The organism is Pseudomonas sp. F-14 TE3482, assembly GCF_053629455.1.
Genome location: NZ_JBRJII010000001.1, coordinates 3635657 through 4087724 on the forward strand (window position 1 = coordinate 3635657; position 452068 = coordinate 4087724).

427 protein-coding genes and 7 pseudogenes (2 of these 434 cut by a window edge) are annotated in these 452068 nt (G+C 59.3%); 207 read left to right on the forward strand and 227 right to left on the reverse strand.

The window, feature by feature from the left end; all coding sequences use genetic code 11:
- On the forward strand, nucleotides 1–258 hold the final stretch of the coding sequence (locus AB7M26_RS16405; protein ID WP_429385231.1) for an amidase. 1458 nt of this gene lie to the left of the window's left edge; 258 of the gene's 1716 nt are visible here — the last part of the coding sequence; its start codon lies beyond the left edge, outside the window; its stop codon occupies nucleotides 256–258.
- A gap of 315 nt (nucleotides 259–573) precedes the next feature.
- Here the strand turns inward: AB7M26_RS16405 and AB7M26_RS16410 are convergent, their stop codons facing one another.
- From AB7M26_RS16410 to AB7M26_RS16420, 3 genes are all read right to left on the reverse strand, one after another.
- Nucleotides 574–1314, reverse strand: coding sequence for a Mut7-C RNAse domain-containing protein (locus tag AB7M26_RS16410; RefSeq protein ID WP_123495339.1), 741 nt, complete (start codon nucleotides 1312–1314; stop codon nucleotides 574–576).
- 31 nt (nucleotides 1315–1345) lie between these two features.
- Nucleotides 1346–1825 (reverse strand): VOC family protein, encoded by a 480-nt coding sequence (locus tag AB7M26_RS16415; RefSeq protein WP_427623489.1) that lies wholly within the window; start codon nucleotides 1823–1825, stop codon nucleotides 1346–1348.
- A gap of 107 nt (nucleotides 1826–1932) precedes the next feature.
- A complete protein-coding gene (locus AB7M26_RS16420) occupies nucleotides 1933–2232 on the reverse strand; it encodes a hypothetical protein (RefSeq protein ID WP_123495335.1) in 300 nt (99 codons plus the stop codon).
- Between the two features lie 134 nt (nucleotides 2233–2366).
- Between AB7M26_RS16420 and AB7M26_RS16425 the strand changes: the two genes are divergently transcribed.
- Nucleotides 2367–2759, forward strand: coding sequence for a GFA family protein (locus tag AB7M26_RS16425; RefSeq protein WP_123495333.1), 393 nt, complete (start codon nucleotides 2367–2369; stop codon nucleotides 2757–2759).
- A 226-nt stretch (nucleotides 2760–2985) separates the two neighbouring features.
- Here AB7M26_RS16425 and AB7M26_RS16430 read toward each other — a convergent pair whose 3' ends face one another.
- The gene (locus tag AB7M26_RS16430) at nucleotides 2986–3471 is read right to left on the reverse strand and encodes a cupin domain-containing protein (RefSeq protein WP_429388865.1); all 486 of its coding nucleotides are present in this window, start codon (nucleotides 3469–3471) and stop codon (nucleotides 2986–2988) included.
- Nucleotides 3472–3661: 190 nt separating this feature from the next.
- Here AB7M26_RS16430 and AB7M26_RS16435 point away from each other — a divergent pair, with 190 nt between their 5' ends.
- On the forward strand, nucleotides 3662–4060 hold the full coding sequence (locus AB7M26_RS16435; RefSeq protein WP_429385234.1) for a DUF1801 domain-containing protein: 399 nt from the start codon (nucleotides 3662–3664) through the stop codon (nucleotides 4058–4060).
- Nucleotides 4061–4161: 101 nt separating this feature from the next.
- Here AB7M26_RS16435 and AB7M26_RS16440 read toward each other — a convergent pair whose 3' ends face one another.
- From AB7M26_RS16440 to AB7M26_RS16455, 4 genes are all read right to left on the reverse strand, one after another.
- Nucleotides 4162–5349, reverse strand: a complete 1188-nt coding sequence (locus AB7M26_RS16440; RefSeq protein ID WP_429385236.1) for an MFS transporter — start codon at nucleotides 5347–5349, stop codon at nucleotides 4162–4164.
- A 61-nt stretch (nucleotides 5350–5410) separates the two neighbouring features.
- Nucleotides 5411–6109: a dienelactone hydrolase family protein gene (locus AB7M26_RS16445; protein WP_192343575.1), complete on the reverse strand. Its 699-nt coding sequence runs from the start codon at nucleotides 6107–6109 to the stop codon at nucleotides 5411–5413.
- Nucleotides 6110–6156: 47 nt separating this feature from the next.
- Nucleotides 6157–6672 (reverse strand): HvfX family Cu-binding RiPP maturation protein, encoded by a 516-nt coding sequence (locus AB7M26_RS16450; RefSeq protein ID WP_429376010.1) that lies wholly within the window; start codon nucleotides 6670–6672, stop codon nucleotides 6157–6159.
- Nucleotides 6673–6826: 154 nt separating this feature from the next.
- Entirely contained in the window at nucleotides 6827–7456 is a 630-nt protein-coding gene (locus tag AB7M26_RS16455; protein ID WP_429385239.1) for a ferric reductase-like transmembrane domain-containing protein, read from the reverse strand.
- Between the two features lie 229 nt (nucleotides 7457–7685).
- Between AB7M26_RS16455 and glsB the strand changes: the two genes are divergently transcribed.
- From glsB to AB7M26_RS16475, 4 genes are all read left to right on the forward strand, one after another.
- Nucleotides 7686–8594: a glutaminase B gene (gene glsB, locus AB7M26_RS16460; protein WP_008072010.1), complete on the forward strand. Its 909-nt coding sequence runs from the start codon at nucleotides 7686–7688 to the stop codon at nucleotides 8592–8594.
- Between the two features lie 75 nt (nucleotides 8595–8669).
- Entirely contained in the window at nucleotides 8670–9788 is a 1119-nt protein-coding gene (locus tag AB7M26_RS16465; protein WP_429385241.1) for a DUF3616 domain-containing protein, read from the forward strand.
- An 83-nt stretch (nucleotides 9789–9871) separates the two neighbouring features.
- Complete coding sequence (locus tag AB7M26_RS16470) at nucleotides 9872–11374, forward strand: aldehyde dehydrogenase family protein (RefSeq protein ID WP_429385243.1); 1503 nt, start codon at nucleotides 9872–9874, stop codon at nucleotides 11372–11374.
- 247 nt (nucleotides 11375–11621) lie between these two features.
- On the forward strand, nucleotides 11622–11972 hold the full coding sequence (locus AB7M26_RS16475) for a BON domain-containing protein (RefSeq protein WP_123495315.1): 351 nt from the start codon (nucleotides 11622–11624) through the stop codon (nucleotides 11970–11972).
- A gap of 118 nt (nucleotides 11973–12090) precedes the next feature.
- Here AB7M26_RS16475 and AB7M26_RS16480 read toward each other — a convergent pair whose 3' ends face one another.
- Both AB7M26_RS16480 and cynS read right to left on the reverse strand, forming a co-directional pair.
- The gene (locus AB7M26_RS16480) at nucleotides 12091–12750 is read right to left on the reverse strand and encodes a carbonic anhydrase (RefSeq protein WP_123495313.1); all 660 of its coding nucleotides are present in this window, start codon (nucleotides 12748–12750) and stop codon (nucleotides 12091–12093) included.
- Nucleotides 12751–12948: 198 nt separating this feature from the next.
- Nucleotides 12949–13416, reverse strand: a complete 468-nt coding sequence (cynS, locus tag AB7M26_RS16485) for a cyanase (protein WP_123495311.1) — start codon at nucleotides 13414–13416, stop codon at nucleotides 12949–12951.
- A 117-nt stretch (nucleotides 13417–13533) separates the two neighbouring features.
- On the opposite strand from cynS, the gene cynR reads away from it, so the two are divergent.
- Complete coding sequence (gene cynR / locus AB7M26_RS16490) at nucleotides 13534–14439, forward strand: transcriptional regulator CynR (RefSeq protein WP_123495309.1); 906 nt, start codon at nucleotides 13534–13536, stop codon at nucleotides 14437–14439.
- On the opposite strand, the gene AB7M26_RS16495 is transcribed toward cynR, so the two are convergent.
- The 5 genes from AB7M26_RS16495 to AB7M26_RS16515 form a co-directional block, all read right to left on the reverse strand.
- Nucleotides 14425–14724 (reverse strand): hypothetical protein, encoded by a 300-nt coding sequence (locus tag AB7M26_RS16495; RefSeq protein WP_123495307.1) that lies wholly within the window; start codon nucleotides 14722–14724, stop codon nucleotides 14425–14427. The genes cynR and AB7M26_RS16495 overlap by 15 nt on opposite strands.
- A 124-nt stretch (nucleotides 14725–14848) precedes the next feature.
- Nucleotides 14849–15178: a hypothetical protein gene (locus AB7M26_RS16500; RefSeq protein WP_008072022.1), complete on the reverse strand. Its 330-nt coding sequence runs from the start codon at nucleotides 15176–15178 to the stop codon at nucleotides 14849–14851.
- 463 nt (nucleotides 15179–15641) lie between these two features.
- Nucleotides 15642–16175, reverse strand: coding sequence for a GNAT family N-acetyltransferase (locus tag AB7M26_RS16505; RefSeq protein WP_429385247.1), 534 nt, complete (start codon nucleotides 16173–16175; stop codon nucleotides 15642–15644).
- A 163-nt stretch (nucleotides 16176–16338) separates the two neighbouring features.
- Nucleotides 16339–18288, reverse strand: coding sequence for a DNA topoisomerase III (locus AB7M26_RS16510; protein WP_429385249.1), 1950 nt, complete (start codon nucleotides 18286–18288; stop codon nucleotides 16339–16341).
- A 115-nt stretch (nucleotides 18289–18403) separates the two neighbouring features.
- A complete protein-coding gene (locus AB7M26_RS16515; RefSeq protein WP_123495299.1) occupies nucleotides 18404–18733 on the reverse strand; it encodes a DHCW motif cupin fold protein in 330 nt (109 codons plus the stop codon).
- 149 nt (nucleotides 18734–18882) lie between these two features.
- Here AB7M26_RS16515 and AB7M26_RS16520 point away from each other — a divergent pair, with 149 nt between their 5' ends.
- Nucleotides 18883–19245, forward strand: coding sequence for a DUF427 domain-containing protein (locus AB7M26_RS16520; protein WP_007907061.1), 363 nt, complete (start codon nucleotides 18883–18885; stop codon nucleotides 19243–19245).
- Between the two features lie 192 nt (nucleotides 19246–19437).
- Here the strand turns inward: AB7M26_RS16520 and AB7M26_RS16525 are convergent, their stop codons facing one another.
- The gene (locus tag AB7M26_RS16525; RefSeq protein WP_123495297.1) at nucleotides 19438–21060 is read right to left on the reverse strand and encodes an MFS transporter; all 1623 of its coding nucleotides are present in this window, start codon (nucleotides 21058–21060) and stop codon (nucleotides 19438–19440) included.
- Nucleotides 21061–21231: 171 nt separating this feature from the next.
- Nucleotides 21232–22881, reverse strand: a complete 1650-nt coding sequence (locus AB7M26_RS16530; protein ID WP_429385252.1) for a GMC family oxidoreductase — start codon at nucleotides 22879–22881, stop codon at nucleotides 21232–21234.
- A 132-nt stretch (nucleotides 22882–23013) separates the two neighbouring features.
- Here AB7M26_RS16530 and AB7M26_RS16535 point away from each other — a divergent pair, with 132 nt between their 5' ends.
- A complete protein-coding gene (locus AB7M26_RS16535) occupies nucleotides 23014–23898 on the forward strand; it encodes a LysR family transcriptional regulator (RefSeq protein WP_007940101.1) in 885 nt (294 codons plus the stop codon).
- A 124-nt stretch (nucleotides 23899–24022) separates the two neighbouring features.
- Here AB7M26_RS16535 and AB7M26_RS16540 read toward each other — a convergent pair whose 3' ends face one another.
- Nucleotides 24023–24421, reverse strand: a complete 399-nt coding sequence (locus AB7M26_RS16540; protein WP_259698677.1) for a carbohydrate-binding module family 20 domain-containing protein — start codon at nucleotides 24419–24421, stop codon at nucleotides 24023–24025.
- A gap of 227 nt (nucleotides 24422–24648) precedes the next feature.
- Between AB7M26_RS16540 and AB7M26_RS16545 the strand changes: the two genes are divergently transcribed.
- A complete protein-coding gene (locus AB7M26_RS16545; RefSeq protein ID WP_123495292.1) occupies nucleotides 24649–24864 on the forward strand; it encodes a DUF4287 domain-containing protein in 216 nt (71 codons plus the stop codon).
- A 400-nt stretch (nucleotides 24865–25264) separates the two neighbouring features.
- Here AB7M26_RS16545 and AB7M26_RS16550 read toward each other — a convergent pair whose 3' ends face one another.
- Genes AB7M26_RS16550 through AB7M26_RS16580 form a run of 7 tightly spaced genes read right to left on the reverse strand, consistent with a single transcriptional unit; the run spans nucleotide 25265 to nucleotide 31595 of the window.
- Nucleotides 25265–26668, reverse strand: a complete 1404-nt coding sequence (locus tag AB7M26_RS16550; protein ID WP_123495290.1) for an ATP-binding protein — start codon at nucleotides 26666–26668, stop codon at nucleotides 25265–25267.
- Complete coding sequence (locus AB7M26_RS16555) at nucleotides 26665–27327, reverse strand: response regulator (protein WP_052963507.1); 663 nt, start codon at nucleotides 27325–27327, stop codon at nucleotides 26665–26667. The genes AB7M26_RS16550 and AB7M26_RS16555 overlap by 4 nt, the downstream gene beginning before the upstream one ends.
- An 11-nt stretch (nucleotides 27328–27338) precedes the next feature.
- Nucleotides 27339–27983: a tetratricopeptide repeat protein gene (locus AB7M26_RS16560; protein WP_123495288.1), complete on the reverse strand. Its 645-nt coding sequence runs from the start codon at nucleotides 27981–27983 to the stop codon at nucleotides 27339–27341.
- Complete coding sequence (locus tag AB7M26_RS16565; RefSeq protein ID WP_123495286.1) at nucleotides 27980–28789, reverse strand: SDR family oxidoreductase; 810 nt, start codon at nucleotides 28787–28789, stop codon at nucleotides 27980–27982. Before AB7M26_RS16565 ends, AB7M26_RS16560 begins: the two co-directional genes overlap by 4 nt.
- Nucleotides 28776–29450 (reverse strand): TenA family transcriptional regulator, encoded by a 675-nt coding sequence (locus AB7M26_RS16570; protein WP_063343388.1) that lies wholly within the window; start codon nucleotides 29448–29450, stop codon nucleotides 28776–28778. The genes AB7M26_RS16565 and AB7M26_RS16570 overlap by 14 nt, the downstream gene beginning before the upstream one ends.
- Nucleotides 29447–30928 (reverse strand): AMP-binding protein, encoded by a 1482-nt coding sequence (locus AB7M26_RS16575; RefSeq protein WP_123495284.1) that lies wholly within the window; start codon nucleotides 30926–30928, stop codon nucleotides 29447–29449. The genes AB7M26_RS16570 and AB7M26_RS16575 overlap by 4 nt, the downstream gene beginning before the upstream one ends.
- On the reverse strand, nucleotides 30918–31595 hold the full coding sequence (locus AB7M26_RS16580; RefSeq protein WP_123495282.1) for a thermostable hemolysin: 678 nt from the start codon (nucleotides 31593–31595) through the stop codon (nucleotides 30918–30920). Before AB7M26_RS16580 ends, AB7M26_RS16575 begins: the two co-directional genes overlap by 11 nt.
- 187 nt (nucleotides 31596–31782) lie before the next feature.
- Between AB7M26_RS16580 and AB7M26_RS16585 the strand changes: the two genes are divergently transcribed.
- Entirely contained in the window at nucleotides 31783–32355 is a 573-nt protein-coding gene (locus tag AB7M26_RS16585; protein ID WP_123495280.1) for a cytochrome b, read from the forward strand.
- Here the strand turns inward: AB7M26_RS16585 and AB7M26_RS16590 are convergent.
- The 3 genes from AB7M26_RS16590 to AB7M26_RS16600 form a co-directional block, all read right to left on the reverse strand.
- Nucleotides 32336–33442 carry a DNA alkylation repair protein gene (locus tag AB7M26_RS16590; protein WP_123495278.1) on the reverse strand — a complete coding sequence of 369 codons (1107 nt, stop codon included), beginning with the start codon at nucleotides 33440–33442 and terminating at the stop codon, nucleotides 32336–32338. The two genes, AB7M26_RS16585 and AB7M26_RS16590, sit on opposite strands and share 20 nt — an antisense overlap.
- A 159-nt stretch (nucleotides 33443–33601) precedes the next feature.
- Nucleotides 33602–35410, reverse strand: coding sequence for a monovalent cation:proton antiporter-2 (CPA2) family protein (locus AB7M26_RS16595; protein WP_123495276.1), 1809 nt, complete (start codon nucleotides 35408–35410; stop codon nucleotides 33602–33604).
- A 118-nt stretch (nucleotides 35411–35528) separates the two neighbouring features.
- Nucleotides 35529–36419, reverse strand: coding sequence for a LysR family transcriptional regulator (locus tag AB7M26_RS16600; protein WP_008071328.1), 891 nt, complete (start codon nucleotides 36417–36419; stop codon nucleotides 35529–35531).
- Between the two features lie 168 nt (nucleotides 36420–36587).
- Here AB7M26_RS16600 and AB7M26_RS16605 point away from each other — a divergent pair, with 168 nt between their 5' ends.
- The 5 genes from AB7M26_RS16605 to AB7M26_RS16625 all read left to right on the forward strand — a co-directional run bounded on the left by AB7M26_RS16605 (nucleotide 36588) and on the right by AB7M26_RS16625 (nucleotide 42379).
- Complete coding sequence (locus tag AB7M26_RS16605; protein WP_123495274.1) at nucleotides 36588–37670, forward strand: 4-oxalomesaconate tautomerase; 1083 nt, start codon at nucleotides 36588–36590, stop codon at nucleotides 37668–37670.
- 45 nt (nucleotides 37671–37715) lie between these two features.
- On the forward strand, nucleotides 37716–39035 hold the full coding sequence (locus AB7M26_RS16610) for a dicarboxylate/amino acid:cation symporter (RefSeq protein ID WP_123495272.1): 1320 nt from the start codon (nucleotides 37716–37718) through the stop codon (nucleotides 39033–39035).
- A gap of 134 nt (nucleotides 39036–39169) precedes the next feature.
- Nucleotides 39170–40474: a CitMHS family transporter gene (locus tag AB7M26_RS16615; protein WP_007895099.1), complete on the forward strand. Its 1305-nt coding sequence runs from the start codon at nucleotides 39170–39172 to the stop codon at nucleotides 40472–40474.
- Between the two features lie 92 nt (nucleotides 40475–40566).
- Nucleotides 40567–41820, forward strand: a complete 1254-nt coding sequence (locus AB7M26_RS16620) for an OprD family porin (protein ID WP_123495270.1) — start codon at nucleotides 40567–40569, stop codon at nucleotides 41818–41820.
- A gap of 220 nt (nucleotides 41821–42040) precedes the next feature.
- Nucleotides 42041–42379 (forward strand): FKBP-type peptidyl-prolyl cis-trans isomerase, encoded by a 339-nt coding sequence (locus tag AB7M26_RS16625; RefSeq protein WP_007895103.1) that lies wholly within the window; start codon nucleotides 42041–42043, stop codon nucleotides 42377–42379.
- A gap of 256 nt (nucleotides 42380–42635) precedes the next feature.
- Here the strand turns inward: AB7M26_RS16625 and AB7M26_RS16630 are convergent, their stop codons facing one another.
- Nucleotides 42636–42971 (reverse strand): hypothetical protein, encoded by a 336-nt coding sequence (locus AB7M26_RS16630; RefSeq protein ID WP_259698676.1) that lies wholly within the window; start codon nucleotides 42969–42971, stop codon nucleotides 42636–42638.
- 155 nt (nucleotides 42972–43126) lie between these two features.
- Nucleotides 43127–43411, reverse strand: coding sequence for a DUF6124 family protein (locus tag AB7M26_RS16635; RefSeq protein WP_123495266.1), 285 nt, complete (start codon nucleotides 43409–43411; stop codon nucleotides 43127–43129).
- 507 nt (nucleotides 43412–43918) lie between these two features.
- Here AB7M26_RS16635 and AB7M26_RS16640 point away from each other — a divergent pair.
- Complete coding sequence (locus AB7M26_RS16640) at nucleotides 43919–44194, forward strand: metal/formaldehyde-sensitive transcriptional repressor (RefSeq protein ID WP_123495264.1); 276 nt, start codon at nucleotides 43919–43921, stop codon at nucleotides 44192–44194.
- 11 nt (nucleotides 44195–44205) lie between these two features.
- Nucleotides 44206–45135: a CDF family Co(II)/Ni(II) efflux transporter DmeF gene (gene dmeF, locus AB7M26_RS16645; protein WP_123495262.1), complete on the forward strand. Its 930-nt coding sequence runs from the start codon at nucleotides 44206–44208 to the stop codon at nucleotides 45133–45135.
- Between the two features lie 8 nt (nucleotides 45136–45143).
- On the opposite strand, the gene AB7M26_RS16650 is transcribed toward dmeF, so the two are convergent.
- The gene (locus tag AB7M26_RS16650; RefSeq protein WP_123495260.1) at nucleotides 45144–46250 is read right to left on the reverse strand and encodes a cytochrome P450; all 1107 of its coding nucleotides are present in this window, start codon (nucleotides 46248–46250) and stop codon (nucleotides 45144–45146) included.
- Between the two features lie 81 nt (nucleotides 46251–46331).
- Between AB7M26_RS16650 and AB7M26_RS16655 the strand changes: the two genes are divergently transcribed.
- Entirely contained in the window at nucleotides 46332–47096 is a 765-nt protein-coding gene (locus AB7M26_RS16655; protein ID WP_123495258.1) for an ArsR/SmtB family transcription factor, read from the forward strand.
- On the opposite strand, the gene AB7M26_RS16660 is transcribed toward AB7M26_RS16655, so the two are convergent.
- Complete coding sequence (locus tag AB7M26_RS16660) at nucleotides 47093–47701, reverse strand: LysE family translocator (protein ID WP_123495256.1); 609 nt, start codon at nucleotides 47699–47701, stop codon at nucleotides 47093–47095. The genes AB7M26_RS16655 and AB7M26_RS16660 overlap by 4 nt on opposite strands.
- Before the next feature lie 104 nt (nucleotides 47702–47805).
- Between AB7M26_RS16660 and AB7M26_RS16665 the strand changes: the two genes are divergently transcribed.
- Nucleotides 47806–48732 (forward strand): LysR substrate-binding domain-containing protein, encoded by a 927-nt coding sequence (locus tag AB7M26_RS16665; protein WP_123495254.1) that lies wholly within the window; start codon nucleotides 47806–47808, stop codon nucleotides 48730–48732.
- Here the strand turns inward: AB7M26_RS16665 and AB7M26_RS16670 are convergent.
- The 6 genes from AB7M26_RS16670 to AB7M26_RS16695 all read right to left on the reverse strand — a co-directional run bounded on the left by AB7M26_RS16670 (nucleotide 48722) and on the right by AB7M26_RS16695 (nucleotide 55476).
- Nucleotides 48722–49063: a hypothetical protein gene (locus AB7M26_RS16670; RefSeq protein ID WP_008071311.1), complete on the reverse strand. Its 342-nt coding sequence runs from the start codon at nucleotides 49061–49063 to the stop codon at nucleotides 48722–48724. The two genes, AB7M26_RS16665 and AB7M26_RS16670, sit on opposite strands and share 11 nt — an antisense overlap.
- Nucleotides 49064–49198: 135 nt before the next feature.
- On the reverse strand, nucleotides 49199–50218 hold the full coding sequence (locus tag AB7M26_RS16675; protein ID WP_192343602.1) for a branched-chain amino acid aminotransferase: 1020 nt from the start codon (nucleotides 50216–50218) through the stop codon (nucleotides 49199–49201).
- Nucleotides 50219–50507: 289 nt separating this feature from the next.
- Entirely contained in the window at nucleotides 50508–51893 is a 1386-nt protein-coding gene (gene lpdA, locus AB7M26_RS16680; protein WP_429385264.1) for a dihydrolipoyl dehydrogenase, read from the reverse strand.
- A gap of 18 nt (nucleotides 51894–51911) precedes the next feature.
- A complete protein-coding gene (locus tag AB7M26_RS16685) occupies nucleotides 51912–53180 on the reverse strand; it encodes a dihydrolipoamide acetyltransferase family protein (RefSeq protein ID WP_429385266.1) in 1269 nt (422 codons plus the stop codon).
- Complete coding sequence (locus AB7M26_RS16690; protein WP_048394689.1) at nucleotides 53181–54239, reverse strand: alpha-ketoacid dehydrogenase subunit beta; 1059 nt, start codon at nucleotides 54237–54239, stop codon at nucleotides 53181–53183.
- Nucleotide 54240: 1 nt separating this feature from the next.
- A complete protein-coding gene (locus tag AB7M26_RS16695) occupies nucleotides 54241–55476 on the reverse strand; it encodes a 3-methyl-2-oxobutanoate dehydrogenase (2-methylpropanoyl-transferring) subunit alpha (RefSeq protein ID WP_007895123.1) in 1236 nt (411 codons plus the stop codon).
- Nucleotides 55477–55661: 185 nt separating this feature from the next.
- On the opposite strand from AB7M26_RS16695, the gene bkdR reads away from it, so the two are divergent.
- Nucleotides 55662–56150 (forward strand): Bkd operon transcriptional regulator BkdR, encoded by a 489-nt coding sequence (bkdR, locus tag AB7M26_RS16700; protein WP_017339472.1) that lies wholly within the window; start codon nucleotides 55662–55664, stop codon nucleotides 56148–56150.
- 114 nt (nucleotides 56151–56264) lie between these two features.
- Here bkdR and AB7M26_RS16705 read toward each other — a convergent pair whose 3' ends face one another.
- A complete protein-coding gene (locus tag AB7M26_RS16705) occupies nucleotides 56265–57128 on the reverse strand; it encodes an MBL fold metallo-hydrolase (protein ID WP_429385269.1) in 864 nt (287 codons plus the stop codon).
- Nucleotides 57129–57232: 104 nt separating this feature from the next.
- On the opposite strand from AB7M26_RS16705, the gene AB7M26_RS16710 reads away from it, so the two are divergent.
- From AB7M26_RS16710 to nahK, 6 genes are all read left to right on the forward strand, one after another.
- Nucleotides 57233–57568 carry an ArsR/SmtB family transcription factor gene (locus tag AB7M26_RS16710; protein ID WP_026331709.1) on the forward strand — a complete coding sequence of 112 codons (336 nt, stop codon included), beginning with the start codon at nucleotides 57233–57235 and terminating at the stop codon, nucleotides 57566–57568.
- A 62-nt stretch (nucleotides 57569–57630) separates the two neighbouring features.
- Complete coding sequence (locus tag AB7M26_RS16715; RefSeq protein WP_429385271.1) at nucleotides 57631–58875, forward strand: NAD(P)/FAD-dependent oxidoreductase; 1245 nt, start codon at nucleotides 57631–57633, stop codon at nucleotides 58873–58875.
- Between the two features lie 9 nt (nucleotides 58876–58884).
- Nucleotides 58885–59691 (forward strand): sulfite exporter TauE/SafE family protein, encoded by an 807-nt coding sequence (locus tag AB7M26_RS16720; protein WP_429385273.1) that lies wholly within the window; start codon nucleotides 58885–58887, stop codon nucleotides 59689–59691.
- 209 nt (nucleotides 59692–59900) lie between these two features.
- On the forward strand, nucleotides 59901–61085 hold the full coding sequence (locus AB7M26_RS16725) for a porin (RefSeq protein WP_429376032.1): 1185 nt from the start codon (nucleotides 59901–59903) through the stop codon (nucleotides 61083–61085).
- Nucleotides 61086–61399: 314 nt separating this feature from the next.
- Nucleotides 61400–62563, forward strand: a complete 1164-nt coding sequence (gene nosP / locus AB7M26_RS16730) for a nitric oxide-sensing protein NosP (RefSeq protein ID WP_429376033.1) — start codon at nucleotides 61400–61402, stop codon at nucleotides 62561–62563.
- Entirely contained in the window at nucleotides 62493–65126 is a 2634-nt protein-coding gene (gene nahK, locus AB7M26_RS16735; RefSeq protein WP_429376034.1) for a hybrid sensor histidine kinase/response regulator NahK/ErcS', read from the forward strand. The genes nosP and nahK overlap by 71 nt, the downstream gene beginning before the upstream one ends.
- A gap of 121 nt (nucleotides 65127–65247) precedes the next feature.
- Here nahK and AB7M26_RS16740 read toward each other — a convergent pair whose 3' ends face one another.
- The 6 genes from AB7M26_RS16740 to AB7M26_RS16765 all read right to left on the reverse strand — a co-directional run bounded on the left by AB7M26_RS16740 (nucleotide 65248) and on the right by AB7M26_RS16765 (nucleotide 71408).
- A complete protein-coding gene (locus AB7M26_RS16740; protein WP_008005351.1) occupies nucleotides 65248–65913 on the reverse strand; it encodes a response regulator transcription factor in 666 nt (221 codons plus the stop codon).
- Nucleotides 65914–65970: 57 nt separating this feature from the next.
- Nucleotides 65971–66528 carry a PQQ-dependent catabolism-associated CXXCW motif protein gene (locus AB7M26_RS16745; protein ID WP_429385276.1) on the reverse strand — a complete coding sequence of 186 codons (558 nt, stop codon included), beginning with the start codon at nucleotides 66526–66528 and terminating at the stop codon, nucleotides 65971–65973.
- Between the two features lie 1156 nt (nucleotides 66529–67684).
- Entirely contained in the window at nucleotides 67685–68476 is a 792-nt protein-coding gene (locus AB7M26_RS16750) for an ABC transporter permease (protein WP_123495225.1), read from the reverse strand.
- A complete protein-coding gene (locus AB7M26_RS16755; protein ID WP_429385278.1) occupies nucleotides 68473–69216 on the reverse strand; it encodes an ABC transporter ATP-binding protein in 744 nt (247 codons plus the stop codon). The genes AB7M26_RS16750 and AB7M26_RS16755 overlap by 4 nt, the downstream gene beginning before the upstream one ends.
- Entirely contained in the window at nucleotides 69213–70187 is a 975-nt protein-coding gene (locus tag AB7M26_RS16760; protein ID WP_123495221.1) for a YVTN family beta-propeller repeat protein, read from the reverse strand. The genes AB7M26_RS16755 and AB7M26_RS16760 overlap by 4 nt, the downstream gene beginning before the upstream one ends.
- A 36-nt stretch (nucleotides 70188–70223) precedes the next feature.
- Nucleotides 70224–71408, reverse strand: coding sequence for an ABC transporter substrate-binding protein (locus AB7M26_RS16765; RefSeq protein WP_123495219.1), 1185 nt, complete (start codon nucleotides 71406–71408; stop codon nucleotides 70224–70226).
- 160 nt (nucleotides 71409–71568) lie between these two features.
- On the opposite strand from AB7M26_RS16765, the gene AB7M26_RS16770 reads away from it, so the two are divergent.
- The 13 genes from AB7M26_RS16770 (at nucleotide 71569) to AB7M26_RS16830 (ending at nucleotide 85053) form a co-directional block, all read left to right on the forward strand.
- On the forward strand, nucleotides 71569–71697 hold the full coding sequence (locus AB7M26_RS16770; RefSeq protein ID WP_007907038.1) for a hypothetical protein: 129 nt from the start codon (nucleotides 71569–71571) through the stop codon (nucleotides 71695–71697).
- Nucleotides 71698–71800: 103 nt separating this feature from the next.
- Nucleotides 71801–72262: a cytochrome c-550 PedF gene (gene pedF / locus AB7M26_RS16775; RefSeq protein ID WP_038984185.1), complete on the forward strand. Its 462-nt coding sequence runs from the start codon at nucleotides 71801–71803 to the stop codon at nucleotides 72260–72262.
- Between the two features lie 3 nt (nucleotides 72263–72265).
- Nucleotides 72266–73141, forward strand: a complete 876-nt coding sequence (locus AB7M26_RS16780) for a substrate-binding periplasmic protein (RefSeq protein ID WP_123495217.1) — start codon at nucleotides 72266–72268, stop codon at nucleotides 73139–73141.
- A complete protein-coding gene (locus AB7M26_RS16785; RefSeq protein WP_123495215.1) occupies nucleotides 73141–73902 on the forward strand; it encodes a quinoprotein dehydrogenase-associated SoxYZ-like carrier in 762 nt (253 codons plus the stop codon). Before AB7M26_RS16780 ends, AB7M26_RS16785 begins: the two co-directional genes overlap by 1 nt.
- Nucleotides 73903–73917: 15 nt before the next feature.
- On the forward strand, nucleotides 73918–74856 hold the full coding sequence (locus AB7M26_RS16790) for a quinoprotein relay system zinc metallohydrolase 1 (RefSeq protein WP_123495213.1): 939 nt from the start codon (nucleotides 73918–73920) through the stop codon (nucleotides 74854–74856).
- A 263-nt stretch (nucleotides 74857–75119) separates the two neighbouring features.
- Nucleotides 75120–76895: a PQQ-dependent methanol/ethanol family dehydrogenase gene (locus AB7M26_RS16795; protein ID WP_038984181.1), complete on the forward strand. Its 1776-nt coding sequence runs from the start codon at nucleotides 75120–75122 to the stop codon at nucleotides 76893–76895.
- Nucleotides 76896–77145: 250 nt separating this feature from the next.
- Nucleotides 77146–78666, forward strand: a complete 1521-nt coding sequence (gene exaC / locus AB7M26_RS16800; RefSeq protein ID WP_123495211.1) for an acetaldehyde dehydrogenase ExaC — start codon at nucleotides 77146–77148, stop codon at nucleotides 78664–78666.
- Nucleotides 78667–78922: 256 nt separating this feature from the next.
- Entirely contained in the window at nucleotides 78923–78994 is a 72-nt protein-coding gene (gene pqqA, locus AB7M26_RS16805) for a pyrroloquinoline quinone precursor peptide PqqA (RefSeq protein WP_010455123.1), read from the forward strand.
- A 54-nt stretch (nucleotides 78995–79048) separates the two neighbouring features.
- Complete coding sequence (gene pqqB / locus AB7M26_RS16810) at nucleotides 79049–79963, forward strand: pyrroloquinoline quinone biosynthesis protein PqqB (protein WP_123495209.1); 915 nt, start codon at nucleotides 79049–79051, stop codon at nucleotides 79961–79963.
- Nucleotides 79964–80098: 135 nt separating this feature from the next.
- A complete protein-coding gene (gene pqqC, locus AB7M26_RS16815; protein WP_429385284.1) occupies nucleotides 80099–80851 on the forward strand; it encodes a pyrroloquinoline-quinone synthase PqqC in 753 nt (250 codons plus the stop codon).
- Nucleotides 80848–81981 (forward strand): pyrroloquinoline quinone biosynthesis protein PqqE, encoded by a 1134-nt coding sequence (pqqE, locus tag AB7M26_RS16820; protein WP_429385286.1) that lies wholly within the window; start codon nucleotides 80848–80850, stop codon nucleotides 81979–81981. Before pqqC ends, pqqE begins: the two co-directional genes overlap by 4 nt.
- A 239-nt stretch (nucleotides 81982–82220) precedes the next feature.
- Nucleotides 82221–83384 (forward strand): alcohol dehydrogenase-like regulatory protein ErcA, encoded by a 1164-nt coding sequence (gene ercA / locus AB7M26_RS16825; protein WP_123495203.1) that lies wholly within the window; start codon nucleotides 82221–82223, stop codon nucleotides 83382–83384.
- Nucleotides 83368–85053, forward strand: a complete 1686-nt coding sequence (locus tag AB7M26_RS16830) for a PAS domain-containing hybrid sensor histidine kinase/response regulator (protein WP_429385288.1) — start codon at nucleotides 83368–83370, stop codon at nucleotides 85051–85053. The genes ercA and AB7M26_RS16830 overlap by 17 nt, the downstream gene beginning before the upstream one ends.
- Here the strand turns inward: AB7M26_RS16830 and AB7M26_RS16835 are convergent.
- From AB7M26_RS16835 to AB7M26_RS16865, 7 genes are all read right to left on the reverse strand, one after another.
- A complete protein-coding gene (locus AB7M26_RS16835) occupies nucleotides 85038–85913 on the reverse strand; it encodes an aldose 1-epimerase (protein ID WP_123495199.1) in 876 nt (291 codons plus the stop codon). The genes AB7M26_RS16830 and AB7M26_RS16835 overlap by 16 nt on opposite strands.
- A gap of 172 nt (nucleotides 85914–86085) precedes the next feature.
- Entirely contained in the window at nucleotides 86086–87366 is a 1281-nt protein-coding gene (locus tag AB7M26_RS16840) for a TRAP transporter large permease (protein ID WP_123495198.1), read from the reverse strand.
- A complete protein-coding gene (locus tag AB7M26_RS16845; RefSeq protein ID WP_123495195.1) occupies nucleotides 87367–87894 on the reverse strand; it encodes a TRAP transporter small permease in 528 nt (175 codons plus the stop codon).
- A gap of 76 nt (nucleotides 87895–87970) precedes the next feature.
- Nucleotides 87971–88954: a TRAP transporter substrate-binding protein gene (locus AB7M26_RS16850; RefSeq protein ID WP_007899503.1), complete on the reverse strand. Its 984-nt coding sequence runs from the start codon at nucleotides 88952–88954 to the stop codon at nucleotides 87971–87973.
- Nucleotides 88955–89011: 57 nt separating this feature from the next.
- Nucleotides 89012–89905, reverse strand: a complete 894-nt coding sequence (locus AB7M26_RS16855; protein ID WP_123495193.1) for an SMP-30/gluconolactonase/LRE family protein — start codon at nucleotides 89903–89905, stop codon at nucleotides 89012–89014.
- A gap of 45 nt (nucleotides 89906–89950) precedes the next feature.
- Nucleotides 89951–90763 carry an NAD-dependent epimerase/dehydratase family protein gene (locus tag AB7M26_RS16860; RefSeq protein ID WP_123495191.1) on the reverse strand — a complete coding sequence of 271 codons (813 nt, stop codon included), beginning with the start codon at nucleotides 90761–90763 and terminating at the stop codon, nucleotides 89951–89953.
- Between the two features lie 298 nt (nucleotides 90764–91061).
- Nucleotides 91062–92357, reverse strand: coding sequence for an OprD family porin (locus AB7M26_RS16865; RefSeq protein ID WP_123495189.1), 1296 nt, complete (start codon nucleotides 92355–92357; stop codon nucleotides 91062–91064).
- Nucleotides 92358–92593: 236 nt separating this feature from the next.
- Here AB7M26_RS16865 and AB7M26_RS16870 point away from each other — a divergent pair, with 236 nt between their 5' ends.
- Nucleotides 92594–93214, forward strand: a complete 621-nt coding sequence (locus AB7M26_RS16870) for a TetR/AcrR family transcriptional regulator (protein WP_123495187.1) — start codon at nucleotides 92594–92596, stop codon at nucleotides 93212–93214.
- Nucleotides 93215–93354: 140 nt separating this feature from the next.
- Here AB7M26_RS16870 and preA read toward each other — a convergent pair whose 3' ends face one another.
- The 3 genes from preA to hydA all read right to left on the reverse strand — a co-directional run bounded on the left by preA (nucleotide 93355) and on the right by hydA (nucleotide 97584).
- A complete protein-coding gene (preA, locus tag AB7M26_RS16875) occupies nucleotides 93355–94629 on the reverse strand; it encodes an NAD-dependent dihydropyrimidine dehydrogenase subunit PreA (protein WP_123495185.1) in 1275 nt (424 codons plus the stop codon).
- Nucleotides 94630–95997 carry an NAD(P)-dependent oxidoreductase gene (locus AB7M26_RS16880; protein ID WP_123495419.1) on the reverse strand — a complete coding sequence of 456 codons (1368 nt, stop codon included), beginning with the start codon at nucleotides 95995–95997 and terminating at the stop codon, nucleotides 94630–94632. It lies immediately after the preceding gene.
- A 147-nt stretch (nucleotides 95998–96144) separates the two neighbouring features.
- The gene (gene hydA / locus AB7M26_RS16885; protein ID WP_123495183.1) at nucleotides 96145–97584 is read right to left on the reverse strand and encodes a dihydropyrimidinase; all 1440 of its coding nucleotides are present in this window, start codon (nucleotides 97582–97584) and stop codon (nucleotides 96145–96147) included.
- A 621-nt stretch (nucleotides 97585–98205) separates the two neighbouring features.
- Between hydA and AB7M26_RS16890 the strand changes: the two genes are divergently transcribed.
- Together AB7M26_RS16890 and AB7M26_RS16895 are read left to right on the forward strand one after the other, a co-directional pair.
- Nucleotides 98206–99690 (forward strand): NCS1 family nucleobase:cation symporter-1, encoded by a 1485-nt coding sequence (locus AB7M26_RS16890; protein WP_123495180.1) that lies wholly within the window; start codon nucleotides 98206–98208, stop codon nucleotides 99688–99690.
- 150 nt (nucleotides 99691–99840) lie between these two features.
- The gene (locus AB7M26_RS16895; RefSeq protein WP_123495179.1) at nucleotides 99841–101124 is read left to right on the forward strand and encodes a Zn-dependent hydrolase; all 1284 of its coding nucleotides are present in this window, start codon (nucleotides 99841–99843) and stop codon (nucleotides 101122–101124) included.
- Between the two features lie 41 nt (nucleotides 101125–101165).
- On the opposite strand, the gene AB7M26_RS16900 is transcribed toward AB7M26_RS16895, so the two are convergent.
- Together AB7M26_RS16900 and AB7M26_RS16905 are read right to left on the reverse strand one after the other, a co-directional pair.
- Nucleotides 101166–101579 (reverse strand): DUF6691 family protein, encoded by a 414-nt coding sequence (locus tag AB7M26_RS16900; RefSeq protein WP_052964169.1) that lies wholly within the window; start codon nucleotides 101577–101579, stop codon nucleotides 101166–101168.
- Between the two features lie 2 nt (nucleotides 101580–101581).
- A complete protein-coding gene (locus AB7M26_RS16905) occupies nucleotides 101582–102016 on the reverse strand; it encodes a YeeE/YedE family protein (RefSeq protein ID WP_123495177.1) in 435 nt (144 codons plus the stop codon).
- 140 nt (nucleotides 102017–102156) lie between these two features.
- Between AB7M26_RS16905 and AB7M26_RS16910 the strand changes: the two genes are divergently transcribed.
- The 4 genes from AB7M26_RS16910 (at nucleotide 102157) to AB7M26_RS16925 (ending at nucleotide 105653) form a co-directional block, all read left to right on the forward strand.
- Complete coding sequence (locus tag AB7M26_RS16910) at nucleotides 102157–102591, forward strand: carboxymuconolactone decarboxylase family protein (protein WP_123495176.1); 435 nt, start codon at nucleotides 102157–102159, stop codon at nucleotides 102589–102591.
- A 3-nt stretch (nucleotides 102592–102594) separates the two neighbouring features.
- Nucleotides 102595–103494, forward strand: a complete 900-nt coding sequence (sigJ, locus tag AB7M26_RS16915) for an RNA polymerase sigma factor SigJ (protein ID WP_123495174.1) — start codon at nucleotides 102595–102597, stop codon at nucleotides 103492–103494.
- 220 nt (nucleotides 103495–103714) lie between these two features.
- On the forward strand, nucleotides 103715–105211 hold the full coding sequence (locus tag AB7M26_RS16920) for a helix-turn-helix transcriptional regulator (protein ID WP_123495172.1): 1497 nt from the start codon (nucleotides 103715–103717) through the stop codon (nucleotides 105209–105211).
- Between the two features lie 193 nt (nucleotides 105212–105404).
- Nucleotides 105405–105653, forward strand: coding sequence for a DUF1652 domain-containing protein (locus AB7M26_RS16925; RefSeq protein ID WP_123495170.1), 249 nt, complete (start codon nucleotides 105405–105407; stop codon nucleotides 105651–105653).
- A 475-nt stretch (nucleotides 105654–106128) separates the two neighbouring features.
- On the opposite strand, the gene AB7M26_RS16930 is transcribed toward AB7M26_RS16925, so the two are convergent.
- From AB7M26_RS16930 to AB7M26_RS16940, 3 genes are all read right to left on the reverse strand, one after another.
- Entirely contained in the window at nucleotides 106129–107244 is a 1116-nt protein-coding gene (locus tag AB7M26_RS16930) for a Gfo/Idh/MocA family protein (RefSeq protein WP_123495168.1), read from the reverse strand.
- 294 nt (nucleotides 107245–107538) lie between these two features.
- The gene (locus AB7M26_RS16935) at nucleotides 107539–108306 is read right to left on the reverse strand and encodes an SDR family oxidoreductase (RefSeq protein WP_008009686.1); all 768 of its coding nucleotides are present in this window, start codon (nucleotides 108304–108306) and stop codon (nucleotides 107539–107541) included.
- Between the two features lie 24 nt (nucleotides 108307–108330).
- Entirely contained in the window at nucleotides 108331–109398 is a 1068-nt protein-coding gene (locus AB7M26_RS16940) for a phosphotransferase family protein (protein ID WP_123495164.1), read from the reverse strand.
- 189 nt (nucleotides 109399–109587) lie between these two features.
- Between AB7M26_RS16940 and AB7M26_RS16945 the strand changes: the two genes are divergently transcribed.
- Complete coding sequence (locus AB7M26_RS16945; protein WP_123495162.1) at nucleotides 109588–109983, forward strand: DUF4280 domain-containing protein; 396 nt, start codon at nucleotides 109588–109590, stop codon at nucleotides 109981–109983.
- A 200-nt stretch (nucleotides 109984–110183) separates the two neighbouring features.
- Here the strand turns inward: AB7M26_RS16945 and AB7M26_RS16950 are convergent, their stop codons facing one another.
- The 11 genes from AB7M26_RS16950 to tssB all read right to left on the reverse strand — a co-directional run bounded on the left by AB7M26_RS16950 (nucleotide 110184) and on the right by tssB (nucleotide 122823).
- A complete protein-coding gene (locus AB7M26_RS16950) occupies nucleotides 110184–110726 on the reverse strand; it encodes a toxin-antitoxin system YwqK family antitoxin (RefSeq protein WP_123495160.1) in 543 nt (180 codons plus the stop codon).
- A gap of 12 nt (nucleotides 110727–110738) precedes the next feature.
- Complete coding sequence (tssI, locus tag AB7M26_RS16955) at nucleotides 110739–112748, reverse strand: type VI secretion system Vgr family protein (RefSeq protein ID WP_123495158.1); 2010 nt, start codon at nucleotides 112746–112748, stop codon at nucleotides 110739–110741.
- A 125-nt stretch (nucleotides 112749–112873) separates the two neighbouring features.
- Nucleotides 112874–113434 (reverse strand): hypothetical protein, encoded by a 561-nt coding sequence (locus tag AB7M26_RS16960; protein ID WP_123495156.1) that lies wholly within the window; start codon nucleotides 113432–113434, stop codon nucleotides 112874–112876.
- A 19-nt stretch (nucleotides 113435–113453) separates the two neighbouring features.
- Complete coding sequence (locus tag AB7M26_RS16965; protein ID WP_148050128.1) at nucleotides 113454–114044, reverse strand: hypothetical protein; 591 nt, start codon at nucleotides 114042–114044, stop codon at nucleotides 113454–113456.
- 196 nt (nucleotides 114045–114240) lie between these two features.
- Nucleotides 114241–116784, reverse strand: coding sequence for a type VI secretion system ATPase TssH (gene tssH / locus AB7M26_RS16970; protein WP_123495154.1), 2544 nt, complete (start codon nucleotides 116782–116784; stop codon nucleotides 114241–114243).
- Between the two features lie 2 nt (nucleotides 116785–116786).
- Nucleotides 116787–117812: a type VI secretion system baseplate subunit TssG gene (gene tssG / locus AB7M26_RS16975; protein ID WP_123495152.1), complete on the reverse strand. Its 1026-nt coding sequence runs from the start codon at nucleotides 117810–117812 to the stop codon at nucleotides 116787–116789.
- Nucleotides 117776–119569: a type VI secretion system baseplate subunit TssF gene (tssF, locus tag AB7M26_RS16980; protein WP_123495150.1), complete on the reverse strand. Its 1794-nt coding sequence runs from the start codon at nucleotides 119567–119569 to the stop codon at nucleotides 117776–117778. The genes tssG and tssF overlap by 37 nt, the downstream gene beginning before the upstream one ends.
- Nucleotides 119553–119996 carry a type VI secretion system baseplate subunit TssE gene (gene tssE, locus AB7M26_RS16985; RefSeq protein ID WP_123495148.1) on the reverse strand — a complete coding sequence of 148 codons (444 nt, stop codon included), beginning with the start codon at nucleotides 119994–119996 and terminating at the stop codon, nucleotides 119553–119555. Before tssE ends, tssF begins: the two co-directional genes overlap by 17 nt.
- A 15-nt stretch (nucleotides 119997–120011) precedes the next feature.
- Nucleotides 120012–120515 carry an Hcp family type VI secretion system effector gene (locus AB7M26_RS16990; RefSeq protein WP_038984147.1) on the reverse strand — a complete coding sequence of 168 codons (504 nt, stop codon included), beginning with the start codon at nucleotides 120513–120515 and terminating at the stop codon, nucleotides 120012–120014.
- A gap of 243 nt (nucleotides 120516–120758) precedes the next feature.
- The gene (gene tssC / locus AB7M26_RS16995) at nucleotides 120759–122246 is read right to left on the reverse strand and encodes a type VI secretion system contractile sheath large subunit (RefSeq protein WP_123495146.1); all 1488 of its coding nucleotides are present in this window, start codon (nucleotides 122244–122246) and stop codon (nucleotides 120759–120761) included.
- Nucleotides 122247–122274: 28 nt separating this feature from the next.
- A complete protein-coding gene (tssB, locus tag AB7M26_RS17000; protein WP_007906307.1) occupies nucleotides 122275–122823 on the reverse strand; it encodes a type VI secretion system contractile sheath small subunit in 549 nt (182 codons plus the stop codon).
- Between the two features lie 228 nt (nucleotides 122824–123051).
- Here tssB and AB7M26_RS17005 point away from each other — a divergent pair, with 228 nt between their 5' ends.
- The 5 genes from AB7M26_RS17005 to tssA all read left to right on the forward strand — a co-directional run bounded on the left by AB7M26_RS17005 (nucleotide 123052) and on the right by tssA (nucleotide 130704).
- A complete protein-coding gene (locus AB7M26_RS17005) occupies nucleotides 123052–123501 on the forward strand; it encodes a type VI secretion protein (RefSeq protein WP_123495144.1) in 450 nt (149 codons plus the stop codon).
- A gap of 167 nt (nucleotides 123502–123668) precedes the next feature.
- Nucleotides 123669–125000 carry a type VI secretion system baseplate subunit TssK gene (gene tssK / locus AB7M26_RS17010; protein ID WP_123495142.1) on the forward strand — a complete coding sequence of 444 codons (1332 nt, stop codon included), beginning with the start codon at nucleotides 123669–123671 and terminating at the stop codon, nucleotides 124998–125000.
- A gap of 18 nt (nucleotides 125001–125018) precedes the next feature.
- Nucleotides 125019–125786, forward strand: coding sequence for a DotU family type IV/VI secretion system protein (locus AB7M26_RS17015; protein ID WP_123495140.1), 768 nt, complete (start codon nucleotides 125019–125021; stop codon nucleotides 125784–125786).
- Entirely contained in the window at nucleotides 125783–129619 is a 3837-nt protein-coding gene (locus AB7M26_RS17020) for a type VI secretion system protein (protein WP_123495138.1), read from the forward strand. Before AB7M26_RS17015 ends, AB7M26_RS17020 begins: the two co-directional genes overlap by 4 nt.
- Nucleotides 129616–130704 (forward strand): type VI secretion system protein TssA, encoded by a 1089-nt coding sequence (gene tssA / locus AB7M26_RS17025; RefSeq protein ID WP_123495136.1) that lies wholly within the window; start codon nucleotides 129616–129618, stop codon nucleotides 130702–130704. The genes AB7M26_RS17020 and tssA overlap by 4 nt, the downstream gene beginning before the upstream one ends.
- Here tssA and AB7M26_RS17030 read toward each other — a convergent pair.
- The gene (locus AB7M26_RS17030) at nucleotides 130701–131672 is read right to left on the reverse strand and encodes a 2-hydroxyacid dehydrogenase (RefSeq protein WP_123495134.1); all 972 of its coding nucleotides are present in this window, start codon (nucleotides 131670–131672) and stop codon (nucleotides 130701–130703) included. The genes tssA and AB7M26_RS17030 overlap by 4 nt on opposite strands.
- Nucleotides 131673–132019: 347 nt before the next feature.
- On the opposite strand from AB7M26_RS17030, the gene AB7M26_RS17035 reads away from it, so the two are divergent.
- The gene (locus AB7M26_RS17035) at nucleotides 132020–133300 is read left to right on the forward strand and encodes a serine/threonine transporter (protein ID WP_123495132.1); all 1281 of its coding nucleotides are present in this window, start codon (nucleotides 132020–132022) and stop codon (nucleotides 133298–133300) included.
- A 262-nt stretch (nucleotides 133301–133562) separates the two neighbouring features.
- Here AB7M26_RS17035 and acnB read toward each other — a convergent pair whose 3' ends face one another.
- A complete protein-coding gene (gene acnB, locus AB7M26_RS17040) occupies nucleotides 133563–136163 on the reverse strand; it encodes a bifunctional aconitate hydratase 2/2-methylisocitrate dehydratase (RefSeq protein WP_123495130.1) in 2601 nt (866 codons plus the stop codon).
- Nucleotides 136164–136673: 510 nt separating this feature from the next.
- On the opposite strand from acnB, the gene AB7M26_RS17045 reads away from it, so the two are divergent.
- Nucleotides 136674–137144, forward strand: a complete 471-nt coding sequence (locus AB7M26_RS17045; protein ID WP_095635024.1) for a DUF1289 domain-containing protein — start codon at nucleotides 136674–136676, stop codon at nucleotides 137142–137144.
- Between the two features lie 93 nt (nucleotides 137145–137237).
- On the opposite strand, the gene AB7M26_RS17050 is transcribed toward AB7M26_RS17045, so the two are convergent.
- On the reverse strand, nucleotides 137238–138101 hold the full coding sequence (locus AB7M26_RS17050; RefSeq protein WP_123495129.1) for a universal stress protein: 864 nt from the start codon (nucleotides 138099–138101) through the stop codon (nucleotides 137238–137240).
- Between the two features lie 161 nt (nucleotides 138102–138262).
- Between AB7M26_RS17050 and miaE the strand changes: the two genes are divergently transcribed.
- Nucleotides 138263–138871, forward strand: a complete 609-nt coding sequence (gene miaE / locus AB7M26_RS17055; RefSeq protein ID WP_123495128.1) for a tRNA-(ms[2]io[6]A)-hydroxylase — start codon at nucleotides 138263–138265, stop codon at nucleotides 138869–138871.
- 113 nt (nucleotides 138872–138984) lie between these two features.
- Here the strand turns inward: miaE and AB7M26_RS17060 are convergent, their stop codons facing one another.
- The 5 genes from AB7M26_RS17060 to AB7M26_RS17080 all read right to left on the reverse strand — a co-directional run bounded on the left by AB7M26_RS17060 (nucleotide 138985) and on the right by AB7M26_RS17080 (nucleotide 143466).
- The gene (locus AB7M26_RS17060) at nucleotides 138985–139473 is read right to left on the reverse strand and encodes a GFA family protein (protein WP_123495126.1); all 489 of its coding nucleotides are present in this window, start codon (nucleotides 139471–139473) and stop codon (nucleotides 138985–138987) included.
- Nucleotides 139474–139649: 176 nt separating this feature from the next.
- Nucleotides 139650–140591, reverse strand: a complete 942-nt coding sequence (locus AB7M26_RS17065) for an IS110 family transposase (RefSeq protein ID WP_123501455.1) — start codon at nucleotides 140589–140591, stop codon at nucleotides 139650–139652.
- A 241-nt stretch (nucleotides 140592–140832) separates the two neighbouring features.
- Entirely contained in the window at nucleotides 140833–141450 is a 618-nt protein-coding gene (locus AB7M26_RS17070) for a DNA-3-methyladenine glycosylase family protein (protein ID WP_123495125.1), read from the reverse strand.
- A gap of 75 nt (nucleotides 141451–141525) precedes the next feature.
- Nucleotides 141526–142338, reverse strand: a complete 813-nt coding sequence (locus AB7M26_RS17075; RefSeq protein WP_123495124.1) for an isocitrate lyase/PEP mutase family protein — start codon at nucleotides 142336–142338, stop codon at nucleotides 141526–141528.
- Nucleotides 142339–142383: 45 nt separating this feature from the next.
- Nucleotides 142384–143466: a bifunctional transcriptional activator/DNA repair enzyme AdaA gene (locus AB7M26_RS17080; protein ID WP_429385304.1), complete on the reverse strand. Its 1083-nt coding sequence runs from the start codon at nucleotides 143464–143466 to the stop codon at nucleotides 142384–142386.
- A 125-nt stretch (nucleotides 143467–143591) separates the two neighbouring features.
- Between AB7M26_RS17080 and AB7M26_RS17085 the strand changes: the two genes are divergently transcribed.
- Nucleotides 143592–144005, forward strand: a complete 414-nt coding sequence (locus AB7M26_RS17085; protein WP_123495122.1) for a VOC family protein — start codon at nucleotides 143592–143594, stop codon at nucleotides 144003–144005.
- 3 nt (nucleotides 144006–144008) lie between these two features.
- Here AB7M26_RS17085 and AB7M26_RS17090 read toward each other — a convergent pair whose 3' ends face one another.
- The 3 genes from AB7M26_RS17090 to AB7M26_RS17100 form a co-directional block, all read right to left on the reverse strand.
- Nucleotides 144009–144629 carry a LysE family translocator gene (locus AB7M26_RS17090; protein WP_123495121.1) on the reverse strand — a complete coding sequence of 207 codons (621 nt, stop codon included), beginning with the start codon at nucleotides 144627–144629 and terminating at the stop codon, nucleotides 144009–144011.
- 234 nt (nucleotides 144630–144863) lie between these two features.
- On the reverse strand, nucleotides 144864–145154 hold the full coding sequence (locus AB7M26_RS17095) for a hypothetical protein (RefSeq protein WP_123495120.1): 291 nt from the start codon (nucleotides 145152–145154) through the stop codon (nucleotides 144864–144866).
- A gap of 150 nt (nucleotides 145155–145304) precedes the next feature.
- Nucleotides 145305–145517, reverse strand: a complete 213-nt coding sequence (locus AB7M26_RS17100) for a DUF1059 domain-containing protein (protein ID WP_008074349.1) — start codon at nucleotides 145515–145517, stop codon at nucleotides 145305–145307.
- Nucleotides 145518–145759: 242 nt separating this feature from the next.
- Between AB7M26_RS17100 and AB7M26_RS17105 the strand changes: the two genes are divergently transcribed.
- On the forward strand, nucleotides 145760–146347 hold the full coding sequence (locus AB7M26_RS17105) for a LysE family translocator (RefSeq protein ID WP_063343467.1): 588 nt from the start codon (nucleotides 145760–145762) through the stop codon (nucleotides 146345–146347).
- 144 nt (nucleotides 146348–146491) lie between these two features.
- On the opposite strand, the gene AB7M26_RS17110 is transcribed toward AB7M26_RS17105, so the two are convergent.
- Complete coding sequence (locus tag AB7M26_RS17110; protein ID WP_123495118.1) at nucleotides 146492–147325, reverse strand: AraC family transcriptional regulator; 834 nt, start codon at nucleotides 147323–147325, stop codon at nucleotides 146492–146494.
- A gap of 34 nt (nucleotides 147326–147359) precedes the next feature.
- Entirely contained in the window at nucleotides 147360–147863 is a 504-nt protein-coding gene (locus AB7M26_RS17115; RefSeq protein ID WP_123495117.1) for a VOC family protein, read from the reverse strand.
- A 262-nt stretch (nucleotides 147864–148125) separates the two neighbouring features.
- On the opposite strand from AB7M26_RS17115, the gene AB7M26_RS17120 reads away from it, so the two are divergent.
- The 4 genes from AB7M26_RS17120 (at nucleotide 148126) to AB7M26_RS17135 (ending at nucleotide 152039) form a co-directional block, all read left to right on the forward strand.
- The gene (locus AB7M26_RS17120) at nucleotides 148126–148581 is read left to right on the forward strand and encodes a (2Fe-2S)-binding protein (protein WP_007906916.1); all 456 of its coding nucleotides are present in this window, start codon (nucleotides 148126–148128) and stop codon (nucleotides 148579–148581) included.
- Nucleotides 148582–148605: 24 nt separating this feature from the next.
- On the forward strand, nucleotides 148606–150774 hold the full coding sequence (locus AB7M26_RS17125) for a xanthine dehydrogenase family protein molybdopterin-binding subunit (protein WP_123495116.1): 2169 nt from the start codon (nucleotides 148606–148608) through the stop codon (nucleotides 150772–150774).
- 1 nt (nucleotide 150775) lies between these two features.
- Nucleotides 150776–151354: a hypothetical protein gene (locus AB7M26_RS17130; RefSeq protein ID WP_123495115.1), complete on the forward strand. Its 579-nt coding sequence runs from the start codon at nucleotides 150776–150778 to the stop codon at nucleotides 151352–151354.
- A 73-nt stretch (nucleotides 151355–151427) separates the two neighbouring features.
- Complete coding sequence (locus AB7M26_RS17135; RefSeq protein WP_123495114.1) at nucleotides 151428–152039, forward strand: GGDEF domain-containing protein; 612 nt, start codon at nucleotides 151428–151430, stop codon at nucleotides 152037–152039.
- Between the two features lie 35 nt (nucleotides 152040–152074).
- Here the strand turns inward: AB7M26_RS17135 and AB7M26_RS17140 are convergent, their stop codons facing one another.
- On the reverse strand, nucleotides 152075–152500 hold the full coding sequence (locus AB7M26_RS17140) for a VOC family protein (protein WP_123495113.1): 426 nt from the start codon (nucleotides 152498–152500) through the stop codon (nucleotides 152075–152077).
- A gap of 114 nt (nucleotides 152501–152614) precedes the next feature.
- Between AB7M26_RS17140 and AB7M26_RS17145 the strand changes: the two genes are divergently transcribed.
- Nucleotides 152615–153481 (forward strand): LysR family transcriptional regulator, encoded by an 867-nt coding sequence (locus AB7M26_RS17145; RefSeq protein ID WP_123495112.1) that lies wholly within the window; start codon nucleotides 152615–152617, stop codon nucleotides 153479–153481.
- A 223-nt stretch (nucleotides 153482–153704) separates the two neighbouring features.
- Here the strand turns inward: AB7M26_RS17145 and fabI are convergent, their stop codons facing one another.
- From fabI to gloB, 8 genes are all read right to left on the reverse strand, one after another.
- Nucleotides 153705–154499 (reverse strand): enoyl-ACP reductase FabI, encoded by a 795-nt coding sequence (gene fabI, locus AB7M26_RS17150; RefSeq protein ID WP_007906751.1) that lies wholly within the window; start codon nucleotides 154497–154499, stop codon nucleotides 153705–153707.
- Nucleotides 154500–154520: 21 nt separating this feature from the next.
- Nucleotides 154521–156131, reverse strand: a complete 1611-nt coding sequence (locus AB7M26_RS17155; RefSeq protein ID WP_123495111.1) for an ABC transporter ATP-binding protein — start codon at nucleotides 156129–156131, stop codon at nucleotides 154521–154523.
- A gap of 1 nt (nucleotide 156132) precedes the next feature.
- Entirely contained in the window at nucleotides 156133–157152 is a 1020-nt protein-coding gene (locus AB7M26_RS17160) for an ABC transporter permease (RefSeq protein ID WP_008074378.1), read from the reverse strand.
- A 1-nt stretch (nucleotide 157153) separates the two neighbouring features.
- Nucleotides 157154–158227, reverse strand: a complete 1074-nt coding sequence (locus AB7M26_RS17165) for a microcin C ABC transporter permease YejB (RefSeq protein WP_123495110.1) — start codon at nucleotides 158225–158227, stop codon at nucleotides 157154–157156.
- Nucleotides 158228–158231: 4 nt separating this feature from the next.
- Entirely contained in the window at nucleotides 158232–160073 is a 1842-nt protein-coding gene (locus AB7M26_RS17170; protein ID WP_123495108.1) for an extracellular solute-binding protein, read from the reverse strand.
- On the reverse strand, nucleotides 160070–161902 hold the full coding sequence (locus AB7M26_RS17175) for an extracellular solute-binding protein (protein ID WP_123495107.1): 1833 nt from the start codon (nucleotides 161900–161902) through the stop codon (nucleotides 160070–160072). Before AB7M26_RS17175 ends, AB7M26_RS17170 begins: the two co-directional genes overlap by 4 nt.
- A 282-nt stretch (nucleotides 161903–162184) precedes the next feature.
- On the reverse strand, nucleotides 162185–163639 hold the full coding sequence (locus tag AB7M26_RS17180) for a transglycosylase SLT domain-containing protein (protein ID WP_123495106.1): 1455 nt from the start codon (nucleotides 163637–163639) through the stop codon (nucleotides 162185–162187).
- 99 nt (nucleotides 163640–163738) lie between these two features.
- Nucleotides 163739–164506 (reverse strand): hydroxyacylglutathione hydrolase, encoded by a 768-nt coding sequence (gene gloB / locus AB7M26_RS17185; protein WP_123495105.1) that lies wholly within the window; start codon nucleotides 164504–164506, stop codon nucleotides 163739–163741.
- 65 nt (nucleotides 164507–164571) lie between these two features.
- Between gloB and AB7M26_RS17190 the strand changes: the two genes are divergently transcribed.
- From AB7M26_RS17190 to AB7M26_RS17210, 5 genes are all read left to right on the forward strand, one after another.
- Entirely contained in the window at nucleotides 164572–165330 is a 759-nt protein-coding gene (locus AB7M26_RS17190) for a methyltransferase domain-containing protein (protein WP_008074391.1), read from the forward strand.
- 92 nt (nucleotides 165331–165422) lie between these two features.
- Nucleotides 165423–165875 (forward strand): ribonuclease HI, encoded by a 453-nt coding sequence (gene rnhA, locus AB7M26_RS17195; RefSeq protein ID WP_003180633.1) that lies wholly within the window; start codon nucleotides 165423–165425, stop codon nucleotides 165873–165875.
- A 274-nt stretch (nucleotides 165876–166149) separates the two neighbouring features.
- On the forward strand, nucleotides 166150–166908 hold the full coding sequence (gene dnaQ, locus AB7M26_RS17200) for a DNA polymerase III subunit epsilon (RefSeq protein ID WP_123495104.1): 759 nt from the start codon (nucleotides 166150–166152) through the stop codon (nucleotides 166906–166908).
- A 293-nt stretch (nucleotides 166909–167201) separates the two neighbouring features.
- Nucleotides 167202–169457 (forward strand): Orn/Lys/Arg family decarboxylase, encoded by a 2256-nt coding sequence (locus tag AB7M26_RS17205; RefSeq protein ID WP_123495103.1) that lies wholly within the window; start codon nucleotides 167202–167204, stop codon nucleotides 169455–169457.
- A 14-nt stretch (nucleotides 169458–169471) separates the two neighbouring features.
- Nucleotides 169472–170086: a GNAT family N-acetyltransferase gene (locus AB7M26_RS17210; RefSeq protein ID WP_008074397.1), complete on the forward strand. Its 615-nt coding sequence runs from the start codon at nucleotides 169472–169474 to the stop codon at nucleotides 170084–170086.
- On the opposite strand, the gene AB7M26_RS17215 is transcribed toward AB7M26_RS17210, so the two are convergent.
- Both AB7M26_RS17215 and AB7M26_RS17220 read right to left on the reverse strand, forming a co-directional pair.
- Nucleotides 170052–170945, reverse strand: a complete 894-nt coding sequence (locus tag AB7M26_RS17215) for a LysR family transcriptional regulator (protein ID WP_123495102.1) — start codon at nucleotides 170943–170945, stop codon at nucleotides 170052–170054. The genes AB7M26_RS17210 and AB7M26_RS17215 overlap by 35 nt on opposite strands.
- Before the next feature lie 88 nt (nucleotides 170946–171033).
- Nucleotides 171034–171270: a hypothetical protein gene (locus AB7M26_RS17220; protein ID WP_123495100.1), complete on the reverse strand. Its 237-nt coding sequence runs from the start codon at nucleotides 171268–171270 to the stop codon at nucleotides 171034–171036.
- 184 nt (nucleotides 171271–171454) lie between these two features.
- Here AB7M26_RS17220 and AB7M26_RS17225 point away from each other — a divergent pair, with 184 nt between their 5' ends.
- Nucleotides 171455–172015, forward strand: a complete 561-nt coding sequence (locus AB7M26_RS17225) for an NADPH-dependent FMN reductase (protein WP_123359687.1) — start codon at nucleotides 171455–171457, stop codon at nucleotides 172013–172015.
- Nucleotides 172016–172232: 217 nt separating this feature from the next.
- Here the strand turns inward: AB7M26_RS17225 and AB7M26_RS17230 are convergent, their stop codons facing one another.
- Nucleotides 172233–173183 carry a DUF1853 family protein gene (locus tag AB7M26_RS17230; protein WP_123495099.1) on the reverse strand — a complete coding sequence of 317 codons (951 nt, stop codon included), beginning with the start codon at nucleotides 173181–173183 and terminating at the stop codon, nucleotides 172233–172235.
- Between the two features lie 124 nt (nucleotides 173184–173307).
- On the opposite strand from AB7M26_RS17230, the gene AB7M26_RS17235 reads away from it, so the two are divergent.
- Genes AB7M26_RS17235 through pepN form a run of 6 tightly spaced genes read left to right on the forward strand, consistent with a single transcriptional unit; the run spans nucleotide 173308 to nucleotide 179824 of the window.
- The gene (locus AB7M26_RS17235) at nucleotides 173308–174198 is read left to right on the forward strand and encodes an NAD(+) kinase (RefSeq protein ID WP_007906781.1); all 891 of its coding nucleotides are present in this window, start codon (nucleotides 173308–173310) and stop codon (nucleotides 174196–174198) included.
- Nucleotides 174195–175169: a metallophosphoesterase gene (locus tag AB7M26_RS17240; protein WP_185022091.1), complete on the forward strand. Its 975-nt coding sequence runs from the start codon at nucleotides 174195–174197 to the stop codon at nucleotides 175167–175169. The genes AB7M26_RS17235 and AB7M26_RS17240 overlap by 4 nt, the downstream gene beginning before the upstream one ends.
- Nucleotides 175166–176038: a rhomboid family intramembrane serine protease gene (locus tag AB7M26_RS17245; RefSeq protein ID WP_123495097.1), complete on the forward strand. Its 873-nt coding sequence runs from the start codon at nucleotides 175166–175168 to the stop codon at nucleotides 176036–176038. The genes AB7M26_RS17240 and AB7M26_RS17245 overlap by 4 nt, the downstream gene beginning before the upstream one ends.
- Before the next feature lie 30 nt (nucleotides 176039–176068).
- A complete protein-coding gene (locus AB7M26_RS17250; RefSeq protein ID WP_008074411.1) occupies nucleotides 176069–176329 on the forward strand; it encodes a YeaC family protein in 261 nt (86 codons plus the stop codon).
- Nucleotides 176326–177156 carry a DUF2797 domain-containing protein gene (locus AB7M26_RS17255; RefSeq protein ID WP_123495096.1) on the forward strand — a complete coding sequence of 277 codons (831 nt, stop codon included), beginning with the start codon at nucleotides 176326–176328 and terminating at the stop codon, nucleotides 177154–177156. Before AB7M26_RS17250 ends, AB7M26_RS17255 begins: the two co-directional genes overlap by 4 nt.
- Nucleotides 177157–177166: 10 nt before the next feature.
- Nucleotides 177167–179824: an aminopeptidase N gene (gene pepN / locus AB7M26_RS17260; RefSeq protein WP_123495095.1), complete on the forward strand. Its 2658-nt coding sequence runs from the start codon at nucleotides 177167–177169 to the stop codon at nucleotides 179822–179824.
- Between the two features lie 216 nt (nucleotides 179825–180040).
- Here pepN and AB7M26_RS17265 read toward each other — a convergent pair whose 3' ends face one another.
- The 4 genes from AB7M26_RS17265 to AB7M26_RS17280 all read right to left on the reverse strand — a co-directional run bounded on the left by AB7M26_RS17265 (nucleotide 180041) and on the right by AB7M26_RS17280 (nucleotide 183721).
- A complete protein-coding gene (locus AB7M26_RS17265) occupies nucleotides 180041–180439 on the reverse strand; it encodes a putative zinc-binding protein (protein WP_123495094.1) in 399 nt (132 codons plus the stop codon).
- A 74-nt stretch (nucleotides 180440–180513) separates the two neighbouring features.
- The gene (locus tag AB7M26_RS17270; protein ID WP_063340214.1) at nucleotides 180514–181188 is read right to left on the reverse strand and encodes a Crp/Fnr family transcriptional regulator; all 675 of its coding nucleotides are present in this window, start codon (nucleotides 181186–181188) and stop codon (nucleotides 180514–180516) included.
- Nucleotides 181189–181274: 86 nt separating this feature from the next.
- A complete protein-coding gene (narL, locus tag AB7M26_RS17275) occupies nucleotides 181275–181922 on the reverse strand; it encodes a two-component system response regulator NarL (protein ID WP_008067117.1) in 648 nt (215 codons plus the stop codon).
- On the reverse strand, nucleotides 181919–183721 hold the full coding sequence (locus AB7M26_RS17280; protein WP_123495093.1) for a HAMP domain-containing protein: 1803 nt from the start codon (nucleotides 183719–183721) through the stop codon (nucleotides 181919–181921). The genes narL and AB7M26_RS17280 overlap by 4 nt, the downstream gene beginning before the upstream one ends.
- A 303-nt stretch (nucleotides 183722–184024) precedes the next feature.
- On the opposite strand from AB7M26_RS17280, the gene AB7M26_RS17285 reads away from it, so the two are divergent.
- The 11 genes from AB7M26_RS17285 (at nucleotide 184025) to AB7M26_RS17335 (ending at nucleotide 198741) form a co-directional block, all read left to right on the forward strand.
- On the forward strand, nucleotides 184025–185329 hold the full coding sequence (locus AB7M26_RS17285; RefSeq protein ID WP_123495092.1) for an MFS transporter: 1305 nt from the start codon (nucleotides 184025–184027) through the stop codon (nucleotides 185327–185329).
- Nucleotides 185307–186704, forward strand: coding sequence for a NarK family nitrate/nitrite MFS transporter (locus AB7M26_RS17290; RefSeq protein ID WP_008067109.1), 1398 nt, complete (start codon nucleotides 185307–185309; stop codon nucleotides 186702–186704). Before AB7M26_RS17285 ends, AB7M26_RS17290 begins: the two co-directional genes overlap by 23 nt.
- 69 nt (nucleotides 186705–186773) lie before the next feature.
- Nucleotides 186774–190547, forward strand: a complete 3774-nt coding sequence (locus AB7M26_RS17295; protein WP_123495091.1) for a nitrate reductase subunit alpha — start codon at nucleotides 186774–186776, stop codon at nucleotides 190545–190547.
- Between the two features lies 1 nt (nucleotide 190548).
- Nucleotides 190549–192087, forward strand: a complete 1539-nt coding sequence (narH, locus tag AB7M26_RS17300) for a nitrate reductase subunit beta (protein ID WP_038982852.1) — start codon at nucleotides 190549–190551, stop codon at nucleotides 192085–192087.
- A 2-nt stretch (nucleotides 192088–192089) separates the two neighbouring features.
- Entirely contained in the window at nucleotides 192090–192845 is a 756-nt protein-coding gene (gene narJ, locus AB7M26_RS17305; protein ID WP_102614424.1) for a nitrate reductase molybdenum cofactor assembly chaperone, read from the forward strand.
- Complete coding sequence (gene narI / locus AB7M26_RS17310; protein WP_123495089.1) at nucleotides 192838–193518, forward strand: respiratory nitrate reductase subunit gamma; 681 nt, start codon at nucleotides 192838–192840, stop codon at nucleotides 193516–193518. Before narJ ends, narI begins: the two co-directional genes overlap by 8 nt.
- Before the next feature lie 10 nt (nucleotides 193519–193528).
- The gene (locus AB7M26_RS17315) at nucleotides 193529–194488 is read left to right on the forward strand and encodes a peptidylprolyl isomerase (protein WP_123495088.1); all 960 of its coding nucleotides are present in this window, start codon (nucleotides 193529–193531) and stop codon (nucleotides 194486–194488) included.
- Nucleotides 194489–194513: 25 nt separating this feature from the next.
- Complete coding sequence (gene moaA / locus AB7M26_RS17320) at nucleotides 194514–195506, forward strand: GTP 3',8-cyclase MoaA (RefSeq protein WP_123495087.1); 993 nt, start codon at nucleotides 194514–194516, stop codon at nucleotides 195504–195506.
- 327 nt (nucleotides 195507–195833) lie between these two features.
- The gene (locus tag AB7M26_RS17325) at nucleotides 195834–197849 is read left to right on the forward strand and encodes a ribonucleoside triphosphate reductase (RefSeq protein ID WP_123495086.1); all 2016 of its coding nucleotides are present in this window, start codon (nucleotides 195834–195836) and stop codon (nucleotides 197847–197849) included.
- A 32-nt stretch (nucleotides 197850–197881) separates the two neighbouring features.
- Nucleotides 197882–198049 (forward strand): anaerobic ribonucleoside-triphosphate reductase, encoded by a 168-nt coding sequence (nrdD, locus tag AB7M26_RS17330; protein ID WP_017338867.1) that lies wholly within the window; start codon nucleotides 197882–197884, stop codon nucleotides 198047–198049.
- Complete coding sequence (locus tag AB7M26_RS17335; RefSeq protein ID WP_176466953.1) at nucleotides 198046–198741, forward strand: anaerobic ribonucleoside-triphosphate reductase activating protein; 696 nt, start codon at nucleotides 198046–198048, stop codon at nucleotides 198739–198741. The genes nrdD and AB7M26_RS17335 overlap by 4 nt, the downstream gene beginning before the upstream one ends.
- A gap of 15 nt (nucleotides 198742–198756) precedes the next feature.
- Here AB7M26_RS17335 and AB7M26_RS17340 read toward each other — a convergent pair whose 3' ends face one another.
- Genes AB7M26_RS17340 through AB7M26_RS17355 form a run of 4 tightly spaced genes read right to left on the reverse strand, consistent with a single transcriptional unit; the run spans nucleotide 198757 to nucleotide 201864 of the window.
- Nucleotides 198757–200136: a 4Fe-4S binding protein gene (locus tag AB7M26_RS17340; RefSeq protein ID WP_123495085.1), complete on the reverse strand. Its 1380-nt coding sequence runs from the start codon at nucleotides 200134–200136 to the stop codon at nucleotides 198757–198759.
- Complete coding sequence (locus AB7M26_RS17345) at nucleotides 200124–200978, reverse strand: FTR1 family iron permease (RefSeq protein WP_123495084.1); 855 nt, start codon at nucleotides 200976–200978, stop codon at nucleotides 200124–200126. The genes AB7M26_RS17340 and AB7M26_RS17345 overlap by 13 nt, the downstream gene beginning before the upstream one ends.
- Before the next feature lie 22 nt (nucleotides 200979–201000).
- Complete coding sequence (locus tag AB7M26_RS17350) at nucleotides 201001–201333, reverse strand: cupredoxin domain-containing protein (protein WP_218396222.1); 333 nt, start codon at nucleotides 201331–201333, stop codon at nucleotides 201001–201003.
- Nucleotides 201334–201864 (reverse strand): iron transporter, encoded by a 531-nt coding sequence (locus AB7M26_RS17355; RefSeq protein ID WP_038982871.1) that lies wholly within the window; start codon nucleotides 201862–201864, stop codon nucleotides 201334–201336.
- A gap of 206 nt (nucleotides 201865–202070) precedes the next feature.
- On the opposite strand from AB7M26_RS17355, the gene AB7M26_RS17360 reads away from it, so the two are divergent.
- Nucleotides 202071–202316, forward strand: a complete 246-nt coding sequence (locus AB7M26_RS17360; protein WP_123495082.1) for a DUF3079 domain-containing protein — start codon at nucleotides 202071–202073, stop codon at nucleotides 202314–202316.
- Nucleotides 202317–202387: 71 nt separating this feature from the next.
- Here AB7M26_RS17360 and AB7M26_RS17365 read toward each other — a convergent pair whose 3' ends face one another.
- The 8 genes from AB7M26_RS17365 to AB7M26_RS17400 all read right to left on the reverse strand — a co-directional run bounded on the left by AB7M26_RS17365 (nucleotide 202388) and on the right by AB7M26_RS17400 (nucleotide 214537).
- Nucleotides 202388–203062 (reverse strand): polysaccharide lyase family 7 protein, encoded by a 675-nt coding sequence (locus tag AB7M26_RS17365; protein WP_123495080.1) that lies wholly within the window; start codon nucleotides 203060–203062, stop codon nucleotides 202388–202390.
- A gap of 485 nt (nucleotides 203063–203547) precedes the next feature.
- On the reverse strand, nucleotides 203548–204093 hold the full coding sequence (locus tag AB7M26_RS17370) for a DUF4410 domain-containing protein (protein WP_123495079.1): 546 nt from the start codon (nucleotides 204091–204093) through the stop codon (nucleotides 203548–203550).
- A gap of 108 nt (nucleotides 204094–204201) precedes the next feature.
- Nucleotides 204202–204993: an XRE family transcriptional regulator gene (locus tag AB7M26_RS17375; RefSeq protein WP_123495078.1), complete on the reverse strand. Its 792-nt coding sequence runs from the start codon at nucleotides 204991–204993 to the stop codon at nucleotides 204202–204204.
- A gap of 311 nt (nucleotides 204994–205304) precedes the next feature.
- The gene (locus AB7M26_RS17380) at nucleotides 205305–208400 is read right to left on the reverse strand and encodes an efflux RND transporter permease subunit (RefSeq protein ID WP_123495077.1); all 3096 of its coding nucleotides are present in this window, start codon (nucleotides 208398–208400) and stop codon (nucleotides 205305–205307) included.
- Nucleotides 208397–209509 carry an efflux RND transporter periplasmic adaptor subunit gene (locus AB7M26_RS17385; protein WP_123495076.1) on the reverse strand — a complete coding sequence of 371 codons (1113 nt, stop codon included), beginning with the start codon at nucleotides 209507–209509 and terminating at the stop codon, nucleotides 208397–208399. The genes AB7M26_RS17380 and AB7M26_RS17385 overlap by 4 nt, the downstream gene beginning before the upstream one ends.
- Before the next feature lie 30 nt (nucleotides 209510–209539).
- Nucleotides 209540–211054 carry an efflux transporter outer membrane subunit gene (locus AB7M26_RS17390; RefSeq protein WP_123495417.1) on the reverse strand — a complete coding sequence of 505 codons (1515 nt, stop codon included), beginning with the start codon at nucleotides 211052–211054 and terminating at the stop codon, nucleotides 209540–209542.
- A gap of 117 nt (nucleotides 211055–211171) precedes the next feature.
- Nucleotides 211172–211387, reverse strand: a complete 216-nt coding sequence (locus AB7M26_RS17395) for a hypothetical protein (RefSeq protein ID WP_123495075.1) — start codon at nucleotides 211385–211387, stop codon at nucleotides 211172–211174.
- A gap of 252 nt (nucleotides 211388–211639) precedes the next feature.
- On the reverse strand, nucleotides 211640–214537 hold the full coding sequence (locus tag AB7M26_RS17400; protein WP_123495074.1) for an AAA family ATPase: 2898 nt from the start codon (nucleotides 214535–214537) through the stop codon (nucleotides 211640–211642).
- A gap of 336 nt (nucleotides 214538–214873) precedes the next feature.
- Here AB7M26_RS17400 and mhpA point away from each other — a divergent pair, with 336 nt between their 5' ends.
- Together mhpA and AB7M26_RS17410 are read left to right on the forward strand one after the other, a co-directional pair.
- Nucleotides 214874–216532 (forward strand): bifunctional 3-(3-hydroxy-phenyl)propionate/3-hydroxycinnamic acid hydroxylase MhpA, encoded by a 1659-nt coding sequence (gene mhpA, locus AB7M26_RS17405; RefSeq protein ID WP_123495073.1) that lies wholly within the window; start codon nucleotides 214874–214876, stop codon nucleotides 216530–216532.
- A 2-nt stretch (nucleotides 216533–216534) separates the two neighbouring features.
- The gene (locus AB7M26_RS17410) at nucleotides 216535–217179 is read left to right on the forward strand and encodes a TetR/AcrR family transcriptional regulator (RefSeq protein ID WP_123495072.1); all 645 of its coding nucleotides are present in this window, start codon (nucleotides 216535–216537) and stop codon (nucleotides 217177–217179) included.
- A gap of 22 nt (nucleotides 217180–217201) precedes the next feature.
- On the opposite strand, the gene AB7M26_RS17415 is transcribed toward AB7M26_RS17410, so the two are convergent.
- Nucleotides 217202–218437 (reverse strand): NADH:flavin oxidoreductase/NADH oxidase family protein, encoded by a 1236-nt coding sequence (locus AB7M26_RS17415; protein WP_123495071.1) that lies wholly within the window; start codon nucleotides 218435–218437, stop codon nucleotides 217202–217204.
- Nucleotides 218438–218792: 355 nt separating this feature from the next.
- On the opposite strand from AB7M26_RS17415, the gene AB7M26_RS17420 reads away from it, so the two are divergent.
- The 5 genes from AB7M26_RS17420 to AB7M26_RS17440 all read left to right on the forward strand — a co-directional run bounded on the left by AB7M26_RS17420 (nucleotide 218793) and on the right by AB7M26_RS17440 (nucleotide 225098).
- On the forward strand, nucleotides 218793–219407 hold the full coding sequence (locus AB7M26_RS17420) for a TetR/AcrR family transcriptional regulator (RefSeq protein ID WP_123495070.1): 615 nt from the start codon (nucleotides 218793–218795) through the stop codon (nucleotides 219405–219407).
- 84 nt (nucleotides 219408–219491) lie between these two features.
- Nucleotides 219492–220583, forward strand: a complete 1092-nt coding sequence (locus AB7M26_RS17425) for a VOC family protein (RefSeq protein WP_123495068.1) — start codon at nucleotides 219492–219494, stop codon at nucleotides 220581–220583.
- Nucleotides 220584–220758: 175 nt separating this feature from the next.
- Nucleotides 220759–221715, forward strand: coding sequence for a fumarylacetoacetate hydrolase family protein (locus AB7M26_RS17430; protein ID WP_123495067.1), 957 nt, complete (start codon nucleotides 220759–220761; stop codon nucleotides 221713–221715).
- Complete coding sequence (locus AB7M26_RS17435; protein ID WP_123495066.1) at nucleotides 221715–223616, forward strand: acyl-CoA synthetase; 1902 nt, start codon at nucleotides 221715–221717, stop codon at nucleotides 223614–223616. The genes AB7M26_RS17430 and AB7M26_RS17435 overlap by 1 nt, the downstream gene beginning before the upstream one ends.
- 162 nt (nucleotides 223617–223778) lie before the next feature.
- Nucleotides 223779–225098 (forward strand): outer membrane protein transport protein, encoded by a 1320-nt coding sequence (locus AB7M26_RS17440; RefSeq protein WP_123495065.1) that lies wholly within the window; start codon nucleotides 223779–223781, stop codon nucleotides 225096–225098.
- An 82-nt stretch (nucleotides 225099–225180) separates the two neighbouring features.
- Here the strand turns inward: AB7M26_RS17440 and AB7M26_RS17445 are convergent, their stop codons facing one another.
- Nucleotides 225181–225891: a class I SAM-dependent methyltransferase gene (locus tag AB7M26_RS17445; protein ID WP_123495064.1), complete on the reverse strand. Its 711-nt coding sequence runs from the start codon at nucleotides 225889–225891 to the stop codon at nucleotides 225181–225183.
- Nucleotides 225892–226044: 153 nt separating this feature from the next.
- Here AB7M26_RS17445 and AB7M26_RS17450 point away from each other — a divergent pair, with 153 nt between their 5' ends.
- The 3 genes from AB7M26_RS17450 (at nucleotide 226045) to AB7M26_RS17460 (ending at nucleotide 227819) form a co-directional block, all read left to right on the forward strand.
- Nucleotides 226045–226206, forward strand: a complete 162-nt coding sequence (locus tag AB7M26_RS17450) for a DUF2986 domain-containing protein (RefSeq protein ID WP_123495063.1) — start codon at nucleotides 226045–226047, stop codon at nucleotides 226204–226206.
- A gap of 150 nt (nucleotides 226207–226356) precedes the next feature.
- A complete protein-coding gene (locus AB7M26_RS17455; protein WP_306419134.1) occupies nucleotides 226357–227052 on the forward strand; it encodes a tRNA (adenine(22)-N(1))-methyltransferase in 696 nt (231 codons plus the stop codon).
- Between the two features lie 164 nt (nucleotides 227053–227216).
- Nucleotides 227217–227819 carry an eCIS core domain-containing protein gene (locus AB7M26_RS17460; RefSeq protein WP_123495061.1) on the forward strand — a complete coding sequence of 201 codons (603 nt, stop codon included), beginning with the start codon at nucleotides 227217–227219 and terminating at the stop codon, nucleotides 227817–227819.
- Between the two features lie 142 nt (nucleotides 227820–227961).
- Here the strand turns inward: AB7M26_RS17460 and AB7M26_RS17465 are convergent, their stop codons facing one another.
- The 3 genes from AB7M26_RS17465 to AB7M26_RS17475 form a co-directional block, all read right to left on the reverse strand.
- Nucleotides 227962–228636 (reverse strand): MarC family NAAT transporter, encoded by a 675-nt coding sequence (locus AB7M26_RS17465; protein WP_123495060.1) that lies wholly within the window; start codon nucleotides 228634–228636, stop codon nucleotides 227962–227964.
- A gap of 49 nt (nucleotides 228637–228685) precedes the next feature.
- Nucleotides 228686–229252 (reverse strand): hypothetical protein, encoded by a 567-nt coding sequence (locus AB7M26_RS17470; protein WP_123495059.1) that lies wholly within the window; start codon nucleotides 229250–229252, stop codon nucleotides 228686–228688.
- 384 nt (nucleotides 229253–229636) lie between these two features.
- On the reverse strand, nucleotides 229637–230014 hold the full coding sequence (locus AB7M26_RS17475; RefSeq protein WP_123495057.1) for a c-type cytochrome: 378 nt from the start codon (nucleotides 230012–230014) through the stop codon (nucleotides 229637–229639).
- 229 nt (nucleotides 230015–230243) lie between these two features.
- On the opposite strand from AB7M26_RS17475, the gene arsN2 reads away from it, so the two are divergent.
- Nucleotides 230244–230693: an arsenic resistance N-acetyltransferase ArsN2 gene (arsN2, locus tag AB7M26_RS17480; RefSeq protein WP_259698675.1), complete on the forward strand. Its 450-nt coding sequence runs from the start codon at nucleotides 230244–230246 to the stop codon at nucleotides 230691–230693.
- 477 nt (nucleotides 230694–231170) lie between these two features.
- Complete coding sequence (locus AB7M26_RS17485) at nucleotides 231171–232427, forward strand: tyrosine-type recombinase/integrase (RefSeq protein WP_201062465.1); 1257 nt, start codon at nucleotides 231171–231173, stop codon at nucleotides 232425–232427.
- A 305-nt stretch (nucleotides 232428–232732) separates the two neighbouring features.
- On the opposite strand, the pseudogene AB7M26_RS17490 reads toward AB7M26_RS17485, so the two are convergent.
- The 4 genes and pseudogenes from AB7M26_RS17490 to AB7M26_RS17505 form a co-directional block, all read right to left on the reverse strand.
- Nucleotides 232733–233385: pseudogene (locus AB7M26_RS17490) on the reverse strand (OprD family outer membrane porin); the annotation flags it as partial.
- 156 nt (nucleotides 233386–233541) lie between these two features.
- Entirely contained in the window at nucleotides 233542–234018 is a 477-nt protein-coding gene (locus AB7M26_RS17495) for a MarR family winged helix-turn-helix transcriptional regulator (protein WP_084317873.1), read from the reverse strand.
- A 110-nt stretch (nucleotides 234019–234128) separates the two neighbouring features.
- Nucleotides 234129–235472, reverse strand: a complete 1344-nt coding sequence (locus tag AB7M26_RS17500) for a spinster family MFS transporter (RefSeq protein WP_429385331.1) — start codon at nucleotides 235470–235472, stop codon at nucleotides 234129–234131.
- 106 nt (nucleotides 235473–235578) lie between these two features.
- The gene (locus tag AB7M26_RS17505; RefSeq protein WP_429385333.1) at nucleotides 235579–235812 is read right to left on the reverse strand and encodes a hypothetical protein; all 234 of its coding nucleotides are present in this window, start codon (nucleotides 235810–235812) and stop codon (nucleotides 235579–235581) included.
- On the opposite strand from AB7M26_RS17505, the gene AB7M26_RS17510 reads away from it, so the two are divergent.
- A complete protein-coding gene (locus tag AB7M26_RS17510; RefSeq protein ID WP_429385335.1) occupies nucleotides 235798–236778 on the forward strand; it encodes a cupin domain-containing protein in 981 nt (326 codons plus the stop codon). The genes AB7M26_RS17505 and AB7M26_RS17510 overlap by 15 nt on opposite strands.
- 18 nt (nucleotides 236779–236796) lie before the next feature.
- On the opposite strand, the gene AB7M26_RS17515 is transcribed toward AB7M26_RS17510, so the two are convergent.
- From AB7M26_RS17515 to AB7M26_RS17550, 8 genes and pseudogenes are all read right to left on the reverse strand, one after another.
- A complete protein-coding gene (locus tag AB7M26_RS17515) occupies nucleotides 236797–238368 on the reverse strand; it encodes a methyl-accepting chemotaxis protein (RefSeq protein ID WP_429385337.1) in 1572 nt (523 codons plus the stop codon).
- A 15-nt stretch (nucleotides 238369–238383) separates the two neighbouring features.
- Nucleotides 238384–239148 (reverse strand): class II aldolase/adducin family protein, encoded by a 765-nt coding sequence (locus tag AB7M26_RS17520; protein ID WP_429385339.1) that lies wholly within the window; start codon nucleotides 239146–239148, stop codon nucleotides 238384–238386.
- Nucleotides 239149–239171: 23 nt separating this feature from the next.
- Nucleotides 239172–239588 (reverse strand): ketopantoate reductase family protein, encoded by a 417-nt coding sequence (locus tag AB7M26_RS17525; protein ID WP_454238987.1) that lies wholly within the window; start codon nucleotides 239586–239588, stop codon nucleotides 239172–239174.
- Nucleotides 239589–239892: 304 nt separating this feature from the next.
- Nucleotides 239893–240159, reverse strand: a pseudogene (locus AB7M26_RS17530) (ketopantoate reductase family protein); the annotation flags it as partial.
- A gap of 75 nt (nucleotides 240160–240234) precedes the next feature.
- On the reverse strand, nucleotides 240235–241029 hold the full coding sequence (locus AB7M26_RS17535; RefSeq protein ID WP_429385343.1) for an ABC transporter ATP-binding protein: 795 nt from the start codon (nucleotides 241027–241029) through the stop codon (nucleotides 240235–240237).
- On the reverse strand, nucleotides 241026–242828 hold the full coding sequence (locus AB7M26_RS17540; RefSeq protein ID WP_429385345.1) for a branched-chain amino acid ABC transporter ATP-binding protein/permease: 1803 nt from the start codon (nucleotides 242826–242828) through the stop codon (nucleotides 241026–241028). Before AB7M26_RS17540 ends, AB7M26_RS17535 begins: the two co-directional genes overlap by 4 nt.
- Nucleotides 242825–243862 (reverse strand): branched-chain amino acid ABC transporter permease, encoded by a 1038-nt coding sequence (locus tag AB7M26_RS17545; RefSeq protein ID WP_429385347.1) that lies wholly within the window; start codon nucleotides 243860–243862, stop codon nucleotides 242825–242827. Before AB7M26_RS17545 ends, AB7M26_RS17540 begins: the two co-directional genes overlap by 4 nt.
- Nucleotides 243863–243969: 107 nt before the next feature.
- A complete protein-coding gene (locus AB7M26_RS17550; protein ID WP_429385349.1) occupies nucleotides 243970–245121 on the reverse strand; it encodes an ABC transporter substrate-binding protein in 1152 nt (383 codons plus the stop codon).
- Between the two features lie 788 nt (nucleotides 245122–245909).
- Here AB7M26_RS17550 and AB7M26_RS17555 point away from each other — a divergent pair.
- The 14 genes from AB7M26_RS17555 to AB7M26_RS17620 all read left to right on the forward strand — a co-directional run bounded on the left by AB7M26_RS17555 (nucleotide 245910) and on the right by AB7M26_RS17620 (nucleotide 259196).
- Nucleotides 245910–247022, forward strand: a complete 1113-nt coding sequence (locus AB7M26_RS17555) for an amidase (protein ID WP_429385351.1) — start codon at nucleotides 245910–245912, stop codon at nucleotides 247020–247022.
- 26 nt (nucleotides 247023–247048) lie between these two features.
- A complete protein-coding gene (locus AB7M26_RS17560) occupies nucleotides 247049–248221 on the forward strand; it encodes an acyl-CoA dehydrogenase family protein (protein ID WP_429385353.1) in 1173 nt (390 codons plus the stop codon).
- A 26-nt stretch (nucleotides 248222–248247) separates the two neighbouring features.
- On the forward strand, nucleotides 248248–248607 hold the full coding sequence (locus AB7M26_RS17565) for an IacB protein (protein ID WP_084317862.1): 360 nt from the start codon (nucleotides 248248–248250) through the stop codon (nucleotides 248605–248607).
- 16 nt (nucleotides 248608–248623) lie between these two features.
- A complete protein-coding gene (locus AB7M26_RS17570) occupies nucleotides 248624–249157 on the forward strand; it encodes a nuclear transport factor 2 family protein (RefSeq protein ID WP_429385355.1) in 534 nt (177 codons plus the stop codon).
- Between the two features lie 53 nt (nucleotides 249158–249210).
- The gene (locus AB7M26_RS17575) at nucleotides 249211–250485 is read left to right on the forward strand and encodes an aromatic ring-hydroxylating oxygenase subunit alpha (RefSeq protein ID WP_429385357.1); all 1275 of its coding nucleotides are present in this window, start codon (nucleotides 249211–249213) and stop codon (nucleotides 250483–250485) included.
- Between the two features lie 15 nt (nucleotides 250486–250500).
- Nucleotides 250501–250980, forward strand: a complete 480-nt coding sequence (locus AB7M26_RS17580; protein ID WP_129444813.1) for an aromatic-ring-hydroxylating dioxygenase subunit beta — start codon at nucleotides 250501–250503, stop codon at nucleotides 250978–250980.
- Nucleotides 250981–250990: 10 nt separating this feature from the next.
- Nucleotides 250991–251731 carry an SDR family NAD(P)-dependent oxidoreductase gene (locus tag AB7M26_RS17585; protein WP_429385360.1) on the forward strand — a complete coding sequence of 247 codons (741 nt, stop codon included), beginning with the start codon at nucleotides 250991–250993 and terminating at the stop codon, nucleotides 251729–251731.
- A gap of 79 nt (nucleotides 251732–251810) precedes the next feature.
- Nucleotides 251811–252770, forward strand: a complete 960-nt coding sequence (locus AB7M26_RS17590) for a PDR/VanB family oxidoreductase (protein ID WP_084317857.1) — start codon at nucleotides 251811–251813, stop codon at nucleotides 252768–252770.
- 19 nt (nucleotides 252771–252789) lie between these two features.
- Nucleotides 252790–253290 (forward strand): flavin reductase, encoded by a 501-nt coding sequence (locus AB7M26_RS17595; protein ID WP_084317856.1) that lies wholly within the window; start codon nucleotides 252790–252792, stop codon nucleotides 253288–253290.
- Between the two features lie 227 nt (nucleotides 253291–253517).
- On the forward strand, nucleotides 253518–254795 hold the full coding sequence (locus tag AB7M26_RS17600) for an OprD family porin (protein WP_429385363.1): 1278 nt from the start codon (nucleotides 253518–253520) through the stop codon (nucleotides 254793–254795).
- A 141-nt stretch (nucleotides 254796–254936) separates the two neighbouring features.
- Nucleotides 254937–256118 (forward strand): alpha-hydroxy acid oxidase, encoded by a 1182-nt coding sequence (locus AB7M26_RS17605; RefSeq protein WP_429385365.1) that lies wholly within the window; start codon nucleotides 254937–254939, stop codon nucleotides 256116–256118.
- A 217-nt stretch (nucleotides 256119–256335) separates the two neighbouring features.
- Nucleotides 256336–257442: an NAD/NADP octopine/nopaline dehydrogenase family protein gene (locus tag AB7M26_RS17610; protein WP_429385367.1), complete on the forward strand. Its 1107-nt coding sequence runs from the start codon at nucleotides 256336–256338 to the stop codon at nucleotides 257440–257442.
- Nucleotides 257439–258437: a 3-hydroxybutyryl-CoA dehydrogenase gene (locus tag AB7M26_RS17615; protein WP_429385369.1), complete on the forward strand. Its 999-nt coding sequence runs from the start codon at nucleotides 257439–257441 to the stop codon at nucleotides 258435–258437. Before AB7M26_RS17610 ends, AB7M26_RS17615 begins: the two co-directional genes overlap by 4 nt.
- Before the next feature lie 135 nt (nucleotides 258438–258572).
- Nucleotides 258573–259196, forward strand: coding sequence for an NIPSNAP family protein (locus tag AB7M26_RS17620; RefSeq protein ID WP_429385371.1), 624 nt, complete (start codon nucleotides 258573–258575; stop codon nucleotides 259194–259196).
- Nucleotides 259197–259259: 63 nt separating this feature from the next.
- On the opposite strand, the gene AB7M26_RS17625 is transcribed toward AB7M26_RS17620, so the two are convergent.
- The 8 genes from AB7M26_RS17625 to antA form a co-directional block, all read right to left on the reverse strand.
- Nucleotides 259260–259946, reverse strand: coding sequence for an ABC transporter ATP-binding protein (locus tag AB7M26_RS17625; protein WP_429385373.1), 687 nt, complete (start codon nucleotides 259944–259946; stop codon nucleotides 259260–259262).
- A complete protein-coding gene (locus AB7M26_RS17630) occupies nucleotides 259939–260688 on the reverse strand; it encodes an ABC transporter ATP-binding protein (RefSeq protein ID WP_084317849.1) in 750 nt (249 codons plus the stop codon). The genes AB7M26_RS17625 and AB7M26_RS17630 overlap by 8 nt, the downstream gene beginning before the upstream one ends.
- Nucleotides 260685–261710 (reverse strand): branched-chain amino acid ABC transporter permease, encoded by a 1026-nt coding sequence (locus tag AB7M26_RS17635; protein WP_429385376.1) that lies wholly within the window; start codon nucleotides 261708–261710, stop codon nucleotides 260685–260687. Before AB7M26_RS17635 ends, AB7M26_RS17630 begins: the two co-directional genes overlap by 4 nt.
- 10 nt (nucleotides 261711–261720) lie before the next feature.
- Nucleotides 261721–262632 (reverse strand): branched-chain amino acid ABC transporter permease, encoded by a 912-nt coding sequence (locus AB7M26_RS17640; RefSeq protein WP_429385378.1) that lies wholly within the window; start codon nucleotides 262630–262632, stop codon nucleotides 261721–261723.
- 64 nt (nucleotides 262633–262696) lie between these two features.
- On the reverse strand, nucleotides 262697–263857 hold the full coding sequence (locus tag AB7M26_RS17645) for an ABC transporter substrate-binding protein (protein WP_429385380.1): 1161 nt from the start codon (nucleotides 263855–263857) through the stop codon (nucleotides 262697–262699).
- Nucleotides 263858–263964: 107 nt separating this feature from the next.
- Complete coding sequence (gene antC, locus AB7M26_RS17650) at nucleotides 263965–264990, reverse strand: anthranilate 1,2-dioxygenase electron transfer component AntC (RefSeq protein ID WP_429385382.1); 1026 nt, start codon at nucleotides 264988–264990, stop codon at nucleotides 263965–263967.
- A gap of 18 nt (nucleotides 264991–265008) precedes the next feature.
- Nucleotides 265009–265500, reverse strand: coding sequence for an anthranilate 1,2-dioxygenase small subunit (gene antB, locus AB7M26_RS17655; RefSeq protein ID WP_145318320.1), 492 nt, complete (start codon nucleotides 265498–265500; stop codon nucleotides 265009–265011).
- A 2-nt stretch (nucleotides 265501–265502) separates the two neighbouring features.
- Nucleotides 265503–266906, reverse strand: coding sequence for an anthranilate 1,2-dioxygenase large subunit (gene antA, locus AB7M26_RS17660; protein ID WP_429385384.1), 1404 nt, complete (start codon nucleotides 266904–266906; stop codon nucleotides 265503–265505).
- Nucleotides 266907–267318: 412 nt separating this feature from the next.
- Here antA and AB7M26_RS17665 point away from each other — a divergent pair, with 412 nt between their 5' ends.
- From AB7M26_RS17665 to AB7M26_RS17675, 3 genes are all read left to right on the forward strand, one after another.
- Entirely contained in the window at nucleotides 267319–268575 is a 1257-nt protein-coding gene (locus AB7M26_RS17665) for an OprD family porin (protein ID WP_084317842.1), read from the forward strand.
- A gap of 363 nt (nucleotides 268576–268938) precedes the next feature.
- A complete protein-coding gene (locus tag AB7M26_RS17670) occupies nucleotides 268939–269952 on the forward strand; it encodes an AraC family transcriptional regulator (protein ID WP_429385386.1) in 1014 nt (337 codons plus the stop codon).
- Between the two features lie 27 nt (nucleotides 269953–269979).
- Nucleotides 269980–270978, forward strand: coding sequence for an AraC family transcriptional regulator (locus AB7M26_RS17675; protein WP_429385388.1), 999 nt, complete (start codon nucleotides 269980–269982; stop codon nucleotides 270976–270978).
- Between the two features lie 54 nt (nucleotides 270979–271032).
- On the opposite strand, the gene AB7M26_RS17680 is transcribed toward AB7M26_RS17675, so the two are convergent.
- The 6 genes from AB7M26_RS17680 to AB7M26_RS17705 form a co-directional block, all read right to left on the reverse strand.
- Nucleotides 271033–272268: a dienelactone hydrolase family protein gene (locus tag AB7M26_RS17680; protein WP_429385390.1), complete on the reverse strand. Its 1236-nt coding sequence runs from the start codon at nucleotides 272266–272268 to the stop codon at nucleotides 271033–271035.
- Between the two features lie 63 nt (nucleotides 272269–272331).
- Nucleotides 272332–273144: an SDR family oxidoreductase gene (locus tag AB7M26_RS17685; protein ID WP_429385392.1), complete on the reverse strand. Its 813-nt coding sequence runs from the start codon at nucleotides 273142–273144 to the stop codon at nucleotides 272332–272334.
- On the reverse strand, nucleotides 273141–273734 hold the full coding sequence (locus AB7M26_RS17690) for a cysteine hydrolase family protein (RefSeq protein ID WP_429385394.1): 594 nt from the start codon (nucleotides 273732–273734) through the stop codon (nucleotides 273141–273143). Before AB7M26_RS17690 ends, AB7M26_RS17685 begins: the two co-directional genes overlap by 4 nt.
- Complete coding sequence (locus tag AB7M26_RS17695; protein ID WP_429385396.1) at nucleotides 273734–274267, reverse strand: aromatic-ring-hydroxylating dioxygenase subunit beta; 534 nt, start codon at nucleotides 274265–274267, stop codon at nucleotides 273734–273736. Before AB7M26_RS17695 ends, AB7M26_RS17690 begins: the two co-directional genes overlap by 1 nt.
- The gene (locus tag AB7M26_RS17700; protein ID WP_145318300.1) at nucleotides 274257–275588 is read right to left on the reverse strand and encodes an aromatic ring-hydroxylating dioxygenase subunit alpha; all 1332 of its coding nucleotides are present in this window, start codon (nucleotides 275586–275588) and stop codon (nucleotides 274257–274259) included. Before AB7M26_RS17700 ends, AB7M26_RS17695 begins: the two co-directional genes overlap by 11 nt.
- Nucleotides 275589–275638: 50 nt before the next feature.
- On the reverse strand, nucleotides 275639–276583 hold the full coding sequence (locus AB7M26_RS17705) for a PDR/VanB family oxidoreductase (RefSeq protein WP_429385399.1): 945 nt from the start codon (nucleotides 276581–276583) through the stop codon (nucleotides 275639–275641).
- Nucleotides 276584–276844: 261 nt separating this feature from the next.
- Here AB7M26_RS17705 and AB7M26_RS17710 point away from each other — a divergent pair.
- A pseudogene (locus AB7M26_RS17710) lies at nucleotides 276845–277045 on the forward strand (hypothetical protein); the annotation flags it as partial.
- Between the two features lie 303 nt (nucleotides 277046–277348).
- A complete protein-coding gene (locus tag AB7M26_RS17715) occupies nucleotides 277349–278863 on the forward strand; it encodes a YaaC family protein (RefSeq protein ID WP_429385400.1) in 1515 nt (504 codons plus the stop codon).
- A gap of 64 nt (nucleotides 278864–278927) precedes the next feature.
- On the opposite strand, the pseudogene AB7M26_RS17720 reads toward AB7M26_RS17715, so the two are convergent.
- Nucleotides 278928–279709, reverse strand: a pseudogene (locus AB7M26_RS17720) (site-specific integrase); the annotation flags it as partial.
- Between the two features lie 414 nt (nucleotides 279710–280123).
- Here AB7M26_RS17720 and AB7M26_RS17725 point away from each other — a divergent pair.
- Together AB7M26_RS17725 and AB7M26_RS17730 are read left to right on the forward strand one after the other, a co-directional pair.
- Nucleotides 280124–281380 carry a tyrosine-type recombinase/integrase gene (locus tag AB7M26_RS17725; protein WP_429385402.1) on the forward strand — a complete coding sequence of 419 codons (1257 nt, stop codon included), beginning with the start codon at nucleotides 280124–280126 and terminating at the stop codon, nucleotides 281378–281380.
- Nucleotides 281381–281399: 19 nt separating this feature from the next.
- Nucleotides 281400–281774 (forward strand): annotated as a pseudogene (locus AB7M26_RS17730) (DNA adenine methylase); the annotation flags it as partial.
- A gap of 78 nt (nucleotides 281775–281852) precedes the next feature.
- On the opposite strand, the gene AB7M26_RS17735 reads toward AB7M26_RS17730, so the two are convergent.
- The 5 genes from AB7M26_RS17735 to AB7M26_RS17755 all read right to left on the reverse strand — a co-directional run bounded on the left by AB7M26_RS17735 (nucleotide 281853) and on the right by AB7M26_RS17755 (nucleotide 285829).
- A complete protein-coding gene (locus AB7M26_RS17735; RefSeq protein ID WP_429385404.1) occupies nucleotides 281853–282089 on the reverse strand; it encodes a hypothetical protein in 237 nt (78 codons plus the stop codon).
- Nucleotides 282090–282187: 98 nt separating this feature from the next.
- The gene (locus AB7M26_RS17740; protein ID WP_429385406.1) at nucleotides 282188–282424 is read right to left on the reverse strand and encodes a hypothetical protein; all 237 of its coding nucleotides are present in this window, start codon (nucleotides 282422–282424) and stop codon (nucleotides 282188–282190) included.
- A 278-nt stretch (nucleotides 282425–282702) separates the two neighbouring features.
- Nucleotides 282703–282939, reverse strand: a complete 237-nt coding sequence (locus tag AB7M26_RS17745) for a hypothetical protein (RefSeq protein WP_429385408.1) — start codon at nucleotides 282937–282939, stop codon at nucleotides 282703–282705.
- Nucleotides 282940–283104: 165 nt separating this feature from the next.
- On the reverse strand, nucleotides 283105–284793 hold the full coding sequence (phaC, locus tag AB7M26_RS17750; RefSeq protein WP_429441128.1) for a class II poly(R)-hydroxyalkanoic acid synthase: 1689 nt from the start codon (nucleotides 284791–284793) through the stop codon (nucleotides 283105–283107).
- 100 nt (nucleotides 284794–284893) lie between these two features.
- A complete protein-coding gene (locus tag AB7M26_RS17755; RefSeq protein WP_429385410.1) occupies nucleotides 284894–285829 on the reverse strand; it encodes an alpha/beta fold hydrolase in 936 nt (311 codons plus the stop codon).
- A gap of 332 nt (nucleotides 285830–286161) precedes the next feature.
- Between AB7M26_RS17755 and AB7M26_RS17760 the strand changes: the two genes are divergently transcribed.
- The 5 genes from AB7M26_RS17760 to AB7M26_RS17780 all read left to right on the forward strand — a co-directional run bounded on the left by AB7M26_RS17760 (nucleotide 286162) and on the right by AB7M26_RS17780 (nucleotide 289805).
- The gene (locus AB7M26_RS17760; protein WP_429385412.1) at nucleotides 286162–286422 is read left to right on the forward strand and encodes a hypothetical protein; all 261 of its coding nucleotides are present in this window, start codon (nucleotides 286162–286164) and stop codon (nucleotides 286420–286422) included.
- Between the two features lie 916 nt (nucleotides 286423–287338).
- Nucleotides 287339–287593: a hypothetical protein gene (locus AB7M26_RS17765; protein WP_429388871.1), complete on the forward strand. Its 255-nt coding sequence runs from the start codon at nucleotides 287339–287341 to the stop codon at nucleotides 287591–287593.
- 2 nt (nucleotides 287594–287595) lie between these two features.
- On the forward strand, nucleotides 287596–287889 hold the full coding sequence (locus AB7M26_RS17770) for a hypothetical protein (RefSeq protein WP_429385414.1): 294 nt from the start codon (nucleotides 287596–287598) through the stop codon (nucleotides 287887–287889).
- A gap of 130 nt (nucleotides 287890–288019) precedes the next feature.
- Nucleotides 288020–288442 (forward strand): hypothetical protein, encoded by a 423-nt coding sequence (locus AB7M26_RS17775; RefSeq protein ID WP_429385416.1) that lies wholly within the window; start codon nucleotides 288020–288022, stop codon nucleotides 288440–288442.
- A gap of 412 nt (nucleotides 288443–288854) precedes the next feature.
- Nucleotides 288855–289805, forward strand: a complete 951-nt coding sequence (locus tag AB7M26_RS17780; protein ID WP_429385418.1) for a DUF2971 domain-containing protein — start codon at nucleotides 288855–288857, stop codon at nucleotides 289803–289805.
- A gap of 420 nt (nucleotides 289806–290225) precedes the next feature.
- On the opposite strand, the gene AB7M26_RS17785 is transcribed toward AB7M26_RS17780, so the two are convergent.
- Nucleotides 290226–290441: a hypothetical protein gene (locus AB7M26_RS17785; RefSeq protein ID WP_429385419.1), complete on the reverse strand. Its 216-nt coding sequence runs from the start codon at nucleotides 290439–290441 to the stop codon at nucleotides 290226–290228.
- A 259-nt stretch (nucleotides 290442–290700) separates the two neighbouring features.
- On the reverse strand, nucleotides 290701–292419 hold the full coding sequence (gene mobH, locus AB7M26_RS17790; protein ID WP_429385421.1) for a MobH family relaxase: 1719 nt from the start codon (nucleotides 292417–292419) through the stop codon (nucleotides 290701–290703).
- 225 nt (nucleotides 292420–292644) lie between these two features.
- Here mobH and AB7M26_RS17795 point away from each other — a divergent pair, with 225 nt between their 5' ends.
- Entirely contained in the window at nucleotides 292645–292839 is a 195-nt protein-coding gene (locus AB7M26_RS17795) for a DUF7740 domain-containing protein (RefSeq protein WP_020300924.1), read from the forward strand.
- Nucleotides 292840–292979: 140 nt separating this feature from the next.
- Here the strand turns inward: AB7M26_RS17795 and AB7M26_RS17800 are convergent, their stop codons facing one another.
- Both AB7M26_RS17800 and AB7M26_RS17805 read right to left on the reverse strand, forming a co-directional pair.
- Entirely contained in the window at nucleotides 292980–293939 is a 960-nt protein-coding gene (locus AB7M26_RS17800; protein WP_429385423.1) for an ArdC family protein, read from the reverse strand.
- Nucleotides 293940–294075: 136 nt separating this feature from the next.
- The gene (locus tag AB7M26_RS17805) at nucleotides 294076–294405 is read right to left on the reverse strand and encodes a hypothetical protein (RefSeq protein WP_429385425.1); all 330 of its coding nucleotides are present in this window, start codon (nucleotides 294403–294405) and stop codon (nucleotides 294076–294078) included.
- Between the two features lie 455 nt (nucleotides 294406–294860).
- Between AB7M26_RS17805 and AB7M26_RS17810 the strand changes: the two genes are divergently transcribed.
- Entirely contained in the window at nucleotides 294861–295268 is a 408-nt protein-coding gene (locus AB7M26_RS17810) for a DUF3742 family protein (RefSeq protein ID WP_429385427.1), read from the forward strand.
- Here AB7M26_RS17810 and AB7M26_RS17815 read toward each other — a convergent pair.
- The 5 genes from AB7M26_RS17815 to AB7M26_RS17835 form a co-directional block, all read right to left on the reverse strand.
- Nucleotides 295261–296799: a conjugal transfer protein TraG N-terminal domain-containing protein gene (locus AB7M26_RS17815; RefSeq protein ID WP_429385428.1), complete on the reverse strand. Its 1539-nt coding sequence runs from the start codon at nucleotides 296797–296799 to the stop codon at nucleotides 295261–295263. The two genes, AB7M26_RS17810 and AB7M26_RS17815, sit on opposite strands and share 8 nt — an antisense overlap.
- A gap of 10 nt (nucleotides 296800–296809) precedes the next feature.
- A complete protein-coding gene (locus AB7M26_RS17820) occupies nucleotides 296810–297118 on the reverse strand; it encodes a hypothetical protein (RefSeq protein ID WP_429385430.1) in 309 nt (102 codons plus the stop codon).
- Between the two features lie 3 nt (nucleotides 297119–297121).
- Nucleotides 297122–298504 (reverse strand): integrating conjugative element protein, encoded by a 1383-nt coding sequence (locus tag AB7M26_RS17825; protein ID WP_429385432.1) that lies wholly within the window; start codon nucleotides 298502–298504, stop codon nucleotides 297122–297124.
- Nucleotides 298501–299457, reverse strand: coding sequence for a TIGR03756 family integrating conjugative element protein (locus AB7M26_RS17830; RefSeq protein WP_429441125.1), 957 nt, complete (start codon nucleotides 299455–299457; stop codon nucleotides 298501–298503). Before AB7M26_RS17830 ends, AB7M26_RS17825 begins: the two co-directional genes overlap by 4 nt.
- A 105-nt stretch (nucleotides 299458–299562) precedes the next feature.
- A complete protein-coding gene (locus tag AB7M26_RS17835) occupies nucleotides 299563–299817 on the reverse strand; it encodes a helix-turn-helix domain-containing protein (RefSeq protein ID WP_429385434.1) in 255 nt (84 codons plus the stop codon).
- Nucleotides 299818–299984: 167 nt separating this feature from the next.
- On the opposite strand from AB7M26_RS17835, the gene AB7M26_RS17840 reads away from it, so the two are divergent.
- Nucleotides 299985–300242: a LasR-specific antiactivator QslA gene (locus AB7M26_RS17840; RefSeq protein WP_429385436.1), complete on the forward strand. Its 258-nt coding sequence runs from the start codon at nucleotides 299985–299987 to the stop codon at nucleotides 300240–300242.
- Between the two features lie 41 nt (nucleotides 300243–300283).
- On the opposite strand, the gene AB7M26_RS17845 is transcribed toward AB7M26_RS17840, so the two are convergent.
- The 9 genes from AB7M26_RS17845 to AB7M26_RS17885 are packed head-to-tail and all read right to left on the reverse strand — an operon-like array spanning nucleotide 300284 to nucleotide 307754.
- Entirely contained in the window at nucleotides 300284–303037 is a 2754-nt protein-coding gene (locus AB7M26_RS17845; protein ID WP_429385438.1) for a conjugative transfer ATPase, read from the reverse strand.
- On the reverse strand, nucleotides 303037–303453 hold the full coding sequence (locus tag AB7M26_RS17850) for a TIGR03751 family conjugal transfer lipoprotein (protein ID WP_429385440.1): 417 nt from the start codon (nucleotides 303451–303453) through the stop codon (nucleotides 303037–303039). The genes AB7M26_RS17845 and AB7M26_RS17850 overlap by 1 nt, the downstream gene beginning before the upstream one ends.
- Nucleotides 303416–304930, reverse strand: a complete 1515-nt coding sequence (locus tag AB7M26_RS17855; RefSeq protein WP_429385442.1) for a TIGR03752 family integrating conjugative element protein — start codon at nucleotides 304928–304930, stop codon at nucleotides 303416–303418. Before AB7M26_RS17855 ends, AB7M26_RS17850 begins: the two co-directional genes overlap by 38 nt.
- The gene (locus tag AB7M26_RS17860) at nucleotides 304920–305735 is read right to left on the reverse strand and encodes a TIGR03749 family integrating conjugative element protein (RefSeq protein ID WP_429385444.1); all 816 of its coding nucleotides are present in this window, start codon (nucleotides 305733–305735) and stop codon (nucleotides 304920–304922) included. The genes AB7M26_RS17855 and AB7M26_RS17860 overlap by 11 nt, the downstream gene beginning before the upstream one ends.
- Nucleotides 305732–306373, reverse strand: coding sequence for a PFL_4703 family integrating conjugative element protein (locus AB7M26_RS17865; RefSeq protein WP_429385445.1), 642 nt, complete (start codon nucleotides 306371–306373; stop codon nucleotides 305732–305734). Before AB7M26_RS17865 ends, AB7M26_RS17860 begins: the two co-directional genes overlap by 4 nt.
- A complete protein-coding gene (locus tag AB7M26_RS17870) occupies nucleotides 306370–306789 on the reverse strand; it encodes a TIGR03750 family conjugal transfer protein (RefSeq protein WP_429385447.1) in 420 nt (139 codons plus the stop codon). Before AB7M26_RS17870 ends, AB7M26_RS17865 begins: the two co-directional genes overlap by 4 nt.
- 7 nt (nucleotides 306790–306796) lie before the next feature.
- A complete protein-coding gene (locus AB7M26_RS17875) occupies nucleotides 306797–307168 on the reverse strand; it encodes a TIGR03745 family integrating conjugative element membrane protein (RefSeq protein ID WP_429385449.1) in 372 nt (123 codons plus the stop codon).
- Nucleotides 307169–307185: 17 nt separating this feature from the next.
- The gene (locus tag AB7M26_RS17880) at nucleotides 307186–307425 is read right to left on the reverse strand and encodes a TIGR03758 family integrating conjugative element protein (RefSeq protein ID WP_429385451.1); all 240 of its coding nucleotides are present in this window, start codon (nucleotides 307423–307425) and stop codon (nucleotides 307186–307188) included.
- Complete coding sequence (locus AB7M26_RS17885) at nucleotides 307422–307754, reverse strand: integrative conjugative element protein, RAQPRD family (protein ID WP_429385452.1); 333 nt, start codon at nucleotides 307752–307754, stop codon at nucleotides 307422–307424. The genes AB7M26_RS17880 and AB7M26_RS17885 overlap by 4 nt, the downstream gene beginning before the upstream one ends.
- A gap of 305 nt (nucleotides 307755–308059) precedes the next feature.
- Here AB7M26_RS17885 and AB7M26_RS17890 point away from each other — a divergent pair, with 305 nt between their 5' ends.
- Nucleotides 308060–308431 carry a histone-like nucleoid-structuring protein, MvaT/MvaU family gene (locus AB7M26_RS17890; RefSeq protein WP_253424766.1) on the forward strand — a complete coding sequence of 124 codons (372 nt, stop codon included), beginning with the start codon at nucleotides 308060–308062 and terminating at the stop codon, nucleotides 308429–308431.
- Between the two features lie 269 nt (nucleotides 308432–308700).
- On the opposite strand, the gene AB7M26_RS17895 is transcribed toward AB7M26_RS17890, so the two are convergent.
- The 12 genes from AB7M26_RS17895 to AB7M26_RS17950 all read right to left on the reverse strand — a co-directional run bounded on the left by AB7M26_RS17895 (nucleotide 308701) and on the right by AB7M26_RS17950 (nucleotide 318270).
- Nucleotides 308701–309432 carry a TIGR03747 family integrating conjugative element membrane protein gene (locus AB7M26_RS17895; protein WP_429385454.1) on the reverse strand — a complete coding sequence of 244 codons (732 nt, stop codon included), beginning with the start codon at nucleotides 309430–309432 and terminating at the stop codon, nucleotides 308701–308703.
- An 89-nt stretch (nucleotides 309433–309521) separates the two neighbouring features.
- Nucleotides 309522–311627, reverse strand: a complete 2106-nt coding sequence (gene traD, locus AB7M26_RS17900; protein WP_429385456.1) for a type IV conjugative transfer system coupling protein TraD — start codon at nucleotides 311625–311627, stop codon at nucleotides 309522–309524.
- 9 nt (nucleotides 311628–311636) lie between these two features.
- Complete coding sequence (locus AB7M26_RS17905; protein WP_429385458.1) at nucleotides 311637–312152, reverse strand: integrating conjugative element protein; 516 nt, start codon at nucleotides 312150–312152, stop codon at nucleotides 311637–311639.
- Complete coding sequence (locus AB7M26_RS17910) at nucleotides 312149–312697, reverse strand: lysozyme family protein (RefSeq protein ID WP_429385460.1); 549 nt, start codon at nucleotides 312695–312697, stop codon at nucleotides 312149–312151. The genes AB7M26_RS17905 and AB7M26_RS17910 overlap by 4 nt, the downstream gene beginning before the upstream one ends.
- Nucleotides 312679–313398 (reverse strand): TIGR03759 family integrating conjugative element protein, encoded by a 720-nt coding sequence (locus tag AB7M26_RS17915; protein WP_429385462.1) that lies wholly within the window; start codon nucleotides 313396–313398, stop codon nucleotides 312679–312681. Before AB7M26_RS17915 ends, AB7M26_RS17910 begins: the two co-directional genes overlap by 19 nt.
- Nucleotides 313399–313407: 9 nt before the next feature.
- Nucleotides 313408–314079 carry a chemotaxis protein gene (locus tag AB7M26_RS17920; protein ID WP_429385464.1) on the reverse strand — a complete coding sequence of 224 codons (672 nt, stop codon included), beginning with the start codon at nucleotides 314077–314079 and terminating at the stop codon, nucleotides 313408–313410.
- Nucleotides 314076–314618 carry a PFGI-1 class ICE element type IV pilus protein PilL2 gene (gene pilL2, locus AB7M26_RS17925; RefSeq protein ID WP_429385466.1) on the reverse strand — a complete coding sequence of 181 codons (543 nt, stop codon included), beginning with the start codon at nucleotides 314616–314618 and terminating at the stop codon, nucleotides 314076–314078. Before pilL2 ends, AB7M26_RS17920 begins: the two co-directional genes overlap by 4 nt.
- A 106-nt stretch (nucleotides 314619–314724) precedes the next feature.
- On the reverse strand, nucleotides 314725–315471 hold the full coding sequence (locus AB7M26_RS17930; RefSeq protein WP_429385468.1) for a DUF5983 family protein: 747 nt from the start codon (nucleotides 315469–315471) through the stop codon (nucleotides 314725–314727).
- A 52-nt stretch (nucleotides 315472–315523) separates the two neighbouring features.
- A complete protein-coding gene (gene radC, locus AB7M26_RS17935; protein WP_429385470.1) occupies nucleotides 315524–316018 on the reverse strand; it encodes a RadC family protein in 495 nt (164 codons plus the stop codon).
- Nucleotides 316019–316119: 101 nt separating this feature from the next.
- Nucleotides 316120–316377: a hypothetical protein gene (locus AB7M26_RS17940; protein WP_429385472.1), complete on the reverse strand. Its 258-nt coding sequence runs from the start codon at nucleotides 316375–316377 to the stop codon at nucleotides 316120–316122.
- A gap of 71 nt (nucleotides 316378–316448) precedes the next feature.
- Entirely contained in the window at nucleotides 316449–317030 is a 582-nt protein-coding gene (locus tag AB7M26_RS17945; protein WP_429385474.1) for an STY4534 family ICE replication protein, read from the reverse strand.
- A gap of 898 nt (nucleotides 317031–317928) precedes the next feature.
- Nucleotides 317929–318270 carry a helix-turn-helix domain-containing protein gene (locus tag AB7M26_RS17950; RefSeq protein ID WP_429385476.1) on the reverse strand — a complete coding sequence of 114 codons (342 nt, stop codon included), beginning with the start codon at nucleotides 318268–318270 and terminating at the stop codon, nucleotides 317929–317931.
- Nucleotides 318271–318479: 209 nt separating this feature from the next.
- On the opposite strand from AB7M26_RS17950, the gene AB7M26_RS17955 reads away from it, so the two are divergent.
- Nucleotides 318480–318737, forward strand: a complete 258-nt coding sequence (locus AB7M26_RS17955) for a hypothetical protein (protein ID WP_429385478.1) — start codon at nucleotides 318480–318482, stop codon at nucleotides 318735–318737.
- Between the two features lie 44 nt (nucleotides 318738–318781).
- Here AB7M26_RS17955 and AB7M26_RS17960 read toward each other — a convergent pair whose 3' ends face one another.
- The 12 genes from AB7M26_RS17960 to AB7M26_RS18015 form a co-directional block, all read right to left on the reverse strand.
- Nucleotides 318782–320749 (reverse strand): DNA topoisomerase III, encoded by a 1968-nt coding sequence (locus AB7M26_RS17960; RefSeq protein WP_429385480.1) that lies wholly within the window; start codon nucleotides 320747–320749, stop codon nucleotides 318782–318784.
- Between the two features lie 226 nt (nucleotides 320750–320975).
- The gene (locus AB7M26_RS17965; protein WP_429388875.1) at nucleotides 320976–321446 is read right to left on the reverse strand and encodes a single-stranded DNA-binding protein; all 471 of its coding nucleotides are present in this window, start codon (nucleotides 321444–321446) and stop codon (nucleotides 320976–320978) included.
- On the reverse strand, nucleotides 321446–321961 hold the full coding sequence (locus tag AB7M26_RS17970; protein ID WP_429385482.1) for a DUF3158 family protein: 516 nt from the start codon (nucleotides 321959–321961) through the stop codon (nucleotides 321446–321448). The genes AB7M26_RS17965 and AB7M26_RS17970 overlap by 1 nt, the downstream gene beginning before the upstream one ends.
- Nucleotides 321958–322713: a PFL_4669 family integrating conjugative element protein gene (locus AB7M26_RS17975; protein WP_429385484.1), complete on the reverse strand. Its 756-nt coding sequence runs from the start codon at nucleotides 322711–322713 to the stop codon at nucleotides 321958–321960. The genes AB7M26_RS17970 and AB7M26_RS17975 overlap by 4 nt, the downstream gene beginning before the upstream one ends.
- 243 nt (nucleotides 322714–322956) lie before the next feature.
- Nucleotides 322957–324147, reverse strand: a complete 1191-nt coding sequence (locus AB7M26_RS17980) for an STY4528 family pathogenicity island replication protein (protein ID WP_429385485.1) — start codon at nucleotides 324145–324147, stop codon at nucleotides 322957–322959.
- Entirely contained in the window at nucleotides 324144–324692 is a 549-nt protein-coding gene (locus AB7M26_RS17985; protein WP_429385487.1) for a DUF2857 domain-containing protein, read from the reverse strand. Before AB7M26_RS17985 ends, AB7M26_RS17980 begins: the two co-directional genes overlap by 4 nt.
- Nucleotides 324689–326275 carry a ParB family protein gene (locus AB7M26_RS17990; RefSeq protein WP_429385489.1) on the reverse strand — a complete coding sequence of 529 codons (1587 nt, stop codon included), beginning with the start codon at nucleotides 326273–326275 and terminating at the stop codon, nucleotides 324689–324691. The genes AB7M26_RS17985 and AB7M26_RS17990 overlap by 4 nt, the downstream gene beginning before the upstream one ends.
- Before the next feature lie 14 nt (nucleotides 326276–326289).
- Nucleotides 326290–326499: a hypothetical protein gene (locus tag AB7M26_RS17995; protein WP_032698626.1), complete on the reverse strand. Its 210-nt coding sequence runs from the start codon at nucleotides 326497–326499 to the stop codon at nucleotides 326290–326292.
- Nucleotides 326500–326584: 85 nt separating this feature from the next.
- A complete protein-coding gene (locus AB7M26_RS18000) occupies nucleotides 326585–327427 on the reverse strand; it encodes a ParA family protein (protein ID WP_429385491.1) in 843 nt (280 codons plus the stop codon).
- A 4-nt stretch (nucleotides 327428–327431) separates the two neighbouring features.
- Nucleotides 327432–327662 carry an AlpA family transcriptional regulator gene (locus tag AB7M26_RS18005; RefSeq protein WP_429385493.1) on the reverse strand — a complete coding sequence of 77 codons (231 nt, stop codon included), beginning with the start codon at nucleotides 327660–327662 and terminating at the stop codon, nucleotides 327432–327434.
- 109 nt (nucleotides 327663–327771) lie between these two features.
- Complete coding sequence (locus AB7M26_RS18010) at nucleotides 327772–328527, reverse strand: hypothetical protein (protein WP_429385495.1); 756 nt, start codon at nucleotides 328525–328527, stop codon at nucleotides 327772–327774.
- A 410-nt stretch (nucleotides 328528–328937) separates the two neighbouring features.
- Nucleotides 328938–329918, reverse strand: coding sequence for an AraC family transcriptional regulator (locus AB7M26_RS18015; protein WP_429385497.1), 981 nt, complete (start codon nucleotides 329916–329918; stop codon nucleotides 328938–328940).
- 187 nt (nucleotides 329919–330105) lie between these two features.
- Between AB7M26_RS18015 and AB7M26_RS18020 the strand changes: the two genes are divergently transcribed.
- Nucleotides 330106–331290 (forward strand): aldo/keto reductase, encoded by a 1185-nt coding sequence (locus AB7M26_RS18020; protein WP_429385499.1) that lies wholly within the window; start codon nucleotides 330106–330108, stop codon nucleotides 331288–331290.
- 187 nt (nucleotides 331291–331477) lie between these two features.
- Here the strand turns inward: AB7M26_RS18020 and AB7M26_RS18025 are convergent, their stop codons facing one another.
- Genes AB7M26_RS18025 through AB7M26_RS18035 form a run of 3 tightly spaced genes read right to left on the reverse strand, consistent with a single transcriptional unit; the run spans nucleotide 331478 to nucleotide 335547 of the window.
- Nucleotides 331478–332821: an MFS transporter gene (locus tag AB7M26_RS18025; protein WP_429385501.1), complete on the reverse strand. Its 1344-nt coding sequence runs from the start codon at nucleotides 332819–332821 to the stop codon at nucleotides 331478–331480.
- Between the two features lie 56 nt (nucleotides 332822–332877).
- Complete coding sequence (locus AB7M26_RS18030; RefSeq protein ID WP_429385503.1) at nucleotides 332878–334266, reverse strand: four-carbon acid sugar kinase family protein; 1389 nt, start codon at nucleotides 334264–334266, stop codon at nucleotides 332878–332880.
- A gap of 3 nt (nucleotides 334267–334269) precedes the next feature.
- On the reverse strand, nucleotides 334270–335547 hold the full coding sequence (locus AB7M26_RS18035; RefSeq protein ID WP_429385504.1) for a ribulose-bisphosphate carboxylase large subunit family protein: 1278 nt from the start codon (nucleotides 335545–335547) through the stop codon (nucleotides 334270–334272).
- Nucleotides 335548–335740: 193 nt separating this feature from the next.
- Here AB7M26_RS18035 and AB7M26_RS18040 point away from each other — a divergent pair, with 193 nt between their 5' ends.
- A complete protein-coding gene (locus AB7M26_RS18040) occupies nucleotides 335741–336619 on the forward strand; it encodes a LysR substrate-binding domain-containing protein (RefSeq protein WP_429385506.1) in 879 nt (292 codons plus the stop codon).
- Between the two features lie 55 nt (nucleotides 336620–336674).
- Here the strand turns inward: AB7M26_RS18040 and AB7M26_RS18045 are convergent, their stop codons facing one another.
- The gene (locus AB7M26_RS18045) at nucleotides 336675–337442 is read right to left on the reverse strand and encodes an SDR family NAD(P)-dependent oxidoreductase (protein ID WP_429385508.1); all 768 of its coding nucleotides are present in this window, start codon (nucleotides 337440–337442) and stop codon (nucleotides 336675–336677) included.
- Between the two features lie 282 nt (nucleotides 337443–337724).
- Between AB7M26_RS18045 and AB7M26_RS18050 the strand changes: the two genes are divergently transcribed.
- The 5 genes and pseudogenes from AB7M26_RS18050 (at nucleotide 337725) to AB7M26_RS18070 (ending at nucleotide 340951) form a co-directional block, all read left to right on the forward strand.
- Nucleotides 337725–337997: a hypothetical protein gene (locus tag AB7M26_RS18050; RefSeq protein ID WP_429385510.1), complete on the forward strand. Its 273-nt coding sequence runs from the start codon at nucleotides 337725–337727 to the stop codon at nucleotides 337995–337997.
- 29 nt (nucleotides 337998–338026) lie between these two features.
- Nucleotides 338027–338652 (forward strand): annotated as a pseudogene (gene tnpC / locus AB7M26_RS18055) (IS66 family transposase); the annotation flags it as partial.
- A 51-nt stretch (nucleotides 338653–338703) separates the two neighbouring features.
- A pseudogene (locus AB7M26_RS18060) lies at nucleotides 338704–338913 on the forward strand (AraC family transcriptional regulator N-terminal domain-containing protein); the annotation flags it as partial.
- 413 nt (nucleotides 338914–339326) lie between these two features.
- Nucleotides 339327–339542, forward strand: coding sequence for a hypothetical protein (locus AB7M26_RS18065; protein WP_429385512.1), 216 nt, complete (start codon nucleotides 339327–339329; stop codon nucleotides 339540–339542).
- Between the two features lie 536 nt (nucleotides 339543–340078).
- Nucleotides 340079–340951: a reverse transcriptase domain-containing protein gene (locus AB7M26_RS18070; RefSeq protein ID WP_429385514.1), complete on the forward strand. Its 873-nt coding sequence runs from the start codon at nucleotides 340079–340081 to the stop codon at nucleotides 340949–340951.
- A gap of 68 nt (nucleotides 340952–341019) precedes the next feature.
- Here the strand turns inward: AB7M26_RS18070 and AB7M26_RS18075 are convergent, their stop codons facing one another.
- A complete protein-coding gene (locus AB7M26_RS18075; protein ID WP_429385515.1) occupies nucleotides 341020–341652 on the reverse strand; it encodes a TetR/AcrR family transcriptional regulator in 633 nt (210 codons plus the stop codon).
- Between the two features lie 198 nt (nucleotides 341653–341850).
- Nucleotides 341851–342537, reverse strand: a complete 687-nt coding sequence (locus AB7M26_RS18080) for a TetR/AcrR family transcriptional regulator (protein ID WP_429385517.1) — start codon at nucleotides 342535–342537, stop codon at nucleotides 341851–341853.
- A gap of 170 nt (nucleotides 342538–342707) precedes the next feature.
- Here AB7M26_RS18080 and AB7M26_RS18085 point away from each other — a divergent pair, with 170 nt between their 5' ends.
- The 6 genes from AB7M26_RS18085 to AB7M26_RS18110 all read left to right on the forward strand — a co-directional run bounded on the left by AB7M26_RS18085 (nucleotide 342708) and on the right by AB7M26_RS18110 (nucleotide 349007).
- Complete coding sequence (locus tag AB7M26_RS18085) at nucleotides 342708–343847, forward strand: hypothetical protein (protein WP_429385519.1); 1140 nt, start codon at nucleotides 342708–342710, stop codon at nucleotides 343845–343847.
- Nucleotides 343848–344050: 203 nt separating this feature from the next.
- Nucleotides 344051–344974: an SDR family NAD(P)-dependent oxidoreductase gene (locus AB7M26_RS18090; protein ID WP_429385521.1), complete on the forward strand. Its 924-nt coding sequence runs from the start codon at nucleotides 344051–344053 to the stop codon at nucleotides 344972–344974.
- Nucleotides 344975–345152: 178 nt separating this feature from the next.
- The gene (locus AB7M26_RS18095; RefSeq protein ID WP_307337266.1) at nucleotides 345153–346067 is read left to right on the forward strand and encodes a crotonase/enoyl-CoA hydratase family protein; all 915 of its coding nucleotides are present in this window, start codon (nucleotides 345153–345155) and stop codon (nucleotides 346065–346067) included.
- The gene (locus AB7M26_RS18100) at nucleotides 346067–346876 is read left to right on the forward strand and encodes an enoyl-CoA hydratase-related protein (protein ID WP_429385523.1); all 810 of its coding nucleotides are present in this window, start codon (nucleotides 346067–346069) and stop codon (nucleotides 346874–346876) included. Before AB7M26_RS18095 ends, AB7M26_RS18100 begins: the two co-directional genes overlap by 1 nt.
- Nucleotides 346877–346956: 80 nt before the next feature.
- Complete coding sequence (locus AB7M26_RS18105; RefSeq protein ID WP_429385525.1) at nucleotides 346957–347856, forward strand: crotonase/enoyl-CoA hydratase family protein; 900 nt, start codon at nucleotides 346957–346959, stop codon at nucleotides 347854–347856.
- A 59-nt stretch (nucleotides 347857–347915) separates the two neighbouring features.
- Nucleotides 347916–349007 carry an NAD(P)H-dependent flavin oxidoreductase gene (locus AB7M26_RS18110; protein ID WP_429385527.1) on the forward strand — a complete coding sequence of 364 codons (1092 nt, stop codon included), beginning with the start codon at nucleotides 347916–347918 and terminating at the stop codon, nucleotides 349005–349007.
- Nucleotides 349008–349088: 81 nt separating this feature from the next.
- Here AB7M26_RS18110 and AB7M26_RS18115 read toward each other — a convergent pair whose 3' ends face one another.
- From AB7M26_RS18115 to AB7M26_RS18125, 3 genes are read right to left on the reverse strand one after another with little or no spacing between them, the layout of a single operon-like run.
- Entirely contained in the window at nucleotides 349089–349892 is an 804-nt protein-coding gene (locus AB7M26_RS18115; RefSeq protein WP_429385529.1) for an enoyl-CoA hydratase/isomerase family protein, read from the reverse strand.
- A gap of 40 nt (nucleotides 349893–349932) precedes the next feature.
- Nucleotides 349933–350865 carry an NmrA/HSCARG family protein gene (locus AB7M26_RS18120; protein ID WP_429385531.1) on the reverse strand — a complete coding sequence of 311 codons (933 nt, stop codon included), beginning with the start codon at nucleotides 350863–350865 and terminating at the stop codon, nucleotides 349933–349935.
- 34 nt (nucleotides 350866–350899) lie between these two features.
- Nucleotides 350900–351691, reverse strand: coding sequence for an IclR family transcriptional regulator (locus AB7M26_RS18125; protein WP_429385532.1), 792 nt, complete (start codon nucleotides 351689–351691; stop codon nucleotides 350900–350902).
- 90 nt (nucleotides 351692–351781) lie between these two features.
- On the opposite strand from AB7M26_RS18125, the gene AB7M26_RS18130 reads away from it, so the two are divergent.
- From AB7M26_RS18130 to AB7M26_RS18140, 3 genes are read left to right on the forward strand one after another with little or no spacing between them, the layout of a single operon-like run.
- Nucleotides 351782–352558 carry an SDR family NAD(P)-dependent oxidoreductase gene (locus AB7M26_RS18130; RefSeq protein WP_429385534.1) on the forward strand — a complete coding sequence of 259 codons (777 nt, stop codon included), beginning with the start codon at nucleotides 351782–351784 and terminating at the stop codon, nucleotides 352556–352558.
- 12 nt (nucleotides 352559–352570) lie between these two features.
- Nucleotides 352571–353782 carry an acyl-CoA dehydrogenase family protein gene (locus tag AB7M26_RS18135; protein WP_429385536.1) on the forward strand — a complete coding sequence of 404 codons (1212 nt, stop codon included), beginning with the start codon at nucleotides 352571–352573 and terminating at the stop codon, nucleotides 353780–353782.
- Nucleotides 353783–353792: 10 nt separating this feature from the next.
- Nucleotides 353793–354953, forward strand: coding sequence for an acyl-CoA dehydrogenase family protein (locus AB7M26_RS18140; protein ID WP_429385538.1), 1161 nt, complete (start codon nucleotides 353793–353795; stop codon nucleotides 354951–354953).
- 68 nt (nucleotides 354954–355021) lie between these two features.
- Here the strand turns inward: AB7M26_RS18140 and AB7M26_RS18145 are convergent, their stop codons facing one another.
- Nucleotides 355022–355816: an IclR family transcriptional regulator gene (locus AB7M26_RS18145; protein WP_429385540.1), complete on the reverse strand. Its 795-nt coding sequence runs from the start codon at nucleotides 355814–355816 to the stop codon at nucleotides 355022–355024.
- 324 nt (nucleotides 355817–356140) lie between these two features.
- On the opposite strand from AB7M26_RS18145, the gene AB7M26_RS18150 reads away from it, so the two are divergent.
- Together AB7M26_RS18150 and AB7M26_RS18155 are read left to right on the forward strand one after the other, a co-directional pair.
- On the forward strand, nucleotides 356141–357055 hold the full coding sequence (locus AB7M26_RS18150) for an SDR family oxidoreductase (protein ID WP_429385542.1): 915 nt from the start codon (nucleotides 356141–356143) through the stop codon (nucleotides 357053–357055).
- 83 nt (nucleotides 357056–357138) lie between these two features.
- Complete coding sequence (locus AB7M26_RS18155) at nucleotides 357139–357933, forward strand: enoyl-CoA hydratase/isomerase family protein (RefSeq protein ID WP_429385543.1); 795 nt, start codon at nucleotides 357139–357141, stop codon at nucleotides 357931–357933.
- A 91-nt stretch (nucleotides 357934–358024) separates the two neighbouring features.
- Here the strand turns inward: AB7M26_RS18155 and AB7M26_RS18160 are convergent, their stop codons facing one another.
- Genes AB7M26_RS18160 through AB7M26_RS18175 form a run of 4 tightly spaced genes read right to left on the reverse strand, consistent with a single transcriptional unit; the run spans nucleotide 358025 to nucleotide 361998 of the window.
- Complete coding sequence (locus AB7M26_RS18160; protein WP_429385545.1) at nucleotides 358025–359221, reverse strand: acetyl-CoA C-acetyltransferase; 1197 nt, start codon at nucleotides 359219–359221, stop codon at nucleotides 358025–358027.
- Between the two features lie 19 nt (nucleotides 359222–359240).
- Nucleotides 359241–360497 (reverse strand): acetyl-CoA hydrolase/transferase family protein, encoded by a 1257-nt coding sequence (locus AB7M26_RS18165; RefSeq protein ID WP_429385547.1) that lies wholly within the window; start codon nucleotides 360495–360497, stop codon nucleotides 359241–359243.
- Nucleotides 360490–361503 carry an NAD(P)H-dependent flavin oxidoreductase gene (locus tag AB7M26_RS18170; protein WP_429385549.1) on the reverse strand — a complete coding sequence of 338 codons (1014 nt, stop codon included), beginning with the start codon at nucleotides 361501–361503 and terminating at the stop codon, nucleotides 360490–360492. Before AB7M26_RS18170 ends, AB7M26_RS18165 begins: the two co-directional genes overlap by 8 nt.
- A 6-nt stretch (nucleotides 361504–361509) precedes the next feature.
- Entirely contained in the window at nucleotides 361510–361998 is a 489-nt protein-coding gene (locus AB7M26_RS18175) for a PaaI family thioesterase (protein ID WP_429385551.1), read from the reverse strand.
- A 356-nt stretch (nucleotides 361999–362354) separates the two neighbouring features.
- On the opposite strand from AB7M26_RS18175, the gene AB7M26_RS18180 reads away from it, so the two are divergent.
- The 5 genes from AB7M26_RS18180 (at nucleotide 362355) to AB7M26_RS18200 (ending at nucleotide 370256) form a co-directional block, all read left to right on the forward strand.
- Nucleotides 362355–363947 (forward strand): DUF1302 domain-containing protein, encoded by a 1593-nt coding sequence (locus tag AB7M26_RS18180; protein ID WP_429385553.1) that lies wholly within the window; start codon nucleotides 362355–362357, stop codon nucleotides 363945–363947.
- A gap of 29 nt (nucleotides 363948–363976) precedes the next feature.
- Nucleotides 363977–365350, forward strand: a complete 1374-nt coding sequence (locus AB7M26_RS18185; RefSeq protein ID WP_429385555.1) for a DUF1329 domain-containing protein — start codon at nucleotides 363977–363979, stop codon at nucleotides 365348–365350.
- Between the two features lie 61 nt (nucleotides 365351–365411).
- Nucleotides 365412–366494 carry a WD40/YVTN/BNR-like repeat-containing protein gene (locus tag AB7M26_RS18190; protein ID WP_429385557.1) on the forward strand — a complete coding sequence of 361 codons (1083 nt, stop codon included), beginning with the start codon at nucleotides 365412–365414 and terminating at the stop codon, nucleotides 366492–366494.
- A 10-nt stretch (nucleotides 366495–366504) separates the two neighbouring features.
- Nucleotides 366505–368904, forward strand: a complete 2400-nt coding sequence (locus AB7M26_RS18195; RefSeq protein WP_429385559.1) for an efflux RND transporter permease subunit — start codon at nucleotides 366505–366507, stop codon at nucleotides 368902–368904.
- A complete protein-coding gene (locus tag AB7M26_RS18200; RefSeq protein WP_429385561.1) occupies nucleotides 368901–370256 on the forward strand; it encodes an MFS transporter in 1356 nt (451 codons plus the stop codon). Before AB7M26_RS18195 ends, AB7M26_RS18200 begins: the two co-directional genes overlap by 4 nt.
- Before the next feature lie 91 nt (nucleotides 370257–370347).
- Here AB7M26_RS18200 and AB7M26_RS18205 read toward each other — a convergent pair whose 3' ends face one another.
- Genes AB7M26_RS18205 through AB7M26_RS18225 form a run of 5 tightly spaced genes read right to left on the reverse strand, consistent with a single transcriptional unit; the run spans nucleotide 370348 to nucleotide 377468 of the window.
- Nucleotides 370348–370788 (reverse strand): PaaI family thioesterase, encoded by a 441-nt coding sequence (locus tag AB7M26_RS18205; RefSeq protein ID WP_429385563.1) that lies wholly within the window; start codon nucleotides 370786–370788, stop codon nucleotides 370348–370350.
- A gap of 8 nt (nucleotides 370789–370796) precedes the next feature.
- Nucleotides 370797–371573, reverse strand: a complete 777-nt coding sequence (locus AB7M26_RS18210) for an enoyl-CoA hydratase (protein WP_307337335.1) — start codon at nucleotides 371571–371573, stop codon at nucleotides 370797–370799.
- 43 nt (nucleotides 371574–371616) lie between these two features.
- Nucleotides 371617–373257 carry an electron transfer flavoprotein-ubiquinone oxidoreductase gene (locus AB7M26_RS18215; RefSeq protein WP_429388878.1) on the reverse strand — a complete coding sequence of 547 codons (1641 nt, stop codon included), beginning with the start codon at nucleotides 373255–373257 and terminating at the stop codon, nucleotides 371617–371619.
- A gap of 57 nt (nucleotides 373258–373314) precedes the next feature.
- On the reverse strand, nucleotides 373315–374925 hold the full coding sequence (locus tag AB7M26_RS18220; RefSeq protein ID WP_429441118.1) for an MFS transporter: 1611 nt from the start codon (nucleotides 374923–374925) through the stop codon (nucleotides 373315–373317).
- Nucleotides 374926–374975: 50 nt separating this feature from the next.
- Complete coding sequence (locus AB7M26_RS18225; RefSeq protein ID WP_429385567.1) at nucleotides 374976–377468, reverse strand: alpha/beta fold hydrolase; 2493 nt, start codon at nucleotides 377466–377468, stop codon at nucleotides 374976–374978.
- A 204-nt stretch (nucleotides 377469–377672) separates the two neighbouring features.
- Here AB7M26_RS18225 and AB7M26_RS18230 point away from each other — a divergent pair, with 204 nt between their 5' ends.
- Both AB7M26_RS18230 and AB7M26_RS18235 read left to right on the forward strand, forming a co-directional pair.
- The gene (locus tag AB7M26_RS18230; RefSeq protein ID WP_429385569.1) at nucleotides 377673–378473 is read left to right on the forward strand and encodes a crotonase/enoyl-CoA hydratase family protein; all 801 of its coding nucleotides are present in this window, start codon (nucleotides 377673–377675) and stop codon (nucleotides 378471–378473) included.
- A gap of 15 nt (nucleotides 378474–378488) precedes the next feature.
- Nucleotides 378489–379727 (forward strand): CaiB/BaiF CoA transferase family protein, encoded by a 1239-nt coding sequence (locus tag AB7M26_RS18235; protein WP_429385571.1) that lies wholly within the window; start codon nucleotides 378489–378491, stop codon nucleotides 379725–379727.
- Between the two features lie 236 nt (nucleotides 379728–379963).
- On the opposite strand, the gene AB7M26_RS18240 is transcribed toward AB7M26_RS18235, so the two are convergent.
- The 5 genes from AB7M26_RS18240 to AB7M26_RS18260 are packed head-to-tail and all read right to left on the reverse strand — an operon-like array spanning nucleotide 379964 to nucleotide 384578.
- Nucleotides 379964–380740, reverse strand: a complete 777-nt coding sequence (locus AB7M26_RS18240) for an enoyl-CoA hydratase-related protein (RefSeq protein ID WP_429385573.1) — start codon at nucleotides 380738–380740, stop codon at nucleotides 379964–379966.
- A 28-nt stretch (nucleotides 380741–380768) separates the two neighbouring features.
- Entirely contained in the window at nucleotides 380769–381533 is a 765-nt protein-coding gene (locus AB7M26_RS18245; protein WP_429385575.1) for a glucose 1-dehydrogenase, read from the reverse strand.
- A 20-nt stretch (nucleotides 381534–381553) separates the two neighbouring features.
- Entirely contained in the window at nucleotides 381554–382831 is a 1278-nt protein-coding gene (locus AB7M26_RS18250) for a CaiB/BaiF CoA transferase family protein (RefSeq protein WP_429385577.1), read from the reverse strand.
- A 17-nt stretch (nucleotides 382832–382848) separates the two neighbouring features.
- Nucleotides 382849–383328: a MaoC family dehydratase gene (locus AB7M26_RS18255; RefSeq protein WP_201195554.1), complete on the reverse strand. Its 480-nt coding sequence runs from the start codon at nucleotides 383326–383328 to the stop codon at nucleotides 382849–382851.
- Between the two features lie 50 nt (nucleotides 383329–383378).
- Nucleotides 383379–384578 carry an acyl-CoA dehydrogenase family protein gene (locus tag AB7M26_RS18260; RefSeq protein ID WP_429436294.1) on the reverse strand — a complete coding sequence of 400 codons (1200 nt, stop codon included), beginning with the start codon at nucleotides 384576–384578 and terminating at the stop codon, nucleotides 383379–383381.
- 350 nt (nucleotides 384579–384928) lie between these two features.
- Here AB7M26_RS18260 and AB7M26_RS18265 point away from each other — a divergent pair, with 350 nt between their 5' ends.
- From AB7M26_RS18265 to AB7M26_RS18350, 18 genes are all read left to right on the forward strand, one after another.
- On the forward strand, nucleotides 384929–385297 hold the full coding sequence (locus tag AB7M26_RS18265; protein ID WP_429385581.1) for a Zn-ribbon domain-containing OB-fold protein: 369 nt from the start codon (nucleotides 384929–384931) through the stop codon (nucleotides 385295–385297).
- 59 nt (nucleotides 385298–385356) lie between these two features.
- Nucleotides 385357–386508: a thiolase gene (locus AB7M26_RS18270; RefSeq protein ID WP_429385583.1), complete on the forward strand. Its 1152-nt coding sequence runs from the start codon at nucleotides 385357–385359 to the stop codon at nucleotides 386506–386508.
- A complete protein-coding gene (locus AB7M26_RS18275; protein ID WP_429385585.1) occupies nucleotides 386505–387302 on the forward strand; it encodes an enoyl-CoA hydratase/isomerase family protein in 798 nt (265 codons plus the stop codon). The genes AB7M26_RS18270 and AB7M26_RS18275 overlap by 4 nt, the downstream gene beginning before the upstream one ends.
- Before the next feature lie 10 nt (nucleotides 387303–387312).
- The gene (locus AB7M26_RS18280) at nucleotides 387313–388101 is read left to right on the forward strand and encodes an enoyl-CoA hydratase/isomerase family protein (RefSeq protein ID WP_429385587.1); all 789 of its coding nucleotides are present in this window, start codon (nucleotides 387313–387315) and stop codon (nucleotides 388099–388101) included.
- 10 nt (nucleotides 388102–388111) lie between these two features.
- Complete coding sequence (locus AB7M26_RS18285; protein ID WP_429385589.1) at nucleotides 388112–388903, forward strand: enoyl-CoA hydratase/isomerase family protein; 792 nt, start codon at nucleotides 388112–388114, stop codon at nucleotides 388901–388903.
- A 3-nt stretch (nucleotides 388904–388906) separates the two neighbouring features.
- Nucleotides 388907–389758 carry an SDR family oxidoreductase gene (locus AB7M26_RS18290; protein ID WP_429385591.1) on the forward strand — a complete coding sequence of 284 codons (852 nt, stop codon included), beginning with the start codon at nucleotides 388907–388909 and terminating at the stop codon, nucleotides 389756–389758.
- Nucleotide 389759: 1 nt separating this feature from the next.
- On the forward strand, nucleotides 389760–390905 hold the full coding sequence (locus AB7M26_RS18295) for a CaiB/BaiF CoA transferase family protein (protein ID WP_429385593.1): 1146 nt from the start codon (nucleotides 389760–389762) through the stop codon (nucleotides 390903–390905).
- A 9-nt stretch (nucleotides 390906–390914) separates the two neighbouring features.
- On the forward strand, nucleotides 390915–392111 hold the full coding sequence (locus AB7M26_RS18300; RefSeq protein ID WP_429385595.1) for an acyl-CoA dehydrogenase family protein: 1197 nt from the start codon (nucleotides 390915–390917) through the stop codon (nucleotides 392109–392111).
- 2 nt (nucleotides 392112–392113) lie between these two features.
- On the forward strand, nucleotides 392114–393268 hold the full coding sequence (locus tag AB7M26_RS18305; RefSeq protein ID WP_429385596.1) for an acyl-CoA dehydrogenase family protein: 1155 nt from the start codon (nucleotides 392114–392116) through the stop codon (nucleotides 393266–393268).
- Nucleotides 393269–393285: 17 nt separating this feature from the next.
- Nucleotides 393286–394449, forward strand: coding sequence for an acyl-CoA dehydrogenase family protein (locus AB7M26_RS18310; protein ID WP_429385597.1), 1164 nt, complete (start codon nucleotides 393286–393288; stop codon nucleotides 394447–394449).
- A 10-nt stretch (nucleotides 394450–394459) separates the two neighbouring features.
- Nucleotides 394460–395272 carry an enoyl-CoA hydratase gene (locus AB7M26_RS18315; RefSeq protein WP_429385599.1) on the forward strand — a complete coding sequence of 271 codons (813 nt, stop codon included), beginning with the start codon at nucleotides 394460–394462 and terminating at the stop codon, nucleotides 395270–395272.
- 62 nt (nucleotides 395273–395334) lie between these two features.
- Nucleotides 395335–396252 carry an SDR family NAD(P)-dependent oxidoreductase gene (locus tag AB7M26_RS18320; protein ID WP_429385600.1) on the forward strand — a complete coding sequence of 306 codons (918 nt, stop codon included), beginning with the start codon at nucleotides 395335–395337 and terminating at the stop codon, nucleotides 396250–396252.
- A gap of 69 nt (nucleotides 396253–396321) precedes the next feature.
- Nucleotides 396322–397191 (forward strand): MaoC/PaaZ C-terminal domain-containing protein, encoded by an 870-nt coding sequence (locus AB7M26_RS18325; RefSeq protein WP_429385602.1) that lies wholly within the window; start codon nucleotides 396322–396324, stop codon nucleotides 397189–397191.
- A 13-nt stretch (nucleotides 397192–397204) separates the two neighbouring features.
- Nucleotides 397205–398401, forward strand: coding sequence for an acyl-CoA dehydrogenase family protein (locus tag AB7M26_RS18330; RefSeq protein WP_429385604.1), 1197 nt, complete (start codon nucleotides 397205–397207; stop codon nucleotides 398399–398401).
- 27 nt (nucleotides 398402–398428) lie between these two features.
- Nucleotides 398429–399559 (forward strand): acyl-CoA dehydrogenase family protein, encoded by a 1131-nt coding sequence (locus AB7M26_RS18335; RefSeq protein WP_429385605.1) that lies wholly within the window; start codon nucleotides 398429–398431, stop codon nucleotides 399557–399559.
- A gap of 549 nt (nucleotides 399560–400108) precedes the next feature.
- Entirely contained in the window at nucleotides 400109–400858 is a 750-nt protein-coding gene (locus tag AB7M26_RS18340) for an electron transfer flavoprotein subunit beta/FixA family protein (RefSeq protein WP_429385607.1), read from the forward strand.
- Complete coding sequence (locus tag AB7M26_RS18345; RefSeq protein WP_429385608.1) at nucleotides 400859–401791, forward strand: electron transfer flavoprotein subunit alpha/FixB family protein; 933 nt, start codon at nucleotides 400859–400861, stop codon at nucleotides 401789–401791.
- Nucleotides 401792–401898: 107 nt separating this feature from the next.
- Nucleotides 401899–403443: a class I adenylate-forming enzyme family protein gene (locus AB7M26_RS18350; protein ID WP_429385610.1), complete on the forward strand. Its 1545-nt coding sequence runs from the start codon at nucleotides 401899–401901 to the stop codon at nucleotides 403441–403443.
- A gap of 54 nt (nucleotides 403444–403497) precedes the next feature.
- Here the strand turns inward: AB7M26_RS18350 and AB7M26_RS18355 are convergent, their stop codons facing one another.
- The 4 genes from AB7M26_RS18355 to AB7M26_RS18370 are packed head-to-tail and all read right to left on the reverse strand — an operon-like array spanning nucleotide 403498 to nucleotide 407076.
- Nucleotides 403498–404424 (reverse strand): LysR family transcriptional regulator, encoded by a 927-nt coding sequence (locus AB7M26_RS18355; RefSeq protein ID WP_429385612.1) that lies wholly within the window; start codon nucleotides 404422–404424, stop codon nucleotides 403498–403500.
- 51 nt (nucleotides 404425–404475) lie between these two features.
- Nucleotides 404476–405432 carry an SDR family NAD(P)-dependent oxidoreductase gene (locus AB7M26_RS18360; RefSeq protein WP_429385614.1) on the reverse strand — a complete coding sequence of 319 codons (957 nt, stop codon included), beginning with the start codon at nucleotides 405430–405432 and terminating at the stop codon, nucleotides 404476–404478.
- A gap of 48 nt (nucleotides 405433–405480) precedes the next feature.
- Entirely contained in the window at nucleotides 405481–405801 is a 321-nt protein-coding gene (locus AB7M26_RS18365; protein WP_429385616.1) for a 2Fe-2S iron-sulfur cluster-binding protein, read from the reverse strand.
- Nucleotides 405802–405822: 21 nt separating this feature from the next.
- Nucleotides 405823–407076, reverse strand: a complete 1254-nt coding sequence (locus tag AB7M26_RS18370) for an NAD(P)/FAD-dependent oxidoreductase (protein ID WP_429385618.1) — start codon at nucleotides 407074–407076, stop codon at nucleotides 405823–405825.
- A 263-nt stretch (nucleotides 407077–407339) separates the two neighbouring features.
- Between AB7M26_RS18370 and AB7M26_RS18375 the strand changes: the two genes are divergently transcribed.
- The 20 genes from AB7M26_RS18375 to AB7M26_RS18470 all read left to right on the forward strand — a co-directional run bounded on the left by AB7M26_RS18375 (nucleotide 407340) and on the right by AB7M26_RS18470 (nucleotide 428596).
- Nucleotides 407340–408587, forward strand: a complete 1248-nt coding sequence (locus tag AB7M26_RS18375; RefSeq protein WP_429385620.1) for a cytochrome P450 — start codon at nucleotides 407340–407342, stop codon at nucleotides 408585–408587.
- 64 nt (nucleotides 408588–408651) lie between these two features.
- The gene (locus tag AB7M26_RS18380) at nucleotides 408652–410256 is read left to right on the forward strand and encodes a GMC family oxidoreductase (protein WP_429385622.1); all 1605 of its coding nucleotides are present in this window, start codon (nucleotides 408652–408654) and stop codon (nucleotides 410254–410256) included.
- Between the two features lie 59 nt (nucleotides 410257–410315).
- On the forward strand, nucleotides 410316–411485 hold the full coding sequence (locus AB7M26_RS18385; protein ID WP_429385624.1) for a serine hydrolase domain-containing protein: 1170 nt from the start codon (nucleotides 410316–410318) through the stop codon (nucleotides 411483–411485).
- Between the two features lie 58 nt (nucleotides 411486–411543).
- Complete coding sequence (locus tag AB7M26_RS18390) at nucleotides 411544–412743, forward strand: cytochrome P450 (RefSeq protein WP_429385625.1); 1200 nt, start codon at nucleotides 411544–411546, stop codon at nucleotides 412741–412743.
- Between the two features lie 315 nt (nucleotides 412744–413058).
- Nucleotides 413059–414420, forward strand: coding sequence for an aromatic ring-hydroxylating oxygenase subunit alpha (locus AB7M26_RS18395; protein WP_429385627.1), 1362 nt, complete (start codon nucleotides 413059–413061; stop codon nucleotides 414418–414420).
- A complete protein-coding gene (locus tag AB7M26_RS18400) occupies nucleotides 414417–416123 on the forward strand; it encodes an FAD-binding protein (RefSeq protein WP_429385629.1) in 1707 nt (568 codons plus the stop codon). Before AB7M26_RS18395 ends, AB7M26_RS18400 begins: the two co-directional genes overlap by 4 nt.
- A gap of 44 nt (nucleotides 416124–416167) precedes the next feature.
- Nucleotides 416168–417151 carry a thiamine pyrophosphate-dependent dehydrogenase E1 component subunit alpha gene (locus AB7M26_RS18405; protein WP_429385631.1) on the forward strand — a complete coding sequence of 328 codons (984 nt, stop codon included), beginning with the start codon at nucleotides 416168–416170 and terminating at the stop codon, nucleotides 417149–417151.
- Entirely contained in the window at nucleotides 417148–418137 is a 990-nt protein-coding gene (locus AB7M26_RS18410) for an alpha-ketoacid dehydrogenase subunit beta (RefSeq protein WP_429385633.1), read from the forward strand. Before AB7M26_RS18405 ends, AB7M26_RS18410 begins: the two co-directional genes overlap by 4 nt.
- A gap of 25 nt (nucleotides 418138–418162) precedes the next feature.
- Complete coding sequence (locus AB7M26_RS18415; RefSeq protein WP_429385635.1) at nucleotides 418163–418393, forward strand: biotin/lipoyl-containing protein; 231 nt, start codon at nucleotides 418163–418165, stop codon at nucleotides 418391–418393.
- Nucleotides 418394–418417: 24 nt separating this feature from the next.
- Nucleotides 418418–419227 (forward strand): 2-oxo acid dehydrogenase subunit E2, encoded by an 810-nt coding sequence (locus tag AB7M26_RS18420; RefSeq protein WP_429385637.1) that lies wholly within the window; start codon nucleotides 418418–418420, stop codon nucleotides 419225–419227.
- Between the two features lie 67 nt (nucleotides 419228–419294).
- Nucleotides 419295–420836 carry a class I adenylate-forming enzyme family protein gene (locus AB7M26_RS18425; RefSeq protein ID WP_429385639.1) on the forward strand — a complete coding sequence of 514 codons (1542 nt, stop codon included), beginning with the start codon at nucleotides 419295–419297 and terminating at the stop codon, nucleotides 420834–420836.
- Between the two features lie 54 nt (nucleotides 420837–420890).
- A complete protein-coding gene (locus tag AB7M26_RS18430) occupies nucleotides 420891–422105 on the forward strand; it encodes an acyl-CoA dehydrogenase family protein (protein WP_429385641.1) in 1215 nt (404 codons plus the stop codon).
- A 10-nt stretch (nucleotides 422106–422115) separates the two neighbouring features.
- Nucleotides 422116–423237, forward strand: a complete 1122-nt coding sequence (locus tag AB7M26_RS18435) for an acyl-CoA dehydrogenase family protein (RefSeq protein WP_429385643.1) — start codon at nucleotides 422116–422118, stop codon at nucleotides 423235–423237.
- A 52-nt stretch (nucleotides 423238–423289) separates the two neighbouring features.
- On the forward strand, nucleotides 423290–424003 hold the full coding sequence (locus tag AB7M26_RS18440) for an SDR family oxidoreductase (RefSeq protein WP_429385645.1): 714 nt from the start codon (nucleotides 423290–423292) through the stop codon (nucleotides 424001–424003).
- Nucleotides 424000–424785, forward strand: coding sequence for an SDR family NAD(P)-dependent oxidoreductase (locus AB7M26_RS18445; RefSeq protein ID WP_429385647.1), 786 nt, complete (start codon nucleotides 424000–424002; stop codon nucleotides 424783–424785). The genes AB7M26_RS18440 and AB7M26_RS18445 overlap by 4 nt, the downstream gene beginning before the upstream one ends.
- A 12-nt stretch (nucleotides 424786–424797) precedes the next feature.
- Nucleotides 424798–424959 (forward strand): hypothetical protein, encoded by a 162-nt coding sequence (locus tag AB7M26_RS18450; protein ID WP_429385649.1) that lies wholly within the window; start codon nucleotides 424798–424800, stop codon nucleotides 424957–424959.
- Nucleotides 424956–425516 carry a nuclear transport factor 2 family protein gene (locus AB7M26_RS18455; RefSeq protein WP_429385651.1) on the forward strand — a complete coding sequence of 187 codons (561 nt, stop codon included), beginning with the start codon at nucleotides 424956–424958 and terminating at the stop codon, nucleotides 425514–425516. The genes AB7M26_RS18450 and AB7M26_RS18455 overlap by 4 nt, the downstream gene beginning before the upstream one ends.
- A gap of 29 nt (nucleotides 425517–425545) precedes the next feature.
- Nucleotides 425546–426718, forward strand: a complete 1173-nt coding sequence (locus AB7M26_RS18460; RefSeq protein WP_429385653.1) for an NADH:flavin oxidoreductase — start codon at nucleotides 425546–425548, stop codon at nucleotides 426716–426718.
- Nucleotides 426719–426778: 60 nt separating this feature from the next.
- A complete protein-coding gene (locus tag AB7M26_RS18465) occupies nucleotides 426779–428068 on the forward strand; it encodes an MFS transporter (RefSeq protein ID WP_429385655.1) in 1290 nt (429 codons plus the stop codon).
- A gap of 102 nt (nucleotides 428069–428170) precedes the next feature.
- Complete coding sequence (locus AB7M26_RS18470) at nucleotides 428171–428596, forward strand: carboxymuconolactone decarboxylase family protein (RefSeq protein ID WP_429385657.1); 426 nt, start codon at nucleotides 428171–428173, stop codon at nucleotides 428594–428596.
- A 67-nt stretch (nucleotides 428597–428663) separates the two neighbouring features.
- Here AB7M26_RS18470 and AB7M26_RS18475 read toward each other — a convergent pair whose 3' ends face one another.
- The 5 genes from AB7M26_RS18475 to AB7M26_RS18495 all read right to left on the reverse strand — a co-directional run bounded on the left by AB7M26_RS18475 (nucleotide 428664) and on the right by AB7M26_RS18495 (nucleotide 437589).
- On the reverse strand, nucleotides 428664–430661 hold the full coding sequence (locus AB7M26_RS18475) for a methyl-accepting chemotaxis protein (protein WP_429385659.1): 1998 nt from the start codon (nucleotides 430659–430661) through the stop codon (nucleotides 428664–428666).
- 181 nt (nucleotides 430662–430842) lie between these two features.
- Nucleotides 430843–433335 carry an efflux RND transporter permease subunit gene (locus tag AB7M26_RS18480; RefSeq protein ID WP_429385660.1) on the reverse strand — a complete coding sequence of 831 codons (2493 nt, stop codon included), beginning with the start codon at nucleotides 433333–433335 and terminating at the stop codon, nucleotides 430843–430845.
- A 65-nt stretch (nucleotides 433336–433400) separates the two neighbouring features.
- The gene (locus tag AB7M26_RS18485) at nucleotides 433401–434453 is read right to left on the reverse strand and encodes a YCF48-related protein (RefSeq protein ID WP_429385662.1); all 1053 of its coding nucleotides are present in this window, start codon (nucleotides 434451–434453) and stop codon (nucleotides 433401–433403) included.
- 107 nt (nucleotides 434454–434560) lie between these two features.
- Complete coding sequence (locus AB7M26_RS18490; RefSeq protein WP_429385664.1) at nucleotides 434561–435931, reverse strand: DUF1329 domain-containing protein; 1371 nt, start codon at nucleotides 435929–435931, stop codon at nucleotides 434561–434563.
- Between the two features lie 14 nt (nucleotides 435932–435945).
- Nucleotides 435946–437589, reverse strand: a complete 1644-nt coding sequence (locus tag AB7M26_RS18495) for a DUF1302 domain-containing protein (RefSeq protein WP_429385666.1) — start codon at nucleotides 437587–437589, stop codon at nucleotides 435946–435948.
- A 517-nt stretch (nucleotides 437590–438106) separates the two neighbouring features.
- Here AB7M26_RS18495 and AB7M26_RS18500 point away from each other — a divergent pair.
- The 3 genes from AB7M26_RS18500 to AB7M26_RS18510 are packed head-to-tail and all read left to right on the forward strand — an operon-like array spanning nucleotide 438107 to nucleotide 440752.
- Nucleotides 438107–438997, forward strand: coding sequence for an enoyl-CoA hydratase/isomerase family protein (locus tag AB7M26_RS18500; RefSeq protein WP_429385668.1), 891 nt, complete (start codon nucleotides 438107–438109; stop codon nucleotides 438995–438997).
- Between the two features lie 17 nt (nucleotides 438998–439014).
- Nucleotides 439015–439866, forward strand: a complete 852-nt coding sequence (locus AB7M26_RS18505; protein ID WP_429436279.1) for an FAS1-like dehydratase domain-containing protein — start codon at nucleotides 439015–439017, stop codon at nucleotides 439864–439866.
- A 46-nt stretch (nucleotides 439867–439912) separates the two neighbouring features.
- On the forward strand, nucleotides 439913–440752 hold the full coding sequence (locus tag AB7M26_RS18510; RefSeq protein WP_429441115.1) for an HpcH/HpaI aldolase/citrate lyase family protein: 840 nt from the start codon (nucleotides 439913–439915) through the stop codon (nucleotides 440750–440752).
- Nucleotides 440753–440811: 59 nt separating this feature from the next.
- On the opposite strand, the gene AB7M26_RS18515 is transcribed toward AB7M26_RS18510, so the two are convergent.
- Nucleotides 440812–441132 (reverse strand): 2Fe-2S iron-sulfur cluster-binding protein, encoded by a 321-nt coding sequence (locus AB7M26_RS18515; protein ID WP_429385674.1) that lies wholly within the window; start codon nucleotides 441130–441132, stop codon nucleotides 440812–440814.
- A 121-nt stretch (nucleotides 441133–441253) separates the two neighbouring features.
- On the opposite strand from AB7M26_RS18515, the gene AB7M26_RS18520 reads away from it, so the two are divergent.
- Nucleotides 441254–442030 (forward strand): SDR family NAD(P)-dependent oxidoreductase, encoded by a 777-nt coding sequence (locus tag AB7M26_RS18520; protein WP_429385676.1) that lies wholly within the window; start codon nucleotides 441254–441256, stop codon nucleotides 442028–442030.
- Between the two features lie 25 nt (nucleotides 442031–442055).
- Here the strand turns inward: AB7M26_RS18520 and AB7M26_RS18525 are convergent, their stop codons facing one another.
- Nucleotides 442056–442544, reverse strand: a complete 489-nt coding sequence (locus AB7M26_RS18525; RefSeq protein WP_429385678.1) for a VOC family protein — start codon at nucleotides 442542–442544, stop codon at nucleotides 442056–442058.
- Nucleotides 442545–442755: 211 nt separating this feature from the next.
- Between AB7M26_RS18525 and AB7M26_RS18530 the strand changes: the two genes are divergently transcribed.
- The 8 genes from AB7M26_RS18530 (at nucleotide 442756) to AB7M26_RS18565 (ending at nucleotide 451721) form a co-directional block, all read left to right on the forward strand.
- Complete coding sequence (locus AB7M26_RS18530) at nucleotides 442756–443553, forward strand: metalloregulator ArsR/SmtB family transcription factor (protein ID WP_429385679.1); 798 nt, start codon at nucleotides 442756–442758, stop codon at nucleotides 443551–443553.
- A gap of 137 nt (nucleotides 443554–443690) precedes the next feature.
- Nucleotides 443691–444710 carry a zinc-dependent alcohol dehydrogenase gene (locus AB7M26_RS18535; protein ID WP_429385681.1) on the forward strand — a complete coding sequence of 340 codons (1020 nt, stop codon included), beginning with the start codon at nucleotides 443691–443693 and terminating at the stop codon, nucleotides 444708–444710.
- Nucleotides 444711–444824: 114 nt separating this feature from the next.
- Complete coding sequence (locus AB7M26_RS18540) at nucleotides 444825–446009, forward strand: DUF1214 domain-containing protein (protein WP_429385683.1); 1185 nt, start codon at nucleotides 444825–444827, stop codon at nucleotides 446007–446009.
- Nucleotides 446010–446165: 156 nt separating this feature from the next.
- Entirely contained in the window at nucleotides 446166–447329 is a 1164-nt protein-coding gene (locus tag AB7M26_RS18545) for a sulfotransferase family protein (RefSeq protein ID WP_429385685.1), read from the forward strand.
- A gap of 31 nt (nucleotides 447330–447360) precedes the next feature.
- On the forward strand, nucleotides 447361–448137 hold the full coding sequence (locus AB7M26_RS18550; RefSeq protein WP_429385687.1) for a 3'(2'),5'-bisphosphate nucleotidase CysQ: 777 nt from the start codon (nucleotides 447361–447363) through the stop codon (nucleotides 448135–448137).
- Nucleotides 448130–449032 carry a sulfate adenylyltransferase subunit CysD gene (cysD, locus tag AB7M26_RS18555; protein WP_429385689.1) on the forward strand — a complete coding sequence of 301 codons (903 nt, stop codon included), beginning with the start codon at nucleotides 448130–448132 and terminating at the stop codon, nucleotides 449030–449032. Before AB7M26_RS18550 ends, cysD begins: the two co-directional genes overlap by 8 nt.
- Entirely contained in the window at nucleotides 449032–450936 is a 1905-nt protein-coding gene (cysN, locus tag AB7M26_RS18560) for a sulfate adenylyltransferase subunit CysN (protein ID WP_429385691.1), read from the forward strand. The genes cysD and cysN overlap by 1 nt, the downstream gene beginning before the upstream one ends.
- A 35-nt stretch (nucleotides 450937–450971) precedes the next feature.
- Nucleotides 450972–451721: an SDR family NAD(P)-dependent oxidoreductase gene (locus AB7M26_RS18565; protein ID WP_429385693.1), complete on the forward strand. Its 750-nt coding sequence runs from the start codon at nucleotides 450972–450974 to the stop codon at nucleotides 451719–451721.
- Between the two features lie 69 nt (nucleotides 451722–451790).
- Here AB7M26_RS18565 and AB7M26_RS18570 read toward each other — a convergent pair whose 3' ends face one another.
- Nucleotides 451791–452068: the 3' end of a GlxA family transcriptional regulator gene (locus AB7M26_RS18570; RefSeq protein ID WP_429385695.1), read on the reverse strand. The gene runs 727 nt beyond the window's last position; the window shows 278 of its 1005 coding nt (coding positions 728–1005); the start codon falls outside the window, past its right edge — the gene reads right to left on this strand; it ends in the stop codon at nucleotides 451791–451793.

The following is a 452068-nucleotide window of genomic DNA, read 5'->3' on the forward strand; positions in this document are numbered from 1 at the left end:
CCGAAGTCTGCGGACATCGCGTGGAGTAACGGTGTCTGGGTCGCCAACGGCAATCTCGCCATCCGCCACTTGGGTGTTCCCACGGTCACGGTGCCGATGGGAATCATGCCGGACATCGGCATGCCCGTCGGGCTGACCTTTGCCGGTCGGGCCTATGACGATTCGACGCTGCTGCGCTTGGCTTCGGCGTTTGAGTCGACGGGGACGAAGCGATTGATTCCGCCGCGAACCCCACCGTTGTCGGGTGGTCAGAACTAGGAAGGGCGGGATTGGCGCACGACACACGCGTCAATCCCGCCCGGTAACGGTAAGCCAGGGCAGTCTGGCTGTACTCAAATCGTCGCTCGCAAAAATAGTGTGCAGCGCAGCCGATGTGTATTCCCGGCAAAGGTGCAGTGTCTTGTCTTTCTAACGCAGTCCTGTCCAGGTTGAGAGGTGGATTTCATGAACAACATCATCTACATCGTCGGGGTAGTTGTGATCGTCGTGGTTATCCTGTCGTTCCTCGGGTTTGCATAGGCTCCAAGACCCTGCAAAAGCCAGTTTCCCTGGCAGCCGTCCCGATGCGCTCGGCTATTGGCCCAGCAGAGGTGCCAGCAGTGCACACATGCTGCGCCAGTGCGAACCCTCCCAGTAAACCCGTTGGCAGGCGTCGCAGCGCAGGAAGTGCGAATAGAGGGCGCCAACGCGGGGCGGCACCTGCAACCGGGCCAATTCCGGGCTGATCTCGTGCAGCGGCAGGTTGCAATGCAGGCACAGGCTGAATGGTCGCGCGTTACGTGCGAGATCGAGGCGCTCGTACAATTCGCGCAGCTGCAGCGACGGTTTCAGGGCATGCACGTAACAGCCGTGGCTGATGATCCGCCGCTTGAGCAGTTCGCGGTCGCGGGTTAGCACGATGCGTCCTTGCTGCGCGGCGATCTCGGCGATCTCGCCGTCCTCGAAGCCATTGTCGTAGAGGGTGTCGAAGCCGCTCATGCGCAGCAGGTTGGCCAGCCCGCCAAGGTGCGCATCAGCGATAAAGCGCAGCACCCGTAAAGGTTGCGCACGAACCTTGAGCAGCGGGCTGATGTCCAGCGCTTCGAATTTGGGATACACCGCCAGCCGGTCATTGTCGAAAATCACCCGCTCCAAGCCCACCGACTCGCCGTTGAGCAGCACCAGCTCGACCTCGGTGTGCGGTATTCCGAGCGCTTCGATCATGTGCTTGACCGTCGCCCCGCGTGCGCACTCGCAGGTGAAGGACTGCCGCCGCCGGTCGGCCGGCAGGAAATCGTTGAGCTCCTCGTAGAAGCGGAAGGTTGCACGGGTCATGTTGAACAGTATGGCAGGGCTGCAGCGCTGGTTAACCTTTCAAAGCCGCTTCAATCGCAGCGATGTCGATCTTGCCCATCCCCATCATGGCGTCGAACGCACGCTTGGCCGCCGCTCGATCAGGATTGGCTATCGCGGCGGTCAGCACGCGTGGAGTGATCTGCCACGACAGTCCCCACTTGTCCTTGCACCAGCCGCATACATTTTCCTGGCCGCCGTTTCCGACGATCGCGTTCCACAAGCGGTCGGTTTCGGCCTGGTCGTCGGTCGCAACCTGGAACGAGAAAGCCTCATTATGCTTGATCTCCGGCCCGCCGTTCAGCCCCAGACAAGGGATACCCATCACAGTGAACTCCACCGTCAAGACATCGCCCTGTTTACCCGCCGGATAGTCGCCAGGCGCGCGAAGGACAGCGCCCACGGCGCTGTCCGGGAACGTCTCGGCGTAGAACGTCGCGGCATCCAGCGCGGTGCCGTCGTACCAGAGACAGATCGTGTTCTTGCTGATCATCTTGGTTCTCCAGAATTGGCGTGTTATTCAGTGCCCTCGGTCATGACCGACGGGTGTTTGTTCAGTGATTGACCGCGAACAGAATGGACCGTTTTGATGACGCTCTATTAATTTTTGCACTCCGACAACACCACCTGGCAGGTATTGGGCGTACCCCCGGATCGGCCGGCATAGCGGATGCAATTATCCATGGATTTTTTGCGAGCCATGCTCAAGGTATCGCCCCAAGCCAGGCCGCCCTCGCCGGCAGTGGGTATCGCTTTTGCGTAGCAGTTTGAGCCTGTATTTGAGGCTGAATAGTGAGCCGTGGAAGCTTTGCCTGCACATCCCGCCATCAGCGCCAGGTTGATCGCGAGCAGGGAGGGCAGGACCCATGACGAACACTGGCGCGCTGTTTTTCCGGTCATCCCGTTTCCCCTGAGGCTAGAGGCGTGTTTGTGCTGGTGCTCTACTCAGATTAGTCGACCCAAGGCCGTGGCTTCGCTACTATTTTTCACAGTTTGCAAAGTCACAACCGTCGCTTGATCAGAGGAGACGCAGCATGGACCGATTCACCGGCGGTTGCCTGTGCGGCAACGTCCGGATCGAGGCGTCGGGACTCCCGTACCGGGTCGGCCTTTGTCACTGTCTCGATTGCCGCAAACATCATGGGGCTCTGTTTCACGCCTGCGCGATATTCCCTCAGGACGCGGTGACGATCGAGGGCGAAACACGCGACTATGCCGGGCGGTTTTTCTGTCCCCGCTGCGGCTCGTCCGTTTTCGCCCGCACCGGCGACGAAATCGAAGTGAACCTGGGATCCCTGGATGCCCCTGACCAACTGACACCTACCTACGAAAGCTGGACCGTGCGTCGCGAATCCTGGCTACCGCCGTTTCCGCAGACGCGACGATACGAGCGCGATCGTGACGCCACGGGGCGCTTTGAGGAGTAGGTTGCACGAAGGGTGCGAAGGCGCCCGGCCGCGCTGGATACGGTAAAGATGCACAAAGCGCTCAACGGGGAGGCAGCGGAGCAGAAGCCCGAAACGGTTCAAGCGGACATTGTTGCTGTGCCTTCAGCGACGCCAGCCAAAAGCCTGTTGCCGGACTTCAAAAGCGTCTCGCAGGGGTGATAGTGCGGCGGCCAGGCATGATTGATTCATAGTGCCTGGCTAGCGCTCACTGCATTTTTTTGTTCCTGGGATCGTCCGCCGGGTTGAGGTAAGTGATTCCCCAAGGCCCTGTGCCGTGAAGTTGAAGCACGGTTTCCTGTTCTCGACTGGCGCCGAACATCGACATGCCGACAGGAATGATCAGGGTGTCACCCGGGTGATAGGCCTTGGCCCGTGCCGGATCGAATTTGTCTCCGGTGGCGAAGTAGAAGGTGCCCGAGATAACGGTTACGCGTTCGGTCACGGGATGGGTATGCACGCCGATTTTTGTATTGGCCGGCAGCTTCAAGCGCAGGGTGAAGGGTTCAGCGGCTTTCAGGTCACCTTCAATCACGGCAATCATTGCGCCAGGTCCCACCGCCGGCGCAGGTTTCCAATTGAGTCCGGATGAGGTGGCGGCAATAAAACCCGCTTCCTCGGCCAGGGCGGTCAAGGTCAGAAAGGCAGGGCTGAGCAAGGCCAACAAAACAGCGGCCGCTTTGTGGGCAATCATCATGGTTTCCTCGTGTCTGGGGGCCTCAACGCACAGGCGCAGAGCCTGTGCAATCAAGTCATATATACGTTGACGGTAGCCGAATGCCGGAGCGCGGATATACCCATTGTGAACCAGTGCTATAACGCATAAGCATGAATGTATGCTGGCCTGGCCCTACCGGCGCCCACCCTGAGGAGTGACAACCATCATGAAGAAGATCGACCCAAAAGACGGCGAGGAGGGAGGCTCTGTCTCTGCACTGATAGACGCAAAAATCAAGGCGCTGACTGACTGGCGGGGTGAGACCCTCGCTCGGGTTCGAACGCTGATCAAGCAGGCCGACCCTGAAGTGGTCGAGGAATTGAAGTGGAGAGGGGTTCCGGTGTGGTCGCACGCCGGCATCATCTGCACCGGTGAGACATACAAGAAAGTCGTAAAGATGACCTTCGCCAAGGGGGCTTCGCTGGAGGACCCTTCAGGGCTGTTCAACGCCAGCCTCGGAGGCAACACCCGACGTGCCATTGATATTCATGAAGGCGAGAGGGTTGATGAAGAGGCGTTGAAGGCGCTGATTCGCGCCGCGGTGGCGCGCAATACGTCGGTGTGAACGGCTGACTGCACTGTTCAGTCTCAGAGAGGTATCAAGGAGAGCCTATAAAGTTTTTCGAGATAGCTCACCGATGCAGGGAGGTTAGCGGCTGCGGTGGACTAAGGCTTGCGCAACAGAAGCAACAACAACGCCGCAGCCGCCAACCCCGCCCCGACGATGAACGTGCTGGCCGAGCCCGAGGTCTCCCACAGCGCACCGGCGAGCACACTGGCGATCAACAGGCACACGCCGCTGATCAAATTGAACAGGCCGAACGCCGTGCCCCTGAGGTGTTCCGGTGCGGTGTCGGCGATCAGCGTCGCGAGAATGCCCTGGCTGAAGCCCATGTGCAGGCCCCACAGGGCCACGCCCGCCAGCATGGTCATGATCGAGTCTGCATGCGCCAATAACAGGTCTGCCAGGATCAGCAGGACGATGCCGATGCATAGCACTTTGGTGCGGCTGATCCGGTCGGACAACCAGCCGGCAGGGTAGGCGGATACGGCATAAAGCAGCGCCATGACCACCATCACCATCGGCACCCAAGTAGCCGTCAGGCCTGTTTGTTGCGCCTTCAAAACCAAAAAGGCTTCGCTGAAACGGGCCAGTGTGAAGAGCCCACCGACGATCACCACCCACCAATAATCGCGGGAGAAATCCCGCAGGACTTTCCAGTGGATAGGCGAGCGGAAGGCGCGTTCGCCAGCGACAGTGGTCGGCTCTTTTACCCCACCGACAATCAGCGCCACCGATATCACCGCCGGGATCACCGCAAACCACAACACCAGATGGATCTGCCCGAGCCAGAGCATCAGCACGATGGCCAGAATCGGACCCAGAATGGCGCCCACGGTGTCCATCGATTGGCGCAAGCCAAAGCAGGCGCCACGGATTTCGGCGGGGGCGATATCGGCGACCAGCGCATCTCGCGGCGCACCACGAATGCCTTTGCCGATGCGATCCAGAAAACGCGCGGTGAACACCACATCGACCGAGTGCGCGAGGGGAAAGAGCGGTTTCGACAAGGCGGCCAGACCGTAGCCCATCAACAGCAAGCCTTTGCGCCGGCCGATAAAGTCGCTGATGGCGCCGGAGAAGATCTTGGTCAGCATCGCGGTCGCTTCGGCGATGCCCTCGATCACCCCGACGGTCAACGCGCTCGCGCCCAAGGTCGTGACCAGAAATATCGGCAGCAGGCTGTGCACCAGTTCTGAAGACAGGTCCATGAACAGGCTGACAAAACCCAGGGCCCAGACCGTGGAGGGGATGCGCAGTGAAGCCGGTGTGGGTTTTGAGAGGTTGTCCATGCTGGTTTCCGGGATTGAATGCTCACCGATTGTTTATGTCGCCAACCCCATCGATCAGGCCTTAAAGGTTCTGACTCAAAAAGAGCAAGGTATTGCCATGGGCCTCGACCGCCGCCCGTTGGTTATAACTGTCACGGTGTGAGCAGTTGAAGCCATGTTCGGCACCCGGATACACCTCGATATCGACGTCATCGTTGAACTCGAAACGCTCGGCGATTTGCTTCACGGCGTCGATGGGGATGTGGCTGTCCTGTTCGCCGAAGTGCATCAGCACCGGCACCTTGATTTCATCGGCTCGATCCAGCTGGTTCTGAATGCCGCCGCCGTAGTAGGCGATCGCCACGTCGACGAAACCATTGGCCGCGGTGTTGTACGACAGCATGCCGCCGAAGCAGAAACCGATAGAAGCGATTCTGCCGTCCAGCCCCGGCTGCGCTTTCAGGGCGTCAATGGCCAGTTTGATGTCGGCCTGCGCTTTTTTGGTGTCGGTGGCGTTCATCAGCTCGACGGCGCGTTTCCAGCCGGCTTCGTCGTAGCCCAGTTCGATACGGTGGCCGTTGCGCCAGAACAGATCCGGCGCGATGACCAGGTAGCCGTCGGCGGCGTATTGCTCGGCGACCGAGCGGATGTGCTCGTTGACGCCGAAGATTTCCTGAATCAGCACAATCCCCGGACCTTTAAGGGTGTGGGGGATGGCCAGGTAAGCGCCGAAGGTGCCCTCGGCGCTGGTGATCTCGATCCATTGGGTGGTCACGCTCATGATGGCTCCTTTACATAAGTTGGGTAGGTTATCGAGACACTGGCGTATCAGCGGTGACTGCGCCGCCAGAAGTATCGAGCCAGCAGCGCGTCGACGCTGAGCTTTCCGGCCCCCGAGAGCAGCAACGGCAGGAGGGCTGCGAGGTAGATCAGCGGCAGTTTGAAGTTGCCGTGGCCTTTATTGCTGATGGCATAACCCTGGGCAAGTTCACTCAATGTAGACCAATCGGCCGGCCAGTGAACGGCAGCGGTCGCGACGATCGTGACCACGATCAGGATAATCGCCGAGACCCGCGTCCCCAGGCCCGCCAGCAGGGCGAGGGCGCAGATCAATTCGGCCCACATCGCCAGTTCCCAGTTCAGCGTGACCGGCACGTGGTTGAAGGGAAACGGGAAGCTGTTCTGGATGTCGGCGAACCAGTTCTGGCCGTTCCATTTTTCCAGGCCTGATTCGAAAAACTCCCAGGCCAGAAACACCCGCAAGGTCAGGGGTGCGATCCAGCTGCCGGCACGGTCGAGGTTCAGGTGCAGGCCTTTGATGGCCGATGAGAGGGAGGTATTCATGGGCTTGAGCTCCGGGATTTGATCGACAGGTGCATTCATTGTGGGAGCAGGCTTGCTCGCGAAAGCGGTGTGTCAGGCGACATCAATGTTGACTGACACTCCCTCTTCGCGAGCAAGCTCGCTCCCACAGGGGAATATCGGTGTTGTTGAGGTTTCATTCGGTCACCAGCGCATTCCTGGCCGACCGTTTGTACTTCAGCGCAATCTTGCCCAGCAGCCGAACGACGATTGCCGAAAACATCAGCCCGAACGGCAATACGTACCAGGCGCTCAGGGGGATGCGTTTGAAGTTGGAATAGGTGAACACCGCCGCAATCACCCACATGCCGCTGACGTGCAGGGCTTTCCAGGCTTTGGGACCGATCAGCCGCGCCGTGGGTTTGAATGAGGTCAGCGCCATCAGCACAATGAACAGATAACCGACCGAGCCCGGGATGTTGCCGACCGTGGTGCGGCCGGGCCAGAACTCAGGGTTCAGTTGGCCATAGCTGTAGATCAGGAGGGCGTGTACCAGGTGGGAAAACGCAAAGGCCAGGCCGATGAAGCGTCGTTCACGCACCAGCGATCGAGTGAAAGGCGAGGGCACCAGCACGGCCAAAGCGGACGCAGTGAACGCGGTAAGGAACAGTGCAAACGAAGTGCGCGCGGTGGCGCGAATGGCGCTGCGGGTAGCTTCCACCAGATCCGGGTTCAGCAGCAGAATCAGGCTGGTCATCACCAGCACCAGCAAGGACAGCAGGCCAAACAGCGACCAGCCGTGGTAACGGGGAACTTGGGTCATCATGACGACACTCCTGAGCAAGAGCCGACCCGGTTTTGCCGGTGATCGGCGGACGGCAAGAGTTTTTCAGCCCGGTGTGTGGGCGGTATGTCCGAAAGGTCTCCCGGCGCAAGTTCATGTATCCTGGGCCGCGATAGATACATTCCCATACAAAACTGTGATTCAGCCCCGGCCAGCGGCGTCTAGCGACAGTGTCCCCGCAATCCCATGGGGCGAGACTTCGGAACCCGGCATGCAAGCGCTGTTGAACGAGATCCTTGACGCAGTCCGACCGTTGATCGGTCAGGGCAAAGTGGCTGACTACATTCCTGCCCTCGGCACCGTGCCGGCGAATCAGTTGGGCATTGCCGTGTATGGCAATGACGGCGAGTTGTTTTGTGCCGGAGACGCCGACACGCCGTTCTCGGTGCAGAGTATTTCCAAGGTATTCAGCCTGGTGCAGGCCATCGACCATTCCGGCGAAGCGATTTGGGAGCGTCTGGGCCACGAGCCGTCCGGGCAGCCGTTCAACTCGCTGGTGCAGCTGGAATTCGAGCGTGGGCGCCCGCGCAATCCCTTCATCAACGCCGGTGCGCTGGTGATCTGCGACATCAACCAGTCACGTTTTGCCGCGCCGGCGTTGTCGATGCGCGATTTTGTCCGGCGCTTGTCCGGCAACCCGAATGTCATGGTGGACGGCAAGGTCGCCGAATCGGAATACCAGCACCGCGCGCGTAACGCAGCGATGGCTTATCTGATGCAATCGTTCGGCAACTTTCATAACGACGTCGAAGCCGTGCTGCGCAGCTACTTCAGCCATTGCGCGCTGCGCATGAGTTGCGTGGACCTGGCCCGCACGTTCTGCTTTCTGGCCAACGACGGTTTCTGCAAACACAGCGGCGCCCAGATCCTCAGCGCCCGCCAGACCCAGCAAGTCAACTCGATCATGGCCACCAGCGGGCTGTATGACGAAGCGGGCAACTTTGCCTATCGCGTCGGTCTGCCAGGCAAGAGCGGCGTGGGCGGGGGCATCGTCGCGGTAGTGCCGGGGCAATTCACGGTGTGCGTCTGGTCCCCGGAATTGAACGCTGCCGGCAACTCCCTCGCCGGCATGGCCGCGCTGGAGTTGTTGAGTCAGCGGATTGGCTGGTCGGTGTTCTGATGACCTGTCTTGACTAGCGCCCGATGACCGCTACCGTGAAGCAGGCATTCTTTGACTCAAGGGGCGGGTGACTTCATGGTGAATTTCGGTTCCGCGCTTCTAGTCTTCAATGACCCGGACACTCATTTGCGCAAAGGCTTGTCTGCCGTGGTCCAGATAGGCGACACCCTGTGGGTCGCCAATGATGAATCCTTGAGCCTGGAGCGCTTCACCTTGCGTGAGCGCGTCGGTGCGGGCGAGTTTCTGTTTGATCAGCACAAACAATTCCCGTTGGCGTCCCTGTTGACGCTGCCGGTCATCCCGACGATTGGCGAAGAATTCGTTGAGGCAGACCTGGAAGGCATGAGTTACGACCGCGACACGGGGTATCTCTGGATGGTGGGGTCTCACAGCCTGAAACGGAAAAAAACCGATAGCACCAAGTCCCTGAAGAAAAACGCCGAGCGCCTGGCAACTGTCAGTCGCGATGGCAATCGTTTTCTCCTGGCCCGGATTCCGGTGGTCGAAGAAAACGGGACGTTCACTTTGGTAAAGAGCACCATCAACGATGCTCGAGTTGCCGCCCAATTGTCCGGCGATCAACTGGGCAACGAATTGCTCGACGAGCTCAAGGACGACGAGCATGTGGGGGCATTTCTGCACATTCCCGGCAAGGATAACGGGTTCGATACCGAAGGCCTCGAGGTCAATGGCAAGCGGGTTTTTATCGGATTGCGCGGGCCTGTGCTGCGGGGCTGGACCATTGTTCTGGAGGTCGAACCCGAAGACCATCCCAAGGCCGTCCATACGCTGACGTTGAAAAAAATCGGGCCCAAGGGGCGCAAATACCGAAAGCATTTTCTCCAGCTGGGCGGACTCGGCGTCAGGGATTTGTGCATCGATGGCGACGACATGCTGATTCTGGCCGGTCCGACGATGAACCTCGACGGGCCTGTCAGCGTATTTCGCTGGCTCGACGGTGCCAGGCCAACAGACGAAAGTTTTGTCTTCAGCGAACAATTGACGCCGGCCCTGGAGGTTCCTTACGGGCAAGGAAAGGATAAAGGCCGCGATCATGCCGAAGGACTGACCTTTATCAGCACCGCGGGCGTAGAAGAGCCCTTGCTGCTGGTGGTCTATGACGCGAACGCCGGATGGCGCAAACAGGGGAGCAATCGCCTGGAGCAAGATGTATTTCGACTGGCAAAAAAGTAACCGCTACTGCGCCCCAGTGAATGACGCTCCACGGATTTTCCTATACATTTTCTGGCCGCTCTCCTGCATGGTGAAACCGTTTCATGTCTCTTGCACTCGAACGTCTAGTCGCTGGCACGCCAATCCCTTTTGCCGGTAACCGTGTCACTGTCGTCAGCCCCGAACTGGCGGCGCGCTTTCAGCCCGGCGACCATCTGCTGGTGGAGCAGGTCAGCGGCGAATTGTTGTTGATCCCGGTGGCGGACCAGCAAGCGGCGGCTGTCGCCATCGAGCGCGCCGAAGCGGCATTCGCTGCAATGTCTGCCGTCTCGGATCAAGCCATCAGCGAGTTCTTCGATCATTTTGCTCAACGCCTGGAAACCCCGGAATGCTGGGCCTTGATTGCAGCCGCCAATCTGGCCGACATCGAGCGAGCCAAGGCGCGCGGGCGTTCCACCACGCGGTTGCTCGCCGATGAACGCATGCGCGGCGACATGATCGCCGGCCTGCGGGCCTGGCGCGATGCCCCGGCCACCCGTGGCAAAGTCGTGAGCTGCGTCGAGCACGACGGCTGGAAAGTCGAGCAAGTGGTCTCGCCGCTGGGTATCGTCGCGTTCGTGTTCGAAGGCCGACCGAATGTCTTTGCCGACGCCGCCGGTGTATTGCGCACGGGCAACACTGCGGTGCTGCGCATTGGCAGCGATGCGTTGGGCACTGCCCAGGCCATCGTCACCCACGCATTGAATCCGGCATTGGCCGACGCCGGGTTGCCGACCGGTGCGGTGTCACTGGTGGAAAGCGTCAATCACGCCGCTGGTTGGGCGATGTTCGCCGATCGGCGCCTGTCATTGGCCGTGGCCCGTGGTTCGGGACGGGCGGTCAGCCAGTTGGGCAGCATCGCGCAACAGGCCGGCACCGCCGTCAGCTTGCACGGCACCGGCGGCGCGTGGCTGATCGCCGACAAACACGCCGATGCCCAGCGCTTTGCCGCCGTAGTGCGCAACTCGCTGGACCGCAAAGTCTGCAACACCCTCAACGTTTGCTTGATCCACCGCGACCGCGCCGCCGAACTGGTGCCGTTGTTTCTCGATGCACTGCAACAGGCCGGCACCGCTCGGGGCCAGGGCTGCAAGTTGCATATCGTCGAGGGGAGCGAACAGCATTTGCCAATTGATTGGCAAACCGCGAGCGTCGAGGTGTACCGCGCCGAAGGCTATCAGACCGAAGCGTTGGCCGAACCGCTGCCCGAGGATCAATTGGGCCGCGAGTGGGAGTGGGAAGAAACCCCGGAAGTCAGCCTGAAGATCGTCGACGACCTGGACCAGGCCATTGCCTTGTTCAACCGCTACAGCCCGCAATTCACCGTGTCGCTGATCAGTGAAGATGCCCCGTCACAGGAGCGTTTCTACAACGCGGTCAACGCGCCTTTTGTTGGCAACGGGATTACCCGCTGGGTTGACGGTCAGTACGCGCTGAACAAGCCGGAACTGGGGCTTTCGAACTGGGAAAGTGGCCGCCTGTTTGCGCGCAGTGCGATTCTCTCGGGGGATGGCGTATTTACCATCCGTAGCCGCATGACGCAGACGGGTCTGTCGGTCAAGCGCTGAGAAAAGCCACGCAAACCTGTGGGAGCGTGGCTTGCCCGCGAAGAACGATGACGCGTAATACCTGAAAAAACGCGGTGCATTCTTCGCGGGCAAGCCACGCTCCCACAGGATATTCGTCGCTCTTATATCTTACCGGCATCAGGGACAGCCCCCCGATCGCAGGCAACGGCACGCACTATACTTAATGTGTGTCCGCGTCTGCGGTGGGGCGGGCGGCGCATCTGATTACGTGAGGGAGAGTTGCGCCATGAAACTTCATTCCTTTCAACATTACTCTCATGATCTGGAATCGGTCGTTCACGACGCGTGGATTACCACCAGAGTGAAGTCGGCCCTGGCATTGGCCGACTCATCCCTTGGCCTGCATGTCCATGTCAAAACCCATGCGGGCAGGGTGGCATTGAGCGGCCGCGTCAACACTCATAGACAGTGTGAGCAGGCTGTTGCTCTGGCCCGTTCGGTTCCTGGTGTCGTCGACATCGATGCCAGCGAATTGCTCACTCATGTGTTCACGCCGGGCAGTTTTCCAGAAGCGCCCAATGCCGAAGAGACCACTGAACGTCGGTCACAATCGTCTACAAAAATCGACGATAAATGACAGGGGCGATCTTGTGAGTGTCACATTCCCGGTCGGGAATCGAGGACGGGCGTAGTCGCGCGCGTGCCCACTTTGTAACGCTGCGCCAAGCTTGGTGCAGCTCGGGCAGACGAACCCTTCAGGCGGCTTCGACCGCTTGACCATACACCGCACAGGTGTCCGGGTGCTCGGCCAGCGACACGAAGTTGCGACGACTGGCATCCAGCGCATCGACGGTGCCGGTCTCGATGTCATAAACCCAACCATGCAGATTCAGCAGGCCTTTTTCCTGGGCCAGACGCACGCTTGGGTGAGTCTGGATGTTCGCCAGTTGGGCGATGACATTTTCCCGGACCATCGAACTTACCTTGGCTGATTCGCTGGCGTGAGGGCGGGAGTCATTGATTACCTTGGCCGACTCGGCGTGTTGCAACCAGCCGCTGACGGCGGGCAGGTGATCCATGCATGTGCACTGAGCGATGGCGGTCATGGCGCCGCAGTCCGAATGCCCGCAGATCACGATGTCCGTCACGCCTAATACCGCGACCGCATATTCGACCGTGGCCGACACCCCGCCGGGATGCGGACTGTACGAGGGCACGATGTTGCCGGCATTGCGCACCACGAACAGTTCGCCGGGTTCTTGCTGGGTCAGTAATTCCGGCACCACTCGGCTGTCGGAACAGGTGATGAACAAGGTACCGGGATGCTGGGTGGTGGCCAGGTGTTTGAACAGGTCGGTACGTTGCGGGAAGGCTTCGTTCTGGAACTTCAATAAACCTTTGATGAGGGCTTTCATGGCGGACTTCCTTGCAATGAATGAGAAAGGGGCTAATGCCAGTCAGTTAGGCACAATCCATGTGGGAGCGAGCCTGCTCGCGATGGCGGTACATTCAGCATCAATGTTGGCTGACCCGCCGCTATCGCGAGCAGGCTGCCCCCACAGGGGGCAGTGTTCAAATTCTTAATTGACTGGCATTAGTCGGTGCGGGCTATTTCAGAACGGACGCAACGGCAGGAACTTGCCGTCCAAGGTAATCACTGCGCGGGAACCACCTTCCGGATCTTCAACTTTCTTCATGTCCAGCTTGAAGTTGATCGCGCTGATGATGCCGTCGCCGAATTGCTCGTGAACCAGAGCTTTGAGCGTGGTGCCGTAGATCTGGATCATTTCGTAGAAACGGTAGATGGTCGGGTCGGTCGGGACACCCGAGAGGCTGCCGCGCAGCGGAATGATCTGCAGGCGGGCCACGGCGTCGGCGTCCAGTTCGAGTTTCTCGCCAATCACCTTGGCGGCAGCTTCCGGCAGCGGATGCTGGCCGAGCAGGGCGGCAGTGACGTAGGCCAAACCCAGGCCGGTGCCGTCGGTCAGATCCTGCCAGGACAGACTCTTGCGCGCCTTGGCATCGAGGATCGAAGTGGTCAGGGCCAGACTCGGGTCTTGGTAAGCATGGGACTGTTGCATGGTGTGACTCCTATCGGTTGTCGCTGGAAAGTGCAGCCATCTTCGGTCGATTGATCCATAGCGTCCAAGACCGATATACAATGCTTCGCATAAGTCCTGCCTATAGATGGTGTGCCCATGCTGCTCCGACATTTGCGCTATTTGCTGGCAGTCGCCGACCACGGCGGCTTCACCCGCGCAGCCGAAGCGTTGCATGTCTCCCAACCGACGCTGTCCCAGCAGATCCGGCAACTGGAGGAATCCCTGGGCGTCAACCTGTTCGACCGCACTTCGCGCACGGTCAAACCGACCGATGCGGGGCTGGCCTATATCGACAGTGCTCGTCGGGTACTGGTGGAACTTGAAGCAGGGAAACGCGCGCTGCATGACGTGAAGGATTTGTCCCGCGGCAGTTTGCGACTGGCCATGACGCCAACGTTCATGGCATATCTGGTGGGGCCGTTGGTGCGCGACTACGTGGCGAATTTTCCGAACATCCATCTGCAGATTTTCGAGTTATCGATGGATGACATCGAGGTCGGGTTGCTCGATGACTCGCTGGACATTGCCATTGCCTTTACCCCGGTGAGAAGCCCCGACATCGAGTGCGTGCCGGCGTTTGTCGAGACGTTGGGCGTGATGGTCGGACGCAGTCATCCGCTGTACGAGCGCCAGAGCCCGCTATCGCCGAAGGAGGTGGCGCAACTGGAGTTCGCGTTGCTGACGCCGGGCTTCATTACCCGATCTTCCATCGACGGGTATTTTCGGCAACAGAACATTACGCCCAAGGTGGCGATCGAGGTGAACTCGGTGAGTACGCTGTTGGAGGTCATTCGTCACGCGCCGATGGCCACCATCCTGCCGGAGCCCATCGCCACCGCGGAACGGGCATTGCGCAAAATTCCGCTGCAGGGGGAGGCGCCCAACCGAGGGGCCGCGCTGCTTCGGCGCAAAAACAACTATCACAGTGCGGCGTCGGTGGCCTTCATGGATCTGGTATTGGGCGCGGCTGCGGTCGAGTCGGCGAAGTCAGTCATCCACTGATTGGCACAGTCCATTGGGAGCCTTGCCGGTGGAGGACACGGTCACCGAATCGTCATCGGCGAGGATGATCGAGATCGTGATGCCCGAACCCCTGGCTTCGAAGTGGCGATCGTTGATGGCTTTGGTTACCGCTTCTTTGCTGTTGATCAATACCGGACCGTCCTGATCCGCATGGACGACGACTTTACCGGGGCAGTCCACATCGAATGAGGGAATGCCAGGGAGGGTGTTCGCATGGACAGCATTCGCCATCGCGAACACTATGAATATCAGGATTTTGTTCATCGCAAGCCTCCAGAGATCCAGCAGGGCATACGGTTAACCATAGCTTTGTTTGATGCGCACGAGACAAACGAAAAGGCCCCGCTCGATATTCCGAGCGGGGCCTTCTTTCTTTACTGGGGGGATATCAATACAACCGATCAATCACCCGAACTTCGTTCTGGTTCTGCATCGATGCCCACGCCTGTTTCAGCGTTTGCAGCACATTACCGATGAAGTCTTTGTCGGCCGCGGCTTTCTTGCCGACATAACCCTGGCCGCGACGGTACATCTTCAGTCGGGCGAGCAGGTTCTGGTTGTTCCGGTCGAACTCTTCTTCGTGGGCATGGGGCGACAGGCAGTCGATATGGACCTGGCCCGATTTGCTGATCCACAGAATATGGCTGTCCTGGCTGTCTTTTTGCGCAGCGAACAAGCGAGCCAGTTCATCGATAGTAGGTTGATTGTTCAGATTCATTGTAAGCCCCTTGACCATTTGGTGATCTTTCAAAGTTGATTCGCTAATACAAGTAGCCCATCGGTTAGTTGATCCCTGGCACCGAAACCAGGACGTCAGCGGTCGGCCCTCAATACGACGGGGTCTCGCGTCTGTTGCATGTAGTCGTGTTGAATAACTGCTACGCAATAGCGTCACAACGAAGAGAAGCGGCGAAAACCTGGAGGCCACTGCCGACGTTTTCAGGGTCGGCCACAAGCTTCATGAGGATTGATCGCCAGCGCTTCTCGTCCTTTGTACTGGACGTTCAGGCCAGGTCAGCTTCTTCAATCTGCCTTGTGGGCAGCGTGTATCCGGAAAAACAGCTCGGCGGTCAGACGAGCTTGCTCAAACGTGTTGCCTGTACTCCCGATCGGGGAGATGTCTGCATCATGCAAGGGCAAATCGGAGGCGTCAACGGTTTTGTAGTGATTATTTTTGCTCACTACATATTGTCGGACAAAGTGGTTTTGGAATTAGAGAAGCGGTAAAAGGTGCAGGGGTAGCCATCCACTGCCCGTTGATGCACGGTGAATGCTGAGCCCGTGAGATCGGGTATCACCTTGGCCCAGAACCGACGCGCAGGCTGGTTGGCATCGATGTGGAAAATCTGCCATTGACCGGGGAATCGGTTCAAGAGGGCAGAGACGACAAACTTCGCGACGCCTTGGCCGCGAAAGCGTCGGCTGACAAAAAAGTAGCCGATGTTGTACTCAGCACCGACGATATGGGTTTCGTTATCCACGGTCACGAAACCGGCAAGCTCGCCTTCAACCTTGATCAGAAACGGCCTGGTTGCCGGGTTTCGCCAGTAGTCCTGTCTGGGCTGGATGTTGAAGAGGCCATGTTCACCGAGTTTCAGCGGCAACCATTCGCTGAAGTCATACACGTAGAACTGCATCAGGTTCTCGATGGTTTCCAGTTCGTCGCGCTGAGCGGCGTGCAGTTCTATTGTGGGCTGGCTTCTGACTGTCGTCATGGTTGTACCTTTCAGAAAGCAGGGCTGATGTCCGATGCGCCGCAGTACCTGTAGGAGCGAGGCTTGCCCGCGAAGAACGATAACGCGTAATACCTGAAAAACCGCGGTGAGTTCTTCGCGGGCAAGCCACGCTCCTACAGGTTTCGATTCGTTGCAAGTGCTCTCAAGCCTTGTTTGCCGGTTTCGCCACGCGTTTGGCACCGGTCGAGGGCTTGCGTTTGGCCGGTTTGCGTTTGTTTTTCCACGGTGTGGCGCCACGCCCGGCGGGGCTTGCCGGCCCGCTGATGGTCAGGTTCAGGCCGGCGCAACGGGCCACCTGCTTGCTCATCCACGCCGCCTGTTTGGTGACGAATTCTTCCAGGCTCATTTCACCGCTCTGCACCATGTCCAGGGCCTGTTCCCAGATCGCCGTGGTGCCGGGATCGGCAATCGCGCGCGGCACGGCATCGATCAGGCTGAACGCTGCCGGTGTCGCCGCCAGGGCCTTGCCGTTCTTGATCAGGTAGCCGCGGTCCAACAGGCCCTGGATGATCGAGGCGCGTGTGGCTTCGGTGCCGATGCCGGTGGTGTCCTTGAGCTTTTGCTTGAGCAGTGGATCTTCCACCAGTTTGGCGACGTTCTTCATCGCCTTGATCAGATCGCCTTCGGTGAATGGCTTGGGCGGCTGGGTCCAGAGGTCCTTGAGCTTCACATCCGCCACTGCACAGTCACGCCCTTCGGCCAGTGCCGGCAGTGTTTGTGGTGCCGGTGCTTCGCGGCCCTTGGCGGGTGCGAGGGCCTCGGGCAGGGCGCGTTTCCAGCCGGGCTCGACAATCTGCTTGCCCACCGCGCGCAAGGCTTCACCGGCGCAGTCGAAGTCGGCCTGGGTCCGGTCGTATTCATGATTGGGCAGGAACTGCGCCAGATAACGCGCACGAATCAGGGTGTAGACCGCCCGTTGTTTGCCTGCCAGTCGCTCGAGATTTTTCGCCGCTGCAGTGGGGATGATGCCGTGGTGAGCGCTGACCTTGGCATCGTTCCAGGCCCGTGAGCGGCGCTGGGGCTCCAGGTGATCGTGCAAGGCGTTCAGGGCCGGGTCGGCCAGCCTCAGCGCAGCAAGAATACTTGGGGCTTCACTGTGCTGACTCAGCGGCAGGTAGCCGCAGTCGCTGCGCGGGTAGGTAATGACTTTGTGGGTTTCGTACAGCGCCTGGGCGATGTCGAGTGTTTCCTGGGCGCCGAGCCCGAGTTTCTTCGAGCAGACTTCCTGCAACGTGCCCAGGTCGAACGGCAAAGGCGCGACTTCACGCATGCGTTCGGTGCGCAGTTTGATTACCCGAGCGCTCGTCGCACCGTTAATGGCCGTAGCCGCTTTTTGAGCCAGCGCCTGATTCAGGCAGCGATCCTGATCATCGCAAGCGTCGGAGGCCGCGCGCCATTGGGCGGTGAACGCGGTGCCGTCGTGCAGCAGTTGCACATCGATCGCCCAATAAGCGACCGGGACGAAATCGGCAATGCTGCGATCGCGATCTACCACCAGGCGCAAGGTCGGCGTCTGCACCCGACCGACCGGCAATACACCCTGATAGCCGGACTGACGCCCCAACAGGGTGAACAGCCGACTCATGTTCATTCCAATCAACCAGTCGGCCCGGGAGCGCCCCAATGCCGAATGATAAAGGCTGAACGTCTCGGCCCCTGGCTTGAGCGCCGCCAGTGCCTTGCGGATCGAAGCATCGTCCAGCGCCGACAGCCACAATCGCCGGATCGGCCCGCGATAACGGCAATGTTCCACCAGCTCCCGGGCGATCATCTCGCCCTCACGGTCGGCGTCGGTGGCAATCACCAGTTCACTGGCCTCGCCGAGCAAGCGTTTGACCGCCTTGTACTGGCTGGCCGTGCGCGGTTTGACGGTCATCTTCCATTTTTCGGGAATGATCGGCAGATCCGCCAGCACCCAACGCTTGTAACGCGCGTCATAGGCATCCGGCGGTGCGGTTTCCAGCAGATGGCCGATGCACCAGGTCACCGTGACACCCGTTCCCAGCCAGCAGCCGTCGCCCCGGCGCTTGGCGCCGAGCACGGCCGCGATGTCTTTGGCCTGGGAGGGTTTTTCACAGAGGTACAGCTGCATAACCACCATCATCAATCAGTGTTCGAGAGGTGCACAGAATGGCGGCTGATGAGCGATGGAGCAATCTTTATCTGTATGGATGTACAGCTTGAGCCGTTGCGGTTGATGACAGCAGTCAGTCCACCACAAACAACCGGGCGCCCATGGCGGTGGATGAACGATGCGCTTCGGCATTGTCCGCCACCTGATAGCTCATGCCCGGCGTGAGAACGAAGACTCGACCGTCTTCCAGTTCAGTGTGCAGTTCCCCCTCCAGGCAAAACAGCACATGCCCCTTTGAGCACCAGTGATCGGCCAGATATCCGGGCGTGTATTCGACGATACGCGCGCGAATCGCGCCGAACTGCCGGGTGCGCCACAGGGCGCTGCCAGTCTCGCCAGGGTGTTCGGTGGGTTCGATTTGCGACCAGTCGGTGGTGCCGAAGGGGATATTGGCAATGTCCATGCTGCTCTCCGGGTGTGAGGCATGCTGTTTTGGGGGCTTCACTGTAGCGCAAGCAAGCTCCGTTCGGCTGTGAAGCAGTCGCGATACCGAAACATGAGGTATACCTGTCGGAGCGCGGATTACAGCGCAGCAGCGACAGAGGACCCTTTATGAAAGCCCCCGGACCCGGTAATCCCATCGCCATCAGCCCTCAACCCGGCTGCGTGGTGGTGAAGTTCCATGGCATTCAAGTGGCGTCATCCACTCGGGCGCTGGTCATGCATGAGGCCAATTATCCTCCGGTGTACTACATCCCGCGGGAGGACATTGCCGAACAATATTTCGCCCGCACCGACCACACCAGCTATTGCCCGTACAAGGGCGATGCCAGCTATTTCAGCCTGCAAATCCCCGGGCATGAAGGCGCCAATGCGGTATGGAGTTATGAGCATCCGAAGGTGTCGGTTGCGCAGATTGGCGGGTATGTGGCGTTTTATCCTGAAGAAGTGACGTTTGAGGTGCTTGATACGTGATTTGCAGAAAGCATTGTGGCGAGGGAGCTTGCTCCCGCTGGGGCGCGTAGCGGCCCCGAAACCTGTCAACGCGCAGAATTTCAGATAGAGCATGGTGTCCGTCTTTCGGCTGCTTCGCAGCCGAGCGGGAGCAAGCTCCCTCGCCACAGGAAGCCCGCTCTTACAGGAAACCTCCGCTAGAGGTTCGTGCCGTCAGTTCTTGTCCAGATCAACATCCTTCGTCTCACGCAAACACATCATTCCCACCACCAGGCTCACCCCGGTAATCACCACCGGGTACCACAACCCGTAGAAAATATCCCCGGTGTACACCACCAATGCAAACGACACTGTCGGCAGGAAACCACCGAACCAGCCGTTACCGATGTGGTAGGGCAGGGACATGGACGTGTAGCGGATGCGGGTCGGGAACAGTTCGACCATCAGTGCCGCCAGCGGGCCGTAGCACATGGCGGAGATGATGATCAGCGCGACGATCAGCGCCACGATCATCGGTTTGTTGATCAGCTGGGTGTCGGCTTGTGACGGATACCCGGCCAGGGTCACTGCGCCGCGCAGGGCGGCTTCATCGTAGCCATCGATTTTCACCTCGCCGATGCTCACCTGCACGGCGCTGCCGGTCGGGGCCGCTTCGCTGTTGTAGGGCAGGCCCTGTTTGACCAGGAAGGTTTTGACCTTGTCGCACGGGCTATCAAATTTTGCCTTGCCCACCGGGTCGAACTGGAAGGTGCAGGTGGCCGGGTCAGCCAGCACGGTGATCGGTGCCTGGCGGCTGGCCTGGTCGATGGCCGGGTTGGCGTAGTGGGCCAGGGTTTTGAAGATCGGAAAGTACAGCGCGGTGGCCAGCAACAGGCCGATCATCAGCACCGGTTTGCGCCCGACCTTGTCCGACAGCCAGCCGAAAAAGATGAAGAACGGTGCGCCGATGATCACGCTGACGATCAGTAGACTGTTGGCCAGGGCCGGGTCCATTTTCAGGAACTGGGTGAGGAAAAACAGCACGTAGAACTGTGCCGCGTAGAAGGTCACTGCTTGCCCGGCGTTGATGCTGAACAGCGCAATCAGCACCACTTTCAGGTTGTCCCATTTGCCGAAGGAATCGCGCAGCGGCGACTTGCAGAGTTTGCCTTCTTCTTTCATTTTCACGAATGCAGGCGACTCATGCAGGCTCAGGCGAATCCAGGTCGAGATGCCCAGCAGCACGATCGAAAACAGAAACGGAATGCGCCAGCCCCAGACTTCGAACTGGTCACCGGTGAAGTAGCGGCAGCCGAGCACCACCAGCAGCGACAGCAGCAAGCCGAGGGTGGCGGTGGACTGAATCCAGCTGGTGTGGAAACCGCGTTTGCCCATCGGTGCGTGTTCGGCGACGTAAGTGGCAGCGCCGCCATACTCACCGCCCAGCGCCAGACCCTGGAGCATGCGCAGCACCACGAGGATGATCGGCGCGGCGATGCCGATGCTCGCGTAGGTCGGCAGCAAGCCGACGCAGAAGGTCGCCAGGCCCATGAGGACGATGGTCGCGAGGAACGTGTATTTGCGGCCGATCATGTCCCCCAAGCGTCCGAACACCAGCGCACCGAACGGCCGCACGATGAAGCCGGCGGCGAAGGCCATGAGCGCGAAGATGAACGCCGTGGTGTCGTTGACCCCGGCGAAGAACTGTTTGCTGATGACCGCCGCGAGGGCGCCGTAGAGGAAAAAGTCATACCACTCGAACACCGTCCCGAGGGACGAGGCGAAGATGACTTTCTGGGTTTCCTGACTGGTGCCGGCGCTGCGGACGGCTTCCATGGGCTGAACATGTTCTGACATATCGGTATCCCTCACAGTGATTGTTTTTGTTGTTCCACTGGTGTTGCGTGTTCCTTGCTGGGGTAATGCTCAATGCTCGCGAATCAGCTGCAATCCCTGTTGGAGTGCAATCCCCTGTGGGAGCGAGCCTGCTCGCGATGGCGGTGTATCAGTCCCCATAGATGTTGGATGTCAGACCGTTATCGCGAGCAGGCTCGCTCCCACAATGGGGGTGTTGGCGGTAGTTTCGAGGATCAATTGCGCGGCTTTCTCGGCGATCATCAACGTCGGCGAACAGGTATTGCCCGAGGTGATGCGCGGCATGATTGAAGCGTCGGCGATGCGCAGGCCCGGAATACCGTGGACGCGCAGCTCGGCGTCGACCACCGCGTCCGCATCGTTACCCATCCGGCAGGTACCCACCGGGTGGAAAATCGTCGTGCCTATCCGGGCGGCGGCTTCGTGCAATTGTTCTTCGCTCTGCAAGCTGTCGCCGGGCAGATACTCGACCGGTTTGAACGCTTGCAAGGCGGGCGCGGAGACCATACGGCGGGTCAGGCGGATGGCATCGGCTGCCACTCGCAAGTCTTCGGGATGGCTCAGGTAGTTGGGCTGAATCAGCGGCGCTTCCCGTGGGTCGGCAGAGCGAATGTCTATTCGGCCACGGCTTTGCGGGCGCAGATCGCAAACCGACGCGGTGAACGCGGGGAAGGCGTGCAGCGGCTCGCCGAAACGCTCCAGCGACAACGGTTGCACGTGATATTCGAGGTTCGCCGAGGTCTGCTCCGGTCCCGATCGCGCGAAGGCGCCGAGTTGGCTCGGGGCCATGGACAGCGGGCCGCTGCGGTCATACAGATAACGCAGGCCCATGCCCATCTTGCCCCACAGCGTGCCGGCGATCTGGTTCAGGGTGCGGGCGTTTTCCAGTTTATAGATCAGCCGCAATTGCAGGTGATCCTGCAGGTTGCCGCCCACGCCGGGCAGTTCATGGACAACGCCGATGCCCAGTTTTTGCAGCAGCGGGCGAGGGCCGATGCCGGAACGCTGGAGAATGCCCGGTGAGCCGACGGAACCGGCACACAACACGATTTCCTTACGCGCCTTGAAGGTTTTCGCCTGGCCTTGCCAACGTGCGCTGACCGCCGAGGCACGGCCGTTTTCCAGTAGCACGCGGTCCACTTCGACGTCGGTCAGCACCGTCAGATTGGCGCGCTGGCGGATCGGTTTGAGAAACGCCTTGGCCGCGTTCCAGCGCACCCCGGCCTTTTGGTTGACCTGGAAATAGCCGCAGCCTTCGTTGTCGCCCTGATTGAAGTCATCGATGCTGGCGATGCCGCTTTGCTCGGCCGCCGTGCGAAACGCATCGAGGATCGGCCACGACAGACGCTGGCGCTCGACTCGCCATTGCCCGGCAGCGCCGTGAAATTCCGAGTCGCCGGCAAAGTGGTTTTCGCTTTGCTTGAACAGTGGCAGCACGTCTTGCCAGCCCCAACCGGCATTGCCCTCGGCCGCCCAACCGTCGTAATCGCCGGCCTGGCCGCGCATGTAGATCATGCCGTTGATCGAGGAACAGCCGCCGAGCACCTTGCCGCGTGGGTAGCTCAGGGCACGGCCGTGCAGGCCCGGTTGCGCTTCGGTCTTGAAGCACCAGTCGGTACGCGGGTTGCCGATGCAGAACAGGTAACCGACGGGAATGTGAATCCACGGGTAGTTGTCGCGGCCGCCGGCTTCGAGCAGCAGCACGCGATGCTGTGGGTTGGCCGACAGTCGATTGGCCAGCAAACAACCGGCCGGCCCGGCGCCGACCACGATGTAGTCGTATTCATCAAGGGAAGTCTGCATCCCTGACCTCTATTGTTGTTCTTGTTGTCGGTCATCCTAGTTGTTAGCTTTCGTTAAAAGAATGTTAGTTTTTACGCAGCTGCTGTGCGTTTTTAAACAGCGCCGTTAACGGCATAACGTCAAGGATGGTTCATGTTCGACTGGAATGACCTGCGGTTTTTTCTCGAATTGCAACGCAGCGGCCGCTTGCTGACCGCCGCGCGCCGTTTGAACACCACCCACGCCACCGTGGCCCGGCACATCGAGGCCATCGAAAAAAGCCTCGGCACCGCGCTGTTCGTCCAGCATGCCCAGGGCTACGAACTGACCCCGGCCGGCGAAGCACTGCTCAAACATGCCGAAGCCATGGAAAACGTCGCGCTGCTGGCACAGGAAGAAATCACCCAGTCATCCGCGCCGCTGGGCAAGATCCGCGTCGGAGTGACGGAAGGGCTGGGCATCATGTTCCTCGCCAGCCGCATGAACGGGTTGTTCGAACGCTATCCAGGGCTGGAAGTGGAGCTGGTGGCGGTGCCGCGCTTCGTCAGCATTCTCAACCGTGAAGCCGAGATCAGCATCCACCTGGAACGCCCGGCCGCCGACATGCTGGTCACCCGAAAACTCACCGATTACCGACTGGCACTCTACGCCAGCCAGGCCTATCTGGACCGTTCGCCACCGCTGCGCAGCCGCGAAGACCTCGGTCGCCATGCATGGATCGGCTACGTCGACGACTTGCTGTTCAGTCAGGAGCTGATGTTCCTCAACAGCTTCTGCCGCAACCCCCAGGTGGTCTTTCACAGCACCAGCGTCATCGCCCAGCAACAGGCCGCCCGCTCGGGCCTGGGGATCGCCGTGCTGCCGTGCTACATGGCCAGCGCCGATCCCGAACTGGTGCCGTTGTTGCCGGATGAAAGCATCCAGCGCAGTTACTGGATCAGTACGCGGCGCGAGCTGCACAAATCGGTGCGGCTGCGGGTGTTGTGGGATTACGTGGTGGAGTTGTGTGAGCGTGAGCAGGGGTTGTTGCTGGGATAGTAAATATCAAAAAATCGCGGCCTTCTGCGGCTCCTAAGGGAGAGGTGTAGGAGCTACCGGAAGGCCGCGATCTTTTGATCTTGGGAGAGTGTCAGATTCATTTTTCCATATGTTCACGCACGCCTCAAAACGTGCCGACACTCGTTATTGTGAAAGTCACTTTCACTATGTTGTTGGGATTGCCCTGCCACTTCTGCACGTCGGTCGGTATGGTCTCGTTGCGCACGATACACTTCCATTCCACATCTTTGCCGTCGTCCGTGCCTGGGAAAAGTACCTTGCCGGTCCATGTAGGGTAGGAAGTAGGGGCGAGCTTTACGGCCTTGGTCGGGTCCCAATTCCCTAACTCTGGACGGTTACCGACAACATAAATGCTGTAACCCGGCGTCGTGACGCCGTTGTCGCATTGAAAGTTCACTTCGGATCGTAAGGGTATCCACTGGCCGCCTTGGACATCGCGGAACACCGGCAGCATTGCCAACAAGAGAACGCCCAGCGGCAACAGGTAACGATTTCGGGACATGATGAACACCTCAATTCATTCCAGTGGGGGCAGCTTAGCCCCGGCCAAACTGAAAGTGACCTGTTAGAACTGACAGTTCATTAGAGCGCTTCGCGATAACTTTAATCATTGCTTATTAACGGCGAGCTTGTTTGCGCTGGACTACGCAGCCGTACTGGACTTCAATTCTTGGGATGAAGACAAGGAGCGTCCACCGACACTCCGTCGTGAACAAGGGAGCTTGCAGCATGACCGAAGATACAAAAGTGAAAGGGCCGGCGTCGTACTTCCCCTCAATTGAAAAAAAGTACGGCCAACCAATCGACCATTGGCTGGATCTGCTCGGAACAGTGAGTGGCAAGAAACATATGGAAATGGTGGCTTGGCTGAAGGCTGAACACGGTATGGGGCACGGGCATGCCAATGCTTTGGTTGCGCATTATTTGGCGAGTTCACCAACCTAGCCCACAGCCCATTTAAACAAGAAAAATCGCGATCGTTTAAATGAAGCTTGCCGTTACCATCCAAAGGCTACAACGCCTTGCGCCCCCTACACGTAAGACAGAATCCGCCGGCTTGTGCGTCTAGGGGGCCGTCGGTAACTTGATTCCCGTCACTGCTCATCAGTGATCGGGTCTGCAAGCCCGCCGGAATGCCAGTCGCATAGCCCTGCCACAGGACGCTCGTTTATGTCCGCGAAATGGCGGCTTTGTACGGGAGATCTTCGGATCTGCCGGGTTCCTGGTTTCCCGGTCTTGCAGACCCGCACATAGCTGCCACCCATCATCTGCAAGTGATGTTGGTAGCTCTAATGAACAATCAGGAGTTTCACCATGATCAAACCTGCGTTCGGCGCACAGACATTCAGCCATTGGATGTCCGTTGCGCAGGGTTGTGGTGTTGGCCATCAGGAATCGACAGCGTCGCCCGCAACCCGCCTTCCGGTAGATTGACCAAGGTAATCCGCCCACCCAGCCGCGTCGCAATGGTGCTGACGATGGTCAGTCCCAACCCCGCGCCCCCGGTATTTCCACGGCTGTAAAAGCGTTCGAACAACCGCGCGCGATCCGCTTCGTTGATGCCCGGTCCCTGATCCTGGACGCTCAAGTTGTAGAACCCGTCGTCCCGGCTCAATTGCACCGTGATGACGCCATGCTCCGGCGAAAAATTCGCGGCGTTGGTGACCAGATTGTTCAGGGCGATATCGATGGCGGCAGCGTCGGCAAGCACTTCAAAAGGCTGGTCAGCGACATCGAAGGCCAGCTCCAGGTTCTTGCTCAATAACCAGGGCGTGAGTTGGGCCAGACTGGCGCGCACCGTTTCGCTCAGGTCGATGCTTTGCTCCACCGGTGCCACGGCTTTGGGTTCGAGACGGGCCATGGTCAGCAGCTGATTGACCAGGCGGCTGGTGCGGTCGACCCCGGCAATCAGAAACGCCAGGGACTCACGACGCTCCTGTTCCGTGCCGGCTTCCTGCAGGTTTTGTGCATGCACCCGCAGCACGGCCAGCGGCGTGCGTAATTCGTGGGCGGCGTCGGCGATGAAGCGCCGCTCGCGGCCAAGCACTTCTTGAATTTGTGCGAGCATGCGGTTGAGCGCTGCCTGCATCGGTTCCAGTTCGCTGGGCAACGGGGTCAGTTGCAACGGCTCCAGAGAACCGCTGTGCCGTGCCCGCAACGTTTGCGCCATATTGGCCAGGGGTTTGAGCCCCCAGCCAATGGCCAGCCAGACCATGGCCGCCAATATCAGGCTGCCCAACACATTGGGCCACAGGGTATGACGCACGATCCGGTCTACCAGGTCCGCACGCACGTCGTCCCGTTCACCGACCCAGATGCGCAGGTCATTCTGTTTGTCTTCGAGCATGAACACCCGCCAATGGCGGTTGTGCAGATCCACCACATCGCTGAAACCGGATTTCGTCGGCGGCGCCGTGAAGGAGGGCGCACTGGCGGTGTGCACCAGTACTTCGCCCTTGCGATTCCACACCTGAAAGGCAATTTTGCTTTCGTAGGGATGACCATCGACTCTCGGCACCGCTTCACTCAAGGCCTTGTTGAACGCTTGATACAGTTCGGCGTGTTCATTGCTGGCCAGCGGCATGCGCATCACACCCTGCAACAGCCGGGCGTTCTGGGCCAGTTGGGCGTCGTAGACTTCGGCAATTTCGTGATTGCTGTCGTGCAGGTTGAGCACGCTGATGATCGCCAGACCCGTCAGCATCAGGCCGATGATCAGCGTCAGGGTGCGACGCCGGATCGAAGTCATCGACGCTCCTCCACCAGATACCCGACACCGCGAATGGTGCGGATCAGATCGGTGGAGAACTTCTTGCGCAGGTGATGGATATGCACTTCCAGGGTGTTGCTTTCGGCTTCTTCGTTCCAGCCGTAAAGCAGTTGCATCAGATGATCGCGGGTCATGACCCGGCCCGGAGGCGAGAGCAACTCGTGGAGCAGTTGATACTCCTTGGGCGTCAGCGCCACCGGTTCGCCTTGATAGCTGACTTGCTGGGTACCGGGGTTCAGGCTGATGCCGGCGTGTTCGATCAGCACTTGGGCGCGACCGGCGCTGCGTCGCAACAAGGCCCGCAGGCGAGCCTTGAGTTCGGCCAGGTCGAAGGGCTTGATCAGGTAATCGTCGGCCCCGGCATCCAGCCCGGCGATGCGGTCTTCGGTGGCATCCCGGGCGGTGAGGATCAGTACCGGCAGGTTGGAGCCGCTTTCACGCAGGCGACGCAGCACTTGCAAACCGTCCATGCGCGGCAGGCCGAGATCGAGCACGGCCAGGTCAAACGTCTCGCTGAGCAGCGAATGCAAGGCACTGCTGCCGTCTTGCAGCCAGTCGACGGTGTAACCCTCACGGCCCAGGGCCTGATGAATGCCCTCGCCGAGGGCCACGTCATCCTCGATCAGTAATAAACGCACGCGGACTCCTGTCAGTTGAGTTTTTTGTTCACGTCCACCAGTAACGCTTCGATCTCTTTGCGGCGCCCGGCATCGGCGCTTTCCCGGCCTGGGCGGGGGCCCGCTTGCAGGGCTTTTTGCAGTGCGTCCCTGGCTTCACCATAGCGCTTTTGACGGTAAAGGTGATCACCCCAGAAGTACAGACTGTCGATGCCGGCGGGATTCAGCTGCAAGGCCTGCTTTAACAGTTGTTCGGCCTTGTCGGCATCGCCGAAACCGAGGGGCCAGCCGGGCACGCGATCATACAGCGCCGCGAGACTGGTATAGGCCGAGCCTTGCAAGGCCTTGGGATCAATAGCGAGGGCTTTTTCCAGGTCAACTTTGGCGGCCTTGACCTTGCTCAAGGCGCCGAGGCCACCCTGGGCTCCGGCCCAACTGCTGGTGACAATGCCGGACCAGATCCACGCTTCGGCCAGGGATTGGCGTTCCTGGGTAAACGCCGAGGCTTGGGTCGCGAGTTTTTCGAAGGCCACGGTGCGCTGTTCGGCGGGCAATTCGTATTGAATGTGCGCCCAGCTTTGCTGAATGCCATTGAGGCGCTGCTGATCGGCAGCGTCCAGCGCCCAGACGCTTTGGCTCAACACCCCGAACAGCAGGCAAGTGACGATTTTTTTCATGGTTTGAGACTCTCGTTATCGGGCTTCTGACTGAGGCGACGGATCAGCGGCAACTGCTTGCGCAAGCCACGGTCCACCAGATGCGGCAACAGACTGTTCAGGCGGACGAAAAAGCGTTCCGGCCAGCCCAGGTACAAATCGCGCCGGTCACCGGCAATGGCGTGGATGACCGCCGAAGCGACAGTTTGCGGATCGTCGACATTGGCTTTGAGCGCATCGTTCAGCGCCTGGGCCGCCGGGCTGTTCATGCTGGTGTGGGTCGCCCGAGGGGCAACGTAAAGCACGCTGATCCGGGTGTCGGCCAGCTCCCGGCGCAGGGCTTCGGAGAAACCGCGCAGGGCAAACTTGGTGGCGCAATAGCTGGCGTAACCTGGGTAGCCGATGGAGCCGTAGGTCGAGCCGACGTTCACCACCATGGCGCTCTCGGCTTGCTTGAGCAGCGGCAGCAAAAGCTTGGTCAGGCAGATCGGCACACTGATGTTCACCGCCAGCATCGCATTGATCTCGCTGTCATCGAGCTGTTCGAGCATGGCGAAGTGGTTGACCCCGGCGGCGTTGACCAGCAGGTTGAGGCCACCGATGGCTTCGCCCGCAGCCAGCACTTTTTGTCGGTCGCCCGGGACGGTCAGGTCAGCGCCGACCCAACACAGGTGCAGCGGGTAGCGTTCGAGCAAGGGCTCCAGCGCCTCCCGGTGCCGGGACACGGCCAATACCCGCGCGCCACTGGCACACAGGGCGCTGGCGATGGCCAGGCCGATACCGCCGCTGGCTCCGGTCAAAACCACACGGGCTTCATGCAGCTGCATGCAGGTTCTCCCCATCGCGGGGCAGGCCGCGGAACATGTCGGTATAGAGCGTGTAAACGACCTTCGAGGCATGAATCACCGCGGCTTGATCCGCCGGGTCTTGGAGTGTGTTCATCAGCCGGCGGTAGGTCTGCATGTGTTCGATATCCAGCGAGCCGTGGGAACTCAGGTAGCTGAAGGCGGTTTCCGGCAGCGCCAGGCGCTCGCGGATGCTGCCGGCCGCGTGGGTGGCCAGGGCAATGCTGGTGCCTTCCAGCACGTTGACCATGCCGAACAGGCCCACCGGGTTGTCCCGGGCAATCAGGTCGTAGAGGAAGCTGACCATCAACTCGATCGGCAGCGATGGACGACCGTCACGCACCGCCTCTTTGTCACCGCCACAGGCCGCGATGTCGTCGAGTACCCACTGTTCGTGGCCGTACTCCTCGTCGATGTACTCGCACACCGCTTTGCGTAGCCATTCCAGCCGCTGCGGCAGACGTGCGCCGCACGCCATCATCAACGGCACGGTATGGCGCACGTGGTAGTAGGCCTGGGCGAGGAAGGCGCGGTAGCTCTCCAGGCTGACCTTACCCTCAAGGGCATCGCGGATGATCGGCAGGTTGAACAACTCGTGGCGTTCCTGCTGGGTGGCTTCTTGCAGGGTGTCGAAAAAACTCATGATGCGGATTCCTCGGAAAAAATGAAGTCAGTGAGCTGCGCCCGGTAACGCTCGACGATGGCGTCGCGGCGCGGTCGGCCATTGGCCGTCAGCAAGCCATTGGCGGCGGTGAACGGTTGATCGAGACGGGTCCAGTGATGAACCTGGGCGTAATCGGGCAAGGCCTCGTTGGCCTGGGCCACGGCGGCGGCCAGCTCTTCATCGGTGCAGTCAGGCCGATGGGGCCAGAGCAGGGCGTGGTTGCTCGGCATCGCTTCGCCGTAGACGAACGCCTGAGCGATGTGGCGACGCTGAGTGAGTTCGGCCTCGACCCATTCCGGATTGACGTTGCGGCCGAAACTGGTGACGAATTGATGCTTCTTGCGCCCGTTGAGGTAGAGAAAACCTTCCGGGTCGAACTCGCCGAGATCGCCGGTCGGCCACCAATCATCGCGCAAGGGTGCTTGCCCCAAGTAGCCGAGCAGGGTCGAGCCCTTGACCAGCACTTCACCATCATCGGCCAGGCGAATCTCGACATGGGGCAGGGGCCGGCCAACGCTACCAGGGCGGCGCGCGCCCGGGCGGTTGAGGCACACCACCGACGAGCATTCCGACAGCCCGTAACCCTCGTAGACCGGAATGCCGATGCGCTGGGCGCGATGCAGTAACTCTTCGGAAACCCGTGCTCCACCGACCGCGGCAAAACGCAACGATTGGGGGTTGAATGCTTTTTGCTCGGCGGCGCTGACCAGCATCAGCAGCAACTGCGGCACCAGGATCAGACTTTCCGGTTTTCGGGCGGCCAGACAACCCAACAGCAGCGGCACATCGACACCGCTGGCACCTTGAATGCCCAGGGTTTTCTGGCTCGGTACGCTCAAGGTCGCGCCGGCATACAGCGCGGCGTAACAACCGAGGTTTTCCAGCAGAATCGCCAGTGGCAGCAGCGCCAGGTGATGCCGTGGATCGGTGGGTTTGCTTGCCTGATCCAGCTCACGGGCCACTCGCAAAAGGCTCTCGGCGCTCAGGCACACGCCTTTGGGCGTACCGGTGGTGCCTGAGGTGAAGGTCAGTTTGGCGGTGCCTTCGGGTATCAGGTTCGGGCCGCTGAAGGGGCGACGCCAGAATTCGCCGGTCTTCTCGTAGCCGGCCGCCTGCAGTTCGGCTTCCAGTTCCGGTTCGGCAATCACCAGTGTCGCCTGGCTCTGTTCCAGGCAATGATTGCGTTGTGTCGGGCTGAAGAAGGGCGGCAGCGTCAGGCAGGTCAGGCCTTCGAACAGGACGGCCAGGTCCCAGAGCATCGCTTCGGTGCCATTGTCCAGGGCCAGCGCGACCACTTTGACGTGCTCATCGCGCAGACGTTGTTGGCGATACATGACCTCGGCGTACAGCGTGGCGTAGTCCAGTTTCAACTGATCGCCCCACAAGGCGATGGCGTTGGTCTTGCGCTCGGCATGACTGCGCAGGGTCTGCTTGAACCGCTCCATTTCAGGCGACATGGCTGGACTCCTCAAGGGCCGTCGGCAACCCCAGGCGATTGAACAGACCGATATTGCGCAAATGGATGAAACCGGCGCGGATGTTGCCGACATGCACCCATGGCTGACTCTCGTAATAACTGCCCCAGAGGTGACGGTCGTCGCCCAGCCGCGCAGGATCGGCGGCGCAGAGCGTCACCGGCTTCAAGCCCAGGCGATGAAAACTGTTCACCAGCCCGATGTTGCCGGTGAACGCCACCCATTCCAGCCCGCCCATGGCCAACAGGTAGGTGATGGCGATGATGCTCAGGCGCGCACTGCCGGTATCGCTGGCGGCGAGGTTCCCGACCTCGACGATACCGGCCCGGTCCACGGGTTGGCCGGCAGCGTCGCTGATCAGCGGATCAATCGCCTCGTCCAGATAACGTTCCAGAAACAAGGGTTCGGCACCGGCCAGTCGTACGCCAGCCACCGCACACAGCGTGCCTGACACATCGCTCATGCCGAACAGCTGCGGCATGAACTGGCGGATGTCGGCGCCATGGGCCTTTCGAAAACGCTGCTGGATAAAGGCTTCGAAAACCGGACGCTGGGGATCGTCCGGCAAGGCTCTGGCCAGACTCATCTGCGGGGTTTCGGCTTGGCCGAAGTGCAGGGGCAGAGGGATGTTCCAGTCGAAATCGGGCATGGGCAAGAACGCCTCCCTGAGTAAGTTTGGGAGGAGTATCAAAGGCAATTCTTAACGGAGTCTGAAGGTGGCCCTTCAGATTGTCTTAAGGCTGGACGGGCAGGGTGGCGCCGGTCGGTTCGACGAAACCGGATCCAGGCTGTACGAAATGAGTCGGCAGCCGCCACCGATCTTCACGAGGCCCCGTATGACCCGAGATTCAGCAGTACACCGGTATGGAAAACTCTCGATCACCTTGCACTGGCTGATGCTGGCGCTGTTCGTCGGCGTTTATGGTTGCATCGAGATCAAAGGATTGTTGCCCCGTGGACATGCCCTGAAGGGCCTGTTTCTGGGGCTGCACGGCGTAATCGGGTTGAGCATTTTTGCGCTGGTCTGGATTCGCCTGCTCGGGCGCCTCACGCCTCGGCCACCGATTACCCCGGCCCTGCCCACCTGGCAGACGGGCGTCTCGCACCTCATGCACCTGGCGCTGTATGGGCTGATGATCGCTACGCCGCTATTGGCCTGGTTGATGCTGGCCGCCGGGGGCAAGCCGATGCCGTATTTCGGCTTTTTCCTGCCGGCGCCGATTGCGGTTGATCCCGATCTGGCCAAGCAACTCAAGCATTGGCATGAATGGCTCGGCAGCACTGGCTACTGGTTGATTGGTTTGCACGCGGCTGCGGGTTTGTTTCATCACTACTGGGTCCGCGACAACACGCTCACGCGCATGCTGCCGGGGGGCTCTGCTGTGGGTGTCAATGAGCGTCAGCAATAATTCGGAATTGGGTGCTGGCCAAGCGTTCGCCATTTACCAGAATGTGCACCGCGTGCTGGCCGGCATAGTGCCGGCGGGTGGTCAGTTCCTTGATGTGCTGACTGCGGCTAATGGCTTCGCTGGCATTGTCGGACAGCGTGAGGGCTTTAAGTTTGAACACCTTTGCCGAGGTGCTGCCGTTGGCTTTGACATAATCGATAGCGTAATCGATCACCAATCGCTGACTGTCCGGGACCGTGGACTTCACTCTGAAAGACAGGGTGATTTTCTCACCCAGACGTATCACCGCCGGCTCAACCTTCACGTCAATGATTTCAACCTCGGGCTTGCTGCTTGCGCCAATGATTGCCAGCGCTCGCTTGTTACCCTGTTTGATCAAACTGCGCAGAGCGTGTCTGGCGATCCACGCCGTGTGTTTGTTGTCCAGCGACCAGCCCTCGATCAGCGCCAGCACCCACTCGGGATGATCCTTGGTGATGTCGTTGAGGTGGTTGGCCACGGATTTGCGCACGTAGAGGCTGTCGTCGGCCTTGAGGTTGTCGAGGATCGCAGCCGCCAGTGTCGGGTCGGCCTGGACCTGTTCCAGGCGGAACGACCATGGCAGGCGCGGTCGGCTACCTTCGCTCGCCAGGCGCCGGACGTGTTCGTTTTCATCCAGCGACCAGACGTGCATCAGCGCCAACGAGCGTTCGATATCACTGCGCAAAAAATGCCGGATGGCAAACTCCGAGGAGCCGAAGGAAGTGAAATATTTGAGTGCATTCATCGACAGATCGAACGTGTGAGCGCCGTAGGTCGCGACGTAGTGCGGCAAAAACATACTGACGAAGGCGCTATTGAGGCGCGGGGCGAGGGCGCGCAGGACGTCGAGGGATTCTTCATAACCGAGTGGCAATACCGCGTGCAGGCATTCGCTGACGCGGGCCATGCGTTGCATGACTGACAATTCCGCCAGACCGGTTTTGGCCAGTTTCAGGAAAGCCTTGGCATCGAAGCCGGGGTAGACCGCAGTCATCTCGGTGGCGATGTGCGCGAGGCGTTCGGCGTTGAAGATTTCCTTCAGGGCGGGGGAGGTTTGGTCAGCCATAGTGGATTCCTTGGTCGTTGTTATTTATCCCATGCACCGCGTTATCGTTCTTCGCGGGCAAGCCCGCTCCCACAGTGGGCTTGGGTGGATCATAAATTGTGAATCCACCCCGGAACCTGTGGGAGCGGGCTTGCCCGCGATGAGGCCCGCGCAATCACCTCAAACCTTGCCCGCTTCCTCCTCCAACTGATCCGACTCAAACAGTTTTGCCAATTCCGCCCGCGCTTCCTGGGCGGTCTGCATCACTTTGGCCGCATCGTCATACACCGCATGCTGGGCTTCCAGCACCTGTTCATCGTGATGGGTAAAGCGCTTGATCCGCGCATCCGCCTGGGCCTGTGTCAGACCCAGTCCGACCAAGGTCCGCCGGGTCATTTCCAGGCTGGAGTAATAGGTTTCCCGCACCGCCTGCGCTCCGACATCCACCAACCGGTGCACATGCTGACGGTTACGGGCGCGGGCGATGATTTTGATGTGCGGATAGAGCTTGTGCACCACCTCGGCCGTCTTGATGTTGGTGTCGGGATCATCGGTGGCGATCACAAAAAACTCCGCCTGCTCGACCTTGGCCGCGCTGAGGATTTCCGGGCGCATCGGGTCGCCGTAGAACACCGGCACGCCGCCGAAGCTGCGGGACAGTTCGATGGTTTCCACTGACGTGTCGAGCGCCACGAACTTGATGTTCTGTGCCCGCAGAATCCGCGCCACGATCTGCCCCATACGACCCATGCCGGCGATCACCACGCGTGGCGTGTCGGTGTCGATTTCGCGGAACTTCTGCGGCACCTCCACCGGTTGAATCTTGGGTTTGACCAGTCGTGCGCAGGCCAGCAACAACAGCGGTGTCAGCGCCATCGACAGGGTGATGGTCAGCACCAGCAAGTCGTACAGACGCGGCTCGAACAGCCCCTGATCCCGGCCGATCTTGAACACCACAAAAGCAAACTCACCACCGGCCGCCAACACAATCCCCAAACGAATCGCATTGACCTTGCCCAAGCCCCCGGCCAGTCGACCGACAACGAACAGCAGCGGCAACTTGATGGCGATCAGCAACAGGGTCAGCCCCAGCACCACGACTGGCGCGCTCAGTAGCAGACTCAAATTCGCACCCATGCCGACGCTGATGAAAAACAGCCCCAGCAGCAGGCCCTTGAACGGTTCGATCTGTGCTTCCAGCTCGTGGCGGTATTCGGAATCCGCCAGCAGCAAACCGGCGAGAAATGCGCCGAGGGCCATGGACACGCCGACCAGGTCCATCAGCCATGCCGTGCCGATCACCACCAGCAACGCGGTGGCGGTGGACACCTCCGGCAGACCGGTTTTGGCCACCACGCGAAACACCGGGCGCAACAGATAACGTCCGCCGATCACCACCACTGCGATGCTGCCCAGCACCCGCAAGCCATGGTTCAAATCTTCGGCGGCACTGGTGGTGTGATCGCCGCCAGCCAGCAGCGGCACCATCGCGATCAGCGGGATCGCGGCGATGTCCTGGAATAGCAAAATCGCGAACGCCAACCGCCCATGGGGGCTGGTCAGCTCCTTGCGCTCGGCCAGGCTTTGCAAACCAAATGCGGTAGACGACAACGCCAGGCCCAGGCCCAACACGATGGCGCTGTTCAGGGATTGGCCGAATACAAACAACGCCAGCACACCAATCACCGAACCGGTCAGCAACACTTGCGCCAAACCCACGCCGAACACCGATTTGCGCATCACCCACAAACGTCGCGGCGACAGCTCAAGGCCGATGATGAACAGCAGCAACACCACCCCGAGTTCAGAGATGTGGCTGACGCTTTGCGGGTTGCCGATCAAGCCCAGCACTGACGGCCCGATGATCACCCCGGCAAACAGATAACCCAGCACCGCCCCCAACTGCAGGCGCTTGGCCAAGGGCACGGTGAGCACCGCCGCGAATAAAAAGACGACAGCGGCTTGCAACAGGTTGCCTTCGTGGGGCATGGCGAAACTCCTGGGTGGGGCAGGCGAGAGCGGCGCTCGCCCGATTTTCAGCGGGGCGTCAGGATAAAGGCTGGCGTCCATTCAGTCAGCAACGAGGTTATTGATCGAACTCCACGGCTCAGTGGGGCCATTGTTCGAGCAGAATCGAAACGAACTTCTCCGCCGCCGGCGATAACGATGCGCCCCGACGGTACACCAGGCCGAGTGTCCGGTTCACGACGGGGTCAGTCAGCGGGATGCTCACCAGTGTCGGGTGATCCGCCGCCGGCATCGCGAGACTCGGCATGGCGGAAACCCCAAGCCCGGCTTCGACCATGCCCAGCGAGGTGGACAAATGCTGCACTTCATAAAACCACTGCGGACGCCAGCTCAGGCCCGACAGGGCGTGGTCCAGCAGCATGCGGTTGCCGCTCAGGCGCCCGACGCCGATCAACCGGTAATCGCTCAGTTCTGACCAGGTCACGGACTTCCGCTGGGCCAGTTCATGGTCACGACGGCACGCCAGGACGAAGGGTTCGTTGACCAGTGAAACGAATTCGATGTCCGGGTGCTGGCCGCTCATCATGTTGATGCCGAAGTCGGCTTCCCCCCGCAACACTGCTTCGAGCCCTTCATTGGCGCTGAGGTCGAGCAAGCGGATGCGGATTTTCGGATAGCGCTCGTTATAAAGACGAATCACCGACGGCAGGAAGTAAAACGCAGCGGTTGGAATGCAGGCCAGGGTCACCTGGCCGATTTGCCGTTCGGCCAATTCACGGATGTTCAGGATCGAATCGTCGAAGTCATCCAGTAATCGACGAGCCTTGGGCAGGAAGTCGCGACCGACGCTGGTCAGGCTGACCTTGCGCGTGGTGCGATCGAGCAACGTAGTCCCTAAACCCTCTTCAAGTTTTTTTATCCGCCGGCTCAAGGCTGGTTGCGACAGATGCAGTGCATCGGCAGCTTCGTGAAAACTCCCCAGTTCGGCGATTTTCACGAAAGATCGGATGTCCTGAAGCTCATATTCCATGTTTTATCTCGTCGGGAAAGGGCGTTGAACTGCGTTCTGAACGTTAAAACTTTCTTTTGTGAAACGCAATAATTGCTCCGATCTTTGCATTGGAAACACAATTACTTCCCTGTCACTCTTGTTTGCAAGACATCAATTACCCCGATTGATTAACAAGAGTTAGTGGCCATGCAACGAATTCCTTGTGTGCTGATGCGCGGTGGTACCTCAAAGGGACCGGTATTTCTCGCCTGGGATCTGCCGGTTTCGGTTGAAGAGCGTGATGAGTTGTTGCTCTCGGTGATGGGCTCCGGTCACGAACTGGAGATCGACGGCATCGGCGGCGGTAGCCCGCAGACCAGCAAGGTCGCCATCGTCAGCCCTTCGTTACATCCCGATGCCGATGTTGATTACTTGTTCGTTCAGGTCATGGTGTCCCAGCGTCGGGTGGATACCGCCCCGAACTGCGGCAACATGCTCTGCGCGGTCGGGCCGTTTGCCATCGAGCAAGGCCTGGTCAAGGCGGTCGGTGAGCTAACCCGCGTGCGGATTCGCAATCTCAACACCGGCACCTTCGTTACCTCTGACGTGCAGACACCAAACGGCAAAGTCAGTTATGAAGGTGACACCGCCATCGATGGCGTGCCAGGCAGCGCGGCACCGGTTCAACTGACATTCCTTGACGCAGCGGGCAGCAAGACCGGCAAGCTGTTTCCAACCGGCAGCACCCAGGACTGGTTCGACGACATTCCGGTGACCTGCATCGACATGGCCATGCCGATGCTGATCATCGAGGCGCGTCACTTGGGCAAACGCGGCGATGAAACTCCGGCCGAGCTGGACGCCGACAAAGACTTTATGCGCCGTCTCGAAGCTCTGCGGTTGCGGGCCGGCATGGCCATGGGGCTGGGCGACGTCAGCGACAAGGTCATCCCCAAGCCTGTGCTGGTTGCACCGGCCAAGGCCGGTGGCACGTTGCAGGTTCGCTACTTCATGCCGCACAACTGCCACCGTGCGCTGGCCATTACCGGTTCCATCGGTCTGGCCACGGCATGCGTCAGTGAAGGCAGTGTGGTTGCGCAAATGCTCGGTAATACCGGTGGGACGCGTCTGCAACAGGTGCGGATCGAGCACCCGAGCGGCGGCATCGATGTCGTATTGTCCTACACCGGTGAGAACGGTGAGACAATCCGCGCCTCCGTTGTTCGTACCGCGCGAAGGCTGTTTTCCGGCTTTGTGTATGCCCCGGTTTCCCAACGGCTCGCCGGGTAGTCTTCCCGCGCAGTCACTGTCGTTTGCATCAGAACAATTCTAAAAATGGGTGATGCCATGAAAGTTGTTAAATCGCTCTACTTCCAGATCCTCTGTGCTGTGCTGCTGGGCGTCGTGGTCGGGCACTTCTGGGCTCAGCAGGCCATTGCCCTCAAGCCGTTGGGTGATGCCTTCATCAAGCTGATCAAAATGATGATTGCGCCGGTCGTGTTTTGCACCATCGTCACCGGCATCGCCGGGATGAACGACAAACGCTCCCTTGGCCGCTTGCTGAGCAAGACCATGCTGCTGTTTCTCGGGCTGACGGTGATCAGCCTGATCATCGGCCTGGTCGCGGTCTACGTGTTCAAGCCGGGCGTGGGTATGAACATCGATCCGAGCCATTTGAGTACGGCGGGCCTGTCTCAATACACCGAGTCTGCGGCGAAGCTTGGGGTGGTCGAGTTTTTCATGCACATCATCCCTGACACCTTTATAGGTGCGTTCAGTAAAGGTGAAGTGCTGCCGGTGCTGTTTATCGCGGTGCTGTGCGGTTTCGCCCTGTCTTCCCTGGGCGACCGTGGCAAGCCAGTGCTCGATGTACTGGAAGCGGCATCGCAGATGGTCTTCAAGATTTTTTCCTACCTGATGCGTTTTGCGCCGATCGGTGCCTTCGGCGCACTGGCGTTCACCGTCGGACAGTACGGCATCACCTCGCTGGGTTCGCTGGCAAAGTTGATCATGACCTTGTACGTCGCCTGCGCCTTTTTCGTCTTTGTGGTATTGGGGAGCATTTGTCGCGCCCACGGCTTCAGCCTATGGAAGCTGCTGCGTTACCTGCGCGAAGAGTTTCTGGTGGTGCTGGGGACTTCCTCCACTGAGCCGGTCATGCCACGCATGCTGGAGAAACTTCAGGCATTGGGATGCAGCAAAGGTGTGGTCGGGCTGGTGTTGCCGACGGGGTACTCGTTCAACCTCGATGGCACGGCGATCTACCTGTCTCTGGCGGCAATTTTCATTGCTCAGGCCTGCAACATTGATCTGACCATGACCCAAACCTTGACCATGCTGGCGATCATGTTGCTGTCGTCCAAAGGCGCGGCGGGGGTGACTGGCAGCGGTTTCGTGGCGCTGGCTTCCACGCTCACGGTGATCCATGACATTCCGCTGGCTGGTCTGGCGCTGTTGATCGGGATCGACCGTTTCATGTCTGAAGCACGGGCCTTGACCAGTCTGGCCAGTAACGCCGTGGCGACTGTGGTGATCTCTATCTCGGAGAACGCCTGCGACCGTCAGGTCCTGCTCGATACCCTGGACGGTAAAAAACCGGCTGTCCCGGATGGCGATCAAACCTGGGACCGCGTCGGAACCACCACGCACATTTAGTACTGCGTAAGCGCTGCAAAAACTAACCTTCTTACTACCCGCTGCCGGGCGTCGCCGATCGCGTCGCCTGACGGGCTCGGAGTCGTTCGCCTGCGCGTCGGCCACACAATCCATAACAACAAGAGAGTTGCCTTATGCTTGCCTTACTCGGCTTGGCCATGGTGGTTGTGTTCACCTTTCTGATCATGACCAAACGTCTGTCACCGATCGTTGCGTTGACCGTTGTTCCGATCGTCTTTGCGGTTATCGGCGGTTTTGGCGGGACTACCGGCAAAATGATGCTTGATGGCCTGAAAATGGTCGCACCGTCGGCGGCGCTGCTGCTGTTCGCGATTCTGTTTTTCGGTTTGATGATCGACTCGGGGCTGTTCGATCCGCTGATCCGCAAGATTCTCAAGCGGGTCAACGGCGACCCGATGAAAATCGCGGTCGGCACTGCGCTGCTGTCGCTGACTGTCGCCCTGGACGGTGACGGCACGACCACTTACATGATCACCTGCGCGGCGATGCTGCCGTTGTACAAGCGCATCGGCATGAACCCGATGATTCTGGCGACCATCGCCATGCTGTCACTGAGCATCATGAGCGGCATGACCCCTTGGGGCGGCCCGGCGACCCGGGCGATTGCCGCGCTGGGGCTGGATGCCGGGGCGTACTTCATTCCGTTGTTGCCGACCATGGTCGGTGGCGCCGCGTGGGTGGTGTTCACGGCGTTCCTGCTGGGCCGCACCGAGCGTAAACGCATCGGCAATACCCAACTGCAGAGTGGTGGCGGCGATTGCTACATCAAAGCGATTCTTGAGGATACGCCGCACAAGCGTCCGAAACTGGCCTACGTCAACCTGTTGCTGGTAACTGCGGTGATGGTTGCGCTAGTGATGGGGATCATGCACTCGGCGATCCTGTTTCTGATCGGCTTCGTGCTGGCGCTGATGATCAACTACCCGCAGCTGGACATTCAAAAGGAACGCATTCTCGCCCACTCCGGCAACGCCATGACCGTGGTGCTGCTGGTATTCGCGGCTGGTATTTTCGCCGGGATTTTCTCCGGTACCAAAATGGTCGACGCCCTGGCGCAAACTCTGGTGGACTGGATTCCACCGTCCTGGGGGCACCTGTTCCCACTGGTGGTGGCGATCACCAGCATGCCGTTGACATTCGTGCTGTCCAACGATGCTTATTACTTCGGTGTGGTGCCGATCCTCGCCAACGCGGCGGCGGCCTATGGGATCGATCCGGTGGAAATCGCCCGGGCGTCGATTCTTGGCCAACCAGTGCACCTGATGAGCCCGCTGGTGGCCTCGACCCTGTTGCTGGTGGGGATGGTCGATCGCGACATCGGCGACTTCCAGCGCGCCACCGTCAAATGGGCGGTGCTCACCTCCCTGGTGGTCACCGCGCTGGCTCTGCTGACCGGTGCCTTGACGCTGTTCTCCTGATTCACCCCTGACTCGCCGCTGAGAACTCCACGCTCCCGATGACGGGTGCGCGGCCACGTGCATCCTTAAAACAACAATATGAGTAGTTCGACATGATCCATTTTCTGACTCGCGGGGCTCTTCTTCCTCTTCTGGGCGTGTTGCCGGTGGCCACTGCCGGTGCGAGTGATTTCATCGACGACAGCAAGTTGAAGCTGCAACTGCGCAACGTCTATTTCAACGAAAACTTTCGCGATGAACATGGCTTGAGTGCGCGTTCGGCCAGAACCGCCAAAAGTGAGCGCACCGAGTGGGCCCAGGGTTTCCTGCTGGATTTCCAGTCGGGGTTCACCCCCGGCACTATCGGTTTCGGGGTCGACGCATTGGGCCTGCTGGGTGTCAAACTCGATTCCGGGCGTGGCCGCAGTGGCACCGGTCTGTTGCCGGTACACGATGACGGTCGCGCCGCCGATGAGTTCGCCAGTGCCGGGGCTGCGGCCAAGGTCAAACTGGCCAAGACCACCCTCAAGTACGGCACCCTGCTGCCCAAAACTCCGGTACTGATCTATAACGATGCGCGCTTGCTGCCGCAGACTTATGAGGGAGGGCAAGTCATCAGCACCGACATCGAAAACCTGACCCTGACTGGCGGTCATCTGGACCGATTCAAGCTGCGCGATTCCACCGACAGCGTGTCGATTGTTCCTGACGGATACTCAGGCGACAAAGGTGGCGATTTCACCTACGCCGGCGGTGATTACAAACTCGGCAAGCACACCCGTCTGAGTTACTTCTATGGTGAACTGGAAAATTTCTATCGCCAGAACTTTGCCGGCCTCCAGCACGATCTGCCATTGGGTCCCGGGGTGTTGACCGGCGACTTGCGCTATTTCAACAGCAATGACGCGGGCCGTGCCTACGCCTCGAAAATTGATAACGACATGCTCAGCGGTCAGCTGTCCTACGCGGTGGCGGGGCACACCTTTGGTGGCGGTTATCAACAACTCAGCGGTGACGCCGGGCTGCCGTACATCAGCGGTGCGACGGTGTACTCATTCAGCAACGTCGGCATCGGCAAGTTCATCGAAGAGGACGAGAAGACCTGGATGCTCAGCTACGGTTACGATTTTGCACCGGTGGGCGTGCCCGGGCTGACGTTCATGACCCGTTATCTCAAAGGCAACGACGGCAAGTCCGACACCAACATCAAAGAGTCCGAACGCGACACGGAACTGGCCTATGTGGTCCAGAGCGGCACGTTCAAGGGTGTTGGCGTAAAGCTGCGCAACTATGTCTACCGTTCGGACTTCGCGCGTGGACGTGACAGCAATCGGATCTATTTCACTTACGACATTGCTCTCTGGTAGGGCGCCGGGGCGCCTGCATCAGACCCGGCTCACCGTCTGCTCGCCCAACCGATACTGATTACTCCCACTGCGTTTAGCCCGAACCGTGGGGTGAGGTGGCGGATATATTGGTTCACGGCCACTGCCCGATACAGAGGCGAAACGGTTGCCAATAGTCCGCATTTCTGGGAAAACGGCGCCCATGAGCTTGTTCGGGAAGGCGCACACTAGAGTGAATGTAATGAATGATGAATTGCAGGTAATCGACCTTGAAGTGGGCGACGGCAAAGCTGCCGTCAAAGGCGCGCTGATCACCACCCAGTATCGTGGCTGGCTGGAAGACGGCACTGAATTCGATTCTTCCTACAGCCGGGGTAAGCCTTTTCAGTGCGTGATTGGCACCGGGCGGGTAATCAAGGGCTGGGATCAGGGAATCATGGGCATGCAGGTTGGCGGTAAGCGCAAGCTGCTGGTGCCGGCGCATCTGGCTTATGGCGAGCGGACGATGGGCGCGATTACACCGAATTCGAATCTGATTTTCGAGATTGAATTGCTGGAAGTGCTGACGCGGGATGATTGATTGGCGTGTGGGTTGAAATGAGAAACCCGCCATCTCCGTGAGGAGAACGCGGGTTTTTTGCTATCTGTGGCGAGGGAGCTTGCTCCCGCTGGGCTGCGCAGCGGCCTAAAATCTGTGAATGCGGTGTGTCAATCTCAGCTTGCCAGCTTTGCGGCTGCTGCGCACCCGAGCGGGAGCAAGCTCCCTCGCCACAAATGTGCACTAGTCTTATCCAGCGCCCCGGTTCACGGCCAGTGTTCTTTTGCTAAACGGCAAGTCAGGTGAACGCCTCAATATCATCAAGGGTGTCCGCCACAGTCCCTTCCAGGGAGGGAAATTTTTCCTTCACTTTTTCAAGGGCCGGGAGTACAGCACCCAAGTCCAGATCACCCTGTCTGCGGGCTATGTGACCGAGCGCGGTGATGGCAGCGGCTGCAACCGATTCGGACTCATTCTCGAGGTATTTCAGGCAGGTGTTCTGAGCCAAAATCCTGTCTTGCTCATTCAGCCCGATAGAAATCAATGCGGCGGCAACGCTCGTTTCTACGCCGCTGGCTAGAAGCCTCGTCGCTTCCTCGTGGCTCATTGTTGGATCTTGGTAAAGAAGGCTCACTTCTACTCCATTCCGTGGCGAGGGAGCTTGCTCCCGTTGGGCTGCGCAGCGGCCCTAAAACTCGTGAACGCGGTGTCTCAGGTAATCTCCGCTCGCCAGTTTTGCGGCTGCTGCGCACCCGAGCGGGAGCAAGCTCCCTCGCCACAGACCATCGGCTATTGCTGCGGATCTATGTTATCCAACGCCCGGTTCACGGCCAGTTCGCCCAGCATGATGACCTGCTGAATCCCCAACATTGTGTTGCGATGTGGGTCTTCCAGAAGGTTTGCAAAGTCACTGACCATGACACTGGCTGATGCCAGTGATTCGCAGGCATTGGCCAGCAAGCTTTCGGTATCCATGTCGGGGGCGACGACGAACATTGTGCTGGGTTTACGTGGGGTCTTGGGCGAAACCGATTTGGCTTCTGAATCAGGGGGATTTGGAGTGTGTTTGAACATTGCTTAGGTACCTTTATTGATGCTGCAACCTCCTCGCGACTAAACGAAGGGGGTGGCAGCTGTAGGCAGGTTAGTCGACCGGGTACCAAAGCTTTACCGGCGCACCCGAAGGTGCCCTGCGCACAGCTGCCATTGAGCGCAGGCATGGTAATACCTGACTGAACGGAGTGCGTGCTGCTTTGGGAACTACCGAGCGACTAAACCCGATCACTGACCATTCAGTGACGGGAATCAAGTTACCGACGGGCCCCAAGGCGCACAAGCCGGCGGATTCTGGCGTAGTTGTAGGCAATGACGCAAGGCGCTGTAGCCTGTTGCGCAGGTCGGAAATGATGCGTCGTTTGTCAGGCCGTCATCGCGGGCAAGCCACGCTCCCACAGGGGTTGCGCTGAACCTGTGGGAGCGTGGCTTGCCCGCGATGAACGATGACTCGGTCCACCTGACTTGCTAACCCCGGCAGCATCGGCAATCATGCCTGCCATATAGGGGTAGGGGGTATATATACGTATGTCGCACATCCGCGAACACAAAGACGAGCTGCTCAACCGTGTCCGGCGTATTGCCGGCCAGGTTCAGGCAGTGGAGCGGGCGCTGGAATCCGACGCCGAGTGCGCCAAAACCCTACATCTGGTCGCGGCGATCCGCGGTGCGGTCAATGGTCTGATGGACCAGTTCATCGACGCCCACGCCCGTGAACATGTGGCGCGTCCCGGGCTCAGCGATGAAGCACGCGCCGAAGGCGTTGAGGACTTGTTGCAAGCCATCCGCCGTTACTCGAAATAGAGGCCCGAACCATGACACTGAAACCTCAGGCTTCGCGCTTTACCCACGACCACCTGTTTCTAGGGGCCGCCCACGATGACAACGCCCGCCGCACATTGTGGGTGGTGGCGCTGACGTTCGTGATGATGATTGGCGAAATTGCCGCCGGTTACATCACCGGTTCCATGGCGTTGCTGGCGGACGGCTTTCATATGGCGACCCACGCCGGGGCCCTGGGCATTGCGGCGGCGGCCTACGGCTTTGCTCGACGACATGCCAACAATTCGCGCTTCAGTTTTGGTACCGGTAAGGTCGGGGATCTGGCGGGTTTTGCTTCGGCCATAGTGCTGGGCCTGGTGTCGATCGGCATCGCTGGCGAATCCATCGTGCGACTGTTTCAACCGACCACCGTAGCCTTCACCGAAGCGACGGTGATTGCGGTGGTGGGGCTGGGGGTGAACATCGTCAGTGCGTTTCTGTTGTCGGGCAATCATGGGCATCACGGCCATGCTCATCACGATCACAGTCATGCCCACGCTCATCATCACGACAACAACCTGCGTTCGGCGTATTTGCATGTACTGGCCGATGCGTTGACCTCGGTGTTGGCCATCGTGGCATTGTTGGCCGGGCGCTACCTGGGCTGGGTCTGGCTGGACCCGGTGATGGGGATTGTCGGCGCTATCGTGATCGCGAGATGGGCTTATGGCTTGATGCGTGACAGCGCCGCTGTGTTACTCGACACCACCGATGAGCACGTCGCCGCCGAAATTCGTGTGCTACTCGAGTCGACGGGCGATGTTCGCATCAGTGACCTTCACGTCTGGCAGGTTGGCCCTCAGGCGCGGGCGGCGATAGTCAGCGTCGTGGCCGTGGCAGGTGTCAATGCCGACGCCATTCGCGAACGTCTGGCGCCGGTTCATGAGTTGTCTCACCTGACGGTCGAGCATCGCCACGCTTGAAGTGTCTTTCAGGCAAAGAGCGGAATGCGCCCGTTAAGGGAAGGACGGTAGTGCCAGGTCAACCGGTCCAAAGCAGGTTGCATCGCCAGGATCTCAGCCAGCGTCGCACGGGCAATGCTTAAGGCCAACACCTGTCCCGGACATTGATGACGCCCCGCGCCGAACGTGAAACCGCGACGGTTCGGGCGATCGAGCAAAAACGCATCGGGATCATCATTAAGCTGCGGATCGCGATTGGCCGAGGCCAGCAGCACCAGGATAACGTCGCCGGTGTTCAGGCTCACGCCGTCAATTTCACACGGCGCGGCGACGAAGCGGCGGGTGTTTTGCACCGACGGGTCGAAGCGCTGGACTTCAGCGATCAAGTCATCAACTTGAGCCGAATCCAACTGTGGGTTTCGGATCAACGCCAATAGCGCATTACCGATCAGCCCAGCGGTGGCTTCGTAAGTCTGGGAGAACAGGCCGATCAGGTTGGCGATCAAAATTTCAGAATCGGTCGATGTCGCCGCAAAACGCTGCCGGATACCGGCGAGCAGAACGCTTCGATTGTTCGGGTCGTCCAGAAGCTCGATGAAATAACCCTTCAGCTGTTCCGCCGCGACATGGGCGGCGTCCAGTTGCGCCTGACCGCTGAGAGGCGACAGGCAGGCGACGAAGTCTGCGGTCAGCTCGCTGATGGCCCGGCCCTGAGCTGGAGAAAACCCCAGCAACGCCGCCACTACGCAGACCGGCCCACGAAACATCGCCGCGTACAACCCGTCGGCGCCTGGTGGGATAAACCGAGCGCCGACCAACGCATTGACCTCATTCACGTCAATCAACGCCAGCCCCGGCTCAATCGCCGCCCTCGGGCAACGCTGCCGCTCGCCTTCATTCATCCGCATCAACTGACCGAACACCTTGCCGGCCATGCCTTGAGCAATGGCCTTGGGCACCGGCTCATGAGATGGCCGCACATGACAGTGCGGATGCGCCAGCACGGCGGCAACGGCTCGGGCACTGCTGGCCACCCACAGTTTCAGTCCTTGATGAAAAACCAGCCCACCCTCGGCGCGCAGTTGCGCGTAGTAAGGGTAGGGATCGGCGTGAGTCGCAGCGATGATCGGGTCCATGGGTCGCAGCCTTATCGGTGGTTGGAAAGTGTTGCTACTATCTCCAGTCCGAAAGGACCTTGATTCGTCCGGGAGCGAAATATGAACGCAGAACAACACAACGTCGGCGTCTCTCAAGTGGCTGCCGCCATCGCGGAACCTGCCCGAACGAAAATCCTCTGTTCGCTGATGGACGGCCACGCCCGCACCAGCACCGAACTGGCGGCGATTGCCGAAGTCAGCGCCTCGACCGCCAGTGCTCATCTGGCCAAGCTCAAGGAACTGGCGCTGGTGCGTTTGCACGTTCAAGGCCGTCACCGCTATTACAGCCTCGCGGACAAGCGCGTGGCCCAGGCACTCGAAGCGCTGATGGTGATCGGCCAGAACGCCGCGCCGACGTTCAACCCGCGCACCCCGGATCGCCTGCAATTCGCCCGCACCTGCTACGACCACATGGCCGGCACGTTGGCGGTATTGCTGCATGACCGGATGATCGAAGCGGGGTGGTTGCTGGAAACCGATGAGCAGGTTTATCAACTGAGCGGCAGTGGTGAAGCGTTGTTCGAAGGATTGGGCATCGACGTCAAAGACCTCGGCGCCTTGCGCCGCCGCTTCGCCTGCCCCTGCCTGGACTGGAGCATGCGTCGGCCACACCTGGGCGGTGCCTTGGGCGCGGCATTGCTGCAAACGGCGATCAAACGCAAATGGGTAACGCAGGATCTGGACAGTCGGGCGCTGGCGTTGACGGCGCTGGGGCGCAAGGAACTCAGTAGTCGGTTCGCCGTTGAGCTGCCGGTTCAGGCAGCGACAGCACAACCTGCGTCCACCGAGACCAGGCGCCGCGCGATCGCCAGCCCTGCGGCTTAGCGACTGGACGAGGCCATCAGTACGCCAAAGCCGGCGAAGGTCACGCCCGAGACTTTCGCCGCCAGCCAGGAACCCTTCGGGCTCGACAACCAGCCTTTGGCGGCATTGGCGAGCAAGGCATAGCTGCCATGCACCAGAATCACCAGTACCCCGTAGGAAGCGACCAGTTTGATGAACTGGGTGTAGAAGTGCGCTGAGGTGTCGATGAATTGCGGGAACACCGCCAGAAAGAAAAACACCGCCTTGGGGTTCAACAGCTGCATCGAAGCCGCTTCAAGGAAGCGATAGCCAGGGCTTGAGGGGCGCGTTTCAAGCAGCGTACTGAAACGATCCGAGCGCCAGCTTTTGTAGCCCAGGTACAACAAATAGGCGGCCCCTGCGTATTTCAACGCAGTGAAGGCGTTCGCGGAGGTGCTGAGTATCAGGCCAACACTGGTGGCGCTGATGGCGGCGACGACAAATGCCCCCGACGCGATCCCCAGAATGCCCGGCACGGCCCCGGTCCAACCGTGTCGCACCGCGTTGGACAGGGTCAGGACCACGCCAGGTCCCGGGCTCAAAATGGTCAGGGTGGCGAAAAGTACAAAGAGTCCATAGCTGTTCATGTCTTGCTCCGTCGGTGGCGCTGGCTGCGTGTTGGCAGATTGGCGTGACGAAACGAGCGTGACAAACGCTTTAATTAAAGCGCATAGGTGACTAAATTAGACCCATGAAAAATCAACTACCGCCGCTTAATGCTGTTCGCGCCTTCGCCGTTGCTGCTCGTCATCAGAGCTTCAGGCTGGCGGCCGAAGAGCTGCATGTCAGCCACAGTGCCGTCAGCCGGCACATCAAATTGCTTGAGGAGTACCTGGGCGTGCTGCTGTTCGAGCGGCGCATCCGTCAATCAGTGCTGACGCCGGCCGGCCAGCGCTTTTATGAACAGGTCAGCGCCGGGCTGTCGCAGATCGCCAACGCTGCCGCTGCGCTCAAGCAACATGCCTCGCTGCCTACCGTGAAGATCAATGTCCGTCCGTCCTTTGCCGTGCTTTGGCTGACGCCCAGGCTGGCGGATTTTGTTGCGCAGCACCCAGGCATCAAGCCGCAGGTGATCACTCAAACCCAGGCACCCGATCAGGCACGCGACGGGTTCGATGTCGTCATTCGCCGTGGCCGTGACGACTGGGCACCGGCGATTGAGGCGCGACCGCTCTTCGAAGACGAACTATTACTGGTCGCGGCGCCATCGCTGATCGAGCGCCTGCCACTTGAAGACCTCACTTCGCTGAGCCGGCACACGTTACTGACCGTCAAGGCGCGTCGCGAAGATTGGCACAATTGGGCCATGCACTTTGGTCAAAGCCAGTCAGCCACTCAGGTCACCCGGCAGTTTGATCACATGCACCTGGCGCTTCAGGCCGCCGTGGATGGAGAGGGCATTGCCCTGTGCCCGACCTCTTTGCTGGGCACCCACCTCTCGAGCGGACGCCTGATTTGCCCGTTGCCCGAGTTGCGTCTGCCATTGCCGCGTTATTACTACGGCGTTGCACCGGACGTGACGGCGCAGACACGGGTGTTTGTGGAGTGGATGTTTGCCCGCATTGCTCAAGATGAGCTGCATTGGCAAACCCCTGGTGCTGTGACCGCTACGCCCTGAAATTCCAGACAATCTCCACCACCCGCACCGCCAGCACCAGGTAGACCAGAAACAGAATGATCTGAAACGCCGTGTGATACGGCAACCTGGACAGCCGACGCAGGCCGTCGCTGACATTAAGCAGCATCAGCACCGCTGACAGCAGGATCAATCCCCAGCCGGCGAGGCTTGAGGTGAGAAACCCCATAAACAAGTACTGATCGCTGTGCAACGCGTTGGTGCCCGCCGCAAACATCAGCGCACACACCAGCAGGTTCTTGATGTTGTCGAACACTTGCGTGGTGAAGTCGGTGTCCAGCAAGGCCAGATACTTTCGCCAGAGTTTTCCCATGGTTTTGATGGCACCCATTGATGGCTGTTGGACGTGGCAAGTCTAGTGACCTTTTCCACGATTCGCGGACGAAAAAAAGCCCGGCCTTCAATAGGATGGCCGGGCTTTTTTGTTCAAACGGACGGTTGCGTCAAATCACACCTTGACGATCCAGCCCGCTGGCGCTTCGACGTCGCCGGTCTGTACACCGGTCAGCTCTTTGTAGAGCTTCTGGGTGATCGGGCCGACTTCGGTTTCGCTGTGGAACACGTGCAGTTTGTCGTTGTAGCTGATACCGCCGATCGGGGTGATCACTGCGGCAGTACCGCAAGCGCCGGCTTCCTTGAAGTCGGACAGCTTGTCGATGAACACGTCACCTTCGACCACTTCCAGGCCCAGACGGGTCTTGGCCAGCTCGATCAACGACAGACGGGTGATGCCCGGCAGTACCGACGGCGAGTTCGGGGTGACGAACTTGTTGTCGTGGGTGATCCCGAAGAAGTTGGCCGAGCCGACTTCCTCGATTTTGGTGTGGGTCAGCGGGTCCAGATAGATGCAGTCGGCGAAGTGCGCCTTCTTGGCCTGGGAACCCGGCATCAGGCTGGCGGCGTAGTTGCCACCGACCTTGGCCGCACCGGTGCCTTGTGGGGCGGCACGGTCGTAGCTGGAGATCAGGAAGTTGTGCGGGGTCAAACCGCCCTTGAAGTAAGCGCCGACCGGGATGCAGAAGATCGAGAAGATGAACTCGGGCGCAGTACGCACACCGATGTTGTCACCCACGCCGATCACGAACGGGCGCAGGTACAGCGCGCCGCCGGTGCCGTAAGGCGGGATGAAACGCTCGTTGGCGCGAACCACTTCCTTGCACGCTTCGACGAACTGTTCGGTGGACACATGCGGCATCAGCAGGCGCGCGCAGCTGCGTTGCATGCGTGCGGCGTTCTGGTCCGGGCGGAACAGGTTGATCGAACCGTCCTTGCAGCGGTAGGCCTTCAGGCCTTCGAAGCACTGCTGGCCATAGTGAAGGGCAGTGGAGCCTTCGCTGATGTGCAGCACGTTGTCTTCGGTCAGGGTGCCTTTGTCCCACTCGCCATTACGCCAGTGCGACAGATAGCGCTTGTCTGTCTTGATGTAGTCAAAACCCAGCTTGTCCCAATTGATGCTTTCGTTACCCATGACACCCTCTATCACTTAACAACCGCCGAAACGGTTCAAGGCTTCTGACATTTTTCTGGATGGGGACAACAATACTTCATTCCGGGCCCATTTCGCAGCCCGGACTATCGGCTCGCTCATTAAATTTGCCGCCGATTATTCATCGTTCGAAACCCTGTGGCGAGGGAGCTTGCTCCCGCTCGGCTGCGAAGCAGTCGTAAAGCCAGACAACGCAGTGTGTCTGGAAGTCAGCAGGGGGCCGCTTCGCAGCCCAGCGGGAGCAAGCTCCCTCGCCACAATTTGACCGCGTTTACAGATGCAGCGCGTGACCAAGGGCACGCAACGCCGCTTCCTGCACCGCCTCACCGAGCGTCGGATGCGCGTGGATGGTGCCGGCGATGTCTTCCAGACGAGCGCCCATTTCCAGGCTCTGGCCAAACGCCGTCGACAACTCCGACACGCCCACACCCACTGCTTGCCAACCAACAATCAGATGATTGTCACGGCGCGCCACGACCCGCACGAAGCCGCTTTTCGACTCCAGCGTCATCGCCCGGCCATTGGCGGCGAACGGGAAGCTGGACACGATGCAGTCCAGCCCCGCAGCCTTGGCTTCGTCCGGGGTCTTGCCGACCACCACCAGTTCCGGGTCGGTGAAGCACACGGCGGCGATGGCGGTCGGGTTGAATTCGCGGTGTTTGCCGCTGATCAGCTCGGCAACCATTTCACCCTGAGCCATGGCCCGGTGCGCGAGCATTGGTTCGCCGCTCAAGTCGCCGATGGCGTAGACGTTACGCATGCTGGTCTGGCAACGGTTGTCGATCTTGATCGCCGAGCCGTTCATGTCCAGATTCAAGGCTTCGAGGTTCCAGCCTTGAGTGTTGGGTTTGCGGCCGACAGCCACCAGTACCTGATCGGTTTCCAGGTTCAAGGTGTCGCCATTCGGGTCACGAACTTGCAACGTATTTCCTTGTGAATCAAAGCCTTCAACGCTGTGCTTCAAGTAAAGCTTCACGCCGAGTTGCTTGAGTGCTTCATGCACCGGATGGGTCAGTTCGGCGTCGTAGGCCGGCAAGATGCGATCCTGCGCCTCGACCACACTGACCTCGGCACCGAGCTTGCGATAGGCAATCCCCAGCTCCAGACCGATGTAACCGCCACCGACCACAACCAAGCGTTTCGGCACGGACGTCGGTGCGAGGGCTTCGGTGGAGGAGATAACCGGCCCGCCAATCGGCAGCATCGGCAGGTTCACACTTTTCGAACCGGTGGCCAGTACCAGGTGCTCGCACTGAATGCGCGTGTCGCCGACTTCGACGGTCTTGCCGTCGATTACTTTGGCCCAGCCTTGAATGACCTGAACCTTGTGCTTCTTTAATAGCGCCGAAACGCCGGTGGTCAGTCGATCAACGATACCGTCCTTCCACTCGACGCTCTTGCTGATGTCCAGGGTCGGCGCCGACACGCTGATGCCCAGCGCCGAGTGTTGGCTGTGGTGCTGCGTCTGGTGGAACTGTTCGGCGACGTGAATCAATGCCTTCGATGGAATGCAGCCGATGTTCAGGCAGGTGCCGCCCAACGATTCGCCTTCCACCAGAATGGTCGAAATGCCCAACTGACCGGCACGGATTGCCGTCACATAACCGCCAGGGCCGCCGCCGATGATCAGCAGCGTGGTGTTCAAAGTCTGTTGCATGACCTTCTCCACAAATGCCTACTCAACAAAAAGCGTGGCGGGTTGTTCGAGCAAACCACGGATGGCCTGGATGAATTGCGCCGCGTCCATGCCATCGACCACGCGGTGATCGAAGGAGCTGGAGAGGTTCATCATCTTGCGGATCACGATCTGGCCTTTGACGACCATCGGCCGTTCGACGATTTTGTTCACGCCGACGATCGCCACTTCCGGCAGGTTCAGCACCGGGGTGCTGACGATGCCGCCCAGGGCGCCGAGGCTGGTCAGGGTGATGGTCGAACCGGACAGCTCATCGCGGCTGGCCTTGCCAGTGCGCGCAGCGGTGGCCAGACGCGAGATTTCCGTGGCGCTGTCCCACAGGCTGCGGGTTTCGGCATGGCGCACAACCGGCACCATCAAACCGATGTCGGCTTGGGTGGCGACACCCACATGCACCGCGCCGAGGCGGGTGATGACTTGCGCTTCGTCGTCGTAACGGGCGTTGATCTGCGGGAAGTCGCGCAGAGCCACGACCAGCGCGCGGACCAGGAACGGCAGCAAGGTCAGCTTGCCGCGGGTTGCGCCGTGTTTTTCGTTCAGGTGTGCGCGCAGTTCTTCCACGGCAGTGACGTCGATTTCTTCGACGTAACTGAAGTGGGCGGCACGCTGAGTGGCGTCCTGCATGCGCTGGGCGATCTTGCGACGCATGCCGATCACCGGGATTTGCTCTTCGTCGTTACGCTGGGCGTAAGCGGCGGTGGCGGTCGATGCGTTCGACTGACCGTGAGCCAGATAAGCCTCGAGGTCTTCGTGCAGAATCCGACCGGCAGGGCCGCTGCCACGCACCAGACGCAATTGAATGCCGAGGTCCAGCGCATGTTTGCGCACGGCCGGGGAGGCCAGCGGGCGCTCATCGGCCTCGCGCGCAACCATCGGACCTTGGCACGCGGCCGCCGGGCGAGGCGCTGCAACCGGTTTGTTTTCAACAACGGCTTCAACTTTCGGCGCTGCAACGGGTGCTTCTTTAATCGCAGCTGGTTGAGCCGACTCTTTAACGTTGCCCGCGCCTTCGACTTCGATGCTGATCAGAATGCTGCCCACTGCCATGACTTCGCCAGGCTGGCCGCCCAGCGCAATCACCTTGCCATGCACCGGGGATGGAATGTCGACCATCGCCTTGTCGGTCATGACATCGGCCAGCACCTGATCTTCGACAACCATGTCGCCGACCTTGACGTGCCACTGAGACAGTTCAACTTCTGCAATGCCTTCGCCAATGTCCGGCATCTTGATAACGTGCGTGCCCATTCAGACCTCCATAACCCGATGCAAAGCCGCGCCCACGCGGGACGGCCCAGGGAAATACGCCCACTCTTGCGCGTGCGGGTAGGGAGTGTCCCAACCGGTGACGCGCTCGATCGGCGCTTCCAGGTAGTGGAAGCAATGCTCTTGCACCAGCGCGACCAGTTCGGCGCCGAAGCCGCAAGTGCGGGTCGCTTCGTGAACGATCACGCAACGGCCGGTTTTCTTCACCGACTTGACGATGGTTTCCAGGTCCAGCGGCCACAGGCTGCGCAGGTCGATGACTTCGGCGTCGATACCGGTTTCTTCAGCCGCCACTTGCGACACATAAACGGTGGTGCCGTAGGTCAGGATGGTCACGTCTTTGCCGGGACGCGCGATGGCAGCGACATCCAGTGGCACGGTGTAGTAACCGTCCGGCACTTGCGCGGCGGGGTGTTTCGACCACGGGGTTACCGGACGGTCGTGGTGGCCGTCGAACGGGCCGTTGTACAGGCGTTTTGGTTCGAGGAAGATCACCGGGTCATCGTTTTCGATGGAGGCGATCAGCAGGCCTTTGGCGTCGTAAGGGTTGGACGGCATGACCGTGCGCAAACCGCAAACCTGGGTGAACATCGCCTCGATGCTCTGGCTGTGGGTCTGGCCACCATAGATGCCGCCGCCGCAGGGCATGCGCAGGGTCATCGGTGCAGTGAATTCGCCAGCCGAGCGATAACGCAGGCGGGCGGCTTCGGAAATGATCTGGTCCGACGCCGGGTAAACATAATCGGCGAACTGGATCTCGGCCACCGGCCGTAAACCGTAAGCGCCCATGCCCACTGCGACGCCGACGATGCCGCTTTCGGAGATCGGCGCATCGAACACCCGGGAGGTGCCGTACTTGTTCTGCAGCCCTTCGGTGCAACGGAACACGCCGCCGAAATAACCGACGTCCTGGCCGAACACCACGACGTTATCGTCACGCTCAAGCATCACATCCATGGCCGAGCGCAGGGCCTGGATCATGGTCATGGTGGTCGTGGTCATGGCGGTTTCCAACTCGATTTTATTGTTGTGATCGTTCATGTCAGATCCCCAACTCTTGACGCTGGCGCTTCAAGTGCTCCGGCATCTCTTTGTAGACGTCTTCGAACATGGTCGCGGCGCTCGGAATCTGGCCGCCGGCGAGGGTGCCGTACTGCTCGGCTTCTTTCTGCGCGGCGATCACTTCGGCTTCCAGCTCGGCGCTGACGGCGACGTGTTCCTCTTCAGACCACTGACCGATTTTGATCAGGTGCTGCTTGAGGCGCGCAATCGGGTCGCCCAACGGGAAGTGGCTCCAATCGTCGGCAGGACGGTATTTGGACGGATCATCGGACGTCGAGTGCGGGCCGGCGCGGTAGGTGACCCATTCGATCATGGTCGGGCCGAGGTTGCGGCGCGCGCGTTCGGCGGCCCAGGCAGAGGCGGCGTACACCGCGACAAAATCGTTGCCATCGACCCGCAGGGAGGCAATGCCGCAACCGACGCCGCGTCCGGCGAAAGTAGTGGCTTCACCACCGGCAATCGCCTGGAACGTCGAGATCGCCCACTGGTTGTTGACCACGTTGAGGATCACCGGCGCACGGTAGACGTGGGCGAAGGTGAGGGCGGTGTGGAAGTCCGATTCAGCGGTAGCACCGTCGCCGATCCAGGCCGAGGCGATTTTGGTATCGCCCTTGATCGCCGAGGCCATGCCCCAGCCCACGCCTTGTACGAATTGGGTGGCGAGGTTGCCGGAAATGGTGAAGAAACCAGCGTCCTTGACCGAGTACATGATCGGCAGTTGACGGCCCTTGAGCGGATCGCGCTCGTTGGACAGCAGTTGGCAGATCAGGTCGACCAGCGGCACGTCGCGGGCCATGAGGATGCTTTGTTGACGGTAGGTGGGGAAGCACATGTCGTCGATGTTCAAGGCCAGGGCCTGGGCGCTGCCGATGGCTTCTTCGCCAAGGCTTTGCATGTAGAACGACATTTTTTTCTGACGCTGGGCGACCACCATGCGGTTGTCGAAAATCCGCGTCTTGAGCATGGCGCGCATGCCTTTACGCAGGATCTCGACGGGCACGCCTTCAGCCCATGGGCCGAGGGCATTGCCTTGGTCGTCGAGCACGCGAATCAGGCCTTTGGCCAGATCAGCCGTGTCGGCCGGTTCAACGTCGATTGGGGGTTTGCGCACCAAGCCTGCGTCAGTCAGATGCAGGTAGGAGAAGTCGGTTTTGCAGCCGGGGCGGCCCGAAGGTTCGGGAACGTGCAGGCGCAGCGGTTCGTACGCTTGGTTCATGGCTTCTACGCTCGATCTTGTGAATTTCTTGTAGTGAGCTGGCAGTCATTCTTCGATAAAAGAAATCTTGTCCTACAACAATCATAGGCCGGCCCAAGAAGAATATTTCTCTCTGTTTCGTTGCGCTTGAGGTTATTTGAGGATAAAAATTCTGCATAAACATAAAAAGCAGGTGGTTTTGTCTCATGCGCAAACTGGACCGTACCGATATCGGCATTCTCAACAGCCTTCAGGAGAACGCGCGCATCACCAACGCCGACCTCGCGCGCTCGGTGAACTTGTCGCCCACGCCGTGCTTCAACCGGGTCAAGGCGATGGAAGAATTAGGGCTGATTCGTGAGCAAGTGACCCTGCTGGATGCCGACCTGCTGGGGCTGCATGTGAATGTGTTCATTCACGTCAGCCTGGAGAAACAGGTGGAGGAGGCGTTGCAGCATTTCGAAGAGGCGATCTCGGATCGCCCGGAAGTGATGGAGTGCTATTTGATGGCCGGCGACCCGGACTATCTGATCCGCGTACTGGTGCCGACCATTCAGTCGCTGGAGCGCTTCATGATGGATTTTTTGACCAAGGTGCCGGGGGTGGCGAACATCCGTTCGAGCTTTGCGCTCAAGCAGGTGCGGTATAAGACGGCGTTGCCGTTGCCGGCGAATGGGTTGACGTTGGCCAATTGAAGATCAAAAGATCGCAGGCTTCGCCAGCTCCTACATTGATCGTGTGCACCATGATCTTGCGGATGCATCCGGCCCCGTAGGAGCTGCCGAAGGCTGCGATCTTTTGATCTTGATTTACAGCTTATTAATCGGAATCTTCAGGTAAGTCACGCCATTCTCTTCCGCCGGCGGCAAATTCCCCGCCCGCACATTCACCTGAATCGCCGGCAACAACAGCGTCGGCATGCCCAACCCGGCATCGCGCCGGGTGCGCATGGCGACGAAGGTGGCCTCATCAATGCCATCGTGAATATGGATGTTGCTTTTCCGCTGCTCGCCAACCGTGCTCTGGCATTGCGGGGCGCGGCCCGGAGGCGGGTAATCGTGGCAGACGTAGAGGCGAACGCTGGCGGGGAAGGCCAACAGTTTGTGGATCGAGGCAAACATCTGGTTGGCATTGCCGCCGGGGAAGTCGCAGCGCGCGGTGCCGACGTCCGGCATGAACAACGTATCGCCCACCAGAATCATATCGCCATCGATTAAATAGGCCATGTCCGCCGGGGTATGGCCGGGCACATGCAGGGCTGTGGCCTTGAGATTGCCGACCCGGAATGACTCGCCCGGCGCGAACAGGTGATCGAACTGTGAACCATCGACGCTAAATCCCGGTTCAAGGTTGAACAGCGTCTTGAACACGTCCTGAACCTTGCTGATCGACTCACCGATCGCAATCTTGCCCCCCAATTCCCGACGCAGATACGGCGCGGCGGACAGGTGATCGGCATGGGCGTGGGTTTCCAGCAGCCATTGCACCTGCAACTGATGTTCGCGCACGAAGGCGATGATTTTGTCGGCCTGGACGGTCGCGGTGCGCCCGGCGGCGGGGTCGTAATCCAGCACTGGGTCGACAATCGCGCAGTGCCCGCCATCGTGCTCGTAGATCACGTAGCTGTAAGTCGACGAGGCGGGGTCGAGGAAGGCTTCAATCAACGCAGACATGGGGACGAACCTGTGGAAAGGGGCGGGAGGACAATAACCGGTTGCAACACTTTATGTTTAAACATAATGTCCGCAGCTTAAGTGACGTCGAAGGCATCCTGCAAATGCAATCCAGTCTGACCGAATGTGAAGTCGCCCAACTCCGGGCCTCGGCCTCCAAAGCTTGCGCGCTGCTCAAGGCCTTGGCCAACGAGGATCGCTTGCTGATTCTCTGCCAATTGACCCAGGGCGAGCGCAACGTCGGCGAACTGGAGAAAATGACCGGCGTGCGCCAGCCCACACTGTCCCAGCAGCTGGGCATCCTGCGCGACGAGGGATTGGTCGCCACCCGTCGTGAAGGCAAGTACATATTCTATGGTTTAGCCAGTCACGAAGTGATTCAGGTGATGAAAACGCTGTCCGGCCTGTACTGCGGAGCGGTGCTGAAAAGCTGGGGCTGAGCCTGATAGCCGTAATGCGGGACTGAACCCGGCGCCATGCGTGCAATAACAAGGAATGAATGATGAACGATCAACACTGGGGCCCATCCATCAGTGCCGACATCGTGGTAATAGGCGGCGGGACCGCCGGCATTGGTTTGGTTGCCAGCCTGCTGAAACGCGATCCTGGTTTAAACATCACCGTCATCGAACCCGACAGCCAGCATTACTACCAACCGGCGTGGACGCTGGTGGGCGGCGGTGCTTACTCGGTGAAAAACACCGCGCGCCCGATGTCCTCGGTAATGCCGCGTCAGGCCACCTGGTTGCAGGCGTGCGTGACTGACATCGCCCCCGACAGCAAACAGCTGACCCTCGACGATGGCCGCACCGTCAGTTACCGGAACCTCGTCGTCTGCCCCGGTTTGCGCCTGGCCTGGGAGAAAATCGAAGGCTTGCAGGACACCCTCGGCCAGAACGGCGTGACCTCCAATTACAGCTATCGGCATGCGGCCTACACCTGGGAACTGGTCCAGGGATTGCGCGGCGGCAAAGCGATCTTCACTCAGCCAGCGGTGCCGATCAAATGCGCCGGTGCGCCACAGAAAGCCTTGTACTTGTCCTGCGATCACTGGCGTAAAACCGGCGTTCTGAACAAATTCGACGTCGAGTTCAATCTGGCCGGCGCTGCGTTATTCGGCGTGGCGACATTCGTGCCGCCGCTCATGAAGTACATCGAAAAGTACAACGCCCGGCTGGCCTTCAATTCCAATCTGGTCAAGGTTGACGGGCCATCGAAAACCGCGTGGTTCGAGGTCAAGGACGCTGCAGGTGTCGTGACCGTACAAGAAAAAACCTTCGACCTGCTGCACGTCGTACCGCCTCAGGTCTCGCCGGATTTCATCCGCCAAAGCCCGTTGGCCGATGCCGCTGGCTGGTGCGAAGTGAACCCGCACAGCCTGCAACACGTGCGCTATACCGACGTCTTTGCCTTGGGCGATGTCTGTTCCACCAGCAACGCGAAAACTGCCGCCGCCGCGCGCAAGCAGATCGTGGTGGTGGCGCAAAACCTTCTGGCCCTGCGCAAGCAACAGCCGTTGCCACTCAAGTACGACGGCTACGGTTCCTGCCCGCTGACGGTGGAGAAGGGCAAGGTGATCCTCGCCGAGTTCGGTTACGCCGGTAAGTTGCTGCCGACCTTTCCCCTCGACCCGACGGTGGCGCGCCGTTCGGCCTGGTTCCTCAAGGCAACCTTGCTGCCGTGGTTCTACTGGAATGGCCTGCTCAAGGGCCGTGAATGGCTGACCCATCTGTCCAAGGTTGACTGAGAGAACCCTATGTTGCTGGCCAGTTTTTTCGGTGTGGTCATGGGGCTGGTGCTCGGTTTGACCGGGGCCGGTGGCGGTATTCTTGCGGTGCCGGCCTTGGTGCTGGGGCTGGGCTTGACCATGACCCAAGCGGCGCCCGTTGCCTTGTTCGCGGTGGGCAGTGCGGCGGCGATCGGTGCGATCGACGGTTTGCGCCATGGCCTGGTGCGCTATCGCGCCGCGTTGTTGATAGCGCTGCTGGGTGCGGTGTTTTCGCCGGTGGGCATCTACTTCGCCCATCAGTTGCCGGAAAAGATCCTGATGGTTCTGTTCAGTCTGCTGATGGTCATGGTGGCCTGGCGGATGCTGCGCCGGGAAAAGCCCGACGATGGCCCGAGCGATCACGGCCATGCCAACTGGGGCCAGAAAAACTGCATGCTCGATCAGCAGACCGGGCGCTTTTCCTGGACCGCCAAATGCACCGCCACCCTGGCGGCACTCGGCGCGGTGACCGGTGTGGTTTCGGGGCTGCTCGGGGTCGGTGGCGGCTTTCTGATTGTGCCGGCGTTCAAGCAACTGACCGATGTGCAGATGCGCGGCATCGTCGCCACGTCGTTGATGGTGATCAGCCTGATCTCGGTAATCGGCGTGATCGGCGCGTTTCATGCCGGGGTGCGGATCGATGGTTTGGGCGGGTCGTTCATTGTCGCCAGCATCGTCGGAATGATCCTCGGTCGAAAACTCTGCGCGCGGGTGCCGGCCCGAGGGCTGCAGATCGGCTTCGCCAGCGTCTGCGTGGTGATCGCCGTTTACATGCTGTTTAGAGCGCTCGCCTAGCCGGCACCGGTTCCTGTGGACGCCAGTCCGGTCCACAGGCGTACGCCCTAAGTTCCGGGCCTGTCCGACGGGCGGTCTTACGCCGAATTTGCCGCGCGCTACCCGCCAATCCAAAGCAGCTCACAACCGCACCCAAGGCAGCGTATGACGCCGCCGGTCCACTTTCGATAATCGCCTCCGACATCAAGTCCCCCGTTGCGGAGCGCGTCATGCACAACAATAAGAACTTCAAGCATCGTTTCTTGCCGGCCTTCATCGCCAGCCTGTCGTCCTTTGGCCTGAGCTCAATGGCCGAGGCCGAGATCATGCTGTACGACAAGGACCAGACCACGTTCTCCACGGATGGCTACATCAACGCCTTCTACGTGAACAGCGACGTGGACCGGGCCGGCGAGCAGTACGACCGGCGCCAGGCGCGGGTGAAGATGGGATTTCTGCCCAACTACCTGGGCTTCAACATGGGCAAGCAGGTCGATGATCTCAAGCTCGGTGCCCGCGCCTCGTTCTGGGTGACCATCAACGACAGCGAAACCAACGGCACCGACACCGCCATCGACGTGCGGCAGTTCTATGGCACGGTAGCCAATCCAGAGTGGGGCGAGGTGCTGATCGGCAAGGACTTCGGCCTGTTTGCCCGCTCCAACATCCTGCTCGACGAATTACTCGCCGGTTATGGTCAGGTCAGCGATACGTTGGGCCTGGTGGACGGCGGCGGGGTGTCGTTCGGCAACATCGGCAGCGGTTATCCATACCCGTTCCCGACCTCGCAAATTACCTATCGCACCCCGGTGATGGACGGCTTGCGGGTGGCGGTCGGAATCATGGACCCGGTCGACACCAACGACAGCAGCGCGACGGGTAAGGCGTATCAGGAGAACCCGCGCACCGAGAGCGAGATCACCTATCAGTTCGACGTCGGCGGGGCGAAGATTTACAGCTGGCTCAACGGCAGCTACCAGACTTCGGACAACACCGATTCCAGCATCGAGTCCGTCACCTCCAAAGGCGTCGGTTACGGCGTGCAGGCGAAGATGGGCGGGCTGTCGCTGACCGGCTCCGGCTTCCAGGCCAAGGGCATCAACCCGTTCTTCACCAACAACGCCGGCGAACCGACCCTGCGCAATGTCGACAGCGACGGTTACCTGTTGCAGGGCTCCTACAAACTGGGCAAAAACCGCTTGGCACTGTCTTACGGCAAGACCGAGGACGACGGCAACGGCGTGGTCGGCAGCGGTGCCGATTACGAGACCCGCGGCATCGCGCTGTTCCATGACGTCAACGACAACCTGAAGCTGGTGGCCGAGTACAACCAGTTCGAAATCAATGGCCACGACACCACGGCCCAGAATGAAGACACCGATACGTTTGCGGTGGGGGCGGTGTTGACCTGGTAACTGGCTGACTAACCACTACGTGTGGCGTGGAGGCTTGCCTGTGGCGAGGGAGCTTGCTGTGGCGAGGGAGCTTGTTCCCGTTGGGTCGCGAAGCGACCCCCCGATTCTAGTCGCGCATCGGCCAGAATTTGGGGGACTGCTTCGCAGTCCAGCGGGAGCAAGCTCCCTCGCCACAAAAGTGTCAGCCATCAAACGTTCTATCCCCCCGGCTCTCATCCCATCGAACCCCCCACCCGCTACCCAAGTAGCATTCGCCACCGCCCGCAGGCTTCGTACACTCGTGCCTCATACAGGCGCACCGGCGAGGGGCGAGGATGCAGCAGGTTCAGAACGACGGTGTGGTCAGTGGCATGTCCCAGGCCACCGATGCCCAGCAAGCGGCTCAGGATCTGGCGCGACAACTCTTGCATCCGCATTTGGGCTTTGTGCTGTTCTTCTGCTCCGCCGAGTACGACTTGCAGGCGCTGGGGCAGGCATTGCAACAGAGCTTCGGCGGCATTCGTCTGGTGGGCTGCACCAGTGCCGGAGAAATCACCCCCCAAGGCTATGGCCGCAGCTGCGTGACGGCGGTGGGCTTCGATCATCGGCACTTTTCCATCTCCACCGAACTGATCGACGAGATGGAGCATTTCAGCCTGATCGATGCCCAGCAAATGGTCGAGCGACTGGTCAGCGGCTGTCGCAGCAACACCCTGGCGCCGATCAAGGGCAACAGCTTTGCCCTGACCCTGCTCGATGGCTTGTCCAGCCGTGAGGAAATGGTTCTCGCCGCCCTGAGTGCGGCGCTGGGCGACATTCCGCATTTTGGCGGTTCAGCCGGCGACGACAACTACCTGACCCACACTCACGTGTATTTCGGCGGCGAGTTTCACAGCGGCGCGGCGGTGGTGGTGCTGGTCAATACCTGGCTGGACTTCGAAGTCTTCACCACTCACCACATTCTGCCCAGGGCCGAGAAACTGGTGGTCACCGCTGCCGACAGCACCTCGCGCCGGGTGTTCGAACTGAATGCCGAACCCGCCGCCGAGGAATACGCCCGGCACATCGGCGTGGCGGTGGCCGACCTCGATTATCGGATCTTCGCCGCGCATCCGTTGGCGGTGCGAATCAACGATCAGTATTACGTGCGTGCGATCCAGCAGGTTCATCCAGACCTGAGCCTGAGTTTCTACTGCGCGGTGGAAAACGGCATCGTCCTCACCGTCATGACCCCCGGCCCCATGCTGCCGAATTTGCAAAATCTGTTCGACGGTTTGCAGGAGCGTCTCGGGGACCTGTTGCTGACCATCGGCTGCGACTGTTTTCTCAGGCGTCTGGAACTGGAAGACGGCGGCAATCTCGAGCAGATCGGCGCGTTTCTGCGGGAGCAACGGGTGATGGGTTTCAACACCTACGGAGAACAGTTCAATGGCATGCACATCAACCAGACCTTCACCGGGGTTGCCATTGCCCGAGGCCGCTCCCTTGGACAGCGCTGACCTTCAGGCGCAGATCGCCAGCCTGCGCCACGAAAACCACAAACTGCAGCGCATCAATGGCGCGCTGATCGAGCGCATCGAATCCGGCATCACCCGGGGCAACGACCCGTACGCGGCGTTCCAGCATTCGGTGGTGCTGGCCGAACAGGTGCGTGAGCGCACCGATGCCCTGAACCAGGCCATGGCCGAACTCAAGGCCGGCAATCATTTGCTCAGCGAGGCACGGCTGCGAGCCGAAACCGCCCATCAACACTTGATCGACGCCATCGAAAGCATTTCCGACGCCTTTGTGCTGTTCGACGCCGAGCAGCGGATCGTGCTGTTCAATAGTCGCTTCAAGGCGTTTTGGGGCAACAGCCGGGTGCGCATCAATGCCGGCATGCGCCTGCGCGAGGTCAAACGGTTGATGACCGCGACCGGACTGTTCAGCGAAGAACCCCGCGGGCATGCCGACGAAAACCTGCTCTATCGCCTGCACAACGGGCGCTGGCTGCAAGTCAGTGAACGGCCGACTCAGGAAGGCGGGCGGGTGATTCTGTTCACCGACATTACCGACGTCAAACTCAGCGAAACCCTGCGCCGCGAGCAGGCGGTGGCGCAGAAGTCGCACTTGTTACAACGGGCGGTCGACAACCTGTCCCAAGGGGTGGCGATGGTCAACGCCGAGGGCATTCTGGAACTGTGGAACCGGCGCTTCCTGGAACTCAGCGGCCTGGCCCCGGTGGCGGCTCATCGACCGTTCGCCGAAGTGATTGCCGACAGCGAACTGAACCTGCTGACCCCGGCCAGTCGCGATCCGAACGGGCGGCATGTACAGGAATGCGAGCAGCGCCTCTACGATGGCCGGGTGCTGGAAATCCGCACCCATCCGTTGCCCACCGGCGGTTTCGTCAACACCTTCACCGACATCACCGAACGCTACCAGCACGCCGAAGCGCTCAGCGAAAGCGAGCGCTGGATTCGCCTGATCACCGACCATGTGCCGGCGCTGATCGCTTACTTGAATGCCGATCTGGTCTATGAATTCACCAACAAAGTCTACGAAGAATGGTACTGCTGGCCCCGGGGCGTGATGCTCGGGCAGAGCCTGCGCGAAGTCCACAGCGAGCAGCACTATCAGCGCCTGGAAGCCTACGTGGCCCGGGCCCTGGCCGGCGAGAGCGTGACGTTCGAGTTTGCCGAAACCAACATCAACAATCAGGAGCGCTACATGCTGCGCTCCTACGTGCCCAATCGCCTGGCCACCGGGGAAGTGGTGGGGATTTTCGTGTTGATCCGTGACATCACCGAGCGCCGCCGCACCGCTGAGGCGTTGCATCAGGCCTATCAGAACCTTGAATTGCGGGTGCGTGAACGCACCACCGAACTGACCACCCTCAATGACCAATTGCTGCGCGAAATCGACGAACGCCGCCGGGTGGAATCACGCTTGCGCGAGGCCAAGCTCGAGGCCGAGCAGGCCAACCTGTCGAAGACCAAATTTCTCGCGGCGGTCAGCCACGATCTGCTGCAACCGCTGAATGCCGCGCGGCTGTTTACCAGTGCCTTGCTGGAGCGCCGGGAGCCGGTGGCCAACGAGACGCTGGTGCGCAACGTGAGCAATTCCCTGGAAGACGTGGAAAATCTGTTGGGCACGCTGGTGGACATTTCCAAACTCGATGCCGGGGTGATCAAGGCCGACATTGCGCCTTTCGCCCTCAGCGAATTGCTGGAAAACCTCGCCGCGGAATACACCCAAGTGGCCCGCAGCGAAGGTCTCGAGCTGCATTTCATCCCCTGTTCGGCGTTGGTGCGCAGCGACATTCAGTTGCTCGCGCGGATTCTGCGTAATCTGCTGAGCAATGCTATTCGCTACACCTACAGCGGCCGGGTAGTGCTTGGTTGCCGACGTCATCACCAGCGACTGACCATTGAAGTCTGGGACAGCGGCATGGGCATTGCCGAAAACCGTCTGGAGGAGATTTTTCAGGAGTTCAAACGCGGTGACGTGCAGCGTCCCGATCAGGATCGCGGCTTGGGGCTGGGCCTGGCGATTGTCGAGAAAATCGCCCGTATTCTTGGCCATCGGATCCATGTGCGTTCATGGCCGGGCAAAGGCTCGATGTTTTCCGTCGAAGTACCGTTGAGTGCCACGGCGCCCAAGGCGTTGCCGAACCTGCTGATGAGTGAACCGATGCTCGAGCGCCTGCGCGGTGCGCGGGTGTGGGTGCTGGACAACGACGCGGCGATTTGCGCGGGGATGCGCACCTTGCTCGAAGGTTGGGGCTGCCGGGTGATCACGGCGCTGTCGGAAGAGGACCTGGCGCGGCAAGTGGATAATTATCACGCCGAAGCCGACCTGCTGATCGCCGACTATCACCTGGATGACGAGAAGAATGGTGTCGACGCCGTGGCCCGCATCAACGCCCGGCGTGCTTCAGCGATCCCGGCGATGATGATCACCGCCAACTACAGCAACGAACTCAAACAGCAGATCCGCGAACTGGGCCACACCCTGATGCACAAACCGGTGCGGCCGATGAAGCTCAAGACGGCGATGAGTCATTTGCTTGGTCGGCCTTGAGTTTTCTGGTGTGTTCACTGGCGCCATCGCGGGCAAGCCCGCTCCCACAGGTTTGTGGAGATCCTGTGGGAGCGGGCTTGCCCGCGATGGGAGCGATTCGGTCTAACTGTTGCCCCCAGAATCAGCGCCGCAAATACGACCCGAAATCAATATCCCCGGCACTCAATATCGCCTGCACCCGATTGTGCACATTGAGTTTGCGTAATATCGCCGAGACGTGGGCCTTGACCGTGGTTTCTGCGATTTCCAGGGTGTAGGCGATCTGTTTGTTCGATTCGCCCTTGGTCATGCGCTCAAGCACCAGCAACTGCTTGCGGGTCAGCGCCTGGAGCAATTCGGGCGGGAAGCTCGGGGTGTCATTCATCCGGCGATGAGTGCCGCTTTTCTGCGTGCGGATGATGTCCGGCGGCAGGTACACATTGCCATTGAGAATCTGCTGGATGGCCTCGGTCATCTGCACCCGAGGCGAGGACTTGGTGATGAACCCCACCGCGCCATAGGTGATGGCTTGCAGCACGATTTGTTTGTCCTGTTCGGCCGAAACAATCACCACCGGAATGGTCGGCGCCTCGTTGCGCAGGTTGATCAGGCCATTGAGGCCGTGCATGCCGGGCATGTTCAGGTCGAGCAGGATCAGGTCCAGGTCATCGTGTTCCTGGGTCAGGGCCAGGGCACTGTCGAGGTCGGCGGTTTCCATGACCTCGCTGCCGGGGAAACCGTCGCTGATGACGTTATGAATGGCTTCGCGAAACAGCGGGTGATCGTCGGCAATCAGAATTTTGTACATGGCCTTTCACCTCATTATTTTTGATTCGGGTGTGGCAACAACACGCAAGCGCTCACGTCAGGGAAAGGGCTCGGGCCGGGCCGGCGTCACGGGCAGGTTCGCCGCTTGCCAGGCATCCAGTCCGTCGCGGTACCAATACAGTGTTTTATAGCCTATGGAAGCGGCGCGTTTTACCGCGTTCCAGCTCAACCAGCAATCGGAGCGGCAGTAAAAGACCAACGGTCGCGTCAGATCACCCGCCGTCAATTGCTGCAGGTGGCGCGCGAAATAATCCTGCCACGGGGGCGTCAGGTCACCGTCACCGGTATTGGCCAGCCAATGGCTGCCGGGCAGGTTTTCATGGGGCTCATCTTCGATGAAACGGCCTTGCAGCCATTGCCGGCGGTAGACATCGATCAGCAGCGGCTGCGGCGTGTGCTTGAGCAGGTTTTGCAGGGCCGGCGTGTCGATGATACTCGCGCCCTGGAGTTGAGTCGGGGTTGGGCTGCGGTATAGACCGATGCGATAACCGTCGGCAGAAAACAGCGCTGTTTCAGCCTGCGCGACGCCCAGCAACAGGCTCAGCGACAGCGCGGCGAGAGAAGGGCACAGCAGAACACGTCGTGCACGCGGCATGGGGTTCAGTCCTTATAGTTATGAACCCATTACATGTCAGTAGCGGTGCGTTGTGAATGCGACGATAGACAGGTAAACCAGTACTAAAGTAGTAATTTGTCTGGTTTTATGGGACCCGCGTCGTACACCAATGCTGTGTTCAATGAAGATCCCTGTGGGAGCGGGCTTGCCCGCGATGAGGCCGGCACATCCTGCATTGATGTCGACTGGCAGACCGCTATCGCGGGCAAGCCCGCTCCCACAGGGATTAGTGTTGTCAGCTGAATTTGCGCAAGGCTGCTTGCTCCCACACTGGATAGTGTGTGAACACAAAATATGTGAACACCTCAGAACTGTGGGAGCTGGCTTGCCTGCGATGAGGCCATCACATCCTGCATTGATGTCGACTGGCAGACCGCTATCGCGGGCAAGCCCGCTCCCACAGGGATTAGTGTTGTCAGCTGAATTTGCGCAAGGCTGCTTGCTCCCACACTGGATAGTGTGTGAACACAAAATATGTGAACACCTCAGAACTGTGGGAGCTGGCTTGCCTGCGATGAGGCCATCACATCCTGCATTGATGTCGACTGGCAGACCGCTATCGCGGGCAAGCCCGCTCCCACAGGGATTAGTGTTGTCAGCTGGATTTGCGCAAGGCTGCTTGCTCCCACACTGGATAGTGTGTGAACACAAAATATGTGAACACCTCAGAACTGTGGGAGCTGGCTTGCCTGCGATGAGGCCATCACATCCTGCATTGATGTCGACTGGCAGACCGCTATCGCGGGCAAGCCCGCTCCCACAGGGATTAGTGTTGTTAGCTGGATTTTCGCAGGGCGGCGTGCTTCCACACTGGATAGTGTGTGAACACAAAATATGTGAACACCTCAGAACTGTGGGAGCTGGCTTGCCTGCGATGAGGCCATCACATCCTGCATTGATGTCGACTGGCAGACCGCTATCGCGGGCAAGCCCGCTCCCACAGGGATTAGTGTTGTCAGCTGAATTTGCGCAAGGCTGCTTGCTCCCACACTGGATAGTGTGTGAACACAAAATATGTGAACACCTCAGAACTGTGGGAGCTGGCTTGCCTGCGATGAGGCCGGCACATCCTGCATTGATGTCGACTGGCAGACCGCTATCGCGGGCAAGCCAGCTCCCACAGGGATTAGTGTTGTTAGCTGGATTTTCGCAGGGCGGCGTGCTGCGGGTTGAAGGTGAGTACGGCGAGCAGAGTGAATATCAGTGTCAGCCCCATACATACCGCCAGCGCCACCGGGTTAAAGCGTTCATACAGCGCAAACCGCACCAGTTCCACCGCATGGGTGAACGGGTTCAAGGCGCACAGCCAATACAGCCACTCGCTGGACTCGCGCATTTTCCATAGTGGATACAGCGCCGACGACAGGAAAAACAGCGGGAAGATCACGAAGTTCATCACCCCGGCAAAGTTCTCCAGCTGGCGGATGGCGTTGGACAGCAACAGGCCCAGCGCGCTGAGCATCAACGCCACCAGCAGCAATGCCGGCAAGGCCAGCAACAAACCCATAGCCGGCGGTTGCACGCCGTACAGCCAGGCAATCGCCAGAAAGGCATACACCTGCAACAGCGAAATCAGCGACGTCGCCAGCAATTTGCTGCACAGCAGGAAGGTCCGGGGCAGGGGGCTGGTCAGCAGCACGCGCATGCTGCCCATCTCCCGGTCGTAGACCATCGACAGCGAACCTTGCATGCCGTTGAACAACAGGATCATGCAGGCCAGGCCCGGGATGATGTAAACCTCATAGGGGATGTAGGTGTCGTAGGGCTCGATGATGGCGATGCCGAGTGCCGCGCGAAAACCGGCAGCGAACACCAGCAGCCACAGCAACGGCCGCACCAGCGCGCTGAGAAACCGCGTGCGCTGCAACACAAAACGCAGCCATTCGCGCAGCACGATACCGCTGAAACATTGCCAATAAGCGTTCATCCGACGATTGCTCCTGAAGGGGCCGGGGTGGTCAGGCGAGTGAAGGCCGAACCGAGGTCGCCGCCATGTTCCAGGCTCAGCGCCTCAGCCTGTCCGCTGGCCACCAACCGCCCTTGATGCAGGATCAGCAAGTCGTCGCTGGGCTGCACTTCATCCAGCAAATGAGTGGTCCAGAGCACGCTGAGGGTGTGCTCGCGGCACAGGCTGCGGATGTGTTGGTTGAGCGCCAGGCGACTGGCCGGATCGAGGCCGACGCTGGCCTCGTCGAGCAGCAACAGGCTTGGCTCATGCAACAACGCACGGGCGATTTCCACCCGCCGACGATGGCCGCCATTGAGATTACGCACCCGTTCGCCACGGCGCTCGGTCAAGGCCTGGCGCGCCAGTTCGGCGTCGACTCGCAGGTTGGTCTGGCGCCGGGACAGGCCATGCAGCGCGGCGTGATAACGCAGGTTTTGCTCGACGCTGAGGTCCAGATCCAAAGTGCTTTGCTGAAACACCACACCCAATTGCTTGAGCGCCGGGCGTGCGGCATTGCGCAACGAACAGCCGCCGACCCGAATATCACCGCGCTGAACATCATAAAGGCGAGTGAGCAGGGCGATCAGGGTCGATTTGCCCGCGCCGTTCGGTCCAAGCAGCGCGGCAAAACGCCCCGCTGCCAGATTGAAACTCACCTGACGCAAGGCCTCGCGCGCGCCGTAAGCGAAACTCAGGTCGCTGACTTCAAGGGCGTTCATGGCGTCACCACCACGCCCCACGGATAGCGCCCGACTTTCACCGATTTGGTGACCTTGAGGCTGTCGACATCGATCACCGATACGTCGCCGCTGACGCCATTGGTGGCCAGCAATTGCCGTTGATCCGGGGTAAACGACATCTGCCAGACCCGTCGGCCCACCAACAGGTAATCAAGGATCTCGAAGGTCTTGGCGTCGATCACCGCCACATGATTGGCCGGGCCGAGCGCGACGAAACCGTACTTGCCGTCGGCGCTGAGTTTGATCCCCACCGGCTGGACTTTGTCCGGATGCACGCCTTTGATCTGGAAGGTCAGGGTCTTGAGGACCTTGCGGCTGGAAACGTCGAGAATTGTTACCGTGCCGCCGATTTCCGCCGAGGCCCAGAGCTGCGAGCCATCGGGATTGAATTCGACGAAACGCGGCCGCTGATCGACCAGGGTGTTGTCGGCCAGGGTCTGAGTGCTGGTGTCGATCCAGTGCAGCATGTTAGTGGTTTCACTGGTGTTCACCGCCCACTTGCCGTCGGGGCTGACGGCCATGCCTTCAGGCTCGACGCCGACGCTGATCTGCCCGAGCACTTTGGAAGTTTCGGTGTCAATCACTGTCACCAGCGCATCGTCCTCGTTGGAGACGTACAGCCAGCGATTGTTGGGGTGCAGGGCGAATTGCTCAGGGTCTTTGCCCGAGGGCAGTTCCTTGATGATCTTGCGCGTGGCGATGTCCATCACCTGGACCCGGTCCGAATCGCTGGCGCAGATGTACAGCAACTTGTTGTCGTGGGACAGCAACAGGCCGCGCGGGCGCTGGCCGACGGGCAGGGTGTCGGTGACTTGCAGGGTCTGCATATCAATCAGACTCAGGCTGTTGTCCTTTTCGTTGGAGATCCAGGCGGTGCTGGCAGCGGCGTGCCCGGCGGCGAGCAGCAGGGCGCAGGAAAGTAGGGCATAGGAAAGCAGGGTGCGGCGCATGGCAGATTCCTTATTGTTGTTGTCGAAAAAAAGGGATCAGAGAAAGCGGCAGCTGACCTCGGCTTTGTCGTAACCCAGGCTGTCCATTTCGTTGACGGGGTGCAGGAAGCCGTCTTGCGGCGAGGTGCTGACCAGCGCCCGGGGTTGCACGATGGGGATCGGTTGGCGCAACTGACCGTTCCACGGCCGATAACTGAGCTTGCGACCCTTGAAGCCGTCCAGCGGCAATTGATCGCTGATCTCAAGCGTACGAATCGCCATGGCATCGGCCTGACGCAGTTTGCCCACCGCACTGGCGATGCTGCGTACGGCAATCCAGGCGGCGAAATCCCGGTCGTTCATCCAGCGCCCGGCCAGGGCTTCGAAGCGTTTCTGCAGCTGCGCGGCGCCGTAGGTTTCCACGGTCTTGTGCCAGCCCACCGGGGTCAGGCCCTGGGTGCCGGCGACCGGCCGTGGGTACCAGGTCTGGTAGGGCACGTACTCGCCGAAGTCGCCGCGTTCATCAGCCACCAGCACCACGTCGTACTCGGCGGTCTGGGTGAACAGCGGCATGTCGGCCTGGGCGCTGCGGCGCTGATCGTTATCGAAGCTCCAGGCTTTTTCCGCCACCAATTGCAGGCCGAAGCGCTTGGCCGCCCGGCGCAGGGCGGCGGCATAGGCTTGATCGTCCGCGGTCGGGCCGACGATCAGCAGTGCCCGCTGCCATTTGCGCAGCACCAGAAATTGCGCCAGCGCATCGGCCAGCATCGCCCGGCTTGGCAGGCTGTGCAGCACGTTCGGCAGGCAGTCGGTGCTGCGCAGGCTGTCATCCGCGCTGCCGGCGTTGAACAGCAGGCTGTCGGGTAGCACGGCGCTGAGTCGGCGCAGGGTCTGCGCTGGTGCATTCACCACAAACAGGCGCAGGCCTTGTTCGTGTTGGGCTTTGGCCGCTTCGATCAGCACATCCGGATTGTCGACGCTGGCGCTGACCAGGCTGTAGCTGTGATTGAGAAAGCGCCCGGTACTGTTGCTGTCGGTGATCGCCAGTTCGGCGCCGCGCAGGCCGGCATCGGTCGGTTCGGGAATGACGTTCGACAGCAACGGCCCGGGGGCGGGGCGATAACCGAGGTAGCCGATCTGCACTTGCAGCGGTGCCTGCGCCGCCTGAGTCTGGGTCGCCACCCCGGCGGCGCAGGCAATCGCCAACAGGTAGATCAAGGCGTAAGGGGCGAGCTGGCGCATAAAGACACTCCATCACAGGTAGCGTCAGCATAGGAACCCTGGACGGGCGGGGAAATATGCAGAAAGTACCGATGGGCCAGTACCAAGGTAGTAACTCACCCCGGGCGGCGCGGTTTTAGCATGGATTGCAACGGCCATCACTCAAGGGGGGAGATTGACCATGCGAATTCTCAAAGCACTGCTCCTGCCGTTTTTGCTGATCCTGACCCTGATCGGCGTCGACAAGCTGCACGGCGCCCGACCCGTATTGGTTGGGCCTGCGCCACAAGCCCTACTACCAAGGGAGTAGGCTGCGACCACCAAAGCAGCATGGGGTTGGCGCAAAGCCGTTCCTAAGATGGGTGCCATAGCCTCTTCAAAGAGGTTTTGCGTGCAATCTTGAGGGCAGAACAATGACAACAAAACGCAACGCCTTGCTCGTTGCCGGACTGCTGGCCGGTTTCATCAATGCAGGTTCCGTCTGGGCCCACGGCAACGTGGTCCCCCAAGCCGTCGAAACCCAGGGACTGACCCCGATCAAGGATGCCGGTGTGCAGGTCGATGCCGATGGTTGGGCGGCGGCGAACCCTTACCGTTCCTCCCCGGAACGCGAAAAAGCCGTGCAAATCGGCTCTTCGGCCTACAACCAGAACTGCGCGGCCTGTCATGGCCTGGAAGCCAAGTCCGGCGGCATCGCTCCCGACTTGCGCATGCTCGACGTCGGCGAGGCCGGTGATGAATGGTTCGTCGAACGTGTGCGCCATGGCGCCGTGCGTGACGGCCGGGTGTACATGCCGAAGATGGCCGACTATCTGAGTCAGGAAGCCTTGTGGGCGGTACGCACCTACCTGGACAGCGTGCACGTCGAGGAGTGACCCATGCGTTTGCTCGCGGTGTTGATCAGCGCTGTGTGGCTGTGTTGCCAGGCAGCGCAGGCGCAGGTCCGTACCTATGACGAAATGATCGCCGCCGCCGAGCTGAAAGTCGCGGTGTACAAGGACTTCGCGCCCTACAGCTTTGAAGACGCTGGTCAGGCTCGCGGGGTCGATGTTGAACTCGCCCAGGCGCTGGCCAAGGCCATGGGGGTACGCCTGAAACTGATTTGGGCACCCGCCGGAGAAAAGCTCGACGACGACCTGCGCGATTACATCTGGCGGGCCAGCCAGTTGCACAATCAGCAACTGGCCGACCTGATGATGCGCGTGCCCTACGATCGCGATTACGCACAGAAACGCAATGAACTGGGTGAACTGGAAAACGGCCATGTGGTGATGTTCGGGCCGTACCAGACCGAACAATGGCAAGTGGCCTATGACCGTCGTCGTCTGGACTCGGTGGCCAGCGTCGCGGTGTTCCAGCAACACCCGATCGGCGTCGAAGTCGACAGCGTGCCGTCGTTTTACCTGACCTCGGTGTTCAACGGCATGCTCGCCGCCAAGACCCATCACTACCCGGGCGTGCCCCAGGCCTTTTCCGCGATGAAGGCTGGTGAAGTCGACGCGGTAATGGCCATGCGCGGCGAGATCGACTGGCAAGTTCATCAGGCCGCCGACCCGCAAGTGGCGCTGGCGGAAAACGCCTACCCGAACATGGGCAAACAGCTTTGGGAGATCGGCATGGCGGTGCATGAAAGCAATCGGCAACTGGCCTACGCCGTGGAAGAGGCGCTGGAAGCGTTGATTCGTGAGGGCTCGGTGAAAGCCATTTATGCCCGTTACGGCCTGCGGTATGACGTGCCCGAGATGTATCAATAGTGAACTGGCGAGCGAGTTGTCTGTTGGCCTGCTGGTTACCCTTGGCCGCGAACGCGGCGGACGTCGAGCCGGGTAAAGACCCGGTGCCGTCGGTGATGTGGGGGTTCTATCACAAGCAGATGCTCGGCGACGCACCGTTCGTGTTCGACGAGCGGGTCAAGTTGCTCGCGCCGCCATTTGCCGAAGACGCCCGACAAGTGCCGCTGGAAATCGACGCCCGGGCGTTCAAGGGCGAAGTGGTGCGCATCCTCGCCTGGGCCGAACTCAATCCGCTGCCGAAGATCGTCGACTTCGAACCCTTGGCCGGTGTGCTGCCGTGGCTGTCGATCCGCATCCGCGTTGAACAAGCCACTCCGTTGCGTGCGGCGGTACTGACCCGCGACGGGCTGTGGCATGTCGGCTCGATCCTGATCGATGCGGCAGGCGGCGGTTGTACGGCGCCAAGCGTGGTGCGCACGCAACCGGGTTGGGAGGAACGCATCGGCGAAGTGCTGGGTGGCCGTTATCCCCGGGGCGAGTTCAGTCGCGTGCGTTTGCAGGTGGCGCATCCGATGGACAACGGTATGGTCAGCGGCATCCCGGAATTTTTCATCAACCAGGCCGAGCTGCGCGATCAAAACGATCAATTGCTGGCGCGTCTGGAGTTGTTCCCGGCGGTCAGTGAAAACCCCAATCTGGCCTTTGACATCGAAGGAGCAGGGCAGACGCGCCTGGTGTTGCGCGACAACAGCGGCAATCAATTCGATGCGGCCATACCCTGACCCAAGGAGCGAGTGATGCGCTGGATGCTGCTGTTGTTTATCAGTCTGAGCCTGCCGACCCTGGCTGATCCCGATTACGCACTCAAGCCCCGGCAGATCACCGAAGACACCTGGTTGCTGGAAGGCAGCACCGACAACTTCGCCAAGAGCAACGGCGGCAACATCGTCAACACCGCGTTTATCGTCACGGAAAAGGGTGTGGTGGTCATCGACACCGGGCCGTCGAAACGCTATGGCGAGGCCCTGCGCAAAGCGATTGCGGCGACCACCGATAAGCCGGTGATCCAAGTGCTGCTGACCCATCACCATCCCGACCATGTGTTGGGCAATCAGGCTTTCACCGACGTGCCGATTGGCGCCTTGGCCGGTACCACTGAACTGTTGCGGCAACAGGGTGATGCCATGGCTGAAAACATGTATCGGCTAGTGGGTGACTGGATGCGCGGCACCGAAGTGGTGTTGCCGACGCAGGTGCTGACGCCTGGCGTGCACAATTTTGGGAACCATGATCTGCGCCTACTGAGTCTGGGTGGGCACACCGGCGCGGATCTGGCTATTCTCGACCAGAAAACCGGCGTGTTGTTTGCCGGGGATCTGGTGTTTTATCAACGTGCCCTGACCACGCCCAACAGCCCGGGGCTGTCGGTGTGGCTGGCCGACATCGCGACCCTGCAGGGTTTGCCGTGGACACTGATCGTCCCCGGCCATGGGCCGGTGGCCACGGATACAAAACCGTTCGAGCAGATGCACGATTACCTGACCTGGCTGGACCAGCTGATGCGCGACGGCGCGGCCAACGGCAGCGACATGGCCGAGATGATCCGCAGCCCCATCCCCGAGCGTTTCGCCGGGATCAGCCTGAGTCGCTATGAACTGATCCGCAGCGTCAGCCATTTGTACCCGCGTTACGAACGGGGGCAGATGAGGCGGGTGGATTCCGCCGCGGGCAAGTGAGCAACACAGAGCCAGTGTGGGAGCGGGCTTGCCCGCGATAGCAGTCTGACAGCCGACATCAATGTTGAATGTTCTGACCCCATCGCGGGCAAGCCCGCTCCCACAGGGACCGATGTCGATCATAAAATCTGCGACCGACCCGGTACTAAGGAACTAGCAATCTCCGCACTGCGGGTAATTGTTGCAAGGGCGGCGGCGCCCAAGAATCTGCACCAGACCGGGAAAATTTCCCGGGTATAACAAAAACCGCAGAGGCAGCCGTCATGACCCAACCCGCACGTCGCCAACCTTTCGTTTTGAGCATGCTGCTCAGTGCCATGCTGTTGTCTGGCCAGGCCTTGGCCGCAGTCTCCGATCAAGACATCCTCCAGGACCCGAAGAACCCGGAGCAGGTCGTCACCAACGGCCTGGGCGTCCAGGGTCAGCGCTACAGCCCGCTGGACACCCTCAATGTCGACAACGTGAAGGACCTGCGACCGGTCTGGGCCTTTTCGTTCGGCGGGGAAAAACAGCGCGGTCAGCAAGCGCAGCCGATGATCAAGGACGGCGTGATGTACATGACCGGCTCCTACTCGCGGGTGTTCGCGGTGGATGCGCGCACCGGCCGCAAGCTCTGGCAATACGACGCGCGCCTGCCCGATGACATCCGTCCGTGCTGCGACGTGATCAACCGTGGCGTTGCGCTGTATGGCGATCTGGTGATTTTCGGCACCCTCGACGCCAAGCTCGTGGCCCTGAACAAGGACACCGGCAAAGTCGTCTGGAGCAAGAAAGTCGCCGACCACAAGGAAGGCTATTCCATCAGCGCCGCGCCATTGGTCATCAACGGCAAATTGATCACCGGTGTGGCCGGTGGCGAGTTCGGGGTAGTGGGCAAGATCGAAGCCTACGACCCTAAAAACGGCAGCCTGCTGTGGAGCCGGCCGACCGTCGAAGGCCACATGGGTTATGTCTACAAGGACGGCAAGGCTGTGGAGAACGGCATCTCCGGCGGCGAAGCCGGCAAGACCTGGCCGGGCGACCTATGGAAAACCGGCGGCGCGGCCCCTTGGCTGGGCGGCTACTACGACCCGGAAACCAACCTGTTGCTGTTCGGCACCGGCAACCCGGCGCCGTGGAACTCGCACCTGCGTCCTGGCGACAACCTCTACTCGTCATCGCGCCTGGCGCTGAACCCGGACGATGGCACGATCAAATGGCACTTCCAGAGCACACCCCACGACGGCTGGGATTATGACGGCGTGAACGAATTGGTGTCGTTCAACTACAACGAAGGCGGCAAGGAAATCAAAGCCGCAGCCACGGCGGACCGTAACGGCTTCTTCTACGTGCTCGATCGCACCAACGGCAAATTCATCCGTGGCTTCCCGTTCGTGGACAAGATCACCTGGGCCAGCGGCCTGGATAAAAACGGTCGGCCAATCTACAACGACGCCAGCCGTCCGGGTGCGCCGGGCTCCGAGGCCAAAGGCAGTTCGGTGTTCGTCGCGCCAGCGTTCCTGGGGGCGAAAAACTGGATGCCGATGGCCTACAACCGCGACACCGGCCTGTTCTATGTGCCGTCCAACGAATGGGGCATGGACATCTGGAACGAAGGCATCGCCTACAAGAAAGGCGCGGCGTTCCTCGGTGCCGGTTTCACCATCAAACCGCTGAATGAAGACTACATCGGCGTGCTGCGCGCCATCGACCCGAAAACCGGCAAGGAAGTCTGGCGCCACAAGAACTTCGCGCCGCTGTGGGGCGGGGTGCTGACCACCAAGGGCAATCTGGTGTTCACCGGTACGCCGGAAGGTTTCCTGCAGGCATTCAATGCCAAGACTGGCGAGAAGGTCTGGGAATTCCAGACCGGTTCCGGCGTGCTCGGCTCGCCCATCACCTGGGAAATGGACGGCGAACAATACGTCTCCGTGCTCTCCGGCTGGGGCGGCGCGGTACCGCTGTGGGGCGGCGAAGTGGCCAAGCGCGTCAAGGACTTCAACCAGGGCGGCATGCTCTGGACATTCAAGCTGCCTAAAGACCTGGTAGCCAAACACTGATCAACCTGACTCCACCGCATAACCCTGTGGGAGCGGGCTTGCCCGCGATGGCGGTCTAACAGTCGACATCAATGTTGAATGTTCTGGCCTCATCGCGGGCAAGCCCGCTCCCACATTAGTTTGTGTGAAACCTACTACCAAATAACGAGAATCCCCCTGCCAACGGCGCATTCGTCTGGCAGGCGGGGCTCTCTACTATCGGTTTATCGCCTGTTGGCTCGACAGGCATCGACCCAGACAGAGGCCCACCATGATCTACGCACAACCCGGAACAGCCGGCGCTATCGTTTCCTTCAAACCGCGCTACGGCAATTTCATCGGCGGCGAATTCGTTGCCCCAATCAACGGCGAGTACTTCACCAACACCTCACCGGTCACCGGTGAAGTGATTGCCGAGTTCCCGCGCTCCAGCGCCGCCGACATCGAAAAAGCCCTCGACGCCGCCCATGCCGCCGCCGATGCCTGGGGTAAAACCTCGGCGCAGGATCGCTCGCTGGTGCTGCTGAAAATCGCCGACCGCATCGAGCAGAACCTGGAAATCCTCGCCGTCACCGAAACCTGGGACAACGGCAAGGCCGTGCGCGAAACCCTCAACGCCGACGTGCCTTTGGCCGCCGACCACTTCCGGTACTTCGCCGGTTGCATCCGCGCTCAGGAAGGCGGCGCCGCCGAGATCAACGAACTGACCACCGCCTATCATTTCCACGAACCGCTGGGCGTGGTCGGGCAGATCATTCCGTGGAACTTCCCGCTGCTGATGGCCGCCTGGAAACTCGCCCCGGCCCTGGCGGCCGGCAACTGCATCGTGCTCAAACCCGCCGAACAAACGCCGCTGTCGATCATGGTGTTCGCCGAGCTGATCGCCGACTTGCTGCCGGCCGGCGTGCTGAACATCGTCCAGGGCTTCGGTCGCGAAGCCGGTGAGGCGCTGGCCACCAGCAAGCGCATCGCCAAAATCGCCTTCACCGGTTCCACCCCGATCGGTGCGCACATCATGCATTGCGCGGCCGAGAACATCATTCCAAGCACCGTTGAACTGGGCGGCAAATCGCCGAACATTTTCTTCGAAGACATCATGAACGCCGAGCCGCAGTTCATCGAGAAAGCCGCCGAAGGCTTGGTGCTGGCGTTCTTCAACCAGGGCGAAGTCTGCACCTGTCCTTCCCGGGCGCTGGTGCAGGAATCGATCTACGAGCCGTTCATGGCCGAGGTGATGAAGAAGATCGTCAAGATCAAGCGCGGCAACCCGCTGGACACCGAAACCATGGTCGGCGCCCAGGCTTCCGAGCAGCAATACGACAAGATCCTCTCGTACCTGAAGATCGCTCAGGAGGAGGGTGCCGAACTGCTCACCGGCGGCGCGGCCGAGCGTCTTGAAGGCGACTTGTCGAGCGGCTATTACATCCAGCCGACCCTGCTCAAGGGCCACAACAAAATGCGCGTATTCCAGGAGGAAATCTTCGGCCCGGTGGTGGGTATCACCACCTTCAAGGACGAAGCCGAAGCCCTGGCGATTGCCAACGACAGTGAGTTCGGCCTCGGCGCCGGCCTGTGGACCCGCGACATCAACCGCGCCTACCGCATGGGCCGGGCGATCAAGGCCGGGCGCGTCTGGACCAACTGCTACCACCTGTACCCGGCCCACGCCGCGTTCGGTGGCTACAAGAAATCCGGTGTCGGCCGTGAGAACCACAAGATGATGCTCGACCATTACCAGCAGACCAAAAACCTGCTGGTGAGCTACGACATCAATCCGTTGGGGTTCTTCTAACCCGCAAGAACACCATTGAAACCTGTGGGAGCGGGCTTGCCCGCGATAGCGAACTGGCAGTCAACGAATGTGTTGATTGTGATGGCGCCATCGCGGGCAAGCCCGCTCCCACAGGGTTATGGGTGTACTTGAAGACTTTGCCCCACCCCCTACCAACGCACGCCGCCAACTCCTTCGAAAGTAGCATTCGGTCATCTCATCCCCCGTGCATTAATGGTCTTACCGGAATTGACCGGCACAAGAAGAGGATTGACCCATGTGGAATAAACCCGCGTTTACCGATCTGCGTATTGGCTTTGAAGTGACGATGTATTTCGCCAACCGTTGATTGATCGCCCGGTCAGCCGTCGCGTTGGCCGGGCCTGCCTTCTGGAGGCATCCCATGCACATCCGCGTTCTCGGTTCCGCCGCTGGCGGCGGTTTTCCGCAATGGAACTGCAACTGCCGTCAATGCGCCGCGATGCGCAACGGCAACTTGCGTGCACAACGCCGCACGCAGTCGTCCATTGCCCTGAGCGACGACGGTGTGGAGTGGGTGCTCTGCAATGCTTCACCGGACATTCGCGCGCAACTCGAAAGCTTCCCGGCGATGCAACCGGCCCGACGCTTGCGTGACACGGCGATTGCCGGTGTCGTCCTGCTGGACAGTCAGATCGACCATTGCACCGGCTTGTTGAGCCTGCGCGAAGGCTGCCCGCATGCGGTCTGGTGCACCGAGCGGGTTCACGAAGACCTGAGCAGCGGCTTCCCCCTGTTCACCATGCTCAAACACTGGAACGGTGGCTTGCAGTGGCAACCCATCGGACTGGATCGCGAGCCGTTCAGTATCGCGGCCTGCCCACACCTGCAATTTCGCGCGATTGCGTTGGTCAGCAACGCACCGCCGTATTCGCCCAACCGTGGCAACCCGCAACCGGGGGACACCATTGGCCTGTTCATCGAAGACCTGCGCAACGGGGCATCGGTTTTCTATGCGCCGGGGCTGGGGCAGGTCGATGCCGAGGTGTTGAGCTGGATGCAGCGCGCCGACTGCCTGCTGCTGGACGGCACGCTGTGGCGCGACGATGAAATGCGCGTCTGCGAAGTCGGCCAGAGCCTGGGCAGCGAAATGGGCCACCTGCCACAAAGCGGCCCCGGCGGCATGCTCGACGTGCTGGAGGGCTTTAGCCGTCAGCGCAAGGTGCTGATCCACATCAACAACACTAACCCGATCCTCGATGAAGACTCGGCCGAGCGCGCCTTGCTGGAACGGCGCGGGATTGAAGTGGCCTATGACGGCATGAGTATTGAGCTGTAGCGGATGGCCCCATCGCGGGCAAGCCCGCTCCCACAAGGATCTGCGGTGTACACAAATCCTGTGGGAGCGGGCTTGCCCGCGATGAGGCCCGACCAGACACCGCAGAACCGAACGGTTATTCCCCGGAGAACCGCAATGACCGACACCCCCATGACCCCCGCCGAATTCGAACAGGCGTTGCGCGCCAAAGGCGCCTATTACCATATCCACCACCCGTTCCACCAAGCCATGTACGCCGGGCTCGCCACCCGCGAGCAGATTCAGGGCTGGGTCGCCAATCGCTTCTATTACCAGGTGAACATCCCGCTCAAGGATGCCGCCATCCTCGCCAATTGCCCGGACCGCGACGTGCGCCGGGAATGGCTGCAACGGATCCTCGACCATGACGGCGTCCCCGGCAGTGAAGGCGGCATCGAAGCGTGGCTACGATTGGGCGAAGCCGTGGGGCTGGATCGCGAACAAATCCTTTCGCAAGAACTAGTGCTGCCGGGCGTGCGTTTCGCCGTGGACGCCTACGTCAATTTCGCCCGTCGCGCGTGCTGGCAAGAAGCGGCCAGCAGCTCGCTGACCGAACTGTTCGCGCCACAGATTCACCAGTCCCGGCTCGACGCCTGGCCCACCCATTACCCATGGATCGACCCGGCCGGTTACGACTATTTCCGTACACGTCTGAGCCAGGCCCGGCGCGATGTCGAGCATGGTTTGCGCATCACCCTGGCGCATTACGTCACGGTCGAAGGCCAGCAACGCATGCTGGAGATTCTGCAGTTCAAGCTCGATGTGCTGTGGAGCATGCTCGACGCGATGAGCATGGCCTACGAGCTTGATCGCCCGCCGTATCACACCGTCACCACGGAGCGGGTCTGGCACCGGGGGATCATCTTGTGAGCCAGATCGAACAGCAACCCGGCCCACCGCTGTGGTTGCTGGCGGAGCTGACCTATCGCTGCCCACTGCAATGCCCGTATTGCTCCAACCCGCTGGACTTCGCCCAGCAGGGCGAGGAGTTGAGCACAGAAGAATGGATTCGGGTGTTCCGCGAGGCGCGGGAGATGGGCGCTGCGCAACTGGGTTTTTCCGGTGGCGAGCCGTTGGTGCGCCAAGACCTCGCCGAGCTGATCAAGGCCGCGCGGGACATGGGTTACTACACCAACCTGATCACCTCGGGTATCGGCCTGACGGAACAGAAGGTCCGCGACTTCAAGGTTGCCGGGCTGGACCACATCCAGATCAGCTTTCAGGCCGCCGACGAACAGGTGAACAATCTGCTCGCCGGCTCGCGCAAGGCCTTCGCCCAGAAACTGGCCATGGCCCGGGCGGTGAAAGCCCAGGGCTACCCGATGGTGCTGAACTTCGTCACCCATCGGCACAACATCGACCAGATCGCGCAGATCATCGAACTGTGCCTGGAGCTGGAGGCGGATTTCGTCGAGTTGGCGACGTGCCAGTTCTACGGTTGGGCCGAACTCAACCGCGTCGGCCTGTTGCCGACTCGCGAACAGTTGCAGCGCGCCGAGCGCATCACCAATGAATACCGCCAGCGGCTTGAGGCCGAGGGCCACCCGTGCAAGCTGATTTTCGTCACCCCGGATTACTACGAAGAACGCCCCAAGACCTGCATGAATGGCTGGGCCAACCTGTTTCTCGACATCACCCCGGACGGCATGGCCTTGCCTTGTCATAGCGCCCGCCAGTTGCCGGTGCAGTTTCCCAACGTGCGTGAGCACAGCATCGCGCACATCTGGAACGACTCCTTCGGTTTCAACCGTTTTCGCGGCGATGACTGGATGAAAGATCCGTGCCGTTCCTGCGATGAAAAGCACAAGGACCTCGGCGGCTGCCGCTGCCAGGCGTTCATGCTCACGGGTGATGCGAGTAACGCTGACCCGGTGTGCAGCAAGTCGCCCCACCACGACGTTATTCTCAAGGCCCGGGACGAAGCCGACGCGCCGGGGCTGGGCATGGAACACCTGACCTTGCGCAATGAAAAGGCTTCGCGGCTGATTTATCGTGGATGAATTGCAAACGCAACCCCCTGTGGGAGCGGGCTTGCCCGCGATGAGGCCAGCACATTCAACATCGATGTTGACTGTCAGACCGCTATCGCGGGCAAGCCCGCTCCCACAGGGATTTTCAGTGAATACAACATTGGAGGAGTGCAACCCGGGCTGGCTCGCTAGCCATTGGTCTGATTGCATTCGCAGCCGGATGCTTTAGTGTGGTCTTTACCTTCAAAACAATAAAAACAGGCTTTCCAATGAGCCAGAATCTCAGCCAGCTGCGTAAATTCGTTTCGCCTGAAATCATCTTCGGTGCCGGCTGTCGGCACAACGTCGGTAACTACGCCAAGACCTTCGGCGCCCGCAAAGTGCTGGTGGTCAGCGACCCCGGTGTGATTGCCGCCGGTTGGGTCGCCGATGTCGAGGCCAGTCTGCAAGCCCAGGGCATTGATTTCTTTTTGTATAGCGACGTTTCGCCCAACCCACGGATCGAAGAGGTCATGCTCGGCGCCGAGCTGTACCGGGAGAATCACTGCGATGTGATCGTGGCGATCGGTGGCGGCAGCCCGATGGATTGCGGCAAGGGCATCGGCATTGTCGTCGCCCACGGGCGCAACATCCTCGAGTTCGAGGGCGTGGACATGTTGCGCATGCCCAGCCCGCCGCTGATCCTGATCCCGACCACCGCCGGCACGTCGGCCGATGTGTCGCAGTTCGTGATCATCTCCAATCAGCAAGAACGCATGAAGTTCTCCATCGTCAGCAAGGCTGCGGTGCCGGACGTGTCGCTGATCGACCCGGAAACCACCCTGAGCATGGACCCGTTCCTGTCGGCCTGTACCGGCATCGACGCGTTGGTCCATGCCATCGAAGCCTTTGTCTCCACCGGTCACGGGCCGCTCACCGACCCTCATGCGCTGGAGGCGATGCGGCTGATCAACGGCAATCTGGTGCAAATGATCGCTAACCCCAGCGACATCGCCCTGCGCGAGAAAATCATGCTCGGCAGTATGCAGGCCGGTCTGGCGTTCTCCAACGCGATCCTTGGCGCGGTGCACGCCATGTCCCACAGCCTTGGCGGCTTTCTCGATCTGCCCCATGGCCTCTGCAATGCGGTGCTGGTGGAACACGTGGTGGCGTTCAACTACAGCTCGGCGCCGGAGCGCTTCAAGGTGATCGCCGAGACCTTCGGTATTGATTGCCGTGGCCTCAATCACCGGCAGATTTGCGGGCGGCTGGTCGACCACCTGATCGCCCTCAAACACGCCATCGGCTTCCACGAAACCCTGGGCCTGCACGGGGTGAGTACCGCGGATATTCCGTTCCTGTCGCAACACGCCATGCACGACCCGTGCATCCTGACCAACCCGCGCGAATCCAGTCAGCGCGACGTCGAGGTCGTCTATGGCGAAGCCCTCTGACGAGCAACAACGGGCGCTGGCCGGGTTACTCGGCTTAGGCAACCACTCGGCGCGCAAGAGTCATTACCCGGAACTGGCCGCGCGCCTGGATGAACTGGAAACCGAACGCAACCGCTACAAATGGCTGTTCGAAAACGCGGTACACGGGATCTTCCAGGCCAGCCTGCTGGAGGGCATGCGCGCCGCCAACCCGGCGCTGGCGCGGATGCTCGGCTATCAAAACCCCCAGGAGGTGCTGTTTTCCCTGACGGACCTGGCGGGCACGTTGTTCGTCGGAGGGGCGCAAGAGCTGGAAAGCATCGGCGAAATCCTCCAGCGCGAGCGCAGCCTGCTGGGCTATGAAACTCAGCTGCGGCGCAAGGACGGCAGCGTCCTCGACGTGTTGATGAACCTGCTGCTCAAACCGGATCAGGAAGGTTTGGTGGAGGGCTTTGTCGCCGACATCACCGAACGAAAACTCGCTCAGCAGCGCCTGCAACAACTCAATGACGAACTGGAGCAGCGGGTCACCGCGCGCACCAACGAGTTGATGGACGCCGCCGAAGCCTTGCGCGATGCCCGTGACGCCGCCGAAGCCGCCAATCGCAGCAAGGACAAATACCTCGCCGCCGCCAGTCACGACTTGCTGCAACCGCTCAACGCCGCGCGTTTGCTGATCTCGACCTTGCGCGAGCGCAAACTGCCCGACGTCGAGCAGGTGCTGGTGGAGCGCACGCATCAGGCGCTGGAAGGGGCGGAAGATTTGCTCACCGATCTGCTGGATATTTCCCGGCTCGATCAGGCCGCGGTGAAGCCGGATATTGCCCTGTACCGCCTCGACGAATTGCTCGCGCCACTGGTCTCGGAGTTTCAGTCGGTGGCCGCGGCAGCCGGGTTGAACCTGCGGGTGCACATGGGCGATTACGCCATTCATACCGACTTGCGCTTGATGACGCGGATTTTGCGCAACTTCCTCAGCAATGCCTGCCGCTACACCGACGAAGGCTGCATTCTGCTGGGGGCAAGACGCCGGGGCGATGCGCTGCGTATCGAAGTCTGGGACACCGGGCGCGGGATTCCTGCGGATCGTCTTGACTCGATCTTCCTTGAATTCAACCAACTGGACGTCGGGCGCGCCGCCGATCGCAAGGGCGTGGGCCTGGGACTGGCGATTGTCGAACGCATCGCCAAGATCCTCGACTACAGGATTCAGGTTCATTCGCTACCGGGGCGCGGTTCGATGTTCAGCATCGAAGTGCCGATTTCCCATGAGATTCCACTGCCGATCAGTCAGGCCGCACCGCAACCAAGTACCGGCAACCCGTTGCCGGGCCGGCGGCTGTTGGTGCTGGATAACGAAGTCAGCATTCTTGAAAGCATGAGCGCGCTGCTCGGGCAGTGGGGCTGCGAGGTGGTCATCGCCACCGACGAGGCCACCGCGCTGATGGCTTTGCAGGGACAGGCGCCGGAACTGATTCTGGCGGACTATCACCTGGATCACGGCGTAGTGGGCTGTGAAGTGGTTCGGCATTTGCGCGAGCATTTCAGCCAGGCGATTCCAGCGGTGATCATCACCGCCGACCGCACCGACCAGTGTCGGCGCTCACTGCAGCGACTCGACGCGCCGCTGCTGAACAAACCGGTGAAGCCCGGCAAGTTACGCGCGGTGCTGACTCAGCTGTTGGCGTAGCGGTAGCGCAGGCTGAAACCCAGCTCGGCAGATTGACCTTGCTCCAGCAAACGCAACCCTGGCCGGCCCGGCAAGTGATGGGCGTTGACCGGATGGCTCACCGGTTCGATACAGAAAAATTCCAGGCCCACGGGGCAGTAGAGCAGGTAGTAGTCGCTGCCGGTGGCTTGGCATTCCAGTTCATAACCCAGCTCGGGTTGCTGGATCAGGCAGTAGCCATCCCATGCGCAAAAGCCGTTGTCCACCAGCGTTTCGGGTAATGCCCGGGGCTGGCTGAAGTCCCATTCCTCAGGAATCGAACTGAGTTGTGTCGGCAGTTTTGCGCCGTCGCACAACCAGACCTGTTGCGCCTGCGCCTGCAACCGAGTGCCTGTGGTGCGCGGGAAATAGGGGTGTAAACCGAGCCCATGCCAGGCGGGGTGTTCAGCCAGATGGGTGACCTGCAAATCGATGCTCAACTTGCCCTCACTCAGATGGAAACGTTGCCTTGCGCGATAAGCGAAGGGCGTGGTGCTGTCGAGTTGCAGGACGATTTCATCGCGGGTGTGCGAGACGATCTGCCACGGCTGTTGCCAGGCACTGCCATGGATCGGCAGCGGATCGGTGAGGCTGTTGGGCGTCAGCGCAAGCCAGCCATCCGGGCAGTCGAAACCGCCTTCGGCGATGCGGTTCGACCATGGCGCCAGGGGATAACAGGCGAGTTTGCCGGGCAGGCCGGTGTTCAAGGCGTGTTGGTCACTGTGGCGCAACAGCGGCTGGCCGGTGCTGCGTACCGTCCAGTTGACGATGCTCGCCCCGAGTTCCGGGGCGAGGGTGAGGCGGGTGAGTTCGTCTTCGAGTTCCAGGAGTGTGGGTGTCATGGCGATCTTCACTGGCTGCATGAGGTTTTTTGTGGCGAGGGAGCTTGCTCCCGTTCGGCTGCGAAGCAGTCGTAAATCCAGGTAACTCGGTCCCTCTGGAAGATTGCTGGGGCCCGCTGCGCGAGCCAACGGGAGCAAGCTCCCTCGCCACAGGGAGATTTGCCAGCCGTTGTCACAACACCAAATGCGGCAACCACAGCGAAATGGCGGGAATGTAGGTCACGGCCATCAGCACCAGGAACAGCACGCCATAGAACGGCAGCAGCGCTTTCACAGTGCTTTCGATGCTGACCTTGCCCACCGCCGAGCCGACAAACAGCACCGCGCCCACTGGCGGCGTGATCAATCCGATCCCCAGGTTCACCAGCATGATCATGCCGAACTGCACCGGGTCCACGCCAATGCCCAGAATCACCGGCATCAGAATCGGCGTGAGGATCAGGATCAGCGGCGCCATGTCCATCACCGTGCCGAGCAACAGCAGCATCACGTTGATGCACATCAGGATCACGTAACGGTTGTCCGACAGGGTCAGGAACATCGTGGTGATCTTCGCCGGGATCTGCATCAGCGTCATGATGTAGCCGAAGCTGGCGGCGAAGCCGATCAGGATCATCACGATCGAGATCGTGCGCACCGTGCGGTGCATCAGCTTGGGCAGCTCACGCCATTTGTAGTCGCGGTAAATGAACATGGTGACGAAGAACGACCACAGCACCGCGATCGCCGCCGATTCGGTGGCGGTGAAGATGCCCGAGAGAATCCCGCCGAGAATGATGACCATCGCCATCATGCCCCACATCGCTTCACCGCAGATTTTCAGCGCCTGCTTGAGGGGAATGACTTCGCCCTTGGGATAATTGCGCTTTCTGGCGAAGATCAGGCACAGCACCATCAGGCACGCGCTCATCAGCAGGCCCGGCACCACGCCGGCCATGAACAGCGAAGCGATCGAAACGGTCCCCCCGGCAGCCAGCGAGTACAGCACTGAGTTATGGCTGGGTGGCGTCAACAGGGCTTGTACTGAACCGCTGACTGTCACGGCGGTGGAGAAATCCCGCGGATAGCCGCGACGCTCCATCTCCGGAATCAGCACCGAACCGACCGACGCCGTGTCTGCCACTGAAGACCCGGAAATCGCGCCAAAGAAGGTCGAGGCCATGATGTTCACCAGCGACAAGCCGCCGCGCACGAACCCCACCAGCACCCCGGCAAAAGCCACCAGCCTGCGGGACATGCCGCCCTCGGCCATGATCGCGCCGGCGAGGACGAAGAACGGAATCGCCAGCAACGAGAATTTGTTCACACCGCCCGCGACCTGAATCATCAACGCCTGGAACGGGATGTCGATCCACCACGCACCGATCAGGGCAGAAAGCCCCAGGGCATACGCGACCGGCATGCCGATCAGGATCAAAGCGATAAAGCTGCCGAGCAGAATCAGAGCGTCCATTTAGGCGGCACCTTCGCTTTCTTCAACCAGGTCGAAACGCACGACCCGACGGTTGCTCTGGTCACCGAGCAAGAGTTTTTCCAGCACGAAAATCAGCGTCAGCACACCGCCTACGGGGATCGGCATGTAGGTGATGCCCACGCGCAGGGTAGGCAAGGCGCTCATGAACTGGTTCCAGGTGGACATGCAGAGCTTGGTGCCCCAGATGGCCATGAACAGGCAAATGGTCGCCATCAGCAGTTGCGAAATAATGCTCATGGTCTTGCGCAGTTCGGGGGGCATGCGGTCGGTGAGCATGGCCACGGCCATGTGCGCACCGGCACGATAACTGGCGGCGGCGCCGATGAAGGTGAAGACCATCATCAGCAAGATTGCGGTGGGCTCCGGCCAACTGGAACCGGTGCCGAGGATGTAACGGGCGAAGACGCCCCAGGGAATGATCAGGGAAATAGCCAGGACCGACAGGCCGGCGACCCAGATGCAGGTCATGTAAATCCTGTCGTTGATGCGCAGCAGCAAATTCTTCATCGGATTTCACCGTAACCGGGCGCCGCTGACGATTCACTCGTCAACGGTGCCGGGCCTTTCATGAATGCAGGGAGGGTTACTGAACGGCTTCGATGCGCTTGATCAGGTCGGCGTAAGGCGCGCCGTATTTTTCCCGGACCGAAGCGGTGGCTTCATAGAAAGGTTTTTTGTCGACGGTGATGAACTCGACGCCGGCGGCCTTGAGTTTTTCTTCGCTGCTGGCGGACTTCGCATCCCACAGTGTGCGTTCCTGGGCCTGTGCGGCTTTGGCGGCTTTTTTCACCAACACTTGCTGGTCGGGGCTGAGTTTTTCCCAGGTGATTTTCGACATCACGATCGGCTCGGGCAGGATCAGGTGCCCGGTCAGGCTGTAGAACTTGGCGTTCTGGTAGTGGTTGTGTTCGAGCAGGGTCGGCGGGTTGTTTTCCGCGCCGTCGATCACCCCGGTCTGCAAGGCACTGAAAATCTCGCCGGTATCCATCGCGATGCCATTGCCGCCCATGGCATTGATGGTGTCGATGAACATCGGGTTGCCCTGCACGCGGATCTTCATGCCTTTGAGGTCGGCGAGGCTGCGTACCGGTTTCTTGGTGTAGATATTGCGCGTGCCGCCGTCCATCCAGGCCAGGGCGACCAGGTTGAATTCGGAGTGGGTGATCTTGTCGAGGATTTCGTCACCGACTTCACCGTCGATGACTTTGCGCATGTGCGCCTGGTCGCGGAACACGAACGGCATGTTGAACACGTTCACGTCCGGCACCACCGGCCCGACGATGCCGAGGCTGACCCGGGCCATCTGAATGGCGCCGACCTGGGCCTGTTCGATGACCTCTTTTTCCGAACCGAGCACACCGCCGGCGAACATCTTGAAAGTCAGTTTGCCGTTGCTGTCGGCCACCAGGGTTTTACCCAGTTGTTCTTCGGCGACCACGGTCGGGTAACCGGCGGGGTGAATGTCGGCGAATTTGATTTCCAGCGCCTGGGCGGCGCTGCTGAGGGTGAAGGTGAGTGCTGCAGTGATGGGAAGTGCGGCGGCGAGCAAGGTGCGTTTGAAATCCATGGGGTGTGTCTCCAGTCTTGTTGTTGTTATTCAAGGCACAGCGATGCAGCAGAGGGGTTAAAGCCATTCGTTGAACGCGGGTTCCGGCAAGCCTTTGACGCCGGGGTTGAGGGCGAACACGCCGCCGGCCAGCGACTGTTCGTCACGGTCGTCAGCGGGACGGATCGAGGTCACAAACAGCGTATCGAACTGGCTGCCACCGAAGGCGCACATGGTCGGTTTCTTCACCGGCACGGGGAGGGAGCGATCCAGTCGGCCGTCGGGGGTGAAACGGTGAATCAGCCCGGCGTCGTTAGCGCAGATCCAATAGCAACCTTCGGCGTCCACTGCCGCGCCGTCGGGGCGGCCGAGGAAGTGATGCATGTCGACGAACAGCCGGCGGTTGGACGGCGTGCCGCTGTCGATGTCGTAATCGAAGGCCCAGATCTGCTGCACATTCGGGTGCGAATCCGAGAGGTACATGGTCTTGCCGTCCGGGCTGAAGCCCAGGCCGTTGGGCACGATGAAACCGCTGAGCCGGGCGTCGAGCGGCCCGCGTTGTCCGGCACTGTAGCGATAGAGCGTGCCATCTACGGCGTTGGCGCCCATGTTCTGCACCATGCTGCCGGCCCAGAAACGGCCCTGACGATCACAGCGGCCATCGTTCAGACGCATGTCGGGGCGGGCGTGATCGACGCGGGCCAGCAGTTCGCTGTCGAGGCTGCCATCGTTGTGCGGGTGCAGGTGAAAGAATCCGCTTTCCATGCCGGCGACCCAGCCCCCCGCGCTGTGACGAGCGATACAGGCGAGCATTTGCGGGGCTTTCCAGGCATGAACGTGCCCGCTGTCGGCGTTCCAGCGCTGTAATCCTCTGGCCGGAATATCGACCCAGTACAGGGCGTTTTCCTCGGGGACCCACACCGGGCTTTCACCGACCATATTGCGGGCATCGACAATCAATTCGACTTGCATGGCAACGCATTCCCTTGGCTTTGTTATGTGGGGATTGGCGAGGGCTCAGTCGCCGAACGGCCCGGCCGCGACAAAGGCACCACCCTGATAAACCCGGGCCGGATCATCCTCGGCAGGCATTGGTTGGGCTTCGACTTTTTCGCGGAACACTTCGGAGGTGTCCTGTGGCGCAAAACCCAGGTGTGCGGCGAAACGGTTGTCCCACCAGACGTTCTTGTTGTCGGACATGCCGTACACCACGGTATGGCCGACATTCGGGGTGTACAACGCGCGTTCGAGCAGTCGGGTCATGTCGTCGAAGCTCAGCCAGGTGCTCATCATTCGGCGGTTCTGTGGTTCTGGGAACGAGGAGCCGATGCGGATGCTGACGGTTTCGATGCCATAGCGATCGAAGTAGAAACTGGCCATGTCTTCGCCATAGGACTTGGACAAGCCGTAATAGCTGTCCGGGCGGCGAGGGGAGTGGGCGTCGAGGGTTTCGTCCTGCTTGTAAAAGCCGATGACGTGGTTGGAACTGGCGAAAATCACCCGCTTCACGCCATGGCGACGGGCCGCTTCGTAGATATGGAACACGCCGCAGATGTTGGCGCCCAGGATCTCTTCGAACGGACGCTCCACCGACACGCCGCCGAAGTGCAGGATCGCGTCCACGCCTTCGACCAGTTGATGCACCGCTTGCTTGTCGGCGAGGTCGCACGGCACGACTTCTTCGCGATCATCAATGGCTGGCGCCATGTTGGCGATGTCCGACAGACGAAGGACGTTGGCGTAAGGTCGCAGGCGTTCGCGCAGGACTTTACCGAGGCCACCGGCGGCACCGGTCAGGAGCAGGCGATTGAATGGGGATGTGGTCGTCATGTAAATCCCTGAACAGAAAATTTATAGTTATTGGTTGTTGTAGGTTGTCGTATGACTTGGTGGAATATTGTTGGGCTTTCTGGTGCTTGTCAACGCGACTTTGGTTGAAATTGACGGAGGGTCATGTTCATCCGTGAGTGCACTGACCTGTGGCGAGGGAGCTTGCTCCCGCTGGGCTGCGAAGCAGCCCCCAAACCAGAAGTTCAGGAACATTCAGAGATCGGATTGGGAGCGCTTCGCACTCCAGCGGGAGCAAGCTCCCTCGCCACAGGGTTCTATGCAGCTAGCAATGTCCGCCTTACAACAACGAAATCGGGTAACTGATAAAGATCCTGTTCTCATCGAATTCATTGGTGCTGAAATCGCGGCGGATGGTCGCGTTGCGCCATTTGACGTTGAGGCTCTTCAGCGCACCGCTTTGCACGGTGTAGGCCAGTTCCGATTCGCGGCCCCATTCCTTGCCATCGGTGATCGCTCCGGTATGCACGTTATCGCCGCTGATGTAGCGGTTCATCAGCGTCAGGCCGGGGATGCCGAGGGCGACGAAGTTGTAGTCGTGGCGCACCTGCCAGGAGCGTTCCTTGGCGTTGTCATAGCTGGCGTTGTAGCTGTCGTTGGCCAGCGTGCCGCCGCTGGTGCCGTTGACGCGCATCCAGGCGCTGTCGCCGCTGAGTTTTTGCAGGCCGACATAGAAGGTATTGCCGCCGTATTTGGCCGAGAGCAGGGCGAACGCGGTTTTGTTGTCGAGGTCGCCGGCCAGCGCGCTGCCGTCTTCCTTGCCAATGAAGTAACCGAGGTTGGCACCCAGGGTCCAGTCACCCATGGGCTGGCTATGGCTCAGGTTGAAATACTGCTGCTGATAAATATCGCTGAGTTCCGCGTACCAGACGCCGACCTGAGTACGCTTTTCATTGAACGCATACTCGCCGCCGCCAAAGTTGAAGCGGTCGGAGGTGAACGCGCCTCTGCCGTTCATCGACATGTCTTCCATGCTTGCGTCATTGCGCGGGCTGTTGCCGCGGAACTGGCCGCCGTAGAGCGTCAGGCCGCTGAGTTCGGTGGAGGTGACCTGGCCGCCGCGAAAGGTTTGCGGCAGCGAGCGACCATCATCGGAGCGCAGGATCGGCAGCACCGGCATCCATTCCCCGACCTTCAATTCGGTTTTCGACACCATGGCTTTCAGCGCCACACCCAGACGGCCGAAATTGTCGGCGGGGCGGCCGTCATCATGAATCGGCAACAACTGCGTACCGCCCGTGCCCTTACCGCCGTCGAGTTTCTGCGAGTACATACCGAGCACATCCACGCCGAAACCGACGGGACCCTGAGTGAACCCGGATTTGGCGTCGAGGATGAAGTTCTGCGTCCACTCTTCAGCCTTGCCCTGGGCATTGTTCGGGTTGGTGAAGTTGCGATTGATGTAGGCATTGCGCAGATTCAACGTGGCTTTGGCGTCATCGACGAAACCTTCGGCCTGGCTGGTCAGGGGCAGGAGGAAGGCCAGGCTGCTGCAACCGATCAGGCTGAGGGTTTGGCGACGGACGAAGGTGCGGCGAGGGGTGCTGGTGAAGGAATTGCGGGCGAGTCTGCTCACGATAACGCTCCCTTATTTTTTGTTGTTTTTATTTTTTGTTATACGTCGTCGTACAACATTGGCGGCGATTATTTGCGAGGCTTTAAGAGGATGTCAATCACAAGTTATACGATGACTTCTCCATCAATGTTGACTGTCACCGAGCTGCAAGGCCACCGTACGAAGTTTCGTGTTCCCCTGTCGCCCGATCCAGAGCGGATGCTAGTCTTGACCAACGCTGTTGTCAGGGAGCCCTCATGGGCAATCACAAGATCGAGATTCGTCGCAGTAACGTCGAAAAAATTCTGCTGGGGGCCGAAAAAGTCTTCGCCGAAAAAGGTTTCGGCAGCACCGCCATGGCCGACATCGCCGCCGAAGTGCAACTGCCGCGTTCCAACCTGCATTACTACTTCAGCACCAAGAGCGAGCTGTACAGCGCGGTATTGCTGGGTTTGCTGGAGGTCTGGAAGCAGGACGCCTTGTGCTTCGAGATGTTCGATGACCCGCGTGTGGTACTCAGCAGTTACATCCGCGCCAAGATGAACCATTCCCGCAGCCGGCCGTACGGCTCGAAAGTCTGGGCCAACGAAATCATCCACGGTGCGCCGACACTGGGTGACAAACTGGACGCCAGCCTGTACGACTGGGCCAAGATGAAAGAAGCGAAAATTCGCCAGTGGGTGGAGGACAAACGCATCCTGCCGGTGGAGCCTTCCAGCCTGCTGTACATGATCTGGGCCTCGACCCAGCACTACGCCGACTTTGACCACCAGGTGAATATTCTTAATGATCACCAGCCGCTGTCGGACATGCAGTTCGAGCGGGCGGTGCAGACGGTGACGAGCGTGATATTGCGTGGGATCGGGTTGGAGCCTTGAAGTTTTCGTTGTTGCGGCTGGCCTCATCGCGGGCAAGCCCGCTCCCACAGAGTTCTCGGTGTACACGGAATTTGTATACGACATAAATCACTGTGGGAGCGGGCTTGCCCGCGATGGCGTCCGTTCAGGCGCCGCAGAGCTTAAAGGGTAACGTGATAGGGATTGCGCGGATCATGATTCCAGTCCAGAAACGGCTTGCCCGTATCCATCGGCACCATCTCGATGCAATCCTGCACCGGGCACGTGATCTGACACAGATTGCACCCCACACACTCATCATCGATCACTTCATATTTATGCGTCCCGTCCGCCTGCTTAAGGCTTGCAATCGCCTGGTGCGAGGTGTCTTCGCAAGCGATGTGGCAGCGACCGCAACCGATGCACGCCTGCTGATCAATCTTCGCAATCACCTGATAGTTGATGTCCAGGTACTTCCAGTCCGTGGTATTGCCCACCGCTCGCCCGGAAAATTCCGACACGCTGGCGTAGCCCTGACTGTCCATCCAGCGAGACAAACCGTCCTTCATCTCCTCGACAATCCGGAAACCATGCAGCATCGCCGCCGTGCATACCTGCACCGAACCGCTGCCCAGGGCAATGAATTCCGCCGCATCGCGCCAACTGCCGATGCCGCCAATACCGGAGATCGGCAGGCCTTGGGTCTGAGGATCGCGGGCGATTTCGGCGACCATGTTCAGCGCGATCGGCTTCACCGCCGAGCCGCAATAACCACCATGGGTGCTTTGGCTGCCCACGGCTGGGTTGGCGACCATGCGTTCCAGATTGACGCTGGTGATCGAGTTGATGGTGTTGATCAGCGACACCGCATCGGCCCCACCCCGGTGAGCGGCACGGGCGGCGACGCGGATGTCGGTGATGTTCGGCGTGAGCTTGACGATCACCGGCAGCGAGCAATAGGTCTTGCACCAGCGGGTGACCTGCTCGACATACTCCGGCACTTGGCCGACCGCCGCGCCCATACCCCGTTCCGGCATGCCGTGGGGGCAGCCGAAATTCAGTTCAATGCCATCGGCCCCGGTGGCTTCCACCAGCGGCAGGATGTTTTTCCATGACTCTTCGACGCAGGGCACCATCAGCGACACGATCAGTGCGCGATCCGGCCAGTCCTTTTTCACCTGGGTGATTTCCCGCAGGTTGATCTCCAGCGAACGGTCGGTGATCAGTTCAATGTTGTTAAAACCAAGCACCTCCCGATTAGCCCCGAAGTGCGCCGAGTAACGCGACGATACGTTGACCGCCGCCGGGTCCTCACCCAGGGTTTTCCAGACCACGCCGCCCCAGCCGGCCTCGAACGCGCGAACCACGTTGTAGGCTTTATCGGTCGGTGGCGCAGAGGCCAGCCAGAACGGATTGGGGGCTTTGATGCCGGCGAAGACAATCGAGAGATCGGCCATTTACGCAGCCTCCACGTTGAGCATGAGTTGAGCGTTGATGGCCTCGGCGGCCAGCTTGCCGTGCTGCACGGCCTGCACGGTGAGGTCCTGATCGAGGCTGGTGCAGTCGCCGCCGGCATACACGCAGGGGATGCTGGTGCGCAGCTGTTCGTCGACGAGGATGCGGTCGCCCTGACGCTTGAGTTCACGGGCCAGCGGATCGGCGAGGGCGCTGTTGTCGAAGGTTTGGCCGATGGCTTTGAAGATCGCGTCGGCGGCCAGTTCGAAGGTTTCGCCGGTGGTTTGCAGACGACCTTCCACCAACCGGGTGCGGGCGAAGCGCATGCCGCGCACCTGGCCCTTATCGTTGAGCAGCACCTCTTGCGGTTGCGCCCAGGTCAGCAGCCGCACCTGATTGGCCTTGGCGATGTCCTGTTCGTGACCGGTGGCGCCCATGTCCTCGACGCCGCGGCGGTACACCAGATTTACGTCGCGAGCGCCGAGACGGGCCATTTGCACGGCCATGTCGATGGCGGTGTTGCCGGCACCAAGGACAATGCAGTGCTCGGCCAGTGGCAGTTGCGTCAGGTCATCGGCCTGACGCAGTTCGCGGATGTAGTCGGTGGCGGCGAGCAGGCCGGGGGCATCCTCATGGGCTAGCCCCAGCTGTTTGCTGGCGGCCAGACCAAGGCCGAGGAACACCGCATCGAATTGCTGATGCAGTTCGCTGAGGGTCAGGTTGTCGCCGAGTTTCTGCCCGTGGCGAATCTCGATCCCGCCAATCCCCATCAGGAATTCAAGCTCCTTCTGCGCGTAATCGTCCACCAGTTTGTACTTGGCGATCCCGTATTCGTTGAGGCCGCCAGCCTTTTCCCGCGCCTCGAAAATCACCACGTCATGGCCGTGCATGGCGCTGCGGTGCGCACACGACAAACCCGCCGGGCCGGCACCGACCACGGCGATGCGCTTGCCGGTCGAGGCGGCACGCTGGAACGGGTGTTCGCTGAAATGGGCATTGTCCACGGCATAGCGTTGCAACAGGCCGATCAGCACCGGCGCGCATTCCTGGGCGTTGTTGCGCACGCAGGCCTGCTGGCAAAGAATCTCCGTCGGGCAGACCCGGGCGCAACTGCCGCCGAGGATATTCGCCGTGAGGATTTTCTGCGCGGCGCCCTGAACGTTTTCCTGATGGATATTGCGGATGAACGATGGAATGTCGATGTCGCTCGGACAGGCATTCACACACGGCGCGTCGTAGCAGTACAGGCAGCGCGAGGCTTCCAGATGGGCCTGACGGTCGTTGAGCGGTGGCGCCAGATCGGTGAACTGGCCAGCGAGGGCGGCCGCGTCCTCATGGGGATGCGGGAGGTGGTTCAAGGTCTTGATCACGGTGTTGGCCTCACGGTTATTTGAGGTGCTGCCTCTGGTGGGCATTGGTTTTTACGCATCATCCTGTGGCGAGGGAGCTTGCTCCCGCTGGGTGGCGAAGCCGCCCCGATTCCTGAGGAGCAAGCTCCCTCGCCACAGGTGGTCAGGTCAGCGTTTCACTGCCGTCGGCTTGTTCATCTCAGCCCGCTTGCTCAGCAAATCAAACACCGCCGGATACGCCGGCCGTTCGACATACCGACCGGCACCACGCTCGGCGCGCAAATCACCATCGGCCCACACCACTCGGCCCTGGCTGACGGTGTGGCTCGGCACGCCGCGCACGGTCTTGCCTTCGAAGATGTTGAAGTCGACTTGCTGGTGATGGGTCTTGGCAGAAATCGTCCGCGTACCTTCCGGATCCCAGAGCACCAGATCGGCATCGGCGCCCACACGAATCGCACCCTTGCGCGGGTAGAGGTTGAAGATCTTCGCGGTGTTGGTAGAGGTGAGGGCAACGAAGTGCTGCATCGACAAGCGACCGGTGTTCACCCCTTCATCCCAGAGCACCGCCATACGGTCTTCGATACCCGCAGTGCCGTTGGGGATCTTGCTGAAGTCGTCACGGCCGGCGGCTTTTTGTTCGGCGCAGAAGCAGCAGTGGTCGGTGGCGGTGGTGTGCAGGTTGCCCGCTTGCAGGCCATGCCAAAGCGCCTCTTGATGGCCGCGAGGACGGAAGGGCGGGCTCATCACATAACCGGCGGCGGTCTGCCAGTCCGGGTGTTGGTAAACGCTGTCGTCCAATAGCAGATGCCCGGCCAGCACTTCGCCGTAGACCGGTTGGCCCTTGGCGCGGGCGTAGGTGATTTCGTCGAGGGCTTCCTTGGTCGAGACGTGCACCAGGTACAGCGGCGTGCCGAGGGTTTCGGCAATGCGGATCGCCCGGCTCGCGGCTTCACCTTCCACCTGCGAAGGCCGCGACAGCGGATGTGCTTCCGGCCCGGTCATGCCCTGGGCCATCAATTTGCGTTGCAGGTGATAGACCAGTTCGCCGTTTTCCGCATGCACGGTCGGCACCGCGCCCAATTCCAGACACCGCTCGAAACTCGCCACCAGCGTATCGTCGGCGGCCATGATCGCGTTCTTGTAGGCCATGAAGTGCTTGAAGCTGTTGACCCCGTGGTGGCTGACCAGCTCGGCCATTTCTTCGCGGACCTGCTCGCTCCACCAGGTGATGGCGACGTGGAAACCGTAATCCGACGCCGACTTCTCCGCCCAGCCGCGCCATTGATGAAACGCCTCCATCAACGATTGCTGCGGGTTGGGAATCACGAAGTCGATGATCGAGGTGGTACCGCCGGCCAGTCCCGCCGCCGTGCCACTGAAAAAGTCTTCGCTGGCCACCGTGCCCATGAAGGGCAACTGCATATGAGTGTGCGGATCGATGCCGCCGGGCATCAGGTATTGGCCGCTGCCGTCGAGCACTTCGGCATCGACGGGAACATCGAGGTTTTCACCGATGGCTTTGATCACGCCGTCGGCGCAATAGACGTCGGCGCGATAACTTTCATCATGGGTAATAACGGTGGCGCCACGGATCAACAGAGACATTCCGAGTTCCTCGCAGGCATTGACCGACTGATGCCGGTTCTAAATGTTTTATATGAAGCAGACGCCAATCGGTGTATTCCTGTCAGCGCTGTCAAGAATAGACGCTAGCTGCAGTTTGTGGATTGAGCAAGAATATTTTTTATAAGCTTATTACTGATTTAACTCATTGAAAAATAAAGATAAAAACTGAAAATCACCAAAATGGTGAGGCCTCTCACCATTTTGACGCACTTGACAGGTTCGAAATATGGTCAAGATTTTCTATGTGAAATCAGCCGCTTGAGGATGGTCTATGGTTGATGCGCAATCTTTCAAAAAAGATCGACGCACCAGATTGAGTCCTGACTGTTCGGACAACTTGCCTGACATTCGGCCTGAGTGGCATGGCAACACACCGCGGATTCAATAGTTGGATAAATAAAGCTGATTAACATCAGTTGGTTAGCGAAATTTTATGGCACTGCCCGATGCGCTAGCGGGGCACCCGGCACGTTTATTGATGCCGCCGCTGACACCTTGGCCGGTCCATGAAAGTTGTCAGTTTCTCCGGCCATCGTCCGGCTCGCGCACCTCGCGCCAGCCCTGATGAGCAAAAATAATCAAAAGAACAGTGGAGCGGCCATGCAACAGATCAGATCGCAAGTGACCGAGCGCGACGGCTTGTTTGAGCTCGAAGCCGGCAGCGACGTGCTTGACAGTCCCCGTTACAACCACGACATGGCACCGACCAAGGTGCGCGAACGCACCTGGAACAAATGGCACATCACTGCGCTGTGGGTCGGCATGGCGATCTGCGTACCGACCTACACCCTCGGCGGCGTGCTCACCGCTTATTTCGGCCTGAGCGTCGGTGAAGCGCTGCTGGCGATTCTGTTTGCCAACATCATCGTGCTGATCCCGCTGACCCTGAACGCCTTCCCCGGCACCAAGTACGGCATTCCGTTTCCGGTGTTGCTGCGCTCGTCCTTCGGGATCCTTGGCTCCAACATTCCGTGCCTCATCCGTGCCCTGGTGGCCTGCGGCTGGTTCGGCATCCAGACGATGTTCGGCGGGCTGGCGATTCACCTGTTTCTCGGTTCGGTGTTCGATGGCTGGAAAGCCCTCGGCGGCACCGGTGAAGTGATCGGCTTCATGCTGTTCTGGGCCTTGAACCTGTGGGTGGTGATTCGCGGCGCGGACTCGATCAAATGGCTGGAAACCCTTTCGGCGCCGTTGTTGGTGCTGGTGGGTGTGGGGCTGCTGGTGTGGGCGATGCCGAACGTATCGATGACTGAATTGATGGCGATCCCGGCCAAGCGTCCGGAAGGGGCCAGTGTGGTCAGTTACTTTGCCGCCGGGCTGACCGCGATGGTCGGGTTCTGGGCCACCTTGTCGCTGAACATTCCAGACTTCAGCCGCTACGCGAAAAGCCAGAAGGATCAGATCATCGGGCAGATTATCGGCTTGCCCCTGACCATGTTCCTGTTCGCCTCCCTTGGTGTGGTGATGACAGCCGCTTCGGTAAAACTGGTGGGCGTTACTGTCTCCGATCCGGTCACTCTGATCGGCCATATCCAGAGCCCGATGTGGGTCGCCCTGGCCATGGCGCTGATCATCATCGCCACGTTGTCGACCAACACCGCGGCCAACATTGTTTCGCCAACCAACGATTTCCAGAACGTTGCGCCCAAGGTCATCAACCGCACCAAAGCGGTGATGCTCACGGGTTTGGTCGGGTTGGCGCTGATGGCTCATGAATTGTTGAAAAAACTGGGGCTGATCGTCTCGGATTTGAGCCTGGAGACGGTGTATTCCAACTGGTTGCTGGGCTATTCAAGCCTGCTGGGCCCGATCGCCGGGATCATGGTGGTGGACTATTTCCTGATCAAGAAACAGCAACTGGACCTGGCGGGCCTCTACCGTGATGACGTTTACCCGGCGTGGAACTGGTTCGGTTTTATCGCGTTCGGCGTGCCGGTGGCGTTGACGCTGCTGTCGCTGGGCAGCGATGCGTTCAGCTGGTTTTACAGCTACGGCTGGTTCACTGGCTCGGCCCTTGGTGGGCTGATTTATTACGGGTTGAGTGTGATGCGGCCGAGTCCTACTGCCGTGAAATCGGCGGTGTGAGTACTGGCCTCATCGCGGGCAAGCCCGCTCCCACAGGGATTTTCAGTGTTCACACAATCCATGTGGGAGCGGGCTTGCCCGCGATGGCGGCCTAAAGCACACCCAGGAAATACCTGAAGAAACCTATAACAACTGCCTGAGGAGATCACCATGAACGCTGCCATAGACGTTCTGCAGTCCACCCATCAGCACATCAACCGCGACCGTCTGTGGCAGTCGCTCATGGACCTCGCCAAACTCGGTGCCACGGTCAAGGGCGGCGTCTGTCGGCTGGCCCTGACCGACCTCGACCGCCAGGCCCGGGACATCTTCGTGAACTGGTGCGAGGAAGCCGGCTGCACCGTCAGCATCGACGCCGTCGGCAATATCTTCGCCCGTCGGCCCGGCCGCAATCCGAATCTGCCGCCGGTAATGACCGGCAGCCACATCGACACCCAACCCACTGGCGGCAAGTTCGACGGCTGCTTCGGCGTGCTGGCCGGGGTCGAAGTCTTGCGCACCCTCAATGACCTGGGCGTGGAAACCGAAGCGCCGCTGGAAGTGGTGGTCTGGACCAACGAAGAAGGCTCGCGCTTCGCTCCCTGCATGATGGGCTCCGGCGTGTTCGCGGAAAAATTCACCCTCGAAGAAACCCTGGCCAAGGTCGATGCCGAGGGCGTGACCGTCGGCGAAGCCCTGAACGCCATTGGCTATGCCGGACCGCGCAAGGTCAGCGGCCATGCCGTAGGCGCGTATTTCGAAGCTCACATCGAGCAAGGCCCGATTCTTGAGGATGAGCGCAAAACCATCGGTGTCGTGATGGGCGCCCTCGGGCAGAAATGGTTCGACCTGAAACTGCGCGGCGTCGAAGCCCACGCCGGTCCGACGCCGATGCACTTGCGCAAGGACGCTCTGGTCGGTGCCTCGGTAATCGTCGGCGCGGTCAATCGCGCCGCCCTCGGCCATCAACCCCACGCCTGCGGCACCGTCGGCTGCCTGCAAGCCTACCCCGGCTCGCGCAACGTGATTCCTGGCGAAGTGCGCATGACCCTGGATTTTCGTCATCTGGAGCCGGCGCGACTCGATTCAATGATCGCCGAAGTTCGCGAAGTCATCGAAACCACCTGCGAGGAACACGGCCTGACGTTCGAACTGACCCCCACCGCCGACTTCCCGCCGCTGTACTTCGACAAGGGTTGCGTCGAAGCGGTACGCGGCGCGGCGCAAGGGTTGGGTTTATCGCACATGGACATCGTCAGCGGTGCAGGGCACGACGCGATCTTCCTCGCCGAACTTGGCCCGGCCGGGATGATCTTCGTGCCCTGCGAGGGCGGCATCAGCCACAACGAAATCGAAAACGCCGCGCCGGATGACCTCGCCGCCGGGTGTGCGGTGTTGTTGCGGGCAATGCTGGCGGCTTCGGATGCGATTGCCAGTGGCAAGCAAGCGGCTTGAGGCATCGGTTGTTCGATAGCCTCATTGTGTTGGCGGGATGCTCAACGGCGGGTTTGCAACGCTTTGAACATCAGCATCCCCGCCAGCATGGCGATGACGAAAACCCAGGCCTGCCAGTGGCCCGTCGGTAGCAACACCAGCGCCGGGCCGGGACAGATGCCGGCAATGCCCCAACCGACTCCGAATAGCAGGCTGCCACCGATCAGGCGCCGATCCAGCTCACGGCTGATCGGCAACTGCATAGGCGCCCCCAACAAGGACGTTGGTTGTTTCATGGCCCAATGAAACGGCCCCCAGGCCACGGCAATGGCCCCGATCATGACCAGCGCCAGGGAGGGATCCCACACACCGGTAATGTCCAGAAAGCCCAGTACTTTGGCCGGGTTTGCCATGCCGGCCAGCAACAGGCCGATGCCAAACAGCAGGCCGGCGAGGAAAGCGGTCAGTTTGCGCATGTTCAATACCCCAGCAGATGACGCAGGACGAACACCGTCACGAAGCCGGCGAACATGAAGCTTAAGGTGGCGGCAATGGAGCGCGGTGACAGGCGCGAGATACCGCACACACCATGGCCACTGGTGCATCCGGAGCCATAACGAGTGCCGACGCCGACGCACAATCCGGCAATGATCAGACCCACGGCACCGGTTTTGAATTCGATGGCCGGCCACACATGAAACAACGCCCACAACAACGGCGCGGCCAATAGTCCGAGCAGGAATAGAGCTTTTTCGCCCCGTCCCGAATCATTACCCTCAAGCAGACCGCCTAGCAGCCCGCTGATCCCGGCAACGCGTCCGTTGGCCACTACCATGACGCTGGCGGCCAGACCGATCAGTACACCTCCGGCCAAAGCGGACCACGGGGTGAAGTGAAGCGAATCAAGCATCATGGCAACTCTCCAGACGGGCAAAGAACGGCACTAAACCACTCTTTTTTGTTTGAGCATAGGGCTGCTTTTGGGTACCCACGTCACAAAACCGAATCCTCAATCGTCATCCTGTTGAATCCCTCAAATGACGGAGCAACACGATGTCGTCCAACACCCAACCGGTCAATCTGCTGCAGTCCATTCCTCAGGTTTTCGAAAGCCTGACCCAGGTCCATGTCACCCTCGACAGTCATGACCTGGACCCGACCCTCAAACACCTGCTGCACCTGCGTGCCTCGCAGATCAACCAATGCGGTTTCTGCGTGAAGATGCACACCCGCGAGGCGCGCGAGGCCAATGAAACCAACGAGCGCCTGGACCGCCTGATCGTCTGGCGTCACGTCAGCGATTTCAGCGCCTCGGAACGCGCCGCCCTGGCCTGGACCGAAGCCCTGACCGTACTCGATGAGAAGACCGATTACGCCACCCTGCGCGGCGACTTGCGCGAGCATTTCAACGATGCTCAGATCGGTGCCTTGACGGCCGAGATCGGCATGATCAACCTGTGGAACCGTTTGCAGGTGTCGAGGCACTGATCGATGAACTTCGCTGAAGCTGAAAACGCCGCCGCTGTATTCGAGCAGCGCCGGGCCTTTTTGCTCGGTCTGGCGTATCGCATTCTCGGCTCGCGCACCGAAGCCGAAGATGTGGTGCAAGAGCTGTTCATCAAATGGCTGGAGGCCGACCGGGCCTCCATCGCCACGCCGGCCGCCTGGCTCACCACGGCCTGCACCCGGCACTGCATTGACCTGCTGCGCTCGGCGCACACGTCACGGGTCGATTACATCGGCACCTGGCTGCCGGAGCCGATTCACACTACCCACCAGCATTCACCCGAACACATGCATGAACTGGCCTCGTCTTTGTCCACCGCGTTCCTGCTCTTGCTGGAACGGCTGACCCCCAAGGAACGCGCCGCGTACCTGCTCTACGAAATTTTCGACATGGATTACGCGCAAGTGGCCGAGGCGATCGGGGTCCAGGAAGCGGCTTGCCGCAAATTGGTGTCCCGGGCCAAGGCCGGTCTGGGGAGCGGGCAAATCCGCTATCAACCCGAACCCGCGCGTCAGGACCAATTGCTGAACGCCTTCCACAGCGCCATCGCCAGCGGCTCAACCGCATCCCTGACCGCGTTGCTGGCCGAAGACGTCGAACTCTGCGCCGACGGCGGCGGCAAGGCCTCGGCCATCCGCGAAACCCTGTTCGGCATCAACAGCGTGCTGGAATTCATCGGCCAGTCGCTGCACACCTACTGGCAAACGTACGAATGGCTGCCCACGGCAATCAACGGCGCTCAAGGCGTGATCATCAAAACCGACGGCGAACTCGTCGCGTCGCTGAGTTTTGGTTTTGACGAAGCGGGGCGGGTGAACCGGATTTTCATCATGCGTAATCCGGATAAGTTGGCGGGGTTGGAAGCGGGGTTGGACGTGCGGTAATGCATCGACCCGAAAAGATCGCAGCCTGCGGCAGCTCCTACATTGACCGAGTACACCCATGATCATGCGGATGCATGCATTCCCCGTAGGCGCTGGCGAAGCCTGCGATCTTTTGATCTTGTGTTCCCGGCAGCCGCTTCATTCGCACTATCAGAGCCCCCAGCGGTCGTAATCTTCACAGGGCCGCGCGTAACGGCGCCGCCGCAATCGTGGAGATCCAATGAGCCAGGACGTCCTGACCACCGAAACCAATCGCCGCCAGTTGCAGCAGATCATCGCCGGCCTGTCCGACGGGGTGATTCTGCTGGAGCTGGACCAGACGATCCTCTGGGCCAACGACGCCGCGCTGACCATGCACGGCGTCAGTCGAATCGGTGAGCTGGGGGCCAATGCCAAGGAATACGCGAAGCGGTTTGCCTTGCGCTATCGCAACAATCACCCGGTGGCGACGGATAATTATCCGATCAGCCGCGTTGCCCGCGGCGAGATGTTCAACGATGTACTGGTTGAATTGACGCCAGTCGAAAACGACGAACGCACCTGGGTTCACAGCGTGCGCAGCATGGTGCTGGCCGACCACGCCGGCGAGCCGGAGTCGTTGGTGCTGATCATGAATGACGTCACCGAATGGGCCAGCGCCGAGCAGCGTTTCGAAAAGACCTTCAATGCCAACCCGGCCCCGGCGGTGATCTGTCGCCTCAGCGATTTGCGCTACATCAAAGTCAACCAGGGCTTCCTGGAAATGACCGGCTATGCCCGCGATCAGGTGATCGGCGCTTCGACCTATGAGCTGGATGTGCTGGAGCGCGCTGAAAACAAGGACCTGGCCAAGCAGCGTTTGCGTGACGGGGTAACTATTCCGCAGATGCAGGCCGAACTGCAATTGCCCGGCGGTGGCAGCAAACAGGTGATCGTTGCCGGGCAACCGCTGGAGCTCAACGACGAAGCTTGCATGCTGTTTTCCTTCGTCGACATGGAACTGCGGCACAAGGCTGAAATAGCCCTGCGCCAGAGTGAGGAACGGTTTGCCAAAGCCTTTCGCCTCACCCCGGTGCCGATCCTGGTGTGCAGCGCCGCCGATCAAGTGGTGATGGATGTCAACGAAGCGTTTCTCGATACCCTCGAGTGCCCGAGTGAAGAGGTGCTCGGCAAGACCGTGGCGCAACTCGGTTTCATCGATGACGCAGGCGCTCGCACGCGACTGTTTGCGGCCCTGGAGAAAACCGGGAGTGTGGACCGCATCGATGTCAGGGTACGCCGCAAGGATGCCGGGCTGATCGATTGCGCCGTCTCGGCGGACACCGTGAACATTCAGGGGGGCACTTGCTACCTGCTGGTGTTGATGGACATTACGGAGCGCAAACGCACCGAGCTGGAACTGGTGTCAGCCATTGAAGAGGTGATGAAAGATGCCTCCTGGTTCAGCCGCACGCTGATCGAAAAACTCGCCAACGTGAAGAACGTCAATTCACCGCAGTTGCCCACTGTGTCGTTCACCGAACTGACCGCGCGAGAGCGCGATGTGCTCGGCTTGATCTGTGAAGGCCTGGCCGACAAGGAAATCGCCGCACGCCTGAAACTGGCGCCTAATACGGTGCGCAATCATGTTTCGACGGTGTATTCCAAACTCGACGTGCACAGCCGCAGCGAGGCGATTGTATGGGCTCGCGAACGGGGTCTGTTCTCCAGCGAGAGGCGGCCCAAGGGGCAACGTTAAGATGCAAATGCACTAGTTGGGATGGTGCAATTTGATGTTCTGCTCAGGGGCTGGTTTTTCTAGGCTGTGAGGGTGCGATACGTGGCTTCGAGTCGGTATCGCGTCCTTTTCGAAGCAGCTAAAGGAACAGCCACATGGGTGCGAACAGTTCAAGCGTGGAGTCGATTTCAGGTCGTCGCCAAGGTGAATCGGGATGAATCATCTGGCGCAATTGCGTATGCAACTGGAGCGGAGTTTTTCGCCGTTGGCCTGTGAGTGCGCGCTCACCGGGGATAATTCGTTGACGGTGAAGCTTTATCATCCGGCGACGGGGCAGGTGGATCTGGTGGTCAGCGGGTTGAGCATGGCGAATCTCAGGACGCCGGAGGCGTTGACGGCGCTGATTGAAGAGTTGCGGTACGAGCTTGAGAGCATTGGTCTGCATCGGTCCAGTGCATTGTAGGCGCTGACTTGTTTTCCGCTGCTTATGGTTTCGCCAACCGTAGTCTATCCGCTGTTTTTCTGGCATTGGCGGGTGGCTGGGCTATAAGGAATGCGAGGTATTTCTTTTCTGTGACGGGGCCGCAGGTAGGCGGTGTGGTTTTTGTGTCGCGGAAAATGTCGATTACTTACCGCGGGTCAACCTATGAACAGTCTTGGTATACGTATTTTTTCGCCACTGTCGCTCGTACTCTGCGCGGCGATTCTGGGTGGATGTGCCAGTCCGCCACCTCCACCACCCGCTGCGCCGCCACCACCACCGGTTCGTACCTGTCAGACCTCCGAAAACACCGATGTGCAGGGTGATATGAGGGCAGAAGGGCAGGTGACGCGGACCACGACCCTGACCCGTTGCGTCACTCAGTAAGTTTGCTCCGGTTAATGGCGTTTACCGCCAGTGGCCCTCTGCGACTGGCGGGTGTCGCCCGAGCGGCGATTCAGACTTCCTCGATCCTGACCCAACGCGACTCGTGTGCCGCCAAACGAATCGCTGTCGCCAGGCGTTCGACTTCCCACGCTTGCTCGAAATCTGTCCCGTCCTGACCGAGGCCGGCCAGCGCCATCACCAACTCATGCACTTCCAGAGTCTTGAGTTCGTTGTAACCCAACTGATGCCCCGGTGCCGGGCTGAAAGCGGCATAACCCGGTAAATCCGGCCCTGCCAGCAGCCGTTGAAAACCGCCTTGCCCTGCGCGAAACATCCGCAGTTCATTCAAGCGCTCCTGATCGAACGCCAGGGTGCCCCGGGTGCCGCTGATTTCAAAACTCAGATGATTCTTGTAACCGTGTTTGAGCCAGCTGCTGCTGAACGTCCCGCGCGCGCCGTTGGCGAACCGCAGCAACGCGTGGACCTGATCGTCGACCGCGACGTCGCGCCGTTCCTGACCGCCCAACGTAACGGGGCGTTGCGCATGAACGGTCTGGGTATCCGCGCACACCGCCTGAATATCGCCAAGCAGATGACGGGCCATGGCCAGCAAATGACTGCCAAGGTCCGCCAAGGCACCGCCGGCGTAATCGGCGTCACAGCGCCAGGACCAGGGTGAAACGGGATCGGCCATGAAGTCTTCGCTGAATTCGCCCTGGAAACTGATGATCTGTCCCAACGCTCCGCTTTGAATCAAATCGCGAGCCAGGCCGATGATCGGATTGTGCTGGTAGTTGTAGCCGACCCGCGTCACCACGCCCGCAGCTTTAGCGGCCAGACGCATGGCGCTAGCCTGTTCGAGGTTCACCGCCAGCGGCTTCTCGCAATACACCGGCTTGCCGGCGGCGAGGGCGGCCATGGCCATGGGGTAGTGCAGATGATTGGGGGTGGTGATGGCGATCAGATTGACCTTGGGGTCGTTGATCAGCTGTTGCCAGTCACTGTGAGCGGCATCGAAGCCCCACGCGTCGGCGCAATGTCGGGCGCGCTGCGGATCGGCGTCGGCGAGGGCGGCGAGTTTGAGCTTCAGCGGCAATTCAAAAACGGCGCTGACGTTGCGAAAGGCCAAGGCGTGGGCGCGGCCCATGAAACCTGTGCCGATGAGTCCGATACCGAGTTCGCGCATAGCCGGGGTCCTTTGGGTTTTTATTTTCAGGAGGGCTATTTATGGAATAAATATTCCCAATATGCAAATGGTGGAATAAATATTCTTATATTGGATCCGATACTGCCTGTGGAAACATACCAATCCCTCTGTAGGAGCTGCCGAAGGCTGCGATCTTTTGATCTTTAACGATTCAACTAACGCCATAGATCAAAAGATCGCAGCCTTCGGCAGCTCCTACACGGGGTGGTGTGCTCACGTGAGAAGCAAAAAAGGCAGCCATTTGGCTGCCTTCGGTTTATTCGCAGAACCCAATCAGGACAAGAACCCACCATCCACATTCAACGAAACCCCAGTCGTGTAGCTCGACGCATCACTGGCCAGGTACAACACCGCACCGGCCATCTCACTCGGGTCGGCTACACGCTTGAGCGGAATCTGCTGCAGCGCGGTTTTCAGGATGGCGTCGTTCTTTACCAGCGCCGAAGCGAACTTGGTGTCGGTCAGACCCGGCAGCAGGGCGTTGCAACGAATGCCGAATTGCGCGCATTCCTTGGCGAAGACTTTGGTCATGTTGATCACCGCTGCCTTGGTCACCGAGTAGATGCCCTGGAAGATCCCCGGCGAAATACCATTGATTGAGGCGACGTTGATGATGCTGCCGCCGCCGTGTTCGCGCATCAGCTTGCCGGCTTCCACCGACATGAAGAAGTAGCCGCGAATGTTCACGTCGACGGTTTTCTGGAAGGCGCTCAGGTCGGTGTCCAGTACGTTGCAGAACTGCGGGTTGGTCGCCGCGTTATTGACCAGAATGTCCAGGCGCCCGAACTGTTCGCGGATGCCGGCGAAGACCTGGGTGATCTGCTCCATTTCACCGATGTGGCAGGCGACTGCGGTGGCTTTGCCGCCAGCGGCGATGATCGCGTCGGCAACGTGCTGGCAACCGTCGAGTTTGCGGCTCGAAACGATGACGTGGGCGCCTTGTTGCGCCAGCAGTTTGGCGATGGCTTCACCAATGCCGCGGCTGGCGCCGGAGACGAAAGCGATCTTGCCGTCGAGGTCGAACAACTGAGTCTTGGACATGATTTTTCCTTGTTATGGGCGCGATCAGAGGCTGGATTTCTGGATGACTTGCAGGCTCATCTGCTCCAGCAATTTGTTCATGTGAATGAACTGCGCGAAGCGTTTGTCCTGGGTCTGACCATGGAAGAAGCGGTAGTAGATCTGCTGCACGATGCCGGCCAGGCGGAACAGACCGTAGGTGTAGTAGAAGTCGAAATTGTCGATCTGGATGCCCGCGCGTTCGGCGTAGTAATCGACGAACTCACGGCGGGTCAGCATGCCGGGAGCGTGGCTCGGCTGGCGGCGCATCAATTGCACCGGCGCCGGGTCGTCGGCTTCGATCCAGTAGGCGAGAGTATTGCCCAGGTCCATCAGCGGGTCGCCGAGGGTGGTCAGCTCCCAATCCAGCACGCCGATGATCTGCATCGGGTTCTCGGGGTCGAGGATCACGTTGTCGAAGCGGTAGTCGTTGTGGACGATGCTCGACGTTGGGTGATCGGCCGGCATCTTGTCATTGAGCCAGGCTTTGACCGCTTCCCACTTAGGCGCGTCCGGGGTCAGGGCTTTTTCGTAGCGCTCGCTCCAGCCTTTGATTTGCCGTGCCACATAGCCTTCGGGTTTGCCGAGGTCGCCCAGGCCATAGGCCTTGTAGTCGACCCGGTGCAGTTCCACGAACTTGTCGATGAAGCTCTTGCACAGGGTTTCGGTCTTCGCTGAATCAAGCCCCAGTTCTGGTGGCAGTTCGGAGCGCAGGATGATCCCCTTGACCCGTTCCATCACATAAAATTCGGCGCCGATCACTGATTCGTCGGTGCAGTGCACATAGGCTTTGGGGCAATAGGGAAAGCCGTCCCGCAGCTGATTGAGAATGCGAAATTCGCGGCCCATGTCGTGGGCGGACTTGGCCTTGTGGCCGAACGGTGGCCGACGCAGGACGAATTCCTGTTGGGGGTATTCCAGCAGGTAGGTCAGGTTCGACGCACCGCCCGGAAACTGGCTGATTTTCGGTAAGCCGCTCAGGCCCGGAATGTGCGCCTTGAGGTATGGATCGATCAGGCTGGCATCGAGTTCTTCGCCGGAGCGGATACGGGTGGACTGGTCAGTAAGCGCCATGCTTATCCCTTCTGCTTATTTTGGAGGCCAGACATCATTGACTAATCTAATGGTGCGCCGGGGTGGCCACAAGCGCGGCACGGTCTTATAGGTTAGCGTGTTGCCGGATAATCAGCGTTCCTGATGTGCGCGAACGGGCTCGGCGGACTATGGTTCAGTGGACCGTCGCTTCCAAGAAGGAGATTTGACATGGGGTGTCCGCAAGTTTGCGCCACCGCGACCCTGCAATGCAGTTTCGGCGCGGCACCAGCGGTACTCAACGTGTTGCCGGTGAATCGCACGCTGACCGGGGGCATGCCAGCGGCGAACATCATGGATCACATTCCGTTGGTGAACATCATGCCGTTCGGCACGTGCATGAGCATGGCCAACCCGATGGTCGCGGCCGCCACCGCCGCAGCGCTTGGCGTATTGACGCCGATGCCCTGCCTCCCGGCCACCGCCACCCCGTGGATCCCCGGCGGCGCGCCGACCCTGCTGCTGGGCGGCATGCCGGCCATCGATGCCAACAGCACCCTGATGTGCAATTGGGCAGGGGTGATAAAAATCGTGATGCCGGGGCAAATGCAGATGCTCATTCCCTGACCGCACACGATCAAACTATGGAAGCGGGCTTGCTCGCGAAGGCGGCGTGTCAGGCGACATCGATGTTGAATGTGAGGGTCTCATCGCGGGCAAGCCCGCTCCCACAGGGGATCTTCTGTGAATGCAGTATTTGTGAACAACAGTGATCACTGTGGGAGCGGGCTTGCCCGCGATAGGGGCGTCCCAGCCAATGTAGAGCTTCAGGCTTCCGTAGAATCACTCCAGCGCCTGAACCACCAGCGCACCCTCGAAATCGGCTTGCCCTCGGCATCCAGCGGTCGCCCATCGCTGGCAAAACCCTGTTCCGGTTCCAGTAACAGACCATTGAGATATCGAGCCTCGACGGCCGGTTTGCCGTTGGGATGAAAGCGCTGATACCGCCCCTCGCGCACACCATCGCGGTAGAACTCTGCTTCGGCCAGTTGCCCGTCGGGAAAGTAATTGAATGCCTCGCCATGCAGCAGCCCTCGGCGGTAAGTCGCCTTGCGCTGCAGCCAGCCTTGCGGCGCATAGAAACTCGCGACCCCCTGCAGCTTGTCACGAACAAACGGCAGCTGCGCCGAGACCTTGCCATTGGGGTGGTAAAGCAGGGTAGTGCCTTGCAGTTCGCCCTGGCTGTAGTGCAAATCAGCCTGCGCGCGCCCGTCATCCTTGATGTGCAGCGCACCGTCGAGCTGGCCATCGAGCAAGCGACCGTTAAGCTGTCTATCGTTCTGCTGCAAATCCAGCGGCGTGATGGCCATGGGTTCTCCTTGTCAGTTGACCTGCACCAGACCACCCTTGATCGTCAGCATGCCGCCACCGTCCACGGTCTGCGAAGCGGCGCCCTTGTTGGTCAGGCTGATCCCGGCATCGTTGGTCATGGTCGTGCCGGCCTTGTTCTCCAACGAGGTTCCCGCCTGATTGCTCAGGGATGTACCGGCCTTCTGGCTGATCGAGGTGCTGGCCTGGGCCGCCAGATCAGCGCCACTCTTGATCGCAAAACTGCCGCCGCTTTGCAGGGTCAGGGTACCGGTCACCTTGATGGTCAGGTTGCCGTCCACCGTCAGACTGTAATCGCCGGTGACCTTGTGCGTGTAGTTGCCACCGGTGCTGTGGGTCTGGTCCGCGCCCACGGTCACCGTGCGACTGTCCTTCACATCGAGAGTGTCACTGCCCGTCTGGATGGTCACGCTGCGTTTGCCTTTCTCCAGGGTCACGGTCTCGTCGCCTTCCTTCACCGTGCGCGTACGGGCGTTCTGTACGGTCAGGGTTTCGTCGTGGCCGACCGTGGCGGTGGTGTCGTTGAGCACGTTGATCTTCAGATCTTTCTGCGCCTGGAGAAACACTTCTTCGGCGTCCTTCTTGTCCTCGAATCGCAGCTCGTTGAAACCACCACCGCCCTTGGACGATTGGGTTTTGATCCCGGACTGGGTCTGATTCGCTGGCAGCGCATAGGGCAGGGCGTTGTCACCGTTGTAGACGCAACCCGTCACCAGCGGTCGATCGGGATCGCCATCGATAAACGTCACGATCACTTCCTGGCCGATCCGTGGCACGAACTGCATGCCAAAACCCTTGCCGCTCCAGGGCAACACAACCCGCACCCAGCAGGAACTGGCTTCGTCGTTCTTGCCGTCGCGATCCCACGGGAACTGCAACTTGATCCGGCCGTATTCGTCGGTCCAGATTTCCTCGCCGGACTTGCCGACGACGATTGCCGTTTGCGTGTGCATGCGTGGCTTGGGTGTGATTCGCGTCGGACGGTAAGGCGTGGCCTTGGGGATGGCTTCGAAGCGATTGCGATAACTGTCATGGCTGGCTTCGTGAGTCACCGCCGTTACCACCCAATCGATATTCAACGTCGAATCATCGTGCCCTGCGAGAGTGAACCAGTGCCCCGGCACCAGCCAGCGGCAATCGCTTTCACCGACAAAACGCTTCTCCTGACTGCGCAATCCATCGACACGCTGCTTGGTCAGCGCATCACCGCGCGCTTTGGTGTTGTAGCTACCGGGGTGCTCGTACATCGACCGTGGCCCGGCGACGGCTTCGGCCTGGCTGTAGAGCGAGGTGGTCGGGGTGGTGAACTCGTAATCCGTCGCCTGATACACCCCGGCCACCGCCTGTACGCAGACCTGGCCGGAGCGAATGCCGTGCAGTTCTCGCTCACCCATTTGCTGGCCGAGGTAGGTGAGCTTCGGACCGTTGGGAATCTGCGGGAAGGCGTCGTTGCTGTCACCCAACACCAGGGTGTGTTTGCCGTCCTCATGGGTGAAAAACCAGAAAATCCCTTCCTCTTCCAGCAACCGTGAAACGAAGGCGAAATCGGTTTCGCCGTACTGCACGCAGTATTCGCGCGGGGTGTAACTACCGCTCAATGACAGCTTGAAATCGGTAAAACCATGAGCCTTGAAAATCGTGGTGACGATGTCAGAGGTGCTGAGGTTCTGGAATACGCGGTTGTTGCTGGCCAGGGTCAGCCACCAGAGCCATGGCCTTAACACAAGCTGATAGCGTTCGGCGGTGGCGTCAGCCGGGAGTTGGCGGATTTCTGCGACCAATGCATCCATCGGGCGGGTGAGGGCGTCGTTGTGCAGGGTGGTGGTGAGGTGGGTGGCGATGGCCGTGGTCAGGGTGAGTGATGTGCCGTCGTTGAGGCCGTTGAGGGTTTGTGTGCCCAGCGAATTGAGGGTTTCTTCGCCGGACAGCGACTCAGGATAAAGCGCCGACAGCGAGTTGGCAGTGAGGGAGAGACTGGTGTTGCTGTCGGTAGTGCGGGGCATTGGGGGCCTCAATGGGTGGTTGGAGCTTGTGTTGTTGATTATGTGAGTAGGAACTGATCGATAATCCCAGAATTACCCATGAAAGAGTGATGTGTTTATTTGTGCTAATTATTGGCCTATGGTGTTCATGGAACGCCATGGAAATAATAGGTTAAAACACGAGGGTGCGATTGTAACTTGGAGACTCCCTCAATCGCTTTGCCGGTTGAAGCAGCGGTACCGTAGTATGCAAAGTAGGCAATGTTCCAAACTTTGACGTTGGTTTCTATTTCGTTAATTAGTTTATAGAGTTTGTTCGAGCATCCACATGGCCACACCGTCCCTTTAGCATCTCTGAATACGCCTGATACATCACGACAAGGACTATGTGTGAGTATGATGTCAACGGATATGGGGTAGATGCCAAGAGATTTTTTGTAGTAGTCCCACGTTCTGATTAATATTTCCTCTGCATGTCCTCCGAAATTTGGCTGGCTTTTGCTTTCGTCGTACGTATTCTCGAGTCTTTGTATGGGCGCGCGACCGGACCCCACTTGTGTAACATTTTCAATGTTTTTATAACCTTCGGACCAAACGGTTTCTATGGTACGGTCGTCATTGTTCCAGCGCATTATTAATCCGGTCTCACCGTTCGAGTAGGTCAGCAGGTTTTGCATGGCTCGGCGCAATGTAGGCGTAATGTTCACTTTTGTTCTCCTTTTAAGTTTAATTCACAGGATGATACCCATTGCCCATTAAAGGAGTGTTGTTATTGCCCAAGTTGATCTCTGCCATGAGGAAGCTAACGGCTGCATCACGAAATTGTGCGTTGACCGTGCACGCTGGATTGGTTGCTACGGGGGAATGTAGGGTATAAACGGCGCCGGCTGACCAGTCAGCGCCATTCCATACTCTGTCGCACGCAACCGACGCAATAATCTGATTTGCCGGGATCTCGGGAATCGCAAGTTCTTGAGCAAACAATGGCCAAAGAGCATTAACGCCGCTGACCGCTACTCCAGCAAGGCCGTCCTCGACCTGCCGTTTATGAGTGTTGGTGACTGCGCTGGTATCTAATGCCACTGCATAAATATACGTTCGTGCTACTGCAACATCCAATGGGAATAGCGCGGATGCACTAATGCGTGCAGACACACAGACAGCACTGTCAGGTTCAATGTCGCCTGCGTAGTTCGGCGTCGCTCTATAGACAGGGCTTGGCGCTGTCAAGTCCCTCCTTGAAAAACCCAGCGCGAAGATACTATGCTGACCATAAGGTGCACGACTGTCACCGCGAAAAAAAATACGAGTCGCCATTAGTTTGATTCCTTTGTATTGAACGTGTCTTGATATTGTGGTTGCCTATGAGAGCCGTTGTTAAGGGTGTCGGTATTTAAGCTAACTACTTTCCGTTGGTATGTTTTCTGGTTGCGCTATTGCTTAATGTCATGGCAAAACTCCTTGTTAACTTGTTTTACATTTTTCTACGAACTGGGCGGGCTGCATCCTGTATTCACTCCAACACCCACTCCGCCAACTTCCCCGTCACCTGCGTCATCAACACATTCTCTACATCCCTCGCTCCCGCCGCACTGCACTTGGCCAATACCGCCTGCACTATCCCGGCATCAAACTCAAACTGTTTCCCGGTCGCAGCCTTGTAGCGTCCGCGCAATTTCTCCAGTTTCGCCAGCACAATCCCTTCCAGCGTCACCTCATCCAGAGGCCGATACGCCACCACCGTCATGCGCGCCAGAAACGCTGGTCGAAACGCTTTCAGCAGCACTTTGTGCAACGCTTCATTGAAGGCATCGGTGCCCAGTTGCGCGACCGGTGTGTCGAGCAGCAATTCAGCGCCAACGTTGCTAGTGGCGAGCATCACGGTGTTTTTGAAATCCACCACCAACCCGGTGCCGTCTTCCATCACGCCTTTGTCGAAGACGTTGTAGAAGGCTTCGAGCACATCCGGATGGGCTTTTTCGATTTCATCCAGCAGCACCACCGAATAGGGTTTGCGCCGCACCGCTTCGGTGAGTACGCCACCGCTGCCATAACCGACGTAGCCGGGCGGGGCGCCTTTGAGTTGGCTGACGGTGTGGGCTTCCTGGTATTCGGAAAGGTTGATACTGATGAGGTTGCGTTCGCCGCCGTAGAGCGCGTCGGCCAACGCATAAGCGGTTTCGGTTTTGCCCACGCCCGTGGGGCCAACCAGCAGGAATACGCCGACCGGTTTTTGCGGGTCGGTGAGGCCGGCGCGGTAGGCTTGCAGGCGTTGGGCGATGGTGTTCAGCGCGGTGCTTTGGCCCATGACCCGCTGGCCCATGCGCTGGCCGAGGGTGCGTACGGCGTGGGCTTCGTCGGCGAGCATTTTGCCCACCGGGATGCCGGTCCAGCCGGCGATCACGGCGGCCACGGTTTTTGCGTCGACCTGTTCCGGCACCAGCGGATCGTCCTGGCGAATGGCATCCAGACCGGCCTCGAGTCGTACCAGTTCCGCGGCCAGATGATCGATGCGGCTGTCGGTGGCTTCGTCCGGTTTGTCGTTGTCGGCGCGCTCGCTCAAAGTGAGTAACTCGCGGCGGGTTTCCAGCAGTTCGCGCACGGCGATCCGTTCTTCGTTCCAGCGGATTTCCAGGTCGCGAATGGCTTGCACATTACCGACGGATTCGGTTTCCAGCAGGGTGATGCGTTCCCGGTGATCGAGCCCGGTGGCTTGTTCGCGACGCAGGCGTTCGACTTCATCCTTGAGGCTGTTCTGGCGATGGCGCAGGCTTTCCAGCGGTGGCGGCACGTCGTGCTGGCCGAGGGCGACCCGGGCGCAGGCGGTGTCAAGCACGCTGATGGCTTTGTCCGGCAACTGACGCCCGGAGATGTAGCGGTGGGACAGTTTCACTGCTTCGTGGATCGCCGCGTCCAGCACCTGCACGCCGTGGTGCTGTTCCAGTTTCGCGGCCACGCCACGGAGCATTTCCACGGCGGTGGTTTCGTCCGGCTCCTCGACTTGCACCAACTGAAAACGGCGGGCGAGGGCCGGGTCTTTCTCGAAGTATTTTTTGTACTCGAGCCAGGTCGTGGCGGCGAGGGTGCGCAACTCGCCACGGGCCAGCGCCGGCTTGAGCAGGTTGGCCGCGTCGCTGCCGCCTTCTGCGCCGCCAGCGCCAATCAGGGTATGGGCTTCGTCGATAAACAGAATGATCGGTTTGTCGGCGCTGCGCACCGCGTCAATCACACCTTTGAGCCGCTGTTCGAACTCGCCTTTGACCCCGGCGCCGGCCTGCAACAAACCGAGGTCGAGCACCCGCAGGCTGACTTCCTGCAACGACGGCGGTACATCGCCAGCAGCAATGCGCAGGGCCAGGCCTTCGACCACCGCCGTTTTGCCCACGCCCGGCGCGCCGACCAGGATCGGATTGTTCTGCCGACGCCTGAGCAGGATGTCGATGCACTGGCGAATCTCGCCGTCGCGTCCGACGATGGGGTCGATGCGCCCGGCGTGGGCGTCGGCGGTCAGGTCCTGGGTGAACTGATCGAGCACCGAGTCCTGTTTCGGCTGCGGCTTGCCGGCATTGACAGGCCGCGTGCCGCCGACGTGTTCGCGAGAGTTTTCGGTCCACTCCAGCAGGTTGCTGCGCAAGGCTTCCCGCGGAATTTTCAACAGCGACGAGGCGCTATTGAGCAGCAGACTGCGGCGTTCATCGCGGTCGAGCAAGGCCAGCAGCAGCAAGCCGGAACGGATGCTGTCGAGACCGAGCACACTGGCCTGAACCACCGCGTCTTCGAGCAGCCCGATGGTTTGCGCCGAGAGCGCCGGGGTGCGGGTGCTGCCGGATTTGAACAGTTCCAGGGACTTGTTGATTTCCGCCGTCAGGGCATCGCGTTCCAGGCCGAAGCGCGGCAGCAGCCAGGCGAAGTCACCGCCCTCGATGTCCAGCAACTCAAGCAGCAGGTGCTCGATTTCGACGTAATGATGACCCCGTTGCAGGCAGCGTTGCGCGGCCCGTTCGAGGGCGCGGCGGTTGTCCGGGTTGAGGCGTCCGATCAGGCTGGCCAGTTCCATGTTCAGGTGATCTCCAGCTGACGAAGGCGGGTTTCGATCTGCTGCACGGCAAGGCTGGTCTGGCGTTGCAGGCCACCGCTCCAACTGAGCAAGGGCGGGGCCTGGCGACCGAGTTTTATCGGGCTGGCACCGCGCACCAACAGCACCAGCGTGCAATCCAGATCGGGGCCGAAATACAACGCGCTGAGGCTGGCCAGTGCTGGATGGGATTCGCCGTCCGGCAGAAACCGCGCCGCCTGCGCCGAGGTCAGCGGACCGAGCGTCAGGCGGATGCCGGCGTGTTCATCCCAGACTCGGGTGCCGGCCACGGCGCTGCGGCCCAGTTGCAGGTTGCGGCCTCCCGGTTGCAGGCGGCTGCGACTGGCCGGGGGGATGTCCCGCCAGGCACCTTCATAGGCGCTGAGTGCGACCGGCAGTTCGAAGTGCTCGCGCACGATCGCGGCGAAGCCGGCGAGGGAGCGACGACCGTCGGCAAACAGCGCGCTGCATGCCAGTACGGCGGAATCGGGAACAGCCTGACGTTCCTGCAAGGCTTTGGGCAACAACCCGGTCAGCGCCCGCAGTTGCGCCTGCACCGGGGACGCGCCGGGGGCTGTGAAGCCAATGGCAATCCGGTGTTTGCGCATCACCTTGTACAGCAAGCTGAGCAAGCGATGCTGGAACAGGTCGAGGAACTCGGCCGGTGCATGGTCCTTGGCGCGAGCCCGTTGTTGCAGCCATTCCTGATAGGCGTAGGGCAGGGGGCCGTCGGGCCCGCCGAGGCCAAACACCGGCGTGCTGAGCGTCGGTTGCTGGCCCGTTTCCTGGGTCAGGCTTTCGATTTCGCTGGCGGAAAAAAGCGGCGTTAACGGCCCGCGCAGGCGCAGGGCTTCCGCTTGAGGCGCGGTGCCGCTGCCCAGGGATTCGGCTTGTGGGTGTTCACGCTCCAGCAGCAGCAACGCCTGCAATAATTCGAACGCCTGTGGATCGCGCCGCAGCTTCTGGCTCAGGCTCAGAGGGAGAGTGGCATGCCGGCTTGGGGTTGCCATGTCTTGACCTCCTTGTCTGACTGGATCAGGACCGTGCGCACAAAGCGATTGGCCGTGGCATAGAGTGAAAAGAATTGCGCCAGCACCGCTGAAAACATCACGGCGCTGCTGCCGACGAAATGCTGCGGATCGAGTTGCAGCTGAACCTCCAGCCCATTGCGCCAGCCGCGCCACGCATCTTCACCGACATGGGCGATCACCCGTTCACAGCCAAGGCCGAGCAAACCTTCGATCTGCCGCAGGGCGCTGGCCTCGTCACGCAGGTTGTGCAACTGAAGTATTTCCTTGAGGGCATCCAGCGCCTGCGGACCCTCGACCAGCGACAAATGATTGAGGGTCAGTTGCGATACCAGCCGCCAACGGGATTCGCCGTCCAGTCGTGGCAAACTCTGCGGGCTGGGAGGGTTGCGCAGACGAGCCCAGGCCACTGGCCCCGGTCGTTCGAAACCCAGTGGCGTACCGGCCGGCAAGCTTTGGGCCAGATGTCGGTTGGTACACAGCAGTTCGGCGGTGAGGCTGTATTCGGTGGCCTCGGACAATGGGTCGAGACGGGTGTCCACCAGGCTCACCATCAAGTCGGTGCCCAGACGATTCGGGGTCATGCCGCTGACCCGTCGCGCGTGCCAGTAGCATTGCTTTTCACCGCCGATATGCTGGCTGCCGTAATAAGCGGGAACGCGCAGCACCCCCTGACTGGAACTGGCGCGCATCGCCCGGATGCTGTGGATCTCGACGCTGTTTTCCCGATGACTGTCGGCCACCAGGCGGTACTCACTGCGGGTGCCGTCCGGGCGCAGGGGCTCCGAGGTTCGTGGGAACAGATTGATCACCGGCGCACAGCCCAAGGCGAAGTCGCTGGCCTGAAGGTGCAGACGGTTGGCCGGGGCGCGGTCGAAGACGATGTACAGGTACAGCATCTGGCTGTCGCTGGTGGCACCGGCCAACGGGATATCGAAGAAATTGAATTTGTCCGGGAAGGCAAAGTACTCGGCGAGCAGGCGCATGCCCGGATGCACGCCGTCCTCGTCCGGCAACAGCACTTCGTCGCTGGCAAAACCGACAATGTCCGGCAACCCCGCCAACACTTTCGGCACGCTGCCGACGGGGCCGGCCAGCACCTTCACGGCGTGGGCGCCGAGCAGGTCATACAAGCAGGCGTTGATCACCGGGGAGGCGGCCAGGTGCACGCGCAACTGTTTGATCGCCAACTCCGACCACTGGCTTTCACCGAGGCAACGCAGGCTCAGGCGCAGGGCCGAGCGCGCTTGCGCCACACCAGTCAGAGCCTGTGCTTCGTCGCTGCCCAGCAACAGCGCTTCATTGATTTCCAGCGGCCACAATCGAACCGCGGCGCTGGTGCGAAAATGGATGCTTTCGCCTTTGCTGGTGGTGACGAACAGTGGCGTGTCCCTGGGCAACGGGTATCCGCCGGCGAGGTTGCCTTTGCTCGGATCCGGCTCGAACTGCACGATTGCGCAGGACGGTAATGGCCGCATCGCCAGCGGGTAAAGCTGTTCGAGCAAGGCGTCGCTGAATTCGGCGTAGTCGTCATCGAGCCGCCGTTGCAAGCGCGCCGCGAGCAAGGCGAAACCTTCGAGCAGGCGTTCGACATGCGGGTCGGGGCATTCACCGGGGGACAATTCCAGGCGTCTGGCGACCTTGGGATAACGCTCGGCAAAAATGCTCCCGGCGTGCCGCAGCCAGGTCAGTTCGCGCTGGTAGTAATCGAGCAGTTGCGGGTCAATCGAGTCGCTCATGACGCACCTCAAGGCCATCGCCCGCCTTCTCGATGACAAATGCCACGGGCCAGTGCTGCTGGCCGCTGCGCAACTCGCCCAGCAGCCGAATGCTCAGTTGCTGCGGATGGCCGGGGACCGGATTGACCTGAACCTCGCCCAGTTGCAGGCGCGGTTCGAAGTGGGTGATGGCCACGCGGACTTCCCGTGCCAACTGACGACGGTCATCGCTGCGCTGCTGTTGCAAGGCGGTCCAGTCAGCGATGCCGTAGTCGAGAATGCTCGGTGGGGAGGTCAGTGGACGTTGGCCGCGTCGGGTGTTGAACAGGCGCAGCAACTCCGTGTGCACCGAGTCGAGCAGCCCTTGGCGATCGAACACCTGCATGGTGTCGACCTCGCTTGAAGCGAGGCGCTCGAACAACGGTGGGAGGATGCCGGTGCCAGCCATGACCGACGCGTCCGCTTACTTGGCTTTGATGAGTTTGTTGGCGGCCATGTCCCAGGTCGAGGCGGCCGTGCCTTCCTTGGTGCCGTCGTCTTTCTGGGCGGTGAGTTCCCACTTGATCTTGGTGAAGTTCAGCGACAGGGTTTCCACCGGTTTGCCACCCGTACCGCCACTGACGCTGACGTTGGACAGCACGACGTTGGTCAGGGTGTAGATGATGAACGGCATCAGCTGACCGCTGCCTTCGGCGGCGTTGCGACCGATGGTGATTTTGGCTTCCGGGATCGGTTTGCCGGCGCAGCAATATTCGTTGAGGGAGGGCGTCGAGCTGTCGACGAATTTGGTCAGGGTGAACTCGCCGATGTGCGGCTTGCCGGAGGTCCGCTCCGAGTTGCTGACGTCGTTGGTCACCTGCATCGCCACGTTGTGGCTGTAGGACATGACCTCGATCTTGTCCTTGTAACCCTCGAGCAGGCTATCGCCTTTGATGTCGCCGCCGAGGTCGAGAATGATTGCATCCATCGCATGAAACTCCTGAAAGTAATCGCTATAGACAAGTGGGGTGAATGCCCAATGCCAATCAGTTAGAAGCGAACACTGAATCTGTTAAGCCAAACACCGAACCTGTGGCGAGGGAGCTTGCTCCCGCTGGACTGCGTAGCAGTCCCATTTTTTGGGGCCGCTTCGCGCCCCAGCGGGAGCAAGCTCCCTCGCCACAGTTTTCAGTGGTACCACAGACTCCAGTGGTGCCACAGGTTTCAGTGGTCAGGCGGCTACCGGTGGCGGCAGGGTCGCGACCAGGCGGATCGACGCGGTCAGCTCTTCGAGCTGGAAGTGTGGCCGCAGGAACACCGTGGCCTTGTAGGCACCCGGTTTGCCGGCGACCTCGGTCACATCCACCCGGGCTTCACGCAACGGGTACTGCGCCTTGATCTCTTGCGGCGCGTTGTCGTTGATCAGCACGTAGTCGGCGATCCAGTTGTTGAGGTAGGTCTGCACGTTGTCGCGGGTCATGAAGCTGCCGACCTTGTCGCGCATGATCACCTTCAGGTAATGGGCGAAACGCGAGGCCGCGAGCACGTACGGCAACATCGCCGAAATCCGCGCGTTGGCGTTCGCCTCATTGGTGTTGTAGAGCTTGGATTTGTTGGTGGTCTGGCCGCCGAAGAACACCGCCACATCGCTGTTTTTCTTGTGACACAGGGCGATGAAGCCAAGGTCGTTGAGCTCTTTCTCGCGACGGTCGGTGATCGCCACTTCGGTCGGGCATTTGAGCGACAGATCGCCAGAGGTGGTGCGGAAGGTATGGGCCGGCAGGCCTTCCACCGCACCACCGCCTTCGGCACCGCGAATCGCCGCGCACCAGCCGTACTTGGCGAAGGCTTCGGTGATTCGTTGCGACAAGGCCCACGCAGCATTGCCCCACAGGTATTTGCCGTGGTCGCTGCCGTTGACGTCTTCGACGTAGTTGATGCCTTCCACCGGCGATGTGTCAGGGCCGTAGGGCAGACGCAGCAGAAAGTGCGGCAGCACCAGCGACACGTAGCGCGAATCTTCGCTTTCGCGGAACGAGCGCCACTTGATCAGCTCCTGGCTCTCGAAGACTTTCGACAGGTCACGGGGCACGGCCAGTTCGGTGAAGCTGTTCATGTCGAACAGCCGAGGGCTGGCGGCAGCAATGAACGGTGCGTGAGCGGCCGCGGCGACGTTCGAGAGTTTCTCCAGCAGGCCGATGTCTTGCGGGTGCCGGCCGAAGGTGTAGTCCCCCACCAGCAGGCTGAACGGGTGGCCGCCGAAGGTGCCGTATTCTTCTTCGTAGATCTTCTTGAACAGCGCGCTCTGGTCGAACTCGACGGCTTTTTCCAGATCGTTCTGCAGCTCTTTCTGGGTCACGTTGAGCAACCGCAGTTTCAGCCGGGAACTGGTTTCGGTGTTCTGCACCAGCAGGTGCAGGCCACGCCAGGAGGCTTCGAGTTTCTGCAGGTCCGGGTGGTGCAACACTTCGTTCAGTTGAGCGCTGATCAACTCGTCGATCTGGCTGATGCGGTCGTTGATCATCGCCACGGTGTCCTTGTCGATGGCCATGCCTTCGTCGAGTACCTGGGTGGCGAATTCCGCGAGCATGTCGCGGGCGTAATCCTGCTGGCTGTCGTCATGGGCCATGCGGCCTTTGGCGATTATTTCATCGAGCAGAGACAAGGTCTGGGCGGTACTGTCGCTGGCTTGGCTCTGGGCGGCGGATGAGGCGGGCATGGCAAATTCTCCCTAAGTGGATGAACGATCAGGCTTGCGGTTCGGCCGGTACTTCTGCATCGCCTGCGGGGGCAGGGGCGGCGGTTTCCGGGCGGGCAGACTTGATCTCTTGCAGTCCCTCGGTGTTGGCGATGACGTCGCGCAACAGCTTGTCCAGATCATCGTTGCCATCGAGCTTGGTCAGCAGATCGCGCAGACGCTGACGGGCTTCGAACAAACGCCGTAGCGGCGTGACCTGCTCAACCACCTTCACCGGATCGAAGTCATCGATGTGTTTGAAGTTGAGCTCGATGTTGAGTTTGCTGTCGTCGCCGCTGAGGGTATTGGTGACCTGCAAGGTGGCGCGCGGACCGATCGAGGCGAGCACTTCGTTGAAGTTATCGCGGTCGATTTCGGTGAAGCGCCGTTCATTCAATTTCGGTAGTGGCTCCAGAGGCTTGCCGGAGAGGTCGGCAAGAATGCCGACCACCAAGGGCAATTCTTTCTTCTCGATGGCGTTGCCGATTTCGACGTCGTAGGTGATTTGCACCCGGGGCGGGCGAACCCTGTCGAGCTTGTGCTGAGTACTTTCTGCCATGGTGGCTGACTCCGATGCATGAGGCGGGCGCAATGCATCGGGAGGCCCGTTTCATCGCATTCCCTTACTGGACCGTAGGTTAGAAAGGGAGGGCAGAGGACCTGTCATTCCTTTGACGAACCTTCCACATTCGTCGTGCCGACCGAACTACCCAAGACGCTAGAACAGGTCTATAAAAAAGCAAACAAAAAGCATTTTTGGACTGTATCGAGAAAAGGAAAATTCATTTTGTATGCACGTTTTCTTTCTTTGGTTCTGCTCCTGTCACTCGCCGGGTGTTCGTTGTTCGGACCTCGTGTCGACCTCGATAACCTGACGCTGGACGTCGCGCCCCGCGCCAACGATGACACGCCGATCGCGGTGGACTTCATTGCGGTGAACGACGCGGATCTGCTCAAGCAATTGTCGGGCATCACCGCCCGGCAGTGGTTCGCCGAACGTGAGCAGTTCCAGCGCGACTATCGACAGTTGATGACGGTCTGGGGACTGGAGCTGGTGCCCGGTCAATTCATCGACAAACAACCCTTCCCGCTGGGGGGCAAGCGGGCGGCTGGACTTTTAGTCTTCGCCAGCTATAACACTCCCGGAGCACACCGGTTACGGCTGGACGATCAGAGCAACGCCTGGCTCAAGTTCGACAGTCGCGAGATGACGCTGGTCAGCGACCACCCGAACTGAACACAAACCGGTGGGAGCGAGCCTGCTCGCGATGACGGCGGTACATTCAGCTTCAATGTTGGTTGACCCACTGCTATCGCGAGCAGGTTCGCTCCCACAGGGGTTGTGGTGTTCAAGTCAGGCCGCCCATGTTTTGTGCGGCAATAAGAGATGTCGAAGGGAGTCGTATGAGTCTGCTACCTGACGCGGTTTGCTGGCATGAGGGCATGCAGTTATTGCCCCAGCATTTTCAGTTGCAAGGGCTGCGGGCCGAGGCGCTGGTGGCGCATTTCGCCCAGGCCTGTAATCCGTGGTTCTGGGGCGTGACCCGCGTCGAATTCGATCCCTCGGCACTGAGCGCGGGGCTGGTACGACTGATCAGTTTACAGGCGACCTTGCCGGACGGTTTGCCGGTCAATCTGCAGGCCGGTGTGGGGCCGATGCTGGAGCTCGACGTCAGCGAGGCAATCGATGCCACGGACAACGCCACCGTCACCGTGTACCTGGCAATCAGTCCACTGTGGCGCGCCGGGCAGTTGCTGCCGCTCAAGGGGCGACTGCAATCGGTGGTCGGCGATGCGTTGCCGGACCTCACGAGCGGCGAGTACCCCGAATCGATCACGGTCTGGCGTCCGAACCCGCGCTTGTGCACACAACTGAACAAGGCGGATTCCGTCTGCCTGCCACTGCTGAGAATTCGCAAGGAGGGCGGCGGCTTTCTCCAATTGCCTTACACCCCACCGACGCCGTGCCTGTTGCCCGAGTCGGTAATGGGTCGGCGCGTGGCCGGGCTGTGCGCCAGGGCACGGGAGAAATGCATGTTCCTCGCCGGTCGTTTGCGCCAGGCGCAGCAGGCCGGCAATCAGGACGACGCGCTGGAAATTCGCCGCCAGTTGACGGCGCTCTGGGCGCGGCTGCCGGAGGTCGAAGGCCTGCTGAACAGTCGAGTGGCGACGCCTCAAGCGCTGTATGGCTTGCTGCTCGGGCTGGCCGGTGCCTGGTCGTCGCTCGATCCATTGGCCGGTGTTCCGGCGTTCGCACCGCTGGACTTTCTTGAGTTGCAGCGCGGCTATGAAGCGGTGCTCGACTGGCTTGAAAAGACCCTCGAACTGATCCGCGCCGGATATCGCAGCCTGGCGTTCGAACGCAATGAACAAACCTTCTCGATTCAATTGCCCGACGATCAGCCAAGCCAACGGCTGGTCATCGGTTTGCGCATGCCCAACGGTGCCAGCGAGCAGGCCGCGAGCGAATGGTTGCGCGGGGCGATCATTGCGTCGCAGCCACACATCGCGCTGCTCAGTCGCCAGCGCATGAGCGGTTTGTCCCATCAGGCCATGAGTCGCAATGAACAAGTGGCCTACAGCGTCGGCGACGATACGCGGTTGTTTGTGGTGACGGCCGAAGGCCAATGGTTCGACGGGCAGTTGCCGTTGCTGATTGCCGCACCGGCTTCCAGGCTGGCCAGCAGTCCATGGCAAGTGGTGTTGTTTGTCGCCCAGGCGAGTGAAAGTGCTTGATCAAGGAAGGAACGTCCTATGTCTGAGGGCAATGTCGGGTCGGGTACACGAGGCCTCCACGAAGCGCCGCTGAGCAGTGCTTTTCGCCAGGCCTGGCAGCAATGGTCCCAGGACTGGAACCAGTTACCCAAGGACAGCGAGGACGAAGCGCTGGTGGAGGCGGTGGTCGAACTGTCCACGCAAATCTCCCAACGACTGTGGCGCACCGCATTCGCCAAAATCGGTGACGCCGCCACCGAGCAAGTCAAGGCGCTGGTCTATGCCTTTGTCGCGCTGGTCGATGAAACCTTGCTGTTCATGCCGTGGCCGGGCCAATCGGCCTGGCAGGAAAAACCCTTGGAGTCGAGGCTATACGCCAGCCGTCAGGCCGGTGAGCGGATACCGCTGGCGATCAAGGAATTGCTGGACGAGCAGATTCCCACCACTCGCGATCTGGCCAACGTCTATTTGCAGTGTCTGGTGCTGGGATTTCAGGGACGGCTGCGCGGCGAACCGAATCAGACTCAGCATGAAAAATGGCGCCTGGCGCTGTTCACTTTTGCCTGGCAGCACGAGGCGGATTATGCCGACGTCAGTGCCCGGCTCGAACAACCTTCGGCCGTGCCGCCGCTGCAATTGCCAGTGCGCCGTTCGTTGCCCGACGGTTTTCGCCTGGGTCTGGGGATTCTCGCCATGGTTCTGCTGCTGACCGGGTTGGGGCAGTTGTTCTGGCGTGACATTCGTCTGGAGCTCGAACCGGTGTTGCAGATGAGCGATGCCGTGTCCGCCTCGGAGCAAGACTCATGAGCACGCTGGGGATTATCGGCCTCATCATCGCCGTGCTGTTGGTGCTGGCGATTGTCGGGGTAGCGGTCTGGTGGTGGCGCACGCAAAGCGGTGCGGCGATTCGCAGTTTTTACCTGGCGGTGCGGCACATGGAGCAAGAGCAGGGCGCCCAGGACCGGTATCAGATTCCATGGCTGCTGATGCTCGGCAACGAAACCCAGGGTACGCAGTTGTGTAGCCAGTGGCGTTTGCAGCCGACGGACAAACCGGCCTGGTTCGGCCGCTGGTGGTCGGACCCTGAAGGGGCGGTATTGGTGGTGCCACAGGCGCTGTTTTTACCGGATGAAGGCATGCACCTGCAACGGGGCGGCTGGTGGCGTTTGCTGGGATTGATCCTGCGCTTGCGCAGTCAACGTCCGCTGGACGGGGTGATCTGGACGGTGCCGGTCAGTCGACTGGGCAACGTCGAGCAAGCCGCGACCCTCGGGTTGGCGGCACGTCGACGCTTCATCGATCTGTTGCAACGGTTCGGGCTGAGCCTGCCGGTGTACGTGGTCATTACTGGCATGGAAGAGTTGCCGGGGTTTCAGGAATTGATCACCGCGTTGCCGGTCGAGGCCCGCGAACGCACGCTGGGCTGGTCGTCGCCCCACGGGACCGATGCGGTCTGGCAAGCGCAATGGAGCGATCAGGCACTGGATCAGGTGACTCGGGCCTTGGCGGAATCGATCATCGAAATCGGCGCCTTGTCCGGGCAACTGAGCACAGAGCTGTATGGCTTGCCGGAACGTTTCGACGCCTTGCGGCGCCATCTGCAATCCTTGTTGGAGCCGGTTTTCCAGGGCAATGCGCAAGGTGAGGCGCCGCGTTTTCGCGGTATTTATTTCACTGCCAATCAGCCCTCGGAAGACAGCGCCGACGGGTTTTCGGCCTATGACACCGGGTTGCAGCAGAGCGCCTTTGCCCGGCAATTGTGGCAGCGGCGGGTGGTCGCTGAACGTGGTCTGGCCCAGGTGGTGCCGCGTCTGTTACGTCTGCGTCAGCGCTGGCAGCGCGTGACCGGTGGGGTGGCGCTGGTGGTCGCGGTGGTTTGGGGCGTGGGCATGCTGTGGGTCTGGCAGGATTCGGTCAAGGAGGCCCATGAACTGTCGCGCCTGCTGCAGGGGGCGCAGAAAAACTACACGGCGGTCACCGATGAATCTCATCGGCTGGAGTCGACCCGGCGCAATGTCCAGGGTTTCTGGCGGGTGCTGGAAAAGGCGCCAGGCTGGAGCTTCACCTCAGTGGTATTTCCGACCTCCTGGTTCTCTTCGCTGGATGCACAGTTGGCGAGCGAGTTGCGCCTGACCGCCCAGAGCCATTGGTTGCTGCCGTTGCACGACTTGTTGAGCGCGGAGCTGGCGCAACTCAAGACCATTCGCAACACCGAACGACGGGGCAACGTCGAAAGCGAAGATCCGGCCCAATGGCAAAACTACGTCAAGGCCAAGGATCTGGTGGAGCGCGCGGTGAATCTGGAGCAGCAGAACCAGTGGTTCAGTCAGGCGCTGAACAACCCCAAGGCCCCTCTCGAAGATCTGGTGTTGCTGAGCAACAACGCGTTGTCGCTGAACCTCAACGTCGGCACATTGCACCGCGCCGGCTTTTACAATCGGGCGTTGTTCGAGGCTGATGGCAGCGATTTGCGACCGCTGGACCTGACCGTCGAGCGCCCGCTGATCGAGGAAAATTTCCTCGGGCTCATGGAGCGCTGGCTGGACCAGTATTTCCTGGCTGACAATTTCGTGCGCCAGGCCGGTTATCTCAAGCTGCATCTGGAACGGCTGGAGGCCGGCAGTGGCAACTCCCTCACCGAGCTCGAAGATTTGCGCGCACTGGTCGATGACCTGCAAACCGTGATCGGCTTGACCAATTCGGCGTGGGGTCGCGGCAAGGGTCAGGACCTGGTGCCTGGCTACCGCGAGTTGCTGGACAACGTGCGCAAAAGCGCCTTGCTCGGACCGCAACTGGAACAACAGTTGGAAATGCAGGCGGCCAAGCTGCAACAGAGCTTTCGCGATCAATGGATCGTCCAGGCCGGCTCCCGGGACAATTTATTGATTCAGCAAGGCAGCGGGCAATTGGTCTTGCAGGAACATGTGGTGCAGCTCAACAACGCGGTGCAGGCGCTGTTCAAGCGTGACTTTGTGGCCATCGCCTTACAGGCGGATCGCTCCGAAGCCCCGAATGGGCAAGGGCAGGGCGTTGATGGCGACGACCTCGACAGTGCTCTGAACTATTTCGCCAGCTACAAGAGTTACGCCGCCGAAGAGTTGCCACGCATTCCCCCGGCGTATCGCGGCGCCTTGTTGCAAGCGGCCGAAGGCGCAGTGGTCAAGGCCATGTTGTCGAGCCTGCGCGAGCACAATGCTCAGGTCCATGGCGGCGTTTTCAATGTGCAGGCCTCCCAGGCGATTGCTTTGCAAAAAGCCTTTATCGAGGTGCGTCGCAGTGATCTGGCCACGCGCTTGCAAACTGCCTTGAACCGCCGCGCCCTGGCCGAAATCGTCAGCGGCCTCGACGAAATCGTCGCCCAGCCGCTGTTCAGCGGGCGCACCGAAATCAGCCAGTGGGACGGCTCGAAAAACCTCGGCCTGCAACTGTATGGCGCCAACGACGTGCAGGATTTGAAGCTGAGCCTCAAGCAGCAATTCAACACCATGCTCGGCATTACCGAGCGCCGCACCTCGGCGCTGGAATGGCTGAAAGTCCAGCAACAGAACCTCTCGGCGCTGGATTATGAACGCGTGACGCAGTTCAGTGCGCTCAACGACGAACTGCTCAAGTACAAGGAGCAGAACCCCGCCAGTTCGCCGGCGCAGATCGAACAATTGGTCAGTCGCGACTTCATCGAAATGGACGCCACGTCCTGCAGCCAGATCCTGCAAACCGCCAACCTGTCTGGCGGGCGCGGAACACTGGCGTTACGGGCGGTGGATCTGCAACAAACCGCCATGCAACGCTGCCAGTTCCTGCAACAGCAACAGGCAGCGGCCGCATGGAACGACCTGGCCAACTATTTCAATCAGTACCTGGCGGAGCGCTTTCCGTTTGCCAATGGCCTTCAAGCCACCGACGCTGACCCGGCCAGGGTTCAGCATTTGCTGGAGCTGATCGACAAGCGTTTGCCGGTGGCGCAAGCCGGATTGCTGCTGAGCCAGACCCCGGAACGCCTGGCAGCCGAAGACTTTCTCAATCGTCTGAAGCAAGCCAGCACCTGGCTGGGGCCGATGTTTGTACGCGACAAGAGCGGTGTGTTGGGGCTGGAGATGGACGTGCGCTGGCGCACCGATCGAGAGGAAGAGCGCGGTGCCGATCAGGTGATTGCCTGGGGCTTGAATGCCGGCAATCAACAGCTCAGCTATCCCGGCGAGCCGCAGCAGAACCTGCGCTGGATGGTTGGCCAACCGATCCGGCTGACTTTGCGTTGGGCCCGAAATGGCTACCAGCGCCCGGCCAACGATCCGTTGCAGCCGAGCCTGGTGGTGCGGGATCTGGAAGCGGGCTGGGAGTACAGCGGGCCGTGGTCGTTATTGCGCTTGATGCGCTCGCACGTGTCGGTGCAGCGCCAGCCGAACATGGACTACACGGACTTTCCGTTGACCTTGCGCCTGCCCGTGACGACGCAGGCCAGCACCACCACGGCTGAGCAAACCCTGATGTTTGTGCGCCTGTCGTTGATGACCCAGGGCTCGAAATTGCCGCTGTCCATTCAGCCCTTGCCAACCCGGGCCCCACGCTCTCCGTTCATGGTGACGCGATCGACCGCAGGCATTGAAGCCCATGACATCGAATCCCAAAAGGAGGGCCTGTGAATCAACCTTCAACGCCGTTGCCGGAACTGATCAGCCAACTGCTCGAACCGATCAGCGAGCAGGCTCCCTGTGGTCAGGATCTGCGTTATGAGCCCGAGTTCGACCGGTTGCGCGAGCTGCGCCGCGAGGACGACACCAGTTTGCCTACAGGGGTGTGGCAGTCGTCGATCAAACGCGCCCAATGGCCAGAACTGGAAAAACTGACCACCAGCCTGCTGCTCGAACGCAGCAAGGATTTGATGCTCAGCGCCTGGCTGGGTGAGGCCTGGCTGCATCAGGACGGGCTAGAAGGTTTGCCGGGCAGCCTGGCGCTGGTGGCCGGGTTATGCGAGCGCTATCCCGAGCACCTGCACCCACAGGCTGAGGACGGCGATCAGTCATGGCGGGTGATACCGCTCGAATGGCTGGCTCGACGCTACGCTGAAGTGCTGCTGACCCGAGTCCCGTTGTTCGAGCCGCGCAACAATGAATTCGATAGTTTCTGTCTGGATGCCTGGCGTCGGTTGCAGCTGCAACAGGTACAGGCCAGCGACAGTAAAACGGCCAATACCTCGGCCGAGAACGCGCGTAACGAACAGAAGAAACTGACCGAACAGATTCGCGCCACCCCGTTGTCATTCTGGTTGCGCAGCCAGGGCACGCTGCTGCTCAGCCAGCAGCACCTGCAACGCCTGGAGGTGTGGAGCGACGCTTATCTCGGCAATCAGGCCCCAGGCTTCAAAGCGTTGCAGGACGTGATTGAAGCGTTGTTGACGCTGGTTCAGGAGTTCATCGCCATGCACCCACGAAAACCGACCCCGGCGCCTGTCGAAATTCCAGCGGTGGCGGCACCGAGCCCGGCCGACGTGCCGCCCGTCATTGCGGCGCCTCAGGTGTTCAGCGAACCGGCGAATCGTGAAGAGGCGTACCGGCAATTGCTGTTGATCGCCGAGTACCTGGCGCGCACCGAACCCCATAGCCCGGTTCCCTATTTGATCAAACGAGGCGTGGAATGGGGCAACAAGCCCCTCAGTGAGCTGCTTGGAGAATTGATCAGCGCCGATGCCGAATCCCGGCGACTCTGGACGCTGTTGGGCGTCCTTTAATGAGTGTTGCGGGCGGCTGCCGACGGCGGCGGTAAAGCGATGGGGGTGAGCACCGGTTGACCGGAAAAAAATGCCGTCAGGTTTTTGCCGACCAGTTCCACGGTGCCTTGGGTGGCCTCCGGGGACAACCCGGCGACATGCGGGGTCAAAATCACGTTGGCCAGTCCCTTGAGGGCGTCCGGCACCTGGGGTTCGTTATCGAAGACATCCAGCGCGGCGCCAGCGATCCGTCGTTGTTCCAGCGCGCTGATCAGGTCAGCCGTGACGATCACGCTGGCCCGCGCGATGTTGACGATAAATCCGTTAGGCCCTAAAGCGTCGAGTACCTGCCTGTTGATCAAGTGCTGAGTGCCGAGCCCGCCGGGTGCGGCAACTATCAGAAAATCCGAATGGCGTGCCAGTTCGGTCGGCGTCGAGCAAAAGCTGTAGGGCACGTCGCTGCGATGCTGGCGGTTGTGGTAACTCACGCTCATGTCGAAGCCGTTGGCGGCACGTTTGGCGATAGCGATGCCGACGGCACCGAGGCCGAGGATGCCCAGGCGCTTGCCGGCCAGGGAAGGGCGCATGATTTTCGGCCACTCGCCCCGACGCACGGCAGCATCGGCCCGAGGAATATCGCGCACCAGTGCCAGCAGCAACGCCATGGCGTGGTCGGCGACGGAAGAGGCATTGACGCCGGCCCCATTGGTGACGGTGATACCACGGTCGGCGGCGGCTTGCAGGTCGACGTGTTCGTAACCGGCGCCGATCACGCAGATGATCTTGAGATTGGGCAGGGCGGCAATTTCGTCGGCACGCAGGCCCAATGGACCGCGCGTCAGCACCGCATCGATTTGGCTGCCCTGTCGGGCAATGGCGGCGGCGCGCTCGGCCGGGGTCGGGGCCAGGATCAAATGAAACCCCTGATGTTCGAGAATCGGCAGGTATTCATTGATGGTTTCAACCAGTACCAGAACAGTTGCGGTCATGCTGGGCTCCTGCGGGCAGCGGAAAGTCGGGGTTTGAACGTCGTTTCAGGTTGCTGACTCCAGAGCGGTTTGGCAATGGTCAGGGGCTTTGGCTCCCGGTGTCGGAGCTGGCGAAGCCTGCGATCCTTCTAATGACAACACTAGATCAGAGCGGGGCAGATGGAGAGGATTTGTTGCTATAGCGCCCGCTGCATCTGATCCGCATAACCATTGCTCAGCTAAGTCTTTGCTTCTGCTCATTAATCCCGGACAATCGCGCCCCTGTTTCGGCCAGGGCGCTGCCTGTCGGGTTTTTCCGACTCGTCCTGACCGGGTGGCAAGTGACCGGAAAGCGGAGATCCGACCGGATGAATGATCAGGCCAATAGCGTCGACGAACGCTATGTAGCGGCGACACCAGCGAGCCTAGAAAGCTGGAATCGCCATGACACCACCTGGATGCTGGGCCTGTTTGGCACGGCAATCGGGGCCGGTACCCTGTTTTTGCCGATCAACGCGGGGCTGGGCGGCTTCTGGCCGCTGCTGATCCTGGCGGTGCTGGCATTCCCCATGACGTTTTATGCCCACCGTGGCCTGACCCGCTTTGTCTTGTCCGGCCGCGAAGGCGCCGACATCACCGAAGTGGTGGAAGAACATTTCGGCATCAAGGCCGGCGCGTTGATCACGTTGCTGTATTTCTTCGCGATCTTCCCGATCCTGCTGATCTACAGCGTGGCCCTGACCAACACCGTGGGCAGTTTCCTCGAACATCAACTGCACATCATGCCGCCACCGCGCGCCGTGCTGTCGTTCGTATTGATTCTCGGCCTGTTGGCAGTGGTGCGTTGCGGTGAGCAGGCGATCGTCAAGGCCATGAGCCTGATGGTCTATCCGTTCATCGTCGCGCTGCTGTTCCTGGCGGTGTTTCTGATTCCGCACTGGAATGGCGGCATCCTCAGCACCGCGACCACGCTGCCTGAGTCGTCAGCGCTGCTGCACACCTTATGGCTGGCGATTCCGGTGATGGTGTTCTCGTTCAACCATTCGCCGATTATCTCGGCGTTCGCGGTGGACCAGAAGCGTCGCTACGGTGATCACGCCGAAGAGCGCAGCTCGCAGATCCTGTCCCGCGCCCACCTCTTGATGGTGGTGATGGTGCTGTTCTTCGTCTTCAGCTGCGTGCTGACCCTGTCGCCGGCGCAACTGGCCCAAGCCAAGGCGCAGAACCTGTCGATCCTGTCGTACCTGGCCAACCACTTCAGCAACCCGACCATCGCCTTCGCGGCGCCGTTGATTGCCTTTGTGGCCATTTCCAAGTCGTTCCTGGGCCACTACATCGGCGCCAGCGAAGGCTTGAAGGGCCTGATCGTCAAGAGCGGCAAGCGCCCGGCACCGAAGACCCTGGACCGCATGACTGCCGCCTTCATGCTGGTGGTCTGCTGGATCGTTGCGACCCTGAACCCGAGCATTCTCGGCATGATCGAAACCCTCGGTGGCCCGATCATCGCAGCGATCCTGTTCCTGATGCCGATGTACGCGATCCGCAAGGTTCCGGCGATGGCGCGCTTTCGTGGTCAAGCCTCTAACGTCTTCGTGACGGCGGTAGGCCTGGTGGCGATTTCGGCGTTGATCTACTCCCTGACTGCCTGAGGATAGATCCTCCAGACACGCTGAATACCGTGTGGGAGCGGGCTTGCCCGCGATGAGGCCGGCACATTCAACATCTATGTTGTCTGTAAGACCGTCATCGCGGGCAAGCCCGCTCCCACATTTGTTTTGTGTGATGCATGGATCGTGCAAATCCCTGTGGGAGCGTGGCTTGCCCGCGATGAACGATAACGCGGTCTTCCTGAAGGCATAAAAAAACGCCGCTCATCTCACGATGGGCGGCGTTTTTTATGGCGTTGTAACGTTAGGCTTGAACGACCGGGATGTTGGCGTTCGCAGCAGCTTCACGGAACTCGGCGATCTGGTCGAAGGACAGGTAGCGGTAAACGTCGGCCGCCATGCTGTCGATCTTGCCAGCGTATTCCATGTACTCCTCGACGGTCGGCAGGCGGCCCAGGATGGACGCAACGGACGCCAGTTCGGCCGAAGCCAGGTAGACGTTCGCGCCGTCACCCAGACGGTTCGGGAAGTTACGGGTCGATGTCGACACAACAGTCGAGTTCGGCTCTACACGTGCCTGGTTACCCATGCACAGCGAGCAGCCTGGCATTTCCATGCGTGCGCCGGCCTTGCCGTAGATGCCGTAGTAGCCTTCTTCGGTCAGCTGGTGCGCGTCCATTTTGGTCGGCGGCGACAGCCACAGACGGGTTGGCAGCTGCCCCTTGACCTGATCCAGCAGTTTACCGGCAGCGCGGAAGTGACCGATGTTGGTCATGCACGAACCGATGAACACTTCGTCGATCTTCTCGCCAGCAACGCTGGAGAGCAGACGGGCGTCGTCCGGATCGTTTGGCGCGCAGAGCACAGGCTCCTTGATGTCGGCCAGGTCGATTTCGATGACTTCAGCGTATTCGGCGTCAGCATCGGCCACCATCAACTCAGGGTTGGCGATCCAGGCTTCCATCGCTTGAGCACGACGTTCCAGGGTGCGCACATCACCGTAGCCTTCACCGATCATCCAGCGCAGCAGGGTGATGTTCGATTGCAGGTATTCGGTGATCGATTCTTTCGACAGCTTGATGGTGCAACCGGCAGCCGAACGTTCGGCCGAGGCGTCGGACAGCTCGAAAGCCTGTTCGATGCTCAGGTTGTCCAGGCCTTCGATTTCCAGGATGCGGCCGGAGAAGGCGTTCTTCTTGCCTTTCTTCTCGACGGTCAGCAGGCCAGCCTGAATCGCGAAGTAAGGAATGGCGTGAACCAGGTCACGCAGGGTGACGCCCGGTTGCATCTTGCCTTTGAAGCGCACCAGGATCGATTCCGGCATGTCCAGCGGCATCACGCCAGTGGCAGCGGCGAATGCGACCAGACCGGAACCGGCCGGGAACGAAATGCCCATCGGGAAACGGGTGTGGGAGTCACCACCGGTACCGACGGTGTCCGGCAGCAGCATGCGGTTCAGCCAGCTGTGGATGATGCCGTCGCCCGGACGCAGGGAAACGCCGCCGCGGGTCATGATGAAGTCAGGCAGGGTGTGGTGGGTGGTCACGTCGATCGGCTTTGGATAAGCCGCGGTGTGGCAGAACGACTGCATCACCAGATCAGCGGAGAAGCCCAGGCACGCCAGGTCTTTCAGTTCGTCACGGGTCATTGGACCGGTGGTGTCCTGGGAACCGACGGTGGTCATCTTCGGTTCGCAGTAGGTGCCTGGACGCACACCGGCTACGCCGCACGCTTTGCCGACCATTTTCTGCGCCAGGGTGAAGCCCTTGGTGCTTTCGATCGGGGCATCCGGTTTCTTGAACAGGTCGAATGCTGGCAGACCCAGTTCGGCGCGAGCCTTGTCGGTCAGGCCACGGCCGATGATCAGCGGAATACGACCGCCGGCACGGACTTCGTCCAACAGCACTGGGGTCTTCATTTCGAAGGTGGTGATGACTTCGTCGGTACCGTGCTTGCAGACTTTGCCAGCGTGCGGGTACAGGTCGATCACGTCGCCCATGTTGATGTTGGTCACATCGAATTCGATTGGCAGTGCGCCGGCATCTTCCATGGTGTTGTAGAAGATCGGAGCGATCTTGCTGCCGAAGCAGAAGCCGCCAGCACGCTTGTTCGGCACGTAAGGAACGTCGTCGCCGAAGAACCACAGCACCGAGTTGGTGGCCGATTTACGCGACGAACCGGTACCGACCACGTCACCGACGTAGGCGATCGGGAAGCCACTGTTGCGCATTTCTTCGATCTGCTTCATCGGACCGATGGAGCCTTGCACGTCCGGCACGATGCCGTCGCGAGCCATTTTCAGCATGGCCAGGGCGTGCAGCGGGATGTCTGGACGGGACCAGGCATCAGGAGCAGGGGACAGGTCGTCGGTGTTGGTTTCGCCAGTCACCTTGAACACGCGCAGGCTGATCTTGTCGGCCAGTACAGGGCGGTTCTTGAACCACTCGCCGTCGGCCCAGGATTGCAGCACGCCTTTGGCGTGAACGTTGCCGTTCTTGGCGCGTTCCGCGACGTCGTGGAAGGCATCGAACATCAGCAGGGTGTGCTTGAGTTCTTCGGCGGCCACTGGCGCCAGTTCGGCGTCGTCCAGCAGATTGACCAGCGTCACGATGTTGTAGCCGCCCTGCATGGTGCCGAGCAGTTCAACAGCGCGTTTCTTGTCGATCAGAGGGGATTTGGCTTCGCCTTTGGCGAGGGCAGAGAGGAAACCGGCCTTTACATAGGCAGCTTCGTCCACGCCTGGCGGAACGCGATTGGTGATCAGGTCAACGAGGAAGGCTTCTTCGCCAGCCGGGGGATTCTTCAGCAGCTCGACCAGGCCTGCAGTTTGTTCGGCGTTAAGCGGCTGGGGAACGATACCCAGTGCTGCGCGCTCTTCGATATGTTTGCGGTAGGCTTCAAGCACAGTTATTACCCTCATCAGTGGTCCCAAATGGGTGTCCGGGACGCTCATCCCGAAATTGCCGTACTCATGCGCTGCGTGGCGTTGTGGGCCGCTTAGCCAGAATTACCGGCAATTCCTTACAGAAGCTGCTTTCAAAGTTTTACGCCTGCAGAACGGGGAGCTGATGAGGGTTGGCGTCAGGTTTTTCACCGCTGAAAAACCCTTCGCCAACACCGCTCTGAAGGAACGACTGTGCTCGTGACGCTTTGAAAACAGCTTCTAACGGACATTGGCGCCTTAAAAGGCTGGCTGATTCTACGGCAAAAAAAAATTAAAGGTAAGTCAGGGTCTATTGAACTTTGGTGGCGAGCCGCGTTGCCGGGCCAACGTGTGCGAGGCAAGGCGCGGGCATCCGTCGCGGCCGTCACCAAAGTCCAATAGACCCTGAGGGCCTGAATTTTGAGGGGTGATGAATGTTGGACAAAGGGCTAACATGCCGACCTGTTCTGCTTTCCCGTGTTTTGCCTACCTATGCCCAATCAGACCATCAAGACCCCCTGCATCGGCCTCTGTTCCACTGTTTACGGTGATCTGGTGTGCCGTGGCTGCAAGCGTTTCCATCATGAAGTGATTCACTGGAACGGTTACAACGAGGAAGAAAAACGCGCGGTATGGCTGCGTCTTGAGCAATTGTTGTCGCAGGTGATGGCCAGCAAGGTAGAGATTTTCGATCCCGCGTTGCTGCGTCTGCAGCTGGAGCAGCGCAAGATTCGTTTTGTGCCGCATCAGTCGGAATATTGCTGGGCATACCAATTGATCGCCCGGGGGGCGCGGGTCATCAATAACCTGGAAGCCTACGGGATGGTGTTGCTGCCGGAGTTCCGCGACTGGAACCTGCCGGAATTGCGCGATGCCATTGATCGGGAATTTTTCCTGCTCTCGGAAGCGCATTACCAGCGCTACATTGCGCCGGGTTTCTTGAAAGATGCCTTCGGCGCCTAAAAGCATCGCGGGCAAGCCCGCTCCCACAGGTTCTTCATCGACCTTGTGGGAGCGGGCTTGCCCGCGATGGCGATCTACTTGACACCACAAATCTCAATGCTGGGTCACGATCTCTTCCAGATGATCCATGATCGTATCCGGCTTGAGCACCAGCACGTCGCTTTCCAGCGCATCCAGCACCACCTCCGCCGTATTACCAATCAACGCCCCCGACAACCCGGTCCGCGCCACAGTGCCGATCACCGTCACCGATGCCCCCAGTTTATGGGCCATGTACGGAATCAACACATCCGCCGGGCCTTCCTCGATGTGCAGATGGTCATCATCGATATCGAACTCGGCCTGGAACGCCTTGCACTGCTCGCGGTAACTGGCTTCGATGGTTTCCTTGAGCTGAAACGTCGGGTCGGCCGCCGAGAGCATCGGCGACGGGTGAGCGCTGATCACGTGCAAATGGGCCTTGGCCAGGCTGGCGATGTCGTAGCCATGATCGATGATGCTGGCATGCAAGGTACGGTGTTCGCCGTCGATGTTGCCGACATCGATGGCCGCCAGGATCACGCCGCCGGTCCAGGGCTTGGCGGTTTTCACCAGCAGCACCGGGGTAGGGCAATAACGCAGCAGTTTCCAGTCCGCCGGGGTCAGCAGGGCTTTTTTCAGCGGGCTGTCTGGGAAATGCTGCTTGACCACCAGTCCGCAGCCTTCGGCTTGCTGCACATCGACGATGGTTTCGTGCAGGCTTTCGTTCCAGGCCTGTTCGGTGGTGACGCTGTAACCGTCCGCCACCAGCGCAGCCTTGAGCACGCCGAGCATGCCAGCGTGGTCGTGCTTTTTATCGCAGACCAGCAGGTGCAGATGGGCCTGGGTCACGCCAGCGATCAATTTGGCCCGTTTAAGCGCCAGGCTTTCCGAGTGTTCGGGTTCGATGACCACCAGGATGCTGCGAATGGCTTGCATGATCGGGATCTCCATGAAGATAAAAAACACTGCGTTGGACAACTATAGTTGCTGGCCGGCATTCGGCGACTTGATGCATATCAACGGTTGGCGTCTGGTGGTCTGTCGGCAGGCCGGTATAATCGGCGCCCTTCGTTCTGTACCTTTTATCCGTGAGCCCCATGATCCTTCCCGAAATTCACGAGTTCCTCGGCTGCCGCACGCCCGATGGCTGGGTCCAGGCCGCGCTGGCTGATCAGGAAACCCTGCTGATCGACCACAAAAACTGCGAATTCAAGGCGGCCAGCACGGCGTTGAGCCTGATTGCCAAATATCACTCCCACGTCGATCTGATCAACCTGATGTCGCGTCTGGCCCGGGAAGAGCTGGTACACTACGAACAGGTCATGCGCCTGATGAAAAAGCGCAAGATCGGGCTGCGTCAGCTGTCCGCCGGGCGTTACGCCTCGGGGCTGCGCAAAGTGGTGCGCAGCCATGAACCGGTGAAGCTGGTGGACACCCTGGTTGTCGGCGCCTTCATCGAAGCCCGCAGCTGCGAGCGTTTCGAGGCGTTGGTGCCGCATCTGGATGAAGAACTGGGCAAGTTCTACTTCGGCCTGCTGAAAAGCGAGGCGCGGCATTTCCAGGGTTACCTGAAACTGGCCTATCAGTACGGTGACGCCAAGGACATTGCCCAGGTGATCGACAAGGTTCGTGACGCCGAGCAGGCGCTGATCGAGTCGCCGGATGTGGAGTTTCGCTTTCACAGTGGTGTGCCGGTAGCGGCGTGAAGATCAAAAGATCGCAGCCTGCGGCAGCTCCTACAGAACCGGGGTATATACACGGTCGGCGTAGGCGCTGCCGAAGGCTGCGATCTTTTGATCCGGCTTTGTCGTGAACGGGCTTAGCGGCTCAAACCCAGGCGCTCATGCCATTGGGCGATGGACTCTTCAGGCCACCTATTGCACCGTCGATCAGCGGGCTGCGTCTGGACTTCTACCCATGATGCTTTCGAACCGAGCATTACGTGCGTGTTCTCGGGTGGCACCGGCAGCGCCGTGTCGATGACCGAGGCGAATGGGTGGACAAGGTCCGGCCATTCAGGACTGAACACCCATAATCCCGAGCCGCAAACGGAACAGAAATGCCGCTCGGCGGTGCTGCGGTGGGCGCGTTTGTCACCTTTTTCCTTGAGCCGCGCATGGTAAATCGAGATGTGCTTGCGACCGCGCACCTTCAGGCTGGTGGCATCGCCAGCGATGTTGATCGCATAACCGCCACCGCCCTGGGTCTTGCGACAGATCGAGCAATAGCAGCGTTGATAAGGGTAGGGGTGGGCGCTGGTCAGGCTGAACGACACCGCGCCGCAATGGCAGGAGCCTTCGAGCTGCATGGGAACCTCCAATGAGGTTGGGATGACTCAGGACAGCCTAGACTGTCCGCGTTCCTGGACTTGAAGTTATGCTGGATGTGCCGGTGCTATCGCGCCCACATTGGATCTTCAGTGTTCACAAATAATGTGTTCGCAAAAAGTCCCCTGTGGGAGATTCTATGGTTGAGGGGAAGCCCTCAACCGGCTTTGGGTTGATATTCGCTCTGTCCTTTCAGCAGGGCGAATACGACCCGAGCCAGCTTGCGAGCCAGCATTACCAGCGCCTGAGTGGTGCTGAAACCCCGCGTTCTTTGTTCTTCGTAATACCCTTTCCAGGCTTTCGTACGGCTAGCCGACATCGCTGCATTGTGCAGAAGCCGGCGGGCCTCGGGGTCGCCGCGCTTGGTCAAACTGCGGCGAGCGTCCTTCTGTCCTGATTTCGCCACCCGTAAATCCATGCCCAGGAAGGCGATAAATGCATCCGCGTTTCTAAAATCTCCTCGCTGAAATGCAGTTATCAAGCGGGCCCCAGTCAAAAATCCAATACCCTCAACTTTCAGGCAGCGCTTCAATTGACCGAGCAAACCAGCTTCTTTGAGCTGATCGTTGATCGTCTTTTCGATCAGCGTCTCAAGCTGCTGCATGGACTTCACTTGCTCGGCAAAAGCCGCCTTGAGCAGCGGTTCATTCGACCAGCTCTGCACCAGGCCGACCCTGGCCTGGACCAAGGCTGCGCGACGGCGGAAAAGGCTCAGGAGCTGGCGGTACAGCGGTGAGGGCGGGGTCCAAGGACGCAACTCCTCGGCTTCGTTCTTCAGGTAACGAGCCAGCAGCTTGGCATCCAGGGCGTCGGTTTTGGCACGGATCTTCACGCCTTCGCGATAATGTTTGAGTTCATAGCCTCCCACCATGTAAATCGTGCAACCGGCCTCATAGGCCAGATCAGCGAAGTCCAGGTGGTAAATGTTGGTCGCCTCAATGGCAATAGCCACCGTCCCCGACAACGCCTTCAGCCACTGCTTGATGGATGTTCTGGTGTTGGGAATCTCTTCAAGAAAATCACCATCAGACTGATAAATCACCAGTTCATTCTTGGCGACATCCACACCTACGATCGGTTTTGATAGAGAGACCGGCATTGCCACAGGATTTCCTCCGGGATAAGGTTTGAGCACTTGAAGGGCTCACCCAGAGGCGCAGGCTTGTTCCTATCGTCGGTCTAGCCAGATGCATTCTTTATCGGCGCTTGGGTGAAAGGAGGAGGGGCGAAATCTCCCACGGTCTGTACTGCGTCAACAGTCAGAATCGAGCCTTGTCCCTCCTCCTCCCTTCAAGTCCTACCATACAAGCGAGCCTGCTCGCGAAGAACGATAACGCGGTCTACCGGCCGGGCACCCGCCACAAGTACCACGCCGCCACCGTCCGATAAGGGCGCCACGCCATCCCGATTTCAATCATCTGCTTACGAGTCGGCTGTACTTCCAGCCCCTTCAGCCGCCGATAACCCTCACGCACGCCAAAGTCATCGGCCGGTAAAATGTCCGGCCGCTCCAGGCTGTAGATCAGCAGCATTTCCACGGTCCAGCGACCCACCCCACGCAAGGTGATCAAGCGCTCGATCAAGGCTTCATCGTCCATGGCCAGGGCCGTGGCGTAATCCGGCACCACGCCGTCCAGAGCTGCCTGAGCGATGCCCTGAATGGTCGCGATCTTGCTGGCGGAAAACCCGCAACCACGCATCTGCTCGAAGTCGGTCGCCAGAATCTGCTCAGGCCTTGGGAAGGTGCTCGCCGGAAACAACGCCAGCAGCCGGCCGACAATCGCATCGCCGGCCTTGGCATGCAGTTGCTGATAGGCAATCGCCCGCACCAGCGATTCGTAAGGATCGCGAGCCGCATGGGGCTGATGCAGGCAGGGGCCGATGGCGCTGATGTGGCGTTGCCAGTCGGCGTCGAGGGCCGAGAGAAATTCGCTGGCCAGTTGGTAGGTGTCGGGCATGGAGCATCCTGAAGCGCGGGTGACTGCGGGGGAGATTAGCCCTCACTCCGCAGCGCCGCACTCCATTGCTTGCGGTCAAACTTTGCCGGAGGGGGGCAGCAGGGCGTTCACTTGGCCATAAGTGAAGGCCTTGAGGTCGCTGCTATCGAGTTTTCCGGTTTCCAGAAAGCTTTTGGCTACCGACGCCATGGCGCCGTAGAGGAATTCGGCGATGCTCGAGCCGGCGCTCAAACGGCGCACGCCGAGGGCTTGCAGTTCTTCCGGCGAAGGCAAACCCGCGAAACCCAGCACGTTCACCGGCAGCGTTGTGCCACGGCACAACGCTTCAATCTCATACGCCGCCGTGACGCCCGCCGCGAACAGCCCGTCAGCCCCTGCGGCCTGATACAACGCGGCCCGTTTGAGTGTTTCTGCGACGCGATCTTCGGCCGGTACCAAGCCCTTGAGATACACGTCGGTGCGAGCGTTGATAAACAACTTCACGTCCCGGCGATTGGCAACCTGGCGAGCGATTTCGATCTTGTGGGCCAGCAGCTCGGGCGGCGAAGCACCGTCCTCGATATTGATCCCCACGGCACCGGCGGCGATGACGGCGTCGATCACTTCTGCGACCCGACCCAGGTCATCGGAATAACCGGCCTCAATGTCCACGGTCAACGGCACCGTGATGACTCGGGCGATGGATTCAACGGTGGAAACGAGACGTTCAAGCGGCAAGGTATTGCCATCCGGGTAGCCGTGAACCCAAGCCACCGCCGCGCTGCTGGTGGCGACAGCCTTGCTGCCTAGCTGTTCCACCAGTCGCGCCCCGGTGGCATCGGCGACGTTGGTTAAAATCAGCAAACCGCTCTGATGCAGTTGGTGAAATTGGTTGTCGAGTGTGTCCATCGAATGTCCTTCCTTATGACTTTTTTTGAATAAACGGTGGCGTGATCAGAACGCGAGTTGCTCGGTGATTTGCACCGCGGCGCTTTCCAGCCTGAGCAGAAACGCCTTGCGCGGCTGTCCTCCACCATAGCCGGTCAACGAGCCGTCTGCACCGATCACCCGGTGACAGGGCAGGATAATCGCCAAGCGGTTTTGTCCGTTGGCCAGGCCCACGGCGCGACTGGCGCCGGGGTTGCCCAGTTGCGCGGCGATAGCGCCATAAGTCGTGGTCTTGCCGTACGGAATCTTCATCAGCTCGGCCCACACCTGTCGGGCGAAAGCGCTGCCGGGCAGGTACAGTGGCACGTTGAATTCTGTCCGTTTGCCAGCGAAATATTGCGCCAGTTCTTCTTCGATCTGCTGCAAATGCCCGTTGTGACCGGGTGCCACGGCGTAGCCATAACGGCTCTGCAGTTCTTCGATTTCCTTGGTCAATGCCGGTCGATCGAGAAACTCCAGCAGCACCAGCCCACGCTGTTCGGCCATGGCGATCATTGGCCCCAGCGGCGTGGTCAGTCGAGTGAACAGCAGTGGCTCGCTGTGGGCAGCGCGGCCGGGCGTGATATGGAACGACTTTTGAAACGCATCGCGAAAGCCGCTCAGGGATTCGTAGCCGGAGTCGAACGCGGCGTTGTCGATGGATGCGCCCTGTTTGATGCCACCCAGGGCGATGCCCAGGCGCCGGCTGCGCAGCCAGGCGTGAAAGGTCATGCCGAAATGCTGCTTGAACCAGCGGCGCAGTTTCAGCGGCTCGATGCCCTCGGCCAGCAACTGGGCATCGGTCCAGCGCAGATCGGGGTCGGCGTCCACGGATTTGAGCAGCCGCTGCACCCAGTCCGGCGCGATGGCCGCGGCGTCCAGTGGCTTGCAACGCAGGCAGGCCCGATAGCCCGTCGACATCGCCTCATCGGCATGGGCGAAAAACTCAACGTTTTCCGGCTTCGGTTTGCGCGCCGTACAGCCGGGGCGGCAGAAAATGCCAGTGGTTTTGACCGCGGTAAAGAACACCCCCTCATAGGCGGTGTCGCGTTCGAGCATGGCGCGAACCATCTCGGCGTGGGGCGGAAGCACAGCGTTTTGTAGGTTCATGGGCTGAGCATATGCTGCGTCGCCCGGCGCCTCCACCGGAAAATCGACAGTGAATTTTTGTGGCCCTGCGCTACAGTCATCGGGTCACCGGTCATGCTGTAAACGATATTTTCAGGAATCATCCTATGCAACCGTTCACGATCAAACACATCGATCACATCGTCCTGCGCGTCAAGGATCTCGAACGAAGTATCATTTTTTACGGCGAGGTATTCGGCGCCGAACTGGTCAAGCGCCGTGACGATCTGGGCCTGGTGCATTTGCGTGCGGGCACCTCGATGATCGACCTGGTCGACATCCAGGGCGAACTCGGCCGCAAGGGCGGTGCTGCCCCTGGCCGCGAACAGCGCAACGTCGATCACTTCTGCCTGCGCATTGAACCTTTCGATGAGGACGCGCTGGTCAGTCACTTGCGGTCCTTCGGCCTGACCCCCGAGAAAGCCGCCGTGCGTTTCGGCGCCGAAGGCCACGGGCTGTCGATCTATTGCTTCGATCCGGACGGCAATCAGGTCGAACTGAAAGGGCCGTCCCAAGGGTAAAGTTCAGGCCCGTTTCGCCATCAACAACACCGAGGCCGCAGCCGACAACAATCCCGCGCAGCAACGGTTGAAAATCTGCTTGCCCCGTGGTTCGGCGAACCAGCGGCGCATGTGCAGGCCCATGTAGGCGTAGGCGCTGATGGCGATCCATTCCAGCAGCAGGAACAACGCGCCGAGTACGACGAATTGCACGGCAATCGGTCGAGTCGGGTCGACGAATTGCGGCAGGAATGCGGTGAACAGCAAAATAGCCTTGGGATTACCCGCAGCCACCAGAAACTCCTGCCGCGCCAGAGCGACAATACCAATTGGTGCGGCGGTCACAAGCTGCTCGGCTTCGGGATTGGCGCGCCACAATTGCCAGGCCAGGTACAACAAGTAAGCGGCGCCGATGATCTTGATCGCATAAAACAGCCATTCCGAGGTTTGCAGCACCACCGACAACCCGGCGGCGGCCAGGGCGATCATCCCGGCAAACGCCAGCAAACGACCGACGCCGGCCACGCAGGCGCGACGATAGCCATAACGGGTAGCGTTGCTGACCGACAGTAGATTGTTCGGGCCGGGAGCCATGTTCAGGGCGAAGCAGGCCGGGAGAAACAGGGTGAGGGTGGCGAGGTCCATGACGACGGCTCCAGTAACGAGAACCGTATTTTTATCATGAGTGACGAGTGGGCCGGCCCATACAGCGGTGAACGCAAATCGCCATACACTTGTGCCGGCTTGGTTAACCAACGTACAGGGGGATCTCCTTTGTCATTCAGGTAGGAGAAAAACAGGGAACAGACCACGATTGCCCGGCATTTGCCTTGAATCGCGGTTTGTCCCTTTTAACGTAAGATCAACTGAAGATGCACGCTATTTGATCTGCACAATGACCGGACCTTCCGTCACGATCGGCGGGTTCGCGTGAATATTCGAGGCATTTTTCTGAATCCAGTCACGCGCGACTTTCAAGCTCGCATCGCTGCCGGCCTTGTCCGTGCAAACAGTCACCGCCGTACCGCCATCACCCGTATTCAGCAGTGTGTAGCTTACCAGGCCTGGCACTGTCCGCAGGGTAGTTTCGACGTCGGCCTTGCGCTCTTCCAAAAGCTCGAAAAGCTGTTTTGCTCCAGCACCCAGGTAGGTTCTTATAACCGCATACATGGTCGTCTCCTTTGGGGAAAACAGGGGGCAGACCACGATTGCTCGGCATATGCCTTAAATCGTGGTCTGTCCCTTTTTATGTGTCCCTATTTATGTTCCCGGCGGTCCTGATGAAGATCAAGATCAAAAGATCGCAGCCTTCGGCAGCTCCTATGCGGGACGCGGTGCTTCAACAGGCGGAGTACCGTCGTGAAACATCGTCTTCAGTTGCGCACGCAGTTCCGGTGAGTCGGTGTGCTTGTGAACGCTGACCGCATGCTGTGCGGCGGCCTCGAGCAGTTCGTTTTCAGAGTCTGCGGACAGCGCGACCGAGCATTTGGAATCGCTTGGAAACTCGCGGCAGTCGATGTATTTACGCGCCATGATCTTTTCCTCCCTACAACGAAGGCAGGCCGTGGCCTGCGTGAACGATCACTCGACGCGATACCCCGTACATCAAACACGATTGCAGGTCGCTTCGAGTGTGCCAACTCTTAGAGTATAGGCTCGCCACAGGGCGCATCGTGGCAGGCTTGCAATGACGCAGAGGGGCGTTTTCTTCAATACGGCGTTCAGGCTGCTCATTACCTTGAAGCCTGGTTCAACTGAATTGAAGAAGGTATGCAATGAGTCTGATTCTTTCCATGGCCGCGTTTGCGCTGGCAGCTTCGATTACACCGGGACCGGTGAACATTGTGGCGTTGAGCTCTGGCGCGCAGTTCGGCTTTCGCGCCAGTCAGCGGCATGTGGCCGGGGCGACCCTGGGGTTTGTTCTGCTGTTGGTGCTGATGGGGTTGGGATTGCATGAGGTGTTGCAGCGTTGGCCGGCGCTGACGCGGGTGGTGCAATGGGCGGGGGTGGCGTTTCTGTTGTTCATGGCTTTCAAATTGGCCACTGATAACGGTCAACTCGATGCCAAGGAGTCGGGGCGGGCGCCATCGATGCTGTATGGCGCGGTGATGCAATGGCTCAACCCGAAAGCCTGGCTGGCCTGTGTGGCGGGGATGGGCGCGTTTGTCGCCGATGGCGAGGCGCGGCTGGTGTGGCAGTTTGCGGCGGTGTATCTGGTGATCTGCTACTTGTCGGTGGGGTGCTGGGCCTATGCCGGCACGTTTTTGCGCGGCTACCTGAGCAATCCGGCGGGGATGCGCCTGTTCAATCGGGTCATGGCGTTGTTGCTGGCGGTGAGTGCGGGGTATTTGCTGTTGCCGTAGGTTCCCGGCACAACTCTTATTGCCAATGTTTTCTCTGTGGGAGCGGGCTTGCCCGCGATGGCGTCTGGTCGGCCAACAATGATGTCGAATGCAGTATCGCTATCGCGGGCAAGCCCGCTCCCACAGGGTTTTTAGTCGCTTGACTTAGCCGCGATACTGCCCCGGTGTCGCCGCCAGATGCTGTTTGAACGCGCGCTGAAAATGCGCCTGATCAGCAAACCCTGCTTCCAGCGCCACATCGGCAATCAACTTGCCGTTACGCAGTTGTTCCTGCGCGAACTGGATGCGCCGGTTGATTAGAAACGCATGGGGCGTCATGCCGTAATGCTGCTTGAACGCGCGGATCAGGTACGACGGCGACAGTTGCGCCGCCTCGCAAATATCCTCGAGCTTGAGCATGTGTGTGCAGTTGTCGCGGATATAGTCGGCGGCCCGTTCCAGCTTGAAATTGGGTTCGCGCAGCGGTTGCTCGACAGGGTTGAGCCGCTGTTGCACGTCGGTGAAAAATTCCACCGCCGCGCTGTGCTTGCGCAGCACGTCTTGCTGCGGGTCGATCAACACCTCGTACAAATTCTTCAGGCCAGCAAACAGCTCGACGTCACGATTGTGAGTGATGGAAAACCGGCGAAACGCCGAGTCCTGGCTGAAGCCGAGCTGATGCTGCAAATCGGTCAGCCAAGGCGTCTCGACGTACAGCATCAAGTACGACCACGGCTGGTCGTCGATCGGGTTGCAGGCATGCACATCGCCCGGATTCATCAGCACCACGGTGCCGGCACTGACCTGAAACTCCGATTGCTCGTGAATATAGGTGCTGCGCCCGGCGGTGATCGCGCCAATGGAAAAGTGCGCATGGGAATGCCGGCTGTAGCAGACCTCGCGACCGTCGACGATGGAACGGGCTTCGATGAAGGGCAGGGCGTCGTCACGCCAGAAGCGCGGGGCTTTGTCAGCATCTTTGGTGACGGAGTGCTTCATCCTGGCGTCCTCGGCGGTTCTGCTTTGGAGTGTATTAGCTCTCGCCGTCAAAGGCTCGTTGCAGCATGGCGATGTCGAGTTTTTTCATTTGCAGCATCGCCGCCATGGCGCGCTGGGATTTGGCTGTGTCGGGGTCTTTCATCATGTCCATCAGAACGACCGGCACGACCTGCCACGACACGCCGAACTTATCCTTGAGCCAGCCGCATTGCTGGGCTTCAACGGGACCGCCCGCAGACAGGCGCCCCCAGAAGTGGTCGACTTCTTCCTGAGTGTGACAATTGACCTGGAATGAGATCGCCTCATTGAACTTGAAAACCGGGCCACCGTTGAGGCCGGTGAAGCTCTGCCCATCGAGTTCGAAACTGACGGTCATCACCGAACCTTCCGGCCGGCCGTGGATTTCCTGACCGGCCTTGCCGTAATGGGTGATGCCGGCGATTTTGGAATGATCGAAGATCGCGCAGTAAAACTTCGCGGCGTCCTCGGCCTGATCGTCGAACCACAGGCAAGGCGTGAGTTTTTGAACGCGGTGCATGGCGGTGCTCCTCTGCGGGTTAATCACTCTGGATTATCAGCGTAGTCAGCCTGTGGTGGTCCGGTTGTGCCATAGATCGACAAGTCGTGAGAATTTCCCCAACCCGTTTGGAGCGAATGGGCGGCGACCGGTGGTCGATGAACATGGCTTGTGGGTCAAATTGCGCTTAGCTGTAGGGATAACCCAAGGCGCGCGTAACCCGCCGACCTTGCAGGAGCGAGGCTCGCCCCTTCAGAACACCGTGAGTCTGAGGAAACCCGCAATGCTGACCCTTAATATCAATGGCAAGGACCAGGAACTGGATGTCCCGGCGGACATGCCGTTGCTCTGGGTGCTGCGCGATGTCGCGCACCTGACGGGCACCAAATTCGGTTGTGGCATGGCCCAGTGTGGCGCTTGCACCGTACACGTCGACGGCGCGCCGCTGCGCTCTTGCATCACGCCTGCCACGGCGGTGGCCCACGGGCAGAAAATTCTCACCATCGAAGGCTTGTCCGCCGATGGCTCGCACCCGGTCCAGCAAGCCTGGGCCGAACTCGACGTGGTTCAGTGCGGTTATTGCCAGTCGGGGCAGATCATGTCGGCGGCCGCGTTGCTGGCGAAGATCCCCAAGCCCACCGACAGCGACATCGACCAGGCGCTGTCCGGCAACATCTGCCGCTGCGGCACCTACCCAAGAATCCGCGCCGCGGTCAAACGCGCCGCCGAGATCGGTTGATACCACGTCGAAGGGAGCTGACCCATGAACAGAATCAACCCTGTCTCGCGTCGCGGTTTTCTCAAGGGCAGTGCGGTGTTGGGCGGCGGTCTGGTGGTGGCGTTTGTCATCCCCGGTGCCAATCGCTTTGCCCTCGGCGCCGAGAATCAAGGAAACGTCTTCGCCCCCAATGCCTTTTTACGCATTGGCAACGACAACAGCATCACCGTGCTGCTCGGTCATTCGGAAATGGGCCAGGGCATCTGGACCGGCCTGACCATGTTGATCGCCGAAGAGCTGGACGCCGACTGGTCGAAAATCCGTGTCGAACATGCGCCGGCCTCGGCGGCCGATTATGGCCTGCCGGGATTCGGCGGGATGCAAATTACCGGCGGTTCGACGTCGACCTGGATGGAGTTCGACCGCTATCGCCAGGCCGGAGCGGCGGCGCGCTTGATGCTGATTGAGGCGGCGGCCAAGCGATTCGACGTGGCTCCTTCGCAGATCCGCACCGAATCGGGCGTGGTCATGGCCGGCGACAAGCGCGCCACTTACGGCGAATTGGCGGATGACGCTGGCAAGTTACCGGTGCCGGATCCGGCCTCGATCAAGTTCAAGGAGGCCAAGGACTGGAAGGTCATTGGCAAACCCACTAAGCGCCTCGACACCCCGGAGAAAATCACCGGGCAGGCGAAGTTCGGCATGGATGTGCAATTCGATGGGCTGATGACGGCGATGGTTGCACGTCCACCGGTGTTCGGTGGCAGCGTCAAATCCTTCGAAGGCGCCGAGGCACTGGCGGTGCCGGGCGTGCACAAAGTGGTGCAGGTGCCCACGGGTGTCGCGGTGATTGCCGATCATTATTGGGCGGCGAAGCTGGGGCGCGATGCGCTGAAGGTCGAATGGGACCTGGGGCCGAACGCCGGGCTCGACAGTCAGAAACTGCTGGAAAGCTTCCGTAAACTCGCCGCCACCCCCGGCACTTCCGCCAGTCGGGCCGGGGATGCGACGGCGACACTAGGCAAAGCAGCGAAGACGATTGAAGCAGAATACAGCGTGCCGTACCTGGCTCACGCGCCGATGGAGCCGCTCAACTGCACGGTGAAAATTTCCAAGGACAAATGCGAAATCTGGACCGGCACGCAGTTTCAGACGCTGGATCAGATGATCGCGGGGAAGATCACCGGGCTCAAACCCGAACAGGTAGAGATCCACACCCAATTCCTCGGTGGCGGTTTCGGGCGTCGGGCCAACCCGACCTCGGATTTTGTCAGCGAAGCCGTGTACGTTGCCAAAGCGGCGGGCGCGCCGGTAAAAACCGTCTGGGCCCGAGAGGATGACATTCGCGGCGGTTATTACCGCTCGGCGTTCTTGCATCAGGCGCGCATCGGGCTGGGTGCCGACGGCATGCCAATGGCCTGGAAGCATGTGCTGGTCGGGCAGTCGATCCTGACGGGCACGTCGTTCGCGGCGACCATGGTCAAGGATGGCATCGACAAAACCTCCGTCGAAGGCGTGGCCGACAGTCCTTACCTTGAGGGGCTGGCCAACCACCAAGTCGAACTGCATTCGCCGCAAACCGGCATCAGCGTGCTGTGGTTGCGTTCGGTGGGGCACACCCACACTGCATTCGTCATGGAGTCGTTGATCGATGAACTGGCAGACGCCGCCGGCAAGGATCCGGTGGAATACCGACGCGCCTTGCTCAAGGCGCATCCGCGGCATCTGGGCGTCCTGAATCTGGCAGTAGAGAAAGCCAACTGGAAAGCACCGTTGCCAGACGGTCACGCATTGGGCGTGGCGGTGCATGAGTCTTTCGGCAGTTATGTCGCCCAGGTGGCCGAGGTGTCCCAGGACAATCTGGCGATTCGCGTGCACCGGGTGGTGTGTGCGGTGGACTGCGGCATTGCGGTCAATCCGCAGAGCATCGCCGCGCAGATGGAGTCAGGCATCACCTTTGGTCTCAGTTTTACCTTGCACAGCAAACTGACGTTCAAGGACGGTCAGGTGGAACAGTCCAATTATCACGATTATCAGGTGCTGCGCCTGAACGAGATGCCGGTGGTCGAGGTGCATATCGTCCCCAGCAGCGACAAGCCCGGCGGCATTGGCGAGGTCGGTGTACCGCCCGTGGCGCCGGCCGTGGCGAACGCGGTGTTTGCCCTGACCGGGCAGCGTCTGCGGGAACTGCCGTTGCAACTGTCGGGGGTGTGAGATGAGACGACATGTATTTTGGGGCGCGGTGATGCTGATCGGCCTGGGTGGTTATACCTCGGACCTGTTCGCTGATGATAAAGAGGCGGTGAAGGCGTTCGACACGGTGCAGAAAGTGTTCCAGAGCCCGCGTTGCCAGAACTGTCATATCCCCGGCGATTCACCGTTGCAGTTCGACGCCGGTGTTCCTCACGCAATGAATGTGGTTCGCGGCCTGGACGGCAAAGGCGCAGCCGGTTTGCCATGTGCCAGTTGTCATGCCGAACGCAATCCGCCGGCCAGTTATGGTCCCAACGCTCCACCCGGAGCACCGCATTGGAGCCTGCCGCCAGCCGCACACAAGATGGCCTGGATTGGGCTGCCAGCCGACAAGTTGTGCGCGATGATCAAGGATCGTTCCAGTAATGGCGACCGTGATTTTGCGGCGCTGATCAAGCACGTCAGCGAGGACAAACTGGTGCTCTGGGGCTGGCGCCCGGGCGAGGGACGGGCGCCGGTGCCGGTGCCCCACGACATTTTTGTCACCCAGTTCAAGCTCTGGGCCGATGCTGGAGGGCCGTGTCCGGTGGCAGGAAGCTGACCAGCGGCGCGTTTATAGGGAGTCATACCGGGTATGAGCGACTCTAACGTTCATACCCATCAAGGAGTGAGTGATGTTAACCCCAGGCAAATCGTTTAAACCCGGCGTTGGCGCAGATGCCTTGCGTGCACCGAACATCCTCGACAGCGCGGCGCAGGATCGCGATGTATTGCGCGACCTGGCGCGAAAGGCCGAGCAAGAACTGACGGGTGTGCAGATGGCGAGCATGGATGAATTGACGCTGCTCTCCAATCGTCATGGCTTCGAGGCTTTGGCCCGGTTGGCGCTGGAGGCCTGTCAGCAGTTGGGCATACCCGCGACCCTGCTGTTTTTCGACCTTGATGATTTCAAGCGCATCAACCAGCTGTACGGTCGCGCCGAGGGCGACAACGCCCTGAAAACCTTTGCCGATGTCCTGCGCATCGCCTTTCGTGAAAGCGATGTGATCGGTCGGCTCGGCAGCGATGAGTTTGCTGCCTTGTTGACCGGCACCGACGCCGTGGAAATCGCCGCGATCAGAGCGCGCCTCGAAGAAATACTCGATGAACGCAATGCCACGGCGCATCGTGGCTATGACATTCGCTTCAGTATCGGGCAGATCGAGTTTGATCCTCGGCTGCACCAGACGGCGGAAGACTTGCTGGCCCTGGTCGATAAGGCGCTGCGCGACGCCCGTCATTGTTGAATGGCGTCTTGCAATAGCGCTGCAACGTGCCCGGATCATTTGGCGAACAACTGGTCGATGTTCTTGAATGCCTTGAACTCCAGAGCATTGCCGCAGGGGTCGAAGAGAAACATCGTCGCCTGTTCGCCCACCAATCCCTGAAAGCGGATACCCGGTTCGATCACGAAGCGCGTGCCAAGGGCTTTCAAACGCTCGGCCAGGGCCTCCCATTCCGCCATCCCCAATACCACACCGAAATGCGGCACCGGTACGTCGTGGCCATCCACGGCGTTGGTGTGGGCGGCTTCCTGAGAAGCGTTTTTCGGTGCCAGATGAATGACCAGTTGATGGCCGAAAAAGTTGAAATCGACCCAGTGATCGCTGGAGCGACCTTCTTCCAGGCCGAACACTTCACCATAGAAGCACCGGGCAGCGGCCAAGTCGTAAACCGGGATGGCCAAGTGAAAAGGGGACAGTTGCATCGGACGTGCCTCGACGGGTTGAGAGTTAAGACCGAGTTTAGTCCTGTGCTTTTTGATTGAAAGACGATAGTTTTTGCGACGAGCTCAAATTATTTCGATCAATCGGAGAACCGCATGCTGCGGGAACTGAAAACCTTCATTGCCGTGACACGTCATGGCACGTTCGCTGCGGCAGGCATGCACATTGGCCTGACCCAGTCGGCGGTCAGCGCGCAGATCCGCAACCTCGAACAGGCGTTGGGCATTCGCCTGTTCGATCGCACCGGCCGTCAGGCGATTCTCAACGCCGCAGGGCAGCGGGCGTTACCGATGGCTCGGGAAATCCTTGAGACCTTCAGCCGCATGGCCGTCAGTGATAGCGTCAGCGAGTTTCGTGGCGAATTGAAGATCGGCGCGGTGGCCACCGTCCAGACCGGGTTGTTGCCGCGCGCGCTGTTGCGACTCCGGCAGCAGGCGCCATTGCTGGAGGCGAAGCTGGTGCCGGGGGTATCCCTGAGCCTGTTGAGTCAGGTGGACACCGGCGAAGTGGATCTGGCGATTCTGATCAAGCCACCGTTTGAATTGCCCAAGGAATTGTCGGTGCAAGTCATTCGCCGGGAGCCGTTTGTGCTGATCGTGCCGGCAGACCTTGAGGGCGACGACCCGCTGCAGTTACTCGCCAACCATCCCCACGTACGCTACGACCGCAATTCTTTCGGTGGGCGCTTGGTAACTCGCTTTTTACGTGAGCAGCAGATTGATGTGCAGGTAGCTCTGGAGCTGGATGAGCTGGAAGCTATCGTCAAAATGGTCGAATGCGGGCTGGGTGTTTCGCTATTGCCCGAGGCTGGGCTGTGGCTTGAGCATGGGGCGAAGGTGCGGATCATCCCGTTGGGTGAGCTGACGTTCTACCGGGAGATCGTGCTGTTGCAGCGTTATAGCCAGCGCACACAACCGATCCAGCAGTTGTTTGCGCGGTGTTTGACACAAATCGACGACTGAACACCATCCCCTGTGGGAGTAGTGAACACAAAATCTGTGTACGGCGCGGATTACTGTGGGAGCGGGCTTGCCCGCGATGAGGTCATCACATCCAACATTGATGTTGCCTGACACTCCGCAATCGCGGGCAAGCCCGCTCCCACAGTTGATCGAGTGCGCTGCAAGATTGCAGGCATAAAAAAACCCGCCTGAATCGGCGGGTTTCTTCATGGCTAACCGAAGATCACTCTTCGATGTTGCCCATGGCGGTGGTGTTGAAGCCGCCGTCCACGTACATGATTTCGCCGCTGATGCCGGACGCCAGGTCCGAGCACAGGAAGGCGCCGGCGTTGCCGACTTCGTCGATGGTGACGTTACGACGCAGCGGGGTTTGCGCTTCGTTGGCGGCCAGCATCTTACGGAAGTTCTTGATGCCGGAAGCGGCGAGGGTGCGGATCGGGCCAGCCGATACGCAGTTCACGCGGGTGCCATCCGGGCCCAGGGAGCCGGCCAGGTAACGCACGCCAGCTTCCAAAGAAGCCTTGGCCATGCCCATTACGTTGTAGTTCGGCATGGTGCGCTCGGCGCCCAGGTAGGACAGGGTCAGCAGGCTGCCATTGCGGCCTTTCATCATTTCGCGACCAGCCTTGGCCAGGGCCACGAAGCTGTAGGCGCTGATGTCGTGAGCGATGCGGAAACCTTCACGGGTGGTGGCTTCGGTGAAGTCGCCGTCCAGTTGGTCGCCCGGGGCGAAGCCGACGGAGTGCACGATGCAGTCCAGGCCGTCCCACTTCTTGCTCAGTGCTTCGAAGACCTTGGCGATTTCTTCATCGCTGGCCACATCGCACGGGAAGCACAGCTCAGGGCTGGAGCCCCAGCCTTGTGCGAATTCTTCGACACGACCCTTGAGTTTGTCGTTCTGATAAGTGAAGGCAAGCTCAGCGCCCTCGCGATGCATGGCGGCAGCGATGCCGGATGCGATGGACAGCTTGCTGGCGACACCGACGATCAGTACGCGCTTACCGGCGAGAAAACCCATGTGTTGCTCCTCTTTTCAGGTTTATTGCGCAGTGGCTGGTGCCAGAAAAGCGGCTTCCAGCAACTGCTGTGTATACGGATGTTGGGGGGCGGCAAAGATACTTTGCGCGTCTCCCTGTTCGACCACTTGGCCATGCTTGACCACCATCAGCTGGTGGCTCAGCGCTTTGACGACAGCCAGGTCATGGCTGATAAACAAATACGTCAGGTTGTACTTGGTTTGCAGTGAACGTAGCAGCTCCACCACTTGGCGTTGCACGGTGCGGTCGAGGGCCGAAGTCGGCTCGTCCAGTAGAATCAACGCCGGTTTTAGCACTAATGCCCGGGCAATGGCGATTCTCTGCCGTTGCCCACCGGAAAATTCATGGGGGTAGCGGTGCCGGGTTTCCGGGTCCAGGCCTACCTCCTTGAGTGCTGCAATAATCGCTTGTTCCTGTTCTGCCTCGGTGCCCATCTTGTGGATCCGCAGGCCTTCGCCGACGATCTGGCTCACGCACATCCGTGGGCTCAGGCTGCCGAACGGGTCCTGGAACACCACCTGCATCTCCCGGCGCAGCGGCCGAACTTCGCTCTGCGTCAGGCAGTCTAGCTGCTTGCCTTCAAAACGGATGGTGCCTTTGCTACCGATCAGCCGCAAAATCGCCAGGCCGAGCGTCGACTTGCCAGAACCGCTTTCTCCCACAATCCCCAGGGTCTGGCCCTGGGGCAGGCTGAAATTGATGCCGTCTACCGCTTTGATATGGTCCACGGTCTTTTTCAGAAAGCCTTTCTTGATCGGGAACCAGACTTTCAGGTCCTCGACCTGCAGCAACGGCGGGCCAATCAGATTGGTCGCCGGCTTGCCGCTGGGCTCCGCTGCCAGCAGTTCCCGCGTGTACGGATGCTGCGGCGCGCGGAACAATTCTTCGCACGATGCCTGTTCGACGATGCAACCGCGCTGCATGACACATACCCGATGCGCAATTCTTCGTACAAGGTTCAAATCGTGACTGATCAGTAACAACGCCATGCCCAGACGGGCCTGTAATTCTTTGAGCAGTTCGAGAATTTTCAGTTGAACGGTCACGTCCAGAGCCGTGGTCGGTTCGTCGGCGATCAGCAATTCCGGCTCATTGGCCAGGGCCATCGCGATCATTACCCGCTGGCGCTGGCCGCCGGACAATTCGTGGGGCAGGGCCTTGAGACGCTTCTGCGGTTCGGGGATGCCGACCATTTCCAGCAGTTCCAGCGTGCGTTTGGTCGCGACTTTGCCGGTCAGGCCTTTGTGGATGCCCAGGATTTCGTTGATCTGTTTTTCGATCGAATGCAGCGGATTGAGCGAGGTCATCGGCTCTTGAAAGATCATCGCAATCCGGTTGCCGCGGATGTGGCGGATGGTTTTCTCTTTCAGGTCCAGCAGATTCCGGTCGGAATAAGTGATGGTTCCGGACGGATGCCGGGCCAGCGGGTAGGGCAGCAGTCGCAGGATCGAGTGGGCGGTCACCGATTTGCCGGAGCCGCTTTCTCCCACCAGCGCCAGGGTTTCGCCGCGCTTGATGTCGAAGCTGACGCCCTCGACCACCCGCTGCACGCGCTCACCGACGACAAACTCGACGGCCAGGTCGCGCACTTCGATCAGATTGTCCTGATTCATTTCACTTCCTCGGGTCGAAGGCATCGCGAGCGGACTCGCCGATGAACACCAGCAGACTCAACATCAACGCCAGCACCGCAAACGCACTCATACCCAGCCACGGCGCTTGCAGGTTGGATTTGCCCTGGGCCACCAGTTCACCCAGGGACGGCGCGCCCGGCGGCAGGCCGAAGCCGAGGAAATCCAGGGCGGTCAGCGTACCGATGGCGCCGGTCAGGATGAACGGCATGAAGGTCATGGTCGAGACCATGGCGTTGGGCAGGATGTGGCGGAACATGATCGCACCATTCTGCATACCCAGCGCCCGTGCCGCGCGCACGTATTCCAGATTCCGGCCGCGCAGGAACTCGGCGCGCACCACATCTACCAGGCTCATCCACGAGAACAGCAGCATGATCCCCAGCAGCCACCAGAAATTTGGTTGCACAAAACTGGCCAGAATGATCAGCAGGTACAGCACCGGCAACCCGGACCAGATCTCCAGAAAACGCTGCCCGGCCAGATCGACCCAGCCGCCATAAAAACCCTGCAAGGCTCCGGCGATCACGCCGATGATCGAGCTGAGAATGGTCAGCGTCAAAGCGAACAGCACCGAAATCCGGAAGCCATAAATCACCCGGGCCAGCACATCGCGGCCCTGATCGTCGGTGCCCAGCAGGTTATCGGCCGAAGGCGGCGCGGGGGCTGGGACTTTCAGGTCGTAGTTGATGCTCTGGTAGCTGTAGGGGATCGGCGCCCACAACACCCAGGCGTCCTTGGCCTTGAGCAGTTCGCGAATGTACGGGCTCTTGTAGTTGGCTTCCAGCGGGAATTCGCCGCCGAACGCGGTTTCCGGGTAGCGCTTGAGGGCCGGGAAGTACCAGGCGTTGTCGTAGTGCACCACCAGCGGTTTGTCGTTGGCGATCAACTCGGCACCAAGGCTTGCGCCGAACAGAATCAGGAACAGCCACAACGACCACCAGCCACGCTTGTTGGCCTTGAACAGTTCGAAACGTCGGCGATTGAGAGGGGACAGGTTCATCTCAATGCTCCCGGCTTTCGAAGTCGATGCGCGGATCGACAAAGGTGTAAGTCAGGTCACCGATCAATTTCACCACCAGCCCCAGCAGGGTGAAGATAAACAGCGTGCCGAAGACCACCGGGTAATCGCGGTTGATCGCCGCCTCGAAACTCATCAGTCCCATGCCGTCGAGGGAGAAGATCACTTCCACCAGCAACGAGCCGGTGAAAAAGATCCCGATGAACGCCGAGGGGAAACCGGCGATCACCAGCAGCATGGCGTTGCGAAACACATGGCCGTACAGCACGCGGTGGCGGGTCAGGCCCTTGGCCTTGGCGGTGACCACGTACTGCTTGTTGATTTCGTCGAGGAAGCTGTTTTTGGTCAGCAGGGTCATGGTCGCGAAGTTGCCGATCACCAAGGCAGTCACCGGCAGCGCCAGGTGCCAGAAGTAATCGAGGATCTTGCCGCCAGTGCTCAGCTCATCGAAGTTGTTCGAGGTCAGGCCCCGCAACGGAAACCAGTCGAAATAGCTGCCGCCGGCGAACACCACAATCAGCAAGATGGCAAACAGGAACGCCGGGATCGCATAACCGACGATGATCGCCGAACTGGTCCAGACGTCGAAGTGGCTGCCATGTCGCGTCGCCTTGGCGATCCCCAGCGGGATCGACACCAGGTACATGATCAGCGTGCTCCACAACCCGAGGGAGATCGATACCGGCATCTTTTCCTTGATCAGGTCGATGACCTTGGCGTCGCGGAAGAAGCTGTCGCCGAAATCCAGGGTGGCGTAGTTCTTGATCATGATCCACAAACGTTCCGGCGCCGATTTATCGAAGCCGTACATGTGCTCGATTTCCTTGACCAGCGCCGGGTCCAGGCCTTGCGCCCCACGATAGGCGGAACCCGCCACCGACACTTCGGCACCGCCGCCGGCGATGCGGCTGGTGGCGCCTTCGAAGCCTTCGAGCTTGGCGATCATCTGTTCCACCGGCCCGCCGGGGGCGGCCTGGATGATCACGAAGTTGATCAGCAAAATGCCGAGCAGGGTCGGGATGATCAGCAGCAGTCGCCGAAAAATATACGCCAGCATCTGATTACTCCGTGCCCGCAGGGTCGGCTTGCAGTTTGGTTTCGACTTCTATCGGCAATGTCGCGTTGGGCTTGACCCACCAGGTATTGATGCCGATGTCATATTTGGGCGAAATCTTCGGGTGGCCGATGTGGTTCCAGTACGCCACACGCCAGGTCTTGATGTGCCAGTTGGGGATCACGTAATAGCCCCATTGCAGCACCCGGTCGAGTGCCCTGGCGTGGGCCACCAGGCTTTGCCGCGAATCGGCGTTGATCAGTTGCTCGACCAGTTGGTCCACCACCGGGTCTTTCAGGCCCATGGAGTTGCGGCTGCCGGGTTTGTCGGCCGCGGCGGTCATCCAGAACTCGCGCTGTTCGTTACCTGGCGAGTTGGACTGCGGGAAGCTGCCAACGATCATGTCGAAGTCCCGGGAGCGCACGCGGTTGATGTATTGCGAGACGTCGACCCGACGGATCACCAGATCGATGCCCAGGTCGCTGAGGTTACGCTTGAACGGCAGCAACACCCGCTCGAACTCGGTCTGGGCCAGCAGGAATTCGATGGTCACCGGTTTGCCGGTGGCATCGACCATTTTGTCGTCGACGATTCGCCAGCCGGCCTCTTGCAGCAGTTGATAGGCCTTGCGTTGCTGGGTGCGGATCATGCCGCTGGCGTCGGTCACCGGGTTCTGGAACGCCTCGCTGAACACTTGCTCGGGAATCTTGCCGCGCAATGGGTCCAGGATCGCCAACTGATCGGCGTCGGGGAGGCCGGTGGCGGCCATTTCCGAGTTTTCGAAGTAACTGCGGGTGCGCGCGTAGGCGCCGTTGAACAGTTGCTTGTTGGTCCATTCGAAGTCCAGCAACAGGGTCAGTGCCTGACGCACACGCACATCCTGAAACACCGGGCGGCGCAGGTTGAACACGAAGCCTTGCATGCCGGTGGGGTTGCCGTTGGCGATCTCTTCCTTGATCAGCCGACCTTCGGCTACTGCCGGAATGTTGTAGGCCTTGGCCCAGTTTTTCGCGGCCGATTCCAGCCAGAAGTCGAACTGACCGGCCTTGAGCGCTTCCAGCGCGACGGTATTGTCGCGGTAGTAGTCGGTGGTCAGCACGTCGAAGTTGTAGAAGCCTCGATTGACCGGCAGGTCCTTGCCCCAGTAATCCTTGACCCGCTCATAGCGCACCGACCGCCCAGCCTTGACTTCGCTGACTTTGTACGGGCCGCTGCCCAGCGGCAGTTCCAGGTTGCCCTTGTTGAAATCGCGGGTGGCCCACCAATGCTTGGGCAGCACCGGCAATTGGCCGAGGATCAGCGGCAATTCACGGTTGTTGTTGTGCTTGAACTTGAACAGCACTTTGAGCGGGTCTTCGGCGACCACTTCCTCCACGTCGCTGTAATAGCCGCGGAAGAGCGGGGCGCCGTCCTTGATCAGGGTCTGGAAGCTGAACACCACATCTTCGGCACGTACCGGATGGCCGTCGTGGAAACGTGCTTCGGGACGCAGGTAGAAGCGCACCCAACTGTTGTCCGGGGCTTTTTCGATTTTGCCGGCGATCAAGCCGTATTCGGTAAACGGCTCATCCAGCCCCTGTTTGGCCAGGGTGTCATAGATCATGCTGATGTCGTCGGCCGGCACGCCTTTGTTGATGAACGGGTTGAGGCTGTCGAAGCCACCGAACCCGGCCTGGCGAAAGATCCCGCCCTTGGGCGCGTCGGGGTTCACGTAATCGAAATGTTTGAAATCGGCCGGGTATTTCGGCGGCTCGTTGTACAGGGTCAGGGCATGTTGCGGGGCGGCGCAGGCCAGCCCGGCGAACAACAGACCGCTGGCCTGCAAGAGCAGGGCGCGTACGGGTTTCATCGATCTTTCTCCGAAGATTTCAGCCACCACGCGCTCAGGCCCAGGGTGTAGGGCGGCGTGGTGACGAAGGCGAACCGGTTGCGGTAGGCCAGGCGGTGATAATTGAGGTACCAGTTGGGAATGATGTAGTGCTGCCACAGCAGCACCCGGTCGAGCGCCTTGCCGGCGGCGACTTGTGCATCACGGGTCTGGGCGGCGAGCAGTTGTTCTAGCAAATGGTCGACCACCGGGTTGGCGATACCTGCGTAATTCTTGCTGCCCTTGACCCCGACTTGGCTGGAGTGGAAGTACTGCCATTGTTCCAGGCCCGGGCTGAGGGTCTGGTTGAGGGTCATCAGGATCATGTCGAAATCGAACTGATCGAGGCGCTGTTTGTACTGAGCGCGATCGACCGTGCGCAGCCGTGCGTCGATGCCGATGCTGGCGAGGTTTTCGACGTAGGGCTGAAGGATGCGCTCCAGGTTCGGGTTGACCAGCAGGATCTCGAAGCGCAACGGTTGGCCAATGGTGTTCTGTAGTCGTTGACCGTTGAGCTTCCAGCCGGCCTCGGCGAGCAGCTCCAGGGCCTTGCGCATGGTTTCCCGCGGAATGCCGCGGCCTTCGGTCTGCGGCAGGCTGAACGGCTCGGTGAGTAGCTTGGCGGGCAACTGATCGCGATAGGGCTTGAGCAGCAGCCACTCATGACCGACCGGTAGCCCGGTCGCGGAGAACTCGCTGTTGGGGTAATAACTCATGGCGCGTTTGTAGGCGCCGCTGAACAGCGTGCGGTTGGTCCACTCGAAGTCGAACATCAGCCCCAGCGCTTCGCGGACCTTGGCCTCGGCGAAAGTTGGCCGCCGGCTGTTCATGAACAGGCCCTGGCTCTGGGTCGGGATCTGGTGCGCGATTTGCGCCTTGATCACATCGCCACGGCGCACGGCCGGGAAGTTGTAACCGTTGGCCCAGTTCTTCGCCTGGTGTTCGATGTAGATGTCGAACTCACCGGCCTTGAACGCTTCGAAAGCCACGTCGCTGTCACGGTAGAACTCGACTTCCATGCGATCGACGTTGTACTTGCCGCGATTGACCGGCAGGTCTTTGCCCCAGTAATCCTTGACCCGTTCGAAGACGATCTGCCGCCCGGGCGTTACCGAGGTGATGCGATACGGCCCGCTGCCCAATGGCGGCTCGAAGGTGGTGGCCTTGAAGTCGCGACCTTCCCAGTAATGCTGGGGCAACACCGGCAACTCGCCCAGGCGCAGGATCAGCAGCGGATTACCGGCGCGTTTGAAGACGAAACGGATGCGCCGTGGGTTGAGGATGTCGACCCGTGACACTTCCTGAAGGTTGGTGCGGTATTGCGGGTGACCTTCCTTGAGCAGCAAACGGTAAGAGAACGCCACGTCGTAAGCGGTGATCGGCGTGCCATCGTGGAAACGCGCTTCGGGGCGCAGATTGAACACCACCCAGCTGCGGTCCTCGCTGTATTCCACCGATTGGGCAATCAGGCCATAACTGGAGGTCGGCTCATCGCCGGACGGCGCGTATTGGCCGGTGCCGACCATCAACGGTTCATTGAGTTCGTTGATGCCGTATTGCAGGAAGTTGGCGGTGGAAACCGGGCTCGAACCCTTGAAGGTGTATGGGTTGAGCGTATCGAAGGTGCCAAACGCCATCACCCGCAACGTACCGCCCTTGGGCGCTTGCGGGTTGACCCAGTCGAAGTGGGTAAATCTGGCCGGGTACTTGAGCGTGCCGAACTGCGCATAACCATGGCTTTCGCTGATCGTCGCGCTTGCGGGGGAGCTCAAGGCCAGGCTGATCAGGAGCAGGAGGAGGGGACGCTTCAAGTCAGAGATCCGATCCAGGCGGCTTGGGCTTTGTGGGCCGTACAGTAACAGCTTGTATCGACAGGAAAAAGACGGGGGGTTAATGCGTTGTTAATTGTGAGGTGATGGTCCGGTGGATTGCAGAACCTGTGGCGAGGGAGCTTGCTCCCGCTCGGCTGCGAAGCAGTCGTAAACCTGACTGCGCGGTGTCAGAAATCATCGGGTTTCAGGTTTTGGGGTTGCTTCGCTACCCAGCGGGAGCAAGCTCCCTCGCCACAAAAAAGCCCCATTGCCCGAAGCCGCTTAATGCGGCGAAGCAACCGTCAGCATCTGCCCCGGTTTCAGCGCCTGGCCAACCCGAGGGTTCCAGCGCTTGAGGTGCTGCATTTCAACATTGAAGCGTTTGGCGACCATGTACAGCGAGTCGCCTTGCTTGACCTTGTATTGGGTCTGTTGCGTTTTGTTTGTAACCTTGCCGCTCGCCTTGCTGTTCGCCGCGACCACAGTGTTGACGCGCCCGGATTTGCGCTTGGCGGTGTCCTGCATCACCAGGGTCTGGCCGACCTTGAGGTCTTTGCCGTTCAGCTTGTTCCAGCGTTGCAGGTCTTTGACCTCGACCTTGTTGGCCTTGGCGATGGTGCCCAGATTGTCGCCGCGTTTGACCCGATAGGCGCGCTTGAGGCTGGCGATTTCGCTGTCGTCTGCCCCTTCGAACACCGGCTTGAGGGATCGCTGGCTGATCAGCTCGTCAGGACGCATGGTCGACAGGCTGGCGGTCAGCAGTTGCGCCTTGGACGTTGGCACCAGCAGATGCTGGGGGCCGTCGATGGTGGTGCGCTGCTTGAAGGCCGGGTTGAGCTGGAACAGTTCGTCTTCGTCGATATTGGCGACGGCGGCAACCTTGGACAGGTCCATGCGCTGGTTGATTTCGACGACCTGGAAGTACGGTTCATTGGCGATCGGGTTGAGGTTCACGCCATAGGCGTCGGGCGCCAGGACCACTTGCGACAGGGCCAGCAGCTTCGGCACATAGGCCTGGGTTTCCGCTGGTAGCGGCAGGTTCCAGTAGTCGGTCGGCAGGCCGAGTCGTTCGTTGCGCTCGATGGCCCGGCTGACCGTGCCTTCGCCGGCGTTGTACGCCGCCAGGGCCAGCAGCCAGTCGCCGTTGAACATGTCGTGCAGGCGGGTCAGGTAATCCATGGCCGCAGTGGTCGAGGCGGTGATATCGCGACGGCCATCATAGAAACGGGTTTGACGCAGGTTGAAGTAACGCCCGGTGGAAGGGATGAATTGCCACAAGCCAACCGCATCGGCCCGGGAATAGGCCATCGGGTTGTAGGCGCTTTCAATCACCGGCAATAGCGCCAGTTCCAGCGGCATGTTGCGTTCTTCAAGGCGTTCGACGATGTAGTGAATGTAGAGGCTGCCGCGTTCGCCGGCGTTTTCGAGGAAGGACGGATTACTGGCGAACCACAGGCGCTGTTGCTCGATGCGCGGGTTGACGCCCAGGTTGTCCTGCAACTGGAAGCCCTGGCGCATGCGCTCCCAGACGTCCTGTGGAATTTGCGGTGTTGGTTTTTCGCTGAGCCAGACAGGTTTTTGCTTGGCTCGAGCGGCGATGTTCGGAGTGTGTGTCGCTTCGGTCTGCGGCACATGGCTGGAACAGCCCGCCAAAGTGGCGGACACAGCCACCGCGATGGCTTGAGCCAAGCGGGTCAATGCGTCTGAATTGATGGCTTTACGAATAGGTGACGACATTGGCTGGAAGTAAGTTCCGGGCAAAAATGTCGGGCGATTCTAGAAAGCGCACCCCCTGCGGTCAACCATTCAGAATTTTTGTACCAACGTGATGGCTACTTAGAACTTATCTTTCCAAGCGCGTAGAGCAGCAAAAACCGCACTCGGAGCCCGGTTTTGGGTTCCATTCCGTTCGTCCACTTTTTCTTTAACGGATGTTTCGTCGACACGCAAAAACGGGTTGGTACGCTTTTCAAGCGCCAGAGTAGAGGGCAGCGTCATGATTCCGGCTTCACGTTGTGCGGTGACTTTTTCCAGACGTGCGGCGGTGTCCGGATTGCCCGGTTCGACCGCTGCGGCAAACTTCAGGTTGCTCAGGGTGTATTCGTGAGTGCAGTAGATCAGCGTGTCTTCGGGCAGCGCCGCGAGGCGGCTCAGCGAGTGATGCATTTGCTCCGGCGTGCCTTCGAACAGGCGCCCGCAACCGGCGGCGAACAGGGTGTCACCGCAAAACAAATGGCCCTGGTGATAAAAGGCAATGTGTCCGAGGGTATGACCTGGTACTTCGATGATTTCGAAGTCCCAGCCCAGCACGCTGATGCGGTCATTGTCCTTGAGTGCCACGTCCCGCGCCGGGATGCTTTCGCTGGCCGGGCCGTAGACTGTCGCGTCTGTCGCTTTTTTCAGCCGCTCGACGCCGCCGACATGGTCATGATGGTGATGAGTGATCAAAATATCGCTTAACACCCAACCTGTGTGCGCCGCGAGCCAGGCTTGTACTGGCGCGGCATCGCCCGGATCGACCACGGCGCAGCGCTGGGTGCTGTGGTCTTGTAACAACCAGATGTAGTTGTCGGTGAAGGCGGGCAGGGCACTGATCTGTATCATCGTCGGATTCGCCAAGCGGAAAACATTGGCGCATCTTAGAACTTCCTGGCGCGTTGGAGAATGCAATGACCGATAAAGCGTTCGCTCAGGCCGATCCTGAGTGGCTGACATTGATCAGCGCGGCCCGTGAATGGCTGTCCGGCCCCATCGGGCAATTTCTGCTGGACGAAGAACGACGCATGCTCGAAGACGAGTTGGGGCGCTTCTTCGGCGGCTACCTGGTGCATTACGGCCCTTCGGCGCAGACGCCGCCGTCGGCGCCGCAGGTCCAGCGCAATGTGCGGCTCGGTGCGCCGTTGCCGGGTGTGGAGATCGTTTGCGAAGAGCAGGCCTGGCCTTTGAGCGAGCACGCCGCCGATGTGGTGGTGTTGCAGCACGGGCTGGATTTCTGCCTGTCGCCCCACGGTTTGCTGCGCGAAGCGGCGAGCAGCGTTCGGCCCGGCGGGCATCTGCTGATTGTCGGGATCAATCCCTGGAGCAGTTGGGGCCTGCGTCATGTGTTTGCCCATGACGCCTTGCGCAAGGCCCGTTGCATTTCGCCGTCGCGAGTCGCCGACTGGCTGAACCTGCTGGGCTTCGCGCTGGAGAAACGCCGCTTCGGGTGCTATCGTCCGCCGCTTGCGTCGCCTGCCTGGCAAGCCCGTCTGGCCGGTTGGGAGCGCAAGGCCGGTGACTGGCAGTTGTCGGGTGGTGGCTTCTATTTATTGGTCGCGCGCAAGATTGTGGTGGGCCTGCGGCCGGTGCGTCAGGAGCGGCGCGAACCGATGGGCAAACTGATTCCCTTGCCGATGGCCAAGGTCAACCGTCGTCACCTCGAACCGTAATACACATTTTATTTTCCCGGCCGGGTTCGCCCCGGCCTCGGGCATCGTCGGTCACCGATCGGCGAGCCACCGCATTTTCTGGATAGATTGGCATGAGCGATAGCGTAGAACTCTTCACCGATGGCGCCTGTAAGGGCAACCCTGGCCCGGGCGGCTGGGGTGCATTGCTGGTGTGCAAGGGCGTTGAAAAAGAACTCTGGGGCGGCGAAGCCAACACCACCAACAACCGCATGGAGTTGATGGGCGCGATCCGTGGCCTGGAAGAGCTCAAGCGCTCCTGCGACGTACTGCTGGTGACCGACTCCCAGTACGTGATGAAAGGCATCAACGAGTGGATGGCCAACTGGAAGAAACGCGGCTGGAAAACCGCGGCCAAGGAGCCGGTGAAAAACGCCGATCTGTGGAAGCTGCTCGACGAGCAGGTCAACCGCCACAACGTCACCTGGAAATGGGTGCGCGGGCACATCGGCCATCATGGCAACGAACGGGCCGACCAACTGGCTAACCGTGGCGTGGATGAAGTGCGTGGGTACAAGCAGGCTTGATTCCGGTTCTACCGATGCACCGCGTCATCGTTCTTCGCGAGCAAGCCCGCTTGTGTCTTGGGTAGGAATTAGACTGAGGGTGAGAGCGGGCTTGCTCGCGAAGGCCACTCCTCGGTCCTGCCAGGGCGCATCGCAGGCAAACCCACTCCTCAAGAAGTCACAGCATCAAAATCGCGGCGGTCAGTTGCTGGTCTGAATACCGGTCGTTGACGATCCTGCGAGCGTGTTAACATCGCCGCTTTTGCACGATTGACCCGTTGAGAGCTGAGCACTGATGGCCACCAGATCCGTTGTACTCGATACCGAAACCACCGGCATGCCGGTGACCGACGGCCACCGGATTATCGAAATCGGTTGTGTCGAGTTGATCGGTCGGCGCCTGACCGGCCGGCATTTCCATGTTTACCTGCAACCGGATCGCGAGAGTGACGAAGGCGCCATCGGCGTCCACGGCATCACGAACGAATTCCTGGTGGGCAAACCGCGTTTCAATGAAGTGGCCGATGAGTTCTTCGAGTTCATCAAGGGTGCGCAGCTGATCATCCATAACGCGGCGTTCGACGTTGGCTTCATCAACAACGAATTCGCCCTGATGGGCCATCACGACCGCGCGGATATCACGCAACACTGCTCGATCCTCGACACCCTGATGATGGCCCGGGAACGTCACCCGGGGCAGCGCAACAGCCTCGACGCCTTGTGCAAACGCTATGGCGTCGACAACTCCGGCCGTGAGCTGCACGGCGCCTTGCTCGACTCCGAGATTCTCGCCGACGTCTACCTGACCATGACCGGCGGCCAGACCAGCCTGTCGCTGGCCGGTAACGCGTCCGATGGCAATGGTTCAGGTGAGGGCGCGGATAACTCCGCCACCGAAATCCGTCGTCTGCCGGCCGATCGTCAGCCGATCCGGATCATCCGGGCGAGTGAAGAAGATTTGGCCCAGCACATTGCGCGTCTGGAAGCCATCGCCAAATCCGCTGGCGCTCCGTCGTTGTGGCAGCAATTGGCTGAGGCCAAGGCTCAGGCCTGAGCCCCTTCGAGCGGAAGGGCTTTTGTGGCGAGGGAGCTTGCTCCCGCTCGGCTGCGCAGCAGTCGCAAATCCTGCCAATACGGTGATCTGAGCGAGTGCAGGGGGCCGCTTCGCAGCCCAACGGGAGCAAGCTCCCTCGCCACAGGTAAACTTTCTGAACAATGGGTTTGCTGGCCACTTGCTGGTGCGCCCGCCGACCCACTTCAGGGCATCCCCCTCGCCACATGCGCTCCAACCCTCTACCCTGAGGTTATTGGCAGGCCACGGTCTGCCGCCTCAGGACACCGAGCCCCATGTATAAAGATTTGAAATTCCCGGTCCTGATCGTCCACCGCGACATCAAGGCCGACACCGTTGCCGGTGATCGTGTGCGTGGCATCGCCCGGGAGCTTGAGCAGGAAGGCTTCAGCATCGTCTCGGCGGTCGATTACAACGAAGGACGTCTAGTCGCCTCGACTCATCACGGCCTCTCTTGCATGTTGATTGCCGCCGAAGACGCCAGCACCAATGCTCATCTTCTGCATAACATGGCCGAGCTGATCCGCCTGGCACGGGTTCGGGCGCCGGACCTGCCGATCTTTGCGTTGGGCGAGCAGGTGACCCTGGAAAACGCCCCGGCCGATGCCATGGCGGAACTCAATCAACTGCGCGGCATTCTTTATTTGTTCGAAGACACCGTGCCCTTCCTCGCCCGTCAGGTCGCCCGCGCGGCGCGCAAATATCTCGACGGTCTGTTGCCGCCATTTTTCAAGGCGCTGGTACAGCACACCGCCGATTCCAATTATTCCTGGCATACCCCCGGCCATGGCGGCGGCGTGGCGTATCACAAGAGCCCGGTGGGGCAGGCGTTTCACCAGTTCTTCGGGGAAAACACCCTGCGTTCGGATTTGTCGGTGTCGGTACCGGAACTCGGTTCGCTGCTCGATCACACCGGCCCGCTGGCCGAAGCGGAAGCGAGAGCCGCGCGTAATTTCGGCGCCGATCACACCTTTTTCGTGATCAATGGCACCTCGACCGCCAACAAGATCGTCTGGCATTCCATGGTGGCCCGCGATGACTTGGTGCTGGTGGATCGCAACTGCCACAAGTCGGTGCTGCATTCGATCATCATGACCGGCGCGATTCCGCTGTACCTGTGTCCGGAACGCAATGAGCTGGGAATTATCGGTCCGATTCCGTTGAGCGAATTCAGTCGTGAATCGATCCAGGCCAAGATCGAAGCCAGCCCGCTGACCAAGGGCCGCGAACCCAAGGTCAAGTTGGCGGTGGTGACCAATTCGACTTACGACGGCCTCTGTTACAACGCCGAATTGATCAAGCAGAGCCTGGGCAACAGCGTCGAGGTCTTGCATTTCGACGAGGCCTGGTACGCCTACGCAGCATTTCATGAGTTCTTCGCCGGCCGTTACGGCATGGGCACCTCTCGCAGTGAAGACAGCCCGCTGGTGTTCACTACGCACTCCACGCACAAATTGCTGGCGGCGTTCAGTCAGGCGTCGATGATTCACGTTCAGGACGGCGGTGCGCGACAGCTCGATCGCGACCGTTTCAACGAAGCGTTCATGATGCACATCTCGACCTCGCCGCAGTACAGCATCATTGCTTCGCTGGACGTGGCCTCGGCGATGATGGAAGGGCCGGCCGGCCGTTCGCTGTTGCAGGAAATGTTCGACGAGGCCCTGAGCTTTCGCCGGGCCCTGGCCAATCTGCGTCAGCACATCGCCGCCGATGACTGGTGGTTTTCCATCTGGCAACCACCCTCGGCCGAAGGTATCGAACAGGTAGTCACCGAAGACTGGTTGCTGCAACCCGACGCTGATTGGCACGGCTTTGGTGGCGTGACCGACGACTACGTGCTGCTCGATCCGATCAAGGTCACGCTGGTGATGCCGGGTTTGACGGCGGGCGGTGCCCTGAGCGCGCGGGGTATTCCGGCGGCGGTGGTCAGCAAATTCCTCTGGGAACGCGGACTGGTCGTGGAAAAGACCGGGCTGTATTCGTTCCTGGTGCTGTTCTCCATGGGCATCACCAAGGGCAAATGGAGCACGCTGCTGACCGAGTTGCTGGAGTTCAAGCGCAGTTACGACGCCAATGTCAGCCTGGCCACCTGCCTGCCGTGTGTGGCGCAACACAATATTGCCCGTTATCAAGGCATGGGTTTGCGCGATCTGTGTGATCAATTGCACGCCTGTTATCGCAGCAATGCCACGGCCAAACACCTCAAACGCATGTACACCGTACTGCCGGAAGTCGCGATGAAGCCGGCGGACGCCTATGATCAATTAGTACGCGGGGAGGTTGAGGCTGTTTCGATCGATGCTCTGGATGGGCGGATCGCGGCGGTAATGCTGGTGCCATACCCGCCGGGGATCCCGTTGATCATGCCCGGCGAGCGGTTCACCGAGTCGACCCGTTCGATCATCGATTACCTGAAGTTTGCCCGTACGTTCGACAGCAGCTTCCCCGGATTTGTCGCCGATGTGCATGGCTTGCAACACGAAGACGAGGGCAATGGACGGCATTACACCGTCGATTGCATCAAGGAATGAGGACCTTTCCGAGTATGCAACCAGTCATGAATCCCAAATACCCAGGCCTCTCGGTGCGTGTCGCCGATGAGGGGTTTGCGGCCTATATCTGGGGCAGTGATTTCAGTTTTGAAGTCGCCGCCTATGGTGCCGCGCAAATCGGTAAGCCGGTGGCGCAGTGGCCGGTGACGCCAATCACCCCGTATCGCAAGTGTTACGGCATCGATCCCGAGGAATTCAGCAGTTTTCGCGATGCCGCAGACAGCGCGATTTTCATGGCCTATCTGGATGACGAGCCGGTGGGGCATTTAGTGGTCAGCACCAACTGGAACGGCTTCGCCCATATCGATGAATTGGCGGTGCATGCGCCGGCGCGCCGTCATGGCGTGGCCAAGGCGTTGCTCGACGTGGCGCAGTTCTGGAGTCGCAAGAAAAAACTGCCGGGCATCATGCTGGAAACCCAGAACAACAACCTGGGCGCCTGTCGGCTTTATGAGCGCTGTGGCTATGTGGTCGGCGGAATCGATCACCTGCGCTACCGCGGAATCGATCCGAATACCGCTGAAATGGCGTTGTTCTGGTATCGATTATTCGATAATCCGCTGGAAAACCCGCTCAGCTCGCCAGCATCGCCACGGCTTGTTCCGTGATGATGTCCAGCAGCGCTTGAACGGCCGCAGAGGGCTCGGCGCTCTTCAGGCTCAAGGCATACACGCTGATTGGCACGGCAGGCGCCAGCGGGCAGGCATCGAGCCCGGCCGATTTGGCGCCGAGGGCGGTAAATGGGTCGACGATCGCCAGACCTTCACCGGCCTCGACCATGCTGCGCATCATCTGATGAGTCTGTACCCGTGTCTGAATGACCGGGGCAGGGCGCAGCGCATGCAGCTTGTTGTCCAGTGCCGGGCTTAACGGATCGTGACCTTCCAGGCCAACCATCGACTGGCCAGCCAGGTCCTGCAGCGAGATGTACTTTTGTTTCGGTTGCAGCCAGCCATGGGGTGCCAGCAGCTGGAGCTTGCCTTGAGCGATGACCTGGCAATGGATATCGGCGTGGTCCGGGTCATGCAGGCTCAGGCCCAGATCGCTTTCACGCAGCAGCAGGCTTCTGACAATCGCGCCGGTCGGCTGGCTCAGGAGGGTGCAAGGTGCGTCGGGGAGGCGTCGGCGCAGGGCCGCGATGCTGTGTGGCAACAGGTGTTGTGCCAACGGCGGGGTGCAAATGATGCGCAGGGGCGGGGCCAAATATTGCTTGAGGCTGCTGGCCAGTCGCTGGACCGGCTCGAGGGCTTCGTAGACGTGGGCGATCTCGACTTGCAGCTCCCGTGCTTCGCGCGTGGCTTGCAGACGACCACGCACGCTGGCAAACAGCATGAAACCCAACTGATCCTCGGCATCACGCAGGGTGCGTTCAACCTCGGCCACTGGCAGCTGCAGCCATTCGGCGGCGGTGCCCAGGTGACCGGTCTGCAGGAGCGCCTGGATCACTTCGATATGACGTAAACGCATGCGTGAAGTCCATGTTCAGCAGGTGAGGGAGTCAGTCACTGAATCCTAACTCAAGTGCGCGCATATGACTTCTGCTCATAACAGCGAGTTATGAGGCCACGTTCGTTTCAGGTTCGCGAGTGAGGGTGACGCCCGATTGCACCAGCACAAATTCGTTGTCGTCGAGTTTGTTGAGCCGGTCGCCAATGGCCAGCTTATAGGTGCTGACAGGCACCGAGCCGGCGAGGCCGTCGTGCGACGGGGTGGATTCCTGGAACTCATGCACGGAATAAACGCGGCCTTCCGCGTCTCTTGCATGGAACTGACCGACGAGTACTGCTGCCATCTGCTTAGAACCTCTGGAGATAAATCACTCAATTTGCGGTTCTGTAGACCGTGGTTGGGCGAGGTAAGTTTTCCTACAGGAAAAAAATAGTCAGGGGCGCTGTTTTTCCGTCGCCCGCTGGTTGAATCGTCATTTGATCATCTATAACTAGAAGCTCTTCCCATCGGACAGTCGAGAATCTTCCATGAGCAACGTCTACGAGATCGCCGTTCTGGTCGGCAGCCTGAGAAAAGCATCGATCAACCGCAAGGTCGCGCTGGCGCTGGCCGAGCTGGCGCCTGCCAATCTCAAGCTGAACATCGTCGAAATCGGCGATTTGCCGCTCTACAACGAAGACATCGATGGCGAATCACCGCCGGCAGCCTACAGCACTTTCCGTCAACAAGTGAGTTCATCCGACGCGGTGCTGTTCGTGACCCCGGAATATAACCGTTCGGTACCGGCGCCATTGAAGAATGCGATCGACGTGGGGTCGCGCCCTTATGGCAAGAGCGCCTGGAACGGCAAGCCGGGTGCGGTGATCAGCGCTTCACCGGGCGCCGTCGGCGGATTTGGCGCCAACCACAACGTGCGCCAGTCCATGGTGTTTCTCAATGTGCCGTGCATGCAGCAACCGGAGGCCTACCTGGGTGGCGCTGGTTCAGCATTCGACGAGGCGGGCAAGTTGTCAGAGTCGGTCAGGCCGTTTCTGCAAAAATTCATCGATGCGTATGCGCTGTGGGTTGAGCAGCATAAAAAGCAATGACCCGTTTACGTGGAGCTGATTGATTTTTCTGGCCTGCCACAACCCTTGTGGGAGTGGCGGTGCGACGATTCGACTTGCTCGCGAAGACGGCGGCACAGTCAACATTGATGTCGCCTGACATACCGCTATCGCGGGCAAGCCCGCTCCCACAGGATCACACTAAACCCTGTGGAAGCGGGCTTGCCCGCGATAGGGCCAGTCCATTCACCACAAAAACTCAACCATTCCCCGGCACATTCGGCCAAAGATCGGACACCAGAAACAGCCGCTCGGCTTCTTCCCAATCTCCTTCGCCATTCTCTGTCAGCCGTACCATCAATTGTGCCGGTGCCAGCGGGTCCAGATCGCTCAGCCACGCATTCAGTTGTTCAACGTTCCAGGTCTGCTCTTCGGGATAGTGCGCCGGCGCCAGCCAGGCATGGCGGGGCAGGGGTTGCCAGCGGCCGAACGGGCGTTGCACGACAAAGTCCGCCCAGTCCTTCTGATGCAGCCAGCTACCGCGCAAATGTTGAGGGTGCGCGCCGCTCGGTGACTCGGACTGTCCCGGCCAGGGATAGAGCAGATAACCGCCCAGCCACAAATGCGCGCTGAACTGCTGGATATCCAGCGACGCCAGCACTGCACGGCTCTCCGCCCGCGCGGAAATCGGTAATTGATGCTGGCTCAGGTGCTTCAGTTTACGGTCGAGCCGATCATGACAACCCGGTCCGAGCCACTGCGCGGTGTCATGGCCGTCACCATTCTGTGGCCCCAGATAGAGCTTGATCGCCAGTTCCAGGTGATGCACGCCATCGCGATCACGCAGCAGCATGTCCAGCTCACCCAGGGTGTGGCCTTCACGGCGGATCGGCATATTGGCGGCGATCAGTTCGATGCCCGGCGCGTGCCGCACGGCGTATTGCCACAGCCGCTCGTAGTACAGACCCAGGCGCCGGGTCCTGGCCTGGGCCAGCCAGTGCAGCAAGTCGTAGCTGTCGCGATCCAGTTGCCGGAGCCAGTGTTCCAGGCGCTCCGGTGCCTGCACCCAGTCGCTGCCCGCCAGCGGATGACGCTGCGGCCACGGGGTGACGCTGAGCATCGGCGGCGCGAGGATGACCCAAGCCAGGTCGCGCACTTCGGGGTGGCGCAACCGGTGAGGTAACTGGAGCAAATCTGGAAATAGGATCATCTTGCGAGCATAGCCCGAAACGCGAGCGCACCGTCGTGGCTGAAAGGGTTTTGTCTACGCCGCGCTTTCGCCCATAATCGTGTTTTTCGCCGTCGCAGGCCCTCCGCATCCTAATAGGAGCCCCATGGAGCAATTTCGTAATATCGGCATCATCGGTCGCCTGGGCAGTTCTCAGGTGCTGGATACCGTCCGCCGACTGAAACGGTTTCTGCTCGATCGTCACCTGCACGTGATCCTCGAAGACACCATCGCCGAAGTCCTGCCGGGTCATGGCCTGCAAACCTCGTCGCGCAAGATGCTCGGTGAAGTCTGTGACATGGTGATTGTGGTCGGTGGCGACGGCAGCCTGCTGGGTGCCGCCCGGGCGCTGGCCCGACACAATATTCCGGTGCTCGGCATCAACCGGGGCAGCCTGGGGTTCCTGACCGATATTCGCCCCGATGAGCTGGAAGTCAAAGTCGCCGAAGTGCTCGACGGCCACTATCTGGTAGAAAACCGCTTCCTGCTGCAAGCCGAAGTCCGTCGCCACGCCGAGGCCATCGGCCAAGGCGATGCGCTGAACGACGTGGTGCTGCACCCCGGCAAATCGACGCGGATGATCGAGTTCGAGTTGTACATCGACGGCCAGTTCGTCTGCAGCCAGAAGGCTGACGGCCTGATCGTCGCCACACCGACCGGATCAACCGCCTACGCGCTGTCGGCGGGCGGCCCGATCATGCATCCCAAGCTCGACGCTATTGTGATTGTGCCGATGTACCCCCATACCTTGTCAGGTAGACCGATCGTGGTCGATGGCAACAGTGAGCTGAAAATCGTCGTGTCCAAAGATATGCAGATTTACCCGCAAGTTTCCTGTGACGGGCAGAATCACTTCACCTGCGCGCCCGGTGACACCATTACCATCAGCAAGAAAGCGCAGAAGCTGCGGCTGATTCACCCGCTCGACCACAACTACTATGAAGTCTGCCGGACCAAGCTCGGCTGGGGCAGCAAGTTGGGTGGTGGAGGCGACTGATGCTCGATCCCGCGCGTAGCTACGACCTGATCGGTGACGTGCACGGTTGCGCTCTGACCCTTGAGCACTTGCTCGACCGGCTCGGTTACCACAAACAGGCTGGCGTCTGGCGGCATCCGTCGCGCATGGCGGTGTTCCTCGGCGACATCATCGACCGCGGCCCGCGGATTCGCGAGGCGCTGCACATCGTCCACGACATGGTCGAAGCCGGGCAGGCGCTGTGCATCATGGGCAACCATGAATTCAACGCCCTCGGCTGGAGCACGCCGGCGCTGCCGGGCAGCGGCCAGCAGTTCGTGCGCGAACATACGCCGCGCCACGGTCGCCTGCTCAAGGAAACCCTGACTCAGTTTGAGGATCATCCCGAAGATTGGCATGACTTTCTGCAATGGTTCTATGAATTGCCTCTGTTCGTCGATGCCGGGCGCTTTCGGGTAGTGCATGCCTGCTGGGACGCCGGCCTGATCGAGCCGTTGCGCGGCTTGTTCCCCGACGGCTGCATCGATGAGCATTTCCTCCAGGCCTCCGCGGTGCCGGGCAGTTTTGCCTGCACCGTGTTCGATCGCCTGTTGCGCGGCACCGACATGCGCTTGCCCCACGGGTTGACCATGACCAGCGGCGACGGCCTGACGCGCTCGTTTTTCCGCACCAAATTCTGGGAAGACGACCCGCAAACCTACGGAGATATCGTGTTCCAGCCCGACGCCTTGCCTGAGCCAGTGGCCCGCACGCCGCTGTCGTCCAGCGAAAAAGACAACTTGCTGCGTTACGGCGTCGATGAGCCGTTGTTGTTCGTCGGCCACTACTGGCGCAGCGGCAAACCGGCGCCGATCCGCCCGAACCTGGCGTGCCTGGATTACAGCGCGGTGCTCTACGGCAAACTGGTCGCTTATCGTCTGGATCAGGAAACCCGTCTCGACCCGCATAAATTTGTCTGGGTCGATGTCGAGCGGCCGGAGGTGCTGCAATGACGGCGGTGGCGGTATTGCGTCTGCCTCTGGCGGTGGATTTGAGCGGGTTCGTCAAACTGCTGCAGCGCATGCAAGTGCCCCATCGGGTCAGCGAAGAAGCGGGCGAGCAAGTGCTGTGGGTCCCGGCCAACATCAGCGAAGACGTGCGCTCACTGTACGAACGCTTTCCGGCGGGTGACCCCGATCAGCAACTGGATATCCCGATCGCGCAGACGCAGCCGCGTCCGGGCTTCGTCGAGCAGTTGCGCTACAGCAAGGCTACGGCGTTGGTGCTGTTGCTGAGCCTGATCGTCGCCATGGTGACGCTGCTGGGCGATAACCTCGAGACGATACGCTGGCTGACCTTCCTCGATTTCCGTGTGGTCGGCGAGTACATCCATTTCACGCCATTGGCCGACAGCCTGGCGGCGGGGCAGTGGTGGCGTCTGGTGACGCCGATGCTGATCCACTTCGGCATCCTGCACCTGGCCATGAACGGCATGTGGTACTGGGAACTGGGGCGGCGCATCGAGTCGCGGCAGGGCAGCATCAACCTGATCGGCCTGACGCTGCTGTTCAGCCTGGTGTCCAACTATACCCAATACCTTTTCAGCGGCCCGAGCCTGTTCGGCGGGTTGTCCGGTGTGCTGTACGGCCTGCTTGGGCATTGCTGGATCTTCCAGGTTCTGTCGCCGAACCCGGCGTATCGCCTGCCCCGAGGGGTGTTGGTGATGATGCTGGTGTGGTTGCTGCTGTGTCTGTCCGGGCTGGTCTCGATGATCGGCTTCGGCCAGATTGCCAACGCGGCCCACGTCAGCGGGTTACTCATCGGATGCTTCACCGGTTTGTTGGGCGGTTTGTACAACCGCCGTAAACTGACTTCCAAATAAGCTATGTGATTAAAGAGCGCGGAGCCCTTGATGTCCTCTTTTAACGAAATGATCAAAAACATCACCCCGGATATCTACCAGAGCCTGAAACTGGCGGTGGAAATCGGCAAATGGTCCGACGGTGGCAAACTCACCGCCGAGCAGCGCGAACTGTCCCTGCAAGCGATGATCGCCTGGGAAATCCAGAACCTGCCCGAGGAAGAACGCACTGGCTACATGGGCCCGCAGGAATGCGAGTCGAAGTCGATTGAAGTGCCAAACATTCTGTTCAAATCGGATGCCGTCCATTGATCGAGATTGGCCGCGGTGCAATCAGCAAAATGTCGGCGCGCCTTGACGGGCCGAACGTTCAGTACGCTTTTCGTCTGGGCGACGCCGAGGTACCGGTCAATCCGTTGATCGGCACCACGGTGCGCCTGGAGTTCCTGGGGGCGATCCACTGCACCCATTGCGGACGCAAGACCAAAACCAGTTTCAGCCAGGGTTACTGCTACCCGTGCATGACCAAACTGGCCCAATGCGACCTCTGCATCATGAGCCCGGAGCGTTGCCACTACGACGCCGGCACCTGCCGTGAGCCTGCGTGGGGCGAAAAATTCTGCATGACCGATCATGTGGTGTATCTGGCCAATTCTTCAGGGATCAAGGTCGGCATCACTCGCGCCACGCAACTGCCCACTCGGTGGCTCGATCAGGGCGCCAGCCAGGCCTTGCCGATCATGCGCGTCGCGACCCGTCAGCAGTCAGGCTTCGTCGAAGACCTGTTCCGCAGCCAGGTAGCCGACAAGACCAACTGGCGTGCTTTACTCAAGGGCGATGCGGTATCGGTGGATCTGGCGCAGGTTCGCGATCAGCTGTTTGAAAGTTGTGCGCCAGGTTTGCAAGGTTTGCAGGAACGATTTGGCCTACAAGCAATCCAGACCATTACCGATGTCGAACCGCTCGAGATCCGCTATCCGGTCGAGCAATACCCGGCCAAGATTGTCAGCTTCAACCTGGACAAGAACCCGATTGCCGAAGGCACGCTGCTGGGGATCAAGGGCCAGTACCTGATTTTCGACACCGGCGTGATCAATATTCGTAAATACACGGCCTACCAGCTCGCCGTGCATCAGTAAGGATTCCAGTATGCGCACCGAACAACCGAAGATGATCTACCTGAAGGACTATCAGGCGCCCGAGTACCTGATCGACGAGACGCACCTGACCTTCGAGTTGTTCGAGGACCACAGCCTGGTCCATGCGCAACTGGTGATGCGCCGCAATCCTGAACGTGGCCCGGGTCTGCCGCCGCTGGTGCTGGATGGCCAGCAACTCGATCTGCTGTCGGTGACGTTGGCCGATCGCGAACTGAGCGCTGCCGACTATCAGCTGACCGAGAATCACCTGACCCTGCACCCGGCCAGTACAAGCTTCACGGTCGACACCAGCGTCAGGATCCACCCGGAAACCAACACCGCCCTGGAAGGCTTGTACAAATCCGGCACCATGTTCTGCACCCAGTGTGAAGCCGAAGGTTTCCGCAAAATCACCTATTACCTCGACCGCCCGGACGTGATGAGCACGTTCACTACCACGGTGGTCGCCGAGCAGCACAGCTATCCGGTGCTGCTGTCCAACGGCAACCCGATTGCCTCGGGGCCCGGCGAAGACGGCCGGCACTGGGCGACCTGGGAAGACCCGTTCAAGAAACCGGCCTACCTGTTCGCGCTGGTGGCCGGTGACCTGTGGTGCGTCGAAGACACCTTCACCACCATGACCGAGCGCTCCGTGGCGCTGCGCATCTATGTCGAGCCGGAAAACATCGACAAGTGCCAGCACGCGATGAACAGCCTGAAGAAGTCCATGCGCTGGGACGAAGAGGTTTACGGTCGCGAGTACGACCTGGACATCTTCATGATCGTCGCAGTCAACGACTTCAACATGGGCGCCATGGAAAACAAGGGCCTCAACATCTTCAACTCCAGCGCCGTGCTGGCCCGCGCTGAAACCGCCACCGACGCCGCACACCAGCGGGTCGAAGCGATCGTTGCCCACGAATACTTCCACAACTGGTCGGGCAACCGTGTGACCTGCCGCGACTGGTTCCAGTTGTCGCTGAAGGAAGGCTTCACCGTGTTCCGGGATTCGGAGTTCTCCGCCGACATGAACTCGGCCACGGTCAAGCGCATCCAGGACGTGGCGTACCTGCGCACCCACCAGTTCGCCGAAGACGCCGGCCCGATGGCCCACGCCGTGCGCCCGGACAGCTTCATCGAGATTTCCAACTTCTATACCCTGACCGTGTACGAAAAGGGTTCGGAAGTGGTCGGCATGATCCACACCTTGCTGGGCGCCGACGGTTTCCGCAAAGGCAGTGACCTTTACTTCGAACGCCATGACGGCCAGGCCGTGACCTGCGACGACTTCATCAAAGCCATGGAAGACGCCAACGGCGTTGACCTGACTCAATTCAAGCGCTGGTACAGCCAGGCCGGCACTCCACGTTTGGTGGTGAGCGAGTCCTACGACGCCGCAGCAAAAACCTACAGCCTGACCTTCCGCCAGAGCTGCCCGGAAACCCCGGACAAGGTGGAAAAACTGCCGTTCGTGATTCCGGTGGAACTGGGCCTGCTGGACAGCAAGGGCGGCGAAATGGCCCTGCGTCTTGCCGGTGAAACCAGTGCTCAAGGCACTTCGCGGGTTATTTCGGTGACTGAAGCCGAGCAGACCTTCACCTTCATCGACATCGCTGAAAAGCCGCTGCCTTCATTGCTGCGCGGCTTCTCGGCGCCGGTGAAACTGAGTTTTCCGTACGATCGCGATCAGCTGATGTTCCTGATGCAGCACGACAGCGACGGCTTCAACCGCTGGGATGCCGGCCAGCAATTGTCGGTGCAGGTTCTGAAAGAGTTGATCGAACAGCAACAGAAGGGCGAAGCGCTGGTGCTGGATCAGCGTTTGGTTTCAGCACTGCGTACCGTGCTGTCCGACGAGACGCTGGATCAGGCCATGGTCGCTGAAATGCTCTCGTTGCCGGGCGAGGCGTATCTGACCGAGATCAGTGAAGTGGCTGACGTAGACGCTATTCACACGGCTCGCGAGTTTGCCCGTAAGCAATTGGCTGAAGGTTTGTTCGAGGCATTGTGGCTGCGTTATCAGGCTAATCGCGATCTCTCGAAGAAAACGCCGTATGTGGCCGAGGCCGAGCATTTCGCCCGCCGCGCGCTGCAAAACATTGCGCTGTCGTACCTGATGCTCAGCGGCAAGCCGGAAGTGTTGGCGGCAACCCTCGAGCAGTTCGACACCAGCGACAACATGACTGAACGTCTGACGGCGTTGGCGGTGTTGGTCAACTCGCCATTCGAAGAGCAGAAAGCCACGGCGTTGGCGACCTTCGCCGAACACTTCAAGGACAACCCGCTGGTCATGGATCAGTGGTTCAGCGTTCAGGCCGGCAGCACATTGCCGGGCGGTCTGGAGCGGGTCAAAGCCTTGATGCAACACCCGGCGTTCACGATCAAGAACCCGAACAAGGTGCGGGCACTGATCGGCGCGTTTGCCGGGCAGAACCTGATCAACTTCCACGCGGCCGACGGTTCCGGGTATCGGTTCCTGGCGGATCTGGTGATCGAGCTGAACGGATTCAACCCGCAGATCGCTTCTCGCCAACTGGCGCCGCTGACTCGGTGGCGCAAATACGACAGCGCTCGTCAGGCGTTGATGAAAGGCGAGCTGGAGCGGATTCGCGCTTCGGGGCAACTGTCCAGCGATGTGTTTGAGGTGGTTAGCAAAAGCCTGGCCTGAGTTTGGCCTTGTTCCCGCAGGGTTCACTCGGATCCCTGTGGGAGCTGGCTTGCCCGCGAAGGCGGCCTGATAGCCGACCTGTCTCTTGCAGATGTACACCAATCAAATGTGGGAGCGGGCTTGCTCGCGAAGGCGGACTTACATTCAACATTGATGTCGACTGACAGGGCCTCTTCGCGAGCAGGCTCGCTCCCACATTTGGATTTTCGTTGGCCCTCAGGCCATCGTTTTCTGCCGGCTTTCATGCTGGCGAGCATCACTGGCAATCAACTGCCTGATCCCTTCAAACAACTCATCGCTCTGCGCCTGCGTGCAGTCCTCACCATGGCGTTTACGCAGCCCGTAATGGCTGAGAATCAGATGCACATCAGCATGCAGCCCATGTTGCTTGAGGCAGTTTTCAACACATTGCAACGGGCAACCATCCAGCGCGAAGATCCGCCGCCCCGAGCGTGCCTTGTTGACCAGCGCCGCCACATGCCCGCCGACACCAACGATGCAGGACATTTCAGCCAGGCCACTGCGGTCCAGTCGCACGGCCAGGGTATTGGCCAGTTGGGCGACGTTGGAGCAACCTGAGCAGGAGTAAACCAAAGGCAGGGTTGAACGGGGCATTTGCACTCTCCGTGGATGGACGCTGCCAGTGTGCAAGGCGCTTGGCATTGCGCCTTGATGGCGGTCAATTCCGACTACTGGAAAGCCGCGAGCTCCTCTTCAGCGAGAATGCTGATATGGCGACGCTCCATGGCGATCAGGCCGCACTCCACCAGACGATGCAAAATCCGCGAGAAGGTTTCCGGCTGAATCCCAAGCTTCGACGCCACCAGGCGTTTGGACACCTGCAAGACAATCTGGCCGGTAACCGGGTGGCGTTCCTGGAACAGAAAATTGATCACCCGACGAGTCGCACTGGCCATGGTCAAGGTATCGATGTCGCGCAGACGCAGGTGCAGGTGAACGCTCATGCTCGCGAGGATCGCCAGACAGACCTTCGGCTGGTCCTCCAGGGCATTGCGGTAATGGTTGCCCTCGATACTCACCAGCACGCTGTCCTTCAGCGCCGTGGCGCTCACCGGGTAGAGCCGGGCCTGGCTGAACAGCAAGGCTTCGGCAAAGGTCTGGCCGGGCTGGATGATCTCTACCAGATTTTCCTGGCCTTCGCCGGTGAGCCGGTACAACTTGACCTGGCCGCTGACCAGCAGGAAAAAACGCCTGGCCGGATCCCCTTGATGCATGAGGGTGCTGTGACAACTCAGGCGCTTGAGCATGGCCAGGCTGCAGACTTCCTCGAAGACTTTCTCCGGCAGTTGGCTGAACAGATGATGACGGCGCAACGTTAAAACGATGGAAGGGTGGGTCAGCATGGCGTACCTCCGCTGACCGTCATAGTAGAGAGCGCAGGCCAATTGACCTATGCCTCTGCAGGCCTACCTCCAAGGAGGGATGCCTGTCAGCCTGCACTGCGCAGATGCTCCATGGCCCACACCGCTGCTTCTACCCGCGAGCGCAAGCCGAGTTTGTGCAGCAGGTTCTTCACGTGGACCTTGACCGTCCCTTCGGTGATGCCCAGCTTGTGCCCGATGACCTTGTTGCTGAAGCCGCTGGCGATGGTTTTCAACACCTGACGCTCACGCTCGGTCAGCTCCACCACGGCCTGGCGTGCAGGCGCGCGCAGTGCCTGGGCCATGACTTGAGTCAGGCCCGGGCTGATGACCAAGGCGCCGTTCAAGGCATCGCGGATGTACTGGATCAACAGTTCCGGTTCCATGTCCTTGAGCAGATAACCGTCGGCATCCAGGCGCAGTGCATCGCGAATATCGTCTTCTGCATCCGACACCGTAAACAGCAGCACTTTGCCGGTGTAGTGCATCGCCCGTAATCGGCGCAGGGTTTCGATGCCATTCATTTGCGGCATGTTGTTGTCGAGCAAAACCAGATCCGGTCGAAGCGGCTCAATCAGACCGAGTGCTTCTTCACCCTGGCTGGCTTCGCCGACGATCAGGAAATCATCTTCGAGTTCGAGCATCTGGCGAATGCCGTGACGCATCATCGGGTGGTCGTCTACCAGCAGGATTCTGTGTTGCGGGGACGGTGTCATAGGGTGCTGCCTTCTGTTTGCTGCCCGAGAAATTCCGGGTGGAATTCCAGTTGGACACGGGTGCCTTGGGGTTCCCTGGAAAGGATCTGCAGCTGGCCGTGCAAGCTGCGAGCCCGCTCATCCATGATGTTCAGGCCGTGGTGTTCGCGTTGGTCGACATTGCCGCTGAAGCCGCGACCGTCGTCTTCGACCGACAACCTGACTGTCTCGCCATCTTGGCGCAGTTGCAGCCAGGCGTTTTGCGCGTGGGCGTGGCGCAAGCAGTTGGAGAGCGCCTCGCGGGTGATCTGCAGAATGTGGATTTGTTCGCTGGCCGATAGCTGAAAGGCCAGGGTGTCGACGTGCAGGTGCACCTGGAACTCCCCGCGACGGGAAAACTCCTCGGCGGTGTCCTTGAGTTCCTGCACCAGTCCCGCGTCGTGGATCTGCAAACGAAAAGTCGTCAGCAACTCGCGTAACTGGCGATAGGCATTGTTCAGTCCCTCGCGCAATTCGGCGGTGACGGTTTCCAGAGTATGGACCGGTTCGCCCCGGCGCATCAGGGTCTGCATGCGGCTGACTTGCAGCTTCATGTAGGACAGGGCCTGGGCCAGTGAATCGTGCAGCTCGCGGGCGATGATCGTGCGTTCTTCGAGCAGCAGCAGGCGATGATCCTGTTCCCGTTGGCGCTTGAGCGAGAGTGAGGTGCCGATCAGGTTGGCCAGGGCCTGGATCAGTTGGGTTTCCCAGGCTTGCATGGGGTGCCCGTCGACAAAGTGCGCCTTCAGCTCACCCAGTTCACTGCCCTGGTTGCTGATGCTGAAGGCTTGCGGATTGGCTTTGTGGTGCTTCTGGCAAGTGGCGCAGTCGCTACTGGCGCAGACTTCGCGGATGTTCGCGCCATGCAGGGCCAGTAACTGTTGGGCCGGTGCCTGCAGTTGACCTTGCAGGCACAGCGACAGACGCAAGCCGGGCAGGCGTTGCTGGAAGCGTCGAATCAACTCATCCAGGCCTTCGGCATTGGCCAGGCGTGTGGCCAGGCTTCGGCTGCTTTGATACAGAAGCTCCAGGGCGGCATTGGCTTGTTGCAGGTTCAGGGTTTTTTGCCGGACCTGACTTTCCAGGGTGCGATGCGACTCTTCGATCGTCTCGGCCATGGTGTTGAAACTCGTGGCCAACTGGCCCAGTTCATCCTGGGACTGATGGTTGACCCGCACCTTGAAGTCGCCGCGACGAAAGCGCTGGGTGGCGTCCACCAACTCCTTGAGGGGCGTGACGACACCGTACTGCAACTCGTACAACCCGATCAGCAGGACAATCATGGTAGTGAACAAGGCCAGGCCCTGGATCGCCTGTTGCCAGCCCTGCTTTTGTTCGCTTTGACGCTGCAACAGGTTGACGAACTGGTTCAGTTGTTCAACGAAGGACAGTGCCTGGACCTGAAAATAGGCAGCATCGCCGCGCAGCAGTGCGGGGAGTAAATCCTCGTTCCATTGTTGCTGGATTTGCCTATAGCTGACTTGCAGGGCGGCGGTGGGGCCATCTTCCAGCACGGCCTTGAGTGACTGGCTGGTGAGACGGGTTTGCAGGCTGTCGGTGATGGCGGCGATTTCTGAGGGCGTTGCACCCGCGGCCAGTTTCCAGCTCAGGTGATAAGTCTCCATGCGCACCGAGCCTGCGGTGTTGATGGCGGCGGCATCGCCCTGGCTGAACCAGGCGATCAGTCCGGCGCTCAGCGAACTGGCGAGCGCCAGCACGGCGATCAGGATCACCGCCAGCCCGGCGCGAGCGGGCAGGGAGCTGCGCAACCAGCGCATCATCGGCGCAGGTCCCGGAAGACATCAGGAAAACAGAGCATGTGCAGCACCAGAATGGGTTTTGCCGCCGATCCGGGGCGCGCTACCTCTAAAGAGTTGTCGACAGTTCCTTGTCGGCAAAAACGTCGGTTAAAACTCTTAACAAGCTGATAAATAAAGGGTTTTAACACTTTCTAGCACTACCTCCTTAGAGGTAGACCGCACAAGCATAGGCCTATGCCCCCTTGGGCTTCGTTGACATGGGTCAAGTTTTTGCGGGGTTGCCCTCTCTAGTCTGCCGCCATGGCTAACTGACTGGAGAGCATTGTGAACCCACCGCGTGTACGACAAGGCTTGGTGCTGGGCATGAGCACGCTGGCCTTCACTGTGTGCTTTATGGTCTGGATGATGTTTGCCGTGCTCGGGGTGCCGATCAAGGACCTTCTCCAGCTCAACGAAACCCAGTTTGGCCTGCTGGCCGCGACCCCGGTGCTGACCGGCTCGTTGGTGCGTTTGCCGCTGGGCCTGCTGACCGACCGCTTTGGCGGGCGCAGCGTGTTCTTCCTGCTGATGCTGGCCTGCGTCGCGCCGCTGTATTTGATCAGTCACGCCACCGCCTATTGGCAGTTCCTGGTGCTGGGCTTGTTCGTCGGCCTGGCCGGCGGCTCGTTCTCGGTCGGGATTGCCTACGTCGCCAAATGGTTCGACAAGGAGAATCAAGGCTTCGCCATGGGCATCTTCGGCGCCGGTAACGCCGGGGCTGCGGTGACCAAGTTTCTCGCCCCGGCACTGATCGCTGCCGGCAGCTGGCAACTGGTGCCGAAAGTCTTCAGCGCGATCCTCTTTATTACCGCGCTGCTGTTCTGGTTTCTCAGTGCCGAAAACAAGGACCACCGCAGTGCATCCGGCGCTACCTTGCGTGAGCAACTGCGCTCGTTGAAAGACCCTGCGGTGTGGCGCTACTGCCAGTACTACTCGATCGTCTTCGGTGGCTACGTCGCCCTGGCCCTATGGATGACCAAGTACTACGTGCAGGAATACGGTTTCAGCCTGCAAAGCGCGGCGCTGCTGGCGGCCTGTTTTTCCCTGCCCGGTGGCGTGCTGCGCGCCGTCGGCGGCTGGATGTCAGATCGCTGGGGGGCGCAAAGCGTGACCTGGTGGGTGTTGTGGGTCAGCTGGATCTGCCTGTTCCTGCTCTCGTATCCCCAGACCCAACTGCAAGTGCAGACCATCGACGGCCCGGTGGATTTCCACATCGGCCTGAGCCCCGCGCTGTTCACCGTGCTGCTGTTCGTCATGGGCATCGCCTTCGCGTTCGGCAAGGCCTCGGTTTTCAAATACATCGCCAATGACTACCCGAAAAACATGGGCGCGGTGTCCGGCATCGTCGGCCTCGCCGGTGGCCTGGGTGGCTTTGTGCTGCCGATCCTGTTCGGCGCCCTGGTGGACCTCACCGGCGTGCGCTCTTCCTGCTTCATGTTGATGTACGGCGTGGTCTGGGTCTCCCTCACCTGGATGTACTTCAGCGAAATACGCAAAAGCCCGGTGCTGGGTAAAGCGCCGCTGCTGACCCCGTCCCCGATTTCCAGCATTGCCCTAGGAGAAGAACATGTCCGTTCTGCAAAAGCCTGACAAAGGCCCGGTCATCCATGACTGGCGCCCCGAGGACCCCGCGTTCTGGGGAAGTAGCGGCAAACAGACCGCCACGCGCAACTTGTGGATTTCCATTCCTGCGCTGTTGTTGGCCTTCGCGGTGTGGATGGTCTGGAGCACGGTGATTGTGCGTTTGAACGCCATCGGCTTCACCTTCACCACCGACCAGCTGTTCTGGCTGGCGGCGTTGCCGGGGTTGTCCGGCGCGACCTTGCGCGTCTTCTATTCCTTTATGGTGCCGATCTTCGGTGGCCGTCGCTGGACGGCCCTGAGCACCGCGTCGCTGTTGTTGCCCTCGATCTGGATGGGCTTCGCCGTGCAGGACCCGAGCACCTCCTACAGCGTGTTCGTGTTGATTGCCTTGCTCTGCGGTTTTGGTGGCGGCAACTTCGCCTCGAGCATGTCCAACATCAGCTTCTTCTATCCCAAGTCGCAGCAGGGCACGGCCCTCGGCCTCAACGCCGGGCTGGGTAACCTGGGCGTCTCGGTGATGCAATTCTGTGTGCCGCTGGTGATTACCTTCGGTGTGTTCGGCTTCATGGGCGGCTCGCCGCAAGCACTGCCGGACGGTGGTCAGTTGTGGCTGCAGAACGCCGGCTTCATTTGGGTACCGTTTATTGTCCTGGTGACGGTGCTGGCCTGGTTCGGCATGAATGATCTGTCCAGTGCTCGCGCTTCGTTCAGCGAACAGGCGGTGATCTTCAAGCGCAAACACAACTGGCTGATGTGCTGGTTGTACCTGGCGACCTTCGGTTCATTCATCGGTTTCTCCGCCGCGTTTCCGCTGCTGATCAAAACCTCGTTCCCTGACGTGATTGCCTTGAAATTCGCCTTCCTCGGCCCGTTGGTGGGTGCGCTGGTTCGTCCATTGGGCGGCTGGCTGGCGGACAAGCTCGGTGGCGCAAAAGTGACCTTGTGGAACTTCGTGGCGATGATCGCGATGGTCTTCGGCGTGATGCACTTTTTGCCGCAGAACGGTACCGGCGGCAACTTCTACGGCTTCCTCGGCCTGTTCATGCTGCTGTTCATCACCACTGGCGTCGGCAACGGCTCCACCTTCCGCATGATCCCGGTGATCTTCCGCACCCAGCATGAAAAAGCCTCGGCCGGAAAACCGCCAGCCGTACGCGAACAAGCGCTCAAGGATGCCGGTAAAGAATCGGCCGCCGTCCTGGGCTTCAGTTCGGCCATGGGCGCCTTCGGTGCGTTCTTCATTCCCAAATCCTTCGGCTCTTCGATGGCCCTGACCGGCGGCCCGGAGATGGCCTTCTACATGTTCGTCGGCTTTTACCTGAGCTGCATCGTGGTGACCTGGTGGTGGTACGCGCGCAAAGGCGCCGCGACACCCTGCTGAGACGACCCGAATTCAATCATTGCGTGGGCGGGGCACAGACTCCGCGACAAAGCCTGAGAGGACTACACCGTGAGTCATTTACTGGATCAATTGCGGTTTTTCAACCGTAAGCAAAACGAGTTTTCCGACGGTCATGGAGAGACCCGCAAAGAGTCTCGCGACTGGGAGAACGTCTACCGTTCGCGCTGGCAGTACGACAAGATCGTGCGTTCTACCCATGGGGTGAACTGCACCGGCTCCTGCTCGTGGAAAATCTACGTCAAGAACGGCCTGATCACCTGGGAAACCCAGCAGACCGACTACCCGCGTACCCGCAACGATCTGCCGAACCATGAGCCCCGTGGCTGCCCCCGTGGTGCCAGTTACAGCTGGTACATCTACAGCGCCAACCGGCTCAAGTACCCGAAAATCCGCAAGCCGTTGCTCAAGCTCTGGCGCGATGCGCGGCAGACCATGGCGCCGGTCGAAGCCTGGGCCAGCATCGTCGAGGACAAGGCCAAGGCTGACTCCTATAAAAGCAAGCGCGGCATGGGTGGCTTCATTCGTTCCAACTGGGAAGAAGTCAACGAGATCATTGCAGCGGCCAACGTCTATACGATCAAGCAATACGGCCCGGACCGGATCGTCGGCTTCTCGCCGATCCCGGCCATGTCGATGGTCAGCTACGCCGCAGGCTCGCGTTACCTGTCGCTGATCGGCGGTGCCTGCCTGAGTTTCTACGACTGGTACTGCGACTTGCCACCGGCCTCGCCGATGGTCTGGGGCGAGCAGACCGACGTGCCGGAATCGGCCGACTGGTACAACTCCAACTACATCATTGCCTGGGGCTCCAACGTCCCGCAGACCCGTACCCCGGACGCGCACTTCTTTACCGAAGTCCGTTACAAGGGTACCAAGACGGTGGCGATCACCCCGGACTACTCGGAAGTCGCCAAGCTCACCGACCTGTGGCTGAACCCTAAGCAGGGCACCGATGCGGCGCTGGCCCAGGCGTTCAATCATGTGATCTTCAAAGAGTTCCACCTCGACAAACCGAGCGTTTATTTCACCGACTACGCCAAGCGCTTCACCGATTTGCCAGTGCTGGTGCTGCTCAAGCAAATGGTCGACAAGGCCCCGGGCGCCGGTTACCAGCCGGACCGCTTCCTGCGCGCCAGCGACCTGACCGACAACCTCGGCCAGGAAAACAACCCGGAATGGAAAACCATCGCGCTGGATGTCAGTGGCGAACTGGTGTCCCCTCAGGGCTCCATCGGTTATCGCTGGGGCGAGAAGGGCAAGTGGAACATCCTGCCTCGTGAAGGCGGCGAAGGCCGAGAGATCGATCTGAAGCTGAGCCTGATCGGCGATGACGTCGCCGAAGTGGCGTTCCCGTATTTTGCCGGCGAGTCCCACGAACACTTCCAGCACGTGGCCGGCGAAGCTGTGCAATACCGCCGCGTGCCGGTGCATAACGTGGTGCTGGCGGACGGCAGCGTGGCCAAAGTCGCCACCGTGTTCGACCTGTCCGCAGCCAACCTGGCCATCGATCGCGGTCTCGGCGGCGCTAACGTGGCCAAGGATTACAACGACGCCTCAGTGCCCGGCACCCCGGCGTGGCAGGAGCAGATCACCGGCGTCAGCCGTGAGAAAGCCATCCAGATTGCCCGTGAGTTCGCCGATAACGCCGACAAGACCAAGGGCCGCTCGATGATCATCGTCGGTGCGGCGATGAACCACTGGTACCACATGGACATGAACTACCGCGGGCTGATCAATATGCTCATGCTCTGCGGGTGTGTCGGCCAGACCGGTGGCGGTTGGGCGCACTACGTTGGCCAGGAAAAACTCCGTCCGCAATGCGGCTGGCTGCCCCTGGCGTTCGGCCTGGACTGGAACCGTCCGCCTCGCCAAATGAACGGCACCAGCTTCTTCTACGCCCACAGTTCGCAATGGCGCCACGAGAAGATGAGCATGCACGACGTGCTCTCGCCATTGGCCGATAAATCGCAATTCCCTGAGCATGCCCTGGACTACAACATCCGCGCCGAACGCGCCGGCTGGTTGCCCAGCGCACCGCAACTCAACACGAACCCTTTGCACATTTGCCGCGACGCCGCTGCGGCCGGCATGGACCCCAAAGACTACGTGGTCAAGTCGCTGCAGGACGGTTCACTGCGCTTCTCCTGCGAACAGCCGGACAGCCCGGTCAACTTCCCGCGCAACATGTTTATCTGGCGTTCCAACCTGCTGGGCTCCTCGGGCAAGGGCCACGAGTACATGCTCAAGTACCTGCTGGGCACCAAGAACGGGGTGATGAACGAAGACATCGGCCAGGTCGGCGACTGCAAACCCGAAGAAGCCGAATGGGTGGACGAGGGCGCCATCGGCAAGCTCGATCTGGTCACCACGCTGGACTTCCGCATGTCCTCGACCTGCGTCTATTCCGACATCGTCTTGCCGACCGCGACCTGGTACGAAAAAGACGACATGAACACCTCGGACATGCACCCGTTCATTCACCCGTTGTCGGCGGCTATCGACCCGGCGTGGGAATCGCGTTCCGACTGGGAAATCTACAAAGGCATCGCCAAGGCGTTTTCCAGCATGGCCGAAGGCCATCTGGGCGTTGAAAAGGACCTGGTGACCATCCCGTTGATGCACGACAGCGTCGGCGAACTGGCCCAGCCGTTTGGCGGCACCGACTGGAAAAGCGCTGGCGTGGCACCGGAGCCGGGCAAGAACGCGCCGAACCTGCACGTGGTGGAGCGTGACTACCCGAACATCTACAAACAGTTCTCGTCCCTGGGGCCATTGCTGGAGAAAAACGGCAACGGCGGTAAAGGCATCAACTGGAACACCGAAGACGAAGTGAAATTCCTCGGTGAACTCAATCACAAAGAGGGCGACGCCGGCATCAGTCACGGCCGTCCGAAAATCGATACGGCGATCGATGCTGCTGAAGTGATTCTGTCGCTGGCGCCGGAAACCAACGGCCAAGTCGCCGTCAAGGCCTGGGCCGCGCTGTCGGAATTCACCGGCATCGACCACAGCCACCTGGCGCTGTCCAAGGCCCACGAGGCGATTCGTTTCCGCGACATTCAGGCGCAGCCGCGCAAGATCATTTCCAGCCCGACCTGGTCGGGACTCGAAGACGATCACGTCAGCTACAACGCCGGTTACACCAACGTTCACGAAGGGATCCCATGGCGAACCATCACCGGTCGCCAGCAGTTCTACCAGGATCACCCGTGGATGCAGGCGTTCGGCGAGCAACTGATGAGTTATCGCCCGCCCGTCAACACCCGCACCATCGAAGGGGTGAAAGGCAAGCGCAGTAACGGCCACAAGGAAATCGTCCTGAACTGGATCACCCCGCACCAGAAGTGGGGCATCCACAGCACCTACAGCGACAACCTGCTGATGCTCACCCTCAGCCGTGGCGGGCCGATTGTCTGGCTCTCGGAGAACGACGCGAAAAGCGCCGGCATCGAGGACAACGACTGGATCGAATGCTTCAACGTCAACGGTGCACTGACCGCCCGGGCGGTGGTCAGCCAGCGCGTCAAGGACGGCATGGTGATGATGTATCACGCACAGGAACGGATCGTGAACGTGCCCGGTTCGGAAACCACCAAGACCCGTGGCGGCCACCACAACTCGGTCACCCGCGTGGTGCTCAAACCGACCCACATGATCGGCGGCTATGCCCAGCAGGCCTACGGTTTCAACTATTACGGCACGGTCGGTTGTAACCGCGACGAATTCGTCGTGGTGCGCAAAATGTCCAAAGTCGACTGGCTCGATGGTTCAAGTGGCGATGACCTGCCACGTCCGCTGCCGACCGATATCGAGGAGAACTGAGATGAAGATTCGCTCACAAATCGGCATGGTTCTGAACCTGGACAAGTGCATCGGTTGCCACACCTGTTCGATCACCTGCAAAAACGTCTGGACCAGCCGCGAAGGCATGGAATACGCCTGGTTCAACAACGTCGAATCGAAACCCGGGATCGGCTATCCGAAAGAATGGGAAAACCAGGACAAGTGGAAGGGCGGCTGGATCCGCAACGCCAACGGCACGATCAACCCGCGCATCGGCGGTAAATTCCGCGTGTTGGCGAACATTTTCGCCAACCCGGACCTGCCGAGCCTCGACGATTACTACGAACCGTTCGATTTCGATTACCAGCACCTGCACACCGCGCCGCTGGGCGAGCATCAGCCCACTGCGCGTCCGCGCTCGCTGATCTCCGGCAAGCGCATGGAAAAAATCGAATGGGGCCCGAACTGGGAAGAGATCCTCGGTACCGAATTCGCCAAGCGTCGCAAGGACAAGAACTTCGACAAGATTCAGGCGGACATTTACGGCGAATACGAAAACACGTTCATGATGTATTTGCCGCGCCTGTGCGAGCACTGCCTCAACCCGACGTGCGCGGCATCGTGCCCGAGCGGGGCGATCTACAAGCGCGAAGAAGACGGCATCGTCCTGATTGACCAGGAGAAATGCCGTGGCTGGCGGATGTGCATCAGCGGCTGCCCGTACAAGAAAATCTACTTCAACTGGAAGAGCGGCAAGTCCGAGAAGTGCATCTTCTGCTACCCGCGGATCGAAGCCGGGATGCCGACCGTTTGCGCCGAAACCTGTGTCGGACGCATCCGTTACCTCGGCGTGCTGCTGTATGACGCCGACCGCATCAGCGAAGTGGCGAGCACCGCCAATGAGCAGGACCTGTACGAGAAACAACTGGAGATCTTCCTCGATCCGAATGACCCGGCAGTGATTCGTCAGGCCCTGGCCGATGGCGTACCGCAGTCGGTGATCGATTCAGCCCAGCGTTCGCCGGTCTACAAAATGGCCGTGGACTGGAAACTCGCACTGCCGCTGCACCCGGAATACCGCACCTTGCCGATGGTTTGGTACGTGCCGCCGCTGTCGCCGATCCAGAACGCTGCCACTGCCGGCACCGTCGGTATGAACGGGGTGATCCCGGATGTCGACAGCCTGCGTATTCCACTCAAGTACCTGGCCAACCTGCTGACGGCGGGCGATGAAAAACCGGTCAAGCGTGCGCTTAAACGCTTGCTGGCGATGCGCGCCTACAAACGTTCAGAGCAAGTCGACGGGGTTCAGGACCTGCAAGTGTTGAAGGACGTCGGCCTGAGCGTGGCCCAGGTCGAGGAGATGTATCGCTACCTGGCGATCGCCAACTATGAAGACCGCTTTGTGGTACCGAGCGCGCACCGTGAAGACGCCATGAGCGACGCCTTTGCCGAACGCTCCGGTTGCGGCTTCAGTTTCGGCAGCGGCTGCAGCGGCAGTTCCGACACCAACATGTTCGGTGCGAAGAAAGCCAACCGCCGCGACATCCTGAAAACCGTCCAGTTGTGGGAGGAATGAGCATGCAAATTCTCAAAGTGATTTCGCTGCTGCTCGATTACCCGACCGAGACGCTGATTGGCGGTCGCGACGAACTGGAGAAAGCGATCATCCAGTCACGGGAAATCAGCCCTAAACAGCGCGGCGCGTTGTTCGAATTGCTCGAGCTGATCTGCGCCAATGACCTGATGGACGGGCAGGAGCACTACGGTGCGCTGTTCGGCCGGGGGCGCTCGCTGTCGCTGTTGTTGTTTGAGCATGTGCACGGCGAGTCCCGCGACCGTGGTCAGGCGATGGTCGACATGATGGCGCAATACGAAGAAGCCGGTTTTGCCATCGGCGTCAAAGAGCTGCCGGACTATATCCCGCTGTACCTGGAGTTCTTGTCCACCCGCGAAGACATCGAGGCTCGCGAGGGTCTGGCGGATGTTTCGCACTTGCTGGCCTTGCTCGCCGCACGTCTGGAAGAGCGCGAAAGCGCCTATGCCAGCTGCTTCCGCGCGCTGCTGCAAATCGCCGGGGCCGAGCCGCATCAAGCGGTCGCCGACCTGCGGGCGCAAGTCGCGGCGGAGCCTCGCGACGACTCCCTCGAAGCCCTCGACAAGATCTGGGAAGAGGAGGCCGTGGACTTCCTCCAGGCCGAACAGCAGGACCGTTGCAGTTCATTGCCTAGCGCGCCGGGCAAGGCTCGGGAAGAAAGCGCGGTGCCGTTGCACTGGGTGGATTTTCAGCATGAAGGGTTGGCCGCCGCGCCAGCCAAGGAGGTCGGTAATGTCTAAATGGAATCTGTTGTTGTTCGGGGTCTATCCCTACGTCGCTTTGGCCATTTGCCTGATTGGCAGTTGGGCACGCTTCGACCTGTCGCAATACAGCTGGAAGGCAGGTTCGAGCCAGATGCTCAACCAGCGCGGGATGCGCGTGGCGAGCAACCTCTTTCACGTCGGTGTGTTGTTCGTGCTGGCCGGGCACTTCGTTGGCCTGCTGACCCCAGCGTCGGTTTATCACCACGTGATAAGCACCGAGAACAAGCAGTTACTGGCCATGGTGTCTGGCGGGTTCTTTGGCCTGCTGTGCTTGATCGGCTTGCTGATGCTGGTCAATCGGCGGCTCACCGATCCTCGGGTACGCGCCACCTCCAGCCCTTCAGACATCCTGATTCTGCTGGTGCTGCTGGCGCAGTTACTGCTGGGGCTGCTGACGATTGCGGCGTCCACCGCACATATGGACGGCTCAGTGATGGTGATGCTCGCCGACTGGGCGCAGAACACCGTGCTGTTGCGGCCGATGGAAGCGGCGGCGGCTATCGCGCCGGTCGGGCTGACTTACAAGCTGCACGTGTTTCTCGGTTTGACCTTGTTTGTGCTGTTCCCCTTCACCCGTCTCGTACACATGATCAGCGCACCGATCTGGTACCTGGGGCGTCGTTATCAAATCGTTCGTCAGAAGTACTGAGGAGACAATCATGTCAGGTGGATGTGGATGTGGTGGTGGTAACGGCGGCAGCGGTGGCTGCGGGTCTTCCAAAAAAGCCGAGGACGTTCTCGACATCGCGCCGGTCGCAGAGGCGCAGTTTGAAGCACTCCCGGTTGAGCCGGCGGCTGCCGATGACGCCCCGGCGCAGTTGATCGCCAGCAGCGAGCAGGAGTGGCCGATCGTCAGCGTCAACGAGGTGTCGATCACGCCGGAAGCGATGGCCCAGGAGCTGCAATATCACCCGGCCGAGAGCCGTGAGGACGCGGTGTACCTGGCCGCCCGGGCGTTGGTGATCCGCGAGTTGTTGCAGCAGCGCATTGCCGAACTCGGCGTGTCGATGGAGATCGGTGCCGGCGAGAACGAAGAAGAAGCGGCCACGCGCTTGTTGCTCGAACGCGAGGTGCACGTACCGCAGTGCGACGAGGAAACCAGTCTGCGTTACTACGAAAACAATCGCGGGCGCTTTCACAGCGCACCGTTGCTGGCGGTTCGGCACATCCTGCTCGAGTGTGCGCCGGATGATGTCGAGGCGCGCGCCGTTGCCCATGATCAGGCGGAAGTTCTGCTGCAACGTCTGGAAGACTTTCCCGGCAGTTTCGCCGAGCTGGCCGTGAAGTATTCGGCCTGCCCGTCGAAGGCCCAGGGCGGTTCCCTGGGGCAGATCAGCAAGGGTCAGACCGTGCCCGAACTGGAGCGTCAGCTGTTCACCCTGGCGCCGGGCCTGGCCAGCAAACCGCTGGAAAGTCGCTACGGCTGGCACGTGGTCAGTGTCGATCAGCGGATCGAAGGTATGCCGTTGCCCTATGAAGTGGTGTCGACGGCGATTCGCACGCAGTTGCAGCAAGGCGTCTGGCAAAAAGCGCTGGTGCAGTACCTGCAAACCCTGATCGGTGCGGCGGATATTCGCGGTATCCACTTGCAGGGCGCCGACTCACCGCTGGTGCAGTGAGCATCGAGGCAAACCGGGAGATGTGATGAACGCTGTAATGCAGGATGGCTTTGGACGGCAGATCGATTATCTGCGGATGTCGGTGACGGACCGGTGTGATTTTCGCTGTGTGTATTGCATGGCGAAAAACATGACCTTCCTGCCGCGTCAGCAGGTGCTCACGCTGGAAGAGTTGCAGCGTCTGGCAACGCTGTTCGTCGGGTTGGGCGTACGCAAAATCCGCCTGACCGGCGGCGAGCCGCTGATTCGTCCGGGCATTGTCGAACTGTGCCGCAACATCGCCGCGCTGCCCGGTTTGCGCGAACTGGTGATGACCAGCAACGGCTCGCAACTGAGCCGCCTGGCCCGGCCATTGGCAGAGGCGGGGGTCAAGCGGATGAACATCAGCCTCGATAGCCTGGACGGGCAGAAGTTTCGTGCGATCACCCGCATCGGCGATCTCGATCAGGTGCTCAACGGCATCGAAGCGGCGCGGGACGCGGGGTTTGAGCGGATCAAACTCAACTGCGTGGTGATGAAAGGGCGCAACTTCGATGAAGTCCCGGCGTTGGTGCAATACGCCATCGATCAGCGCATCGATATCAGTTTCATCGAAGAAATGCCCTTGGGCGACGTCGGGCGTTCCCGGGGCGAATCGTTTTGTTCCAGCGACGAAGTGCGGGCGCTGATCGCCAGCCAGCATCGGTTACTCGACAGCACTGAAAACAGCGGCGGACCTGCGCGCTACGTGCGCCTGGAACGCCATCCCGATACCCGGATCGGTTTCATTTCGCCCAACAGTCACAACTTCTGTGGCAGCTGTAATCGGGTGCGGATGACGGTTGAAGGGAAGCTGTTGCTTTGTCTGGGGCAGGACGACGCGCTGGATTTAAGAGGATTGCTGCGGCGTTATCCGCTGGATGACCAGCCCGTGATCAACGCCGTGCAGAAGGCCTTGCGCGGCAAGCCATTGCGCCACGATTTCAGTCCCGAAGGGGAGGTGCAGATTGTGCGGTTCATGAACATGAGTGGGGGTTGAGCTGATCTATTAAGGAAAGAGTTTGCCAAACACAATACTTGTGGCGAGGGAGCTTGCTCCCGCTGGGTTGCGAAGCAACCCTAAATGAGGCACCACGATTATCCAGACAAATTGAGTGTGCAGGATTACGACCGCTTCGCGGCCGAGCGGGAGCAAGCTCCCTCGCCACAGTGTTCGCACCGGATTTCCCTTCACCGCCTCCGGGCGGTTTTTTTCACCGCCAAATCTTGATATCGATCAATTGCAGATCAGCCCTTTGTCCGTAGTCTTCACTGCATGTTGTGTTTGTTTGTCTATAAACATCTATATGTAGTATCTGGAGGCCGAATGCAGAGCACGCTGATCTCAGTTGGATGTAACCGCTTGCACAAGCGTGATGGCAGTCTGGTCGCCTTCGATGCGGACAAGATCCGTCAGGCGTTGATCGCCGCCGGCAAGGCTACGGGGGAGTACACCGAGGTTGAGGTTGAAGGTTTGCTTCAGGCGGTACTCGCTCAGCTGGACGGACTGCCAAGGCTGCATGTCGAGCAGATCCAGGATCGTGTCGAACGGGTGTTGATGGACGCCGGTTTCTTCTTCGCCATGCGGGCCTACATCGTCTACCGCGAACAACACGGGCGTTTGCGTCGGGACCGCCGGACCATGGTCGAAGTGGCGACCTCGATGAACGAGTACCTGGACCGTGAAGACTGGCGGGTTCAGGCCAATGCCAATCAGGGCTATTCACTGGGTGGGCTGGTGTTGAACGTGTCGGGCAAGGTCACTGCCAACTACTGGCTGGACGAGGTGTACAGCGAGGCCATCGGCCAGGCCCACCGCGAGGCGGACTTGCATGTGCACGACCTGGACATGCTCGCCGGTTACTGCGCCGGGTGGTCGCTGCGCACCCTGTTGCACGAAGGGCTCAACGGTGTGCCGGGGCGTGTTGAAGCCGGTCCGCCGAAGCACTTGAGCAGCGCTTTGGGGCAGATGGTGAATTTCCTCGGCACCCTGCAAAACGAATGGGCCGGTGCTCAGGCATTCAGCTCCTTCGACACCTACCTGGCGCCTTATGTGCGCAAGGACCAGCTGAGTTATCAAGAGGTGCGCCAGGCGATCCAGGAGTTCATCTACAACCTCAACGTGCCGTCGCGTTGGGGCACCCAGACGCCGTTCACCAACCTGACTTTCGACTGGGTGTGCCCGCAGGATTTACGCGAGCAGATTCCCATCATCGGCGGGGAGGAAATGCCGTTTGCCTATGGCGACCTGCAGGTCGAAATGGACCTGCTCAACCGCGCCTACATCGAAGTAATGCAGGCCGGCGATGCGAAAGGGCGAGTGTTCACCTTTCCGATCCCGACCTACAACATCACCCATGATTTTCCGTGGGACAGTGAAAACGCCGACCGTCTGTTCGAGATGACCGCGCGTTACGGCCTGCCGTACTTCCAGAACTTCCTCAATTCGGATCTGCAGCCCAATCAAGTGCGTTCGATGTGCTGCCGGTTGCAGCTGGATGTGCGCGAGTTGCTCAAGCGTGGCGGCGGTTTGTTTGGTTCGGCGGAACAGACCGGGTCGCTCGGCGTGGTGACCATCAACTGCGCCCGTCTGGGTTATGTGTTCAAGGGCAACACCAGTGGTTTGTTGCAGCGCCTGGACGCATTGATGGAGCTGGCGATGGAGAGTCTGGAGGTCAAGCGCAAAGTCATTCAGCACCACATGGACGCCGGTTTGTACCCGTACACCAAGCGTTACCTGGGCACCTTGCGCAACCATTTTTCCACCATCGGCCTCAACGGCTTGCATGAAATGCTGCGCAATTTCAGCGGCGACGAGGAGGGCATGCACACCGAGCACGGCCGGCAGTTTGCCCTGAAGATGCTCGATCATGTGCGTGCCACGTTGCTGCGATTCCAGGAAGAAACCGGCCACATGTACAACCTGGAAGCGACGCCGGCCGAGGGCACGACCTACCGCTTCGCCAAGGAAGACCTCAAGCGCTATCCCGACATTCTCCAGGCCGGCAGTGTGCAGGCGCCGTATTACACCAACTCCTCGCAACTGCCCGTGGGCTACACCGAAGACCCCTTCGAGGCCCTGGAACTTCAAGACGAACTGCAATGCAAATACACCGGCGGCACGGTCCTGCACCTGTACATGGCCGAGCGAATTTCCTCGACCCAGGCCTGCAAGCAATTGGTGCGAAAAGCCCTTGGCCGCTTCCGCCTGCCGTACCTGACCGTGACCCCGACGTTCTCCATCTGCCCGGTGCACGGCTACCTCGATGGCGAGCATGAGTTCTGCCCCAAGTGCGACGAAGCACTGCTGCTGCAAGAGCAGAAGCTCGGCACCGTTCATTGATTTCGATCCACTCAACCGCAAGGAGCTTCATCATGACTGCATCGCAAACACTGCCCCAGGCTCAACGTCAACGCTGCGAAGTCTGGACTCGGGTGATGGGCTATCACCGTCCCGTGTCGGCGTTCAATCCGGGTAAACAGTCGGAGCACCGCGAGCGGGTGCACTTCACTGAAAGCGCGGCACTGGCCGGGCGCCAATGAGTCGAATGCTTCGGGTCGGGGGCATGGTGCCCCTGACCACTATCGACTATCCGGGACAGCTCGCCTGCGTGCTGTTTTGCCAGGGTTGCGCCTGGCGTTGTCGTTATTGTCATAACCCGCAGCTGATTCCCCCTCGTGGCAGTGAGGAAGTGGATTGGCGGCGGGTGTTGGCATTTCTGCAACGTCGTCAGGACCTGCTTGATGCCGTGGTGTTCAGCGGTGGTGAGCCAACCTTGCAGGATGGTTTGCTCGGCGCCATGGATGAAGTGCGGGACATGGGATTTCGCATCGGCTTGCACAGCGCCGGCATCAAGCCTGCTGCATTTGCCAAGGCATTGACCGGAGCGGATTGGGTCGGTTTCGATGTCAAGGCGTTGCCCGAGGATTGCCAGGCCATCACCCGGGTCGAGGGCAGCGGGACCGCCAACTGGCGCAGCCTCGAGCATCTGCTGGCCAGTGGTGTCGATTACGAATGTCGCACCACCGTGCATTGGCATCTGTTCGAGCCGGCGCGTCTGCTGATTCTGGCCAAACGCTTGAATGCGCTCGGCGTCAAACGCTTTGCCGTGCAACTGGTTCGCACCGAACGGATGTTCGATCCGCTGCTGCCAAGCGTGTCGGCTCAAGCATTGCTGCCAGAGTTGTGGGAGGCCATGCGCGAGTTGTTTCCAGCCTTCGTGCTGCGGGGGTAACGGGGGCTGGGGAACTCAAGCCCAGCCCCAGAATTGCAACCACCAGCCAAATCCCACCATGCTTTCGGCCAGGAGCAGGCAAGCGATGGCGGACCCGCGTCGTACCTGGGAAAGACCTTCGCGACTCAGCCGTTTCCAACCCAGTAGCAGGCTCCAGCCCATCGCGGCCAATAACAGACAGGCCCTGGCCGGTTGTACCCACTCCAGCAGCAGACCTTCATAACGCAGTAATTTGACGGTGGTGGCCGACAGCCCGAGAAACAGGCCGGCACCCCCCAGGGGCGTGAGTGTCAGCGCCAGGGGCCAATACAGTGTGCGATCTCTCGCCAGTCGGGCCGTCAGACGCAGAAGCAGCATCAACGCCGTGCCGAGCACAATCGAACTCAAGCTCAGGTAAGCGACGATGCTGAAACCGTCGAGCCAGCTGAAGCTGTCGTTGAGCTGCGGGTAATGGGTGAGCAGCCACCAGGGAGCGTTGTCCTGCAGGGCCCAGAGTTGGTCGTGTTCGACCAGCCACTGAGCCAAGTGTTGTTTGAGAGCGACAAACCATGGGCTGACCGTCCACTGAAACGCGCCCATGGCCAAGCCGATCACGCCGAACAGCAGCAAGCGTGTATCCCAAGGGGACAGCGTCTGTGCCGTCGCGTGAAGAATCTCCTGATTGCTGGAGCGGGCGATCAGTTGAACGGCCCCGCGCTGCCCGCTGCAGCGTCCGCAGGCGTGGCAATCACTGGCGCCTTGCAGGCGGCGGATATCGAGCAGGGGTGCGCAGTTGGGCGGCGGCAGGCGCGGTGCGGCATTTTCTAGCCAGCGTTGTTCATCGACCTGAAAGTGCACAGGGGCCAGCCGGGCGAGTAGGGCGAAAACGCCGCTGACCGGGCACAGGTAACGGCACCAGACTCGCTTGCCCCGGGCGAACAACAACCCGACGATGACCGCTGCGACGGTCGAACCGCCCAGAATCAACAGCGCGGCCTGGGCGTAGTCATAGACGCTGATCAACTGGCCGTAGAGGGTCGTCAGGCAGAACGCCAAGGTTGGCCAGCCGCCCCAGCGCAACCAGCGCGGCACACCCAGGCCTTTACCGTAATGGCTGGCCCATTCGCTGAGCGAACCTTCCGGACACAAAACGCCACACCAGAGTCGGCCGAAGAACACCATCGACAGCAACACGAACGGCCACCAGATCCCCCAGAATAGAAACTGCGCGAGCAAGGTCAGGTTGTCGAGTATCCGTGCCTGGCTGTCTGGCAGGGGCAACAGCGCCGGGGTCACCAACAGCACCGCGTAAAACACTACAACAGCCCACTGCACCGCACGGATGACGGGTGCATGGCGACGCATCCCGTCGCCCAGACGCTGGAGCCATCGATTGCGTCGGCTCAGGTCGGGCATGGCAGGTTTTCCGCAGTCCGTTGCCGTAGCCAGCCGCCGACGGCCAGCCAATAACCGATCCACACCAACAAGGTCAGGCCACTGGGGCTTGCCCGATAACCGGCGAACCCGGCAAGAAAACCACCCAATCCGTGGCTGTCGTTCAGCAACGTGCTGCTGTCCCAAAGCGCTTCGCCAACGAGGCTGTAAACCACGTCCGGCAAATCCAGGGCGAGCAGTTGGCCGCCGATTCGTTCGGTCCCGCTGACCAGCAACGCTGCGCCGAGCATGAGCAGGATAACTTCGCTGATGGCAAAGAATCGCTGCCATGAAATGAATCGGCGACTGCTGTGCAGCAGCGTGATGGTCAGCGCCGACAGCACCAGTCCCAACACGCCGCCGACGGCAAACAAACCGAGCTGCGGACCGCGCAACCGGGCGCCGGCGCCATAGAGAAAAACCACCGTTTCGCTGCCTTCGCGGCTGATTGCGAGCATGGCCAGCAGTAATAGACCTGCGCCCCCTTGTCGAGCCAGGTGGCTATCGGCGTGTCGTCGCAAATCGTGGTTGAAGGTGCGCCCGTGGCGATGCATCCAGCCCACCATCTGCACCATCAACAAACTTGCAACCAGTGCGAGTGCGGCCTGGAACCATTCGCTGGCCGACCCGTTCATGGCCTCACCGGCAAACAGAATCAACACCGCCAGCAGGCCCGAGAGCATCAACCCCAGCACCACACCCGCCCAGAGGAATTTGACCAGACGATTACGTTGGCCTTGCTGGCTGGCCCAAGCCTGGAGAATACCGATCACCAGCAACGCCTCGACGCTTTCGCGCCAGACGATGAACATTGATTGATTCATGGAAGCTCCGTGCGCTAACAGGTTATTTCGCGAGGATGCCGCCCTCGGGCAATTGCGGATTGAACTCGTCAAAAAAGGGGTAGTGACCGGGCCTCAGGGGGTGAATGACCACGAAGGTCGTCACGCCCGGCGACAGGACTTTTTCAACCCGCAACGGCGTGCTCTCGAACTCGGCCGGACCTTGGCCGGCGTTCTTCAGAACGATCTTGAAGCGCTGTCCGGCCGGCACCTCCAGCAAGGCAGGGGTGAAGTGGCCATCGCGCAGAACCAGTTCGTAGCTCGGCAACTCGGCATGGGCCGTCAACGGTGCAACTGTTCCGGCCACAATCAGCCAGGCAAGATGCAGGCGCTTCATTCAATAGCCGCCTTTTTTACCGATGCCGGCATAGATGAATTCGTAGTGCAGTTCGCAGCGTTCAAACCAGGGAGCGACACCGGTTTCCTTATCGGTGTGGCGCCCGAGGGAGCCATGACCGCCGGGTGGCAGGACGGTGAACGTCAGCTGATATTTACCGGGGCCAAGCAGCTTTACGTTGTCGCCATAGTGCGGACCGTCGTTGGCCACCATGGCGTGGAAATCGCCTTTGATCTCGGGGTCGCTGCCGTGTTTTTTCAGGTTGAAAGAGACGTTCAGGTAGGGGACGAAACTGCCTTCCTGAAAGCCCTGCCGATTGTCCGCAGTGGCGCGAATGTCAGCTTCCAGGTGGACGTCGGAATCCGCGGTGGCGCGCATCATCCCCGCAGGTGCCATTTCTATCGGCTGCAAATACACCGCCCCGACTTCCAGCCCGGGACACAACTGTGGTTCCCCGATCGGGTATTCCTTGGCGTGAGCCAGTGGTGTGAGCAAGAGCAGGGCGAGTGATAGCGAAAAAGGGGTACGCATAATAGCTTCCTGAACACCGATGAGAAGGAGCCCGAGTCTAGGAAGCTTTGCTGCGAACAATAATGATTGTTATCAAGTTTTGAGTAATTAAACGGTTGGCTCAGGATGGCGCAGGGGGCTCGATGCCGGTTCTTGATATGTATCAAGGCTGGCATTGCGCAAGGGCTGTAGGTTGGAAAAACGCCACTCAATGATCGGAGATCGGCATGGCCAAGAACTTCCCCGTCAACCCCAAGCACCCCGAACGGATCTGTTGGGGATGCGACCTGTATTGTCCGGCGAAGTCCCTGGCATGCGGCAATGGTTCCGAACGGACGATGCATCCGGCGGAGATGTTTGGAGAGGATTGGCACGTGCCTGGCGACTGGGGCCTTGATGCGGTCATTACTACAGACAAGGTGGTGGATGACTTCCAGTCGTTGCACGATGATACGCTGCACGTAAAGAGTTGATCCGGCCGCTTTTCGTAGGAGCCAGCGGTGCGTCGATCGCCGCACGGCTGGCTCCTACAGGCTGCGCGATATCAAACGTGGGTGATGGAAAGGTCGCTGATGATGCACACCGAACCGTCTTCGGGGTCGGTGGTGTCGGAGTAATCGATCTGGTTGTACACACCGCCGTGGAAGGCCAGCGTTTTCGTGTCCCAGGTGTTGTCGAGGCGCATGATTGCGGAGGTCGATTTGACGCCGTTACAGCTCGCCGAAACGGAGACCGCGCCATTCGAATTGGCGTGAATGTTGATTTTGAAAAGGGCGCCGAGCGGCACGTTTTCCAGAACCGTGGAGTTCACCGGGTCTTCTTGAAGATAACTCGACCGGAACCCCATGGTGATTCGGCCTTTGTTCCAAAACACTTTCACCGGTGGTCGCTCTGAGCCCTGCACATGAATCTGGCCGATCACGACCTTCTGCAGCGAGTTGACCTTCGTCAGGCGCATTTCTTGGCGGTTCCAATGGTCAGCAGCGCTGGCGAACAGCCAATAACCCGGCTCTTTCCACTCGCAGCGGGTGCGGTGCGTGCTTTTGCTCGAAGCGCCGAGCGTCGGCGCCGTCATTTGCAGCGAACCATCTGGAAGCATCGAAATGACTTCCGGGCATTCAAGCAGCGCCCGCCAGCCGATGAGCTCAAGTGCGATGGGGTTGGTCTCGGAGATAGGAAGCGGTGTTGCGATTGTGTAGTTGCTGATGTCTACGGTCATGGTCATTTTCCTTAATTCATGTTGATGTCACCTTTTGCTCCGTTGAGCCTTTCGCTTTTGATGTAGGCCTACATCCCACTGCCCACTCGATGAATGGGCAGAAGTGATGCTTTCGTTGTTGCTCGCGTCCGGTTCCGGGTCATGCATCGGTTCGGTCAACCACATCGTCCACCATCGCAGATCTAAAGAGCGGTACGACTTGCGATCCTTGAAGATAAAAGTAGCAGTGCTTATTTTTAATGTAAATAGCACTGCTAATAATATTTTGGTTGAGCGTAGAAACACCTGCGCTAGGCGCAATGCTGTTCACTTAAGAGAGTCTTGAGTCAGTGAGAAACCTGTGGCGAGGGAGGCATGCTCGCGCTTGAGTGCGCAGCACTCACAAAATCCGGTGATTGTTATCGGATTTTTGGGGCCGCTACGCAGCCCAGCGTCGGAACGCCGCCCGGAGCAAGCTCGCTCGCCACAAAGGCTTAACTGTCGGGTTACTTCGCCTTGGCGTTTTTAATGTCGCTTATGATTTGCTGCGCAATAGCTTCAACCTGCTCTTTGGTCATGGCTGACATGACACCCTCCCACGCAGACGATGACGTGTCATAGGTCCGGGTGCCAATCAGGCGGCCCGACTTCAAGTCTGAGTAATCTGCGCTTGAGTTGACCCAGGCGTTACCGACCATCACGCCCGCGCCGTAGCGCGCACCTGGCGTCAGGTATCGAAAGTTGGTCACGTTGATCTTGATGTCCACACCGTCTTTGCCAGAGGAGCTTAATGCCTGAGTCTCAGTAAGGCTGTAGCCCGCTCGAGTAGCTTCGTTTTGCAGGGCCGCATTCCATTCCTGTTTTAAGCGAGGCCAGTCTTCGTTCTGCAGAACCTTGCTATTCCCTTGGAAATTTACGACCAGGTTTTGCTTGGCTGATTCTTGGATAGCCAGCGTTTCAGTGCCGCCGCTTTTAACGGAAGCAGCACAGCCGCTCAGCAGCGAGATGGCAATGGCGCATGATAGGGAGAACAAAAGCTTAGGGTTTTTCATTGAATTTCCGTATCCATAAAGAGTGGGTTGCTTTCATAAAACTGCTGACCGTCGCCAGTCCGGGCACATCATTGCGTATACATCGCCCACCGGGCATGTGAACGTCAATCAGCGGGCAAACATTCCCCACCAGAACACGTGGCCCAGGATCACGATTTGCTGTTCCTGAACTTCTGCAAAGGTGTAGTCCTCATCCGGATGCTCGTCGCGATTGAAGCTGCGCAGGCGGATGCCCGTCGGTAGGCGGTAAACCTGCTTCACCCGTAGCTGACCGTTGTGGTTGATGGCGTACATGTCGCCGTCAACGATATCGCCCAGTGAGCTCTTGCCGACGTCGATGCCCACGGTTGCGCCGTCACGCAGCACTGGCAGCATGCTGTTGCCGCTGACAACCACGCACTTCGCGTTGCTGAACTGAACGCTGTTATGGCGAAGGTCTTTCTTGAAAAAGCGCAGCCGGGCAGTGTCGCTTTCCTCAATCACGAAACGGCCTGATCCGGCTGCCAGTTCCACTTCGCGCAGGAAGGGAACGTAGACTTCATCGTCATCCAGGGGCGTGTCGTCATCCCAAGGTTCGATGTCCGACATCAATACGCTTGGCTGGATGCGCTCGGAAAGCTGGACGCTGGCAACGGTCGACATCAGGCGTGGGCTCACTTCGCTGGCATCGAAGCGCAAGGCTTTTGCCAGTTTCAGGAGTGCCTCGACGTTCAGTGGAACCTTGCCGGTTGCGTACTGACTGAAGGCGCTTTGGCCAGACCATCCGCAAGCCTCAGCCACATCCGCTTGAGTGAGATTTGATCCAGCCGCTTTGGCGGCAGACTTTCGCTGGTCGTAAATAGCCTTGAGCCTGGTGCTCTCGGCGACTTCTTCAGGGGTAAGGGGGCGGCGTGTTTTCATGGTGACAAGGGTATTAGCAGAACTGATATTTCTGCAAGTAGCGCTGCTAGTAGTTTTCGACTGATAAAAGCAACTCTGCTGCTCTACGTGGCAGGTGGCTGCTCGGGGCGCTCCTTGTGCGTCCTGTAGCCGTCGACGCGCCATAAACAGGGGTAGCGGGGGCTTGCCGTTGTCAGTGGGAATAGCCGCGAGGAGGCGAAAGAAAGCAGGTTTCGCAGAACCTCGCGGCTGACCTCTGTTGTTTTCAGAAACGGCGCTGAGCAAGCCTTTCTAATAGCGGTGAGGTCCGGAACACAGTGTCACGGCATACATCACTCAGAAGCGAGTGCGGCATCCTCCCGTACCTGTTGGCTGTCAGCGGCCGGCTGGCGACCCACCTTGAACCAGGCGGCGTATAACGCCGGGACGAAGAAGATCGTCAATAGCGTCGCCACGGTAAGGCCGCCCATGATCGCAATTGCCATCGGCCCCCAGAACACACTGCGCGTCAGCGGGATCATTGCCAGCACGGTGGCCAGCGCCGTCAGCATCACTGGACGGGCCCGGTGAATGGCGGCATCCAGCACCGCATTCCACGGGTCGCGCCCTTCGGCGATTTCGGTTTGCACCTGATCGATCAGGATCACCGAGTTGCGCATGATCATGCCACCCAATGCGATGATGCCCAGGATTGCGACGAAGCCCAGCGGCGACTGGAACACCAGCAGCGCCGGCACCACACCGATCAGGCCCAGCGGTGCGGTCAGCACCACCATCCACATGCGAGAGAAGCTCTGCAGTTGCAGCATAAGCAACAGCAGGATGCTGATCAGCATCAGCGGGGCCACCGCCAGCAGTGCCTTGTTGGCCTTGTCACTTTCCTCCACCGCGCCGCCCACGTCGATGCGGTAGCCCGACGGCAGCTTCGCTTCGATATCCTTGAGCAACGGCTGGATCTCCTGCGTCACCGATACACCTTGTTCGCCATCCTTCACGTCGGCACGCACCGTGATCGCCATATCGCGGTTGCGGCGCCACAGCACTGGCTCTTCCAGTTCGGAGCGCACCTGTGCGACTTGCGACAACGGCACCACCGTGCCCTGGCGGGTGTAGAGGTTGATGTCTTTCAGTGTGTCGAGGCTCAAGCGCTCCTCAGGCACGGCACGGGCGACGATGTCGATCAGGTCCTCATGCTCACGCAGCTGCGACAGGGTTGCGCCGTTCATCACGGTCTGGGTCGCCAGCGACACATCGGTCGGCGTGAGGCCCAGCGCGCTCGCCTTGTCCTGATCAAGTTCCACTTTCAGGGTACGCACCGGATCGTTCCAGTCGAGCTGCAGGTCGCGCACCTTCGGGTTGGACGCAACCACCTTCTCCACGTCGCGGGCGATTTGGCGTACTACCTGGGTATCGGGGCCGACGACGCGAAACTGTACCGGGTAGCCGACAGGCGGCCCCAACTCGAGCCGGGTCACGCGCACCCACGCCTGCGGGAATTGTTGGTCGGCCGAGGTCACCAGCCGCTCACGCACCCGCTCGCGTGCATCCAGGTCCTTGGTCATTACAACGAACTGGGCGAATCCCGGATTTGGCAGCTCGGGGTTGAGCGAGAGATAGAAGCGCGGTGCGCCGGCGCCGGTGTAGGCGGTATAGAAACGCACGTCCTCGTCCTTCGCCAGGATCTCCTCCATGTGCTTGACCTGCTCGGTCGTCGCGGCGAACGAGGAACCTTCCTTGGCGCGCAGGTCAATGACCAGTTCAGGACGCGAACTGTTGGGGAAGAATTGCTGCGGCACTAGCTTGATACAGGCCAGAGCAAGCACCAGAGCGCCAAACGTCGCACCGATGACCACCCAGCGACGCTCGATGGCGGCGTCGATCAGGCGGCGCAGGGTCCGGTAGAACTTCGTGTCGTACAGATCACCATGCTGGTGCTTGCCCAAGTCGTTGGGCAGCATCTTGACCGCCAGGTACGGCGTGAAGATGCCGGAACAGATCCACGAGAACAGCACCGCGGCGCCGACGATCCAGAAAATGCCACCCGCGTACTCGCCGGTGGTGGACTTCGAGAGGCCGATCGGCAGGAAGCCCACGACGGTGATGAGTGCGCCGGTCAGGCGCGGCATGGCGGTGGACTGATAGGAGAAGGCGGCCGCCTTTACGCGGTCCATACCGGTTTCCATCTTCGCCACCATCATCTCGATGGCGATGATGGCGTCATCCACCAGCAATCCCAATGCGATAATCAGCGAGCCGAGCGAGATACGCTCCAGGTTCCAGCCCATCGCCAGCATCACCAGCGCTACGCCGCCCAACACCAGCGGCACTGTGGTCGCGACCACAAGGCCAGCGCGCCAGCCCAGGCTGGCCAGGCTCACTGCGATCACGATGATCAGCGCCTCAGCCAGCGCGTGCGCGAAGTCGTGGATAGCATCCTTCACCGTGGTGGGCTGGTCGGCCACGAGCTCCAGCTCCACACCATGCGCAAGTTCCGACTGGATCTTGGCGACTGCCGTGTCCATCGCCTTGCCAAGGTCCACGATGTTGCCGTCGCTGGTCATCGTGATGCCGAGCATCAGCACTGGCTGGCCGTTGTGGCGCACTGTGTAGGTCGGCGGATCCTCAAAGCCACGTGTAACGGTCGCAATGTCGCCGAGCTTGATCTGCCGGCCGCCTGCGGAGATGGGCATGTTGCGGATAGCCTCTTCGCTGGCGAATTGGCCGCTCACGCGCACCATGACGCGGTCGCCGCGGGTGTCGATCTGACCTGCGGGCAACAGGGCGTTCTGGCTCTTGAGGCTTTCGGCGATGGCCAACGGTGTAATGCCCAGCGCTGCCAGGCGCTCGTGCGAGAACTCAACGTAGACACGCTTGGCTTGCTTGCCGATGACATCGATCTTCTTGACCATCGGCACCTTCAGCATGCGGCGCTTGATGTCCTCGGCCGCGTCCGACAGGTCGGCGTGACCGACACCGTCGCCCTTGACCGCGTACATCAGGCCATACACGTCGCCGTATTCGTCGTTTACGATCGGGCCGATCACACCGTCAGGCAGCTCGCGGCTCAGGTCGTTGAGTTTCTTGCGCGCCTGATACCAGGCCTCGCGCTGGTCAGCCTTGGAGGTGCCGCCGCGCACGGTGAGCGTCATGCCCGCGTAGCCTTGCCGCGCGTAGGTGACCACCTTCTCGAAGTTGTCGATCTGCTCGAATTTCTTCTCCATGCGGTTGAGAACCTGGTCCTGCATCTGCTGAGCGGTGGCGCCCGGCCAGATGACCATGGCGGTCATGGAGGGCACGGAAAAGTTCGGATCCTCGAGCTGACCGAGCCTGGTGAAGCTGAAGGCGCCGGCCACTGCGACAATGAGGAGCATGAACAGGACGATGGCGCGATGGCGCAGCGCCCAGTTGGTGAGGTTGAAGTTGTTCATCGGGCGGCCTGCTGCGTGATGTTCGCGTCAACAATCGCCGCGCCGGGAAGCGCGACCTTAAGTCCCGAGGCCATCTTCTGCACCCCGGCGGTAACGACCAATGCACCGGCCTGCGGCCCGGAGACGAGCACCTCGTCGTTGCGGTAGCCCAGCACCGCCACCTGCACCAATTCGACGACGCCGACCGGATCCTTGCCCACGGGCGTGACCACCCACAGGGCAGGCTGGCCGCCGCTTTGCGTCAGTGCCGTGGCTGGCACCGCTGCCACCGAGACACTGGTCATTACGCGCTCGGCCGTTACCGTGGCAGTGGCACCCAGCGGCAGCGCCTGCATCGGCTTGAGCCGCGCGCGATAGGTGCGCGTTTGCGCCGCAGCCTGGGGCGACAGCTCACGCAGCGTGACATCGAAGATCTCGTTCGGCGCACTGGCCAGCGAGGCCTTGAAACGCGCCTCCTTGAAGACGGACAGCTGATCCTCGGGCACATCGACAACGATCTCGGATTCATCGGGATTCGCGATCGAGACAACCGGTTGGCCCTCAGCCACGACTTGCCCGGTCTCAACGCGAACAGCCGTGACGACGCCGCTACGCGAGGCGCGCAGCACGGTGTATTTGAGCCGGTTGCGCGCGAGCTCAAGCTTTCGCGCCTCGGCCTCGGCGGTCGCATGCGCAGTCTGGGCATTTGTATGCGCACGCTCGTCATCGGCCGCACTGACCGAGCCGTCAGCCTTCAGCGCGGTCAGGCGCTGGCGGTCCGAATCGGCCTGGCGTGTCTGCTCGGCGGCAACCGCCCACTGTTGTCGAGACGCTTCTTCAGCGAGGCGGTAGTCGCTGTCATCCAGCACAGCCAATATGCTGCCTTCGCGTACAAACTGGCCTACATCGACGTTGCGCTGGGCGACTTTGCCGCCCACGCGGAAGGCCTGGTCGACTTCATGTCGCGACTGTACGGTGCCCACGTAGCGACTGATGTCGCGGGCATTGTCGTAGCTGATTTCAACGGTGCGTACTGGTCGTGGTGCCTGAACGGTCGGCTGATCCGGGCTGCACGCGGACAGCATGACGGCTACGGCCAAGGCGCCGGCCGCAGTAAGGGAGGTTTTCAAGGCGGTTCCTCTTTGAAAAACGGCAGTTTCTTAGGAAAGTGGTGGCCGGTCGGCTGTGGTGGCTGCGGTGGGAGTAGCGGGTTGTTCGAACACCTGCCAGCCCCCGCCCAGTGCCTTGTAGAGCTGCACGCTATCGAGCAGCAGCCGGGTGTTGCTGTCGTTGGCATTCAGGCGCACTGCCAGGCGTGCCCGTTGCGCGTCGAGCAGCGGCAACAGGTCGATCTGCCCCCTGTCGTAGAGCGATTGCGCGTGGCTCAGTGCCGCCTCTGCGGACTCGGTGGCCGACTGCAATGACTGGGCGCGCTGACGCTCTTGCGTCTGCGTGACGAGGGCGTTCTCCACGTCTTCGAGTGCGCGCACAATGCCGTCCTCGGCGCGCAATAGCGCCTCACGCTGGCCGCTCTCGGCAACCTCGTTGATCGCGCGTGTGCGCCCGGCGTTGAAGATCGGCATCGCGAGCAGACCGGCCACGTTGGTGAAGCGTGCGGCGCCCAGGTCCAGACCGTTCAGCTCAAGACCCTGGCGGCCGTAGGATGCGCCGAGGAACAGCCGCGGGAACCACTCAGCCGCAGCTTGTTTACGGCGCGCATTGGCGGCATCGAGCTGCGCCATCAGCGCCAATACATCAGGCCGACGCTGTAGCAGGGTGGCGGGCTGCCCCTTGCGGGCCTCGGGCGCCACCGCGTTGCCACGGGAGGGCTGGATGCTCATGGCGTTAAAGGCCTGATCCCCGATCAGCACCGCGATGCGATGTCGCGATACGGCTGCCAGCGTCTCCAGCGGTGGGATTTGCGCGCGCGCCGATGCGGCATCGGTTTGCGCGCGCTCGACGTCGAAAGAGGTCGCCAACCCTACACGGTGGCGCGCATTAACCAGGCGCAGTGTTTCGTCCTGCGCCTTGGAGATCGCGCCTAATGTTTCGGCCTGGCGCAGTGCGCCAACCAGCGTGAAGTAGTTGCTGGCGATGTCGCTCATCACCAGCAGACGCACGCCGCGCACGCCGTCCTCCGCAGCCAGTGCCTCGGCCTCGGCCGCCGCTGCTCCAGCACGTAGGCGTCCGCTGAGGTCAAGTTCCCAAGAGACGTCCAGACCGGCGCCCACGGTCTCGGTATCTGGATAACCCTGCTTCTTGGCCGTGCTGTAGCCGCTGCTACGGTCGGAGCCGAAGGCGGACATTCCGACACTCGGAAAGAGCCAGGAGCGACTGATCGTCTCACCGGCACGAGCGGTGCGCACACGCTCGGCGGCGATCTTGATATCACGGTTTTCGCGCATCGCGCGGCGCACCAGATCCGTCAACACCGGGTCGTTGAACGTCTCCCACCACGCGGCTTCGGGTTCCATTTCGGAGGCCGTGCTTGCGGCGAACTTGGCCGGCAGGTCTACCGACGGCTTGGCGACCTCAGTAGAGCAACCGGTCAAGACCAGCGCGATAGACGCGGCGAGCGCCGCACCCACGACGATGCCGAACAGGCGTTCGGCATGTTGCAAGGGCGTCTGCCCGGCGTAGCGGGACAACGGAAGGGGAAGGGGACATCGCAGCATCGGATTGGACTCGTATAGATTCGAGGTGGCATCAGCGTAGGGCCCGGTATGCGCGAAGTCGTCAGCGAAACGTCGCCGTTCGGTCGCCATATCGAGCGCTCATTCATGTTGGAGGCGTCACTCGCCGTCGGCATTTGCCGCGTGCTCGTCGGCCGCCGACGTGAGGTCCGAGTCAATCGACTCCAGCAATTCCTCGGCAGACGAAAACTCGCGCTGACGCCCGGTGACCAGGTTTTCAAGGCGGCCCGCGAGGGCTCCGGGCGTGGCATCGCTACGCAGCTTCAGGACGTACGAGCGACGATTGGGGTACTTGGATTCAGGGTTCAGACTCATCACAGACCAGGGGGCAAGAAAATTCGACGACAGCGTAGACCGCGTCCCCTGGTCGAGTCGTAAGCGAAAGGTCAGACTTCGGTCGCGATAGCACCGCTCCCAGATCGGTGTCGTTCACCAATCCCTTGGTCAAAGCAGATACCTGCGGGAGCGAGCCTTCTCGCGATGGCGGCCGGTCAGCCAATATTGATGCTGAATGTACCGCCGTCATCGCGAGCAGGCTCACTCCCACAAGTTTGCGCCCTTAACTCATCAAGCCGACTTTGCGCCCTGAAGCAGCGAGCGCGCACGTTTCACCAGCTCGGTTCCCTCCGTTTCGGGCAACTGGTCAAGCAGCGCCGCCAGGGCCTGGCGGTCCTCGGTCGTAGCGTCGTGGTGCCCACACAGTTCGACTAACGCCTGCAGCTCCAGCCACGGTGCTTCCTGGGTGCGCGCCTCCTCAACCGCATGCCGCACCGCAATGTTGCCGGCATCGAGCCGGCCCTGCGTCCGCGCAATCGCTGCCTCCAGCAGCAACAATTGCGGCAGGTATACGCGCTCGCCCAGTTCTTCCCCAACGTGTAGGGCTTCCTGTAGTTCGACTCGCGCGGCATCGCAATCACCCGCCAGCAGCAACGCCTCGGCGGCGTAGCCGAGTACCTCGCTGGCACCGGAGCGCATGCCGAGTCCGGTGTGTTCTTCGTAGGCCTCGCGGATGCTGCGGTAGCCGTCGCGCGGTGCGCCGTTGCGCGCGTCGGCCCAGCCGCGCCACCAGCGGCAAGCCGTGCGCCCCAGTGCGAGCGAATACTCGTCGACCAATGTCTGCATGTCGTCAGCCAGCGCTGCCACACGCACAGGGTTTCCCATTCGCACTTCGATCAACACCTCCTGCCAGGTGGCGACCAGCCAGGTCATAGGCTGGCGAAGCGTTTGTGCGCGGTTGCGCGCCAGTTGCATATGAGCCCGGCCTTGCTCAACCAGGCCAGAACGCACGAGTTCTATGGCCAGCATGCCATGCAGCATGACCTGAGGATCGGCCGCAAAGATCTCGTTCGCCCCGATGTCCAGCGGCTCGGCGATTGCGAGTGCGCGCTCAAGCCATCGGCGGGTCGCCTGCGTGCGCCCCTGGAGATGGTGAACCTCGCCCTGCACGATGCACGCCACCAGCATGAGTGCTGGATCGTTTGCTTGGGTCGAGAGGGCTTCGGCGCGTTCCGCGACCGCCAGCGCCAACGTATAGTCGCCGCGCAGACCGAGCAGATAGCCGAATCCGTGCAGCAGGCGACCGCGCATCGGATGCTCGGGTACATCCGTTAGCCGCGTGTACGCGCGTTCGAACGCGTTCCTGGCTTCGCTGCCGACACCGAGCGTATGGAAAGCCGACACGCCTTGCAGCGTGGCCAAGGTAATTTCGAGCGTATCGCGCTCCATCCCTTCCGGCGCCTGCCACAGCAGGACCATCGCGCGCTCAGTGAGACCGAAGCACAAGGCTGGGCTGAAGTGCAGCAGCGCGGCTTCCGCGGCCTCGGCGTAGTAGTGCAGCGCGATCATCGGCTGCCGGGCCCGGTCGAAGTGCGTCGCCAGCTCCGAGGCAGCAACCGGCATGCCGGCCATGCGCTCGCGCTCGAGCGCAATGCCAACCTGGCGATGAAGGTGGGTACGCAATGAGCGCGGCGTGCGGTCGTACAGTACCTGGCGGAAGAGGGCATGGCGGAACGAGTAGGGTAGCTCCACCGTCTCTTCAAGTTCGGCGGCCCGCGACCGCGTGAGCCACACCTGCTCGCGCACCAGTTCCTCGCAGGCGTGGGCCACCGAAGCGAGGTCGCGTTCGAGGGCCAGCGAAACCGTCTCGACCCGGAACTCGACTCCGCATACCGCTGCCGCCGAGAGCAGCGCAAGCTGCTCCTGCCCGAGCTTGGTGATGTAGTGATCAATGATGGCCGCGAGGTTCTCGGGAACCGCCATCCCCGTCAGCCGGGCCTCGATGGTGGCGTCGTCGCCCGTTGTGTCCATCACTTCGCTGATGACTGACGAGACGAACAGCGGCACACCGTCGGTGCGCTCGTGCAGGGCACGCACGAAGGTTTCATCGCGGGCCAGAGAGGCTGAGCGCAGCGCGACATAGTCAGCGACCTCGGTTTCCGAGAACGGGTCGAGCACCACTTCCTCGCACAGACGTTGCAGGCGCAGTTCGTGGCGCAACGAGTTGAGTGGATGATCAAGCGCCACCACTTCGGCGACGCGGAAGCTCGCCAGCCACATAAGCCGCGTGCGGCCCCGTCGCCGCGCCACATAGTCGATGAGCTGGACCGTCGCTCGATCGCTCCAATGCAGGTCTTCGGTTACCAGCAACAGTGGCCGCTGCTCAGTGTAGCGGTCCAGCAGTTCGCCCATTTCCCGCAGCATGCGATCCGGACCGATGCCGGCAAGCTCGCGCCGCAATGCGTCTCGCTCTTGCGCGGTGCTCAGCCACGGCAGTTGCAGCAACCAGGTTGGTGCCACGGCGCGCAGCAGCGTCGGCAGGGTGGGGTCGCTGCGGCACAGATCGGCCAACGCTTCCAGCACCGGCAGGTACGGCTCGCCGGTGCCGTAGTGCTCCACGCAATGGCCACGTGCGCAGGCGATGTCACCAAGGCTGGCGAGGAAGTGTTCGATCAACGTGGTCTTGCCAATCCCCGGCTCTCCGGCAAGCCAGACCACTGCGCGTTGCCCTCCGTAAGCCCGCTCCCACGCGCGCTGCAGTTTTGAAAGTTTGTCGGTGCGACCAATGAATGGCGGCGACGGATACGCACCGGCCGCCGGCACCGTCGCGGATGCCGGCGGCATCGAAGGGGCAGGGGATGGCGCGGCGATGAAGCGATAGCCGCGCCGCGACACAGTCTCAATGAAGCGGGGCTGCCTGGGGTCATCGCCCAGCACCTTGCGCAGATCGCTGATGGCTGTCTTCAGCACCGAATCGCTGACGAACCGATGCCCCCACACGGCATCAAGCAAAGCATCTTTGGTCACCAGCGATCCGGGTTGGCGTGCAAGTGCGCACAGCAGAGTGAAGGGCGTTGGTGCCAACGCCACGGCTTCTCCGTTACGTAACAAGCAGGCGTTGGCTTCGTCGAGCTCGAACTCGACGAAGCAGAGCTGGACTGGGTTCGGATGAGGCTGCGGACGCGCCACGTTGGATTCCTGAAGACTAAAACATAGTTTCTAGCACTGGGCCATTACTCCAATAACAACGCTGATCGGCTCATAAGCCAAGCCTCGTCGGTCGGAAATCGATGCAGACGCTACCCGCTCTCCGTCGCGGGACAATTCGATGAGACGTTGCGACTGCGCAAGGCCCCCTGACACCTTCGGCACAGAACATAGAGCCTCATTCCGAGGCGGTAATGATCTTGAAATGGTAATGACGAAAATTTCAATATTGAAATATGTCTCAATTTTACATACCTTGACCTTGCCTGACGATGAGACCGGCGCGTCTCACCACTTCAATCACAACAAGGGCTCGAGATGAACAACAACAAAAAAGCTTCGCAACTGCCTCCCGCCGCCGTCGATGTGCTGGTCGTCGGTAACGGCCCGGTAGGGGCGACAATCGCGGCGCTGCTCGGCCGCTATGGAGTAAAGACACTGGTAATGGACAAGACCCATGAGGTCCTGCTAATGCCTCGTGCCATCGCTCTGGACAACGAGGCGCTTCGCATCCTGCAACTCGCCGGATTGTCGGAAGATGCTTTCGAGAAGATCGCTATCCCTGAAGTGAAGATGCATTCCCCGGTCCTCGGACAATTCAGTCGGGCCAACACCGCCGGGTGCATCGACGGCCACCCCAAACTGGTGACTTTCTATCAACCCGACCTCGAACACGCGATGCGTAAACAGGTTTCTGGGCTGAAGTCGGTGACCAGCCTGGGTGGCTTCGAGCTCGAGAATCTGGTCGAGGAATCGGATTGTGTCGTCGCCTCCGTGCGGGATCAGGACGGCCTTCTGCATTTCATTCGCGCCCGATACCTGATCGGTGCGGATGGTGCCAGCTCCAGGGTCAGGGCCTTGATTGGCCAGGAATTCGAAGGACAAACCTATGCAGAGGATTGGCTGATTGTCGATGTAAAAAACCGGCATAAGTCCGCCATTGATCACGTTGAGTTTCTCTGTGATCCACTGCGCCCAACGCCGCACATGCCTGCGCCCGGCGGAAGGGAGCGTTGGGAGTTCATGCTGCACCCAGGCGAATCCCGGGAAGAGCTGGAAAGCCCGGAAAGCATCGCCCGGCTGATTGCGCCATGGATCAATCCGCAGGCGCTGGAAATCGAGCGCAAGGCGGTGTATCGATTCCACGCGCGCTGCTGCAACAGGTTCAGCAAGGGGCGAGTTTTCCTTGTAGGGGATGCGGCCCACATTACTCCCCCCTTTGTCGGGCAAGGTCTCGTAGCGGGGCTTCGAGATGGCGCCAACCTCGCCTGGAAACTGGCCTGGGTCCTTCACGGCCAAGCCGCGCCTTCAGTACTCGATACCTATGACGTAGAGCGCCGCCCCCATGCCCAGGCGATGATCAATCTGGCAAAACTCATGGGCCGTCTGGTGATGCCAAGAAACAAGGTCGCCGCTTTCTTCATCCACGCAATGATGCGCGCGCTGGCGTTGACTCCCGCTTCCAGAAAGTACTTCGAACAACTGGACATCAAACCGAAGAACATCTTCAAAAACGGTCTGTTCATGCGTCATCGTCGTGGCGACAAACTGGTGCGTGGCAGCCTGTTTCCCCAGGCCTGGGTACGCAACACGCAACAGCAGATCCAACTGAGCGACGATGCGCTTGGACACAACCTGACCCTGGTCGGATTCGGTGTCGACCCGTTGTCGCTGCTGAGCGCTGCCGAGGTCTTTTCCTGGATACAGATGGGAGGCCACTTCTTGCAGATCGGACCCTGCGGTCAGCGCTCCGACAGCGCTTGCGACTTCATCGAAGACCTGAACCATGACATCCTGGCGCTGGCTGCCAAAGGCACGCTCGTCGCGATCCGCCCCGACCGTATCATCATGCATCACGCTCCCGGCGCACAGGCAGGCAGCCTGGTTCGAGACTGCCAGATCCTGATGGGTAGCGCCGATTCCACGGCCGACAACGTTTCCATTACCATAAACGAGCCTCCTCGATTAAGAGCGTGAAGATGCCTTCCCCCATTTTTCCTTCAGAAGCAACTGAGCAAGAGCCTCTCACTCGAGGCCACAAGAAGCGGGAACGCACCCGTCGCGGCCTGGTGGACGCGGCGCTGCGTCTGGTCGCACGCAAGGAAGTGGGGGAGATTGCACTGCTCGATGTCGCCGCGGAGGCCGCGGTCTCCAACGGCACCATCTACAACTATTTTCGAACGCGCGACGAAGTCCTCGAGGCGGTTGGCATCGCCATAGCGAGCGAGTTCTCCGATGCCATTTCCGCCCTGAGCTCGGACGTACACTGCGGTGCACAGCGGCTTTCGATTGGCGTGCGCATGTTTATCTGCCGGGCCGCGTACGACCATCAATGGGCTAACGCACTGCTGCGCATCATCCATTCCGATCAGACCATGCGCTCGCGCTTGGCCGCCCATGTGCTGGGCGACTTGCGTGAAGGGCTGCGCGCGGGGACTTTCGCTTATGAGGACGAAGGGATCGCCCTGGACATGGTCGTATCGTGCACCACCGGCGCCATGCGTTCGGTTGTAGAAGGGCGTGCGGTGGCGGAGCACGATCTGCAGGTTGCCGAGATGATTCTCAAGGCGCTGGGCGTAACACCTGCCAGAGCCAAGAAAATCGCCGGTAAGCCGCTACCCTAGTCCTGATGTCATCCTCGGCCGGCTAAGCCCGGCCAATCCATTGCCGATAGTTCTTCGCCTGGCGACGAGATTTCAGCTGATTGCCGATTAATGCCATGAGTGGCGACGTCCTGGGTTTTGTCTGTTTGCCTTGGCTCAACAAGCCGAGTTGCTTCTTGACCACCGACGCCACTGCAAGCGACGCCAGCGCCTTATTCTTCCAGCGGACGACGATCGGCTCCACTTCGGTGTCCTGACCTGCCATCCACTGGCTTGGCAGGGCCGGCTCGATTGCCAGCGCAGTGGCAAGCCCCACCATCGACACCGAGCCGCTCACCACTCGCTCCGCGACCTCCTTTCTGCGCACGCCGCCGGTGACCATCAGCGGCATGCGCGCGATTTTTCCTATTTTTTCCGCGCACTCGAGAAAATACGCTTCTCGAGCCAGGCGGCTGCCATCGCGGGTTTGCCCCTGCATCGCCGGGCTTTCGTAGCTGCCACCGGACAATTCGACCAGGTCGACCGCCTTGGCGTTGAGCATTTCCACCACGCGCGCCGCATCCTCGGCATCGAAACCACCGCGTTGAAAGTCCGCGGAATTGAGCTTCACAGCGACGCAAAAGATCGGTGCCACTCGCCGGCGTATTGCATCGATGGTTTGCAGGAGAATTTGCGCACGATTTTCCAGGCTGCCTCCCCAGCGGTCGCTACGCCGGTTGGTCAAGGGGGAGAGGAATTGGCTGAACAGGTAACCATGCGCTGCATGAATCTCCACGCCGGTGAATCCGGCACGCTCAGCCAGCACTGCGGCCCGGGTATAGCGCTCAATCAGCTCTTCGATCTCCTGCTCATTCAAGGCTCTGGGCGGCACAAAGGCCTTTGATAGTCCGGGAATGTCGACAGCCACCGCGGAGGGGCCCCGTGCCGATTGCCCCATGGAGGCCAATAGCTGCCGTCCGGGATGATTGATTTGCATCCAGGCCTGGGCTCCGCGACTGCGGCAAGCATCGGCCCATAGCCTGAACTGGCCCAGGTTCCGATCGTCCTCAAGCACTACGCCAGCGGGTCCGGTCAAGGCGTGGCGGTCAACCATGACGTTGCCAGTGATGATCAGGCCGGCCCCACCGTCCGCCCAACGCCGGTAGAGCTTAACCAGCGCATCCCCTGGAGCGTGATCCTCATTGGCAAGATTCTCCTCCATGGCAGCCTTGGCGATTCGGTTGGGAATCACCGTGCCGTTAGGCAAACGAAGCGGTTTGAAGAGCTTTGAGCCGGTCATGTTCTGTCCTTCAGCTGATGAGAATTCGGCCAGCCATCGCTAAGGGTCATACCGTTTGAGCACCGTCTGCACAGTGCTTGCTCAGGTTGTTGAGCTCCTGGTTTGCATCGAGGGGCCGGTTTGATGACCTGCCGGGACGGCGAGCCAGAAACACGACATAGCTGAACACGCGTGTTCAGTTGTGTCAATGTGTAGAGCCCTTCAACGATCCTGGCATATCCAATCGATCTACCCGGTCTTTTACGCCATAGAAAGGATCTCATTGAGAAAAACGTATTTAATTCAAAAAACGTTGTTGACGTAAACTGAACACAAGTGTTCAATCAGGCCATAAGGTAATCCTGGAGAGAGAACCGTGGAATCCCTGAACCCAACACAGCGCCGTATTCATCAAGCCGCCTTTCGCCTGTTCGCTGAAAGAGGCACCTCACAAGTGAACATTCTTGACCTCGCACAAGAGGCAGGCGTGGCGCGCGGAACGGTCTATAGCAACATCGACAACATGGAAAGCCTGTTCGAGGCGGTCGCCAGCCATCTCGCGAAGGAGATGCATGAGCGTGTCAACAAGAGCTTCAACTCCCTCACTGATCCGGCTCAGCGCCTTGCCAATGGCATTCGATTGTTCATTCGTCGAGCGCACGAAGACTCTCAGTGGGGGGCGTTCATCCATAAATTCGCCATGAGCAATGCTTCGTTGCGCGAAATGTTCAGCAGCCAAGCGACGACCGATCTTCTGAGCGGACTGTCCAGTGGGCGGTACACGTTTGAAAAGGGGCAATTGCTCTCGGTAATGACGCTGATATCGAGCAGTGTCCTGGGCTCGATTTTCCTGGTGCTGGAAGGCCACAGGACGTGGCGCGAATCGGGCTCTGACACGGCCGAGCTGGTGCTGCGGGCATTGGGCGTACCGCCCGAAGAGGCTAGAGCGCTGGCGACCACTGAGTTGCCAGTACTGCCTTCCCTCGACTGATTCATTAACCGAGTCAACCAGACACCCCTGGATTTTCAGGGGTGCGGGGACGGTTTTACCCTGAAAACCCGGAAAACAAGAACAATGACCCACAAAAATGAAATGCCCCGGTTAGCGACACCACAACCTGCCCGGCATCCGCAACCGACGGTGAAGGCCCAGGATCTGACTCACCTGATCTTTCAACGGCCGGACTTGAACGAGGCGGCGCGGTTCCTGACCGACTTCGGCCTGTCGGTAAGTCAGCAGGACGCCGATACGCTTTACCTGCGCGCCACCGTCCCCACTGCATATTGTTACCGTGTCCATCGTGCAGAACATGCACGTTTTGTCGGGTTCGGACTGGCCGTCCAGTCGCTCAAGGATCTGGAAAAACTGACGCGCATCCCAGGCGCGTCATTGGTAGAAAAATCAGAACATCCTGGTGGTGGGTATTGCGTCAAACTCACCGATCCTTCCGGATTCATCGTGGAAGCTGTTTGCGACCAGACGGCAGGTATAACGCTGGGACACAGAGCTCCTCTTTCCTGGAATCTGGCGCAGGAGCAACCGCGTATCAACGCCACGCAGCGCCCGCCGATCGCTCCGGCTGAAGTCCTCAAACTGGGCCACATCGTCATCGAAGTGGCCGACTACCAGGCGACCTGCGCCTGGTATACGAAGCATTTCGGGTTGATTCCCAGCGATGTGCAGGTACTCCCCGATGGCACACCTATTGTCACCTTTATGCGCCTTGACCTTGGTGACACTCCTGCGGATCACCATACGCTCGCGATAGCGCAAGGGTTCATGGCGACCTATAGCCATAGCGCCTATGAGGTCGTCGATGCCGACGCTGTGGGCATGGGGCAACGCGTCCTGCGCGAGCGCGGTTGGGTGCACTCATGGGGCATCGGCCGACACATTCTGGGCAGTCAGATCTTCGATTACTGGCAAGACCCTTGGGGCGATAAGCACGAGCATTACTGCGACGGGGATATTTTCACGGCTGCACAGCCTACGGGCATTCATCCCGTGAGCCCCGAGGCAATGGCGCAGTGGGGACAGCGCATGCCCAAGCGTTTTACAAAACCGAAGATGAGCCTGGCCAATCTGCGTGCGCTGTTGCGCAACCTGCGACGCAGTCCGGACTTGAGCATTCGCAAGTTGATAACACTCATGCGGATGTTCGGGTAGAGCTGCCGCCATGTCAGGCAATGCAACCAGGTATGGCCGTCGGGATGTGCTCAAAGCCGGCGCGTTGATCGCCGGCGGCTCGTTGGTCTACAGCGTTGCCAGCCCCCTCTCAGAACAACACCACAGTTCTCGCGCCGCCGAGCGCGAGACAAACGCCGCTCCAGGAGTACCTTCAATGTCTGCTGTACACGTAGTCCGCTTCGAATTTCAGAACGGTATCCACTGGGGCGTGCTACGCCAGGGCCGTATCACGGTTGTCCCCGGTGCTTTTGAAACCACCGGTGATTTCATTCGCGAAAACAGTATCGACGACCTCGCTCAATTGAAAGGTACGGAGCTTGCGGAGGGCGAAGTGAAACTGCTGTCGCCGGTGACCCGTAACCAGCAGTTCGTCTGCCAGGGCGCCAACTATCGTCAGCATATGATCGAGTCGGGCATGGACCCGGATGCGAAGAAATTCAACATGATCTTCACCAAGGCGACGAGTTGCCTGGTGGCGGCTGACAGCGACCTGATCAAGCCGCGCACCGTGCGCTTCCTCGACTACGAGATCGAACTGGGGCTGGTGATGAAACGCGCGATCAACGGCGCTGTTGCTGTCACCGACGCCAATCTGCATGAGTTCATTGCAGGCGTCGTCATCGTCAATGACTACTCGGCTCGTGACATTCAGATTCCTCAGATGCAGTTCTACAAGGGCAAGAGCTTCCGTACTTTCGGTCCGGTCGGCCCGTACCTCTGCCTTCTGGATGCCACGAACATTCATTACCTCAAAGAGCTGCAACTGCGCCTGACGGTCAACGACCAGGTGCGACAGAACGACAGCACGGCCAACCTGGTTTACGGCCCCGCTGAAACCCTTACCGAACTTTCCGCCCTGCAAGATTTCGCCGCTGGAGACCTGATCGCCACCGGTACGCCTGCTGGCTGTGCGCTCACGGTACCGTCGCCTGGCAAACAGCGTATTGCGGCCCTGATGCCAGAAGCCACCAAATGGAAGCTTTTCCTCAAGGCACAGGAAGGTCGGACGCAATATCTCAAGCCAGGTGACGTGGTTGAGGCGCGCATTCGCAGCGCCGATGGTGTGATCGACCTCGGCGTGCAACGCAACAGAGTCGTGGAGGAAGCCTGATGGTTGTGCAGACCCTGAGTGACATCGAAAGCCTCGAACAAGTCCCCCTGTCGGAACGTGGCCTGGCATCCAGCACTTATGAAGCGCTGCGGCAGGCAGCCCGGAGCTCCCCCCAGGCACCGGCGCTTAGCTTCTTCGCCGATGCCGCCGATTTCAAGCGCACCTACAAATGGAACTACTCCCAGCTCTTCGCGGATATCACCCGCGCGGCGAATGCTTTCCATGACTTGGGTATAAAACCGGGCGAGGTGCTTGCCTTTATCTTGCCCAATCTGCCGGAAACCCATTTCACGATATGGGGCGCGGAGGCGGCGGGCATCGTCATGGCGATCAATCCGCTGCTCGAGGCCAAGCAGATAGCTGGCTTGCTGGATGCTGCGAAGGCATCCGTGGTAGTAACGCTCGCGCCGACGGCGGGCAGCGATCTGTGGCCCAAACTGGCTTCGCAACTGGATCAGTTGCCCACGGTCAGGTCTGTCGTGTGGGTCAGCATGGAGCCCTATGTCGCCGAACCCGTGCGTGGGGCCCTGAAAGCAGCGGCACTGAAGGAACGAGACTTACACCGAGACATCGCGATCCACGATTGGCAATCGCTGATGAGTACTCAGCCGCACACACACCTGAAGAGTGGTCGGCAAATCCGCCAGGATGAGTGCTCCTCCTACATCTGTACGGGCGGCACCACCGGGCTTCCCAAGATTGCCGCACGTAGCCATGGCTCTGAAGTGTTCAATGCTTGGGCCGTAGCCGCTCATTTGCAGCCACGCAGTGGTGGCCAAGTCATCTTTTGTGGTCTGCCGCTGTTTCATGTCAATGGACAACTGGTGACGGGGCTGGTGCCTTGGACTCAGGGCGACCATGTGATCCTCGGCACGCCTCATGGGTATCGTGGCGAGGGGGTGATCCCACGATTCTGGGAGATGGTCGAGCACTTCGGTATCAACCTCTTTTCCGGCGTGCCAACTGTCTATGCTGCGCTTCTGCAAAATGAATGGCAGGGCTGCGACCTGTCCAGTCTTCGCTATGCAATGTGTGGCGCCGCACCCATGCCAGCTGAGCTTTTCCGGGAGTTCGAGCGCCGGACCGGGGTAAAGATCCTTGAAGGTTACGGTCTGACGGAGGGCACCTGCGTTTCCTCAATCAATCCGCCCCATGGCGAGCGCCGTATCGGCTCCATCGGGCTGCGGATTGCCTACCAGAATATGCGCGCGGTCGTGCTCGATGATTCTGGAGAGTATCTGCGCGACGCCAACGCGGATGAGATCGGCCTCATCACGATCAGTGGTCCGAATGTCTTCGAGGGCTATCTGGAGGCGCGTCATAACCAGGGCCTTTGGATCGATATCGACGGTCAGCGCTGGTTGAATACCGGCGATTTGGGTCGTGAGGATGCACAGGGGTACTTCTGGCTGACCGGACGCAAGAAGGAGTTGATCATTCGCGGCGGCCACAACATTGATCCCAAGCAAATCGAGGAGGCTCTGCAGGCGCATCCCGCCGTCGCCTTGGCCGCTGCAATCGGCAGCCCCAATGCCTACTCGGGCGAGGTGCCAGTCGCCTACGTTCAACTGCGTCCCGGGCAAGTTTGCAACGCCGAAGAGCTTGAGGCATTCGCTCATCTCAATATCAGCGAGCGGGCAGCAGTCCCCAAACGTATTGAAATCCTCGAGGCGTTGCCACTGACTGCCGTGGGCAAGATATTCAAGCCCGCTTTGCTACAGCGGGAGATTGCCAAAGTAGTCCAGGAAGAAGTGGAACGCCTGGGGCTTTCGAATATTGCTGTTGAGGTCGTGCAGGACAATCGCCGTGGGCATGTCGCCTGCATCCGGGCCGGAACTGCCCAAGAAGTCCTGGCTCCGCTTTTGGGGCGTTATAGCTTTCAAACCGAGTGGCTTAATTGAGTCTCTGATTCGCATCTGTAATCGCGTCAGTCGTGCCCTGGTGTTGTTCAGTCAGGGCCTTTTACACAACTTCGATCAATTCCAACCGGCACTGAAAAGTGCACAGGAAGGCGAAGCCTTGCCTGCGTGCAATCAATAAAAACAATAAACAAGAGGTGGACAATGAAACTGAATAGCCGTGTGATCCCGTGTCTCTCTGCTCAGCGAAAGTATGCTGTCTGGATTAAGGTCACCAGTGCCATGGCCCTGCTCAGCGCCTCTTCTATTGCAGGTGCCAATGGCATTGCTCTAAACGAACAAAGTGCAAGCAGTGCGGGAACTGCTTATGCAGGAAGGTCGTCTTCCGCGCTGGACGCCAGCACCATCTATGGAAATCCTGCTGGCCTGACCAAGTTGAAGCGCAGTGAGATTTCCGGCGGCGCCGCGATCGTTTCGGTGAGCGACGATATCAGTGATGCGCAGAGCAGTGCCCCAGGCACGAATGAGGGGGACTCGGTACCTTTGGGGGCCGTTCCTTTCGCCTATATGTCGACACCGCTTGATGAGCGTCTTTCGGTGGGGCTGGGCCTCTATGCCCCGAGTGGTCTGATCAATGATTACGAGGGCTCTTTTCAGGGTCGCTACCATGGCTCCTACAGCACGACCAAGGAAATAACCCTGCAGCCCACCATTGCCTATCGAATCAATGATTACGTGTCTATTGGGGGTGGACCGACCCTGAACCGTTTCAATGCAAAGCTTCAGAATTACATGGCAACCGGCGCCCTGAACAACGGCCAGGACACACTGGTTACCATCAAAGGCGATGACACGGCGATTGGCTACAACGTCGGACTCTTGGTCGACTTTAATGAGGCAACCCGTTGGGGGATTACCTATCACTCGAAGGTGAACTATCAGCTCAAAGGGCACACTGAGGTTTCCGGCTCCCCGAGCGTTATCCCGCTGGATGGAAAGTATGACACCAAGATAGATCTTACGATGCCCGAATCAGTGGATACGTCCATCACCCATCGATTCAATAGTCGCTGGACCGGATACCTGGGGACCACCTGGACACGCTGGAGCCGGATTCAGAAGATCGAAGCAATCAACAGCGGTGTTTCCGCCATGGGCCAGGCTGCTGGCCTGGGGCGTGTGGCCGAAGAGATGAACTGGCACGACACCTGGTCCACCGCGGTTGGCGCATCTTATCAATTGAACCCGCAATGGCTGATACGTGCAGGCTATGCCTATGATCAGACGCCCGTTGGGAATGCCGACCGCAGCGTGCGCGTTCCGGTCGGGAATCGCCAGGCCGTGACCTTGGGCGGCGCTTATTCGCCGACTGCCGATCTGACGTTAGACTTTGCGTATGGCTATCTCTGGGATTCAAAAGCCTCAGTACAGCATTCGAACAACTCCGGACTTCAACCGGAATACAGTGCCAACTACAAAAATAGTGCGAATGGAATTTCAGTGCAGGCAACCTATCGGTACTGATCGACACGACTCCATTTTTGCAAGTCTTGCACCTTTAATTGAAAAGCAACTATCCCGACGGGGCGTGATGCAGTTCTGCCTGTCAGTCAGCACCCATTGCCGCGACTACTTTTGCGGCAGTGGGTGGGTTTTGCTCAGCCACCAGCAGCAATGACTGCGGCACAGGGCTTTGCGGGTGCTGCGGTTCCTGCAAGCCGGCCAGCCGAAAACCGGCCATGTCCAGAGCATTGAGCCAACTGGACAGCGTTCGGAAGTACCACGGCATGGGTTGCCACTGCCCCTTGAACCCAGCGAAGGTCTCCTCCCGCCAACCATCTTGATAGTCGCCCGCCGCCGCGGTCCACGGATGCAGCGTCTGGATCACCAGCGTGCCACCAGGGACGAGCAGGGCGTTCATGGCCGTGAGCAGGGGAATGATGTCCTGGTGCAACAGGGCGAAGTTGGCGCAGATCAGGTCGTAGTTGCTGCCAATGTCTACCTTCGCCTCCACCAACTCTTCATAGCTCGCCAAATGCACCCGCGAAGAGCCCGCCGCCCGCGCCGCCTCGACCAGCGCTGCATCGCCATCCACACCAACCGCCTGGATGGCGCGGTCAGCCAGCGCACGCAACAGCCAGCCCTCGCCGCAGCCCAGGTCGAGCACGCGCTCGGGTTGGCGGCCGAGTACCGCCAGCAGGATGGCCTGGTCGGTGACTTGCAGACGGCTTTCGATGGTGCCGGTGCGGATGGCCTCGATCCAGGATTGGGCGTTGTGGTGCCAGCTCTGGAGGAGGGTGGATTCGGGGGCGGGCATTTCGATGTCCGGAGTCATGGGTTAGATGGAAGGATAGGACAAGTACCGGCAGGTCGCAGAAGCGTTGTCGCGAACCACTTGGAAGCCATCAACCATTGTCCCGTTACCCGAACCTCTGCCATCATTCAAGAACTCACACGCCGAGCAGGACATATGAACCGTCGTAAAAAAATAAAGCAGTTATTAAAGGCTCACGCAAAAAAGGCCAGCGCCAAATTGGCACCGGCCAGTAAGTCTAAATACATTAGTAAAGCTGACCGATTGAAACTGGCTGCTGAACCCAGTCTGGACTCGATCATTTCCCCTGAGAGCTGATCCAGGTATTTTTTTGGGTCGATACGTGTGCGGTAGGTCGGGGCGAGATGGCCCTGGTCGCATAAATTTGAAATGCATGGCGTGACTCGACAGAATCGCGCCCCGATCCGGCCAAAGGTTTCGGACGTTCGTGGTGAAAAGGGGCTGCTGTTGAACGAACACACATTGTCCATGCGCCTGGAACGCGTCGCGGCGCATGTACCAGCAGATGCGCGCCTGGCCGATATCGGCTCGGATCACGGCTATCTGCCGGTGGCGTTGATGCGCCGTGGCGCCATCGCGGCGGCGGTGGCTGGGGAGGTGGCATTGACGCCATTGCGCTCGGCCGAACGCACTGTGCGCGAGAACGGCCTGGACCAGCGGATTACCGTGCGCCTGGCCAATGGCTTGGCGGCGATCGAGCCAGAAGACGAGATCACGGCGATCAGCATCTGTGGCATGGGCGGCGAGACGATCCGCGACATCCTCGACAACGGCAAGGCACGCCTGAGTGGCCGTGAGCGACTGATCCTGCAGCCCAACGGTGGCGAGCAGCCATTGCGCCAATGGCTGATGGAGAATGGCTACCGTATCCTCTGCGAGGAAGTGCTGCGGGAAAATCGCTTCTATTACGAGATCATCGTCGCTGAGCGCGTCGGGCCGGTGCTGTATACCCCTGAGGAGCTGTACTTCGGCCCACTGCAGATGCAGGCACGCAGCCCGGCGTTCCTGATCAAGTGGCAGCGCATTCTGCGCCACAAGCAACAGACGCTGACCAGCTTCGCCCGGGCTCGGCAGGTCGTGCCCGAGGAAAAGGTGCAAGACATCGCCCGGCAAGCCCGGTGGATCACCGAGCTGCTGGCTTGAACACGCTCCAGCGGCTGTACGTTAAGTCGCCTATCGAGGGATTCACGGAAAAAATGGTCTGCCCTGCAATTATCTTGGGAGCGTCTGGTTCGGGACTACGCTAAAGCTAGCTGATCCTCCATCAATTGTGACCTGTTCGCGCTGCGTCCGTCCCTGGAGCGCCAATGCCACCCATCACCACGCGCCTGGTGGCGCTGTTTGTGCTTTGCCTGACGCTTGAAGTGCCAGCCCAGACCAACGCTTGCCCAGCTGGCGAGAGACAAGTGTGCCTGAACGGCTGCATCTGCCTGCCAGACCTGGAGCCGATGCTCGGCTCCCTGCCTGATGACGTCCACCAGATCGCAGCGCCTGCCCTGGCGCTATGGTTGACCCAAGCCCGCGCTGATGCAGCCAGCGCCGGCATCCAACCCATTCCTGCGCACATCCGCGAGCAACTGCTGCGCTGGTACGACCCCAGCGTCCTCGATACCGCGCGCTACAAAGTCAGCGACGACGGTCAATTCAACGCTGCCACTGCCATGCTGCAAAACCCCGATGTCGGAGCCGTGACACTGATCGACATCATCCTCTTCCGGGACGCTCAAACCGCAGAACAGAACATCGCGCTCTGGGCTCACGAGTTAAAGCATGTGCAGCAGTATCAGGAGTGGGGGGTAGAAGGATTTGCCCAGCGCTATACACAGGATTTCAATGCTGTAGAGGCGCCGGCTTATGCCATACAGGCTGAGGTCAGGCGGTCGTTGCGCGAAGGGCTTATTGAAAAATAGCGACCTGTCACCGAGGGGAGTTATCGGTGCGGGCCAAAGCTGGACTCGCGTTTGGTTGTCATCTGCGGCAGCAGAACCTCAGGTTTCTCATACCGGATGCCGAGAGCCAGCCAGGTGGTACTCATAGAAAACGCTCTTGAAATTACTGAGGGCGGAGCAGGTGAGCATTACTGTCGATGATGGTTTGGATGATTTCCACCGAGCCATTAATGGCGAATTGCGCGCCCATGCATACCAGAAGAAAACCCATCAGCCGTGATATGGCATCAATGCCTGACTGTCCCATTATTCTCATGATTAGCCCTGAGCCAAGCAGGCATACCCAAAGGATAAGAGCGGTAAACAGGAAAATTAACGGAGGGGCTACTAATAAGACCCAGGCAGGAAACAACGTACTGTGTTTGATAGTGGCGGCGGAACTTATGATCATCGCAATGGTGCCAGGTCCGGCCGTACTGGGCATGGCCAGCGGGATGAACGCAAAGTTCGGCTGTTCGGTTGCGCCATTGCTGGGAGCAGAGTGTTGAAGAGGCGGCGGAAACAGCATCTTCAAGCCCATGATGATGAGAATTCCGCCACCGGCCATACGCAAGCCCGGTATGGAGATATTAAACGCATCCATAACAAACGCGCCTACATAGTAAGTGAACGTCATGATCAGAAAGACATAGAATGACGTCAGAAAAGCCTGTGACTTTTTTTCCTTGTGACTCAGCCCCTTACTCAAGGCGAGAAACAGCGCAACTGTGGTGGGGGGGTTAGTCAATGGCAGCAGCGCCAGTAACCCAAGTCCGATTGCATTGAACAGATCTGTCATGTCGAACTCAAGTCCTGTTGTTCGAGGCCACGTTTGTCGGCGAACGTCGTTAGCGTGAAGTTTTGACCTTCAGGACTTCGGTATAAATGGCATCGACCGTCTGACCCACCTGGAGTTTTTTCATTCTTTCCTGAAGCTTCGGATCTTCGACTTTCAGGACAGTCGCTTTTCCCTCCGGCGGAAGCAAGGTCACCTCATGCTGTTTCAGGTCAATGCGAGTGATCCTGGACGTGACCTTGACCTGGCGAACCGCTTCACCTCCGGGATTGGGGTTGTCCTTGGTGGCGCGGATGGACATGGATTCATTAGTGACGCCCGATGCACCGCCAACATCGGTATCAAGCTTATAAGCGACCGAGCGAATCACATGAATATCGACCGTGTCGCCGACTTTCAAATTGTGCAGATTTTTGGCCTGGTCAGTGAGCTGGATAGGCACTGGACTCTTGTCGCGACCTTCGATGGTGACCTGGTAGTTGGCGGGATCAACGGCCAGTACGCGTGAAACGATGTGACCTTCCATGGCACTGCTGCCCAACGGTATATCGGCGGCATGGGCCGTCAGGCAGGCGGTTGAGAGGAGTGAGGCGAGGGCAACGGCGCGGATTGGTTTCATGGGTCTGCTTTTCCATAGATGGTTGACAGAACGAATCCAGGGATCGCTAGAGTCTTGCTCTGGACAATCGCTTCGATATCCGAGAGTGGACCGATCACTGCGGTTTTTCCAGTATGGCGGGCAAAATCGCAGTCCGCTTGGACCTGCGAAATCATTGTCGTGGGCGAATTACGATACTGGCGTTCCTGCGCGATGGAGCATGCGCTATTGTTCAGATATCCTGCATGTCCCACTCATCTCCTGATACCCAACGGACCGCAGAAAGCTTTCCGTTGAGCATGCCGATGTGCCCGCGAGAGGTCGACTGGCTCACCGGCATTGCCCCACAAGCCCTCAAACCTGAAATGGCTTTTAGATTTCTGTGCCTACATCTCGTCTCAAAAATCATCGTTTTTTTGAAATCACATCACCCATATATTGATTTAAATCGCGCAGATCTTTAATCCTCCATGAGTATGGCGATAGCTTTACACCATTCTCTCGCAAAGTTTTTGGAATCAAGTCCCCATTTGGACGAAGTATTATCGATGATACAATTACGCCCGGATAATCATTTAATCGTTTTTTGAAAGCGGATGTTGTTAGATCAGGTGTAGGGGGATTGCTTTTATTAGCCAGTGGTCCTGTTGCTTTGAGATCTATTCCGTGGCACATGGTGCATCGCTGTAAATAGAGATTTTTTCCATTAACACTATCCGCGAAAGATAGTGATGTTTGAATTAGCGATAAAATTCCTAGCGAAGCGATAAATAATATTTTCATTGTTTTTATCTTCCTTGATGGGATCAGCGTCGACTGGACGCGATTTTGTGCGCGGGAAAGATATCAGCCATCGTGTTGGCACACACATCATTTCTGATTCCCATTGAATCAACTCGTTTTCCAGGCGCATCCCGGTGACCGCTTGCCCCCCATAGGGCTAATGCAGCGTTGCAGGGAGGCATGGGACATACTGCTAGCATTGAGTGTCAGAGAGCCTATAGGAGCACTGATGATGCAGATGATTAAAGTAGGAACAAGCGGTTTGAATCAGCTCCGTGCGTCTTTGAGCCAAGCTGGATTGCCCTACGATGATGTGAGCGATCCCGGGCGGCAGTTCTACCGATTCGACGTGGATGGGAAATTGGTTGCGTATGGAGGGTTGGAGGGTAGTGGCCCTGATCTCCTGCTGCGCTCTATGGTCGTTTGCGAGGAGCATCGTGGAGCGGGACTGGGTACAGCGGTATTGTCGGAACTGGAACAATACGCGGTCTCCCGAGGCGCAGCCCGACTGCATTTGTTGACCCAAAGCGCTGTTAATTTTTTCACGGCCAACGGGTACGAATTGCTTGATAGGGGTAAAGCGCCTGTCGCAATTACCCAGACAGCTCAGTTCAAGCATTTGTGCCCTTCGTCAGCAAGCTACCTGCGGAAAACTTTAAGCAGATCCCCTCTGCAATGAGTGAGCCATCGAAACGCTTCGGGGTCATTGCTAGTGTTGGTAACCAACGCCCGCTTCTGGGCCGAAAGCTGCCTATCGATCACAGTCAAAGCACCCTACGCATCATTTGTTGATCGGAACGTGGTGTGTCGGAAGGGTAGGGTTGCGGAAATAGCTGAAAAGATGCGGAAAAGATGCGGAAAAGATCCGGAAATGGTGCTACAGAAATAGCGTACTGCAGAAACGACAAAGCCCTGAAAAATCAGGGCTTTGTCGGTACAAATATGGCGGAGGCGATGTCTTTTATTTTGATGTTCATTGACGTCTATTGAGGTTCTATTTGGTGCGTAAAACAACTTCAAAAACAGTCAGTTATAAATATTTTTGTCTTTTGTGTTCCGCGTAAAACCACGGAAAGCTAGGGGCCAAGGTATGGGCTGGAGTATGGGCTGAAACTCATCTAGATTGAGTCATCATCCTTTAAATCGGAGGTGACTGATGACATCACTGACGACAAAAGCCGTAGTGAAAATAATCAGGGCCGGGTTGGTTGGAATGACCAATGATGGCGACGGCCTCTATTTGAAAGTCGGCCGTTCCGGTGGCGCCAGTTGGATCTTTCGCTACAAGATTGCCGGCAAGAGCCGAGACATGGGGCTGGGCGGGAGCCCCGAAGTAAGTCTCGCGAAAGCTCGTGAGAAAGCAGCAGAGGCCAGAAAGCTGAGCAAGTCAGGCGTCGATCCGCTCACTCATCGGGATGAGGCGTTGGAGCGACAACAGCTGGAAAAAGAAGCCGAACGTTTGGCTCAAGCCACAGCAAGAGCCAGGGCAACCCCTTTCAAAGACGTTGCTCTCGACTATATCGCTGCCCACAGGGCGGGCTGGAAAAATGCCAAACATGCTCAGCAGTGGGAGAATACTTTGGCTACCTATGCGTTCAAGGTCATAGGCGAGCTTCCTACGCAGGAGGTAGGCGTTGAGCATGTGCTGACAATCCTCAAGCCAATTTGGACAGTAAAACCTGAAACCGCCAGTCGGTTGCGGAATCGAATCGAATTGGTCCTTGATGCAGCAAAGGCTAAAGGGCTGCGCGATGGTGAAAACCCCGCTCGATGGCGGGGGCACTTGGACAAGCTTTTGCCCCCTCGCCTAAAGGTGCGCGCCGTAAAACATCATTCAGCCATCCCATGGACCGAACTTCCCGCGTTTGTGGCAACTCTTGAAGAAGCACAAGATCTGAGCTCCAAAGCCCTGCGTTTCACCATCCTGACAGCCTGCCGAACCAGTGAAGTGCTTGACGCTACCTGGGCGGAGATTGATCTCGTGGCAGGGATATGGACCATTCCAGCGTCGCGAATGAAAGCAGGGAAAGAGCACCGGGTTCCGATGTCGAAAGCTGCATTGGACCTACTGATCGGTCTTCCTCGCGTAGAAGGGAACAATCATCTGTTTCCGGGTGCTCGAAAAGGGAAGCCGCTGAGTAACATGGCGATGCTGATGGTCTTGCGTCGAATGAAGCGCAACGATCTCACGACTCACGGATTCCGTTCGACTTTTAGGGATTGGGCGAGTGAGGTCACCCACTATCCTCGAGAGGTCTGCGAGCAGGCACTTGCACATGCAGTAGAGAGTGCGGTTGAGGCGGCTTATCGCCGTGGAGACCTTTTCGGAAAGCGGCAAATGTTAATGGATCACTGGTCACGATACGTGTGTGGCATACAGGAAGTACAAGACAGTGGGACGGCTACCAATTGAGGTACAGCTTCTTACTAATCCCTACTGATGTCGGTCGGTTGTGACTAGCATGGGGTGCTAGGGGTCGAGTGTTCGAATCACTCCGTCCCGACCATATAATTCAAGGGGTTGCGATATTCTATCTCGCGACCCCTTTTTATTTTAGATGGCTTTTACCCCTACAAAACGACTGGCTCTGGGTGGAGTCCTCAGCTGATTTCAGGTCGGTGTTTGTTCCGGGCAGGGCTTTGGTCCGGCTTGATAAGTGAACTGGATCGACGATTTCGACCGCGCTAATGCAGCACGATCCAGCGGTAAGAGCCTCCTCAGAAGCGATGCTCATCGCTGTCCCGTTGCGTGGACACTCCGGTGCGCAGTGAGGCGTGGCGCAGGGCAATGCTCAGGTCCTTCAGCGGGCCCTACTGGACCACGTAGCTCAAGGTCAGGTTACGGTCCCACTCACTTTTGTCGCCAGTGGGAGTACGGATGTTGGAGTCGCTTTCGTACATGCCCAGGAAACTCAGGCCGGGAATCCTGACTTTCGCAAAGTCATAGCCATGGCGAACCTGCCAAGTGGTTTCCCCGGCGCGCTGAACTTGCCGATCATCGATTCAGTCATGAAGTAGGCGATCGAGCCGTCGCCCTGGCTCAACCTGACTGCATCGCTGTCGCCGCTGACTTGTTGCAGGCCGGTGGCGAAGGTGTGGCCGTTCACCAGGTAGGTGAATTGCGCGCTGCTCAGGCGACTGTCGACCTTGCCTTTGGTGACGCCGTCGCTGTAGTAACCGAAGGTGTAGAAATTCGGGTCATGGTCGTTGGCTCCATCGGAGCGCGTGTCGAAGTGTCGCAGGTCGGTACGCAGGGTGCCGGTGCCGACCTGCCAATCGTATTTGAGATCCAAAAAGTTCTGTTTGTAAAAGTCCTGCAGATTGCCGTAGTAGTACTGCAAGGACAGGTCTTTGGTCGCTCTGTAATTCACGCACTGCGCGATTGCCTGTAAAGGGATCAGCTATCGGTGGTGACTGCTGTGCCTATAAAAAAAGCAGAAATCTGAATCATCGGATTTCTGCTGTACACGGCTGCTATTCAAGGTATGTAGACTGTCTCCAGTGCCCACAGCGTTGGTCGTTGCGGGTCAGTCTTCCGGCAGGTTATTGAATATTTTTTCCAGTGTTCCGTTCAGTTTGGTGATCTGGGCCTCGGTCAGGCCTTTGAAACTTGTGCGGAAGATATCGCTGGTGCCGTGCTGGATTTCTTCGATGGTATGGCGGCCGACATCGGTGAGTGAGACCTGAGTCACGCGCCCGTCGCTGGCGCTGGTGTTGGTCTCTACCAGGCCGTCAGCTTTCATGCGATAGACAATTTTGGTGATGGTCGAGAGCTTCGCGATGGCATGGATGGAGATTTCCGAAATGCTCGACTCGCCATTTTCCTTGAGGATGAACAGAATCCGCCAGCGCGGTATGTCCATATCGATTTTTTTCAGCGCTTTTTCCATGGCCATGGAGTAGCGGCCGTGCAGGCGAGCCAGCCAGTAGAAGGGGAACTCTTCCTTCTTGAAGTCTTCGCTGGCGGGGTTGTATCGGCTCAGGCGCTTTTTTGGGGTGGTCATAAAGGTTGGCGTAGTCTTTCAGGTGAGCGGGTTTGATAGCGGGCGTCATTGTCGCGCCGCCCGCGGTAAAAAACCAGCAGACACGCCGTAGCGTGCCTCAGGTAAGGACGTCAGGCCAGGCCTTCGTGTTTGAGGCTCTCACGGAAGTGTCGGCAACCCTTGATCAGCAAGAGCAGGGTGAGTGCGACTGCGAAGGCATTGAGCAGGGAAATCGACGAGCCGACCATGGCCGGATTTTGGAATAGCTGGTCGGTGAGCAGCGCGACTAGTGTGGTACCAAGACCCAGGCCGATCAGATTGGAAATCAGCAGGAACAGCGCGCTGATCTGCGCTCGCATCTGATTGGGTGGCAGGATCTGCATGGCTGCGGTTGATGCCGGCATTGGGAACGAAGCGAAGAACATCGCCGGTGCCAGCAACGCCACGGACATCCACAGTTCGCTGACCTGGGTGAACGCGATGGCGGGCACGGCCATGCCGATTGCCCCGATGACTCCCGCGCGGATTGGCGCATCGCTGTACCCTTTTTTCGCCAGCCAGTCGATCAGCCAACCGCCACAAAACACGCCACTGGTATTGGCCAGTAGCACCACGATCCCAAGCATGTAGCCGGTATCGCTGGGGGCGAGGCCGAATTTGCGCATATAGAAGGCCGGGGTCCAGCTAAGCATGCAAAACAGCGTCATCGCGTAAAACGAAAACCCCAGGTAATGGCAGAAAAAGGTCTTGCGGTGCACTGTCAGGAACTTGAACGCCTGTTTCATACTGGGCGCATGGACCTTGCCCTCCGCGTCCAGTTTCAAGCCCTTGCGAGCCGGGTCGCGAATGGTCAGGGCAATCAGCAGGGCAACGAGAATGCCCGGCAGTCCCACCAGAAAAAACGTCACCTGCCATGGCCGCATTTCGCCTAGCAGTGGTACGGCGACACTGTCGAGGTTCTTCAGCAAATCGATGACGTAGCCGCCAATCAGAAAGGCCACGCCGCCACCGATAAACGAGCCGATCGAGTAGATCGCCACGGCGCGCCCGAGTTTTTCCCGGGGGAACATATCGCTGAGCATCGAGTAGGTGGCCGGCGACAGCGCCGCTTCACCAATCCCGACACCGATGCGGGCCATAAACATCTGCAGGAAGTTTTTGCTCACCCCGCACAGGGCCGTCGCCAGGCTCCAGAACGCGATGCCGATGGCGATGATTTTCGGTCGGGAAAATTTGTCCGCCAGCAGCGCGATGGGCATGCCCATGAAGGCATAGAACAGGGAGAAAGCCAGGCCGTGCAGCAGGCTGAACTGGGTGTCGGATAACTGCATGTCGTGTTTGATCGGTTCGATCATCAACGCCAGGATTTGACGATCGATGAACGAAAAAATATAGGCCAGCATGCAAACGGCAACGACATACCATTCGTAGGCATAGCTTTTACGGGTGACCTCGGTCGGTGTTTTGCTGGTCATGCTGTTTGGCCCCTTCAGGGTTGGCAATCAGTCAGTCGGCGGCAGCGGTTCGCAGTTGGGTGTATTGGTGACGCCGTCGTTACCCGAGCGCCTTGCCCTGGTGCGTTTATTGGTTTTGTTGTGCGGTTCCAGGTTGCCAATGGCTTGGCATGTGTGTGCTGCAGGACCTTTTTAAGCCCTTGTTTGCCTTGACTCTATGCACCAGGCGCAGAGGCTGTTCCGGGCGCGCAGAAAGCGTTTGCGTGGCGTGAAAATTGCTTTCCATTTCCACTAAATTATCGATGTGCCTGCGGGCAGCGGTGTCATTTTCTGGAGGTGCTTCAGCATGTTCGATCAACACTCTTCGCTCCGTCATCATTGCCTTCTGAGTTCCGGCGGGTTTGGCGAGGTCAAGGATCGGGTCAGTCATTACCTGTGGCCCCACCAGATGAAAATGCAGCAGGGCGGCGCCCTTCAATCGCAGCTGTACGGCGTGTTTTTCGGCAGCTCGGCGTTGTTCGATCTGCACTACGGTGCACCGGTGGAAATCGACGCCGGCGATATCAGTGACTACTACCTGATTCGGGTCACCCTGGAAGGCAGCGGCATGGTCAGCCTGGGCAAGCAGAGCGCGATTTTGCGCAAGGGCGGGCTGACGATTTCTTCGCCTTCTGAGCGCAGTTTTATCCGTATCGACAAGGACTGCCGCAACCTGATTTTGCGCGTCGATCGCCAAGCCCTCGAGCGTCAGCTGCAAGTGTTGCTCAACCGGCGTTTGCGTCAGCCGTTGGTGTTCGACATTCAGGTCGACGCCGAGCATCAGGGCATGGCGACGGTAAGGACCACCCTGGATTACATCTGCCAGCTCTATGGCGACGCCAGCCAGACGCTGCTGACCTCAACTATGGGCGGGAGCCTGTCGGACTATCTGCTGTCGGTGCTGCTGACTCAGTTGCCGCACAATTATTCGGTCGATCTGCTGCAAGACCGGCGCCAACCAATGCCTCACCACGTCAAGAAGGCCCGTGACTACATCGAACAGCACCTGGCCGAACCGATTGCGCTGGCGAGCCTGGCGCAGTTCTGTGACGTGTCGATCCGCACCTTGCAAAATGGCTTCACGCGGTTTCTCCAGCAAACCCCCAGCGACTATGTCCGCACTCGTCGGCTGGCCTTGGTTCACGTAGCCCTGCAGCAGGCCGGACCGGCCGATAGCGTGACGGATATCTTGTTGCGTCACGGGGTCGCCAGCTTCGGTCATTTCGCCATGCAGTACCGCAAGCAGTACGGCTGCCTGCCTTCCGAGACCCTGCGACGTCAGGCCTGATGCATGAGAATGAATTGCTCAGCCCTGTAGAAAACGCTGGGCCAGATCGAGTTGGGAGTTGGCCAGTTGATGCAGCTCCTCGCCGATCTGGGTACTGCGTCGGGACTGGTCGCTGCTGGTTTGCGCCAGGTTTACGATCTGGGAAATCTGCCCATTGATCTCTTGGGCGACTTGACCTTGCTGTTCAATGGCCGAAGCCATTTGCAAACTCATGCCGGAGATCTGTCCGACTTCCTCGCAGATGCGCCGCAAGGCGGTTTGGACCTGCGATACGTCTTCGCGTGATTCCCGCGCGGCCGATTCGCCGCGTTGCGCTGTGGCGAGCGCCAGGGCGCTGCCGTCACGCAACTGCTCGATGGAGCGTTGGATTTGTTCAGTGGATTCTCGGGTGCGGGTCGCGAGGCTGCGTACCTCATCGGCGACCACTGCGAAACCGCGTCCGGTTTCGCCGGCGCGGGCCGCTTCGATGGCCGCGTTCAGCGCCAGCAAATTGGTCTGCTCGGCAATGCTACGAATCACATGCGCGACGCCGCTGATTGATTCGATCGATTCCGCGAGGCGGCTGACGGCCTGGCCAATTTCCTCGACCGAGGTGCACAGGCCGGTCATCGAACGCTGACTTTGCCCGGACATCCGGTCACCATCGCGAGCCAGGCGGTCGACGGCTTGTGTGGCTTCGGCCGCGTGTTGCAGGTTGCGCGACAGTTCCTGGATCGTGGCGCTCATTTGATGGACCGCGGCGGCGGACTGCTCGGCTTCTTCGAGTTGCCGTTGCAGGTGACCGGATTGGGCCTGCACCAGTGTCGACGATTCTTGCGCGCGTTGACGCACGGTCTCGCCGTTGATCCGGATACGCGCCATGACCGTGCGCATCCGTGTGTTCTGGCTATTGAGGGCCATGTCAAAACGGCTGGCGAGGCTGGCGCTGCCGTCCTGAAGCGGTGCCAGCAAGGCGTCGCTGTAGACCTGATCGTGCCGGGCCATGATCCGGCGGACGTCCGCCTGTTGTCTGGCTCGCCATTGCCAGCTCGCGGCGAGGACTCCGCCGAGCACCAGCAGGCCCGGTGCCAGGTCGATCTGTCCAACAGCCATGGCGCCCGTGACGCCAAGTCCCACTAACCAGGCGATACCCTGGCTGCTGGCGTGTTCCTGCACTCGGCGGGCAAAAGTCAGCGGGCCGTGGCCGTCATTCAAGCGTCGATAAAGTTTTTCCGCTCGCAGGCTTTGGGCAGCGTCCATCGGGTGATACGCCGTGCCCAGCGCATTCAGCTGACCGCCCTCCAGCAGTGGCACCACATAGAGATTGCACCAGAACGTCGTGCCCTGTTTATCGCGACCCATCATAGGCGCTGTCCAGGGCACACCGCTGCGCAAGGTCTCCCACATACGATCAATGACTCGCTTGGGCATCAGCGGATGATTGATCAGTTCGTGCGGTTGGTTAAGCAGCTCCTCTCGGGCGTAACCGCTGAGTGCCACGTAGGCATCGTTGCAGGCCATCAGATGGCCGCGAGTATCCAGGCGCGAGATCGGAATTTCTGGCTGCGCCGCAACGATGACCGGCGGCGTGTATTCCTTTGACTTAGCCACTGAACGCTCCCGCGATTACCAGCACTGGCCGCGTTCGGCGCGCATTTTGCGAACCATTGCGTCGAAAAATTTTACAGCGAAGCCGCTGTCCCGAATGAGCATGGCCGTGAGTTCGGCACACTTCTGGCTGATCGCTTCAGGCAGCGGATTGTCCTCACCGCCCAGAGCGCCGGCCTGGCACTGGATTTCGGCGGCGCGCTGCACTGTCCACAGCAGGAAGAACGCCTTGGCAATGCTGCTTTCGCCGACGGCAATGCCGTGATTGCGCAGCACCAGGATGTGCTTGTCGCCAAGGCTGTCGATCATCCGCGCTTTTTCGTCATCGAACAGCGTGATGCCTTCGAAGGTGTGGTAGCCGATCCGTCCGTAGAGTTGCGCACCGTAAAAGTCGTTATGGGTAAAACCAGCCTTCTTCATGACGATCGCCGAAATCGGCGTGGTGTGCGTATGGATCAGGCACTGAATGTCCGAACGGGCACCGTGCACCGCGCTGTGCAAGGCGAAACCGGCGGGGTTGCCGTCATAGGGCGAGTCCTCGAGCTTCTTGCCGTGCAGGTCGACTTTAAGCAGGTTCTCTGGCGTCACTTCGGTGTAATTGAGGCCGAACGGGTTGACCAGATAATGGTGCGCCGGGCCGGGAAGGCGTGCGGAAATATGGTTGAAGATCGTCTCGGTCCAGCCGAAGAAATCCACCAGGTGGTAGCAGTGCGCAAGTTGCACGCGCAGTGCCCATTCTTCGTCGCTGTACGCGTGCGGTTTTGCCATTGGGGTGTGGTCCATGTCGGAGTCCTTGTCGTAGTGATTCAGTGACGGGCCTGTTCGCCGCGAAAGCGTGCCAGGGCAATGAGGTGTCGAGTAATGGGCATCGGGATCGCCATGCCATCGGCCAACTCCAGCACTGCATCGCCGATGGCGGCCAACTCCAGAGGGCGGCCTTTCTCATAGTCCTGGAGCATCGAGGTGCGCACGGCGCCCATGCCGGCGCCGAGTTCGAGAAAGGTCCGTGGATCGATGCTCACGCGCGCGCCGTACGCGGCGGCCGTCAGCAAGGCTTCGTGCAGGCAACTGCTGACCAGGTCGCGTAGCTCCGGCAGGCTGTAAAGCTGATCGAGCGTTGCGCCGGTAATCACTGAGAGCGGGTTGGAGGTGAGGTTGGCGATGATCTTGGTCCACAGATTGTCGCGGATGCGGTCGGTGCGCTCGTGCTTCGATGCCGACACTTTCGATCAGTGCGCGCACACGCTCCAGGCGGGGGCTGAGGCGGTTGTCAGGCTCACCAAAAATCATCAGGTGCGGGGTGTTCGATTCAGCCACCGCATTGGCGGGGCAGTGCGCGGTGATGAACACCACGCAGCCGATCACGTGGCGCAGGTCCAAGGCCTGGTTGAGCGTCGACTGCGGATCAACCGCGTTCACCCGTTGCCCGTCGTAGCGTCCGCCTTCACCGTGGAAGTACCACCACGGCACACCGTTGATCACCGGGATCACCACCGTTTCTGCGCCGATCATCGGTTGCAGTTGCGGCAGCAGACTGGCCAGGGCTTGTGCCTTGGTGCAGAGGAATATGAGGTCTTGCTCGCCAAGGCTGGCAGCGTCGTCGCTGGCCTCGACTCGCACATGATGATGACCGTCCAGATCGGACAGGTGGATGCCGTCACGGCGGATGGCGGTCAGGGTTTCACCTCGGGCCAGTACGTTGACCGTATGGCCGTTACCCGCAAGACGGGCCGCCAGGGTGCAGCCGATGGCACCGGCACCGGCGATGCCGATGCGCAAGGGGGAAGCGTTCATCGTGACTCCGGATGTTCAGAAAGGCCTGGGAAGGCCGGGCCCGGCGCCGTTTCGGGCGCCGGGGCAGGGCGGCGGTCAGTTGGCGAGCATTTCCTGATGCTTGCTGGCCAGGCCGAGATAGGCTTCGATCACGCGTGGGTCATCAGCCAGTTGCTGCGCCGGGCCCTGCATGGCGATCTGGCCGGTTTCCAGCACATAGGCGTAATCGGCCACCCGCAGGGCGGCACGCGCGTTCTGCTCGACCAGCAGAATCGATACCCCTTGCTCACGCAGCGCGGTGATGATGCGAAAGATCTCCCGGGTAATCAGCGGCGCCAGTCCCAGGCTTGGCTCGTCGAGCATCAGCAGCTTGGGCTTGGCCATCAGCGCCCGGCCCACGGCGAGCATCTGGCGTTCACCGCCGGACAACGTCGCCGCCAATTGCTCGCGGCGTTCCCACAGGCGCGGGAACAGTTCGTAGATTTCGCCAAGCGTTTCGCTGTAGCGACGGTCGCCCCGGCGGTGGCGTTGAAAAGCGCCGAGCAGCAAGTTGTCGGCCACGCTCATGCTGGTGAACAATTCGCGTTTTTCCGGCACCAGGCCCAGGCCTCGCGAGACCATCACTTCCACTTCCGGCAAGGTTTCCAGGCTGCCGTCGAAATGCACCTGACCCCGGGAGCCAAGCACGCCCATGATGGCCGAAAGCAGGGTGGTCTTGCCGGCGCCGTTGGGGCCGATCACTGTCACGATCTGACCCTTGCCGACGGTCAGGCTGGCGTCGCTCAGCGCTTCGACCTTGCCGTAAGCCACGCTCAGGCCTTTGATCTCCAGCACGGCGTCGACGACCTGGTTGCGCGGTGCGAGGTGCGGTTCCACTTGCATGTTCATCATTCAACTCCTCCCAGATAGGCTTCCAGCACGGCCGGATCCTTCTGTACGTCTTCGGGCAGGCCCTGGGCGATCCGCTGACCGAACTCCATGACCACCACGCGATCGACCAGGCCCATGACGAAGTCCATGTCGTGCTCGACCAGCAGAATCGCCATGCCTTCGCTGCGCAGGCGGCTGAGCAGGATGCCAAGGGCTTCCTTTTCTTTCAGGCGCAGGCCGGCGGCGGGTTCGTCGAGCAGCAGCAGGCACGGATCGGCGCACAAGGCGCGGGCGATTTCCAGAATCCGCTGTTGGCCGAGTGCCAGGCTCCCGGCCTCTTCATACAAGTAATCGCCTAGGCCTACGCGCTTCAGCTGACGTCTGGCTTCGCCGAGCAGTTCGGCTTCCTCGCGACGATCCAGGTGCAGAGCCGCCGACAGCACGCCTTGCTGGCCACGCAAATGCGCGCCTATGGCGACGTTCTCCAGCACGCTCATGTTGCCCAGCAGCTTCACGTGCTGAAAGGTGCGGCTCATGCCCATTTGCGCCACTTGCCGCGAGTTCAGGCCGTTGATCTTTTGACCCATGAACAGCACATCGCCGCTGCTCGGTGTATCGACGCCGGAGAGCTGGTTGAACATGGTGCTTTTGCCGGCACCGTTGGGGCCGATCAGCGCGAGGATTTCACCCGAACGGATTTCCAGGCTCATGTCGTTGTTGGCCACCAGTCCGCCGAAGCGCTTGGTCACATTCCGCGCTTCAAGGATCAGTTCGCCATGTTTGGGCAGTTGCCGGCGGGGCAGGGGTGCAGCCTTGGCGTCGACATTCCGGACCTTGGCGCGGACCCTGAACCAGGCCGGTATCAGACGCGTCAGCAAGGGCCACAGACCACCCGGTGCACGCTGCATAAGCACCACGATCAAGATGCCGAATACGATGATTTCGTAGTTGCCGGTGTTACCCAGCAGGTGCGGCAGCCAGTCCTGCAACCATTGCTTGAGCAGGGTCAGGATGCCCGCGCCGAGCAGGGCCCCCCACACGCTGCCGACCCCGCCGATCAGGGCCATGAACAGGTAATCAATGCCCATGTTCAGGCCGAAAGGTGTCGGGTTGACGAAGCGTTGGGTGTGCGCATAAAGCCAGCCGGAAATGGCTGCGAACACCGCTGAGATGACGAAGATCACCATCTTCGAGCGGAAGGTGTTGACCCCCATCGACTCGGCCATTACCTGGCCGCCCTTGAGTGCGCGAATGGCGCGGCCTTCGCGAGAATTCAGGAGGTTCTGTGTGATGACGATCGCCAGCAACAGCAGGGCCCAGATCAGGTAGAAAATGTTTTCGCCCTTATCCAGTCTCAGGCCGAACAAGGAAATCGATGGCAAACCGCCGACGCCGGTATGGCCGCCCAGGGATTCCAGGGTACCGAACAGGTAGTACAGCGAAAGGCCCCAGGCAATCGTTCCCAGCGGCAGGTAATGCCCCGACAACTTGAGCGTCAAGGCGCCGAGAATCAGTGCCACTGAGGCGGTGAGCACCACGCCCACCAGCAGCGTTAGCCACGGTGACGTCCCGGCCCAGGCCAGCCATGCCGGCAATTGCTCGGTGGTGGTCAGGTAGGCAGAGGTGTAGGCGCCCAGTCCGACGAACGCGGCCTGACCGAAACTGGTCATGCCGCCGACACCTGTGAGCAGCACCAGCCCCAAGACGACCATGGCGTACATGCCGATGTAATTGAGCAGGGTGACGTAGTACGGCGGCAACAGCAGCGGCGCAACGCCCACCACCAGCAACAGGGCAAGCAACAGATAGCGCGAATTCATTCTTCTTCCTCCACATGACGACTGGTGAGCGAACGCCAAAGCAGGAACGGAATAATCAGCGTGAACACGATGATTTCTTTGTAGGTACTGGCCCAGAACATCGAGAATGCTTCGATCAGGCCCACCGCCAGGGCGCCGAGTGCGGCGACCGGATAGCTCACCAGTCCGCCGATGATCGCGCCGACAAAGCCTTTGAGGCTGATGACAAAACCCGAGTCGAAATACAGCGTGGTGATCGGTGCGATCAGGATCCCCGACAGCGTGCCGATCAGCGCCGCGAGCAGGAAGGTCGACTTGCCCGCGAGGGTCGGCGAGATCCCCATCAGCCTGGCACCCATGCGGTTAACCGCGGTGGCACGCAGGGCTTTGCCATACAGCGTGCGCTCGAAGAACAGGTACAGTCCGACGATCAGCCCCAGGGACACGGCCAGCACCCAGAGCGTCTGGCTGTTGAAGGTGACCGGGCCCAGCTCCAGGCCGGCTTCGGAGAACGGTCGGGTGCGTGCGCCTTCGGGACCGAACAGCAACAGGGCGATACCGACCATGCTGACGTGCACGGCGATCGACACAATCAGCAAGACCAGTGAGCTGGCCGAGGCGATCGGCTGGAACACCAGGCGGTAGATCTGCGGCCCCAGCGGAACCACTAACGCCAGCGTCAGCAAGGCCTGGACCGCCATCGGCAATTCGGCCAACGGCAAGGTGTTGATCAGCACCGCCAACAGGCCGGCATAGCCAAGCTTGAAGAGAATGCGCACGGGGAACCGAAAGGCTTGGCTTGAACGTGCCGCGCCCCATACATCGAGTGCACAGTCGATAAAAGTCAGGCCGAGCAGCAGCCAGACCAGAGCAGTCGGGTGACCGCTCTGCAACGTGGCCATGGTCAAGGCGCCGTAGGTTACGAATTCACCCTGGGGAATCAGCAGGATCCGGGTCACGGTGAACACCAGGAGGATCGACAGGGCCAACAGCGCATAGATCGCGCCGTTGGTCATACCGTCCTGGCCCAGCAGCATGGCTATCTGGAAATTCATAATGAGAGCTCTTTTCTACAGATTGAATATCAGGCCCGCTTACCGGCGCGGGTCGACTCGCCGGCAAGCGGGCAGGGCGCGCAACGGGCTGTGCGCCCGGGTTTCGATCAGTTGTCCTGCAACAACATCCAGTTGCCGTTCTTCACCACGATCAATTCGCGACCGCGTTCGTCGAAGCCGCTGTGGTCCTGCGGCGTCATGTTGTAAACGCCTTGGGTACCGGCCAGTTCATGGCTTTGCTCGAGTGCATCACGCAGGGCAGCACGAAATTCAGGAGTGCCCGGTGCCGCTTTTTTGGCTGCAATCGGGATCGCCTGCTGTAGCAGCAGACCGGCATCGAAGGTGTTCCCGCCGAAGGTCGCCGGCTTGCTGCCGTTGAGCTTTTCGTAGGCCTTGGTGTAGTCGCTGGCGATTTTCTTCGAAGGATGGCTGTCCGGGATTTCATCGAGTACCAGCATCAGGCTGGCCGCCAGAATGGTGCCCTCGACCTTCTTGCCACCCAGCTTGAGGAAATCTTGCAGCGCCGCGCCGTGGGTCTGGTAGACCTGGCCGCGATAGCCCTGATCGAACAGGGTGGTCTGCGGCATCACCGCCGAGCTGCCAGGCGCTGCGACCAGCACTGCATCGGGGCGGGTGGCGAGAATTTTCAGGCTCTGCCCGGTGACCGAGGTGTCCTGGCGCTGGAAGCGCTCGTTGGCCACGACCTTGATGTTCTGCTGCGCTGCCAGGCCGGCCATGACCTTGGCCCAATTCTCGCCATAAGGGTCGCCGGTGCCGATGAAGCCCAGGGTCTTCACGCCTTTTTTGGCCATGTGTTCGAACAGCGCCTTGGCGATCAGGTCATCGTTCTGCGTGGTCTTGAATACCCATTTCTTCTGCTCGGTCATCGGCAGCACCACCGCAGCGGTGCCGACCGGTGCCAGCAATGGCACGCCTGCCTCGGCGACGAACTGGATCACGCCCATGGCGTTGGGCGAGCCGCTCGGGCCGATGATGGCATCGACATTTTCTTCGTTGATCAGCTTCTTCAGCGCCTTCACCGTAGCGGTCGGGTCGCTCGCATCATCCAGAGAAATGTACTTCACCACCTGGTCGCCGGCCTGGGTCGGCAGCAACGGTATGGTGTTTTTCTGGGGTATCCCGACCAGCGCGATCGGTCCGGTGGAGGAGGTGATGACACCGACTTTCACATCCGCCTGCGCAGCGGCGGCGCAGGCGGCACTCAATAACAACGTGGACACGGCTTTTCTGAAAAGCATGACTTTCTCCGAAGAGTTGCAACGCTGCAAAAGGCTAATGGCCAGCCGCCTCGACCACGACGTGGTGCGAGTTCGGCCCAAGGTACGGCCCTGTTTTAGTTATCGAACTGCGGCGACACCCATGCTCGGTTACCGAGTCATCAGGGTGCCGCTCGACCATGAGCGATCGGTCGAAGGCGAAGAGGGCAAAAGCAGATTGCATGCCAGAAATTTTTTGGTGCATGGCAGAAAGCCGTTACTGCGATGCCTGATGCACGCGCTTCGAGGCGGGCCGACCAAGGTGCTCCCAAGGACCGGCAGAAGGTCGTGTGAAGGGCGGGAAAAACCTGCAGCACGCCATATCAAACAAGGCTTTGATCTGGATCAAGGATGCCCTCGAATGACCAAAAACAGCTGACAAAAAAACTCAAAAAACAGTGATTTTTTACCCTGTTTTTTTCAACCATTTTTGGGCTGATTTATTTTTCATGTTTGTCTTTTCAGAGAGGCTATTGCTCAACATTTTTCTAAATGTTTCGTTGTTTTCTATTGGTTGATTGTAAGTAATACATTGATTTTAAAAGAAAAAAAATCGATTTTTCAGGATTTTACGTTTTTCCAGCAGTGTTACCAAACTGCACGTCGTTGGTGCGAAAAAGGAAAATCTGCACCGAAAATACACACTCTTTTATTTGGTAAAATTCAATTGACATTTCACGTAAATATTACGATTTTAGATTTAAGCGTTTTCCCCGGCCCTCATGCCGAGGTCATTCGTTCTGGTGACACATAACGAGCAGGTAAAGAGCATGTCGATCGTTGTTGAGGATTTAGCCTTGGGAGGAAATGGCCTTTCGGTCATGGTGAAAGACACCATCGATATCGCCGGCTATCCGACCCGCGCTTCAAGCCGCGCGCTGGCCGATGCGCCGGCGGCCGCTGAGCATGCACAGGTGGTTCAGTCCGTTTTGGATGCGGGCTGCCGGATCACCGGTAAAACCAGCCTGCATGAATTGGCATTCGGCACCACCGGCCTCAACGCATGGACCGGCACGGCATCCAACCCGCGCTACCCCGGCTATATTCCGGGTGGCTCTTCCAGTGGTTCGGCGGCAGCGGTTGCGGCGGGTCTTTGCGACTTTGCGTTGGGCACCGATACCGGCGGTTCGGTACGGATTCCCGCGGCGTGCTGTGGTGTATTCGGTCTCAAGCCAACCTTCGGTCGCGTCAGTCGTCAGGGCGTCATGCCAGCGCGCAGCACTCTCGATTGCGTGGGGCCCCTGGCGCTGGACATGAATCGCTTGATCGCAGCGATGCGCGTGATCGATCCCACATTCACTTCCCTTCCTGTAACTGAGCATCTGTCTATCGGCGTCGTCGCGGTAGAGGCTAATGAACAGGTGCACGCGGTGGTGAACCAGGCGCTGGCCCGTTCGCGTTTCAGATTGCTTGAGCAGACACTGCCCGGCATGGCCGCCGCGTATGGCGCCGGCATGGTGGTCATCAACGCCGAAACCTGGGCCGCGTGTGGCCATCTTCTGCAAACCGGTCGGGTGGGCAGCGATGTCGCCGACCGCCTGCGCACAGCCAGTCTGACCTCGGTCGAGGCCCTTGAAGGGGCCGAAGCCATCCGTCGCGCGTTTATCGCAGAAGTGGATGCAGCCCTGGCCATCACTCCGATTCTGGCCATGCCGACCATGCCCGACTTTCCATTGCTGGTCGCGGATGCGGCCGATACTCGCGCCGCCCTGGGCATGACCTCCCTGGTGCGCGCTTTCAACCTTTCCGGTCATCCGGCTCTGAGCATTCCTCTGGAAAGCGCTTCGGGACTCCCGGTAGGCCTTCAACTCATTGCCGCCCATGGCGCGGACGAACTGCTGTGTGCAGCCGCCCGCGAACTGGTCCGGCGCCTGGAAGAGTAATCGTCATGCTTACTATGGAGAAACCCATGACTGCGCCAAGCGAGCTGAATCACCAGCGCCGCGTGCCGATCACGGCGAATGAAGCGTTTCAGAAACTGCTGGTCGAGATTCGTGCGCGTGCTCGAAGCGAAGAATTCGACCAACAAAAATTCATCTCGCAGGACGTTATCGAGCAGTTCCGCAAGCTAGGTGTCTATCGGGCTCTGGTGCCAAAACGCTTCGGCGGCGACGAGCGTTCGCCGGCCGAGTTTTGCCAGATGGTGGAAGATATCTCGATCGCCGATGGCTCCGCCGGTTGGGTCGCCAGCTTTGGCATGAGCCCGGTTTACCTGGCGGCGCTGCCGCTGGAAACCATTAAGAAAATCTATGCCGACTCGCCTGACGTGGTCTTCGCCGGTGGGATCTTCCCGCCGCAGCCTGCGTCCTTTGTTGAAGGTGGCCTGGAGGTCAACGGGCGCTGGAAATTTTCCAGCGGTTGCATGGGCGCGTCGCTCATCGGCGTGGGCATCAGCCCGAAAAACGGCGAGATGCTCGGCCTGCCACGACTGGCGGTGATGCCTCGGGAAAAGGTCAGAATCGAGGAAACCTGGAACGTCGTCGGCCTGGTCGGCACCGGCAGCCATGATGTGGTCGTCGAAGGCGTGGTGGTTCCGGAGGAATGGACCTTCGTACGCGGCGGCCCATCGAATCTAGACGAGCCATTCTTCCGCTATCCGTCGCTGTCGTTCGCCACGCAGGTGTTGTCGGTGGTCGGTCTGGGCGTTGCTCGTGCGGCACTCGATGAGTTGAGCGGAATGGCCAGCGGCCGGATCTCCGTGACCGGTGCGCCGTCGTTGTCCGACCGGCCCCTGGCCCAAGTCGAGATGGCCAAGGCCGAAGCGTCGCTGCGCGCTGCACGTTCGTGGTTCTACCAATCCATCGACGATGCCTGGGCCAGCGTGTTGGCCGGCGACCCGGTGAGCGTCGAGCAGACCAATATGCTGCGCTTGTCCTCGACCCACGCCACCCGCGTCGCGGCCGATGTCGCGCGCACAGCGCAAATGCTCTCGGGCATGAGCGGGGTGTACCGCACCAGTCCTCTGTCGCGTTTCGTCAACGACACCCAAGTCATTACCCAGCACGCCTTCATGGGCGACATGACCTACCAGAACGCCGGCGCGATCTTCTTCGGCAATAAGCCGCTGCCTGGCTACCTGTAATTTTTCCCTACTGATTGGTGAACCCCATGACCGATAAAAAAGCCCTGCGTGTTCTGTTCTGCATCGGCATCAACCAAAACTTTTTCGATGCTCCGCGTCCTGAAGCGCTGGAAGTCTGGGCCGCGTTCGGCGCCATGTGGAACGGCATCGCCGACCTGCCAGGCGTCACCGTGCTGGGCAACATGGACGACGATCAGAGCATGGTCGGCCCGTCTGCAGGCTGGCCCTGGACGACTTACTTGCTGGCCGATGTACCCGACATCGAAACCGTCCACGCCGCCTGCAACCTGTTTCGCACCACGGATGTCGGCAATGGCCCTTACAAACTCTGGAAGTACTGCAAGGTCGAGGCCCGTACCGGTCGCGAACTGATCATCCAGCGCTGAGTCGAGAGAAGTCGCCATGTCATCACAAGAACATTTGCGCGCACTGGAACAGCGGCTCGAGCAGTTGGAAAGCGAGAACGCGATCCGCGGCTGCATGAATCGCTACATGTTTCTGTGCGACGAGCTGGGCGTGGAGTCTCCGCTCGAGGAACTGGCCGGGTTGTTCACCGAGCAGGCGATCTGGGAAGGCAAGGGTGCCACGTACCAGAACAGCTTCGGCGGTTACCACGGGCGTGAGGCGATCAAAGCGATGTTCGCAACCTACATGGTCGAGCCGGCGCACTTTTCGCTGAACGTGCACTTCCTGACTTCGGAGCTGATCCGGGTCAGCGGTGAGACCGCAGATGCCAGCTGGGTGATGTTGCAGACTTCGACCTTTGCCTCGGGGGCCTCGCACCTCAATAGCGCCCGCCTGATCGTGCGGTTCGCCCAGGAACAAGGGCAGTGGCGCATGGCGCATTTTCAGACCGAGAACCTGTTCAGCCGACCGGTCGACACCTGGAACAGCGCCGCGCACCTGCCCGTACCCGGCAAGTCCGGCCAGTCCTGAAAGTAACACCCAGAATTCTTAGAGTCGGCGAACAATGCCGACGAGGAGTGATCGTGAGTAACCTGATAAATACCGTAACGCTCGACGCCAGTCCTTCCGACCTGGTCTTGCATGATCGCGTTCACACGTCGCTGTACACCGACGGCAAGATCTTCGATCAGGAGCTGGACAAGATTTTCTACAGCACCTGGATCTGGGTCGCTCACGCCAGCGAAATCCCGGAGTCCGGCAGCTACAAGAGCACCTATATCGGCAAGCAGCCGGTGATCGTCGTGCGCGACCGCAAGAAAGACGTGCATGTGTTGCTCAACCGCTGCCGCCATCGCGGTGCAACGGTGTGCGAACACAAGAAGGGCAAGACCAACAGTTTTGTCTGCCCTTATCACGGCTGGAGCTACGCCCTGGATGGCAGCCTGCGCGGTGTGCCGCACCCGGAAAGCTACGCCGATTGCCTGGACAAGGGCGAACTGCCTTTGGTCAGCCTGCGTGTCGAGCAATACAACGGCATGATCTTCGCCACCTTCAAGGATGACATCGAGCCTCTCGCCGATTTCCTCGGTCCGGCCAAAAAGTGGATCGACCTGTTCATGAAGCAGGGCGCCGGCTACCCGGTCAAAGTGGGAGGCGAGCATCGCTTCCGCTTCCCCGGCAACTGGAAGATCCAGCTGGAAAACACCACCGACGCCTATCACTTCCCGCTGGTGCACAAGTCGTTCCTGTCGTCCGTGGATGAACAGACCCTGGAGCTGTTCGACTTCGTCGAAGGGCCGGGCTATGTCGAAGACCTCGGCAACGGCCACAGCGTGATGGTGATGATCCCGGACCTGGTCGACCTGGAAGCCAACCTTGAATTGCCGATTCCTGAGCGTTTCGAGGAGCTGGCCGCGCAGTTGCGCGCCGAAGGCCAGGACGAAGCATCGGTCCGTCGCATCGTGCGTGCGGTCGGCGGTTCGGGCTTCAACCTCAACCTGTTCCCGAACATCGCCTGTTCCATGGCGTTCTTCCGGGTGCTGCAACCGATCGCGGTGAACGAAACCGAAATCCATCACGCCGTCATCACCATGGACGGTGGCCCGGCCGTGGCCAACCGTTATCGTCTGCGCCTGCATGAGCACTTCCAGGGGCCGATGGGTTTTGGTACTCCGGACGATTCCGAAGCCTGGGAGCGCGTACAGCGCGGCGCCAGTGCCGGCACCGATCTGTGGATCATGCTCAACCGCGGCTTGCCGGGTGAAAAGCAATCCGAAGACGGGCTGGTGAGCGATGTGAGCGCCGAGACCGGCATGCGCGCTGGTTACCAGCAGTGGAAAAAGATGATGTCGGCCTGAGTGACGGAGAACCCAATGAACAACCTGCAATTGCTCAACCAAGTCAGCGCTTTCATCTGGCAGGAAGCGGACATGCTCGACCACGGCGATTTCGTCGAATGGCTCGATCTGTGGACCGAGAAAGCGACCTACATCATCCCGATCGATCCACTGGAAACCGACTTCGAGAACACCCTGAACTACGCCTACGACGACCACCACATGCGTCAGTTGCGCGTCACCCGTCTGACCAGCGGCGAGTCGATCTCGACCACCCCGCGGGCGCGCACCGTGCGCAGCCAGTCGCGCTTTCGCGTGCTGTCGGATGAAGACGGAATTGTCACTGTGCGCTGTGCGCAGAACCTGCGCGAGTTCCGCAAGGATGTACTCAAGCAGTACACCGCCGATGTCACGTTTGAACTGGTGCGCAGCGGTGACAGTTTCAAGATTCAGCGCAAGCTGATCCAGCTGATCAACTCCACCGATACCCTCGCCGGTATCGGCTACATCCTCTGAGGACGCTGCCATGACACAGGTTGCATTGGTCACCGGCGCGGCCCAGGGGCTGGGCAAACGCATTGCCGAGCAACTGCTGAACGCCGGTTATCGGGTCGTGATCAGCGACCGTTCACTGGAGTCGGCACAGGCCACCGCGACTGAACTCGATGCCACGGGCGAGCGGGTCCTGGCGCTCAAGCTCGATGTATCGAGCAAGGCCGATTTCGAAGGCGCCCTGGCGGCCGTCGTGGCGCATTGGGGTGAATTGCAGGTGGTGGTGAACAACGCCGCGATGACCATGACCACGCCGGTGATGCAGATCAGCCCGGAAGAGTTCGACCGTGTCGTGAGCGTCAATCAGCGCGGTACTTTTGTCGGCTGCCAGGTGTTTGGCAGCTATCTGGCGGCCCGGGGTTACGGGCGGATCATCAACATGGCCTCCCTGGCCGGGCAGAACGGCGGCACCGCGACCGGCGCGCATTACGCTGCGTCCAAGGGCGCCATCATTACCTTGACCAAGATCTTCGCCAAGGAGCTGGCGGCGTCCGGGGTCACGGTCAACGCTATCGCCCCGGGCCCTATCGAGTCGCCGGCGGTGCGCGCCGCCGTGCCGCCCGAGCGCCTGGAAAAACTGATAGAGGCGATCCCGGTCAAGCAATTGGGCAACGCCGCGTTCATTGGCAAGCTGATCGTGCAACTGGCCAGCGAAGACGCCTACTTCACCACCGGGGCGACCTGGGATGTGAACGGCGGGATCTTCATGCGCTGAGTCCACGGTTACATGGTTTGAAAAAGAAGTCGGGGGTGCCCAGATGCGCCCCCTTACAACGAAATCGGGATGGTCCTGTATGAGCGATCAATTATTGAAAGTCGTCGTGCGCAAGCGCGAAGAACAGGGCGAAGGTGTTGTCGTACTGGATCTGAGTGATCCGACGGGACAGCCTTTGCCCGCCTTCGAGGCGGGCGCGCATGTCGATATCCACCTCAAGGCCGGTCTGGTTCGCCAGTATTCGCTGTGCGGTGATCCGGCCAACGCTGGCGCCTATCGCTTGGGCGTACTCAAGGACCCCGCATCGCGTGGCGGTTCGGTGGCGGTGCATGAACTGCTGCAGGAAGGTCGTGAAATCGAGATCAGCCTGCCGCGCAATCACTTTCCGCTGGCCAGCGATGCCAGGCGTTCGATCCTGATCGGTGGCGGTATCGGCATCACCCCGATGGTGGCCATGGCCTACGCGCTGAATGCTCGCGACAGCGATTTCGAACTGCATTATTGCGGTCGTTCGCGCAACCGCAGCGCCTTTCTCGAGGAGCTGGGTAACGCTGCGTTTGCGTCGCGGTTGAACACCCATTTTGACGACGAAGCCGCCGAACAGAAACTCGACCTGCCAAAAGTGCTGGGCACTCCACAAGCCGGCGTACACGTGTATGTCTGCGGACCGGCCGGTTTCATGGACTGGGTCATTGCCCAGGCCCTGAAGGCGGGATACGCCGACGATCATGTGCACCGCGAATACTTCCAGGTCGAAGTCGACGCTTCGGGCGCCGGTTTTGAAGTGGTCGCTCAGCGCAGCGGCAAGACCGTACAGGTTGCCGAGGGCCAGAGCATCGTCGATGCGCTGACCGCCGTGGGCATCAAGATTGAAGTGTCGTGTGAACAGGGCGTTTGCGGTACGTGTTTGTGCGACGTCATCGAAGGCGAACCGGATCATCGCGACGTCTATCTCACGGATGACGAAAAATCTGCCAATGACCAGATTCTGGTGTGCTGTTCCCGGGCCAAGTCCAAGAAACTGGTGCTGGATATCTGATAGACCGGAGGGTAAGACCATGGTCGATACAACTGGATTTCGTAACTCAATGGCAATGCTTGGTGGCGCGGTTTCGGTCATCACCACCGATGGTCCTGCGGGTCGTTTCGGGTTTACCGCTTCGGCGGTGTGCAGCGTGACCGACCAGCCACCGACGCTATTGGTGTGCATGAATCGCTCGTCGTTTTCCAACGTGCATTTCAAGAGCAACGGTGTGCTGAGCGTCAACGTACTGACCCCTGGGCATCAGGAAGTGTCGGGGGCGTTCTCCAACCGCAATCTTGATACCGAGCAGCGCTTTTCCTGCGCATCGTGGAGCACGCTGGAAAGCGGTGCGCCGCTGCTGGACGAGGCGCTGGTCAGTTTCGATTGCCGTATCGCTCAGGCTCATGAAGTGGGGTCGCATACGATTTTCTATTGCGAGGTGTTGGGTATCCGCAATAGCGACAGCCAGGAAGGCCTGGTGTATTTCAACCGCGCCTACCACCGTTTAGGAGATGCGTCCAAAGCAACTTCCTGACAGGTTTTTATTCCAGGAACAGCGATAAGACTTTCCACGATCGTCAAGTTTTTAAAATAACTATAAAGCGGTTTTCGCTGTTCTGGCGAACGGCTGCGTTACGACTTTTTTGCAGTAAGTGGTTATAAAAACAATACTGCGGATTGACTGCCAAAGTTGCACTTTTGCTGAATTGATCTGCTTCCACTCGTCGTGCCTTCGTGCATGTAAAAAAGAAGGAAAGTTTGATGTTCGAGAAGAGCTGGGTAAGCCGTGGCGTCACCACTGCGGCCGTAATGGGGATCTTCACGCCTTTGGTTGCTCAGGCTGACTTCGTAGACGACAGTCAAGTCAGTCTGGGGATGCGCAACTTCTATATCGACCGCGATTTCAAACAGCATGATGCACCGCAATCGCGGATCGGCAGTTGGACTCAAGGCTTCGATTTTCGCGCGATTTCGGGTTACACCGAAGGCACGCTGCAGTTTGGCCTGGACCTCTCGGCGCAATACGCCTATCGCCTGGACGGCGGCGGTGGCCGTGGTCCGGACAGCATTATTCCGTACGACACGAGCAAGGGCGAACAAGTGCGCGACTACGGCCGTGCGGCGCTGACCGGCAAGGTTCGTTACAACAAAACCGAACTCAAGATAGGTGAACTTCGCCCGACGTTGCCAGTGGCGTACATCGACGACTCGCGGCAATTGATCACCACCTATCACGGTGTGCAGCTCGAATCGAAAGAAGTGGACAACCTGACACTGACGGGTGGCCGTTTTACCGAAATCAGTTCCCGGGAGTCTTCCAATACCGAGAAGATGTACTTGTTCAATGGACCCAACGTTAAACGTCGCAGTGACGGTTTAAACTTTGGGGGCGCCACGTATGCGTTTACGCCGAACTTGTCCGGTACTTACTTCTTTGGCCAGTTGGAAGATATCTACAAACAACACTATCTCGGTTTGACTTATAACCATGATCTGGGGGCTGGTTACGGCTTGAAGACCGACCTCCGTTACTTCAATAACAGCGAGGACGGCAAGGCTTTATACGGCGACATCGACAACAAGTCCTACGGGATCATGACGACCCTGAAGAAGGGTGCCCATGCTTTCGGCGTCGGCTATCAGCGCATGCTTGGCGAGTCGACATTCCCGACGCTCGACGGCTATGCACCGCAGCCTTACCTGGTGAACTGGTCGACAGTGGCGTTCGTCAAGCCGAACGAAAGCTCCTGGCAATTGCGTTATGACTACAACTTCGCGGGCATGGGTTTGCCGGGTCTGAAATTGATGACGCGTTACATGCGCGGTACGGGGATCGACCGGGGCAACAATGCCCTCGACCAAAACGTCGAAAGCGAACGCAACATCGTGCTTGGCTATGTGGTGCAAAGCGGTCCGCTCAAAGATGTGGGTTTCGAATGGCGCCGCATTGACGTCAAGACGCGCTATGGCAATGGCAGGGCATCGGGTGCGGACTATCAGGAGAACCGTCTGATCACCACCTACACCTGGAAGTTCTGAAATCCCTCGGGAGCCGTTCGCGGCTTCCGGGTTTGCCCGCGCATCGGGCAAAGTTTTTCAACACTGGTTTTCCTTCGCCCGGATCGCTCCTTCCGGGCTTTTTTTTCGCAGCGGTTTTATCCGCCCCTACGAGGATGACCTATGCGTCGCTTCTATACCGGTTCCGACTTGAGTCGTGTGCACAGCATTGCCGAACTGGCCGACATGGCCCGGCGACGCGTGCCTTACTTCGTCTGGGAATACCTCAGCGGTGGCGCTGAAGCCGAGCTGACGCTCAAGGATAATCTCGACGCGTTCAGTGCCTATGGCCTGCACGCCAGAGCCATGGTGCCCTGCCATGCGCCCGACACGTCCCGCGCGTTGCTCGGCAAGGTGCTGTCAATGCCCATGCTGATCGGGCCGACGGGCTACAACGGCCTGCTGCATCGCGATGCCGATATTCACTTGGCCAGGGCTGCAACGGCACGTGGTTTGCCGTTCAGCCTGAGTACCGCGTCCAACACTTCTCTTGAAGACCTTGTTGCGGCGGCGCCTGGCGTCGACCTGTGGTTCCAGCTGTACGCCATGCGCGATCCGGCGGTGCAAAAAAGCCTGTTGCAGCGCGCCGCCGCTGTCGGTTGCCGGACCCTGGTGTTGACCTGTGATGCAATGGTGCTAGGCAATCGCGAGTGGGACCGACGCAGTTTTGCCAGGCCGCGACAGCTGACATGGCGCAACAAGTTTGACGTGGTCCGTCACCCGCGTTGGCTCAAGCAAGTGATGTGGCCATCGGGGCTGCCTGGCATGGGCAATCTTGAACCTTACTTGCCGCCGAGCGAGCGCAATCCCTTGGGATCAATGGCGTTTATCGGCAAGCAGATGGACACCTTGCTCGACTGGGACATGCTGGCGCGTTTGCGTGATCAATGGGGCGAGCGGCTGTTGCTCAAGGGCGTGTTGCATCCGACCGATGTGGAGCGAGCCGTCGTCCTCGGGCTCGACGGTGTGGTTGTGTCCAATCACGGCGGCCGCCAACTGGACGGTGCCCTCGGCAGCCTCGATGCACTGGCGACCATCGCGCCCCAGGCGAAAGGCAAACTCAGCCTGCTACTGGATGGCGGGATCCGGCGTGGCAGCGATATCGTCAAAGCGCTCGCGCTTGGGGCCGATGCCGTGCTGCTAGGGCGCTCCACCCTTTACGGCGTGGCGGTGGCAGGTGAAGACGGTGCTGGCCGGGCGCTGGACGTATTGACGGAAGAACTGGCGCGAACCATGAACCTGATGGGCTGCACCCACCTAAACCACCTTGACGGCGACAGCGTGTTCGAGCGACGACGCGCTTGAGCATTTGTGGGAGCGAGCTTACTTGCGATGGCGGCGTGTCAGACGAAATCAATGTTGAATGTACCGGCCCCTTCGCGAGCAAGCCCGCTCCCACACTGATTGTGGTCGCACTCGACCAGTTTATTGCGTTGCAGAATCGGAATGACGCTTGCGCGTTTCGGGCAGTGGCTCGCCGGGGCCGTTGCTAGGATCGAGGCTCTTCTACAGGAGTGCTTTCATGAATATCAGTGTTATCGGCGGTGGTCACGGTTGCTACGCGGCAGCGATAGAGTTGGCGGAGAAAGGCCATTCGGTGCGGTTGTGGCGCCGAGACAGTGCCGCGCTGGAAAAACTGCAAGGCCTCGGCCATCTGCTCGTGCGCGACTTTCGTGGCGAACGACGCTTGAGTCTGGGGCAGGTCGGGGATGCCTTGACCTTGACGGCCGATCTGGCACAGGCCGTGGCCGATGCTCAGTTGTTGGTCATTGCCTTGCCGTCGACCTCCCATCAAGCCCTTGCCAACGAACTGGCTCCCTTTTTGCGCGACGGGCAAGTGGTGTTCCTGCCGCCGGGGACGTTCGGCAGCATGGTGTTCGCCCAGGCAATGGCGAAGGTGGGGAATCACAGTGAGGTGGCGTTTGCGGAGACCGGCACCTTGCCCTATTTGGCGCGCAAGCATGGCGATAACCAGGTGGTGATCAGCGGCTACGCGACCCGTCTGCCAACCGGGGTTTTTCCGAGTCGTTTGAGCGAGTCGGCGTTCGCCGTATTGCGCGAGGCTTACCCCAGCATCGAACCGATCGAGGATGCACTCAGCGGAGCGCTGATGAACGCCGGGCCGATCATTCATCCGCCGTTGATCCTGATGAACGCTGGCCCACTTGAGCATTTCGAGACCTGGGACATTCACAACGAGGGCACTGTGCCTTCAATTCGTCGCGTGACCAATGCCCTCGACGCCGAGCGTATCGCCGTTCGTGAAGTACTGGGCTATGGCGCACCGCATTTCCCGCTGGCTGATCATTACGCCACCGACGGCGATGAGTGGATGTACGGTCGCGGCGCTCACGGCAAACTGACCGACAGCGGCGATTGGCGTGAAGATATCGACTTGCAAAAGCACCGCTACATGCTTGAAGACACACGACTGGGCTTGTCGTTTCTGGTGTCGGTCGCGCGCTGGGCCGGCGTGCCGACGCCGGTCGCCCAGGGCCTATTGAGCCTGGCCACGGTGGTCAGTGGCATAGACCTGTACGCCGAGGGTCGAACCCTGGAAAACCTCGGGCTGGATCAACTGAGTCGCAGCGAAATGGCGCAGTGCCTGAACCAGGGATTGCTGGCATGAGCGCTGATCCGCAACGCATCTGTATCGTCGGCGCGGGGCGCATGGGCGAGGGCATTGCCTTGGCGTTCATGTTCGCCGGACTGCCGGTGACCCTGATCGATATCAAGCAACGCGAGCCCGTGGAGCAGGACCGCTACTTCCGCCACATCGAGGGCCACTTGCGCGGCGAACTGGCAACGCTTGCACGTCTGGGATCACTCGATCCGGCGCAAGTCGAACAGGCGATGAGCCATTTACGCTTGAGCGATCGCGAGGGCAGTGGCGACGATTTGCACAGTGCTGCTGTCGTGTTCGAAGCAGTGCCTGAAGTGCTTGAGCTCAAGGCCCTGACGTTCGCTTGGCTGAGTGTCGCGTGTGGCGATGAAACAGCGATTGCATCAACGACGTCGACCTTTCTGGTGACGCAGTTGGCGGCACTGGTCACGCACCCGCAACGCTTCGTCAATGCCCATTGGCTGAACCCGGCGTTCCTGATGCCGCTGGTCGAAGTCAGCCGCAGCGAAGACACCTGCCCGCAGGTGGTGCAACGCCTGATGGCATTGCTCAAGCGCATCGGCAAAGTGCCCGTGCAATGCTCCCCGGCAGCCGGTTACATTGTGCCGAGGATCCAGGCACTGGCGATGAATGAAGCGGCGCGAATGGTCGAGGAGGGGGTGGCCAGCGCCGAGGACATCGACACCGCGATTCGCGTCGGTTTCGGTCTGCGTTTCTCCGTGCTGGGGATGCTTGAGTTTATCGACTGGGGGGGCGGCGACATTCTGTTCTATGCCTCCCATTACCTGGCTGAAGCCATCGATCCGCGTTTCCTGCCACCCAATGTCATTGCCAAGAACATGGCGCAAGGGCGGAACGGGCTGCGTGAAGGTCAGGGTTTTTATGATTACCAGGACGTTGACCTGGAGGCCTACAAACTGCAGAGGCTGGGTGAGTTCACCCGCAAGCTTGAGTTGATGGGGTTGTCGCCGGTGTTCAACGGTGGCGTGGCAACGTCCTGACCGCGGAGCTGACGTGTGATCGCGACAGCTTCACGACCTGGTAGCACAACCGGCGCGCCGTTATTGCTGCGTCGGTTTTTTTCGTGGTGGATGCAGGTCATCCGCGCATTTGTCTGGTCCTGAATCGAGGTTGTCATGAAGCTGTACGAATTGATCACGTTCACCGTGCGGGTGCGCACTGTCGCCACTGCCATGGCGTGTCTGGAGACGCGCCTGGCCGTCGATGACGCCGCAGTGAAACTCATCGGCTGCTGGGCGTCGGAAATCGGCCCGCAGAATCAGATCGCGGTGTTGCGTGGTTTTGCCGACGAGGCATCACGCCAAGCTGAGCGCGAACGTTATCTGTCGAATGCCGACGCGTTTGGCATCGAGGTGTATCTGACGAACATGCGCATGGAAAACTACACATTGTTTCCCTTTATCCAGCCGCTGCCTGCCGGGCTCCACGGGCCGTTCTACGAGCTTCGCGTATACGACCTTGTGCCATCAGGCCTGGCACCTACGCTCAAGGGCTGGGAAAAAGCCGTAGGGCCGCGAACCGGCGCGCAATACTCCCCGGTGTATGCCGCTTTCTACGCCACCGACGGCCAACTGCCGCGTTACCTGCACATCTGGCCTTACGCCTCACTCGAACAGCGCCTGGACGTGCGCACCCGTGCCGTACAGGACGGCGTCTGGCCGCCGGAAAATTCAGGCCCGCAACTGCGCGACATGCACTCGACGATCTACCTGCCGGCGAGCTTTTCGCCACTGCAATGAGACTGCTGCTCCATCCGCGATCCAACGCGTTCCCCCAAAAGGGGGAACTTCCAACCCTGTGATTCATACGCCCAAGTAACGTTGGGACAGTTCCGGTGTTTCGGCCAACTGCACCGGCGTACCGTGCCAAACCTGTCGGCCCTTTTCGATGATGTGATGGCAGTCGACCACCCGCGCCATTTCCTTGAGGTTCTTGTCGATGACCAAAATCGTCTCGCCTTCGGCTTTCAAGCTCGCCAGGCAACTCCAGATGGTTTCGCGAATGATCGGCGCCAGGCCTTCGGTCGCCTCGTCGAGAATCAACAACTGCGGGTTGGTCAGCAGGGCGCGGGCGACCACCATCATCTGCTGTTCGCCACCGGAGAGGGTTTTCGACAACTGATCCTGGCGTTCCTGCAACCGTGGAAACAACTGGTAGATCCGCGCCAGGTCCCACTTGCCCCGGGTCGCGGTGGCCAGCAGGTTTTCCCGCACGCTCAGGCTGCCAAAACCGCGCCGGCCTTCGGGCACCAGTCCTAGGCCGGCCTGGGCGATGCGGTAGGGTGGGGCGCCGCGCATTTCCCGACCGTGAATCAAGACGCTGCCAGCGGTGGGTTTGAGCAGACCCATGATCGACTTGACCGTGGTGGTCTTGCCCATGCCATTGCGCCCGATCAGCGACACGACCTGGCCCTGTTCGATCTTCAAGTGCATGTCGAACAGCACTTGGCTCAGGCCATAGCCGGCCTGCAATCCACTGACTTCAAGCATGTTCTTCTCCCAGGTAGGCGGCACGGACTTGCGGGTCGTTGCGAATCTGCTCGACGCTGCCGGTCAGGATGGTCTGGCCGTAGACCAATACGGTAATGCGGTCCGCCAGGGCGAACACGGCGTCCATGTCGTGTTCCACCAACAGGATCGCGTAGCGGCCCTTGAGTTCGAGCAACAATTGCGTCATGCGTGCCGATTCCTCGGCTCCCATGCCTGCCATCGGTTCGTCGAGCAACAGCACTGAGGCTTCCTGAGCCAGGGCCAGGGCAATTTCCAGTTGCCGTCGTTCACCGTGGGACAACTCGCTGACCAGTGCCTGGCCCCGTGCCGCGAGGCCGACACGATGCAGATAGTCCGCCGCTGGGCCCAGCAGGCGACTGTCACTACCCAGGGGTTTCCACATGCCGAAGGTCTGGCCTTCCCGGGCAGCGATCGCGATGGCGACGTTTTCCAGCAGGGTGAACTCCGGATACAGCTGACTGACCTGGAAAGCGCGCGCCAGGCCGAGGCGAGGGCGTTGATGGGCGGGCACGTCGGTAATGTCCTGGCCGTTGAGGAAGATCCGCCCCTTGTCCGGGCGGATCTCCCCGGCGATCTGCGAAATCAGTGTCGACTTGCCGGCGCCGTTGGGGCCGATGATGGCGTGCAGTTCCCCCGGGGCAATATTGAAGCTTGCGCCGTTGGTGGCCTTGACCGCGCCAAAGGTTTTTTCCAGATCCTGGATCGACAGTTGCGGGATCATGAGCGCACCTCGCTGTTGGCAATGGCGGGTGGAGCGTTTGGCACCGGGGGCTTGCGCCAGCGGGGCCACGGGCTGAGTAGCAGGCCGTACAAACCTTTTTTGCCGAACAGCACCACCACCAGCAGCAGCGGGCCGAAGATCAGCAGCCAGTGCTCGGTCCACAGGCTCAACACCTGCTCCAGTCCCAGGTACACCGCAGCGCCGAGTACCGGCCCGAGCAGGGTGCCGACGCCGCCAAGAATGACCATCGCCATCAATTCACCAGACTTGTGCCAAGCGCCCATGTCCGGGCTGACGAACATTGCGTAATTGGCCCACAAGATACCGGCCAGGCCGCCGCCAATCCCAGCGATGACGAAGGCGCTCAGACGATAGCGCAACGGGTGCAAGCCCAGGCTGATGCTGCGCCGTTCGCTTTGCTTCAGGCCCCGCAGTACATAGCCGAAGCGCGAATTGACCAGCCGCCGGCAGAACAGCAGCCACGCCACCAATAACCCCAGGCACAGGTAGTAAAACTGCACCGGATTTTCCAGATCAAGGCCCGGCAGCGTATTGCGTTCGTTGAGCAGGATGCCGTCGTCGCCGCCATACAGCGACAGCGAACTGAGGACGAAATACAGCATCTGGCCGAACGCCAGGGTAATCATGATGAACTGCACGCCGCTGGTGCGCAGTGACAGATAGCCGACCACCAGTGCAAACAGCGCGCAGACCAGCAGCGACAGCGGCCAGACGATCAGCGCACTGCTTGAGCCTTCCCAGCCCCACAACGGCATGGCCTGGGAGGTGTGAAAGCCGATGACGCCGACTACGTAGCCACCCAGGCCAAAGAACGCTGCATGACCAAAACTGATCATCGCACCATAGCCGATCAACAGGTCCAGGCTGGCGGCGGCCATGCCGTAGATCGCCAGACGCGTGAACAGGCTGACCAGAAAGGGTTCGTGCAACCACGACGCAAGCAGCGGCAGGAGGGCGAATGTCGCCAGGCAGAGCAGATCGATAAGGACTCGACGAGACATGTAGTTTTCCTCAGGCGCGGGCGGGCAACAGGCCGCGTGGACGGACCAGCAGGACGACGGCCATGACGATGTAGGCACTGGCGGAAATCAACCCGCCACTCAAGGTGCCGCTGACTTCGGCGGGCAACAGTTGGTCGAGCAATTGCGGGATGTACGCTCGCCCGAGGCCGTCGACCATGCCGATCAGCAAGGCTCCGGTGAGCGCGCCGCGCACTGAGCCGACACCGCCGACGACGATTACGACAAACGTGGTGATCAGGACCTTTTCGCCCATGCCGATTTCCACCGACAGCAGCGGGGCGGCCATGAAACCGGCGAGTCCGCAGAGCACACAGCCGAAGACGAACACGAGGGTGTAGAGGCGGGCGATGTTCACGCCCAATGCACCGACCATCTCGTGATCGTCGGCCCCGGCACGTATCAGCATCCCCAGGCGGGTATGGTTGATCAGCAGCCACATGGCAATCGCCACCAATGCTCCGGCTGCGATGAACAGCAGGCGGCTGACCGGGTACATCAACCCCGGCAGGACTTCGACGAAGGTGCCGTACCACTCGGGTGTCGGCATGGCCGGCGGGCTGCGGCCGAACAGCACGGTGATCAATTCGTTGGTAAAAAACACCACGGCCAGGGTGGCCAGCACCTGGTCGAGGTGATCGCGGGTGTAGAGACGGCGCATGATGCTGGTTTCAATCAGCAGCCCGTACAGTGCAGAGCCAATCACCGCCGCCAGCCCGGCGAGCCAGAACGAGCCGCTGAGCGAAGCGGTGTAGGCGGCGCAGAACGCCCCGACCATGTAGAAGGCGCCATGGGCCAGATTGATGACGCCCATGATGCCGAAGATCAGCGTCAGGCCGGAGGCGAGCAAAAACAGCAAGGCGCTGTATTGCAAGCCATTCAGAATTTGTTCAAGTAACAGCATGCTGGGGAATCCTACGAAAAGTGCCGGCAGCCGAAGCCGCCGGGCACGAGACCGAAAGGTCGGATCACAGGGCGCATTCGGCGGCGAAGCTGTCCACTTGCGACTTGGCGATGGTCTGCACCGGCACCTGGACCAGCTTGCCGTTGGCGTCGGCTTCTACGCGCAGCAAGTACCAATCGATGACCGCATGCTGGTTTTTGCCGAAGGCGAAATCGCCGCGGATCGAGTCGAACTTGACGTCGCGCAGCGCCTGGCGAAAAGCCGCGGGGTCTTTGGTGTTGCCGCCCACGCTCTTCAGTGCAGCGCCGATCAGTCGCGCCGTGTCATAGGTCTGAGCGGCATACACCGTTGGTACGCGGTTGTATTTTTCGCTGAACGCTTTGACGAACGCCTGGTTGACCGGGTTTTCAGATCCAGGGTTCCACAAGGTCACGATGTTCATGCCTTTGGCCACATCGCCGGTGGCGGCGAGCATGCGTTCGTCCATGGAGAACACGGGCACTACCATCGGGATGGTTTTGCTCAGGCCCGAGCTGCCGTATTGTTTGGCGAAGTTGATGCCGGCACCGCCGGGGTGGAACTCGAAAATCGCATCCGGCGCCAGCGAACGCACCCGAGCCAGTTCGACCGAGAAATCCAGCTGGTTGAGCTTGGTGTAGATCTCGGTGACCTCACCTTTGTACGTGCGCTTGAAGCCTTCCAGCGCATCGCGTCCGCCCTGGTAGTTGGGGGCCAGGATGACCATCTTTTTGTAGCCCAGCTCATTGGCCGCGACACCGGCCATTTCATGGATCGTGTCGTTCTGGTACGAGGCCACGAAGTAGTTGGGCTTGCACTGCTTGCCGGCCAGGCTCGAAGGGCCGGTGTTGTTGCTGATGTAGAAACCGTCCTTGGTTGCCGTGTTGACCACTGCCGCCAGCACATTGGAAAAAATCACGCCGGTGTACAGCGAAATGCCGTCCAGGCTCATGCGGTCGATGATTTGTTTGGCGCGCGCCGGTTGCAGCCCGTCGTCCTCGACCAGCAGGCTCACTGGCACACCGCCGAGCTTGCCGTTTTCCTGATCGATGGCCAGCTGGAATCCATCGCGGGAGTCTTCGCCCAGGTAACCGGCGGGGGTCGAGAGGGTGGTGATAAAACCGATACGCACCGGGTCCTGCGCCTGTGCCAGCAGACTGGTCACGCAGCTGGCCGCCAGCAGTGTACCCACGAGTAGTTTTTTCATAGTGCCGCCTTTAATGAAGTCCGCATCGCGCGTGACATAGTTGTTAGTTGAGGGCAGTAAAAAATGTCCGGGTGCCTGGAAATTTGTTTTGGCTGTGGGTTCCAGTGTCAGGTGTTGCTTTCGGTGAATTTCTCGTAGTACAGGCGGGTCTGATCCAGGGCCTGGACGGCCAGCCATTGCTTGATCGACTCGACCATCGGTGGCGGGCCGCAGAGGTACATGTCCAGGTCCTGATCACGAAACTCGGCAAGGTCGAAATGTTCGGTGATGTAACCGCGTCTGCCGCTCCAGTCCGGGGTCGGATCGCTGATGACCGGGGTGAAGCGAAAACCGGGAATCCGCTCTGCGTAGGCCGCGATGCGCGCGGTTTCGCAAAGGTCGGCGGCATTGCGCACGCCGTAGTACAGATGCACCGGATGCCTGCACCCACCACGCTCCGCGAGTTGATCGAGCATGCCCAGGAACGCCGAAAGCCCGGTGCCGCCGGCGACAAACACTAACGGCTTGTCGACGTGGCGCAGGTAAAAGGCGCCGAGGGGGGCTTCGAGCATGATCTCGTCGCCGATCAGGCTGCGCTCGCGGATGTAATTGCTCATCAGCCCGTCGGGCAGCAGCCGGATCAGAAACTGCAACTGGTTGCTGCCATTGGGGCGGTTGGCGAATGAGTAGGAGCGCTGGCCGTCTGTGCCAGGCACTTGCAGTCGCGCGTACTGGCCGGGCAAAAAGTCCAGTTGCTGGCCATCGGCACCGGCGTCCAGATGCAGGATCGCGGTGTTCGGCGATACCTGCTCGACGGCCCGCACGATGCCCTTGAGCCGCTCCGGGCCTGGCGCATTGCACAGGCTGGAGACGAAGTCGAAGTAGAACGCAGCATCGGATTGGACGCGTGTCTGGCAGGTCAGCATTTTGCGCTGGCGCAGGTCGTCGGCCGACAACGCTTCATCGTCGACATAGTCTTGACTGTACTGGCCCGACTCGCAGCGCCCCTGACATGTCCCGCACACACCTTCCCGGCAATCGAGCGGGATATTGATGCCGTTGCGCAGCGCCGCATCGAGCAGGATTTCATTGTTCTGTACCGGGAAGAACAAGGTTTTGCCATCGGCAAAACTGAACGCGACCTTGTGACTCATGATCCAGATTTCCGCCAGTCAGAGGTGATAAAAATCGAGCACCGAATTGATCGTGTCGTTGAGTAGCACCACGTGCTTGCGGCTGATTTTCCAGCTCTCGCCATCAGGCCGCAGGCGGTAGGTGGCGCGACCGAAGAACTGCTCGGCGGTTTGCAGGCGGTAGTAGAGGGTGTGCCAGTTGACCCGCACCTCCAGCTCATCGTTGTCCAGTGGCGCAATCCGCACATTGCTGATCAGGTGCAGGGTGCGCGGCATCGGGATGGTCGATGCCGCCTTGCCGGTGCGAATACGGAACACCCGGTCTTCGAGGCCGCCACGATTGGGGTAGTAAATCAGCGACATGCCTTTTTTCGGGTCGGTGGTGTAGACATGTTCCGAGTCCCATTGCGGCAGGTGGAACTCACTGTCGTCGCTGAACATCGACAGGTACGTATCCCAGTCCTGGCCGTCGCAGGCTTCAGCGTTGCGGTAGAAGAATTGTTCGACGCGGTATTGCAGTTGCGAATTCATGTTCACACCTCACGCAGTTTCAACGGTTGCTCTTCGGCGGCTTTGCGCGCCAAACCTTCGAGCATGAAGCGCTGCCAGTTGCCATGTTGATTGACGTAGAGGCCTTCATGGGTGAACTCGGTGCCGGTCAGCGCCGGTGAGATGCCAATGGTTTCGCTATTGGGCGTCGCCCCCTCGACCCACTTGCCCACGCCGCGGGAAATGTCGCTCCAGCGCTCCAGGCGTGCCTGGAAACCGCGCTGGGCTTCGCGGAATTCCACCAGGTCGTCGGGGGTGCCCATGCCGGACACGTTGAAGAAGTCTTCGAACTGACGAATGCGGTTTTCCCGATCGGCATCCGACTCGCCGACCACGCCCAAGCAGAAGCTGTTGATCTCGGTCTTGTTCCAGGCGATCGGACGAATAATGCGCAGCTGCGAGCTGATCTGGTCGAGGAAGAACATGCTCGGGTAGATGTTCAGGTTGCGCAGCCGGTGCATCATCCATTCGGCTTTGCCCTGACCGTACTCTTCGAGCAGGCGCGGCATGATCGTGCTGTATCCGGGACGTACCGCCGGGTTGGGCATGTCGCTGAACAGCACGCTGTGGCCGTTGTGGAAGGCAAACCAGCCGTCGTCCGTTTCCTTGTCGCCAGCGCCGAGCTTGCTGTAGTCCAGGGTATCGGCCCCGACCAGGCCTTTCTCGGTATTGATCTGCTGGCGATGCTGCACGGTGGCCACGTAGTTGTAGTGCACGGTGCTGACGTGATAACCGTCCAGACCGTTTTCATTCTGCAGTTTCCAGTTGCCGTCGTAGGTGTAGGCGGACTTGCCCGGCAGCACTTCCAGTTCACCGGTGGGCGACTGGGCAACCATCATGTCGAAGAACACCTTGGCGTCACCGAGGAAATCTTGCAGCGAGTCAGTGCCCTCGACATTGAGGCTGACAAACACAAACCCTTTGTAGCTTTCGATGCGGGCTTTTTTCAGGCCGCGGGTGGCTTTGTCGAAACCTTCCGGGTATTCACCGGGGGCCTTGACCTTGACCAGGCGACCATCGCTTTTGTAGCACCATGCGTGGAACGGGCAGGTGAAGGTCGACTGGTTGCCCTTGCCGACGCGGGTCAGGGTCGTGCCCCGGTGCTGGCAGGCGTTGATCAGCGCGTTGAGTTGGCCTTCGCCATCGCGGGTGATGATCATTGGCTGACGCCCGGCGCGCAGGGTCATGAAATCATGCTTGTTGGCGATTTCGCTTTCGTGGCAGGCGTAGATCCAGTTTTTCTCGAAGATCAGTTCCATTTCCAGATCAAACAAATCCGGCTCGGTAAACATATCCCGGGCAATTCGGAAGATACCTTCCGCTGGCCGGAAGTCCAGGCAGCCCTCAATAAAGCTTTTCCACTGTTCGACGCTTTTTGCACTGCTCATTAATCGATACCTCTTTGCATCGGGCTAATTCGTGCATTCAATAAGTTGTTTGTGTCCGCATTAAATAAGTTGCCCGCACCTGGGTCTATCCGCTTTGTCGGCAAACACAGTCCATAAAGTTGGCCAATCTGCATTGGCCTAGATATAGCTGGCTGGAAGCGGCAAGGCGAACGAGGGGGAATTGATAATTCGAAGTAAACGGATATGAGTCTCGAATTAACAGGATAGAGACTCTGGCGCCAATGCTGCCTAATCCTTCTCGATGCGTATCGGCTGTCTCGCCGGAGCGACATCAACCATAACGACTCATGCTGAATATTTTAACAAAGAAACAACTGCCAACTATTGGAGTGATCGCTTTGGTCACGCCGCTACTTGATGTGTTCGCACATTGAATAAGAGGGGATAAGTTATGTTTCAAGCGAGTTGGTTTACCCGTTGCGTGCAGACGGCAAGCCTGGCCGGAATGATTACACCGATGATGGCCCAGGCAGACTTCGTTGAAGACAGCCACCTGGGGCTGGGCTTGCGCAACTTTTACATCGATCGCGATTTCAAGGGCGAAAACCCGAAGAACTCCCGCGTTGGCAGCTGGACCCAAGGCTTCGACCTGCGCTTCATCTCGGGCTACACAGAGGGGCCGCTGCAGTTTGGCCTGGATGCTTCGATGCAGTACGCCTACCGGCTCGACGGCGGTGGTGGCAGGGGGCCTGACAGCATCATTCCCTATAGCGTCAGCAAGCAAGAACAAGCGACCGATTACGGCCGTGGCGGCTACACCGCGAAGGTGCGTTACTCCAAGACCGAGTTGAAATACGGTGAGCATCGGCCAACGCTGCCGGTGGCCTACACCGACGATTCGCGGCAACTGGTCACCACGTATCACGGCACCCTGATCGAGTCCAAAGAGGTGGATAAGCTGACGCTGACTGGCGGGCGCTTTACCGAAATCAGCGGTCGCGAATCCTCCAATAGCGAAAAAATGTACTTGTTCAACGGGCCTGACGTGCAGCGCCGCAGCGACGGTTTGAACTTTGGCGGCGCCAGTTACGCGTTCACGCCGGCGCTGACCGGGACCTATTTCTACGGGCAATTGGAAGACATCTACCGTCAGCATTACCTGGGTGCCACCTACCTGGCAGACCTGGGTGGCGGCTACGCTCTGAAAACCGATTTGCGCTATTTCAACAACAAGGAAGATGGCGACGCCCTGTACGGGCGCATTGATAACCGCTCCTATGGCGCCATGACTACCCTGCGCAAAGGTGCCCACTCCTTTGGCCTGGGTTATCAACGGATGCTCGGCGACAGCACGTTCCCGACCCTTAACGGCTACGCGCCGCAGCCCTACCTCGTGAACTGGTCCGCCATCGCCTTCGTCAAACCCAACGAAAAATCCTGGCAGGCGCGTTATGACTTCGATTTTGCTGGCGTGGGTATGCCTGGCTTGAAACTGATGACGCGTTACATGCGCGGCACCGACATCGATCGCGGCGCCCTCAGCGACAACAGCGAGTCGGAGCGCAATATCTATCTGTCCTATGTGGTTCAGGAAGGTCCGCTGAAGAACCTTGGCGTCGAACTGCGCAACATCAACGTCAAATTCCGCCATGGTAATGACTTCGACGAAAACCGTCTTATCACCACCTACACCTGGAAATTCTGGTAAGCGACCCGCACCATCCGAACGAGATTTCGGTCTCCTGCGCTTCAACAATTCCAGGGGGTAACACCTGCCTGCTCATCTGGGCAGGTAATACCCAATCACGCCTGGTGTTCAATGCATGCCTATTGTGCCGACCGGTGGGTGTCTGCTCTATTTTACAGCGCCATACCTGTGTTTACGGCGTGAGAAAGACGTTCACGGGGATGGACGGCTCTGGCGATGCGCTGTCCCTATCCGATTAATCGGTGAATGTTATCCGCATATTTCGGCCGGCCCCCGGAGGGAGGCACGCGGCATGAAGATTGCTCTTTCTATCAGAGGCGTGCCGTCAGAGCGCGTTCATAAAACAGCCGTGGGTGCCCCGTGATGAGTACAAGTCCTGATGTACATGTTCGTGACATTCGTATCGAGCGTTATGACCTCAATGGTGCCCGGCAGTGGATGGCCGGAATCTGTGGGCCGCATCTGCTCAAGACCAGCTACCCCAACCGCATTCAGTTCCATCACAGTGGCAATGTGCTCAAATCCATGTCCACGACACTGGGTGTGATCGGGTACGGCACCGACGTCACGGTCGGCATCGAAGACGCCGAACACCTGAACAGCTACAGCCTCAGTCTGCCCCTCGTCGGCGAACAACACTTAAGCAAGCAGGGCTGTCAGGTGACGTCCGATCGCGACAGCGCAGTCATCGTGTCGCCCCACGAAAACCAGGAGCTGTCGATCAACGGCGATTGCCGCAAGATCCAGGTCGTCATTACCCGTGCGGCCATGCGCAAGTCCCTTGAAGACATGCTGCAGCGGCCATTGGAAACCCCCTTGCGTTTCGAGCCGGTGATGGACGCCGTCAACGGTTCCTCCGCGTCGTGGTGGCGCATGGCTCGCTACTTTATTGGCGAGCTGGAGCGCAGCCGCGAGTTGTATGACCAGACGTTTTTCACTCGCGACATCGAGAGCTCGCTGATCAAGGGCTTGATCCTCGCCCAGCCGAACAACTACTCCGATGAGTTGCGCAATGTGCTCGGCGTCAAACTGCCGCACTACCTGATTCGAGCCAAGCAGTACATCCACGAAAATGCCCGCGAAGCACTGCACCTGGAAGACATTGAGGCGATTTCCGGTGTGTCGCGGTTCAAGCTGTTCGAAGGTTTCAAGAAATACTTTGGCATGTCGCCGATGGCGTATCTGAAGAAGCACCGGCTGGGTGCCGTGCGCCAGGAAATCCTCGAGGACAATTCGGCGCGCAATATCTCGGTGATTGCCATGGGGTGGGGTTTTACCCACCTGGGCCGCTTCTCCAGCGAGTATCGCAAGCTGTTCGATGAAACACCGAGTATCACCCTGCAACGTAACGAAGCTCGCCGAAACCGGTCGCTTTGAGCCATGGCTGCGCTATCGGTTCACCCTATGCCTGGCGCTAGTGCGGGGCTTGATCTGTCGAGGCTGTGCCAGACGCCGGTCTTCACCAGCCGCTCGCGGCAGGAAAGTCATCGGCTGCTCGCGCGTGAGTTGGTCGAACACGACTTGAGCTGGCGCACTGGCAATGTCGACACGGCGTTTTTCCGCGCTGAAGTGGGACGTTGCCAATTGTTTGTCCTGCGTTACGGTGCCGAGGTTGAGGTGCGGCCACGGCCTTTTACCGATTTCGTATTGATGCAGATGCCATTGCGCGGGCGGGCCAGCATCGAGTGCGACGGGCTGGCGCTGGAGTTGGAGGAGGGGCAAGTGGCGGTGCTCGCGCCCAACCGCCAGGCCCGACTGGTCTGGCACCGTGGCTGCGAACAATTGCTGCTCAAGGTGCCGCGCTCCTTGTTGAGGCTGATGCAGGAACGGCTGGTGGACGAAGGAGGGCTGGCCGCCGATTTCAGCTTGCCACCTGCCTACCGGCTCGACACCGGTCAGGCGCGTGGCTGGTTGCGCCTGGTTGATGATTTGCTTGAGCAGCTGGGGGCCAGCGAGGGTGAGCCGGTGCATGCTCACTGGTTGCGACATCTGGAAGAAAGCCTGCCGCTGTTCCTGCTGACCCACCCACCGAAAGTCGACGGGTCACCGATAGCGGTCGTTGAGACGCCAGCACAGCGTCAGGCATTGCGACAGTTGCACAAGATCGAAGACTTGATGCGCAGTCGCCTGGGGGATGCACTTTCCCTGGGAGAACTGGCCGCTGCGGCGGGCATGAGCGAGCGCAGCCTCAACACCCTGTGCCAGCGCTGTTACGGACAAACACCCATGGAGCGGTTGCGCAACCTGCGGCTTGAAGCGGTGCGCGATCGTTTGCTCGGTCGTTGCGACGTGAGCATTACCGAAGTCGCCCTGGAACATGGCTTTGGTCATCTCGGGCGTTTTGCCCGTTATTACCGTGAACGCTTTGGCGAACTGCCGCATCAGACGGCTGCCATCAGATAATCAAACGCTGCACCCTGTAGGAGCAGGCTCGTTCCTACAGGGTGCAGTGTTCGATTACTGTTCGGCGCTGTCCGCCCATTTGCCCATCAGCGTATTGGACGGCCGTTGTTCGTCGAGCAGTTTCTTCGCCGTTTCGATACCGGCCACGGGCAACCCGGTGGGGTCGAGCAGGCCGATCTGCACCAGAACGCTGGCCTGGTCCCAGTAAATATGTTCGTGACACAGCTTGTCGCCCCGGAACTTGATGACACCGAGCATCGGTATTTCGACGTATTGACCGGTCGGCGCGACGTTGGGCAGCATCCAGTCGATTTCACTGGTGTGGGTGAAACACATCACGAACTCGTCGACGATCTGTGAGGCCCCGACAGTGCGCGAGATGGGCACCAGCTTCATGTCCGGCGGATTGGCGTGGACGAAATGGTTCTGGTAGAAGCGGCTCAGTTCGCGGTAGCCCACGCCACCGGTCATGGTCGGAATGTGGTTGACGTAAGGTTCGGCAACCATGGTCGCCATGGTCGCCGGGACATCGCGGACGGCAAACTCGAATTCGATGTGCTTTTCCCACAGTTCGGACAGGTTGTAGTTAGGGCCGATGGCCTGTTTGAGTGCGGCGATGCTGCGTTGATGGGCCATCAACGCGGCCGGCTTGTTGTAGTGCATGCCACCGTTGCGGGCGAAGGCATGGTCGACGTCGGGGTAGGTGTAAATCTCGACGTTGTTGCGGCCGCCCAGGCGCTGACTGATCAGCGTTCGGGCATTGGCATCGCAGTAGCCATCCTGTTCGGCGAAGTGCAGCACCAGGCGGCCTTTGATGTTGTCGGCTTCGTCGAGCAACTGTTCAATGCCCATGCCGTAATAGCCCACCGAGCAGGCGGCGTCGGTTCTCGTCGCCGTCAGGTAGGCCAGCTTGCCGCCCATGCAGAAACCCACATAGCCGAAACCGACGTCCTCGACTTCGGGCAAATCGCTGAGTGCCTTGAAACTGGCGTCGATGTCATCGACAGCCTTGTCCACGTCCATGCGCTGGAACAGCTCGATGGCACGGGCGAAGTCGGCCTCGGTGTACCCCAGGTCTACGCCCGGTTCCAGGCGCCAGAACAGGTCCGGCACCAAGGCGACATACCCTTCCTCGGCGTAAAAATCGGCCACTTCGCGCATGTTGGCGTTGATGCCGAAGATTTCCTGGCCTATTACTACGCCGGGACCTTTGCCGCTGGCGGGCAGCGCCAGGTAACCGGCGAAACTGCCGCTGCCGTCGCTGGCTTTTACGGTGATTATCTTGCCCATGGTATTACCTCGTTATCGACTCTTCATCAGGTTTTGTTGGCGGTGCTCAATAGGCGAAGCGATTCAGACCGGGTCACGCAAGCGCTCGAACCACACCCGAGGCGAGAGCCCCTGATCGGGGCCGAGGATCGAAAAACCGCCGTCCACCGGAATGTCTACCCCGGTAATCCAGGACGCCCCATGGCTGCACAGGAAGGCGACCACATGGCCGATCTCCTCGCCGCGCCCGACGCGCCCAAGCGGGTGAAAGGTGGCCCCCACGCGGTCGGCCATGGCAAGGTCGCCGCCGCTCAGGTTCGCCACCGACGGCGACCAGGTCCAGGCCGGCGAGACGCTGATGACCCGGATCGAAGCCGGTGCCAGGCTCACCGCAAAGTTTCGGGTCAGCTGCAGCAAACCGGCCTTGGACGCCGGGTACAGGGCTCGCCCGGCTGCGCCAAACTTGCCGCCGGTGCTGCCGATGTTGATCACGGTGCCGCCTTCACTCATGTGCGGCGTGGCTTTCTGTACGAAAATGGCCGCCGACACCAGGTTGATGTTGAGGGTGTTCAACCATTGCGCGCGGTCTGACTGTAGCCCCTGGTCGTCGTAGACACAGGCGTTGTTGACCAGAATGTCGAGACGGCCGAAGGCGGCCAGCGTGGTGTCGATACAGTCATCGATATCCTCGTCCAGCTCGACATTGCAGGCGACAAAGCGACAGCGTTCACCCAACTCGCTGGCCAGTGCCGCCCCCATGTCGCGGTTGCGGCCGACCAGCATGACGCAGGCGCCGGCGTTTAGCAGTTGACGAGCAATGTCAGTCCCCAGGCCCTGGGTGCTGCCTGTGACGATCGCCACCTGACCTTGCAGGTTGGCAGTGGGAATGGACTTCATGGCATTGACTCCAGGGAGCTTGCGACATCCGTGACGGTGGCGATCAACCGCATGCTGTCCAGCGCCGCCAGATGAGTCGCGGGGCGGGCGGCGGCGCAGGCGTCGGCCAGCACCGTCACCTCGAAGCCGCAATCGACGGCATGCCGTACCGTGCTTTCCACCACCGAGTGGGTGGCGACGCCGGCGATCAGCAACTGTCGTGTTTCGAGCTGGCGCAACAGGGTGTCCAGCGGTGTGCCGTAAAACGCGTTGATGCGGGTATGAGTGATGACGAATTCGTCCGGGCCTTCCAGCGGTTGCAACGCGTCATGGAACTGCGCGCCCCAAGTGCCTTCCTGGGCGGCACCGCTGGCCGCGACGGCGCGCAGGATCGGCGCGTTCTGTACCAGGTCGGCATAGTCCGGGCGATACGCCACGCGCACATGAATGATCGGCCAGCCCCGTGCGCGGGCGCCTTGCTGCAGCCTGATGGCGGCGTCCAGCACGGCGTCACGTGCCGGATCATCGGCTGCGAGCCCGACCCGGATACGGCCGTCAGGATGCAACACGTCATTCTGATAATGCAGGGCCAATACGGTCGGGCGCCCCATCAGACAAAGACCTCAAGGTTGGCGAACACATCGTTGCAGTTGATCAGGTCAACCCGCTTGAGCTGAATTTTCCAGCCGCCGCTGTCCTGACTGGCAAGCTTGTAGGTGTAGCGCCCGGCCAACTGACGTTGTTCAAGACGCCATTCGCTGACCTGGAACGTCGCGCTCACCACCAGCAGCCCTTGGCTGTCGAGTCCTTCGACCATCACATTGCCCACCAGGTGAGCCGTGCGGGTCGGTGGTTGTTGCGACCAGTTACGCACGTTCTCTACCCGGCGGATGCGCACTTCGCGCAACATGCGGTTTTCCCAGAACAGCGAAATGTGTTCGAAAGGGTCGACCTGCCCATGCAGGTGCGGCACCCAGTACATGCCCGCATCGGTAAACAGTTGGTCCCACTCCCAGAAGCGGCGCTCATCCAGCAGGCGTGCTTCGCGATAGAGAAACTGCTCGATCTCGCGCAAGGATTCGCTGGGTACCTGGGCCGGGATCAGGGCGTGAGTCGAGACGTCGAAAGTGCGATCAAGCAGCATGGGTGCTCTCCTTGGCGATCAGGGTGGCGGTCATGTAGTGCTTCCAGGCGGCGAACTGGTTGCGCATCGGCAGCTCGCTGGTGCCATTGGTCGAGACCGCGCCATCGGGCAGCAACCGGTCGGTGCCGACATAACGATGCATGCTGATCCATTCACCACCGCGGGTCATGTTGCCCTCCTGGCAGCGGGCATAGACTTCGACGTCGTCGGGCATGACGTTGGAGGAGGGCGAGTTGATGACGTTGGCGTACGTCAGCGCCCGATCAAATACGGCATCCGGAGCGCCTTTGCAGCGGAACGTCTGGATTTCCACCAGGGTACGGTCGACGGCCATCGGCCGGATCACCCGGAACTGCATGAACACGGTGTGGGGCGAGCCGCTGCCGTAGATCACAGTGTTGTGACGATTCATTCCCATGATGTCTCGGGCGCGTTCTTCGCCATAGGCATCGCTCAGGCATTCGAAGTGGGCCTTGGACACATCGTCGCGCTCGGCGGCTGCCGGATCGAAGATCGCTTCCATGTAACCATGTCCATTGTTGTAGGCACGCAGTTCGAGCTTTTCCCAGAAATCGTAGGGCTCGCCGTTGCCGTCCATGATCAGCAGTTCGAAAGGCATTTCTCCCAAGGATTCGGCTTCGCTGCGGGCCGCGTCCACCGAGGATTCATGCGTGACGCGAGCGTGCATGGTGTCGTGGAGATTTTCGTAGAAGACTTTCCAGTTGGAGCGCTGCATGACTCGAAAAATACCGCCGGCCACTTCGACTTCACCCACCGGCGAGCGATCGCAGAGATTGTCGATGGAGGTGATCACGCCGCCGAGAAAGCTTTTCAGGTCTGGACCATGATCGATCTGGCTGGCGAACACGAAGCCTCGATAGCTGTCGACCCGCGCCAGGCTCACCATTGAAAAGTCCGGGTGCCGGGGGTTGAAACAGGTGCCTTCGAAGCCGTTCTTCAACGGTGCCGAAAGGTGCTGGCCGTCAAGTTTGAAGGTCCAGGCGTGGTAAGGGCAGCGGAAGAACTTGCCGACATTGCCGTCGCCTTCGGCCACCAGCTTGGCGCCTTTGTGCGGGCAACGGTTGTAGAGCACATTGACGTTTTTATCGGCACCGCGAACCAGAATCACGTCCTGATCGCCGATGCGTGTGGTGTGGTAGTCACCGACGTTTTTGACCTGGCTTTCATGGCCGACGTAGATCCATGCCTGACCATAGATTCGCTGCATTTCCAGATCAAACAGTTGAGGGTCGGTGTAAACGCTTTTGTGCACGCTGTCGTCGCGGATCAAGGCCGCGATCTGTTCGTTCGAGGGAATCATGATGTCTCCTTTTAACCAGCCATAAAGAGGTGCGTGGTACGACAACGCACTTACAAATCGAGCACCAGGCGAGCGCTGGAGGCGCGGGATACACAGGTACAGAAGCTGCCGTCAGCCCGTTCGCGCTCCGACAGACAAATATCGCGGTGGTCAGCGGCGCCTTCGAGCACTTGGGCCACGCACACCCCACAGTCACCCCGACGGCAATCGAACATCGGGTCCAGATCGGCTTCTATCATTGCGTCCAGTACGCTTTTGCCCGCGGGCACCTGAAGCGTTACGCCACTGGCGCGCAGTTCCACTTCAAAACCGGCTTCGGTCTCGGCGTCGAGGCTGCCGATGAACAACTCGCTGTGCAGTTGGCTGTCGTCCCAGCCCAGTGCGCGAGCCGTTTGCAGCACGTTGCTGATCAATGACTTGGGGCCGCACACATAAAGCTGGCGTCCATTGATGGGCGAATCCAGCAGGCTGTTCAGGGGCAGGCGCCGCGCCGGGTCGCCGCCGCTGATCCAGCATCGGGCGGTGCCGAGCGCCTGGACCTCTTCCAGATACGCCATGCGGCCTGCGTCGCGACCGGCATAGTGCAAAGTGAACGGCTGCTGACTGGCCGCGAGCGAGCGGGCCATGCCAAGCATTGGGGTGATGCCTATTCCTCCCGCGATCAGCAGGTAGTCATTGGCATTAGCCACCAATGGAAAATGGTTGTTGGGCGCGCGGACCACCAGTTGCTGACCGACTTGCACCTCGTGCATCCAGCGCGAACCACCGCTGCTCTGGTCTTCCAGTTGCACCGCGATCTCGTAGTGAGGGTGTTCAGGCAGACTGACCAGCGAGTAAGCACGCCACCTGGGTTTGCTGCCTGGTATCTGCACTTCGATATGAGCACCCGGGGTGAAACCGGGCAGGGTGTGGCCGGCGTCATCGACCAGGATCATGCGACGAATGTGAGGCGTGAGCAGGTCGATCCTTTCGATACGCAAAGACAGGCTGGGCATGCACGGTTCCTGAACGGGGCGAGCGCTGCTCGCCGTTGAAGTCGTACATACTGTAGGGAGGGGGGCTGGGGTGAAAAAGCCGATATCGGCAAGTCGATAGCCTCATTTTGCGTAAATACGCGGGACTGGGCGTCAGGCAGTGAGCCAATCGTACGTGGGTGTCATTGGCGGTGATGGGGCAATTCATGAGTGCAGCGGCGTTCACCGGGAGTGGATACTGCACGGAGCAATCCGCGGCACTGTGCAAGGCAGTGCGGGACGGGGTTTTATTACATGTCGAACGCCATGGGGCGGTTGATCGGCACGGTGCTTTCCGGCTGGATTTATCAGGTGTATGGGCTGGGGGCGTGCTTGTGGATATCGAGCGCGTTCGTACTGCTCGCAGCCTTAATCTCCATAGGCCTGCCCAGGCATTCTGCGTCGCTACTTAACGACGTCGGGAAGAATGACCCGTACGCATGAGCAATGACCGCCGATGACCATCGCCCTTTCCGTGACAGAAGATCCGCTGACAGGGCTGACGGCTGGCGACCGAGTGTCGTTTTCATTTCAGAGGGACGATTGTTTCCATTAAAAAAATTAAAATAGCGATGGTGAAATTAGCCGGCACGCAATGCAGCGCCGGCTACCACCCCCGCTTTTTACGCAAACCATAATTTAGTAACGTAGCGTGAATGGCCGCTATTGGCTGTGGATTCGACCGATCAATGCTATGACTGAAGCTGCGATAGTGTTTAGTAGAAAGACAGAGCATGGAGAAGGCATATGCAAGACAGCGGATGGAAGGCGCGCTTAGATATTCTGCGGGACGCAGTGAAAAGAAATATGCTTGATAAGCTAGTCGGGCATGGCTGGGACGCGTCCATAGTCCGTGAGGTTGCCGTAGGAGAGTATGTTGTCGTAATGGCGTCTAGAGGTGGGACGGAGCGTTCGGCCGCAGTGCTTTACTCGTCAGCGACGAGCAACAATGTATACAAACAGCTGGCTGGAGAGGTGTCCGTAATCTTTTTTAACGGACAGCCGTACATGGTTGAGTCCTTCGCTATGGGGGTATCTATTCCCGTGAAGCCGATTGACGATTTTCAATCCCTTCTCATCGAATGGAACCGTGAAAGCAGCACTGGAAAGTTCGCTCCTACGACAACGCAAGCCGAAGAGGGGACCTTTGAAGAGTTGCAAGCACCGCGGCGAGTGTTGCTTTCAGAAACTCCGATAGAAGCCGTCTGGGCGCGCCTTGCTCAGTTGAAAAGTGCGACTCTTGCTCGAAAAATGGTCGACCGTCGCGCTCAACTTGAAAGCCTAAGTCTTGATATCTCGACCATCGTGTCAAAGGGAGAGGGCGTCGCCTTCGCGCTCCGCAATTCCACCGATTATTTCAGTGCCATTGATCGAAGAAATGTCAGTCAACGTGTACTCAATCTGTATTACGGCACAATGTCCTTTGCATTTGCCGAGATGCTCGCTTCGCCGAGTGGTCCTCAAACCCTTGCAGAGTTGGAGGCAACAACCAAAAAAGGACATGGCCTTTATACCCATGATGGTTTAGATGACCGATTTGAGAGTCTGGCCATTGGTGCGCTAGTTTCGGGTTTTTTCCCAAGTTGGGTTAAATCGATGTCTGCAAACTCACTTGTCGCTGCCAAGCGGAAACCCGACGGTCTGGATGCGCTGAAAGCACTGCCAGTTGGAAGCTGGCTTACTATGGAGCAGCTGTTTTCTCGGATACCTGAGGTTGCGGATCTTTTTGAAGACATATTTGAGGGCAAACCTTCTTGGGTTATTCCTGCTTACGATCAAAAAAGTAACGGTCTGCACCACCGTGCAACGACAACCTACGCCCTTTTGATAGATGAGTCTGGGCGAATGACTGCGGATGATATCGCGGCTTTTCCAGGGCCAATTCGCGAAATTGTCCAGGTATCGTCTAGGTCGTCAGCGAGCCATTTCCGTGTGGCAATTGATCATCCGGAATCGAATGTTTGGTGGGATGCACTTCAGCTGCATCACAGTCCATTTAAAAGACATGCGCTCATGTTGCCGCTGTTTGGAGCGATAAATGAGTATCGAGCGACATCTTTGGTGTTGCTCTATGCGTTATCCATTCTGGTTCGGTATCGTCCAAGCCTATGGCGGCAGATACAGGAAGGCGAACTTGATCATTTCAGGTCACTGATCGAGACGTTCCTTTCGGCGGTTGAACGCATTCTTCCGGAGCAGTTTCTGGAGAAAATTACGGGTCAGTCGATCTCTGTACACCAACCTGGCTCATTTTTTTCCTAGGGGTGTCTGACGGTCTTGAGTATTCCTCCATCCGCTTTCAGTTGGGAGTTTCGGGAAAACCGACCTATCCGATTGAAGGCAGCTGGGATCCAGGGGGGGCGTACGCTGGAAAAGACATCATCGATTCGGTCGGTGGGTGCTCGTAGGTAGAGGACAACACGGCACTGAGTCGATCGCCCAAAAGGTTCCAGGCACACTTCTTCTCTGCGGTATAGTCGTGATGCAGGTAATGGCGCCTCACCCGCGAGCCTGCCAGCACATGGTTTTGGCAGCGGTCGATGACGTCCAGGCTGACCCCTAAAGCCTGCATCATGGTCGCGCCCGTGCGGCGCAGGTCATGCGGCGTCCAGTCGCCTTTTTGGCCGTCGGCAAGCACCAGCGTGTCGTCGTGACGCCGTCTTGAGGGGGCCTTGCGGTTTTTGAACCGGGCCTGCCGATCTCCGACCTGTTTGCTCACCACTTTCTCGTCCACATGCCCATCATCCTGCTTGTTGGGGAAGCACCACTGTGAATGTCCCGTCAGGCTCTTGAGTTCCTGAAAGAAATGCAGTGCAAAGGGGAGAGGAAGATATGGTGGTCCTGTTTCTTGCCCCGGCTGCCTTTGACGTTTTCACTGGGGAGGAACCAGGTCTGCTGGTCCAGATCGACATTTTTCCATTCGGCCTGCAGCAACTCGCCAATTCGGCACAGGGTGCCCAGGCTGATCCAGAGCGCGAGTTGGGTTTCTTTTTTCAACGGCCGAATGCCTTCATACTTTTGACTTGCGGGGAGGGCGTTGTAGTCGGCCGTCATTTGTTGGAAGCGCTTGTGCAGTTCCAAGAGCTCCGCGGGCGAAAGGATGCACCCAAGGCCTGCATCAAGATCTCGCCCGGGTATTCTATTTGGTGCGAAAAATTTTTTTAAAAACAGTCAGTTATGAATTTATTGTGCTTTGCGTTCCACGTCTAACTACGGAAAGCCAAAGGTCAAGGTATGGGCTGGCAGGGTTTTTTTCAAAATGCAGAAACGACAAAGCCCTGAATAATCAGGGCCTTAGCGTATAAAGATGGCGGAGGCGATGTCCGCTATTTTGACGTATTTTGAGTTCTATTGCCGTCTGGCTGTTTACTAAAAAGTCCTTATTAAACATGTAGATATTTGATTTTTTGTCTTTTGTGTTCCAATGGATATTACCGAAAGCCATCGTCCAAGGTGTGGGCTGGAGTGTGGGCTGGAGCTGATTTAGATTAGGTCATCGTCCTTAAAAAGATGAGGTGACGCATGGCATCACTTACGACAAAGGCGGTGGAGAAAATAGTCAGAACTGGCTTGCCTGGCATGACCAATGACGGAGATGGGTTGTATCTGAGAGTTGGCCCTACCGGCGGCGCAAGTTGGCTTTTCCGCTATAAGCTCTCAGGAAAGAGCCGATACATGGGCTTGGGAAAGCATCCAGAGACAAGTCTCGCGGCAGCTCGGGAAAAAGCATCTGATGCTAGAAGGCTGAGTAGATCTGGAGTCGATCCAATTGCGAGTCGAGATGAGGTGTTGGAGAGGAAAAGGCTGGAAAAAGAAGCCACGTTTCTATCGGAGCGCGAAACCCCGACCAAACCAATAACCTTTAAGGAGGTTGCTCTTGATTACATCGCTGCCCATAAGGCGGGCTGGAAAAATGCCAAGCACGCCCAACAGTGGAAGAACACACTGACTACTTATGCGTTCAAGGTCATAGGCGATCTTCCCACCCAGGAGATAGGCATTGAACATGTGCTGAAAATCCTCAAGCCGATTTGGACAGTAAAGCCCGAAACCGCTAGTCGTTTGCGAAACCGTATCGAACTTGTCCTCGACGCAGCAAGAGCTCGAGACCTACGCGCAGGCGAAAATCCCGCTCGATGGCGAGGACACTTGGACAAGCTTTTGCCTCCTCGCCAAAAAGTGCGTGCTGTAAAACATCACGCAGCAATCCCATGGACTGAGCTCCCTACGTTCGTGGCGACTCTTGAGAAAGCAGAAGATCTGAGTTCTAAGGCCCTGTGCTTCACTATCCTGACTGCTTGCCGAACCAGCGAAGTACTCTTATCTACGTGGGCAGAGATTGATCTCGTTGCTGGAATATGGACCATTCCAGCGTCGCGAATGAAAGCAGGGAAAGAGCACCGGGTTCCGCTGTCGAAACCAGCATTGGATCTACTGATTGGTCTTCCTCGCGTAGAAGGGAACAATCATCTGTTTCCTGGTGCTCGAAAAGGGAGGCCGCTGAGCAATATGGCGATGTTGATGGTGTTGCGTCGAATGAAGCGCAACGATCTCACGACGCATGGATTCCGCTCGACTTTTAGGGATTGGGCGAGTGAGGTCACCCACTATCCTCGAGAGGTCTGCGAACAGGCGCTTGCACATACAGTAGAGAATGCGGTTGAGGCTGCTTATCGCCGTGGAGATCTGTTCGGGAAGCGTCAAATGTTAATGGATCAATGGTCACGATATGTGTGTGGCATGCAGGACGCACCGGACAGTAGGGAGGCTGCCAGTTAAGGTTCAGCTTGTTTAGTGACCTATTGAAGTCCTCAACGACATCAACGGCGACCTGGTCACGCTGTACCGCGTCGTGCAGAACCACCTGGAAGAATTCGTGCGCCAGTTCAAATGGGCGCTGAGCTCACGCCAGGTGTTCGAGTGGCAGAAGATGACCCGCCCCGAAAACCTCACCGACATCCAGCGCGCCGCGCGATTTTTCTACCTACAGCACCATGCCTTCGCCGGCAAGGTCACCGGGCAGACGTTCGGTACCTCCAGCACAGGCCCGGCCATCAACCTGCTGCGGATTGAGGAAAATCTCTCGGCGGCCTGGCAGCGCCTGTCTGGGACCTACGTCGAACATCTACCCTGGCTCGAATGCGCGGAGCGTTATGACCGTGCGCATACCTTCCAGCGACCAAACCTAATGACGCATCCCTGTAAACCCGCGCAATGCGGGTTTTACCTTTAGGGCTCCATTATCCACTCCCTACACGAACTCCCACATAACGTCCGTGATACCTAGCGCTGCTACCCGCGAACGCAATTGCTCTGCCTCGATTTCAGTCAACCTGGCGTTGACGCTTTGCTGATGTTCATAGCGTTTGAGAATATGGAACAGTACGGTGAACTCATCTGTTCTCGCCCTGAGGAGAGTGCCTACAGACATCTGTGCTGGATGGCCGTGTTTCTTGAAGATGATTTTTAGCGTCCCGTTGTCTTTCATCCCTGTACCCTTTAACTCACTGTCTGATATCAACAATGACATGCCAGCCTGGCATATTCATGCGCCGGGCATACCCCGAACAGGGCCCGTTCTTTCCGCTATACGAATTCCCATGTGACATCGGTTATGCCTAACGCTGCCACCTGCGGACGCAGCTGCTCTGCCTCGATTGCGGTCAAGTCAATGTCAAAGTCCTTCCGGTTTTCATACTGTCTAAGAATATTGAACAGTGCAGCGTACTCATCTGCTCTCGCATGCAATGGCACAGCGATAAACAACTCCATCGGATAACCAAGCTCGTTATAGCTAATTTTTAGCATCCCGTTCTCGCTCATCACGGTGGCCCTATGGGTAGCTGTCTCATATTGAAAACCATAGCAGCCCGATACCAAATCTTCCGATGGCAAAAAAACATGACGAAAAGCACTTATCCCCTCCCGCCGACGCCCTATGTCCGTTTTTTGTGCAAAAGGGCGCGGTGGCGCAATCAGTGATCGAACCCAGTTCTGGGCTACAGAGCGCTCAAAGGCGCGGGGAGGGTGCGGACACTCTGGAAGCCCCGGTTTATCAGGCCAGCGACTTGGAGAATCGGTTGGTGTCACGGGAGGATGTCTCATACATACGGAGCCATCATCCACCAAACAACCGCAATCCATATCATGCTCAGCGCCAATAGTATGGCAATGAAGTATTTTTCAGTCATGGCGCGCCCGCAGTTGGGAACGGGATAAATAACTATAGGTCCACCGTTTATGAATGGGAGTATCGGGTTGAAGCAGGTGGCGACCGCAATCACCAAATCATCCAAAGACCAAGGCTTATGTCCAAGTAATCCTTGATCTGCAATCACGGGCGGCCCGATGATTGTCCTCACGGCCTTGGCCTAGGTTTTCTGGTTGCCTGCATTGCATTCGTGGATAAGATCGCAAGTTTCATCCCTGCTTCTTTCTGCAGGTCGGCAACGGTAACTGGCCGAGAAATCCCCGGCCGGTCTTTTCAATGTTCAAGTCAGGGTTCAACTCGCATGCACGTAGGTGCCGGGAGCGGCCTCCATCGGTGGGTGATTCTGATTTCCCAGCTCCAGCTGAATTTCGCGTTGCGCACCAGAACGCGCCTGAATCCAGCCCAGCCAACCTGGCCACCAGCTGCCATCGTGCTTCTGCGTATCGGAATACCAGGCACGCGGGTCGGATGGCAGTTTGTCGTTCTCCAGATAGCTAGCCTTGAGATTACCTGGCGGATTGAGGATGCTCTGGATATGCCCGCTGTTGGAGAGCAGGAAGCGCCGTTCGCCACCGAGTAGCAGGGTCGAGCGGTATACCGCGTCCCAAGGTGTGATGTGGTCGTTGATACCGGCAATACTGAAACTGTCGACCGTGACTTTCTGCAGGTCAATCGGCATGCCGCAGACCTCCAAGCCGTCAGGATGTATGAGCGGATTGAGTTTGACGAAGTCCAGCAGATCGCCATGTAGGGCGGCCGGTAGGCGAGTGCTGTCGTTGTTCCAGTAAAGGATGTCGAAGGCAGGGGGTTGCTTGCCGAGCAGGTAGTTATTGATCCAATAGTTCCAGATCAGGTCATTCGGGCGCATCCAGGCGAAGACCTTGGCCAAGTCGCGGCCATCCAGCACGCCTTGCTGATCGGAGCGGCGCCTGGCGGCTTCCAGGGTTTGCTCATTGACAAATAACATGGCTGAGCTGTCGATCTGACTGTCTAGCAGGCTGACCAGATAGGTTGCGCTTGCGACTTTGTGCAGCTGTCGTTTGGCTTGCAGGTAGCCTTGCAGGGCGGCGATGCTCAGGCCGCCCGCGCAGGCGCCCATCAGATGGGCTTTTTTGCTGCCGCTGATGGCACGGGTAACATCGAGGGCTTCTTCGATGGCTTCTACATAACGCGATAGACCCCACTCGCGATGGCGAGCGTCGGGGTTGCGCCAGCTGACAATGAACACTTGTAAGCCGTTCTTCAGTGCATACTGAACGAAGCTCTTCTCCACGCTGAGGTCGAAGATGTAGTACTTGTTGATCTGCGGCGGCACGATCAGCAGTGGACGGGCGTATTGTTTTTCGCTCATCGGCCGGTACTGGATCAGCTCTAGCAGCTCGTTGCGGAACACCACGGCGCCAGGGGTGATCGCGATATTCTGGCCGACTTCAAAGGCCTGCTTGCTGACTTGGCTGGGCATGCCGCCATTGTGCCGCAGGTCGTCGAGCAGATGACCAATCCCTTTGACCAGGCTGGCGCCGCCGGTGTTAAACAGCTCTTTGATCGCCAGCGGATTGAGCGGGCTGTTGGACGGCGACAGCGCATCGCCGAGTTGAGCCAATATGAAGTGTGCGCGCGCTTGATCGTCGGCCGCCAGATTGCTCTCGTCAATCCAAGCGTTCAGTTGCTTTTGCCAGGCAAGATAGGCTTGCAGTCTGCGGCGGTAGAAGGGGTTGAAGCGCCAGGATGGGTCCTGGAAGCGCGCATCCTGGACGGGGGAGGGATTCGACGTATTACCGAGCAGCACGCGGCCCAGTAGGCCACCAAGAGCTAGAGTATGGCGGGCGCTGTGGATAGGCTGCTTGATTCCTTGCAGCGCCAGAGTGCGCAATGTGGGGAACAGACTTCGACCATGTAGACCGAGTATTGCGCTTCGTTCTGCTTTAACAAGGGACGCGGATCCGGGCAAGGTGCTCGCCGCAGTTGTTTTTTTTCGCATGGACCAAACTCCATCGTCGTATCGTTATCGAGCCAAACAGAAAGGATTTGTACCAACATGCGCCAAACTGCCGCGCCAAGAGTCAACCCAGAGCCACGTCCTAGCGAGACAAGTGGTTATGCGCCGCACTGTGACTGAAGATACGGTCACTGGTTGTGTAGCGGTGCGGGCTGCCCAACAGTGGCGGGCTCTTCGGTTTGACAAGGCTGGAGGCCGGCTGCAGAAAACCCAGCAAGGCCTGCTGGGTGTCATGCCAAGCCGTCGGGTGTTCCATGTCGAGAAAGTGCCCGGCGTTCTTGATGGTCTGAAACTGAGCCTGACGGCTATGAGCCGCAAAAAGACGGGCGTCTTCCACCGAGGTGTACTCATCCCGTTCGCCGTTGATAAACAGCAGCGGAACTTCGATGGCGTCGGCACAGGAAACGTAGCAATGAGTGTCCTGAGTCAGCACCTCGTCGACGTGAAAATGCATCTGCCGGTATTCGTGTTCGTCCAGGCTGCTGACATGGCGTTCGTTGAAACGCTTGAACAGCGACGGCAGGTGCTTGCCGATCGTGCTGTTGATCAAGCGCCCGACATTGCGCCGATCACAGGCCTGGAGGAAGTGCCGGCCACTCTCCAGATAGTCGCGCATCGGCGTATTGATTCGCGCCGCGAATGAACTGATCACCGCTTTTTCGATTCGTCGTGGGTGCTGGGCCAGCGCCAGTAAAGTCGCCGCGCCGCCCCAGGAAAAGGACAGCACATGTTGCGCACGAAAGTGCTCGATCAACTCCAACAGGATTGTGGCCTCGTCTTCCTTGCGGATCGGCTGGTCATGCAGGTTGTGTTGTTTCGATTGACCGGCGTAGGGCTGATCGTAGAGGACTACGTTGAAGCGTGGCCGCAGATAGCGCACGGTTTGGGCAAACGATGCAGTCGTTGCCAGCGAGCCGTTGACCAGAATAATGGTCTTGTCGGCGGCGGCGTTGAGATAATGCTCGGTATAAACCTTGTACTTCTTACCGATCTCGACGATAGCAGTCTTCAGCATCATGTCATTCTCTTCCTTGAGCAAATTGGACTACGTGCAGAGGGTTGAGCTACTGCCCGTAGGCCATATTGCGAATAGCAGACCAATTAGTCACTGACTGACCAGAGGTTCAGAGTTAAGCAGGTGATCTTCCACATGCAAGCGCGCAAACAAACTATTCCGACGGGCTGTGAGCTATGCCCGTGAAGATGGACTGCCCGAAGGCTCGGCGGCCGACAGGCAGTAATTGCAGCTTGTTTAGAAATTGCGGTTTGAAGCATCTGCACGCCAGCAACAGGCCGGTTGATTTAGGCGGGATCAACTACAGTTGATAGATCATTTGAAAGGAGGTGCGTATGAGTATCACCGTCTGCGTCGTATGTGGTGATAGCGCCGAAAAAGCTTTTCCAGTAGGCAGTTTTGATGAGTTTAAATGTCCGAACTGTGGCTACTACTCAGTCGATCGGCAGTTGATTGACGAGATGGAGGCAGCAGATCAGGTCTTTGACACCGAGCGTACGCAGCAATATTTGATGATCCACTCTCGGCCGGGCCTAGTGCCTGCGATTACGCGTGACGAGACTACAAAGCATCAACTAATTGTGGAGAGCACGTGAACAAGATGGGAGGGCGGGTAATGCCGGTGCCCTTTCAGGCAGCGTTAAGAGCATCAACTCTAGTTGTCAAAAGGCCCCGCACGGGTACAGCCGTCACGGAGCTTTTATGTGTTCTGAGAGGGGGGGTGTACCGATTTTTGTACCAATGACCGCGTTTTGACGGGAGATTCTGAGTTGGCCAGGTCCAAAGCGAAACGCAGTGGCAAAGGGTTCGAATCCCTATCCAGTATCACTTTTCTTGTCATACCAACGTCCGCATTTGACCAAAGCGGACAAAGGCAAATGTCCATCGACTCCGTGGGCCATTGGCAACTGCCTATGTCGGGGTAGCAGATAGAACTCTCGTTGGGGGAATTCACAACGAGCGCCTAGCATAACGATACTGGATGCATACCCAATAGGCCCTCAGAAGGCCCTCAAAAGGCACTCAAGCGGCAATTCGACTTTAACGCTGGTCGACAGTGCCACCGCGCTGATCTACGCCTCTAGAGACGTACAGGAGGCCATTTTATGAAAATATTCACTTCCGCCGACAAACGGTAGGAATCTCCACAGACTGCGGCCTGTAGGGGCTGCGCAAATAGAACTCGCAAGTTATCCACAGGTTTATCCCCAGAAAACTCGCAGTATATGCACAGAATCGAGTTGCTATTAGAAAGGACGCTCAAGTAGTCTTGGCGTACAAACGCAAAAACGACCATTTAAGGTCGTTTCGCTAAAGAATGCATGCAAGTAGTCACGTTTCTGTCGCCAAACGTAGCGCGACTACCTGCACCCTCTGACGCACGCATTTGTAAATGCACGTATCTAGAGAAGGACGCCATTTAGCCCACTACTGACGATTTCGTCAACAGGGAGTCGATTGGCGGTCGTTCTGGATAAGTGCGCCCTGAGCGTAATTATCGAGAAACTACTCATGAAAAAGAACTCCAAGCAATCCTCCGCGAAGGTCGCCATACTGGCATCTGAAATCCTCCGCGATTCAACCGCATCTGCAATCGCGAAGAGCCTCGCAGCCTCCACCTTGGCCCAAACCAACTCTGGAAAACAGACGAGCGTTGAGATGGAGGCAAAAGCAGGTAAGGTTCTCCAGAGCGACAAGTACAGCGACGAGACAAAGTCTCTTGCTGCTTCGGTTGTATCCCAATCCAACAAAGCGCGAGGGGTATAATCATGGCGCTTTATGCAGTCGCAACCGTTGACTTAGACGGCGGTGTTAGCTCGTCGGCCCGTAATGTTTTCAACGAAGAACTGAAAAAAGAAAAATTCGCAAAGCACAAACTGACCACATTATGGACAGTGCGCTATATGGATGGCTGGACAAAAGCAACCGCTCTCAAAGATGCTCGTGACAGCATTGATAAAGCAGCGCGGATTGCAGGAATCGCAAAGTATGAAGCCTTAGTTTCGCTGGCGGATGAGGCACCTACGGAGTGGAGGAAGCCTACCATCTTGCTGGGCGCTTGAATTAACACAAGCTAGCGTAGGAGAGCCCTGCTTCGGCGGGGTTTTTTATACCTCGTTCTGGGGCTTGGTATGACGAAATGGCATTCTGCTAATTAAAATAGAATTGGCTTCTTACCCATGGAAACAACTGATGAAAGCGCCCTCAGACCTAAAAATTTTGAATGCCATATACAAGATGTACTACAAGGAGTTCAAAAATTATACCGCTGACGGTGAGAACAGCAGATGTTCCAAGGTTTACGTGCCTATCAATTGCAAAATGATTGCCAAGAAGCTGAAGGTTGATGATGACATTGTATTTGGCAGACTCTACTACCATCTGGAAGAGAAATACGGTTACAAGAGAGCGGACGACAGTAGAGTAGCTTTCTTCTCGCTGAGGGTAGGGCCTGATGATAAGTGCATTAACTTCCCACTCCTTGCTTCTGTGTTAGCGGGACTCCAAGAGGAAAGCAACAAATTTCAATTGTCCACTTGGCTATCTAGTATCGCCATCGTGATATCGGTAGCTGGCTTATTCTTCAGGCTGATTAACCTACCGGCAGCCTCATAGGGGCATTTCGACACCGAATTCGTGGACATACGGATGTCTGATCGTGGCCGATAGTTGTCTGCTTGCGAAATAGATCGGTCCTCGCCAGGGTTACCTGGCTTGAACCTGGGCTAGGGGGGAGCGGAGGTTGGGGATGGGGCAAACCGTACGCCAAACCTTGCCATTCAATGCCCGCTATGCATTTATGCAAGTAGGCAAGAACGGGCGTTACAGCCAGAAAACACGGCCTATAGGGCCAACGCCGCCACAATCGGGGTATGGCCAGTTAGTGAAGCTGTCACTAGCTACCTTCGACCCAAAGCAGACGTCGGGCTATAGTAATGGCGCAGCTATATTCCACAGAAACTCATTGGACGTCTGAGAAAAATGATGCGAATAATCTATAGCTTAGCCAGAGAGTAGGGAGACAGGGATGTCGAAGGACTGGGTCGAAGAGCTAATGCAGTTAATGTGCGCGCGTGATCTGCCGCTGGAAAACATCAGTGCTGCTCAGCAGATGAAGCGTCGTAACTTTCCGGCCTCGCTATACAAGTTTCGCGAGGTTAATGAATATTCCTTGAGCAATCTAAGAAATGCCACGCTTCACCTGACTTTCGCGAGCACATTTAACGATCCCTACGACTCCGCTGTGGACTTTGATCCTCACTTCGGAACCACGCATGCCGAGTTGTTTTTGGAGCGAACTGAAGGGGTTTCCGAGGAGAGTCGCTTAGCTATTCTGAGCGCAGAAGATCCGATGTTGGAGGTGGTGAGATATCACCATACTCAAGCGGCAGCGGGTCAGGTTGGCGAGGAGGTATTAGCGAAAATCGCTGCGGTGATAAAGGATATTCACGCAGGCTTTGTCGCCAAGATCGTCACTGAAATGAATAGTCAGCTCCAGAATTCTTACAAAATCTGTTCGCTTACTGAACGTTTGGACTCCTTGCCCCTTTGGGCCCATTACGCAAAGAATCACACCGGGTTTGCGATGGGGTACGACTTCCGATGCTTGCCGTTCAATAGCTTGGTCGGGCTATCGTTGTGGCCTGTGAGATACAGTGGTGTGTTCAATGCCTCGGATTTACTACGAGGGATAAAGCCAGGGCAATCGTTCAATAATTTGTTTGGTGTGATCGCTGCACTTCACAAATCACCCGATTGGAAATATGAGGAAGAGTGGCGGCTGGTTTTGGCAGATAGTCCGAAGGAACCACCGAGAAATTTTGTTGCGCCGCTAAAGGCTGTTTATCTCGGCTCTAAAATCAGTGAAAAAGATGAGAATTCGGTTCTCGAAGACGCTCTCATAGCTGGAGTGCCAGTATTCAAAATGCGCCTGATTCCGCACGAGTTTCGCATGGAGGCAGTGCCTCATTCCCTGTAGTGCCGCAAGGGGCCGAACGGAAAATTCCTTTTCACCGACTTTGCCGCAACTCCTACCAGACTGGTAATCAAGGTAACTACGGATACTGGGAACGTCGTCGAGGTAAGTATTCCCGTACCAATTTCTGTACCACTAGGTGGGTTTTAGCACGGGAAACTGGGTTCGTATGAGTACAAAACCCCCGGCTTCATTGACCCTAACAACCGAACATACCCCCTCTAACATGTCGGTGTAATTCTTACGTTGAGCTAACGATCCGCGCGAAGGCCCGAAGCGAACGCAGTGGCAAAGGATTCTAGCTATCGAGAACGGCTAGTTCACGCTTTTCCGTTACTTCATTTTCCTACTCAAACGTCCGCTCCTGGCCATACCCGCTGTGAGGTGAACAGAACTGGTACCCAGAATTCACCCCGACGTAACTTAACCGATATCCAATTTCTTCAATCGCGCCAGGCCTTGTTTGATATGGCCGGCATTTTCACCCATGGTCCACAGTGCTCCACGGACATTTCCGCCCACTTCCTGCGCCCCTTGCTCCTCAACCAGGAGGGTCAACTCCATAATGGCCGCCTGCAGAGCCTCCTGGTTTTCGTAGATCCTTTCCAGCACGTCCGGCAGCGAATAATTGCTTGGCATGACGTCGACTCCTTTCGAGAAAAAGTACAAGCATAAGTGCCGGCAGTGCTCGTGTCAGGCAGTTATTGCAGCTTGCTTAGAAATTGCTACAAAGCGAAGAGGTTGCGGCGGGTTAGCCAGTCTGGCTGGGGCGTTGGGGGAGGGCTATGCCCAATCCATCATTGGGCACGATTCACCGGCGGGGAAGGGTAACAGGCCAGTGACGTCGCGAGTCACTCCAGAGTCAACTCTGCGCTTCGATCTCCACCAATGGGGGGCACTACGGAAATTTAATTTTTTCGATTTTCAGAAAAGGATTATCTGGTGGTATCGATTCAAAAAGTAACTTCGGTTCCTCGATCAAATATCCCTTCAAGGTGGTTTTCTTCCTGGGGCCTTCCACTTGGCATGCCCAGATATTCAGACCGTTGTCTCGCTTCCTGTGGATCTTCAGTTTTTCGAACTGCTTCTGCACCCAACGCCAATCTCCAATCTCTTGATCGGAATCCTGTGAGATACCAGGAAACTCCTGCGCGTAGCGTTGGAAGAGACCTGGTGTGACCAATAGCACGGTACCGCTCACAGTGTGGATTTTGGCCTTGCTGTCGTTGATGATCAGCTTGTGGCTCTGAATGCCTTCCTTAACCCAATTCAGGAAAACATGACCTGGGTCGTCCGAAGGGGAGGGTGAAGTTTCGAGAGCATTTTCTGACGGCGCATCACGCACCTCGGGTTCTCCTATTTCGAACATATCCAGCAACGTTCCGAGGTAGTCGGCATCCTCCATCGCCCTGGGATCTGCCAGCGAAGAGCTTTGACGCGATCCTGGCGCGGCGGGTGATGCCGGAGTGTCAGTCGGGTGGACATCGGCTGCCACGCTCACCGTTCCGTTGAAAGCCTCGGGCCGGTCTTCGTTCCCCCAGATCAACGCCGGTTGAAGGCGCAGAAAGGTAAAGCTCTGCTGCCAGTTTCCCTGCGCGATAAGCGCGGTCCAGATGGCTTTGCCTTCCGGAGTGGACTCAACCAACCCATGCGATTGCAGCTCGTCGAACACCGCGATGTTAGATGAGGGAATGCCCTCAATCGCTTGCGACAGCAGATAGGCTCGCAGCTTGTCCGTGACCGTCTTGCTGACCAGCCAGAGTGCATCTTGAGTCAACCAACCCGCGGCACCCGGCTGGTTGAGTTTCAGCTCGTGCTGAACCAGATAACGCAGTCCGCTAATCAAGTGGTGTTGCAGCGAATGAATCGGCGCTTGCAGCGCCTTGCTCGGGTTACCACCGATGTTCTGTGCGGTGGAAACACGGTCGGCCTGCATCACCAACTCACCGAGCACGCCGGCACGTTCGTACTGGCCCGCCAGGACATACAGCAGACTGGCCCACAGTGGCGGAAATCCACTGAGCCAATCGAGGATTGGGCGGTCGAGAATTTGGGTGTAGAGCAAGCCTGCGGCGGCGCCGTGCAGGTGGTAGTCACGACCCTTGATGTAACGAAAACGGTAGGGCTGATCCAGGGAGCCCTGCCAAGGATGCCAAACACGGCCATCCTGGCGTTCGACCAGCAGGTCCACGGCGATCTTGCCGATGTCATGCAGCAGGGCGCCATAGGCGATGCCAGCCGACCAGGCATCGGTCTGGGCGGCTTGGTCTTCGGGCGCGGCGCCGGTCGGAAGCAGATACGACTGACGCAGTTTCAAACTGCAAGCGACCAGCTCCAGGCCATGGTCGAGCATGCCACCGAGATACGCATGGTGGTGCGTCTCGCTGGCCGGGAGTTGCTGGACCTGTTCGGCGTAGCGATGGATCGGATTTAAGTAGAGCTGGGTGAATTGGACGTGGGAGAGGGCGGTGTATTGCCAGATGCGATCGAGCAACTGACGGCGGTGCTCCACTGCTAAGAGGGTATGGGCTGACTCGATGGACAGGTAACCTTCGGCGACGTTGACGGTCGGTGGCGGAGGGGGCTTCTGCCTTTTGTGGCGAAACAGACTGAGCATCGTGACCTCCGGGAAGTGGCTGGGTCAGTGGCCTTTTAGCCTTTTCGGATAGCGCTCTTACCCTTGAGTGCCCATTCCCTTCCAACCCTTACCCGTCCTTTTGGCTCGTGTCCCTTTGTGCGGCAATCGGGATATTGATTTTGCTAGAACATCGTTTTGTTGGTGGGGCTGGTACGGAAAAGAAAAGAGCCGGTACACTGCGGTGCATATTTTTTAGGTCTTGCCATGAACCTCACTGACGCCACGCTCGTGCTGCTGCTCGCGGCACGTATCCATGGGACCGACGAAGCCGTCAGGGCCTCGGCGAAGAGCGTGGTCAAGAAGTTACCGCGCAGTAAACGCGATCTGATCTACAAGGTGATCGACAGCCGGAGTCCGCTCGAGCTGGTGGATTTTCTGGCGCAGAACCTGGATACATAACGGCATGCTGCGGGTGTGCGCCCCTCTCTTGTTCTTTGCGTGAGGGGTCCGCCGTATGATTCCGTCTGTTTTCTGGAAACAGAAAAAAGGGCTCAACTCGCGTTGGGCCCTGTGAAGCGTTTGCAGCGGTGAGGTAACGATCAAGCTCCATCGTTCATGCACAGTGAGTCATCCAAGACCGCTTGCTTCAGTTGCTGCTCCAGGTTGAGTACATACTCCGAGGCGCTTCGGGCCTGGCCACTGGCACGAAAGATCGCGCGCTTGTCAGCCTTGAGCAGGCTGAGCCAGGAATCGATATAGCCCTCGTGCCTCAGCTCTCCCTGAATACCGGCATAGGCGCATAAAAAAGCGGCGCCCATCTCGGCGATCAATTCCTCAAAAGCGTAGCCTGGCGAGCCGAATGGGCAGGATGACGTCACCCCCTCGCGCTGCAACCGAGAGTGATGCCCGGTCCAGTGCGTCAGCTCGTGAAGTGCGGTGGCGTAGTACCCACCTTCGTCTTGAAATTGCGCTTTTGTCGGAAGTTGGATGAGATCCCTGATCGGATGGTAAAAGGCTTCGTCGGCAGATCGATGAACGATTTTTGCGCCCGAACTTAACAGCAGATTCTCCGCAGCGCTGTTGGCCAGGAAGAGATCGGTCGGTTCTGTCTCGAGCAGGGTTTCATTGAAACTTTCGAGCCCCTCCGTTTGCTCGATGTTGAACAGAAAATGCGTCCTGAGAATGCCAAAGTGAGCGACCTTGGGCTGACCGTTTTCATCGAGTACGGGTTGGCCTGACTCGCTCTGCTCCTCGCGCTCCATCGGCTTGTAGAGCACCGCCAGGGTACTGTGCTCACCCTTACGGATGTGCCCGCCGGCCTTTATGGCTTGATTGAAGGTCAGCCAACGATCTTGAGTGAATCCCTGCAACCTCGCCTCGGCCCAGAGCAACGGTAAATTGATACCCGAATAGGGACGACGCGTGATTGCGTTGATGGGGTAGGGTTGATGACCGATGTAAGCTGAACCACTTGAGGACCAGGGTTTGATCCAGGGGGCAACGCCTTGGTCCAAAGCGGTAACGATCTTGTCAGTCACGTCTTGGTAGATATCGCGCATGGCATTTTCCTCGAGAGAAAACGGAGGAACGCCTTGCCCGTCGGGGAGGGTTCCCCGGTGGGTGGTGGGTTGGATTGATGCAGGACTTGCATGCCGTCTGAGTGTGGATCTGAGTGCCGAGTACGGCTGTATGCGTTTAGCGTTGATGTTCTCCTGCAAGAGCTATCAGTAAGGCGTTAGGCTGGTCTGGCTCGAGGAGCAGGCTAAGGCTCAGTTGCAGCAACGGGTCATGGCGTGGATGACCCGTTGAGGCGATTTGGGCTACCTCGAACACCACATAGGGCTCGTGTGGATAGGCCAGGTAAGCCTTGAAGGCTGCGCGCAATACGTTGCTCAGCCGATCGACCTGCAGCGTCTCAGGATGACCTGAACGCTCGAGCAGTACGGCGCGTTGCCAAGCGCCAGGAGTGAACACAATGGGTAACCGAAGGGTGTTCAGTGCTTCCGGTGTAAGTGAGTCGGACATGATGTATCTCCGTTGAAAGTGCGAAGAAACCTGTCCGGTGGGGGAAAGAATTTCCCCGCGGTGGGTTGAAGAAAAACAAGAAGGTTTGCCTGGCGAGCAGACCTCGAAAGGCGCTCAGGAGAGCAGTAGGCGTTCATCACCGTAGAAACGGTCACCGTGCGAGCTACCGAACGCTAATCGCACTTGGGGAGAACCATCACCGAAGTGACGTAGCCTTGAAGGCTCTGGCTACCTGGGCAGGTGCTGTTGATAACAGCGATCCGTACCTTGTATTTAGCCGGACGATTTATATGGGTCAATCACTGTAGAGAAGCTGTTTCACGGGGCTTGTCTTCTGTCTTCCAGTGAAGATTTTTTGGCCGGGCAAACTGATAAACGGTCAGGCACGTGCAGTTTTCAGTAGTAGGCTGTTACTCCTGTCTCAACCATGAAAACGCTCAGAAGAGGGCGAGACCATGCCGACGCAGAACCCCGTTCAGGTTTCCCGCGCCCACCGCTGGGCATATACCTGTGGCATGTCGATAAAGCGCGGGTATCGCAAACTCAAAGCGTTTGAGTCCCGCGTGGCTGAGCGTGCGGTGTCAGCAGGTATGCCCGCAGGTAAATTACTTGTTCGCGGGAGCTTCCTGACTGCCAAGTTGGCGTTGGTTGGGGGGCTGCTCTTTATCGGTTTCTGGCTGGTCGCTTCTGTTGTGGTGATGATCGCTATGATTGCTCTTCTGCAGTCGAAGGCTGTCATTGACACGGATCTTGAAGAGGATAATCCAGGTCCAGACTATCTTGGGGCTAGCTCCTATCTTGGCAACTACGATGACAATGGCCACTACATAGGTCATTTCAAATCATCTGATGACGTCAGATGAGTTTCTTCGTAGCACCCATCAACTGATCTGTTCCTTTACCCGCTGCACCATGCGCGGCTTTGCTTGCACCTCCTAACATCCCCTCAAGGCTGTTGCCGATTGAGTAGCCTGCCCAGCTCATGGCGACCAAAAACAGTCCAGGGAGCACCAAGAACATCGCCCCCATCACATACTCGATCACCTGTGCCGTGACCGTTCCATCCATGAAGCCGGATGTGGGCAGCGACAACAGCACTTGATTGGAAGCCGAAACCTGGTTGTACAGCGTATCGAGCATGCTGGAGTCGACCCAGCGGGCGAGTTCCCACCAGAAGCTCAGCATGTGTAAGGTGAACAGCGCGAACGTCACGGTTATGACAGTTTTCAACTGGTAGGTACTGACTAACAGAATTAACGGCAAGCTGATGATGACGCCCATGATCAGGAAAGCCTGCACCATCGGCAGGGCGGCGCGTAGTGCATTCATCGCCGGGAAGTTGCTGAAGAAACCGAGGGCCAGCCCGGTGTTGGTGGCCAGGTTATTGAGCCCCTGATTGATCGAGCCGCCGCGAGCACTGGAGCCATAGTCCTGGTACACCTGTCCGGGCGACATGGACATCGATTGCTGGCGCGGGCTGACCAGCTCGCGCAGGGTGGCATCCTCGATCTCGTTGCTCGAACGGCCAGTCAACCAACCTTTCAGTTGAGTCAGCAGCGAAGGATCGATCTGCTGGATCAAGCGCTCGCGCAACCCGACACCGCTATCGCTCCACCACTGCTTGCAGGTGGGATAGCCCGCGCCATTCTCCAGCCGCGGCAAGGAAACATCGCGGCTTTCGTCATATGGCCAGCTGACTCGTGGTGTGCGTGAACGATCCGTATCGTAGTAGCCGGGCGTGTCGAGAAAATAGTTTGAGCCGATCCAGGACGCGTCATGACTTTGTGCCTTGTCCAACTGCGGACGGTTGGTGAATAGCCGAGAACGGGAATAGCCATAGCAGTCGCGGGTGAAGTCGGCGACTTCCTGCAGCAGTACCTGGCTATCGATGCGCGAACTGTCGATCTCCATGCGCATCTGCCGGATATCCGGTGCGCAAGGGATGGAGGCGGTGGCCGCCGCGGTCACACCTTTGCTCAAGGCATGCACCAGAAACCACCAGATCGGTACGTTGGCGGAGCGTTCGCCGATAGTATTGAAGGTCGTCCCCCAGGCGGTTTCCGCCGGCTTGGCCACACTCACGCCGCAGCGCTGACTCGCCGCGTCATCGAACGCCATTGACGTGAGGCTCAACGGAAAGACGGGCGCGCAGCCGAACAACACGATGATATAGGCCAACCACAGCCGGTTCTCAATCCGCGGGACCGACAATAGTCCCTTGTTGCCTTCATCTGCGCCTTGCTGACGGGCCGATAGCCATTCTTGCAGGATGATTGCACCAAAGGGCGCGGCAAACAGTCCGGTGTCGGACAGGACGCTCCAGAGGCCGTTGTTGATGATCCAGGCCAGCAGGGAGAGGTAAAACTCCAGGTAGCTGTTGGTGCTCATGAGCATGGTGGTGACCTCACAGTCGGGTGAGTTCGACGCAGGTAAAGAGCACGAGCCCTAATGTCCCGATGCGTTTCACGCGCAGTCGATCCAGTGGTCGATGTCGGTAGCGCCGAAGCAGATCCCGCCAGAGCGCAAAGAGGGCGGCGTAGAGCAGGGCACGCCACCACCGCAGATAGGGCCGTACGGATTCGAATGCCTGCTGCCAGGCCTCGAAACTACCCAGCGCAGTGCGGCCGATCCATGCGACTAGTGCGGCGGTCAGGATCATCACCGCGGCAATCCCCAGACTCGAAAGCAAAGTGAATAGCGGTGAGCGTTTCATGGCTCACTTGCGCCTGGCGTCAGCATCTTTGAGTCGACCGGGCTCGGGGTCGCCTTGCTCGACGGTACGCGAAGCATCGGCACCACCGGCATGCCGGTCGAGCACCAGGCTGGCTGTGTTGGTGGCCAGCATCTGCCGGACCTGCAGTTCGGTCTGCAGCAGGCGTATTTCGCGCTCCAGAGCGTCGATGTTTTTCGTCAAGGCGGTTTGGGCCGGCTCGGCGGAGGCGATGTTCGGTTCGTGACTGCCCGCCAGCAGGGTGCGCAGTAGCAGCAACGCTTTGTCGAGCACACTGGACAAGGCCGTCTCACTGGCCAGGCGCCGTGCCAACAGATCCTGGTCGGGATCGTCGCGCAGGGCTTCAACCACACCACGAGTCACCGGCAGCATCGGGCTGGAGGCTTTAGCCAGATTGTCAGGGGTAGGCGGCAGTGAGCCAGACAGCAGCCCTTGCAAGGCCTTGAGGCGCTCGGTGTAGGCCTCCTGAATCAGCGGCGTCAATCCGCTGCCAGCGGTCGCACGAAGGGTTTCGCAGGTGTCGCAGGTTGCGACTTCGCTCTCGCCCAACACGCGAACGGCCCATTCGGATTCCTCCTGGGGCGAAGCCCAGGTCTGGCAAATAGCCCCACCCAGGCAATCACTGCTGCTGATTGAGGCGCTGTCATCCACCGACCGGTTATGCAGCAGGTTATAGCCCACGCGCACCACGTCGGCGGTCACTCGAATGGGTGTCTGCCCATAGCCTCCTGCCTTCGAACCGCCGACCCAGGACACTCCATTGTTGCCGTTACGCGCCTCGGTGTTTTTCACCGCGGCCACTGCATCACCGCCGGTTTGCTCCAGATTGCCTTGCATCTCCTGGTTCTTGGCCAGCGCGCCCCAGCCGGCCTGACCGACCTTGTCCGCCATCTTTTCGGCCATGGCCTGGCAGGTCAGCTTGGAGCGGTCGAAGTCGATACGCCCTTGCATCACTCCGTTACTGAGCAACTCATAGAGGCCGGGGTTGGCGCGCTGGATAATCAACGCCGGCAGCGACATCACCGCTTGGGTCGCGTTCTGCACGATGCTGCCCATGATCTGCTGGAAACCTTCGGTGACGCCGTTGAGCTGGTTTTGCAGGGTGTTGGTGAGGCTCATGTTTCCGCACATCATGTTCGCTCGCCATGACCCACCGACACCAAGACCACTGGGTCGGTAGAGCGAACTCGGTGAGCCGACTGCCGAGCCGCCACCAATGGTGTACATCACCCGGTCGTCGAGCACTTCGCCTTGAGTGCCCAGACGGTAATCGCCTTCAGCGGCGTGGGCATGCATGGCCATGGCGAGCAGTCCGTAGAGCAACAAACTCACCACGCCCAACCATGGTCGTCCGAGAAACCGACTCATGACGCACCGCCTTCGAAGTCGATGCTGAACAGAAAGGTCTGCCCCTCACGCTTGCAACAGCTATAGGGCCGCCACAACGACCAGGCGTAGCCGCCATCCGCGCCCGGTACCGAATCGCTGGGGAAGATGGCGCAAGTCGGTTGAACCTGGGGGTAGAGCAATTGCCATTTGTGGGTCGAAGCGTCGTTTTCAACGATCGGGCCAGGCGGCCAGTAGCCGTCGCGTTTGGCGGGCGTGAGCGGTAAGTACACATGCGGCTGCCCGTTACGGGTAATCACGTCGCCGGCCCGTTGCGCCATGACTGCGGCCGTCTTGAAATCATCGGGCTGTACCAGAAAGCCCTGCCGGGGATAAACGTTGCCCCACATGGCTCCCGAGGCCTGACGACCGATTTCACGGATCCCCGGCATGAGCGACTCGGGATAGAAACTTTCCGGTATGCCCTGGCGCCAGGCCAGCGAGTCCAGGGTGCTCAGGTAGTAGGGCATGAACGCAGTAGCGCCGCTGGCGCAGGCGTAGCCGGACTGCGACGCCAGTTGCGTGGCGGCCCAGCCACCGGGGTGGCCGATACTATCGACGTTCTTGAAGCGGGGCAGGTTGTCGCGGCGGGTGTTCGGCGTGATCAGGTTGCCACCACCTTCCGCACCGCTGATGGGGGAAGAGAGGGTGGTCATTTCGGTCCATGGGTTATTGCCTGTGGTGGCGTAGCTCGAGACCACAAGTTCAGGAATGAAATGACGAACCTTGGTCGAGGTTTTGACTGTGCAGCCGAAGGGCGTGCAGAGCAGCCAGAAACAAATGCCGACGACCCTGTATGCGAGGCAATTTGGCGACAACACTGAGGACGTGATGCTGCCGGTGTCCAGCGCCACGCTTGGGCCGCACGCCAGTAGGATGCTCAGCGCCAAGGGCCGTAGCTTTGTGGGCGGGATTGACGAGCAGGCAACAGGCATGATCCAGGCTCTCGATGTATGGCCTGGGCAGGTTCGGTTAGGGACTGAAGACTGTCAGTGGAAATTATGAAGGCGGATCTATCGGGTTTGTGAAACGTGAGACTATTATTTGACGTGAAGGACGCTGCGCAGAATATCGGGTTCCACAAGTAACTGATCTGCGGTAATTTCGAAAATATTGGCGAGCTTGCACAGGACCAACAGCGACGGGTTGCCCGTGCATCGTTCGATTTGACTGACGTAGGTGCGATCTACCTCGGCCATGAGCGCCAGTTGCTCTTGGGTAAGGTTTTTCACGCGTCGCATCAAGCGGATGTTTTCCGCCAGCTGCAGACGAAGCTGTTCGTAGTCTTGAGTCATGCGCGCAAATTGCGCCTTGAGGGACTCTCAATCCACGGGATATAGTCTACATTGGCATATCTAGGCTATTTGATGCTCATGCCTGCTATCGAGCTTTCATTTGGCTTCGTTAGGATTTTTGAGGCTGTACTCCGCGTCTAACAATAAATCAGAATTCTAGGGTGTGTATGGACGAAAACTACATTTCAATTCCTGCGGCGGATGGTTGCCCAAGTCTTCTGACACCTTGGAGCAACGAGTTTGCCTCGATGATCGAACGTGGCGTGCAATGTGCTCAGGCTTGGCTTGATACGCCCGGCGAGATTCCCCTGTGGTGGGAGCTGGCGCAAACCCGCAAGACCTTTCCTGTCGGTGACTGCCAGGATGCTTTTGAAGCCGGATTCCTGTTGAGGATTCAGCAGCGGCTTCGAAGTGCATCGCAATAACCTGTCGCTCGCTTTAGAGCGCGAGACCTGAATAGATTCCCCTATGCGGGTTCTATTCCTCGCGCTCTATCGATCCGTTCAGCTACCCGATACGCCGCTTCCAACTCCGAGCAGCCGTTGTCCTGCATCAGTGTCCAGCGCTCGGCTTTTTCCTCCGGTTCGGTCATGGCTAGGGCGAGGTAGAGGCTGGGTGGCACGGCTCGAAACAGCGTTTCGAGCTTTTTCGACAGCACGACCCCTTCGGTGAATTTACCGGGTTCTTTGCTGGCGGACAGCAATAGGGATTTCTGTGCCGGCGTGAGTTTCTTGAACCGTGCGATTTCTTCAATCTCCGCCGGCGGCATATTCAAACAAATCCACCATTCGATCATGTTGAGCATGGTCTGCGCAGCCGTGGGAAAATCGGCAAGGTTTTGCGTGGCGAGCCAGAACCAAGCGCCGAGCTTGCGCCACATCTTCGTGCCCTTGACCACGAATGGCGCCAGCAGCGGGTTTTTGGTGATGATATGGCCCTCGTCGGTGACCATAATGATCGGTCGGCCTAGGTACTGGTCGCGCTCGGCAAGGTTGTTCACGGTGTTCATCAGGCTGATGTAGCTGATGGACATCTGTGCCTCGTAGCCTTCGCGAGCGTAAGTGGCGAGATCCACAATGGTCACATCGCTCTCGGGCCAAGGCGTGCCCTCGCGATCGAACAGTTCACCCTCGAAACCCTGGCAAAACAGGTCGATGGACTCGCCCATCTCCTGGGCACGTTCGCGACGTTTTTCCGGCAGGTGCGGGTCGGCGGCGACGCGTAGCAAAGCGTCGCGCACGTCGCGGGTCAGCACCTGACGGCCCGTGGTGACGCAGGTCTGCGCCGCATCGAGAATGCACTCGCGGATCAAGCTGCGATCGGCGCGACTCAGGCGAGCTTCTTCCTTGGCCTCGCCGCCGGTGATCATCAATCGGGCGGTGATTTCCAGTTCGCCGAGAACATCGCGCTGGTCTTCGCGATTGGCTACCGCCTCATCGTCCAGCTCATCAATCGACAGACTCGCGACCTGATCCGGTTGCTCGACCAGGCGCCAGGCATCGGCGAAGGGGGCGAGACTGACCGAGGCGCCAGGTTTCAATTGGACCTTGTTGACCGACAGGCCCTGTCTCGCGAAGTAGTCGCCCTGCAAGCCGAATGAGTTACCGGCCTCGACGATAAACAGGCGAGGGCGGTATACCGCCATGACCTGCATCAGCAGGGTGACCAGGGTCGCCGACTTGCCGGCACCGGTGGGGCCGAACAACAGCAGATGGCCGTTCATGGCCCGGTCCAGACGTGACAACGGATCAAAACTCAACGGCGAGCCACCACGATTGAACAGAGTAATGCCCGGATGGCCGGTGCCGGTGCTGCGACCCCAGACCGGAACGAGGTTCGCCAAGTGCTGGGCGAACATCAGGCGGGTGTACCAGTTGTGCGTGTCGCGGGCCGGGTTGTAAACCATCGGCAACCACCGCAGGTAGCTATTGCAGGCCGCGACCTCGTCGCCTTCGCGCACCGGCTGCAGACCCGCACCTAACAGTGCGTTAGCAAGGCTGACCGAGCGCTGGTGCAACTGCTGTTCATCACGACCGCGAACATAGAACGCCAGCGCTCCCCGGTACAGCTTGTGCTGACGACCGATGATCGCGCGGGCTTCTTCAACATCCTGACGCGTCTGGGTCGAGGCCAGATTTTCACCGATGGCTTTGCGCGCCAGTCGGTTTAACTGGTCTTCGAGCACATCCTGCGGTTTGACCACCAGGGTCAGGCTCATCACCGTACCTTCAGGCAACTGGTCGAATAGGGCGTTCACCGCGTCGCCTTTGCGGGTTTCGCCGGTGAGTTGGCCAATCAGCGGTGCCCGACGCAACTTGTCTACCACCATCACCCTGTGGGGTTGATCGTCGAAAAACCAAAGTCCGTGCTGCAGATCCGAACGTGGTTCGTTGAAGAACAGCCGCTCGGTAAAGTCATGATCGAAGGGCAGATCCAGCGACTCACCGTCGCCCGACTCCGGATAGGCCACGCGTTGGTAGAACTCCTCGGGTGCTTCATTGGTGAGTTTGGGTGCCGGATTGAACCAGGGCAGTAACCAGGCATACAAACCTCGGCCATCGACTCGCGTCGATTGCACCCCGCACGCTTGCAATGAAGCCGTGACCCGTTCGCAAGCCTGTTGCAGGGATTGCACCGGGGTGAGTCCCGTCTCCTCGCCGTCAGACTCAAGCCAGCGATAGACCACCAGGCGCACCCGGCGGTTGTTTCCGCGCCAGGGCAGGCGCGTGACGGCCTTGTCCTCGAACAGGCCGCCGGGCTTGGCGATGGCCTTCAGATGTCGGCGAGTAAGTTCCAGGTACGCTTCGGTGAACACCGTGCCTCGCACGCTGTCCTGAATATAATTGGTGAGCCGGGTCAGGTAGGGGGTGAAGTCGTTGTCGTCCTGGCAGAAAAACTGCGCCACCCAAGGCGCTTGATCCCGCTCGTCAAAGCTATCCTGCAGGGCATCCTCAAGGGCATCGCGGGCCGCCATCAACCAATCGGGTTCGCGCCCTTCGGTGCCGATGGGCAGCAACTCGAACACCGCACCCACCGAGCGATTGTCATCGAGCAGAAAACACTGCTTGGTGTCGAGGTACTCGACCCACGGCAGGTGATCGGTGAAGCTGGGGTTGCGCGCATACAGTGCGGCTTCATCGGCCAAGGTGGCGCGAGGGCGCAATGAATTGCGCCAGGCTTTCCACGCGGCAGTGTGGTTGTCCAAATCGCCGGTACGCACTACAAGTCTTCCTGACGTTCGCCCGGCAATGCGTACTGCACACGTTGGTAGAACGGAAAGACGGTTGAGTAACCCGGGACCGGTGCCTGCTCGGTGCCGCTCAGATGCGGATACACGTACAGCACCAGATCGGGATTGGGCAGGCGAGGGAACAAATTGTGGATCTCGTTCTTCGCTGTACGCGTGTACGGTTCTTGGAGAGAGGCGGATAAATTCGCTTGGGCCAGCGGACGGCGTAACTGCTGCCGAGCATCCAGCAGTTGCTGCTGAGTGCCTTGCGAACCGACACTGTTCCAGATGTCCAGCATGGTTTGCTCGCCATGGGGCAAAAGCGTGTCCTTGTCGGTGGAACACCCCGCCAGGACCCAGCAGAACACGCTAATCCAGGTCAGACGCAGAGGCATGGTCTTTTTCATGGCGAACGCTCCGGCCCTTGGGCTCGTAGTCGATGGTGATCTCTTGGTCGAGGTGCAGTGCGACCTGTGCGGCCGGAGGCACGTACACGGCAGCAAAGGCTTCGCCATACAGTTTGTTGACCCACTCGCGGATGTCGCTGACCCCACCACTGAGAATTGAATTCAGTGCGCTATTGCCACTGCTACTGGTGACCCCGAAGGCACTACCGCCCGAACTGATCAAGTTGCTGTTGTTCTGCTCATCTCCGAGCAGAGCGGCGACACCGGCGCCGGCGGCAGTGATCAGGCTCTGGCTGCCGAGATACTGCTGGGCGTTCGAGCGGCGCTCACCGGCGATACACGGGATGCCATACGGATCGGACAGGTAGCCGAGTCCGCCACGGATCTTGTCGGAGTTCGAACTCTGGGTGGTGGAGGCAGTGCGGCTGGCGACCGCCTTCGGCTGAGGCACCGTACGGATGGTGCCATCGGTAAACACAAAGGTGATTGACTCGACCTGCCCGCGCACGCAGGACAGGGTCCAGTCACCGGACGCCGTGCCGCTCATCACGGCACCCGCGACGTCCGGCAGGTCGATGCCGTTGGCCGTCAGGTTCTCGGGGCCGACCAGCACTTTGAAGGGATAGGGGTCATTCACGGTGCCGTCTACTGGGACTCGGCCGATCAGCGCGGTCATGGCGACCGAGCCTATCAATGTCGCGTTTTCGGGAATGGTGTAGACCGGCTTCGCGCCTTCTGTACGATCAACGGATCGCGTCAGGTCACGTTCACCCTGGGAGACGGCTCGCAGCTGTTTCTGGCTGCGATCAATAGCGTTATCGGTCAAGCCCTCCAGTGAGTTGAAAGCGGTAGGCAGACTCAGTGCGGTGGAAGTCTTGGTTTTGCCTCGGGCGTCGGTGGATGGGGCATCCGAAGGTTCAATCCACTGCAGCGCATCATTGGCAGAGTGCTGCCCTTCAAACTGAGCACCGTCGCCGGACTCAAGCCCCAATCCGATCGGCATGTCCTTGCCTTTGCCGGTCAGCCCTGACAACTGTTCCTGCAATTGCGTCAGCAGACCGCGAGCCTGACGACTGTCTTGTTCCGCTTTGAGTCGGGCCTCATTGGCTTGTCGGCGGCCTTCGTCGACTTGCTGCGTCACGCTGCCAAGCGCCGTCTGGATACGCGAATCGACGCTGTTTTCTCGTTCGCGCAGGCGGTTGTTCTCCGTCTGCAGTGAATCGTTGTGTTTCTTCAAACCGAGCATGTCGCTGCGCATGGCCTTCACCTGGCCGACCAGGGTGGCGACCGTGTCGCGTGGGGTGTCGCCCGCAATGCCGAGCGACTTGGCTTGCTCCGCGGATAACTGAATGTTGCCCTGATTAACAGGGTGCTCTGGAGAGGGAGTACTACCCGCGACCCAGCTTCTCAGGATGATCAAAACCACGGCCAACAACGCCGCCGGTACCAGCCATTTGAGCAAGGCGTTAGCTTTCATCGCTAGCACCTCGCGCAACGGGCGGAGGTAATAGCACCGCGTGTTCGAGGCCGGCACCGCGGGTGACGAGGTAGGCAGTCGTGGTGTCTTCAGCACTGCCGACAGGTCCGAGGAAAGCATGTTGGAAGGCCGCGGCAAATAGCTTGGCCTGAAGCCGGCGCGGATCGAGTTGCACCGTCTCTAAGCCACGATTGCGCAACTTCACCGCCGTCACCCAGTAATCACCGAGTCGCCAGGCGGCGATGGGCGTGCTGGACACGTTTTCGGTCGGCAGCAGGGCCGGCAATTCGGTGCGCAGCTTGAGCGGGACGCGGCGTAGGCCGGGCAGGGACTCCACGGTGCGCAGAGGCCCGTACAGGCTTTGCGCGGCGTAGCGCGTCAAAGCGACCGGGATCGGTGTACGTTCTGGAACAGGGACGGTGCTAGAGTCAGCTTCGGCAGCTTGCTCCTGAGCGTTCTTGATAATACGCACGGGCTCCAGCGGTTGATCACCAGGCGTGGCCGCGATGTCCAGGAGGATGATCTCGCCCGTCGTGACCGATTGCAGTTGCAGTCGGGTCGGGGCAATGGCTTCCGACGCGCGCAGGTACAGCGTGCCGCCAGTTGATTGTACGCGCAGCTTACCTGTCAGGGTTGAGGGCACGCCGACTCGAACATTCTCATCGACAAAGACCACCCGTTCCTGATTGATTACCAGCGGGACCGCGAGGGGTAGGCGTTCCCAGTGCATCAGCTCGACGGCCTGCGCTGCAGCTCCCCATAGCATCAGTGCGATGGTGAGTCCCGGGGTAGAAATCCGCTTCATGGCTCACCTCCAGGCAGGGAGATTTTTTGCGGTGTGCCCTGATAACAATCCAGCGCCAGCCCCCATTTGTTGCGCTCTGGATCCAGGTCAAAACGCACAACGCGCAATGGATAACGCACCACCACCCGTTTCACCGGTTCGGCGGCGTAATATTCATCGGCATTGAGGTCGAGCTTGACCAGCCAGCTGTCGCGATCGAGTTGCTGCACTCTGAGTTCCGGATCTTCGCTGTAACCTCGACCCAGGATTTCGTAGACCCCACGCACCCGCTGGCGCAGTTCGCCGGCGGCCTTGCGGTACTCGTAGTCGCCGTCGAGGAAGGCCTTGCAGGCGGGTGTCAGGTAAGACTGCAAGCCATAGATGGCGCGGCGATAATCCTGCTCGCCATCCGAGGGCCAGCGGTTGAGTTGGCCAAAGATGTACAGGGCAAAGGCATAGACATTCTCCGAGGGGATATCCCACCACTTGCGCGTGCTGCCCGAGCGCAGATCCGGGGGGACATGCACGGTCAGATCGGTCGGTGCCGAGCGCCAGCCGTACCAGAGTCCGGCACAGACCAGGGCGAGGATCACTACCGCCAGACGCAGGCTGAAGATATGGGCCTGTTGGGCATCGACCTTGTTTCGAAATCGGCTCATGACTGCCACCGGGACAGCGCAGGGCGCAGTCGATACGAACGGCGGACCGTCCAGGCGCCGGAGTGGAGGATCAAAACTCCGCGACCCAGGCGCCAACGGCTGGCCAGTACCCATTCGAGTTTGCGGTACAACCAGGTCTCAGGGCGGGCTCGTTTGGCCCGACGCAGTAGTGTGCCACCGGCAAATAACACCAGCGCCATGCTGGCGATCATGCTGGTCGGCACCACGGCAACGGAGGCGGTGGCGGTGGCGATCGCCAGAGGAGCGCCCAGCAGGAGGCCAATGACGGCACCGGTGCCGAGCGCTACCCACATCTCATCATTGGTTAAACCGCGTAATACCGCGGGATCACGATTGAGTCGCTCTGGCAGAAAGACCAAGGTGCCGTCGGCAAGGCGTTCGATAGCGTCGTTCATGCCAGCCTCACAGAATCGCGGCAGCCTTGGTCAGGAACCAGATGATGATCACCACCAGCAAGGCGCCGATGCCAACCACCGCGCCGAGGTCTTTCCAGGTCTTGCGCTGGTTCTGCACGTCGGCATACACAGTCAGGGAATGCCACGCCACACCCAAGAAAGCGAGCAGGGCGATCAGCAAGCCGAGCAGGATACCGCCGTCGTAGGCGTAGTTTTTGATCGTCTCGATCAACCCGGAACCTTCACCACGTGAAGGAACTTCCATGGTCGGGAGTTCGGCAAAAGCCAGGCTTGGACCGAGCACCAGCAGCAGACCGATCAAGCGCTGGCTCGCACGATCACGCAGGTTGTTTTTCAGAGGGGCAAAGCACTTGAGCATGGCGGCGATCTCCTGGATTAGGACAGCGTGAAGAACATCAGGACTAGTAGGGCGAGCAAGACGCGCGCGGCACCGCCGCCGAAGGCTCCAAAGCGCACACTGCCTGTCGCCCATCCCCGGTAAGCCGTCCACATCACCCAGGCACACCACAGCAGGGTCAGGACGAGAACCAGGGAAAGCCAGAGTGTCGAACTGCTCTGTGCCGAGAAGCCGGAGGCGTTTTGGAACGCTGAGGTTTGGGCGTCAGTCATGCTCATGGCGAAGGCTCCGCGGGCGGAGTGTCGAGGCGGTAATCACCGACCAGTTCACTGGGATCGCGGGGTTGAGCGCGGGAAGGGGACAGGTAGCCCTGTACTCCGTGACGGATGCGCTGAATGTCCTGGGTCAGTCGTGGATAGTCGAAGCGATAGCGCTCGACTGATTCAGCCGTGCTGGCTGTCTTAGCTCGTGTCACAAGGCGTTCGATAGTGTCGAGTTGTTGCAAAATCAGACTGAACTGATCTTGTTCATGGGCAGACGCGGCATAGCTGCTGCCATCAACGATAGCCAGTGAGAGCAGTAAGCAGCGAGGTACGGTAGTTGGCATGATGCTGGCCCATATGGATCTGGGAGCAGAATCAAGTCAGGGGTCGAATTATTCAGTATTAAACGCGAGGTGGAATGTATCGCTTTTTTGGGGGAGCGCCGAATAGGTTTACTCACACATACATCAGCAATCGATTCGGCGAAAAAGAAAGCACAGACAGCTCTCCTAGCCCAATAATAATGTGTTGTTCAGGCGGCAATGAGTGGATTAGCTCATGCTTGAGGCAGCATGGGTGACGAAGAGCTAATCATCGCTTAGCATTGGAATGTTCATTCCTCATTCCTCTAACCTGAAGGAAGTTTCACATGTCTCGTTTGGCTGAATTTCGTAAGCTTGAGCAACAACTGGCCGAACAGCTCGCAGAGCTTGAGTCGATGAAAAGTGATTCCGGCTTGAAAAAAGAAATGGAATTTGAGAGTAAATTGCGGGCGTTGCTTGGCGAGTACGGCTTCAGCTTGAAGAACATCATTAGCATCCTGGATCCAGAGGCTGGCCGTCGTACCTCGGCACCAATAGCAGCACCTGTAAAGGCAGCCCGTAAAGCTCGCGATGTAAAAATTTACAAAAATCCGAACTCTGGTGAGCTGATCGAAACCAAGGGAGGTAACCATCGGCAGTTGAAAGAATGGAAAATCGAGTTTGGCGCGGACGTTGTCGAGTCGTGGCGTACTCAGTAAGAACGGTTTGACTACTAGGGCTCTGCAAGGGCCCTTTTTTGTTGGCGAGGATGCTGAGTCCCGAAAGCGAATTTTGGTCCCGCTTCTGCACTAATCTTGAGGCATATCCCAAACTGTGAAAGTTTGCCTTTCATTCACCGCTCCGCTCGAAGTGGGGAGTCGAAGTCGAATACGGGCAGGTCAACACGTGCGCTGTGTCAGTTCTGCAGTCGCTGAATAACGATCCTGACACCAGGGGATATCTAAAGGGAAAATATAATTTTTCCGAGTCAGAGATATTTCTTAAATGTAGTTGCCGTGATTGCTACTGTGATGCCAAGCATTACAGCACAAGGCAAAAATACGACCATAGGATTGAGCGAAAAGGGCAGGGATAGGTAAATGATCCAGGGCACAAGCAATAGCGGTATCACTGCCCGTTTAGCGCGGTGATAGACGAAGCTACTCTCTCGTCCAGCACCAAATTTGCGCAGGTCGCGACGCATCAAACCATCGATAAAACCGGTGAGAGAGGCCATTAGAAACAAGGGTGTGGCCAGGACCAGAATGGTTAGGCGCACCACGAAGGTAAAGGTCACATACACCGCCGCCAGCACGAAATCCTCAATGCTCACGTAGAGCTGATTGGTCCAACTCCAGAAACTGATGCCCTGGCTCGATACCCGCGCCTGCAGGGCAAAGTCCGCAAAGCCGGTCTTGACCAACAACCACTGATTGAGAAAATCCAGCCATTGGACAATCGTTGCCCCAGGCTGTTGGATGAGAAGTGAAGATTTGAAGTGCTCGCTGAGCCAGCCCAATTCACTGGTTAGCATGGCCTGACTATGCCGCCAGCCCTGATCACCCCAGAAGAGCAGCAGGCCCGCGAACTCGATGAGGATCGAGAACAGCAACGATGCAATGAGCAAGCCGATGATGCGCAGCATTAGGCTGATCGCCGAGACGATTAATCCTGGGCGCTGGATCGGTTGTGGCGGCATGTTCCGGGCTGAAGTCGCCATTGTTCACTCCATTGCGCGCTGCAAAGTTATGTCGTCACAACGCCTTCTGGATCGTTTTCTGCTGAATCGAAACCTGTCGCGGGTACGGACTACCCCACCTGATCCAGATCGAAGTTTGTTGTTGGGCCACCACCACTGGCGCTCCACCATTGTCCCGTCTGCTCGTTGTAGGTTGCCCGCATTCGCTGGGTGAGCTCCTGCAAGTCCTTGGGCATGGCATCATCGTTGGAGGGTTTAGGCAAAGGCATACGGACTTTCCAGAGCTGCCCACCGGCTTGGAAGGAGAACATTTGCCCTTTGGGTAAACTGACGATGTGGGCAGGCTCGATCAACGGCACGCTGGTGCTGCTGACGCGGTCCTGCGAGGACGAAGTGAAGTCCGTATTGGCTTCCGGATCGGAGGTGTCGGTGGCACCCGACACCAGGGTCTTGGTCCGCACGTTGACCTTGGGCAATTGCTGAGTGAGCAGTTCAGCGGTGGCGGTTTCGCGCACCCGCAGCATCTGCAGGGTGTTGAAGTTGCCAATAACCTGGCCAGCTTTGGCGCGGTTGCCGATACGTGCTTCGATATCACTGAGGGTCTGGGTGTAGGCGGTTACCTGAATACCGGCACCGCCGCCCTTATTGATCAGTGGGATGAATTCATCACCCATCAACTCGTTGAACTCATCGGCGTGGAGGTTGATCGGCAACTTGTCACTGCTGTTACCCGATGGGGGCAGGCCATGGTCGATGCCGTGTTTGTAAATGTGTCCGGCGACCGAGACTAAGTCGGCGAACATGGAGTTGCCCACAGCGGCGGCCACCTCGGCGTCGGTCAGCGCATCCAGGCCGACGTAGACGATGCCGCGTTTTCGGATGATCTGCATCCAGTCGAAGATTGGCCGTGGGTCATCCAGATCGGTGTAGTTGGGAGCCAGTAACTGGGCGGTCTTGCCGGTGGTGAGTTTCTCCAGCAGCGGTAGTAGCGAGGCGACGATTTTGTCGAAGTAGGTGCGGTCATACCGCACCGCTGAACGCAGTCCGTCCATTACAGGATCAAACACACGCTTTACCGCCAGGTACTGTTCGATGGCCACCACCCGCTTTTCGCGCCCGATCATATGCCGGGGAATATTCTTCTCGGTGAGCTTGCCTTCAAGCTGAACGATCACCTCCCATGCCTTCGGGTCGGTATTGGCGAAAAACTGCTGGGCGTACTCGATGAACAGTGCGTCGATGTTGACCACATGCCGTTGGATCTGTAGGTAGTCCGGACGCCGGCCTAACTCGATCAGAGCACGGGCGATGATGTTGACGAAACGCCAGGCAAACTCGCGAAAGGCTGCGGAGTTACCTTCGCCGCTGAGCTGCCCGGCGATGCGGGACGCCACTTCCGAGATACGCCCGAAGCGTCCCACCGCATTGTATCTAGCGGAGATCTCCGGCCAGCCCAGATGGAAAACATAAAACTCCTTATCTCGACCGGCCCGCTTGGCTTCAACGTACATCCGTTTGAGCAGGTCGGCATCGCCCTTCGGATCGAAGACGATGACCACCTCATGTTCGATGCGATGAATGTCCTGGGTGATGTAAACCTCGGCGAGTCGCGTCTTGCCGACACGGGTAGTGCCGAGCACCAGGGTGTGACCGACCCGTTCGCCCAGGGGCAGACTGACTTCGGTTTCATCGGGTTCGACCCCATGCAATAGCGGCGAGCCACCTACCAGGGGCAAAGGGCGCAACGGATTGAAGGGACTGTCCCAGGCAGTGACACGGGCCAGTGTTGAGAACGGAAACGGTGCATGTTCCAGGCGCCGTTCGAGTCCACGAGCCAAGCGGTAGTGGGGCGGCTGGTCGACATAGTGGGTGACCGCCGGATCTTGGGCCTCGACCAAGCGCTGGGTGTGCAGGCGGGTCCAGCGAAAGCCTCGGCCCATGAACAGACGCTTGCGGCTGACCGGAATCTGCCGGCTGGTCAGTTGGTACCGAGGCAGCCGGCGGATATTGCGCCGATAACGCAGCACCTCCCAGGCTTGTCGCAGGCGGATCAGGCCGAACAGGGTATAGGCCAGTGCTGCAACCAGACCGATCTCGGGTGACAGGGCCACAGCCCAGGGCGAGTACACGCACAACACCGCGGCGGCGATGCAGATCGCTACGGTGTACAGCTCCACCGCGGGCCGCAGCTTGGACTCCATCGTATGCTCGGCCATAACCTAGGCTCACTGCTCCAGTGAGGTGGCAGTGATCAACACGGGGTAGTGCTCAATCTGCAGGCGGGTGGCGATGTCGTTGCCGTTGACCGGCAGGATGGTGATGCCCGGAGCGGCTGCTCGAATTCGGGCTAGGGCTTCAGTATCGGCCACTTCGACGGCGAGGCCAGCCGCGCCCATTTCCTGCAGTTCAGCAGCGCGTTGACGTAGCCAAGTCAGTGACTGGGGATCGTCACCGACCAGGAAAAATGGCCTCAAGCCAGGCATGTTCAGGGCGCGGAGTGTGATCTGGCCGGGGCTCAGCCGAGAACTGCTGACTGGCAATATCCAGTCTTCATTGGCAGACGTGGACAGGTCCGCATGCACGGCCCGGTCAGCCTGAACCCTGTTATTTATGGGCAGGCTCGTGGCTTGGAAGTAGGGTTGGATGACGTCGCCAGCCGGATCCCTGACTACGGTTGGTTTCTCCTGGGCGACAGGTGCCAAGAACAGGATGAAATAGCAGGTAAGGAATATTCGCGTCATGGCGGTGTGCCCTGTTTGAAGGAAACCAGCAACCGTTCGAGTTGCCGGGAAAAGCCAGCGCGGTAACGCGCCGCCGGCGTTCCGCCTGCCGGGCGGTGATAGCGACCAGCAGCTGACACCCAGTCACCGGTGGCGGCGTGATGCTCCTGCAGCAGCGCGGCGGTCACGGCGAGATTTCGGTAGGGGTCGAGGGCCTCGCAGGGACTGGAAAAACGTTGTCCGTGGTAGCCCAGGTTGGTTTGCCCAAGTCCGGCGTCGACCTGCTTGGCGTCATACTGAGTGAGCGCTTGAAGTAAGGCGTGACAGGCGGCCTGGCGAGTGGCGAAGCGGTAGGGTGTTCCGGCGATGTTCAGGGTCCAAGGCCAGGGCAGCAGTCGACCGCGGACATGGATACCACTCTCCTGCAAGGTAATCGCGAACAGCACGGTAGAAGGGATGTCGACGTCATGCGCCGCCAGTTGGTAGGCAGGAGGCGGAAGTTCGTCAGCCTGGACGACGAGTATCGTCAGCATGAGCGCAATACCACTCAGTCGAGGCGTTGCCATTGTCCACTCACCTGTTGAAATGTGGCAGGCAATGGCTCCGGAGCACCCAGGCTGAACCAGCGACCACGGTCATGGTTCAGGGTGATCTGTCGGTGTTGAACCCTGGCCGGATCGATGTCTGCTTGCCGGGCCCAGCTACGGATGCGTTCATCCTCGCCTTGGCTGCCCACCAGGTAGATATCGAACGCTGTATCAATACTTTGCAGACGCTGCGCTTCGGCGATGCACGCAGGGCAGTGCTCCTCGACAAACAGGGCCTGGCGCGGCACGACCGATGAGCTGGCAGGGGACGGGGATGCCATGCCCTGGATCGGCAGCAGCCCGGGAAACAGCTTGGCCCAGGCGGCGGTGTAAGCGTTTTGGTAGGACAATTCGCGCTCGGCGCGTTTGGCTTCCAGCGCTACCTGCAATTCGGCGTAGCGCTGGCGCTCTTGGTCGGTCTGGGCCTCGACGCCGAGTGCGGTCAACGGATCGAGATTCGGACTCCAGAAACCACGCGGGCCGGCTTGGATCTGTTCGAAGCGTGTCCACTCCTGCTCCGTGAGACCCCAGCTTGCCGCCTGTTCAGAGTGCGAGCGCCCCAGCGGAGTGGACTGTATGTCCTGGTTCCGTGACGGTGTCGTAACAGAGTTGCCCAGCACAGCACCCGCGCTAAGCAGTGAAACGAGACAGACGACGGGGGACAGTAGTGCTCGGTTCATGATCACTTCTCAAGGGAGGAGCACGGTCTGGTCTGGCTGAGCGGCCACCGCGAAGACGGCTGAGTTCGGTTCCAGCACTTTCAGGTGCCAGGCTCCGAGCTGCTCACCGCTGTGCAGTAGCCGGACATCCGTGAGTGAGTGACTGTCATGGGGGGCGACCGCCAGAAAGCGCTCACCACCACGAGACTCGACACTCAACACCGAGAACGGTGGCGATAGCCGGGCGGGTTTGGGGCGAGCGGTCTTTTTCGGTTTGGTTGCGGAAGGCGTCGACGGTGGGGGGGAAGGCTGAGTCTTGAGGTCCAGGAGCTGCTGCTCGACGTGCTCAAGGCGTGCGCGCAGCGCTGTCAGGTCTGCCTGGGTGGCGCGGGCTGCGAGACCGTCGCGCAGTTCCTGCACCTCTTGCGCCCACTGATCCAACATCGGATCGAGGGTATTGGCCTGTTGCTCACCAGTATCGACCATCTGCTTCAGGTCTTTCAGCGCGTACTGAAGCTTCTCCTGGGCGTCCTTGAGGGCGCTTGAATCACGTTGCAGGGTATCCAGGGTTTGTCGGTATTGCGTGTTCTTGCTCTGTAGTTCCGCCACGCGCTGATACTGGTTATACAATCCACCACTCAGCCCGGCGGCCGCCAGGCAAAGCAATCCAATAATGAGGGTTTGAAACGTCGAGGCTTTCATGGACGTGCCTCCGCCTGATGGGATGAGCTTGGTGTGGCCCGCACGACGCCGGCCTGCGTTTTCTGCTGTTCGAAGCAGACCGAACGGCTGACTTCATCGGTCGTGAGTTGCCAGGCGGGCCCAGCTAGCACTTGTAGCGCGTTGCGCAAAGAGAGCGGGCCGAGCCGGTAATGAGCTGCGGGCAGGGGCCGAGTAAAGAGCACCCTCACCGACGCAGTAGCGGGGCAGAGCGAATAGCCCGAGCGTCGCAATACGTACTGCAACGCATCCTGCACCGAAGGACTCAGACTGGACGGGATGCTCACGTCAATGATTTGGGCAAGAAGATCGCGTTGTTCCGTGGTGGGCTCGGTGCTGACCAGCGTGTAGCGGCCATAACGAAGTTCTGCCGGATGGCTTTCTTCGGCTGTACCCCTCGAGTGCGGGGTTTGATTGGAGCCACTGCCGATTTCTGGATGGGGCGGTAATGGGGTGGGGATTTGCGCGGTGCAGGCGCTCAACAAACCCAGTAGGCAGACAGGGGTAAAAAAACGCTCCATGGAAAAAACCTCATGTCAGATTCAGTGCAGAACCTGACATGAGGTGAAGGAGCGATTCAGTGAGAAAGTTGATTCAAAGCGGGTCGTGTTAAAGCCGAGCGCGTTGTTACTCATCAAAAATGGCGAGTCTATCCAAGACGGTGGCGTCGGGGTCGAAGATCAACAATCGCACATCCGCCAATGCCGCCAGGTATAACACCGTGACCAGGGCTTCCGGTGTGCCGGCGTCGAGTTGCTCTTGTCTCAAGCTTGAATAACGTTTGCCCTCAATGTTCAGCAAGTTCTCGTCCGTCCATGGTGTGCCGATCAACTTGCAACCGATGCCGCAGCAATCCGGCAACGCGAAAAGTTCGAACAAAAGACCGGTTTGCCTCGGAGCGGAGTGACTGACCCACCCTTCCAGATAAAACATCGCTTCTTCAGGAAGGTGTGCGGTACTGATCTCCCAGGCTCGACTGTAGTGTCCCGTTTCGAAGCGCAAGCGATGGACCATGGCTTGTGCCTCTTCCAGGGAGTACAGATCGCCGACGTGATGTCGCTCGTTGAGCATTTCGCCCATCACGGCATAGATCACGTGGCGCACCAGACCGGTGGACGGGCAGCGTTCACCCAACTCATCCGGAATGGATTGGCCTTCGCTGATCAAAGCAAAATCGTCATTGAAGATGCAGGGGAACAGTTGCAGTTCATCGTCGGGCAGGTGGATCTGTGAGTCGTGCACGGTTCGAAAACAGGGAGGGCAGGTGTTTTCGTAGGTGATCAGTAGCAGCCGTTCGATATGCAGATGGTCGTAACCGCGAGCAAATGGGTTTGAGGCCGTCAGTAGGGCTGGGGCTTGGTGTGTGGGGTTCATGGGCATGCTCCAGAATGGAAATGAACAAGGCGCCCGTAGGCGCCTGTGAGGGTTAAAGCCAGCCGTATTCGGCAAGGGAGAGAGGACGACCTTCACCCACGATGAAGTGATCCAGTACGCGCACTTCGATCAAGGCCAAGGCCTCTTTCAGCCGTGCGGTCAAAACGCGGTCCGCTTGGCTGGGCTCTGTACACCCTGAGGGGTGGTTGTGAACAAAAATGGCGGCCGCAGCGTTATGCGCGAGGGAGCGCTTAACGATTTGGCGGGGGTAAACGCTGGCGCCATCAATGCTGCCGTGAAAGAGGACTTCGAATGTCAGCACCCGGTGCCTGGCATCGAGAAAGATCACACCGAAGACTTCATGCTCTTGTTGCGCAAGGTGCAGTTTTAGGTAGGAGGCTACGGCGTCAGGTGATGTCAGGTTGGGGCCGCGGGTGAACAGCCGACGATCCAGAATATGCAGCGCTTCGTCGATCAGCTGGTTTTCTTGGACAATGCGATCAGCCTCGAAGTCCGAGGTCTCAATCAGTGTGAGTTGGGTGCTCATGGCGGTACCTCCGAAGGGAACAATCAGGGGTACACGCCCGAGGGGAGTGGTATCCCCCAAGGTGGGTGTGGAGTCGTGGGCGTTAGCCGATGGCGCGCTGTTTAAAGCCGAGTGAATCGGTGGCGTTGACCGTACAAGGGCGAACCACAACCATCGCAAGGCAATGGAGAAAAGGCTTTTATTCCCCAGCCGGTTTCGGGATCGAAGTCGGCACTGATGGGCATTAACCGCACCAGTCCACGATGGATGCCGGCGATGCGTTTCTCGATTTCATCTGTCGTGTAGTAGAGCGATAACGTGCTGTAGTCCTCGTAAGCAGCAGCGAACAGGCAGACGTCGCAAAGCCAGAAGGATTCCATGTTGGTTCTCCTTTGCGGGTTGAAGACAAGGCGCTCGAGGGAGCGCCTTGATGTGGAACATCGTGAACTGTTCAGGCGGACTGAACGGTACGGGTGGCATCACGGCGGGCCGTGCGCGGAGTGGGTGGAGATTCAGGTTCAACCCGAGCCTCTATTGGGTTTCCGATATCCTCAGCTTCGGCATCAGCCGATGGTGCGGATGACTCACTGTTTGGCGCTTGCTCAGCAGGTGCTGTTGCTTCCTGCCTGGCGGGCGCTTTGTACTCGAACGTGCCGTTGACCTTGATCCAGTCAATGAACAGCAAACGACCTTTCAGGCTGGCGCCCGGTTGACCTTGTTTATCGCCTTTCTCGTAGAGAAACGGATCGATCCACAGGTCGCCGATACGAAACGACAACAAGACCTTTTTCTCGACGTTGACGGCGTCCATATAGAGACGAATCAAGCGTTCAGCTTCACCCCCAGCGACTTTGCAGTCGAAACGGGTGTACTCCACCGCATCGGTGGCGCCGTGCAGGGCTGCAATATCGCAGGCCATGAATGGCTGGCCGCGGCGGACTTGTACTTCACGAACACGGTTGAGGTAGCCGATACCGACGGTGTGCAGGTTGAAGTAAGTGGTTGCTTCTTGGGGATGGTTGGCGTGGGCCATGGTGGTTCTCCTGTTTCAAGGGAAAACGGCGGCGCACAATCCCTGACGGGGAAGTGAGCCCCCGTCAGGGTGGGTAAGATGAGCAATGAACGACTCGCCACCGGCAAGGCGATGACGTTCAGAACGATGCGTCTGGGAGAATAGCGGTGCAGCAGAGAAACGTCTGCGGTAGTGATCCGCAGGCATGGGGTAGTGGGCATTCATCACCGCTGAAGCGGTAACCGTGCGAGCTTCCGAACGCTGATCGCACTTGGGTAAACCACCACGAACGTGGCGTAGCCTTGAAGGTTCAAGCTACCTGGGCTGGGCTGTCAACGACAGCGAACCACGCCCTTTGTATAAGCCTGTCACAGGGGAGCGTCAAGACGCTGCAACCCGATTTTTTATGGCCGGAATACGGTGGCAGTCACTGGAATGAGAAAAAGAAGAGCTGGCCTGGTGGGTCACCAGGCGAGGAATAGAAAAGCCACCTTTGACGGTCATACGCAGTCGAAAAGCTCCTCGCAAAGCTTGGTTTAACTGCGCCTTGATTCGTCAACCGACCCTTGTCGTGGCCTGGGTCGGAACATGCTGGCACGCATCCGCGCACAAAGGGTGCCCCGTGTTTCCCCGGGGGGCTCCGGGACTGAATACGATCGCCGAGGCGGATGACCGCTGTTGCCTTGTAGCGGCAACAGTGGTCATCCGCCACCACGATCAGGTCGAGCACAAAACGGGAACGAAATCCCGCAGAGGAGAAGGCTCCGAACTCTAAGAGTCTGACCGAGCTGCCCGGAGCGAATCGGTCTTGGGTCGCCGTTGGCGATGATCCTGAGGCACTACAGCAGAGAGGGTGGGACGACGTCAAGGCAGAGTGCGCCGCCTCAAAGACCCCGGTATCGGATGCGAGTGAATGAACTTACTTGTTGGCGAGATGAGCGGCTAATTGTTCGACGGTTGCCAAGATAAAGGCTCGGTCGCTTTCTTTCAGACCGTTCAGCAGACCCGCGATCATCTGACCCTGGTCATTGGGACGATTGCTCGACTCCGTCAGCAGCTCATCCATCCGGCAGTCGAAAATATCCGCCAGTTGCATCAGCTTGACCACGGAAAGCTCCACTACACCCCGCTCTAGGCGCGAGATGGCTTCGCTACCAATCCCCAAGCGTTCAGCCACCTCTTCCTGGGTCAGATTTCGCTCGGTGCGGTGCTTCGCGATCATGCGCCCGATTTGGGCTTGGGTTGGATGTTTATGTGCCAAGTGATGAGTTCTCCAGTTCAACCCGAATGGTTGAGCAAAGACCCGTTGACATGAACATCCTTAAAGGTTGAGTATCGACTTATTGGGTTGTTATAGTGACTTAAATAGCTGTGTATCGCGACGTGGTTTCTGTTCCGCCAGGAATCAGAGTCCAGGGTGGTCAGTGAGAATGAACGGTCTGATAGGGCCAAGCTGAGGGATGGTTGAGCATGGAAGATGAGAGCAAGGACGTCATGGATCTGATCTGGGATCGAACACTGGAGCTGTTCATCAAGATCCATGATCACCCGGATAACCCCGAACACTTCGACAGCCTTGTCCATTGGCTCAACGAAGATTCTGTACACCTGCAAGCCTTCAACGATTTGGGGCAGATATGGATGGCAGCAGGCATTGCTTTGGCCCGTGAAATTGGACAACCCTTAATCGACTTAGAGAGGGATCAGTCGCCGTTGATGATGCACTGACCACTACATTGACCCCAATGCTTATGTTGATCTCCAATGGCGCGTTATGGGCGAGGCGTATCTTTTTTGATCGGGGCAGTGCCCTTGCAGTCGGGGTAGTGGGAGCATGACCAGAACGGCCCTGATTTCCCCTTTCGCTTGAGCATTGAGGCGTAGCAAATGGGGCAGGCCGGGCTGGTTTCGACAGGCATGGCTAAAGTCAGTGAGCCGCAGTGTGCGACCAGTTGCGCTATCCAGTTTGCCTGCTTGGCGACGAATGCATCCAGGGTCAGACGTCCCGATTCGATTTCGTCCAGAGCCTGTTCCCAGACTGCGGTCATACCCGGATCTGCAACCGCTGTTGGTACCGCTTCGATCAGGGTATGGGCCGCCGCCGAGGCCATTAAGGCGCGTTTTTTCTTCAGCAAATAACCGCGATCAATCAACCCCTTGATGATGCTGGCTCGCGTGGCTTCGGTACCGATACCGGTGGTGTCCCGAAGTTTCTGTTTCAGGCGTGGATCGTTGACCAGCTTGGCCACATTTTTCATCGCCTTGATCAGATCGCCCTCAGTGAGAGGTTTGGGGGCGGCGGTGCGCATGGACTTGAGTTCGACGTCGTCCACTGCGCACCGCGTACCCTGTTGCAAGACGGGTAAGACTTGGGACTTGTGATGGGGCTCATCCTCCTCGGTGTTTTCGTAGAGCAAGCCTTTCCAGCCCGGAACCAGGATCTGTTTGCCAACAGCGGTCAATCGCTCTGCGCCGCACTCCAGTTCGACCTGGGTCCGATCAAACTCATGGTGCGGAAGAAATTGCGCGAGGTAGTGGCTACGGATCAGTTCGTAGACTTGGCGCTCTTGTTCAGACATCCGCGCAAGGTTGGCCGACTCGGTGGTGGGGATGATGCCGTGGTGCGCGGTGACCTTGGCATCGTTCCATGCCCGTGACCGCAATGATCGATCGAGGCTTGCGAGTGCGTGCCGCAGTGCGGGATCCGTTTTGAGCAGGGCATCGAATACCGCAGCTACCTCGTTGAACATACTTGCTGGCAAATAGCGGCAATCGCTGCGCGGGTAGGTGGTGGCTTTGTGGGTTTCATACAGGGCTTGGGCGATGTTCAGGGTTTCCTGGACGCCGAGTCCCAGCTTGCGCGAGCAGATCTCCTGCAGGGTGCTCAGGTCGAAGGGCAGGGGCGGCGCTTCGCGGAAATGCTCAGTCTGCAACGAGAGTACCGTGACGGACTTCTCGTCGGTGATTGTTTGGACCGCGTGATGGGCAAGCGCCTGTTGCAGGCAACGCCCCGACTCGTCCCGTCCTGAGCATGGCGGTAACCACGACGCGATGAATCGCTGGCCCATCGACGATAGGTGCACTTCAACGTTCCAGTAAGGAACCGGGACAAAGCTGGCAATCGCACGATCCCGATCGACCACCAGACGTAAGGTGGGTGTCTGGACGCGTCCCACTGACAACACGCCGTCGTAGCCCGCTCGTCGACCAAGAAGGGTAAACAAACGACTGAGGTTCATGCCGATCAGCCAGTCGGCGCGGCTGCGGGCGAGGGCGGAGTGGTAGAGTGGGTAGGTCTCCTGACCAGACTTCAGCGCGGACAGTGCCCTGCGAATTGACGCCTCGTTGAGTGCGGACAGCCAGAGGCGCTGAACAGGGCCTCGATACTGGCAGAGCTCCAGCAATTCGCGGGCAATCATTTCACCTTCGCGATCGGCGTCGGTGGCGATGACGACGGTAGCCGCTTCACTGAGCAGGCGCTTGATGATTTTGAACTGGGCCGCAGTCTTGGGTTTGACCTCGACCTGCCACTGCGCGGGAATGATTGGTAGATCATCCAGCGACCAGTTCTTGTACTGAATGCCATAGGCTTCGGGTGGGGCCGTCTCCAGCAGGTGGCCGATACACCAGGTGACGGTTGTCTCGGGTCCGATCAGGCAGCCATCGCTGCGCCGGCTGGCTCCGAGCACCTTGGCGATGTCACGACCTTGGGACGGTTTCTCGCAGAGGAAGAGGCGCATAGAACTGCTCCGGATTGAGTTCGGAGCAGCGTTGTTGGAAACAGCGGTGGCGAGATATGAGAAACCTGAATGGCAGGTTCCTCATATTATTCGGTGAGGACCAGCTTAAATGGTTCGAGGCCGCTAGCCGGTTGGCGCGTGGGCAACAGGGTGGGGCGTCCCGAGCAGCGAGTAAAAACAGCCCAGCAACTTCGCGCAAAGGCGCAATTTTTATGTCTGAAGTCTGTCAGTCCGTCGGTGGTTGCCCTCTGCGCTTTCTGGATTTCGACGCAGGTGAACTGGCTTGTTCTGTGTTTTTCCCAACGTGTGTCGCCGATGCCTCCGGTTCACTGGAGCGTTCCCGCATGACTACGCTGTGCACCCGGTGAGGCAGGATGCCGACGCGACGGGCCTCGATCTTGAAGGTCACCCGCGCGTTATCTTCGCTGTCCTCCCACTCATCGCGTACGGTGCGGCCTTCGACCAGCACACGCATGCCTTTCTGGTACAGCGTGCTCCAGTGTTCAGCCTCGCGGTGCCAGAGCTCAACCGGCGCCCAATAGCCGCCTCGATCTTCATAGCCGCCCTCGCGTGGCACGGGGTTGTCGAAGTACACATTCAGCCGTAGCAAACGCCGTGGCTCGTCATTGCCTGAGGCAAATTCCTGGAACTCTGGCGCACTGCCAATGTTGCCTTCGCCGACGAAAAAAGTACTCATCATGATATCTCCACTGCTGGTGTGAACTGGCGCAGCAGCCGTACGGCGCTGTCCATTTTGATCGCGCAGGTGGTGGCCTGGCGGTAGAGCGAATGCACCACGCTCATCTGCAGGTTCAGTGCAATGCGATCGCATTCGAAACGGTGCAATCCCTCGCGCACGACCTGCGACAGGGCGTTGTTGCAGACCTGGCGTTCCCAGACCGCAACCCCCATACGGGCAAAATCACGGGTGCGCCAACGCAAAAAGGTGCTGCTCGCGCTGGTGTTCTGCAGCACCAATCGGATATCCAGCAATGAGTACGGAGGCTGTCCGGCCTGCTGCACCACAGCCTCCATCAGGTGACATAGCTGCGCCTCGGTTTCCCTCGCCACCTGCGCCAGACGCTCCAGCTCCCCCTTACCCTTAAATGGCTTTAAAAGGCCTTTTAGGGAGGCTGCGTGTTCGAGCTGCCGATAGGCATCGGGTGTCAATGCTTCGAAGGGCATTGGTTGGGCTGAAGTCAGGGGATTCATGCTCCGTCCCTCAGCATGTCCACCGTTGTAGGTAGCTCTCCTGCTTCCTCTGCCAGCGCATCATTGTCATCCACTGGCACAGCACCACGACGAATGATCGGCGGCGCGAACTGGGAGCGGCGATGACCCTCAAGAATGTCCATTGGGGGCAAACCTAACTTCTCGATGGCCGTCAGGGCACGGGCGTTGTTCGCCGCCATGTCATCACGCGTGACGCCGGCATGCCGATAGCGTTGCGCTTGGCCGAATAGGCTGCGCAGCAGATGGGCACCGTCGTCGATCCAGGCTTCCATGTCTCTGCGACCGATCAAGGCGGTGTGATGGGCCAATAGCGTACGACGCACCAGGGTGTCGTAGTCAGTCAGCAGGTAGACCGCCAGAAAACCCAACTGGCTGCCGATGTATAACGGCAAAGTGACGGGGTGGATGTTGAGGTTGTCGCCCATGTCGATCTGTGTCGGTAGGTCCTGCCTGATCCGATCCAGCTGTTGGGTCAGTTCCAGCATCCCAGCCTTGGCCTGCATCAGTTTTTCTTCGAGTTGCACCATGGCCCAGTCGGCATAGGGATCGTCCTGGGCCGCGGTTTGTTTGATCAGGTTGGTGACACTGATGTAGCCGGCCATGCCCATGATCGAGTGGACACCTTCGCGTGCGGTTCGACCTTGCCAGATACGGGCGGCGTGGTGAGTGTGCAGGGTCAGGGTGATGCTGCTGCGCAATGAACCCAGATTGAGTTGATAGTGGTCGGCCACGGTGTTGTCCTCGCATTGGCTTGGACGGGAACGTTGCGACAGATGAGGGTCAAGGGCAGCCAAAAAGCTGAATGCGGTCTGTTCGGTTTGAGAGGGTTAATTTCGGAGACGTTCGTGAGTGATGCTGGTGGCATCATTTCCAGGGATGGCGATGGCGATGGCGATGGCGCTCGAATTGCGCAGGTTCGGCCCTTTGCGATCCCACAGTAGAACTCAGTAGATTTGATGCCACTGGCATCAAATCTACTGAGGTCCAGGGCGTTTGCCGCGCAATTGGCGTAGCTCATTCAGACACGCTTGGGCGAGGGCGGAGGCAGGTTCGCCCTGTTTTCGGGACGGACGTGACGGTGCTGTGAAGGGTGTTTCTGCAACGGGTGAGGGCGCTGTCTGAACTGCCCAAGGACGAAAATCGCCGTTCAGTGCGCGCTGGATCAGACCCATCAGATACGCCGCTGGCTTGCGGATACCTCCTGCCGTACAGCGTGCACCCGCTTCGTTGAGCACCGCCTGACGATCCGCGGGTTTGAGCTTGTTCAGCGCCACGGCGACGGCCTGACGTTCGCTTGGACGCAGGTGCAGCGGATCGGGCCAGTGCAGGTTATCCACCGCCGGGGTCGCGCGCGGTACAGTACAAGTACTTTCTTTTAATACAGTACAGGCGGCGTTCGGATTCCGAACTGCGCCGGAAACACTGGCGTTCAGGCCCGGTTCGGAATCCGAACGAGGGCCTGCACGATTCCGAACGAGGTGATCTTCCCCCAGTTCGGAATCGTGCATGCTGGCGTCGATCGCCTGATCCAATCCTTGATGCATCCAGTGTTCGCCCCAACTATCGAGCCGTGTGGGTAGCTGACCTAAATCGATACGGGTGTCCTGTCGAATTTCTTCCAGCATATTCTGAGCGACAATGCGCACAGCCTTGGTCGCATGACCGAGGGCATGTCCGACCAGCTCGAGGTAATCCTGATCCAGTTCCATGGCTTCGGCGGGGGTTAACGGCTCATCGTGCAGGACGTACAGAGAACCTTGCAGGCGCCCGCTGAGCTGATCGCGCCCGCGACTCACCAAGCTAAGCCAGCGCGTCAACCTGAGCATCGTCAACACGCGAGCGATGGTTTCACGTGAGGCTGACGCGCCGTAGGGCACGCTCGAGAGGTAAGGCTGCAAATCCTCATAGCGCGGTGTGATCACGCCCTGGCCTTGCAGCATGAGTCGAAATACTTGCCAGGCATTACGTTCCAATGGCGTCAGCCGATGATCCAACAGCAGGCGACGCGGCACGACTTCGTGTGATTGGCCACTGAACAAAAAGCCAGCCTGCAGCGCCTGACTGGACGGTTGTTCAGTGGTAGGGCGTGCGGGCCAGCGTTCACTCAGTTGCTGGGTGCATTGCTGCAGGACACGCTGCCAGCGACTGGAGAGGGGAGTGTTCATGTTTCGTTGCTGTACTGGTCGATCTGCTGCCAAACAATGGTCAAGCTGATCTGTTGCTCCTCCGCCAGCATCATCATGGCGTCGAGCTGATCCTCGGTACCGTCCTGAGAGCGTAGCTGGCACCATCGCTGCCAGAGCGCATGTTCCTGCGTTTCGCTCAAATGCTGAGGGCGGCCCTTACGGGTTTCTATCTTGAGTAGCCTTCGGCGCAGGGCGGTTTCCGAATGCGCCAAGCCGAAGCATTGATACATGATGGTGCTGCTGGCGCCGAGCTTGAGCGCGCGGTTGATCAAGCGCTCATTCTGCTCGTCGCGTTCGGCTTGCTCGATCAACCGATGCAGCACTGGCGAGTCAATCTTGACCTCAACCCAAGGGACGGTGGCATGGGCCAGGCGAGACAGCGTGGTGGGGGGTAAAGATTGCAACAGGTAGATATTGTCTTCACTCAATCCGAGTGCTTTGCAGCGTTGCAGATTACCCTGACGCAGCTCATGCAGCACCTGGGTCAGCATGGCCTGGTTGAGCACATTGAAGGACAGGCTCATGGCAGCTCCTTCGGTAAGTTGTCTTCAGGGGTAAGCGTTAAGTCGATCAGGCGACGGGCCAAACGAATCAGCCGATACAGCTTGATCAACAAGCTGTCGGGCAGTCGCTCCAGTCCTATGTCCACGGCGGGATGATCTGTCAGCGGGAGTTGATAGACCCCCAATAACAATTGGCCGAACAGGGCTGAGGGCAATTGCTTGCGATCCTCCCAGTTCACGTCGTCTTGAGCGCGCAGCAGGGCCAGGAGCAGTAGGTGAACGCCGGTCTCGCGAGGTGCTGCAAGATCAAGTCGCTCGATGTTGAGGACGAAGCCTAAGCCAAGCTGCTGTTCGATGATGCTCTCGGGATGTCCGGCATAGGCCGCCATTTCCCGTGCCAGTCCGGCGATGGCTAAACGCAGTTGTTCGGGGCAATCCAGTGCTGGTGCAATGGTCCAGAGGTCGTTGGTCGTGCAGCCCTCGACGCTCGGTGCTGTTTCGGTGGCGGTCTCGCGATCGATCTGCTCGCGAATCTGTTGAACGCGTGACGCAGGGCTGACCGCTGATACGACATTTGTTTCGGGCAGTGTGAGCAGCTCCTCTCGCGCTGTTTCGGTTTGGGTTCTGGTCTCAATTGATTGGGGATGGGACTCGAAGGAGGGCGGTCCTGCCGCAGCTTCATCAACGCTCGGCAGATGGCTGTTCTCCGAGGGCGTGGTGACGACAACGCCAGGCGTCGAGATGACCCGTTGGGTGTCGCTCAGTTCCAGGGACAACATACGGTAGGACTGTCCGAGCAAGCGGCTCATGCGTTCGAGCAGTTCATCCTGGATTTGCTCAAGATCGAAGGACTCGGGTTCGGCATCGAAGTAACTCAGGGTATCGAGCCAAAAATCAGCGAACGCAATGGTGGCGGTTGGATAACGGTTCCAGGTTCGTTCGGCCTGGCTACGCAGTGCGATCAGGCGTTCTATCTGGGGCTTACCCAGCCCGGCATACAGCGTTTGCGGAATGGCGGGCAGTAGGTGTTCGAGGGTGTCGAGCATCCGGCTGATGTGTGACTGCGAAATCGGATAACCACCAGCCGCGAGGCGTCGTGCCAGTTCACGTTGCGAGAGCCCAGCCCCCTCTGCTTCGAGCATGGTTTTGAGTTTGGCCACGGCCAGCGCACGCTCGATGAAGGTGAGCTGGCCATGCAGATCGCTTTCGGCCAGATGGCCGAGTAAGGCGGTGATTTCATTGCTCCAGGGCCGGAACAGGCAATGAATGCGGAAGAAACGCTCGTCGCGGGTTTCCTGCCACAGTTCGCCGAGAATCGCTAAGCGCGTATTACCGCCGTTGCGGATGATGAAAAAGCTTTCTCCTGGACGGCGGGTAATCGGCGGCGGTTGATCCAGCCCGCGTTCGCGGATGGAGGCCTTGATATCATTGTAAAGCGGATTTCGAATGAAACGCGGGTTGTGTTCGTAGGGCCGCAACTGCTCCAGAGTGACCAGCATCGGCGTGTCAGTAAGTGGGTCAGACAGTCGCTCCAGTTCTGGGCCGCGAGGGAAGTGGTCCTGGTGCAGCTTATCGGTGATCTGCTCCTGACTGAGCTTTTTCATCGGAACAACCTCGGTTAACGCCGGTTGCGCAAATGGTCACCGACCTCGAACTTGACGATCTCGGCAGTGCCCGAACCTTCGAAATGTCGGGAGAGCTCTGCGAGGAACCAACCCATGGCCGAGCGCCCACCTTGCAGGCGAAAGACCACGGTGCAGTACTCCTCGCAAGGTGGGTGGTGTGGTCGAATGGAGGGTGGAACGATGATGGGCAGTTGATCCAACATCAAAAGACTCCTAGCCAAACGCTGTTGGCCTCAAGGTCGATCAAACCTAATGACTGGGTGAGAAATGTGGGCTTGGTGATTTGTCTCATTGAACCTCCGCGCATCTGGTCACCGTAGAGATCGCCTCGCGCCATTCCGGAAATAACTCAATGGCCAGCGCTTGCATGGTTTCCATCGCGGATGGCGAGCGTCGTTCGCGTGACTGGCGCACCTCGATTCGGTGGACCGGTAGGCCAAGGGAAGCGGCATTGAGATAAGCCACTCGGTCTGGAACTACGGTGTCTAGAACCGAGATGTTGTTAACTCCAGTGAAGGTCTCGCGCAGGCCACGGATGATCATCCGTGTGTCCACTCGAATGGTATTCACCTGGTTCAGTAGCAGGCGCAAGGGCGGCGGTGGAATGCCCAGATGACGGAATGGTTCGAGCTCACTGAGCAGCTTCAAGGTGCCGCGTCGCAGTTCGCGGGCGGCGAGCATTTCCGGGGTGATGGGAGAAAGGGCGAGATCGGAGGCGAGGATGGCCATCTCCAGCAGCACGCTACGTGCGCCCTGGGTGTCGATCAAAAGCACGTCATAGTGGGGGCTGAAATTGCCGAGCAAATTGTGCAGACGCAGTCGCCCATCAGGGGCATGCAGCAGCATGGTGCTGAGTCGGGCTTGATCGTCGTTGGAGACGATCAGATCGAGCCCTGTGATCACCGTCTTGGAAACAATCTGGGCAGGAGTTGCTAGGTTGAGCGCAATGAACTCGTACGCACCGGCAACAGCCTTCTGGTTCAAAACGTAATAGCTGGAGAGGGTGGGCTGGCTATCTAGGTCCAACAGCAGAACGCGCAGGCCTGCATCGGCCAACAGACCGCCGAGATTCGCGGTCACCGTTGTTTTGCCCACCCCACCCTTAGTGGAAACCACTGATACCACACGCATCACATCAGGCCTGCGGGTCTAAGCGCTGAGTGACCCACTGCTCGATTTCCAGCGAGTCCCAGCCTACAGCGCGTAGTCCAATGCGTTTGGCTTGAGGGAATTTACCTTCCTTCATCAGGTTATAAATGTGTGCACGTTTGAAACCGGTTTTCCGCTCCACTTCGTCACGCCGCATAATGTGGCGTTCGATCTGTGGTCGAGCTGTTTCATCGTTGGGGGAGGGTTGGCTGGACATAGTGGTCACTCCTAGCGCCAGTTGGCATTTGGTGAGAAGTGACTTGGATTCAATACCAGAAAATGTGCCTAGTCATTGCAATGCAATTGACTTGATTGCGTTGCAATCCTTACCGTCTGGCTTGACTAAGACTGCGTCGGGCCGCCGCAAACTTTTCATCCAGTGAACGCTTGCTCAGCCCGGGAACCTCGCCGTAATGCGCGGTTATCGAGTCGACAATAGATGCCTGGCTATCGAAGATCGAATGACGCCTTCCGCTTTCAGAAGAGCCAAGCATGGTATTGACTAGAGCACCAATGACGTTGAGATAGCCGGCTTTACTCTGTCCGCTTAGCTCTTTTGCCGTGTCGGCAAGCGAGCGTAGATTTTCTCGCTCTAGTCCAGCAGCTGCCAGTTCTGCCATGACCTCCTGGAGCTTTGCCTCGGTAGATTTTAGCTGCACCTGTAGGGCGTCCCTATCAGCTAGCAAAATTAGGTATGTGCCGTAGCGTATCGATTCGTGGTCAGGTGTGATTTCGTGAAAAAGAAAAGAAGGACGCTCATCCGGATAGTGATGAAACATCCACGACTTAAGGTCCGAGTGCCGGATGGTCAGCAGTTTGAGATCGACAGGGGTACCAGGTGAAACGGTGATGCCGAGCAGCCCATAACGCAACTCCTGGTTTCGTACGGCATCCAGAATTTTCTCTAACTTCTTGTATAAACAGGGCCATTGGGGGAAGGCCGAGATGAGGCGCTCAGGGTAATCCCACGTCAATTCGAGAATGCTAGCTTCGTAACTCATCAAGCCACACCAGCGTATAGCCGCTTCGATGGGCCTGTAGAACAGCTTCTCATCAGAGCTATAGGGATTAGGTCTGTACATAGAGGTAGCCTCCTATTAAAGGGCAGACCCGCTAGGTACAGTCTAAAGATCTATTGAAGTGACCTAGGCTTCCGTGCGGTTGCTGTCCAGTGTCCCAGATGCTGAACAAGTATTTTCCGTTCTGATTGAGTTGATCAGTCACTTTGGAGCAGCTTGATTTAACCAACGGTTCAACTTTGATGAGGCATGCAGCCCCGTATGTCCGGGCTTACATAACGATGATGCATCGGGTCAGCCGATTTTCCCTACTGATAGTCGGCGCCTGTGCGAACTCATATTGGTCATGTTCATCAACAAGCAAAGTAAATGCGCAAGCGATGCTGTCGACTCTCTCCTTTATTGCTTCTCCTATTCATTCACCTTTGTTATGCCTATGATGTGGGCGCCTACCCGTGCCATGCGTGGTGCGGCTAATCGAGCCGCCCACCATTTTGCCGTGCGTGCTTGATGTCTCTCGAGGGTGGAGCTCCGAAGCGCCGGGCATATTCGCGACTGAATTGAGCGACGCTTTCATAGCCTACTCGCAACGCGGCGGTGTTCACGTCTACCCGCTCGGTCAACATCAGGCTGCGCGCGGCTTGCAGCCGTAACGATTTTTGATATTGAACGGGGCTGGTGCCAGTCAGCTTGCGAAAGTTGTGATGCAGCGTAGAGCTGGCCATGCCTGATAGTGCGGCTAGCTCGGCCACGTGCAGCGGCTTGTCATAGTGATGCTTCAACCATTCAATGGCTCTCACGATGCCCTTGTCTCGGTAACCATCACGAGTGACGCTGCGCAACCACGGACCCGCCCCACTGAGCAGCAGCCGAACACATATCTCCCGCTTGATAAGGTTCGACATCATTTCTGCTTCAAATGGCCGTTCGATCAGCGTGGCGAGTCGAGCGAACGCGTCGAGCAGCTCACTTGACGCCAATCCGGCTGCGAACCCTCGCGCTTCAGATGTCATTTCTTTCTTTGGCGGTGCCTGGGTCTGGATCACCTCGTTGAGCATGGAAAGATCGAGCTTCAACACGATAGATAAATAGGGGGTCTGCACGCTAGCAGCGGTAACGCGAGCCAGTGTCGGAATATCAACCGATGTGACGAAGAACGCCCCTTGCCCGAACTCACAAGCCTCCTCGCCGAACGTGATCTCCTTCACGCCCTGCAGAATGATCGCCACGCAGGGCTCATAAACGCAGTAAGTGGGCGTACCCAGTTCGGCCATTCGATAAAAGGTCAGGTCGGGAATCGATGTTCTGCAGACCTCGTTTAAACCAATCTGCAGGGTGACTTTTTCGATAAGCCGTCTAAGTGCCTGGAGGCGTTCGCTGGGCTGAGCGGGTTCGCCCAAGTTCAGGGAATGCACATGGCCGAAACCGAACTGCGAGAAGGAACCGCTCGTCATCACCTGCGCCCTGTTAACGGAGTTTTTGAGTGTGATGAGAGTGCGTGCCTAGCACAAGCTTATCGGCAGGATTATGCAGAAAATATGGCGTATTAGGCTCACCCGGCAATCCCTCGTTGTTCTAATTTCTAGTATGAATGCCGGCTTCGATGAACCCGTGAAACCTCAGTCGCTAAAGGAAAGTTGGATGGACAGACGAGATTTTCTTACCTATTCGGCCGCTGGTGCTGTTGCAGCCGCTTTGCTGCCCGCATCGAGTGTCGCAAGTTCGGTGGCCATAGCCTCAGCGCCCCTTTCACTGACAGACCCCGGAAGCGTAATGCGTACGGAAGGGCGGCTCGGGCGCGCAGACCTGCCTCTCAGTGTGCCCTCACATACAATGAGATACATGACACCTCAACGCTTAGGTATGGGTGGGACGCAGATCGGCAATATCTTTGCGCCGATCAGCGACGAGCAGGCGGGTTTGGTTCTGCAGGCGGCTTGGGGCGCGGGTGTAAGGCTTTACGACACTTCTCCGTTCTACGGGTTTGGATTGAGTGAGTATCGTCTAGGCCGCTTCCTGCACGGCAAAAATCCAGACGACTATGTGGTCTCCACCAAGGTCGGCCGCGTATTGACGGCCGCTGGTGGCCAGCGTGCAGACCATGCCATTTGGAAATCGCCGGCGCCCTTCAACTACCGATATGACTACACCGCGGCAGGCGCGCGTCGCTCCGTGGAAGACAGCCTGCAGCGTCTCGGGTTGCCACGTATCGATATCGTTTTTATCCATGATATCTCGCCAGATAACACCGAGCTGGAAGGCGGCTGGGAAGCGGCGTATCGAATTGCGCGCACAGGGGCGATGGTTGAGCTCGAAAAGATGCGCGATGAGGGGCTCATTAAGGCATGGGGCTTCGGAGTCAATACACCGAATGCCGTGGTTCAGGCACTGACCAATGATGACCCGATTCCCGACATCGTGTTGCTTGCCTGCCAGTATTCCCTCCTTGACCATGGCGATGCGTTGCGCAGCACCTTTCCGGCTTTGAGAAGGAAGGGCACCAGCGTCGTGATTGGAACACCACTGAATGATGGATTTCTGGGAGGTCGCAGCCGATATAACTTCAGCCAGCATCTACCTGCCGGTGCGATAGAGAAGCGCGCGCGAATCATGGCAATTGCCAGCCGACATGGCATCGACATTCATACTGCCGCCTTGCAGTTCGCAGCGGCACATCCGCAAGTGTCCGCGATCATTCCGGGTGCTCGTTCGGCGGGGCAGATCGTTTCCAATGTTCAGGCGATGAAGGTTGATATTCCAGCAGCCTTTTGGGAGGAGCTGAAGAGCCAGAGCTTGATTGATGCTCAAGCACCGGTACCTTCCTGAGTCGGGGCTACGCCCGTGCTACCTGCTGATGTGAAGCCATCGTCGCCAGCCTCGTTATGGTCGGACGCATATGCCAGCTTCGCCGACTGCAATGGTTGCTGGGCTGGTACTGAGGGCGACGCTTGCTGAGTCGAGCAAGCGTGCGGCATAAAGGCAAGCCGACATACCGCACGCGGGGTCATTGTCATTACTCGTCAGAGATGTCGATCGTTCTGGTTTCGGCTGACAGGTAGACGCACAAGGCAGAGATTGCTGCGAGCGCAACCGTGTAGACCGAGATGGCGTAGGGCGAGCCATAGTGGCTGAGCAAATATGCGCCGACGATAGGCGCCGTGCCGCCCCCGATGATGCCACCGACATTGGTGGCCATGGCGAAACCAGTGAATCGTGCACTGGGCCCAAATGCCTCGCCGGTGAATGAAGCCACAGCACCGTATACCAGGCCGTAGCCAATCATGAACAGGCACGAGCCCAAGACCATAGGTAGGAACTGGCCTGTGGAAAATAGCTGCCAGAAGGGAAACGCGACCAGTGCAGTCACCGCGAAGCCAATCAACATCATTGTGCGTCGACCAATTCGATCAGCCATTGCGCCGGCGAAGGGTACAACTACAAGGTGCGTGCAGATAGCTACCATCGCTACTGAGAGCACAAACGCATTGGAAAGGCCCAACTCCTTCTGGCCATAACTTAATGCGAACACGGTAAAAAGATAAAAGGTTGAAAAATGACAGATGTTCGCACCTGCGACCAAAAGTAGCTGCTTAGGGTATTTGGTAAACAGGCGCATGGCAGGCGATTGGCTAGCCCCCTCAGCCGCAGCGCGTTTCTCAACGGTCTTCTTGAACACTGGAGACTCGGGAACCTTAGACCGTACAAAAACGCCGACAATCAACAGAGCGATACTGGCAATGAATGGAATGCGCCATCCCCACTTATAGAAATCCTCCGTGGACAATAAGCTGCTAACGATAAGCAGCATTCCCGCCGAGGCGATGAAGCCGAACACCGGACCAATATTGTTGATGGCTGTATAAAAACCTCGTTTTCGCCGGGGCGCATGCTCAAGTAGCATGAGCACTGCACCGCTGTATTCTCCGGCAAAAGCGAAGCCCTGGATGAAGCGCAGCACACACAGCATAATGGGCGCCCAGATTCCTACGCTCGCGTAGGTAGGCAGCAAGCCAATACCGACGGTGCTCAAGCCCATGATAATCAGCGTGAGGTAGAGCAATTTCTTGCGGCCTATCCGGTCGCCGAAATGTCCAAGCACCAGCGAACCCAGTGGCCGTGCGACAAATGATATGGCGAAGGATGCTAGCGAAGCGAGTCTTGAGACGGCTTCATCAGTGCCTGGAAAGAACAGAGGGGCGAAGATCAACGCCGCCGCGGTACCGTACAAATAGAGGTCATAAGTTTCTAACGCTGTGCCGAAGAGACTTCCGGCAACAACATTTTTCATGGATTTTTTCTTCTCATCATCAACATATTCATGATGAGTCTCGATGTCACTTGAAAGTGAGGTTTGCATAGTTCCACCTGTTGTTATTGTAAATATGCAAGCGTGCTCCTGTCCTTGAACGGAAGTTAGCTCCTACCTGTGAGCGCTTTTACGAAGTAGTCTTGGTCACCCATCTGCCCGCCTTTCAAAGCGATTTCCAGGTTGTCCAAGTACGGTTTGTTTGAGCGAACCTGGCAGAGGGGCGCGCCGGGAGAGAGATCAGATTTAATGACCAATGCATCAGGGTCGAGAATCTTGGTGATCTGACTTGACGTATCACCACCCGATATAACCAGTCTTCCGAGCGGATACGCCTTGAGAATTTCCAGAACGATGTAGCCCATTTCGACAGCCAATTGCTTACCGCCGCGGATCTTTGCCTCGTCACGAAGCAGGCCTTTGGCGGTCATCGCTTCGATCATCTGTTCGATTCTCGGGTCATCTGGACCTTTTGCCGTGTGGATCAGCACGGAGCGCTCGCTTTTGAGGTGCGCTAATGCCATCGCCACCACATCCTGGACCATCCCGCCTTTATGGGACTCTGCGATGATTGCTGCTGCATCCACACTTAGTTCGACGAATCCACTAGAGATTGCGGTATCGATTTGAGCGCGACTTAACGGGGATGCACTTCCCGAGATGACCAGCACTTGCCTGGTGGGCTTCAGCGGAGTGACCTGAGTTTGGCAGGCGTCTATCAGTCCTACCGAATGCCAGTGCTGCGTCAATCCATATTCAACGCCCGAGGAGCCAACTACGAATAGCGGCGCCTTGCTGCTAGAGATCTCCGTAAGTACCTTTCCTGCGAGGGTCATATGTGCTTCGGTAGTGCCGTCGATCAGCACCGAGTCATGGCACAGGGCGGCTTCGCGAACCAGGGAAGCCAGGTCGGCAGCCTGCTCCAGCTGCAGAATGTCAATCTTGGCAATCGATAAGTTTTTTTGCCTGCCAATATGGACACTCAGATCCCCTTCTCCCATAGGCGTGATGGGATGGGCCCGCATGATAGGATGGCGGTCGATCCGGTGCACACCGTGGTCGGTCTTGGACAACGCAAACAAATTGCCAAAGACGCAGTAACGACCCAGGGCCGGGTTACCCGCGATGATTGGCACCCCTTTTACCCCAAAGGCGCATGATGCGAGCTCAATGACATGGCCAATGCTGCCCACGTCGGGAGCGCTGTCGAACGTGGAGCAAACCTTGTAATGCACAATATCCGGGGACAGGCGCTTGATCGCTTCAAATATTTCCGGGAGTACTTCATCCATTTCAGCATTGGACAACGCACGGCTGTCGCCAGCGATGCCAATAGCGTCAAAACCGCCCAGCTCCTCTAGCAGCTCGGGCGATGGTGGCGTCAGGAACAGTGCACATCTTAGGCCTGCTGCGGTAAGAACCTCGAGAGCATCGGTCGAGCCGGTGAAATCATCACCGTAGAACACCAGACGAAGCTTGGGCGAATGAGGGTGCATGATTTATACGCCCCCAAACTTCGCCAAGGCGGCGGTTAGTGCAGGCCTGCCCTCAGCGTAATGTTGAAGCGGTATGCCCTGAGTCGCAGCTTCCCATCCTTCACGCATACTCTGAACGCCGGCACCGATACCTTGTGGGTGGCCGATAATGCCGCCGCCAGCCAGATGCATGAGGTCCACCGACTGCAGCTTTTCGAAAAGCGTAGGCGCCTGCCCAGCCCATTGGCCGGAAGAGAAAACCGGCAGGACCGGTTGGACGCCCGAAAATGGGGTTAGGCAGCTCAGTGCCGAGGCAATGACTGAGTCATCCGGCTCCCAGAATTTGCTCTGAATACCATTGACGTGCAGATGATCGATGCCAGCCAGGCGCCAGATTTTCTGATAGGCCTCAAACGAAAAGCCAAGCTGTGGATTGCGGGTAAAGGCTCCCCAGCCGTTGCGATGGCCGTGAATGGGTAGTTGGGAATGCTTACGGATGTGCTCGACTCCCGAATGCCCAATCCAGTTCAGGCAGAGCATGACGCAGGTCCCTCCCGCCTCCAGCACGGCGTCGTGGCGGCGAAGCATTTCATCAATGCTCCCAGAAATATTGATCGCGTACATTGGCATCCTGCCGAGGCGGTCTGCATGCTTGTGCAGAACAGGCATGACAGCATTTAACCGCGCATTGAAGGATGCATACGTTGGGTCGATCAAGAGTTCATCATCTTTGAGAAACTCAATCCCGCCGGCACAGAGCTCATCGGCTATGGTAGCGGTCTGCTCAGGCGTCAGGCCGATGCTGGGTTTAATGATAGTGCCAATGATTGGACGGTCATGAACGCCGCACAATTTACGAGTCCCTTCAATACCGAACTGTGGGCCCAAGAACCCGGCGGCAAACCTCGCCGGAAGATCGACATCGAGCACTCTCAAACCGCTGACTTCACCTAGCTCGAAAAGGTTGCCGGCAATGGTGGTCAACAAGGCAGGAATATTCGTACCAATATTGGCAGTTGGAAAGGCGATTTCAACTTCGCCGCGGTAGAACGTCGCGGAAGGATTGTGCCTATCCAGGTAGTCGCTGTGTAACGAAGCACTGGCGACCGCTGGAAGAGACTTGACGGACACCACTCGGGCCCGTGAACGCTGTTTCAACTCTGCTGACTCACCGGGCAAGGCAATGAATGTCCCGCTGGACTGCTCGCCAGCGATAACCTCGCTGACTCGTTCAATCGGGTAGCTGCTCTCTACGAAAAAACGGGCCGTAAACTCTTCGCGTCCGGCTGTTAGATCGATCATTTAAATACCTCGGCTCTAATTGTTTTTTATACAGACTGGCCGCCTTAGCGAGGGTGGCCCTCACCCCCGAATATACATTGACCCTGCTGGCGTGCTAACGATATGATTTCCTTATAAGTTGAGAAAAACTCACACTAGGTTTCTGGCTAGGCTAGCGTTTTAGCCACCACGGCCTGCTCATGAGGTGCAGTACATGTCATCCCCCCCACGGCCATCTCTCAATGCACTGAGAGCTTTCGAAATGGTTGCGAGGAAAGGCACCTTTGGCGAAGCCGCTGATGCGCTTTCCGTGACTCACGGTGCTATCAGCCGACACATTCGGACGCTTGAGGATGTGCTGGGGGTTGTCTTGCTCACACGTAATGCACATGGCACTAAGCTGACCCCCGAAGGCGCGCGTCTTGCTGCCGGCTTGAGTCGCGCATTCAACTTGATCCAACAAAGTGTTGAAGAGGTGCGCCCTCAGCCGCTAGAACTGTCATGTTCGGCGTCCATCATGATGCACTGGTTACTGCCGAGACTTGCCGGGCTGCACAGTAACTTTCCGACGATGGAGCTGGGCTTGAGAACAGGACATGGGCCGATCGACTTTGCCCAGGATGGTGTCAGCGTGGCAATACGCTTGGGAAGCATAGTCCCGCCGCCCGGCATCGCGCCGATCCCGCTGGCCAATGAATGGATTGGAGCTATATGCTCGCCTGATTACCTTAAGGCTTCAGGGGTGCAACAGGTTAGCGACCTGAACGGCGAAAAGCTGTTGGCTACCAAGACCCGCCCGCATGCTTGGAAAGAGTGGTATTCAGCTCTGCATATGCCCACAGCCGACCCACTTGAATTGGAATACTTCGAGCATTTTTATTTGCTAATTCAAGCGGCTAAGGTTGGCTTGGGATTTGCCTGCGTGCCGAGGCTCCTGGTACAAGCGGAACTGGAGAATGGTGCGCTGGTAGCACCCTTTGGCTGTGTTCAAGGTCCGGAAAAATTGGTGCTGTGGATCTCTCCCAACGCCAGAATGCGGGCCGACACAGCGGACTTGGTCAAGTGGGTCAAAGAAGAAATGGCGGCTGAATGATCAGCCGCAAAAGGCGTGCCTGGATTTAGCGCCCCCCCTTTGTTCGTGTCAGGGCTCAGATATCGCCAGCGCCCCACGCAAGGAAGCCACCATCCACGGGAAGGACAATTCCATTGACGTAAGCTGAGACGTCAGAGGCCAGATAACTGACTGCACCGGCGATCTCACGGGTGGTGCCATAGCGTTTTGCTGGGATGGCGCTGCTGTAAGCCTTACGGAACTCATCGCTGTGCAATTCTTTGGTCATCGGCGTATCGACCGGGCCAGGGGCGATGGCATTCGCGGTGATTCCGTACTCACTCAGCTCGACGGCCATCTGCCTCGTCAGCGCGATTACAGCACCTTTTGATGTGCCATAGGCCGTTCTGCCTTTGCCGACTGCGCGCATCCCGGCGACGGAGGCAATGTTAATGATCCGGCCGAACTCGTTCTTACACATGATGCGTGCCGCTAGCTGGCAGCACAAGAATGTGCCCGTGACATTGATAAGCATTGTCCGGTTGAAGACATCAGCATCAAACTCCAAGAAAGACATAGTCTTGGCGATGCCCGCAGAGTTGACCAGCACATCGCAGCGCCCAAACTCGGCCTCAATCCATTCGAACGCAGCGGACACCGAAGCAGGTACACCAACATCGATCTGGAAGGCATCGGCAGTGTGACCTTGATCACGTAGCTCCTGCGCGAAACGTTCGGCCTCGGTTGCATTGATGTCGCAGATGACTACATGGTGGCCATCTCTCGCCAGCGCACTTGCTGCTTCCGCTCCGATACCCATAGCGCCGCCGGTGATTACGGCGACTTTCTTATTTGTAAGCGTCATCGAGAATTCCTCTTTTATTATAGTTACCAAGGCAGGCGGTCAGTCGAAATCCTAAGAGGGGCATGTCGATTGCGCAACCGAAAAAAAGTCGCCAGGACGTCACAAAAACTCACAGCCGACGGCACCGGTTCGGCACCGTAGCTCATGTGCAACGCACTCTGACTAGTCGCTTAATAAAGGTACGAAGACGCATTGAGTTCTAGCCACTGCCGTACTGGAGTCCGTCAGAAATCGCCATTAGTGATCCGGGGCGAATGGCGCCACTGGAAACGGTAGCGCCGGTTGCAGGCATTCCTGCAACCCGGCGCGACCATCTCCAGCGTTGCGATCACCCACGGTATCAACGCCGACGTCATTCGCAAGTGGCTGCCGCTTTACGGGGATCAGTCAACAGCGGCGCTGCTGGCGTTTGTTCCTTTGAGGGCTTCGCCTAAACGACCGGCTGAGGCGTTGGCTATTATTGAGCTGTCCGTTGGTGAACAATCAATCACGATGAAATGGCCAACTTCCGATCCTGAAGGATGCGCACGCTTTGTCCGTGAGTTTGCCCAGTGATCCGCATCGACGCCATCTGGCTCGCCACTCAACAGCCCAAGCGCACGCCGTTGCCGCCGCAGTTCCCACGCACCGTAATCCATCACGAGCCGCCCCCCAGTGCGCCTGCGGCTGCCAGCTTCAGCGTATCGGCGAAGATGTCAGCGAGAAGCTCGATTACACGCCGGGCGTGTTCACCGTCAAGCAGCACGTGCGTGGGAAGTGGGCCTGCCGCAAGTGCGAAACACTGATCCAGGCGCCGGTACCGGCTTAGGTGATCGACAAGGGCATTCCGACCGCAGGCTTGCTGGCCCACGTAATGATGGCGAAGTTCGCTGACCACCTGCCGCTGTACTGGCAGGAGAAAATCTTCGGCCGCACCGGGCTGACGATTGCTCGCTCGACACTGGCGCAGTGGGTCGGGCAAACCGGCGTGCAGCTCCAGCCGTTGGTCGATGCGTTACGTGAAACGATACTTTCCCAGGGCGTGATTCACGCCGATGAAACCCCAGTTCAAATGCTTACGCCAGGCGAGAAGAAAACTCACCGAGCATATGTCTAGGCCTATTGCGCCACGCCGTTTTCGACACTCAAGGCTGTGGTTTATGACTTTAGCCCAAGCCGAGCGGGCGAGCATGCGCGTAACTTCCTCGGCTCCTGGAACGGCAAGCTGGTATGATTGTATCAATCATGTTGCGTGGTGGCGGCGCGTACGCATAATCGGCTCATGCACAACGATCTTGCACCGCATCTTGATATAGCCCTGCGCCATGCGCCACCAGGTTTGACTATCACACCGATCCCGCGTGTGGACATCTGCGTCGGACAAGGCTCTACAGACAAGGCGCCATGCCTGTATCGCTCGATGATCTGCTTCATCCTGCAAGGCTCGAAGCGCGTCGCAATTAACGACAATCTTCTGAGCTTCGGAGCGGACGGCAAGCCGATCTATGACGTAAATGGAGTCGGCCAAGGACGACAAATACGTCTTCCCTCTTAACTCTCTCAGCGCTCGTCATAGCCCCATGCATGATGCATCTCGCCTGTAAATGGTGGTAACACTCGCACATCAGAAATTAAAGCACATCATCTTGAAGTTCATCGCAGCGCCCCTGAGGAAAATGCGATAAAAGACGTCTGTAGCTACGCGCCTGATATCGCGGGAGTGCGGCTTTCTCGTGGAATTCGTTTGGGGAAGTCGGAAATTGACTGTCGTGATGTGTTAACGATTCAAAAACGTCGCTATCGATCAGGTTTCAGGCAATGACCAAGGGGTGATCGTGAAGGCGGGAGACCAGATACTTCCACCTGCGGACCACAATCATTGTGGCGACTGGATTCCGACCTGACATGAGCCTGCTCGCGGAGCTGCGTGTCGCACTCGATCCTGCTACCCAAAGCTCAGGTTTGCTTGCTCCAATGATTGATCCCAATGAACACAGCTGCGGTACGGTCAGAGCTCATGGCGCGGTAGAACTTGCCCATCCTGAGGAAGGTTTGTTCATTGTTGGGATTAAGAGCTATCGTCGGGCGCTTAGTGCGCCAGTTAAAGCTGGCGGAGGATAGTCGATGAAAGTTCGATACTGGTAAGAAATGGCGAATCAACCAGACCCCGAGTCATGCATGTTGCACCGTGAGGTGCAGGGTGAAGCGTTGACAGGGAAACCGATGGGCCAGCCATTGAGCCACGAAATCAGAAATTCGGGATGCCGATGCTGTTAAGCGAAGCAGAAGGCAACACGGAGCATGGCGTTATACGCCAGTCATGCTCTGATCCCGCGCGGTCGGAGACCCTGTGCACGTCGGGAAGTCCTTTGCACAGAAACTGGGAGATCTCAGCAGTGCCCGGTGCGCAAGCATCGGGCGGAGCAGGAAAGGCCAAAAGCCGTAACCCTGCTACCTACGCCGCCGAGAAGTCGGATACGTCCGTAGTACCTGAGAAGCCATCGAACAAAGGGTCTGGCCCTGCGGAGATAGTGGAGGAAAGGGACGTAGCCAAGGGAAACACCAACAAGCCTCCCGCGCCCCGGACACTGAGCCGGATCAGTTGCGCGTCGATGGGACTTGAAGGTGTACGTGAAGCAGCCCGAAGGAACAGGGGCATGCAGTTCACGGCTTTGCTGCACCACATCACACCGCAGTTATTGGCGCAGAGTTTCTATGCCCTGCGCCGCGATGCAGCGGTAGGTGTGGACGGCATGTCGTGGCGGGAATACGAGGAAGGTCTTCTCCAGCGGGCAGCTGATTTGCACGCAAGGCTCCACGGTGGAGCCTATCGAGCAACGCCATCGCGGCGGGTCTACATTCCCAAAGCCGATGGCAGGCAACGCCCGTTGGGAAATCTGTGGGCAAGGCAGTGGCGCGAGCGCCACGCCCGTGGCGATGTGATCGTTGTGCGCTACGCGGATGACAGCGTGGTGGGTTTCAGGACGCAATGGCAAGCTCAGCAGTTTCTGGTGCAGTTGCAGGAACGCTTGGCCAGGTTCGGTTTATCACTTAACGCTTCGAAGACACGGCTGATTGAGTTTGGTCGTTTTGCTGCGAGAAATCGTAGGAAGCGAGGGTTAGGAAAACCGGAGACATTTGACTTCCTGGGCTTCACACACTGTTGTAGTACCAATAGAAGCGGTGGGTTTCAAATACTGCGCCTGACGGTCAAGAAGCGAATGCGTGCGACATTACAATCCATTCGGGTCGCTCTAAATCGCCGCCGACATGAGCCTGTTCAAATCGTAGGACGATGGCTTGGCAGTGTTGTTGGGGGATACTTCAACTATCACGCCGTGCCAGGAAACCTGTTACGTCTTGATGGTTTTCGAGTTGCGGTCTGCCGCTTATGGCGGCAAGCCCTCAAACGACGTAGCCAGAGAAACAGGCTTCAGTGGTCGCGATATGGACGCCTTGCCGACCTCTATATACCAAGGCCCAGAACCGTTCATCCTTACCCAGAGGAACGCTTCGCGTCACGTACCTGAGGCAGGAGCCGTATGCGGTAGTTCCGCACGTACGGATCTGTGCGGGGGGTGGCAGGTAACTGCCATCCCTACCGCGACCACTGGAGTGTCTGTTCCTGTAATTCATATGAAGATAACAACATATTCAGCGTCATTTCTACCACGTGCTGCCGCTTAGCCGCAGACAGCCGTGCTTGGCCGGTGGTGATTTGGGGCCAGAAAGCGAACTCCTTCAGCAGGGCGTTCGCTTGCCTGACGATCAGATAGGGATCGGCTGCCTTGAGTTTGTCGTCGGCTTGGGCAGCCCGAATCCAGGAAGCGAAACCTTCATCAGGCTCACCTATTTGGCTAACCATGTGCTGAGCTTTGTTGGAGGAGTGCATGGCTGTGGCGGTGACAAAACGAGCCAGGCCCTGAAAGCTGGAGTCATTAATGACGCGCATTTTCGAAACTAACAGTTGCTTGAGCTGTTCCCGCACGGGTCGATGGGTGCAATACGTCATGTCTAACGCTTTTGCACTGCTTGCCCTTAACTGCTGGAAAACCTGGTCGAACAGCTCTTCCTTACTCGAAAAATGGTTGTACACCGTTCGCTTGGAAACGTTGGCACTGGTGGCGATTCTATCCATACTGGTGGCATCGTAACCACTGCTCCGGAACTCGGTGGTGGCAGCCTGGATGATGGCTGAACGTTTCCGGTGTGTCAGTCGTTGGGCATTCATGGATGAACCACCCAATGCCAAGAGCCCAATCGCTGCAGAGGTTTTATCGGAGTCATAGCGGAGTTCTATATTGTGAACAAGGTTCAGAATATCACGATGTCATCCGGTCCAGTATGCCAAGCGCGCCGAAACCGCGACTCTGGATCGGACACCTTGATGGGTGGACAACGACCTACCCTGTATGACCCAGACCGTCCTCTACTTCGCTCTGACGCAAATTCCGTACAGAATGAGATCGATCGCCTCTGGCAGATAGTCGTTTGCAGTCAGCGTCTCCTCATCTTTGCCTGGGTGATTGATGAGCTCCCGCCTCGGCTGTGTGACGAGTATGTCGAAGATGATCGAGGCCGCGATGCGTATTGATTTTTCTTCGATTTCAGCTTTGGCGGCAGCCTGTTTCAGGATCGCTTCAATCAACGACAGGCGACCCCTCTGAATGGTCTCGGAAACCCGCTGATAGACCTCAGGCATTCGTTGAGCGATCAGGGCGAGAAGGCGTTCGAGTCCGATGACACTCGGCTGCAAGGAAATCGTCATCATTTCCCTCCCTATATAAAGAAGCTGGTCCCTTAACGGACCTGCCGGAAGAGTATCCGACAGCGGAGTCAGTAAACGTTCGATCCCATGCTCAATCGCCGCAACCAGAAGATCGTCGCGATTTTGGAATCGAGTGTAGAGCGTGCGCTTGGAAATCCTTGCTTCGCGCGCAATATCGCTGAGCGTGACGCCGTCGATACCGTGCTGGCTGTACGCGCGCAAGGCGACTTCAAGGATTTGGTTGCGCAGCTTTGCCGCCACTTCGCGGCTTGGCCGACCTCCCTTGCTGGAGCGCCCTTCCGCTAATGCGGGGCTTGTGTTGTTCTGTTCAGTAAGCGCTGAATTCAATCAATGATTCCTTGAATGTCTTGAGGTGCGAATATCCGCGCCAACTTTTAATGGTACCCTGGAGTATACTTTAAGGTGCGGAGCCTGTAATTTTTTGGTTGCAACGTCCTTTTGCCGTTCGCTGCGACGGCACTCGAGCCTGCAAACCCATCAAATGAAAGGATCGATTTATGAGCGACGATTACAACTCAAAGTACAAGTCCATCGACCACTCCCACGCTGCGATCACGCTCGACGACGAGGGGACGCATTTTGACTCACTGTCGCCCCCCCCGGAAGAGACGGATTTTTGGGAAGAGACGGCACTGGGGCTGGTCGGACAAGCCGGTGACAATGACGTACTCCTTTGGGCTGCCGGCTATGTCCTGTCGGGCAATGGGAAGGGGATTTGGGGGGAGGGCATCACCGCCGAGCGCGAGATCCAGCTCATCGTCGTGCCTCGCTCGCAACGAGGAACGATGAGCGACAACAACTTTCTGCGGGTGGGCTGGACACCCACCGAGCGACTGACGGCCGATCAATTGAAAGTGACGCGTGACGACGAACGTGTCACCTGGGACTTCAACGGCCTGCGCTTCGAAGCAGCGCCGCCCACCTGGGCGCTCAAGGGGGAAGCCGGTGGCGCTCACTTCGACCTTACCTATGAGCAGGATGGCACGCCGCTCTGGAACTGGGGGCCCTTTGCGAATGCCGCTCAGGCGGATCGCGCCGGCTATGACGCGTTCGTGACTGCCAACGGTTCCATCAAGTTACCCGAGCAGACGTTGAACCTGGTCAATGCTTATGGCGTGCGGGAGCACATCCTGACCGGTCAGATGAATGACCCGGTGAGGAATCTTCCGGCGCCGAACTGGATGTGGTGGCTCTACACCATCGAAGGGGACGTGAAGGTGAACTTTTTCCAGATCAATGACCAGATGCAGCTGGGGTTCGTGAAGTATGGCGAACACGAGCAGGTCAACATCTCCTCGCAGGATAAAGAGGCGAGCCTTCGCTTCGACGTGACGGAGAAATGGGAGGATCCGCGGACCGGTATGAATCTGCCGGTCAAATGGAAATTGAACATGGAGCGCGGGGGCTGCAAGGTAGCCGTAGACATCGCCGCCCATGGTCGCGCCTACAGTCACTGGCCAACGGCTCATGGCACCCGCATGTATTGCTATCTGCTGTCCACGATGACCGGGACCGTTGAATTGCCGGACGGGCGTACGATTGAGCTTAAGGAACATCTGACCGTCAATTCCTTCTGTCGCACCATTTTAACAGCCACTGAAACCACCACGGGCCCTGTGGCGCAACGCCCTGTGTGACCCGGTCGTGCGGAGGGCGGCCGACCCGATCTGCCGGTCGCCCCTCACTCATCAACCCTGCATATCAGGGGAAATGTCGCCTGTCTGCAAATTGTGCGCTAAATTCACTATGCAGTTAAGCTATTCGCACTGCAAATCACATAACAAAAATAATCAGACGCGTCATCCTTGCGTGAATGTCTTGGATGACCGGGAGGACAACCATGAGTCAGCAACAGCTTCGGTTTGACGGGCAGGTCGCCATCGTTTCAGGTGCAGGACGTGGATTGGGGCGGGCGATTGCGCTCAACCTTGCTGCTCGCGGCGCCGCCGTAGTGGTAAACGATCTCGGTTGCGCGCTGACGGGCGAGCAGGGCGGTAACGCGGGCCCCGCTGAATATGTGGTCGCCGAGATACGGGCGGCGGGGGGGGTGGCTGTCCCTGTCGTGGCTGACATCGGCAGCGCACAAGGTGTCGGCGAAGTGATCAAGGCAGCCGTTGCATTGGGCGGTGTGCATATAGTCATCCACAACGCCAGCCCGGTGATGCCCATGACTTCCCTCGAAGAGGCGGCGCAGGAAGGTTTTGACACGAGCCTGAGAGTGAACGCTGTGGGCAGTTGGGAGCTTGCCCGTCAGTGTTGGCCGCTTTTTCGCGCCCAGGGGTATGGACGCATGGTATTGATCAATTCCGCGGCGGGCCTTTGGGGGCGAGTAGGCATGCCGGCGTATTCGATGGCAAAGTCGGCGATGTCGGGTTTTGCCAAGTACCTGGCCAAGGAGGGGGAGAACCATGGCATTCGCGTCAATTGCATCGCGCCAGTGGCCGCGACACGCGCTTGGGACGGCCAGGATGTACCCGAGGCACTTACACAGCTGACGACTGCAGAGTACGTCGCTGAAACCGTCGCACTCTTCGCGCATCGTTCATGCCCGGTCAATGGCGAGCTTTTTCACAGCGTGGGTCAGCATCTGTCCCGCGTTGTCGTCGGCCAGACCCGGGGAAACGCCTTTGAGTCGGCTGAAGCGCTGCTTGACGGGTTCAACGAGGTGATGGATGTCACCGGTATGGACCTGCCCGAGGAAGCCAATCAATCTGGGGCGGTGATTGCCGGTCGACTCTTCGAGCGCGAGGCGCGGCGTCGCTGAGTTCAAGTTCGACTATCGCTGTACGAGCAGCCCCTCGTGTAGGGCGGATAATACAGGGGCTGCAACTGCGCTGCCTGCACGCGGCGCAGTCGTCCGCCAACCACTCAGATCAGCTTGACCATCCGCACTCATCGTTTATATTATCGACCATCGTTCATAAAATCGCATGGAGATAACAATGAATAAGCACCTCCGTAGCACCGAATATCTGCTATTCAGTGTCGAAAACCGCATCGCTCGAATTACCCTGAATCGTCCTGACAAGCGGAATGCTCTCCATCCTGCGATGCTCACCGAACTACGTGATGCTTTGCTGGAGGCTGATGATCGCAACGACGTCAACGTTGTCATCCTCGAAGGCGCCGGGAAAGACTTCTGTGCAGGTTATGACCTGGCGGGTGCCTATGCAGGGTTCGAGGGTGGTACGCCGCCGTGGGACGTCAATCGGTACCGTACGACCAACAAGTCCATTGATGATGACTGCTGGAATCTGGAGCAGACCCAGAAGTTGAACATGGTGCTGTTCGACATGCACAAGCCGGTCATTGCCAAAGTTCAGGGTAACTGCCTGGCGGGAGGCACCGACCTGGCGCTGATGTGCGATTTCGTTATCTGTACCGAGACCGCCAAGATCGGTTTCCCCGCAGCGCGGGCCAACGGAACGCCGCCCGTTCAGATGTGGATTTATCACGTCGGTCCGCAATGGGCCAAGCGCATGCTGATGACTGGCGACAATCTCTGGGGGCGTGAAGCTGCCCGAATCGGTCTGGTGCTTGACGCTGTTCCGGTGGAAGAGCTGGACAATGCAGTGAACGAGTTGGCTCGTCGAATCAGCTTCGTTGACGCCGAGCTGCTCTCGGCGCACAAGCGTATCGTCAATACCGCGCTGGAACTGCAGGGCGCGAAGACGCTTCAGCGTCTGGCGGCAGAAATGGATGCCCGTGCTCATCTCACTCAAGGACCGCGCCGTACCCAGTTTAAAGCCGACATGGCCGAACATGGCCTCAAGGATGCCCTGAAGAAGCGCGATGAGCCCTATGGCGATGGCATGGTAAAGGCGCACTGGTTGAACGGTGAAGAGGGAGCCAAGTGATGAGCGACAACTTTCTGATTGACGAGCCGATCGAAGGCGTCAAACGCATCACGATCAACCGCCCGGATGCGACCAACGCGTTTCAATTCGAGATGTATACGGAGCTGGCCGATCTGTTCAAACAGATCAAATATGACCCGAGAACGCGCGTGGTTATTCTCACCGCTGCGGGAAACAGGCATTTCTGCACCGGCCATGACTTGAAAAACCCAGGCAAGGCCGACTGGGTGCCGGATGATGTCGGCAAGCCTTTCTACTCGCGTTACACGATCGATGTAATCGCCTCTCTTCCGGTGCTGATGCGCAACTTGCCGCAACCGATCATCTGCGCCGTCAACGGCACTGTGGCAGGCATGGCGTTGGCTTTTCCGCTGGCGGCTGACATCACTCTGGCAGCGAAATCCGCGAAATTCGTCAATGCCATCCACAACGCCGGATCAGGCGCCGAGCTGGGCATCAGCTATCTGTTGCCCCGTGCAGTCGGCGCACAACGTGCAGCCGAAATACTGTTCACTTCCCGCCCCGTGCTGGCCGAAGAGGCAGAGCGCATCGGCCTGGTGTTGAGGGCCGTGCCGGACGATGAACTGCAGGAGGCCTGCCTTGAGATCGCCAGAAACATCGTGGTCAATGTGCCGATGGGCATTTGGGTGACGAAGCAATCACTGTGGCAGAACATGAACGCTGGCAGCCTGGAGCAAGCCATCGAGTTCGAGGGCCGAGGCGTGTATGTGGCACAGTCCACCGAAGACAAGGTCGAGAAGCAAAAAGCATTCTTCGAGAAGCGTCCGCCAAAGTTTTCCTACAAGTAAAGCGCGCCTACGGGTAGCGGCTTCTATCAGATAAAGCAGCGCGGCGGGTCGAGACGACCCGCTGTCGAGGAGATTGACCGGTGACTTACGAAACTATTCGCTACCAGGTTGAAAACGGTATCGCCACGGTGACGCTCAATCGTCCCGAGGTGTTCAACGCCATGAACTCGGTCATGATGAATGAGCTCATCGCCTTGTTCGATGAGACTGACCGCGACGACGCAGTGCGGGTCGTCGTGGTGACGGGCGAGGGCAAAGGCTTCTGCGGTGGCGCAGACCTGTCAAAAGGCGCGGACATCTTCGACAAGGACAAGAACGGCAGTGCTCAGAAGGAAAGTCCATTCCGTGCCGATGGCTCGTTCGATTACAGCAAGGAATCCGCGCGTGACGGCGGTGGCAAATTGGCGTTGCGCATTTTTGCCAGCCTGAAGCCGGTGATCGGTGCCATCAACGGTGCGGGTGTCGGTATCGGCGCCTCCATGCTGCTGCCGATGGACATCCGTATCGCCAGCGAGAAGGCGCGACTGGGTTTTGTCTACGCACGCCGCGGTATCGTTTTCGAATGCTGTTCGTCCTGGTTTTTGCCGCGCATCGTGGGCATCACCAAGGCACTGGAGTGGAGTTACACCGGACGCGTCATGCCAGCCGACGAGCTGAAGGCCGGAGGCCTGGTCAGCGAGGTGGTGGCGCATGACCAACTGCTGACCCGTGCCTACGAGATCGCTCGCGAGATCGCCGACAACACGGCTCCCGTATCGGTGGCGCTGATGCGCCAGATGGCTTGGCGCAGTCTCGGGATGTCGCATCCCATGGAAGCCCATCGCATTGAAAGCCGTGGTATCTGCACCCGCGGACGCAGCCCGGATGCCAAGGAAGGGGTGAAGTCATTCATGGAAAAACGACTGCCTGAGTTTGAATGTACAGTGTCCAAAGACATGCCGGACTATTTCCCCTGGTGGGATGAGCCGACTTATTCCTAATCCTTGGAAAAACCCAACAACAATATCCGGCGTTACCCATGCGCCCAGGGACTTAGAACATGAAAACTGCGATTACTGAACTGTTCGGGATCGATTATCCAATCCTCAATGCAGGAATGGGCCGAGTTGCGTTCCCGAACATGGTCGCGGCGGTGTCGAACGCTGGTGGCTTGGGCGTTTACGGCGCCGGCTCCAATCCGCCTGATGTGACGCGGGCAGCGATCCGGGAGATCCGGAAATTGACCGACAAACCCTTTGGTGCCAATGCGCCATTGGCACTGCCCAATGGCATGGCGAACGCCAAAGTCATGCTCGAGGAAGGCGTGCCGGTCATCAACTACTCCATGGGCAAGGGCGACTGGATCGTCAAGGCTGCGCACGCCTATGGGGGTAAGGTCGTGGCGTCGGTCAGTGACGTCAGGCTGGCGCAGCGGGCCGAGGTCCATGGTTGCGATGCGGTGATCGCCGCAGGCTACGAGGCCGCGGGCCACGCCGGGGAAATCGGCAGTTTCGTTCTGATTCCTCGGTTGGCCGAGTTGCTCAACATTCCCATCATCGCTGCCGGCGGGGTGGCCAACGGTGCCGGCCTGGTGGGCGCGCTGGCGCTGGGAGCCGCGGGCGTGTCCATGGGCACGCGGTTCTGGGTCACTCAGGAAGGTCCGATGCATGCCAATTTCAAGAACAAGGCGCTGGAACTGGACGTTCAAGACACCATCTTTTCCGACCGATTCGACGGTATTCCATGCCGGCAAATGAAAACGGCGGCCGCTGAACGCATGGTGAATGCGAAAATGTTGAATGTCTGGGAGATTTTTCTCAACTCGTTCACCATTGCCAAAGAGTTGAAAACGCCATGGTTCAAGTTAGTGAAGCACACACTTTCGCTGGGCCCTCGGCAGATCGAGTCGATGATGCGCATGTCCAAGATGTTGCAGATGCATGGCCTGACCATGTCGACCGGTGATCTCGACAAAGGCATGACCGCTTCCGGGCAGTCGGTTGGCCTTGTACATGACTTGCCGAGCATCGCCGAGCTGATGAAAACCTTGATCGCCGAAGCGGAAGCTGTCCAGCGTCGGCTCGCTACCCAGATCCCCGTAAACGAGGCGCCCCGGTTCCAGGATAAGGTTGCATCCGTTCCACGCTCTTGAGGCCAGGCACTCGGTTTTGACGGGAAGGGCTGCAACCAAGCCCCCGGAGCATCGCTTCGGGGGCTTTTGTTTCAGCGGGTTTTACTTCGCTTCTTTTTGCTTGCGTTTCTGTTGTTCGATGAATTGACTGGCGACCGCGTGATGCTCGGGGCTGGTAGTAGCCGCGAGCTGGCGACCCAAGGTGGCGTCGAGCATGTGCGCGGCGGAGCGGTGCAGGTACAGGTTCATCAATTTCTTGGTCTCGCGCAACGCCTGGCTTGGTTGCTTGAGCAGTTTGGCGGCCAGTGCCCTGGCTTCCTCGAGCAGCTTATCCGGGGCGACAACACGGTTAGCCAAGCCGAATTCGACAGCTTGCTGGGCGCTGATGCGGTCTCCGGTAAAGATCAACTCCTTCGCGCGCAACAGGCTCGTGTAGAGCGGCCAGGAAACGGATATGCCGTCACCGACGACCAGACCTATGTTGATGTGGGGTTCCGCCATGAAGGCGTTCTCGGAAATCAGGACGATGTCACATAAGGTCGCGAGCGTTGCGCCCCAGCCGACTGCCGGTCCGTTGACGGCGGCGATGATAGGAATAGGCAAGTCGATGAAGCTGTGGATGGTGCGACGAGCATTTTCCTGGACTGCGCGCGCGAAGTCGTTGTCGTCCAGTGTCTTGACGAAATGGTTCATGTCGCCGCCAGCGCTGAATGCCCGGCCCGCACCCGTCAGGATGGCGACCCTGGCATCGGGATCTTCGGCCAGGCCGCGGAACAGCTTGGGGTAGGAAAAAAGCATCTCGGTCGTCGAGGCATTGAGGTCGTCCGGCCGGTTGAGGGTAATGATGCGAAGGCCACCTTCGGCGGTGACCATGATGTCATCGGGAAGATCGTACAAGTTGGACATGGTTTCATCTCTTTTTGTTAGTCAGCTACAAGTAGACCTGTCACGCATCGACGTGGATTTCACCGGCGTGTCGTTTGACCCATGCTTCAAAAGGCGTCAGCACGATGTCGCGACGGCCGAACGACTGGACAAGTGCAGGGATGTCCGCTTGGTATCCGGCTTCGTTGGTCCACTCCTGGGAGCGTACCCAGCCTGCAAACACACCGGATTCGATCGCCTTCTCAGGGCTGACCGACTCCGCACGAACCTGTTTGTCCAGGACCCGCGAGAGGGTCAGGGCCACTTCATCCATGGTCAGGGCCTCGATGGCCAGGTCAATGTTGTGCCCGGAGAAATGTCCAGGGTCGACGAAAGCGGCACGTGCAACAACGCCTATATCATCTGCGGCAATCAGTTGCATGCGTGTGGACGGTAAGAGCGCAGTGATGATCTTGCCCTGCTTCAGGTGGGGAAACATGTGGCGCGCTTTGGGCTGGGCGAAATTCTCCATCATGAATGCCGGTTTCAGCACGGTCCAATGGGTAAACCCGGCACCGCGAACGGCTTCTTCCACATCCCACTTATCGGTCCAGTACTTCTGCCACCAGTAGTTGCTGTCCCAACGGGGGAACTGCGTATGTTTACCGGCTTCGCATACCGAGGTGTGAACGAAGTGGGTAACGCCCGCCGCTTTTGCTGCTTGAACCAGGGCGAAACCGTGTCGGCGTTCCGCGTCCGTACCTGCAGCATCGGGTATCTGCACCGAAAATACTCCGGACGCGCCCTCAAGGGCCGCGGCCAGGGACGACGCATCCTCCAGATCACCCACTACCGCCTCAGCGCCAGCGGCGATCAACGCCTGCGCCGCAGGTGACTGCGGATTGCGCGTCAGGATACGCACGTGGAAATCTGCCGACAGTAATTCTCGCGCGACGGCGCCACCTTGAGCGCCGGTGGCGCCCGTGACCAGGACCAGAGGTTTGATAGCTGACACAGGTAACTCCTTTTATGGCTGTATGGGGGGAAATTCAATCGGCGGCGACTTCAAGTTGCCGGGCCAGGTGCACAAGCCGATGACCGATGGCCTCCAGTTTTGACTGCGGCCAATCCGCAGCCAGGCCTGAAGCAGATAACGCGTAGACAGTGCCGCTGCGCAATGAGCGAATGGGAACCGCCACCGCGTTGAGGTGCTCGTGGATAATGCCGAGGCTGGTGACAAAACCATGCTGTGCGAATTGCGCGCGGCTGTGTTCGAGTTGCACACGCAACGCCGGCAAAGCTTTCGGCTCATGCTGCTCCAACGCCAGGAGCACCGTTTCGCGCTCGTGGTCGTCGTAGCCAGCGAAGCAAGCCCAGCCTGTCGGCGCAGAAGCAAACGGACGCCGGGCGCCCACCGGATCGTTCATGTAGACGAAATCACCGTGTGTGCGCTGGATATACAACATGTCCAGGCCATCACGAACGGCCAGCGACATTCCCATACCTTCGCTGTCAGTGAGGGCCTGCATGTGCGGCAAGGCGATCTTGGGCAACGACTGCCTTACCAGCGCCGCATACCCCAACGCCAGCGCGGGCAAACCTAGCGCCATGCGATTGTTTTCACCTGCACAGACGATGAATCCCTCTTTGCTCAGCGTATGGCACAGGCGCCATACGGTCGGCTGAGGAAGCCCGGTCATTCGCACGATTTCCTGAGGAGTGAGCTCGGGCTTGTCATGACTGAAGCAACGCAGAATTTGCAGACCCCGCGCCAGCGCCGTGACGTATTGGCGGTCTTTCTCGCCCTCGGGGCTTGGGTCTGTGGGCAAAACTTGGATCATTACTTTCGCTCCAGAAGGATTTTCAGAGTATAGTCAAAATTCACAGTGTGGATAGTGTATTTGCACAGCGAATAAAAATAAGAGGTTACGATGACAACATCTTCCTTGTTTGACCTGCACGGCAAAGTCGCGATCATCACCGGCTCCAGTCGCGGTTTAGGGCTGGCGAGTGCCAAGGGTATGGCAGCGCATGGCGCGAAGGTAGTGATTTCCGGACGCAAAGCGGATGCCTGTGAACAGGCCGCCGCCGAGATCCGCGCCGATGGTGGAGAAGCCATTGCTGTTCCTTGCAATATCGGCAGCAAGGAAGAGTTGCAGCGTCTGGTCGACAGCGCGATGCACACCTGGGGGCGGGTGGATATCGTCATGGCCAATGCAGCCATTCACCCCTGGATCGGCTCGGTGTTGGACCTGCAGGAAGCGACCTTCAATAAATTCATGCAGGTCAACGTACAAAGCAGTATCTGGCTGGCACAAATGACCGTGCCGGGCATGCTGGAGCGCGGGTATGGACGCTTCATTGTCGTAGCGTCGGTTGTTGGCCTGCTGGGAGATCCTGTCACCGGCACCTATGGCCTCACAAAAGCTGCCGACATGCAGTTGGTGCGTAATCTGGCTAACGAGTTTGCCAGCAAGGGTGTCACGGCGAACTGCATTGCGCCCGGTACCTTCAAGACCGAGATGGCGCGATCCCAGTGGGAGGACGAGGCCATGGTGAACTGGTACCGAGGACGCAACCCTTCACAGCGCTTCGGTGAAGTGGACGAACTCGCGGGTCTTGCAGTGCTGCTGGCATCGCCTTCTGGCGGGTACATCAATGGCCAGACCATCGCAGTGGATGGTGGTCATACGATTTCTTTCCGCTGAGTGGAGTCGACGATGAATTTCGAATCCAATGCTGCCAATGAAATCTTTCGGGAAGAAGTTCGGGACTTCCTGCGCGAACACCTTCCGGCCGACATGGCCTGGCGTGGCCAGCAAGGCTATTTGCCAGGTGACGATGACTCGCTGAAGTGGACTCGCATCCTCCATGAAACGCGCGGGTGGTCGGTGCCGTTCTGGCCGAAGGAGCACGGAGGCACTGACTGGACCGCCGAGCAGCGCTACATCTTCGAGGAGGAATGCTATCTGGCTGGCGCTCCGTCCCCCAACCAGCAAGGTGTCACCCTGGTGGGGCCGGTAATTTGCGAGTTTGGCAACGAAGAGCAGAAACGCCGGATTCTGCCGGCGATCAAAAAGGGCGAAGTGTATTGGGTGCAAGGGTTCTCCGAGCCTGAAGCGGGATCGGACCTGGCGTCCTTGCGTACGACGGCGATTCGTGACGGTGATCACTACGTCGTCAATGGCCAGAAGATCTGGACCAGCAACGGTATCTGGGGGCAGTGGTGTTTTCTGCTGGTTCGAACCGATACCGAGGCCAAACCGCAAAAAGGTATTTCCTTCCTGCTTGTCGATCTCGACACACCCGGCGTGACGGTGCGGCCGATTACCAGCCTCGATGGCTGTAACCATCTGGCCGAAGTGTTCTACGAGAACGTGCGGGTTCCGGTGGAGAACCTCGTAGGTGAAGAAAACAAAGGGTGGGGCTACACCAAGTTCCTGCTTTTCAATGAGCGCGCTTTTCTCGGTGCGGAGGCTCCAGCACTCAAACGCTACCTGGCCAAGATTCGTCGGTATGCCTCGCAGGCGCGCGCGGGTGCGCAACCCTTGATCCAGGACCCGGTGTTCGCCAACCGCCTGGCGGAATACGAACTGGAGGTCCTCGCCATCGACATGGCCGTCAAGCGGGTCTTGCACCTAGGCGTAAGCGAGCAGACGGGCGGGATGGCCGTGGGTTCAATGCTCAAAGTCCGCGGGTCGGAACTGCACCAGAAACTCACTGAAATGCTGGTGGACGTGTTGGGCGATTACGGTTCGGCCTATTACCCGGACCCAAACGAGGATCGCGAGTTGCGAGGGCAGCGTTTCATCGGTCCGGAGTTCGCCCCAGGCCTGGCCGCAGAGCTTTTCTACCGCCGTGCCTGTTCAATTTACGGCGGCTCGGCCGAGATCCAGCGCAACATCATCGCCAAGGCAATGTTCAATCTTTGAGGGGAATGCCATGAATTTCGAATTGAGCGATGAGCAACGCATGTTGCAGGAAAACGCCCGGCGTTACATGGAGAAAAGCTACGCGTTCAACAACCGGCAGGCAATCGCCGCCGATGGCCATTTCGCCACCAAGCAGTGGCAAGAGTATGCGGAACTGGGCTGGCTGGCAGCCGGCATTCCCGAGGAATTTGGCGGGGTAGGCTTCGGCCCGGTTGAAACTACGATCCTCATGGAAGAAATGGGCCGGGGTTTGTTGCTCGAACCCTTCCTGCATGCGTGCCTGTTGCCAGCAGCCTTGATACAGCACTGCGCCAACGAGGCGCACAAGTTGCAACTGCTACCGGCTATCGGTTCGGGCGAGGCACTGATCGCGGTGGCTTGCAGTGAGCCCGAATCCAGGGGCGACGTCGCATGGGTGGCCACGCGAGCGCAGCGTCGGGGTGACGATTATGTCTTGAATGGTCGCAAGAGTATGGTGGTCTGCGCCGCGCAGAGCGACTGGCTGCTGGTAGTGGCGCGTAGCGCGGGAGAGACGGGCGCCACCGAGGGGCTCTCGATTTTTCTGCTGCCCCGCGATACGCCGGGCGTCCTGCTGGAACCGGTGCGTTTGCTTGATGGCACGCCAGCGGCTGACCTTGTACTCAATGAAGTGGTGGTCCCGGCGGCATCCTTGTTGGGCGCCGAGGGCGCTGCGTATGCAGGATTGCAGCGAGCAATCGATGAGAGCATTGTCCACCAGTGCGCAGAAATCGTCGGTGGGATGGAAGATGTGCTCGCGCTGTGCGCTGAGTACCTCAAAACCCGAAAGCAATTCGGGGTGGCAATCGGCAGTTTCCAGGCGCTCCAGCATCGCATGGCGGATATGGCCATCGAGACCATGCAGGCTCGTGCGAGTCTGCACTGTGGGCTCGCCATTCTCGCGTCGGTTACCGCAGCAGACCATGAGCGCAGTGCGCAGATATCCGGCTGCAAAGCGCAGGTGATGCGCAGCGCTAAATTCGTCACCGCCCAGGGAATTCAGCTACACGGCGGCTATGGGGTGACGGAAGAGTTCAGGGTGGGACATCACTACCGTCGTCTTGTGCTTAGCAATGCCTGGTTCGGAGGCATGGACTATCACTTGGCACGTTACGCGCGCTCGATCCAACAAGCCTGCGCAGAAATGGCTTAGGTTCGCTGTTACCGTTTTGCAGGGCCTCCTCGGTACGCCGGTGAGGCCCTTGCGCGGAGCAGTTGGAATCAATTTTTCAACAAGCCCGATGCTTCCGCAGCGGCCTCTATCAACATTGGCCGCAAATCATTGAGCTTGTGTTGCATACGTTCGGCGGGAGCCGCAATAACCAAGGCTGCCGCGACGGTGCCATCGGTATCGAATACCGGGGCTGCAATACCTGCCGCACCCTCGCTCAGCTCGCTGATGCTGATGGATATGCCGGACTCGCGGATTTCCTTGAGCTGTTTTTTGAGTGTCCCGCGGTCGGTTACAGTCCGCCACGTCATCGCCTTCAGTTTGGCCGTGCGCAGATAATGCTCCTGCACTTTTTCGTCCTGATACGCGAGAAGCAGTCTGCCAGGTGCCGTGCAGTGCAGGGGGCGGGGCGCGCCTAGTGGCGATACATAACGCACAGGATTCTGCGAGTCGATGCCATCGATGTGGGTGACCATCTGGGTGTCCATGTCAATGACGGACAGATAGATGCTCTCGCCGGTTTTGCCCGCCAGTTCATTAAGGTATGGGCGCATCATCCTTGAGAAGTTACGTGTCGCCAGGATATTGCCCGCGAGTCGATAAATGAATGGCCCCAGGTAATAGCGGCTGGCCGTGTGGTTGAGATAACCCTCGGCGACCAAAGGTCTCAATAATGTCAGCAGGCTGCTTTTCGGAGACTCCAAAGTACTGCTGAGTTCTGCCAGGGACAGGCCGTCTGGCGATTTGGCCAGGACCTCGAACAGCCCAAGGATTCGGGTGACGGAGCGGGGGCCCAGCGATACGGGCGTTTCAGCGGCGTCCACGTCGGTTTCCGTTTTTTTCATGAATGTTCCCTTTGGGTAAAAAATCGGTGCTGCAATAATTTGTAATTCTTGCGCACGTGGTGTGCAGTATATCAAATAGCGTTCACATGTGATCACTCATTCCAATATCACAGCTTGATGCTCTGCGCTCGGCAATTTGTCTCGCTGAACCGTTTTTTATAGTGGGATCAGAAGTCCGACGAGTACTTAGCCACCTACCTAATGTTTGCATAGTTGAACAACGTTCATTAATATCGCTTGAGGACGACTGGCATTGGCGCTGGTTGTATTGAGAAGCCGAGAACGCGCTAACGCAGTGCGTCTCCCGACAGGACGGAGTAAGAAATGGCTGCAATGGTCGAAGGCAAAGTCGTTTTGGTAACGGGCGCTGGCGGCGGTATTGGCCGCGACATCGCCCTGCTCATGGCTCAACATGGCGCCAAGGTAGTGGTCAATGACGTTGGTGCCTCGGTCGCGGGGGAAGGGGCGGACGTCGGCCCGGCGCAGCGAGTGGTGGATGAAATCGTCGCCGCGGGTGGTGAAGCCTTGGCCAACACCGACAGCGTGTCAGACCCTGGTGCCGCTGCGCGCATGGTGGAGCAGGCGGTACAACGGTTTGGTCGAATCGATTGCGTGGTGAATAACGCGGGCATCCTTCGCGACCGCTTCTTCCACAAAATGAGTGCCGAAGAATTCGACTCGGTGCTCAAGGTTCACTTGTATGGCTCCTTTTACGTCAGCAGGGCTGCGGCAAACTACTTCAAGGAGCAGGGCGCCGGCTGCTATATCCATATGACGTCCACGTCCGGGCTGATCGGTAATCTGGGCCAGGCCAATTATAACGCGGCCAAGTTGGGGATCATGGCATTGTCCAAGTCCATTGCCCTCGACATGGAAAAATTTAACGTACGTTCCAACTGCGTAGCGCCCTTTGCCTTCAGTCGCATGATCGGCGCCATTCCTACCGATACACCGGAGCAGCAGGCCCGCGTCGAGAAAATCAAGCAGATGACGCCCGCCAAGATCGCTCCCATTTGTGTGTATCTGGCCAGCGATCAGGCGAGCGACGTCAATGCGCAAGTGTTTGCGGTGCGCAACAATGAGATCTTCCTGATGAGTCAGCCTCGACCGATTCGTTCGGTGCAGCGCTCCGAGGGCTGGACGCCAGAGTCACTTGCCGAACATGGCATGCCTGCGCTCAAGGGGTCGTTCGTACCTATGGAACGCTCGGGTGATGTGTTTACCTGGGATCCTGTTTGATTCAGGCGCCACAACAGCGGGCCTGGGACACTTCAGCCCTAACAAATTGATGCGCCCCGAGCGGCTGCATGATGAGGACAACAATGAATCTTTCCAGTTATCAGGCGCTCAAAGTCGAGCGCGACAACGGCATTCTCACCATCACCTTCAATCGACCGGACACGCTCAACGCCATCGATGACGACATGGACAAGGAGTTATCGAGGGTGTTTATCGAAGCCGGCCATGACCCGCAAACGCGGGTCATTATCCTGACCGGCGCAGGCAGGGCCTTCAGCGCCGGTGGTGATATAGAAGAAATGCAGAAGGTGATCGATGAGCCACAACGCTTCTTCGACAGCATGCGCCGTGGCAAGCAAATCGTGTTCTCGATGCTCGATTGCCAGAAGCCGATCATTGCCAAGATCAATGGCCATGCCATTGGACTGGGAGCCACGCTGGCCCTCTATTGCGACATGAGCTACGCCGCCGTACACGCGAAAATCGGCGATCCGCACGTTGCGGTAGGCTTCGTCGCGGGGGACGGTGGTGCAGCCATCTGGCCGCAGCTCATCGGTTTTGCCAAAGCCAAGGAGTACCTGCTCACAGGTGATGCCCTTACTGCCGAGCATGCCGAGAAAATCGGGCTGATCAACTACGCTGTTTCTGCGGACGATCTCGATGAGCGCGTCCAGGAAATGGCCGCCCGCCTGGCCAATGGTGCAGCTTATGCGATCCAGTGGACCAAGGCCTCGATGAACATTGTACTCAAGCAGGCGGTGACTTCGGTGATCGATGCATCGCTGGCGTACGAGGCGCTTTCCAACTTGACTGAAGACCATCAGGAGGCGGTCAACGCTTTTCGTGAAAAACGCAAGCCAGTCTTCAAAGGTCGGTGACCGCTGACGTCCGATATGGAATGGATGCGCTCGTATAAAAAGGGCCGCAGTGCGGCCCGGGATTTACACTAACCGCATCCACCTCACGCGGTCAGTAACGCTCGAAAATAGCAGCCAGCCCTTGTCCGCCACCGATGCACATGGTTTCCAGGCCATAGCGTCCCTGGCGGCGCTGCAGCTCGTGCAACAGAGTGGCCATCATCCGCACTCCAGTGGCGCCGATCGGGTGACCCAGCGAGATGCCGGAACCATTGACGTTCAATCGATCTGTGTCGTGCCACTGCCATCCCTTGAGTACTGCGAGCACCTGACAGGCGAATGCCTCATTCAATTCAACCAGGTCCATTTGCGCCAGGCTCAGGCCGGTTTTTGCCAGCAGCTTGTGCACGGCGGGTACCGGACCGATACCCATTTGCGAGGGCTCGCAACCCGCGGCGGCCCAACCGACCAGATACCCCATCGGTTCAAGTCCCAATTCGGCCAACTTGTCCTCAGCCACTACCAGGCAGGCCGCTGCGGCATCGTTCTGTTGGCTGGAGTTGCCCGCGGTCACGGTGCCATCGCGCATCAGTGTGCGTAGCTTGCTCAGGCTTTCCATGCTGGTTTCGGCGCGGATGCCTTCATCACGGCTGAACAGTACCGGCTCGCCCTTGCGTTGCGGGACACTGATGGGGACTACTTCCGCCTCGAAACGTCCTTCAGACCAGGCCTGTGCTGCTCGTCGGTGGCTTTGCATGGCATAAGCATCGCTGTCTTCGCGGCTGATGCCGTAGAGGCGGGCCAGGTTTTCAGCGGTTTCGATCATTCCGGAAATGTGGCCGAAGCGCTCCTCAGGCTGCGAACGTTCCCGACCTCGCTCCAGGCGGTCATGCATTTTGACTGTGCCAGCGCGCGAGCCCCAGCGCATATCCGTGCTGTAGTACTCGATGTTGCTCATGCTCTCGACGCCGCCCGCCACGACCACGTCAGCCACCCCGGTCTGTACCATCATCGCGGCGCTCAGTACGGCTTGCAGGCCACCACCGCAGCGTCGGTCGAGCTGCATGCCGGGCACTTCAACCGGCAGCCCTGCTTGCAGGCCGATCCATCGCCCCACGCAAGGGGTTTCGCTGTTGGCGTACGATTGCGCAAAGACGATATCGTCGATGCGCGCCGGATCCAGCCCGCTTTTGCTCAGTACGGCATTGACGACATGGGCCCCCAACACTTCTACGGCGAGCGGTCGCAGGCTGCCTCCAAAGGTGCCTACGGGGGTTCGCAGTGGGGCGACAATTGCTGCACGTCTCATGTTTTGCTCCTGTTGCCAGCTACAGGCTGGCGGCGTCTTGTTTGAGTTGTTCGCGAAAATCCGGATGAGCGATCTCGATCATGCAGCGAGCGCGCTGGCTCAGGCTAAGCCCGCGCAGGTCGGCGACGCCATATTCAGTAACGATCAGTCCGGCGTCGCTGCGCGGCGTGCTCACGGGCCCACTCAGGCGCGACACGATCCGACTGCGCGGCCCGGCAGTGGAAGGCAGGGCAATGATGGGCAGCCCTCCACGCGATTGTCGTGCTCCGCGCAGGAAGTCAACTGCGCCGCCCAAGGCGCCGATGTACTGGCCACCCGCGCTCTCCGCATTGATTTGCCCTGTCAGGTCCACCTCGATCGCCGAGTTGATGGCTACCAGACGATCCTGAGCGGCCAGGACCTGCGGCGAATGGGTGTATTCGGTGGAGCGCATGCGGATCAAAGGGTTGCGATGGGCGAAGCGGTGGATCAGTTCGCTGCCCATCAGCACTCCGGCCACGGTGACTCCCTTGTCCAGGCTCTTTCGGGAGTTGGTGATGACGCCCCGTTGCATGAGCTCGGCCACTCCATCACCGATGGTCCCGGAGTGCACGCCGAGCTCCCGATGGTCATGCAGAGCTTGAAGTACGGCTTCGGGGATCGCGCCAATTCCAAGTTGAAGCGTAGCGCCGTGTTCGATGCGCTCGGCAACGCGCTGGGCGATGGCACGCTCCACTGGTCCAGGCTCCACCGTCCGGCTTTGCAGGGGCGGGCGATCGGTGTGCAGTATGACGTCCAGCTCGTCCTGGATCAGGTAGCGCTCACCGAATGTCCATGGGCATGCCTGGTTTACTTCGGCTATGACAACCCTGGCGGTTTCCAGGGCGGGCAGCAGGTATTCGTGTGCAAGTCCCAGGCTGAACCGTCCCAGCTCATCTGGCGGTGCCAATTGCAACATCAACACGTCGACTCTCAGCAGGCCCTGGCGAATCAACTTAGGGAATTCGGAATAATGGCAAGGCAGGATATTCAGTACGCCCGCCTTGGCCAGAGCTCTGTTGTGCCCGCTGCCGCAATACGAGACAAACTCGACGCAGTCGGCATGTTCAGGGAGGCAGGTGTCGCTGTCGGTGATGCCCAGAAAAACGCGCAAATGTCCGATGCGCCGACGTTTGCGCATCAGCGCGTTCGTCAAGGGCAGAGGTTCGGCATTGGCCTGCCCCCACATCACGGTCTCGCCGGGCCTGATGATGCCGCTGAGGTCGAGCGAGTCTTCGTGGGTGAAAATTTTAGTCATGGTCTTTTTTCAGTTGGCGAGTCAGTAGCCCCAGGCGTGTGAGGGCATTGCGGGCGTCATCAATCATTTCATCAAAGATGGATTCCACAGGCTTGATGGCATCGGCAAACACCGTCGCCGGCCCGTAATCGAGCATCCCCTGGCGGCTATCGCCGCTTTGATAGGCTTGAGTTGCGAGGGCGCCCATCACATGCGGTCGATATTGCTCGAATTCGCTGGCGCCGCTGGCATCGAGCGCCGCAACAGCCTTGGCGCTGTCATTGACCAGCACCCGGTGATGGTCTCTCAGGCCGGTTTTCACCACGATGCTCTCCGTGCCGTCACCGCGGACCACCTGCTCTTTGTAGGCGTCATGGATTGCGAGCTCCTTGGCAACCAGCATGCGTGAGCCCATCAGGATAGCGTCAGCGCCCATCGCCAAGCAGGCTGCCAGTTGCCGGCCTGTGCCTATACCACCGGCAATTACGATTGGCAGACTTAGTTCTGCTGTAGCCTGCGCGGCTTGCACCATGCTGCTGATGCCATAGATCCCGGGGTGCCCCCCGCAATCATTGCCCACCACGATCACTCCATCGACGCCCAGCCGCGCGGCCGTGTGGGCATACCGCACCGCAGGCACTTTGTGCAGCACCTTCACACCGGCGTCGCGCAGCATGGGCAGCACCGGTTCGGGGCTTGCACCTGCCGTTTCGACACACTTCACACCTGCTTCAATCAGGATTTGCAAATGGCGCTCCAGCCGTTGCGCCCCTCCGGCCTGGCGAGAGATATAGAGGTTTACGCCAAAGCCCTTGCCGCCGGTAAGCAGGCGGCATCGCGTCAACTGTTCGCGGAATGCGTCGGGGTCGGGAAAACCGGCCGCCACAATGAAGCCCATGCCGCCCGCGTTGACCACGGCCGCTACATAGTCGGCATCGGCAATTGCAGGACCCAGGCCACCGCAAAGTATCGGATGGCGAATACCCAGCATTTCGGTGATGGGAGTGGTGAAGAGTGCTTCACGCATCGGCTGTTACCTTTGGTGATGGACGCCGGGCAGGGCATCTGCCAGCGACTCGGGCGCAAGTACAGGATGGACATTCCGACTCATGTAGAGGGTGCTGCGGCCGCTGGCGAGAAGAATGCCGGCGCAGCATGTCACGCGCGCTTGCGCTGTCAAAAGGCGGCCTCCCTGGTGTAGCACGCTGCCTTCGACGCGTAATTCACCCAGGCTTGCGGCGCGATGAAAGTCGGTTTGCAGGTTGACCGTGCTGACGCCACGGCCGCTGATGCACAGCGCCGCATAACCGCAGGCAACATCGATAAGGCTGCTGATAATGCCACCATGCAGCCGCTGCAGTGCCTCGGTTCCCAGCATCTCTGGGCGGCTCGGCAAACGCAGCTCGAGTTCTCCTTCATCGATTCGATGAACACGCAATTGCATCCAGTTACTGAAGGGGTTGGCATCGATGACCTGTTGCAATTGGATCGGCGTCAATGGTCGCAGGCATGAGTCACTCATACGTCAGTCCATCTATGGTTGCCTCACCGACGCCGGCCTTTCTCAAACGCTTCATGTGATTTTCGCCCTCAACCCCGAGCTCTCGCTGCTAGCGCGACGCTATTGATGGGGTTTAATTTATAATGAACGACGTTCATATATCAATACGTATTTTTCGTCTCATCCCCGCGGCTTCTTCCGTTCGTGGCCCATTTTTGCCCAATAACTGCTTGTACTCCCCGGATTAGGCGAGAAATAAAAAAATCATCAGTTTTCTTGCGCAGCATCAATATCTCTACTATTTATGAAACGCCATTCACATTAGTGAATATGAAGTTGCCGCACCCTCACAAATAAAAAAGCGAAAAGGGTTATCAATGATGATGAAGGCTGCGGGGCGATTGCCGCCCCATTTGCTCGGCGTCACGATTGCGTTCATGACGGTGGGCCAGGTTCAGGCGTTCGAAGCAGACATGGGTGATTCCGATTTTCACCTGAGGTGGGACAACACCGCCCGTTACAACTGGGGGATGCGCCTTCAGGACCAGAGTCATTTGGTCGATCGTGCAAGCGGTGGCGCATACGACCAGAGCAACGCCGCGTTCGACAAATACGACACCATAACCAACCGGCTCGATTTGCTCACCGAACTGGACCTGAATTATCAGGGCCGTTACGGCGCGCGCCTCAGTGCAGCCGCCTGGTATGACGAGGCCTATGATGGCAAGCATCCGGCAACGGTCCCTGGCGGCACCAGCTACGTCGACAATCAATTCACCCCTATCGTCAAGCGCTACTACGGGGGTCCCTCGGGCGAGTTCTTGGATGCCTACGTGTATGGACGTTTCGAACCTGCAGGCCTGGCCACCGATGTGCGCGCTGGCCAGCATGCGGTGATCTGGGGCGAGGGACTCTTCGGCAGCACCAACGCAGTGTCCTATTCGCAAGCGCCCGCTGATCTGCGCAAGGGCACCGCCAACCCCGGCGCCTCTGCGAAGGAAACGGCGCTGCCTGTCGATCAGATTTCCTTCATGACTCAACTCAACGACGACATCGTGTTGGCGGGGCAGTATCTGTTCGAGTGGAAACCTAACCGCATCCCCGAGGGCGGGACCTACTTTGCGGGGAGCGACGCGATACTCGAGGGCCCCAACGTGGGGCGGGGCAAGGCCATCGAGGGCGACAAGGGCGACTACGGCGTGTCGCTACGGTATCGACCGGAATGGTTTGATGGCACGCTCGGTTTCTACTATCGCCGCTTCGATGAGAAGTCGGCATGGGTTTCCCAGCGCGACTTTGCCACAGGCCTGGTGCACGCGGTTTATGCCAAGGACATCGAGCTGTACGGTGTCAGTGTCAGCAGTAACCTGTGGGGTGTTGCAGTCGGGGCCGAATTGTCTTACCGCGAAAATATGCCACTCAATTCAAGTGGCGCGGCTGCAGACCAGGCGCATCACCTGGAAGGCGCTCGCGGCTCGACCTGGCATGGGTTGTTCAATGCAGTGCAGACGTATGGTGACACGGCGTACTTCGACTCGGCCAGCCTGTCTGGCGAGGTTGCGTGGGCAAGGCTGGATAAAGTCACCGACAACCGTGGTGCCTACCGTGCCAAGGGTTATAACGCCGGGTGCAACAACAACGCCACCATGCTCGGTTGCTCGGATGATGAGTTCTATTCGATTTCAGTGGCGTTTACCCCGACCTGGGTCCAGGTCTTCCCCGGCATCGACCTCAAGCTGCCGATTTTCCTCTCGCGAAATCTCAGCGGAAACGCGCCCACCAACGGCGGAGGCAGCGAAGGCTTCACCACGGCGAAGGTAGGCATTTCTGCAGAGGCTTACGCCCGTCATTTCGTGGATCTGGCCGTGACCTACTACGACCAGAAAAAAAGCCAGTCGGACAACCTGATTCTCGGCGCTCCCTATCTGGATAAGGCCTGGGTATCACTGACCTACCAGACCTCCTTTTGACTTGCCGACCATTCTATCGAGGCACTCCCATGTTGAAAGAAACCATTGCAGCTTGCGCAATCGTAAGCCTGTGCGGCCATGCGCTGGCCGCAGTCAGCGCCGATGAAGCGGCGCAGTTGGGCGCCGGCCTGACGCTGTTTGGCGCCCAGGCGCAGGGCAACGCAGACGGCAGCATTCCCGCCTACAACGGCGGCCTTCCTACCTCGACCAATCCCGTCGGCTTCGTCAAGGACAGCGGAAAATGGGTCAACCCCTATGCGGCGGAGAAGCCCCTGTACGTGATCACCGCCGCTAACATGGCTGACTACACGGACAAGCTGTCGGAAGGCACCAAGGAAATGCTGCGCCGGCAGCCCACCTACCGGCTTGATGTGTATCCCACCCATCGAAGTGTCAATTACCCGCAGTACATCCTCGACAAGACCCGTAGTAATGCGACCCAGGCCAGCCTCGGCAAGGGGGGCGATGCCCTGCAGGGTGCAATTGGTGGGATTCCGTTTCCGATCCCGAAAACCGGCCAGGAAGTGATGTGGAACCATATGACGCGGTACAACGGTATCGCGGTCGAAGATCACATGCGCAACTTCTACGTCGATAGCAACGGTAAGTTGATCAACTCAGGCGAAATCAAGCTGTCGCGCAATTTCGCCTTTCATAATCCAGAGGCCACGGCAGAGTCGATCAAGAAGAACGATTCGTTCATCTTCCAGAATGCTTACCACTTCACCGGCCCAGCACGCAGCGTCGGTGATGCGACCATGTATTACGACACCGTCGACCTGGTCGACATGCCCCGGCGTGCCTATGCCTATTCGGCGAGTACGCGCCGTGTGCGTCTTAGTCCGGACATCGCCTACGACACCCCTATCGCTTCGCAGGGAGGGGTCACCACGTATGACGATGCTGAAATCTACACCGGCCGTCTCGATCGTTTTGACTGGAAGTTGGTGGGCAAGCGTGAACTCTACATTCCCTACAACATTTATGACCTGAGCTTCAATGTGACCTCGGACAAGTCGCTGACGCCCAAGCACGTGAATCCCGACCATGTGCGCTGGGAACTGCACCGAGTGTGGGTTGTGGAGGGAACGCTCAAGCCCGGCGTGCGTCACGTCTATAGCAAACGGCTGTACTACTACGATGAAGACTGGTCCGGCGCAGGCGTTGCCGATGAGTACGACGGATCCGGCAAGCTATACAAGTCGATGCAGCAGGGCATGAGCCAGCTCTACGACAAGCAGGCTCCCATGTCGCGCACCTATTGGGCATATGACTTCGCAACCGGTGCCTACTCTTTTTCCCAGCATTATGCCGATCTGAAATTCGGCTGGAAGGTGCTGGACAAGCTGCACCCACGTTCAACATTCACCCCGGAAGCCTTGCAGGCTCGTAGCGGCCGCTGAGCGGTTGCCGTAATCGACTGGCGTCGCATGACGCCAGGCGCCACCTACAAGGATCATTGCGATGCGACTGATACAACAAACCCTATTGGCGTTTGCCGGGTTGCTGTTGGGCTTGGCTGGCGTCATGGCAGCCGAGTTCCGCGACCCTCTGGACTTGCCGGCCAGCCCCAGCGCATTGGCCCGCAGCAGCATGTTGACCGGCATCACTAAGGCGCCCAATGGCCGATGGGTGGCCGTGGGCCGCCGTGGGCACATCGTGTATTCCGATGACGCTGCCACATGGCATCAAGCGAGTGTGCCGGTCTCGGTAGATTTGGTCGCTGTGCATTTCCCCACCGCGGAGCAGGGCTGGGCGGTTGGCCATGGCGCGGTCATCCTGCATACCGCCGATGGCGGCCGAACCTGGGTCAAGCAAATGGACGGGCGGGTATTGGCGGATCTGTTGATTGCGTACTGGCAACCGCTCGCCGCCAGTGCCGGTGACGAGGAACCTGGCGCATCCCTGGCGCTGATGGATGCCGAACGCCTGAAGGCGGAGGGGCCTGGCCGGCCCTTCCTGGATGTACGCTTCTCCGATGCGCTGAACGGCTACGCGGTGGGTGCATACAATCTCTTGCTGCAGACGCGCGACGGAGGTCAGACCTGGCAGTCACTGGCAAGTCGAACGGACAACCCGGGAGGCTTGCACTTCAACGCCGTGGGACTTGGCTACGGCGGCCGCGTGTACCTGGCAGGGGAGCAAGGTTTGTTACTGCAAAACAATCCGCTTACAGGACGGTTCGAAGCACTTGCTACACCCTATGGCGGCACTTGGTTCGGAATGCTTGAGCAGCCTGGGCGCCTGCTGCTTTTTGGTCTTCGCGGCAACGCCTACGTCAGTCATGACGATGGGCGCCACTGGCGACAGGCGAGTACCCAAAGCGAAAGTACAATCACCGCGGCGACGCCTCTGGGCGACGGCCGAGTGGTCCTCATCACCCAGGCAGGCGAAGTGTTGCTCAGTGACGATGATTCGGCTGAACGTTACCGCCCGGTTGCCAGCCAGCAATCGATCCCTTTGTACGGGGTAACTCCGGCAGGAGGTGAAGCCATCGTCGCCGTTGGCCTCGGTGGGGTAACGCGCATCGAACTTGAACGTCAGTGAGGAGACCGACATGACCATTTTTTTGGACAACGATGCCGATCACCGGCGCGTGGTCAGCGAACGCTCGCAATTTGATTCGAACTCGGGTAGCTCTCTCGAGCGCCTCCTGTTCAACCATCGTGGCATTATCATGCTGGTGTGCGGTTTGCTGACCGTCCTGTGTGCCTTCCAGGCAAGCAAGCTGCAGGTCAACGCAGGGTTTGAAGACATCATTCCCCAGTCGCACCCCTATATCCGCAACTACCTGGAGAACAAAACAGACCTTCGGGGGCTCGGCAACAATCTTCGCGTCGTCGTGGAAAATACCCAGGGCGACATCTACGACCCCGAATACCTGGAGGCGCTCAGGCAGGTGAACGACAAGCTGTTCCTGATGCCGGGCGTGAACCGCTCCTTCGTGAAATCGATCTGGATGCCTGTCGTGCGCTGGACCGAGGTCACCGAGGAGGGTTTCCGCGGTGGCCCGGTGATGCCGGACACCTATGATGGCTCCGCCCGAGCGATCAGTGACCTGCGGCTGAACGTCAGCCGAGCAGGGCTTCGCGCGAATCTAGTAGCCAACGATCAGCGCTCGGCCATGATCGTCGCGCCTTTGCTGGAGCGTTATGCTGACACCGGCAAGGCCATTGATTACCGCCAGCTTTACCATCAGCTCGAAACCTTGCGTTCATTGCAGGACACTGCCGTGCCGGACAAGCCGGGTAAAATTCGTGTCCACATCGTCGGGTTCGGGAAACTGGCCGGTGACCTGATCAGCGGTTTGTATCAGGTCATGCTCTACTTTGCTATCGCGGCCGTGGTGACCATTGTCATCCTGTTTTTCTACACCCGTTGCGTGCGCAGCACAGTCCTGGTGGTTGCCTGTTCACTGGTGGCGGTCGTGTGGCAACTGGGCATGGTGCGCGCGCTGGGTTATTCGCTCGATCCCTACTCCATACTCGTTCCGTTCCTGGTGTTTGCCATCGGCATTTCGCACGGCGCCCAGAAAATGAACGGCATCATGCAGGACATCGCCAGCGGTACGCACAAATACGTCGCGGCGCGTTTTACCTTTCGCCGATTGTTCTTGGCCGGGTTGACTGCACTGGTCGCCGACGCAGTCGGCTTCGCCGTGCTCATGATCATCGACATCCCGGTGATCAAGTCGTTGGCACTGACCGCAAGTATTGGCGTTGCCGTGCTGGTATTCACTAACCTCATCCTGTTGCCAATTCTTCTGTCCTACGTCGGTGTCGGCGCTGCGGCAGCACGGCGAAGCCACGAGGCCGTGCAGAATCCACCTGGCGCCTGGAACGTGCTGGTACGTTTCACTGAGCCTGCGTGGGCGATATCTGCGATCGGCGTGGCCGTCATACTCTCGGTTCTGGGCTTTGTCCTCAGCCTGCAGTTGCAGATTGGTGATCTTGACGCTGGCGCGCCGGAGCTGCGGCCAGACGCGAGGTACAACCAGGACGCAGCATTCATCACGGCCCATTACGGGCTGTCCAGTGATCAATTTGCTGTCATGGTAAAGACGCCGCCAGGAGGTTGCGAAGCCTGGCAGACTCAAATGGAAATAGATCGTCTTGAATGGACATTGCAACAGGTGCCGGGCGTGCAGAGCACGGTGTCCCTGGCGGGCGCAGTCAGCCGGCTGTCCTCGGCCCTGTTCGAAGCGTCGCCGAAATGGATCACCATCAGCCATAACCAGGCACTGGTGAACACCTCGGTGCTGCGGGCTCAGGAAGCCAATCCGGACCTGGTCAATTCGGATTGTTCGATGGTGCCCGTCATCGCTTATCTGGCCGATCACAAGGCGCAGACGCTGAATCGGGTTTTGCTGGCCGTGGAAGCTTTCGCCCGCGAGCATGACTCCGATCGTGCTCTGTTCCTCCCGGCCGCAGGTTCCGCGGGAATCGACGCGGTGACGAATATTGTGGTGCGGGACGCCAATCGCACCATGCTGGTGTTCGTTTATCTGGCGGTGGCCGTGCTGTGTTTTATCACGTTCCGCAGTTGGCGAGCGGTCGTGGTGGCCTTGGTGCCACTGATCGTGACTTCGATTTTGTGCGAGGCGCTGATGGTCGCGCTGGGGATCGGCGTCAAGGTAGCGACGCTGCCCGTGATTGCCCTGGGGGTTGGCATCGGTGTCGACTACGCCTTGTACCTGCTCAGTGTGCAACTGGCCCAACAGCGTAACGGGGTGCCGTTGGCGCAAGCCTACCGGCATGCGTTGCTGTTCACCGGCAAGGTGGTCGCGCTGGTAGGCGTCACGCTCGCCGCTGGCGTCATCACCTGGGCATGGTCGCCTATCAAATTTCAGGCAGATATGGGCATTTTGCTGACCTTCATGTTCGTGTGGAACATGCTCGGTGCGCTGATCCTCATTCCAGCCTTGTCTTGCTTCCTGCTACGGAGTGCATCGCGATGAAACTGGAAATTCCCGGACCTGCGGCGGGCCTGCAAGCATTCCCCAGGCCGGCCACGGCGTGGTACATGACGGGCGTGCTCTTCCTGCTCTACTGGTTGTCGCTGCTGGATCGACTGGTTATCTCGCTGCTGGTCGATCCGATTCGCCGCGACCTGGGCATCACTGATTTCGAATTGTCACTGCTGCAAGGTTTTGCCTTCGGCGTCTTTTACGCAGTGTGCGGGTTACCGTTGGGCTGGCTGGTGGATCGCTTCAGTCGACGTTGGGTCATTTTCGGTGGCGTAACTATCTGGACGCTGGCCACCACTTTCTGCGGGGTGGCTCACAGCTATTGGCAGCTTTTTCTAGCGCGTGTCGGTGTCGGCGCAGGGGAGGCCGCCTTGAGTCCGGCGGCGTATTCGCTGATGGCTGATAGCTTCCCAGCACACCGGCTGACGACTGCCCTGGCGGTCTATTCCCTCGGTTCGCTGTTCGGAACCGGCATGGCCTATCTGCTGGGCGGGGTTATCGTCGGCCTGGTCAGTGAGCATCACTCGGTGCTGCTACCGCTGGTTGGCGAAGTGCGCTCATGGCAACTGGTCTTTATCGCCATTGGCCTTCCTGGTGTGTTCCTGGGTTTGTTGGTATTCACCTTCCGCGAACCTCCCCGGCGCACCACTGCTTCCTCGCGGCCATCCACCGCTCTTGTGGGCCAAGTGTTCGGCGAGGTCTTTCGGCATATTCGCCGCCACGGACGGTTTTTCTTCTGTCACCATATAGGCTTCACGCTGTGCGTCATGGCTGTCGCGGGAATGGCACTATGGGCGCCCACCTACCTTTATCGCGCTTTCGCGTGGAAGCCTGCACAGGTAGGGATCTGGCTTGGCGTGGTGGGTACGTTGGGCGGGGTCATCGGTGCGTTGGGATGCGGTCAGTTGATTGATCGGCAGGTCGCCCGAGGGCGCCTTGACGCTCACATGCGGTTGTTCAGCCTAACCTCCCTCGTGAGCGTGCCGGTCGCGGTGGTCGGAGTGTTGTGGCACGACCCTTATATATTCCTGGCGGCCTTCTTCCTCATCCAGATGCTGGTCAGTCCGATCATGGGCATTTCGGCCGCGGCCCTGCAAATTGCTGCCCCGGCTTACCTGCGTGGTCGTCTGTCCTCGCTCTATCTATTCGTGATGATCTTGCTGGGAATTGGCGCTGGGCCCTCAGTCGTCGCCGCATTCACCGATTTCATTTTTCAGGACGATGCCAAGGTGGGTTATTCGCTGGCATTGATCTTCGTCCTGGCCTGTCCGTTATCAGCACTTGCCCTGCATTTGGGCCGGCCGGCGATGCGTTCGGCCGTGATTGAGAACATGGCGGTCTGACTGCAACGCAAGCAAAAAAAATGAGGCGTGATGCGGCACGCCTCTTGAAGGGAATCAACGAAGGGGCATTTCTAGTTTTTCCGGATCTTGTTCACGGAGCATCGTCACCGGGCAGGTGGACGAACTTGAAGGTGCCGCTGGCGCTGGCCACAAGCCGTCCTTGCTCATCAAACAGGTCGCCGTCGCAAAATGCGAGACTTTTGCTGGCGTATCGCAACCGGCCACGTGCCGACAGTCTCCCAGTGGCGCCACCAGGACGCAGGAAATTGGTTTTCATTTCCACAGTCACACATGAACGGCATTTGGGATCGGTAGTGCGGGCCGCTGCCGCCATGGCCATATCGAGCAGGGTCATAATCAATCCCCCATGCGCCTGGCCAGCGCCATTGAGGTGTTTGTGCTCCAGATCGACAACCAGGCACGGGGGCTCAGGGTCTGGTTCGACGAGGATATCCAGGTAGTCAAGAAAGGGAACATCCACACGGTAATCAGCGTAACGGACGGCTCTTTTTCTGGTGTCGTAATCAGCCATGTGGACTCCTAACGGTGCTTGAATTGCGGCGGGCGTTTTTCCACGAATGCGGCCAGGCCTTCGCTCTGGTCTTCGGTGCCAAACGTGACATAGGCCATACGACGCTCGTAAAGAACCCCTTCGCTGAGACTGCTTTCAAACGCCCTGTTGACGCATTCCTTGGCCAATGCCACGACCGGTTGCGAGAACCCAGCCATTTTGGCCGCCAATGCCAATGCCTCATTACGAAGTTCAGCGAGCGGTACCACACGGCTGACCAGGCCGCTGCGTTCGGCTTCTTCTGCCAGCATCGGACGGCCACTGAGGATCATTTCCATGGCCTTGTACTTACCAACGGCGCGTGTAAGACGTTGAGTGCCTCCGGCGCCAGGAATGGTCGCCAGAGTGATTTCGGGCAGGGCGAAACGTGCGTTATCGGCAGCGATGATGACATCGCACATCATCGCCAGCTCACAACCGCCACCGAGCGCCAGACCACTCACCGCCGCGATTACCGGTTTACGACAGCATGCGGCGCGCTCCCAGTTGGCGGTGATGAACTGCCGCTTGAAGACGTCCATCATGCTCCACTCGCGCATCATCTTGATGTCTGCGCCGGCGGCGAAGGCCTTGTCGCTGCCGATCAGCACGATGGCGCCGATCGTGTCATCCGCCTCCAGTTCGTCGAGCACGGTGGTCAGCTCGTCCATCAACTGATCGTTTAATGCGTTGTAGGCTTCTGGTCGGTTCAGGCGTACCACGCCGACATTTTCCTGTTTTTCCAGGATGAGGGTTTCAAAAGGCATATTTCCGCTCCTGTGGAAGCAGGCGCTGAGGCGCCAGGGTTGCTTACATGTTGGGGTAGTTGGGGCCACCAGCGCCTTCAGGGGTCACCCACGTGATGTTTTGCGCAGGGTCCTTGATGTCGCAGGTCTTGCAATGCACGCAATTCTGCGCATTGATCTGGAAGCGCTTATGACCGTCCTCCTGCGTCACCACTTCGTACACGCCGGCCGGGCAATACCGCTGCGCGGGCTCGTCGTACAGCGGCAGGTTGCTGGTCAGGGGGACATCTGGATCGGCGAGCCTTAAATGGCAAGGTTGTTCCTCTTCATGATTGGTGTTGGAGAGAAACACCGACGACAGCTTGTCGAAGCTGAGCTTGCCGTCCGGTCTGGGGTAGCTGATTTTTTCGGATTTGGCCGCAGGCTTGAGGCAGGCATGATCCGGTTTGTTGTCGTGGAGCGTGAACGGCAGCTTTCCGCCGAAGACATTCTGGTCAATGAAGTTGAAAGCACCGCCAGCCAGCGCGCCAAACTTGTGCAGGGCGGCACCAAAGTTACGGCTACGGAACAACTCGTCGTACAGCCAGCTGGCCTTGAAGCCCTCGACGTATTCCTGAAGCATGTCGCCACCTTCGCCGCCGGCGAGCAGGGCGTCGGCTACCGCTTGCGCAGCGAGCATGCCGGACTTCATGGCGGTATGGCTGCCTTTGATCTTGGCGAAATTCAGGGTCCCAAGGTCGCAGCCAATCAGTGCGCCGCCAGGAAATATCATTTTTGGAAGCGAGTTCAGACCGCCCTTGCAAATGGCGCGAGCGCCGTAGGACAAGCGTTTGCCGCCTTCCAGATAGTGTGCGACCACCGGGTGATGCTTGTACCGTTGGAATTCGTCGAACGGCGAAAGGTACGGGTTGCTGTAGGACAGGTCGACAATCAGCCCGACCACCACCTGGTTGTTTTCCAGGTGATAAAGGAAAGAGCCGCCCGGATTGTCGTCATTGAGCGGCCAACCAGCGGTGTGCACCACGAGCCCAGGTTCGTGCCGGGTGGGGTCGATTTCCCAGATTTCCTTGATGCCTATTCCGTAATGCTGGGCATCGGCCTCGCTATCGAGCTGATATTGTTTGATCAGTTGTTTGCCAATGTGTCCACGGCAGCCCTCGGCAAACAAGGTGTACTTGCCGCGCAATTCCATGCCGGGTGTGTACAGGCCATCTTTGGGCTGGCCGTCACGATCCACCCCAAGGTCACCCGTCACAATGCCGCGCACCACGCCTGCTTTGTCGATCAACGCTTGCTGGGCCGCAAAGCCTGGGTAGATCTCGACGCCCAGGTTCTCCGCCTGCTGGCCAAGCCACCGGCAAAGATTACCGAGCGAAATGATGTAGTTACCTTTGTTGTGCATTGTTTTGGGCACAAAGAATCCCGGTATCTGGGTGGCGGTATCCGGACCCTGCAGCAGATAGATGTCGTCGCGGGTCACTGGCGTGTTGAGCGGCGCCCCCCGTTCTTGCCAATCTGGGAACAACTCGTCCAGGGCGCGAGTTTCAAACACTGCGCCTGAGAGGATATGGGCGCCGACCTCGGAGCCTTTTTCGACCACACACACGCTGATGTCCCGGCCCGCATCAGTGGCAAGCTGCTTCAGTCGGCAGGCCGCTGACAGGCCGGAGGGGCCTGCGCCCACGATGACAACGTCAAATTCCATGTACTCACGATCGGTCAACAGATTTCTCCTATGCCACGTCTGCGGTGGCGACCAGTTTCACGGTAGCGTCGCAGTCGCGACGAGCAGGTAGTGGGACACCGAAGGGACAGTCCCGGGTTTCAGGTAATGTGTCAGTTGGCTTTCCTGCTCGAAATCAGCCAGCGTGCTTCTTTGGCGCTGCAGCAGATGCTCGCCCCAGGAGGCAATGATGAAGCGCTCGCTGAAACGCTGGGGGTCGGCAAGATCCTGATACAGGAGCCAGTGGCTGGCGCCGTCGCGTTTGCGGATGCGCCCCAGGCGAAACAGCTGGTTGCAGAATCGATCCTGGTGCTCGGCCACAATCTGATAGTCGACCTGGACCGCCACCGGCCCGTCACTGGCATTCGGGCTGCCGTGCACGCGTGGCTCCGCCCAGTGTGCCGACAGCGTCACCTCGGCTTCCTGGCCCATGCGCAATGGATAATGACGGGTAAAAAACAGACCGATGGCGATCAAGCCCGCGGCAAGAGTCAGCGTCCACGAAACGCCCATGTAGTTGGCCACTGCGCCCCAGAGCATGCCGCCAATGGCCATGGAACCCTGGAACGTCAGCATGAAGATGGCCAATGCCCGCGCCCGCACCCAGGCCGGGAGGGTGGTCTGGAAGGCAGCACTGGTGGTCGAATTGAAGTTGATCCAGGCCGCGCCGGCTAATACCAGGGTGATGCTGGTCAGGTAGAGAAAAGGGGTCCAGGCCGCAACCAGCATTGCCAGCATGAAGATGACGCTAGATATCGCCGCCAAGCGCTGCAGATTATTGATGCGCGACCTGAACTGGTTGAGCAGGACACCGCCCAGAACGGCGCCGGCGCCCAGACTGCCCACCAGCAGGCCGTAGCCGCCCACCTCGTCGCCGCCAGCGACCAACGGCAGCAAGGCCCAGAGGCTGCTCGCGCAACTGATGAAGAACAAAGTCCGCAGGATGTGACCATGCAGCGGATACGCATGGCGAACATACCGCAGGCCGGTACGCATGGCGGTCAGCAGTGGCTCCCTTGGCGCAGGCGTCGTAGGGCCAGGTCGATACCCGAAAATGAATATCGCGAGCACGGCCACCAGCAACACGATGTTCAGCGCGAACACCCATTGCAGGCTCGAACTGGCAATGATGATGCCGGCGAGGGCGGGCCCCACGGCACGGGCTGCGTTATAGGCGATCGCATTGAGATTGATCGCAGCGCCCAGAACACTGCGAGGCACCGCGTCCGACGTCGTCGCCTGCCAGGCGGGGATACTCACCGCGCTGCCGGTTCCGAGGCTGAACGCCAACAGTAAGAGACCCCACGGCGTAAGCTGATCGTTGATCAACAACAAGAAGAGCAACACAGTCGCAGCCAGCATCCAGGCGTGAGTGACGATCAGGATCCGCCGCTTGTCGATGAAGTCGGCATAAACGCCGGCCGGCAGACCGAAGAGGAAAGCCGGCAAGGTGATTGCTGTCTGCACCAGCGCCACCATCAACGGAGAGGGATCGAACTGGACCATCAACCACGCTGCCGCGACGTTCTGCATCCACAGGCAGATGTTCGCTGTCAGCGTTGCGCACCAGACGGCCCGAAACAACGCATAACGCAACGGTGGCAGGTTATCGGCCGTTGTTTGATGGCCTGTGGATCCGTCTGGCTGCATGCTGGGCCTGTCGGGGTGTGACCCCTATTTATTATAATGAACGGTGTTTACTATTCTGAATGCGTTTTTTGGTTGCTGTCAACCGCTCGCTCGACGACGGGTGCCAGCAGTGCCCTGATGACGGCCACCAAAGCCAATGGCTGATCGAGCATCAGATGATGGTGACTGTTGGGAATGCCAATAGCGCCTCGGCAGTGACGTAACCGAGAGGCGATTCGCTCGGCGCGCCAGCGTTCGACGACGATGCTTTCTTCGCCGTAAACGAAGTCCACCGGTACTTCGATACTCCCCAGCAAAGTGTCGCCATCTTTTTCATTCAGGGTAAACGGTAGGGTCGGATCAAGGCGCCAATGCCATCCCTCGGGACTCTGCGCGATGGAATGGAATGCAACGTGCTCGAAGGTGTCCGCGAGGGGTAGCGGCTGGTCGGGGATTACCCGGTAGCGCTCCCGAATGGTCGCGTAATCAGGGTAATGCCTTGCCCGACCGCTGCGCGCCGGCGGCAGCGGAAAGCTCGACTTTGGTTCATCGAGGAAACGCACCCGGCTGTCGAGAATAACGGCCCGTCGGACCAGATCCGGTCGGTTGGCGCAGACGCTGAGCGTGCGCAAACCGCCATAGCTGTGACCGACCACGGTGGCAGGGCCGAGCGCGTTCTCGAGAATGGCGATCAGGTCATCGGAGAAAGCCTGCGCGCTGTAAGTCTGCCGGGCTCCGCTTTCGCCCATCCCGGAAAAATCCATTGCAAAAACCCGATATCGATCGACGAAGTAGGGCGCAATGAAATCCCACCAATGGCTGTTGGCCCGGTAGCCGTGGGCGAACAGCAGAACCGGTTTCTCGGTATCGCTCGCGTTCCAGCTGCGGTAGTGCAAGCGTGTCTCTGGACACTGCTGAAAATGCGAGCGTGTCGGGGCGCTGATGGCGCGCAGCAGCCAGGGTTGTGCATCGCAATATTGTGGCGTAGGCGAGGGTCCACCACCCTGTGGCGCATCATCCAGTGCCGCCGCCATGCTCGCCAGCCTGGCTTTCCAGATCTTGCCTGTGCTGCCTTGGGGCAATTGCTCCAGAATGACGATACGACCTGGTCGCTTGTAAGGTGCAATCAGCTCGCGCAAGGCGTTGTCGATACTTGGCGCGTCGATCTTGTGGCCGGCTCGTGGCTCGACGAACGCAACGACTTCTTCGTCACCTTCTGCAAGGGCTCGACCCACGACGCCCGAGGCGGCGACACCTGGCAGGCTGTTGAGCGCCGCCTCCACTTCCGCTGGGTAAACGTTGAAGCCTGAGCGGATGATCATTTCCTTCTGGCGACCGGCAATGGCCAGTGCGCCGTCAGGAAGTCGTTTGCCCAGATCTCCGGTGGCGATCCAGCCCCCAGGACGCAACGTGGCAGCGGTTTCCTTCGGGTTACGGTAGTAGCCGAGCATCGTTGCCGGCGCCCGCATCCACAGTTCACCGATGGTGCCGTCGCTCACGTCGCAGCCTTGGGCGTCGACGAAACGGATCTCGACGCCCTCTTCAGCGAAGCCGATGGTGCCGGGTTCGCTTGGACGGTCACCCGGGGTTCGAGCACCCGGTGCGCATTCGGTCATTCCATAGCCATTGACCAACGGTATGCCGAACAACAACTGGACCCGCCGTTGCAGGGTGGCATCGAGCGGCGCACCGCCGCAGCTGATGTAGCGCAGCTGATGTCCCGAGACGTCCAGCCGTTGGGTGATGATGTAATCGAGCAATCGGGCGTAGACGATCGGAACGAACGACAGGTGCGAAATACTGCCGTCGGCGATACCGGCTGCCAGCTGCGGCAACGCCAGGCGAGCCATGAGGCGCAGGCTGGCGCCTGCCGCCATCACTGACATGAGATTGGCGATTCCCATGATGTGCGCAAGGGGGGCGACGCCGTTGTAGCAGTCGGTAGCACTGACGCGACGCGAACGACTGAGGATCGAGCCGAGCGCCAGAAGCCCGCCGTGGCTGTGCATCACGGCCTTGGGCTTTCCGGTGGTGCCAGAGGTAAAGATGAGCAGTCCCACATTCGTGTCGGCCGACGGCGGCTGTGCTTCGGTGGTATCGCTAGCGCTGAGCGCGACCGGCCCCGCGAGCAAACCCTCGACAGGCAAGGCGCCGGCTTTCGATGCCTGGGCTTCACACGCTTCGCTGTCTTCCACCGCGTACAGAGAGAGTCGGGCCTCGACCAGTGCCTTGAGTCCCTCCAACTCTGCTGCCGGCAGACGTGCATTTACTACTGCGGGCCATGCATTGACGCGCTGGCAGGCGAAGAGGGCGACGACGGCGGCGATATTGTTTTCGGCAACGATGAGTACCCGGTCACCCGGTAAGACACCTTGCCCGGAAATCAGTGTGGCCAATTCTTCAACAGCCTGCGCCAACTGGCTGTAGTCCAGCGAGCGGCTCGCGTCACTCAGCGCGGGGGCAGAGGGCGTGACACTCGCCCAATGATGTACCACGTCACATGCCCGAGAAAGGTTCGCAATCGAGGTTGAATCAAGCGTGATAGAGCGGTTCTTGTCGGTCATGGCACTTATGTCGATGAGGTTGGCAAGGCAAAATGTTGTTCGAATATAGGTCCGCTGTTCTAATATGTGAAGTAGTTTGATACTTTACAGTCGTGTCAGCGGCCGTTTTTAGCCGCAAAAATTTGGCTCGGTTGGAGGTCTGGTCGCGCAAATGCGCCCAGAACGAACCCGGTACTGACGGCTCTTTCAACGAGGAACGAATCTATGAATGAGGCACAACGCGATCCAGATGGCCAGATCAAGCTGGAGCAACGCGGCGCCCTGTTGCTGATCGGCATTGATCGCCCCGAGAAGCGCAATGGCTTTACCCCGAAAATGTTCGCCGAGTTGGCCGCCGCCTACACGCGGCTGGAACAGGACCCCGAGCTGCGAGTGGGCGTGTTGTACGCTGAAGGCGAACATTTCACCGCCGGGCTCGATATGCCCAAATGCGCGCCGCTTCGCAAAGAGGGCAAACCTTATATCCCGCCAGCCGAAGTCGACCCCTTCAACTTGCGCGAACCACTGCGCAGCAAACCTGTGGTCATGGCGCTCAAGGGCATCAGTTTCACCGTAGCCATCGAGTTAATGCTAGCGGCCGACATCGTCATCGCCGCGCAGGATTGCCGCTTTTCCCAGATTGAGGTCAAGCGCGGCATCATGGCTGGCTGCGGTGCGACGTTCCGGTTTGTTGAACGTGCCGGCTGGGGCAACGCAATGAAGCTCTTGCTGACCGGTGACGAGTTCGACGCCGCCGAAGCATTGCGGCTCAATTTCGTGCAGGAGGTCGTACCCGTTGGCGAGGAGCTGCCAAGGGCTATCGCACTGGCTGAACGAATCGCCGAGCAAGCCCCGCTCGCGGTACAAGCGACCCTGCAAAATGCACACACGGCGGTGAATTACGGGTGGCAGGCCGCGTATGCTTCCATAGCCAACACCCAGCGTCGTTTGTTCAACACCGAAGATGCCAAGGAAGGTGTGCAGTCTTTCATCGAAAAGCGGCCTGCACATTTTGTTGGGCGATAACAATAAGAGGAGAACATGATGATTAAAGGCCCGCTGAGCAACATCCGCGTGCTTGATATGAGCCGCATTCTCGCCGGACCCTGGGCGGCGCAGATGCTTGCGGACCTGGGCGCCGAGGTGATCAAGATCGAGCGTCCGGGAAAAGGCGACGATTCGCGACAGTTCGGCCCGCCGTTTCTGAAAGACGCCGAGGGACGCAACACCCGTGAATCCTCGTTCTACATCAGTACCAACCGCAACAAGAAGTCCATTACCTGTGATATTGCGAAACCCGAAGGGCAGGCGCTTGTACGCAAGCTCGTCGCGAAGTGCGACGTGCTGCTGGAGAACTACAAGGTGGGTGATCTCAAGCGGTATGGCCTGGACTATGCCTCTTTGAGTGAAGAAAACCCGCGCCTGATCTACTGTTCGCTGACCGGTTTCGGGCAGACGGGGCCTTACGCGCCACGTCCGGGCTACGACTCGATTTTTCAGGCCATGGGCGGACTGATGAGCATTACCGGCCTGCCGGATGAGATCCCAGGCGGCGGGCCGATGAAAACCGGACCGAGCCTGGCTGACATACTCGCGGGTCAATATGCGGCCTACGCCATCCAGGCGGCGCTGTACGCTCGCGACGTCAACGCAGCGCCCGGCCAGCACATCGACATTGCCCTGCTGGACGCATTGATAGCATCGACGTCGCACTATGCTTCTCAGTACCTGGTCTCAGGGGACGTCCCCGTGCGGCGTGGTACCGAGGGCAACGGCGGCATGCCCTCGCGTATGTTCCGCTGTGCCGATGGCGATATCATGATCGTCGCCGGCAATAACGAACAATACGCGCGTTTTTGCGAGGTGCTGGGTCATCCGGAATTGACCACTGACGCCCGGTTTGCCGAAATTTCGCTGCGGGTGGTCAACCGTCGGGCGCTGGGGGATGTGTTCGAGCCGCTGGTGGCGGCTTGGAAAGTGCTCGACTTGCTGCACGCCCTGGATAAGGCGGGAGTGCCAGCAGGCCCAATCAACAATCTGGAGCAGGTGTTCGCCGACCCTCATGTTCAGGAGCGCGGAATGTGTGTGGAAAGCCACCATGCCGCTTCTGCCGATGGAAAAGTGCGGATGGTTGCCAACCCGGTGAAATTCTCGGCAACGCCCATCGTTGAATACAAGGCACCGCCCACTCAGGGAGAGCACACCGAGACCATCCTGGGCGAATGGCTGGGCATGGACGAAGGTGAGATTCGAGCACTGCGTGACAAAGGCGTCATCTGACGAAGCACCTAGTGATAGCTGCCCAGCGTCTGAAAAAATCCCGGCCCGTACGCGCAGCCGGGATTTTTTTTGCAGGCAGACAATTCGCAGGTGGATAAAAAGCGCTGGCAAAAAAAATGCCGCCTGCACAAGGCGGGCGGCAAAAGGGTACCAAGCTCAGTTGCGTCGATGACCTGCGTCAACCCCGGCCCAGAGATCACCGGGGGGCATGGGTCACCGTACGTTCATCCGGTCGATCATTTGACGTATTTGCGGAACTCAGGCTTGCGCTTCTCGCGAAAGGCGTTGCCGCCTTCCTTGGATTCGTCGGTCTCGTAATACATGGCCAAGGCCTGCATCGCGAATGCGCCGATGCCGCGAATATTCTCGTTGTCCATGTTGAACGAACGCTTGGCGAGGGCGATGGCGGTCGGGCTCATCTGCAGGATTTCGTCACACCATTTTTTGACCTCGGCATCCAGCTCGACGGCCGGAACCACCGCGTTGACCAGGCCCCAGTCCAGCGCTTGCTTGGCGCTGTAACGACGGCACAGATACCAAATCTCGCGGGCACGCTTGTCGCCGGCCAGACGGGCGAGCAGGGCGGTGCCGAAGCCGGGGTCCACTGAGCCGACTTTCGGGCCAACCTGACCCAATTGCGCAGTCTCGGCAGCGATGGCGAGGTCGCACAAGGTCACCAGCACGTTGCCGCCGCCGATCGCGTAGCCGTTGACTCGAGCGATCACAGGTTTGGGGATGTCGCGAATAATGCTCTGTAATTCTTCGATTGGCAGGCCCACCACGCCGCGACCCTTGTGTCGGCCACCCGATTGGTCACTGCCGGTGCAGAATGCCTTGTCACCTGCACCTGTCAGTACGACGACGCCGATGTCCTTGCTGTACCCGGCCAGGCTGAACGCCTGGATCAATTCCTCACAGGTATCGGCGGTGAACGCGTTGTAGACCTGAGGGCGATTGATGGTGATGGTCGCGATGCCATTGTCTTCGGTGTAGAGAATATCTTTGAATTCCATGTGTTTCTCCTCTTGGAAAAAATGAGCCTCAGCCCACCATCGTCAAGCCGCCGGAAACGCTGATCACCTGGCCGGTGATGAACGCTGCGTCGTCGCTTGCCAGGAACAGCACCGTTCCGGCGATGTCCTCGGGTTGGCCCATGCGTCCGAAGGGCACAGCCTTGACCAGCCCAGCCTTGATCCTCTCGCCTTTCTCACCTTGGGCAAGATTGTCCAGTAGTGCCGTGGCCGTCGGCCCGGGACAGACCACGTTGACCGGAATTTGCTGGCGGGCCATTTCCCGGGCCATGGTTTTGCTGAAGGCGATCAGCCCGCCCTTGCAGAAGGAGTACACAGCCTCCATTGAGGAGCCGACGCGGCCCGCATCGGAGGAAATGTTGACCACACGACCGTGACCGCGCTCGCTCATGCGGCGCAGGACGGCATGGTGCATGTTCAATGGTCCATACAGGTTGATGGCCACGACCTTGTCCCAGAACGGTTTTTCGGTCTGCAGGAAGAACGCGCCAGTGTCCCAGCCGGCGTTGTTGACCAGCACATCGATCGGCCCCAGCTCCTGCTCGACACGTTCGACTGCGGCGTGGACCGCCTCGTGGTCGGTGATGTCCACGCTATAGTCACGGGCACGGCCACCGGCGGTTTCGATTTCGCCCACCAGGGCATCTGCCGCCTGGGTGTTGAGGTCGAAGACCGCCACAATGGCGCCTGCTTCGGTGAAGCGCTTGCAAATGGCGCTGCCGATGCCGCCTGCGCCCCCAGTTACCACCACGACCTTATCTTTCAACCCTTTCATTTTCACTACCTTTGCTTTTTTCAGGGGCGCGGCTGTGCCGCGGTTTTGGGGATCATGCCCTCGGCGCCGGCTTGTTGCGGCGGTGCAGGTGGGTGTGTCGGTGCCGCAGCCTGGTTACGCGAGGCGCACAATGAGGTGATCTGCTCGGCGCTGTAGCCAAGTTCGCCAAGGATCTCGTCACTGTGTTCACCCAGGTTCGGTGGCAAATAACGCACGTTGCCTGGAGAAGCGGAAAACTCCACGGGAATCGAGGTCATGACCAGCTCGCCCTCGGTCGGGTGCTGAACCTTCTTGAAAAACTCGGTTTCGCGCAGATATTCGTCGTCCATCAGGTCGTGCAGTTCGCGCACCTGGCCATGCGGCACGTCGGCTTCATCGAAGATTTTTTCCCAATGCGCCGAGGTCTGCGTAGCGATCACTTCCCCGAGGATGCTGTACAACTCGTTGATATGGAGCATTCGTTCCGTCATGCGACAAAAGCGCGGGTCAGTCAGCAGCTCCGGTCGACCTATCGCCGTCAATACTCGCCGCCACTGTTCGTCATTGACCGCCAGCAGACAGATGTATCCGTCGCGGGTCGAGTAGGGGCGCCGATTGGTGGAGAACATGCGCGTGTACCCCAGGCCGTCCGATTTGCCCAACGCACCCTCCCAAAGGTGCTCGAACAAGTTGAACTGGAGCATGGTCTCCATCATGGGCACGCGCACTTCCTGCCCCTCACCCGTGCGTTCGCGGTGCAGCAACGCCATGCTGATGGACGACGCCAGGACATAGCCGCAGAACTTGTCGACGATCACCGTCGGGAAGTATCGCGGTCGGCCATCAGCGTCACGGTTGATGGCTGCCAAACCGCTTTCACCCTGGATCACGTCATCGAAAGCCGGCATGTTGGCGTTTGGTCCGTCGCTTCGGTAACCGGGAGCGAAGGCGTAGATGATCTTCGGATTGCGTGCGCGGATTTTTTCGTAACAGATGCCCAGGCGTTTGGCCGCGCTCGGGCGCATGCTGTGCACGATGACATCGGCGGTCTCAACCAGTTTGAGCAATGCCTCCATGCATTCCGGCTGCTTGAGATCGAGCACGACGCTGCGCTTGTTGCGGTTCATGATGAGGTAGAACACCGACATGCCAGGGTTCCGGCCCGGCCCGTTCTGCCGGTTCTGGTCGCCCGTTGGCGGTTCTACCTTGATGACGTCCGCCCCCATGTCGCCCAGTATCTGTGTGGCGACTGGCCCCAGAACGTTAATAGTGAGGTCGATCACACGCAGCCCTGACAGCGGGCCGGTGGGTTGTGCCATTGCCCGTTGTGCCATGATCAGTCAGCCCTGTAGTCCTTGCCTTTGACAAGGCGCAGAGGGGTGTACTCCTGCACCAGAGTGCCGTCCTGTTTGTAGATGCGGTTGCGCGTACGCACGAGCCCCAGACCAGGACGGCCATTGCTTTCACGGCATTCGATGACTTCGCATTCCACGTGAATGGTGTCACCGACAAAGACTGGTCCCTTGATGTCCAGTTCCATGTTGAGGAACGCGAAACCCACTCCCTGCATGGTGGCCTGTGTCAGCAGACCCTCGGCGAATGTGAAGACCAGCGCACCAGGGGCAACGCGGCCTTTGATGGCTGATTGTTCCTTGAGGAATTCCACGTTGGTGAAAAGCACCTCAAGCATGCCGGTTACCGAGACGAAGTTAACGACATCGGCCTCAGTCACGGTTCGACCTACGGTTTTGAATCGGCGCCCAACCGGGAGATCTTCCCAGTGAATGCCCAAGCCCACGGTTTCGATCTGTTCCATCTTATTGTTTCCTGGCGTTGGTTATGTGGAACTGCAATGGGTACATCGCCTCAGCGAACTTTCGAGTCGCTGCGGGCAATACGGCCGAGCACGCTGTCGGCAATGATGTTGCGCTGGATCTGATTGGTGCCTTCGATGATCTGCACGACTTTGGCATCACGGAAATACCGATTGATCGGGTATTCATTGGAAATGCCCGCCGCACCGAACAGTTGCACCGCGTCTGTGGCAACCTTCATCGCAACATCGGAGGCAAACAATTTCGACATGGCCGCCATCGGGGCCAGGGTGCGTCCTGACACTCCGGCGTCGACCATGGACGCGGTGCGGTAGACGAGCTGCCGTGCGGCTTCGGTTTGCGTCACCATGTCCGCAACCATCCAGCGTATCCCCTGGAAGTCGCTGACTTTCTGCTTGAAGGCCACGCGGTTCTGGATGTAATCGACCGAATGATCGATTGCGCCCTGTGCCAGGCCCACCGCTCGAGCGGCCACCAAGGGGCGACTGGTATTGAGGGCTTCCATAGCAACTTTGAAGCCTTCACCTCCTTCAGGGCCCACGCGGTTGGCGACCGGAATGAAGGCGTTGTCGAAGAACAGCGGGCAGGCCGCGACACCCCGTGCGCCCATCTTGTGTTCCGGCGCGCCGATGGTCAGTCCTTCCGTACCCCGGTCAACAATAAAGAGGTTGATGCCCAGGGCCGAGCCATCCTCGGCCACCGTCTTGGCGGCTACCAGGATGAAGTCAGCCATGTTGGAGTTGGTGCACCAGATCTTGGCGCCGTTGAGGACGTAGCCGCCTTTGGTTCGACGTGCGGAAGTCTTGATACCGGAGACATCGGAGCCGCTTTGCGGCTCGGTTATCGACAGCGCGCCGCGCAAGTCGCCACTGGCCAGCCCTGGCAGCAGACGTTGTTTTTGCTCATCGGTTCCGCCGGCAAGGATGGCGCCGAACGGGGTCCATTGCACGACCAGAAGATAGCCGGTGTTGTAGCAGACCCGGCCCAGTTCCTCGACGGCGATGCAGGCGGACAGCAAGCTGTTGGTGCCGCCGTACTCGGTTGGGAAGGGGAGCGCGAACAGCCCCAGTTCCTTGAGCAGGGCAAACATGTCATGGGGATATTCCGCCGTGCGGTCGATCTCATCGGCTCTGGGCGCGACCTTTTCCCGGGCAACCCGACGGATCAGGTCCTGGATTTCTCGCTGTTCATCGGTCAATTCGTAATTCACGGTTTTCATGGCTCCAGTCATGGACTGCACCCGCTGCATGATCGGTCGCTACAGGGCAAGGTGATATTCTGAACGATGTTCGTAAAAGTAAACGACGGTCATCGAAAGTGTCAAGCCGATGTGATGGGACATTTGCCCGCGTGTGCTTCGATATCCGGGCGTAACCAGAGCGTGCGGGCGTTTCGGTCCGTCTTGAAAAATTTTGCGAAGGGTCAAACGAGCGATAAATATTAGAAATTAATGGAAACGCTGTTTCGCATAGTGCATAAGAGTAGGCAGAGCCGCCGTCGATGGCTTGACGAATTACGGAGCTCGCGTTTACTATTCGGAACGTTGTTCATAAAACATAGCCGCTTGTCACTGGAGAGCTCATGCAAAGCCTGCAGCCAGAATCCGACTACCAACGGTTCCTTAATGAGGGACGCTTCATGTTGCAGCGCAGTCGCCAGAACGGTGGCTACTTCTTCTATCCGCGCGTCGCCCAGCCTGGTACCGGAAACACCGACCTGGAATGGGTGCAAGCCAGCGGAGTCGGCGTGGTGTACTCCTCGACAGTGGTCCGCCAGCGCCCACCGACGCCTAACTACAATGTGGCGTTGATTGACCTGGAGGAGGGTGTGCGGATGATGTCCCGTGTCGAAGGGGTGCCGCCTGAAGACGTGCGCATCGGTATGCCGGTGCGGGCAAAGATCGTAGCGCTGGACGCTGATGCGTCGGTGCTGGTGTTCGAGCCAGTCTGATCGGCGCGGTGCACAAATAATTGCAAACCTGCAGCCATAACAACAAAGGCAGGAAACTAATGAATCAAAGTCTACGTGGACAAACGGCCATTGTGGCGGGCGCCACTTATGGGATGGGCGAAGCCCCTGGTCTGTCATCCATGGACCTGGCAGCAGCGGCCAGCGTTCGCGCACTGGCACAGGTGGGGTTGACGCCAGCGGATGTGGATGGACTGTTCGTCAGCGTACCCGACGACATGCTCTCCGGCCTGACCTTCTCGGAATATCTGGGTATCCATCCGCGCTTTACCGACAACAACCGTACCGGTGGATCGGCGTTTCAGATTTACGCCCACACCGCTGCAATGGCTCTGGCTGCAGGGCAGATCGATGTAGCTCTCATTGCCTATGGCAGCAACCAGAAAAGCTCATCCGGCAAGCTGGTGCAATCGTCGCGCCCATCGCCTTGGGAAACCCCGTACCGGCCGATGAATCCGGTGTCTTCGTACGCGCTGGCCGCCGCCAGGCACATGCATCAGTACGGCACCACGCGCGAGCAGCTCGCCGAAGTCGCTGTTGCAGCGCGTAAATGGGCACAGCTCAATCCGGACGCTTATATGCGCGATCCCTTGAGCATCGATGATGTGTTGAATGCGCGAATGGTGTCCGATCCGTTGACCGTGCGTGACTGCTGCCTGGTCACCGATGGTGCTGCGGCTGTAGTCATGGTCCGAGCCGACCGGGCCCGTGACCTGGTTGCCCGACCGGCTTATCTGTTGGGCGCAGGTTCGGCCACTTCACACCGTGAGATTGCTTCGATGGCCGACCTGACCGTCACCGCCGCCCGTGAATCCGGGCAGCGTGCCTATGCCATGGCGGGCGTCGGCCCCGCGGACATCGATGTCGTTATGCTGTACGACGCGTTCACCATCAACCCGATCCTGTTTCTCGAAGACCTGGGGTTCTGTCCGAAAGGCGAAGGCGGTCGATTCGTGTCAGGAGGCGCCATTGCCCCCGGCGGACAACTGGCAGTCAATACCAATGGCGGTGGACTCTCGTGCGTCCATCCCGGCATGTATGGCCTGTTCACCATGGTCGAGGCCACCCAGCAGTTGATGGGCCAATGCGGCGCGCGCCAAGTGCCGCAGGCCAGGCTCGCGATTGCCCACGGCAATGGCGGCGTGTTGTCCAGCCAGGCGACGTTGATTCTTGGTACGGAGGACACGCTGTGAGCCAGGAGCCGACCATTACCGATTCAATCGTTCAGGTCGAGCAGTCTGACGGCGTTGCCGTTGTGACCCTCAACTACCCGCAGCGACGTAATGCGTTCTCGCTGAAAATGCGCGAAACCCTGTATGAGGTCCTTTACCGGCTGATGTATGAGGACGGCTCTTGCCGGGCCATCGTCCTGACCGGCGCCAACGGCGTCTTCTGCGCCGGCGGCGACATTTCCGAGATGAAGGAACGCACGGTGATGCAATACCGTGAACGTAACCTTTTGCCGCTGAATATCTTCCGCCTGCTGGTCGAAGGGCCCAAGGCTGTGATCGCCGCGGTCGAAGGGTTCGCCATGGGTGCGGGGGTTTCTTTGGCCGCGGCCAGCGATTACGTGGTCTGTGCGCCCGATACACGTTATGCCTGCGCATTCGTGAAGGTTGGCCTGATGCCTGATACCGGTCTTTTCTGGTCGCTCGCCCAGAGAGTCGGTGCCGCCAAGGCGCGTGAGTTGATGCTTACCGCTGACGAGTTCAACGGCGAGCAAGCGCTGCGCATCGGATTTGCAAACCAATTGGCACCATCGGGCGAAACCCGTCAGGCCGCCGTCGACATCGCCCGCCAATATGCGCTCATGCCGCCGTTGGCGCTCGCACACCTGAAAGCTGCACTGGCCAACGGCATTGGTTCGCTCGATCAGGCGATCGAAACCGAGGTGAACCTGCAGCCGATCATGCGTCGCAGCCAGGACCATCAGGAGGCCGCCAAAGCCTTCATGGAAAAACGTCCTGCTGTATTCGTTGGCAATTGAGGAGAGCGCAATGTCCGAACATACCGACGAACGTATTCAAGTCACCCGCGATGGCGAAGTGGCGATCATCACCCTGAATAATCCCGGACGGCGTAATGCGATGGGCCGCCAGATGCGCCTTGCGTTGCGCGACACGGTGCATCGGCTCATGGTCGCTGACCCCGAGTCACGTGCCATCGTCCTGACCGGTGCGGGCGGGCAATTCAGCGCCGGCGCCGATATCTCCGAAATGACCAAGCGAACCGTGTCGCAGAGTCGGGAAATACTCGAAGAGTCCTGTGAAGTGGTGCGTGATTTGCTCGGGGGGCCGAAACCTGTCGTGACTGCAGTGGAGGGCGTGGCTTTTGGTGCCGGTCTTTCGCTGGCGGTGGCGAGCGACTATCTGGTGGTGGCATCGAGCGCTAGGTTTTGCGCGGCGTTTCTGCGTATCGGACTGATTCCCGATACCGGCGTGCTGTGGACGCTGCCCAAGAAGATTGGCCCGGCCAAAGCCCGCGAGTTGCTGTCACTGGCGCGTGAAATCGACGGCGTCGAAGCGGGGCGTATCGGCCTGGCTAACCGGGTTGTCGAGCCGGGGCAGGCATTGAGCGCGGCCATCGACTACGCCAAGACCCTGGCCAAGCTGCCACCGCTTGGCGTGGCATTGACCAAAACGGCGTTGACGTTCTCGTCCGATGACATGGACGCCGCACTGCGTGCCGAGATCGACTTCCAGCCGCTGTTGCGCCAATCGAGTGACCACCTCGAGGCAGCCAACGCCTTCCTCGAAAAGCGCTCCCCTGTATTCACTGGCCAATAAGGAACCTGTGATGACTCAACACAGCGACATCGTCCAGGTAGAACATCGGGGCAGCGTGGCAATCGTCACCATGAATTACCCCGAACGACGCAACGCCTTCTCGTTGAACATGCGTTTGGCACTGCTGGAAACCTTCCACCGGCTGCACCACCAGGACGACAGCTGCCGTGCCATCGTGCTGACCGGTGCCGGCGGACATTTCTGTGCCGGCGGCGACTTGTCCGAAATGACTACCGTGTCGCCTTCGTTGCTGCAGATGCGTGAGCGCATCAGCATCGGTGTGCGCCTGTTTCGATTGCTGTTCACCGGAGACAAACCGGTGGTAGCGGCCGTGGAGGGCAACTGCATGGGCGCCGGCATTTCGTTGGCCGCCGCCTGTGACCTGGCGGTCGGTAGCGAAGCGGCCAAGCTGGCCTGCGTCTTCGTCAAGGTCGGCCTGATACCCGATACAGGCCTGTTGTGGACCCTTCCACAGAAAGTCGGTGCAAGCAAGGCTCGCGAGCTGATGCTGGGTGCAGAACCTTTCGATGGCATCCAGGCGGGGCAATTCGGCCTCTTCAATCAGGTCGTCGCACCAGGCGAAGCCCTGGAAGCGGCTGTGGCTCGAGCTCAGCACCTGGCAGCGTTGCCGCCAGTCACCCTGGCCTTGCTCAAGTCATCGCTGGTGCGTGGCGGCGACAGCATCGAGGCCGCATGGCGCCGCGAGGTGGATCTCAACCCGCTGACCCGCCAGACCCAGGATCACCAGGAGGCTGTTGCGGCCTTCATGGAAAAACGTCAACCGACTTTCAGCGGGAATTGAACCATGTTTGCGAGCAACCTTTTGGCAGGCAAAAAAATCCTGATTACCGGTGGTGGTACCGGATTGGGCAAGAGCATCGGCCAACGTTTTCTGGAATTGGGCGCGGAGTTGGTCATTGCGGGTCGGCGCAAGGAAGTGCTGGACGCTACCGCTGAGGAGTTCCGCGATGCGCTGCCGACAGCGCGAGTCAGTACCGTGCAGGCCGATGTGCGCGACGCTGACTCGGTCGAGGCCATGATGGAAGAAGTATGGCGCAGCGGGCCACTGGACGTGCTGATGTGCAACGCGGCCGCCAATTTCATCGCGCGCACCGAGACGCTGTCGCCGCGAGCGGTGGATGCGGTGTTGGACATCGTCCTGCACGGTAGCTTCTATTGTGCAATCGCCGCCGGCAAGCGCTGGATCGCCGAGGGGCGTGCCGGCAATATCATCAGCACGGTCTCCACCCCGACCATGACCGGATCGGCGTTTACGGCGCCCAGCGCAGCCGCCAAGGCAGGGGTGCTGGCCATGACCCGCAGTCTGGCAGTGGAATGGGGGCCCAAGGGCATCCGCCTTAATTGTGTTGCCCCCGGGTTGTTTCCCACTCCGGGTGCCTGGGAGCAGCTCTATCCACCGGGTTCGCAAGTCGAACCCCAGGAGAAGAGCGTTCCGCTGCGCCGCTTCGGCGACCATCGCGAATTGGCGGATCTGTACAGCTATCTGGCCAGTGAGGGCTCCGCCTATATCAACGGCGAAATGATCGTGATGGATGGAGGGCGCTGGATGCAAGGTGTGGGCGGGCCGAGTTTCCGTGCCATGCAGGACTGGAACGAAGACCAGTGGCAAGCCATGCGCGGCAAAGGGCGTACATGACATGGGTGGTCCACTGGCGGGAATCAAAATCGTCGAGCTGGCCGGCATTGGCCCGGGTCCGATGTGCGCGATGTTACTGGCCGACCTGGGGGCGACCGTCATTCGTGTCGACCGCAAGCAACCTGCCAAGCTCGGTATCGAGCGTCCGTTGCAGTACAACACCCTGCTGCGTAACCGCTACGCGATTGCCGTCGATCTCAAGGATCCGGCGGGTGTGGAGACGGTACTGCAGTTGGTAGAGCAGGCAGATGCCCTGATAGAGGGATTCCGTCCTGGCGTCACTGAACGCCTGGGCCTGGGGCCGGAGGAGTGTCTGGCCCGTAACCCGCGTCTGATTTATGGCCGAATGACCGGCTGGGGCCAGCAGGGCCCGATGGCTAAATATGCGGGTCACGATCTCAACTATCTGGCACTCACCGGCGTACTCGATGCCATTGGCCGTGAAGGCCAGCCGCCGACTATCCCGCTGAACCTGCTGGGTGACTACGCGGGCGGATCGTTGTACCTGGCACTCGGTCTGCTGGCCGGCATCCTTGAGGCTAAAAGCTCAGGCAAGGGTCAGGTAGTCGATGCGGCGATCGTGGACGGCACTGCGCACCTGGCAACCACGTTCTTCGGCATGATGGCCGCTGGCATCTGGAAGGAGGGGCGCGGGACCAACATCACCGACAGCGGTTCGCCTTTCTACGATTGTTATGCTTGCTCCGATGGCAAATTCATCAGTGTGGGCCCCATCGAAAGCAAGTTTTACGACGAGCTGCTGCGCCTCATGGATCTGGACCCGCATCTGTTGGGAGAGCAGATGGATCGCTCCGCCTGGGCCAATGCCAAGCAGGTGCTCGCCGCACGTTTCAGCAGCCGCACCCGGGACGAATGGGTCGCTTTGCTGGAGGCCAGTGATGCCTGTGCTGCCGGGGTCTTGAGTTTTACTGAGGCCGCCGACCATCCGCATCTGCGCGCACGGGGAACCTTCATCGAGGTTGACGGCGTGACTCAGCCTGCGCCTGCACCCCGTTTCTCGCGCAGCGTCCCGCAAACCCCCTTTGCACCCCAGCCCATCACACCGTCGAACACCGATACCGCGTTGTCCGCCTGGTTCGCCCCGGATCGGGTCGCCCAATTGCGTGAATGCGGCATCATTGATTGAGGAAACTCCATGGAATTGCGATTCACACCGGAAGAACTGGCATTTCGCGATGAGGTCAGGGATTTTCTGAAGAATGCCGTGCCTGCTTCGATCCGGCGCAAGGTCGAATATGGCCAGCGCCTCTCCAAGGAGGAAATGGTCAATTGGGTGCAGATTCTCAATGCCAAGGGCTGGTCATGCCCGGCCTGGGCCCCGGAATGGGGCGGGCAGGCCTGGAGCGCCACGCAGCATTACATCTTCAAGGAGGAGCTGCACATGGCGCCCGCGCCCGAGCCGATCTCCTTCAATATGAACATGATCGGACCGGTGCTCATCGCCTTCGGCACGCAGCAACAGAAAGAGCACTTTCTGCCACGCGTCGCGAACATGGATTACTGGTTCTGTCAGGGCTTCTCGGAGCCTGGCGCGGGCTCGGACCTGGCCTCTTTGCGAACCAGCGCGGTGCGCGATGGCGACCATTATGTGGTCAACGGTCAGAAGCTCTGGACGTCCACTGCCCATCATGCCGATTGGTGTTTCATCCTCGTGCGCACCGACGCCACGGCGAAGAAGCAGCAGGGCATCAGCTTTGTGTTGATGGACATGAAAACGCCCGGCATTTCCATTCGCCCGATCGTTACCCTGGATGGACATCACGAAACCAACGAGATGTTCCTCGATAACGTGCGTATCCCGGTGAGTAATCTGATCGGCGAAGAAAACCGGGGCTGGGACGTCGCCAAGTTCCTGCTGGGTAGCGAACGGGGAGGAATCGCCCGTGTCGGCCTGTCCAAATTCCGCGTACGCCGGGCCAAGCAATTGGCGCGCAAGACGCCCGCCGGCGATGGCGTACTGGCAGACCAGCCGCGCTTCCGCGAGCGCGTCGCAGCCCTGGAAATCGAGCTCAAGGCATTGGAAATGACGCAGATGCGTGTCATTGCCGACAGCGACAAGTTCGGCCACAGCCCGGATCCGAGAAGCTCCATTCTCAAGATGAAAGGTTCGGAGTTGCAGCAGGCAGCCACAGAACTACTGATGGAGGTCGCCGGGTACAACGCCCTGGAATATGACCACGCTTTCGTCACGGGTGAACGTGAGGTGCAGCACGACGATGATTGGGCACGCACTATCGCGCCGAATTACTACTGGGTACGCCACGTCTCCATCGTAGGGGGCTCCAACGAAATCCAGCACAACATCCTGGCCAAAACTCTGCTCGGACTTTAAGTATGAATTTCGATTTCAATGAAGAACAGCGCATGATCAAGGATGCGGTCGACCGTCTGGTCGCCGACCGCTATGGCTTTGAACAGCGCGCGCGTTACTTGGGCGAGGCCGATGGCTGGAGTCGTGAGCTCTGGGCCAGCTACGCCGAACTGGGCCTGCTCGGCCTGCCGTTTGCCGAGGCTGACGGTGGTTTCGCAGGCGGTCCCGCTGAAACCATGATCGTCATGGAGGCGGTGGGCCGTGGCTTGCTGCTGGAGCCCTATCTGGCAAGTGTGGTGTTGGCCGGCGGCCTGGTGGCCAGCGCCGCCGACGAAGAACAGCGCGCCGAAATACTGCCGCCCCTCATTGCCGGAGAACGGCTCCTGGCATTCGCTCACAGCGAAGCACAAGCCCGCTATGACCTGGGCGACGTCGACACCCGTGCCCGCCGCGATCGGGATCACTGGGTCATCGATGGTTGCAAGCGCTTCGTGCTGCATGGCGACTGCGCCGACCAGTTGATCGTGTCAGCTCGCGTCAGCGGCGAGCGGTGCGATCCCGATGGCATCGCCTTGTTCGTCGTCGACGCCAAGGCTGTCGGCGTGAGTTGCAGGGGTTATCAAACCCAGGACCGCTTGCGCGCCGCGGACATCACTCTGGATGGCGTGCGTGTTCCGTTGGTGGCGCTGCTCGGTACGTCCGGCCAGGCGTTGCCGCTGATCGAAAAAGCCGTCGACGGTGCCATTGCGGCCTTGTGCGCTGAAGCCGTCGGCGCGATGCAGCAGGCTTTCGACATGACTGTGGAATACCTGAAGCTGCGCAAGCAGTTCGGCGTGCTCATCGGCTCGTTCCAGGTGCTGCAGCACAGTGCGGTGGACATGCTGGTGATGATCGAACAAGCGCGCAGTATGGCCTATTACGCCAGCATGATGGTCAACGAAGAAGACGTGCTCGAGCGTCGCCGTGCCATCGCCGCGGCCAAAGTGCAGATCAACCGATCGGCGCGCTTCGTGGCGCAGCAGGCCGTGCAACTGCATGGCGGCATCGGCGTGACCGAAGAATGTCGGGTGGGCCATTTCATGCGGCGCCTGTCCATGATCGAAATCCTGTTCGGCGATGCCGACCACCATCTAGCCCAGCTGGCGCGCGACGGCGGACTGATCGCCGCTGACGCCTGAATCGACGAGAGAATCCTATGAAACATGACGCAAACGACCCGTACCGCGAACTGCGTGACTCCCTGCGCAGCCTGTGCTCAGAGTTTCCGGATGAATACTGGCGCCAGATCGATCATGCGCGCACTTACCCGGAAGCGTTTGTCGACTCCCTGACCAAGGCGGGCTGGATGGCCGCGCTGATCCCGGAAGAGTATGGCGGCTCGGGGTTGGGACTGACCGAGGCGTCGGTGATCATGGAAGAGATCAACCGCAATGGCGGCAACTCGGGGTTCTGCCACGGTCAGATGTACAACATGAACACGTTGCTGCGAAACGGCTCCGAAGCGCAGAAGCGCCAGTACCTGCCCAGGATCGCCAGTGGCGAGTTGCGCCTGCAGTCCATGGCGGTGACGGAACCCACCACGGGTACCGACACCACCAAGATGCGCACCACCGCTGTAAAGAAAGGTGATCGCTATGTCGTCAACGGGCAGAAGGTATGGATTTCTCGCGTCCAGCACTCGGACTTGATGATTCTGTTGGCTCGCACCACGCCGCTGGCCGATGTGAAAAAGAAATCCGAGGGCTTGTCGTGCTTCCTGGTCAACTTGCATGACGCCATTGGCAAAGGGCTCGATGTGCGGCCCATTCCGAATATGGTCAACCACGAGACCAACGAGCTGTTTTTCGACAACCTGGAGATCCCGGAAGAAAACCTGATCGGCGAAGAAGGGCAGGGTTTCAAGTACATCCTCGACGGGCTCAATGCCGAGCGCACGCTGATTGCGGCAGAATGCATCGGCGACGGTTACTGGTTTGTCGACCGTGCCACGCGCTACGCTAACGACCGCGTGGTGTTCGATCGGCCGATCGGGAAAAACCAGGGTATCCAGTTCCCCATCGCCGAAGCCTACATGGACATCCGTGCTGCGGACCTGATGCGCTACCGTGCCTGCGAACTCTTCGACGCTCACCAGCCGTGCGGCGCCGAGGCCAACATGGCCAAACACTTGGCTGCGACTTCTTCGTGGAAGGCGGCGAACGCCTGCTTGCAGACCCATGGGGGTTTCGGCTTCGCCTGCGAGTACGACGTGGAACGAAAATTCCGCGAGACCCGCTTGTACCAGGTGGCACCGATCTCCACCAACCTGATCCTTTCCTACGTGGCCGAGCACATTCTCGGTCTGCCGCGGTCGTTCTGAGGAGGTTGGAATGAGCTACGAGAGCATTCTCTACGAAATCAAGGATCGCATCGCCACCATCGCCATCAACCGGCCGGACCAGCTCAACAGCTGGAATGACCAGGTGGCGACGGAGGTGTACGACGCGATGCAAGCGGCGGGTGCGGACCCGGGCGTGCGAGTGATCGTCTTCACCGGTGCCGGCAAGGCCTTCTGCGCGGGCGGTGACATCAATAGCTTTGGCGGCGACCCGAACGGGTTGATGACCAAGCTGCCGCGGCCTTTCGACATGCGCAAGCGCGCCGATTGGCAGACCCGATGCTCTTATTACCCGGCCATTCCCAAACCCGTGATCGCCATGCTCAATGGCGCGACAGTGGGAATCGGTCTTATCCACGCACTGTTCTGCGACATCCGGTTTGCCGCGCAAGACGCCACGATCACGACAGCGTTCGCCCGTCGTGGCCTGACGGCCGAGTACGGCATGGCCTGGATCCTGGAACACCATGTCGGCCAGGCGCATGCCCTGGACCTGCTGTTGTCGGGACGCAAGATCAAGGGCCGCGAGGCCGAGCGCATGGGCCTGGTAAACCTCGCAGTGCCTGCCGATGAATTGGTTGCTCACACCTATGCCTACGCCCGTGACCTGGCGCAGAACTGCTCGCCGCGCTCGATGCGCATCATGAAGCAGCAGTTGTGGGAGGTGCCGTTCCAGACGTGTCATGAGGCGGTGATGAGCGCCGGCCTCGATATGCCGATCGCCAATCAAGGGGAAGACTACAAGGAGGGCATCGCCAGTTTTATGGAGAAGCGCCCACCGCAGTTCCCGGACGATAAATTCTGAATACTCGCGACCACGGGCTCCTGCGGGGCAGTGGTCCAATCTAACAACAAGAGGAATCCGTTATGAGTGGAATGGTTGAAGGTAAAGTCGTGGTCGTCACCGGTGCCGGTAACGGTATTGGTCGAGCCATTGCATTGGCAATGGCGTCTGAAGGTGCCCGCTTGGTGGTCAACGACCTGGGTTCTTCGGTTCATGGCGAAGGCCAGGACGCAGGCCCTGCGCAGCGTGTGGTCGATGAAATCAAGGCCGCGGGTGGCGAAGCGGTGGCCAGCACCGATAGCGTGGCGGGTTGGGATTCGGCCCATCGAATCGTGCAAACCGCGATGGATACGTTCGGCCAGATCGACACCGTGGTGAACAATGCCGGCATCCTGCGTGACCGCATGTTCCACAAAATGGACGAGCAGGAATGGATGGCGGTGCTCAATGTGCACCTCAATGGTTCGTTCTTCATGGCCCGCGCCGCCGCCCCGCATTTCCGCGCGCAGGGCTCGGGCAACTACATCCATATGACGTCCAACACTGGCCTGGTCGGGAACATCGGTCAGGTCAATTACGCGGCGGCCAAGATGGGCATCGTCGGCATGTCCAAGGCGATCGCTCTGGACATGGCCAATTTCGGCGTGCGGTCCAACTGTATCTCGCCAGCGGCCTGGAGCCGGATGATCGGCGCGGTCCCCACTGACACGCCAGAGAAAAAGCTGCAGGCCGAGCGTATGGAGCGAATGATGCACCCCTCGCGTCAAGCGCCGTTGGCGGTGTTCCTGGCCTCCGACCAGGCCAAGGATGTGTCGGGCCAGATCTTCTACGTACGTGCCAACGAAATCATGCTGGTCAGCCAGCCGCGCGTTACCCGTTCCGTACACCGTGACAATGGCTGGACCCCGCGCGACGTGGCCGAGCACGCCATACCCGCGCTGCGCTCAAGCTTCCTGCCCTTGCATCAGACTCACGACGTCTACAGCTGGGAACCCATCTGAGCTGAATGCCATCAAGCCCCATCGATGCTGTCGTTGGGGCGAGCCCGACACCAACTGCGAGCGATCCCCATGTTGAACTATGAACGCGTCAAGCACTGGCCTATCGAAGAGGTCACGCGCAGCTATACGGAGCGCGACACCATTCTTTACGCTCTCGGCCTCGGGGTGGGTGGTGATCCAATGGACCCCGTCCAGCTGCGGTTCACCTATGAAAAAGAGTTGCAATCGGTGCCGACGCTCGCGGCGGCAATCGCTTGGCCCAAGCCATGGATGACCAACCCTGACACCGGCGTGAACTACCTCAAACTTGTTCATGGAGAGCAGGATACCCGCTGGTTTCTGCCGATGCCGACCAACGCAACGGTGATCAGCCGTACCCGTGTCAATCGAGTCTGCGATAAGGGTGAAGGCAAGGGTGCCATCGTCGAACTGCTGCGCGACATTATCGACGCAGGCAGTGGCGAGCGCATCGCCCAGACGCGCCAGGTGTCCTTCCTGCGTGGTGATGGTGGTTATACGGCGCAAGGCGGCGCCAGTGACGAACCGCCAGAGAGCCTGCCGGCGGTGCCGGATCGCGCGCCTGATTTTGAATATGAACTCTTGTCGCCTACCCAGGCCGCGCTGATCTACAGGTTGTCCGGCGATGCCAACCCGTTGCATGCCGATCCTGAGGTGGCGTCACGTGCGGGTTTCAAACAGCCGATCCTGCATGGCCTGGCCACCTACGGCATGGCGGCTTTCGCCGCGATCAAGTGCTGTGCCGATGGCGAAGCATCGCGGCTCAAGCGCTTGGCCGCGCGTTTTACCTCGCCTGTCTACCCAGGTGAAACGCTGCGCTTCCAGTTTTGGAGCGGCGAGGGCGGTCGGGTGCACCTGCGGGCGCGGATCGACAGTCGCGACACTGTGGTGCTGAACAACGGTTTGATCGAGATCGATTGAGGAGTATGGGCCGATGGACTTTCGTGAAAGCGCCGAAGATCAGACTTTTCGCCTGCAAGTGCGTGCATTCGTAGAGCGCGAACTGCCGACGGACATCCGTGATCGGGTGTTGAATTTTCAACACCTGGGCCGCGAGGATTATGTGCGTTGGCAGCGCATCCTGCACCAGCAGGGGTGGGGGGCACCGGGTTGGCCGGCTGCCTTTGGCGGCGCGGGCTGGACGGCTGCGCAGCGCAACATCTTTGACGAAGAATGCTTCACGGCAGGTGCGCCAAGACAAATGCCGTTCGGGTTGTCCATGGTCGCACCGGTGCTGCAAAAATTCGGCACACCGCAGCAGCAGGCGCGTTTCCTGCCGCGTATTCTGGATATGAGCGACTGGTGGTGCCAAGGCTACTCGGAGCCGGGCGCAGGTTCCGATTTGTCGGCACTGCGTTGCCGGGCCGAGGTCAGTGGCGACAGCTATCTGGTCAATGGCCAGAAGATATGGACATCGTTCGCGCAGTGGGCGAACTGGATTTTTTGCCTGGTCCGTACGCACAGCGAAGGCCGCCAGCAGGAGGGCATTTCCTTCTTGCTTATCGACATGTCCACCCCTGGAATTCAGGTGCGTCCGATCAAAACGCTCGATGGTGGCCACGACGTGAACGAAGTGTTCTTCGACAACGTCCGGGTGCCTCGGGACAACCTGGTGGGTGAAGAACACAAGGGCTGGGCCATTGCTAAATACCTGCTCGGTCATGAACGCACCAACATTGCCGGCCTGGGCAATTGCAAACGGTTCATGCGACGGCTCAAGGAAATCGCCGCCAGCACCCAAAAACACGGCCGGCCTCTCCTCGAAGACGTGCGGTTTCGCGACAAGGTCGTTTCCATAGAGATGGAGCTGCTCGCCCATGAATGGTCGTTGCTGCGCTTGATCGACCAGGAAGGGAAGGGGCAGGGCAAAGGCATTGAGGCCTCGCTGTTGAAAATTCGGGGCTCGGAGATACAGCAACGCCTGACCGAGCTGATCATGGAGTGTGCCGGGCCTTATGCGGTGCCCTTCGTGCCCGAGGCACTGGAAGGTGACGCCGACATCGACACGGCCAATGGACGATTGCTCAACGCATTGGCGCCGCACTATCTGGACTGGCGCAAGATCTCGATCTACGGCGGGTCCAACGAAGTGCAGAAGAATATTATTGCCAAATTGACCCTTGGCCTTTGACCGGCGCATACGCCCGGAGGTTTTGCGATGGACTTCTCCCTCAATGAAGAGCAGCAGATGCTCGCTGACCTGGTTGCCCGCTTTGTCGAACGCCAATGCGATTTCGAGGCGCGCCGCGTCTCGGCTGCGAGCGACCGGGGCTGGTCCGAGGACAACTGGGCGGCGCTCGCTGAAACTGGCCTGTTAGCCCTCGCTCTCGATGAGCAGTATGGTGGTCTCGGCGCTGGAGCCGAAGAAATGCTGGCGGTGATGGAAGCATTTGGCCGGGGGCTCGTTCTGGAGCCCTATCTGGCCAGCGCGCTGGTCGGCGCCCCGCTGCTGCAGCGGGTTGGCAGCGTGCAGCACAAAGAGCATTTGTTGCCGACGTTGGCCAGTGGTGAACTTCGCATCAGCCTGGCAACGCTGGAGCCGCAGAGCCGATTCGACTTGTGCGATGTGTCGTGCATTGCTCGCGAAACTCAAGACGGTTTCCGTCTGGAGGGGCGCAAGAGCGTGGTATCGCACGGTGACTCTGCTGATTGGCTGATCGTTTCCGCGAGGACCGGCGGCGCGCAAACTGACCGTCATGGCATTAGTCTGTTTCTGATTGATGCGAACTCGCCCGGCGTCATCGTACGCAGTTTTGCCGGGCTGGATGGGCAACGTGTCGCGGAGGTGCAGTTTGATGGCGTCAACGTGGCTCGAGATGCCTTGCTGGGGCCGGTGCATGAGGCATTGGAGGATCTGGAGTGGGCCGTGGATCGTGCCTGCTTCGCCTTGTGTGCCGAAGCCGTAGGTTGCATGGACCGCTTGATTGAACTGACAGTCGAGTATCTGCAGACCCGCAAGCAGTTTGGCAAGCCGATCGGCACCTTCCAGGTGTTGCAGCATCGGGTTGCCGAAATGCTCGGGCTGAGCGAGCAGGCACGTTCCATCACCCACTACGCTGCGGCCAATCTAAATGGTGAGCGCGATGATCGAGCACGCGCGGTTTCAGCCGCCAAGACCTTGGTCGGACGCGCCGGCCGCTTGATCGGGCAACATGCCACGCAGTTGCACGGCGGCATGGGCATGACCGATGAACTCGCGGTGGGTTGGTTCTTCAAGCGTTTGACCGTGATTGATATGACATGGGGCGACAGCGACCACTACGTCGAACGTTATGGCACATTGATGTAGGGCAAATCCGCAGGAATCAATCCGATTCAGCACCAAAACCCAGGGCCGCATTGCGGCCCTGGGTCGTGGTGGTCCAAGCGAAAGCAGGCTCGCTAGCGGAGCATCGCCAGGCTGCCTGTCGGTGCGTAGCAGGTATAGGGATGGAGGTGGCAAGCCTCGACACGAGCTCGAAGCTCAGCCTGGCGGCTTTCGATAACGAAATGCGCGCCAACGATGAGGGCGAACATGAACAGCGAAACACTAACGGGTAAGGATAGTTTCATGTCGTTCATACCTGCTTTTAGCAGTGTTATTGGAATTAGTAGCGCCTGGCCCTCTGTCGAGATGCGTGGTCTCTGGGAGTACATCTCAGGCGCTGGCTTGATCTTGCCACAGCGCTCAGCAAAACTGAACGCCGTTTGTAAATATAAATAGCAGGTGTGTGAAGGTTTGCCAGCGGAATAGGACGAGTGGTTCGACCAGGCGCTCGGATCATAGAGGCGAACGTTTGACAATGCGCCAAACGTTATTCATCATTGTGAATGTCGTTCGTATATTTGCGAGGTTGCGATGAAGGTTTTTGTAGCTGTGAAACGTGTGGTCGACTACAACGTCAAGGTTCGCGTCAAACCGGATAACTCTGGTGTCGACCTTGCCAATGTCAAAATGTCGTTGAACCCATTCTGCGAGATCGCCGTGGAAGAAGCCGTACGCCTGAAAGAGAAGGGTGTTGCGACTGAAATCGTCGTCGTCTCCGTCGGCCCGTCCACCGCTCAGGAGCAACTGCGCACCGCGCTGGCTCTGGGTGCCGACCGTGCCATCCTCGTCGAATCCGCCGAAGATCTGACTTCGCTGGCTGTTGCCAAACTGTTGAAAGCCGTTGTCGACAAGGAACAGCCTCAGCTGGTGATCCTTGGCAAACAGGCCATCGACAGCGACAACAACCAGACTGGCCAGATGCTCGCGGCATTGAGCGGCTACGGTCAGGGCACGTTCGCGTCCAAAGTCGAAATCAGCGGCGACAGCGTTGCCGTGACTCGTGAAGTCGACGGCGGCGCGCAGACGGTTTCCCTGAAACTGCCGGCCATCGTCACCACCGACCTGCGTTTGAACGAGCCGCGCTACGCGTCCCTGCCAAACATCATGAAAGCCAAGAAGAAGCCTCTCGAAGTGCTGACTCCGGACGCTTTGGGCGTTTCCACCGCCTCCACCAACAAGACCGTGAAAGTCGAAGCGCCAGCTGCACGCAGCGCGGGTATCAAGGTCAAGTCGGTGGCTGAACTGGTCGAGAAACTGAAAAACGAAGCGAAGGTAATCTAAATGACTATCTTGGTTATTGCTGAACACGACAACAAAGTGCTGGCCCCGGCCACGCTGAACACCGTCGCTGCCGCCGTTAAAATCGGTGGTGACATCCACGTTCTGGTTGCAGGCCAAGGCGCTGGTGCCGTGGCTGAAGCCGCTGCGAAAATCGCGGGCGTGGCTAAAGTGCTGGTGGCCGATAACGCCGCCTACACTCACCAGCTGCCGGAAAACGTTGCTCCTCTGGTTGCCGAATTGGGCAAGGGCTACAGCCACATCCTGGCTGCCGCGACTTCCAACGGCAAAAACATCCTGCCGCGCGTTGCCGCTGCACTGGACGTTGACCAGATCTCCGAGATCATCTCGGTCGAAAGCGCTGACACTTTCAAGCGCCCGATCTATGCCGGTAACGCCATCGCCACCGTTCAATCGAACGCTGCGGTCAAAGTGATCACCGTGCGTGTTACCGGTTTCGACCCGGTTGCTGCTGAAGGTGGATCGGCTTCGGTTGAAGCCGTTGCAGCTGCTCACGATGCGGGTATTTCCAGCTTCGTCGGCGAAGAATTGGCCAAGTCCGATCGTCCGGAACTGACCGCTGCCAAGATCGTCGTTTCCGGCGGCCGCGGCATGCAGAACGGCGACAACTTCAAACATCTGTACGCCCTGGCCGACAAGCTGGGTGCTGCCGTCGGTGCTTCCCGCGCCGCCGTCGACGCAGGTTTCGTACCCAACGACATGCAGGTCGGTCAGACCGGCAAGATCGTTGCTCCACAGCTGTACATCGCCGTCGGTATCTCCGGCGCGATCCAGCACCTGGCCGGCATGAAAGACTCCAAAGTGATCGTTGCGATCAACAAGGACGAAGAAGCGCCGATCTTCCAGGTGGCCGATTACGGCCTGGTGGCGGACCTGTTTGAGGCTGTACCGGAATTGACTGGCAGTCTAACCTGACGCTAACGGTCGTCGCAGGTCCGGTACAACGCGGCGACCTCTACATGAGCGGCAGGTGCGGGCCCCCCCTGACTGCCGACTCTGGACCATCAGCATACGAGATAATAATGAAAACACTCGGTGAGTTGCTGGAACGCAACGCTTGCCTGTTTCCGCACCAGGAAGCGGTCGTTTACGATGACCGTCGCATCACCTATTCGCAACTGCTCGATCGCGCTCGCAGGTTGTCATCCGCCTTGTACGCTCGCGGTATGCGACATCAGGATCGCGTTGCGATCCTGGCAATGAATTGCAATGAATATTTTGATGTGTACGCGGCCTGTCAGCTGACGGGCTATATCTGTGCCACGGTGAACTTCCGCCTGGCAGGACCTGAAATCGAATACATCCTCCAGGACAGCGCCCCTCGGGTACTGGTTTTCGAAGATCAGTACAGCGATGTGATCGATGCCCTGCGCCCGCAGTTGAAGTCGGTCGAGCACTACCTGTGCATCGGAAACTGCCCACCTTGGGCGCAGCCCTACGAGGAAGCTCTTTCGGTAGCGCAAAGCGTTGGCGCGCCGATGCGAGCGGTACCCGATGATATCGTGCATCTGGTCTACACCAGCGGCACCACTGGGCGACCCAAGGGGGCAGCGCGCAGCCAGCGAGGCGATCTTGCCCTGGCGCAAAACCAGGCCGCCGTGATGGACATCCGCATCAACGGGCGTGTGCTTGTGATGATGCCCATGTTTCATGCCGGCGGGCTGTCGATGATGCTATCGGAGTTCTGGAATGCGGGCTGCGTGATCCTGCATCGTAAATTCGAGCCCCGCGAAGTGCTGCGCACCATTGAGCGTGAGCGCGTGGTCACCGTGCACATGGCCCCGACCATCGTGCAGCAGGTATTGGAGCTTCCCGATATCCGCGACTACGATCTGTCGAGCCTGGAAACCATCCTGTATGCCGCCGCGCCCATGCCAGTCGCGGTCTTGCGACGCGGGGTGGAATTACTGGGGCCCATATTCGTCAACTCCTGGGGCATGACCGAGACCAGCGGTACGGTGTTGCCCCGGCATCTGCACAAGCTAGAGGGAAGCGAGGAAGACTTGCGCCGTCTTGGCTCGATCGGGCAGGCCATGACCTACTGTGACATCCGTATCGTGGATGACAACGAGCAGGACTGCCCTGACGGAACACCGGGTGAGATCTGGATCCGCTCACCCGCCAACCTGGCTTATTACTGGAACAACAATGCCGCCACGCTCGAAGCGCTGCGTGATGGGTGGTTACGCACCGGTGACATGGCGTGGCGCGACGATCAGGGATTCCTGTATCTGGTTGACCGCAAGAAGGACATGATCATTTCCGGCGGTGAAAACATCTATTGCCAGGAGGTCGAGCAGGCGCTCATGTTTCATCCGAATGTTAGCGACGTGGCGGTCATCGGTGTGCCACACGAGAAGTGGGGCGAGACCGTCAAGGCAGTCGTGGTGCTGAAGGCGGATGCCGAGTTGTCCGCTGAACAGTTGATCGACTTTTCTGGAATACGGATTGCGCGCTATAAGCGGCCGACCAGCGTGGACTTCGTGACCGAACTGCCGCGCCTTCCAAGCGGCAAGGTCAATAAAATCGCGCTTCGTCAGATGTTTTCCGCCCAGGCGCCGGCTTGATACCGGGACTGCATCACATCGCAAGCGGGTAGCATTTTTGCGTATGGCGCGATTTCAAATCGCAGAACGTGGGGGCGCTGCAATGGGCCTGCCCGCTGGGTAGTGTTCAAGCATGAAATCGACGAACGCGTGTACCTTGCGTGACGCTCTGCGCCCCTGCGGGTAGAGCATTTCCATGGTTGGGGCGTCCGTTACCCAATCCGCCAGGATCTGGCAGAGCGCCCCGCTGCGCAGGTGCTCCTCCAGATAAAACCCCATGCCTTGCATGACGCCTTGACCACTCAGCGCTGCTTCTATCTGGATGCAGCCTTGTGTGATGGACAGGTTGCTTGGCAGGTCCAGCGTCTTGCGATGACCATGCTGCTCAAACGACCAGGGATGCATCCGGCCGGTGCGTGTATCCCGGTAGCTGATGCAGTCATGGGCGCGCAGGTCTTCCGGAACCTGTGGCATTTGACGTGTTGCAAGGTAGCGCGGCGAAGCCACCGTGAGCAGGGGAGTGTGGCCAAGCGGGCGCGCGATCATGCTCGAGTCGCCCAGGGGACCGAGCCTGATGATCACGTCATGCTGGCTTTCGACCGTATCGTAGAGCTGCTCGGAGTCCGAGAAGTCCAGCTGAATGTCCGGATAACGCTGGCGAAACGCGTCAAGCATGGGGACGACCAGGTATTGGCCAATGATACTTGGGGCGTCTACACGCAACCTTCCGCGCGGCTGGACTTGCGAACCGCAGAGCAGGGACTCTACGTCGGCGAGCTCATCGAGCAGATGCCGGCAATGCGAATAATAGATCGAGCCTTCGTCGGTCAGGTTGATGCGGCGTGTGGTGCGATTGAGAAGGCGCACGCCCAAAGCGCGCTCAAGCTTGCTCAAATGGGTAGAGACCATCGACGGCGACAGACTCAGCGCCGTCGCTGCGGTACTGAGACTGCCATGGTCCACCACCGCCATGAAGACTTCCATGCTGCGTAGCTTGTCCACGTTCATCTCCAACGAAACAGAACGCCCTGGATCCCGCAGGGCGATAGCATGTTACAGCGATTGACCCAGTGTGCGGCCAATAATCGAGAATTCGTCGGACAGGGAATCCGGAATGCTGAACGCTCCCACGTCCCCGATCCGCAGAAAATGCTCGGCCAGGCCCTCGGCTGTTGCCGGCTTGTATCGCGGACCGGCCCAGCCGTCCGTCACGCCAATGAAGGCTCGCGCATATCGACCGAGGGCCGCCGAATAGATTGCGCGAGTGCTGGTACAGGATTCGCTCGCGAGGTAGACCGCAAGCGGCGTGACAAACTCGGGTAAGTAGGAGCTGCCCAGTTTTTCGCCCAATGACGCATATTGGGCGGTAAACGCGGCCAATTGTTCAGGGTCCATCGCGGCCTCCATGCGACTGGTGGCGACGGGAAGCAGCGCGTTGCACAGCACGCCGTGGTCCTTGCCTTCGAGTGATAACACGTTCATCACGCCCAACAGTCCGGCCTTGGCGGCGGCATACGCCGCCTGCTTGGGATTACCGAAAACGGCCGCCCCGGAGGACATGAACAAAATTCGGCCGTAGCCTTGCTGCTTCATGATCCTGTAGGCAGGTTGGGTGACGTAGATGGCGCCTTTAAGGTGCACATCCAAAAGCGAATCGAGGGTTTCGTCATCGATGTCTTCGAACGACGCGTTGCGCAAGTGACCGGCGTTGTTGATGACGATGTCGACCTTGCCGAAGTTTTCCAATGCTGTTCGCACGATACTTTCGCCACCGGCGCGGCTGCTGACGGAGTCATAATTGGCGGCAGCTTTGCCGCCGGCCGCGCGGATGGCGTCCACGACCTCATCCGCCATCCCATGGGAACTGCCTTGGCCGTCGAACCGACCGCCCAAGTCATTCACCACCACTGCAGCACCCCTGGCGGCGAGTTCCAAGGCGAAGGTGCGACCCAGGCCACCGCCTGCACCGGTGACAATGGCGACGCGGTGGGTAAAGTCAATATTAGTCATGTGTGGTCTCGCTTTGTTTTTGTTGTCGGGGGGACTCGCACGCTCAGGTCAGCGTGATGTCGGGGGGAGCCGGATCACCAGCCCATCCAGCTGCGGCGTGACGATGATCTGACAACTGAGCCGACTGCTTTCGGTGACTTCGACCGCGCAGGCGAGCATGTCATTTTCATAGGGCTCGGCAACAGGCATATGCTGCGCCCATTCTCGCTCGACGTAGCCGTGGCAGGTCGCGCAGCTGCAACTGCCGCCGCAGTCCCCGAGAATGCCGGGAACCTGATGATTGACCGCGACCTGCATGACCGACAGGCCGAGCGGTGCATCGATGCGCTGTTCGCTGCCGTCTGGCTGGATGAAGATGATCGTTGGCATGGGTAACCTCGCGGGGAAATGTCAGGGATGGGTCAGCCAGTCTTTGACAGGGATGTCCTCGTCAGCCAGGCGACACGGGTCGACACGGATCCGTTCGCTGATCAGCCGCTTGGCCAACATGAATTCGGGCGCGCGATTGACCGTATCGACCGCCAGCAGGTAACCGTCTTTCAAGTAGAAGGCGGCAAAGCATTCGCTTTCAGTCGTCCCGCGCATCACCAACTGGTCATAGCCTTGGGACAGACCGACCATTTTCAACTTCAGATGGTATTGGTCCGACCAGAACCATGGGACGGACGCATAGGCTTTGGGTATGCCGCAGACTGACGCAGCGACGCAGCGCGCCTGCTCCAGGGCATTCGGCACCGACTCCAGTCGCAGTCGTCGCCCAAAAAAGCGATTGGGGTGGTTGGTGCAGTCACCGGCGGCATAGATATTCGGGTCGCTGGTTTGACCGAACTCGTCGACCAGGATGCCGTTGTCTACTGCCAGGCCGGCATCTGAGGCCAGCTCGACGTTGGGGACAAGACCGATACCGACCACGACGAGATCAGCCTCAACCCAGCTGCCATCGACGGACACCACCGTGGTGATGGTATTACCTGAAGGATCCAGTTGGACGTCCTCCACTTGAGTGTCAGTGCGAATCTCGACGCCCGCGTTTCGATGTTGCGCGGCGTAGAAAGCCGACAGTTCGGGGGCAGTGACCCGAGCCAGCACGCGCGGCAGTGCTTCCAGGATCGTGACGTGCAGCCCGCGCTCTATTGCAACGGCAGCCACCTCGAGGCCAACGTAGCCACCGCCAATGATCACCAGGCGCTTGCCAGGTTTGAACTGCTCGCGCATGCGATCGACATCCGCGAGCGTGCGCAGGTAATGGAGGTTGTCCGGGGTCCTTTGTTGAATTCGCGGCACTGGCAGCGGGCGTGGTCTTCCTCCCGTGGCCAGAATGAGTCGGTCGTAGTGCGCTGTCCTGCCATCGGCGAGGTGGACCCTGGCACTGGCGCGATCGATGGCGTTGACCCTTACGCCTCCGATGAACTCGATGTTCGCGCTTTCAAAGACTGCCATTGGCTTTATCAGCAGGCTTTGAGCAGTGACGGTGCCTGCCAGGTAAGCTTTCGATAACGGCGGGCGATGATAGGGGAGGGACGACTCTTCACCGATGACAGAAATTCGGCCTCGCCAGCCGTTGTCTCGCATATGGATTGCCAATTCACCGGCGGCGTGCCCTGCGCCCACGATGATGGCAGTGCCTGAAAGTACTTCGCTCATATCGACACCTTTGATCGACGACTTGATCCACGTACGTGGCGTTGTGACTTATTCGAAACCCGCCCATCGCGTCGCTCGAGTCACGACAAAGTATGCCGCTTGAACAGCGCGGCATTATTCAATTTCATTGAAAGATGTTGTTGGTTTATGTGGGTTTATCCCATTACGGCGGTTGCCTAGAGTGGCGAAAAGCACGTTCCGGCTTTCGAGCGCGGATATCGTGCGGTAGCTGACTACTATGGACACGCCGGAGATTTGTAGTGATGAGCAGGGTGCAGCCAATCGAGCCGTTTGATGATCCGTCCTTCGATCCATTCATGGAGGATGCACTGGTATTTGGCGATCACCCGGATCCGTATCCAAGGCTCGCGCAGCTGAGGCGAGAGGCCAGTGTTCATCAGGGAGACTATCGAGTGATGATGGGGCTTGCGCCGGACATCACCAGCCCTGCCCAGGCTCAGCATTATTGCGTCTTCGGCTACGATGAGGTGGCGCAAGTGCTTGGGGATCCCAAGACATTTACCAACCACAGCTACACCTACAATTTGGGGATCAGCTTCGGGCGCAGCATCTCCACCATGGACGTCCCCGAGCACCCGCGTTTCCGTAGAATTTTTCAAAAAGCATTCATGCCGCAGACGGTCGCTGCATGGGGCGACAAACTGGTCGATCCGGTGGTTCACGAACTGATGGCCAAGTTTGTCGATCGGGGCGAGGCCGATCTGGTTCAGGACTTCACCCTGCATTATCCCTTCCAGATCATCTACCGCCAGTTGGCGCTACCGCCGGAAGATGTCGCCATCTTCCACAAGATGGCCATCGCCCAGACGGTCGTCGCCGTGGACGTTGCCCATGGCACCGAGGCCTCACGCAAGCTGGGTACCTATTTCGAAAATCTTGTAGCCGAACGTCGGCGCAATCCGGGTGACGACCTGGTCAGTAATTTGGCCCTGGCGGAAGTAGACGGAGAATACTTGCCCGAAGAAGTGCTCATTTCCTTCCTCCGTCAGTTGGTCAATGCGGCTGGCGACACGACTTACCGTGCCACCAGTGTGTTACTGAGTGCGTTGCTGCATCATCCAGAACAGCTCGCCGCGGTCCGAGAGGATCGCTCCCTGATACCTCAGGCCATTGAAGAGGCCCTGCGCTGGGACGGCCCCGTGCTGATGCAGTCTCGATACGCGAGCAAGGCTGTGACGCTGGGTTCAGTGGACATTGCCCAAGGCGCCTTCATCGACGTCGTCGCAGGCTCCGCCAACCGCGACGAGACGAAATTCCCCGAGCCGGACAAGTTCGACATTTTTCGCAAGCCGCAGCATCGGCATTTTGCTTTCGCTTTCGGTCCACATGTGTGCATCGGACAGCACTTGGCGCGGGTGGAGATGACCCGGGCCCTCAATGCCATCCTCGACCTTTTGCCCAACCTGCGCCTGGACCCGGATAAGCCGGCACCGCAGACGCGTGGGACCATGATGCGCGTACCGCATTCGATCCACGTCAAGTTCGGTTGAGCATCCTCTCCGTCAGTCGTGCCGCCTGGCACTCGCCGGTGCGGCAAAACGAGCCCAATCAAATATGAGCGATTTTGACTACATCATTGTCGGAGCAGGTTCCGCTGGCTGTGTCCTGGCCGATCGATTGTCCGCCAGTGGACGACACAGCGTGCTGCTGATAGAGGCGGGGCCCGACGACCGTAACCCCCTGGTGCGGATGCCCAGAGGCTTTGGCAAGCTGCTGAGCGACCCCAACCACGCTTGGCACCTTCCCGTTACCGTGGACCCTGCGAGTGGGCGCCGCGAGGAAATATGGGCGCGCGGAAAGATGTTGGGCGGCTCCAGTGCCATCAACGGCATGGTCTATATGCGCGGGCATCCCGCGGACTATGACGAATGGGCGGCCAATGGGGCGATCGGGTGGGGCTGGGAGACCATGGCCAAGGCGTTTCGCAGCATTGAAAATCACGCCTTGGGCGCGTCTGCGCTCAGGGGGGATGAAGGCCCGCTCAAGGTCGCTCCTTATCCTCGGCGCACAGGCGTGGGCGATGCCGTGATCGAGGCCTGTGAAACCCTGGGCTTGAAGCGCAAGGAAGATATCAATGAGTTGGACCACGAAGGTGTTGCCTACCTCACCTATACACTGTCGCGAGGCGTGAGGCAGAGCGCCGCACAAGCCTTTTTGAAGCCTGCGCGCAAACGGCGCAACCTCAACGTCATGACCGATACCCAGGTGCAGAAGGTTCTTTTTGACGGGCGCCGGGCGATCGGTGTGAGTGCCCGCGAAGGCACGGCTGAACCCGGCATCCACCGCGCGCGGCGAGAGGTCATTCTGTGTGCAGGAGCGCTGGAATCGCCGCGTTTGCTGCAGTTGTCCGGCATCGGCAACCGAGCCTTGCTGGAGCCGCTGGGTATCGCGGTCGTCGCCCATAGCCCGGAGGTCGGGCAAAACATGCGTGAGCACCTTCTGTGCTACCTGCAACTCAGGTTACATGACTGGCACGAGAGCCAGAACCGCGAGTTTTCCGGCGCCCGATTGTTCAAGAATGCCGTTCAATACGCGCTCACCCGTAGTGGAGTCATGGCCCTCGGCCCCTTTCCGGTGGGTGGGTTCTTCAAAACTCATCCGGGCCTGGAGCGGCCGGATGCGCAGTTGATGATGGCCCCCTATTCGATGGATTTTGGCGCGCCAACCTATCGTTGCGAAACTGATCCCGGCATGCAGCTTTTTTCCTATCCATTGCGTCCACGCAGCCAGGGCAGTGTGACGATCGAATCTGCTGATCCCGGTCGGCCTGCCCGGATCGTCACCAACTATCTGGCCGATGAATACGATCGGCAGGTCTCTATCGGGGCCTTTCGCTTCATGCGCAAGATTGTCCACAGCGCGCCCATGAGGCACCTGGTGAAGGGCGAAACCTATCCAGGCTCGCAGGTGCAGACCGACGAGCAGATCCTCGAGGAGTTCCGCCAGCGAGGGCAGTCTGGTTATCACGCCTGTGGGACCTGTGCGATGGGGTCGCGCGACGACTCGGTGCTGGATCCCAGGCTACGGGTTCGGGGGGTAGAAGGGCTGCGTGTCATGGACCTGTCGGTTATCCCGACGATGGTGTCCGGCAATACCAATGGGCCGATGATGGCCATGGCATGGCGAGCCGCGCAATTGATCCTTGAAGATGCTCAATGATTCCTCGGTTACCAGGCTTCCGGTCACTACTCAACCCGTCGTAAATTGGAGAGGTAGACATGCAGCAGAAGCTCGATCCGCGCGTGCAGACGATCGTGCAACGCGCGCTGGACAATGCTACCGGCAAAGGCGGTGAGGTCGGTGTGCAGGTGGCGGCCTATCTGGATGGAAAATTGATCGTCGATGCCTGGAGTGGTATTGCAGACCCGCAAGACCTGCGCCCTGTAGACGGCGACACGCTGTTCAACGTTTACTCGGTCACCAAGGCGGTCGCGGCGACCGCCCTGCACATCCTGGCAGAGCGGGGGCACATCGACTATGACGCGCCGGTAAGCCGTTACTGGCCGGAATACGGGGCAAAGGGCAAAGCGGCGACCACGGTGCGCCATGTGCTCACTCACCGCGCCTGCGTGCCACAGATGCCGAGGGATGTGACGCCGCAGCGGATGTGTGATTGGGACTGGATGACCCGCGCCATCGCCGACCTGGAGCCGCTGGCGGAGCCCGGTACCAGAACGCTCTACCTCTCCATGACGTTTGGCTGGATCATCGGCGAGCTGGTGCGTCGTGTAGATCCCGGTCGTCGCTCGCTGGGGCAGTTCGTGCGCGAGGAGATCGCCGAACCTCTGGGCATCCGCGACCTGTGGATCGGCCTGCCCGACGCCGTTGAGCACCGCGTTGCGAAGCAGATCGATGCCATGCTCGTCACGCCGCCCGAACACCTGCCGCCCCTGTTCCTGGCGTCCATGCCGCCGCAGGTTGCGCTCGTGCCGCAAGTCTTCGAGCGAGCGGACGTGCGCCGAGCGGAGATCGCCGGGGTCGGCGGCATTTTCACCGCCCGTTCCCAAGCGCGTTTCTGGGCATTGCTGGCTAACGGCGGGGAGCTAGACGGCGTGCGCTTGTTGTCGGCGCAGCGTGTGGCGGCAATAAGGGCACCGCGTGCCAATAGCGCGGAACCCGACGCTGTGATGTTCGGTTTCCCAATTCCGATCACCGAGGGTGGCTTTTGGCTGGGGGGCGATCATCCTCCGGTTGGCTGCGTGCAAAACCCCAGAGCCATTTGTCACCCGGGGCAGGGTAACTCGATTGGCTGGGCCGATCCTGACCTGAACCTGGCGGTGGCGATTTGTCACAACCGTCTTTTCAATCCCGCGTCAATCGACCAGGACCCGCTGTACCCCATAGCCCAGTCCATTCGTCAGGCGGCGGACATGCTTCGCCGCGGGTAACGAGGCCTCGTTGATACCCGCCCCCGATAACCTAACAGCAACATCCGTGGAGGCTGTAATGAATGCATCTGCTACCTGGACCGTGCCCGAACATGTCCCCAGCGACCGTGTCGTCGATTTCGATTTCATGAACCCTCCCAATGTGACCGCCGATGTTCACCTGGCCTGGAAGGCCCTGCACAACGGACCCGACATCGTCTGGTCGCCCTACAACGGTGGGCATTGGATTGCCACTCGCGCCGACGATATCGAAGTCATACAGAAAGACCATCAGCGCTTTTCTCATGCGCGGGTGAACATCCCCCCGGGACAGGATCCTGCGCTGGTGCCGTTGGAGCTCGATCCGCCAGAGCACAGTGCTTATCGTGCGCTCATCACGCCTGCATTTCTGCCCCAAGCCATCGCTGCAATGGAAGGCGATATACGGCTGTTGACGGTTGAACTGATCGAGGGGTTTGCGGGCAAGGGCGAGTGTGAGTTCATTGGTGAGTTTGCCAAGATGCTGCCGATCGTGATTTTTCTGCGACTGGTTGACCTGCCCCAGGAGGACCGGCTGCAGCTGCTGGAAATGACCGAGTTGGCTGTGCGAGGCACCGTCGAGGAGCGCCATCGGTCCCAACAGATGCTGGCGGGTTACATCGGAAAATGGATCGAGAACCGACGCCACAAACCCGGAACCGACTTGATCAGCCTGATCGTCAATGCCAAGGTCGATGGAGAGCCCATTGCGCCGCAGCGCATGTTCGGGTTGCTTGTGGTGGTGATATTCGGTGGGCTGGATACGGTGGCGGCCATGATGGGTTTTGTTTGCCGTTACCTGGCCGAGCATCCTGTCGAGCGCAGGCGCCTGGTCGAACAGCCCGAGCTCATACTGACGGCGGTGGACGAGTTGGTCAGGCGGCACGGCGTGACCAACACGGCGCGTGTAGTGGTCGAGGATATGCATCTCAATGGTGTATACCTTAAGCGCGGCGACCCTATCCAGGTGCCAAACGCACTGTTTGGTCTTGATGAGCGGCGATTCAGTGATCCCATGGCCATCGATTTCGAGCGCAAGCCGGTGTTGCACGCGGCTTTCGGAAATGGTCCTCATCGCTGCCCCGGCTCATTTCTGGCCCGGATGGAAATCAAGGTTTTCCTCCAGGAATGGCTCAAGCGTATACCGGAGTTCGAACTCGTTGCAGAAGACCCACCTCGTTGCGCCTCAGGCATGGTCAACGGCCTGCTTCATCTTCCGTTGCGCTGGAAAATCGACTGACAGCGATTGATGTGCTCTCGGTTGCCGGATGGCACCTCGCGGCCGCGGGCCGCGAACAACCTCAGGGCTGGGTCTGCGTCGACCGATGCCAGACCTGTGAGGCCCTTCCTACATTGTCTCAAGCTTCAATCCCGCGTCATTTTTCCACGTCTTTAAGCCCTCATCTTCGATGTTGCAGTGCGTTGACACTCAATCTCGCGCCGTTTATAGTCTTGAACATCGTTCACAAAATGATAGAGCGCTTCAGCCGCTCTTCAAACAAGAATAATAAGCCAAAGGCAGCATTACAGAGGCTGCCGGTGAAGGAGGTTTGCAATGACCGCTCGAGAATCGGCACCCAAAACCGTACGGCCTGACTTCGTCCCCCGTGAAGGTTATTTGTCAAAGGAATACGTTCATCTGGAAAAGGAGCGGATGTGGCCCAAGGTCTGGCAAGTTGCCTGCCGCCTCGAGGAGATTCCCAGTGTGGGGGATTACGTCACTTTCGACGTGATCGACGAGTCCATCATCGTCACTCGTCTTACTGGTGACAAGATCAAGGCCTACTATAACGTCTGCCAGCACCGGGGGCGTCGCCTCACCAGTGGTTGCGGGCATGCCGCCAAGTTCCACTGTAGCTACCATGGTTGGCAGTGGAACCTTGACGGCAGCGTGTTGCGTATCCTTGATGAGCAGGATTGGGCCGGTTGCCCGAACATGACTCATGAAGAGCTGGCACTCAAGGAAGTGCTGGTGGATACCTGGGGTGGCTTCGTGTTCATCAACATGGACCCCAATGCCGAGCCGCTGGCCAAGTACCTGGCGCCGGTCCCCGAGATTACCGATTGCTACGAATTCGAGAACATGCGCTACCGCTGGTACAAGTCGGTGCGTCTGCCGTGCAACTGGAAAGTCGCACTCGAGGCCTTCAACGAGGGCTACCACGTCGCCGCGACACATCCGCAAATTCTCGATACCCAGGGCGACGACGTTACCCGCAGCTTTGCTTTCGGCAAGCACGGCATGTTCGACTACTCGACTGCGACCCGTCTGCCCGGCACGCCGTCCCCGCGCACGGGTAAACCCATTCCGGATGATATCCGTCCGGGGATGGTGAAGTTCTACCAGATCATGGAAGACCAGCTGAAGGCAATCTTCACCGATCGGGACAACGAGGCCACCAAGCGGCTGTTGACGGAAGTGGAACCGACTCAGGATCAGATGCTGGTGCTGAGCAAGGCGATGCAGTTTCAGGTCGAAGCCGCCATCGCCGACGGGGCCGGTTGGCCGAATATCTCGATGGAGCAGATGATGCGCGCCGGCACCGACTGGCACGTCTTCCCCAACCTGGTGTTCCTGCACTATCCGGACGGCGCTCTGTTCTATCGTGCCCGTCCCGATGGCGACAATCCCGATTCCTGCATCTATGACATTTGGTCACTCAAGCGTTATGCACCCGGCCAGGAACCCAAACTCGAGCGCGAGTTCTATCACGGCGTCGATGATTGGAAAAAGGATACGGTCAAGAATTTCGGCCTGATCCTCAGCCAGGACTTCCAGAACATGGGGCAGGTGCAGATGGGCATGAAGTCTCGTGGCTTCGACGGCTCACGGACTAACCCACTGCAGGAATCGTCGATCTCCAATTTCCACCGTGAACTTCAGGAATACATCTACGGCACGGAGTCCGCGCAATGAGTCAATGGGACGAGTCCTACGACCTGGTCATCATCGGCAGTGGTGGCGGCTCGATGTGTGCGGCACTCAAGGCCAAGGAGCTGGGTAAGCGTGCACTGATTATCGAGAAGCTGGATAAGATCGGTGGCTCAACTGGCTATTCGGGCGGGGTTTGGTGGCTGCCAAACAACCCGGTCATGAAACGCCACGGCGTGGAGGACTCCTACGAGCGCGCTCGGCAATACTTCGACAGCGTGGTGACCTACGAGGGTCCTTCCACCAGCGTCGAACGCCGTGATGCTTTTTTGCACATGAGCCCTCTGATCGTCGACTTTCTTGAGCGCAAAGGCATGGCGTTCGAGTACGCCGACGGCTGGAGCGATTATTACGATGACCGTCCAGGCGGTGAGCCGCGTGGACGCTCGCTAGTGGCCAAGTTGTTCGACGTCCGGGAACTGGGCGAATGGGAAGGGCGCCTGTCACGCTACCGTGGCGCAGCGATCCCGGCCAATTCCAATGAATTTCCAACATTATTTCTGCTCAAGCGGACCTGGGCGGGCAAGCGCAAGGCCATGCAGTTGGGCTGGCGCATGCTCAAGCAAAAGCTGCGTGGCCAGAACATCCTGGGCGGTGGTGCCGCCATTCAGGGACGCATGTTGCAGATCGCATTGCGCGAACAACTGCCGATCTGGACCGACTCGCCTGTCGAGGAATTGATCGTGGAGCAAGGCCGGGTGGTGGGCGTAACGGTTCGTCAGGATGACCGTGTACGGCGCATCCAGGCGCATGACGCCGTGCTGATCAATACCGGTGGCTTTTCGCACAATGCAGAGATGCGCAAACGCTACCAGCCACAACCAACCTCCGCCGACTGGACCAATGCGAACCCAGGTGATACCGGCGAAGTGATTGAAGCCGCCATGCGTCTTGGCGCCGCCACCGATTGCATGGACGAAGCCTGGTGGGTGGTGACGTCCCTCGGCCCGGGTCAGACGTTCCCCGAAGGCGCGCGCACACCGGCGGGTGAACCTTTGCCTTTCATGCATCACCTGGATTTGTCGTTGCCTTATTCGATCATGGTCGATCAGGACGGCCAGCGATTCTGCAATGAAGCGGGGTCCTACATGGAAATCGGCCAGCGCATGTACAAGCGCCAGGCCGAAACCGGCAAGGCCGTGCCCAGTTGGGTGGTGATGGACAGTCGCCAGCGTGAATTCTACCCCTGGGGAACGGCGATGCCTGGCAAGGTGCCGCAGCAGTGGCTGGACAGTGGCTACATGATCAAGGCCGAGACGCTTGAGGAACTGTCGAAAAAGTGCGGTATCGATACCCGCGGGCTACTCACGACCGTACAGCGTTTCAACGGGTTTTGTGCCAGCGGCAAAGATGAAGACTTTGCACGCGGCGGTAAGGCGTTCGACCGCAGTCACGGTGACCCGACCATCCAGCCAAACCCCAACCTGGGCGCCATCGAAAAGGGTCCGTTCTATGCGGTTCGCATGTACCCGGGTGATGTCGGCACTGCCGGCGGGCTGGTTACCGATGAGTACGCTCGGGTATTGCGCGAAGACGGCCAGCCCATCAGTGGGCTGTACGCCACGGGCAACGCCACCGCAGGGGTCAGCGGGCGTGTGTATCCGGGGGCCGGCACCAGTATCGCCGCATCCTTTATCTTCGGTTACATCGCTGCTGCGCACTCGGCGGGGCAGGACAAGATCTGGTGAGTCAACAACTCAGCCTTTGATTTGGTTCCAATGGAGAATTAAAAATGACAGCCGCAATCCCGGACGGCGAGATCCTTGTAGGCATCTACCGGCGCATGACTCGGATCAAACAGAATGATGAGCGTTTTCGTGCGGTGCTGAAGTCCGGCAAGCTGGTCATGCCGTACTACTCGCCACGCGGGCAGGAAGTTATCCCTTCGGCAGTGTCGGCGTGCCTGGACGATGAGGATTACATCTGCACTATCTATCGTGGTGTGCATGACATGATCGCCAAGGGCATCCCGCTCAATGACCTCTGGGCTGAGTTCGGCGGTCGCGCCACGGGTACCTGCAAGGGAAAGGGTGGGCCGATGCACGTGACCCATCCGGGAACGGGCGTGATGGTCACCACCGGCATCGTCGGTAGTTCGATGCCGATTGCCAACGGCTTGGCGCTCGCCGCCCAGATCCGTGGTGAGAAGCGTGTCAGCGTGGCTTATTTCGGTGACGGCGCGAGCAATATCGGCGCTTTCCACGAAGCGCTGAACATGGCCTCGGTGTGGAAGCTGCCAGTGATCTTCGTCTGCCAGAACAATGGCTACGGCGAGCATACCAAATATGCCAACTCAACCGCCGTGGCCAACATTGCCCAGCGCGCGGCGTCCTATTCCATGCCGGGCATCACCGTGGACGGCAACGATCCCGTTGCCACCTACCTTGCTGCGCGCGAAGCCGTCGATCGGGCGCGCCAGGGTCTCGGTCCATCACTGATCGAGGCCAAGACCTTTCGGTTCCATGGACATGTCTTCGGTGATGCCGATGCCTACATGGACAAGGGCGAGAAAGATGCGTGGATGGCCAAAGACCCGGTGCCGCTTTTCCGCAACTGGCTGATCGCGACCGGCCTTGCCAGCGAAGACCAGTTGGCGACCCTGGAAGCAGCCATCGAGCTCGAAATCGACGAGGCTGTCGAATTCACCTTGAACAGCCCCTACCCGGATCTTGCGGAACTGCATCGCGATATCTACAAGGATGAGGTGAACGTATGAACCAGCCAGCCAAGATCAACACTATTCAGGCAATCAATCAGGCGCTCGACGACGCGATGGCGGCGGACGTCAATGTCATTGTGCTCGGCGAGGATGTCGGCGACAAGGAAGAAGGCGGCATTGTCGGGGTGACCCGAGGCCTGTCCAGCAAGTACGGCGACGCGAGGGTGCGTTCCACGCCGATCTCAGAGCAGGCAATCATCGGCGCAGCCATTGGCGCGGCGATTGTTGGCATGCGGCCAGTAGCCGAAATCATGCTGATGAACTTCACCACCGTGGCCATGGACATGATCGTCAACCACGCAGCGAAGCTACGCTTCATGTCGGGCGGGCAAACGCATGTGCCAATGGTCATCCGCACCATGACCGGTGCAGGCTTCGGTACGGGCGGGCAACATGCGGATTATCTCGAAGCATGGTTCGCCCATACTGCTGGCATCAAGGTGGTTGCGCCCTCCAGTCCGGCTGATGCCTACGGCTTGATGCTCTCAGCCATCGAAGACGACGACCCGGTGTTGTTCATCGAAAACATGCCGACCTATTGGACGCCGGGGCCTGCCCCCGAGCGCGGGGTAAAAATCCCCTTGGGCAAGGCCAGCATTCTGCGCGAAGGCACCGACGTCACCTTGATCAGTTACAGCCGGCGAGTGCTGGACTGCTGCGCGGTGGCCGAGAAGCTCGCTGCCGAGGGCATTTCGGCCGAGGTGATCGACCTGCGGACCATCTCGCCGCTGGACACCGAAACATTCCTCGCCTCTGTGGCGAAGACTGGGCGGGCAGTCATCGTCCATGAAGCGGTCAAACCGTTTGGTGTCGGTGCAGAAATTGCCTCGCTCATCTACGAGTCGCTTTACGGCCAACTCAAGGGGCCCGTGCAGCGTGTCGGTTCCAACTACGCCCCGGTGCCGTTCTCCAAACCACTGGAAGACGCACACGTTCCGAGCCTCGAGCAGATCGAAGTGGCCGTCCGTGCAACGTTCAAATGAAGCAACTTAAATTAAGGAAAGCGTGATGAGCACTCAGATTCTCCTGCCCAAACTGGGCTTTTCGATGAATGAAGGCACCTTGTCCGAATGGTTGGTCGCCGATGGCTCCCCGGTCGAAGAAGGCCAGATCATCTATGCCCTGGAAAGCGACAAGTCAGTCCAGGAAGTCGAGGCTCCGATCAGTGGCACCTTGAAGATCATCGCTGCGGCCGGTGAGACCTATGAGGTTGGCACCCTGTTGGCTGAGATTGTCTAAGAATCGTAGGGTAGGGTGAAGCGAATGAGCGTCGATATTCCAGTGGCTAAACAGTCCAGCCAACCCGCCGTCGAGCGACCTGCACAGCCGGCGTTCGGTAGCGACTTGCCGCCGTGGCCGCAGGTCGATTTCAGCGAGTTTGGCGAGATCGAGACTCGTGCGCTCAGCCGGGTGCAAGTGTTGACCGCCAAGTACATGGCGCGTAACTGGGTGACGATTCCCCATGTCACTCACCACGACGATGCGGACATCACCGATCTTGAGCTGTTGCGTAAAGCGCAGAACGAAGCGGGCGTGAGCACCAAGTTGACGCTGCTACCTTATCTCATCAAGGCGGTGGTCGGTGCGCTGCAAAGCTTCCCGCAGTTCAACGCCTCGCTCGACGGCACTGGCAAGAACCTGGTGTTCAAAAAATATTTCCACATTGGCGTGGCCGTAGATACGCGCTTCGGTCTGTTGGTCCCCGTGCTGCGCGACTGTGATCGCAAGAGCATCCACGAGTTGGCTGCCGAGCTCCAGGCCATCACAACGAAAGCGCGTGACAAGGGCCTCTCGATGGCTGAAATGAGTGGCGGCAGCTTTACCATCAGCTCGCTCGGAAGTTTTGGCGGAACAGCGTTCACCCCGATCGTCAATGCGCCCGAGGTGGCCATTCTCGGGGTCACGCGCGCACAAGAGAAGCCGCGCCGCGGTAGCGGGGACGCCATCGAGTGGCGCCTGGCCCTGCCGCTTTCATTAAGTTATGACCACCGAGTGGTTAACGGCGCCGACGCCGCGCGGTTTACCGCCAGGGTGGCCGGACTGCTTGCAGATCCTGCCGCTCTGGAGGCCTGACGCCACGCTTCGCGCAGCACTCAGATAATCCGTTCAACAACAGCCTGATAAAAATGACGGAATTTCAATGAAGACTCTTGGTGAGATGACCGAGCGCAATGCTCGCTATTTTCCTGCTGGCAATGCTTTCACCAGCGTTTCACGGCGGGTGAGCAATTACGAATTGGCTGCACGCGCGCGCAGGCTGTCGTCCTTTATCTATCGTGCAGGTCTGCGCCGCCAGGATCGCGTGGCGATTCTGTCGACCAATTGTGTGGAGTATTTTGAAACGTACCGTGCGTGTGAATGGGCAGGATTCATTGCCGCTACGGTCAATTTCCGCCTGGCCCCCCGGGAAATCCTCTACATCCTGCAGGACGCCTCGCCCAGGACGCTGGTTTTTGAAGCGCAATACACGGCATTGGTCGATCAGCTTCGCGCCGAGCTACCCACGATCGAGCAGTTCATCTGCATCGGTGTGACGCCGCAGTGGGCGGTGCCCTTCGAGCAGGCGATCGCCGATGGCGATGAGGCGGGCCCGCCTATTCGCGCCCAGCCGCAGGATTATGCCTACCTGATGTACACCAGCGGCACCACGGGAACGCCCAAGGGCGTAGTGCGCACTCACCACGCCATGTGCAGAACTGCCGAATCCTGTGCCCTGGTAACCGGCTTCAGTGGTGCGACTCGGGTTTTGCAAACTACGCCTGCGTTTCACATCGGCGGCATCGGGTTCGTCAACTCCGCCGCCTGGATGGGCGGCTCGACCGTCGTACATCAAGGCTTTGATCCGCTGGCTGCTTTGCGGGCCGTCCAGGAGGAGCGGGTGACGTTTACCTTCATGGTGGCGGCCATGCTGCAAACGGTGCTCGACCTGCCGCAGATAGATGATTTCAACCTCAAGTCACTCGAACATGTCGTGACGGCAGCGGCGCCGATTCCGGTGCCGCTGCTCAAGCGGGCGATCGAGAGGCTTGGCCCGATCTTCTCAGTGCAATACGGGATGACCGAAAGCAATGCTTGCGCTTTGCCTCGTCACGAGGTCAATCCCAATGGCAGCCCGGATCAGATAAGGCGGCTGGAGTCGGTCGGTTTGCCTGCCCCGGGATTTGACTTGCGGATTGTTAATGACGAGGGTCATGACTGCTTACAGGGTGAGACCGGCGAAGTGTTGCTGCGTTCGGACACCCAGTTGTCCTGTTACTGGAACAACTCGGTAGCCACCATGGAAGCCCTGCGTGACGGTTGGTACCACACCGGAGACATGGGTTATCAGGACCATGAGGGCTATCTGTTCCTGGTGGATCGCAAGAAGGACATGATCATTTCCGGTGGTGAAAACATCTACAGCCGGGAAGTCGAGGTAGCGATCGAGTTGCATCCACAGGTGCTGGAGTCGGCGGTCATTGGCATTCCAGACCCTCGCTGGGGTGAGGCGGTAAAAGCCTTCATCGTCCCTGCGCCGGGTGCCAGGCTCACCGAGACCGAGCTGATCGGCCATTGCAAATCGGTGCTTGCTTCCTACAAGTGCCCGAAGGCCATCGAGTTCATCAGCGAATTGCCGCGCATCGCGACGGGCAAGATCAACAAGGTTGCGCTGCGTGAGCGCGCACTGGCCTCCAATGGCTGAGCAGCCTTCGCTGCCTTTATCGCCAACCTTTCAACGACAGTGAGAGACTGCAGTATGAATTTCCAGTTCAGCCCCGAAGATGAGAACTTCCGTCAGGAAGTCCGGCAGTTTTTCCAGGAAAGTGTCAGCCCTGAAGTCGCTCACTTTGGTTACGTGGGAGCTCATCCTCCACCCCGTGATGTCCTGCGCCAATGGCAAAAGACCTTGCACGCGCGTGGTTGGGGCGCACCGCACTGGCCGCAAGAATTTGGCGGGACTGATTGGTCGCCGATCCGAAAGCATATCTTCCTGGAGGAAATGCTCAATGCCAACGGCCTGGACTATGGTTGGCAAGGCACCCACATGATGGCTCCCGTGGTCATCGCATTTGGCAACGAGTGGCAGCAGCAGACCTTCCTGCCACCCTTGCTGTCGGGTGAAGTCTTCTGGTGCCAAGGCTTCTCCGAACCGAATGCCGGCTCTGACCTCGCCAGCCTGAAGACTCGCGCAGAGCTCGACGAAAATGGCACGCACTATGTGGTCACTGGCCAGAAAATCTGGACCAGTGATGCGACGATCGCTGATTGGGGCTTTTTCCTCGTACGCACCGATTCGACGGTCAAGCCGCAACGGGGCATCTCCTTCCTGCTGATCGATATGAAGTCACCTGGCATCACCGTACGACCGATCATTTCCATCGACGGTGGGCATGGCCTGACCGAAGTGTTTCTGGAAAACGTCCGGGTTCCCAAAGAGCAACTGGTCGGTGAGCCGGGCATGGGGTGGACCTACGCCAAATACCTGCTCGAAAAGGAGCGCACCTCCAGCGCATTCATCTACTTCAACAAGCGCGAACTGGAAAAAGCCAAGGTCATTGCCCGTGCCGAACTGATCGATGGTGTGCCACTGCTGGAGACGCCCGTGTTCGCTCGCAAAGTGGCGGAGATCGAGGCCGACATCCTCGCGCTGGAATGGTCCGTATTGCGGATTCTGGCGAAGGAGGAACTGCGCGATAACCTCGATGCCGTCGTTTCGACTCTGAAGGTACGTGGCTCGGAACTGCAGCAACGCGTGACCGAATTGCAGGTCGACGCGATGGGACCTCGCGCGTTGCGTTTTTTCAGTCACGACGCACGGCAGAAAGACGCCTCCGAAGAATGGGACGATCTCTGGCCAGCCCACACCCTGGGCCGCACCAACATGTACTTCTTCCAGCGTGCTTCAACCATTTACGGCGGGGCTCGCGAAGTACAGAAAAACATCATCGCCAAACTGGCTTTCGGACTCTGAGGGTTTTCACATGGATTTCAATCTTTCCGAAGAGCAGTTGATGCTGCGTGATGGCGTGGAGCGATACATTCGCGATGACTACGGCTTCGAGCAGCGCCGGCACCAGGCCACGTCTGGCGAAGGTTTCAGTCGGGAACACTGGCAGACATTCGCCGAGTTGGGATGGCTGGCATTGACCTTGCCAGAGGATGTCGGCGGTCTGGACTGCTCATTCGTCGAAGCGTCTGTGGTGCTGGAATCGTTTGGCCGCGGTATGGTGCTGGAGCCATTTATCAGCAGCGTCATGTTGTGCTCGCGCATCGTTGACCGCTCAGGCACCGAATACCACCGCCAGGATCTGTTGCCTGCCGTGATCGAGGGTCATTTGTTGCTCGCGCTGGCAGATAGCGAGTGCGGCTCACGTTTCGCCGTGGGCAGCATTGAACAGACCATGGCACGCAGCACAGCAGACGGCTATCAGCTCGATGGTTTGAAGACGCTGGTGTTCGATGCGCCTTCCGCTGACAAGTTGCTGGTGACCGCGCGCCTGGATGACCATTCGCATCCTGCGATATTCGTCGTCGACCGCACTGCACCGGGCGTGGAAGTGATCGAATACGCACTGGTTGATGGCACCCGGGCTGCGGATGTTCGATTCAGCAAGGTTGATCTACCCGCCGCCGCGCTGCTTGTCGAACCCTCGCTCAGCCAACCCATTCTCGAGGAAGCATCGGACCGCGCAGCCTTGGCCGTTGTGGCGCAAAGCCTGGGTGTCATGCACGGCGTCATGGACATGACTGCCGAGTACATCAAGACCCGCAACCAGTTTGGTCAGCCCATCGGCAAGTTTCAGGCTTTGCAGCACCGCATGGCTGAAATGTTCGTCGAGGCGCAGCACGCCCGTTCCATCCTCTACCGGGGCATGGCCTACCTGGACAAACCTGCCGACGAGCGCGCTCGGGCGATTTCTGCGGCGAAAGCAGCCACCGGCAAGGCGGGGCGTTTTGTCTGCGCACAAGGCGTGCAGTTGCACGGCGGTATCGGCATGACCGAGGAATATCCGGTTGGCCACTACTTCCGCTTCATGACGTTGCTCGAAAAGCGTTTCGGCGATACGGACTTCCATTTGGCGCGCTTCGCCAAAGGGTATTAATCACTCGGTTCGCAGTACCCCTCAGCTCGATAAGAACAATAGAGGACTTACGATGACGGAGCCGGCCTGGAACAAACAGATGCTCGAAGGGATGAAAGTGCTGGTGGCGACGCCTGGATGCCCGGAGTTGAGTCATTTATGCGACGCCATCGGTGCCCACGGCGCGGTGTGTGTGGGACTTGATGCTGATCAGGATTTCACTGACCTCGCTGCCATCGAAGCTGCCTTCGGGCGAGCCAGGGCCGCAATGGGCGGCGTCGATGCCATCGTCCTGGCGGTCGGCAACCTCCAGAGCCGGCAAGCGCGCACGTTCGTCTCGTTGTCGCCTGAGCAATGGCGCACGGCCTGTCTCGATCCGCTTCGTACCAGCCGGCATTGTCTGCAGGCGGCGTGGCGGACCCTGGCAGGTGAGCCGGGAAGTATCGTGGTGGTTGGCCCCAATTTTTCCCTGACGGGAGCCAGCGGGCTGGCGGCGCTGTCCGTACTCAGCGAGGGGCAGCGTGCGATGATGAAATCCGCCGCGCGGCAATGGGGCGCACAGGGCATTCGTCTGAACTGGCTGGGTCTGGATGCTCACGTGTTCGACGCACAGTTGGCCAACGCCGCGCTGCCGTTGAGCCCTGAAATGGGACCACCGCCACCAGCGCTCGGCTTCGTGCCGGGCATCACGACCGGGGTGGCGCAAACCATCGCGATGCTTATCGGTGCCACTGCCATCACGGGTGCGTCGATCCCTGTGGACGGTGGCGTATGGATGGTGCCATGAATGAGCTAACGCGAAACAAAAGCCTGGCGGGCAAAACCGCTTTGATTACCGGCGCAGGCGGGGGGATTGGGCGCGGCATTGCCCTGGAACTGGCCGCTGCCGGAGCCAGAATTGTCATCGTCGCGCGACGTGGTGCGACGGGTGAAGAGACGGCGCGCCTCGTGCGAGCAGAAGGGGCAGAAGCACTGTCCGTGGAAGGCGACGTGACCCGCCTCGAAGACATGCACAACGCTGTCAAGGCCACGCTCGAGCGATTCGGCAGCCTCGAAATCCTCGTTCACAATGCCACACACGGCGCTTCGGGCCATCCCAAGCAGTTGCAGGATTTTGACGATGCCGACTGGGATGCACAGGTCGCGGTCGACCTCGCGGGCGCCCATCATTGTGCGCTTGCCGGCTATGAAGCGCTGCGCACCAGTGGTCAAGGGCGCGTGATCCTGCTCTGCTCGACCTTCGGTCTGCATGGTGCTGCGCTCAATCCAGCTTACGCCGCCATCAAGGGCGGCATTCGTGGACTGACGAAGGCATTGGCACGGGAGTGGGGCCCGCAGGGCATCACCGTCAATGCTATCTCCCCTTCGGCGCTGACCGCTGCGTCAGCGGCCTTTTTTGAGCTCAACCCGGTCTTGCGCGACAGCTATATCGCCAACTTCCCGCTCGGGCGAATGGGCGATGAGCGTCAGGATATCGGTCAGGCGGTAGCCAGCCTGTGCGGTCCGGGCATGGGTTACGTGACGGGGCAGGTCATTCAGGTCGATGGTGGCCTTTATACCGCGGTGTAAAAGGAGCAGGAGATGCAACTACTCACCACCCTGCGCATCAACCTGCGCGGCACTTTGTTGGCAATGGACACTGACTTCATTACGGGCCAGATGACCCATGTCGATGGCGGGCTGTTCTCGTATCAACCGTATCTGGCCGATAAGCGTCGCTGGTTGGTGGGGGAACAGCCATGAACCAGGCTGCGTTGTTGGCGCGCGTCGAGCGACTAGAAGCTCAGCTCGCCATTGGGCAATTGCCTGCGAGGTACGCGTTGGCAGTCGACTCGCGCGATATTGATGGCCTGGTCGCGCTGTTTGTCGACGATGTCGACTGCGGGCGCTGGGGCACCGGACGTGAAGCACTTGCAGCGTTTTACAGCTCCGAACAGATCCTTCAGGCGTTCCACCGTAGCGTGCACCAGGTGTGTGGGCAGACCCTGGACTTTCAGGACGCTGCGCACGCGACCGGCACTGTCTATTGCCGGGCAGAACACGAAGACGGCGAGCACTGGGTAGTGATGGCGATCTGTTACTTCGATCATTACGTATGCCGTGACGGCCAGTGGTTTTTTGCCCGACGGGATGAGCGCCATTGGTACTCCACCGACTGGTTGCAACGCCCCGGCGATCCGGTATGGCAGAACTGGCCGGGCAAATACACCGGCGAACGTCATCAACCACGCCTTCCTTCCAGCTTTTCGACCTGGGAGCGTTTCTGGGCCGGCTCTGGCGTACATAACGCTCTTCGCTGAAGATTTGCCAGCATTTCGAGGACAATCCGATGGACACACTGCTTGCCCCACTGTTCGAGCCTTTGCGTGTCGGCTCGTTACGTTTGAAAAATCGTATCGTCATGGCGCCGATGACCCGTAATTACAGCCCCGACGGCGTGCCTGGCGAAAATGTAGCCGGCTATTATCAGCGCCGCGCTGAAGGTGAAACCGGTTTGATCATCACCGAAGCCGTCGGGATCGATCATCCGGCGGCGCTCGGTGAAGCCGGCATCGGTGAAAGTGACTTGCCCCACCTGTACGGAGAGCAGGCGCTGAGTGGTTGGCGCCGCGTCGTCAAGCAGGTGCACGATGCCGGTGGTGTTGTGTTCCCGCAACTTTGGCACCAAGGCGTGATGCGCCGCCAGGGCACCGGTCCTCACCCGCAGGTCGCCTCGATGCGTCCTTCGGGGATCTGGGGGTTACCGGGCGGACTGACGTCATCTCCGGACTTCTACGTACAGAGCCAACTGGTGCCCACACAACCCATGACCGAACGGGAAATCGAAGAGGTCATAGAAGCCTATGCCCGCAGTGCAATGCATGCGCTCGAGTGCGGTTTTGACGGCATCGCGATTCACGGCGGGCATGGTTACCTCATCGACAATTTCCTCTGGTCGGTGACCAACCAACGCTCGGATATGTGGGGTGGGAGTCGACGCGAGCGTAGCCGTTTCGCGGCAGAAGTGGTCCGTGCGATACGGCGCGCAGTGGGCCCGGAGATGCCCATCGTGTTTCGCTTTTCGCAATGGAAGCAGCAGGATTTCAAGGCGCGTCTGGCCAACAGCCCAGCCGAGCTGGAGGACGTACTGGCGCCCATCGCCGAGGCTGGCGTCGACGTCTTTGACGCCAGCGTGCGCTATTTCAACCGAGCGGAATTTCCGGACCAGGCGGGCCCGGACGGTGAAATGAACCTTGCCGGCTGGGCTAAGCGGGTGACCGGATGTCTTTCGATGACGGTAGGTGGCATCGGCCTGAACAACGGCATGTACGACAGCAACAAGCAGGGCGGTGCCCAGGCCAGCAATAACCTCGAATTGTTGATGGAGCGTTTCAATCGCGGCGAATTCGATTTGGTGGGCGTCGGGCGTTCACTCTTGCAAGACCCCCAGTGGGCGCTCAAGGCCCGTCTGGGCCAAGCGTTCGACTCTTTTTCCAATGAAGCGCTGTCGGCACTCAACTGACGCTTCGACTGCCGCGTGTCTCTTGCACGCGAACTCTCCATAACAACAAAAGGGTGCAGCATGACAGTCAACAACAAAGGTGCCTGGGGCGTTGCCAAGCGCGAATGGCGCGAGAACTGGCGTCTCGGACTGGCATCATTGATCGGCACCGGAGCGTGTCTGTCGGTATGGCCATCGGTTTCCAGCCTGTTCGTAGGTCCGCTTCAGGAGGCGTTTGGCTGGAGCCGGGGCGAAATTGCCCTGGCGCAAAACGCCAGCCTTGCTGCCGCATTCATTTCGCCGGCGCTCGGTCGGTTGGTCGACCGTATCGGTGTTCGCCCCGTACTGCTCGGCGGCCTGCTGTTAACGGCCATGGCTTATTTTCTGCTGGCCATACAACGCGGGCCGCTGCCGCTGTATTACCTGCTCTACGCGGTGTTATGCCTGGTGGGTACGGCGACCACCGGCCTGACCTACACTCGCGTGGTCAGCGGCGCCTTCGTCGGTTCACGAGGGCTGGCGTTAGCCATTACCCGGTCAGGACTGGCGGTGTCCGGTGCTTTATTGCCCTCTACGATTTTCGCAATCATCGCCAACTACGGCTGGCGGATGGGCTATGTTGCGCTGGGTGTGCTCATCTTGTTGACTGCCCTGCCCACGGCTATTTTCTGGGTGCGGGGCGCGAGCGTGGCGGTGCCGCGCAAGCAGTACTCGGGTCGAAGCCAGGCCTCCATGCTTCAATTGCTGAAAAATCACAAGGTCGTGCTGGTGTGCCTGGCTTCTGCATTGAACTATGCCCCCATTGTGGCCTTGCTTTCACAGTTCCAGCCATTGCTGGTAGGTAAGGGACTGGAGGCCGCCAGTGCTGCGGCGCTGATTGGAGTGGTCGGAGTTTCGGCCTTGGTAGGGGCCGTGGTGACCGGACTGCTCGTTGATCGTATTTGGGCACCCTTGGTGGCCTGTGTTTTCACTTTGGGACCTGCATTGGGCTGCCTGTTGTTGTTACCCGATTCGCTGGAACTCTGGGTGGCAATTGTCGCGCTGGTGTTGCTGGGGCTCGGGCAGGGGGCCGAAATCGATGTCGTCGCCTTCATGATTGCGCGCTATTTCGGAATGCGCTCCTATGCGTCGATCTACGGGCTGAGCGTGTTGTGCATTGCGGTGATGATCGCTATCCAGGGCTCGTTGATTGGTCTCTCGTACGATTATTTCGGCCATTACAACGTGGCGTTGGTCGTCGCCGCTGCCTGTTTCGTCTTGTCCGCGTTCAGCTACCTCGGCATGGGGCGGTATCCATCCAGTGAACCGTCGCCAGTCGAGGGTGAACGCGTGGTTATCACGCCCGCTGCAGGCATTGCTCAGACCAAATGAGGAGGCACAACGCCTCGGGTTTGGCTAACCGCTTAGAAGCTGGCCTTTTGAAAGGCCGGCATGCGGAGCCCGGAATTTCTTTTTTCTCCAGGAGTGTTGAAGATGATTGATAACGACAATTGGAAAGCCGGTTACGACCTGATGGTCCGCATGATGGGACCGGAATTTGCCAAGACGATGGAGGCCAATGTCACCTCCGGGCGCTTCGCCGCTGATGTCGGGCGCATGGCCGTCGAACACGCGTTCGGCGCTGTATGGTCTCGCCCAGGGCTGGACCTGAAGGTGCGTAGCATCGTCGTGATCAGTTCGCTGATTGCGCTGCGTCAGACCGAAGAACTGCGCAACCACCTGCGGTTCGGCCTCAACAACGGACTGACTGCTGATGAGCTTCAGGAAGTGATCATCCAGACCGTGCCGTACGTTGGGTTTCCAGCCGTCTCCAGCGCATTGGCGGTGGCGGTGGAAGTGTTGCGTGAACGCGGTTTGGATGATGGGGTGAAGACGGCGGCAGAAACAGGGCTGCTGTAACGACGAACGGGGGGTGGTCCCAACTCATGCCCCCAGTTCCAGATGTTCTCTAACAGAAAACCGGGCTTTAAACGCTGAATCGGCCTACGGCCTCTTCCAGCTGAACGACCAGAATCGATAACTGGCGACATGCATCTTCGGTATGACCCGCCCCGGCAGCGGTGCGTGTGCCAGCGCTATTAATCTCGACGATACTACGGTCCATTTCCACCGCCACTGCATTCTGCTGCTGCGCCGCAGCGGCAATCTGCTGGCTTTGATCAAGAATATCCGCGACACATTTCAGGATGTCGGTCAGCGCGTCTTCCACTTGCTGAGACTGGCTCTTGCACCGGCTGGCCAGGTCGTGGCTGGTGTTCATGGTTTCTACCGCTTTTGCGACCCCTTGCCCAAGCACATCGATCATTTCCCCGATTTCGCTCGTGGATTGCTGGGTTCGCTTGGCCAGGGTTCGAACTTCATCGGCGACTACGGCAAAGCCTCGACCCTGTTCGCCAGCCCTTGCGGCCTCGATCGCGGCATTGAGTGCCAGCAAGTTGGTCTGCTGCGCGATACTGTTAATCACGTCGACTACTCGGCTGATCTGGTGGCTGTTCTGCGCGAGCCGGTCGATTGCCGCGACTGACTGCTCCATCTCGCTGCTTAAGTCGGCGATGGCTGCGACCTGGGAATCAATCAATGCCCGGCCGTTCACCGTCTGCTGATTGACTCGGTGCGCACTGTCGACGGCCATCGCAGCATTTCCTGCCACCGACTGCGAGCTCGCCGTCATCTGGCTCATTGCAGTCGCGAGCAGGCTTATCTGGTCTCTCTGGCTGGAGATGGCCTGATAGCCATCCACCGAATGTACTTCGACTTGAGCGGTGCGCTGCGCCACTTGAGTGGCGGTTGCGCTTACGCGAACGATCAGCTCCCGTGTCCTGGCCAGCGCCCGTGACAGCTTGTGACCCAGATCCCCCAGCTCGTCGCGGCTGGACGGGATGTAATGCGCGGTCATGTCGCCTTTTTCGACCTGCTCCAGCAGCGTCCCCAAGCCCTGGAGGGATGCGCGGATTGACACGTAGTAGCCGCAGAAGAGATAGACGATGACCAGCAGCAACAAAGCCTGAAAAGCGATCAGCATGCCCAGGTTGATGACCTGACGATCAATACGCGCCTGCAGCTTCTCATCGATCAGCTCAAGCACCGCCTCGTTGAAATTGTAGGTCTTGGCCATCTCGTCAGTGACCTTGGCATAAAACGTCTGCCAAGGCGTATCGAGTTGATCGCTGGCCAGCAGGTCATTGGCCAGTACATCTTGCTGATGCTTGAGCGTCTGCAAGCTTTGCGCGGCCCGTTCGGCCAATGCGGGCTCCTGCAACTCATCGAGGGTCTGGCGGTACTCATCTTCGAGGCTAGCCAAGGCCACCAAGGCCTGCTCCAGGCGAATGGCGCTGGCAGAACCGAGTTGCTGGTCGAGCATCACCAGAGAGCCGACGGCGCGGGTCGTGCCCAGGATTGCCGTAACTCGAGGCGTACTGCTGGCCAGCAGGTCCACCAGTTGACGGATGGCGCGGCTGCTATCTTGCGAGAGTCCAGCTTCGGAGAAGATGAATCGGCCCAGGTTAAGCGAGTGGGCCAGCTGCTTGCGGCGAATTTCGAGCTTGGCGGACCAGAGTTGTTCCTTGCTCGCGGCTTTCATGCCGGTGACGATGGCATCGCGCTTTTTCCCGAATTCGCCAGCATCGTTCCAGGTCATGCTGTTGAGTTTCTGTAAAACCGATGCTTCGAGCGCGTCTGACTTTTTTATCGCTTCGGCGGCGCGCCCAGTCGTGCCATGAACCAGCAGTAATTCCGAGAGATCAGCGAGCGCTTGTAGATCCCGGACGACGTCCAGGTAGGTATGCAGCGTCTGCAGGCTCTCGCGTTCGACACGGGCAGTGCCGATCTGCTCGTAGACATCGCGGGTCAAATAATATTCGGCCGCTAGCAAGGGGGCCAGGATAAGGATGCAGATCAAGCTGGACTTCAGGGTGAAATTCAAACGGTTCATCAACGCAACCGCCGGGTTGAGTATGAATTTCATGTCTCTATCCTTTTCCCGATTTTTAATCGGTTTTTCTTGTGTGGGGTTCCCCGGGGCCAACGGACGTTGACGCGCAGCGATGCTGGCGCACGTAGCACTGATCCGGCGGAACGTTATTGAAAGGGGAGGGAACTGGACGGTCGCTGGCGGCCTGCCGAAGCGGGCCGCCAGCAGTCGGTACTTACGCGGTTCTGACTGTTACCGCTTTTTTGTGGCTGGTTTTGGCCGTTGGAGTGTCTTCCGCCAGCTCAGCCTCGACACTTGCCGCTTGGGCCTGCTTCCTTTGTTCTCGACTCTGCAAGAGGAAGTAGGACAGGGCAGGGATGAGAATCAGCGCGCCGAGCATGTTCCACAGGAACATGAACGCCAGCAATATGCCCATGTCGGCCTGGAACTTGATCGGCGACCAGGCCCAGGTGATCACGCCTGCAGCCATGGTCATGCCGACCAGTGCCACGACGCGGCCGGTGAACTGCAGCGACTCGGTATAGGCCTGGAACAGGCTGTACCCACGCCGTTGCAGGAGCAACTGGATCGATAGCAAGTACAGCGCATAGTCAACGCCGACCCCCACGCCGAGTGCGATGACCGGCAGCGTCGCTACTTTGACCCCGATGCCGAGCCAGACCATCAGGGCCTCGCACAACACCGTGGTGATCAACAACGGGACAAGCGCGACAAGAACAGCCCGCCAGCTGCGGAAGGTGATCAGGCACAGCAGGATCACCCCCACGTAGAGCAGCGCGTGCATTTTGTAGAACGACTCCTTGACGACGATGTTGGTGACGGCTTCGATCCCTGCACTGCCTGCCGCTGGAAGGAACTGCACCTCGGCGCTGTTGTGCTTTTGCGCGAACACTTCCGCCCGCTCAAGCACGCCGCTCAGCGTACTGGCCTTGTGATCGGTGAGATAGGCCATGACCGGGAAGACCGAGCACTTGGGGTTAAGCACGTCAGGATTGTTCACCAAAACCTGCGATGCCGCATAGCCCAGGGACCGTGGTTCGCGAACAATGCTGTTCCACTTGTAGTAGCCCTCATAGGTACCGCTGACTCCGCGCTTGGTCAGAGTCGCAAAGGATTCCGTGGCCTGCACTCCAGGCACATGGCTCAATTCCCAGCCAAGCCGGTCTGCTTCCACCAGGTTGCTGAAGTGATCGCACACGTTAGGCGGAGTCTTGACCATGATCGCAAACTGATCATTGGACAGCCCGTAATTCGCAGCGACGAAAGCGACATCGCGGTTGTAGCGCGAGTCTGGCCACAGTTCCGGGGCGCCGGCGCTGAGGTCGCCGATCTGCAGGTCGTGCCGAACGAAGAGGGCTGTGGTACTCAGCAGGGCAGCAACAACGATCGCGCACACGGCCCATTTGCGACGGGTGAATGCCGCGAAGAATGCCCAGATGGGATTGAGCAGGCCCTTTTCACCGTTTTGCTCACGAAGCGAACGGTTGGCCGCGCTCTGGCTGACCCCGGTGTAGGAGAGCAGGATGGGAATGAGGATCAGCTTGGTAAAGATCAGCACCGACACGCCGATGCTGGTAGTCAGCGCCAGATCACGAATCACCGGGATATCGACGATCATCAGTACGGCGAAGCCCACTACGTTAGCCAGCAGTGCCGTGAGCCCGGCCATGAACAAGCGTCGGAAGGTATAGCGCGCGGCCACGTATTTGTCGGTGCCTCGGCCGATGTCCTGCATGATCCCGTTCATTTTCTGGGCGCCATGGGACAGCCCGATGGCGAAAATGAGGAAAGGCACCAGGATGGTGTATGGGTCCAGTTCATAACCTGCCAGATGCATCAGGCCCAAGAGCCAGACAACGCCTAAAATGGACACCGCGACCAGCATCAGCGTGCTGCGCAGGCAGCGGGAATAACCATAGACAAAAACAGTGGCGATCAATGCCGAGATGCCAAAAAACATCAAGACCTTGTTCATACCTTGGATCAGGTCGCCTACCAGCTTGGAGAACCCGACAATGTGCACCCGAATGCCGTCGCCTTCCTTGCTCCGAATCTTCTCTTCAAGGGCTTGCGACAGCGCCTTGTAATCAATCGGCAGGCCTGAGTCGGAGTAGCGATCAAGCACAGGCACAGTAATCATCGACGACTTGTAGTCATTGGCCACAATTCGCCCAGGTGCGCCGGAACGGCTCAGGTTTTCGCGCAACTCGTCGAGCTTTTCCGGTGAACCGTCAAAGTGATCGGGCATGACGGGGCCGCCACGCATGCCATCTTCGGTGACTTGCGTCCAGCGCAGGATGGGCGTCCACAGCGATTTCATCCATGGCCGGTCCAGGCCCGGGGTCAAGAACACCTCGTCATTGATCTGCTTCAGCGTTTCCAGGTAGGCAGGGTCAAAAATGTCGCCTTTGGTGTTCTCCACGACGATGCGCAAACTGTTGCCCAAACCACTCAGCTCATTTCGGTTATCAATGAAATTCTGAATGTAAGGATGAGAGGTGGGAATCATTCGATCGAAGTTCGCATTGATCACCAGGCGTGTTGCCTGCCAGCCAAGAAACAGCGATACCAGCATGATTGCCAGTATGATCAAGGCTCGATAATTGAAGATCAGTCGTTCAACGCGATTGCCGGTCTTCTGGTCGAAGTCTCGACGATCCTTGATCACGGGGTAATTGTCCGTGGCTTTGTCCATCTTTATAGCCATCGCGGTTTCTCCGATGGGGAAGCGAGTACTCGCGCTACCCGGACGGGCGCACGATTTGTTGTTCTTTATGGCAGGGCGATGATGCGCACGCCATTGGGGCCGATCGCTACCATGCCAGCGCTGGAGGTTGTCACGCCATAGAGAGGGCTGCGAGCCTCGGACACCTTGTTGGCAATGCGGTCGCCATCAGCACTGCTGACCAGCAGGGTTCCGCTGGCGCTGGCGAGCACAAAGCGACCATCAGCGAGCATCGTGCCGCCGTTGATTGAATCACTGACTCCGGTATCCAGCTTCTTCCAGGAGTTGCCTTCGTCGCGACTGGTATAAGCGTTGCCGCGCAGGCCGAATACCACAAGCAGCCCATCGCGGCCTGTCAGCCCGAAATACGAACCAGGGTAAGGGCTCTGCAGTTTGACGAAACGCTGCTGCTCCCGATCAAGGCGCAGCAGTAGCCCCAGCTCGCCCACGATAAAGATCTGGTCGCCCACTTTGCGAATGGCATGCAACGAGTATTCATCCGGGTTTTCCACGCGCTCCATCCATGGCGTCCATTGTTTGCCGCCATCGGTAGTGCGCAGGATGAGGTTGTAGGCGCCAATGGCCCAGCCATTTTTTTCGTCTTCGAAATAGACATCGAGCAGCGGTCGGACCGGACCGCTGTCTTGTAGTGTCTGGGCGTATTCCTTCGCGCGGTCGAACGCTTCGCCATCTTCCTGAATCGATGCGTAGTAGCGAGCGGCTATATCACCGATCTGCCTGCCGTCCAGCTGGCGCTCCCAGCTTGCGCCGCCGTCACTGCTGTGCAGGATGACGCCGTCGTGGCCCACCGCCCAGCCCTGCTGAGCGCTGGCAAAATAGACCGCCACCAGGTCGCTGCTTAGAGGCACCTGGCTTTGATTGAAGTGCTTGCCTGCGTCTTGCGAATACAGGATGTGGCCCCGTGGCCCCACGGCCACGACCCGTGCGCTACCATCTCCAGCCAACCCGTAAAGCGGCGAGCTGGAGGCGCGCTCCGATAACATGGCAGGTTGATCCAGCGGGTCAGTAAAGGCGAAAGCGGGGGATGCGCAACTCCACACACCTGCGCTTATCGCCAGCACCTTCAGTACTGCATTCATCGTCTTCTCCATTTCTGGTCAAGCGATCACTACGCCGAATCCGTCGTCGAGTGATCGCTTGAGTTGCCGAACAACAGCCGCCGGTCCACCTGTTGCTGTCATATCCATCAGCGCTGGGATTGACGCGCCAGCGATTCGGGGGTGAAGAATTGAGGTGGTTGCATCTTGGCCTGAGGGAAAATCCCGCCTCGAGCGCCGCCGGTGATACTGGAGTGGTAATAAACGCCCGTGGCGAAGTCAAACAACCAGGTCGACGACGTATGCGGGATCTGTTTGTCATACATCTGCCACGAGGGCATATAAACGCCCTTGGCGAGTTTGCCTGAAGCGTCCCACGCGTCGGTCATGCCAGCGGCAAGGATATCTTCGTCATAATAAAGCCGGCGCTTGGGTTGCACGTGGCGCATCCCGGGTTTGAGCGTCGCTTCTACTACATGGACGCGGTGCAGTTCCCAGCGAGTAGCATCGGGATTCGGGTGATTGGGTTTGAGCAGATCGTCAGGCGACGTTTGCATCCAGTCATAGTTGTTGTACGGGATGATCATCTCTTTCTTGCCCAGGTACTTGAAGTCGTACCGGTCCTGCTTGCCCGAAAAACCGTAGATTTCGTCGTACAGCATCGCGCCGCCCGAGGTCGAAACAGGGAAGTCATATTCGGCATCTGGCGAGCGGCGCACCCGACGTTGACCTGGGGAGTACGCCCAGGTCGGGTTTGGTGTTGCAACCGGATTGACATAGAACCGTTGCAGGTTTCCTTCACCGACGTTACGCGAAGGCGCGGTGTAGATATTGAGTTGGGTCAGGTACGTGCCGATGGACGAAAATTTCTCAACGTCCAGCTCTTTGTTGTAATACTGAGCATCGCCACGGTTGTTGATGCCACCGGTCAATACGCGGCTGCCTTTGGAGTCGACATACCAGCCTTCGCCCTTGGTGATGTTCGATTCACCCTTGTAGTGCAACTGAGCGTTCCAGACGACTTCATGACCATTTTTTGGAATCGGAAACGGCACGCCACCAAAGCAGCCTTCTACCGCAAGGCCATCTTCGCTGGTCTTGCAACGGGTGGCATTGGCAACACTGTTCTGGTTGATCCAGTCAGGATAGTTCGCAGTACGGTGGCTGGGATAGACCGCAACCTTGTAGGTGTCGGGGAAACGCTTGATCAGCGTTTTGGTGCTCTCGGAGAGCTTGTCGGCATACTGATCGACATTCTTCGCTGTGATGACGTACAGAGGTTTTTCATCTGCGAACGGGTTGCTCCAGTGCCCCGTGTCCGGCTGAAAGCCCGCCGGACGCGTTGACGTCGCCAGCCCGCCGGTGTAGGCGGGAATAGTGCCATCTTTATTGCCTGCGATTTCTGCGCCCCAAGGCGTGAGGGATTTCCCCAGTTCTGCAGCTTCCTGAGGTGAGACAGCAGCTTGGGCAGCACTGGCTGCCAACAGAGTAATCGCCAGCGTTGTATGTATTATTTTCATCCTGGAACTCCCGATCAGAATGCGGTTTGGTAAGTGAGGATCAGCGTGTCACGATCATGCAAGTAGCCCAGACCGGAATAAGCGTTGTTACCATTGATTCGGCCGGTGCGGCCATGACGTGCGGTGTACGCGAGGTCAAATTGATGTTTCATTGAACCGGCAAAGTACTCCACACGCGGGCCGAACTTGAGCAGGTAGGAGTCTTCAGGCGGGATGCCCGCGTTCTGTGCAGCCGGATTGCCGTAAAGGCCGTAGGTTGCAAATACAGGGAACGAGACGTCCACGCTTGGCATTACCTGTTGCCATACCGGGGTGAACGAAGCCCCCAAGGAAGCGGCGTTACGAGTAGAGCAGCCACGCAGCAGCTCTTTGTCTTCACAGCGGCCGGCAACCGAACCACCTTCGCTGTCACTGCCATTGTAGAAGGCCTTGTTATCGGTGACCTTGACCAGATGCATGTAGTCCAGTTGGGCGGCGATGGAGCCGTTGTCGAAGAATGCATTCTTGTTGATAGTGAATGCGCCGCTAAGCAACGCATGCACAGTATCGCCACGCGCACCATCGAGGTTGCCTGGCTCAGGCTGGCCGATCGCGATGAACGTTTGGCCGGTGGTGTTGAGCGGCATGTTGGTGCGGTAGTTCACCTCGGCACCGATGCTGACAGACTTGTACACGCCGTTCCAGGTAAGCCCGTACAGTTCGATATCCTTCGCGTAGACCGCGCGGGCGTAGGGGGCTCTCGGATTTTGCACGATAACCTGGTTCGCCCAGCTGGCGTTCTTGTCGTCGAACTTGCGATACCAGGCACCGAAGCTGCTGTCCATTGCCCAGTCCGGCGACCAACGCAGACCAATGGCGATATCACCGTTATCGCCTTCCTTGGCATCGCGACGCGCTACGCCGGGGGCCAGGAAGTCCGGACCTTTGAGGGCACCGTCGGCAACGGCGTAGTAAGTACCGCCTTCCGATACACGTGAGGGTTCGAACTCGTAGGTGTACTGGAACATCAGGGACAGTTCAGGGATGAACTGCCAGGTGGTGGCGAACTGACCGATCGGAAGTGAGGTTTCCTTGGCCGAGGCGCCCGGGCTGAGGTCGCTCAGCAAACCATCATTGGGTGCCATCGAATACGACACACTGCTGCCGTTGCTGAACAGGAATTCGCCAGGCAACCAAGCGAGGCTACCCACCTTGGCATTCAATTCAGTGGTGCCGATGTTGAAGTTGCCCCACACGAAATAATCCCGGAACTCGGCAGACGGCCCTGCATAGTAGCGCTTGACCACACCCGAGTATTCATTGTTGCGATAGTTGGCTACCGGTGCCAGGCCTGGAGCGCTTTCGGTCTGGTCGGGAAAGTCATGGTCATACCACGCAGCACCACTGACGCGCAGGCCGTACTTATCCTGCCAGTTCAAGTCAAACTCGCTGAAGAGGTCGAGCCGCGAGAGAAACACATCGCCCTTGTCGAAGGTGTAGTTGCCTTCGTCGAAGTTGGGATTGTTGGCCAGCTTCTTGTCTCGGCCGTCGACCCGCCACCCCTGGTTGTAACGCACGGTCGTATCCAGGCTCATGGAAAGGTCGGGGTTGCCGCTATCGATGCGCAAGGCGAACGCTTCATCGCTGGCCCCCATGGCCAGGCATAGGCTGGCGAGCATTAGGGGAGCTGCCGTTAGGGGGCGAGAAACCAGCGTTTTCTTTTTATCCATCTGAAGTGCCCTCTGAATTATTGTTTTTGTTTTCATTCTAATAGCAGTGACGTGGTGGACCTGAGGTCGCGAGGCACTGCTTGTTCATTGCACTGTGTTGTAACGACCTCTCGGAGAATTTTTCGCCGCATTCCATTAGGCACTGAATTCGCTTTTCCTGAATCGTGTTCACATACACGCACAACATTTATATGAGTTCGATGAGGCCAGCGCAAGTGTTGCCTAACGATTGGGGCGGGCTAATTTCATACATTTGTTTTAATTTAGCCTGACAATTTCAGCCGACTAATCGGAGCGCTTGCCTTGCATCTGAATAAGATAATATGCTGAACGACGTTCGTAAATGCGAATAGAGAGGTCTTGTGTATCGTGAAATATTTGCTCTACCTGAGTCCTTTGTTTGTGCGCGTACCAGCGCCAGGAGCGGCCGGGCTTGGCAACCGACGCCGAGCAGTGAGGTACGACCATGGGTGAGGCGAAGGTCCATAAGGAATGCCACGGTCCTGTTGCTGTGCTTACCCTCGACGCTCCCCCCGTCAACTCGTTCAGCCTGAGTCTGCGGCTCCAGCTGTACAGCGCGCTGCAGTGGGCAGCTGCGACAGAGTGCGTCAAAGCGGTGGTACTGACTGGCAGTGGGCGAGGCTTCAGCGCAGGCGGGGACATCCGCGAGTTTGGAACCGCTCGTGCCAGCGCGGCGCCAGGGTTGTCCAGTCATATTCACCTGGCGATCGAGCAGCTCGGCAAACCGGTCATTGCGGCCGTTCACGGGTTTGCCATGGGCGGTGGCCTCGAGACCTCGCTCGCTTGCCACTATCGAGTCGCCGAACAAGGCACCGTGCTAGGGCTTCCAGAGGTGTCCCTGGGAACCTTGCCCTTATCCGCAACACAGCGTCTACCGCGAGTGTTGGGCATCGTCCCAGCGGTGCAATTCATGATTGAAGGTCATCAAAAAACAGTCTCGGAATTTTCCCATACCGCACTGTTTGACCGGATTGTCGACCCTGGGCAGGGCCTTTCCACAGCATGTGCGCTGGCGACCGAGTTGGTGGCAATGCCGCCCAGCAATGAAGAATTACAGCAGCGGTTGATACGCCATTGGGCGATCCCTGGCACAGATATTCAGCGCGACCTGGCAGAAGCCCGGCAGTGCCTGTCGGGCAGGCAAGATGCTGCATCCCGATCGTTGTTCGAGGCTGTCGAGGCCGGGGCATCTTTATCGGATTTTGATGCCGGTATGGACTGTGCCCGAAGGCTTTACGATCAATTGATGGCTGGCGACGAGATCCTGCGTGGCCGCGATCGGTTTCTGGAATCAGCGCCGGAGAATCGCCCACGGGTCGATCCTGCCGCTCCATGACAAAAGGACTCACCGCCGTGCCTATCGATGAACAGTTTTTCGAGCAATGGATCGGTCGCCAGGAATGCCAGCGCGACGTACTCACTTGCGTGCCACTCAATGCCCTGGCAGCGACGCTCGATCGCGAAGACCGCACTTACACCCCGGCAGGGGAAGTGCCGCCTCTGTGGCATTGGTTGTATTTTCTGCCGTTGGCTCATCAATCCGCCGTTGGGCCTGATGGTCATCCGCTTCGCGGCGGGTTTCTTCCCCCCATCACACTGCCCAGGCGCATGTGGGCAGGCAGTCGGCTCAGTTTCGAGGGCGCGTTGCCGGTCGGGGCAGAGGTAGAGCGCACCTCCACTATTCTGGACGTGACACAAAAGACCGGAAGAAGCGGAAGCCTGATATTCGTCAAGCTGCTGCATGAATTGGCGGTCGAGGGCCAGGTACGAGTGCGAGAAGAACAGGACATCGTTTATCGCGACGCGCCCAGTCCGAACGAGCCTGCTCCACGCGCCCAGCCTGCGCCGACCAATGCTCAGTGGACTCGCGAGCTCTTTCCGGACCCGGTGCTGCTGTTTCGCTACTCTGCGCTGACCTTCAACGGCCATCGCATCCACTATGACCGCCCTTACGCCACTCAAGAAGAAGGCTATCCGGGGTTGGTTGTGCATGGCCCCCTGATAGCCACTCTATTGATGAACCTGCTCCGTGACGAGCGTCCGTCGGCAAAGGTGACCGCCTTTTCCTTTCGCGCGCTACGGCCGATTTTCGATCAGCGTTCGATGCGGGTCTGCGGGTGTGAAGAGCAAGCGGAGCGAATCCATTTGTGGGCGGAAGATGCCGAGGGCTTTTTGTGCATGGACGCCTGGGCAGAGCTTGCCTGATGTTTCGGCGCACGATTTTGGCCACTGACCTCATCTGGGTGCTGTTGTGGCTGATGCTTATCTTTCTGACGATTTTGGGTACGGGGTGATCATGCGTTCTTATCTATTTGTGCCGGGCGACCGCCCGGAGCGATTCGCCAAGGCATTGGCGGCAGGGGCCGACAGGGTCATTTTCGACCTGGAGGACGCGGTGAGCCCGGCCAACAAGCCGATCGCCCGAGAGCACATTGCCCGGGCGGTCGAAGAGGGCGCCGAGGTGATGATTCGCATCAACAGCGAAGGCTCCAACGCGTTCGCCGATGACCTGGATCTGCTGCGTCGGTTGCGGGTAAAAGCAGTAATGTTACCCAAGGCGGAATCCGCTGAATCCATACGTGTGTTAGCCGACGCGACCGATGCAGCAATTGTGCCCCTGATTGAGAGCGCGTCGGGTGTGTGGCGCGTGCTGGATATCGCGGGTGGGACGAATGTCGAACGGCTGGCGTTCGGCTCCATCGACTTTCAGGTCGACGTTGGCTGCGCGCACACAGACGAGGCGCTTCTGTATGCCCGGTCGCAAATCGTCCTGGCGTCTCGTGTGGCAGGCTTGCAAGCGCCGATCGATGGGGTGTCCGTCATTTTGGACGACGGCGAGGTGATCACCGCCCAAGCAACGCGTAGTCGGGAACTCGGCTTTGCAGGAAAGCTCTGCATTCATCCGCGCCAGGTGCAGTTCGTCAACCAGGCGTTTACGCCGTCACCGCAGGAATTGGCCTGGGCCCAGCGCGTGGTCGAGGCCAGCAGGCGAGCGGGTGGCGCTGCAGTGTCGGTGGATGGTGCAATGGTCGACCTGCCCGTGCTAATCCGGGCGCAAAATCTTCTAGCCCTGGCGGGGAGTGTTTCGTGAACCGTAACCATCATCGGCATCGAGCAGGCATGCGGGGGGCACACGGGTTGCGGTACAAATCAGTATTGCGATTCCGGCAAGTGAATGATCATTCCTTCCAAGGCATCAGTGACGATGATTTGGCAAGTGAGCCGGCTGTCCTCTGTCAGTGCTGACGCACAGCTGAGCAGGTCCCGTTCATAGGAATCGGCTGCCGGAATCTTGGCCGCCGAAACCTTGTCCACATAGCCGTGGCAAGTCCCACAACTGCAATTGCCGCCACAATCACCCAGAATGCCGGGGATCGAATTGTCGACCGCGACTTGCATGACTGACTGTCCGATTTCCGCCTTTGCTGTCTGTACGCGACCATCGTATTGAATGAACGTTATCGTTGGCATTGTTATTTTTTGACTCACATCTATATGATATTCGGAACGTTGTTAGGAATACTGAACGACAAAAAGGGCTGCTGTCAAACTGGCCGCGGCCAACCTACCACTGATTTTGAAGGAACGCCGAATGACGCTGCCAACTGCTTTCCGTTTGGACAACAAGATCGCTGTCATCACCGGGGCCGCTTCCGGCATCGGCCGCGGTATTGCTGAAACGTTTGCCCAAGCGGGCGCATGCATCGTCGTGGCTGACCTGGATCATGCAGCCGCTGAAGCCGCCGCCAAGGCCATTGTCGAATCCGGTGGGCAGGCCTATGCAATGGCGGTTGATGTTTCGCAAGAGTCTGAAGTGATTGCTATGTTCGAGGATGTAGTGGGGCGCTATGGCAGCCTCGACATATTGGTCAATAACGCCGCCATCTTTCCGAAAAAGCCGTTCCTGGAGGTCGATTCAGCATTCTGGGACAGTCTGCAGGCGGTCAACCTGCGGGGCACTTTCCTGTGCTTGCGCGAAGCAATACGCCATATGAAAGCAAGCGGCGGTGGCTCGATCGTCAATATCTCATCGGTGTCGTCCATGCAGGCTGTCGTGCATCACAACGGTACCTACAATGCGAGCAAGGCGGGCGTGAACAGCCTGACCCGTACCACGGCACTCGAATTTGGCGCTGATGGTATCCGGGTCAACGCGGTGCTTCCAGGCGGCATCCCTACGGCAGGCGCACGCGCTGCATCAGCCGCCATCGAGCTCAAAGGGCCGATCATGGGCGAGGGGCGCATACCGCTGGGCGGCATGGGTGACGTGCAGGACATTGCCAATGCGACATTGTTTTTGGCAAGCCCGGCAGCACGTTACATCACCGGCCAGCTTCTGGCGGTTGACGGTGGCTTCCTGATCAGTTGATCAGCTCTCTGGTTGGGTGCAAGCCTCATTCATCCAGGCTTGCATCGCCGTCAATCCAGCGCGCAAGGCGTTCAGCCAAATCCGCATCGGCGAGTTCGACGAAGTATCCCAGTTCGGCGAGCGTATCGAGATGGACGATGGCAGGCTGGCCGCTTTCGGTCAGGTTGTCGATGGTCTCGAAGCAGACCTGCGCTCCACCGGGACGTTGTTCGAGGTTGGTCGTGGCGTAGCCGATGTGGAAGATCCCTTCACCGCGCGCCGCGAGCCATTCGGAGGCGCTGCTTTGGCCGCGACCGGGCTCGACCATTTCCAGGTACAGGTCGCCCCAGCGCGCAAACGCGTTTCTGTTGGCGATCTCTTGCACGGTGCCTCGGTAGCGGCCGGTGTAATGGGTGTCGAGTCGACGAAAAGGTCCGAGCCCGAGCAGGGTTTGGTAATGTTTCATGCCTGCATCCAGATCGCGTACGACGACTCCGATCTGATACAGCTTGCCTTCAAATTCCATGCCGATCATGCCTCATTCGAGGGGCTGAAGAAGTGACTTTCCTGAAACTTGATACCCTTGTGTGCCGGTAGACGATAGCGAGCGCCCATCGATCTTTCAATAACTCTATAGAAAAATTCGTCGTTTCGTCCCGGGCAGCACGCTATGATGTTGACACATAAGTAAGCGCTTATGTTTAATCCAGCCATCCCGCATCACATCCCGCAGGCCAAGATAAGCAATGACTTATGATAAAAAGCTTCGTGCACTGGCGGATGGCAGTCGCCGAGCACTTTACGATCGCATCCGGCAAACGCCTGCCTACACGGCCACCCTGGTGGCCGAGTTACCGTTGAGTCAGCCCGCCGTGTCCCAGCATCTCAAGGTGCTTCTCGAGGCGGGCCTGGTTTCCCAGGTAGTCGATGGTCGGCGCACGCTCTACAGTGCCTGCGAAGGCGCACTGAGTGAGCTCAGGAATTATCTGGCTGAGCCTGAGGCGCCGCAGGAGACGGTTTCGACTGGAGGTGCAAGCGATGCCATCGCCTTGGCTGCTCGCCGCTGGGCCGATACTTGGCCTGGCCAGGACCCGCATGTGTACGCGGTGACCCAGCGCCTTCTGATGATGGGGCGGTACGTGGAGCGTGCGCTGAAGGAGACCGCCGAACGCCATGGCCTGCAAGGGAGCGAATTGCTCCTGCTCGATGCGCTCAACCTGACACCCGAAGATAGCCTTACACCATCCCAGCTTCAGTCAAGGCTGGGACTGAGCAAGGGCGCGGTAACCAAACTGATGAGTCATCTCGAAAGTCTGGGATTGCTGCAACGGACGGGGTCGCAGGAGGATCGCCGCAGCAGCCACGTCGCACTGACGTCCAAAGCGCATGAAACCTTGGCGAATATCCTCAATCACCACGAGTATGGCGCCGACCATGCCGCTGCCAAGCGCTTGCCACCCGAGCGGTTGGCGAAGCTGTCGCAGCTGTTGCAGGAGTACCACGGCCTCATGAACGAGGAGCTGCTTCGCCGGAACTCGAGGTAATAACTGCACGGTGTTCAAAAAAATCTGTTGACGATTATTGTTTCCTGGTGAACTATTGTTTCCAAGGTGCTCGACGCTTGGCTGCCATCTTCGGCCACTCGCAGCACTGGAAACGTAATCACCTGCGGAGAACAATAATGAAATCAGCGGTGTTTCACGCGGCCGGCGAGCCTCTGGTCATCGAGCGACGTCCCGATCCGGATCCGGGTCCCGGTGAAGTCGTGATGAAAGTCCATAGCTGCGGCATCTGTGGCAGCGATCTTCACATGACCCAAGGGCATGCCCCGGCTTTCGACTACCCATCGGGAACCATTCCCGGGCACGAATACGCCGGTGAAGTCGTTGCCGTTGGCGTTGATGTCAAAGGGTTGCGGATAGGCGATCGAATTAGCGCTCTGCCATTCACCGGCTGCGGGCACTGCCAGGCCTGCCAGATGGGAAATCCCAGTCATTGCCCCGAGTTTCGCGGGCTCGGCAGTGGCTTCAGTGAATATGTCGCGGTCAGCGAACGGACATCGATCAAGCTCCCGCAATCGCTCAGTTACGACGACGGTGCGCTGCTGGAGCCTTTGGCGGTGGGACTGCATGGTGCGGCGATGGCGGGTATCAAGCCAGGTTCGACGGTTCTCGTCATGGGGGCCGGACCCATTGGACTTGCCGCCACCTTTTTCGCTCGCAAGCTGGGTGCGGGTCGAATCGTCGTGGTGGCCAACTCTACTCGCCGGGAAGCATTGTCACTTCAGATGGGGGCGGACGCCTTTATCGTTCAGAGTGAGGCACAACCCTTGGACACTGCGGTCCAGGAGGTCCTCGGTGCGCTGCCGGACATCGTGTTGGAGTGTGCAGGGCAGCCGGGGTGCATCGGCCAGGCGATCCAGGCGGTTCGAAAGAGCGGAACGGTCGTGGTGCTGGGCTTCTGTACGTCGTCCGACAGCTTCGTACCGGCCACGGCGGTATGGAAAGAAATCAATCTGCGTTTTTCCAACACCTACACCGTCGATGATTTCCGCTACGTGGCGCAGGTGCTTGCCCGAGGCTCGCTGGAGCCGCGCGCCATGATCACGGGGCATATTTCCCTGGACGACGTGCCGTCAGTGTTCGAAGAGCTACGTACGCCCAGCGGACATTGCAAGGTGATGATTCATCCTTGGGCATGAACCGCCTATTCAAAGCTTGATTTAGATCTGGGGGCGAAATGGGCTTCACGCCACAGGTTTGTCAATTTTTCGGTAATCCAGCGAAATTTACTGTGCTTCATTGGAGGTGAATGAATGAATGCTTCCCTGCAACCCTGGGCGACCTATGTCGATCTGCTCAAAGCGGCGAGCGAGGTTGAGCTCCAACTGTGGGAGCCGCAAGACGAGCAGTTGCGCGCCGAGCTCTACCGTCAGTTCGCCATGAATTTGTCCCAGGGCTATTTCCTGTACTTCCAGGCAGACCCGTTCTATCCCGACTGGGCGCCTTTCGAAAACTCGGTGTTTCTCGCCCAGCCAAACCCCGACGCGGTGTATCACTACAGCGCAGTCAACGGTCAGGGAACCTATCGCGTGTCCGGCAATCGAGGGAACGTGCCCGTCGCGGGCTTCGCCACTGGCAAAAACATGATCGGCATGGCGAACCCGCCAGGTCCCGGGTTCAACAACTATGACCTGGACATGCTCGACATCGCCGAGGATGGCAGCTTCGACGTTGTTTTCAGCAGTGAGCGCCCGCCGGGGTATCAGGGCAACTGGCTGTACCTGCACCCTGAATCACGTTTCCTGCTGCTGCGTCAGTTTTCCTATGACTGGGGGCGGGAGCGAGAGGTCAAGGTGTGCATTGAGTATCTGGATGAGCAGGCGCTGCGGCCCCGGATGAGTGTGGCCACCATCGACCAGCAACTGCGTGAGCTGTTTGGCGGATACGTGAAGCGTCTGTCGCAACTTTGCCAGGGCATCCTCGCCAACAGCCGCAAAAGTCGTCCGCTCCATCAAATGCAGCTGACGACCTACCCCGAGTTGGGCAACGGCGATGACTGGCCGCAAGCCTATTACGAATGCGTTTACGATTTGGAGTCGGATGAAGCGCTGATCCTCGAAACCGAACTGCCGGAGCAACTGGTCTACTGGAACGTCCAAGTGGTCGATGCCCTGTGGAATCAGGTCGAATTGGTGCACCGACAAAGCAGCCTGAATGGCCATCAGGCGCAGATTGACAGCGACGGTCGATTCCGCGCCGTGTTGTCGGTCGAGGACCCCGGCGTGGCGAACTGGCTGGACAGTGGCGGCCATCTCAAGGGCATGTTGATCGGACGGTGGTATCGCAGCAGTTCGCACCCTACGCCCACGTTGACCAAGGTCAAGTTCGCTCAACTGCGTGACCACCTTCCGCCAGACACGTTGATGCTCACCCCAGCGCAACGCGCTGAAGCTCTGCGTGAGCGGCGTGTTGGCGCGCAGCTGCGTCGACGCTGGTAGGGGGCTGAAATGGGACATCTCAACGGCATGACATTTCGCCGCAATCCCGCCTTTGCCGAAATCCAGGCAGCGGTCGCGGCGGCCAGACCTGGCTGATCGACCCATCGGCAACGTGACCACCGCCACGCTTCCTTCCTATCTTCAGAGAAGACTGACATGACTATTTCCGCCACATTCAAAGGCGCGGAGGGGCAGCTGCATGCCGCCGCCAGCGCCGCAACAGGGTTGTCCGACTTCGGCGATGCCGCCGAATACCTTCCGGGGTTGCAGCGCTTGCTCGCTGCGCTGGATGAAAACGGGCCGGTGTTCAAGCCGCAGGGTCGAGCTTTTGCGTGGAATCTGCTGGTGGGGGTGCTGATTTCGCGCCTGTTCAGCGAGCAGGGCTGGAAAACCCATCCGCACTGTTTGCAGCAGCCTGTGCGGCGCCCGCTCATTGTGATCGGAATACCCCGCACCGGCACGACTGCGTTGCACAAGTTGCTGTCCATGGACCCGCAGTTTCAAGGCATGGAACGATGGCTGACCGCGTTCCCGATGCCCAGGCCCGAGCGCGAGTCCTGGGTTGATAATCCCTGGTATCAAGCGTGCGAGGCCGGGCTTGAGCAGTTTTTTGCCGCAGCGCCTCATATGCGCGCCGCCCACGACATGCGCGCCGATGACGTGGACGAGTGCCTGGAAGTACTCAAGCAAAACTTCTGCAGCAATTTTTTTGGCTCCTCGTTGCGTGTTCCCGACTACGACCGTTGGTGGCTGCAGCAAAGCGAAGCCAGCAGTTACAAGCGCTTGTTGAAAGTGATCCAGCTGATTGGCGCCAACAGCCCACAGAAAACCTGGTTACTGAAAAACCCGGGACATGTGGCGCAGGTCGACGCTCTGCTCGACATTTTTCCCGACGCCTGTGTGGTTCAGACCCATCGCTCCCCGGCAAGTGCATTGCCTTCACTGTGCAGCGTGCTGCGCGAGGCGCGTTCAATCCTGGAGGAGGGCGTCGATGCGCAGGCCATCGGGCAGCGGGAAACCCGCTATTGGCAAGCTGCCGTGGACGATGCGCACCAGGCGCGTGCCCGTGCGCCAGGGCAGTTTCTGGACGTGCTGCAAAGCGACATTCAGCGTGAGCCCATGGCGGTCGTCCAGAACATCTATCAGCACTTCGGGCTGACCCTGAGCGACGAGGCACGGGCTCGAATGCTGCAGCGGATCGGTGCAGCGCCGGAGGCTCGCCATGGCGAGCATCGCTACAGCGCTGAAACCTTCGGCCTTGACGCGGCCGGGATCAATCAACGTTTCGCGCCGTACATCCAGCGACACGCCCTGGCGTGAAAGCCGACCGACACCTGTAGGAGGTGCCTGAATGTCTGAATCAGTACTCGACGACGCGCAACTGGCGTCACGCCTGGCGATCGCCGCCGGTGAACACCTGCTGAAACTGCGCGAACACGGCCTGCTGCCCGCGAACTATCTGGGAGCCCACGGCGATCGCCTGGCCAACACGCTGCTGACCGACTTGTTGCGTGGGCATCGACCGGACGATGGCCTGCTCTCGGAAGAAGAAGCTGCCGATGAGGCCCGGCTGTCCAGGCGCCGGGTGTGGATCGTCGACCCGCTCGACGGTACCCGGGAATACGCAGAAGGCCGAACGGATTGGGCGGTGCATGTCGGCCTGGTCAAGGACGGCATCGCAGACGCGGCCTGCGCGGTGTGCCTGCCGGCCCTGGGTCAAACCTTCAGCGGCGCCGCGCCGCCGGTCTTGCCGGCAGCGCTCGAAGGTTCGCTGAAGATTCTGGTCAGCCGCACCCGGGCACCGCGCGTCGCCGAGCAGGTAGCGCAGCGCCTGGGGGCGCAACTGATCCCCATGGGCTCGGCAGGTGCCAAGGCCATGGCCGTCGTGCGGGGTGAGGCGCATGCCTATTTGCACGCGGGAGGCCAGTACGAATGGGATTCCTGCGCTCCCGTAGGCATTGCATTGGCGGCGGGCCTTCACGCCTCGCGCATCGATGGCAGCCCCTGCCGCTACAACCAGGCCGAGGTGTTCATGCCCGACGTGCTGATCTGCCGTCCGGAGCTTGCTGCTTCTTTATTGTCGACCATTGCCGAGTGCCTACGGCACGAGGAGTTTCATCATGCCTGATTTGACCCACTTGCAACGCCTTGAAGCCGAAAGCATCGACATTTTCCGGGAGGCGGTGTCCGAGTCACAAAACCCGGTGATGCTGTATTCGATCGGCAAGGACAGCGCCGTGATGCTCCATCTGGCACGCAAGGCCTTCTTCCCTTCGCGTCCACCTTTTCCGCTGCTGCATGTCGACACTACCTGGAAGTTCCAGGACATGTACCGCATGCGCGAGCAGATGGCCAAGGAGTCCGGCATGGAGTTGCTGGTCCACCGCAACCCGGAAGCCGAAGCGCGAAATATCAATCCTTTCACCCATGGTTCTTCCCTGCACACCGATATGTGGAAAACCGAAGGGCTCAAACAGGCCCTGGCCCTGCACAAGTTCGACCTGGCATTCGGTGGTGCCCGTCGTGATGAAGAAAAATCCCGGGCCAAGGAACGCGTGTTCTCGTTCCGGTCCGCGCAACAGCGCTGGGACCCCAAGGCCCAACGTCCGGAGCTTTGGCGTTTGTACAACGCGCGTAAGCATCCCGGTGAAAGTATTCGCGTATTCCCGCTTTCGAATTGGACCGAGCTGGACATCTGGCAATACATCTACCGGGAAAACATCCCCATCGTGCCGCTGTATCTCGCTGCCCAGCGGCCCGTGGTCGAGCGCGACGGCGCGCTGATCATGGTCGACGACGAACGGATGCCATTGCGCGAGGGCGAAAGCGTGCAGACACGCAGCGTGCGGTTCCGCACCCTTGGCTGTTATCCGCTCACCGGCGCGGTGGAATCACAGGCCGCAACGTTGCCCGCCATCATTCAGGAAATGCTCCTGTCCACCACCACTGAACGTCAGGGGCGCGTGATCGATCACGACAGCTCTGGCTCCATGGAAAAGAAAAAAGTCGAGGGGTATTTCTGATGAACGCGAGCACATCACTCATCGAGCAGGACATCGATCAATACCTGAAATTGCACGAGAAGAAGACGCTGCTGCGTTTCATCACCTGCGGCAGTGTGGACGATGGCAAGAGCACGCTGATCGGCCGACTGCTTTATGAAGCCAAAGCGCTGCTGGAAGACCAGATGGCTACCCTGGAAGCTGACTCGAAAAAAAGCGGGACCCAGGGCGACCAGCTGGATTTCGCCCTGCTGGTCGATGGCCTGAGTGCCGAGCGGGAACAGGGCATCACGATCGACGTGGCCTACCGCTTTTTCACCACCGAAAAGCGCAAGTTCATCGTCGCTGATACCCCAGGGCACGAGCAATACACCCGCAACATGGTCACCGGCGCTTCGACGGCCGATGTCGCGATCATCCTTGTTGATGCCCGCAGAGGCTTGTTGACCCAGACCTTCCGTCACAGCTATCTGGTTTCGCTAATTGGCATTAAGAACGTGGTGCTGGCCGTGAACAAGCTCGACATGGTCGATTATGCGCAGGAGATTTTCGAGCGCATCGACCGGGCCTATCGGGCGTTTGCGGAAAAACTGGGTTTCAGTTGCATTCAAAGCATCCCGCTGTCAGCGCTCAAGGGCGACAACATGACCGAACCCAGTGCCAATACTCCCTGGTACACGGGGCCGAGCTTGATGCATTACCTTGAAAACGTCGACATCGAGAGTGCGAGCAGTGATGCGCCGTTTCGCATGCCGGTGCAGTGGGTCAATCGGCCCAACCTTGATTTTCGCGGTTTCTCAGGTCGCATACTGGGCGGCACGCTGCGCCCCGGAGATAACGTGCGTGTGCTGCCATCAGGCACCAACAGCAAGGTCGAACGCATTGTCAGCCTTAACGGTGACCTCGCATCGGCTCAGCATCACCAGTCCGTCACGGTGACCCTGGCCGACGAAATCGACGTCAGCCGCGGCGATGTGCTCGTGGCCGCAAGCGATCCTTGCGAGGTGTCCGATCAGTTTCAGGCCACGCTGGTCTGGATGGATGCGAACGAAATGCTTCCCGGCCGCCCGTACCTGGTGAAAATGGGCGCGAGCACTGTGGCTGGGACCTTCTCGACTCCCAAATACCTGGTTGACGTCAATACGCTGCAGCATCTTCCGGGTAAAACCCTGCAGCTCAATGACATTGCCGTGTGCAACCTCTCGCTGGATCGGCCGTTACCCTTTGATGCCTACAGCCAGAACCGCGACATGGGCAGTTTCATCGTGATCGATCGGATTACGAACCTGACGGTGGGCGCAGGCATGCTGCAATTTTCCCTGCGTCGTGCGCAGAACGTGCATTGGCAAGCGGTCGAGGTTTACAAATCGGCCCGTGGCCAGCTCAATGGTCACAAGCCCGTGGTGCTGTGGTTGACCGGCCTGTCGGGTACGGGGAAGTCGACCATTGCCAATCTGGTCGAGCAGCAGCTTCATGCGCTGGGCGTGCACACCTACCTGCTCGACGGCGACAACGTTCGTCATGGCTTGAACAAGGACCTTGGATTCACTGCCGCCGACCGCGTCGAGAACATCCGCCGCATTGCAGAGGTGTCCCGCTTGATGGTCGATGCGGGACTCGTGGTCATCAGCGCCTTCATTTCGCCTTTCAGAGCCGAGCGGGAGCTTGCGCGCAGTCTGGTGGAAGAGCAGGAGTTCATCGAGATCTTCGTCGACACGCCTCTGGAAGTTGTAGAGCGGCGTGATCCCAAGGGCCTATACAAAAAAGCGCGTCAGGGGGCGTTGAAGAACTTCACCGGCATCGACTCGCCGTATGAAGTGCCACTGACACCGGACGTCTACATCGACACGACCCGCCAGAGCGCGATCGACGCTGCACGGCAGATAGTCGCGTGCATGCGTGAGCGCGGTGTTCTGGTTGGTTAAAAACTGACGGTTGCTTTTTGCAGGGAGGAGGTGTCATGTCACGAATGGTTGGAAAGGTCGCCCTGGTCACGGGCGCGGCAGCGGGAATCGGGCGCGCAGTGGCGTTGCGGTTTGCCGAGGAGGGGGCGCAGGTGGTCGCTGTTGACCTCAACGTGTTTGAGCTGGAACCCGCTGGCGCTGCACGCGACGTTGGCGGCAGACTGGAAAGTCGGGGCTGCGACGTCAGTGACCCGGTGGCGGTGCAAGCGCTGCTCGATCATGTGCAAGCCCGCTATGGTCGCCTTGATGTGCTGGTGAATAATGCAGGCATCGGTCCGCGTGAAAGGGTTCCGACCCACGCGGTAGCACTCGAGGATTGGGATCGGGTGATCGGCGTTAACCAGCGAGGGGCGTTCCTGATGATGAAATACTCTTTGCCTGCAATGATGTCGTCGGGTGGAGGGTCGATTATCAATGTGGCCTCGGTTGGCGCCTTTTCAGCCACCTGCAATGCCATTGCCTACCTGGCATCCAAAGGCGCATTGCTGATGATGACCCGTGCGGCCGCCCTGGAATATCGTGAGCACCGAATACGGGTCAATGCAATCTGCCCGGGCATGACTCGAACGTCCATCTTCGACGAGGTGTCGAAAGAGGGCATGGCTGCCTTGTTGGCTCGTACCAGCGCGCGCATGATCGAGCCACATGAAGTGGCAAGCCTTGCGCTGTTCCTGGGAGGCGACGAGTCGGCGGGCATCACGGGGACAATGCAGGTGATCGATGATGGGCGCACGGCGGGAGTGTGAGCCCTTGGAATCGTGCGACAAGGATGTCGCAAAGATTCTCGGTTGGCGCTTGGAAAGCATGTTTGCCGATCAATGGACCGGCAATCTGGTCTGAGGAAGGTGCCCGAATGAGGTGTCCTTGCCGTGGACCCTGTATTGGCTCGGGCTCGCCCCGACATACTCTCGGAAGACCTTGCGAAAGGTCTGCACATCACTGTAACCGCACAGTGTCGCGATCTGTGCGATGGGGCGGCTGGTACGCATCAGCAATCCCTGCGCGGATTTCATTCGCAGCTGTCGCACGTATTCCTGAGGCGTGGTCCCCAGGTGCCGCTGGAAATGTCGCAGGACTGTCTGCTGGCTGACGG

What these genes read in the sequence shown, in the direction of transcription:
- AB7M26_RS16410 (WP_123495339.1), bottom strand. Translation starts at nt 1,314, where the DNA reads ATGACCCGTGCAACCTTCCGCTTCTACGAGGAGCTCAACGATTTCCTG.
- AB7M26_RS16415 (WP_427623489.1), bottom strand. Translation starts at nt 1,825, where the DNA reads ATGATCAGCAAGAACACGATCTGTCTCTGGTACGACGGCACCGCGCTG.
- AB7M26_RS16420 (WP_123495335.1), bottom strand. Translation starts at nt 2,232, where the DNA reads ATGACCGGAAAAACAGCGCGCCAGTGTTCGTCATGGGTCCTGCCCTCC.
- AB7M26_RS16425 (WP_123495333.1), top strand. Translation starts at nt 2,367, where the DNA reads ATGGACCGATTCACCGGCGGTTGCCTGTGCGGCAACGTCCGGATCGAG.
- AB7M26_RS16430 (WP_429388865.1), bottom strand. Translation starts at nt 3,471, where the DNA reads ATGATTGCCCACAAAGCGGCCGCTGTTTTGTTGGCCTTGCTCAGCCCT.
- AB7M26_RS16435 (WP_429385234.1), top strand. Translation starts at nt 3,662, where the DNA reads ATGAAGAAGATCGACCCAAAAGACGGCGAGGAGGGAGGCTCTGTCTCT.
- AB7M26_RS16440 (WP_429385236.1), bottom strand. Translation starts at nt 5,349, where the DNA reads ATGGACAACCTCTCAAAACCCACACCGGCTTCACTGCGCATCCCCTCC.
- AB7M26_RS16445 (WP_192343575.1), bottom strand. Translation starts at nt 6,109, where the DNA reads ATGAGCGTGACCACCCAATGGATCGAGATCACCAGCGCCGAGGGCACC.
- AB7M26_RS16450 (WP_429376010.1), bottom strand. Translation starts at nt 6,672, where the DNA reads ATGAATACCTCCCTCTCATCGGCCATCAAAGGCCTGCACCTGAACCTC.
- AB7M26_RS16455 (WP_429385239.1), bottom strand. Translation starts at nt 7,456, where the DNA reads ATGATGACCCAAGTTCCCCGTTACCACGGCTGGTCGCTGTTTGGCCTG.
- glsB (WP_008072010.1), top strand. Translation starts at nt 7,686, where the DNA reads ATGCAAGCGCTGTTGAACGAGATCCTTGACGCAGTCCGACCGTTGATC.
- AB7M26_RS16465 (WP_429385241.1), top strand. Translation starts at nt 8,670, where the DNA reads ATGGTGAATTTCGGTTCCGCGCTTCTAGTCTTCAATGACCCGGACACT.
- AB7M26_RS16470 (WP_429385243.1), top strand. Translation starts at nt 9,872, where the DNA reads ATGTCTCTTGCACTCGAACGTCTAGTCGCTGGCACGCCAATCCCTTTT.
- AB7M26_RS16475 (WP_123495315.1), top strand. Translation starts at nt 11,622, where the DNA reads ATGAAACTTCATTCCTTTCAACATTACTCTCATGATCTGGAATCGGTC.
- AB7M26_RS16480 (WP_123495313.1), bottom strand. Translation starts at nt 12,750, where the DNA reads ATGAAAGCCCTCATCAAAGGTTTATTGAAGTTCCAGAACGAAGCCTTC.
- cynS (WP_123495311.1), bottom strand. Translation starts at nt 13,416, where the DNA reads ATGCAACAGTCCCATGCTTACCAAGACCCGAGTCTGGCCCTGACCACT.
- cynR (WP_123495309.1), top strand. Translation starts at nt 13,534, where the DNA reads ATGCTGCTCCGACATTTGCGCTATTTGCTGGCAGTCGCCGACCACGGC.
- AB7M26_RS16495 (WP_123495307.1), bottom strand. Translation starts at nt 14,724, where the DNA reads ATGAACAAAATCCTGATATTCATAGTGTTCGCGATGGCGAATGCTGTC.
- AB7M26_RS16500 (WP_008072022.1), bottom strand. Translation starts at nt 15,178, where the DNA reads ATGAATCTGAACAATCAACCTACTATCGATGAACTGGCTCGCTTGTTC.
- AB7M26_RS16505 (WP_429385247.1), bottom strand. Translation starts at nt 16,175, where the DNA reads ATGACGACAGTCAGAAGCCAGCCCACAATAGAACTGCACGCCGCTCAG.
- AB7M26_RS16510 (WP_429385249.1), bottom strand. Translation starts at nt 18,288, where the DNA reads ATGCAGCTGTACCTCTGTGAAAAACCCTCCCAGGCCAAAGACATCGCG.
- AB7M26_RS16515 (WP_123495299.1), bottom strand. Translation starts at nt 18,733, where the DNA reads ATGGACATTGCCAATATCCCCTTCGGCACCACCGACTGGTCGCAAATC.
- AB7M26_RS16520 (WP_007907061.1), top strand. Translation starts at nt 18,883, where the DNA reads ATGAAAGCCCCCGGACCCGGTAATCCCATCGCCATCAGCCCTCAACCC.
- AB7M26_RS16525 (WP_123495297.1), bottom strand. Translation starts at nt 21,060, where the DNA reads ATGTCAGAACATGTTCAGCCCATGGAAGCCGTCCGCAGCGCCGGCACC.
- AB7M26_RS16530 (WP_429385252.1), bottom strand. Translation starts at nt 22,881, where the DNA reads ATGCAGACTTCCCTTGATGAATACGACTACATCGTGGTCGGCGCCGGG.
- AB7M26_RS16535 (WP_007940101.1), top strand. Translation starts at nt 23,014, where the DNA reads ATGTTCGACTGGAATGACCTGCGGTTTTTTCTCGAATTGCAACGCAGC.
- AB7M26_RS16540 (WP_259698677.1), bottom strand. Translation starts at nt 24,421, where the DNA reads ATGTCCCGAAATCGTTACCTGTTGCCGCTGGGCGTTCTCTTGTTGGCA.
- AB7M26_RS16545 (WP_123495292.1), top strand. Translation starts at nt 24,649, where the DNA reads ATGACCGAAGATACAAAAGTGAAAGGGCCGGCGTCGTACTTCCCCTCA.
- AB7M26_RS16550 (WP_123495290.1), bottom strand. Translation starts at nt 26,668, where the DNA reads ATGACTTCGATCCGGCGTCGCACCCTGACGCTGATCATCGGCCTGATG.
- AB7M26_RS16560 (WP_123495288.1), bottom strand. Translation starts at nt 27,983, where the DNA reads ATGAAAAAAATCGTCACTTGCCTGCTGTTCGGGGTGTTGAGCCAAAGC.
- AB7M26_RS16565 (WP_123495286.1), bottom strand. Translation starts at nt 28,789, where the DNA reads ATGCAGCTGCATGAAGCCCGTGTGGTTTTGACCGGAGCCAGCGGCGGT.
- AB7M26_RS16570 (WP_063343388.1), bottom strand. Translation starts at nt 29,450, where the DNA reads ATGAGTTTTTTCGACACCCTGCAAGAAGCCACCCAGCAGGAACGCCAC.
- AB7M26_RS16575 (WP_123495284.1), bottom strand. Translation starts at nt 30,928, where the DNA reads ATGTCGCCTGAAATGGAGCGGTTCAAGCAGACCCTGCGCAGTCATGCC.
- AB7M26_RS16580 (WP_123495282.1), bottom strand. Translation starts at nt 31,595, where the DNA reads ATGCCCGATTTCGACTGGAACATCCCTCTGCCCCTGCACTTCGGCCAA.
- AB7M26_RS16585 (WP_123495280.1), top strand. Translation starts at nt 31,783, where the DNA reads ATGACCCGAGATTCAGCAGTACACCGGTATGGAAAACTCTCGATCACC.
- AB7M26_RS16590 (WP_123495278.1), bottom strand. Translation starts at nt 33,442, where the DNA reads ATGGCTGACCAAACCTCCCCCGCCCTGAAGGAAATCTTCAACGCCGAA.
- AB7M26_RS16595 (WP_123495276.1), bottom strand. Translation starts at nt 35,410, where the DNA reads ATGCCCCACGAAGGCAACCTGTTGCAAGCCGCTGTCGTCTTTTTATTC.
- AB7M26_RS16600 (WP_008071328.1), bottom strand. Translation starts at nt 36,419, where the DNA reads ATGGAATATGAGCTTCAGGACATCCGATCTTTCGTGAAAATCGCCGAA.
- AB7M26_RS16605 (WP_123495274.1), top strand. Translation starts at nt 36,588, where the DNA reads ATGCAACGAATTCCTTGTGTGCTGATGCGCGGTGGTACCTCAAAGGGA.
- AB7M26_RS16610 (WP_123495272.1), top strand. Translation starts at nt 37,716, where the DNA reads ATGGGTGATGCCATGAAAGTTGTTAAATCGCTCTACTTCCAGATCCTC.
- AB7M26_RS16615 (WP_007895099.1), top strand. Translation starts at nt 39,170, where the DNA reads ATGCTTGCCTTACTCGGCTTGGCCATGGTGGTTGTGTTCACCTTTCTG.
- AB7M26_RS16620 (WP_123495270.1), top strand. Translation starts at nt 40,567, where the DNA reads ATGATCCATTTTCTGACTCGCGGGGCTCTTCTTCCTCTTCTGGGCGTG.
- AB7M26_RS16625 (WP_007895103.1), top strand. Translation starts at nt 42,041, where the DNA reads ATGAATGATGAATTGCAGGTAATCGACCTTGAAGTGGGCGACGGCAAA.
- AB7M26_RS16635 (WP_123495266.1), bottom strand. Translation starts at nt 43,411, where the DNA reads ATGTTCAAACACACTCCAAATCCCCCTGATTCAGAAGCCAAATCGGTT.
- AB7M26_RS16640 (WP_123495264.1), top strand. Translation starts at nt 43,919, where the DNA reads ATGTCGCACATCCGCGAACACAAAGACGAGCTGCTCAACCGTGTCCGG.
- dmeF (WP_123495262.1), top strand. Translation starts at nt 44,206, where the DNA reads ATGACACTGAAACCTCAGGCTTCGCGCTTTACCCACGACCACCTGTTT.
- AB7M26_RS16650 (WP_123495260.1), bottom strand. Translation starts at nt 46,250, where the DNA reads ATGGACCCGATCATCGCTGCGACTCACGCCGATCCCTACCCTTACTAC.
- AB7M26_RS16655 (WP_123495258.1), top strand. Translation starts at nt 46,332, where the DNA reads ATGAACGCAGAACAACACAACGTCGGCGTCTCTCAAGTGGCTGCCGCC.
- AB7M26_RS16660 (WP_123495256.1), bottom strand. Translation starts at nt 47,701, where the DNA reads ATGAACAGCTATGGACTCTTTGTACTTTTCGCCACCCTGACCATTTTG.
- AB7M26_RS16665 (WP_123495254.1), top strand. Translation starts at nt 47,806, where the DNA reads ATGAAAAATCAACTACCGCCGCTTAATGCTGTTCGCGCCTTCGCCGTT.
- AB7M26_RS16670 (WP_008071311.1), bottom strand. Translation starts at nt 49,063, where the DNA reads ATGGGAAAACTCTGGCGAAAGTATCTGGCCTTGCTGGACACCGACTTC.
- AB7M26_RS16675 (WP_192343602.1), bottom strand. Translation starts at nt 50,218, where the DNA reads ATGGGTAACGAAAGCATCAATTGGGACAAGCTGGGTTTTGACTACATC.
- lpdA (WP_429385264.1), bottom strand. Translation starts at nt 51,893, where the DNA reads ATGCAACAGACTTTGAACACCACGCTGCTGATCATCGGCGGCGGCCCT.
- AB7M26_RS16685 (WP_429385266.1), bottom strand. Translation starts at nt 53,180, where the DNA reads ATGGGCACGCACGTTATCAAGATGCCGGACATTGGCGAAGGCATTGCA.
- AB7M26_RS16690 (WP_048394689.1), bottom strand. Translation starts at nt 54,239, where the DNA reads ATGAACGATCACAACAATAAAATCGAGTTGGAAACCGCCATGACCACG.
- AB7M26_RS16695 (WP_007895123.1), bottom strand. Translation starts at nt 55,476, where the DNA reads ATGAACCAAGCGTACGAACCGCTGCGCCTGCACGTTCCCGAACCTTCG.
- bkdR (WP_017339472.1), top strand. Translation starts at nt 55,662, where the DNA reads ATGCGCAAACTGGACCGTACCGATATCGGCATTCTCAACAGCCTTCAG.
- AB7M26_RS16705 (WP_429385269.1), bottom strand. Translation starts at nt 57,128, where the DNA reads ATGTCTGCGTTGATTGAAGCCTTCCTCGACCCCGCCTCGTCGACTTAC.
- AB7M26_RS16710 (WP_026331709.1), top strand. Translation starts at nt 57,233, where the DNA reads ATGCAATCCAGTCTGACCGAATGTGAAGTCGCCCAACTCCGGGCCTCG.
- AB7M26_RS16715 (WP_429385271.1), top strand. Translation starts at nt 57,631, where the DNA reads ATGAACGATCAACACTGGGGCCCATCCATCAGTGCCGACATCGTGGTA.
- AB7M26_RS16720 (WP_429385273.1), top strand. Translation starts at nt 58,885, where the DNA reads ATGTTGCTGGCCAGTTTTTTCGGTGTGGTCATGGGGCTGGTGCTCGGT.
- AB7M26_RS16725 (WP_429376032.1), top strand. Translation starts at nt 59,901, where the DNA reads ATGCACAACAATAAGAACTTCAAGCATCGTTTCTTGCCGGCCTTCATC.
- nosP (WP_429376033.1), top strand. Translation starts at nt 61,400, where the DNA reads ATGCAGCAGGTTCAGAACGACGGTGTGGTCAGTGGCATGTCCCAGGCC.
- nahK (WP_429376034.1), top strand. Translation starts at nt 62,493, where the DNA reads ATGGCATGCACATCAACCAGACCTTCACCGGGGTTGCCATTGCCCGAG.
- AB7M26_RS16740 (WP_008005351.1), bottom strand. Translation starts at nt 65,913, where the DNA reads ATGTACAAAATTCTGATTGCCGACGATCACCCGCTGTTTCGCGAAGCC.
- AB7M26_RS16745 (WP_429385276.1), bottom strand. Translation starts at nt 66,528, where the DNA reads ATGCCGCGTGCACGACGTGTTCTGCTGTGCCCTTCTCTCGCCGCGCTG.
- AB7M26_RS16750 (WP_123495225.1), bottom strand. Translation starts at nt 68,476, where the DNA reads ATGAACGCTTATTGGCAATGTTTCAGCGGTATCGTGCTGCGCGAATGG.
- AB7M26_RS16755 (WP_429385278.1), bottom strand. Translation starts at nt 69,216, where the DNA reads ATGAACGCCCTTGAAGTCAGCGACCTGAGTTTCGCTTACGGCGCGCGC.
- AB7M26_RS16760 (WP_123495221.1), bottom strand. Translation starts at nt 70,187, where the DNA reads ATGCGCCGCACCCTGCTTTCCTATGCCCTACTTTCCTGCGCCCTGCTG.
- AB7M26_RS16765 (WP_123495219.1), bottom strand. Translation starts at nt 71,408, where the DNA reads ATGCGCCAGCTCGCCCCTTACGCCTTGATCTACCTGTTGGCGATTGCC.
- AB7M26_RS16770 (WP_007907038.1), top strand. Translation starts at nt 71,569, where the DNA reads ATGCGAATTCTCAAAGCACTGCTCCTGCCGTTTTTGCTGATCCTGACC.
- pedF (WP_038984185.1), top strand. Translation starts at nt 71,801, where the DNA reads ATGACAACAAAACGCAACGCCTTGCTCGTTGCCGGACTGCTGGCCGGT.
- AB7M26_RS16780 (WP_123495217.1), top strand. Translation starts at nt 72,266, where the DNA reads ATGCGTTTGCTCGCGGTGTTGATCAGCGCTGTGTGGCTGTGTTGCCAG.
- AB7M26_RS16790 (WP_123495213.1), top strand. Translation starts at nt 73,918, where the DNA reads ATGCGCTGGATGCTGCTGTTGTTTATCAGTCTGAGCCTGCCGACCCTG.
- AB7M26_RS16795 (WP_038984181.1), top strand. Translation starts at nt 75,120, where the DNA reads ATGACCCAACCCGCACGTCGCCAACCTTTCGTTTTGAGCATGCTGCTC.
- exaC (WP_123495211.1), top strand. Translation starts at nt 77,146, where the DNA reads ATGATCTACGCACAACCCGGAACAGCCGGCGCTATCGTTTCCTTCAAA.
- pqqB (WP_123495209.1), top strand. Translation starts at nt 79,049, where the DNA reads ATGCACATCCGCGTTCTCGGTTCCGCCGCTGGCGGCGGTTTTCCGCAA.
- pqqC (WP_429385284.1), top strand. Translation starts at nt 80,099, where the DNA reads ATGACCGACACCCCCATGACCCCCGCCGAATTCGAACAGGCGTTGCGC.
- ercA (WP_123495203.1), top strand. Translation starts at nt 82,221, where the DNA reads ATGAGCCAGAATCTCAGCCAGCTGCGTAAATTCGTTTCGCCTGAAATC.
- AB7M26_RS16830 (WP_429385288.1), top strand. Translation starts at nt 83,368, where the DNA reads ATGGCGAAGCCCTCTGACGAGCAACAACGGGCGCTGGCCGGGTTACTC.
- AB7M26_RS16835 (WP_123495199.1), bottom strand. Translation starts at nt 85,913, where the DNA reads ATGACACCCACACTCCTGGAACTCGAAGACGAACTCACCCGCCTCACC.
- AB7M26_RS16840 (WP_123495198.1), bottom strand. Translation starts at nt 87,366, where the DNA reads ATGGACGCTCTGATTCTGCTCGGCAGCTTTATCGCTTTGATCCTGATC.
- AB7M26_RS16845 (WP_123495195.1), bottom strand. Translation starts at nt 87,894, where the DNA reads ATGAAGAATTTGCTGCTGCGCATCAACGACAGGATTTACATGACCTGC.
- AB7M26_RS16850 (WP_007899503.1), bottom strand. Translation starts at nt 88,954, where the DNA reads ATGGATTTCAAACGCACCTTGCTCGCCGCCGCACTTCCCATCACTGCA.
- AB7M26_RS16855 (WP_123495193.1), bottom strand. Translation starts at nt 89,905, where the DNA reads ATGCAAGTCGAATTGATTGTCGATGCCCGCAATATGGTCGGTGAAAGC.
- AB7M26_RS16860 (WP_123495191.1), bottom strand. Translation starts at nt 90,763, where the DNA reads ATGACGACCACATCCCCATTCAATCGCCTGCTCCTGACCGGTGCCGCC.
- AB7M26_RS16870 (WP_123495187.1), top strand. Translation starts at nt 92,594, where the DNA reads ATGGGCAATCACAAGATCGAGATTCGTCGCAGTAACGTCGAAAAAATT.
- preA (WP_123495185.1), bottom strand. Translation starts at nt 94,629, where the DNA reads ATGGCCGATCTCTCGATTGTCTTCGCCGGCATCAAAGCCCCCAATCCG.
- hydA (WP_123495183.1), bottom strand. Translation starts at nt 97,584, where the DNA reads ATGTCTCTGTTGATCCGTGGCGCCACCGTTATTACCCATGATGAAAGT.
- AB7M26_RS16890 (WP_123495180.1), top strand. Translation starts at nt 98,206, where the DNA reads ATGCAACAGATCAGATCGCAAGTGACCGAGCGCGACGGCTTGTTTGAG.
- AB7M26_RS16895 (WP_123495179.1), top strand. Translation starts at nt 99,841, where the DNA reads ATGAACGCTGCCATAGACGTTCTGCAGTCCACCCATCAGCACATCAAC.
- AB7M26_RS16900 (WP_052964169.1), bottom strand. Translation starts at nt 101,579, where the DNA reads ATGCGCAAACTGACCGCTTTCCTCGCCGGCCTGCTGTTTGGCATCGGC.
- AB7M26_RS16905 (WP_123495177.1), bottom strand. Translation starts at nt 102,016, where the DNA reads ATGATGCTTGATTCGCTTCACTTCACCCCGTGGTCCGCTTTGGCCGGA.
- AB7M26_RS16910 (WP_123495176.1), top strand. Translation starts at nt 102,157, where the DNA reads ATGTCGTCCAACACCCAACCGGTCAATCTGCTGCAGTCCATTCCTCAG.
- sigJ (WP_123495174.1), top strand. Translation starts at nt 102,595, where the DNA reads ATGAACTTCGCTGAAGCTGAAAACGCCGCCGCTGTATTCGAGCAGCGC.
- AB7M26_RS16920 (WP_123495172.1), top strand. Translation starts at nt 103,715, where the DNA reads ATGAGCCAGGACGTCCTGACCACCGAAACCAATCGCCGCCAGTTGCAG.
- AB7M26_RS16925 (WP_123495170.1), top strand. Translation starts at nt 105,405, where the DNA reads ATGAATCATCTGGCGCAATTGCGTATGCAACTGGAGCGGAGTTTTTCG.
- AB7M26_RS16930 (WP_123495168.1), bottom strand. Translation starts at nt 107,244, where the DNA reads ATGCGCGAACTCGGTATCGGACTCATCGGCACAGGTTTCATGGGCCGC.
- AB7M26_RS16935 (WP_008009686.1), bottom strand. Translation starts at nt 108,306, where the DNA reads ATGTCCAAGACTCAGTTGTTCGACCTCGACGGCAAGATCGCTTTCGTC.
- AB7M26_RS16940 (WP_123495164.1), bottom strand. Translation starts at nt 109,398, where the DNA reads ATGGCGCTTACTGACCAGTCCACCCGTATCCGCTCCGGCGAAGAACTC.
- AB7M26_RS16945 (WP_123495162.1), top strand. Translation starts at nt 109,588, where the DNA reads ATGGGGTGTCCGCAAGTTTGCGCCACCGCGACCCTGCAATGCAGTTTC.
- AB7M26_RS16950 (WP_123495160.1), bottom strand. Translation starts at nt 110,726, where the DNA reads ATGGCCATCACGCCGCTGGATTTGCAGCAGAACGATAGACAGCTTAAC.
- tssI (WP_123495158.1), bottom strand. Translation starts at nt 112,748, where the DNA reads ATGCCCCGCACTACCGACAGCAACACCAGTCTCTCCCTCACTGCCAAC.
- AB7M26_RS16965 (WP_148050128.1), bottom strand. Translation starts at nt 114,044, where the DNA reads ATGGCGACTCGTATTTTTTTTCGCGGTGACAGTCGTGCACCTTATGGT.
- tssH (WP_123495154.1), bottom strand. Translation starts at nt 116,784, where the DNA reads ATGGAACTGGCCAGCCTGATCGGACGCCTCAACCCGGACAACCGCCGC.
- tssG (WP_123495152.1), bottom strand. Translation starts at nt 117,812, where the DNA reads ATGGCAACCCCAAGCCGGCATGCCACTCTCCCTCTGAGCCTGAGCCAG.
- tssF (WP_123495150.1), bottom strand. Translation starts at nt 119,569, where the DNA reads ATGAGCGACTCGATTGACCCGCAACTGCTCGATTACTACCAGCGCGAA.
- tssE (WP_123495148.1), bottom strand. Translation starts at nt 119,996, where the DNA reads ATGGCTGGCACCGGCATCCTCCCACCGTTGTTCGAGCGCCTCGCTTCA.
- AB7M26_RS16990 (WP_038984147.1), bottom strand. Translation starts at nt 120,515, where the DNA reads ATGGATGCAATCATTCTCGACCTCGGCGGCGACATCAAAGGCGATAGC.
- tssC (WP_123495146.1), bottom strand. Translation starts at nt 122,246, where the DNA reads ATGCCCGCCTCATCCGCCGCCCAGAGCCAAGCCAGCGACAGTACCGCC.
- tssB (WP_007906307.1), bottom strand. Translation starts at nt 122,823, where the DNA reads ATGGCAGAAAGTACTCAGCACAAGCTCGACAGGGTTCGCCCGCCCCGG.
- tssK (WP_123495142.1), top strand. Translation starts at nt 123,669, where the DNA reads ATGAGTCTGCTACCTGACGCGGTTTGCTGGCATGAGGGCATGCAGTTA.
- AB7M26_RS17015 (WP_123495140.1), top strand. Translation starts at nt 125,019, where the DNA reads ATGTCTGAGGGCAATGTCGGGTCGGGTACACGAGGCCTCCACGAAGCG.
- AB7M26_RS17020 (WP_123495138.1), top strand. Translation starts at nt 125,783, where the DNA reads ATGAGCACGCTGGGGATTATCGGCCTCATCATCGCCGTGCTGTTGGTG.
- AB7M26_RS17030 (WP_123495134.1), bottom strand. Translation starts at nt 131,672, where the DNA reads ATGACCGCAACTGTTCTGGTACTGGTTGAAACCATCAATGAATACCTG.
- AB7M26_RS17035 (WP_123495132.1), top strand. Translation starts at nt 132,020, where the DNA reads ATGAATGATCAGGCCAATAGCGTCGACGAACGCTATGTAGCGGCGACA.
- AB7M26_RS17045 (WP_095635024.1), top strand. Translation starts at nt 136,674, where the DNA reads ATGCCCAATCAGACCATCAAGACCCCCTGCATCGGCCTCTGTTCCACT.
- AB7M26_RS17050 (WP_123495129.1), bottom strand. Translation starts at nt 138,101, where the DNA reads ATGCAAGCCATTCGCAGCATCCTGGTGGTCATCGAACCCGAACACTCG.
- miaE (WP_123495128.1), top strand. Translation starts at nt 138,263, where the DNA reads ATGATCCTTCCCGAAATTCACGAGTTCCTCGGCTGCCGCACGCCCGAT.
- AB7M26_RS17060 (WP_123495126.1), bottom strand. Translation starts at nt 139,473, where the DNA reads ATGCAGCTCGAAGGCTCCTGCCATTGCGGCGCGGTGTCGTTCAGCCTG.
- AB7M26_RS17065 (WP_123501455.1), bottom strand. Translation starts at nt 140,591, where the DNA reads ATGCCGGTCTCTCTATCAAAACCGATCGTAGGTGTGGATGTCGCCAAG.
- AB7M26_RS17070 (WP_123495125.1), bottom strand. Translation starts at nt 141,450, where the DNA reads ATGCCCGACACCTACCAACTGGCCAGCGAATTTCTCTCGGCCCTCGAC.
- AB7M26_RS17075 (WP_123495124.1), bottom strand. Translation starts at nt 142,338, where the DNA reads ATGGACACACTCGACAACCAATTTCACCAACTGCATCAGAGCGGTTTG.
- AB7M26_RS17080 (WP_429385304.1), bottom strand. Translation starts at nt 143,466, where the DNA reads ATGAACCTACAAAACGCTGTGCTTCCGCCCCACGCCGAGATGGTTCGC.
- AB7M26_RS17085 (WP_123495122.1), top strand. Translation starts at nt 143,592, where the DNA reads ATGCAACCGTTCACGATCAAACACATCGATCACATCGTCCTGCGCGTC.
- AB7M26_RS17090 (WP_123495121.1), bottom strand. Translation starts at nt 144,629, where the DNA reads ATGGACCTCGCCACCCTCACCCTGTTTCTCCCGGCCTGCTTCGCCCTG.
- AB7M26_RS17095 (WP_123495120.1), bottom strand. Translation starts at nt 145,154, where the DNA reads ATGTATGCGGTTATAAGAACCTACCTGGGTGCTGGAGCAAAACAGCTT.
- AB7M26_RS17100 (WP_008074349.1), bottom strand. Translation starts at nt 145,517, where the DNA reads ATGGCGCGTAAATACATCGACTGCCGCGAGTTTCCAAGCGATTCCAAA.
- AB7M26_RS17105 (WP_063343467.1), top strand. Translation starts at nt 145,760, where the DNA reads ATGAGTCTGATTCTTTCCATGGCCGCGTTTGCGCTGGCAGCTTCGATT.
- AB7M26_RS17110 (WP_123495118.1), bottom strand. Translation starts at nt 147,325, where the DNA reads ATGAAGCACTCCGTCACCAAAGATGCTGACAAAGCCCCGCGCTTCTGG.
- AB7M26_RS17115 (WP_123495117.1), bottom strand. Translation starts at nt 147,863, where the DNA reads ATGCACCGCGTTCAAAAACTCACGCCTTGCCTGTGGTTCGACGATCAG.
- AB7M26_RS17120 (WP_007906916.1), top strand. Translation starts at nt 148,126, where the DNA reads ATGCTGACCCTTAATATCAATGGCAAGGACCAGGAACTGGATGTCCCG.
- AB7M26_RS17125 (WP_123495116.1), top strand. Translation starts at nt 148,606, where the DNA reads ATGAACAGAATCAACCCTGTCTCGCGTCGCGGTTTTCTCAAGGGCAGT.
- AB7M26_RS17130 (WP_123495115.1), top strand. Translation starts at nt 150,776, where the DNA reads ATGAGACGACATGTATTTTGGGGCGCGGTGATGCTGATCGGCCTGGGT.
- AB7M26_RS17135 (WP_123495114.1), top strand. Translation starts at nt 151,428, where the DNA reads ATGTTAACCCCAGGCAAATCGTTTAAACCCGGCGTTGGCGCAGATGCC.
- AB7M26_RS17140 (WP_123495113.1), bottom strand. Translation starts at nt 152,500, where the DNA reads ATGCAACTGTCCCCTTTTCACTTGGCCATCCCGGTTTACGACTTGGCC.
- AB7M26_RS17145 (WP_123495112.1), top strand. Translation starts at nt 152,615, where the DNA reads ATGCTGCGGGAACTGAAAACCTTCATTGCCGTGACACGTCATGGCACG.
- fabI (WP_007906751.1), bottom strand. Translation starts at nt 154,499, where the DNA reads ATGGGTTTTCTCGCCGGTAAGCGCGTACTGATCGTCGGTGTCGCCAGC.
- AB7M26_RS17155 (WP_123495111.1), bottom strand. Translation starts at nt 156,131, where the DNA reads ATGAATCAGGACAATCTGATCGAAGTGCGCGACCTGGCCGTCGAGTTT.
- AB7M26_RS17160 (WP_008074378.1), bottom strand. Translation starts at nt 157,152, where the DNA reads ATGAACCTGTCCCCTCTCAATCGCCGACGTTTCGAACTGTTCAAGGCC.
- AB7M26_RS17165 (WP_123495110.1), bottom strand. Translation starts at nt 158,227, where the DNA reads ATGCTGGCGTATATTTTTCGGCGACTGCTGCTGATCATCCCGACCCTG.
- AB7M26_RS17170 (WP_123495108.1), bottom strand. Translation starts at nt 160,073, where the DNA reads ATGAAACCCGTACGCGCCCTGCTCTTGCAGGCCAGCGGTCTGTTGTTC.
- AB7M26_RS17180 (WP_123495106.1), bottom strand. Translation starts at nt 163,639, where the DNA reads ATGTCGTCACCTATTCGTAAAGCCATCAATTCAGACGCATTGACCCGC.
- gloB (WP_123495105.1), bottom strand. Translation starts at nt 164,506, where the DNA reads ATGATACAGATCAGTGCCCTGCCCGCCTTCACCGACAACTACATCTGG.
- AB7M26_RS17190 (WP_008074391.1), top strand. Translation starts at nt 164,572, where the DNA reads ATGACCGATAAAGCGTTCGCTCAGGCCGATCCTGAGTGGCTGACATTG.
- rnhA (WP_003180633.1), top strand. Translation starts at nt 165,423, where the DNA reads ATGAGCGATAGCGTAGAACTCTTCACCGATGGCGCCTGTAAGGGCAAC.
- dnaQ (WP_123495104.1), top strand. Translation starts at nt 166,150, where the DNA reads ATGGCCACCAGATCCGTTGTACTCGATACCGAAACCACCGGCATGCCG.
- AB7M26_RS17205 (WP_123495103.1), top strand. Translation starts at nt 167,202, where the DNA reads ATGTATAAAGATTTGAAATTCCCGGTCCTGATCGTCCACCGCGACATC.
- AB7M26_RS17210 (WP_008074397.1), top strand. Translation starts at nt 169,472, where the DNA reads ATGCAACCAGTCATGAATCCCAAATACCCAGGCCTCTCGGTGCGTGTC.
- AB7M26_RS17215 (WP_123495102.1), bottom strand. Translation starts at nt 170,945, where the DNA reads ATGCGTTTACGTCATATCGAAGTGATCCAGGCGCTCCTGCAGACCGGT.
- AB7M26_RS17220 (WP_123495100.1), bottom strand. Translation starts at nt 171,270, where the DNA reads ATGGCAGCAGTACTCGTCGGTCAGTTCCATGCAAGAGACGCGGAAGGC.
- AB7M26_RS17225 (WP_123359687.1), top strand. Translation starts at nt 171,455, where the DNA reads ATGAGCAACGTCTACGAGATCGCCGTTCTGGTCGGCAGCCTGAGAAAA.
- AB7M26_RS17230 (WP_123495099.1), bottom strand. Translation starts at nt 173,183, where the DNA reads ATGATCCTATTTCCAGATTTGCTCCAGTTACCTCACCGGTTGCGCCAC.
- AB7M26_RS17235 (WP_007906781.1), top strand. Translation starts at nt 173,308, where the DNA reads ATGGAGCAATTTCGTAATATCGGCATCATCGGTCGCCTGGGCAGTTCT.
- AB7M26_RS17245 (WP_123495097.1), top strand. Translation starts at nt 175,166, where the DNA reads ATGACGGCGGTGGCGGTATTGCGTCTGCCTCTGGCGGTGGATTTGAGC.
- AB7M26_RS17250 (WP_008074411.1), top strand. Translation starts at nt 176,069, where the DNA reads ATGTCCTCTTTTAACGAAATGATCAAAAACATCACCCCGGATATCTAC.
- pepN (WP_123495095.1), top strand. Translation starts at nt 177,167, where the DNA reads ATGCGCACCGAACAACCGAAGATGATCTACCTGAAGGACTATCAGGCG.
- AB7M26_RS17265 (WP_123495094.1), bottom strand. Translation starts at nt 180,439, where the DNA reads ATGCCCCGTTCAACCCTGCCTTTGGTTTACTCCTGCTCAGGTTGCTCC.
- AB7M26_RS17270 (WP_063340214.1), bottom strand. Translation starts at nt 181,188, where the DNA reads ATGCTGACCCACCCTTCCATCGTTTTAACGTTGCGCCGTCATCATCTG.
- narL (WP_008067117.1), bottom strand. Translation starts at nt 181,922, where the DNA reads ATGACACCGTCCCCGCAACACAGAATCCTGCTGGTAGACGACCACCCG.
- AB7M26_RS17280 (WP_123495093.1), bottom strand. Translation starts at nt 183,721, where the DNA reads ATGATGCGCTGGTTGCGCAGCTCCCTGCCCGCTCGCGCCGGGCTGGCG.
- AB7M26_RS17290 (WP_008067109.1), top strand. Translation starts at nt 185,307, where the DNA reads ATGTCCGTTCTGCAAAAGCCTGACAAAGGCCCGGTCATCCATGACTGG.
- narH (WP_038982852.1), top strand. Translation starts at nt 190,549, where the DNA reads ATGAAGATTCGCTCACAAATCGGCATGGTTCTGAACCTGGACAAGTGC.
- narJ (WP_102614424.1), top strand. Translation starts at nt 192,090, where the DNA reads ATGCAAATTCTCAAAGTGATTTCGCTGCTGCTCGATTACCCGACCGAG.
- narI (WP_123495089.1), top strand. Translation starts at nt 192,838, where the DNA reads ATGTCTAAATGGAATCTGTTGTTGTTCGGGGTCTATCCCTACGTCGCT.
- AB7M26_RS17315 (WP_123495088.1), top strand. Translation starts at nt 193,529, where the DNA reads ATGTCAGGTGGATGTGGATGTGGTGGTGGTAACGGCGGCAGCGGTGGC.
- moaA (WP_123495087.1), top strand. Translation starts at nt 194,514, where the DNA reads ATGAACGCTGTAATGCAGGATGGCTTTGGACGGCAGATCGATTATCTG.
- AB7M26_RS17325 (WP_123495086.1), top strand. Translation starts at nt 195,834, where the DNA reads ATGCAGAGCACGCTGATCTCAGTTGGATGTAACCGCTTGCACAAGCGT.
- nrdD (WP_017338867.1), top strand. Translation starts at nt 197,882, where the DNA reads ATGACTGCATCGCAAACACTGCCCCAGGCTCAACGTCAACGCTGCGAA.
- AB7M26_RS17335 (WP_176466953.1), top strand. Translation starts at nt 198,046, where the DNA reads ATGAGTCGAATGCTTCGGGTCGGGGGCATGGTGCCCCTGACCACTATC.
- AB7M26_RS17340 (WP_123495085.1), bottom strand. Translation starts at nt 200,136, where the DNA reads ATGCCCGACCTGAGCCGACGCAATCGATGGCTCCAGCGTCTGGGCGAC.
- AB7M26_RS17345 (WP_123495084.1), bottom strand. Translation starts at nt 200,978, where the DNA reads ATGAATCAATCAATGTTCATCGTCTGGCGCGAAAGCGTCGAGGCGTTG.
- AB7M26_RS17350 (WP_218396222.1), bottom strand. Translation starts at nt 201,333, where the DNA reads ATGAAGCGCCTGCATCTTGCCTGGCTGATTGTGGCCGGAACAGTTGCA.
- AB7M26_RS17355 (WP_038982871.1), bottom strand. Translation starts at nt 201,864, where the DNA reads ATGCGTACCCCTTTTTCGCTATCACTCGCCCTGCTCTTGCTCACACCA.
- AB7M26_RS17360 (WP_123495082.1), top strand. Translation starts at nt 202,071, where the DNA reads ATGGCCAAGAACTTCCCCGTCAACCCCAAGCACCCCGAACGGATCTGT.
- AB7M26_RS17365 (WP_123495080.1), bottom strand. Translation starts at nt 203,062, where the DNA reads ATGACCGTAGACATCAGCAACTACACAATCGCAACACCGCTTCCTATC.
- AB7M26_RS17370 (WP_123495079.1), bottom strand. Translation starts at nt 204,093, where the DNA reads ATGAAAAACCCTAAGCTTTTGTTCTCCCTATCATGCGCCATTGCCATC.
- AB7M26_RS17375 (WP_123495078.1), bottom strand. Translation starts at nt 204,993, where the DNA reads ATGAAAACACGCCGCCCCCTTACCCCTGAAGAAGTCGCCGAGAGCACC.
- AB7M26_RS17380 (WP_123495077.1), bottom strand. Translation starts at nt 208,400, where the DNA reads ATGAACAACTTCAACCTCACCAACTGGGCGCTGCGCCATCGCGCCATC.
- AB7M26_RS17390 (WP_123495417.1), bottom strand. Translation starts at nt 211,054, where the DNA reads ATGCTGCGATGTCCCCTTCCCCTTCCGTTGTCCCGCTACGCCGGGCAG.
- AB7M26_RS17395 (WP_123495075.1), bottom strand. Translation starts at nt 211,387, where the DNA reads ATGAGTCTGAACCCTGAATCCAAGTACCCCAATCGTCGCTCGTACGTC.
- mhpA (WP_123495073.1), top strand. Translation starts at nt 214,874, where the DNA reads ATGAACAACAACAAAAAAGCTTCGCAACTGCCTCCCGCCGCCGTCGAT.
- AB7M26_RS17410 (WP_123495072.1), top strand. Translation starts at nt 216,535, where the DNA reads ATGCCTTCCCCCATTTTTCCTTCAGAAGCAACTGAGCAAGAGCCTCTC.
- AB7M26_RS17415 (WP_123495071.1), bottom strand. Translation starts at nt 218,437, where the DNA reads ATGACCGGCTCAAAGCTCTTCAAACCGCTTCGTTTGCCTAACGGCACG.
- AB7M26_RS17425 (WP_123495068.1), top strand. Translation starts at nt 219,492, where the DNA reads ATGACCCACAAAAATGAAATGCCCCGGTTAGCGACACCACAACCTGCC.
- AB7M26_RS17430 (WP_123495067.1), top strand. Translation starts at nt 220,759, where the DNA reads ATGTCTGCTGTACACGTAGTCCGCTTCGAATTTCAGAACGGTATCCAC.
- AB7M26_RS17435 (WP_123495066.1), top strand. Translation starts at nt 221,715, where the DNA reads ATGGTTGTGCAGACCCTGAGTGACATCGAAAGCCTCGAACAAGTCCCC.
- AB7M26_RS17440 (WP_123495065.1), top strand. Translation starts at nt 223,779, where the DNA reads ATGAAACTGAATAGCCGTGTGATCCCGTGTCTCTCTGCTCAGCGAAAG.
- AB7M26_RS17445 (WP_123495064.1), bottom strand. Translation starts at nt 225,891, where the DNA reads ATGCCCGCCCCCGAATCCACCCTCCTCCAGAGCTGGCACCACAACGCC.
- AB7M26_RS17450 (WP_123495063.1), top strand. Translation starts at nt 226,045, where the DNA reads ATGAACCGTCGTAAAAAAATAAAGCAGTTATTAAAGGCTCACGCAAAA.
- AB7M26_RS17460 (WP_123495061.1), top strand. Translation starts at nt 227,217, where the DNA reads ATGCCACCCATCACCACGCGCCTGGTGGCGCTGTTTGTGCTTTGCCTG.
- AB7M26_RS17465 (WP_123495060.1), bottom strand. Translation starts at nt 228,636, where the DNA reads ATGACAGATCTGTTCAATGCAATCGGACTTGGGTTACTGGCGCTGCTG.
- AB7M26_RS17470 (WP_123495059.1), bottom strand. Translation starts at nt 229,252, where the DNA reads ATGAAACCAATCCGCGCCGTTGCCCTCGCCTCACTCCTCTCAACCGCC.
- AB7M26_RS17475 (WP_123495057.1), bottom strand. Translation starts at nt 230,014, where the DNA reads ATGAAAATATTATTTATCGCTTCGCTAGGAATTTTATCGCTAATTCAA.
- arsN2 (WP_259698675.1), top strand. Translation starts at nt 230,244, where the DNA reads ATGATGCAGATGATTAAAGTAGGAACAAGCGGTTTGAATCAGCTCCGT.
- AB7M26_RS17485 (WP_201062465.1), top strand. Translation starts at nt 231,171, where the DNA reads ATGACATCACTGACGACAAAAGCCGTAGTGAAAATAATCAGGGCCGGG.
- AB7M26_RS17495 (WP_084317873.1), bottom strand. Translation starts at nt 234,018, where the DNA reads ATGACCACCCCAAAAAAGCGCCTGAGCCGATACAACCCCGCCAGCGAA.
- AB7M26_RS17500 (WP_429385331.1), bottom strand. Translation starts at nt 235,472, where the DNA reads ATGACCAGCAAAACACCGACCGAGGTCACCCGTAAAAGCTATGCCTAC.
- AB7M26_RS17510 (WP_429385335.1), top strand. Translation starts at nt 235,798, where the DNA reads ATGTTCGATCAACACTCTTCGCTCCGTCATCATTGCCTTCTGAGTTCC.
- AB7M26_RS17520 (WP_429385339.1), bottom strand. Translation starts at nt 239,148, where the DNA reads ATGGACCACACCCCAATGGCAAAACCGCACGCGTACAGCGACGAAGAA.
- AB7M26_RS17535 (WP_429385343.1), bottom strand. Translation starts at nt 241,029, where the DNA reads ATGATGAACATGCAAGTGGAACCGCACCTCGCACCGCGCAACCAGGTC.
- AB7M26_RS17540 (WP_429385345.1), bottom strand. Translation starts at nt 242,828, where the DNA reads ATGAATTCGCGCTATCTGTTGCTTGCCCTGTTGCTGGTGGTGGGCGTT.
- AB7M26_RS17545 (WP_429385347.1), bottom strand. Translation starts at nt 243,862, where the DNA reads ATGAATTTCCAGATAGCCATGCTGCTGGGCCAGGACGGTATGACCAAC.
- AB7M26_RS17550 (WP_429385349.1), bottom strand. Translation starts at nt 245,121, where the DNA reads ATGCTTTTCAGAAAAGCCGTGTCCACGTTGTTATTGAGTGCCGCCTGC.
- AB7M26_RS17555 (WP_429385351.1), top strand. Translation starts at nt 245,910, where the DNA reads ATGTCGATCGTTGTTGAGGATTTAGCCTTGGGAGGAAATGGCCTTTCG.
- AB7M26_RS17560 (WP_429385353.1), top strand. Translation starts at nt 247,049, where the DNA reads ATGACTGCGCCAAGCGAGCTGAATCACCAGCGCCGCGTGCCGATCACG.
- AB7M26_RS17565 (WP_084317862.1), top strand. Translation starts at nt 248,248, where the DNA reads ATGACCGATAAAAAAGCCCTGCGTGTTCTGTTCTGCATCGGCATCAAC.
- AB7M26_RS17570 (WP_429385355.1), top strand. Translation starts at nt 248,624, where the DNA reads ATGTCATCACAAGAACATTTGCGCGCACTGGAACAGCGGCTCGAGCAG.
- AB7M26_RS17580 (WP_129444813.1), top strand. Translation starts at nt 250,501, where the DNA reads ATGAACAACCTGCAATTGCTCAACCAAGTCAGCGCTTTCATCTGGCAG.
- AB7M26_RS17585 (WP_429385360.1), top strand. Translation starts at nt 250,991, where the DNA reads ATGACACAGGTTGCATTGGTCACCGGCGCGGCCCAGGGGCTGGGCAAA.
- AB7M26_RS17590 (WP_084317857.1), top strand. Translation starts at nt 251,811, where the DNA reads ATGAGCGATCAATTATTGAAAGTCGTCGTGCGCAAGCGCGAAGAACAG.
- AB7M26_RS17595 (WP_084317856.1), top strand. Translation starts at nt 252,790, where the DNA reads ATGGTCGATACAACTGGATTTCGTAACTCAATGGCAATGCTTGGTGGC.
- AB7M26_RS17600 (WP_429385363.1), top strand. Translation starts at nt 253,518, where the DNA reads ATGTTCGAGAAGAGCTGGGTAAGCCGTGGCGTCACCACTGCGGCCGTA.
- AB7M26_RS17605 (WP_429385365.1), top strand. Translation starts at nt 254,937, where the DNA reads ATGCGTCGCTTCTATACCGGTTCCGACTTGAGTCGTGTGCACAGCATT.
- AB7M26_RS17610 (WP_429385367.1), top strand. Translation starts at nt 256,336, where the DNA reads ATGAATATCAGTGTTATCGGCGGTGGTCACGGTTGCTACGCGGCAGCG.
- AB7M26_RS17615 (WP_429385369.1), top strand. Translation starts at nt 257,439, where the DNA reads ATGAGCGCTGATCCGCAACGCATCTGTATCGTCGGCGCGGGGCGCATG.
- AB7M26_RS17620 (WP_429385371.1), top strand. Translation starts at nt 258,573, where the DNA reads ATGAAGCTGTACGAATTGATCACGTTCACCGTGCGGGTGCGCACTGTC.
- AB7M26_RS17625 (WP_429385373.1), bottom strand. Translation starts at nt 259,946, where the DNA reads ATGCTTGAAGTCAGTGGATTGCAGGCCGGCTATGGCCTGAGCCAAGTG.
- AB7M26_RS17630 (WP_084317849.1), bottom strand. Translation starts at nt 260,688, where the DNA reads ATGATCCCGCAACTGTCGATCCAGGATCTGGAAAAAACCTTTGGCGCG.
- AB7M26_RS17635 (WP_429385376.1), bottom strand. Translation starts at nt 261,710, where the DNA reads ATGTCTCGTCGAGTCCTTATCGATCTGCTCTGCCTGGCGACATTCGCC.
- AB7M26_RS17640 (WP_429385378.1), bottom strand. Translation starts at nt 262,632, where the DNA reads ATGCTGTTACTTGAACAAATTCTGAATGGCTTGCAATACAGCGCCTTG.
- AB7M26_RS17645 (WP_429385380.1), bottom strand. Translation starts at nt 263,857, where the DNA reads ATGAAAAAACTACTCGTGGGTACACTGCTGGCGGCCAGCTGCGTGACC.
- antC (WP_429385382.1), bottom strand. Translation starts at nt 264,990, where the DNA reads ATGAGTCACAAGGTCGCGTTCAGTTTTGCCGATGGCAAAACCTTGTTC.
- antB (WP_145318320.1), bottom strand. Translation starts at nt 265,500, where the DNA reads ATGAATTCGCAACTGCAATACCGCGTCGAACAATTCTTCTACCGCAAC.
- antA (WP_429385384.1), bottom strand. Translation starts at nt 266,906, where the DNA reads ATGAGCAGTGCAAAAAGCGTCGAACAGTGGAAAAGCTTTATTGAGGGC.
- AB7M26_RS17665 (WP_084317842.1), top strand. Translation starts at nt 267,319, where the DNA reads ATGTTTCAAGCGAGTTGGTTTACCCGTTGCGTGCAGACGGCAAGCCTG.
- AB7M26_RS17670 (WP_429385386.1), top strand. Translation starts at nt 268,939, where the DNA reads ATGAGTACAAGTCCTGATGTACATGTTCGTGACATTCGTATCGAGCGT.
- AB7M26_RS17675 (WP_429385388.1), top strand. Translation starts at nt 269,980, where the DNA reads ATGCCTGGCGCTAGTGCGGGGCTTGATCTGTCGAGGCTGTGCCAGACG.
- AB7M26_RS17680 (WP_429385390.1), bottom strand. Translation starts at nt 272,268, where the DNA reads ATGGGCAAGATAATCACCGTAAAAGCCAGCGACGGCAGCGGCAGTTTC.
- AB7M26_RS17685 (WP_429385392.1), bottom strand. Translation starts at nt 273,144, where the DNA reads ATGAAGTCCATTCCCACTGCCAACCTGCAAGGTCAGGTGGCGATCGTC.
- AB7M26_RS17690 (WP_429385394.1), bottom strand. Translation starts at nt 273,734, where the DNA reads ATGGGGCGCCCGACCGTATTGGCCCTGCATTATCAGAATGACGTGTTG.
- AB7M26_RS17695 (WP_429385396.1), bottom strand. Translation starts at nt 274,267, where the DNA reads ATGCTGCTTGATCGCACTTTCGACGTCTCGACTCACGCCCTGATCCCG.
- AB7M26_RS17700 (WP_145318300.1), bottom strand. Translation starts at nt 275,588, where the DNA reads ATGATTCCCTCGAACGAACAGATCGCGGCCTTGATCCGCGACGACAGC.
- AB7M26_RS17705 (WP_429385399.1), bottom strand. Translation starts at nt 276,583, where the DNA reads ATGCCCAGCCTGTCTTTGCGTATCGAAAGGATCGACCTGCTCACGCCT.
- AB7M26_RS17715 (WP_429385400.1), top strand. Translation starts at nt 277,349, where the DNA reads ATGCAAGACAGCGGATGGAAGGCGCGCTTAGATATTCTGCGGGACGCA.
- AB7M26_RS17725 (WP_429385402.1), top strand. Translation starts at nt 280,124, where the DNA reads ATGGCATCACTTACGACAAAGGCGGTGGAGAAAATAGTCAGAACTGGC.
- AB7M26_RS17735 (WP_429385404.1), bottom strand. Translation starts at nt 282,089, where the DNA reads ATGAAAGACAACGGGACGCTAAAAATCATCTTCAAGAAACACGGCCAT.
- AB7M26_RS17740 (WP_429385406.1), bottom strand. Translation starts at nt 282,424, where the DNA reads ATGAGCGAGAACGGGATGCTAAAAATTAGCTATAACGAGCTTGGTTAT.
- phaC (WP_429441128.1), bottom strand. Translation starts at nt 284,793, where the DNA reads ATGCGAAAAAAAACAACTGCGGCGAGCACCTTGCCCGGATCCGCGTCC.
- AB7M26_RS17755 (WP_429385410.1), bottom strand. Translation starts at nt 285,829, where the DNA reads ATGATGCTGAAGACTGCTATCGTCGAGATCGGTAAGAAGTACAAGGTT.
- AB7M26_RS17760 (WP_429385412.1), top strand. Translation starts at nt 286,162, where the DNA reads ATGAGTATCACCGTCTGCGTCGTATGTGGTGATAGCGCCGAAAAAGCT.
- AB7M26_RS17765 (WP_429388871.1), top strand. Translation starts at nt 287,339, where the DNA reads ATGAAAAAGAACTCCAAGCAATCCTCCGCGAAGGTCGCCATACTGGCA.
- AB7M26_RS17770 (WP_429385414.1), top strand. Translation starts at nt 287,596, where the DNA reads ATGGCGCTTTATGCAGTCGCAACCGTTGACTTAGACGGCGGTGTTAGC.
- AB7M26_RS17775 (WP_429385416.1), top strand. Translation starts at nt 288,020, where the DNA reads ATGAAAGCGCCCTCAGACCTAAAAATTTTGAATGCCATATACAAGATG.
- AB7M26_RS17780 (WP_429385418.1), top strand. Translation starts at nt 288,855, where the DNA reads ATGTCGAAGGACTGGGTCGAAGAGCTAATGCAGTTAATGTGCGCGCGT.
- AB7M26_RS17785 (WP_429385419.1), bottom strand. Translation starts at nt 290,441, where the DNA reads ATGCCAAGCAATTATTCGCTGCCGGACGTGCTGGAAAGGATCTACGAA.
- mobH (WP_429385421.1), bottom strand. Translation starts at nt 292,419, where the DNA reads ATGCTCAGTCTGTTTCGCCACAAAAGGCAGAAGCCCCCTCCGCCACCG.
- AB7M26_RS17795 (WP_020300924.1), top strand. Translation starts at nt 292,645, where the DNA reads ATGAACCTCACTGACGCCACGCTCGTGCTGCTGCTCGCGGCACGTATC.
- AB7M26_RS17800 (WP_429385423.1), bottom strand. Translation starts at nt 293,939, where the DNA reads ATGCGCGATATCTACCAAGACGTGACTGACAAGATCGTTACCGCTTTG.
- AB7M26_RS17805 (WP_429385425.1), bottom strand. Translation starts at nt 294,405, where the DNA reads ATGTCCGACTCACTTACACCGGAAGCACTGAACACCCTTCGGTTACCC.
- AB7M26_RS17810 (WP_429385427.1), top strand. Translation starts at nt 294,861, where the DNA reads ATGCCGACGCAGAACCCCGTTCAGGTTTCCCGCGCCCACCGCTGGGCA.
- AB7M26_RS17815 (WP_429385428.1), bottom strand. Translation starts at nt 296,799, where the DNA reads ATGCTCATGAGCACCAACAGCTACCTGGAGTTTTACCTCTCCCTGCTG.
- AB7M26_RS17820 (WP_429385430.1), bottom strand. Translation starts at nt 297,118, where the DNA reads ATGAAACGCTCACCGCTATTCACTTTGCTTTCGAGTCTGGGGATTGCC.
- AB7M26_RS17825 (WP_429385432.1), bottom strand. Translation starts at nt 298,504, where the DNA reads ATGAGTCGGTTTCTCGGACGACCATGGTTGGGCGTGGTGAGTTTGTTG.
- AB7M26_RS17830 (WP_429441125.1), bottom strand. Translation starts at nt 299,457, where the DNA reads ATGCCTGTTGCCTGCTCGTCAATCCCGCCCACAAAGCTACGGCCCTTG.
- AB7M26_RS17835 (WP_429385434.1), bottom strand. Translation starts at nt 299,817, where the DNA reads ATGACTCAAGACTACGAACAGCTTCGTCTGCAGCTGGCGGAAAACATC.
- AB7M26_RS17840 (WP_429385436.1), top strand. Translation starts at nt 299,985, where the DNA reads ATGGACGAAAACTACATTTCAATTCCTGCGGCGGATGGTTGCCCAAGT.
- AB7M26_RS17850 (WP_429385440.1), bottom strand. Translation starts at nt 303,453, where the DNA reads ATGAAAAAGACCATGCCTCTGCGTCTGACCTGGATTAGCGTGTTCTGC.
- AB7M26_RS17855 (WP_429385442.1), bottom strand. Translation starts at nt 304,930, where the DNA reads ATGAAAGCTAACGCCTTGCTCAAATGGCTGGTACCGGCGGCGTTGTTG.
- AB7M26_RS17860 (WP_429385444.1), bottom strand. Translation starts at nt 305,735, where the DNA reads ATGAAGCGGATTTCTACCCCGGGACTCACCATCGCACTGATGCTATGG.
- AB7M26_RS17865 (WP_429385445.1), bottom strand. Translation starts at nt 306,373, where the DNA reads ATGAGCCGATTTCGAAACAAGGTCGATGCCCAACAGGCCCATATCTTC.
- AB7M26_RS17870 (WP_429385447.1), bottom strand. Translation starts at nt 306,789, where the DNA reads ATGAACGACGCTATCGAACGCCTTGCCGACGGCACCTTGGTCTTTCTG.
- AB7M26_RS17875 (WP_429385449.1), bottom strand. Translation starts at nt 307,168, where the DNA reads ATGCTCAAGTGCTTTGCCCCTCTGAAAAACAACCTGCGTGATCGTGCG.
- AB7M26_RS17880 (WP_429385451.1), bottom strand. Translation starts at nt 307,425, where the DNA reads ATGAGCATGACTGACGCCCAAACCTCAGCGTTCCAAAACGCCTCCGGC.
- AB7M26_RS17885 (WP_429385452.1), bottom strand. Translation starts at nt 307,754, where the DNA reads ATGCCAACTACCGTACCTCGCTGCTTACTGCTCTCACTGGCTATCGTT.
- AB7M26_RS17890 (WP_253424766.1), top strand. Translation starts at nt 308,060, where the DNA reads ATGTCTCGTTTGGCTGAATTTCGTAAGCTTGAGCAACAACTGGCCGAA.
- AB7M26_RS17895 (WP_429385454.1), bottom strand. Translation starts at nt 309,432, where the DNA reads ATGGCGACTTCAGCCCGGAACATGCCGCCACAACCGATCCAGCGCCCA.
- traD (WP_429385456.1), bottom strand. Translation starts at nt 311,627, where the DNA reads ATGGCCGAGCATACGATGGAGTCCAAGCTGCGGCCCGCGGTGGAGCTG.
- AB7M26_RS17905 (WP_429385458.1), bottom strand. Translation starts at nt 312,152, where the DNA reads ATGACGCGAATATTCCTTACCTGCTATTTCATCCTGTTCTTGGCACCT.
- AB7M26_RS17910 (WP_429385460.1), bottom strand. Translation starts at nt 312,697, where the DNA reads ATGGCAACGCCTCGACTGAGTGGTATTGCGCTCATGCTGACGATACTC.
- AB7M26_RS17915 (WP_429385462.1), bottom strand. Translation starts at nt 313,398, where the DNA reads ATGAACCGAGCACTACTGTCCCCCGTCGTCTGTCTCGTTTCACTGCTT.
- AB7M26_RS17920 (WP_429385464.1), bottom strand. Translation starts at nt 314,079, where the DNA reads ATGAAAGCCTCGACGTTTCAAACCCTCATTATTGGATTGCTTTGCCTG.
- pilL2 (WP_429385466.1), bottom strand. Translation starts at nt 314,618, where the DNA reads ATGGAGCGTTTTTTTACCCCTGTCTGCCTACTGGGTTTGTTGAGCGCC.
- AB7M26_RS17930 (WP_429385468.1), bottom strand. Translation starts at nt 315,471, where the DNA reads ATGAACCCCACACACCAAGCCCCAGCCCTACTGACGGCCTCAAACCCA.
- radC (WP_429385470.1), bottom strand. Translation starts at nt 316,018, where the DNA reads ATGAGCACCCAACTCACACTGATTGAGACCTCGGACTTCGAGGCTGAT.
- AB7M26_RS17940 (WP_429385472.1), bottom strand. Translation starts at nt 316,377, where the DNA reads ATGGAATCCTTCTGGCTTTGCGACGTCTGCCTGTTCGCTGCTGCTTAC.
- AB7M26_RS17945 (WP_429385474.1), bottom strand. Translation starts at nt 317,030, where the DNA reads ATGGCCCACGCCAACCATCCCCAAGAAGCAACCACTTACTTCAACCTG.
- AB7M26_RS17955 (WP_429385478.1), top strand. Translation starts at nt 318,480, where the DNA reads ATGGAAGATGAGAGCAAGGACGTCATGGATCTGATCTGGGATCGAACA.
- AB7M26_RS17960 (WP_429385480.1), bottom strand. Translation starts at nt 320,749, where the DNA reads ATGCGCCTCTTCCTCTGCGAGAAACCGTCCCAAGGTCGTGACATCGCC.
- AB7M26_RS17965 (WP_429388875.1), bottom strand. Translation starts at nt 321,446, where the DNA reads ATGAGTACTTTTTTCGTCGGCGAAGGCAACATTGGCAGTGCGCCAGAG.
- AB7M26_RS17970 (WP_429385482.1), bottom strand. Translation starts at nt 321,961, where the DNA reads ATGAATCCCCTGACTTCAGCCCAACCAATGCCCTTCGAAGCATTGACA.
- AB7M26_RS17980 (WP_429385485.1), bottom strand. Translation starts at nt 324,147, where the DNA reads ATGAACACTCCCCTCTCCAGTCGCTGGCAGCGTGTCCTGCAGCAATGC.
- AB7M26_RS17985 (WP_429385487.1), bottom strand. Translation starts at nt 324,692, where the DNA reads ATGAGCCTGTCCTTCAATGTGCTCAACCAGGCCATGCTGACCCAGGTG.
- AB7M26_RS17990 (WP_429385489.1), bottom strand. Translation starts at nt 326,275, where the DNA reads ATGAAAAAGCTCAGTCAGGAGCAGATCACCGATAAGCTGCACCAGGAC.
- AB7M26_RS17995 (WP_032698626.1), bottom strand. Translation starts at nt 326,499, where the DNA reads ATGTTGGATCAACTGCCCATCATCGTTCCACCCTCCATTCGACCACAC.
- AB7M26_RS18000 (WP_429385491.1), bottom strand. Translation starts at nt 327,427, where the DNA reads ATGCGTGTGGTATCAGTGGTTTCCACTAAGGGTGGGGTGGGCAAAACA.
- AB7M26_RS18005 (WP_429385493.1), bottom strand. Translation starts at nt 327,662, where the DNA reads ATGTCCAGCCAACCCTCCCCCAACGATGAAACAGCTCGACCACAGATC.
- AB7M26_RS18010 (WP_429385495.1), bottom strand. Translation starts at nt 328,527, where the DNA reads ATGTACAGACCTAATCCCTATAGCTCTGATGAGAAGCTGTTCTACAGG.
- AB7M26_RS18015 (WP_429385497.1), bottom strand. Translation starts at nt 329,918, where the DNA reads ATGACGAGCGGTTCCTTCTCGCAGTTCGGTTTCGGCCATGTGCATTCC.
- AB7M26_RS18020 (WP_429385499.1), top strand. Translation starts at nt 330,106, where the DNA reads ATGGACAGACGAGATTTTCTTACCTATTCGGCCGCTGGTGCTGTTGCA.
- AB7M26_RS18025 (WP_429385501.1), bottom strand. Translation starts at nt 332,821, where the DNA reads ATGCAAACCTCACTTTCAAGTGACATCGAGACTCATCATGAATATGTT.
- AB7M26_RS18030 (WP_429385503.1), bottom strand. Translation starts at nt 334,266, where the DNA reads ATGCACCCTCATTCGCCCAAGCTTCGTCTGGTGTTCTACGGTGATGAT.
- AB7M26_RS18035 (WP_429385504.1), bottom strand. Translation starts at nt 335,547, where the DNA reads ATGATCGATCTAACAGCCGGACGCGAAGAGTTTACGGCCCGTTTTTTC.
- AB7M26_RS18040 (WP_429385506.1), top strand. Translation starts at nt 335,741, where the DNA reads ATGTCATCCCCCCCACGGCCATCTCTCAATGCACTGAGAGCTTTCGAA.
- AB7M26_RS18045 (WP_429385508.1), bottom strand. Translation starts at nt 337,442, where the DNA reads ATGACGCTTACAAATAAGAAAGTCGCCGTAATCACCGGCGGCGCTATG.
- AB7M26_RS18065 (WP_429385512.1), top strand. Translation starts at nt 339,327, where the DNA reads ATGAGCCTGCTCGCGGAGCTGCGTGTCGCACTCGATCCTGCTACCCAA.
- AB7M26_RS18070 (WP_429385514.1), top strand. Translation starts at nt 340,079, where the DNA reads ATGCAGTTCACGGCTTTGCTGCACCACATCACACCGCAGTTATTGGCG.
- AB7M26_RS18075 (WP_429385515.1), bottom strand. Translation starts at nt 341,652, where the DNA reads ATGAATGCCCAACGACTGACACACCGGAAACGTTCAGCCATCATCCAG.
- AB7M26_RS18085 (WP_429385519.1), top strand. Translation starts at nt 342,708, where the DNA reads ATGAGCGACGATTACAACTCAAAGTACAAGTCCATCGACCACTCCCAC.
- AB7M26_RS18090 (WP_429385521.1), top strand. Translation starts at nt 344,051, where the DNA reads ATGAGTCAGCAACAGCTTCGGTTTGACGGGCAGGTCGCCATCGTTTCA.
- AB7M26_RS18095 (WP_307337266.1), top strand. Translation starts at nt 345,153, where the DNA reads ATGAATAAGCACCTCCGTAGCACCGAATATCTGCTATTCAGTGTCGAA.
- AB7M26_RS18100 (WP_429385523.1), top strand. Translation starts at nt 346,067, where the DNA reads ATGAGCGACAACTTTCTGATTGACGAGCCGATCGAAGGCGTCAAACGC.
- AB7M26_RS18110 (WP_429385527.1), top strand. Translation starts at nt 347,916, where the DNA reads ATGAAAACTGCGATTACTGAACTGTTCGGGATCGATTATCCAATCCTC.
- AB7M26_RS18115 (WP_429385529.1), bottom strand. Translation starts at nt 349,892, where the DNA reads ATGTCCAACTTGTACGATCTTCCCGATGACATCATGGTCACCGCCGAA.
- AB7M26_RS18125 (WP_429385532.1), bottom strand. Translation starts at nt 351,691, where the DNA reads ATGATCCAAGTTTTGCCCACAGACCCAAGCCCCGAGGGCGAGAAAGAC.
- AB7M26_RS18130 (WP_429385534.1), top strand. Translation starts at nt 351,782, where the DNA reads ATGACAACATCTTCCTTGTTTGACCTGCACGGCAAAGTCGCGATCATC.
- AB7M26_RS18135 (WP_429385536.1), top strand. Translation starts at nt 352,571, where the DNA reads ATGAATTTCGAATCCAATGCTGCCAATGAAATCTTTCGGGAAGAAGTT.
- AB7M26_RS18140 (WP_429385538.1), top strand. Translation starts at nt 353,793, where the DNA reads ATGAATTTCGAATTGAGCGATGAGCAACGCATGTTGCAGGAAAACGCC.
- AB7M26_RS18145 (WP_429385540.1), bottom strand. Translation starts at nt 355,816, where the DNA reads ATGAAAAAAACGGAAACCGACGTGGACGCCGCTGAAACGCCCGTATCG.
- AB7M26_RS18150 (WP_429385542.1), top strand. Translation starts at nt 356,141, where the DNA reads ATGGCTGCAATGGTCGAAGGCAAAGTCGTTTTGGTAACGGGCGCTGGC.
- AB7M26_RS18155 (WP_429385543.1), top strand. Translation starts at nt 357,139, where the DNA reads ATGAATCTTTCCAGTTATCAGGCGCTCAAAGTCGAGCGCGACAACGGC.
- AB7M26_RS18160 (WP_429385545.1), bottom strand. Translation starts at nt 359,221, where the DNA reads ATGAGACGTGCAGCAATTGTCGCCCCACTGCGAACCCCCGTAGGCACC.
- AB7M26_RS18165 (WP_429385547.1), bottom strand. Translation starts at nt 360,497, where the DNA reads ATGACTAAAATTTTCACCCACGAAGACTCGCTCGACCTCAGCGGCATC.
- AB7M26_RS18170 (WP_429385549.1), bottom strand. Translation starts at nt 361,503, where the DNA reads ATGCGTGAAGCACTCTTCACCACTCCCATCACCGAAATGCTGGGTATT.
- AB7M26_RS18175 (WP_429385551.1), bottom strand. Translation starts at nt 361,998, where the DNA reads ATGAGTGACTCATGCCTGCGACCATTGACGCCGATCCAATTGCAACAG.
- AB7M26_RS18180 (WP_429385553.1), top strand. Translation starts at nt 362,355, where the DNA reads ATGATGATGAAGGCTGCGGGGCGATTGCCGCCCCATTTGCTCGGCGTC.
- AB7M26_RS18185 (WP_429385555.1), top strand. Translation starts at nt 363,977, where the DNA reads ATGTTGAAAGAAACCATTGCAGCTTGCGCAATCGTAAGCCTGTGCGGC.
- AB7M26_RS18190 (WP_429385557.1), top strand. Translation starts at nt 365,412, where the DNA reads ATGCGACTGATACAACAAACCCTATTGGCGTTTGCCGGGTTGCTGTTG.
- AB7M26_RS18195 (WP_429385559.1), top strand. Translation starts at nt 366,505, where the DNA reads ATGACCATTTTTTTGGACAACGATGCCGATCACCGGCGCGTGGTCAGC.
- AB7M26_RS18200 (WP_429385561.1), top strand. Translation starts at nt 368,901, where the DNA reads ATGAAACTGGAAATTCCCGGACCTGCGGCGGGCCTGCAAGCATTCCCC.
- AB7M26_RS18205 (WP_429385563.1), bottom strand. Translation starts at nt 370,788, where the DNA reads ATGGCTGATTACGACACCAGAAAAAGAGCCGTCCGTTACGCTGATTAC.
- AB7M26_RS18210 (WP_307337335.1), bottom strand. Translation starts at nt 371,573, where the DNA reads ATGCCTTTTGAAACCCTCATCCTGGAAAAACAGGAAAATGTCGGCGTG.
- AB7M26_RS18215 (WP_429388878.1), bottom strand. Translation starts at nt 373,257, where the DNA reads ATGGAATTTGACGTTGTCATCGTGGGCGCAGGCCCCTCCGGCCTGTCA.
- AB7M26_RS18220 (WP_429441118.1), bottom strand. Translation starts at nt 374,925, where the DNA reads ATGCAGCCAGACGGATCCACAGGCCATCAAACAACGGCCGATAACCTG.
- AB7M26_RS18225 (WP_429385567.1), bottom strand. Translation starts at nt 377,468, where the DNA reads ATGACCGACAAGAACCGCTCTATCACGCTTGATTCAACCTCGATTGCG.
- AB7M26_RS18230 (WP_429385569.1), top strand. Translation starts at nt 377,673, where the DNA reads ATGAATGAGGCACAACGCGATCCAGATGGCCAGATCAAGCTGGAGCAA.
- AB7M26_RS18235 (WP_429385571.1), top strand. Translation starts at nt 378,489, where the DNA reads ATGATGATTAAAGGCCCGCTGAGCAACATCCGCGTGCTTGATATGAGC.
- AB7M26_RS18240 (WP_429385573.1), bottom strand. Translation starts at nt 380,740, where the DNA reads ATGGAATTCAAAGATATTCTCTACACCGAAGACAATGGCATCGCGACC.
- AB7M26_RS18245 (WP_429385575.1), bottom strand. Translation starts at nt 381,533, where the DNA reads ATGAAAGGGTTGAAAGATAAGGTCGTGGTGGTAACTGGGGGCGCAGGC.
- AB7M26_RS18250 (WP_429385577.1), bottom strand. Translation starts at nt 382,831, where the DNA reads ATGGCACAACCCACCGGCCCGCTGTCAGGGCTGCGTGTGATCGACCTC.
- AB7M26_RS18255 (WP_201195554.1), bottom strand. Translation starts at nt 383,328, where the DNA reads ATGGAACAGATCGAAACCGTGGGCTTGGGCATTCACTGGGAAGATCTC.
- AB7M26_RS18260 (WP_429436294.1), bottom strand. Translation starts at nt 384,578, where the DNA reads ATGACTGGAGCCATGAAAACCGTGAATTACGAATTGACCGATGAACAG.
- AB7M26_RS18265 (WP_429385581.1), top strand. Translation starts at nt 384,929, where the DNA reads ATGCAAAGCCTGCAGCCAGAATCCGACTACCAACGGTTCCTTAATGAG.
- AB7M26_RS18270 (WP_429385583.1), top strand. Translation starts at nt 385,357, where the DNA reads ATGAATCAAAGTCTACGTGGACAAACGGCCATTGTGGCGGGCGCCACT.
- AB7M26_RS18280 (WP_429385587.1), top strand. Translation starts at nt 387,313, where the DNA reads ATGTCCGAACATACCGACGAACGTATTCAAGTCACCCGCGATGGCGAA.
- AB7M26_RS18285 (WP_429385589.1), top strand. Translation starts at nt 388,112, where the DNA reads ATGACTCAACACAGCGACATCGTCCAGGTAGAACATCGGGGCAGCGTG.
- AB7M26_RS18290 (WP_429385591.1), top strand. Translation starts at nt 388,907, where the DNA reads ATGTTTGCGAGCAACCTTTTGGCAGGCAAAAAAATCCTGATTACCGGT.
- AB7M26_RS18295 (WP_429385593.1), top strand. Translation starts at nt 389,760, where the DNA reads ATGGGTGGTCCACTGGCGGGAATCAAAATCGTCGAGCTGGCCGGCATT.
- AB7M26_RS18300 (WP_429385595.1), top strand. Translation starts at nt 390,915, where the DNA reads ATGGAATTGCGATTCACACCGGAAGAACTGGCATTTCGCGATGAGGTC.
- AB7M26_RS18305 (WP_429385596.1), top strand. Translation starts at nt 392,114, where the DNA reads ATGAATTTCGATTTCAATGAAGAACAGCGCATGATCAAGGATGCGGTC.
- AB7M26_RS18310 (WP_429385597.1), top strand. Translation starts at nt 393,286, where the DNA reads ATGAAACATGACGCAAACGACCCGTACCGCGAACTGCGTGACTCCCTG.
- AB7M26_RS18315 (WP_429385599.1), top strand. Translation starts at nt 394,460, where the DNA reads ATGAGCTACGAGAGCATTCTCTACGAAATCAAGGATCGCATCGCCACC.
- AB7M26_RS18320 (WP_429385600.1), top strand. Translation starts at nt 395,335, where the DNA reads ATGAGTGGAATGGTTGAAGGTAAAGTCGTGGTCGTCACCGGTGCCGGT.
- AB7M26_RS18325 (WP_429385602.1), top strand. Translation starts at nt 396,322, where the DNA reads ATGTTGAACTATGAACGCGTCAAGCACTGGCCTATCGAAGAGGTCACG.
- AB7M26_RS18330 (WP_429385604.1), top strand. Translation starts at nt 397,205, where the DNA reads ATGGACTTTCGTGAAAGCGCCGAAGATCAGACTTTTCGCCTGCAAGTG.
- AB7M26_RS18335 (WP_429385605.1), top strand. Translation starts at nt 398,429, where the DNA reads ATGGACTTCTCCCTCAATGAAGAGCAGCAGATGCTCGCTGACCTGGTT.
- AB7M26_RS18340 (WP_429385607.1), top strand. Translation starts at nt 400,109, where the DNA reads ATGAAGGTTTTTGTAGCTGTGAAACGTGTGGTCGACTACAACGTCAAG.
- AB7M26_RS18345 (WP_429385608.1), top strand. Translation starts at nt 400,859, where the DNA reads ATGACTATCTTGGTTATTGCTGAACACGACAACAAAGTGCTGGCCCCG.
- AB7M26_RS18350 (WP_429385610.1), top strand. Translation starts at nt 401,899, where the DNA reads ATGAAAACACTCGGTGAGTTGCTGGAACGCAACGCTTGCCTGTTTCCG.
- AB7M26_RS18360 (WP_429385614.1), bottom strand. Translation starts at nt 405,432, where the DNA reads ATGACTAATATTGACTTTACCCACCGCGTCGCCATTGTCACCGGTGCA.
- AB7M26_RS18365 (WP_429385616.1), bottom strand. Translation starts at nt 405,801, where the DNA reads ATGCCAACGATCATCTTCATCCAGCCAGACGGCAGCGAACAGCGCATC.
- AB7M26_RS18370 (WP_429385618.1), bottom strand. Translation starts at nt 407,076, where the DNA reads ATGAGCGAAGTACTTTCAGGCACTGCCATCATCGTGGGCGCAGGGCAC.
- AB7M26_RS18375 (WP_429385620.1), top strand. Translation starts at nt 407,340, where the DNA reads ATGAGCAGGGTGCAGCCAATCGAGCCGTTTGATGATCCGTCCTTCGAT.
- AB7M26_RS18380 (WP_429385622.1), top strand. Translation starts at nt 408,652, where the DNA reads ATGAGCGATTTTGACTACATCATTGTCGGAGCAGGTTCCGCTGGCTGT.
- AB7M26_RS18385 (WP_429385624.1), top strand. Translation starts at nt 410,316, where the DNA reads ATGCAGCAGAAGCTCGATCCGCGCGTGCAGACGATCGTGCAACGCGCG.
- AB7M26_RS18390 (WP_429385625.1), top strand. Translation starts at nt 411,544, where the DNA reads ATGAATGCATCTGCTACCTGGACCGTGCCCGAACATGTCCCCAGCGAC.
- AB7M26_RS18395 (WP_429385627.1), top strand. Translation starts at nt 413,059, where the DNA reads ATGACCGCTCGAGAATCGGCACCCAAAACCGTACGGCCTGACTTCGTC.
- AB7M26_RS18400 (WP_429385629.1), top strand. Translation starts at nt 414,417, where the DNA reads ATGAGTCAATGGGACGAGTCCTACGACCTGGTCATCATCGGCAGTGGT.
- AB7M26_RS18405 (WP_429385631.1), top strand. Translation starts at nt 416,168, where the DNA reads ATGACAGCCGCAATCCCGGACGGCGAGATCCTTGTAGGCATCTACCGG.
- AB7M26_RS18410 (WP_429385633.1), top strand. Translation starts at nt 417,148, where the DNA reads ATGAACCAGCCAGCCAAGATCAACACTATTCAGGCAATCAATCAGGCG.
- AB7M26_RS18415 (WP_429385635.1), top strand. Translation starts at nt 418,163, where the DNA reads ATGAGCACTCAGATTCTCCTGCCCAAACTGGGCTTTTCGATGAATGAA.
- AB7M26_RS18420 (WP_429385637.1), top strand. Translation starts at nt 418,418, where the DNA reads ATGAGCGTCGATATTCCAGTGGCTAAACAGTCCAGCCAACCCGCCGTC.
- AB7M26_RS18425 (WP_429385639.1), top strand. Translation starts at nt 419,295, where the DNA reads ATGAAGACTCTTGGTGAGATGACCGAGCGCAATGCTCGCTATTTTCCT.
- AB7M26_RS18430 (WP_429385641.1), top strand. Translation starts at nt 420,891, where the DNA reads ATGAATTTCCAGTTCAGCCCCGAAGATGAGAACTTCCGTCAGGAAGTC.
- AB7M26_RS18435 (WP_429385643.1), top strand. Translation starts at nt 422,116, where the DNA reads ATGGATTTCAATCTTTCCGAAGAGCAGTTGATGCTGCGTGATGGCGTG.
- AB7M26_RS18440 (WP_429385645.1), top strand. Translation starts at nt 423,290, where the DNA reads ATGACGGAGCCGGCCTGGAACAAACAGATGCTCGAAGGGATGAAAGTG.
- AB7M26_RS18445 (WP_429385647.1), top strand. Translation starts at nt 424,000, where the DNA reads ATGAATGAGCTAACGCGAAACAAAAGCCTGGCGGGCAAAACCGCTTTG.
- AB7M26_RS18450 (WP_429385649.1), top strand. Translation starts at nt 424,798, where the DNA reads ATGCAACTACTCACCACCCTGCGCATCAACCTGCGCGGCACTTTGTTG.
- AB7M26_RS18455 (WP_429385651.1), top strand. Translation starts at nt 424,956, where the DNA reads ATGAACCAGGCTGCGTTGTTGGCGCGCGTCGAGCGACTAGAAGCTCAG.
- AB7M26_RS18460 (WP_429385653.1), top strand. Translation starts at nt 425,546, where the DNA reads ATGGACACACTGCTTGCCCCACTGTTCGAGCCTTTGCGTGTCGGCTCG.
- AB7M26_RS18465 (WP_429385655.1), top strand. Translation starts at nt 426,779, where the DNA reads ATGACAGTCAACAACAAAGGTGCCTGGGGCGTTGCCAAGCGCGAATGG.
- AB7M26_RS18470 (WP_429385657.1), top strand. Translation starts at nt 428,171, where the DNA reads ATGATTGATAACGACAATTGGAAAGCCGGTTACGACCTGATGGTCCGC.
- AB7M26_RS18475 (WP_429385659.1), bottom strand. Translation starts at nt 430,661, where the DNA reads ATGAAATTCATACTCAACCCGGCGGTTGCGTTGATGAACCGTTTGAAT.
- AB7M26_RS18480 (WP_429385660.1), bottom strand. Translation starts at nt 433,335, where the DNA reads ATGGCTATAAAGATGGACAAAGCCACGGACAATTACCCCGTGATCAAG.
- AB7M26_RS18485 (WP_429385662.1), bottom strand. Translation starts at nt 434,453, where the DNA reads ATGAATGCAGTACTGAAGGTGCTGGCGATAAGCGCAGGTGTGTGGAGT.
- AB7M26_RS18490 (WP_429385664.1), bottom strand. Translation starts at nt 435,931, where the DNA reads ATGAAAATAATACATACAACGCTGGCGATTACTCTGTTGGCAGCCAGT.
- AB7M26_RS18495 (WP_429385666.1), bottom strand. Translation starts at nt 437,589, where the DNA reads ATGCTCGCCAGCCTATGCCTGGCCATGGGGGCCAGCGATGAAGCGTTC.
- AB7M26_RS18500 (WP_429385668.1), top strand. Translation starts at nt 438,107, where the DNA reads ATGGGTGAGGCGAAGGTCCATAAGGAATGCCACGGTCCTGTTGCTGTG.
- AB7M26_RS18515 (WP_429385674.1), bottom strand. Translation starts at nt 441,132, where the DNA reads ATGCCAACGATAACGTTCATTCAATACGATGGTCGCGTACAGACAGCA.
- AB7M26_RS18520 (WP_429385676.1), top strand. Translation starts at nt 441,254, where the DNA reads ATGACGCTGCCAACTGCTTTCCGTTTGGACAACAAGATCGCTGTCATC.
- AB7M26_RS18525 (WP_429385678.1), bottom strand. Translation starts at nt 442,544, where the DNA reads ATGATCGGCATGGAATTTGAAGGCAAGCTGTATCAGATCGGAGTCGTC.
- AB7M26_RS18530 (WP_429385679.1), top strand. Translation starts at nt 442,756, where the DNA reads ATGACTTATGATAAAAAGCTTCGTGCACTGGCGGATGGCAGTCGCCGA.
- AB7M26_RS18535 (WP_429385681.1), top strand. Translation starts at nt 443,691, where the DNA reads ATGAAATCAGCGGTGTTTCACGCGGCCGGCGAGCCTCTGGTCATCGAG.
- AB7M26_RS18540 (WP_429385683.1), top strand. Translation starts at nt 444,825, where the DNA reads ATGAATGCTTCCCTGCAACCCTGGGCGACCTATGTCGATCTGCTCAAA.
- AB7M26_RS18545 (WP_429385685.1), top strand. Translation starts at nt 446,166, where the DNA reads ATGACTATTTCCGCCACATTCAAAGGCGCGGAGGGGCAGCTGCATGCC.
- AB7M26_RS18550 (WP_429385687.1), top strand. Translation starts at nt 447,361, where the DNA reads ATGTCTGAATCAGTACTCGACGACGCGCAACTGGCGTCACGCCTGGCG.
- cysD (WP_429385689.1), top strand. Translation starts at nt 448,130, where the DNA reads ATGCCTGATTTGACCCACTTGCAACGCCTTGAAGCCGAAAGCATCGAC.
- cysN (WP_429385691.1), top strand. Translation starts at nt 449,032, where the DNA reads ATGAACGCGAGCACATCACTCATCGAGCAGGACATCGATCAATACCTG.
- AB7M26_RS18565 (WP_429385693.1), top strand. Translation starts at nt 450,972, where the DNA reads ATGTCACGAATGGTTGGAAAGGTCGCCCTGGTCACGGGCGCGGCAGCG.